This window comes from Pseudomonas putida S13.1.2, from assembly GCF_000498395.2.
In the GTDB taxonomy this organism is placed as follows: Bacteria; Pseudomonadota; Gammaproteobacteria; order Pseudomonadales; family Pseudomonadaceae; genus Aquipseudomonas; species Aquipseudomonas putida_Q.
Window position 1 is genome coordinate 57672 of sequence record NZ_CP010979.1, and the last position, 461373, is coordinate 519044.

Consider the following 461373-nt stretch of genomic DNA (forward strand, 5'->3'; position numbering starts at 1 on the left):
CTTTTAATTCACCGCCTGTTCCATTTTCCCTCCCCATCGGCGGTAATTGGCTTGCCAGTGGCGAAAGACAGGATTTAGCATCCGGTCATGTCATTTTCGTTTGCATAGCCCGAAAAACCGTCCAAACGATGGTTTCTATCGTATAAACACACTGCATCGAGATTGCAGGACCGATATAATGCGGCCCTTTGCCGTCGTTTCGTCGACGCGTTTGCCCAACAGGGCCGCCGTTTCCGTGGAAGAACCTATGAAAAGCGCAGAAATCCGTGAAGCCTTCCTTCGCTTCTTCGAAGAGCAGGGACACACCCGAGTCGCCTCCAGTTCGCTGATCCCGAACAACGACCCAACCCTGCTGTTCACCAATGCCGGCATGAACCAGTTCAAGGACTGCTTCCTCGGCGCGGAGAAGCGTGCCTACACCCGTGCTGTCAGCAGCCAGAAGTGCGTGCGCGCCGGTGGTAAGCATAACGACCTGGAAAACGTCGGTTACACCGCGCGTCACCATACGTTCTTCGAAATGCTGGGCAACTTCAGCTTCGGCGACTATTTCAAGCGCGACGCGATCACCTTCGCCTGGACCTTCCTGACGTCCGAACAATGGCTGAACCTGCCCAAGGAAAAGCTCTGGGTCACCGTCTACGCCACTGACGACGAAGCCTACGACATCTGGACCAAGGAAGTCGGCGTGCCGGCCGAGCGCATGGTACGCATCGGCGACAACAAAGGCGCCCCATACGCCTCCGACAACTTCTGGACCATGGGTGACACCGGCCCTTGCGGCCCGTGCACCGAGATCTTCTACGACCACGGCGCGGACATCTGGGGCGGCCCACCCGGCTCGCCAGAAGAAGACGGCGACCGCTACATCGAGATCTGGAACAACGTCTTCATGCAGTTCAACCGCACTGCCGACGGCGTGCTGCACCCGCTACCAGCGCCGTCGGTGGACACCGGCATGGGCCTGGAGCGCGTCAGCGCCGTGCTGCAGCACGTGCACTCGAACTACGAGATCGACCTGTTCCAGAACCTGCTGTCGGCTGCGGCCAAGGCCATCGGTTGCAGCAATGACGGCCAGGCGTCGCTGAAAGTGGTCGCCGACCATATTCGCTCGTGCGGCTTCCTGATCGCTGACGGTGTGCTGCCGTCTAACGAAGGCCGTGGCTATGTGCTGCGTCGCATCATTCGTCGTGCCTGCCGCCACGGCAACAAGCTGGGCGCCAAGGGCAGCTTCTTCTACCAGATCGTCGCCGCACTGGCCGCCGAAATGGGCGAAGCCTTCCCTGAGCTGAAGAGCCAGCAAGCGCACATCGAGCGCGTGCTGAAGGCTGAAGAAGAGCAGTTCGCCAAGACCCTGGAGCAAGGCCTGCGCATCCTCGAGCAGGACCTCGCGCAGCTGAAAGGCGACGTGGTACCGGGCGACGTGGTGTTCAAGCTGTATGACACCTACGGCTTCCCGATGGACCTGACTGCCGACATCGCCCGAGAGCGCGAGCTGACCATTGACGAAGCCGGTTTCGAGCGCGAGATGGACGCCCAGCGTGAGCGCGCGCGTTCCGCCAGCGCCTTCGGCATGGACTACAACAGTGTGGTCAAGGTCGACAGCGCTACCGAGTTCGTCGGCTACGACGCCACCGAAGGCCAGGGCAAGATCATCGCCCTGTACAAAGACGGTCAGGCCGTCGACCAACTGGGTGAAGGCGAGCAGGGCGTGGTGGTGCTCGACCGCACGCCGTTCTATGCCGAGTCTGGTGGCCAGGTGGGTGACACCGGCTTCCTGCAGGCCGGCGCTGCGCGCTTCGACGTGCGCGACACCACCAAGACTGGCGGTGCCTTCCTGCACCATGGCGTGGTCGCCAGCGGTGCGCTGGTAATCGGTTCGCCGGTCGAGGCCAAGGTCGATGCCGACGTGCAGCACGCTACCTCGCTGAATCACTCCGCCACCCACCTGCTGCACGAAGCGCTGCGCCAGGTGCTGGGCGAACACGTACAGCAGAAGGGCTCGCTGGTTGACAGCCAGCGCCTGCGTTTCGACTTCAGCCACTTCGAGGCGCTGAAGCCAGAGCAGATCAAGGCCCTGGAAGACATCGTCAACCGCGAAGTGCGCAAAAACACCCCGGTGACAACCGAACTGACCGACATCGAAACCGCCAAGGCCAAAGGTGCCATGGCGCTGTTCGGCGAGAAGTACGGCGACACCGTGCGTGTGCTGAGCATGGGTGGTGATTTCTCGGTGGAGCTGTGCGGCGGTATCCACGCCAAGCGCACCGGTGATATCAGCCTGTTCAAGATCATCAGCGAAGGCGGCGTGGCCTCTGGCGTACGCCGTATCGAAGCAGTTACCGGCGCCGCTGCGTTGGCCTACCTGAACGCTGCCGAAGAGCAGGTCAAGGAAGCCGCGCAACTGGTCAAAGGCAACCGCGACAACCTGATCGACAAGCTGTCGGCTGTGCTGGAGCGCAACCGTCAGTTGGAGAAGCAGCTGGAACAGCTGCAGGCCAAAGCCGCCAGCGCCGCCGGGGACGATCTCTCCAACGCGGCTGTTGAGGTCAAGGGTGCCAAGGTTCTCGCCGCCCGCCTGGATGGGCAGGACGGCAAGGCCTTGCTGGCCCTGGTCGATCAGTTGAAGAACAAGCTCGGCCACGCAGTGATCCTGCTGGGCAGCGAGCATGAGGGCAAGGTTGTGCTGGTGGCCGGCGTGACCAAAGACCTCTCCAGCCAACTCAAGGCTGGCGATCTGATGAAACAAGCCGCTGCGGCGGTGGGTGGCAAGGGCGGTGGCCGTCCGGACATGGCCCAGGGTGGTGGCGTCGACGTCGCTGCACTGGACCAGGCCCTGGCGCTGGCCGTGCCATTCGCAGAGCAGGGACTTTGAGATGAAGGGGCCGGCGGTCTAGTCGCCGGCCTCTTCATGTTGGATTGTTTTTTGGGGCCCTGTATGGGCTGAGGCACCATTGAAATGGCGTTGATCGTACAGAAATTTGGCGGCACCTCTGTCGGTTCCATCGAGCGGATCGAGCAGGTAGCCGAAAAGGTCAAGAAACACCGTGAAGCGGGCGACGACCTGGTGGTAGTGCTGTCGGCCATGAGCGGTGAAACCAATCGCCTGATCGACCTGGCCAAGCAGATCACCGATCAGCCGGTTCCGCGTGAACTGGACGTGATCGTGTCGACGGGTGAGCAGGTCACCATTGCCCTGCTGACCATGGCCTTGATCAAGCGTGGTGTGCCAGCGGTGTCCTACACCGGCAACCAGGTGCGCATCCTCACCGACAGCTCGCACAACAAGGCGCGCATCCTGCAGATCGACGACCAGAAGATTCGTGCCGACCTCAAGGAAGGCCGCGTGGTCGTGGTAGCAGGCTTCCAGGGCGTCGACGAGCACGGCAGCATCACCACCTTGGGCCGTGGCGGCTCCGACACCACTGGCGTGGCCCTGGCGGCGGCGCTGAAGGCTGACGAGTGCCAGATCTACACCGACGTCGATGGCGTCTACACCACCGACCCGCGCGTTGTGCCACAGGCCCGTCGCCTGGAGAAGATCACCTTCGAAGAGATGCTGGAAATGGCCAGCCTCGGTTCCAAGGTGCTGCAGATCCGTTCGGTGGAGTTCGCCGGCAAGTACAACGTTCCGCTGCGCGTGCTGCACAGCTTCAAGGAGGGTCCGGGTACCCTCATTACCATTGATGAAGAGGAATCCATGGAACAGCCGATCATTTCCGGTATCGCCTTCAACCGTGATGAAGCCAAGCTGACCATTCGCGGCGTGCCGGACACCCCGGGCGTGGCCTTCAAGATCCTCGGCCCGATCAGCGCCTCGAACATCGAAGTCGACATGATCGTGCAGAACGTTGCCCACGATAACACCACCGACTTCACCTTCACCGTACACCGCAACGAGTACGAGAGCGCGAAAAACGTGCTGGAAAACACTGCCCGCGAAATCGGTGCCCGTGAAGTCATCGGCGATACCAAGATCGCCAAGGTCTCGATCGTTGGCGTTGGCATGCGTTCGCACGCCGGTGTTGCCAGCCGCATGTTCGAAGCCCTGGCCAAGGAGAGCATCAACATCCAGATGATCTCCACCTCCGAGATCAAGGTTTCGGTCGTGATCGAAGAGAAGTACCTGGAGCTGGCCGTGCGCGCGCTGCACACCGCGTTCGAGCTCGACGCACCTGTCCGACAGGGCGAGTAAGGCGCTGTCAGGAAGGGCGCGGCTTGCCGCGCCCTTCGCGTTTCTGCTCGTCACGCAGGCCCTGTCCTGCCCTGTGCGGCGAGTAACCGGGGCCGGGTCGTCGTCCACGACCAGGCCCGATACCAAAGACTGTTACCCCTGAATGTTTTGCGTAAGGAGAAAGCTATGTTGATTCTGACTCGTCGGTGCGCCGAGAGCCTGATCATTGGAGACGGCGAGATCACCGTGACGGTGCTTGGCGTCAAAGGCAACCAGGTGCGTATTGGCGTCAGCGCCCCGAAAGAAGTGGCCGTTCACCGCGAGGAAATCTACCTGCGGATCAAGAAAGAGAAGGATGAAGAGCCAAGCCTTTAATTTTTTTGAAGTTTTTTTCAAAAAAAGGGTTGCAAAGGTGAAAGAGGTTCTTTAATATTCGCCTCGTGTTGCGGTGAGGTGGCCGAGTGGCCGAAGGCGCTCCCCTGCTAAGGGAGTATACCTCATAAGGGTATCGGGGGTTCGAATCCCCCCTTCACCGCCATTATTCGCTTAGGGCGCTGTAAACGGTAAGAACGCTAAGTAGTTGATTTTAAACGAAAAAGTTCTTGCAAAAATGTTTCAGCGACCTATAATGCGCGGCAAGACACGGACTCATAGCTCAGCTGGATAGAGTACTCGGCTACGAACCGAGCGGTCACAGGTTCGAATCCTGTTGAGTCCGCCACTTTTGAAGTGGCTTTGTTTGCAAGGCTGCTTCAAGAAACCAGTGGTAATCTGGTCTAAAACTACCAATTGCGGACTCATAGCTCAGCTGGATAGAGTACTCGGCTACGAACCGAGCGGTCGCAGGTTCGAATCCTGCTGAGTCCGCCACTTTTTGAAGTGGCTCTGCTTGCAAAGCGACTTCAGTCAACCAGTGGTAATCTGGTCTAAAACTACCACCACGGACTCATAGCTCAGCTGGATAGAGTACTCGGCTACGAACCGAGCGGTCGCAGGTTCGAATCCTGCTGAGTCCGCCATACCCCATCAAGAAGCCCGCTCAATTGAGCGGGCTTTTTGTTTTTCTGCGCTACTGAATTGTGGCGATGCCGATCTAAGCTCTTCTGTAATGATCATGGTGTAGCGTGTGGCTGCGAGGCAATCCCAAATTGTCAGGCGCAACGTACCTGAACCTCAATGTGCCTCCCCATCCACAACAACCGTCGCACTGATAGCTTCGAGCGTTGTCCCATCTTTATCACGCAAACGATTGTTCTGGCCAAAAATTTAAGCGATCTGACAGCTTGAGCAGTGTATGATTGCGCCCGTCAGCCCCGCCGGGGCTTGTGGAAAACCACCATGGACTTACCCAGTAGTTACTCGCTAACAGAATTCATACAGAAAGATCTGACCGATTGATTCTCCCGGCGTGCTCCGCTGCTGGGAGTGGAGTTCGCCTATGACTGAAGTAGAAGTAAAAAAAGCGCAAGAAAGCTTGCAGGATCGCCTGGCCCAGGTGGTCGAACTGCTGCAACGCCAGCGTGTGGTCGAAGACCTGACGCACCGCCAGGAAGGCGCGCACAACGACCTGGTCGAAAACCTGGTCCACCGCCAGAATCTCGTCGAGCTGCAGCGCAAGCTTGATGACCTGCACCCCGCCGACATCGCCTATATCCTCGAAGCCTTGCCCCTGGAAGACCGCCTGACGGTCTGGCAGCTGGTGCGCTCGGATCGCGATGGCGACATCCTGCTGGAAGTTTCCGATTCGGTTCGTCAATCGTTGATCGCCGACATGGACGATCACGAGCTGCTGGCCGCCGCCAAGGAAATGGACGCCGACGAGCTGGCCGACCTGGCCCCTGAGCTGCCGCGCGACGTTGTTCATGAGCTGATGGAAACCCTCGATGCCCAGCAACGCGAGCGTGTGCGCTCTGCGCTGAGCTACGACGAGGAGCAGGTCGGTGCGCTGATGGACTTCGAGATGGTCACCATCCGCGAAGACGTCAGCCTGGAAGTGGTACTGCGCTACCTGCGCCGCCTGAAAGAGCTGCCCAACCACACCGACAAACTGTTTGTGGTCGACTATGACGGCATCCTGAAAGGGGTATTGCCGATCAAGCGTTTGCTGGTCAACGACCCGGAGAAGAAGGTAGCGGAGGTCATGGCGACCGACCCGGTGTCCTTCCAGCCCGAGGAAGATGCCTATGATGCGGCGCAGGCTTTCGAGCGTTATGACCTGGTATCGGCACCTGTAGTAGACAAGGGCGGTCGCCTGATTGGCCGTTTGACCATTGACGAAATGGTCGACCTGATCCGTGAGGAGAGCGAGAGCGAAGTCCTCAACATGGCGGGTCTGCGTGAAGAGGAAGATATCTTTGCCTCGGTCTGGCGCTCGTTCCGCAACCGTTGGGCATGGCTGGCGATCAATCTGATTACCGCTTTTCTCGCTTCGCGCGTGATCGGGCTGTTCGAAGGGTCGATCGAAAAGCTGGTGGCGTTGGCTGCGTTGATGCCGATCGTTGCGGGTATTGGTGGCAACTCGGGTAACCAGACCATCACCATGATTGTCCGCGCCATGGCGCTGGACCAGGTGTCGCCGGGCAATACCAGCCGCCTGATGCGCAAGGAGTTGGCAGTGTCGCTGATCAATGGCCTGGTGTGGGGTGGAGTGATCGGTGCGGTGGCTTTCTGGCTGTATGGCAGCTGGTCACTGGGTGTGGTAATGACCGCCGCAATGACCCTGAACCTGTTACTGGCAGCGCTGATGGGCGTGCTCATCCCGATGACATTGGCCCGCCTGGGCCGCGACCCGGCGATGGGGGCGAGTGTGATGATCACTGCCGTGACCGACAGTGGCGGCTTCTTCATCTTCCTTGGCCTGGCTACGCTGTTCCTGTTGTAAACCGATCTTTCCCTGTGGGAGCGGGCATGCCCGCGAACACCGGCGCAGCCGGTGCCATCCACCGCGTCGCCTGATTCGCGGGCTTGCCCGCTCCCACAGTGGTCCTGCAAAGGTGTATGCCGTTGCGGTAGGCCAGCCACAAAAAAGCCAGCTTACGCTGGCTTTTTCATGTTCGCTGCAGGCCTCAGGAAGCGTCGGCCGCCATTTCCACATCGTGAGCGATGAGGGCCACCAAGGCGTTCTGCTGGCGGTGGGACAGTTGGCGGAAGCGTTGCAGCAACTCGCGCTCATGCAGGGACAGCTCAGGGCTGTCCAGGCGCATGCTCAGCTCGTCACCCAACGCACCTTCCTGGATAAGGCTCTGTTCCAGGCGCGCGATAATTTCAGAGTTCATGCTGCGGTGATGGTTGCGCGCTACCTCGGCAATGCGCTCACGCATCCCGTCTGGCAGGCGGACGACAAATTTGTCAGCGGTGCGGCTTGAATAAATAGCCTGTTTCATTGGGCGCATATAAATTGACCAGATTTTGGTTCAGGGGAAGCGGTTCTCAAATTGGCCGCACGGGGTGGAAATACGACCGTGGCGACGACAAAATGTTCAACCGTCAGTAAAAATGGATGCTCATCTTGCCTTAGGGTCGCCGTTTCCTTGGCGTCAATTCTGTGACAAATAGTGAGCCGGATAAAGGCTTTCTGCCAGTACCAATTATCAGAAATGAGCACTGGTTTGAAAAGTTTTACATGCTCCGGCTTGCCCAACCGTCAGACTTTTGCCGTCAAAAACTGGTAAAACGCAGCAAAAGATCAGGAAAACACCTAGAATGCGGCGGTTTCCCTTCATAGAGCATAGTGGCTATGCAACATGACGCAAGCGACCGTCGATCAGGGACGGGTCGGTTGATATTTCTGATAGGACCGTCGGGTTCCGGGAAAGATTCCCTGATCGACGCATCACGTGAGCGACTGGCGGCTGCCGGGGTAGAAATTGCCCGCCGCGTCATTACCCGTTCGGCCGAAGCCAAGGGCGAAGCCGCGCATGGGGTCACGCCCGAGCAGTTCGAGACCCTGCGTGCGCAGGGCGCGTTTGCCATGCACTGGCGCGCCAACGGCCTGGACTATGGCATTCCCCAGCAGGTGGACGAGTGGCTGGCGGTGGGCAGGGCAGTACTGGTGAATGGCTCGCGGGCCTACCTGGCCGAAGCGCGCCAGCGTTACCCGGACCTGTTGGCAGTGCGGGTCGAGGTCAAGCCCGAGGTGCTGCGCCAGCGCTTGGTGGCCCGTGGCCGCGAAACCGTCGAGGAAGTCGAACAGCGCCTGGCTCGCAGCGCCCGCTTGCAGGCACTGCCCGATCCTTCAGTGCACGTGCTGGACAACTCCACAACCCTGGAGGCTGCGGTCGCAGCCCTGTTCGGGCTACTGCGCGATGAAGGTGTGCTGCCGCAGGTGTAGCAGTGCCAGAAAAGGATTACGCGAAAAAGCCCGGTAGGTGCATGACAAATGCCAGCATGCTGGTTAACATGCTGGCCGTCCCGCTGTGCAGCGCTCGCTGCCGGTCGTAGCGTCTCAGTAGCTCAATTGGATAGAGCATCCCCCTCCTAAGGGGAAGGTTGCAGGTTCAATTCCTGCCTGGGACGCCATTTCTTGCCTCTCCCATTTTTGCCTCCGCCTCCTTTGCAGCGGCCGCCGTCCGCTGGCGCATCAGGAAGTACCCCGCCACAACCAGCAATACCGTCAGCACCGTGAACCAGAACTGGAAGCGCGACGCCGGGTCGAACGCCTGGGTGCCGATCACTGCCAGCAAGGCGAACAGCGCAACGATATTGGCGTACGGGAACAGCCAGGCGCGGAAGGCCTTGGGGTCGACCGCTTCGTGACGGGTTTTCCAACGCATGGCCACGTGGGCGATGATGATGAAGATCCATACGACCATCACCAGGCTGCCGGTACTCTTGGCCAGGGTCATGAACAGGTCGCCGGCGCTGATGAAGTGCACGGTCAGGATCATCGTGCAGATCGACAGGCTCAGCAGCAGTGCATTGATCGGCACGCCCTTGGCGCTGGTGCGCGAGAAAAGCTTGGGCGCGTGGCCGCGCTGGCTCAGCGAGAACAGCATGCGCGAGTTGGAGAACATGAACGAGTTCATCACCGACATGAACGAGACGAACAGCACCAGCTTCATGGCCACCGCAGCACCACCGAACCCGGCCAGGCTGAACAGCGAAACATAGGGCGAGGCGAGGTTGGCCTTGTCGGTCCATGGCAAGCACAGGATCAGGATCGACACCGAGCCTACGTAGAACAGCATCACCCGCAGGATCACGCTCTTGATCGCGCGGATCACGTTCTGCCGCGGGTTCTCCGATTCGCCTGCCGCTACGGCGGCGATTTCGCTGCCGCCCAGCGAGAAGATCACCACGATGACACCCGCCATCACGGGCGACAGGCCGTTGGGCATGAAACCGTCGTGGGCGGTGAGGTTGACCAGCCCAGGCGAAGGAATGTCGCTGTGCAGGCCAAGCAGGATCGAGATGCCCAGCAGCATGAAGATGAGGATGGTGGCGACCTTCATCGCCGCCAGCCAATACTCCACTTCGGCAAACGAACGCACCGAGTAGGCGTTGCTGGCCATCAGGGTCACCAGCATCAGGAAGGCGCCTGCCCAGATCGGCAGCCAGGGTAGAAAGTCATGCAGGATGGCGCCCAGCAGTACCGCTTCGAGGGTGATGGTCATCATCGACTTGAACCAGTACAGCCAGCCGACGGAAAACCCTGCCCAGTCGCCGAGCCAAGTATTGGCATAGGTCGAGAACGACCCCGCATCCGGGTTGCGGCAGGCCATTTCGCCCAGCATGAACATGACCAGGGTGACCACCAGGCCACCGATGAAATACGACAGGATGGCCGCAGGCCCTGCCGATGCGATCAGTGAGCCCGAGCCCATGAACAGCCCGGCACCGATCACCCCGCCCAGCGCGATCATGGTGATGTGCCGCTGCTTGAGGCTTTGCTTCAAACCGTTGGATTGCATTTCCTTGTCCTCTCTTATTGTTGGGGGGATCTGACATCGTCCCCCAACGCAGGCATCGTCATGCGCCTGCGTCCACGCGTGGCAAATAGCTACCAGCCTGCCACCATGGACAATAAGGCCAAGGACCTCAAACGAATTCTCTGCACAACATCCTGCCGATTTTTCCTGAGGCGTGTTGCCTCAGGCGCTCCTACAAGGGCCAAGCAGGGCATTGGTCAGGCGATGTTCTGCTCGGCCGACCAGCTGGCGTACCAGCTGCGGAACAGCGCGTACTGCTGCTCGGCGTAGTTGCGCTGGGCGTCAGTCAGCACGTCGGTTTCGTTGAAGTGCAGGCTGTACTCGCTGTCGCCGTTCAGCACCATCAGGTGCTTGTAGTACAGCACCAGGTCGCAGCCCTCATCGAACGACGACAGCACTGCCAGCGCCGCTTCCAGCTCGCGGGCCAGCCGGCGGGCCTTGGCATCGCCCTTGGCCGCTTGCTTGCTCAGGCTTACCAGGTGCAGCACCTCACGGGGCAGGGCGTTGCCGATGCCGGTGATGGCGCCGGTGGCGTTGCAGTTGACGAAGCCATGCACCACCTGGGTGTCCACGCCGACCATCAGGGTCACGTCGTCATCCTTGGAGGTGATGTGCTCGGCGGCGTAACGCAGGTCGGCACCGCCACCGAATTCCTTGAAGCCGATCAGGTTGGGGAATTCGCGGCGCAGCTCGAAGAACAGATCGGCGCGGGTGGCGAAGCCGTAATAGGGGCTGTTGTAGATCACCGCTGGCAGCTTGGGCGCGGCGGCGAGGATGGCCGAGAAGTGGTGCTTCTGGGCGATCAGCGAGGCACCGCGGCTGAGCACGCGAGGGATGACCATCAGGCCGGCGGCGCCGACCTTGGCCGCGTGGGCGGCATGCGCTACCGCTTCACGGGTGTTCACCGCGCCAGTGCCGACAATGGTCGGGATGCCGGCGGCTACCAGGCGCGCGACACCTTCCTGGCGCTCGGCCTCGGTCAGCAGTGGCCAGTCGCCCATCGAACCGCAGTACACCACGGCGCTCATGCCGGCCTCGATCAGCTGGTGGCCCTTGCGCACCAGGGCGTCAAAGTCCGGTTTGCGCTCGGCGGTGCACGGGGTCATCAGGGCGGGCATGGTTCCGTTGAAGATATTGCTCATGGTGGTTACCTATTTTTGTGTGATTTTTATGGGTTGCTTAACGGCCGGCGTTGCGGGCCACGGATTCTTCGTCAACGGCGCGCAGCGACTTGCCGCGGGTTTCCTTGGCTGCCGCCACGGCAACAATCGAGATCGCTGCCGCGCCCACCAGGTACCAGGCAATAGGCGTGGAGCTGTTGTATTCCTTCAGCAAGGTGACGGCGATCAGCGGCGCCAGCGAGCCAGCCAGGATTGGCGCCACCTGGTAGCACAACGACAGGGCGGTGTAGCGCACGTGGGTGGGGAACAGTTCGGCCATCAAGGCCGAGTACGGCGCATAGGTCATGGACTCGATGGCCAGGCCCAGGGTGATGGCCGCCATGATCAGCCAGTCATTGCCGGTGTCCATCATCGGGAAACCGACAAAGCCCCAGAACGCGGTGAGCACGGCGCCGATCAGGTACACCGGCTTGCGGCCGATGATGTCTGAGAGGTAGCCCATGGCCGGGATCATGAAGAAGTGCAGCAGGTGGGCGCCGAACATCAGCAGCAGGATTTGCGAAGTGTCCTTGTGCACCACCAGCTTCAGGTAGGTGATAGAGAACGTGACCACGGTGTAGTAGAGGATGTTTTCCGCAAAGCGCGCGCCAATGCCGATCAGCACTTCGCGCCAGTATTTGGTGACCACTTCCACCACGCCCAGTTGCTGGCTTTCCAGCTTCTGCTGCTTGGCCTGGGCTTCCTTGAAGATGGGCGCATCATCGACTCGGGTGCGGATCCAGTAACCGATCAGCACCACCACTGCCGAGAACCAGAAGGCCACCCGCCAGCCCCAGTCCAGGAACTGCGCCTCGCTAAGGTTGGACGACAACAACAGCAGGATGATGGTGGCGATCAGGTTGCCGGCCGGCACGCCCGCTTGCGGCCAGCTGGCCCAGAAGCCGCGGCGGTTGTCCGGGCTGTGCTCGGACACCAGGAGCACCGCGCCGCCCCATTCGCCGCCGAAGGCGAAGCCCTGGATCAGCCGCAACACCACCAGGAGGATGGGCGCGGCATAGCCGATGCGCTCGAAGGTGGGCAGGCAGCCCATCAGGAAGGTGGTTATCCCGACCACGATCAGGCTGATCTGCAGCAAATGCTTGCGGCCGACCTTGTCGCCGTAATGGCCAAACACCAGGCCACCGATGGGGCGGGCGAGAAAGCCCACTGCGTAGAGGGCAAAGGCGGCAATGATGCCGTCCATGGCGCTGCCGGTCTGGCGGAAGAACAGCTGGCCGAAGACCAGCGCCGAGGCGGTGCCGTAGAGGAAGAATTCGTACCACTCGGCGACTGCGCCGGCCATGGCCGCAGCTACCACACGCTTGATGCCCGCAGGGGCCTTGTCTGCTGTGTTTGCGACATTCGCTGATGCCGCCGAAGAGGGTGTGGCCATGGTTTTGCACTCCGATACGTAATTATTGGAAGAAGGAGTAGGCAGGGTGGCGCCGGGGAAACCGGAGCCACCGATTCCTTATATGGTATTTCGTATACGATATCTAGATAAGCAAAAACGAAGCCAGAAGGGAGATTTCAGATGGAGCGGTCTGTAGGAGCAGCCTTGTGCTGCGCAGAGGCCGGCAAGGCCTATGGAAAAGTGTCGGCTGCACAGGCCCCTTCGCAGCACAAGGCTGCTCCTACAAGGGGCGGTGACAGCCTGTCGGGTCAGTTATGGGGCAGGTGCTCGTACAGGCTCTGGCACACGCCATTGATGTGTTCTTCTATCAGCCGCGCCGCCCGTTCTACATCCCGCGCCCGGCAGGCGGCGACGATATCCCGGTGCTCGTGATCGGCGCGCAGCTTGCCCGCTGACAGGCTCATTTGCATGCGCAGGTAGCGTTCCACCTTGTCATGGATCGAGCGGATAAGGCCGACCAGGTAAGGCCGCCGCGCCGGTTCGTACAGGCAGGCGTGCAGCGCCCAGTTGAGGTCGGCCCAGCGGCCCACATCGTCCTCGCCGATGAACTCCGCGCAGATGGCTTCGGCCTGGGCAAAATGTGCTTCGGTCATGTTCGGAATCGCCAGGCGAATCGCTTGCACTTCCAGCAACACACGTACCTCGAACATCTGCGCCAGTTCAGGTTCCGAGATGCGGGTAACCAGCGCGCCACGGTTGCGCTGAAAATCCACCAGGCCTTCGGCTTCCAGGCGCTTCAGGGCTTCGCGCACCGGGATCTTGCTGACGTTGAACGCCTGCGCCACTTCGTCCTGACGCACCGGTTCGCCTTCGGCCAGCTGCCCCGAGATAATTGCCTCGCGCAGGTGTTTGGCGATGATTTCCGACATCGAGGGCGTTGCACCCAGGTCGGTAGCTTTGAAAGACGGCAACGGCACGGGAAATTCCAGAATCAGGCGGTGCGGATATCTTATACGAAACGCTTCGGCAGCCATACCGCCTGCAGCGGCGGGCGAAAATAGCGCGTTGCAACTATTCCCGGTGGCAGCACGGTGGGCATATGCTTGCCGGTTCAAGCATCATCTTGCCGCCTGCGGCAATTACACCACTGTCGGCAGCCCCTTGACCGGAGCGCAGTTGCTGGGCATCAGGGAGAGCGTCCATGAATCAGGAAACCAGGCCGGCACCCGCCGGCTTCAGTGAACAGCAATTGCACACCTTGTTCGAGTTGATCAGCGATGGCATCTGGGACTGGAATGCCAATACCGGCTACGTCTATCGAAACCCGGGCTGGTACGCCATGCTCGGTTACGCCAGCCATTCAATGGCCAATTCGGTGCTCACCTGGGAAAGCGTGATCCATCCAGAGGACTACCCGCGGGTAATGGCGCATTTCGAGGCGTATATCAATCAGCGCAATGAGCGCTACCTCATCGAATACCGCTGTCGTTGCCAGGATGGCAGCTATCTGTGGATCGAAGACAGCGGCTACATCATTGCGCATAACCAGGACGGTTCGGTGGCGCGCATGCTCGGTGCGCACCGTAACATCGACGCCGGCAAACGCCGGGTGGCCCAGCTGGAACAGAAGAATCAGTCGCTGGAGTGCCTAGTGGCCGAGCGCACCCGCGAGCTGTCCTGGGTGAACCAGCAGTTGCAGCGGCAACTGGACGAAAACCGCGAGTTGGCCGAGCGCGATGCATTGACCCGCATTGCCAACCGCTATCGGTTGGAAAAGACCTTGCAGCTGGAGTGCGAGCGGGCCCAGCGCTTCCGCCAGCCGTTGTCGCTGATCGCCATGGACATGGATGACTTCAAGCCGATCAACGACCGCTACGGCCATGCCCGTGGCGACGCGGCGCTGGTGCGGGTGGCCGAAAACCTGCGCACCTGCCAGCGTGAACTGGACCTGTTGGCCCGCTGGGGCGGGGATGAGTTTGTGCTTGTACTGCCGCAGACCACGCTGGGTGAGGCACTTGAAGTGGCGCTGCGCTTGCGCCAGGTGCTGGAGCAACTGGAGCCGGTGGGCGAGTGCCGGCTGACCATGAGCTATGGCGTGGTGCAATGGCAGGAAGGAGAGGATCAGCCTGCGTTGCTGGCGCGCGCCGACAAGGCGCTGTACCGGGCCAAGGCGGCCGGCAAGAATGCCATAGCCCCATAGCCTGACGCGGTCCTATAAGGGACCGCGCAGGTGATAGGGATCAGCGCCTGAATGAAAAAAGACCCGCAGCGCCTCTCGGCGCAGCGGGCCAAATCGGCCTAGGCCGCTTCAGTGTCAGATATGCAGGGCGTGGCCCAAGGCACGCAACGCCGCTTCCTGTACCGCCTCACCCAGCGTCGGGTGGGCATGGATGGTACCGGCTACATCCTCCAGGCACGCGCCCATCTCCAGCGACTGGGCAAACGCCGTAGACAGTTCGGAAACCGCCACGCCAACCGCTTGCCAGCCCAGGATCAGGTGATTGTCCCGGCGCGCTACCACGCGCACGAAACCGCTTTTCGATTCCAGGCTCATGGCACGGCCGTTGGCGGCAAACGGGAAGTGCGCGACGATGCAGTCCAGCCCTTGCTGGCTGGCCTGCTCCGGGGTTTTGCCGACCACCACCACTTCCGGGTCGGTGAAGCACACCGCAGCAATCGCGGCAGGCTCGAAGCGGCGTGCCTTGCCGGCGATGATCTCGGCCACCATCTCGCCCTGGGCCATGGCCCGGTGCGCCAGCATCGGTTCGCCGGCCACGTCGCCGATGGCCCAGACGTTGTGCATGCTGGTCTGGCAGCGCGCGTCGATGGCAATGGCGGCGCCGTTCATTTTCAGGTCCAGGCACTCCAGGTTGAAACCTTGGGTGCGCGGCCGGCGGCCCACGGCCACCAGCACCTGGTCGGCTTCCAGGCGCAGTTGCCCGCCCTTGCCGTCGTTGGCCAGCAGGCAACCGTTCTCGTAACCCTCGACGCTGTGGCCCAGGTGCAGGGCGATGCCCAGCTTTTTCAACGACTCGGCCACCGGGGCAGTCAATTCGCTGTCGTAGGTCGGCAGGATGCGCTCACGCGCTTCCACCACGCTGACCTGCGCGCCCAGTTTGCGGTAGGCAATGCCCAGTTCCAGGCCGATATAGCCACCGCCCACCACCACCAGGTGTTGCGGCAGGGCTTTCGGTGCCAGCGCTTCGGTCGAGGAAATCACCGGCCCACCCAGCGGCAGCATCGGCAGTTCGACACTGCTGGAACCGGTGGCCAGCAACAGGTGTTCGCACTGGATGCGCTGGCCATCAACCTCGACCTGCTTGCCATCGAGCACCTTCGCCCAGCCGTGAATCACCTTGACCCCGTGCTTTTTCAGCAGGGCGGCCACACCAGTGGTCAGGCGGTCGACGATGCCGTCCTTCCAGGCCACGCTCTGGCCGATATCCAGGCGCGGCGAGGCAACGCTGATGCCCAGTTCCGACGGCCCGGCAAAGCGTGAAGTCTGATGGAACTGCTCGGCCACATGGATCAGCGCCTTGGACGGAATGCAGCCGATGTTCAGGCAGGTACCGCCCAGTGCCTGGCCTTCCACCAGCACGGTAGGAATGCCCAGTTGCCCGGCGCGGATGGCGGCCACGTAGCCACCAGGGCCGCCGCCGATGATCAACAGGGTAGTCTGGATAGTCTGTTGCATGCTCACTCCACGAACAGGCAGGCGGGTTGTTCGAGCAGGCCACGCACGGCCTGGATGAACAACGCGGCGTCCATGCCGTCGACCACGCGGTGGTCGAACGAGCTGGACAGGTTCATCATCTTGCGCACGACGATCTGGCCGTCGATGACCACCGGCCGCTCAACCATGCGGTTGACGCCGACAATCGCCACTTCCGGCGTGTTGACCACCGGTGTGCTGACGATGCCGCCCAGGGCGCCCAGGCTGGTCAGGGTGATGGTCGAGCCCGACAGCTCTTCGCGGTTGGCCTTGTTGTTGCGCGCAGCGTTGGCCAGGCGCGAAATCTCGCCGGCATTGGCCCACAGGCTGCCCGCTTCGGCATGGCGCAGCACGGGCACCATCAGGCCGTTGTCACCCTGGGTGGCAATGCCGACATGCACCGCGCCATGGCGGGTGATGATCTGCGCTTCGTCGTCGTAGGTGGCGTTGATCTGCGGGAAGTCACGCAGCGCCACGACCAGGGCACGCACCAGGAACGGCAGCAACGTCAGCTTGCCGCGGCTGTCGCCGTACTTGCTGTTGAGCTGTTGACGCAGGGCTTCCAGGGCGGTGACGTCGATTTCTTCCACATAGCTGAAGTGCGCGACCCGGCGCTTGGCGTCCTGCATGCGCTGGGCGATCTTGCGGCGCAGGCCGATCACCGGCACCTGCTCGCTGTCGCTGCGCTTGGCATAGCCATTCGGCGCTTGCCCGGCTGCATGCTGCGGCTTGCTCATGAAGGCGTCGAGGTCTTCGTGCAGGATACGCCCGGCCGGGCCGCTGCCATGCACGTAACGCAGTTCGATACCGGTATCCAGCGCGCGTTTGCGCACGGCTGGCGAGGCCAGCGGCTTGTCGCCCGGCTGGCGCGCCACGATGGGCGCCGGCTCATGGTTGGCGGGTGCCTGGTACGGGGCCGGTTTTACGTCTTTGTGCGGCTCTGGCTTGGCTGCCACAGGGGCAGCAGGCACTTCGGCCGGCTTGGCTTGCGGCACATCCACATGGTTGCCGCTGCCTTCCACTTCAATGCGGATCAGCTCGCTGCCGACCGCCATCACTTCACCTGGCTGGCCACCCAGGGCCAGCACCTTGCCGCTGACCGGCGAAGGGATTTCCACAGTCGCCTTGTCGGTCATGACGTCGGCCACCACCTGGTCCTCGGCGATCATGTCGCCGACCTTGACGAACCATTCCACCAACTCGACCTGCGCGATGCCTTCGCCAATGTCCGGCATCTTGATGACGTGCGTGCCCATTCAGACCTCCATGACCTTTTTCAATGCCGCACCTACCCGCGATGGCCCTGGGAAATACGCCCATTCCTGTGCGTGAGGGTAGGGGGTGTCCCAGCCGGTGACGCGCTCGATCGGCGCCTCCAGGTGGTGGAAGCAATGCTCCTGCACCAGCGACACAAGCTCGGCACCGAAGCCGCAGGTACGGGTGGCCTCGTGCACCACCACGCAGCGGCCGGTCTTTTTCACCGACTCGACGATGGTGTCCAGGTCCAGCGGCCACAGGCTGCGCAGGTCGATCACTTCGGCATCCACGCCGCTTTCTTCTGCGGCCACCTGGGCCACGTACACCGTGGTGCCATAGGTGAGCACGGTCACGTCATTGCCCGGGCGGGTAATGGCAGCCTTGTCCAGCGGCACCGTGTAGTAGCCGTCTGGCACGGCACTGTGCGGGTGCTTCGACCACGGCGTTACCGGGCGGTCGTGGTGGCCGTCGAACGGGCCGTTGTACAGGCGCTTGGGCTCGAGGAAGATCACCGGGTCATCGCATTCGATCGAGGCAATCAACAGGCCTTTGGCGTCATACGGGTTGGACGGCATGACGGTGCGCAGGCCGCACACCTGGGTGAACATGGCTTCCGGGCTCTGGCTGTGGGTCTGGCCGCCATAGATGCCACCGCCGCACGGCATGCGCAGGGTCAGCGGGGCAATGAACTCGCCGGCCGAACGGTAACGCAGGCGCGCCATTTCCGAGACGATCTGGTCGGAGGCGGGGTAGAAGTAGTCGGCGAACTGGATTTCCACGACCGGGCGCAGGCCGTAGGCGCCCATGCCCACAGCGGTGCCGACGATACCGCTTTCGGAGATTGGCGCGTCGAACACGCGGGATTTGCCGTACTTGTTCTGCAGGCCTTCGGTGCAGCGGAACACGCCGCCGAAGTAACCGACGTCCTGGCCGTAGACAACCACATTGTCGTCGCGCTCAAGCATGACATCCATGGCCGAGCGCAGGGCCTGGATCATGGTCATGGTAGTGGTGGCCATGGCGGTTTCCGGGTTGATGCTGTTGTTGTGATCGTTCATCTCAAACCCCCAGTTCCTGGCGTTGACGGCGCAGGTGGTCGGGCATTTCCTTGTACACGTCCTCGAACATCGAGGCGGCGCTCGGGATGTGACCGTTGGCCAGGGTGCCGTACTGCTCGGCTTCTTTTTGCGCGGCAATGACCGCAGCCTCGAATTCGGCCGTGGTGGCCTGGTGCTCTTCCTCGGACCAGTGGCCGATCTTGATCAGGTGCTGCTTCAGGCGCACGATCGGGTCGCCCAGCGGGAAGTGGCTCCAGTCATCGGCAGGGCGGTACTTGGAAGGGTCGTCCGAGGTCGAGTGCGGGCCGGCACGGTAGGTGACCCACTCGATCAGGCTTGGGCCCAGGCCGCGGCGGGCGCGTTCGGCGGCCCAGCGCGAGGCGGCGTAGACGGCGACGAAGTCGTTGCCGTCAACCCGCAGCGAGGCAATGCCGCAACCCACGCCACGGCCGGCGAAGGTGGTCGACTCGCCACCGGCGATGGCCTGGAAGGTAGAAATGGCCCACTGGTTGTTGACCACGTTGAGGATCACCGGGGCGCGGTACACGTGGGCAAAGGTGAGGGCGGTGTGGAAGTCTGACTCGGCCGTGGCACCGTCGCCGATCCACGCCGAGGCGATCTTGGTATCGCCCTTGATCGCCGAAGCCATGGCCCAGCCGACCGCCTGCACGAACTGGGTCGCCAGGTTGCCGCTGATGGTGAAGAAGCCAGCCTCGCGTACCGAGTACATGATCGGCAACTGGCGGCCCTTGAGCGGGTCGCGCTCGTTGGACAGCAGCTGGCAGATCATCTCCACCAGCGACACGTCGCGGGCCATCAGGATGCTTTGCTGGCGGTAGGTCGGGAAGCACATGTCGGTGCGGTTCAGCGCCAGCGCCTGGCCGCTGCCGATGGCTTCTTCGCCCAGGCTCTGCATGTAGAAGGACATCTTCTTCTGGCGCTGGGCGACCACCATGCGGCTGTCGAAAATCCGCGTCTTGAGCATGGCGCGCATGCCTTGGCGCAGGATTTGCGGGTCGATGTCTTCGGCCCACGGGCCTTGAGCGTCGCCGTGCTCATCGAGCACGCGGACCAGGCTGTAGGACAGGTCGGCGGTGTCGGCAGCATCGACATCCACAGGGGGTTTACGGGCTTGACCTGCATCGTTGAGGCGCAGGTAGGAAAAATCGGTCTGGCAGCCTGGCCGGCCGGTGGGCTCGGGCACATGCAAACGCAGGGGGGCGTACTCGTTCATGCTTTTTACGCTCGCTCGGGTATTTGTTTTTGTGAGCTCTGAAGCGGCCGCCGCTGAACACCGGCTTGTGACTGGTAGGTCAGCGTCATCTACATCTTAGTGGCCCGGCAGGAGAATTTTTCTCTCAAGTTGATTGCCTTTGCCGAGCGGTGCAGATAAACATTCCGCATAAACACAAAAAACCGGTGATTTTGTCTCATGCGCAAACTCGATCGTACCGATATCGGCATTCTCAACAGCCTTCAGGAAAACGCCCGCATCACCAACGCTGAGCTGGCACGCTCGGTCAACCTGTCGCCCACGCCCTGTTTCAACCGGGTGCGGGCCATGGAAGAACTGGGGGTAATCCGCCAGCAGGTGACGTTGCTGTCACCCGAGGCGCTGGGGCTGGATGTAAACGTGTTCATCCATGTCAGCCTGGAAAAGCAGGTGGAGCAGTCGTTGCACCGCTTCGAGGAGGAGATTGCCGAACGGCCCGAGGTGATGGAGTGCTACCTGATGACGGGGGACCCGGATTACCTGTTGCGGGTACTGTTGCCGAGCATCCAGGCGCTGGAGCGGTTTCTCGATTACCTGACGCGGTTGCCGGGGGTGGCCAATATCCGCTCGAGTTTTGCCTTGAAGCAGGTGCGGTACAAGACCGCTCTGCCGTTGCCGGCCAATGGCATGACCTTGCGGGAATAGCTGGCTCATGTACCGGCCTCTTCGCGGGTGAACCCGCTCCCACAGGGACCCCACAAGTCTTGAAGACTATGCCGTACCTGTGGGAGCGGGTTTACCCGCGAAGAGGCCAGTACAGGTGTTTAAAGCGGGTGCTTGATATTTTAAACACCCCCAGCCTATGTTGTTGTCAGCGTACAACAACAAGGACAAGCGTCATGAGCACCGCTCAGCTTCAGGGCATCGATGAAATCGAATGCGTCACCCCCGACCTCAACGGCGTGCCGCGCGGCAAGGTGATGACCGCCGAGGGCTTCCTTGAAGGCCGCCGCCTGCAAATGGCCCGGGGGGTGTTGCTGCAATGCATCATGGGCGGCTACCCGCCGGCAAAATTCTACGGCAGCGACGACGGTGACCTGGCGCTGGTGGCCGCACCCAGCCAGGTCCATCGCCTGCCCTGGAGCAGCCACGGCCGCGCCCTGGCCATCTGCGATGCCAATGAACTGGATGGCCGGCCCTCGGCACTGTCCACCCGTGGCCAGCTCAAGGCGGTGATTGCCCGCTACGCGGCCCTGGGGTTGGCGCCAGTGGTGGCGACCGAACTCGAATTCTTTGTTTTTGCCCCCAACAGCGACCCGCAGCAGCCGTTTCAGCCTCCCGTAGGCAGCGATGGCCGCCGCGAGCTTGGCCATTCGGCGTTCAGTGTCAGCTCCAACAACGGCCTGCGCCCGTTCTTCCAAGAGGTGTACCAGTGCATGGCTGCGCTCGGCCTGCCCCGTGACACCTTCATGCACGAAATGGGCGTCAGCCAGTTCGAGATCAACCTGCTGCACGGCGACCCGCTGGTGCTGGCTGACCAGACGTTCCTGTTCAAGCACCTGCTCAAGGAAGTGGCGCTCAAGCATGGGCTGACCGTGGTGTGCATGGCCAAGCCGCTGGCGCGTACCCCCGGTAGCTCCATGCACATTCACCAGAGCCTGGTCGAAACAGGCAGCGGGCGTAACGTGTTCAGCGACGAGCAAGGCCTGCCGACCGACACCTTCCACCATTTCATCGGTGGCCTGCAGGCGTGCATGGCCGACTTCACGGCGCTGTTCGCGCCCAACGTCAATTCCTATCAGCGCCTGTGCCACCCCTATGCCTCGCCAAACAATGCCTGCTGGTCCGAGGACAACCGCGCTGCCGGCTTGCGCATTCCGGCCAGTGCGCCGGCAGCGCGGCGGGTCGAAAACCGCTTGCCCGGCGCCGACGCCAACCCCTACCTGGCCATCGCTGCCAGCCTGGCCGCAGGGCTGCACGGTATCGAGCAGCGCCTGCAACCTTCGCCGGCCATACAGGGCGAGTTCGAAGTGCCCGAGCACCTGAGCCTGCCGTGTACCCTGCATGCCGCGCTCGAACGGCTCAAGCGCAGCGCGCTGGCACGGGAACTGTTCGGCAGCGAGTTCATCGAAGGCTACATCGCCAGCAAAACCTTGGAGCTGACCGACTTCTACGACGAGATCACCCCGTGGGAGCGCCGGGTGCTGGCGGCACAGGCCTGATCGCGACACCACCTGCACCGGGCACGTCTGCGCCACGGCATTTTGCTGGCGGGGGCCTGCACTGACCGGCATTTGCCCTTATGCTGCTAGCACCTACCGCCACCTGACCAGGGAGCTTCTCGGTACGTATGCGAAATGTATGGAAGCCGTTTCAGTCGTTGTATTTCGCCGCGCTGATGATGTTGATCGGTTCGGGCCTGCTCAGTACCTACCTGGCCCTGCGCCTGGCGGCCGACCATGTCGACAGCCTGTGGGTGGGTGCGTTGATGGCGGCCAACTACTTTGGCCTGGCCGTCGGCGGCAAGGTCGGCCACCGGCTGATTGGCCGGGTAGGGCACATTCGCGCCTATGCCACCTGCGCCGGTATCGTCGGTGCGGCGGTACTTGGCCATGGCATGACCAGTTGGCTACCGGCCTGGGTCGGGCTGCGGATGATCGTCGGCCTGGGGATGATGTGCCAGTACATGGTCATCGAGAGCTGGCTCAACGAGCAGGCCGATGTGAAACACCGCGGTGCGGTGTTCAGCGGCTACATGATCGCCTCGTACCTGGGGCTGGTGCTCGGCCAGCTGATTCTGGTGGTGCACCCTGAGCTTGGCCCGGAGCTGCTGATGCTGGTGGCGATGTGTTTTGCCCTGTGCCTGGTGCCGGTGGCAATGACCCGGCGCATTCACCCGGCGCCCTTGCGCCCGGCACCGATGGAGCCGAAGTTCTTCATCAAGCGCGTGCCGCAGTCGCTCAGTACGGTACTGGGTTCGGGGTTGATCGTCGGCTCGTTCTACGGCCTGGCGCCTTTGTATGCCTCAAGCCAGGGGATGACCACCGAGCAGATCGGCCTGTTCATGGGTAGCTGCATTTTTGCCGGCCTGCTGGTGCAGTGGCCGCTGGGCTGGTTGTCTGACCGTTACGACCGGGCGGTGCTGATCCGCAGCGTGGCAATAGGCCTGGCGCTGGCTGCTGCGCCCTTGGCGATACTGCCCAGTGTGCCGCTGGAGTTGCTGTTCGGTTTCGGTTTCCTGATTTCGTTGCTGCAGTTCTGCCTGTACCCGCTGGCAGTGGCGTTTTCCAACGACCACGTGGAAAGCGAGCGACGGGTGTCGCTGACGGCCATGCTGCTGGTCACCTATGGCGTGGGCGCGTGCATCGGGCCCCTGGCGGCGGGCGTGCTGATGAAGGTGCTGGGCGCGCAGATGCTGTATGCGTTCTTTGTGTTCTTCGCCCTGGTGCTGGTGTGGCGCATTCGGCCGAAAGCGGTTACCGGGCTTCACCAGGTGCAGGATGCGCCGTTGGGTCACGTGGCGATGCCGGCGGCCGGTTCGCCCTTGTCGGCAGCGCTGGACCCACGTGTGGATGAGCAGACCGTACAGGACGTGATGCAGGCGCCGGTGGCGGCGGAAGATACCGAGGGTGAAGATAAAGGGGCTGAACAACAGGCAGCTGAACCGGAGGAGGTCAGCAAGTCGGTGTAAGCCTGTACCGGCCTCTTCGCGGGCTTGCCCGCTCCCACAGGTACCGCACAGTGCCTGAAATCGGTGCATTACCTGTGGGAGCGGGCAAGCCCGCGAAGGGGCCGGCACTGGAAGAACACAAATGAAAACGCCACCTCGATAGGTGGCGTTTTTGCATTCAGCCGATGATCAATAGTCGTCCTTGTCGAACCGCCGCGCCTCACGCTGCAGCTGGTACACAAAGCTCTCGACCTTGCGCTGTGCCTGCCCGCTCAGGTTATGGAAGCGCACGCCAGCGAAGGTGGTGTTGATGTGCTCTTCATAGTGCAGGTGACGCAGTTCGACCATGGTGTCCACCAGGCCCAGCGGGTTGCCCGCCTTGAAACGCTCGTACACCTGGCCCAGTTGCAGGCGGCTTTCCACGTCGCCTTCAAAACGCAGTTTGCAGCCGGTGGCCGAGATGTCCAGCAGCTTGCCACGCAGGGCGCCGTTACCCTTCAGGTGGGTGCCATCGAGGATGATGTCGACCAGTTGCGACAGCTTCAGCGCGGCGCGGAAGGCGTTGCGGCGCTGGTGGTAAGTCATTTCTTGCGGCATGGCACCGCTGTAGCAGCGGTGGCCGTCGACTTCGCTGATCTTCAGCGCGTGGTTGCATTCCCAGGCGATACGCACGCCATCGTGGAAGCCCTCAACCCGGAAGTGCTCGCCGTTTTCGATGAATTTCTCACCGTCGCGCGGGATCATCTCGTCCAGTGCCAGGGTGTTGCTTTCACGGTCCACGTGCACCACGTAGCTCTGGAAGCGCTGGCTGCGGTCATTGAAGGTGATGATCAGGGGGTCGTGGCTTTCCTGCAGTTGCCGCAAGTTGGCCGCAATCTCCAAGGGGGTGTTCAGCACCTTTGGCGGTTGCGGTGCTTCGGTTTCGTTGAACACGGCTTATCGTTCTCCAGGCAAAAGCGACACACGCAAGTAACGGCATTTTGCCAGTATGTTCCGTGCCTTGATAGAAAAATCACACTTGGCTGAGGGCCCGTGGCTTGGCCAGCAGCGAGGTGCTGCCGCGGCTGTCGTAGAGCGACGGCGAGTCGCCGCCCATGAGGATTCTGATCTGGTTGTTGGTGACATGTTGCTGCACCTGGATGATCCGGCCGTTGGTCTGGTTGACCTGCTGGCAGTCGTCCATCAGTTTCGACAGCATGTCCAGCCGCTGCAGCATCGCCTCGCCATGGGGCGATTGTGCGGCTACCGCTTGCACGCCAGTGCGATCGGCACTCAGGCCCAGGCTGCCGAGCAACTGGCTGCGGCGCTGGCCGTGCTGCTCGAGCAAGATGATCAGCGACTGCTTGCGCGCCAGGATTTGTTCCAGCAGCGGCATGTCGCGGCCATGCAGGGCGATCGCTTCTTTATTCAGAAGGTCGAGCAGTTCCTGCATTGGGGCAATGTCATCTTCGATCAGTTGCAGCAAGGTGGTGTCGTGCATGGCTAACTCTTGGCTTTTTTAGCGTCCGTGAAGTCAGCGCGCCGAACGGTCAGCGCTGGGCTTCGAAATCGAGCAGTTTGCTGGCGATCTTGCCGGCATCGACCTGATAGCTGCCGTCGGCGATCGCCTGCTTCAACTGGGCCACACGGGCGCTGTTGACCACGGGTTCGTCGCGCAGCTTGTCGCTGATCTTCTGCAACTGCTGTGCCTCTTGGCTGAGGTGTACCGCTTCTCCGCTGGCGTTGGTGCCGCTGGCTGCTTCCTGGCTGGCGGCCGGTTTTTCGGCGCTGCCGGGCGCGGTATTGCCGCGCACGCCGCCCGTGACGGACGGAGAGTTATTCAAACGACTGAAGTCGATGACCATGATCAGAAACCTCTGGGTATTTGGACGCTTGCCTTGTTTTCGGCCAACCCGAAAGAAACTTTAGGCACAAATGCTTGGCCGCCTGTCAGCAAGCTCGCCAACCCGTTCTCTGACACAGTTTAGGAAAAGCGGTTCCTGACTGCCAGCGCAATCTGTGGCGGGCTACATGCTCACCTCGACCTGGCCCGGGCCAGTCACCCTGGCCTTGACCACCCGTTTGGAATTCAGGTTGCGTACCCGTATCTGTTCGCTCAGGCCGCCCTTGCTCAAGGCCTCGCCCGGCATGCGCACGCTGAGGCTGCCGCTGCGGGCGATGATCACTACCTGGTCGCCCTTGCGCACCACCTCGGCCTGCTCCAGGTGCTGCGGGGTAAGCACCTGGTCGATGACCGTGGGGCGCAGCATCTTCATGCCCACCGCCTGGTCCAGTTCGGTCAGAAAACCCTGGCCAAGGGTGCCCACATCGCGCTCGCGCAGGGCCACGTCGCCTTCGCCCACCGTGTTGTCACGCTTGAGCGGGCGGGTGACCACCACCACGTCGCGGAACAACCGCACCGTGGCCGGGACAAACACCGTCCACGGCGCTGCGCTGTCGCAGCGTACCCGTACTGTCACCCGGCCAAGCGGCAGGGCGGGGCTTTCCAGCGAAGCGTCCAGCTGCTGGCTGCACAACGGCATGCGCAGGCGTGGGTCCAGCGGGTTGACCTGGATTTCATAACGGCCGGCGGTCTGGGTGGTGGCCAGGTAATCTTCGACGGTGAATTCAAGAAACCCTTGGGTGACACCGATAAGCTGTTCAGGCAAGGTGAGCGCGTCCGCTACCGTGCGAACGCCGGGCGCCAGCAGGCACAACGTGGCCAGCGAGCCAGTCAGCAGGCGCGTCAATCGTCGGAAAATTGTCGTTTTCGTATGCATGACGCTCAAAAAAGCAAAGCCCGTGCCGACTCGTAACCTGAGTTGCAACGAAAGGCTGAAAGATTAAGGAGTCTGGCATGGCGGGTGTTATGGATTCGGTCAACCAGCGCACGCAGCTGGTGGGGCAGAATCGCCTGGAATTGCTGCTGTTCCGCCTCAATGGCGAACAGCTATACGGCATCAACGTGTTCAAGGTCAGGGAAGTGCTGCAATGCCCTGCGCTGACCCTGCTGCCCAAGGCGCACCCGGTGGTGCGTGGCGTTGCCAACATTCGCGGGGCGACCATCCCGATCCTCGACTTGTCGATGGCCACCGGGATGCGCCCGCTGCAGGAAGAGACGCGCAACAGCTTCGTGATCATCACCGAGTACAACACCAAGACCCAAGGCTTCCTGGTGCACTCGGTGGAGCGCATCGTCAACATGAACTGGGAAGAGATCCACCCGCCACCCAAGGGCACCGGCCGTGACCACTACCTGACTGCGGTCACCCGGGTGGACAACCGCATGGTCGAGATCATCGATGTGGAGAAGGTGCTGGCCGAAGTGTCGCCGTCGTCCGAGTCGGTATCGGCTGGGGTGATCGATGCCGAGACGCAGGACAAGGCCGTGCTGATGCGGGTGCTGACCGTGGACGATTCGTCGGTGGCGCGCAAGCAGGTCAGCCGCTGCCTGCAGACCGTGGGGGTGGAGGTCGTGGCACTCAACGATGGCCGCCAGGCCCTGAACTACCTGCGCCAGCTGGTGGATGAGGGCAAAAAGCCTGAAGAAGAGTTCCTGATGATGATCTCGGACATTGAAATGCCGGAAATGGACGGCTATACGCTAACGGCGGAGATCCGCAGCGACCCGCGCATGCAAAAATTGCACATCTGCCTGCATACTTCGCTTTCCGGGGTGTTCAACCAGGCAATGGTCAAGAAGGTCGGCGCCGATGACTTTCTGGCCAAGTTCAAGCCGGACGACCTGGCCCAACGGGTGGTCGACCGGATCAAGGCAGCGCATTGAAGCAGCCGGGGGCAGGCCCCCGGCACCAGTGATTGAAAAGAGGCGGCAAGAGTGTCTACGGGTAATTTGGATTTCGAACAGTTCCGGGTATTCCTGGAGAAAGCCTGTGGCATCCTGCTGGGCGAAAATAAGCAGTACCTGGTTTCCAGCCGTCTCAACAAGCTGATGGAGCAACAGGGCATCAAGAGCCTGGGCGAACTGGTGCAGCGCATCCAGGCCCAGCCACGCGGTGGTTTGCGTGAGCAGGTGGTGGATGCGATGACCACCAACGAGACCCTGTGGTTTCGCGATACCTACCCGTTCGAAGTGCTGAAGAACAAGGTGATCCCCGAGTTCATCCGCAACAACCCTGGCCAGCGCCTGCGCATGTGGTCGGCGGCTTGTTCGTCGGGGCAGGAGCCGTATTCCATCTCGATGGCCATCGACGAATTCGAGCGCAGCAACCTTGGCCAGTTGAAGATGGGCGCGCAGATCGTTGCCACCGACCTGTCCGGCACCATGCTCACCAACTGCAAGACAGGTGAGTATGACAGCCTGGCCATTGCCCGCGGCCTGTCCCAGGAGCGTCTGCAGCGCTACTTCGACCCCAAGGGGGCGGGGCGCTGGGCGGTCAAGCCGGCGATTCGCAGCCGCGTCGAGTTCCGCTCGTTCAACCTGCTGGACAGCTATGCCAGCCTGGGCAAGTTCGACATCGTGTTCTGCCGCAACGTGCTGATCTACTTCTCGGCGCAGGTGAAGCGGGACATCCTGCTGCGCATTCACAGCACCCTGAAGCCGGGTGGCTACCTGTTCCTGGGGGCTTCGGAAGCGCTGAACGGGTTGCCGGACCATTACCAGATGGTGCAGTGCAGCCCGGGGATCATCTACCAGGCCAAGTAATCAAGAGGGCCGGCAGCGAAAACTGCCGGCCTTTTTGCTGTCTGTGCCGGCCTCTTCGCGGGTAAACCCGCTCCCACAGGTACCGCACCAGATTCGAAAACTGTGCAGACCCCTGTGGGAGCGGGTTCACCCGCGAAGGGGCCGGTACAGGGCAAACACTGACGTCAATTTTTTGGTTTGCCGCTTTTGCCGCCCGGCAATTGCCGCTTTCGCCGCCCAGGGCGGAAGGCCTTTGCCGCTTTTCTGGCATCACCCTGACAGCACTGTGCCTCGTAGCCCCGTATTTGTGGGCTTTGCATGGGTTGGCACAGCCCTTGCTATACCTTGCTCAACGAAATTCCGGTCAACCTCTGAAGGTTTCCCCGACATGAGCATCAGCTTCGACAAGGCGCTTGGTATCCACGAAAAGGCCATGGGCTTCCGCGCCCAGCGCGCCGAAGTGCTGGCCAACAACATCGCCAACGCCGACACGCCCAATTACAAGGCGCGTGACATGGACTTCGCCTCTGTGCTGGCCGCCGAAAGCGACAAGCAGCAAAGCGGCCGTTTCGCCATGGACCGCACCAATAGCCGCCACATCGAAGCCGAAGGCCTCGCCATTGCGGGCGACGATACCCTCAAGTACCGCACGCCGCTGCAGCCGTCGATCGACCAGAACACCGTGGACGCGCAGATCGAGCAATCGAACTACACCGAAAACGCCATTGGCTTCCAGGCCAGCTTCACCTTGCTCAACAGCAAATTCAAAGGGCTGGTATCGGCCCTGCGGGGAGAATGACCATGTCCCTTTCCAGTGTCTTCAACATTGCCGGTAGCGGCATGAGCGCGCAAAACACGCGCCTGAACACCGTTGCCTCCAACATCGCCAACGCCGAAACCGTCTCTTCGAGCATTGACCAGACCTACCGCGCCCGCCACCCGGTGTTTGCCACCACCTTCCAGGATGCGCAAGCCGGCGGCAGCCAGTCGCTGTTCGAAGACCAGGGCGAAGCAGGGCAGGGCGTACAGGTAAAAGGCATCGTCGAGGACCAGAGCACCCTGGAAGCACGCTACGAGCCAAACCACCCGGCGGCGAACAAGGACGGCTACGTCTACTACCCGAACGTCAACGTGGTCGAGGAGATGGCAGACATGATCTCTGCCAGCCGTGCGTTCCAGACCAACGCCGAGCTGATGAACACGGCCAAGAGCATGATGCAGAAAGTCCTGACTCTGGGGCAGTGATAGGAAGCCGACATGACCACTACCAATTCCACCACCGATGTCGGTAGCGCATACCTGACTTCGCTGCAAAAACAGCAGAGCAAGAACAGCGACAGCACCGGTGCCGCCGGCAGCGCGCTGGGCAAGGACGCGTTCCTGCAGTTGCTGGTTACCCAGATGCAGAACCAGAACCCCCTCGATCCGCAGGAAAACGGCGAATTCGTCGCCCAGCTGGCGCAGTTCAGCAGCCTTGAAAGCATGCAGTCGCTGAATGATGCGGTGACCTACATTGCAACAGGGTTGCAGTCCTCCCAGGCCCTGCAGGCCTCGTCGCTGGTAGGGCGCAATGTGATTGTGCAAACCGACAAAGCCGTGGTCGACACCAGCAAGGACATGAAAGGCTCAGTAAACCTGACGTCGTCCAGTACCTCTACTTCGGTGGGGATCTACAACAAGGACGACAAGCTGGTGCGCACCATCGAGCTGGGTACCCAGAAGGCTGGCAGCATCGACTTCACCTGGGATGGCCTGGACGATGACGGTGAAGTCGCGGCCGCCGGTACCTACACCTTCAAAGCCACAGCCTCGATCGATGGCACGGCCACCGCCATGACCACCAACCTGCCGGCCTCGGTTACCAGTGTGACCATGGGTTCCAACGGTTCGGAGATGACACTCAACCTGGCCGGGCTGGGCAGTGTTGCGCTTTCCAAAATCCAAAGCATCGGCATCTAGGGCCTGAGCAAAACGACAGGAGTTTCACATGTCTTTCAATATCGGCCTTAGCGGCCTCTATGCAGCAAACAAGGCCCTGAACGTCACCGGCAACAACATTGCCAACGTTGCCACCACCGGCTTCAAGTCGTCGCGTGCCGAGTTCGCCGACCAGTATTCCAACTCCGTTCGTGGCACCAGCGCCGGCAAGACAGTGATCGGCACCGGGGTAAAGACCGCCGCGGTTTCGCAACTGTTCACGCCAGGCAATATCAATTCAACCGGCCAGGCACTGGACATGGCCATCGATGGCAACGGTTTCTTTGCCTTGAACGATAACGGTTCGAAGATCTACACCCGTGCTGGCGCGTTCTACAGCGACAAGGCAGGTTATGTGGTGAACTCTTCGGGTGCCAACCTGCAAGGTTATGCAGTGGGCGAAGACGGCAAGCTCATTCAGGGCGTGCTGACCAACCTGCAGATCGACACCTCCAACCTGACGCCGAAGCCGACCAGCCTCATCACCGAGAAGATCAACCTCAACTCGGGCGCAACCGCCCCTTCGGTAACGCCGTTCGACCCCGCCAACGCCAGTTCCTACAACTTCACGTTCAACACCCCGGTGTACGACAGCCAGGGCAACGAACACCAGATGAATCAGTACTTCATCAAGGATGACACGACCAACACCTGGTCGATGCACACCACCATCGATGGCCGTAATCCGGAAAACCCGGCGTCGACCACACCGTTGGTCAACGCGGTGCCGTTCAAGTCCGATGGCACGCTGAACAAGGATGCGATGACGGCAGGCGCGGTCACGGGCGGCCTGGCCATTGGTGAAGACAAGATATTCCAGCTCAACAACTGGATCCCGGCGCAGAAAAATGCCGCTGGCGAGTGGTCGGCCAATGGCGCCATCGCCAATGCCGACGGTGTGAAGCTGGACATGCTGGGGGCTACCCAATACAACGCGTCGTCCGCAGAAATTGCCAAAACCCAGGATGGTTTCGCCACGGGTGAGCTTTCGGGGCTGAGCATCGACCAGAACGGCTACCTGTTTGCCAGCTTCACCAACGGCAAGGACAAGGTGATTGGCCAGGTGGCGATTGCCAACTTCGCCAACCTGCAGGGCCTGACGCCGATTGGCGGCACCAACTGGAAAGAGTCCTACGCCTCGGGCGTGCCGGTGATCGGCGCCCCGGACACCGGTACCCTGGGCCAGATCTCGGGTGGTGCGCTGGAGGACTCCAACGTCGACCTGACCGGCGAGCTGGTCAACCTGATCAAGGCTCAGAGCAACTACCAGGCCAACGCCAAGACCATATCTACCGAAAGCACCATCATGCAGACCATCATTCAGATGACCTGATGGTCGTCTGCTAGTGTGGTTTTGTCTGTAATTGGGGCTGCATTGCAGCCCATCGCCGGCAAGCCAGCTCCCACTGGAGGTTGCAATCCTCTGTAGGAGCTGGCTTGCCGGCGATGGGCCGCAGAGCGGCCCCAGGTTCATCAAGGTTCACGCCCATGAAACGGCTAATGCTTACCGCCCTCCTGGCCATGGCCTTACCGCTGTCGGCTGCTCCCGCCCCGTTCTATCTCTGGCAAAGCCTGGTGACCGGCCGCTACATGTGCTCGGCCAACAAGCTGGGCGAAGGCTGGGTGCGCCATTCGGGCCCCTACAACAACGCTGCCTGCCGCAGCCACTAGCCAACCTTTGCCGCAGGCGGCAAACATCCGCCGACAAACTGACGTTTGTTGCCCCTTGCCGGGCTGAAACCCCCGTAAACAGGCGGTTTAAGACTTGGTTCGATTATTGCTTCGGACCTGCCCAGTGACAGCGCGGCAGCGACGCGCAGAGGAGATACTGTGGACAAGTTGCTTTATGTGGCCATGACCGGCGCCAGCCAGAACGCGCTGGCGCAAAAGGCCCACGCCAACAACCTGGCGAACATTTCCACCAACGGTTTTCAGCGCGACCTGGAACAGGCGCGTTCGATGCCGGTGTTCGGTGACAGCTTTCCGGCGCGCGCCTTTGCCATGACCGAACGCCCGGCCACCGACTTCAGCGAAGGCCCGTTGGTCGAGACGGGTCGTGACCTGGATGTTGCCGTGACCGGCAAGGGCTTCATCGCCGTGCAGGCACCGGACGGCAGCGAAGCCTACGTGCGTACCGGCAGCCTGAACATCGACGCCCTCGGCGTGCTGCGTGCCGGCAACGGCATGCCGGTGATCGGCAACGGTGGCCCTATTGCCATCCCGCCGGAGCAGAAGGTTGAGGTCGGCGCCGACGGCACCCTCAGCATTCGCTCCATGGGTGAAGACCCGCGGGTGATGGCCGAGGTCGACCGCATCAAGCTGGTCAACCCGGACACCAAAGGCCTGACCAAAGGCCTGGACGGTCTGATCCACACCACCTCTGGCCAGCCGGCCGACGCCGACGTCAACGTGCGGGTGGTGGCGGGCTTCCTGGAAGGCAGCAACGTCAACGCTGTCGAGGAAATGACCTCGGTGCTGGCGCTGTCCCGCCAGTTCGAACTGCACGTCAAGATGATGAACACGGCCAAGGAAGGCGACGAAGCCATGGCTCGGGTTTTGCAAATCGGCTAATCACTTTTGAACGGGTGCCGTAAAACAGGCGCACGAGGAGAAACAACATGCTTCCGGCTCTTTGGGTCGCTAAAACCGGCCTGTCCGCCCAGGACACCAACCTGACGGTCATTTCCAACAACCTGGCCAACGTTTCCACCACCGGCTTCAAGCGTGACCGTGCCGAGTTCGCAGACCTGCTCTACCAGATCAAACGTCAGCCTGGTGCGCAGTCGACCCAGGACAGCGAGCTGCCTTCGGGCCTGCAGGTCGGTACCGGTGTGCGCATTGTCGGCACCCAGAAGAGCTTCGTCGCCGGCAGCCTGCAAACCACCGAGAACCCGCTGGACATGGCGGTCAACGGCCGTGGCTTCTTCCAGATCCTGCAGCCGGACGGCACCGTGTCGTACACCCGTGACGGCACCTTCCACCTGAACTCCGACGGCCAGATCGTCACCGCCAACGGCTACGCCCTCGAGCCTGCCGTTGTCGTGCCGAACGACGCGCAAACCTTCACCGTCGGCCAGGACGGCACCGTATCGATCACCACCGCCGGCAACCCGGCGGCGCAGGTGATCGGCAACATCCAGACCGCCGACTTCATCAACCCGGCCGGCCTGCAGGCCATCGGCGACAACCTGTTCCTGGAGACTGCCGCCAGTGGCGCGCCGCAAGTCGGCACCCCGGGCCTGAACGGTTTCGGCACCACCCAGCAGCAGACCCTGGAAAACTCCAACGTCAGCACCGTGGAAGAGCTGGTGAACATGATCACCACCCAGCGCGCCTACGAGATGAACTCCAAGGTCATCTCCACCGCCGACCAGATGCTGTCGTTCGTGACTCAACAGCTCTAAGCCCTGTCGCTTCGTTACACCCGTGAGGTATGCACCATGAATCGTCTGTTGTCCGTGTTCGCCCTGGGGGGGGCGGTGTTGCTGGCAGGTTGCGTCGGTCCGACGCCCAAGCCCAACGACCCGTACTACGCGCCGGTACTGCCGCGCACCCCGTTGCCGGCAGCGGCCAACAACGGTTCCATCTACCAGGCCGGCTTCGAGCAGAACCTGTACAGCGACCGCAAGGCGTTCCGGGTGGGTGACATCATCACCATCACCCTTAACGAGAAAACCTCGGCCAGCAAGAACGCAGGTTCGCAGATCCAGAAGAACAGCAAGGCCGACATCGGCCTGACCTCGCTGTTTGGCAGCACACCGAACACCAACAACCCGTTTGGCGGCGGTGACCTGTCGCTGGAGGCCGGCTACAACGGCGAGCGCGCCACCAAGGGCGACAGCAAGGCCACCCAGGGCAACACCCTGACCGGTTCGATTACCGTGACCGTGGCTGAGGTGCTGCCCAACGGCATCATCGCCGTGCGCGGCGAGAAGTGGCTGACACTGAACACCGGCGAAGAGCTGGTGCGCATTGCCGGCATGATCCGCGCCGATGACATCGCCACCGACAACACCGTGCCGTCCACCCGTGTGGCCGACGCGCGCATCACTTATTCCGGTACCGGCTCGTTCGCCGATGCCAGCCAGCCCGGATGGCTGGACCGCTTCTTCATCAGCCCGCTTTGGCCTTTCTGAGTACGGATGACCATGTTCAACGTGAGGCAGCTGATTGCCGCAACCCTGCTCCTGTCCTGTGCCTTCGGTGCGCAGGCAGAGCGCCTGAAGGACATCGCCAGCATTTCTGGCGTGCGTTCCAACCAGTTGATCGGTTACGGCCTGGTGGTGGGGCTGAACGGCACGGGTGACCAGACCACCCAGACACCGTTTACCCTGCAAACCTTCAACAACATGCTGTCCCAGTTCGGCATCAAGGTGCCGGCTGGCTCCGGCAACGTGCAGCTGAAGAACGTCGCGGCGGTGTCGGTGCATGCCGACCTGCCGGCGTTCGCCAAGCCCGGCCAGGTGGTGGACATTACCGTGTCGTCGATCGGTAACTCCAAGAGCCTGCGTGGCGGCAGCCTGCTGATGACCCCGCTCAAGGGTATCGACGGCAACGTCTACGCCATCGCCCAGGGCAACCTGGTGGTGGGTGGCTTTGACGCCGAAGGCCGTGACGGCTCGAAGATTACCGTCAACGTTCCGTCGGCCGGCCGCATCCCGGGTGGTGCCAGTGTCGAGCGGGCCGTGCCGAGCGGCTTCAACCAGGGCAATACCTTGACCCTGAACCTCAACCGACCCGACTTCACCACCGCCAAGCGCATCGTCGACAAGGTCAACGACCTGCTCGGCCCAGGTGTGGCTCAGGCGGTGGACGGTGGTTCGGTGCGGGTCAGTGCGCCGATGGACCCCAGCCAGCGCGTGGATTACCTGTCGATCCTCGAAAACCTCGAAATCGACCCGGGCCAGGCGGTGGCCAAGGTCATCATCAACTCGCGCACCGGCACCATTGTCATCGGCCAGAACGTCAAGGTGTCGCCTGCGGCGGTGACCCACGGCAGCCTGACCGTGACCATTACCGAAGACCCGATCGTCAGCCAGCCGGGGGCCTTCTCCAATGGCCAGACGGCCGTGGTACCCCGCTCGCGGGTGAACGCCGAGCAGGAAGCCAAGCCGATGTTCAAGTTTGGCCCGGGCACCACGCTGGATGAGATCGTCCGTGCGGTGAACCAGGTGGGCGCAGCGCCCGGCGACCTGATGGCCATCCTCGAAGCCCTGAAACAGGCCGGCGCCTTGCAGGCCGACCTGATCGTGATCTGAGGACGGCGCCGATGAATATCAAAAGCCAGGTCTCCGGCAGTGCCGACAGCGGCGCCTATACCGACCTCAACCGCCTGAGTGCCCTCAAGCACGGCGACCGCGACAGCGAAGCCAACGTGCGCAAGGTGGCCCAGGAGTTCGAGTCGCTGTTCATCAGCGAAATGCTCAAGGCCTCGCGCAAGGCCAGCGACGTGCTGGCCGATGACAACCCGATGAACACCGAAACGGTCAAGCAGTACCGCGACATGTACGACCAGCAGCTGGCCGTGAGCATGTCCCGCGAAGGTGGCGGTATCGGTCTGCAGGATGTGCTGGTGCGCCAGCTGACCAAGGGCCGCAGTGCGTCGATCAACACCAGCCCGTTCCCGCGTGCCGACGGCAGTGGCCCGGCGCTGTGGGGCAACAAGGTGGCAGAGCCGGTGCATGCCACGGACTCTTCCACCACCCGCAACGACGTCGCCGCGCTCAACTCGCGGCGCCTGGCCTTGCCGAGCAAGCTGACCGACCGCCTGCTGGCTGGCATCGTGCCGGCCGCCGCCACTGCCAATAGCGCCGCCGTGCCTGCCCGTGACGGCCAGCAAGTGGCCAAGGCCTTCGCTGTGCCGGACAACGGCCTGCGCATTGTCGGCCGCGCCGTGGCCCAGCCGCCGCTGGCGCCGAACAAGGCCTTTGCCGACAGTGACGAATTCGTCGCCACCATGCTGCCGATGGCCGAGCAAGCCGCCAAACGCATTGGTATCGACCCGCGCTACCTGGTGGCCCAGGCCGCACTGGAAACCGGCTGGGGCAAGTCGGTAATGCGCAATACCGATGGCAGCAGCAGCCACAATCTGTTTGGCATCAAAGCCAGCGGTAACTGGCAGGGTGAGCAGGCACGGGCGATCACCAGCGAGTTCCGCGATGGCCAGTTCGTCAAGGAAACCGCGGCGTTCCGCAGCTATGACTCGTATCAGGACAGCTTCCACGACCTGGTAAACCTGCTGCAGGGCAATTCTCGCTATCAAGATGCGCTGGCCTCGGCCGATAACCCAGAGCAGTTTGCCAGAGAGCTGCAAAAGGCAGGTTATGCGACCGACCCAGGCTATGCGAAAAAGATCATCAGCATCGCCCAGCAAATGCAGACAACCCCGCAGTACGCCATGGCTGGCAGAACCACGAATCTATAAAAGGACTAAATCATGTCGAGCCTGATTTCGATCGGCCTGAGTGGCCTGAATGCCAGCCAGGCGGCATTGTCGGTAACCAGTAACAACATCGCCAATGCCGCGACCAGTGGCTATTCGCGCCAGCAGACGCAGCAGGTAGCAGGCCCTTCGCATAACATCGGTGCTGGCTTCCTGGGCACCGGGACCACGCTGGCGGATGTGCGCCGCATCTACAGCTCCTACCTGGACAACCAGCTGCAGACCGCCACGTCGCTGCAGGCCGATTCGGTCACCTTCCAGGACCAGATCACCAGCGTCGACAAACTGCTGGCCGACCGCGACACCGGCATCAGCTCGGTGCTTACCGCGTTCTTCTCGGCCCTGCAGACCGCAGCGGCCAAGCCCGGCGACGTCGCCTCGCGGCAACTGCTGCTGACGCAGGCGCAAACCTTAAGCAACCGTTTCAATGCGGTGAGCACCCAGCTGACCCAGCAGAACGCCACGATCAACTCCCAGCTCGATACCATGGCAGGGCAGGTGAACAAGCTCACCGCCAACATTGCCGAGTACAACAAGCAGATCACGGCGGCCAGCGCCTCCGGCAATACCCCCAACAGCCTGCTGGATGCGCGCAGCGAAGCCGTGCGCCAGCTCAATGAGCTGGTCGGGGTGACGGTGCAGGAGCGTGACGGCAACTACGATGTGTACCTGGGCAGCGGCCAGTCGCTGGTCACCGGTACCAAGGCCAACACCCTGTCGGTGGAGCCAGGTGTGGCCGACAAGAGCCAGGTCAGCCTGCGCATCAACTATGACTCGTTCAGCTCGGACGTGACCTCGGTGGTTTCCGGTGGCGCGATTGGCGGCCTGCTGCGTTATCGCCAGGACGTGCTGACGCCGTCGATGAACGAACTCGGTCGTGTGGCCCTGGTGGTCGCCGACAGCATCAACAGTCAGCTGGGGCAGGGCCTGGATGCCAATGGCCAGTTCGGCAGCTCGCTGTTCTCCAGCATCAACAGCGCCACCGCCATTGCCCAGCGCAGCCTGGCCTCGTCGAACAACAGTGCCGGCTCCGGCAACCTGGATGTGACGATTGCCAACAGCGGTGCGCTGACCACCTACGACTACGAGGTGAAGTTCACCAGCGCCAACCAGTACAGCGTGCGCCGTTCCGACGGCACCGACATGGGCAGCTTCGACCTGAATGCCGACCCGGCCCCCGTGATCGATGGTTTCAGCCTGGCGTTGAAAGGCGGTGGCCTGGCAGCCGGCGACAGCTTCAAGGTCATCCCCACCCGCGCCGCCGCCGGTAGCATTGCCACCACCCTCACCGATGCCAACAAGCTGGCCTTTGCCGGGCCGGTCAGTGCGACTGCGGGGAGTGGCAACAGCGGGACTGGCACTATCACCCAGCCTACGCTGGGCGAATCGCTGGATATCTATGGCGGTGCAGACACCGCATTGATCCAGCAGTCGATTCGCGACTCGATGCCGGTGCGCGTTGTGTTCGACGCCGCCAGTGGCGGTGCCCAAGGCTACAAGCTGTTCGATGCCAAGGGCACCCAGATCGGCACCGGCAGCGTGGTGCCGGGTGCCGACAACAAGCTGACAGTGACCGTGCCGATGCTCGATGCGGCCGGCGACCCGATTCTCGATGGCAGCGGCAACCCGCGCACCTTCAGTGTCGAAACCACCATCGGCGGCAGCCCGGCAGCCAATGACAGCTTCACCCTGGCGTTCAACGCCGATGGCAAGGCCGACAACCGCAACGCCACGGCACTGCTCGATCTGCAGACCAAGTCGACGGTGAACACCGGGTCCGGCGGCGGTACCAGCTTCACTTCGGCCTACGCCTCACTGGTCGAGCGCGTAGGTGCCAAGGCCAACCAGGCGTCCATCGACAGTACCGCGACCGAGGCGGTGCTCAAGTCCGCCAGCGAAAGCCGCAGCGCGGTGTCCGGGGTCAACCTGGATGACGAAGCGGCCAGCCTGGTCAAGTTCCAGCACTACTACACGGCGTCGTCGCAGATCATCAAGGCGGCGCAAGAAACCTTCAGCACCCTGATCAATGCCTTGTAAGGAGTAGACTCTCGTGCGTATTTCCACTGCTCAGTTCTATGAGGCCAGCGCCAGTAGCTACTCCAAGAACTTCTCCAGCATGAACAAGACCAACGATCAGGTCACGTCGGGTATCCGTATCCAGACCGCCGCCGATGACCCGGTCGGTGCTGCGCGCCTGCTTTTGTTGCAGCAGCAGCAGTCGCTGCTGGACCAGTACAGCGGCAACATCAACACCGTGAGCAATGCGCTGTTGCAGGAGGAGAGCGTGCTCTCCACCATCAACGACGCCATGCAGCGCGCCAGCGAGCTGGCGATCCGTGCCGGTGGCGCCGGGGTCACCGACTCTGACCGCGTGGCCATCAGCACCGAGCTGAAAGAGATCGAGGCCAACATCTTCGGTTTGCTCAACTCGCGCGATGCCAACGGCGACTACATGTTCGGCGGCTCCAAGAGCACCACGCCACCCTATGTGCGCAATTCCGATGGCACCTACAGCTACCACGGTGACCAGACCCAGCTGAGCCTGCAGGTGTCTGACACCCTGAACCTGGCCACCAACGACACTGGCTTCAGCATCTTCGATTCGGCCAGCAACAAGAGCCGCACGCAGTCGACCCTGCTGGTGCCGGCGACGGACGATAGCGTGGTCGGGGTGTCGTCAGGCCTGCTGACCTCGAGCACCACCTACAACAACAGCTTCACAGCAGGCCAGCCCTACAAGCTGACCTTCACCAGCGCGACTCAGTACACCATCACTGACGCCAGCGGCAAGGACATCACCTCGGAAACTGCCACCAACGGTACCTTCGACAGCAAGACCGAAGGCGCCAACCGCATTGCCCTGCGTGGTGTGGAGTTCGAGATCACCGTTACCCTGGAGGAGGGCGCCGATGCCGACGCAGCCGTGGGCGGTCGCGAGTTTTCCCTGGGGGCACGCCCTGACTCGTTCAATGCCACCCGTAACGGCAGCAACACCTCCAGCGCACAGGTCACCAGCAGCAACGTGACCGACGAAGCGGCCTATCGCAGCACCTTCCCAAGCAATGGTGCGGTGATCAAGTTCACCGGCCCAGGCTCTTACGAGTTCTACGCCCAGCCGCTGACGGCCGACAGCAAGCCGGTCGCCAAGGGTGCCTTTACGGCGCCTTCGTTGACAGTGGCCGGGGTGACCTACCAGGTGTCCGGGTCGCCGGAGGCGGGTGACCAGTTTGCGGTCACGGCCAATACCCACCAGAACCAGAACGTGCTGGAAACCCTGAGCCAGCTGCGTGCGGCCCTGGACACGCCGGTGACCGGTGCCGGGGCGGCCAACGCGCTGAAGGACGCGGCGGCCTCGGCAATTGCCAACCTGGCCAGTGCCCGTGAGCAGGTCGATATCACCCGGGGTTCGATCGGTGCCCGTGGCAACTCGCTGGAGATCCAGCGCCAGGAGAACACCAGCCTGGGCCTGGCCAACAAGACTACCCAGAACGCCATCGGCAACACCGACATGTCGCAGGCGGCCATTACCCTGACCTTGCAGCAGGCCATGCTGGAGGCGTCGCAACTGGCCTTCTCGCGCATTTCGCAGCTGAGCCTGTTCAACAAACTCTGATCTGCCTTGCTGAGCACCGGGGCCGCTGTGCGCCCCTTCGCGGGCTTGCCCGCGAAGGGGCGCAGAGCGGCCCCGGCTTTTTCATGCCTGTGAAAATTCTGGTTTCCACACCCTCGCCACGGCTTTCGTAGCATTTCAATGTGACCAATGAGTCAAAACGATCATCTTCCCTGTATTCTATGCAGCAGCTGTTGCAGCATTTTGTTACCGGTGCGCAAGGTGAGCTCTGCCTTCAACCCCTGGCGGTGACGCCCCGGTATTTGGCGCCCTCAATTCATCGAGTGGTGGTCTTTGGCTGTTTTCATTGGGAAGCCAGAATGATTGGCATCAAAAGCATCGCGAGTTACGTGCCTACCGCTGGCCTGGACAACTACGTCCAGGGTGCGAAGTTTGGCAAGGACGAAGAGTTCATGTTCGGCAAGATCGGCGCGTCGTTCCTGCCGCGCAAGGCCGAAGAGCAAGAAACCTCCGACCTGTGCGTAGAAGCCGCCCAGGCCCTGTTCGCCAGCAACCCTGACCTGGATCCGCAGTCGATCGATGCGCTGATCGTGGTCACCCAAAACGGTGATGAAGAAGGCCTGCCGCACACCGCCGCCATCGTCCAGAGCAAGCTCGGCCTGTCCACCCGCGTGGCGGCGTTCGACGTGTCGCTGGGCTGCTCCGGTTACGTGTATGGCCTGTATGCGATCAAAGGTTTCATGGAAGCGGCAGGGCTGAAGAACGGCCTGCTGATCACTGCCGACCCGTATTCGAAGATCGTCGACCCGGAAGACCGCAACACCACCATGCTGTTCGGCGATGCCGCCACGGCTACCTGGATGGGAGAGGATGCGGTATGGAACCTGGGCCAGGCGCGTTTCGGCACTGATGGCTCCGGTGCCGAACACTTGAAAGTGACCGACGGCAAGTTCTTCATGAACGGCCGCCAGGTGTTCAACTTCGCCCTGGTGAAGGTGCCGGCGCACCTGCACGAGCTGCTGGATGCCAGCGGCCTGAAATCTTCCGATATCGATGCCTTCTGCATCCACCAGGGCAGTGCGGCGATTGTCGACGCCGTGGCGCGGCGCTTCGAAGAGCAACACCCGGAGAAGTTCGTCAAGGACATGCTGGAAACCGGCAATACCGTGTCCTCCAGCGTGCCGCTGCTGCTGCAGAAGCACATGCTCGACGGCAGTTGGAAGCGTGTGGCGATCAGCGGCTTTGGCGTGGGCCTGTCGTGGGGCTCGGCCATTCTGTACCGCGACTGATCCCCAGCAGTCCCTAAAAGCGCCCGGCGGCCACCGCCCGGCGCTTTTTTTTGCCTGCAAGATTCTGTGGCCTGGCGCAGCTTCTGTGGGAGCGGGCATGCCCGCGAATAAGGCGACTCGGTGTATGGCACCGGCTTTGCCGGTGTTCGCGGGCGCGCCCGCTCCCACAGGTGGAGGCTGGCAGGTGATGCTTGGTGTGCTTGAGAGCGGTTTTTGACGTCAATAAACTGCCCTTAACCCCTTGATTTCTCAGGGCTGGCCCCATGCCAGCATTTTTTTTTCGAAAAACCCCTCAAGCATCCCGCGCACCCGACGATAACTATTACGAAGGTTCTCTAGGCCAGTCCGGCGGTTGCCAAGGCCGGAAGCCGCAGTACCCATCCAACGAGGATTTCGTCATGGCTTTAACTGTAAACACCAACATTGCGTCGATCACTACTCAGGGCAACCTGACCAAGGCTAGCAACGCTCAGACCACTTCGATGCAGCGTCTGTCCTCGGGTCTGCGTATCAACAGCGCTAAAGACGACGCTGCCGGCCTGCAGATCGCCAACCGTCTGACCAGCCAGATCAACGGCCTGGGCCAGGCTGTGAAGAACGCCAACGACGGTATCTCGATCGCCCAGACCGCTGAAGGTGCAATGCAGGCTTCGACCGACATCCTGCAAAAAATGCGTACCCTGGCCCTGTCCTCGGCTACTGGCTCCCTGAGCGCCGACGACCGTAAGTCGAACAACGACGAATACCAGGCTCTGACCGCTGAGCTGAACCGTATCTCGGAAACCACCACCTTCGGTGGCCAGAAGCTGCTGGACGGTTCGTACGGCACCAAGGCCATCCAGGTCGGCGCCAACGCCAACGAAACCATCAACCTGGCGCTGGACAACGTTTCGGCTAAGAGCATCGGCTCGCAGCAGATCAAGTCGGGCACTATCGCGCCTAGCGCCAGCGGTGTGGCCGCAGCTGATCTGGTTGTAACCGGCAACGGTCAGAGCAAAACCGTAAGCTACGGTGCAGGTGCTTCGGCTAAAGACATCGCAGCCCAGCTCAATGGCTCGATCGGCGGTCTGACTGCAGCTGCCAGCACTGAAGTCAAACTGGCTGTTGCCAGCGGCGCAGCTGCCACCCCAGCCAACTTCGACCTGACTGTAGGCGGTAGCACTGTCAGCTTCATCGGTGTTAAAGACACTGCAAGCCTGGCTGATCAGCTGAAGTCCAACGCCGCCAAGCTGGGTATCAGCGTCAACTATGACGAATCGACCAAGAGCCTGTCGGTGAAGTCGGACACTGGCGAGAACCTGAAATTCACCTCCAAAGCAGGCGCTGCCGCCATCTCTGTCGGTGCTAAGGATGGCAATGGTGCTTTCCCTGGCTCGCTGACCACGCTGTCCGCTACTGCTAACGCCACATCGGTTGTCACTGGCCAGGTTTCCCTGGACTCCGCCAAAGGTTACTCGGTAGCCAACGGTGCCACCGGTACTGGTGCTACCGCCCTGTTCGGCGGTGCTTCGGTTTCTTCGACCAAGACAACCATCGCCGATACCGATGTTACTGATGCCGTCAACGCCCAGAACGCCCTGGCCGTTATCGACAAGGCCATCGGTTCGATCGACAGCGTCCGTTCGGGCCTGGGTGCTACCCAGAACCGTCTGCAAACCACCGTCGACAACCTGCAGAACATCCAGAAGAACTCCACCGCTGCCCGCTCCACCGTGCAGGACGTGGACTTCGCTTCGGAAACTGCCGAGCTGACCAAGCAGCAGACGCTGCAGCAGGCTTCGACTGCGATCCTGTCGCAGGCTAACCAGCTGCCATCTTCGGTCCTGAAACTGCTCCAGTAATTCAGGCGCCTGAGTAAAGGGTGAAAGGGCGCGTTTACGTGCCCTTTCACCCTTTTTGACATGAGGAGTTCGAAACATGGACATGAGTGTCAAGCTGAGCCAGGTGTATCCGTCTGTGTTACCCCAGGCGCCAGTTGTTGATCGGGATCGGGACCCGGCCGTGCCTGCCAAGGTGCAGGACGCTGCGGCCCCCGATAACAAGCCGCACTCGCGCGAAGACCTGGAAAAAGCGGTTGGCGAGATCCGTGATTTCGTCCAGTCGAGCCAGCGTCAGCTGGATTTTTCCATTGATGATTCCACTGGTCGGGTTGTGGTCAAGGTAATTGCCACCCAGTCCGGTGAGGTGATCCGGCAGCTTCCGTCGGAACTTGCGCTCAAACTCGCGCAAAGCCTCAGTGAGGCCAGCAGCCTGCTGTTCGATGATCAGGCATAGGCTGGCATGATTTTTGTTGCTGTCGGCCCCTTGATGGATTTATCCGCCAAGGATCCGGCGGCTACTGAACAAGGAGAGCAATGATGGCAGGTACAACAGTCAGCGGTATTGGCTCGGGCATCGATACCCAGGCAATCGTCGATTCCCTGGTGGCCGCGCAGAAGGCGCCGAAGCAGGCGCAGATCAATACCCAAACACTGAAGGCAACCACCACGTTGTCCTCTATCGGCAAGATTCAGTCGGCGCTGGATGCCTTCCGCGGCGCCTTGACCAACATGACCGACACCAACAGCTTCGGTGGCCTCAGCCTGAAGTCTTCGGATGAAAAGGTCGCGACCGTGACCATGGGCACCGGCGCTGCCAACGGTTCGTTCAAGTTGATTGTCGACAAGCTGGCGACTGCGTCGAAGGTGTCGACGAAGGTCTACACAGATGGCGCGGGCTCGGTAGTCAATGCCACTGGCAGTGCGACCACGTTGACCATGACGCAGAATGGCAAGCCCTACGATCTGAGCGTTCCTGCCGGCGCAACATTGCAGCAGGTTCGCGATAGCATCAATAGCCAGTTCAGTACGGCAGGCCTGAGTGCCAACGTACTGACCGACGCCACGGGTTCCCGTCTGATCATCACCTCGACCAAAATGGGTGACGGCTCCGACATTACGCTTTCGGGCAATTCGGGCATCGATACTGGCTATACCGTCGTCGATGAGCCGGCGGACGCGGAGTACACGCTGGACGGTATTGCCATGAAGTCCAAGACCAACGACATCACCGATGCCGTCAGTGGTCTCAACATCAAGTTGATCGGTACTTCGCCAAAAAACACTACAACAAACGAGTACACGGCGACCGTTCTGTCGCTGACCACCAGCTCAACTACGCTGAAGTCGGGCCTGAAGGGTTTCATCGACACCTACAACGCCTTGCTCACTGTCATGAACGCAGAGACCAAGGTCACCAAGAACGCCGATGGCTCCATGACTGCTGCGGCGTTGACCGGTGATGCCACGATGCGTACTTTGATGTCCTCCATCCGTGAAGAGCTCAATGCGGTGTCGGGCAACGGTACCTTGAAATCGCTCGCTGCCTTTGGTGTCACGTCTGCCCAAGATGGTGGTGCGCTGAGCCTGGACGACAAGAAGTGGGACAAGGTTGCCTCCACCAATGCGGCAGACCTGACCAGTATCTTCAATGGCAAGGACGGCCTGTTGGCGCGCCTGCAAAAGGTGACCGAGCCATTTGCCAAGGCCACCACCGGGACCCTCGCCTCGCGCTCCAAGGTCCTGAGCGAAAGTCTGACCAAGCTCAAGACCGAGCAGGAGACCCTGGACACCCGTATGGAAGCCCTGCAGAAGAGCCTGCAGGACAAGTACAACAACATGGATACCCTGGTCACCCAGCTGCGCCAACAGCAGAGTTCCGTGCTGAGTACGCTAAACGCGCTGAACAAGTCGAGCAGTGACGATTAAATCGTGAACATTGCATGAAGTCCGGGCATGATGCCCGGCTTCATGTCATCGGCCGGTAAAGTTTTTCACCGCCTGCCCGATACAAGGAATATCTCCCCCTTAAGCCTGCCCGTCACGAGGTCGCAAGATGAATCCCATGAGAGCCCTTCGTCAGTACCAGAAGGTCAATTCCCATGCCCAGATTTCCGAAGCCACGCCGCATCGCCTGGTGCAGATGCTGATGGAAGGTGGCCTCGATCGCATGGCCCAGGCCAAGGGTGCCATGGCGCGTGGCGACATCGCGGAAAAGGGCCTGATGCTCGGCAAGGCGATCGACATCATCATCGGCCTTCGCGACGGCCTGCAGCCCGAAAAAAGTGAAAACCCTGAGACTGTCGAGAAGCTCGACGCGCTCTATGTCTACATGACTAATCGGCTTATGCAGGCCAATGTCGACAACGATGCCAGTATTATCGACGAAGTTGCCCAGCTGCTGATTACCGTGAAAAGCGGTTGGGACGGCATTGCCGACGCCCAGCCTGCCAGCTGACGGCAAGGAGATTACCGTGACCGCACTGCAACGCCTCGATGACACCTGTGATGCCCTGGTCGGCGCCCTGAGTGAGCGTGACTGGGAAGCCATTGCCAAGCTGGACGTGGCGTGCCGCGCCTGCATCGACGAGGTGCTGGAAACCCACGCGGTGGACCAGGCGTTGCTGCGCGAGAAGCTGGAAGGGGTGCTGCTGGTCTACCGCAACCTGATCGACGTGACAACCGGTGAACGCCAGGCAATTGCCGAAGAGATGATGCAGATCAACCAAGCGAAAAATGCTTCGAAGGTTTACCATCTGTTCAGTTAAGATGCGCACAACTTGACAAAAGGCGCCATAAATTTGACTGTGTGGGCCTTTTTGACTTTACTAGTGTCTGTTCTCGAATTCCAGACGTCCGAACACTGACCATTCAGTCGGAATGATGTCGAGCATGCCCCTGCAGGGCGGCGATATGACTAGGGAAGTTGCTATTGCATGTGGCGTGAAACCAAGATTCTGCTGATCGATGACGACAGCGCGCGCCGCCGCGATCTGGCGGTGGTGCTGAATTTCCTCGGGGAAGAAAACCTCGCTTGCTCAAGCCATGACTGGCAGCAAGCGGTAGAGTCGTTGTCTTCGAGCCGTGAAATATTGTGCGTGCTCATCGGCAGCGTAGATGCTCCGGGCAATCTCATTGGGCTCGTTAAGACAGTGGCCGGGTGGGATGAGTTCCTTCCGGTGCTGCTATTAGGTGAAATTTCTTCTGCGGAGTTCCCGGAAGACCTTCGCCGCCGGGTGCTTTCCAACCTGGAAATGCCACCCAGCTACAGCCAGCTGCTGGATTCACTGCACCGCGCCCAGGTCTATCGCGAGATGTACGACCAGGCGCGCGAGCGCGGCCGCCAGCGCGAGCCCAACCTGTTCCGCAGTCTGGTCGGCACCAGTCGTGCCATCCAGCACGTGCGGCAGATGATGCAGCAGGTGGCCGATACCGACGCCAGCGTGTTGATCCTGGGTGAGTCGGGCACCGGCAAAGAAGTGGTGGCGCGCAACCTGCACTACCACTCCAAGCGTCGCGAGGCGCCTTTCGTGCCAGTCAACTGTGGCGCGATCCCGGCCGAGCTGCTGGAAAGCGAACTGTTCGGCCACGAGAAGGGCGCCTTTACCGGGGCGATCACCAGCCGCGCCGGGCGTTTCGAGCTGGCCAACGGCGGTACCCTGTTCCTCGACGAAATTGGCGACATGCCGTTGCCGATGCAGGTCAAGCTGCTGCGTGTGCTGCAGGAGCGTACCTTCGAGCGTGTGGGTAGCAACAAGACCCAGAGCATCGACGTGCGCATCATCGCCGCAACGCACAAGAACCTCGAGACCATGATCGAGGACGGCACCTTCCGCGAAGACCTGTACTACCGCCTTAACGTGTTCCCCATCGAGATGGCGCCGCTGCGTGAGCGGGTGGAAGACATCCCGCTGCTGATGAACGAGCTTATCTCGCGCATGGAGCACGAGAAGCGCGGCTCCATCCGCTTCAACTCGGCGTCGATCATGTCGTTGTGCCGCCACGGCTGGCCGGGCAACGTGCGCGAGCTGGCCAACCTGGTCGAGCGCATGGCGATCATGCACCCGTACGGGGTGATTGGTGTGTCCGAGCTGCCGAAGAAATTCCGCTACGTCGATGACGAAGACGAGCAGATGGTCGACAGCCTGCGCAGCGACCTGGAAGAGCGCGTGGCCATCAACGGCCACGCGCCAAACTTCAGCAACCCTGCGATGCTGCCACCTGAAGGCCTGGACCTGAAGGACTACCTCGGTAGCCTGGAGCAGGGCCTGATCCAGCAGGCGCTGGACGATGCCAACGGTATCGTTGCTCGCGCGGCTGAACGTTTGCGTATTCGCCGTACCACCCTGGTCGAGAAGATGCGCAAGTACGGCATGAGCCGCCAAGGTGGCGAGGACCAGGCGGAGGATTGACGCCTGGTAGTGCGCCTGAAATGGCCTCTTCGCGGGTAAACCCGCTCCCACAGGAATGGCGCAAGTTTTGAGTATTGCGCGACACCTGTGGGAGCGGGTTTACCCGCGAAGAGGCCGGCAAAATTTTCCCACCGTTCTTTCTTCTTCCCCGCTCGTTAGTCGGTCAGGGCCGGCCCCGGCATCGGTTGAGCCTTCTCGGAAAGCCCCCCAGTAACAAAACCGATTTCGCAGCGAGCGCGATCCTAAAGCAGGCATGCGTTTTGCTTTGCCTAGGGCATAGGGCCAGGGGTCAGTTTTCTGTCGCCCCTCCGACCAATGCGGACGAAGAGCACAATGAAAGCAGTCATTCTGGCCGGTGGGCTGGGCACACGCATCAGCGAAGAATCCCACCTGCGCCCCAAGCCGATGATCGAGATAGGCGGCAAACCGATCATCTGGCACATCATGAAGATCTACTCGCACTACGGTATCAACGACTTCGTCATTTGCCTGGGCTACAAGGGTTATGTGATCAAGGAGTACTTCGCCAACTACTTCCTGCACATGTCGGATGTGACCTTCGACATGGCGGAAAACCGCATGGATATCCATAACCGCCACGCCGAGCCGTGGCGGGTGACGCTGGTGGATACCGGGGAAAACACCGCCACCGGTGGCCGCCTGAAGCGTGTCCGCGACTACGTTGGCAATGAAACCTTTTGCCTGACCTACGGCGACGGTGTGTCCGACGTCGATATTCCGCGCCTGATCGAATTCCACCGCCAGCACGGCAAGATGGCCACGGTTACCGCGGTACAGCCGCCGGGTCGCTATGGCGCCCTGGACGTGCACGGCGAACAGGTGCGCGGCTTTCAGGAAAAGCCGGCGGGCGACGGCGCCTGGATCAATGGCGGCTTCTTCGTGCTTGAGCCGGCCGTGCTCGAATACATCCAGGGCGATGCCACCACCTGGGAAGACGAGCCCATGCGCCGCCTGGCCGAAGACGGCCAGCTGATGAGCCACTTGCACCGTGGCTTCTGGCAGCCGATGGATACCCTGCGTGATCGCACGCTGCTTGAAACACACTGGAAAAACGGCGACGCAGCATGGCAGCTATGGCGCTGAACCCGGCATTCTGGGCAGGGCGCCGCGTCCTGCTGACCGGGCATACCGGTTTCAAGGGCGGCTGGCTGTCCGTGTGGCTGCGCCAGCTTGGCGCCGAGCTGCGCGGTTTCGCCTTGCCTGCCGCGACCACGCCATCGCTGTGGCAGGTCGCGCAACTGCAACAGCAGGTTCCAGGTGATTTCGCCGATATCCGTGATGCCTCGGCCCTGGCCCATGCCCTGCGGGATTTCCAACCCGAACTGGTGCTACACCTGGCGGCTCAGCCGCTGGTGCGCGAGTCCTACCGTGCACCAGGCGACACTTACGCCACCAACGTCATGGGTACGCTCAACCTGCTGGAAGCGGTGCGTGCCACGCCCTCGGTACGTGCGGTGCTGGTGGTGACCACTGACAAGTGCTACGACAACCGCGAGTGGCCCTGGCCCTATCGGGAGCAGGATGCCTTGGGTGGCTTCGACCCCTACAGCAGCAGCAAGGCCTGTGTCGAACTGCTGTGCGCAAGCTACCGCGACTCTTTCCTGCGTTCCGCCGGCGTGGCCCTGGCCACGGCACGTGCTGGCAATGTTCTGGGTGGCGGAGACTGGTCTGCCGAGCGCTTGCTGCCGGATATCTTCCGCGCCTGGCAAGACGGTGAAGAAGTGGTCTTGCGCTATCCCCATGCGACCCGCCCCTGGCAGCACGTGCTCGACCCGCTGATGGGCTACCTGCAGCTGGCGCAGGGCTTGCTCACGGACGCCGAGCGATACGCAACAGCCTGGAACTTCGGCCCGGACAGCGCAGGCCTGGCCACCGTCGGCGAAATCGTCCGTCGTCTTGCCCTGCGCTGGCCAGGCGAGGCGCGCTGGTCGGTCGCCGGCGATGCCCAGCCGCATGAAGCCGGTTTGCTGGCACTGGACTCCAGCAAGGCGCGGCAGCTGCTTGGCTGGGCGCCACGCTGGTCGCTGGATGACACCCTTGAACATACCCTGGACTGGCATCTGGCCTGGCGAGCAGGGCGTGACATGAACATCGTTACCCGCGAGCAGATCGCGGTTCACCAAGGCGGAACCCATGAGTGACAGTACGGCGCAGCAGTTGCGCCAACAGATTGCCGAGCTGGTCGGGCGCTATGCCGAGCTGCAGATGGCGCCCAAACCCTTCGTGGCGGGGCAGAGCAGCGTTCCGCCTTCGGGCAAGGTGATCGGTGCCGGCGAGCTGCAGGCAATGACCGAGGCCGTGCTGGATGGCTGGCTGACGACCGGCCGCTTCAACGAGGCGTTCGAGAAGCGCCTGGCCAAGTACCTGGGGCGCCGCTGTGTACTCACCACCAACTCCGGCTCGTCAGCCAACCTGCTGGCGTTTTCCGCGCTGACTTCGCCACGCCTTGGCGATCGGGCGATCAAGCCGGGTGACGAGGTGATCGGCGTTGCTGCCGGCTTCCCGACCACCGTCAACCCGATCCTGCAGTTCGGCGCGGTACCGGTGTTCGTCGATGTCGAGATGGGCACCTACAACATCGACCCGGCGCTGATCGAAGCGGCCATCGGCCCGAAGACCAAGGCCATCATGTTGGCCCACACCCTGGGCAACCCCTTCGACCTGGGCGTTGTGCGCGCCCTGTGCGACAAGTACGGCCTGTGGCTGATCGAAGACTGCTGCGATGCCCTGGGTTCCACTTACCAGGGCCGTATGGTTGGCGGCTTTGGCGATATCGGCACCCTCAGCTTCTACCCGGCGCACCACATCACCATGGGCGAGGGCGGTGCGGTGTTTACCGACTCGCCGTTGCTCAAGCGCATCATCGAGTCGTACCGCGACTGGGGCCGCGATTGCTACTGCGCGCCGGGCGAGGACAACACCTGCAGCAAGCGCTTCTGCTGGCAAATGGGTGACCTGCCGCAAGGCTACGACCACAAGTACACCTACTCGCACCTGGGCTACAACCTGAAGATCACCGACATGCAGGCCGCCTGCGCCCTGGCGCAGATGGACCGGGTTGATGATTTCGTTGCCGCCCGTAAGCGCAACTTCGCCTGGCTGAGCGACCGGCTGGCCGCTTGTGCGGACCAACTGATCCTGCCGCAGGCCACCCGCGACAGCGACCCGTCCTGGTTCGGGTATCCGATCACCCTGCGCGATGGCTGTGGAATCAACCGCGTCGAGCTGGTGCGCTACCTGGATGAACAGGGCGTGGGCACACGCTTGCTGTTTGCCGGCAACCTGACCCGCCAGCCCTACATGCAAGGGCTCAACTATCAGGTTTCCGGCGAGTTGCCGGTAACCGACAAGATCATGAACGACACGTTCTGGATCGGCCTGTGGCCGGGCTTGAGCGATGACCACCTGGAACATGCAGCGCGCTGCCTGGAAACCTACCTGCAGAGGCTGCGCTGATGCGCGCCTACGTCCTGTGTGGCGGTTTCGGTACGCGGCTGCGCAGCGTCACTGACTCGCAGAAGGCCTTGGTACCCGTTCACGGTGAGCCATTCCTGGCGCGCGTACTGAGCCAGTTGGCCCGTGCCGGCATCAGCGAGGGCGTGCTGTGCGCGCATTACCGCGCCGAGCAGGTGGCCGAGCAGCTTGCCGAGCTGTCTCGCCAAGCCGGTCTGCCACTGTCGATGGTGGTGGAGCAGAGCCCGCTGGGAACCGGTGGGGCACTGCTCAACGCGTTGCGCGAGCAACCTGCGCAGGGCCGGTACCTGGTACTCAATGCGGACACCTTCGTGGATGTGCAGGGTTATCGGCAGATGCTTGCGGACGAAGGCAACGCCATGCTGGCGGCGCGAGTCGATAACCGCAGCCGTTATGGCAGCCTGGCGCTGACTGCTACCGGGCACCTGGCTGCGCTGCAGGAAAAGGGCTTGCAGGGCGCCGGCCTGATCAACGCGGGGGTGTATGCCTTCACCGCGTCGGCCTTCGCTGCTACCCCCGTCCGCGCATGCTCCATGGAGCACGATCTGTTGCCCGAATTGCTCCAGCGAGAGGCCGTTGCCGTTGTCGATTACAGCGGGCGTTTCATTGATATCGGCACGCCAGAGTCGCTTGCGCGCTACACCCACGAATTTCTTCCGGATACCTCGCTATGAGCCTGCTGGTGCAGACCCTCAGCATTGGCCAACGCCAAAGCATCCTCGATGCGGTCAAGTGCATCGAGGCAGGCGCCTTGCAAATCGCCTTTGTGGTTGCTGACGACCGCCGTCTGCTGGGTGTGGTGACCAACGGCGATGTGCGTCGCCACCTGCTGCAGGGTGGGCAGACCGACCTGCCAGTAACAACTTGCATGAACAGCCATTACCGGGCGGTTCAAGCCGGTGCGTCGCGGGAGGAGTTGCTCAAGGCTTTCGACCTCGGTTTCAACGCCATCCCGGCCGTGGATGAGCAGGGGCGCCTGGTCGAGGTCTATACCCGCCTGATGGCGGCCAGCCCGGAAGTGCCGGTACTGGCACGGGCCCGTGCGCCAGTACGCATGAGCTTCTGCGGCGGCGGTGCGGACCTGACCTATTTCTTCATCGACCACCCGGCAGCGGTGCTCAGCTGTACCGTCGGTCTTTATGCCCACGCCACCCTGGTTCCACGGGGCGACCTTGGCATCCGCATTTTCTCCGAGGATCTGGGGCGCGAGGAGGACTACGACTCCCTGGCTGACCTGCTGGCCGCCAGTGAAAAAAGCCTGTTGGCGACCATCGTTTCGGTGATCAAGCCGCAATACGGCTTCGATCTCTACCTGCGTTCGGATTTTCCGGTGGGCTCCGGGCTGGGCGGTTCTTCCGCTGCCACCACGGCCACCATCGCGGTATTCAACGAGCTGCGCCAGGACCGCTGGAGCACCTATGAGATTGCCGAACTGGCGTTCCAGGCCGAGCGCCTGTGCTTCGGTATCGCCGGTGGCTGGCAGGATCAGTACGCCTCGGCCTTCGGTGGCTTCAACCTGATCGAATTCGAGAACCAGCGCAACCTGGTACACCCGATTCGCCTGGAAGAATCGATCCGCAACGAGCTGGAATCTTGCCTGGTGCTGTGTGACACCGGCATTTCTCACGACTCCGGCCGCCTGCACGAGCTGCAGCGCGAGGAGATGCAGGCCGAGTCCTCGCAAACGGACCTCCTCCATGCAAGCGTCGCGCTTTGCCGGCGCATGCACCGTTACCTGATTCGCGGCGAACTGCGCGATTTCGGCCTTTGCCTGGACGAAGCCTGGCACCTGAAAAAGCGCTTTTCCTCGGCAATCAGCCATGGTCGTCTCGATGACATTTACGCCGCCGCGGTTGCGGCCGGCGCGCTCGGCGGCAAGCTGTTGGGCGCCGGTGGCGGTGGTTTCTTCCTGTTCTATGTACAACCCCAGCATCGCCAGCGTGTGGTGCATGCGGTGCGCGCACTGGGCTGCCAGGCTCAAGGCTTTCGCTTCGAGTCCTGCGGTGTAACTTCCTGGCGGACGAAAATCCAATGACCCCAATTATTCTCGACGGCATCGCCCTGGGTGGCGACCGTGTCTACGTCATCGCCGAAGCCGGCAACAACCACAACGGCTCGCTGGCATTGGCCAGGCAACTGGTTGACGCCGCCATTGCGGCAGGCGCCGACTGCGTCAAGTTCCAGCTGCGCAACCGCGAGGCGCTGTACCGGCGCAAGGCCGACGGCTCGCGTGCCGAAGACCTCGGTGTGGAGTACATTCAGGACCTGCTGGACAAGGTCGAACTGAGCCTCGACGAGCACCACCAGGTGCGCGCCTACTGTGCTGAGAAGGGCATCACTTATCTGTGCACCCCCTGGGATGAACCTAGCGTCGATGCCCTGGCCCAGTTCGACGTGGCGGCCCTGAAAATTGCCTCGGCGGACTTGTGCAACCCCTTCCTCATCGCCAAGGCCGCCAGCCTGGGCAAGCCGCTGATCCTGTCTACCGGCATGTCGTTCGAGCACGAAATCATCCGTGCCATCGAACAGCTCAACGCGCTGGGCACGCCCTTCGCGCTGCTGCACTGCAACAGCGCCTATCCGGCACCGGAAGCTGATATCCAGCTCGGCTACCTGCGTCGCCTGCAGGAGCTGCATGGCCTGGTCGGCTATTCCGGCCATGAGCGCGGTATTGCCATCAGCCTCGGCGCTGTGGCCTTGGGCGCCCGGTTGGTGGAGCGCCACATTACCCTGGATCGCAACATGGAAGGCCCGGATCACCTGGCCAGCCTGGAACCCACCGAATTCCGCCAGTTGGTGGACGGCATCCGCCAACTGGAACTGGCGCTGCCCTGGCAAGGGCCTGGGCGCCATGCCAGCCAGGGTGAGTTGCTGAACCGCGAGAACCTCGGTAAGAGCGTGATCGCTGCCCGCGATATCCCCCATGGCGCGGTGCTGGAGCAGGGCATGCTGCGCATCGCCAGCCCAGGCCAGGGCCTGCCGCCGTACCGGCTGCCAGAACTGCTGGGCAAGCCTGCCCACCGCGACATTGCCCAGGGCGACTTCCTTTTTGAAAGTGACCTGCAGGAACAGCAAACCGAGCAGAAGCTGGCATTCGACATGCCTATTCGCTGGGGTGTGCCGGTGCGCTACCACGACTTCCTCGACTACCGTCGGCGCATCGAGCCGGACCTGTTCGAATTCCACCTGTCGTACCGCGACCTCAGCCTGAAACCGCAGCCGTTCCTGGCCGAGGTGGATTGCTCGCGCCTGGTGGTCCACGCCCCGGAACTGTTCGAGAACAGCGAGCTGCTGGATCTGGTTGCGGACGATCCGGCCTACCGTCGGCGCTCCATCGACAACCTGCAGCGCGTGGTCGATGCGACCCTGCAGATCGGCGAGTTCTTCCCTGGGGCTGATGCCCGGCTGATCGTCGCCAACATCGGCGGTTTTTCCGCCGACGCGCCGCGCCCGCTGGCCATGCGTCCCGAACTCTACGAGCGCTTCCATGAGGCCTGCCGCCTGGTGGATTTCGCCGGTACCGAGCTGATCCCGCAGAACATGGCGCCGTTCCCTTGGCATTTCGGCGGCCAGCGCCACCAGAACATTTTCATGATGCCCGACGAACTGGCGGCGCAGGCCCGCGAGCACGGCCTGCGCTTGTGCCTGGACCTGTCGCACCTGCAGATGACCTGCTTCCACTTCGGCCTCGACTTCCAGGCCGCGCTGGCGCTGCTGCTGCCGCATTCGGCGCACCTGCACGTGGCCGATGCCAAGGGTACCAACGGCGAAGGCGTAGTGATGGGTACCGGCGACATCGACTGGCCGGCCACCTGGGCGCAGATTCGCAATCATCCCGAGGTCAGCTTCATTCCTGAAGTCTGGCAAGGGCACAAGGATCATGGTGCCGGCTTCTGGTCGGCGCTGCAGTTTTTGACGCGGCTTGCTTAAGTGCCGGTTTCAAGAGGGTATTCAAGGTGACACAGACTGTCCGTGTAGCAGATTACATCATGGAGCGCCTGGCGCGTCTGGGCGTGGGGCAGGTCTACTTTCTGCCGGGCGGCGGTGCGATGCACCTCAATGACGCCCTGGGGCGCCACCCCGATCTGGAGCCGGTGCTGTGCCTGCACGAGCAGGCGGCGGCTATTGCCGCCGAAGCAGCCGGCAAGCTCACGGGTGGCCCGGCAGCATGCATGACGACCTGTGGCCCAGGTGCGACCAATACGGTTACGGCAGTGTTGGGTGCCTGGCTGGACTCAACGCCGGTGTTCTTCGTTTCTGGCCAGGTCAAGAGTGCCGACCTTAAAGCCGGTACCGGCCTGCGCATGCTGGGCGTTCAGGAAGCCGACATCGTGTCGATTGTCGAGCCGATCACCAAGGCGGCTTTCACCCTGACCGATCCCGAGGCGGTCGCCGAAGTCTTCGACCAGCTCGAACATGCCGCGCTCAGCGGGCGCCGAGGCCCGGTATGGCTGGATGTACCGCTGGACGTTCAGGCTGCCCGGATTGACCCGGCGACCTTGCGCCGGGCGCAGCGCCCCGTGGCTGCGGAGCAACCCGACATCCGTGCGGCGGTCGAGCAAACCGTGAGTTTGCTGCGCCAGGCCAAGCGCCCAGGCATCATCGCCGGCAGTGGTATTCGCATGGCGGGTGCGGTTGATGCATTCAACCAGTTGATCGAAGCCGCAGGCGTACCGGTCATGCCCACCTGGCTAGCCATGGACATCATCGAGGACGAGCACCCGCTCTATGGCGGCCGTCCAGGCTCCATTGCACCGCGCTGGGCCAACTTTGCGCTGCAGAACTGCGACCTGCTGATCGTGCTTGGTTCGCGCCTGGATATGGCGCTGACTGCCTACAACCATGCTCACTTCGCACCTTATGCGAAGAAAGTTGTGGTGGATATCGATCCGGCGGAAATCGCCAAGTTGCAGATGCCCATCGAGGTCTCCGTCGTCTCGGATGTGAAACCGTTCATTGAAGCCTTGGCTGCGCATGTTTGCCGTGATCGCCTACCGTCCTACGCCGACTGGCTGGCGCGCATCGCACAATGGCGCAAGCAATACCCGCTGTTGCAGAGCGAGCACGCGGACGACAGCCAGGGCGTGAGCATGTACTACTTCACTGACCAGCTGTCCTCGCTGCTCAACGAAGGCGACGTGATCGCACCGGGCAGCTCGGGTTTCGCCTCCGAGTTGTTCCTGCTCAACCTGCGCCTGAAGAAGGGCCAGCGTTGCTTCCACAACCGTGGCACGGGGTCGATGGGCTTTGGCATTCCGTCGGCAATCGGCGCGTGTCTGGCCTCTGGCCGCCAGCCGACTGTGTGTGTTGAAGGCGATGGCGGTTTGCAGCTGAACATCCAGGAGCTGGCGACCCTGGCCGCGCAGAAGCTGCCGGTCAAATGCTTCGTCATCAACAACCAGGGTTATGCCTCGATTCGTGCCTCGCAGAGTGCACATTTCAAACTGCTGGTGGGTGCCGATGCCAGCAGCGGCTTGCAGCTGCCGGACCTGGCGCAACTGGCCAGTGCGTATGGTGTGGGTTATGCGCGCATCGAGTCGCACAAAGATTTGCAGGCTGATTTGCAGGCAGTGCTGGAGCGCGATGGCCCGGTGATCTGTGAGGTACTTGTGCAGATCGAGGAGCCGCGTGTTCCACGGGTGATGACCCGCATGGACGAGAACGGCAAGCCGGTAACCGGTGCGCTCGAAGACTTGTATCCGTTCCTCAGCCGCGAAGAGCTGGCACAGCAGATGGCTGTTTCGCTGGACCGTCAGGGATGAAGGTGTGGCTCAAGCGTCGCTTGACCGGGTTGTGCTACGGCTACCTGCGTAGCCAGCACGACTGGGCGCATGATAAATCGCCCACGGTGCGTCATGCCCGCGTGCTGCCCATGGCCAGCCACGCGCCGTGGGTCAATGACGCCGCGTTTTTGAAGGTGTACGAGACCGTGCGCCACGCCACGCTGGTCGACATCATGCGGCTGTACGAGTTGTGGACGCTGGCGCGCCAACTCGACAACGTTGAGGGCGACTTTCTCGAGGTTGGCGTATGGCGCGGTGGCTCGGGGTGTTTGCTGGCAATGGCCGGTCAGCGCGAGGGGCGTAGTGTTTTTTTGGCGGACACGTTCACTGGCGTAGTCAAGGCCGGGGCACATGACACCAGCTACAGCGGCGGCGAGCATGCTGATACCGGTGTTGACCTGGTCCTGGAAATGGCCAAGCGTTGCCGGGTGGCAGATAACGTACGCGTACTGGTCGGCATGTTCCCGGAGAACAACGCGGAACAGGTCAGTGACCGGCTGGCGTTGCTGCATATTGACGTTGACGTCTATGAGTCTGCTCGCGATGTACTGCTTTGGGCTGCGCCCAGGCTCGTGCGTGGAGCCGTGGTGGTTTTCGACGATTACGGGTTCTTTGGCTGTGAAGGGGTAACGCGCATGGTCAACGAGTTCGTGGCGCAGAACAGCGGATACCGCTTCCTTCATAACCTCAACGGGCATGCCGTCCTGATCAAGGTAGCCGATCATGGCGAATGAGTTCGGCTTCGACCAACTGTTGGTGTATGGGGCCAGGCTTGCAGGGCGGCGCGTACGGGATTATCTCGTTGCACGAGGGCAGCGCGTGGATGCTTTTCTCGACCGCGATGAGAACTTGCACGACGTGGACGGCTTACCAGTCTTTAGTGCGCAAGACTGGGCTGCTAACCATGACCCGGCTAAAGCCTGTGTGTTGATAGGTTTGTTCAACGCCCATGTGGATACCAAGACCATTTTCGATGATCTGGAGGCGCTGGGGTTTGGTCGCATAGTCAGCCTGGTCGAATTCGTAGGCCTTTATCCAGAAGACCAGCCGTTTCGTTACTGGCTGGTTGCCCCCAGCTTTTACGAACAGCATGCAGCACGTATTGCAGCGTTGCGGGTTGCGCTGGAGGATGAGGCGAGCAAACAGCTGTTGGACGCGATAGTGGAGTACCGCACCTTGGGTGATCCGCGTTGCCTTCCTTCGGTAGCAGGGCAGCAGTATTTCCCGGCAGACGTGCCGGGTTTGCCTGAACCGCTGCGGTTCATCGATTGCGGTGCATACATCGGCGACACTGTTCAGGCATTGCTGGCTGCCGGTTTTCGTTTCACCAGCCTGGCGACATTCGAGCCGGACCTGGATAACTATCGTCATCTGACGGCGCAACTTGGCCAGGTCCCGGGGGCAATCCATTTTCCCTGTGGCGTGTCAGACAGCAGCCGTTTGAGTGGGTATGACCCCACTCTGGGGGCGGGTGGACATCTTGTCGAGTCCGGCGGGAACCCTGTGTGTTGTGTGCGCCTGGATGACGCCTTGCCCGGATTCGCGCCGAACTTCATCAAGATGGATATCGAAGGCGAAGAGCCGGCAGCCTTGTGCGGGGCGGCGGGCCTGCTGCGTGCACATCGTCCGCACCTGGCCATTAGTATTTATCACCGTGCGGAACACCTCTGGGAAATAGCCGAGCAGTTGCAAGGCTTTGATTTGGGCTACCGCTTTTACCTGCGCTGTCACTCACCCAGTACCTTTGATGCAGTGCTCTACGCTGTGCCTGAGAGGCCGTGAGTGCCACATGTCACGGTAGCTCATATGCTTTTTCGTCAGCGAAATACGTAGCGGTCGCGGTGCAAGGAAATCGGATGTGCGATCAATGAATAAACTTTCCACGATAGACCGGCCTGTTGTCATTTATGGTGGCGGTCAGATAGGTGTTGGCTTTTGTCGGCGTTTGATGCAATGCGGTGTGAACGTTTGCGCCATCATTGATCGTCATCCGGAAGGTGTGTCGAATGCGCCTGTACCGGTGATGAATGTGGAGACGTGCATTCAAAGGCATGGTAATGCGCTGGTGTTCGTGGCAATAGGAAATGGCCTTGCCCACCCTCCGATTGCGCGTACCTTGCGAAGCGTCGGCTATACGAAAATACTGCACTTGCCCGCGTTTCTCCGTGGAGAAAAAGCGGCCGCCATGACGCGCGCATGGAACGCATTTTATTCGGGTGATTATGCGGTGCCCTTTGCCAGTTTTGACGAGCTGTATACGGTGCACGCGGGTGAATACCTGCTGAGCGCGTTGTCAGATTATGTGACTGCCATTGTGCACAAGGACTATGTCTATACCGTAAGGCGTTCTTACGATGGCATTGATCACGATTACGCTGACTACTTCAAGTGGCAAAATCAGGAACAAGACGTTATCGACAGGGCGACCAACGTCCGGCTGGATGATCCGGCAGTCAAGGCACTGCTTCCTTTTGATGAGTTGTTTACCCAGGCGCAGCTGGACTTTTATCGCGCGAAAACCTTTTTCGATATGGGGGATTATTATCGAGAGGCTGCGTCTGTCGCCGTGTTTGATAGCGCAGCGCACCGCTTCAATATTCTCGATGGCTCTCATCGCGCCTTCTATCTGGAGCGCCAGGGGTTCGACGGCATTCCGCTTAAAATGAAGCGGGCGGAGTGGGAGGCTTATTTCAGAGCGGACCAGGCACAGGCGCTGATGGATTATTGCAGGCAACTGCAGTCGCTTCCTGTTGTTGTTAAACATCCTGCTTTCATGTCGTTCCCCGTACGCGAGCGTGAGCCAGACGCTGAGTTCTTGCGCCTGCTCAAGGGAGTGTGCCCGGTATGATCTGGACTGCCGAGACGCCGATAGTGCTGTACGGTGCCGCCCATCGTGGGACGATGGTTTCGCGTTATCTGAGGGCTGGCTGCAATGTCACAGGCTTTATTGACAAGCGTGCTGCCGAGATAGAGCGCCACGAGGGGCTGCCGGTCACAAGTGTCGGGCATGCAGACAAATCTGCACTCGTGATCATTTGTGTAAACAATATTTTTGAGCACGAAAGCATTGCGCTTGGCTTGGCCGCGGAGGGGTTCGAACGGGTCATTTTTTGCCCGGTGAATGGGTCCAACATGTCGTGGCGATCTGCTGAAGACCGGGCGCAGATGGCAAAGCTTCATAACCATATCATTGACGAACAGCTGACCTTGCCCGTTGAGATCCCGGCATTGAGAGGGCTTTTTCATCCGGACTACAAGGATGATGCGCTCATCAGTGACGCGTCGGGGGACGTGCTGGCGTGGATACCGGCCTTGTTGGTCTGTGCACGCCGTAACGGGAATGGCCTGTTCCAGGACAGTCCGGTGTTTACCCTGTTCCCCTACCTGGAGCTGTTCAAGTGGTTTGACGGTGAGGCGGGCGCAACACCGGACCACTACATGGACCTTTACTGTCGCAACGCGGCTGATCAATTTGGTATCGCGCAAACGGCCGCGTGGGTGGATAACGTGCTGCGAAGCCGTAGGCAGGTGTATGAGCGCATGCGGCAAACGGAATCTATCGACCCCTTGTTCTTTTTGAACCATGCGGTGAAGGCGGACTGGAACAGTGAAGAAAACCACTTCAACATGGACAGCGGCAAACACCGTGCCGCCTTCCAGATTCATCGCAAGCGATCACTGGTTCCGCTCAAGCTGTCGAGTGCGGACTATGAGGCCTACCTTAATCGCCCCGCTTTGAAAGCGCTGATTGATTGCATGGTGCGATCAGGCATCACCGAATTGCCCTATCCAGTAATGCACTCGTATTTTCTGAGAGCGCCGTATCGGGCAGAAAGTGCCTACTATGAGACGTTGCTGAAGTTGTGCCGTGTGCTGGTACTGAGAAACTTCAGTGAAACCGGCAGGGTCAGCCTCCGCGGCGTTCATCTGCGGGTAGAAAGCGCTGACCTCGAGCCGCTGGCCCAGGCGTTTGCGCTGCTAGGTTGCTCGGTTCGCCATGCTTATCAAGAAAGCGAGTTTGACCGTGGCGTCAGGGATTTGTACCGCATATCCGATCGCTTCGCACGGTCGGCCGCTGCGCTCGAAGCGTATGACTTTTTACTGGATGAGTGGGTGGCTCGATAATGCGTGCGCAACTGATTGATGTGTGTGCGCAGCCTGACTTGCAGGCGCAGGTGGATGATGTTATCCAGCGAATGGAGCAGCACTGCCCGGTACGCGTTTTGTGCTATTCGCTGATGGGCTCTATTCCTCTTGGTATGGGGAATGCTTCGTCTGATTATGACCTGCTTGCGTTTTACGAGCCGCAGCGGGCAATAACCGCCAAGCAGTATGATGTTATCAATAACAAGACCCCGCTGCTGGGCGCGGAGCACATTGCAGGGCAGGTAAACTTGTTGCTTGCTGATATTGAACTGTGTGCTTTGAAATTTATGGATATGCCGGAGGCTGTATTTTCGCAGGCATACCCTCATCATCTTAACTCTCTGACCGTCCATGACGCCGCGTTCGATATCACTGTGGTGCCTGGTTGCAGCTCTCCCAAGGTTGCCTCGATTTTTTCCGATATGTTCTATTACGGCAACGGTGTGTTGACGGATCGCTTGGGTAGCGTGCGTGAAAATTTTGCAGAGATGAAAAACCTGCTTCGGGTCTATGACTTTTGCAAGCGCCGCTTCGTAACGACTTACGGCCGGCTTCAGCACTATCTTGTGGATGAGGGCAATGTCAGGCTACGTACCTACCTGCAAAGCATCAACGATATTTTGGCGATCGAGTATGCGCTTGACCGCCTCGACGTACCGCCGCCTGATGTTTCGGTCATGCTGAATTATCTCGATGATGCAAAGGTTTCGGGAATTGCGCGGCACTATGTCGATGTTAACGGCAGCACCACGTCTGCAAAAGAAAAGCTACTGATTGATCCGAACTTGACGTTGAATCAGTGGATCGCTGAGAGGCTGGAGCGTATCAGGCCGCGCTTGGCGGCACTGTACCCGCAGCGCGCGGATGCACTGTTCGATATCGTTATCGAGTGACAAACGATTTTTTCAGGTGCTTGGTTTTATTTTATGTTGCGGGATGGCAGTTCGTGGCCATTCCAATCGGTTAGGCAGGTAATATGATGAATGCTGGCTTGTCCTCGCTCGGCGCCAATTTTTCAGCGATGCAGAAAGGTTGCATCTATTCATTTGCACTTCCGTCTGGCGAGCGTTTGCCGGTTTGCTGGTCGGATGCGCCTCTGCGTGAAGCTCAAGATCACATCGTGATCAGGCACCCGTCTCGGCTGGAGGCATTATCACGTCTGGATAATTACCCCAATATCAGGCGCTTGCTGGACTCGAACGCTGGCCTGGCCGATTTGGCGGCGCTAAAGAAGCAGGCGCTCGGCTGGCTGAGTGAGGGGTTCTATATCTTTGGGGCCTTCAAGGTCGGTTTGCGATTGGCGCTTCACGCGCAAACGCTAGGCGTTGAGGTCAAAGGTTTTCTCGACAATGACCGGGCGAAGGAAGGCGGTTCAATGGAGGGGATCTCGATCGCTCACCCATCCAGCCTTTCTTTGGACAACGCGGTCGTCGTTGTCGCGAGTGGCAGGCATGGCAACGCCATTTCCAGGCAATTGGGTCAGGTGCCGGGGATTCGCCTGGTCAACATGCATGAATTTCTATACGCGTTGGATGGCGCGGGGCCTGGCCTGGGGTGCGAGAAGTTTTCCAGTTTTGCAGAGGCACCATTACGTGATCCCTGGCGGTTCATTTCTGCTTTTTTGTGCCTGGACGATGAGCCATCACGCAAGGTTTTTGATGCGTTGATCGGTATGCGCACACGCCTGTCAATTGCGTGTGCCGAGCAGGCCAAGTCGCCTTGGGATGAAGAGTATTTCGACAAGGCATTTGTACGGCCTGAACAGGCAGCGCGCTTTGTGGACGCTGGCGCGGCAGCGGGCGATACCCTGCATCGGCTGGAGAAACACTTTGGCCCGGTCGAGCAGGCCTGGCTGTTTGAACCCGAATTACCCGCTTACTACGAGGCGCTCAAGAGTGTCTCGGACCGGCCCAGTGTCTGGCTGTTCAACATGGGGCTGGACGAAGTGCCCAGCCGGGCCATCTATCAGCCAGAGCTTTCGTATGACATTGCTGGAGAATTAAGCAGTGATGTTCCCGCAAGCATCACCTCGTTCATTCAGGGTGTACCGCTGGATGCCGTGGTGCCGGGCAAGGTTGGCTTGTTCAAGCTCGACATCGAGGGCATGGAGGCATCTGCCTTGCGGGGCGCACGCATGATCATCGCGCGCGACAGGCCCGCGTTGGCAGTCTGTGCTTATCATCGTTCTGACGATTATTGGTGCTTGATCGATGAAGTGCAGTCCATTCGCAGCGATTACAAGGTGGGCATGCGCTTGTACGCGGACATTCTGGAAGACATTACCCTGTATTTCTATTAGGCCTGTGGCCAGGCGGCCATGCTTTGGGAACGCCTGAACTGCTGCGGCGTCTCCACTCCCGCGTTTAACCTACCCATGAGTCCCTGACGCCAATGCCTGGATTTTCCTCGCTTTCACCCGTAATCAGAAACGCGTTGCTTGCCGTCCCCTCCACGCTTGGTTTGCACAACGCCTTGGCGGGGCAGCATGTGCTATTGACCGGTGGTACAGGTTTTTTTGGATCATGGTTGTTGGCGTTGTTTCAGCAACTAAACCTGCAAGGCGCAGGGGTTAATGTCACCGTTCTGTCACGCAACCCATCCCGATTTCTGGATGCGCAGCCTTGTTACCGTGAGTGCGCTTGGCTGCATTGGGTCTGTGGTGATGTGCGTGATCTGCTGACCGTTCCGGGTCAGCCTGTCAATCTGATTATTCATGCGGCAACCGAAACTTCCGCGGCTGCCCATGGCAAGCCGTTGGAAATTTTCGACACCATCATGACCGGTGCGCGTCGGGTGCTCGACCTGGCAGTAAGGGATCAGGCGCGCGTGCTTTTTACTGGCTCCGGTGCGCAGTACGGGGTTCTGCGGGGAGGAGCCGATGAGGTCGCCGGGGTCGCGGAAGGCTTCGCTAGCGCTTGTGTCAGCAACAGCGCGGGAAGTGCTTATGCCGAAGGTAAGCGAGCACAGGAAACCTTGGGCGCGATTTATGCACAGACGCAAGGCATTGACGTAATCATGGCGCGCTGCTTCGCCTTTTCGGGGCCAGGTCTGCCGCTTGATGGCCACTTCGCCATTGGCAACTTTGTTCGTGACGCCCTGTTTGCGGATCAGGTGGTGATCCGCTCTTGTGGGACGGCGGTGCGTAGCTATTTGCACGGTGCAGATCTGGCTGCATGGCTGTTGGTGTTGCTGGCAAGAGGCAGATCCGGCGAGGCCTACAACGTTGGCTCCGATCAGGCGATCAGCATTGCCGATCTGGCGCGTCGGGTTGTTTCGCGAGTGGCTCAAGGAAAACAGGTGCGGATCATGGGGCGCCCCGAGGGTTCGGAGCGTTCCTTTTATGTACCGGATATTGGCCATGCCCGTGGGTTGGGGCTGGACGTCTGGACCAGCCTGGACCAATCGATCGACAGCATGGCTGCCTGGGCGAAATCCCTGGGTGAACGAAATTGAATTTCAACGAGGCTGCGTGTAAGCGAGGCCGTGACAGAGGGGATGCGTGATGGATTGGGCCTCAATTGCAGGCGGTAGTTGCCAGGGGAAGCCTTGGCGAGTGGGTATCGCCGGGGTTCAGCTAGGGCAGGAGCAGAAGGCTTTTCTTTTAAGCGATGAGCAATGGGAGAAGTTGCAGGCTCTATTTCCTCTTGGCCCATTGCAGACCTATGGTAATGCCAACGGTCTTGTCTTCGAGCGGGTGTTGGTAGCCGACGTCACTGGTCACTATGACAGTGTCCTCTTGATTGAGCAGGTTCATGCAAGCTCGCAAGTGCTGACATTCTCGGCCGATACTCGACGCTATCTGATGCAGTTGGAGAACTCCAGGGACGGCGCACAGCTACTCGAACAGTTTGATCGGGTGTTTCTACCTGCCAAAGAGGCGTTCACAGGCCAAGACCTGGTGCGGCTCAATCAGCCGCTGGAACTACCGCTTGCCGAATTGAGCCTGCGCTCTGCTTTCAGCGCCAAGGCATCTGTGCATGGCCGGGACGCTATCGAGTTGGCGGGAGCACACTTCGCTTTATGTGACCTTGAGCCCGAGTTGTCGGGTTGGCTGTCACCTGAGTGGCAGTCTTGCCTGTTGTCGGGTGCCGTTCCTGTGCATACCGCAACCGCTTCGGTGCCAGAATGGTTTCCGCGTGACTGCTATGTAGACGGTAGTGCGTTTAGTAACAGCGGAGACTTGTTCGCTTTTCTTGATGGTATGCAGTGGGCGGAGTACGAGGCGCTGGCGAGTCGCTTGCGGTCGTTTCTCATGCAAGGCAGCGCTCGCCCGGATGAGCGTATTTACCCCTATACCGTAGACTTCTGGATCAATGCGCTGACCTCCGCTATTGCACTGGATGCAACAGCGGTGCGTGGCGCAGCGCCGTTGTTGAGCGTCGTCATTCCAGCCTATAACTATGGTCGGTATCTGGGGCAAGCAGTGCGGTCCGTGTTGAGCCAGGGTGTCGAGGAGGTTGAAGTCCTCGTTGTGGACAATGACTCGACGGACAACACGCAGTTGGTCATGGCGGAATTTTCGTCTGATACGCGGGTGCGCTATATGCGTAACCGGCGGAATTTTGGGGCAGGCAACAGCTCTCAAAATGGCTTTTGGGCGGCCAAAGGCAAATACATGATTTTGTTCATGGCCGACGATTTCATGAATCCAGGCCATGTTCAGCGCCTTCTCCCTGCGATGGAAAGCAATGCGCAGGTTGCACTGGGTTACAGTCCGATATGTTGGGTCAGCGAGCAGGGAGAGCCCGTACCAGGGCCTCGCCACCCGGGGCATCGGGGTGCAGATTATTTTGGCGGGCGTAATGAGGTTGCGGATCTTCTTATTTACGACAGCTACATTACGCCCTCTGCAGCCATCATTCGTAGAGATGCCTTTTTCAAGGCCTGGCGGCGTGATGTCAGAATTCGAGGGTCTGGTGACTGGCAGCTTATGGTTCAGCTTGCAGAGCTTTACCCTGACTTCGCCTTCAGCGCTGTGCCTGGTGTGAGCTATCGCGTACATGCTGCACAACATTCCCATGAGTTTTATGTCTCCTGCGCACCGCTGGAAGGGCACACCTGTATTCTCGAAGGTGTATTTGAGCGTGGTAACGAAGGGCGGCTGAAAGGCTATGAGCGCGAAGTTGCTGCGCACCTCAAGCGGCGGCTGACACTTTATCCGCAAGAGCAGGATACCGGGCTGGGCAGACGGGTGCGGCAATTGTGTGGGCGTCTGGAAGCCCTGGCGCAAGACGCCGAGAGAACGCTGTTCTCCATCATATTGACCACGTTTAACCGTCCGCAATTGCTAAGGGATGCGCTGAACAGCGTTGCCCATCAGTCCTTCAAGGACTTTGACGTCATTCTGGTCAACGATAACGGCGACCCGGTCGAGTCGCTGCTGGCTGACTACGATTTCCCCATCACCTATATCCGCCAAGGCCGTAATCGCGGCCCGGCCGCTGCGCGTAATGCCGCTTTGCACCTGGCCCGTGGTCGTTATGTCGTCTATCTGGACGATGACGACCTGTACCTGCCTGACCATCTTGAAACATTGGCCAAAGCGCTGGATACCCACCCCGACAGTGTGGTGTATACGGATGCAGTCTTCATTCAGGAAACGCTTGCGGCAGGCAAGCGGACCGAAGTGGCGCGCGAGCAACGCTATCCCCACGAGGCGTACTCCAGGGAGCGTTTGCTGGTCAACAACTACATCCCGATCAACACCTTTGCCTGCCCACGCGCGCTTGCACTTGCCGTGGGGGACTTCGACGAGTCCCTGGCAGGGTTGGAAGATTGGGATTTCCTCATGCGCCTGAGCGCGCGAAGCGCCTTCCATCATGTTCGCTGTGAGACGGTGGAAGTCCGTATGCGCCGTGATGACAGTGCGCCGGCTCGACGTTCCGAGCAGGCACTGAAAGATTACCCAGCGCTTTATCGCGAGTTGTATGCGCGCCATAGCGACGTTGGCAACGAGGAAGTAGAGCGCGGGCGCCAGGAGATGCTGGAGCATCTGGGTGGCAAGCCCAAGGCGTTGACGCTGCAAACCTGGCTGGGCGAACGTGTTCCGGATGCCATGCAGAGCCGCCTGATCGAACAGCGTCTGCACGCCCATCAGGGCGGCCCTGTGATCGGCATTATCGTGGTGGACGCTGATGGGCACGCAGATGCATTGAAAGCTTCTCTGCAAAGCCTGAACAGCGATCACTGCCTTTATTCCACGTTGAAAATTGTCGCGTTGACGCCGGGCGAGGCGCCCGCGACTTCGGCGCAGGATACGCTGCATTTCATGCGTTTGACCGATGCCAGCCTGAGCGATCAGCTGAACCAGGCAGTTCAGGCGGGTGAATTCGACTGGTTCATGCTGGTAGAGGCGGGGAGTGAGTTCACTGCAAGTGGCTTGCTGATTGCCGCGCTTGACCTGTTGGCGGCGCCGGGCTGTCGGGCCGTTTATGGTGATGAAGGTTTGCGTTGCGCCGGGTCGGAAATGGGCGCTGCGCTGCGCCCTGATCTCAACCTTGACCTGCTGCTCAGTTTGCCGGCAAGCCTGTCACGCCACTGGCTGTTCAACCGTCAGGTGTGGCTGGAAATGGGCGGCTTCCGCCAGGAAGCGGGCCAGGCGTTCGAGCTGGATTACATTCTGCGCCTGATCGAATCTGCCGGTTTCGAGGGGCTGGGGCATATCAGCGAGCCGTTGTTGGTCTGCGATGCCCCGTCGCTGCGCGACTGCCCGGACGAGCGCGGGGTCATCCAGCGCCATCTGCATGCACGCGGTTTTGCCCAGGCGCGCATCGGGTCTCGTCTGCCCGGGCGTTATGATCTGGACTATGGCGCCCCCGGCGACGCGCCGGTCAGCATCCTGATCCTGCTCCAGGGCAACAGCACCGAGCGGGTGCAGCGTTGCATGGAAACCATTCTGGAGAAGACAACCTATCGAAACTACGAGGTGCTGCTGCTGGCGCGTGATAATGCCGGCCCGGCAGTAAACGGCTGGCTCGACAACGTTGCCCGGCTTGGCACCGATGCCATTCGTTGCATGCGTTTCCCGGCTGGCATGGCGCCTGTGCAAATGCGCAACCAGGCAGCCGGGCAGGCCCGTGGTGATTTCCTGCTGTGGCTGGACGAAGGCGCTGCGGTGCTCGATAACGATTGGTTGCAGCAGATGCTCAACCACGGCATGCGCCAGGAAGTCGGCGTGGTGGGGGCCAAACTGGTGGCGGGGGACGCTACCATCAGCCATGCCGGTTTCGTGCTCGGCCTGAATGGCCCTGTTGGCGAAGCTTTTGCCGGTCAGCCGATGGCCGCGTCCGGCTATCTGCAGCGCCTGCAAGTGGACCAGAACTATGTCGCCGTGAGCGGCAAGTGCCTGCTGGTGAACAAAAGCCTGTTCCTGGAGGCGGGCGGTTTCGACGAGTCCCCCGAGTTGCAGCGCTGGACGGATGTTGATCTGTGCCTGCGCCTGCACCGTGGCGGCTACCTGAACGTGTGGACGCCGCGTGTTCAGTTGCTGCTCAGTGAGGATGCTGTAACGCCGGCCACCGCTGCAGAAGAAGATGCCTTGTATGACCGCTGGCTGCCTGTACTGGCACGTGACCCGCTCCACAACCCGAACTTCTCGCTGTCTTCCAGCAATGGCCTCGGCCTGGCGCCCTCCGGTCTGAGCTGGCGACCGTTGTCGTCCTGGAAACCGCTGCCGACCATCCTCGCCCATGCGGCGGACAGAGGAGGGTGTGGCAACTACCGGGTCATCCAGCCGCTGGATACGCTCAACCGCGAGGGGCTGGCCGAGGGGGTGGTGGCGTGGAATTATCTGGCGCCTGCCGAACTTGAGCGTTATCAGCCCGACAGCATCATCCTGCAGCGCCAGGTTGGCGATGAGCAGATTGAGCATATACGCCGGATGCACGCGTTTTCGCGGGCTTTCAAGGTCTTCGAGCTGGACGACTACCTGCCCAACCTGCCACTCAAGAGCGTGCACAGGGCGCACATGCCCAAGGACATTTTGCGGTCCATACGTCGCGGTTTGTCCTATGTGGACCGCTTTGTCGTTTCCACGCAGCCGCTGGCCGAGGCCTTCGCCGGCCTGCATGGCGATATCCGCGTGGTACACAACACGCTGGATACCCGCTACTGGGGGAACCTCAAGGCCCTGCGCCGGCAGTCGCGCAAACCGCGTGTCGGCTGGGCGGGTGGGGCGAGCCATACGGGCGACCTGGAAGTGATCGCGGACGTGGTCAAGGAATTGGCCAACGAGGTGGAGTGGGTGTTCTTCGGGATGTGCCCGGACAAGCTGCGGCCCTATGTTCATGAGTTCCACGAGGGTGTTTCGATTGAGCAATACCCGCGGGTTCTGGCCAGCATGAACCTGGACCTGGCCCTGGCTCCCGTCGAGCAGAACCTGTTCAACGAGTGCAAGAGCAACCTGCGTTTGCTGGAGTACGGTGCCTGTGGTTACCCGGTGATCGCCAGCGACCTGCGTTGCTACCAGGGCTACAGCGATTTGCCGGTCACACTGGTGAAGAACCGTTTCCGTGGTTGGGTAGATGCCATCCGCATGCACATCTCTGATCTGGATGCCACGGCGAAGGCGGGCGATGCACTGCGCAATGCAGTGCTGGGCACCTGGATGCTCGAAGGTGACAACCTGAGCAACTGGCGCAAGGCCTGGCTGCCGGACTGATACATGGCCGTAGGCCTGTGCCGGCCTCTTCGCGGGTAAACCCGCTCCCACAGGATCAGCACAGGCCTCAAGCCCTGCGCTGATCCTGTGGGAGCGGGTTTACCCGCTAATGGGCCAGCACAGGCAACCCAAATCCCCATCTCCGGCACGGCTATTGCTACACCGCTGGCAACACACCGTTTTTATGACGGTCAGCCACGCGAGAGAGCACGATGCCCCAGGCCGCCCACGTAACCCGAGCCCCCAATCAGCAGGGGCAAACCCCGGTCGAGCAGGACAGCCACCAGGGTATCGAGCAAGCCTTCGCCCTGTTCAACCAGGTGTCCAGCCAACTCAGCCAGTCCTACAGCCTGCTCGAAGCCCGGGTCAGTGAACTCAAAGGCGAGCTGGCCGTGGTCAGTGCCCAGCGCATCGAAGAGCTGAGCGAAAAGGAACGCCTGGCCAACCGCCTGCAGAACCTGCTGGCCCTGCTACCCGGCGGGGTAATCGTGATCGATGGCCATGGCCTTGTACGTGAAGCCAACCCGGCTGCTTGCGAACTGCTCGGTGAACCGCTGATCGGCGAACTGTGGCGCCAGGTGATCGCCCGCAGCTTTGCGCCGCGCAAGGACGATGGCCACGAAGTCTCGCTACGCGATGGCCGTCGACTGTCCATCGCCACCCGCTCGCTGGATGCCGAACCCGGCCAACTGGTGCTGCTCAACGACCTGACTGAAACCCGTCGCCTGCAAGACCAACTGGCCCGCCACGAGCGGCTGTCGTCGCTGGGGCGCATGGTCGCCTCGCTGGCCCACCAGATCCGCACGCCGTTGTCGGCCGCCATGCTCTATGCCAGCCACCTGGCCGATAGCGAGCAAGCGTTGAGCGCGGAAACCCGCCAGCGCTTCGCCAGTACCCTGAAGGAGCGCCTGCACGAGCTGGAGCACCAGGTGCGTGACATGCTGGTGTTCGCCCGTGGCGAGTTGCCGCTGGGTGATCGGGTTACCCCGAAAGCGTTGTTCCAGGCCCTGCAGCAAGCGGCCCAGGTCCATGTTCAAGGGCATGCAGTGCGCTGGCAGTGCGACAGCCATCTGGGCGAGTTGCTGTGTAACCGCGACACCCTGGTCGGTGCCTTGCTCAACCTGATCGAGAATGCCTTGCAGGCCAGCGAAGGCCCGGGGCGGTTGAAGGTGCACCTGTTCCGCCGCGAGCACACCCTGCATATGTGCGTGAGTGATGCCGGTAGTGGTATCGACGCCGAGTTGTTGGCGCGTCTGGGTGAGCCGTTCCTGACTACCAAAGCCACCGGCACCGGCCTGGGCCTGGCGGTGGTTCAGGCTGTGGTGCGTGCGCACCAGGGTGCAATCAGCTTGCGTTCGAAAGTGGGCCGTGGCACCTGCGTGCGGGTAGAGCTGCCGCTGATCGACGGGCAATTGGCGGAGGGGGTGTAATGGCAATCAAGGTGCTGCTGGTCGAGGACGACCGCGTATTGCGCCAGGCGCTGGGCGATACCCTGGAAATCGGCGGTTTCGCCTACCAGGCCGTGGGCAGTGCCGAAGAAGCGCTGGAGGCGGTGCTGGATGACGCCTTCAGCCTGGTGGTCAGCGATGTGAACATGCCCGGCATGGACGGGCATCAGTTGTTGAGCCAGTTGCGCCGCCAGCAACCCCAGCTGCCGGTGCTGTTGATGACGGCGCACGCCGCCGTCGAGCGTGCCGTCGAGGCCATGCGCCAAGGTGCTGCCGACTATCTGGTCAAGCCGTTCGAGCCCAAGGCGCTGCTCAGCCTGGTCGAGCGGCATGCCGCCGGGCGGGTGTCCGCTGACGAGGGCCCGGTGGCCTGCGAGCCGGCCAGCCGCCAATTGCTGGAGCTGGCCGCGCGTGTGGCGCGCAGTGACTCGACCGTGCTGATTTCTGGTGAGTCCGGCACCGGCAAGGAAGTGCTGGCGCGCTACATCCACCAGCAATCGCCGCGAGCGGCGCAGCCCTTCGTGGCAATCAACTGCGCGGCCATCCCCGACAACATGCTCGAAGCCACCCTGTTCGGCCATGAAAAGGGCGCTTTCACCGGTGCCATCGCCGCCCAGGCCGGCAAGTTCGAGCAGGCCGAAGGGGGCACCCTGCTGCTCGACGAAATCTCGGAAATGCCAATGGCCTTGCAGGCCAAGCTGCTGCGCGTGCTGCAGGAGCGCGAAGTGGAGCGGGTAGGCGGGCGCAAGCCGATCAGCCTGGACATCCGTGTGCTGGCCACGACCAACCGTGACCTGGCCGGCGAAGTGGCCGCCGGGCGCTTCCGGGAAGACCTGTACTACCGCCTGTCGGTGTTCCCCCTGGCCTGGTGCCCGCTGCGTGAGCGCCCGGGCGACATCCTGCAACTGGCCGAGCGCCTGCTGGCGCGCCATGCGGCCAAGATGAAACACGCCCCGGTACGCCTGTCGCCGCAGGCCCGGGCCTGCCTGCAGGCCTATGCCTGGCCGGGCAACGTGCGCGAACTGGACAACGCGCTTCAGCGGGCGCTGATCCTGCAGCAGGGTGGCGTGATCGAGGCGGCGGATTTCTGTCTGGCAGGCGCCATTCCATTGTCAGCCAGCACAGAGCCATCACCTGAAGTCTCGGCCGAGGCGAGCGGGCTGGGCGATGACATGCGCCGCCATGAGTACCAGATGATCATCGACACCCTGCGCGCCGAGCGCGGTCGGCGCAAAGAGGCGGCCGAACGCCTGGGCATCAGCCCGCGCACCTTGCGTTACAAGCTGGCGCAGATGCGCGATGCCGGGTTTGACGTCGAGGCCAGCCTGTTCGGCTGACACTGCGCCCCGCTGTGAATGCAGTCACCCCTGTGGGAGCGGGCGTGCCCGCGAAGAACCCCACGCGGTGGCTGGCACCGGCTGCGCCGGTGTTCGCGGGCTCGCCCGCTCCCACAGGGGCCGTGTAAGCCCGTGAAAGGTGATTGCCAAGGCTGGCACCTTTGTTGCTTTACGTAGGCTATTCGCCGCATGAGTGTCAAAAAAATGCGGCCGCAGGAGAGAGAAGGGTCATGAGCCAAGGTGTTGAATTCAATCGTCTGATGCTGGACATGCGGGCCATGCAGGCCGATGCCATGTCGCTGCCAAAGGTCACCGCTGCCCCCGAGCTGGCACCGGGGCAGAGTACCTTTGCCGACATGCTTGGCCAGGCCATCGGCAAGGTGCATGAGACGCAGCAGGCATCGACCCAGCTGGCCAATGCCTTCGAGATCGGCAAGAGCGGCGTCGACCTGACCGACGTGATGATCGCTTCGCAAAAGGCCAGCGTGTCGATGCAGGCCATGACCCAGGTACGCAACAAGCTGGTCCAGGCGTATCAGGACATCATGCAGATGCCGGTTTGAGGACGGACGTAGACCATGGCTGAAGCAGTCGTCGACAACGCCCCCGCCAAGACTGGCTCGGCAGCGGCCAAGCGCCCGCTGCCAGGTATGTCGTTCCTGGAAAACATCGCGCAGATGCCCATGCTGCGCCAAGTCGGCCTCATGGTCGGCCTGGCGGCCAGCGTGGCAATCGGCTTCGCCGTGGTGCTGTGGTCGCAACAACCCGATTACCGTCCGCTGTACGGCAGCCTGTCGGGCATGGACACCAAGCAGGTCATGGACACCCTGGGTGCTGCTGACATTCCCTACAACGTTGAGCCCAACTCCGGTGCTCTGCTGGTCAAGGCCGACGACCTCTCCCGTGCGCGCCTGAAACTGGCGGCCGCTGGCGTGGCGCCCAGCGATGGCAATGTCGGCTTCGAACTGCTCGACAAGGAGCAGGGCCTGGGCACCAGCCAGTTCATGGAAGCCACGCGCTACCGCCGCAGCCTGGAAGGCGAACTGGCGCGTACCGTTTCCAGCCTTAACAACGTCAAGGCCGCGCGCGTGCACCTGGCCATCCCGAAAAGCTCGGTGTTCGTGCGTGACGACCGCAAGCCCAGCGCCTCGGTACTGGTCGAACTGTACCCGGGCCGCGCCCTGGAGGCCGGTCAGGTGTTGGCTATCGTCAACCTGGTGGCGACCAGTGTGCCGGAGCTGGACAAATCCCAGGTCACCGTGGTCGACCAGAAGGGTAATTTGCTGTCCGAGCAGTTGCAGGACTCTGCCCTGACCGAAGCCGGCAAGCAGTACGACTACAGCCGCCGCATGGAAAGCATGCTCACCCAGCGCGTGCGCAACATCCTGCAGCCCGTGCTGGGCAATGACCGCTACAAGGCCGAGGTGTCTGCCGACCTGGACTTCAGTGCCGTCGAGTCCACCGCCGAGCAGTTCAACCCCGACCAGCCGGCGCTGCGCAGCGAACAGTCGGTTGACGAACAACGCGCCAGCAGCCAGGGCCCGCAAGGCGTGCCTGGCGCGCTGAGCAACCAGCCGCCAGGCGCTGCCTCGGCACCGCAAACCACCGGTGGCGCCGCTACCCCGGCCGCAGCCATTCAGCCTGGCCAACCGCTGGTGGATGCCAACGGCCAGCAGATCATGGACCCGGCCACCGGCCAACCGATGCTCGCACCGTACCCGTCGGACAAACGCCAGCAAAGCACCAAGAACTTCGAGCTGGACCGCTCCATCAGCCACACCCGCCAGCAGCAGGGGCGCATGACCCGCCTGTCGGTGGCAGTGGTGGTAGACGACCAGGTCAAGATCGACCCGGCCACCGGCAACACCAGCCGTGCACCGTGGGCTGCCGAAGACCTGGCGCGCTTCACCCGCCTGGTGCAGGACGCGGTGGGCTTCGACGCCAGCCGTGGTGACAGCGTAACGGTAATCAACGTGCCATTTGCCGCCGATCGTAACGAAGAAATTGCCGATATCGCCTTCTACCAGCAGCCGTGGTTCTGGGACATCGTCAAGCAAGTGCTGGGCGTGGTGTTCATCCTGGTGCTGGTGTTCGGCGTGCTGCGGCCGGTGCTCAACAACATCACAGGGGGCGGCAAGCAGGCTGCTTCGGATAGCGACATGGAGCTGGGCGGCATGGTGGGGTTGGATGGCGAACTGGCCAACGACCGCGTCAGCCTGGGTGGCCCGACAAGCATTCTGCTGCCTAGCCCGAGCGAGGGTTACGAGGCACAGCTCAACGCAATCAAAGGCCTGGTGGCCGAAGACCCGGGCCGTGTAGCCCAGGTCGTCAAAGACTGGATCAACGCCGATGAGTGATAACCGAGCCGTTACCGCCAAGCTGAGCCGCGTCGACAAGGCGGCAATCCTGCTGCTCTCGCTGGGCGAGACCGATGCGGCCCAGGTGCTGCGCCATATGGGCCCCAAGGAAGTGCAGCGGGTGGGTGTGGCCATGGCGCAGATGGGTAATGTGCACCGTGACCAGGTCGAGCAGGTAATGAGCGAGTTCGTCGACATTGTCGGCGACCAGACCAGCCTGGGCGTGGGGTCTGATGCCTACATCCGCAAGATGCTCAACCAGGCGCTGGGCGAGGACAAGGCCAATGGCCTGGTCGACCGCATCCTGCTGGGTGGCAACACCAGCGGCCTGGACAGCCTGAAGTGGATGGAGCCGCGCGCCGTAGCCGACGTGATCCGCTACGAGCACCCGCAGATCCAGGCCATCGTGGTCGCTTACCTCGACCCTGACCAGGCCGGTGAGGTGCTGAGCAACTTCGACCACAAGGTGCGCCTGGACATCGTCTTGCGCGTGTCGTCGCTGAACACCGTGCAGCCGGCGGCGCTGAAAGAGTTGAACCAGATCCTCGAGAAGCAGTTCTCGGGCAACTCCAACGCCGCGCGTACCACCTTGGGCGGCATCAAGCGCGCTGCCGACATCATGAACTTCCTCGACAGCTCCGTGGAAGGTGCGCTGATGGACGCGATCCGCGAAGTCGACAGCGACCTGTCGGAGCAGATCGAAGACCTGATGTTCGTCTTCAACAACCTGGCCGACGTCGACGACCGTGGTATCCAGGCGCTGCTGCGCGAAGTGTCGTCCGACGTGCTGGTGGTGTCGCTCAAGGGTGCAGACGAGCGGGTCAAGGACAAGATTTTCAAGAACATGTCCAAACGTGCCTCGGAACTGCTGCGCGACGACCTGGAGGCCAAGGGGCCGGTGCGGGTCAGCGATGTGGAAACGGCGCAGAAGGAAATCCTCACCATCGCCCGCCGCATGGCCGAGGCCGGCGAGATCGTGCTCGGCGGCAAGGGTGCCGAGGAAATGATCTGATCCATCAGGTCAGGAAAAAATGGTGGGGCTGGTGCGGTCATTGTGGGAGCTGGCTTGCCGGCGATGAGGCCAGCCCAGGCAGAGTCGTTGCATGGCAAGGGCTGCGCCCTTGATCGCCGGCAAGCCAGCTCCCACAAGGCCCTTATGGGTCGAACATGCTTGTTGAGTACTTTAAAACATGTCCAGCAAAGAACATCACCCAAGCGACCTGATCCGTGCCCGCGACCTTGAAGGCGTGGATGTATGGACGCTGCCCAGCTTCGACCCGCAGCCAGAGCCCGTACCCGAGCCTGAGCCGGAACCCGAGCCGGTCGAGGAAGAAATCGAGGAAGTGCCGCTGGAAGAAGTCCAGCCGCTGACTTTGGAAGAGCTCGAGGCCATCCGCCAGGAAGCCTACAACGAAGGCTTCGCCACCGGCGAGCGCGAGGGTTTTCACAGTACCCAGCTCAAGGTCCGCCAGGAGGCCGAGGCGGCCCTGAAGGCCAAGCTCGACAGCCTTGAGCAACTGATGGCCAACCTGATGGAGCCCATCGCCGAGCAAGACACGCAGATCGAGAAAACCCTCGTGCACCTGGTGGCGCACATGACCCGCCAGGTGATCGGCCGCGAATTGCGCAACGACTCCAGCCAGATCACCCAGGTGCTGCGCGAAGCCCTGAAGCTGCTGCCCATGGGGGCGGACAATATCCGCATCCACCTCAACCCACAGGACTTCGAACTGGCCAAGGCCCTGCGCGAACGCCATGAGGAAAACTGGCGGCTGCTGGAAGACAGCGCACTGCTACCGGGGGGCTGCCGTATCGAGACTGCCCATAGCCGCATCGATGCAAGCATGGAAACGCGTATCGAGAAAGCCGTGGCGCAGCTGTTCGACCAGTTGCACGACCATTCCCTGCACCCGGCGGCGCCAGACATGTCGGTAGACCTGAACGCCCCCGTCGAGCGTTCGGTGGAAAGCCCTGATGCACCTTAAACGCACCAGCTTTGGCAAGCGCCTGGGCAGTTATGCCGAGGCCATCGAGCTGCCGGCCCAGCCCATCGTCGAAGGCCGCCTGCTGCGCATGGTCGGGCTCACCCTGGAGGCCGAAGGCCTGCGCGCCGCCGTGGGTAGCCGCTGCCTGGTGATCAACGACGACAGCTACCACCCAGTCCAGGTAGAAGCCGAAGTCATGGGTTTTGCCGGGCCCAAGGTGTTCCTCATGCCGGTCGGCAGCATTGTCGGTATCGCCCCCGGCGCCCGGGTGGTGCCGCTGGATGACGGCGGCCGGCTGCCCATGGGGATGAGCATGCTGGGCCGGGTGCTGGACGGCGCCGGGCGTGCGCTGGATGGCAAGGGCGGGATGAAGGCCGAGGACTGGGTGCCGATGGACGGCCCCGTGATCAACCCGCTCAACCGTGACCCCATCAGCAAGCCGCTGGACGTGGGCATCCGCAGTATCAATGGCCTGCTGACCGTCGGCCGCGGTCAACGCCTGGGCCTGTTCGCGGGTACCGGCGTGGGTAAGTCGGTGTTGCTGGGCATGATGACCCGCTTCACTGAAGCCGAAATCATCGTGGTTGGCCTGATCGGTGAGCGGGGCCGTGAGGTGAAGGAATTCATCGAACACATCCTGGGTGAAGAGGGCCTCAAGCGTTCGGTGGTGGTGGCTTCGCCTGCCGACGATGCGCCGCTGATGCGCCTGCGCGCTGCCATGTATTGCACGCGCATTGCCGAATACTTTCGCGACAAAGGCAAGAACGTGCTGTTGCTGATGGACTCGCTCACCCGTTTCGCCCAGGCGCAGCGGGAAATTGCCCTGGCCATCGGTGAACCGCCGGCCACCCGGGGTTACCCGCCGTCTGTATTCGCCAAGCTGCCCAAGCTGGTGGAGCGGGCGGGCAATGGCGAACCGGGCGGTGGTTCGATTACCGCGTTCTACACCGTGTTGTCCGAAGGTGATGACCAGCAGGACCCGATCGCCGACTCGGCGCGGGGTGTGCTTGACGGCCACTTCGTGCTGTCGCGCCGGTTGGCCGAGGAAGGGCACTACCCGGCGATCGACATCGAAGCCTCGATCAGCCGGGTGATGCCCCAGGTGGTCGATGCCGACCACTTGCGCCAGGCGCAGAAGTTCAAGCAACTGTGGTCGCGCCTGTCGCAAAGCCGCGACCTGATCAGCGTGGGCGCCTATGTGGCCGGCGGCGATCCGGAAACCGACCTGGCCATTGCCTTGCAGTCGAAGCTGGTGGAGTTTCTGCGCCAAGGCCTGCAGGAGAATGTGGGCATGGCGCAGAGCCGCGAACAGCTGGGGGCGATCTTCACGCCCCCGGCAGGCTGATAGGGCATGGCGTCGCCCGGACGCGCGGCGCGCCTGGCGCCGGTGGTGGGCATGGCCGAAGAGGCCGAGCGCAAGGCCGCCCAGCGCCTGGGGCATTTCCAGCAGCAAGTGGCCACGGCCCAGGCCAAGCTGGCCGAACTCGAACGGTTTCGGGAGGATTACCAGCAGCAGTGGATCAACCGCGGCGGGCAGGGGGTCAATGGCAGCTGGCTGGTCAACTACCAGCGTTTCCTGGGGCAGCTGGAAACGGCCATGACCCAGCAGCGCCAGAGCCTGGTCTGGCACCAGAACAACCTCAACAACGCCCGCGGCATCTGGCAGCAGGCCTATGCCCGGGTAGAGGGTTTGCGCAAGCTGGTGCAGCGCTACATGGACGAAGCCCGGCGCGCCGAAGACAAGCGTGAGCAGCGGTTGCTGGACGAACTGTCGCAGCGCCTGCCCCGCCAAAACCATTTTTAACCTGTGCCGGCCCTATCGCCGGCAAGCCAGCTCCCACAGGTGCTGCACAGGGTCCGAGTCTGGTGCAGTTCCTGTGGGAGCTGGCTTGCCGGCGATAGGGCCGGTGCAGGCCATAGGTATGACCTTGCTACACCTGCTCCAGCCTGCTAAACCTTAATGGAGTTGCATTCGCCATCATCGAAGGAATCGCTAGCATGGCAGTCGAGACTGATTTTTCGCAGGAAGGGAAAAAGCTGACGATCAAGATCAAGGGGCGCTTCGATTTCGGCAAGCATCAGGAATTTCGTGACGCCTACGAACGCCAGCCCTATCGGCCCGAATCGGTGATCGTCGACCTGAAAGACACCACCTACCTCGACAGTTCCGCGCTCGGCATGCTGTTGTTGCTGCGTGATCATGCGGGCGGCGATGAGTCGGATGTGCGGGTAGTGCACGCCAGCTCCGATGTGCGCAAGATCCTCGCCATCTCCAATTTCGAAAAGCTCTTCGACATCAGTTGAGCGCCGACATGCCGGCCCAACAGGCGTTGACCGTGCTGGTCGCCGAAGACGGGGCCGCCGACAGAATGCTGTTGGCGCAGATCGTGCGCCGCCAGGGCCATCAGGTATTCACCGCAGAAAACGGCGAGCAGGCGGTGGCGCTGTTCGTCGAGCGCCGCCCGCAGCTGGTGCTGCTGGATGCGCTGATGCCGGTGATGGACGGCTTCGAGGCGGCGCGACAGATCAAGGCCCTGGCCGGTGAGGCGCTGGTGCCGATCATTTTCCTGACGTCGCTGAATGAGGAGGAGGGCCTGGTGCGCTGCCTGGAGGCCGGGGGCGATGATTTCATGGCCAAGCCCTACAGTGCGGTGATCCTCGGCGCCAAGATCCGCGCCATGGACCGCCTGCGCCGGCTGCAGGCTACCGTGCTGGAGCAGCGTGACCAGATTACCCGGCACCACCACCACCTGCTCAACGAGCAGCGGGTGGCCAAGGCGGTATTTGACAAGGTGGCCCACTCCGGCTGCCTTTCTGCCCCCAACATCCGCTATCTGCAATCGCCCTATGCGCTGTTCAATGGCGACCTGATGCTGGCCGCATTCACGCCGGCCGGCGACATGCGCGTGCTGCTTGGTGATTTCACCGGCCACGGCCTGCCGGCGGCGGTGGGGGCAATGCCCCTGGCCGAGGTGTTCTACGGCATGACCGCCAAGGGCTACGGCATGGCGCAGATCCTGCGCGAGATGAACGCCAAGCTCAAACGCATCCTGCCGGTGGACATGTTCTGTTGTGCACTGCTACTTGACCTCAGCTTGCAGCGTGGCTCGGTAGAGGTGTGGAACGGCGGCATGCCCGATGGTTATCGCTTGTCGGTTGCTGGCCAGGTGCTATCATCTCTGAGCTCTCGGCACCTGCCCCTGGGTATCCTGGCGGCGGAGCGTTTCGATGACAGCACCGAAGTATTGCCGTTGGCGCCAGGTGAACGCCTGTTGTTGTTGTCGGACGGCGTGCTGGACACCGCCGACGACCAGGAGCGGCTATTCGGCGTGCAGCGCCTGCGTACGGTGTTGGCCAACAATCGCAACCCAGCGCGGCTGTTCGACGAAGTGATGCAGGCGCTGGAGCGTTTTGGCGGGCACCCGCGTGATGACATCAGCCTGTGCGACATTCGCATGTTCAGCGCTGAAGAACGGGTGCCGGCGCCGATGATCTACTCTGATAGCGGCCGCTCCAGCCCGCTGGACTGGTCGCTGCGGTTCGAGGTGCGTGGCGAGAGCCTCAAGCGCTTCAACCCGGTGCCTTACCTGGTGCAGTTGCTGCAAGAAATACACGGCCTGCGCGCGCGTACCGGCAGCCTGCACGCAGTACTAAGCGAACTGTATTCCAACGCGCTGGAACATGGGGTTCTGGGCCTGGACTCGCGGCTCAAACGCGATGTGCAGGGGTTTGCCGATTATTATCAGGAGCGCGCCCGACGGCTGGGTGTGGTGACCGACGGTTTCGTGCGCATCGACTTTACGGTTGAACCGCACGCCGATGGCGGGCGTCTGATGGTCGAGGTCCTCGACAGCGGCGCCGGGTTCGATGTGCAGCATGTGCTGTCGCGGCCTTCGCTGGCGCAGGGCCTGAGCGGGCGAGGGCTGAACCTGGTTCAGCGGCTGGCCAGCAACAGCCGCTGGAGCGAGGGCGGGCGTTGCGCACATGTAGAGTTCGAATGGTGAGCCACAGGTTGGCTCGGGCATAATCTGGCTTGATCAAGGAGTGAACAAGTGACTGACATGCATATTGACCACAAGGTACTCAGTGACCTGCGTGAAGTCATGGAGGATGGCTACCTGCAGTTGGTGCAAACCTTTCTCGACGACTCCGAACGCCGCCTGAGCCAGCTGCACGCGGCCAGAAGCGCCGAGGAGCTCGGTGCGGCCGCCCACAGTTTCAAGGGCAGCAGCAGCAACATGGGCGCCGTGGCCCTGGCTGGCCTGTGTCAGCAACTGGAAGACCGCGCGCGGCGGCCGCCGCTGTATGGTATCGAAGACCTGATCAACCGCATCGACCTTGAATATGTCGAGGTGCAGCACTTCTATCGGGGTGAGCAGCAGCGTATTTCTGCAGGCTGAAGTGGAAGTTGGCGCGAGTCTTGCCTGTCTCTGGCCGAATGATCTTTTTGTTTCTGGCGCGGAGACCGCTCAATGCCTGTCGCACCCAACCCTTTGTTGCAAGCCAACGCCATTGCAAGCACCTCGCGTTCGGCCACCGCGCAGGCGGATAAACCGCTGCAGGCGTTAGGTGACAAGGGCGACGCCTTTGGCCAGGTGATGGCCAGGCAGGGGCGTGACAAGGCCCCCGGGCAGGATGACAAGGTCGCCCGGGCCACACCAAAGGACAAACCTGAGGCGCCAGCGGGTGGCAAGAAAGATGCCGCCGACAAAACCGCGGTTGCCGATGACGGCAACAAGTTGCCAGCTGACGACGCCGCCCAAGCCGATACCGGGCTGCGTGATGCCAGCCTGGTGGCCGGCCAGGTCACTGACGCCCAGCCTGGCGCACAGCTGATCCAGGCCCAGGCCGAGGCCGTTGCGCCAGTGTTGCAGGCTGCCACGGCGCAGGTAGCGGCAGAGCCCGAAGAGCCCTCTGCCGAAGAGGCCTTCGACCCCGATGCCGACCCGTTGGCCAATTTGCCAACCTTGCGCCTGGCGCTGGAGCACAGCGCCCAGGCCAAAGGTGGAACCTCGGCACATGCTCTGGATCCGTCCAAGGCCCAGGGCGAGGATGGGCAGGCCGCCGTCAATACCTTGGCGAACCTGGTGGAAAATACCGAGGGTGAAGCAGGCGAGCCGGGTGACAAGGCCTTCGGTGCCTTGCTTGAGGATGGCCTGAAAGACACCAAGAGCGCCAGTAGCGACACCCGCATCGATGATTTCGCCAACCGCCTGGCCAGCCTGACCCAAGCTGCCACGGCCAAGACCGCCAACGCCGTGCCGGCCAATGCCGGCCCGCTGCACCAGCCATTGCCGATGAACCAGGGGGCCTGGGCCGAGGGCTTGGTCAACCGGGTCATGTACCTGTCCAGCCAGAACCTCAAGTCGGCGGATATCCAGCTGGAGCCGGCCGAGCTGGGTCGCTTGGACATTCGCGTCAATGTAGCGACGGACCAGTCGACCCAGGTCACCTTCATAAGCGGCCACGCCGGTGTGCGTGATGCCCTCGACAGCCAGGTGCACCGCCTGCGCGAACTGTTCGCCCAGCAGGGGCTGGCCCAGCCGGATGTCAACGTGGCCGACCAGTCGCGCGGGCAACAGCAGCAGGGGCAGGCGCAGGGCAGCAACCTGTCCGGGGTGGCGGCGCGGCAGGCGGAGCAGGGCGGGGCCGAGCCAGTCGAAGGCACCCGGCCTGTGGAGCAGCAGGTGGTTATCGGCGACAGTGCGGTTGACTACTACGCCTGACTCTTCATTTGCAGTGTTGGCCTCTTCGCGGGCATGCCCGCTCCCACAGGAGTTTCATCGCTTTCAAATCCTTTGCGGCACCTGTGGGAGCGGGCGTGCCCGCGAAGAAGGCAGCACCGTAAAACCTGCTGGAACCCATCCTCTGCAAAATCTGGCATAACACTTGCTCAAGCCAAGCCATCCACCTCTGAACCCCCGATGGACGACGGATTATTGGCATGGCGAATAGCGAAGCAGTCAAAGACCCCGCCACTAAAGGCAAACTCAAGCTGATCCTGCTGGCCGTCGTAGGCCTGTTGCTGGCGATCGGCCTTTCGGTGGGCGCTACCTGGTTCATCATGCACAAGAGCGAGTCGGCCCCGGCCGCCGAGCCTTCGGCAAGCAACGCCAAGGCTGCGGCGATCTACGAGGCGCTGACCCCGGCATTCGTGGTGAATTTCAACCAGAACGGCCGCCAGCGCTACATGCAACTGAGCATCACGATGCTGGCACGTAACCAGGCCGACCTGGATGCCCTCAAGGTGCACATGCCGGTGATCCGCAACAACCTGGTGATGATGTTCTCCGGGCAGGGCTTCGACTCCCTGGCCAGCAGCCCGGTCGGGCAGGAGATGTTGCGCCAGAAGGCTACAGCAGTGGTCCAGGAAGTGGCGCAGAAGGAAGTCGGCAAGCCGGTCATCGACCAGTTGCTGTTCACCAATTTCGTATTGCAGTAGGAGTCCGCAATGGCCGTACAGGACCTGCTGTCCCAGGATGAAATCGATGCCCTGTTGCACGGCGTCGACGACGGGCTGGTGCAGACCGAAAGCGCATCCGAGCCTGGCAGTATCAAAAGTTACGACCTGACCAGCCAGGACCGTATCGTGCGGGGTCGCATGCCGACCCTGGAAATGATCAACGAGCGCTTCGCCCGTTATACCCGTATCAGCATGTTCAACCTGCTGCGCCGTTCTGCCGACGTGGCCGTGGGTGGCGTGCAGGTGATGAAGTTCGGCGAATACGTGCACTCGCTGTACGTGCCGACCAGTCTCAACCTGGTCAAGATCAAGCCGCTGCGCGGCACCTCGCTGTTCATCCTCGATGCCAAGCTGGTGTTCAAGCTGGTGGACAACTTCTTCGGTGGCGATGGCCGCCATGCCAAGATCGAAGGCCGCGAATTCACCCCTACCGAACTGCGCGTGGTGCGCATGGTGCTGGACCAGTGTTTTGTCGACCTCAAGGAAGCCTGGCAGGCGATCATGCCGGTCACATTCGAGTACATGAACTCTGAGGTCAACCCGGCCATGGCCAACATTGTCGGCCCCAGCGAGGCGGTGGTGGTGTCCACCTTCCACATCGAGCTGGACGGCGGTGGCGGCGACCTGCACGTGACCATGCCGTACTCGATGATCGAGCCGGTGCGGGAAATGCTCGATGCCGGCTTCCAGTCCGACCTGGACGACCAGGACGAGCGCTGGGTCAAGGCCCTGCGCGAGGACGTGCTGGATGTAGCGGTGCCGCTGACCGCCACGGTCGCCCGCCGCCAGCTGAAGCTGCGCGACATCCTGCACATGCAGCCTGGCGACGTGATCCCGGTGGAGCTGCCCGAGCACCTGGTGCTGCGCGCCAACGGCGTGCCGTCGTTCAAGGCGCGCCTGGGTTCGCACAAGGGCAACCTGGCCCTGCAGATCATCGACCCGATCGAACGCCGCTGACGGCGTGCCGGTCGCTCATAACGAATTGAATGCCTGTCGAGGAAACCATGGCTAACGAAAACGAGATCACCTCTGCAGAGGACCAGGCGCTGGCCGATGAGTGGGCTGCGGCCCTGGAAGAAACCGGCTCGGCCGGGCAGGACGACATCGATGCGCTGCTGGGCGGTGATACCGGTAGCAGCGGCGGCCCCGGCCGCATGCCGATGGAAGAGTTCGCCAGCTCGCCGAAGCCGAACGAAAACGTCAGCCTCGAAGGCCCGAACCTGGACGTGATCCTGGACATTCCGGTGAACATTTCCATGGAAGTGGGCAGCACCGAAATCAACATCCGCAACCTGCTGCAGCTCAACCAGGGCTCGGTGATCGAGCTTGACCGCCTGGCTGGCGAGCCGCTCGACGTGCTGGTCAACGGCACGCTGATCGCCCATGGCGAAGTGGTGGTGGTCAACGAGAAGTTCGGCATTCGCCTGACCGACGTGATCAGCCCCAGCGAACGTATCAAGAAGCTGCGCTGAGTGAAGGGCACGATGCGCGCCATTGCGGCGTTCGCTGCGCTGCTGGCCAGCCAGGCCTGCCTGGCAGCGGCCACGCCGGCGGCGACCCCGGCAACGGCGCCTGGCAGCCTTGGCGGGCAGTTGGCGCAGATGGTCTTCGGTCTGCTGTTGGTGGTGGGCCTGATCTTCTTCCTGGCCTGGGTGCTGCGGCGCATGCAGAGTACGGCGGTAAAGGGTGGGCAGGTGATCGAGATCGTCGGCAGCCGGGCCATCGGCCCGCGTGACCGCCTGCTGCTGGTGCAGGTGGGCAAGGAGCAGATCCTGATTGGCCACACCCCCGGTAGCATCGAGGCGCTGCATGTGCTGGCCGAACCCGTGGAAGTGCCGGCTGGCGCACGTCAGGCAACGCCGGAATTTGCCCAGCGGTTGATGGAGCTGATGGGCAAGGACCCTAAGGACAAGAAGTGATGAGCGGCCCGCTGCGTATGTTGTTGACTTTGGCGCTGCTGCTGGCTGCGCCGCTGGCCCTGGCCGCCGACCCGTTGTCGATCCCGGCCATTACCCTGTCCAACGGGGCGGACGGGCAGCAGGAGTATTCGGTCAGCCTGCAGATTCTGCTGATCATGACGGCGCTCAGCTTCATCCCGGCGTTCGTCATCCTGATGACCAGCTTTACCCGCATCATCATCGTGTTCTCGATCCTGCGTCAGGCCCTGGGCCTGCAGCAGACGCCGTCGAACCAGATCCTGACCGGCATGGCGCTGTTCCTGACCATGTTCATCATGGCGCCGGTGTTCGACCGGGTGAACCAGGACGCCCTGCAGCCGTACCTCAAGGAGCAGATGACCGCCCAGCAGGCCATCGACAAGGCACAGGTGCCGCTCAAGGACTTCATGCTGGCGCAAACCCGGCAAAGCGACCTCGACCTGTTCATGCGCCTGTCCAAGCGCACCGACATCGCCGGCCCCGACCAGGTCCCGCTGACGATTCTGGTGCCGGCATTCGTTACCTCCGAGCTGAAAACCGCGTTCCAGATCGGCTTCATGATCTTCATCCCGTTCCTGATCATCGACATGGTGGTGGCCAGTGTGCTGATGGCCATGGGTATGATGATGCTGTCGCCGCTGATCATCTCGCTGCCGTTCAAGATCATGCTGTTCGTGCTGGTGGATGGCTGGGCGCTGATCATGGGCACCCTGGCCAGCAGTTTCGGCGGCGTCTGACGCCGTCAAGGAGAGCCGCCGATGACACCTGAAGTAGCTGTCGACCTGTTCCGTGACGCCCTCTGGCTGACCACCCTGATGGTCGCCGTGCTGGTGGTGCCGAGCCTGCTGGTAGGCCTGGTGGTGGCGATGTTCCAGGCCGCCACGCAGATCAACGAACAAACCCTGAGCTTTCTGCCGCGCCTGCTGGTCATGCTGATTACGCTGATCGTTGCCGGGCCCTGGCTGGTGCAGAAGTTCATGGAGTACATCACCACCCTTTACACCAACATCCCGCAGCTGATCGGTTGACGCGGATATGCTGGAGCTGACCGACACGCAGATCGGCACCTGGGTCGCCACCTTCATCCTGCCGTTGTTCAGGGTGACTGCGGTGCTGATGACCATGCCGATCCTTGGCACCCGCATGCTGCCGGCGCGGGTGCGCCTGTACGTGGCGGTGGCCATTACCGTGGTGATCGTGCCGGCGCTGCCACCGTTGCCCGAATTCGACCCGCTAAGCCTGCGTGGCCTGTTGCTGTGCGCCGAACAGATCATTGTGGGTGCGCTGTTCGGCCTGGCCTTGCAGTTGCTGTTCCAGGCTTTCGTGATTGCCGGGCAGATCGTCGCGGTGCAGATGGGTATGGCCTTCGCCTCGATGGTCGACCCTGCCAACGGCGTGAACGTCACGGTGATCAGCCAGTTCATGACCATGCTGGTGAGCGTGCTGTTCCTGTTGATGAACGGCCACCTGGTGGTGTTCGAAGTGCTGACCGAAAGCTTTACCACCTTGCCGGTGGGCAATGCGCTGGTGGTCAACCAGTTCTGGGAGCTGGCCGGGCGGCTGGGATGGGTCTTTGCGGCCGGCCTGTTGCTGATCCTGCCGGTGATTGCTGCCTTGCTGGTGGTGAACATTGCCTTCGGCGTGATGACCCGCGCCGCGCCGCAGTTGAACATCTTCTCCATTGGCTTTCCGCTGACCCTGGTCATGGGTATGTTCATTTTCTGGGTCGGCCTGGCCGATGTGCTGTCCCACTACCAGGCATTGGCCAGCGAAGCGCTGCAATGGCTGCGTGAACTGGCGAGGGCGCGCTGAGCATGGCAGAAAGCGAGAGCGGTCAGGACAAGACAGAAGACCCCACCGACAAGCGCAAGCGCGATGCCCGCGAGAAAGGCGAGATCGCCCGCTCCAAGGAGCTGAACACGGTGGCGGTGACCCTGGCTGGCGCCGGCGGCCTGCTGGCATTCGGCGGTCATATGGCCGAGACGTTGCTGAGCATCATGCGCATGAACTTCAGCCTGACCCGCGACATCATTGTCGACGAGCGGGCCATGGGCGCCTTCCTGCTGGCCTCGGGCAAGATGGCGATATGGGCGGTGCAGCCGGTGCTGATCCTGCTGTTCGTGATTTCCTTCGTGGCACCTATTGCCCTCAGCGGCTTCCTGTTCTCTGGCAGCTTGCTGCAGCCAAAATTCAGCCGCATGAACCCGTTATCGGGGATCAAGCGCATGTTCTCGATGAATAGCCTGACCGAGCTGCTCAAGGCGCTGGCGAAGTTCTTCGTGATCTTGATAGTGGCGGTGGTGGTGCTGTCCAACGACCGCCAGGCCTTGCTGGCGATTGCCAATGAGCCGATGGAGCAGGCGATCATCCACAGCCTGCAGGTGGTGGGTTGGAGTGCCTTGTGGATGTCGGCCGGGCTGTTGCTGATTGCTGCGGCGGACGTGCCGTTCCAGCTGTACCAGACGCACAAGAAAATGAAGATGACCAAGCAGGAAGTGCGCGACGAGTACAAGGACAGCGAGGGCAAGCCGGAGGTCAAGCAACGCATTCGCCAACTGCAGCGCGAGATGTCGCAGCGGCGCATGATGGCGGCGGTGCCGCAGGCTGATGTGATCATTACCAACCCGACGCACTATGCGGTGGCCCTGCAGTACGACCCGGAGAAGGGCGGGGCGGCGCCGTTGCTGCTGGCCAAGGGTACCGACTTCATGGCCTTGAAGATTCGTGAGATTGGTGTGGAGCACAAGATCCAGATTCTCGAATCGCCGGCGCTGGCGCGGGCGATCTACTACTCCACCGAGCCTGAGCAGGAAATCCCTGCCGGCTTGTACCTGGCTGTGGCGCAGGTGCTGGCCTATGTGTTCCAGATCCGCCAGTACCGCGCCGGCAGGGGCAAGCGGCCAGAGCCGTTGAAAGAAGATTTGCCGATTCCGCCGGACCTGCGCCGCGACAGCTGACCTTGTGTCAGGGCTTTTGGCCTCTTCGCGGGCACGCCCGCTCCCACAGGTAGTTTGGGGCTCTGGACTGCCCGCGAAAGGGTCAGTACAGACAACATAAATCTCCCGCCGAGCAAAGTTGGAAGGCTTCTTGCAAAGCCACGCCCAGGCGCCCCCTGGGCGTCAAAGTTTTGCATCAAGAGGACTCGCGGTGGATCGCACTCAGTTAATCAGCAACGCCCGCAACAACCTGGCCGGCCTCGGCCGGGGCAACCTGGGCGTGCCGCTGCTGCTGCTGGTGATGTTGGCAATGATGATGTTGCCGATACCGCCGTTCCTGCTCGACGTGTTCTTCACCTTCAACATCGCCCTGTCGATCGTGGTGCTGCTGGTCTGTGTGTACGCCCTGCGCCCGCTGGACTTTGCCGCCTTCCCCACCATCCTGCTGGTGGCCACGCTGCTGCGCCTGGCCCTGAACGTGGCGTCCACCCGCGTGGTCATGCTGCATGGCCAGGAGGGCCACGGCGCTGCCGGCAAGGTGATCCAGGCCTTCGGCGAGGTGGTGATCGGCGGCAACTACGTGGTCGGTGGCGTGGTGTTTGCCATCCTCATGATCATCAACTTCGTGGTGGTGACCAAGGGTGCCGGGCGTATTTCGGAGGTGAGCGCGCGTTTCACTCTCGATGCCATGCCCGGCAAGCAGATGGCCATCGACGCCGACCTCAACGCCGGCCTGATCGACCAGGCCCAGGCCAAGCACCGCCGTGCCGAGGTGGCGCAAGAGGCCGAGTTCTACGGCTCGATGGACGGTGCCAGCAAGTTCGTGCGCGGTGACGCCATCGCCGGCCTGCTGATCCTGTTCATCAACCTTATCGGTGGCATGCTGATCGGCATGCTGCAACACGGCATGACCTTCGGCGATGCCGGCAAGGTGTATGCCTTGCTGACCATCGGTGACGGTTTGGTGGCGCAATTGCCATCACTGCTGCTGTCCACCGCCGCCGCGATCATGGTTACCCGCGCCTCGGGCTCCGAGGACATGGGCAAGCTGATCAACCGGCAGATGTTCGATTCGCCCAAGGCCCTGGCGGTGTCCGGCGCGCTGATGATCGTGATGGGGCTGGTGCCGGGCATGCCCCACGTGGCCTTCCTCAGCCTTGGCCTGCTGGCCTGTGGCGGCGCCTACCTGGTGTGGAAGAAGCAGCACAAGGCCAAGCTGGACGCGCAGCAGGAGGCGCAGCGCCAGCAAGACCTGCTGCCCTCGCCGCAGCGCGCGCTTGATACCAAGGAGCTGGGCTGGGACGACGTGACGCCCATCGACATGATCGGCCTGGAAGTCGGCTACCGGCTGATCCCGCTGGTCGATCGCAACCAGGGCGGCCAGTTGCTGGCGCGGATCAAGGGGGTGCGCAAGAAGCTGTCCCAGGACCTGGGTTTCCTCATGCCCACCGTGCACATTCGCGATAACCTCGACCTGCAGCCCAGCGCCTATCGCCTGACCCTGATGGGGGTGATCCTGGCAGAAGCGGAGATTTACCCGGACCGGGAGCTGGCGATCAACCCCGGGCAAGTGTTCGGCACCCTGAACGGGATTGCCGCGCGTGACCCGGCGTTTGGCCTGGAGGCTGTGTGGATCGACGTCGGCCAGCGGTCCCAGGCGCAGTCGCTGGGCTACACCGTGGTCGACGCAAGCACCGTGGTGGCTACCCACCTCAACCAGATCCTGCAGAAGCACTGCCATGAGCTGATTGGCCACGAAGAGGTTCAGCAACTGTTGCAGGTACTGTCCAAGGCATCGCCTAAACTGGCAGAAGAGCTGGTGCCGGGTGTCATTTCCTTGTCGGGCCTGCTCAAGGTGCTGCAAGCGCTGTTGTCGGAACAGGTGCCGGTGCGTGATATTCGCAGTATTGCCGAAGCCATCGCGAACAACGCCGGCAAGAGTCAAGATACCGCCGCGCTGGTGGCGGCGGTGCGCGTCGGATTGTGTCGCGCCATCGTGCAAAGCATTGTCGGCGTTGAGTCGGAGCTGCCAGTGATTACCTTGGAGCCAAGGTTGGAACAGATTTTGCTCAATAGTCTGCAAAGGGCCGGGCAAGGTCAGGAAGATGGTGTTCTTCTGGAGCCGAGCATGGCCGAGAAGCTGCAACGTTCGCTGATCGAAGCGGCCCAGCGCCAGGAAATGCAGGGCCAGCCGGCCATCCTGCTGGTCGCCGGCCCGATCCGCGCCATGCTGTCGCGTTTCGGCCGCCTGGCTGTACCGAATTTGCATGTTCTGGCGTATCAGGAAATACCGGACAACAAGCAAGTCACCATCGTTGCCACCGTGGGCCCTAACGGCTGAGGTAGTGGATAATGCAAGTTAAGCGATTTTTCGCCGCCGATATGCGTCAGGCCATGAAACTGGTCCGTGACGAGCTGGGCGCCGATGCCGCGATCATTGGCAACCGCCGTATTGCCGGTGGTGTCGAACTGACGGCCGCGCTGGACTACAAGCTGTCCGCCCTGGCCCCGCGTGTGCCCAACGCCGAGCTGGAAGAAGAGCTGCGCAAGACCCATACGCGCATCGCCACTGCCCAGGCCGAGCTGGACCACCGCCAGGACAGCAGCGACAACAACCGCCAATTGTTTGCCGGGCAGTCGCTGACGGCCGCCGAGCCGTTGATCGAGCCGCACGTCGATGCCCCTGAGGCTGCCGCTGCCCCTGCTGCGGCGCCGGTCGACCCGCGCCTGTTCGATGCCATGCGCTCCGAGCTGTCGGGCCTGCGCGAGCTGCTGGAAGTGCAGCTCGGTTCGCTGGCCTGGACCCAGCTGCAGGGCAGCAAGCCACAGCAGGCCAACCTCTGGCGCCGCTTGCAGCGCATCGGCCTGTCCGGGCCGATCGCCCGTGAGTTGCTGGACCTGACCACCGAGATCGAAGAGCCTCGCCAGGCTTGGCGCATGCTGCTGGCGCACCTGGCGCGGATGATCGACATTCCTGAAATCGAGCCGATCGAAGAGGGTGGGGTGATTGCCATGGTTGGCCCGGCCGGCATGGGCAAGACCACCACCCTGGCCAAGCTGGCGGCCCGCTACGTGCTCAAGTACGGCGCGCAGAACCTGGCGCTGGTGAGCATGGACAGCTTCCGTATCGGCGCCCAGGAGCAGCTCAAGACCTTGGGCCGCATCCTCAACGTGCCAGTGACCTACGTCGACCCGGGGCAGTCGCTGGCTGCGGCGCTGGAACCGCTGTTGCGCAAGCGCGTCGTGCTGATCGATACCGCCGGCCTGCAGGCCAGCGATCCGGCCCTGCGCATGCAGCTGGAAACCCTGGCCGGGCGTGGCATTGCCGCGAAGAATTACCTGGTGCTGGCCACCACCAGCCAAAAGCAGGTACTGACCGCCGCCTACCACAGCTACAAGCGCTGTGGCCTGGCCGGTTGTATCCTGACCAAGCTGGATGAAACGGCAAGCCTTGGCGATGTGTTGAGCCTTGCCATCAGTCATGAACTGCCCGTGGCCTATCTGACCGATGGCCCGCGCATCCCGGACGACCTGCACCTGCCGCGCGGCCACCAGCTGGTTTCCCGTGCGGTCAATGTGCAGCAGCAGGACGAGCCCAGCGAAGAGGCCATGGCCGACATGTTCGCTGATCTCTATCACAACCCCCGGCGGGCGGGTTGACCATGAAGCGTGTGCAAAGTAGCTATGCCAAGGGGTACGCAGAATTGCCCCACGTGTGGCCTGAGTCCCAGCGAGACAAGGTAAAGAACAGACATGGGTAGCATGCATCCCGTACAGGTGATCGCCGTGACCGGTGGCAAAGGTGGCGTCGGCAAGACTAACGTTTCAGTGAACTTGTCCCTGGCGCTGGCCGAACTCGGCCGCAGGGTCATGCTGCTTGACGCGGACCTGGGCCTGGCCAACGTCGACGTTTTGCTGGGCCTTACCCCCAAACGTACCCTGGCTGATGTCATCGAAGGGCGCTGCGAGCTGCGTGACGTGATGTTGCAAGGCCCTGGCGGCGTGCGCATCGTCCCCGCGGCCTCGGGCACCCAGAGCATGGTGCACCTGGCCCCGGCCCAGCATGCCGGGCTGATCCAGGCGTTCAGTGAAGTGGGTGACAACCTCGACGTACTGGTGATCGACACTGCGGCGGGGATTGGTGAGTCGGTGGTCAGCTTCGTTCGCGCCGCCCAGGAAGTCCTGCTGGTGGTCTGCGACGAGCCCACCTCGATCACCGATGCCTACGCCCTGATCAAACTGCTCAACCGCGACTACGGGATGAATCGTTTCCGCGTGCTGGCCAACATGGCGCAAAGCCCGCAGGAAGGGCGCAACCTGTTCGCCAAGCTGACCAAGGTCACCGACCGCTTCCTCGACGTGGCCCTGCAGTACGTGGGCGCGGTGCCGTACGACGAGTGTGTGCGCAAGGCGGTGCAGAAGCAGCGCGCCGTCTACGAAGCCTTCCCGCGTTCCAAGTGCGCGCTGGCCTTCAAGGCGATTGCCCAGAAGGTTGACAGCTGGCCGCTGCCAGCCAATCCGCGCGGCCACCTGGAATTCTTTGTCGAGCGCCTGGTGCAACCCACCAGCGCGGGACCCGTGCTATGAATGCCAGCGGCTTCAAGATGTACAGCCGGGCAGCGAAAGACGCCCAGTACGAGCTGATCGAACGCTACGCCCCGCTGGTCAAGCGCATTGCCTACCACCTGTTGGCGCGGTTGCCGGCCAACGTGCAGGTCGAGGACCTGATCCAGGCCGGCATGATCGGCCTGCTTGAAGTGGCCAACAAGTATGACGCCAGCAAAGGCGCCAGCTTTGAAACCTATGCCGGCATCCGCATCCGCGGGGCCATGCTGGACGAGGTGCGCAAGGGCGACTGGGCACCGCGTTCGGTGCACCGCAACACCCGCATGGTCAGTGACGCGATGCGTGCCGTTGAAGCCAGAACCGGCCGAGACGCTAAAGATCATGAAGTTGCTGCCGAACTCCAATTGAGTCTCGATGATTACTACGGGATCTTGAACGATACCCTGGGCAGCCGCCTGTTCAGCTTTGACGACCTGTTGCAGGACGGCGAGCACGAAGGGCTGCACGAGGACGGCGCCAGTGGCCATGTCGAACCTGCGCGTGGCCTGGAGGACGAGCGCTTCCAGGCTGCCCTGACCGAGGCCATTGCCAACCTGCCGGAGCGTGAGCGCCTGGTGCTGGCGCTGTACTACGACGAAGAGCTGAACCTCAAGGAAATCGGCGAGGTGCTTGGGGTCAGCGAGTCGCGGGTCAGCCAGCTGCACAGCCAGTGTGCCGCTCGGTTGCGCAGCCGCCTGGGGGAATGGCGGGCACGTTGAGCCCGGTGTCGTTGCAGTCGTTTTCCACGTGCTTTTTCCACGTTGTACCGAATTGAATGAGTGCGTGCCCGGTCGGCCGGGCGCGTTTGAGACTGCTTGGAGGTCTAATTGGACAAGAACATGAAAATCCTCATCGTTGACGACTTTTCGACGATGCGGCGGATCATCAAGAACCTGTTGCGTGACCTGGGCTTCACCAACACCGAAGAAGCCGACGATGGCACCACGGCGCTGCCGATGCTGCAAAGGGGCGCCTACGACTTCCTGGTAACCGACTGGAACATGCCCGGCATGTCCGGCATCGACTTGCTGCGCAAAGTGCGTGCCGACGAGCAACTGAAGCACTTGCCTGTGCTTATGGTGACCGCTGAGGCCAAGCGCGACCAGATCATCGAAGCGGCCCAGGCCGGCGTCAATGGCTATGTCGTCAAGCCGTTCACCGCCCAGGTGCTCAAAGAAAAGATCGAGAAGATCTTCGAACGCGTCAACGGCTGAGTCACGTCAGGGGGCGCGCCATGGATTCATCACAAACGTCATTGGGCGAGTTCGAATCGACCCTGAAGAAACATGCCCAGGAGTTGGTCGAAAGCCTGGAGCGGGGTCGTTTCGGCGAGGCGGTACAGCTGATTCACGAGCTGAACCAGACCCGCGACCGTGGCCTGTATCAGGAAGTCGGCAAGCTCACCCGCGAGTTGCACAGCGCTATCGTCAGTTTCCAGATCGACCCGACCATGCCACAGGCTGAGGAGGTGTCGCAGATTACCGACGCTACCGAGCGCCTGTCTTACGTGGTCAAGCTGACCGAAGGGGCGGCCAACCGCACCATGGACCTGGTCGAAGAAAGCACCCCGGTGCTCAACGACCTGTCCAGCGAAGCCAAGGCCCTGAGTACCGACTGGCAGCGCTTCATGCGCCGCGAGGTGGCTGCGCCAGAGTTCCGCGAGCTGGTCAAACGCGTCGACAGTTTCCTGACGCACAGCGCTGAAGGTAACCGCAAGGTTGCCGGCCATCTCAACGATATTCTGCTGGCTCAGGACTATCAGGACCTGACCGGCCAGGTGATCAAGCGCGTCACCAGCCTGGTGACCGAGGTGGAAAGCAACCTGCTCAAACTGGTGCTGATGGCCAGCCAGGTCGACCGTTTTGCTGGTATCCAGCATGACCACGATCAACTGCGCGCAGAAAAAGATCTAGAAAAACATCCGACTCGGGGTGAAGGTCCGCAGATTCATGCCGATAAGCGTGAAGACGTTGTGTCCGGTCAGGACGATGTCGATGATTTGCTGTCCAGCCTGGGTTTTTAAGGAGCACGTTTGATGAGCTTCGGCGCCGATGAAGAAATCCTCCAGGATTTCCTGGTAGAAGCCGGCGAAATTCTTGAGCAACTGTCCGAGCAACTGGTCGAGCTGGAAAGCCGACCTGACGATGCCGACCTGCTCAATGCGATCTTTCGCGGTTTCCACACTGTAAAAGGGGGCGCCGGCTTCCTTCAGCTGAACGAGCTGGTGGAGTGCTGCCATATTGCCGAGAACGTGTTCGACATCCTGCGCAAAGGTGAGCGCCGGGTCGATGCGGAACTGATGGACGTGGTGCTTGAAGCACTGGATACGGTCAACAGTATGTTTGGCCAGGTACGCGAGCGCGCAGAGGTGACACCGGCCACCCCCGAGCTGCTGGCGGCCCTGTCGCGCCTGGCCGAACCCGGTGGCGCCGAGGTTGCGCAAGCGGCTGCGGCCCCGGCACCGTCAGCCGAGGCGCCTGTTGCGGCCACGGCCCCTGCCGATGACCAGGACATTACCGACAGCGAGTTTGAACAGCTGCTCGATTCGCTCGATGCGGTCAAGGCGCAAGCGGCGGTCGACGAGCAGATGCAGGGCGAGGCTGTCAGTGGCGAAGGTGACGAAATCACTGATGCCGAATTCGAGTCGCTGCTCGACCAGTTGCACGGCAAAGGCCAGTTCAGTGTCGACGTCGTGGTGCAACCGGTCGCCTTGCCTGCAGACGCGGCAAGCGACGAAATTACCGACGAAGAATTCGAATCGTTGCTCGACCAGTTGCATGGCAAGGACACTTTCCAGGCCGACGTCTTGCCTGCTGCCAAAGCGCCGGCGCCGGTCGCGGTTGACCACAGCGCTGCCAGCGACGAAATCAGCGAGCACGAGTTCGAGGCCCTGCTGGACCAGTTGCACGGCAAAGGCAAGTTTGGTGGTGACGTTGCTGCGGCCGAGGCCCCGGCTGTCGCCAAGGCGCAAGCGCCTGCCCAGGCCCAAACCGACAGCCTGCCAGTGGCCAAACCAGCCGCTGCTGCCCCGGCGCCTGCGGCCGCCAGCAAGCCTGCGCCGGCCCCCCGTGCGCCGGCGCCGGCTGTAGAGAAGCATGCTGTCAGCGAAGCGGAAACCACCGTTCGCGTCGACACCGCGCGCCTGGACGAAATCATGAATATGGTCGGCGAACTGGTGCTGGTGCGTAACCGCCTGGTGCGTCTGGGCCTGAACAGCGGCGACGAGGCCATGTCCAAGGCTGTGTCCAACCTCGACGTGGTCACGGCCGACTTGCAGACGGCGGTGATGAAAACCCGCATGCAGCCGATCAAGAAAGTGTTCGGCCGCTTCCCGCGCCTGGTGCGCGACCTTGCCCGCCAGCTGAAGAAAGAGATCAACCTGGAGCTGGTCGGCGAAGAGACTGACCTGGACAAGAACCTGGTCGAGGCCCTGGCCGACCCGTTGGTGCACCTGGTGCGCAACGCCGTCGACCATGGTGTCGAGATGCCCGATGAGCGTGAAGCCTCTGGCAAGGCCCGCACCGGCCGTGTGGTGCTGTCGGCCGAACAGGAAGGTGACCACATCCTGCTGTCGATCTCTGACGACGGCAAGGGCATGGACCCGAACATCCTGCGCGCCAAGGCCGTGGAAAAAGGCCTGATGGACAAAGATGCCGCTGAGCGCCTGAGCGAGTCGGACTGCTACAACCTGATCTTCGCCCCTGGCTTTTCGACCAAGACCGAGATTTCCGATGTGTCTGGCCGTGGCGTGGGCATGGACGTGGTGAAAACCAAGATTTCCCAGCTCAACGGTTCGATCAACATCTACTCGGCCAAGGGCCAGGGCTCGAAGATCGTCATCAAGGTACCGCTGACCTTGGCGATCATGCCCACCCTGATGGTGATGCTGGGCAACCAGGCGTTTGCCTTCCCGCTGGTCAACGTCAACGAGATCTTCCACCTCGACCTGTCGCGCACCAACGTGGTCGACGGCCAGGAAGTGGTGATCGTGCGCGACAAGGCGCTGCCGCTGTTCTACCTCAAGCGCTGGCTGGTACAGGGCCAGGTGCACGAAGAGCAGCACGAGGGCCACGTGGTGATCCTGTCGGTCGGCACGCAGCGCATCGGCTTTGTCGTCGATCAACTGGTTGGCCAGGAAGAAGTGGTAATCAAGCCGCTGGGCAAGATGTTGCAGGGCACCCCGGGCATGTCCGGGGCCACCATCACCGGTGACGGTCGCATCGCGTTGATTCTCGACGTCCCGAGCATGCTCAAGCGTTACGCCGCGCGGCGTATTTGATTTCGGTGGCGCACCCTGGCGGGTGGCGCCGCCTAATGGAGTGTTTATGGCAGTCAAGGTCCTGGTGGTGGATGATTCCGGTTTCTTCCGCCGCCGCGTCTCGGAAATCCTCTCGGCGGATCCGACGATCCAGGTAGTGGGTACCGCGACCAATGGCAAGGAAGCAATCGACCAGGCGCTGGCGCTCAAGCCTGATGTCATCACCATGGACTACGAAATGCCCATGATGGACGGCATCACCGCAGTGCGGCACATCATGCAGCGCTGCCCGACGCCGGTGTTGATGTTCTCCTCGCTGACCCACGAAGGGGCGCGCGTCACCCTCGACGCGCTGGATGCTGGCGCGGTGGATTACCTGCCGAAAAACTTCGAGGACATTTCGCGCAACCCCGAGAAGGTCAAGCAGATGCTGTGCGAGAAGGTGCATACCATTTCGCGCAGCAACCGTCGCCTTGGCAGCTATGCCAGGCCGGCACCGGTCGCCGCGCCTGCGCCGGCCAGCAGCCCTGCGCCCGCCAGCAGTTTCGCCAACCCGGCGCCGGCCCGCCCTGCGGCGCCTGCCCGTGCAGCGGCCCCGGCGGCGCACGCGCCAGCCCCCAAGCGCAAACCCTACAAGCTGGTGGCCATCGGCACCTCGACGGGCGGCCCGGTGGCCCTGCAGCGGGTATTGACCCAGCTGCCGGCCAACTTCCCGGCGCCGATCGTGTTGATCCAGCACATGCCGGCGGCGTTTACCAAGGCCTTTGCCGAACGCCTGGACAAGCTGTGCCGCATCAGCGTGAAGGAGGCCGAGGACGGCGACGTGCTGCGCCCAGGGCTGGCCCTGCTGGCCCCCGGCGGCAAACAGATGATGATCGACGGCCGTGGCACGGTGAAGATCCTGCCCGGTGACGAGCGCCTGAACTACAAGCCTTGCGTGGACATCACCTTCGGTTCGGCCGCGAAGTCGTACGGCGACAAGGTGCTGTCGGTGGTGCTCACCGGCATGGGCGCCGATGGCCGCGAAGGCGCGCGCCTGCTCAAGCAGGGCGGCAGTACCGTGTGGGCGCAGGATGAAGCCAGCTGCGTGATCTATGGCATGCCCATGGCCATCGTCAAAGCCAACCTGGCCGATGCGGTATACAGCCTGGACGAAATCGGCAAGCACCTGGTGGAGGCCTGCGTCTGATGGACGTGCTCAGCCTGATCGGCCTGATTCTCGCCTTTGTCGCCATCGTCGGTGGCAACTTCCTGGAGGGGGGGCATGCCGGTGCCCTGGTCAACGGCCCGGCAGCGCTGATCGTGTTGGGTGGCACCCTGGCGGCAGCCTTGTTGCAGTCGCCGCTGTCCTCCTTCAAGCGCGCCTTGCAGATTTTGCGCTGGATCCTGTTTCCGCCGCGGGTCGACCTGGCGGGTGGCATAGACCGCGTGGTGAACTGGAGCCTGACCGCACGCAAGGAAGGCCTGCTGGGCCTGGAAGGCGTGGCCGATGCCGAGCCCGACCCGTATGCGCGCAAGGGCCTGCAGCTGCTGGTGGACGGCGCCGAGCCAGAAGCCATCCGCAGTATCCTTGAAGTCGATTTTCTGACCCAGGAAAGCCGTGACATCCAGGCTGCCAAGGTGTTCGAGAGCATGGGCGGCTACGCGCCGACCATCGGCATCATCGGTGCGGTGATGGGCCTGATCCACGTGATGGGCAACCTGGCCGACCCGTCGCAGTTGGGCAATGGCATTGCTGTGGCCTTTGTCGCCACCATTTACGGCGTGGCCAGCGCCAACCTGATCCTGCTGCCGATCGCCAACAAGCTCAAGGCCAACGTCATGCGCCAGTCGCGCTACCGCGAGATGCTGCTCGAAGGCTTGTTGTCGATTGCCGAGGGTGAAAACCCGCGCTCGATCGAGTTGAAGCTGCAAGGCTTCATGGAGTAACCCATGCGTCGCCGTCGTCACACCGAGGAACACGAAAACCACGAACGCTGGCTGGTGTCGTACGCCGACTTCATCACCTTGCTGTTCGCCTTTTTTGTGGTGATGTACTCGATTTCCTCGATCAACGAGGGCAAGTACAAGGTCATTTCCCAGGCCTTGCTGGGGGTGTTCAACGACCCTGAGCGCAGCATGAAACCGATCCCCATCGGCGATGAGCAGCCGTTGAGCGTGCGCCCGGCAGAGCCGCTGGTCAAAGACAGCGAGCAGACCGAGGCGGGCCTGGCGGCGACCAATGTGGACCCGTTGAAAACCATCAGCGATGACGTGCGCGATGCCTTTGGCGACCTGATCAACAGCAACCAGATGACCGTGCGCGGCAACGAGTTGTGGATCGAGATCGAGCTGAATTCATCGCTGCTGTTCGGCAGTGGCGATGCCATGCCCAGCGACAAGGCGTTTGCCATCATCGAGAAGGTGGCCAATATCATCAAGCCGTTCGCCAACCCGGTGCATGTCGAAGGCTTCACCGACAACCTGCCAATCCGCACAGCGCAGTACCCGACCAACTGGGAGCTGTCGTCGGCGCGGGCGGCGAGCATCGTACGCCTGCTGGCCATGGAAGGGGTCAACCCGGCGCGCATGGCCTCGGTGGGTTATGGCGAGTACCAGCCGGTGGCCGGCAATGACACCGCCGACGGTCGCGCGCGTAATCGCCGGGTGGTGCTGGTCATTTCCCGTAACCTGGAAGTGCGCCGCAGCCTGACCGGCTCGGGCAGTGCCCATGCCACGCCCGATGCCGCATTGCGCCGGGCTGGCACACAAAGTGCACCGCCAACGCCAGCAACGGTGGCGGGGCAGTGATCCGTCAATTCCCCGTCGCTGCATTGTATTGAAAAGTGGCTCCGTCCCCTGTGGGAGCGGGCATGCCCGCGAAGTAGGCGACGCGGTGGATGGCACCGGCTGCGCCGGTGTTCGCGGCGGTTCGACGCTTCGATGAGCCCGCTCCCACAGGGATCGTGCCGGCTCTTGGATAGTAGTTTCTACAGTGTCCCTGCCAAATCAATAGATAGAGTTTGCTTGATGAGAGTCTGGGCAGTAGCCAATCAAAAAGGTGGCGTCGGCAAGACCACCACAACCATCGCCCTGGCGGGCCTGCTGGCTGAGGCAGGCAAGCGCGTGGTCGTCGTCGACCTCGATCCGCACGGTTCGATGACCAGCTATTTCGGGCACAACCCCGATGCCCTGGAGCACAGCTGCTACGACCTGTTCCTGCACAAGGGCGTAGTGCCCGACGGCCTGCCCGGGCAGTTGCTGCTACCGACCAGCGACGAACGCATTTCGCTGTTGCCGTCGAGCACCGCACTGGCCGTGCTGGAGCGCCAGTCGCCGGGGCAGAATGGCCTGGGCCTGGTGATCGCCAAGAGTCTGGCGCAGCTGTGGCAGGATTTCGACTATGCCGTGATCGACAGCCCACCCTTGCTGGGCGTGTTGATGGTCAATGCCCTGGCCGCCAGCCAGCAGCTGGTGATCCCGGTGCAGACCGAGTTTTTGGCGGTAAAGGGCCTGGAACGCATGGTGGGCACCCTTGCCATGATCAACCGCTCGCGCAAGCAGGCGCTGCCGTACCAGATCGTGCCAACGCTGTTCGACCGCCGTACCCAGGCCTCCCTGGGCACACTCAAGCTGCTGCGTGATACCTACGGCCAACAGGTGTGGCAGGGCTATATTCCGGTGGATACGCGCCTGCGCGATGCCAGCCGCAAGGGCGTCACGCCTTCGCAGTTCGACAGCAAGAGCCGCGGGTTGATTGCTTACCGGGCGCTGCTCAAGCACCTGCTGACCTACAAGACTGCAGGGCAGGTGGCCTGATGACCCAGACCCGACACACCAGCACCCGGCCACAGATGGCCCTGCAGTCGTACCTCGACGGCCTGCTGCAGGAGGCCACCGAAGCCGAAGACCTGTTGGAACCGCCAGCCGCGCCGGACGAGTTCGCCGAGGCGGTGCGCGAGGAACAGGCACGCGATGCCCGTCAGCCGGCCCGACCGGTGCCCGCCGAAGCCCCTGCCAGCCTTGCCCCACGGCCGTTCGCCGAACCTAGGCTGGCGGTGTTGCCCAGCGTGATGCCGGTAGAAGCGCCGGTGGTGACGGTGGTCGAGCAGGAGGTGATCGCCGAGGCCGCCATCCCGGTGCTGGTCGAAGAACAAACCGTGGAACCGGCAATGCCGCTGGTCGATGTGCACCTGCCGGCGCCCAACCTGCCGGTGCCGCCGGCCACCGTCGACGGCCGCCCGGTGTGGGCGGCCGAGCCGTTCGAATGCCTGTTGTTCGACGTCGCCGGCCTCACCCTGGCGGTGCCGTTGGTGTGCCTGGGGTCGATCTACAACCTGGCCGGTCAGGAGCTGACGCCGCTGTTCGGCCAGCCTGACTGGTTCCTCGGCATCCTGACCTGCCAGGCCGGCAACCTGAAGGTGCTGGACACCGCCCGTTGGGTAATGCCCGACCGTTACCGCGACGACTTTCGTCAAGGCCTGAATTACGTGATTTCCGTGCAGGGCTACGAATGGGGGTTGGCCGTGCACCAGGTCAGCCGCTCGCTGCGCCTGGACCCGTCCGAGATCAAGTGGCGTAGCCAGCGTGGCCAGCGGCCTTGGCTGGCCGGCACGGTGATTGAACATATGTGTGCACTGCTCGACGTCGCGGCACTGGCCGAGCTGATCGCCAGCGGCGCGGTCAAGCAGATGCACGCCAAACAGAAATGACACCGAATACACCGCCAATGGCGGATTTTGAGGGTAGGGGAATGAAAAAGTCGTCTGCACAAGGTTCCGAAGATCCGATCCTGCAGTGGGTTACCTTCCGTCTGGACAACGAGTCCTACGGCATCAACGTGATGCAGGTACAAGAAGTGCTGCGCTACACCGAGATCGCCCCGGTGCCGGGTGCGCCAAGCTACGTGCTGGGCATTATCAACCTGCGCGGCAACGTAGTGACGGTGATCGACACCCGTCAGCGTTTTGGCCTGATGCCGACCGAAGTCACCGACAACACCCGTATCGTCATCATCGAAGCCGACAAGCAAGTGGTCGGCATCCTGGTCGATAGCGTGGCCGAGGTGGTGTACCTGCGTCAGTCCGAAATCGAAACCGCGCCGAACGTGGGTAACGAAGAGTCGGCCAAGTTCATCCAGGGCGTGTGCAACAAGAATGGCGAACTGCTGATCCTGGTCGAGCTGGACAAGATGATGACCGAGGAAGAGTGGTCCGAGCTGGAGAATATCTGAGTTGATCCTACAGGTTGCTGTCATCTTCCTGGCGCTGGTCTGGGCGCTGAGCCTGTGGTTTTTCCTCAACTACAGCAAGCGCCAGCGCGAGCTGGCTGCGCAGCAGGCCGAGGGCGATGCGCTGCGTGACCAGCGCATCAAGGACCTGGCCAAGCGCCTGGACGACTACCAGAACGGTACCGTGCACATGGGTGAGGCGCTGCACGAGCTGAGCCTGGTGGTTGCCCCGTTGCCTGACAAGATCCAGCAGCTGGAGCAGCGCGACCCCAACAACGTCACCTTTTCACAGGCGGCCAAGCTGGTCGGCATGGGCGCCAGCGTGGCCGAGCTGACCGAAAGCTGTGGCCTGACCCAGGCCGAGGCGGAGCTGATGAGCAAGCTGCACCGCAGCGGGTAATCTGGCTACCGCCTCAGGGCCTGGCCCACGAGCCGTATGCGCCCACGCGGGCAACCCGGTTCAACGGCAGTAATTGCCGTTGCGCTGCCTGCACCGCCGGCAGGTCGACGACCGGATAGGCGTTGATCCGCCGGATGGCATACAGGTTGGTCACCTGGCGCATGACCCTTAGCACGGGCAGACGCTGATCGATTACATCGCTGAGCAGTTGCGGCCCGGTGAGGCGGCTGAGCGTGGTGGCGTAGCGGTAGAAGCCTGCCCGATCGGTTTCGGCCAAGGGCTTGCTGTCATAGAAGCTGGGTTCGTCAAGGTAGCGGGCGTGCATTTCTTCAAGGATGGCGCGCAGGGTGGGATTGCCTGGGTGACTGCCGATCATGCTGTTGTTGTACAGGCAGCGCATGCCCATGGTTTCGTTGGCCATGGGTGGGTACAGCAGCAGGCCGTCATGGCTGGTGCTCAGCTCAACGTCGACCAATGCCTCACCGGGCTCGGCCTGCGCTGTTCCTTCAGGAGTGGCGGGGCGCTCGCCAGCGGCCAGCAGGCTATCGTCGACGTCCAGGTACAGGCCACCTTCGGCTTCCAGCAACGCGTAGCGCAAAATGTCCGACGCCGATGCGTAGTTGCTGGCCACCCCGCCATTGCCATCGATCGCGGCTGCGTACTGCAGGTAGTTGTCGCTGGCCCTGAAACGGGCATAGAACGGCTGGTCCTCCAGCGGCAGCACGCGGACGTCGGGGACACGGTCGGCCAGCAGGCGCAGGTTTTCCTGGTAGGCGGTTGGCGTACGGGTGGAGAGGTATAGGCGCAGCGTGTAGCCGCTGCCGCGGATGAGTTCGGCGTTGCGCGCGAGGTTGGCCAGCAGGGTATCTTCGATCACCCGGTTGCCAACCCAGATGTTGAGGATCTGCCTGGGGATGGGGCGCAACGTGTCGGCCGCAGGCAAGGGCAACTGCACGGGCAACTGCAGGTCGATACCCAGCGCCCGCAGGGTGTTCGCGCGCATCTCGTTGCTGACCGTGCGACGGCCCACGGTGACCGGCACCAGATCGCGCGAGCCGGGGGCCGCCTGGAAATACGTAGGGTCGACCTCATTGAGGTCGCTTTCGAGTATGAACGCATCCGCTGCCACGTCGTACACCACATCCACGAAATAGTCGTCGATCGACGCGCTCAATGTGTCGGGCATGCCGTTGTACCGGGGCGTTCTGAGGACCGCACCGGCGACCAGCGGATCGGCGCCGGGCAAGGGTGCAACAGTTCCTGGCAGGTGAAAATAATCCTCCACCTCTGCGGCGGCTGCCAGTGGCAGCTTTGGCGGGTACAGTGGGCTCAAAGGGTAACCGAGTTGCTCGTTGATGCGGCTCGGCACGACGAAACCGTCGTACTTGAAGCCAAACAGCGCGGGCGCCCGGGTTACCCCGGCGTGAATCAGCGGTACGGCGTTGAGCAGCCCGAACACCGCGTTGCTGACGCCCTCGGCCTTGGCCTGGGCATGCTTTGCGTTGATGGCCTGATCCAGGCCCAGCCCGAACTGTGCGGCGCCAGCGGCGGCAAACAACGGCGCCAACTCGGGCACCACCAGCGCCAGCGGGGCCAGCAGGTTGATCGAGGCATCGAGGTAGCCACGCCACTTCGCCTTGGTCACGTCGCTGTTGCTGGTGACGATGAAGTCGGCATCGCGGTAGCTGCGCTGTTTGTGGCGCCTGGCCAGGGCCAGGAACAGGTCTTCGCTGAGCGGCGGGCTGTAGGTGGTGGGCTTGTAGTTGATGTAATCGCGGGGCGACCAGATGCCTTCAGTGGTGAAGCCGGCGCGGTTGCTGTCCAGATGGTAGGGCTGCGGATAGCAGCCCAGGCCGCTCAGGGCCGTGTGCAGGCCGCTGTAGCTCAACCCGTCCTCGCGGTCAGCGAGGGCGAAGTGCGCTTGCACGGCTTCGCGCTTGCGCGGGTCCTGGCACTGCCCGGCGAGCCAGTCCTGCATCTGCGCCTGGTCGCTGAACTCATGCAATGGCGACGCGTTACCGGGGACGTACAGCAGGGTCAGCGCGCTGACGGTGTCCTGCAGGCACAGCAGGTCGGTGCTGACGTAACCATAGACATTGAGCAGGCTGGCGCGAATCCGCGGCTTGCGGCTGGGCTTGCCGTTCGCAAGCAGCGCCGGGCCTGGCAGTTCCAGCCCGGCAGCTTGCCAGGCCAACCTGCGCCCGGCATCGCTGAGGCTGCCTTCGCTGACCTGCTTGTTGCAGGCGGTGATGAAGCTGATTTTCGCTGCCTTGCGGTAGGTATCCAGGCCCTCGGCCCAGTAGCGGTCCAGGTTCGCCTTGTAGTGGTGATGGAAGTCCAGCTGCCAGATGAACGCCTGGAACGCTTCGGCAGGCAGTTGCACGTGGGTGCGGGCACTGTAGTCGGCGTTGCCGGTCTGGCGGAACAGGCCGTTGTACACCGAGTACTCGGCGCCATAGTGAATCAGGCCCTGGCCACGCAGCGCATCGACGATGGTCAGCGGGCCCTCGGGAAGAGCGCCGCCCCAAGGCTTACCGAGCGCTGCACCGATCAGGTTGCTACTGGATTCGCCCTGCCAGTTGGCCAGCACGGCCTGGGTCAGGGTCATCTTTTCGGTGATAACGCCGACCCAGCCGCGGGCCGGGTCAAACTGGTAATGCAGGGTGACTGCCTCGGTGGTGTCCGGGTCGAGCGTCAGGCCGTGGGTGCCGGCCCAGTGTCGGATAGCGGCGGCGGCGGCCTGGTCAGGGCGGGGGAACGTCGCCAGGCTGTCACGCACGTACTGCACGCCTTTGTCATTGAGATAACGGGTGGTCATGCGGGTTGCACTTTTGTCGATTGAAGGCCGACAACGGTGACCCCAGGGCAGCCGGGCCAGGGGCTAACTATGTATCGGGCTGCGGATCGGGTAACGCCCAGCTATGCTGCCGGCCCATGTGGGCAATGCCGTCCAGGGGGACCTGTTCGCGCAGCACCTCGTTGAACTGGCGCAGGTTCAACGTCGCGTGCAGGTCGTAGATCGGCGATACCAGCAGTTGGCAGATTTCCCGCAGTTGCCGAAGCAAGGGTAGGCGCTGGTCGATCACGTCATTGAGCACGCCCGGGCCGGTGATCAGGTTCAGCCGTCGAGCGTAGGCCTGGAACGGCAACGGCTGCCGCAGTGGGTCCGGGCGGCTGTGATAAAAGTCCGGGGCCAGGCGGTAGCGGCGCAGGATTTCGTCGGATACCGCGTCAAGAGTCGGGTTGCCTGGGTGGCTGGCGATCATGCTGCTGTTGAATTTGATGTACATGCCCAACTGGTCGTTCGACACGGGCGGCGCCAACAGCAGGCCGTCCGGGGTAACCTGGAGCTTGCAACTGGCCAGTGGCGGGCGCGCTTCGGCAGCACTGGCAGACAACAGCCGGTCATCCGCGTCCAGATACAGCCCGCCATAATACCGGAGCAGGCGATAACGCAGGATGTCGCAGGCCGAAGCGAAGTTGCGGCCCAGGCCAGCCTTGCCGTGCAGGGCGTCCAGGTACTGCGGGTAGTAAACGGAGCGGCTGAATTCCCGGAAGAAGCCCTGGTCCTCCAGCGTCAGCAACTGTGCCCCCGGTGCCTGCGCGCTCAGGGTCTGAAGGTTGAACTGGTAGTTGGCGGGGTCCTTGCGCGACAGGAAGATCTGCAGGCGATAACCGCTGGCGCGTGCGACCTGGGCGTTATGCACCAGTGTTTCAAGGAACTGGCCCTGCAACGGTTGGTCGCCCAGCCACACACTGCTGATGAGCTTTGCAAGGGGGGCGGGCTGCTGCTGGCTGTACAGCGCGTAATCGACCGGCAGGTCCAAGTCGATACCCAGCGCGTGCAGGGTGGCCATGCGCTGCTGGTCGGAGGCTACGCGCCGTCGGGTCGACAATGTCAATGCCGTATCGCCTTCGCTGGCCACCCGCCAGCGGGGTGGCGACACCCAATGTACATCGCGCGAGCGGATGAAACTGTCACTGGCGAACTCATATTCGACCCATTCGCTGACCAGCCCATCGCGGGTCTGCAACCAGGCCATGAAGCGGTGCCTGAGGCTATCGTCGACGCGCGTCACCAGCGCTGCCGTGGTGGTCGAGACGATGGCCTGTTCGCGAAAGGCCATTTCCACCGAATCCAGGGCCGGCGCCTCTGGTGCGGCGCCGATCGGCGCGCCGAGCAATTCGCTCAGCGGTGCGGGGCTGTAAAAGCCCGGTCGGGTATAGCTAAACACCGCTTCGGGCCTGGCGATGGCGCTGGCCAACGTGGGCACAGCATTGAACAGGCCGAATGCCTGGTTGGCTACGCCGTCGGCCTTTTTGCCGAGGCTCTTGCCATTGATGGCCTGGTCCAGGCCCAGGCTGAACTGGGCAACGCCCTCGCCGATCAGCAGCGGCGTCAGTTCTGGCAGCACGATGACCAGCGGCGCCAGCAGCGCGGTGGCCAGCTGCAGGTAGCTGCTCCAGCGGCCCTTGTTGATGTCGTGGTTGCTGGTGATCTGGGCGTCGGCGTCGGCGTAGGTGCGGCTCTGGCGGCGCAAGGCCAGATACTCGAACAGATCGGTGGTGATCGGCGGGCTGTAGGTGTCGGGGCGGTAGTCGATGATCTGCTTCGGTTGCCAGAAGCCGCTGGTGGCAAAACCGGGGTGGCGCGCGTTGAAACGATGGGGCCTGGGGTACAGGCCCAGCCCGATCAAGGCGGTGCGCAGGCCGCTGAAATCCAGGCCGTCGGGCCAGTCGGCAAGGGCGAAATGGGCCAGCAGTGCCTCGCGTTTATGCGCCTGCTGGCACTGGGCCGCGAACCAGTGATGCATGGCCGACTCGTCTGCGAAACCGTGAAAGGGTGCAGCATTGCCGGGCATGTAAAGCAATACCTCGGGCCCGCTCCCAGGCCTTATCTGCAGGATATCGGTGGCGCTGTAACCGTAGACGTTGAGCATCGACAGCCGCAGGTCGCCGAGTGGCAACAGGCCGGCAGCCCGCCAGGCCAGCTGGCGGTGCGTTTCGCTCAGGCTGCCCTCCAGCATCTGCTGGTTGCAGGCGGCAATGAAGGCAATGTGCAGCGCCTTCTGATAATCAGCCAGGTGCTGGGCCCAGTAGGTGTCGAGCCGTTGTTTGAAACTGTTCAGAAAGTTCAGGCTCCAGAGGTAAGTCTGGAAGTCCTCTGCACGTACCGGCAGGCGCGTGTCGGGCGCATAGCGCGGGGGCTGCGCGCGTCGATACAAGCCGTTGAACACGAGGTAGGGCGACGCATTGCTGAAAACGCTCAGTGGCTCCAGGCGTTCGACCAGGGTCAACGGCCCGCGCGGTGGCGGGCCTGCCCAGTCGCCGTAGTGGAAGCCGCCGTAGCCCTCTGCAGTTTCGCCCTGCCAGTTGCCGACCAAGGCCTCGACCAGGTTCATCTGCTGTGAAATGACCGCGTTTTCCCGAAACCGGGTACGGCCTTCGCCCAGCGGTTCCAGCTGATAGTGGAAGGTGAGTACGTCGATCTCCAGTGGCGATAGCGCGATGCCTTGCGGCGCCAGCCACTTGCGCAGCGTCTGCTCGGCCAACTGGTCGGGGCGGGGGAAGTCCTGCAAGGCCTGGCGAACCAGGCCGAGGTTATCTGGCGGGATGTGGCGCATGGGGTGACCCTTGTGAAGATGGAGGGCCACAGGCTGCGGTAACGTCCCTGCCAAGGGTGTTAGATAGTGCTACCGCCTATTGGCCGTCCTGGCTCAAGGGCGATGGCCTGGCGTGGTGCCGTGTTGCAGGCCTGCAACCTCAGGGTTTACCCCAGGAGTGGTAGTTGCCGATTTTCACCACGCTACTCAGTGCCTGGTCGCTGTTGCGCGCCTGGGAAATGGGCAAGACCAGGTTTGCCGTGAGGGAGCGATAAGTGGTCTGCGGGATTGACTCCAGCTTGCTGAGTTGCCTCAGGAACTGCAGCCTGGGTAGATGCCGAGCAATTACATCGTTGAGCAAGCCCGGCCCGGTCATCCTGCTCAGTTCCCTGGCGTAGGCTTCGTAACCATGGGTGCCGGCCAGCGGCCTGGTGTCGTAGAACGACAGATTGCTGCGGTAGCGTGCGTTCATTTCGGCAGAAATCGCGCGCAGGGTCGGGTTGTTGGCATGGCTGCCGATCATGTTGCTGTTGTAGTCACAATGCATGCCCAGCAGCTCGTTGTTCACCGGGCTGCCGAGGACCAGGCCATCAGGCGTGGTTTTCAAGGCTACCGAGCTGATCATTGTGAAGCTGTCGGGGTTGTCTTCGAAGCTGCACAGCGTGTCGTCGACGTCCATGTAGATGCCGCCCTCCGAATGGAGTAACGGGTAGCGCAGGATGTCGGAGGCGGACGCGAAGTTTGCCCCGTTACTGTCCAGTGCCTGGCGGTACTGATGGTAGACGTCGGTTTGCTCGAAGGCCGCGTAGAAGGGCTGTTCTTCCAGGGTTTTGATCTGAACGTTCGAAGCAACGGTAAGCTGTGCGCGGTTCTTCATGAACGCTTTAGGGTTGGACTTCGACAGGTAGAAGTCATAAGTAAAGCCCGTACCTTCAAGGCGTTTGGCATTGCTCGCGATGTTCTGCGCCAGCTCATCGGGTATGCTTTTATTGCCGACCCAGATGCTGAGGAGTTTCTTCGGCAATGGCGTTACTTCCGAGCTGTTGACCACAGGCACACTCAGCGGCAGTTGCAGGTCTACGTCCAGCTTGCGCAGCGTGTACATGCGCATTGCGTTGCTGGCTCCCCGCGCGGCCGGGTTGACCTCATACAGGTCGCGGGTGCCTGCGGTTACCTGGTAGTAGTTTGGCAGCACTTCGTTGGCATCCTCGTTGAGGATGAAGGCATCGTTTTCAGTGTCATACAGTACTTCGACTTCGTTGCCGTCGTTGAGCGCCAGCAGCGGGTTGGTCCCCGTTGCGCGATTCAACGGGCCCCTGGCGATGCGCGTGGATTCCACAGGTGGCTCGGCTGGCACGAAAAAGTCCGCCACTATCTCTTCAGGAAGCCGGGGAGGGCTATTGGGGCTCAGTGGGTAGCCCCACCGGTCATTCAGTTGCGTGGGCATGACGAACCGCGCACTTTTGCCAGGGAAGAGCATGCGTGGGCGACCTGCTGGCAGCGAGGCCAAAGGCGCGGCATTGAGCAGGCCGAAAGCGATGTTGCTCACACCGTCGGCTTTGTCCTCAAGCGTCTTGCCGTTGATCGCCTGATCGAGCCCCAGGCCAAACTGCGCGACACCGCCGGCTGCCAGCAGCGGGATCAGCTCGGGAACCACCAGCGCCAGCGGTGCCAGCAGGTTGATCGACGCCACCAGGTAGCCGCGCCAGCGAGCCTTGGTCACCTGCGCATTGCTGGTGATGATGAAGTCGGCATCGGCATAGCTGCGCTCGCGCTGGCGTTGGGTGAGCGCTGCGAACAGATCCCCTTCGAGTAACGGGCTGTACTGGTCGGCCTTGTAATTGATGTACTCGCTGGGGTGCCAGGGGCCGTCCACGGTGAAGCCTGCGCGGTTGGGCGACCGATGGTGAATACCCGGGTAGGCGCCAAGGCCGTCCAGCGCAGTATCCAGCCCACTGAAATCCAGGCCATCGGGGGTGTCGACCAGTTTGAAGTACTGGCGCAGGCGCAGGCGTTTTTCGTCGTTGCGGCACTGTTCGGCGAACCAGTGTTGCATGGCAGCCATGCCGTCGAACTCATGCAGTGGGGAGGCGTTGCCGGGCAGGTACAGCAACACGGCTTGTTGTGCCTGGTCAGTGATGCAGATCAGGTCGGTGGCAGCGTAGCCGTAAACGTTCAATGGCCTCGCCTGCAAGCCGGGGGTTTTTGCCATCAGCCCCGCCACTTGCCAGGCCATCAGGCGGCCTGCATTGCTCAATGAGCCTTCCTGGACCTGCTTGTTGCAGGCGGCCAGGAAGCTGATTTGCAGTGACTGCCGATGTGTTTGTGCAGCCTGTTGCCAGTAGGCGTCGAGCATGCCGACGAAGCGGGTGTGAAAGTCCAGATTCCAGATGAACTGCTGCATGGCCTCGACGTTGACCGGCAGGTGTGTGCTGCGGTCGTAGCGGGCCGGGGTAGTGCGCCGGAACAGGCCGTTGAACACCGAAAAACGGGCGCTGTTGTCAAACACCCCAGGTTCGGGCAGGCGCTCGACGATAGCCAACGGGCCATCTGGCAAAGTGCCTGCCCAGTGGCCCGGGAGCAACTGGCCGATCAGGTTATTGGCTGTTTCACCCTGCCAGTCCGCAAGCATCGCTTGGGTAAGTGAAAGGCGCTGGACGATGACGGCCTGATTGCCACGGTAGTGCAGGGTGACTACGTCGGTCTGGTCGGGGTCAAGGTCATGGCCCTGCTGCACCAGCCATTGGTGCATCGCACGGCTGGCTTCGCGGTCAGGGCGGGGTATATGGCGCAGGTGGTCGCGAACGTATTGCACGCCGGCGGTGTTGATGCGGCTTGTGGACATGGTATTCACCTTGCTCATTGACGGGAATGGCAAGGCTGAACGGCTGACGCCGGCTGCGGTGGTAGATAACTACCGGTGGCTGGCAGGTGGCAGCAGTGCGGTTACCGGCGTGATGTCGCGCGGCGCCTCGGCTTCGTCGCTGAAACCGGCGGGCACCTTGCCCCGCAGTTGCCAGGCGAAGGCAATGATTTCGGCAATGGTCAGGTACAGCGCTTCGGGGATCTGTTCGCCCAGCTCCAGGCGTGCCAGCAGGCGCACCAGCTCGGCGTTTTCGTAGATCGGTACCTCATGCTCACGGGCCAGGGCCAGGATGGCCTCGGCCAGCGCATCGTCACCCTTGGCGCTGAGGGTAGGGGCCTGCTGGCCGTCGTAGGTCAGGGCAATGGCTTGGCGTGGTGGTGTGTGTGTCATGCGTTTTCGTCTACCCAGCGTTGCTCTACCCGTGTGCGCGGGCCTTGAGGGGGGATGCCCGGGTGGCATTCCAGGTCGCCAACGTCCAGGCCGCGTTCCAGCAGGCGCTGGCGCAAGGCGCCGAGCTGGCTGTCGATCAGCCTTGCGGTTTGTTCGCGCTCTGCCCACAGGTGCCCGCTCAGGCGGCCTTGGCTGAACTGCGCCTGTACTTGCAGCGGGCCGAGGGGCGAAAGGTCGAAGGCCAGTTCGATGCGCCACAGGGCCTGCAGTGGGTCCTGTGCTTCGTGTTGGCGGTCGGCCTGCTGTTGCGGGGTTTCTTCGCGCTGAATTTTGACCTGCAGCGGGATGAACTCTTGGCCATGGCGGATCGGCACTTCGGTTTGCCAGGTGGTCTGCAGGTTGCCGTTTTCCAGCGTGCCGGTTTGTTGCAGGCTGCTCATGGCATGGCTTTGCAGGCGCGAGATGGCCGCAGCGGCCAGGCGCAGCAGTTGTTGCAGGTCGCCTTCGTCTTCCAGGGCCTTGAGCAGGCGAGACGGCAGGGGGAACGCCCCTGGCTGCGGCTTGGGGCTGACCCGTTCGAGCATGCCCAGCGCGCTGCGCGCCAGCGCCGGCATGGTCACGGCCAGGCTGGCGGGTGCCAGGTTGGGCGTGCCGGGTGTGCTGGCCGGGGCCTGAGTAATCAGGCGCAGCAGGTGTGCCTTCAGGTCCGTGGCCACGCTGGCAGGAAAGCCGCCCAGCAGTTTCGCTTCAAGGAAGGCGCCGCTGTTGTTCAGGGCTTGGGCCACGCCCTTGGCGTCGCCCAGTTGGCGGGCGTCCGGCAGGCCGGCCAAGAGGCGTTCGGCACTGGCGCGCAGTTCGCCATCGACGCCCGGGTCGCGGGTGAGCTGTTGCAGAGCGTTGAGCAGGCCGGGCAGCGAAGCCTGGCGGTTTTGCTGGGTCAGCAGTTGCTGGGCAATGCTCAGTTGGTCCTGCCTGCCGCTAAGCGGCACGAAGCGCAGCGATTGGTCACCCTGCACCAATGCGCTGAGCAGGCTGCCAATGGCCAGTGGGCGCGGGCTGTCGATGCTCATGGTGGCACCGGCCTGAGCACTGTTCAGCAGGCTGACCAGCGCCCGGTAGCTTGCCGGTTGGCCGGGCGCCTGGGGCAATGCCTGGTTGGTCAGGACTTTGCCTTGCAGCAGCGTGCCGACGGGCACTTTGCTGGTGTCCAGGCGAGTGAGGGTGGTGATCTGGCTGGCGTTGGCCTGCTGCAGCATGATTGCCAGGCGGTTGCTTTCGGTCTGGCTGACAGTGACCTGGCTGCCTTGGGGCAGGGGCTGGCTGGCGCTGGCTTGCAGTTGGGTCTGCACGCCGTTGGCTTGCATCAACCGCAGTACCAGCTGAAATTCCTGGCCCGTCTGGCGCAGCGACACAACCTCGACCTGCGCGGTCTCGCCGGGTGCCAGCAGGCCGGGCTGCGCCTGGATCAGGCGCAGCAGTTCGCCGGTCATGCCCGCCTTCATGGCTTGGCTGTTGATCGCGGTTTGTGCGCCGAGACTATTGATTTCAGTCATGATTGTATACAACCTGTCGAACCCGGCCTCTTGGCAGCGCGGCGGCGCATGTAATAATGCCGAGCGCCCGTGGTTGCCAGTATAACGGCAGCGCGCGGGGCGACTTGAGACACAAGGGTTCTGGAGCGGCGTCGCCTGCTTCGCGGGCTTGCCCGCTCCCACAGGTTCAGCGCAGCTTTCAGATACTGCACCAGACCTTGTGGGAGCGGGCAAGCCCGCGAAACAGGCGACGCCGGCCCGAAGCCCTACAAAGATAAGGCGAAACCGTGACCCTTCACCTCCAAGCTGCGGGCCTGGCCTGCGAGCGCGACTGGCGCCTGCTGTTCGAGCAGCTCGATTTCGAGCTGGGCGCCGGCGACATGCTGCAGATCAGCGGCCCCAACGGCAGCGGCAAGACCAGCTTGCTGCGCCTGCTGGCCGGGTTGATGCAACCCACCGCCGGGCAGATCCTGCTGGGCGGCAAGCCGCTGGCCGAGCAGCGCCATGCCCTGGCCAGCATCCTGCTGTGGATCGGTCACGCCGCGGGCATCAAGGACCTGCTCACCGCCGAAGAGAACCTCACCTGGCTGTGCGCCTTGCACCAGCCAGCCAGCCGCGAGGCGATCTGGGCGGCGCTGGAGGCGGTCGGTTTGCGTGGTTTCGAGGACGTCCCCTGCCATACCCTGTCGGCCGGCCAGCAGCGCCGCGTGGCCCTGGCCCGGTTGTACCTGGCGTGCCCGCCGCTATGGATCCTCGATGAGCCCTTCACCGCCCTCGACAAACAAGGCGTGGCTCAGCTCGAAGCGCACCTGGCGGCCCACTGCGAGCAGGGCGGCACAGTGGTGCTGACCACCCACCACACGCTGGAACGCAAGCCCTCCGGTTACCGTGAACTGAACCTGGGGCAATGGGCGGCATGAGCGTATTCATCTTGTTGTTGCGTCGCGAAGCGCGGCTGCTGTTCCGTCGCCCTGCCGAGCTGGCCAACCCGTTGGTGTTCTTCGCCATCGTCGTTGCGCTGTTTCCCTTGGCGGTCGGCCCAGAAAGCCAATTGTTGCAAACCTTGTCGCCGGGCCTGGTCTGGGTTGCGGCACTGCTAGCGGTGCTGCTGTCGCTGGACGGCTTGTTCCGCAGCGATTTCGAGGATGGCTCGCTGGAACAATGGGTGCTGTCGCCGCACCCGCTGGCGCTGCTGGTGCTGGCCAAGGTGCTGGCGCACTGGATCTTTTCCGGGCTGGCACTGGTATTGTTGGCGCCGCTGCTGGCGCTGATGCTGGGGCTACCAAGCCATTGCCTGCCGGTACTGCTCGGTTCCCTGCTGCTGGGCACACCGGTATTGAGCCTGCTGGGCGCGGTGGGCGCAGCACTGACGGTCGGTCTGAAGCGCGGTGGTTTGTTACTGGCGTTGCTGATTCTGCCGTTGTATATCCCTGTATTGATCCTGGGCAGTGGTGCGTTGCAAGCGGCGTTGCAAAATATGCCCGCAACCGGCCACCTGCTCTGGCTCGCCAGCCTGACGGCCCTGGCCGTGACCCTGGCACCCTTTGCGATAGCTGCCGGCCTGAAGATCAGCGTCGGCGAATAACGAGTCCCGGGCTCTCAAGCCCGGCAAATACCCTGGATGTACCCTGATGAAAATAAGCTGGACGTGGTTCCACAAGCTGGGCTCCCCGAAATGGTTTTATGCCATCAGCGGCCGCATGCTGCCATGGCTGGCCGGCGCTGCCGTGCTCCTGCTGCTGGTCGGTATCACCTGGGGCCTGGCATTCGCCCCCCAGGACTACCAGCAAGGCAACAGCTTCCGCATCATCTACATTCACGTGCCGGCGGCGATGCTGGCGCAGTCCTGCTACGTGCTGCTGGCGGTCGCCGGGGTGGTGGGGCTGGTGTGGAAGATGAAACTGGCCGACGTCGCCCTGCAATGTGCCGCGCCCATCGGCGCCTGGATGACCGCCGTGGCGCTGGTTACCGGCGCCATCTGGGGCAAGCCGACCTGGGGCAGCTGGTGGGTGTGGGATGCCCGCCTTACGTCCATGCTCATCCTGCTGTTCCTGTACTTCGGCATTATTGCGCTGGGCCAGGCGATCAGTAATCGTGACAGTGCCTCCAAGGCCTGTGCGGTGCTGGCGATTGTCGGCGTGGTCAACATCCCGATCATCAAGTACTCGGTGGAGTGGTGGAACACCCTGCACCAGGGTGCCACCTTCACCCTCACCGAAAAGCCTGCGATGCCCGCCGAAATGTGGCTGCCGTTGCTGTGCACGGCGTTGGGTTTCTACTGTTTCTTCGGCGCCGTGCTGTTGCTACGCATGCGCCTTGAAGTGCTCAAGCGCGAGGCGCGCGCCAGTTGGGTCAAGGACGAAGTGTTGAACAGCCTGGGGCGGAGGAGCGCACAATGAGCTTTGCCACCTTCGGTGATTTTCTCGCCATGGGCCACCATGGCCTGTACGTGTGGTCGGCCTATGGCATCTGCCTGGCGGTGCTGGCGCTGAATGTCGCCGCGCCGCTGCTGGCCCGCCGTCGCTACCTGCAAGAAGAGGCGCGCCGTTTGCGCCGGGAGAACAACCAGTGAATCCGCAGCGCAAGAAACGCCTGTTGCTCATCGTCGGCCTGCTGGTCGGCGTCGGGGTTGCCGTCGGCTTTGCCTTGAGCGCATTGCAGCAGAACATCAACCTGTTCTACACGCCCACCCAGATCGCCAATGGCGAAGCGCCGCTGGACACCCGCATCCGTGCTGGCGGCATGGTCGAGAAGGGCTCGGTGCAGCGCTCGTCCGATTCGCTGGACGTGCGCTTTGTGGTCACCGACTTCAACAAGTCGGTGCCAATCACCTACCGCGGCATCCTGCCCGACCTGTTCCGCGAAGGGCAGGGCATCGTCGCCCTGGGCAAGGTCAACGCCGAAGGCGTGGTGGTGGCCGATGAAGTACTGGCCAAGCACGATGAGAAGTACATGCCGCCCGAGGTCACCAAGGCCCTGAAGGAAAGCGGCCAGGCCGCCACCAGCACGGAGGCCAAGCCATGAACGCGGCACTGGTGATACCCGAACTCGGCCAGCTGGCGATGATCCTGGCCATCTGCTTTGCCAGCGTGCAGGCCAGTGTGCCGCTGCTTGGCGCCTGGCGTGGCGACAGCCTGTGGATGAGCCTGGCGCGGCCGGCGGCGTGGGGGCAATTCGCTTTCCTGGCCTTTGCCTTCGCCTGTTTGACCCATGCCTTCATGACCGACAACTTCTCGGTCGCCTATGTGGCCAGCAACTCCAACAGCGCCTTGCCCTGGTACTACAAGTTCAGCGCCGTGTGGGGCGCCCACGAGGGTTCGCTGCTGCTGTGGGCGCTTATCCTGGGCGGCTGGACCTTTGCCGTGTCGGTGTTTTCGCGCCAGTTGCCGCAGGTAATGCTGGCCCGCGTGCTGGCGGTGATGGGCATGATCAGCGTCGGCTTCCTGAGCTTTCTGATCATCACGTCCAACCCGTTCCAGCGCCTGCTGCCGCAAGTGCCCACCGACGGTCGCGATCTCAACCCGCTGCTGCAGGACTTTGGCCTGATCGTTCACCCGCCGATGCTGTACATGGGCTACGTGGGCTTCTCGGTGGCCTTTGCGTTCGCCATTGCCGCCTTGCTCGGCGGCCGCCTGGACGCTGCCTGGGCGCGCTGGTCGCGGCCCTGGACCATCGTCGCCTGGGCCTTCCTGGGTGTCGGTATCACCTTGGGCTCGTGGTGGGCCTACTATGAGCTGGGTTGGGGTGGCTGGTGGTTCTGGGACCCGGTGGAAAACGCCTCGTTCATGCCTTGGCTGGTGGGCACGGCGTTGATTCACTCGCTGGCGGTGACGGAAAAGCGTGGGGTGTTCAAGAGCTGGACTGTGTTGTTGGCAATTGCCGCATTCTCGCTGAGCCTGCTGGGTACCTTCCTGGTGCGTTCCGGCGTGCTGACCTCGGTACACGCATTTGCCGCCGACCCGTCGCGGGGCATTTTCATCCTGTTCTTCCTGTTGTTCGTGGTCGGTGGTTCGCTCACCCTGTTCGCCCTGCGTGCACCGGTGGTCAAGAGCCAGGTCGGCTTCGCCCTGTGGTCGCGCGAGACGCTGCTGCTGGCCAACAACCTGGTGCTGGTGGTGGCCGCGTCGATGATTCTGCTCGGCACGCTGTACCCGCTGGTGCTTGATGCCCTGACCGGGGCCAAGCTGTCGGTAGGTCCGCCGTATTTCGATGCCTTGTTCCTGCCGCTGATGGCACTGCTGATGGTGGTAATGAGCGTGGGCGTGGTGGTGCGCTGGAAGGACACCCCGGGCAAATGGCTGGTCAGCATGTTGACCCCGGTGCTGATCGGCAGTGCCATTCTTGCCCCGGTTGCCGGTTTTATCGTAGACGACTTCGACTGGCCGACCCTGACTGCCTTCGCCCTGGCTGCCTGGGTGGTACTCGGCGGGCTGCGCGACATCCTCGACAAGACCCGTCACAAAGGCCTGCTGAGGGGCCTGCCTGGGCTGGGGCGCAGCTACTGGGGCATGCAACTGGCACACCTGGGCCTGGCGGTGTGTGCGCTGGGCGTGGTGCTGTCGAGCAATAACAGCGCCGAACGCGACCTGCGCATGGCCCCGGGCGAAAGCGTGGAACTGGGGGGGTACCACTTCCTGTTCCAGGGCGCCAAGCACTTCGAAGGGCCGAACTTCATCTCCGACAAGGGTACCGTGGTGGTCAGCCGTGATGGCCGTGAAGTGACTACCCTGCACCCGGAAAAGCGCCTGTACACCGTGCAGCAGTCGATGATGACCGAAGCCGGCATCGACGCCGGCTTTACCCGCGACCTGTACGTTGCCCTTGGCGAGCCGCTGGAAAACGGCGCCTGGGCCGTGCGCGTACACATCAAGCCTTATGTCCGCTGGATCTGGCTGGGCGGTCTGCTGACCGGCCTGGGCGGGTTGCTGGCGGCACTCGACCGGCGCTACCGCGTCAAGGTCAAGACCCGGGTGCGTGATGCCCTGGGCGTGTCTGGAGCAGCTGCATGAAGCGTTGGATCATGGTAGTCCCCCTGGCAGTGTTCCTGCTGGTGGCGGTGTTCCTCTACAAGGGGCTGTTTCTCAAGCCCGACGAGCTGCCGTCGGCAATGATCGGCAAACCGTTCCCGATGTTTACCCTGGCTTCTACCCAGGGCGACCGCACCCTGACCCAGGCCGACTTGCAGGGCCGCCCGGCACTGGTCAACGTGTGGGCCACCTGGTGCCCGTCGTGCAAGGTCGAGCACCCGTACCTGAACCAACTGGCGCAGCAGGGCGTGGTGATCCACGGGGTCAACTACAAGGACGACAACGCCGCCGCGCAGAAATGGCTGGCCGAGTTCCACAACCCATACCAGCTGGACATCCGTGACGAGCAGGGCAGCCTGGGCCTGGACCTTGGGGTGTACGGCGCGCCAGAAACCTTCCTGATCGACGCCAAGGGCATCATCCGCTACAAGCACGTGGGCGTTGTCGATGCCACCGTCTGGCGTGAGCAGCTGGCGCCGTTGTACCAGGGCCTGGTCGACGAGGCCAAGCCATGAGGCGCTGGGTGGCAGCTGCCGTGCTGGGCATGAGCCTGGCCGGTGTGGCCAAGGCGGCCATCGATACTTACCAGTTCCGCGATGATGCCGAGCGCGAGCGCTACCAGCAGTTGACCAAGGAACTGCGTTGCCCCAAGTGCCAGAACCAGGACATTGCCGACTCCAACGCGCCAATTGCTGCCGACCTGCGCCGCGAGATCTTCCGCATGCTTGGCGAAGGCAAGAGCAACCAGCAGATCGTCGACTTCATGGTGGACCGCTATGGTGACTTTGTGCGCTACAAACCGGCGCTCAGCGGGCGTACCTGGCTGTTGTGGTTCGGCCCGGGCATCCTTTTGGTCGGTGGTTTTGCGGTGCTGGCGGTGATCGTGCGCCGACGCCGTGGTACGGCTTTGCCGGGCAACAACGAGCTTTCCGCCGAAGAACGCGAGCGACTCGCCAAACTGCTGGAAAAAGAACAGACCCATGACTGAATTCTGGCTTAGCGCGGGCCTGCTGCTGCTCGCCGCCCTCAGCTTTTTGCTGATCCCGATCCTGCGTGGCCGTGGCCGCCAGCAGGAAGAAGACCGTACTGCCCTGAACGTGGCCCTGTACCAGGAACGCGTGGCCGAACTGGCTGCCCAGCAGGCTGCCGGGGTGCTCGATGAGGCACAGCTGGCCAAGGGCCGTGACGAGGCTGCCCGTGAGCTGCTGGCCGATACCGAAGGCGCCGAAGCCCCGCGCCAGGGTCATCTGGGCAAAGCCTTGCCGCTGCTGGCTGCAGTGCTGGTACCGCTGATGGCGCTGGGCCTTTACCTGCATTTTGGTTCGGCCGACAAGGTGGCGCTGACCCAGCAGTTCGCCGAGGCACCCAAGTCGATGGAAGAAATGACCACGCGCCTGGAGCGTGTGGTGCAGGCCCAGCCTGAGTCGGCCGAGGCCATGTACTTCCTGGGCCGTGCCTACATGGCCGAGCAGCGTCCGGCCGAGGCTGCGCGTACCTTCGAGCGGGCGGTGGCCTTGGCTGGCCGCCAGCCCGAGCTGCTGGGCCAGTGGGCGCAGGCCATGTACTTTGCCGCCGACAAGCAGTGGAGCCCGCAGTTGCAGGCACTGACGGATGAAGCGCTGAAGGCCGACCCCAACGAAGTGACCAGCCTGGGCCTGCGCGGTATTGCCGCCTTTGAAGGCGAGCGTTACCAGGAAGCCATCGACTACTGGAAGCGCCTGCTGGCGCAGTTGCCAGAAGGCGATGCCTCGCGTGCGGCCCTGCAAGGCGGCATCGACCGCGCTGCCGAGCGCCTGGGTGGGCCGGCAGGGCAGGCCGCAGAGCCAGCACCAGTGGCAGCCCGGCTGAAGGTACGGGTGGAACTGGCAGCGGCACTGAAGGACAAGGTCAAGCCCGACGATACGGTGTTCATCTTCGCTCGCGCCAGCAATGGCCCGCCCATGCCGTTGGCAGCCAAGCGGGTGACCGTAGCGCAGTTGCCGATGGAGGTGGAGTTGTCTGACGCTGACGCAATGATGCCCCAGATGAAACTGTCACAATTTGCCGAAGTCCAACTGGTTGCACGTGTTTCCCGCGCTGGCCAGCCTACCCGTGGTGAGTGGATTGGCCAGGGCGCGCCGTTGCCCAGCGCCACCCAGGCTACCCAGCACCTGACCATCGACAGCCCAGACCTGTAAGAGAGCAAAGCCATGCACAGCACCGTCCGCCTGACCCTGATCACCCTGGCCCTGGGTTTGTCTGCGTGTACGGTGCATCAGCCGTACGAGCAGCCCGCGCCACCGATCGAGCGCCTGCCGCCGCAGGGGCCGGTCGTCAAGCCGTTGCCGGGTGGGCAACCGTCCACCCAGCCGAGCAAGCCGGCGGCGATTCCCAAGCCGATGCCGCGTACCTCGGCCAGCTTTGCGCCACCGCCTGGCGGGGCTAGCCATTGGGACCCCAAGCTGGGTGTATATGTATTGGAGAAGCAGCCTAATACGTTCTACCGGCAGCGTACGTACTATCGGTTTGATAACGGCTGGAGCTGGTCGCTGAGCCCGAATGGGCCTTGGCAGGATACTGACAGCAGTGGCGTGCCGGGTGGGTTAGGGCGAGCGTTCGCCCAGTAACGCTGCATCGGCATCGGCATCGGCTTTTGCTTTTGCTTTTGCTTTTAAGCGTGCGGAAGCTCAGGCGACGCAGATTGCGACTTCAGGAGGCCGAGCGCAGGGCTTGCGGAGGGAGGTGACGGGCATGGATGCCCGTCAAGCGCTGGGCCCCAGGATGGGGCCTGCAGCGCGGTCCTCCCGGGAGCAAGCCCGGAGCGAGGGGACCCCGAAGCGCAGCGTAGGGGCCGGATGATGGGAGCGCAGCGTTTTTTGGTTACTTTTTGTCGCGTTTGACAAAAAGTGACCCGCCGTAAGGGCGGAAAGGTGACTTGATGCCACCTTCGAAAATGAATGTTGACCTCCTTGTTGATGCCCACGCCTCCAAGCGGAAAGCGTAAAGCGAAAGCGACAAGCGACAAGCGACAAGCGACAAGCGAAACGGTGCTGGTTTTTAGCTCGCGCATAGGCCATTCGCGATGGCGACGCACACTCACCTTTTCGCCCTTACGGCGAGTCACTTTTTGTCAAACGCGACAAAAAGTAACCAAAAAACGCTGCGCTCCCATCATCCGGCCCCTGCGCTGCGCTCCGGGGTTCCCGCACTCCGGCCTCGCTCCCGGGAGGACCGCGCTGCAGGCCCCATCCTGGGGCCCAGCGCTTGACGGGCATCCATGCCCGTCACCTCCCTCCGCAAGGCCTGCGTTCGGCCTCCTGAAGTCGCGACGATCAAGATCAAGATCAAGATCAAGATCAACGGCTAGAGCGGAGCAGCACAGTACAGTTATGCCTTGTAATTTCAATTGACTGTACTGGCTGGTGACTCCGCATAATGGCGCCTCGAATTGACCCGGAGGTGGCATGCGCAAGACAGTCCTGGTACTGGTAGAAACCGTCGACGATTACCTGCCCATGCTGGAGCAGGCCGGTTACCTCCTTATTCGTGCCCCCTCACCGCAACTGCGCGCCGACGCCATCCAGCGCCACGCCAACGAAATCGATGCCGTGCTCACGCGCGGCCCGCTGGGCCTGACGGCTACCGAAATCGACGCCTTGCCCAATCTGCAGATCATCTGTGTGATCGGTGCCGGCTACGAGCAAGTCGACCTGGTTGCCGCCGCCGCCCGCGGCATCACCGTTACCAACGGCGCGGGTGCCAATGCCAGCGCAGTCGCCGACCACACCCTGGCCCTGTTGCTGGCGCTACTGCGCGACATTCCCCGTGCTGATGCCAGCACCCGACGCGGTGAATGGAACCGGGTGATCAGCCCCTCGGTGAGCGGCAAACGCCTGGGGATTCTTGGCCTGGGGGCAGTGGGGCAGGCCATTGCCAGGCGCGCCAATCTGGGCTTCGACATGCCCGTCAGCTACCACAGCCGCACCCCGCGTGAAGGTGTGCCTTACACCTGGTACGACAGCCCGCTGCACCTGGCCGCTGCCGTCGACATCCTGGTCGTGGCCACCCCCGGTGGCGCCAATACCCAGCATCTGGTCGATGCTCAGGTACTAGAGGCGCTGGGCGGCAAGGGCTATCTGGTGAATATCGCCCGGGCCAGCGTGGTCGACACGCAGGCTCTTATCACCGCATTGCAGCAGGGCCAACTGGCTGGCGCCGCGCTGGACGTATTCGACGACGAACCGGCAGTACCCGAAGCCCTCAAGGCCTTGGCCAACACCGTGCTCACGCCCCACGTGGCCGGCCAGTCGCCGGAGGCCGCGCGCGATACCGTGACCCTGGTGCTGCGCAACCTGCAGGCCTTCTTTGCCGGCGAGCCAGTATTGACCCCGGTACGCCCGTAACCCCTATCCCGACATCTGCCTGGCAACGCCCGGGCAACAAGGAGCGTGTGCATGCAACTCGAAATCTTCCAGGTCGATGCCTTCTCCGCTGAACCGTTCGGTGGCAACCCGGCGGCGGTGATCCCGCTAGAAGCCTGGCTGCCGGACGATGTGCTGCAGCGCATTGCCGAAGAAAACAACTTGTCGGAAACGGCTTATTTCGTGCGCAACGGCGAAACCTTCGACCTGCGCTGGTTCACCCCAGCTGTGGAAGTTGACCTGTGCGGCCACGCCACCCTGGCGTCGGCCTACGTGCTGTTCGAGCAACTGGGTGAGCAGGCGAAGGTACTGCGCTTCAACACCCGCAGTGGCGAATTGCGCGTCAGCCGTGGCGCTGACGGGCTGCTGGCCATGGATTTCCCGGCCAAGCAACCGGCCGTCGTGGAAACCCCGGTGGGCTTGCTGCAAGCGCTGGGCCTGAGCCAGGCACAGGCGGTGTACCGCAGCGATGACTATGTCGTAGTGATTGATGACGCCCTGTTGCTCGACACGCTGAAGCCGGACTTTGTGGCGCTTTCGGCTTTCGACGTGCGCGGCATTGCCGTGACGGCGGCAGGGCGTGGCTTTGATTTCGTCACCCGCTGGTTTGGCCCGCGGGTTGGCGTGAACGAAGACCCGGTCACAGGCTCGGCACACACCTCGCTGGCGCCAGTGTGGGCTGAGCGCCTGGGCAAGCATGTGCTCAGCTGCGAGCAGGGCGGGGCACGTAAAGGGCAGCTGCTGTGCGAAGTACCGGGCAATGGCCGGGTGATCATTAGCGGGCGAGCGGCGTTGTACCTGCGCGGTACTGTGTATATCTGAAGCTTCACGCGATCCTTTGTAGGCGCGTTGCAGCTGGCATCTATAATTGCTGGCCCAACCCTCGCTAAAGGAACCAGCCATGGCCCTGGAAAAACAAGGCACCTGCCTGTGCGGTGCCACCACGCTCAAGGTCACCGTCGACAACACCCATATCAGCGCCTGCCACTGCAGCATGTGCCGCAAGTGGACCGGCGGCCCGTTGCTGGTGGTGCATTGCAGTCAGCCACCGGTGATCGAAGGGCGTACCCCCAGTGTCTACGATTCGTCCGACTGGGCGCAGCGAGGGTTCTGCGGCCAATGCGGCACGCACCTGTATTACCGGCTGAAGGCCAACGACTTCCATGCGGTACCGGTCGGCCTGCTGGATGGGGATCAGGAATGGGATTTCGATCTGCAGATTTTTGTCGAGCAGAAGCCCGCCTGGTACTGTTTTGCCAACCAGACCAAAGAGCTGACCGGCCAAGAGGTGTTTGAGCAGAACAGCTAATAGTGTGCCGTCGATCCTGCTTGCCAAACCGGTGCATTCCTGAGAAAAGGGCGGCTTTGTTTTCCAGCGTTGGAGTGTGCCCGTGAGCCAAGAATTGCAGATCATCGACCTGGTCGAGGGTGAAGGCAAAGCCGCCGTCAAAGGCGCCCTGATCACCACCCAGTACACCGGCTGGCTGGCCGACGGCAGCGAGTTCGACTCATCCTGGTCACGCGGCAAGCCGTTCCAGTGCGTGATCGGCACCGGTCGTGTGATCAAAGGTTGGGACCAAGGCCTGATGGGGATGCGCGTTGGCGGCAAGCGCAAACTGCAGGTTCCAGCACACCTGGGCTATGGCGAGCGCAGTGTGGGGGCGATACCGCCTGGCTCGGACCTGACCTTTGAGATCGAATTGCTGGAAGTGCTGACGCGGGATGATTGAGGAAAAGGACTACACGCGCTGTCGGCTCGTGTCTGATTGAGGGCAGATTCACAGCCAGCTAAGCTTGCCGACTCAACAAGCGAGAGGGGAGTAATTCCATGAAGTCGCATTTTTCTTCGAGGGTGGTACGCGAAGCTAACGCTTTGCTAGTGGCATCAGGTGCACGTATGGAAATTTCGCTACCGCGTGAATTGGCCAGTGTGATCACTAACCCGCGAAAGTCCCGTTCGGAACTGAAGGCAGCATTTACAGCCGCGTACTTCCGCCTGCGCAAGGGGTGAAAGCCTTATGGCCGACGGCTGCTACAACCACATCTACTCTGTGCTTGTAGAAAATGAGCAAGATACACTCGGTATCATTGCCTATTCGTTGTACAAGCGGCAGAAAATCGAATTCATCCAGGCATTCAAAACAAAGCATGATCGGGAGCCCAAAGATGAAGACTTGGCTCCTTTCCACGATGTCAGCAACAGCGCCACGCAGATCGAGAGCTATCGAAACCAGGCCAGCCAGCTTGCTCAGGGCTTTCTTGACGCCTCGATCGCAGCGCAGGCTGTGGAGCTTGAACAGTACTACTCAGATAAGGCGAGCAGTGAAATCAGGCAAGCCAAACCTGGGTTCTGGTTGGGCGTGGCACAAAGTCTTGTAGGTTCAGTTCTATTTGTATTCTTGCTAGGTTTTCTCGTTTTTTTCGCCTGGAGTTTGAATCAAGGTCCGAAACAGGTCATCGAACAGGTGTTTGATGTGACCATTATCGACTCTGTCCCTGCGAGCGGAGCTGCAGGCGCGCTGTGACGGCTACTCCCCAAAGTGAATTAGTTGAGACTGGACATAATTCAGCAACACCCATCCCCTAACCTAGGCCTTGCCCAGGGAACGGCATCCACCTCCAGGGAGGAACCAAACGGGTTCAGGGCACTCTGACCCTCACTCGTTGCCACGGATGGCATTCACTACAAGGGCGCCCTGCAGCTAACAGGGCGATGTGGCGGGTCAACCCGATTTCTCTGCCACACGAGCCTGAATTGATGAAGCTGCCCACATTCTTCCGCCGTCGTCGCCATCTGCTGCTGAGCCTGGCACTCACGGCCGCCGCCGTACCGCTGGCGCTGGAGGCTGTCGACAGCCGGGCTCAACCGGTGGATGGCACCCAGACCCTGGTGTTCCTGCGCCATGCCGAGAAGCCCGGTGAGGGGCTTGGCCAGTTGAACTGCCAGGGCCTCAATCGCGCACTGGACCTGGCAACCTTGCTGCCAGAGCGCTTCGGTAATGCCGACTACGTGTTTGCCGCCAACCCTTCGCGGCAGGTCGAGGAAGGCAGCAAGGACGAAAGCTACAGCTACATTCGCCCGCTGATGACCATCACCCCCAGCGCCATCCGCCTCGGTTTGCCGGTGAATATCGACTACGGCGCCAACGACACCGACGAACTGGCCGATGAGTTGCTGAGCGACAAATACCGCAATGCGACTGTCTATACCGCCTGGTCCCACGGCTACCTGCCTGAACTGATCAACACGGTGGCCGGCAAGGCCCTGGGTGAAGAGCGGGTGATCACCCAGGACTGGAGCGGCGATGACTTCGACACCCTCTATGTACTGACCTTGACCTGGCACGACGGCAAGGCCAGCCTGCTCAGCCGCAACGTGCGCCAAGGCCTGAATGACGGTGCGCATAGCTGCCCGACCTGATCCGCTGGTACTGTTTGCCCAGGAAGCCGGAACAGGGAAGCGCGATGAAGCAGCGGGTAACGGTAATCGGTGGCGGGGTGGTTGGCCTGGCAACGGCCTACGCGCTTGTGCGTGAAGGGCGGTCGGTGGAGTTGATCGAGGCCCGCGACAGCCTGGCGTCGGCCACCAGCTTCGCCAATGGCGGGCAATTGTCCTATCGCTATGTGGCACCGCTGGCTGATGCCGGGGTGCCGTGGCAGGCACTGGGTTGGCTGTTGCAGGGCGAGTCGCCGCTGCGCCTGCGCTTGCGTCTGGACCGGGCGCAGTGGCGCTGGCTGCTGGCATTCACCTTGGCATGCCGGCGCAGCGTCAACCGCCGAAATGCCGGGCAACTGCTGGAGCTGGCGCTGCAAAGCCAGGCTGTGCTGGCGCAATGGCGCGAGCATCATGACCTGGGTGATTTCAGCTGGCGGCGCAATGGCAAGCTCGTGGCTTTTCGCAGCGAGCGGGCCTTTGCCGATGGCCGGGCACAGTTGACCGACCCGGCCAGCCAGCGGGTGCTGGCGGCCGCCGAGTTGCGCGCGCTGGACCCTGCCCTGGAGGGCGCACCGTTTGTGGGTGGCGTGTTCACAGCGGATGAAGAGGTTGGCGATTGCCACTTGTTCTGCCTGCGCCTGGAGGCACTGTTGCGCGCTTCGGGGCAATGCCGTTTCCTGCTTGGCCGGCCAGTGACGCAGCTGGTACGGCGCCAGGACCAGGTCGTAGCGCTGCAACTGGGCAACGAGCAACTGGACGTGGAACAGTTGGTGCTGTGTGCCGGGCATCGTGGCCCAGGCTTGGCATTACCGGGGGTGCAGATACCGGTCTACCCGCTGAAGGGCTACAGCCTGAGCGCACCCATCAGCGCCGGGCATCGGCCGCCGGAGGTGAGCCTTACCGACTATGAACGCAAGATCGTCTATGCCCGCCTGGGGCAGCAGCTGCGGGTAGCGGCGATGGTGGACATTGTCGGGTTCGACGAGTCGGTGGAAAAACGCAGGTTGCAGAGCATGCGGCGGCTGGCGCTGGAGACGTTACCGATGGCAGCGGATTATGGCCAGGCGGTGGAGTGGGCGGGCATGCGACCGGCGACACCGACCGGGGTGCCGATCATTGGTGGGACGGTGTATCGCAACCTGTGGCTGAACCTGGGGCATGGGGCCTTGGGGTTTACACTGGCCTGTGGCAGTGCAGAGCGGCTGGCTAGAGAAATCGGTTGACCATACCGGCCTCTTCGCGGGTAAACCCGCTCCCACAGGTTCACCACAAGCCTGAATGCTGTGGGATACCTGTGGGAGCGGGTTTACCCGCGAAGAGGCCGGTACAGGCAAATGAAGGATCAGCGGCCCAGGCGCATCGGCCAACCCACCACTTTCTTCACCCGCGGCGTGGCATAGGTGCGCACCTTGGAGGTGCTCAAGCCCATGCGCACCAGCGATTCGGCGATGGTCACCGCTGCGCTTACGCCATCCACCACCGGCACGCCGGTGCGCTGGCGAATGTGCTCGTCCAGCCCGGCCATGCCACCGCAGCCCAGGCAAATCACTTCGGCCTTGTCTTCACGCACGGCGCGTTCGGCCTGCTCGACAATCGCCTGTACGGCGCGCTGCGGGTCGGCTTCCAGCTCCAGCACCGCCAGCCCGCTGGCCCGCACCGATGCGCAGCGGTCATAAAGGCCAGACAGCTTCAGACGGTCTTCGATCAGTGGCACGGTGCGGTCCAGCGTGGTTACCACGGAATAAGCATGGCCCAGGTACATCGCGGTGCTGGCGGCAGCATCGGTAATGTCCACCACCGGCACGTTCAGCAGCTCTTGCAGGCCTTCGCGGCCGTGTTCGCCGTAACCGGCCTGGATCACGGCGTCGTAGGGGGCCTCGTAGGCCAGCACCCTGTCCATCACGGCGATGGCCGCCAGGTAACTTTCGAAGTTGCCTTCCACCGACTCGGCGCCGAACCAAGGAGTAAGCCCGACGATTTCAGTACCGGGCGCCGCCACCGCACGGGCCTGCTGGGCAATGGATTCGGTGATGGCTTCGGTGGTATTGACGTTGGCAATCAGGATACGCATGAGCAGTTTTCCCCGGTCAGTGGCTGCTGTGGTCGACGGCGATGCATTCGCCGCTGACATCGTGGTAGTGGCGATTGCGTGGCGCGATCAGCAGGTACAGGACGGCAGCGATGCCGGCACCGATCAGCCAGGAGAACGGCGCCACGGTGTGGAAACTGGGTACCAGGGCCAGGACGATGGCCAGCAGCGCGGCCGGCACGAAGGCCGCCACGGCGCGCAGGTTGATACCTTTGCTGTAGTGGTAGGCGCCGGTCGGGTGCTCGGTGTACAGCTCTGGCACATTGATGCAGCCTTTGCGCAGCAGCCAGTAGTCGGACATGATCACCCCGTACAGCGGGCCGAGCAGGGCGCCCAGGCCGGACAGGAAGTACACGATCACCAGCGGGCTGTTGTACAGGTTCCACGGCAGGATCAGCACCGCCAGGGTGGCGCTGATCAGCCCCGCGCGGCGGAAGTTCAGGTGGCGTGGCGCCAGGTTGCTGAGCACAAAAGCCGGGGCGACGAAGTTGGCCATGATATTCACCGCCACGGTGACGATCAGGAACGCCATGCAGCCCAGCACCAGGAACAGCGTGCTGGGGATGGCGGCGACGATCTGGGTCGGGCTGTCGATGATCTGGCCGTTGATCTGGAACTGCGCGCCGCACAGCACCACGGTGATCACGGCAAACACCAGGATGTTTACCGGCAGGCCCCAGAAGTTGCCGACGCGGATGGTCTTGCGGCACGGCGAGGAACGGGCGAAATCACAGAAATTCAGCACCAGAGTGCCGTAAATGGCCAGCCACAAGGCGCCGCCGGCGAAGATATTGCGCCACATATCAACGCCGGTCAGTGGCTCGCTTACCGACCAGGCGAGACGCGCGTCGGCCTTGAAGTACATGAACACCGCCAGGGCGGCCACGGTCAGCAGGATTACCGGGCCGGCGAAGGCCTCATAGCGGCGTACCATCTCCATGCCGTAGGCCAGGATCACCAGCTGCACCAGCCAGATCGACACGAAGCACACCCAGCCCAGGCTCGACAGGCCAAGGATGCTGTCGTGGTCGTAGGCGGCCAATTGCGGCCACACGGCGGTGAGCAGCACGCGCAGCACCACTGAGGCCAGGTAGGTCTGGATGCCGAACCAGGCAATGGCGATGGCTGCTCGGATCAGTGCCGGTATCTGTGCGCCGTGGATGCCGAAGGCAATGCGGCTGATGACCGGGAACGGCACCCCGGTTTTCTGCCCCATGTAGCCGGACAGGTTCATGAAGAAGTACACCAGCGCCGCGCCGATGGCCAGCGACAGCAAAATCTGCCAGCCACCCAGGCCGAGGGCGAACAAGCCCATGGCGAACGAATAGTTGGCAATATTGTGCACATCGTTTGTCCACAACGCGAAGATGCTGTAGCCACCCCAGCGGCGCCCTTCGGTGCGTGTCGGGGCAAGGTCGCGGTTGTGCAGGCGCGGGCTCAGGGCCAGTTCTGGCGCATTGCCGACGAGGCTGGAAGCGGGGTGGGTGCTGGCGACGGATAGTTCAGGGGCAAGGTCGAGGCTGCTACTCATTCCGGCGGGCTCCTGATGCACATTGACTGCGATGAGCGGGCATGCGCACGGGCTCGCCATCTCGTCGGTGCAGCTTGGCATCACAGGGTTCTGGGCGCGGCGGCCGGCTTTGGACCGGCGTCGCGGGTTCTTGTGTATTTATGTTTTGCTCAAGTTGTATACAAAACACGAACACACAAAAGCGAGTTCCATGCCAAGGGAAAGCAAGTTTTAACAGATGGACATTTCGAACTTATCTTGTTGAAAGATAAGTTAATGAAATAAGTGAGGTATAAATTGACCGAATGAACAGGTTTAAATTTTCTGTCGACTATTTAGTTGATCGAATGGTCAAAATTAGTTGCGGGGAGTGTGTAACGCAATGGGGCGTTTCTGAAGAAAGTGCACACAAAAATGGCACTTATGGTGACATTTATGTGTACAAAAAATAGTCAGGTTTTTCTGCGCTGGCCTCTTCGCGGGTAAACCCGCTCCCACAGGGTTCATCACAAGCCCAAATCTGGTGCAGTACCTGTGGGAGCGGGTTTACCCGCGAAGAGGCCGGAACAGGCGAATTCATTCCATTGGCGGCAACCGCCGCTTCACCGGGCTTTTCTTGATGATGGCGGTGTTGGTCTCGGCCAGCACATTGATGCGGTCCAGCAGGGTGTCCAACTGTTCCATAGAGCGCACATGCAGCCGGGCAATGAAACAGTCCTCGCCGGTGACCTTGTCGCACTCGGTGAACTCGGGGATGGCAATGATCTGCCGCTCTACTTCCTGCAGCTGCCCCGGCAGCGGGCGAATGCGTACGATGGCCTGTAGCTGGTAACCAAAGGCGCGCGGGTCGACCTCCACCGTATACCCGCGCAGCACGCCACGCTCTTCCAGGCGGCGCAGGCGCTCGCTGACGCTGGGCGCGGACAGCCCGCTGACTTGCGCCAGGGCTTTGAGCGAGCGGCGCGAGTCTTCCATCAGTGCATTGATCAATAGCTGGTCGATGGCATCGGTCATGTTCACCTCATCAGGTCATTCGCGTTATTTGCCTTGATAGTAAAGGCAAGGCTGTAAATCTGCCTTGGTAATCCGCTGGAAAGCCTAGCTGCACCTTTTGCATACTGTCGCCATCGTCAACGTGAGGTGTGAGATGGACAGTTCATTGCGCCGTGGCTCGCTGGAAATGGTCTTCGCCATGCTGATTTCCGGGACCATCGGCTGGTTTGTGCTGGTGTCCGGGCAGCCGGTGCTCGAGGTGGTGTTCTGGCGCTGCGTGTTCGGCGCCGTGACCTTGCTGGTGATTTGCGCCGCTTTCGGCTTTTTGCGGCCCGGGGTAATCAGCCGTACGGCGTTCCTGCTGGCGATTGCCAGCGGCGTGGCCATCGTCGGCAACTGGCTGTTGTTGTTCGCCTCGTATTCGCGTGCGTCGATCGCCATCGGGACAGCGGTGTATAACGTGCAGCCGTTCATGCTGGTCGGGCTGGCAGCGCTTTTTCTGGGCGAAAAGATCACACTGGCCAAGCTTACATGGCTTAGCGTGGCGTTCCTCGGCATGTTGGCCATCGTCAGCGCCCATGGTGCGGGGCAGGGTGGTGGTGAGGAATACTTGCTGGGCATTGCCCTGGCACTGGGCGCGGCGTTTTTGTATGCCATTGCGGCGTTGATCATCAAGCGGCTGAGTGGCACGCCACCTCACCTGATTGCGTTGATACAGGTAACCACGGGGGTGCTGTTGCTGGCGCCCTGGGTCAAGCTCGGCGGTTTGCCGGGCGAAATGCCGGCATTGGCCAGCTTGCTGACACTGGGCGTGGTCCACACCGGCCTCATGTATGTGCTGCTGTACAGTGCCATTCAGCGTTTGCCCACGGCGTTGACCGGAGCGCTGTCGTTCATTTACCCGATTGCGGCGATTCTGGTGGACTGGGTGGCGTTCGGGCACCGCTTGGCACCGCTGCAGTGGCTAGGGGTTGGGTTGATTCTGCTGGCAGCGGCGGGGATGCAGCAGGGGTGGTGGTTCCGGCCAGTGCGGGATGCAGTCAAGAACTGAGGTGACCTTGCGGGCCTCTTCGCGGGTAAACCCGCTCCCACAGGATCACCGTAGCCCTGAATACTGTGGGGTCCCTGTGGGAGCGGGTTTACCCGCGAAGAGGCCCGCAAGGTAGAATGCCGCTTTTGCCAGCCTGCGACCCACCATGACTTCCCCGATTCACAGCTTGGAGCAGCACCTGCTCGTCGCCCTCGACCCTGCCCCGCAGGAAACCCGCCGCCTGTTCCACGGCCGTGGCCGTTGCTGGCCGGGCCTGGAGCAGGTCACTGTCGACTGGTTGCAAGGCGTGCTCTCGGTAGCCCTGTTCCGCGAGCTGCCCGAGGGCCAGTTGGCCGAACTGGAAGCCATGCTGCGCAACCTGGCGCAGAGCCCGCAATGGGCCGGCCAGGCCATTCTCATTCAGCACCGCTACCTGCCCGACAGCCCGGGCCAGTGGCTGCTGGGCGAGCCGTGCCAGCAACGTGAGGTGGTCGAGGACGGCCTGTCCTACCTGCTGGACTTGGGCGTGCGGCAGAACAACGGCCTGTTCCTCGACATGCGCTACGGCCGGCGCTGGGTGCGCGAGCAGGCGGCGGGCAAGCGCGTGCTGAACCTGTTCGCCTACACCTGCGGCTTCTCGGTGGCAGCGATTGCCGGGGGTGCCGAGCAGGTGGTGAACCTGGACATGGCCAAATCGGCCCTGTCTCGGGGGCGGGACAACCACCGCCTTAACGGCCACGATGCATCGCGTGTGGCCTACCTGGGGCATGAGCTGTTCAAGTCGTGGGGCAAGGTGCGCAAGTACGGGTCTTACGACCTGATCATCATCGACCCGCCGACCTTCCAGCGTGGCAGCTTCGTGCTGACCCAGGATTACGCGAAGATCCTGCGGCGTTTGCCAGAGTTGCTGAGCGCCGGTGGGACAGTGCTGGCGTGTGTCAACGACCCGGGGATCGGGCCGGAGTTTCTGATCGAGGGGATGGCCGAGCAGGCGCCTTCGTTGGCGTTTGTCGAGCGGCTGGAGAACCCGCCGGAGTTTCCGGATGTGGACCCGGCTGGCGGGCTGAAGGCCTTGGTATTCCGCCAGAATTGATGTTGCCCTCTCCGGCCTCTTCGCGGGTAAACCCGCTCCCACAGGGTTCACCACAGTCCTGAATGTTGTGGAGTTCCTGTGGGAGCGGGTTCACCCGCGAAGAGGCCAGTACAGGCGACATCAAGCCCCCAGAGCCTGCAGCGGCAGCGGGTACACCTGGGCAAAACTGACGTTGTCGGTCTGGTCCACCCGCTTCTTCAGCCGCTCGTTGAACGCCCGGCTCACCGCATACTGCCCGCCGGAAATAGTGCGGAACTGCGCCGTCAGCACAAACCCGTTCAAGTCCATGCGGTCCACCCCGAACACCTGCAGCGGCCCTTGCAGGTTGATGCGCAGCAGCGGGTCTTCGCTGATCGATTTGCCCACTTCATGGATCAGCGCCAGTGACGCATCCACGTCACTGTCGTAGGTGAACTGCACCGAGAAGAACGCATAGGCGAACTGCCGCGACTGGTTGGTAACCGCCTTGATCTGGCCGAACGGCACCGAGTGCACAAAGCCTTTGCCATCGCGCAGGCGCAAGGTACGGATAGTCAGGCTTTCGACAGTACCGGCGTGGCCGGAGTCGAGCACTACCCAGTCGCCGATGGAAATAGTGTCCTCGATCAGGATGAACAGCCCGGTAATCACATCCTGCACCAGTTGCTGCGAGCCAAAGCCGATGGCCAGGCCGATCACCCCGGCACCGGCCAGCAGTGGCGCGACGTTGATGCCCAGGTTGGCCATGGTGGTGATGGTGCAGATGACGATCAGGATGACCTTGATGGCGTTGCGCAACATCGGCAGGATGGTCCGAACCCGGGTACTCGGCTGGCGCGAAGCGCGGCGCCCGACCGCCGGCTTGAGCGCTTCCTGGATGGCAGTATCGAGCACCACCCACAGCAGCCAGGTGACCAGCAGGATCAAGCCGATGCTCGACAGCGAATTGCCGATGGCCTGGCCCAGGCTGTTGCTCAGCGCAAAGCCGATCACCGAGACGCCCCAGATGCGCCCCAGCAGTTCGATGAAGGCCACTGCCATGGCGATGCGCAGCAGCGCGTGGGCCAGGCTGCGCAGCAGTTCCTTGTAAGGCCGTATGCGTTGCCCGGCATCCGTTTCGCGCGGTGCCAGCAGGTGTTGCAACAGGGTGCTGAGAAACACCGTGGACACCAGCAGTACCGTTGTCAGCAAGGCCTTCTGCAGTGCCTTCTGGCTTTCTTCGCCGGCGCCGATCAGGTGAATGGCCGACACCAGGATCATCAGCAGGATCGGCAGATACCACAGCACCGAAAAGATCCGCAGGGTCTCCTGCACGGCGCGATGCTGCACGCGGTCCTTGAAGGCGCGGTTGCGGATCAGGTGCGCGACCGGGCGGCGCAGGCGGATCACCAGGCTGGCGAAGATGAAGGTGGCAATCAGGCCGGTGGCCACGGCGATGCTGGCGGTGAGGTTGCCGCCCAGCTGGCGGGCGATCTGTGGGCTGGTCAGGGCGTCGCTCCAGGCAGCGAGAAAGCCGATCATGAACAGCGGGCGTGGGGCCAGGCGTTTGATCACCGCCACAGCGGCGCGCTTGTGGCCGGCATCGAACAGGGTCACCAGGCAGAGGATGATCGAGGTCGAAAACAGGCCGCTGCTGGTGGCATAGGCCAGGCTCAGGCCCAGTGCGCGTGCCACTGACGGGTCGAGAAAGCGGCTGGCGTACAGTGTCAGCGGCAAGCTGGCCAGGGCCGGCAGGGTATAGGGCAGCAGGTAGCCGAGCAGGCTGCTGGCGCGCTTGCGCTCGCGCAGCCAGGGTGTGCCTGAAGTGCGGTTGGCGGCCCAGCGGCCGAGGCTGGTGAATGCGGCGAAGCTGGCGGCCCAGGTCAGGGTCAGCAGGAGGAAGTTGCCGACCAGCTGCAGCGAGTCGTCGGCCGAGTGCCGGTCAACCAGGCGCTCGACTTCCTTGGTGGCGCGGTCGGTGCGCAGGCGCCAGGCATCGACCAGATGGGCATCAAGGTCGAGCTCCTGGGCGGCGCTGTCCAGGCCGTCGGCCAGGGCGCCAAGAAGGCCGCCTTGCAAGACCGGTGCGGGCTCGGCGGGTTGTTCTTCGGCGGGGGCGGGGTCAGCGGCTAGCAGGTGGGTGCTCAGCAGGCAGCCGAGCAGCAGGGTAGAGAGAAAGCGCAGCACTGGAGTACTCCTTGGGCCGGGGTGAGCGGGGCAGGGTTACTCAAGGAACTGATTGCAGGTTGGTGGAGAAAGTTCGAAGAGGTGTGTCAAAACTACTGGCGCTATCGCCGGCAAGCCAGCTCCCACAGGTACTGCACAATGCCCAAGCCATGTGCCGTACCTGTGGGAGCTGGCTTGCCGGCGATAGGGCCGGAGCTGCCTACATCAGTTACTGACCGGTATAGATCTGGTCAAACACCCCACCATCGTTGAAGTGGGTCTTCTGCACGGTGCGCCAGTCACCAAAGGTTTTCTCCACCGACAGGAAGTCCACTTTCGGGAAGCGGTCGGTGTACTTGGCCAGTACTGCGGCATCACGCGGGCGCAGGTAGTTGTTGGCGGCGATCTCCTGGGCTTCAGGCGACCACAGGTACTTCAGGTATTCCTCGGCCACCGCCTGGGTACCTTTCTTCGCCACGACCTTGTCGACCACGCTGACAGGTGGCTCGGCTTCGGCCGATACGCTTGGGTAGACCACTTCGAACTGGTCGCGGCCGAACTCGCGGGCGATCATCTCGGCTTCGTTCTCGAAGGTAACCAGCACATCACCAATCTGGTTGGTCATGAAGGTGGTGGTGGCGGCACGGCCACCGGTGTCCAGCACCGGCGCCTGTTTGAACAGCTTGCCGACGAAGTCACGGGCCTTGGTTTCATCACCGCCTTGCTTGAGCACATAGCCCCAGGCCGACAGGTAGGTGTAGCGGCCGTTACCCGAAGTCTTCGGGTTGGGCACGATCACCTGCACGCCGTCCTTGAGCAGGTCGGGCCAGTCTTTCAGGGCTTTCGGGTTGCCCTTGCGCACGATGAACACAGTGGCCGAGGTGAACGGCGCGCTGTTGTTCGGCAGGCGGGTCACCCAGTTGTCCGGCACCAGCTTGCCATTGTCGACCAGGGCGTTGATGTCGGTGGCCATGTTCATGGTGATGACATCGGCCGGTAGGCCATCGATCACCGCACGCGCCTGCTTGCTCGAGCCGCCGAAGGACATCTGCACGTTGACCTTCTCTTTGTGCTCGGCTTCCCAGTGCTTCTGGAAGGCCGGGTTGTAGTCCTTGTAGAAGTCGCGCATCACGTCGTAGGAAACGTTCAGCAGGGTGGGGGCGGCCTGGGCGAGGTTGCCCAGTGCCAGGCCTGCGGCGAGCAGCGAGGCGGTGAAGAGTTTTTTCACGTTGCTTCCTTGTTATCGAGGTGTTGGCAATTTGCCTGCGACTATAGCGGGTGGGTTTGTGGCGGTTAAAGAACAAAAATGACTTTGGTTATGCCGTCGCCTGTACCGGCCTCTTCGCGGGTAAACCCGCTCCCACAGGGACCGCGCACTGCTAAGGCCTGTGGTGATCCTGTGGGAGCGGGTTCACCCGCGAAAGGGCCAGCACAGGCAGCATCATTGTTTGGGAAACAACCCATTTCCACAGCGGGAACAGAACGCCGCCCCATGCTCATGCGTCTTTTTGTGACACGTCGGGCAATCATGCTGCAACTGCTCCCCGCGCATGGCATTGGCCAGTTCGGCGGTAAAGATGCCGGTCGGCACGGCAATGATCGAATAACCGGTAATCATCACCAGCGATGACAGCACCTGGCCCAGCGGCGTTTTTGGCACGATGTCACCAAAGCCCACGGTGGTGAGGGTGACGATGGCCCAGTAGATGCCTTTGGGGATGCTGGTAAACCCATGTTCCGGGCCTTCGATCACATACATCAGCGTGCCGAACACCGTTACCAGGGTCGATACGCTGACCAGGAACACGATGATCTTCTGCTTGCTACCGCGCAGCGCCTCCATCAGATAGTTGGCCTGCTTGAGGTACGGGCTGAGCTTGAGCACGCGGAAGATCCGCAGCATGCGGATGACGCGGATGATCAGCAGGTACTGGGCGTCGCTGTAATAGAGGGCGATGATCCCCGGCACGATCGCCAGCAGGTCGACCAGGCCGTAGAAGCTGAAGGCATAGCGCAAGGGCTTGGGCGAGCAGTACAGGCGGGTGATGTATTCGGCCAGGAAGATCGCGGTAAAGCCCCACTCTATGCCAGCCAGCAGGCCGGCGTAGCCTTGGTGCACTTCGTCGATGCTGTCGAGGATGACGGTGACCAGGCTGGCCAGGATGATCAGCAGGAGGATTTTGTCGAAGCGTCTTCCAGCCACCGTGTCGGACTGGAAGACGATGACGAAGAGACGCTCGCGTAAAGATTGCGGGGTGGGCATGTGAAGGGGATTCCTGAGCCTTGATCTGCAAGCGTAGTGGGTCCTTACCAGCGCTTGCAACGCGAAAATTCGGAGTCGACCTGTTAAAAATGACAGTTCCTCATCTGTTAGATCCGATGCAGGATGAGACTCACAAGGCAGCGGCTATGGAGTTGAAATGGAAAACGTACTTGTATCGGCTCGAGGGGGGCAGGGAGATTAGCTTATTCGGTATATGGCTATCTGGGAGGCAGTGAGCGTGGCGCTCGACTGGCCTATAACGGCCAGTTTTTAGACAGTGTAGTGCGTGGGTACTTTCTGGGGAATGGGCATCGAGTTTATAGTCCCATCTTAATGCGCTTCCATAGCCCGGATTCGTTGAGTCCATTCGGGCGTGGTGGGATTAACACCTATGCGTATTGTCAAGGTGATCCTGTCAATTTCAGCGATCCCGACGGTCGGAATCGGTTTTCAAAGTACTGGTCAGTGTTTAAGCCAGTCTTTAAGTCGATAGATAATAAGCAGTATCGTGTTGAGGGTTTTTCTTACGATCCTGTCGCGCCTTTAGGTGAGCGGATCAAGCCTTTTAGGGCCAAGTCTATTGGTGACAAGGTGTGGGAGCGCCATCACGAAGGTGTAAGTTTGAGTGGTCAGTTCTATGTGAGCGAAGACCGAACTCTATTTGTCCGGGATTTGCTTGTCCCTGCTGAAGGCATAGGAATGATGCCGTTGGAGCCTTTCGCCGACCGCTTCCGCGAAGAGGGGTTCACTTTAATGAATGTTAACCCTACTCATGCGGAAGTCTTCGAGGGTGGTCGAATTGGGCATGACTCCAACACGATTGTAGTTAATGGTTCAAAGATGACTGATTATTCAAAGCGGGATTTGACCATGCCTGGGCTGAACGCGGCGATCCGCAAGGGGCGTCCGGAGCCCGAAAAAAATTAAATAAATCAGAGATGTTCCATCTAACTTCGCAGCCCTTTGGTGTTCGAGCGTTCGCCAACCTGCTCTAAGTGGCCGCCCAAGTGCATCAGCCAGCAGGCGGCGACGAAGGGCGCGGTCAGGCCAGGCACGGGCAGCAGCTTGAACAGCGGTTGCAGCAACAGGGCCAAGGCAATTGCGAGCAGCGTCACCCAGGGTTTTTCACGTTGCCGGCTAAAGGCTAATGCAGCCAGTGCGGCATTGAAGCCATACAGGCCCAGCCATGCTGCCTGCGCTTGGTCGGCAATCAACGCCACGCCCCCACCGATGGCCGAGCCGATCACCGCCCACATTGCCGCGTAGGGGTTGGCGATGAACATGCCGACGATGATCAGCAACCCGGCCAAGGGCTGGTCGAGCAGGAAGATCTGGCCTACGCCACGCGCCAGGGCATACAGCGGGTCGGCTTCGACGAAGCCGCTGGGCGAGGGGCTGGCGAATAGCAGCACGGCCCAGCCCAGCAGCACAAACGGCGCGGTGTAGGCAATCAGCAGCTTGCCGCCGCGCTTGCGCCACTGGTGGGTGATGATGCTGGACAGCCCGCCGGCAGCGATGATCAGTGGCGGCAGAATGGCCGACCACGGTAGCACGGCGCTGATCAGCAGGCCGATGAGTACGCCGTTGTAGCTGTAAAGCCCGGCCTGACGGTCGGCGCGGTCGTAACCGCGGGCCTGGGCGGTGAGCAGGCCGGCCAAGGCGCCGAGCAGGGCGCCGCCGACCAGGTTGGGCGCGGTCAGCAGAATGGCCAGCAGGCAGCACAGGCCGCACAGGGGGTTGCGCAGCAGCAGCACCTGGCTGAAACCGTTGAGTAACGCCGTGGCCCAGTCCGGGCACGGGTTGACGAAATTTTTGGTGTACATGGGGCAGTCAGTGAGGTTGATGGGGGAGCGGTGGGCCTCTTTGGGCCTCGGTTTTCCGCAGTTCAGGTAGATCGGTGTACGGGGAGGGCTGCGCCCTCCGATCGCGACGCAAGGCCGCTCCTACAAATGGAACGCGTGAGCTTGAAGGTTTCGCGGTTCCTGTAGGAGCGGCCTTGTGTCGCGATAGGGGCGCAAAGCGCCCCTGGCAATCTCAGATCAAAGTCTCGATCCGCAGCGTGTTAGTCGACCCTGGCTTGCCGAAAGGCACACCGGCGGTGATCAGCAGTGTGTCGCCACGGCTGGCCATGCCTTGCGCCTGGGCAATCTCCAAGGCGGTGGAAACCACCTCGTCCACCTGGCGCAGGCGGTCGTTGACCACCGAATGCACGCCCCAGGCCACGCTCAGGCGGCGCGCGGTGTTCAGGTTCGGTGTCAGGTTGAGGATCGGTGCCCGTGGCCGCTCGCGTGCAGCGCGCAGCGTCGAGGCGCCCGACTCGCTGTAGTTGACCAGCACCGCCACCGGCAGGATGCCGCTGATGCGGCGGATGGCGCAGCTGATGGCGTCCGACACGGTGGCCTCGGCCTTCGGCCGGCCAACGTCGAGCTGGGCCTGGTAGTCCGGGCCGTTTTCCACCTGGCGGATGATCTTGCTCATCATCTGCACGGCTTCCAGCGGGTAGTCACCCGAGGCAGTCTCGGCCGACAACATGACCGCATCGGCACCTTCGGCCACGGCGTTGGCAACGTCAGTGACTTCGGCACGGGTCGGCGCCGGCGAGAAGCGCATGGACTCGAGCATCTGCGTGGCCACCACCACCGGTTTGCCCAGCTGGCGGCAGGTGTTGATGATGCGCTTCTGGATTTGCGGCACGCTTTCGGCCGGCACTTCCACGCCCAGGTCACCGCGGGCAACCATGATCGCGTCTGCCAGTTCGGCGATGGCTTGCAGTTGTTCGACCGCCGAGGGTTTCTCGATCTTGGCCATCAGGTAGGCACGGTCGCCAATCAGCTGGCGCGCTTCGACGATGTCCTCAGGGCGCTGTACAAACGACAGGGCCACCCAGTCCACGCCCAGTTCCAGGCCAAAGGCCAGGTCGCGGCGGTCTTTTTCGGTGAGCGGGGAGAGGTCGAGTACTGCTTGCGGTACGTTGACACCCTTGCGGTCGGACAGCTCGCCACCGTTCAGCACTTCAGTGTCGATAGCGTCGTTGTGCTTGGCGGTGACGCGCAGGCGCAGCTTGCCATCGTCCAGCAGCAGGTCCATGCCGGGCTCGAGGGCTGCGATGATTTCAGGGTGTGGCAGGTTGACCCGGCGGCTGTCGCCCGGGGTCTTGTCCAGGTCCAGGCGCAGCGCCTGGCCGCGTTGCAGCTGCACCTTGCCTTCGGCAAAGCGGCCCACGCGCAGCTTTGGCCCTTGCAGGTCCATGAGGATGCCCAGCGGGTAGTTCAGTTGCTGCTCCACTTCGCGGATCCACTGGTAGCGCAAGGCGTGGTCAGCGTGTTCGCCGTGGCTGAAGTTGAGGCGGAAGATGTTCACGCCGGCTTCGACCAGTTGGCGGATGTCGTCGATGCCGTTGATCGCAGGGCCGAGGGTGGCGAGGATCTTTACTTTTTTATCAGGCGTCATGGTTGGGCAGTCTCGAGGATCAGGATGGCGCGGAAGTCGTTGACGTTGGTGCGGGTCGGCTCGGTGACGATCAGCGCATCCAGCGCGGCGAAATAGCCATAGCCGTTGTTGTTGTCCAGCTCGTCGCTGGCCGACAGGCCCAGGGCCTCGGCGCGGGCGTAACTGCCCGGGGTCATGAAGGCACCGGCGTTTTCTTCCGAACCGTCGATGCCGTCGGTGTCGCCGGCCAGCGCGTATACGCCCGGCAGGCCTTTCAGGCTTTCAGTGAGGCTGAGCAGGAACTCGGCATTGCGCCCGCCACGGCCATTGCCGCGTACGGTCACGGTGGTTTCGCCGCCGGACAGGATCACGCAGGGTGCCTTCAGTGGCTGGCCATGCTGGACAATCTGCCGGGTGATACCGGCGTGCACCTTGGCCACTTCGCGCGACTCGCCTTCCAGGTCGCCGAGAATCAGCGGGCTGAAACCCGCCTGTCGGGCTTTGACCGCAGCGGCTTCGAGCGACTGCTGGGGCTTGGCAATCAGCTGGAAATGGCTGCGGGCCAGGGCCGGGTCATCGGCCTTGACGGTTTCCGAAGCTGGGTTGTTCAGCCAGTCGATGACTGCTTTGGGGGCTTCGATGTTGTAGCGTTTCAGAATGGCCAGGGCGTCAGCCGACGTGCTCGGGTCGGCCACGGTGGGGCCGGAAGCGATCACGGTGGCGAGGTCGCCCGGCACATCGGAAATGGCATAGGTGTAGACCGTGGCTGGCCAGCAGGCCTTGGCCAGGCGGCCGCCCTTGATCGCCGAGAGGTGCTTGCGCACGCAGTTCATCTCGCCGATGGTGGCGCCGGATTTGAGCAATGCCTTGTTGATCTGCTGCTTGTCGGCCAGGGTCAGGCCTTCGGCCGGCAACGCCAGCAGGGCGGAGCCACCGCCAGACAGCAGGAAGATGACGCGGTCGTCTTCATTGAGGTTGCTCACCAGTTCCAGTACGCGCTTGGCCACGGCCAGGCCGGCGGCATCCGGTACCGGGTGGGCGGCTTCGACCACTTCGATCTTCTGGCAGTTGGCGCCGTGGCCGTAACGGGTCACGACCAGGCCGGAAACTTCGCCCTGCCAGCTTTTTTCGACCACTTCGGCCATGGCGGCTGCGGCCTTGCCGGCGCCGATGACGATGACCCGGCCGCTACGGTCGGCGGGCAGGTAGGGTTCGAGGACTTGGCGGGGGTGGGCGGCAGCGATGGCTGTGTCGAACAGCTCGCGGAGAATTTTTTGCGGATCGACCGACATGGCAGGCTCCCAATTATTGTTGTTCTGCAGAATCAAAAACGCCCCTGGAACTGCCTCCGTGCAGGCCGAACCAGGGGCGGGTGTTGCTCGGTGCTACCGCTGAACCTGTGGTCGCAGGTTCAGCGGTGTCTGATCTGGAATCCTGGGGGCGCTTTGCGCCCCTTTCGCGACACAAGGCCGCTCCTACAGGGGATCGCGTACCGCTTGTAGGAGCGGCCTTGTGTCGCGATCGGGCTGCGCAGCAGCCCCCGAATTCAGATTACTTGTCGCCGCGGATCGAGAAGTTGGCCATGTGCTCCAGGCCTTTGATCAGCGCCGAGTGGTCCCAGTTGCCGCCACCCAGGGCCTGGCAGGTGTTGAACACTTGCTGGGCATTGGAAGTGTTGGGCAGGTTGATGCCCAGTTCCTTGGCGCCTTGCAGGGCCAGGTTCAGGTCTTTCTGGTGCAGGTTGATGCGGAAACCTGGGTCGAAGGTGCCCTTGATCATGCGCTCGGCGTGCACTTCGAGGATTTTCGACGAAGCAAAGCCGCCCATCAGTGCTTCACGCACCTTGGCCGGGTCGGCGCCGTTCTTGGCGGCGAACAGCAGCGCTTCGCTGACGGCCTGGATGTTCAGGGCGACGATGATCTGGTTGGCGACCTTGGCGGTCTGGCCGTCACCGTTGCCACCCACGCGGGTGATGTTCTTGCCCATGGCTTCGAACAGCGGCAGGGTGCGCTCGAAGGCTTTCGGGCAGCCACCGACCATGATGCTGAGGGTCGCGGCCTTGGCACCGACCTCACCACCGGACACCGGGGCGTCCAGGTAGGCTGCGCCGGTTGCCTTGATTTTTTCGGCGAAGGCTTTAGTGGCGGTAGGCGAAATCGAACTCATGTCGATCACGACCTTGTTCGGGCCTACGCCTTCGGCCACGCCGTTTTCACCGAACAGTACGGCTTCTACCTGCGGGGTGTCCGGCACCATGACGATGATGAATTCGGCTTCCTGGGCAACCTCTTTCGGGTTGGCCAGGGCCACTGCACCGGCGGCGATCAGGTCGGCTGGCGCGGCGTCGTGGTGGGTGGAAACGAACAGGCTGTGACCTGCTTTTTGCAGGTTTTGGGCCATGGGCTTGCCCATGATGCCGGTGCCGATGAAACCGATTTTAGCCATGAGAGATTACCTCGTTGTATTTGTTGAATCTCGATGGAGCAGGCGACGCAGACCCTTGTAGGAGCGGCCTTGTGTCGCGAAAGGGGTGCGCAGCGCCCCCAGAATTTCAGCCACAGCAGAGATTGCCGGAGCTGCTGCGCAGCCCATCGCGACGCAAGGCCGCTCCTACAAAGTGCGTGTGCATCCTTAAATAGCGTTGTGGGTTTTCAACCAGCCCAGGCCCGCTTCGGTAGTGGTCTTGGGCTTGTACTCCGCGCCCACCCAGCCCTGGTAGCCAATGCGGTCCAGGTGCTCGAACAGGAAGCGGTAGTTGATCTCGCCAGTACCAGGCTCGTGACGGCCGGGGTTGTCGGCCAGCTGGATGTGGTTGATCAGCTGCAGGTTGGTTTCCATGGTGCGAGCCAGGTCACCTTCCATGATCTGCATGTGGTAGATGTCGTACTGCAGGAACAGGTTGTCACTGCCCACTTCGGCCTGGATTTCCAGGGCCTGCTGGGTGGTGTTCAGGTAAAAGCCCGGGATGTCGCGGGTGTTGATCATTTCCATGACCAGGCGAATACCGGCGGCCTTGAGCTTGTCAGCGGCGTAGCGCAGGTTTTCGACGAAGGTCTTGCGCACGGTGGCGCAGTCCGGGCCTTGTGGGCGAATGCCGGCCAGGGCGTTGACCTGGGTGTTGCCCAGCACCTTGGCGTATTCGATGGCCTTGTCGACACCGGCACGGAATTCTTCGATGCGGTCTGGGTGGCAGGTGATACCGCGCTCACCTTTGGCCCAGTCGCCGGCAGGCAGGTTGAACAGCACCTGGGTCAGGCCGTTGGCTTCCAGCTGCTGCTTGATGTCGGCAGCGCTGAAGTCGTACGGGAACAGGTATTCGACGCCGCTGAAACCAGCGTCGGCGGCAGCCTTGAAGCGGGCCAGGAAGTCCTGTTCGGTGAACAGCATGGACAGGTTGGCAGCGAAGCGAGGCATGAGTTGTCTCCTTGCGATGTAGGCCCCCAGGGCGTGCCTGGGGGCGTCAGGCGATCAGTCCAGCATCGAGATGGCGGTTGGCGCGTCGTTGCCGACCAGCGCCAGGTCTTCGAACTCGTTGACCGCGTTGATCTCGGTGCCCATGGAAATGTTGGTCACACGCTCGAGAATCACTTCGACCACGACCGGCACGCGGAACTCTTCGGCCATCTTCTGTGCCTTGAGCAGGGCAGGGGCGATCTCGGCCGGTTCGAACACGCGAATGGCTTTGCAGCCCAGGCCTTCGACCACTGCAACGTGGTCGACACCGTAGGTGGCGGCGTCGGTCGAGTTGATGTTCTCGAACGCCAGTTGTACACAGTAATCCATGTCGAAGCCACGCTGCGCCTGACGGATCAGGCCCAGGTAGGCGTTGTTCACCAGCACGTGCACGTACGGCAGGTTGAACTGTGCGCCTACTGCCAGTTCTTCGATCATGAACTGGAAGTCGTAGTCACCCGACAGCGCGACAACCTTGCGTTTCGGGTCTGCTTTGACAACACCCAGTGCGGCAGGGATGGTCCAGCCCAGCGGGCCGGCCTGGCCACAGTTGATCCAGTGGCGTGGCTTGTACACGTGCAGGAACTGCGCGCCGGCAATCTGCGACAGGCCGATGGTGCTGACGTAGGTGGTGTCCTTGCCGAATACCTGGTTCATCTCTTCGTACACGCGCTGCGGCTTGACCGGCACGTTGTCGAAGTGGGTCTTGCGCTGCAGGGTGGCCTTGCGCTCCTGGCAGTCTTGCAGCCAGGCGGCACGGTCTTTCAGCTTGCCAGCGGCTTTCCACTCGCGGGCCACTTCCAGGAACACGTCCAGCGCCTTGCCTGCGTCGGACACGATACCCAGGTCCGGGGTGAATACGCGGCCGATCTGGGTCGGTTCGATGTCGACGTGCACGAACTTGCGGCCTTCGGTGTAGACGTCGACAGAGCCGGTGTGGCGGTTGGCCCAGCGGTTACCGATACCGAACACCAGGTCGGATTTCAGCAGGGTGGCGTTGCCGTAGCGGTGCGAGGTCTGCAGGCCGACCATGCCGACCATTTGGGCGTGATCGTCCGGGATAGTGCCCCAGCCCATCAGGGTCGGGATTACCGGTACGCCGGTCAGTTCGGCGAACTCGACCAGCTTGTCGCTGGCATCGGCGTTGATGATGCCGCCACCGGCTACCAGCAGCGGGCGCTCGGCGTCGTTGAGCAAGGTCAGGGCTTTTTCAGCCTGTACGCGAGTGGCGGACGGCTTGTTGACGGCCAGCGGTTCGTAGGCGTCGATGTCGAATTCGATTTCGGCCATCTGCACGTCGAACGGCAGGTCGATCAGTACCGGGCCTGGGCGGCCGGTGCGCATTTCATAGAAGGCCTTCTGGAAGGCATAAGGCACCTGGCCTGGCTCCAGAACGGTGGTTGCCCACTTGGTCACCGGCTTGACGATGCTGGTGATGTCGACGGCCTGGAAGTCTTCTTTGTGCAGGCGTGCACGCGGGGCCTGGCCGGTGATGCAGAGGATCGGGATGGAGTCGGCCGAGGCGCTGTACAGGCCGGTGACCATGTCGGTGCCGGCTGGGCCGGAAGTACCGATGCACACGCCGATGTTACCCGGGTTGGCACGGGTGTAGCCCTCGGCCATGTGCGAGGCACCTTCGACGTGGCGAGCGAGGACGTGATCGATGCCACCGACTTTCTTCAGGGCCGAGTACAACGGGTTGATGGCAGCCCCTGGGATGCCGAACGCGGTATCTACACCTTCACGGCGCATGACCAGAACGGCCGCATCGATTGCTCTCATTTTGCTCATGGGTTGTGCCTCATCGATTTTGTAATTGTATACAACTTGCTTTGCGACAGAGTGTATTCACGGCTGGCGGCTCAGGTCAATGGGTTTTCATCGGGTAGGCCAGGTTTCGTCAAAGCGGCCGTGAAAACGGCTATTTGCGCCATCGCATACGATCGTTTCAAAATATTGTATACAAAAGTGCCTTTCGTTGTGTTCTATTTGCCCTATCGGTTTTCAACTGCCCTCAGGGCTTCTCACAACAAGAAGAGGACCTTTCCATGAACGTCTTGAACCTGAAAGTCGCTGTCAGCCTGGTAAATGCCGCACTGGCAGCGGGCCGCAAGATCAATGCCGCGCCACTGACCGTGGCGGTGCTGGATGCCGGTGGCCACCTGCTGGCGCTGCAGCGTGAGGACGGCGCAAGCCTGATCCGGCCTGAGGTGGCCACTGGCAAAGCCTGGGGTGCAATTGCCCTGGGCAAGGGGTCGCGCCTGCTGGCGCTGGATGCACAGCAGCGGCCGGCGTTTTTTGCCGCGTTGAACGGGATGGGGGAGCGGCCGGTGGTGCCGGCACCGGGTGGTGTGCTGATTCGTGATCAGGACGGCAAGGTGTTGGGTGCGGTAGGGATCAGCGGCGATACGTCGGATATCGACGAGCAGTGTGCGATCAGTGCGATCGAGGAGGTGGGGTTGAAGGCGGATGCGGGTGTAGCAGCTTAAACCGCTATGGCCTGATCTGGCCACATCGCCGGCAAGCCAGCTCCCACAGGTACACCACAGTGATCAGGAACTGTGGAAGCCCTGTGGGAGCTGGCTTGCCGGCGATTGGGCTGCGAAGCAGCCCCGCTGGCCCTGTCAGGCAGCTTCAGGCTCACAGCCTTTCAACACCATGCGAATGATGGTCTCGGCCGCCGCGTCATAATCGCTGTCGGCCAACTTGGCCTTGCCGGTCACCGCAGAAATCTGCCAGTCGAAGTCGGCATAGGTCTGGGTCGCCGCCCAGATACTGAACATCAGGTGATGCGCGTCCACATGGGCAATCTGCCCGCGGTCGATCCAGCGCTGGATGCACTCGATGTTGTGCCGGGCCTGCTCGTTCAGCTGCTCCACCTGGTTGGGCGACAGGTGCGGGGCGCCGTGCATGATCTCGCTGGCAAACACCTTGGAGGCATGTGGCAGGTCGCGCGAAATGCGGATCTTCGAACGAATGTACGCACTCAGCACTTCCTTCGGGTCGCCGTCGGCGTTGAACGGCGTCGACGCCTGCATGATTGGCGCGATGATGCTTTCCAGGACTTCGCGGTAGAGGTTGTCCTTGGACTTGAAGTAGTAATACACGTTCGGCTTGGGCAGGCCGGCCTTGGCCGCGATATCGCTGGTCTTGGTGGCGGCGAAGCCCTTGTCGGCGAATTCCTCGCTGGCCGCGCGCAGGATCAATTCCTTGTTGCGCTCGCGAATGGTGCTCATGGTCAGGGATCTTCCTCGTGTCTGGCCACCTCTAAGAGGGATCGGGCATGGTAGCACCGCGCTCGACGGGCGCTCAAGGCAGCGGCTTTGGGCTAGAATCCGTGGCACACACCTATCTGGATACAGGCAAACATGGCAGGAAGCAGTCTACTGGTACTGATCGACGACATCGCCACGGTGCTTGATGACGTCTCGCTAATGACCAAGGTGGCGGCAAAAAAAACAGCAGGTGTGCTGGGCGATGACCTGGCGCTGAACGCCCAGCAGGTTACCGGTGTGCGTGCCGAGCGCGAAATACCGGTGGTGTGGGCGGTGGCCAAGGGGTCGTTCGTCAACAAGGCAATCCTGGTGCCGGCAGCGCTGCTGATCAGTGCGTTCATTCCATGGGCGGTTACGCCGTTGTTGATGATCGGCGGCGCCTACCTGTGTTTCGAAGGCTTCGAGAAGCTGGCGCACAAGTTCCTGCACAGCAAGGAAGAGGACGACGCGCAGCACAATGCCCGTAAGGAAGCCGTGGCTGACGTCAATGTCGACCTGGTGGCGTTCGAGAAAACCAAGATCAAGGGCGCGGTGCGCACCGACTTCATCCTGTCGGCGGAAATCATCGCCATCACCTTGGGTACCGTGGCCGATGCGCCGCTGAGCCAGCAGATCATCGTGCTGTCGGGCATCGCCATCGTCATGACCATCGGCGTTTACGGGCTGGTGGCGGGCATCGTCAAGCTCGATGACCTGGGGTTGTGGATGACCCAAAAGGCATCGAGCCTGACCCGGGCTGTCGGCAACGGCATCCTGCGGGCTGCGCCCTACATGATGAAAAGCCTGTCGGTGATCGGCACGGCGGCCATGTTCCTGGTCGGCGGTGGAATTCTGGTGCATGGCATCGAGCCGCTGCATCATGCCATCGAGGCGTTCAGCGAGGGGCGAGGCGGGGCGTTGACCGGGGCACTGCTCAACGGCGTGGCCGGGGTGCTGGCCGGTGGCGTGGTGCTGGCGGTGGTGGCGGTTGCCGGCAAATTGTGGCGGGCGATCCGGCCTGCCACATAAGGTGGCATGGCCGGGGCTTTGCCCCGGTTCGCGTAGGCAACGGTGATCATTGTGGGAGCGGGCTTGTCCCGCGAAGGCGGCCTCGCGGTGCATGGCACCGGCTGCGCCGGTGTTCGCGGGACAAGCCCGCTCCCACAAAGCCCATGCTCAGGTCAGAAGTGAACCTTGACCAGGAAGCTCATGGTGTTCTGGTCGGTCGTGAAGGCATCGCTGTCCTTGATGCCGTACTTGTTCTTCCAGTAGTCGTATTCCACACCCACGTACAACTGCTTCTCGCCCAGGTGCAGTGCCTTGCCCAGGTCATACTTGATCTGCGGGTTGAAGTGCAGGTTGGCCTGGTAGGTGCCGCGGCGGTTCTCGTCGTTGTCCACCACCCAGTCCATGAAACCGTCGATCAGCACGTCGGAATCGCCCACCGGAATGGTGTACGACCACACCGGTGTAATCTGCCACACATTGTCGCCGGCGCGGCTGCCGTCGGTGGTGCGGTTGTAGAAGTTCAGCTGGAAGTAGTCGAAGCCCGGGATGGCCAGGTCGAAGCCAGGGCCGATCAGGTACGACTCGGTGTCACCCTCGCCAAACTCGTAGGTCATCGCCAGCAGCACGTCCTTGACCGGGCCGAACTCCAGCTTCTGGTCGAAGATCTTGTTGAACGACAGGCGTGGGCTGATCTCACCGTAATAGGTGTTCGGGCCGTTGCCGGCGTCTTTCTGGCCCTGGTAGAAGATCTTGTCGACGAAGATGAAGTTGTCGCCGTACTTCCAGCCATCGGCGTGCTCGAACGTGACGGTTTGCTGGATCGCCGGGTTGACCTTGAAGTTCTTGCCCCACAGGTAGGTCAGGCTGTTGTTTTGCCATTGCAGCAGGTCGCCGCCAAAGGTGGTGCCGCAGGCCAGCAGGCCGCCGGCGAGGATCAGGCTGTTGATGGTACGCATTGCGAGTGTCGCTCCCTTGATTGATCTGTTGTCAGCGCTCGGTGATGGCGCTTTTTTTGTCTTTTGAGTCAGCTTTTTTCGGTGGGCCACAGCTGTTTGGCAAGGGTCGGGCCAACTTTTCCGGGTTGGCAAAACCTTCCTGCTCGACTTCGTTCTGAACGGATGAAAAGGGTCTTTCAGGCTGGCAACACGTTGGCCAACCGCCCGTATTCATTGACTGAGCGGTCAGTAAACGCAGGCAGAATCCGTCCTGCCCTGATCGAGGGGGCGCGCAGATTACTGGCTTGCGCGCCGCACCTCAAGTGCTCCGTCCTGGAGCGGGGTGAATCAAACTTGTGCGTTCGGTCAGTTTCTTAGAAGTGCACTTTGATCAGTGCACTGGCGACGCTCTGGTTGCTGTCCAGGTTGCCGCGGCTGTCGATGCCGTATTTGTCCTTCCAGTAGCTGTATTCAAAGCCCACGTACAGCTGCTTGGCGCCAAGGTTCAGCGCTTTGCCCAGGTCGTATTTGACCTGCGGGTTGAAGTGCAGGTTGGCGTGATAGGTGCCACGACGGGTCTGGTCGTTGTCGGTGACCCAGTCCAGGTAACCGTCGATCAGGATGTCAGACCTGCCCACAGGGATGGTGTAAGACCAGCCGGGGGTGATCTGCCACACGTTGTCACCGGGGCGGCTGCCCTCGGTGTTGCGCACGTAGAAGTTGAGGGTGAAATAGTTGAAGCCGGGGATGTTCAGGTCGAAGCCGGGGCCGATCAGGTAGGCTGCGTTGTCGCCTTCGCCACGCTCATAGGTCATGGCCAGCAACACGTCCTTGATCGGGCCGAAGGCCAGCTTCTGGTCGAAGATCTTGCCGAATGACAGGCGCGGGCTGAACTCGCCGTAGTAGGTGGTCACACCTTTGCTGGCGTCGGCCTTGCCGTTGTAGAAGATCTTGTCGACGAACATGAAGGTGTCGCCGTACTTCCATTTGTTGGCGTGCTCGAACGTGATGGTCTGCTGGATATCAGGGTTGACCTTGAAGTCCTTGCCATACAGGTAGGTCAGGCTTTCGCCATGCCATTGCAGCCATTCGCCTGCATGCGAGGGTAGGGTGGCCAGCAGGCTGCTGCCCAACAACAGGGACGTGGTGATGCGCTTCATGTTGTGATTCCCGGACTTATTGTTTTTGTTGGCGGTTTTTTTGGCGCGCAGGCGCCCCGGGCGACCCATTCCGGCGGGTCGACGGCGTAGCGGTTACTGCAGATGTGAGTAAGGGGCGGCAATGCGCCGCCCCGTTTGGCTCAATGCTGGTGACAGGCGTCGTTGTGCACCGCGCGGTCGGCGCCACCGAGGATGTTGAACAGCACGTTCAAAACCAGGGCACTGACCGTGGCCATGGCGATACCACTGTGGGTGATGGGTTCCATCCACTGCGGCATCTGGGCAAAGAACTCCGGGCGCACCACGGGGATCAACCCGAAGCCGACGCTCACCGCCACCAGCAGCTGGTTGCGGCGGTCGCCGATGTCCGCCTCCTGAAGAATCTTGATCCCGGTGGCGGTGACCATGCCGAACATGGCAATGGACGCGCCGCCCAGCACAGCAGGCGGGATCGAAGCAATCAGGAAGGCCGCCTTGGGCAGCAGGCTGAGCAGGATCAGCAGTGCACCCGCCACGATGGTGACAAAGCGGCAGCGCACCCCGGTCATCTGCACCAGGCCGATGTTCTGGGCGAACGAGGAGTGGGTGAAGGTGTTGAAGAAGCCGGCAATGAACGATGCACCGGCATCGCACAGCAGGCCGCGACGCAGCATCCCTGGGGTAACTTCGCGATCGGTCACCTTGCCCAGGGCCAGGAACATGCCGGTGGACTCGACGAAGATGATCACCACCACCAGGCACATGGACAGGATCGGCGCCAGGCTGAAGGTCGGCATGCCGAAGTGCAGTGGGGTCACCACCTGCAACCACGGCGCGTCTTTCAGGCCCGACAGGTCGACCATGCCGATGGAGCCGGCCAGGATGTAGCCAAGGCCCATGCCCACCAGCACCGACACGTTGACCCAGAAACCGCGCATGAAGCGGTTGATCAACAGGATGACCGCCAGTACCAGACCGGCCACCAGCAGGTAGATCGGCGAGCCGAAGGTTTCCGCTTCATGGCCGCCACCGGCCCAGTTGACCGCCACCGGGAACAGCGACAGGCCAATCGAGGTAATCACCGTACCGGTGACCAGCGGCGGGAAGAAACGTACGACCTTGGACATGAACGGCGCGATCAGCATGCCGAAGAACCCGGCGGCGATGGTCGCCCCGAAGATCCCCTGCAGGCCTACGCCGGGCATGCCGGCCATGGCCACCATGCTGCCGACGGCAGCGAAACTGGCACCCATCATCACCGGCATGCGTATGCCCACCGGGCCGATACCGAACGATTGGATAATGGTGGCGACGCCCGCGACCAGCAGGTCGGCGTTGATCAGGAAAGCGACTTCTTCACGGGACAACCCAGCGGCCTGGCCGATGATCAACGGCACGGCAATGGCGCCACCGTACATCAGCAGAACGTGTTGCAGGCCAACCAGGATCAGTTGGAACAAGGGCAAGGGTTCGCGCGGCGGCGCAATGGGGATATACGCCTTGCGTGACTCGGACATGCAGCACCTCGAGTTTTGTTTTTATTCTCGGATCCAAGCGACAAGCTCCATGCGGCAGGCTTCAGGAAGAAGCTTGGATTTCCCGCTGTGAATGCTGACGCTCGATGCTTGCTTGTTGCGTAACACATGAAGCTTTGAGGCCGGGGCTACCGGCCTCTTCGCGGGCAAGCCCGCTCCCACAGGGGAGGTGATCCCCCTGGGAGCGGGTTGGCTAGCGAGGTGCTATCAGTTGACCTGGGCGCCTTTGGCGATCCAGTCGCCGACGAGCTTGCGCTCTTCGGTGGTCATCTGGGTGATGTTGCCCAGCGGCATGATCTGGCTGGCGACCGCTTGCGCCTGGATGCGCGCGGCCTGGGCCTGGATCTGCTGCGGGGTGTCGAACATCACGCCGGCAGGGGCGGCGCTGAACAGTGGGCTGGTCGGCTTGGACGAGTGGCACACGGTGCAGCGTTCCTGGATGACATTGTGGATCTTGTCGAAGTCGCCACCGCCGGCCTGGGCAGCGGCCTGGGCCGGTGCTTGCGCAGGTGCAGCCGGCGCTTCGGCAGCCTTGGCGGCGTCCTCGGCGCGCTGCTCGGCAGCGGTCTTGCCACCGACGGCAGTCGCAGGCAGCGGCTGGTACTCGACTTGCGCTGCGGCTTGCTCAGGGCTTACGGCCATCGGTTTCGGGCCGGTGACGTAGGCCAGGCAGATCATCGCCAGGGCGCCGACCGGCAGGGTCCAGGCGTACTTGTTGCTGTCGTGGCGGGTGTTGAAGTAGTGGCGGATCAAAACCGCGGCTACTGCGATACCGGCCAGGATCAGCCAGTTGTACTGGCTACCGTAGGTGCTCGGGAAATGGTTGCTGATCATGATGAACAGCACCGGCAGGGTGAAGTAGTTGTTGTGACGCGAGCGCAGCAGGCCCTTGGCCGGCAGTACCGGGTCGGGCGTCTGGTTGTTCTCGATCGCCGCCACCAGCTGGCGCTGGGCCGGCATGATGATGCGGAACACGTTACCGACCATGATGGTGCCGATGATCGCGCCGGTGTGCAGGTATGCACCACGGCCGCTGAACACCAGGCTGAAGCCCCAGCAGGCGGCGATGATCAGCACGAACAGTACACCGCCGAGCAGCGCTGGCTTCTTGCCCAGGGGCGAGTCGCACAGGAAGTCGTAGATGAACCAGCCAGCGATCAGCGAGCCGATACCGATGGCCACGCCTTCGGCACCGCTCAGGGTGCTGCCAGGGGCCAGCAGGTACAGCGCCGGGTTCCAGTAGAACACCACGCACAGCAGGGCGATACCGGACATCCAGGTGAAGTAGGCTTCCCATTTGAACCAGTGCAGGTTCTCGGGCATTTTCGGGGGTGCGAGCTTGTATTTCTCCAGGTGGTAGATACCACCGCCGTGAATTGCCCAGAGATCACCCGACAACCCATCGCGCGGGTTGCTTCGGTTCAGGTGGTTCTCCAGCCAGACGAAGTAGAACGATGCACCGATCCAGGCGACACCGGTGATCATGTGAACCCAGCGAATGCTCAGGTTCAGCCATTCGTGAAGGTGTGCTTCCACAGTATGTACCTCTGCCGATCACCTAGCGATGATCGACCTTTTCTTATTGGTGGGGATTGAGGATCAGCATCTGTTCCTCGGTGAAGTAATGCTCATCGCAGTTGTTGCCAGAACCACTGCGATCAACCACCAGGAAATCATCCCGCTTTTCGATCGTGAGCACCGGGTGGTGCCAAACGCCGCGATGGTAATTGATGCCCTGCCTGCCATTACTGCGGAAGGCGCGGACCAAGCCTGATACAGGTGCATCGCCAACGGGCGCGACCACGATCAGAAAGGGGTTGCCGAGCAGCGGGATGAAAGCCTGGCTGCCCAGCGGATGGCGTTCCAGCATGCGTACGGTCAGCGGCATGTCCAGCGCGTCGGCGCGGAAGATGCTGATGATCGCCTTGTCTTCGGGCTCGGCGGTCTCGACCGTGGCGAGCTTGTGGAAGCGCATGGTCGAGCCGTTGTTGATCATGAAGTGGTCGCTGCCGTCGGTTTCGATCACGTCTCCGAACTGGGCGAAGGCTTCTTTGGTCAGGGGCTCGATCATCAGGGTGCGCATGCGGGTCTCTCTTATATGTTCGTTGTACTGAAAAAGGTTCGGCTGTCGCTTACAACTGCAGCAGGCGGAACAGGGCGATCAGGTTGATCTGCGCCAGGGCTTCCTTGAATTCGGCGTCGGCATCGTTGTGGATGCGCTTTTCAAAGGCGGCGAGGATCTGGTGCCGGTTGCTGCCCTTCACCGCCATGATGAACGGGAACTGGAACTTGGCTTTGTAGGCATCGTTCAGCTCGGTGAAGCGGGCGAACTCTTCGGCGGTGCACTGGTGGATACCGGCGCCGGCCTGTTCGTTGGTGCTCGATTCGGTCAGCTCGCCCTGGATGGCGGCCTTGCCGGCCAGGTCCGGGTGAGCATTGATCAGCGCCAGCTGGTCGGCGTGGTTGGCGCTGAGCAGGATGTCGCTCATGCGCTGGTGCAGCGCCTCGATCTCGTCCAGCTCGCTCAGCTGGCCCAGGTCGTAGGCTTTTTCGGCAACCCACGGCGAGTGCTCGTAGATGTCGGCGAAGGCCTTGACGAAGGCGTCACGGCTCAGGGCGGAGGGCTTGAGGGTGTTGAAGGCGGTCATCAGGCGTTCTCTTTCTTGTACGGGTGGGTGGCGTGCCAGTGGCGGGCGATATCCGCGCGACGGGCGAACCAGACCTGGTCATGGCTTTTTGCGTAATCGACGAAGCGCTTGAGTGCAGCCAGGCGTGCCGGGCGGCCGACCAGGCGGCAGTGCAGGCCGATGGAGAGCATTTTCGGTGCTTCGGCGCCTTCGGCGTACAGCACATCAAAGGCGTCTTTCAGGTACTGGAAGAACTGCTCGCCGCAGTTGAAACCCTGTACCTGGGTGAAGCGCATATCGTTGGTGTCCAAGGTGTAGGGGATCACCAGGTGCGGCTTGCCGGTGGGGTTGTTCGGCTCCCAGTAGGGCAGGTCGTCGTCGTAGGTGTCGCTGTCATACAGGAAACCACCTTCTTCCATCACCAGGCGGCGGGTGTTCGGGCCGGTGCGGCCGGTGTACCAGCCTACCGGGCGCTCGCCGGTGAGTTCGGTGAGGATGCGGATGGCTTCGAGCATGTGCTCGCGCTCCTGGGCCTCGTCCATGTTCTGGTAGTCGATCCAGCGGTAGCCGTGGCTGCAGATCTCGTGGCCAGCTTCGGCCATGGCGCGGATCACGTCCGGGTGGCGCTGGGCGGCCATGGCCACGGCGAACACGGTCAATGGCACGCCGCTGTCCTTGAACAGCTTCAGCAGGCGCCACACGCCAGCACGGCTGCCGTATTCGTACAGCGACTCCATGCTCATGTTGCGCTGGCCCTGCAGCGGCTGGGCAGCGACCATCTCGGACAGGAAGGCTTCGGACTCTTTGTCACCGTGCAGAATGTTGCGTTCGCCGCCTTCCTCGTAATTGAGGACGAAAGACAGCGCGATGCGAGCGTTGCCCGGCCATTGCGGGTGAGGAGGGTTGTTGCCGTAACCGATCAGGTCGCGAGGGTAGTCAGCGCTCACTGCAGTCTTCCTTCTTGTGCGTTAGTGCGGGTGGTGGGCGGGCCGCGTCGGTATGTCGCACCACCGGATGAGCTGATTGTATACAACTTCTGAAATCTTTTGTAAGTCTGTTTTTCCGCATTTCTTCCCTTTTGTCGCCGCGCAGCGACCGGGAAATACAGTGCAAGAAACCTGCCTGATTGGTCAGCTTATGACATTAGGGTCTGCGCCGGCCCTGTATTTGCGACCGATGGGTCGTTTCTGGGCAAGAATCGCGGGGCGCGACAGAAGGGATCAAAAAATTGTGTACAATTTTGCGATGGAATGTCTTAATGGCGTCATTCCCGCACATCGCAGACCCTATAGGGTGGTGATGGCCGTGTATTTTTTGCCCACAGATTGAACAAGAGGCGACAAGCAATGGGACGTTTGACCACACACGTACTGGATGCCGCGCATGGCTGCCCGGGCAGCTCGATCAAGGTCGAGCTGTACCGTGTCGAAGGCCAGCAGCTGGAGCTGGTGAACACCGCCCTGACCAACAGCGATGGCCGCGTCGACGCGCCGCTGCTGCAGGGTGACGACTACCGCAGCGGCGTTTACCAGCTGCAGTTCAGCGCTGGCGACTACTACCGCGCCCGTGGCGTGCAGCTGCCGGCCCAGGCGTTTCTGGATGTTGTTGTGCTGCGCTTTGGCATCGACGAGTCGCAGGAGCACTACCACGTGCCACTGCTGATCTCGCCGTACAGCTATTCGACCTATCGTGGAAGCTAGTTGGTCGCTAGAAGAATCTTCGTAGGTCCTTTGGCCCGCTCTCACACTGGCGGGCTTTTTTTCGTCTGGTGTTTTTATACGTTCAGCTGAAATTAACCCTTTTACTGACATTTTTATCAGTAGCCTCTGATGAATTCATCCAGGGATAATCGGCTTCCCGATTTGCATTGACAGAATGCCAGAATGAACACAAAAAAAGTGTACTCGCCCTATGGCTACCATTCACCCAGCCCGGGCGTTCTTGGGTTCAATGGAGAACGACCGGCTCTGATCACTGGATATTACCATTTGGGTAATGGTCATAGATCGTACAGTACAGTTTTGATGCGTTTCCTGAGCGCGGACAGCTTGAGCCCGTTTGCTCAAGGCGGCTTGAACGCTTATGCATACTGCCTGGGAGACCCAGTCAACAACCAGGATCCAAGTGGGCGTAACATTTGGAATAAACTGCTGCGGATTGCAGAACCTGTTGTTAAGGAGGCCACGTTCAGTGGGGTAATTGGGTACCATGCGACGGAGCGTTGGAACACATCGTCGATATTAACTGGGCTGAAGCGTGGGCATTCACTCGAAGGCCAGCGATCTTTGGGCGAAGCGGTATATTTCGGAAAATCTCGTGCATACGTTGAACCCTATAGAGCAAAAGCTATAGAGGGTGTTGTCTTTGCGGGTATGTTGCAAGACGGTGTCAGTCTGGTTCCCGGAATAGGTTATAAGAAGGATGTGAATGGGGTAACGGCGATTCATCCACCGGCCTACGGGGTTATCAAAATGGTTGAAAAGGTTCCTCCAGGGGCAGTGCCAATTGACCTCCCCCCAACGGGCATTTTCGCGAAGACGAAAACAACATCAATTCGATCAGAGAGTCAGGGCGCCGAAGCGCCCTCTGTTGAAGCGGTTAAAATCAGAGGAAAACAAACTTGGCAATGAAGATTGCGCACAGCACCCACAGGCTGGCGGAGATTTCCTTGTATTTGCCAGTACCCGCCTTCAATGCCACATAGCTGATGAAGCCCAGGGCAATACCATCCGCCACCGAGAAGGTCAGCGGCATCATGATCACCGTGACGATCGCCGGAATGCTGTCGGTGGCCTCGTCCCAATGAATGTGCGCCATGCTGCCCATCATCAGCATTGCCACGTAGATCAGGGCGCCGGCCGTCGCGTACGCCGGAATCATCCCGGCCAGCGGCGCGAAGAACATCGCGGCGATGAACAGCAGGCCGACCACCACAGCCGTGAGGCCAGTACGGCCACCAGCAGCAACACCGGCAGCACTCTCCACATAGCTGGTCACCGGCGGTACGCCTACCACCGCACCGAACACACTCGAAGCACTGTCCGCCTTCAGCGCCTTCGACAGGTTCTCGATACGCCCGTCCGGCGCCACCAGGTTGGCCCGCTGCGCCACGCCCATCAGCGTGCCGGCGGTGTCGAACATGTGCACGAACAGAAACGCCAGCACCACGCTGATCATGCTGACGTTGAACACCCCGGCCACGTCCATGGCCATCCACGTTGGTGCCAGGCTCGGCGGCATCGACATCACCCCGCCAAACTTGACCAGGCCCAGGCCCCAGCCCGCCAGGGTGACACCGATGATGCTGATCAGGATCGCGCCGAACACCCGCTTGTAGCTGAGGATGGCGATCAGCAGGAAGCAGATTGCCGCCAGCAGCGGCCCCGGCTCATGCAGCGAGCCCAGCTTGATCAGGGTGGCGGGGCTGTCGACGATGATGCCTGCCGTCTTCAGGCCGATCAGCCCGAGAAACAATCCGACGCCGGCCCCCATGGCATGGCGCAGGCTCACCGGGATGCTGTTCAGCAACCATTCGCGCACTTTCGACAAGGTCAGGAACATGAACAGCACGCCCGAGACGAACACCGCACCCAGCGCCGTTTCCCAGTTGTAGCCCATGGTGCCTACCACGGTGTAGGTGAAGAAGGCGTTAAGCCCCATGCCCGGTGCCAGGCCCACCGGCCAGTTGGCGTACAGGCCCATCAGCAGGCAGCCCAGCGCGGCGGCGATGCAGGTGGCGACAAAGGCGGCACCATGGTCGATGCCGGCGTCGGCCATGATGTTGGGGTTGACGAAAATGATGTAGGCCATGGTGATGAAAGTGGTCACCCCGGCGATCATTTCGGTTTTGACGGTGCTGCCGTGTTGCTTGAGTTTGAAAATCCGCTCCAGCCAGCTTGTTTCGAGCGGTGGGGCGAGATCCAGCGTAGGGGCTTCGGATTTGCGGCTTTCCACAGCAGGTACTCCTCAAGTCTTTCTTGTTGTTATGGAGCCAGTTTCCTGCGCAATGCACTTGGCGGCTCCGCGAGGGAAGGCAGACGTCTGACCGTTTTATTGACTCGCGGGTCAAGAAGTTGCTCGGTGGATTATGCTTTTGTGTACAAAGAATGCAAATAATGTTTTATGTTTTGTGTGCGCAATGCGTCGTACAACGGCTATATAGGTAAAACGCCCCCTGCGGAATCGCCTCAGCCTGTGTACAATGGCGCCATACTTTCTCTTCGTGCCTCGAGAGCCCATGAACGAACAGCTGCAACCTCTGAAGAAACCTGCACGTGTCGGCAAGGCCGGCCGCAGTGGTACCCAGGACGACATCGTCTACGCGCACATTTTCGAGGCCATCCTCGAGCAGCGCCTGGCGCCGGGCACCAAGTTGAGCGAGGAAGCGCTGGGCGAAATCTTCGGCGTCAGCCGCACCATCATCCGCCGCGCCCTGTCGCGCCTGGCCCACGAAAGCGTGGTGCTGCTGCGGCCAAACCGCGGTGCAGTGGTGGCCAGCCCGACGGTAGAAGAGGCGCGCCAGGTGTTCTTCTCGCGGCGCATGGTGGAGCGGGCCATTACCGAACTGGCCGTGCAGCACGCCACCCTGGATCAGCTCAACGAACTGCGGCAGATGGTGCGCGAAGAGCGCGACAGCTTTTCGCGCGGTGATCGCGGTGCCGGCATCCGTCTTTCCGGCGAGTTCCACCTCAAGCTGGCGGAAGCCGCGGGCAATGCGCCGCTGGTGAGCTTCCAGCGCAGCCTGGTGTCGCAAACCTCGCTGATCATTGCCCAGTACGAAAGCGGCAACCGCTCGCACTGCTCGTATGACGAGCACATGCAGCTGATCGATGCCATCGAGGCGCGTGATGCCGAGCAGGCCGTGAACCTGATGATGCACCACATGGACCACATCGACAGCAAGCTGAACCTGGACGAGGAGAGCGCCTCGGACGATCTGCATGCAGTGTTCTCGCATTTGCTGAAAAAGCCTAAGGTTTCCGCGAAGGGTTGATCGTTTGCCCAGGTGATTGAAGGGGGCTGCTTCGCGCCCCATTCGCAGCACAAGGCTGCTCCTACAGGTGTTACGCGATCCCTGTAGGAGCAGCCTTGTGCTGCGAATGGGGCGCGAAGCGGCCCCCAGTCATTTCTGGCCATCAGCCAAAGGTCTGCTAAATTCTTGTGAGCAAACCTTCATCAAGCAGTTGGGCTTGCGCATTCGTTGCGTTCAACTTCTTGAGGAATGGATTCATGAGCATGTCACTCGGTAAACGCATGGGCGCCGAACTGATCGGCACCTTCTGGCTGGTCCTTGGTGGCTGTGGCAGTGCGGTCCTCGCAGCCAGTTCCCCTCTCGGCATCGGTGTGCTCGGTGTCGCTTTCGCCTTCGGCCTCACTGTACTGACCATGGCGTTTGCCATCGGCCATATCTCTGGTTGCCATCTGAACCCCGCCGTGTCGTTCGGGCTGGTGGTGGGCGGGCGTTTTCCGGCCAAAGAGCTGCTGCCCTACGTGATCGCGCAAGTGATTGGCGCCATTCTGGCTGCGGGTGTGATCTACCTCATCGCCAGCGGCAAGGCCGGTTTCGAGTTGTCTTCTGGGCTGGCTTCAAACGGCTACGCCGACCACTCGCCCGGTGGCTATACGCTGGGTGCGGGCTTCATCAGTGAAGTGGTGATGACGGCGATGTTCCTGGTAGTGATCATGGGTGCGACCGATTCGCGGGCCCCGGCAGGTTTTGCACCGATCGCCATCGGCCTGGCCCTGACCCTGATCCACCTGATCTCGATCCCGGTAACCAATACCTCGGTCAACCCCGCGCGTAGCACGGGGCCGGCCTTGTTCGTCGGGGGCTGGGCCCTGCAGCAACTGTGGCTGTTCTGGGTGGCGCCGCTGATCGGTGCTGCAATCGGCGGCGCGCTGTACCGGGGCCTTGCAAAAGAGCCTTAGCGCTGGTGCACGCAACGCCCGGCAGCGTAGGTTTCGCGCACAGTGCGGTCATCGCCCAGGGTGGTGAGCACGAACAGGGTCTCTTCGATGCTGTTGGACTGCTGAATACGGTAGTCCAGCAGCGGCGTGGCCTTGTAGTCCAGCACCACGAAGTCGGCATCGTTGCCCGGGCGCAGGCTGCCGATGCGGTCGTCCAGGCGTAGCGCGCGGGCGCCGCCGAGGGTAGCCAGGTACAGCGACTTGTACGGGTGCAGGCGCGCGCCTTGCAGCTGCATCACCTTGTACGCTTCGTTCAGGGTGTTGAGCAGCGAGAAGCTGGTGCCGGCGCCGACGTCGGTACCCAGGCCCACGTTGACCTTGAAGCGCTCGGCCTGGGGCAGGTTGAACAGGCCGCTGCCGAGGAACAGGTTGGAGGTGGGGCAGAAGGCCACGGCCGAGCCGGTTTCGGCCAGGCGTTGGCATTCGTCGTCGCACAGGTGTACGCCGTGGGCAAACACCGAGCGCTCGCCCAGCAACTCGAAGTGGTCGTACACGTCCAGGTAACCCTTCTGCTCGGGGAACAGCGACTTGACCCAGTCGATTTCCTTGAGGTTTTCCGACAGGTGCGTGTGCATGTACACGCCAGGGTGTTCCTTGAGCAACTGGCCGGCCAGGGTCAACTGTTCTGGCGTACTGGTCGGGGCGAAGCGTGGGGTAACCGCGTAGTGCAGGCGGCCCTTGCCATGCCAGCGCTCGATCAGCGCCTTGCTTTCGGCGTAGCCGGACTCGGCGGTGTCGGTCAGGTAGTCCGGGGCATTGCGGTCCATCATCACCTTGCCAGCGATCAGGCGCAGGTCCAGGCGCTCGGCCTCTTCGAACAGGGCGTTGACCGATTCCGGGTGCACGCTGCCGAACACCAATGCGGTGGTGGTGCCGTTGCGCAGCAGTTCCTTGAGGAAGATCTTCGCCACCTGGTCGGCGTGGGCTTTATCGGCGAACTGTTTTTCGCAGGGGAAGGTGTAGGTGTTCAGCCAGTCCAGTAGTTGCTCGCCGTAGGAGCCGATCATGCCGGTCTGCGGGAAATGGATATGGGTGTCGATAAAACCCGGGGTGATCAGCGCGTCCTGGTAGTGTTCCACCGGGATGCCGGCGTCCAGGGTCGGCAGCAGGTCGCTGGCGTGGCCAATGGCGCTGATGCGGCCATCGTCGACCACCAGCAGGCCGTCTTCGAAATACTCATGGGAAGCCTCCAGGTCCACCTCGGCCGGGTCGGCGATGCTGTGCAGGATGGCGGCACGGTAGGCTTTGCGGGTAACGGTCATAGCACACTCGTCAAATAGCTTGGCTGCGCCGGGAGGGCGGCAGCAACTGGGCAATGGGGCCGGCATTGGCCGCAGCGTCGTGCTGGCCGAAGCAGGCGTTGTAGGTGGCGATGATCTCGCCGGCGATGGACACGGCGATCTCGATGGGCAGCTTGCCCTTTACCTCTGGCAGGCCCATCGGGCAGCGCATGCGTGCCAGCACGGCATCGTCGTAGCCGCGCTCGCGCAGGCGGTGCTCGAACTTGACCCGTTTGGTCTTCGAGCCGATCAGGCCGAACCAGGTGAAATCGTTGCGCTTGAGAATGGCGGCGGTCAGCTCCAGGTCGAGCTGGTGGTTGTGGGTCATGACGATGCAGTAGCAGCCTGGCGGCAGGCCCGCGACTTCGTCGACCGGTTCTTCACTGACGACCTTGGTCACCCCGTTGGGGATGAGCTCGGGGAATTCCTGTTCACGCGAATCGATCCAGCGCACCCGGCAGGGCAGCGCGGCGAGCAAGGGTACCAGAGCCCGGCCGACATGGCCCGCGCCGAACACGGCGATCTGCGCCTGCACGGCGGCCATTGGCTCGAACAGCAGCACGGTCACGCCGCCGCAGCACTGGCCAAGGCTGGCGCCGAGGCTGAAGCGCTCCAGGTGCGGGGTGGTGCGCTGCTCTTCAAGCATTTGCCGGGCGATATGCAGGGCCTTGTATTCCAAGTGGCCGCCGCCGATGGTGTCGAACAGGCCACTGGCGCTGACCACCATCTTCGAGCCAGCGTTGCGCGGGGTCGAGCCGCGTTCCTCGATGATGGTCACCAGCACGCAGGCTTCGCCACGGGACTGGTGGTCGGCGAGGGCGTTGATCCATTGGTGCATGATGCAGATCCTCATTCCAGGTGGCCTGTTCGGGCCCTATCGCCGGCAAGCCGGGCTCCCACAAATACAGCACAGGGCTTGCCAGCGGTGCAGCACCTGTGGGAGCCCGGCTTGCCGGCGATAGGGCCCGAACAGGCGCCCACCCAACCTCAGTGAGTGACAGTTTCCAGTTGCGGTTCTACAGGCTGAGTGGCAGCCACCGCCTTGCGCATCTGTTCACAGCCCCACAGCACCCGTTCCGGTGTCGCCGGCGCGTCAATGTTCGGCTGCACGCGGTAGTCGGCAAGGCTGGCCACGGCATCCTTGATCGCACACCAGGCCGCAATGCCGAGCATGAACGGCGGCTCGCCCACGGCCTTGGAGTGGAACACAGTGTCTTCCGGGTTCTTGCGGTTTTCCACCAGCTTCACCCGCAGGTCCAGCGGCATGTCGGCGACGGCCGGGATCTTGTAGCTGGCCGGGCCGTTGGTCATCAGTTTGCCCTTGGCGTTCCACACCAGTTCTTCGGTGGTCAGCCAGCCCATGCCCTGGATGAAACCGCCTTCCACCTGGCCGATGTCGATGGCCGGGTTAAGCGAATCGCCCACGTCGTGCAGGATGTCGGCGCGCAGCATCTTGTATTCGCCGGTCAGGGTATCCACGATCACTTCCACGCAGGCGGCGCCAAAGGCGAAGTAGTAGAACGGCCGGCCGCGTGCCTGGCTGCGGTCGTAGAAGATTTTCGGCGTGCGGTAGAACCCGGTGCTGGACAGCGACACTTGGGCGAAGTAAGCCTGCTGCACCAGTTGCTCGAAGCTGACGATCTGGTCGCGCACGCGCACATGGCCGTTGCGGAACTCGACGTCCTCCTCGGTCACCTGATAGTGCCGTGCGGCAAACTCGGTCAGGCGCCGCTTGAGGATTTCGGCAGCGTTCTGCGCCGCCTTGCCATTCAGGTCGGCACCACTGGAGGCTGCGGTCGGCGAGGTGTTGGGCACCTTGTCAGTGTTGGTGGCGGTGATCTGGATACGGCTGAAATCCACCTGGAAGATCTGCGCCACCACCTGTGCCACCTTGGTGTTCAGGCCCTGGCCCATCTCGGTGCCGCCGTGGTTCAGGTGAATGCTGCCATCGGTGTAGATGTGGATCAGCGCACCGGCCTGGTTGAGGAAGGTGGCGGTAAACGAAATGCCGAACTTGACCGGCGTCAGCGCCAGGCCCTTCTTCAGCACCGGGCTGTTGGCGTTGAAGCGGCGGATCGACTCGCGGCGCTCGGCGTAGTCGCTGCTGGCTTCCAGGTCGGCGGTCATCTCTTCGAGCATGTTGTGCTCGACGGTCTGGTAGTAGTGGGTAACGTTGCGTTCGGTCTTGCCGTAGTAGTTGGCCTTTCGCACGGCCAGCGGGTCACGGCCCAGGTGGCGGGCGATATGGTCCATCACCTGCTCGATGGCGACCATGCCCTGCGGGCCGCCAAAGCCGCGGTAGGCGGTGTTGGAGGCGGTGTTGGTTTTGCAGCGGTGGCCATGCACGGTGGCATCGCCCAGGTAGTAAGCGTTGTCGGAGTGGAACATGGCGCGGTCAACGATGGAACCGGACAGGTCGGGCGAGTAGCCGCAGTTGCCGGCCAGGTCGAAATTGATGCCGTGCAAGCGGCCGTTGTCATCAAAGCCTACATCGTATTCAACGTAGAACGGGTGGCGCTTGCCGGTCATGGTCATGTCTTCGACCCGCGGCAGGCGCATCTTGGTGGGCTGGCCGGTCAGGCGCGCCACCACCGCACACAGGCAGGCCGGGCTGGCGGCCTGGGTTTCCTTGCCACCAAAGCCGCCACCCATGCGGCGCATGTCCAGCACCACCTTGTTCATCGGCACGTCGAGCACTTCGGCGACCAGTTTCTGCACTTCGGTGGGGTTTTGCGTGGAGCAGTAGACGATCATGCCGCCATCTTCGGTGGGCATCACCGAGGAAATCTGCGTTTCCAGGTAGAAGTGTTCCTGGCCGCCAATGTGCAGCGTGCCCTGAATACGGTGCGGGGCGCTGGCCAGGGCGGCAGCGGAGTCGCCGCGCTGGTGGGTATGGCTGTCGAGCACGAAGTGCTTCTTGCGCAGCGCATCGACCACATCCAGCACCGGTTCAAGGTCTTCGTATTCGACGATGGCGGCCATGGCCGCGCGGCGTGCGGTTTCTAGGTCACGGGCGGCCACGGCAAGCACCGGCTGGCCGAAGAACTCGACCTTGTCGATGGCCAGCAGCGGGTCGCCGGCCACCACCGGGCCGATGTCTTTCAGGCCGGGGATGTCTTCGTGGGTGATGGCAATGCGCACACCCTCGAAGGCATAGCACGGCGTGGTGTCGATGCGCAGGATGCGCGCATGGGCGCGGTCGGCGGTGCGCGCATACACGTGCAGCTGGTTGGGGAATTCCAGGCGGTCGTCAATGTACAGCGCCTCGCCGGATACATGCTTGTCGGCGCTGTCGTGCTTGACGCTGCGGCCCACCCCGGTAGTGAGGTCCTGGCTGAACAGCTCGGCCATCTCGGCCTGGCTCTTGGCTACGTGATGGTTAGACATAAGCGGTCACCCGGGTTTCGATGTGCGGCGTTTGCTGTTCGATGAAGTACTTGCGCAGCAGGTTCTGCGCGGTCAGCAGGCGGTATTCCTTGCTGGCGCGGAAGTCGCTGAGCGGGGTGAAGTCTTCGGCCAGGGCCTGGCAGGCACGCTCGATGGCGGCCTGGTTCCACGGTTTGCCGCGCAGTGCCGCTTCGCAGGCGCGGGCCCGTTTAGGGATGGCCGCCATGCCGCCGAAGGCGATGCGCACACCGCTGACCACGCCGTTTTCGATGCTCAGGTTGAAGGCCGCGCACACGGCAGAAATATCGTCGTCCAGGCGCTTGGACACTTTGTAGGCGCGGAACGCCCAGTCGCTGGTGGCGCGCGGCACGATGATCTTTTCGATGAACTCGCTGTCCTGGCGGGCGGTGATGCGGTAGTCGATGAAGTAGTCTTCCAGTGCCATGGTGCGCTGGCGCTCGCCTTGGCGCAGGACGATCTGCGCGTCCAGGGCAATCAGCAGGGGCGGCGAATCGCCGATGGGCGAGGCGTTGCCGATATTGCCGCCCAGGGTGCCCTGGTTGCGAATCTGCAGCGAGGCGAAGCGGTGCAGCAGGTCGCCGAAGTCCGGGTACTCCTCGTGGAGTGCGCCGTAGCAGTCGGTAAGCGGGGTGGCCGCGCCGATTTCCAGGTGGCTGGCGGTTTTTTCGATGCGCTTGAGCTCGGCCACGTGGCCGACATAAATCATCACCGGCAAGGTCTTGTGGAACTGGGTCACTTCCAGGGCCAGGTCGGTACCGCCGGCCAGCAGGCGGGCTTCGGGGTGTGAACTGTACAGGTCGGCCAGGTCGGCCACGGTCAGCGGCACCAGGCAACGCTTGTCGCCGCTGTTCAGCTCGCCCGTCTGGGTCGGCGTAATGGCCTTGAGGCGGCTGATGGTTTGCGCCTGCTGGGCATCGAACTGGTCGCGGCAAGGCTGGCGGCAGCTCTGTTCGGCGGCGTCGAGGATCGGGCGGTAGCCGGTGCAGCGGCACAGGTTGCCGGCCAGGGCTTCCTGGGCCTGGTGCAGATCGGGGCCGCTGCTGTTCTTTTGCAGGGCGAACAGCGACATGACAAAGCCTGGGGTGCAAAAGCCGCATTGCGAGCCATGGCAATCGGCCATGGCCTGTTGCACGCTGTGCAGTTGGCCCTGGTGCTTGAGGCCTTCGACGCTGATCAGTTGCTTGCCATGCAGCGACGAGACAAAGGTGAGGCACGAGTTGAGGCTGCGGTAGCGCAGGCTGTCGTTGCCTTGTTCGTCCTGGGTCAATTCGCCGACGACCACGGTGCAGGCGCCGCAGTCACCACTGGCGCAGCCCTCCTTGGTGCCGGGTTTGCCCAGGTGCTCGCGCAGGTACTGCAGCACCGTCATGTTCGGGTCCAGGGCGTGCTCACTACGCAGCTCCTGGTTGACGAGAAACTGGATCACGGGGATAGCCTCGCAATGGTTTTATTGTTGTTGGGCGGACTCTAAGCAACAGCTGTCCAGCAGGTCAATATTTTTCTGACTCAAAGGTCAAGAAATTGCTCATGCCACCGCCCGGCCGCACACATTGCCCATACAACAAGCATAGATCGCGCCGGGCGCGCGGCTGTCTGGCAGGTCAAATAAACCCCCTGGGCCCTCTGCGCGATTACCGCCCAAATACGCTACAATCCGCCCCTTGTGCCCAGTTCAATGATTTTGAAGGAAAACCATGACGTTCAAGGCCCCGGACAGCCTCTCCGAGCAGATTGCCGATTACCTGGCCGAACGCATCATCCGCGGCGAGCTGGCGCCAGGCGAGCGTATCCAGGAGCAGAAGGTGACCCTGGCCCTCAACGTCAGCCGTGGCTCGGTGCGCGAAGCGTTACTGATCCTCGAGCGCCGGCACCTGGTGGCGATCTTGCCGCGCCGGGGTGCCCACGTGACCGTGCTGGACGAGCGCAGCGTGCGCAGCCTGTGTGCCTTGATGGGCGAGTTCTACATCCTGCTGGGCAACGCAGTTGCGCAAAAATGGCGCACCGATGCCGACCTGCGCCCGTTTCTGGATATTCAGCAGCGCCTGCAGCGTGCCCATGACCAGCTCGACATCAAGACGTTTGTCGCCGACAGCTTTGCGGTGATGCGCGCGGCCTATCCGTTCGCCGACAACCCGTTCCTGCAGGAAACCGTGGAAAACCTGCAGCCGGCCATGAGCCGTGCCTACTACCTGTCGCTGGACCAGCGCCAGGCCAACATGATCGACTACCTGGACCTGTTCGCCCGCCTGCTCGACGCTGTGGTCGCCCGTGACCTGCCGCGCATTCGCGAGGTGCTTACCGCCTACGGCCAGCGCAGCTGCGAACTGGTGCTGGCGGCGCTGGCCCGAGGCTGACCGATGCGCCTGAAGTGCATTCGCCTGGCCGGGTTCAAGTCGTTCGTCGACCCGACCACGGTCAATTTCCCCAGTAACATGGCGGCCGTGGTCGGCCCCAATGGCTGCGGCAAGTCCAACATCATCGACGCGGTGCGCTGGGTGATGGGCGAGAGTTCGGCAAAGAACCTGCGCGGCGAGTCGATGACCGACGTCATCTTCAACGGCTCCAGCGGCCGCAAGCCGGTCAGCCAGGCCAGCATCGAGCTGGTGTTCGACAACAGCGAAACCACCCTGGTCGGCGAGTATGCCGCCTACGCCGAAATTTCGATCCGCCGCAAGGTCACCCGCGACGGGCAGAACAGCTATTACCTCAACGGCACCAAGTGCCGTCGGCGCGACATCACCGATATTTTCCTCGGTACCGGCCTGGGGCCGCGCAGCTATTCGATCATCGAGCAGGGGATGATCTCCAAGCTGATCGAGGCCAAGCCCGAGGAGCTGCGCAACTTTATCGAGGAAGCCGCTGGCATCTCCAAGTACAAGGAGCGCCGTCGCGAAACCGAGAACCGCATCCGCCGCACCCAGGAAAACCTGGCGCGCCTGACCGACCTGCGCGAAGAGCTGGAGCGTCAGCTGGAGCGCCTGCACCGCCAGGCCCAGGCGGCCGAGAAGTACCGCGAGTACAAAGCCCAGGAGCGCCAGTCGAAGGCACGCCTGTCGGCCTTGCGCTGGCGCGGCCTGGACGAGCAGGTGCGCCAGCGCGAGTCGGTGATTGGCGACCAGGATGTCTCTCATGAGGCGTTGGTGGCCGAGCAGCGCAACGCCGATGCCAGCATCGAGCGCCTGCGCGATGGCCACCATGAATTGTCCGAACGCTTCAACCAGGTGCAGGGCCGCTTCTACTCGGTAGCCGGTGACATCGCCCGGGTGGAACAGAGTATCCAGCACGGCCAGCAGCGCCTGCGCCAGTTGCAGGACGACTTCAAGGAAGCCGAGCGCACACGCCTGGAGACCGAATCGCACCTGGGCCACGACCGCACTTTGCTGGCCACTCTGGGCGAAGAGCTGGCCATGCTCGAACCCGAGCAGGAAATGACCCTGGCTGCCGCCGAAGAGGCCGCCGCGGCCCTTGAAGAAGCCGAGTCGGGCATGCACGGCTGGCAGGAGCAGTGGGACAGCTTCAACAGCCGCTCCGCCGAACCACGCCGCCAGGCCGAAGTGCAGCAGGCGCGCCTGCAACAGCTGGAAGCCAGCCTGGAGCGTTTGGCCGAGCGTCAGCGCAAGCTGGGCGAGGAGCGCGAGCAACTGGGTAGCGACCCGCAGGACGCGGCCATGCTCGAATTGGCCGAGCAACTGGCCAGCAGTGAAATGCTGCTGGAAGAACTGCAGCTGTCCGAAGAGCAGGTGGTCGAGCGCCTGGAAGGCGCGCGCGAGCAACTGCAACAGGCCACCCAGGCGCAGCAGCAGGCCCAGGGCGACTTGCAGCGCCTGGGGGGTCGTCTGGCCTCGCTCGAAGCCTTGCAGCAGGCTGCCCTGGAGCCGGGCGCTGGTGCTGCAGACTGGCTGCAAGGCCAAGGCCTGGAGCAGCAGCCACGCCTGGCTGAAGGCTTGCGGGTAGAGCCAGGTTGGGAACTGGCAGTAGAAACGGTGCTTGGCGCCGATCTGCAGGCCGTGCTGGTGGACGACTTCAACACGCTCGATTTCACAGGCCTTGAGCAAGGTGAGCTGCGTTTGCTGCAGGCCAGCGGCAAGGCGGCATCGTTGCCCGGCAGCCTGCTGGAAAAGGTCGCAGGCCGTATCGACCTGGCGCCCTGGCTGGGCCAGGTCAAGCCTGTAGAAGACCTGGCCCAGGCGCTGGCGCAGCGCGCGTCGCTTGGCGAAGGGCAGAGCCTGGTCAGCCGCGATGGCTACTGGGTAGGCCAGCACTTCCTGCGGGTACGCCGTGGCGGTGAAGCCGAAGGCGGCGTGCTGGCGCGTGGCCAGGAGATCGAGCGCCTGGGCCAGGAGCAACATGAGCAGGAGGCGGCACTGGAGCAGTTGGAGCAACAGCTGCAGGCCCTGCGCGAGCAGCAGCTGGACCAGGAAGAGCAGCGCGAACAGCTGCGCCGCCGCACCCAGGAGGAAAACCGTCTGCATGGCGAGCTGAACGCCAGCCTGTCAGCCAGCCGTGCCCGAGCCGAGCAGGTCGAATTGCGCCGTCGGCGCCTGCTTGAAGAACTGGCCGAGCTGGAAGAGCAGCGCGCCCTCGAGCACGAGCAGTTGGGCGAAGCCCGCTTGCTGCTGCAGGAGGCCCTGGAACTGATGGCCCAGGACACCGAGCAGCGTGAGCAGTTGATGGCCCGCCGCGACACCCTGCGCGAAGGCCTCGACCGGGTGCGCCAGGAGGCTCGCCAGCACAAGGACCACGCCCACCAGTTGGCCGTGCGCCTGGGTTCGCTGCGCGCCCAGCACGACTCCACCCGTCAGGCCCTGGAGCGCCTGGAGCAGCAGGCCGCGCGCCTGACCGAGCGCCAGGAGCAACTGAGCCTGAACCTGGAAGAGGGCGAGGCCCCTCAGGAAGAACTGCGCCTGAAGCTCGAAGAGCTGCTGGAGCGGCGCATGAGCGTCGACGAGGAAATGCGCAAGGCCCGCCTGCACATGGACGAAGCCGACCGCGAACTGCGTGATGCCGAAAAGCGCCGCACCCAGGCCGAGCAGCAAGCCCAGCTGCTGCGCGGCCAACTGGAACAACTGCGCCTGGAGTGCCAGGGCCTGGACGTGCGACGCAAGACCTTGCAAGAGCAGTTGCTGGCCGATGGCTACGACCTGCAAGGTGTACTCGCCACTTTGGAGGCAGAGGCCAGCGAGCAGGGTACCGAACAGGAACTGGAGCAGCTTGAAGCACGCATCCAGCGCCTGGGTGCGATCAACCTGGCCGCCATCGAGGAGTACGAGCAGCAGTCCGAGCGCAAGCGCTATCTGGACGCGCAGGACGCCGACCTGGTCGAAGCCCTGGAGACCCTGGAAAACGTCATCCGCAAGATCGACAAGGAAACGCGTAACCGCTTCAAGGATACCTTTGATCAGATAAATGCCGGATTACAGGCACTTTTCCCAAAAGTTTTCGGTGGTGGCAGCGCTTATCTGGAACTGACGGGCGAAGATCTACTCGATACAGGGGTGACGATCATGGCGCGACCACCGGGCAAGAAGAACAGCACCATCCATCTGCTGTCCGGCGGCGAGAAGGCACTGACCGCTTTGGCGCTGGTGTTTGCCATTTTCAAGTTGAACCCCGCACCGTTCTGCATGCTCGACGAGGTCGATGCGCCGCTGGACGATGCCAACGTCGGGCGCTATGCGCGCCTGGTCAAGGAAATGAGTGAAAGCGTGCAGTTCATCTACATCACGCATAACAAGATTGCCATGGAAATGGCGGACCAGTTGATGGGGGTGACCATGCATGAACCGGGTTGTTCACGTCTTGTTGCAGTTGATGTGGAGGCGGCCATGGCCATGGTCGACGCTTGATGTGCGACGATGGAGGCACATTCTGTTGCGAAATGCCCCCGTCATGTGCGACAGACGGTGTAAAGTTGTCTTTGGTCGTGCTAGCTTAATGTCACTCGTTTTTTGCGTGGGTAAAACGCCTGTCAGAACATAGAGTTGGCGCCACGTGTTAAAGGGCTTTGAACCCTTTGTTTTCAAGCATATTTTTATAGAGGCACGGGATTACATGGAAATCGGTCTGCGCGAGTGGCTGATCGTCATCGGCATCATTGTCATTGCCGGGATTCTTTTCGACGGCTGGCGCCGCATGCGCGGCGGGAAAGGCAAGTTGAAATTCCGTCTGGATCGCAGTTATTCCAACCTGCCGGAAGAAGAGGGTGGCGGTGCCGAAGTGCTCGGCCCGTCGCGTGTGCTGGACGCCCACAAGGAGCCTGAGCTGGACGAAAGCGACTTGCCGTCGCTCAGCGCTTCTTCGCGTGATCGCGAACGCGAGCCCAAGCCGGCCAAGGCCAGCAAACGCAACAAGCGCGCCACCGCAGCGGCGGATGTGCAGCAGGGCGACCTGAACCTGAGTGCCGACACGCGCGAGCCTGACCTGTTTGCCGACAGCGATGACGACTTTGCCGCCGACAACACCCGCAGCAGCAGCCCGGCGCCTGCCGCCAGCCTCAAGGAGCTGCCACCGGCCGAGGAAGTGCTGGTGATCAGCGTTATTTCCCGTGACGAGGGCGGCTTCAAAGGCCCGGCACTGCTGCAGAACATTCTGGAAAGCGGCCTGCGCTTCGGCGAAATGGACATTTTCCACCGCCACGAGAGCATGGCCGGCCACGGCGAAGTGCTGTTCTCCATGGCTAACGCGGTCAAGCCTGGCGTGTTCGACCTGGACGACATCGACCACTTCAGCACCCGTGCAGTGAGCTTCTTCCTTGGCCTGCCGGGCCCACGTCATCCGAAGCAGGCCTTCGACGTGATGGTGGCCGCAGCACGCAAGCTGGCCCACGAACTCAACGGTGAGCTCAAGGATGACCAGCGCAGCGTGCTGACGGCCCAGACCATCGAGCACTACCGCCAGCGCATCGTCGAGTTCGAGCGCCGCGCGCTGACCCAAAAGCGCTGATGTGCCCAAGTGGGCAGGCCTGGCCTGGTCCTGTCCACCCTGTTTCAAGTGCAAGAGCAGCCCAGTGCTGCTCTTTTGCTTTGCAAGAGATCCTGAAAAATGACCGCCGAAACCCGTATCCATGAACTGCGTGCCGAACTCGACCAGCACAACTACCGCTACTACGTGCTCGACGAGCCCAGTGTGCCCGATGCCGAATACGACCGCCTGTTCAACGAGCTCAAGGCGCTTGAGGCTGAACACCCTCACCTGGTAACCCCCGACTCGCCAACCCAGCGTGTCGGTGGCCAGGCGTTGTCCGCCTTCAGCCAGGTGCGCCACGAAGTGCCCATGCTCAGCCTGGGCAACGCCTTCGAAGAAACCGACCTGCGTGAGTTCGGCCGCCGCGTGGTAGAAGGCCTCGACCAGCCCGGGGCGGTCGACTACAGCTGCGAACCCAAGCTCGACGGCCTGGCGGTGAGCCTGCTGTACCGCGACGGCCAACTGGTGCAGGGCGCCACCCGTGGTGACGGCACCACCGGCGAGGATATCAGCGCCAACGTGCGCACCGTGCGCAACATCCCGCTCAAACTGCAGGGCCAGGGCTGGCCGGCGGTGCTGGAGGTGCGCGGTGAGGTGTACATGAGTAAAGCCGGTTTCGACCGGCTCAACGCCGCCCAGGCCGAAGCCGGCGGCAAGACCTTCGCCAACCCGCGCAACGCCGCCGCCGGCAGCCTGCGTCAGCTGGACTCGAAGATTACCGCCAGCCGCCCGCTGGAGTTCTGCTGCTATGGCGTTGGCCAGGTGTCCGAGAGCATCGGCGACAGCCACATCGGCACCCTCGAGCAGCTCAAGGCCTGGGGCCTGCCGATCAGCCGCGAGCTCAGGCACGCAGCAGGCATCGATGAGTGCCTGGCCTACTACCGCGACATCGGCGAGCGGCGCAACAGCCTGCCTTACGAAATCGACGGCGTGGTGTTCAAGGTCAACAGCCTGGCGGCCCAGCGCGAGCTGGGTTTCCGTGCCCGTGAGCCACGCTGGGCGATTGCCCACAAGTTCCCGGCCATGGAAGAGCTGACCGAGGTGCTGGACGTCGAGTTCCAGGTTGGCCGCACAGGTGCGGTAACGCCTGTGGCGCGCCTGAAGCCGGTCAAGGTTGCCGGTGTGACCGTGTCCAACGCCACCTTGCACAACATGGACGAAATCGCCCGCCTGGGCCTGCGCATTGGTGACACGGTCATCATCCGCCGTGCCGGTGACGTGATCCCGCAGGTGATGCAAGTCGTGCTGGAGCGCCGCCCGGAAGATGCCCGCCCGGTACAAGTGCCGAGCGAGTGCCCGGTGTGTGGCTCGCAGGTCGAACGTACCCAGTTGGTCAAGCGCAGCAAAGGCAAGGCAACCACCAGCGAAGGTGCGGTGTACCGCTGTGTCGGTCGCCTGGCCTGTGGCGCCCAGCTCAAACAGGCGATCATTCACTACGTGTCGCGCCGTGCCATGGACATCGACGGCCTGGGTGAGAAAAGCGTCGAGCAGTTGGTGGATGAAGGCCTGATCGGCTCGCCGGCAGACCTGTACAAACTGGAATTCGAGCAGGTTGTCGGGCTTGAAGGCTTTGCCGAGGTGTCCAGCAAGAAGTTGCTCGATGCCATCGAAGCCAGCAAGCGCCCGAGCCTGGCGCGCTTCATCTACGCCCTGGGCATTCCCGACGTAGGCGAAGAAACCGCCAAGGTACTCGCCCGCTCACTGGGCAGCCTGGCGCGCGTGCAGCAGGCGCTGCCGCAGGTGCTCACTTACCTGCCGGACATCGGCCTGGAAGTTGCCTATGAAATCCACAACTTCTTCGAAGACGAGCACAACCAGAAGGTCATCGAGCAGCTTCTGGCCAGCGGCATGCAGCTACAGGACGAAGGCGAACTGGCTGCCGAGTTTGCTGCCAGTACCACCTTGGCCGGGATGATCGCCAAGCTCGACATCGCCTCGGTCGGCCCGACCGGTGCCGAGAAGCTGGTGGCCAAGCTTGACAGCCTGGACAAGATCATCGCCGCCGACGGCATCGACCTGCGCCAGGCCCTGGCGGCCAAGCAGGCTGACGCAGTGCGTGAGTTCTTCAAGGATGAAGCGAATCAAAAGCTGGCGCGGGATATCGAAGCCCAGTTGCTGGCGTTCGGCATGCATTGGAGCAGCGAGAAGAAGGTAGCCGAGGGCTTGCCGCTGGCCGGCCAGACCTGGGTGTTGACCGGTACGCTGGAGCGCATGAGCCGCGACATCGCCAAAGACAAGCTGGAAAGCCTGGGGGCCAAGGTGGCCGGCTCGGTGTCTGGCAAGACCCACTGCGTGGTGGCAGGGCCGGGGGCAGGCTCCAAGCTTGCCAAGGCCGCTGAGCTGGGCGTGAAGGTGCTGGACGAAGATGCCTTTGTCACTTTCCTGGCCGAACAGGGCATTGCTATCTGAAGCCCTGCGCAGGAGCGGCCTTGTGTTGCAATCGGGTCGCACCGCGGCCCCAAATTCTGGCTTGATACCAAGATTCAGAAGCATGCACGTTCCCTGTGGGAGCTGGCTTGCCGGCGATCACCGGCAAAGCCGGTGCCATCCACCGCGGTGCCTTCTTCGCGGGCACGCCCGCTCCCACAGGTTTGCGCGCCGGTTCAGCGCCCATGCGCCTGACAAGTCATTGAGAAATGATGACTTTTTCTCCCTCAGAGGTTGTATCTGCCCGCAAGACCGGTACAATGGCGCCACTCGCTGCTCAGCGAGGCATGTAGTGGTGGCCCCGTCGGTCCCCCCGCATTGATTACCCGTTAACCTGGTCAGGCCCGGAAGGGAGCAGCCATAGCGGGAACATCGAGTGCCGGGGTGTGGCTGGTGGGGCCGCCTCCATTCTTTAAATCCTTGATTTTACAAGGATTTCTCGCTCAAAAAACCTAAAAGTGGACCAGTGCGGTAGTACACCTGAGTGGTGCACCGTAAAGTCATTCTATCGTCCATCCTTCTTGGTTCTCAATCCCGTAACCGCTCAATCGCTGAGCCGATGGCGTCGGCGTTGGTATCCAGAGCTTGCAAGGCCGTCATCACGTTGTCGTGAACGTTGGTCGAACCGCGTTGGCGAACCCATGTACTGAGCTCTTCTATTGCCGCACGAATAGCAATTTGATTCAGGTGAATCAGTTCAAGGGCGTCTGCGGTGAGGGAGGCTTTTTCCATGGATAATGCTCAGTGGGATGGTTTGTATACAGAGTACCCCATCTGCCGCAAGCTCGTTTTTCCCCTTAAATCAGGAATGGGGTTTCGGTTCGTATCCGGCGACGTTGTAGGTGGAAATCCTCTGAGGTACAGCGACTGGGCTTAACCCCCCAGCTTTCTAAAAGGGCCGGGGCGTATAGGATTATGGTAATCCCTAGCAGATACAGACGAGAACGCCGCGCCACAGCTCCAAAGAGGGCTACAGCGAGGCGCTTGAGTGCTTGTCTACCTATCCGATAGGTGAGGCTGTAAACAGCTGTATGAGGGTAGTTTTAAATAGCTGCTTTCATGTCCTTCTGTACCCGTTGTACGGTGCTTAATGCACAGTCCACAAGGGCTGCTGTCTTGCGTAGGCTCATACCGCTTTCCAGTGCTGTGCGGATACGCTCATGCAAGGCTTCGTCAGTCTTACGGCCTTTGTACACACCGTTAGCTTTAGCAGTGGTGATGCCCTCAGCCTGACGACGGCGACGGTCTTCGTAGTCTTTACGTGCAACTACAGCAAGCATGTCCAGAAGCATACCGTTGACGGCCTTAATCATGCCTTTGGTGAAGTCGTCAGTAGCACCGGCTTTGGTCAGTACAGTGTGGCTGGTCGGTAGGTCCAAACTTACGACTGTGATGCCCTTACCCTTGATGCGGGTTTTCATCGCTTCCCAGTCACCATCTTGCAATCTAGTCAGGCGGTCGACTTGCTCGATCAACAGCACGTCACCTTCGTGGCTATCATCGATCAGCCGGTTGAGTTGGTCACGTTCCAGTTTCGTGCCAGACACGTTCTCAACATAGAACGCGGCAACCTTGTGACCGTGTGCAGCGGCAAACTCGATCAGAGCAGCACGAGCTCGATTAGCGTCAGTGTCGGTTGTGGATGCACGAAGGTAGCCGCGAATGAACATGTTGATTCTCAACTGTATCGTTTTGGATGTACCGATTATATGTGTACCGCTTGAGATGGTCAAACACTATTTATCGGTACAGTCATCGGTACATTCTGGGAGTCTTTTCCTATGCTGTCTGGGGTATACCCTTTTCGGTACACACTGACAGCAGAAATATCCTGACACCGCCAACTGATCCATGCTGGCGAATGACAGCCGAAACGGAGTATCAGACAGATCGGCGAACTCGCGGACAGTCGTGCTTACCAGCACAAACGGAAACGCCCAAACCAGAAAATGGAATTTGGATTTTCCTGAGTGCCGTGTGACGACATTGGAAGAGATGGTGTGACGACATTGGTGGCGACCGGGCTTATTAAATGAGTTGATAGTGGCCATTAGGTATCAGTAGACTCACAATCTCCACGCTTATTTTGAGAACGCCATGGGAAAACCAGTTGAGAAACATTTTGATACAGCACGGGAACTGCTGGATTTTGTGTCCCCTCTCTCCCACACTTGGAATAAGGGGAAGTATATATTCAGAGGTCAACCGAGCGACCAATACAAATTGACACCATCAATATGTCGTGGTGGTATCGGCTCATTCGCCTATGGTTCACCGCACAGGATGTTCAGTAATTCCAGCAAAGGGCAGGTGAGCTTTGAACTGGATGTATTGAAGCAGTTTCTAGACGGGTGTGATCGATCGGGATTAGTAGTGCCGGGATACTCAGAACAAATCAAGACAAGGCTGCTGAACGAGCCAGAGTCATTCACCAATGCCTTTAGACAACCATGGCCCCAGCCGGCACTATATGAAATATTAGCTGCTGCGCAGCACTATGGAATACCTACTCGGCTTCTAGACTGGACGGAGAGAAGCTATGTTGCCTGCTATTTTGCAGCGTCGTCAGCAAATTTTGAACTTGATAGCATAAATGCAAAACTAGCAATATGGGCACTGAGTACCGAGCATTCAAGGCACTGGAAAACAGTTGAGATTATTAGGACGCCGGGTGGGACAAGTAGGAATCAAGCAGCTCAGTCAGGGCTCTTTACCACTCACAAGGTTGATACTTTTAGCCTGCCTGCCCAAGACATATATCAGCCAGAAGCCCTAGAGGACGTGGAAGAGATTTACAGCACGGCTCAAGCAGTCTTCCCCCTTATGAAGTTGACCCTGCCGGTCAGTGAAGCTCCTGAGTTGTTGAATCTATGCTCTAAGCTTGGGGTTGACGGGTCAACACTGTTTCCGGGCTATCATGGTGTCGCAATGATGGTAAGGGACTGGGCCAATGTAGCAGTTGGAGTAAGAATGTCTCCGTCAGCCCTTGATGATTATTATGAGGACTATAGCGAGTCGGACTAATTAGCCAAGAATAACCTCTAAGGAAAGAGATCGACTACCATGGCCTACACCCTGATTGACATTGGCAAACAGCCGGAAGAAACCTTAAACGTCTCATTGCTCCTTCCGCTTCCGGCGGATACGCCTTATGGGAATTTCCAGCTCAAGTGGATGGACATTATTTCTAGGCTTAATGAAGCCAATCGAAAAATTATCACAAGCTATGAGACTTGGTGTGCCGCAAGAACCGGGAGCATTGAAGACAGTATGAAAGATGTTTTCAATATACATCGGTTTTCGACAGAGTACGCAGTTACCGGCATGCGAAGGGTAGCGGATGAGCTTGTGGCGCTTGTCTGGTGTATGCACCAACTAAGGGATGGAGGCGAGATTCCTTCAAAGGTAAAAGTCGATACAATCGGGCTCGTGTTCAAGCACAAGTATCATGGCCCGGATGATTTATTCGAGCGACACCTTGAATTGATTAGGCTGCTCAATGATCTATCAAATACCTTTAAGCACTCTTTCATTCAGTCCGATTTGGCAAGAATAGGTCAGGATGAACCTTTGGTTCTAGCATTAAATCTTGAGCGAGCCGATTTGGTGAACGAATCACAATTTTATGCGATAAGAATGTCAGCATTTGTCAAAGACTACACCAGTTTCTTTCACGACTGCCGAGAATGGCTTCGCTCATTGCAGTCATGACATTGCTGACTTGGAATAACCCTATTCACAGGAACCTGTGAAGTTGCAATTCACTAAAGCGGGAAGAGGAATGCTTTCTCTGTCTTTTCCCGAATGATTATGAATGTCACCTTCTTCGTTTGACCACGAAGAGTTAGGATTAAAATCACTGAATACAAGAATCTTGTCTTGAGCGACAAGAAGAAAGAAACAAATACATTCATACAAGATACTCGGACTTGACAGCCGAGAAGAGAAAAGCAAATACATCTGCTGTTGATCTTGATTTTGCTTTAAGGCGACGAAGGAGACTTCCCCAAAGGGGTAGGAGAAGAAATCATTCGCTTTTGATCTTTGTTATAAAACTGACTGATGCTCTTTTGTTATCCGTCTACGGATGAAAGTTTTTATCAGTAATGTTTTATGATTGTATATTCCTGTGCTAGTTAACACAGAGTGATAATGCTCTTTAATTTAGGGGGCTGCTTGCTGCTGCCTGCCCCCTTCTATTTTCTTTGAAATCATGACTCAAGGTTCCACCTTGAATAGAAGCTATCCTGTGGATAATCTCCACAGAAGAAAGGCTGTTATATTTTTCGACTCCCCTAGATCGGGCTCCCCTTAAATATAATGCGACGCACTTAGGTGTGCACTTTTTCAAGCTGCTATTTTCCACTTGCTGACGGTGTTCCTGTGCACGCCAGTCTCCCGTGCTACATTGGCCACAGACAGACCGCTACGGATCATCTCAAGGGCTTTGGCTTGCATTGGATGCTCAACTCTCAACACCTTGACAGTAACCGGATTTCTTACCGGGTAACGCACGATAGCTTCTGATAAGATTTCCAGCCTGTCAGCCTCATAGAATTCCCGCGTGTTGTACTTGGTGAAAACCATTTCACAGTCATGATGCAGCTTTTCAAGCCACTCAGCCATGTGCCGCTTCCATTCAAAAACATTTGGCACATCGTCAGTCAGGTCTATGGTGGACGCGATTCCGACAACTTGTGCAGATGTATCAAACAAAGGGATGCAATCCTTGATCTTCAATTTCAAACTTTCAGGCACAACCTTTTCAAGTTGCGGAATAACGATGCGGGCTGCTTGAACATAGCGCTCAGCTTGCCGTGATTCAAAATCAAACATCTCGCCTACGGTGTATTTGTCGATTTGCTTGCAAGTTTGCAGCATCAAAAGAATCTTCTTAACCGATAATGGAAACTGGTCACCTTCTGGACGATACCAGTTCAACCTTGCAACTCCCTCGACAACATCAAGACACCACTTCGGATACAGTGTGTGATCTTTGGATGTATTATCAACTGGAACCAATGGGCAGACAATGTATCCTGCAAATGGATTAACAAGCTTCTCGTAGTCGCCACCAGTAGCTGATCGCTCAGGTTTAATACCGCCAGCACCACGCGCAGAAATCAAGGCATTTGCATTGCTCTCAAATCGAGAATTCAGTTCTGATAGTTGTTCATTAGTGAGCATTTCTTAAGTCTCCTTTTTTCAGTTCTATTCAATAGACAGTTCCTCTCAGGCGTTGCCATGTGTATGTGAGCTGCCATTATCTCAAGGATTCAAATGGCAGAAAACCCCTTGACAAGTTATCTAAATCAGTAGGAGGTAAATAGTTTAGAGAGCTCGGTTTTTGACTTCTCTAAATCTGATTCGACTTCTCTAAGCAAGAAATCATCTGTCTTTGCAGGCCGCTCTACAGCCTCAAACGAAGCTCACCCACACCCGCTAGCTTTGCTTGTCTTTTCCTTTAAACCGCCTCAAACCGCACTAGGGAGCGCTCTAGAGGCATCCAGCATTACTATCTGTACAGAGTTAAGAATAACTTGTTATTTCTGTGCGAATTGAATGATTTTTGATCGAGAAAGTGAAATCTACTTAACACCCGTACAACAACCCCCAATGATAATCGGGGGATGGCCGTAAACCACAGACACAAAAAAGCTCCCACACCTGCGTAAGCAAATGGGAAGCATCTGATATTTTCATCTGTTAATCCGGGATGACAAGTGGAGAGTAACATTCAGCAACTTGTTTTTCGATTGCAGCAAGTTGTCTTGCCTCTTTCTCTGCTGCTGCTTTTGCTTCCTTTTCTACCGCTGCTTGTTTCAGTTGCACCCGAAGCAAGTCTTGATAACGACTATGTTCACTTTGAAGCCACTCGACATACGATGCTTTCACCTTGGCCTTAATGGCCTCAACATCCAGTGCTTGAACTTCGTCAGGTTTTTTGAGGAAACATGAGTAATTGAGTGGTTCGGTGACAACTCGCCAGCTTCTGGCAACTGAATACCCTGCTTTCATTTTGTCTGCTACTTGCTCAAGGAAATCATGAGCTAGTGAAGCATTTAGAAATTCTAGGCTATCACTCGTATGATGATACTTATGTAGTTCCAGAGCAAGACGGCGGTCATATTCTACTTCGTCATATTTCGGTGGTGTGCCGCGGATGGTGATTTTATCTTTGTTTACTGCTGTCATTTACTTTACTCCTTTTCGCTTGTGAATAAGGGCAATCATCTTGCTAATTATTGTGGATTGATAGGTCAACTCGTTAAATTGAGTGAACGGCTTTACAGTTGGTTTGACAACTGGAGCAGATGTATTTGGCTTTACCGCTGCCTGTTGCTTGCTACGATCTTTACGTCGCCATGCTTTTCCATGCTCAAGTAAAAACTTATCTAGTTCTAGATCACGCATATCTTGATTCCCCTGTGATTGATAGCTGTTCTTCAAGCAGTTCAACAATGTCTGAACACCTTTGCCATTCGGCTTGATTGCTTGTGGCCTTAGCTGCACTACCCAAAGACCTGTAATATGAAATTTCTTTATTGAGCTTATAATTGGTCATTTGAGAATCATGCATATTTCTTCGTCACCATTTCAGTCAACAGCCCACTTACACCTTTCTTTGAGGTGAAGGCTTCGATAGCCATATCAGTGTAAATGGAAAGAGGTACCCGAAAGTTTACGAGGACTGATTGGAGTTTGTTTGAACGAAAGAGTTTGCTTCTACAGCTGTTAGAGCAAGTGATTGCATGTTTACGCAAGTGTGAAATGTCAGTATTACAGATGCGGCATGGCCGAGTATTTTCCATGTGGAATCCTCCATGAATGTAATTGGATTGTCTTTACGACGAATAAAAAAGAGTCCCAGCACCTTTTGAGGATGCTGGGAAACTTGGAGAAACGAAGGCCAGCCACTATGGCTAATAGCTGGCTGTAACCACTTGGCTATTGGTCACAAGGAATAAATGCCAATGACATTCGAGGGTATCATTGGCAGATGACAGCTTGAACGAGGAAAGGAGAAAACCTGTACAAGCTGTCTTGGGCGAGGATACGCCCGCTGAAATAGAATGATTGAAAATGGTGGAGATACACGCCTTTGGGACAAAGACAAAGGCGGACTCTATTTAACCAACCATCCATTCTCAATACATACTGGAATTGGAGTAATTGAAAGTATTAGCGGACCTCCGACCTTAACAGCATCAAACACCACCCAAATGCTGCACCTAATACTCTCAATTCATGTTGATATTATAATATTTTTTATAAAATAAGTCAATACCGTTACATAAGTTCTTCGCACTTTGTAGTAACTTTTATGAGAAATATTTCAATTATTCTATACATAGTAAAGCGTCTCTCATGGCTGCTATCGGAGTCCTACTACCATAAATGCCAAAAGTGACTGAACTGTCCTCGTGGCCAACCATGCGCTTGATTAACGAATCCTGTACTGCCGCTTCACGAAGATCATCAATGAATGTATGGCGGAAGCTGTGAAATGTCTTTCGAGTGTCAGTGATACCCAGCTTCGTTTTGTACCTGCCAAACCACTTCGATGGAGCGTGACCCAGCTTCCCACGTACTGCTTCCAGATCAGGGAACAAGCGATCCGCCCCGGTTGCCTTGAGTGATTCAACGTGCTGCAACAAACCCAGTTCTATTAGAGTAGGGTGGATGGGCAGCACACGCCGACTCCCGGTGTTCTTAAGATTTTGACCTTCACTGCTGTCGTCAATGCGGAAGCATTGGATACCTTGGTGCTCAATGAAGTCATCAGTACGTAGCTGACACAACTCTTCTAACCGGGCTCCAGTGTATCGACCGAGTAGTGGTATCCAGAATCGCCACTGATGTTTTCGGGCTTCCTTTCGCAATGCCTCATGGTCCAGCAGGGTGACTAGGTCATGCCGATCAAATGACAGACGTGCTTCCTTTGCTGAGCCAGTCATCACCTTCATGCCCGCCAAAGGGTTTTCAGTGACGTACCTGTTCACCTTGCACCAGTTGAGGAAGGCGGTGAGTTTGCGTAGGCGGTTGTTAACCGTGACAGCGGTTATGGTTTTGTAGGTGCTGCCCGACTCAACCACCTCCTTCAACGTCTTCCCCTTAAACTCTGGGCGTAAGCCGAAATACTGAGGGCAGCGGCTAAGCCGTTCTTTTAATAGGCGGGCTTGCTGAGCATCGAAGTCTACCGCAGGCATGTCACCCATTAGCTCAAACAGCTCAGCAAGGGCACGCTCAATGTCTTCGGTGCTGGTTTGTCGCCATGTGCCACCACGTTTGCCTTCTTCTATATACAGCTTCGAAAGGGCGGCAAGGGTAGGTCCGTCACTTTTCGACTTCGCTGTAGGTGCTGTAGCCTTTCGCGGTGCAGTTGGTGCAGGAAAGGTTGCTGGCTTTGGTGCTGATTCGCGCCACTGTGAGCACAGCGCACGCAACGTCTCAGGGGAGGTTAGGGGATGTTCGCTCAAGTGGTTGCTCACCTGCTGAGCTAAAGAGCTGGCAAGGAATAGTGCAGCCTGACGCTCTCGCAATTGCAGGCATACGCGGAGGGTGTGACGGTTCGGGAACAGGTGCTTCGGTAGTCGAAGGTTGAGGTAGTAAACGGACTGGCGGCGGACGATGTAGGCCATTGAGAAAACACCAGAGTGGACCAGTAAAGTGGACCAATTGAGTGGAACAATTCTGGTTGCACCCCGATCTCTGAGCGTCTGTGCGGGGTGTCCGCACGGATAGATATGATGGTATCCCGTCAGCCTGAAACCCTTACTCTATAAGGGCTGCATTGATTACCAGCATGCCTGCATGCGACCTAGGCATGATCCGGAAGGGAGCAGCCATAGCGGGAACATCGAGTGCCGGGGTGTGGCTGGTGGGGCCGCCTCCATTTCTGGGGTCGGAAAACATCAGTCTGCAACGAACGCCTTCGTTCTTTCCTGCTTTTCGCCCAATGCCCCTGCCGCCGACAGCTTCATCAGCCGCTGGAATTTCGGGCATGCCAGATGATCCTCCTCTGGGCACTGCGCCGCATGCCGCAATCCCTTGCTCATCGCTTGCAACCGCCTGATTCGCGCATCCAGCTCGTCCGCCTTGGCGACCAGCATCTGCCGGTCGACCTGCAGGTCCACCAGCATCGCCCCCACTTCATCCAGCGAAAATCCCGCAGCCTGCCCTAGGGCGATCAGAGCCAGCCGGTCTGCCACATCAGCCGCAAACTGCCGCCGCTGGCCGCGCCCGGCCAGCGACTTGAGCAAGCCTTTCTTCTCGTAGTAACGCAGTGTCGATGCGGGTACGCCTGTGCGTTTTGCGACGTCGGCAATGTCCATTTCGGGCCCTTGACTTGAAGTTGACTTCAACTTCTATGCTGCGCGGCATGGGTATTGACCGTCAACCTTCGAGGGCTTGTTCAATGACGTTTACTGCGATGTTTCTAGCTGCTTTGCCGATTGGCATCGGTGCCACGGTAGTGATGGACCTGTGGGGGTTGCTGCTGAGGCGGTTGGGTGTGGCAACGCTGAACTTTGCCATGGTTGGGCGTTGGGTGGGGCATTTGCTCAACGGGCGCGTACGGCATCAAGCGATTGCCAAGGCGGAACCGGTGCGAAATGAGTTGGCGTGGGGATGGGTGATTCATTACGCCACTGGCGTGCTTTTCGCGTTGCTGCTGGTTGTGATCGCAGGGGAGAGCTGGTTGCGGTCACCTGCTCTTTTGCCAGCAGTACTTGTGGGTGTGGGGACAGTCGTGGCACCGCTGTGCTTCATGCAGCCGGCGATGGGGGCGGGGTTCTTTGCGTCCAGAACGCCGACACCTGCGCGTAACTGCCTGAAGAGCCTGGTTACGCACTTTGTGTTTGGCGTGGGGTTATTTTTGAGTGCGGGGTTGCTGGCTTCGGTGTAAGGGCAGTGAGTTCGGTCAGAGCGAGCGCACAATCAGCATACCTGCTATCAGTAGTACCAAGGCAAACCCCGCACCTATGCTAAGCGGGATTAAAGCCTCCCACGGGGAGGATTCTCTGAGCTTGCGTATCTCCTCAGCAAGCATCTCCGCTTCGCTGTGTAACTGCTCAGAGGGGTTTTGGGCAGGGCGGGGCATTTGGGACTCCTTACACCTGGGTTGATGAAGACTCAAAGTTTGCTGGTCAAAGCCATGATGCCCGCGACGGCTGTCACCACCGTCGCTCCAACCAATAGCGGGTACCAAAACGTCTCTCGCTTGAGCTTACGCGTTTCTGCCACGAGTTTGTGAGTCTCGGCGACAAGCTTGCTGTTTCCAATTTGTAACTTTTCAAGTTCGAGGTGTTTACGATCATCCTGAAGCATCGGCCTGTCTATTCTGATGGGGCGAATGTGCCATGGGGCGTGCTTCATTGTGTGCGGTTTTGTTTGGGGGCGAAACCGCCGTCTTCCATTGGTGTTGTAGTCCAATTGCCCTCAAGATCGTCATGGTTGCGGGCCATTCAGATTGCCTGGGGGCAGGCGGATGCGGTGGCATTGGCGTTTGAGCGCCGAAGCCAATGATTTGGTCTTGAAGTAAGTCGGGATAGCAGGGATATCGAGTAACCCGCTCCCACAGGGGCGCGCAAGCTTCGTGAGGGTTTGCCTTCCATCAAGTGCACCGGGTTAGGGCCGGGCCACAGACATATTGTCCGGGTCGCCCGCTCCCCCATACCGTTGCACAATCCGCTCGATCTCCCCCGACTGCTTCATTCTTACCAGCGCCCGCAACAGCGCTTGTGTCGGTATCGCCGGATCGTTGCGCACCATGCACCCCAAATCCTGTTCTTCCAGCACCGCGAGTGCCTGCAATTGCTGCCCGGCTGGCAAGCCTTGGTTAAACCACTGCAACGACAGCTGGTTGCTCACCGCATGCCGATACCGCCCGGCCTGCAGCTTTTGCAGCACCAGCAACTGGCTGCGGCTGTCCTCGCGGTGCAGTTGGCCTTTGTCCAGCAGCGGTTGCAGGGTTGAATAGGTGTAGCCCAGCACCGTGCCGATAGCCTGGGGTGGCAGCTGCTCCGGCGGCATCGGGGTGCTATCGCTGACGCGGCCAACCAGCACGTCGCGCTGGTGAATCAGCGGGATACTCCACACAAAATCCCCTGGTCGGTCATTGAGCCACCGGGTGCTGACGTAGCAACGCACATCGATGTCACCGCTGCTCATGGCCTCCTCCAGGCGCAGGCGGGCCATGACGTGGTACTCGGGACGTGCGCCTACTTCCTTGGCAACGGCCTGTGTCAGGTCGTAAAGCAACCCCTCCACTGGCTGGTCGCCTTCGAGGCGCACCAGTGGCATACCCCAGCTCTCGGCCACAGAGAAGCGCAGTACCGGCTGTTCAGCCAGGCTGTGGGTGGTCCAGAGCAATAGCAGGGCCAGCAAGCTTCGCAAAGGCGTATCCTCCCTGAACAACGCGCCTGTCTCAAAGCGTAGACGACGCGCGCAGGGTGCAATTTTGCCCCCGCTCCGCTAGCATTAGCGATCTTCCGCTCTATCAGGCTACGATGGTTTTTCGATGAGTTATCAGGTTCTTGCACGTAAATGGCGTCCGCGCTCGTTCCGCGAAATGGTCGGCCAGGCCCATGTGCTGAAGGCCTTGATCAATGCCTTGGACAATCAGCGCCTGCACCACGCCTACCTGTTCACCGGTACCCGGGGCGTGGGCAAGACCACCATCGCCCGTATTATCGCCAAGTGCCTGAACTGCGAGACCGGCATCACATCGACGCCGTGCGGCACCTGTTCGGTGTGCCGTGAAATCGACGAAGGCCGCTTCGTCGACCTGATCGAGATCGACGCCGCCAGCCGCACCAAGGTCGAGGACACCCGCGAACTGCTGGACAACGTGCAGTACGCCCCGAGCCGTGGGCGCTTCAAGGTCTACCTGATCGACGAAGTGCACATGCTCTCGACCCACTCGTTCAACGCCTTGCTCAAGACGCTGGAAGAGCCGCCGCCCTACGTCAAGTTCATCCTCGCCACCACCGACCCGCAGAAGCTGCCGGCCACCATCCTGTCGCGCTGCCTGCAGTTCTCGCTGAAGAACATGAGCCCGGAGCGGGTGGTTGAACACCTCAGCCACGTACTGGCTGCCGAAAACGTGCCGTTCGAGCCGGATGCCCTGTGGCTGCTGGGTCGTGCAGCCGATGGCTCGATGCGTGATGCCATGAGCCTTACCGACCAGGCCATCGCCTTTGGCGAAGGCAAGGTGCTGGCCGCTGACGTGCGGGCCATGCTTGGCAGCCTGGATCACGGCCAGGTCTATGGCGTGTTGCAGGCGTTGCTCGAAGGCGATGCCCGTGCGTTGCTGGAGGCCGTGCGCAACCTAGCCGAGCAGGGCCCCGACTGGGCTGGCGTGCTGGCCGAGATGCTTAACGTGCTGCACCGTGTTGCCATTGCCCAGGCGCTGCCGGAAGCGGTGGACAACGGCCAGGGCGACCGCGAGCGGGTACTGGCGCTGGCTTCGGCATTGCCGGCCGAGGACGTGCAGTTCTATTACCAGATGGGCCTGATCGGCCGCCGAGACCTGCCATTGGCGCCGGACCCGCGTGGGGGTTTCGAGATGGTCCTGCTACGCATGCTGGCGTTCCGCCCGGCCGATACCGACGACGCGCCGAAACCGGTGCTAAAGCCAGTGGGGATCAGCCAAGCCACAGCTGATCCTGCAACGCCGGTGGCAGCCTCGGCGTCGGCCGAGCCCTCATCGCCTGTCGCGGCCGTACCGGCAGAGCCTGTGCCGGCCGCCCCACAGCTGGAAGTGCCTGCACCTGCGACAGCCGACCATGAGCCGGAGGCCGAGCCAGACGTTGAGCTGCAGGCCGAGATCGAGGCCATTTCCGTACCCGAGCCTGTTGCGCAGGTGGTCGACCTGCCGTGGGAAGAGCCGGCAGCTGCACCCGCGCCGGTAGCGGCTGAACCTGCGCCTGTGCCCGCACCAGCGCCCGAGCCTGTTGCCCCTGCGCCGGCACCACAGGCCACCGCGACCCACGACGAGCCGCCTTTCGACCCCTCCGCCTACGCAGCCGTAGGCATGGATCGTGACGATGAGCCGCCGCTGGACGAAGACTATTACGGTGGTGAAAGCGACCCGGTCGGTTTCAGCTACCTGGACGAGTTGGCCGAACATGTGCAAGAAGAGGTGTCCAAGCCGGCTGCCGAACCGCTGCCAGCAGCTAAACCGGCCACCGGGCTGGCCCTGCAATGGCTGGAATTATTCCCACAGTTGCCTGTGTCCGGGATGACAGGCAACATCGCGGCAAACTGTACGCTGATTGCCGCCGATGGCGATGATTGGCTGCTGCACCTGGACCCTGGCCAGGGCGCGCTGTTCAACTCGACCCAGCAAAGGCGCCTGAACGAAGCGCTCAACCAGCACCTGGGGCGCACGCTGAACCTGCGCATCGAGCTGATCCTGCCCGAGCAGGAAACCCCGGCCCAGGCGGCCTCGCGCAAGCGTGCAGAGCGCCAGCAGGACGCGGTCAGCTCTATCGAGCAGGATCCGTTGATCCAGCAGATGATCAAGTTGTTCGGTGCCAAGGTGCGGCAGGATACTATTGAGCCTGTAGAGGCCCTGGCCAAACAGGGCCAGTAACCGATAACCATGCGGCTGGCCCTGCGCCGGGCCGCATCACATGACCCAATCGAGGTATACCCCCATGATGAAAGGTGGCATGGCCGGCCTGATGAAGCAGGCCCAGCAGATGCAGGAAAAGATGCAGAAAATGCAGGAAGAGCTGGCCAACGCCGAAGTCACCGGCCAGTCCGGTGGCGGCCTGGTGAGCGTGGTGATGACCGGTCGTCACGACGTCAAGCGCGTCAGCATCGACCAAAGCCTGATGTCGACCGACGAGGACGACAAGGAAGTGCTGGAAGACCTGATCGCCGCCGCCCTGAACGATGCCGTGCGCAAGATCGAGCAGAGCAGCCAGGAAAAGATGGGCGGCATGACCGCCGGCATGCAACTGCCACCGGGCTTCAAGATGCCGTTCTAAGGGCATTGCGATACCGAAAACCGCCGCTGATGTCAGCGGCGGTTTTTTTTGCGGAGATTTCAACCCAGGCGCGGTCTGCTTTTTATGTGGGAGCAACTGTTTTGCTCAAACGTTGAAATTTTGCACGATCACTGTGGGAGCGGGCATGCCCGCGAACACGGGCGAAGCCCGTGCCATCCACCGTGCAGCCTGCTTCGCGGGCATGCCCGCTCCCACATTGACCGCGCTAGCTTTCCAGTTTTGTGCAAGGCAGTTGCTCTCACCTAACTGCAGGCCGCGCAGGCTTTGGGTGATGTGATTTGACGCCACTGCCCACGCTGGGTATAAACCGCCTCTTATTGATTTGTCAGGCCATTCCCATGAGCTTCAGCCCCCTCATCCGCCAACTGATCGACGGCCTGCGCATCCTGCCGGGTGTCGGTCAGAAAACCGCCCAGCGCATGGCCTTGCAACTGCTCGAGCGTGACCGCAGCGGCGGCCTGCGCCTGGCCCAGGCCCTGACCCAGGCCATGGAAGGGGTTGGCCATTGCCGCCAGTGCCGCACCCTGACCGAGCAGGAGCTGTGCCCGCAATGCGCCGACACGCGCCGTGACGATACCCAGCTGTGCGTGGTCGAGGGGCCGACCGATGTGTATGCGGTGGAGCAGACGGGCTACCGTGGCCGCTACTTTGTGCTCAAGGGGCACCTGTCGCCGCTGGACGGTCTGGGGCCGGAGGCAATTGGCATTCCGCAGCTGATGGCGCGCATCGAGGAGCAGGGCACTTTTACCGAGGTGATCCTGGCGACCAACCCGACAGTGGAAGGGGAGGCGACGGCGCATTACATCGCGCAGTTGCTGAGCGAGAAGGGGTTGATGGCGTCGCGGATTGCCCATGGTGTGCCGCTGGGCGGCGAGCTGGAGATGGTGGATGGCGGGACCTTGGCCCATGCCTTTGCAGGGCGCCGGCCAATTTCGCTCTGATTCAAAAATGCTGGGGCCGCTTTGCGGCCCCTTCGCGACACAAGGCCGCTCCTATGTATGGACTCGCCCACACTGTCTAGCTGCTTTTGAACATAGGAACCCGGTTGCATCTATGTATCAGGCCTATTCGAGGAAGCTTTTCGCTTCTGGCCAACATCGTGGTGAGCTCGCAGTGTGCCGTTTACATTGAGGCCATTACGTTAGGCCTGTAGGAGCGGAGGCATCTGTCTGCGACGGTCTTACCTAGGGTCAATGTTCACTAGCAGGGGTTGGAGCGCTCAGCGCTCCGGTGGCATTGCTCGGTTGGTCAGAGGCTCATAGCAGCCTCCGGGTTGTTGTTCGGTTTGCGTTGGTAGACCTGATTGCTCTGTAACAGAGCCCAGATAATGCGCAGATTTCGATTAGCCAGTCTGATCGCCGCCTCCTTGCGTCCAAGGCGGGATAGCCAGCGCAACAGGCGGCGATCGTCTGGCTGATCGGAATCAGGTCTTAGCTGACTCAAGACAGCATGCGCGCCCTGGATCAGGCTGCGTATGTAGCCGTCACCTCGCTTGCTCATTCTGCCCAGCCTGATTTTGTTTCCGCTACTGTGCTGGTCCGGCACGATACCGAAGAAGGCGGAATACATTCGGCCACTCGCGAAGCGGCTGGGTTCGGTCTGTTTTGCCACGATCGCCGTGGCGATGATTGGGCCAACGCCACGAATGGTGATCAGCCGCTGTGCCACCTTATCTTGCTGGGCTGTCACTTCGAGCCGTCCACTCAGCGCCGCAATGCGTTCACCTAAAGACAGCCAGTCAGTCAGCAGCTCATCAAGCAACTCGCGCAACAAGTCGGGCAGCGGCAAGGAGGCATCCTCAAGCGCCCGCGGTACCTGCTGACTGATCGCGGCATCGCCTTGAGGCATGGATACGCCATGCTCAAGCAGCAGGCCACGTATCTGATTGCCCAGCGCTGTATGCCGCTTGATGTTGCCGCGCCGGATGCGATGCAGTGCTTGAATAGCCAGCGCTGTGGTGCTCTTGATCGGTACGGAGGCAATGCTGGTATCGCGACCGGCACGCAGAATGGCATGGGCATCGTTACGGTCGTTCTTCGCGCCGCTACGGTGTTCGGCGACGCGTTGCGCAGGCAGGATGCGAACCGGATTACCTTTGGTTTGCAGCAGCCTGGCCCAGGCTTGTGCACCTGGACCGCACTCCATCAAGACGGCCACGGTCGTTGGCAGCCTGATCAGGAAGTCATGGAATGCTTGACGGGATTTGATGCGATCTTCGTAGATCACCCGACCAGTAGCGTCCTCGCCTGCCAACTGGAAGACCTGTTTGGCCAGGTCTACGCAGATGGTTGTGCAAAGTTCCACATCGGTGGAAGACAGGGAATCGTGCTTCGAACTATGCTTTTTCATGGTCTCGCCCTCGCTGCCGTTGGCTTCTTCGAACGCCACCGTGGCACTGTGATGCCTCGGCGGGGGCGAGTCCATCGATTACAAGGGAATGCAATTTCCTGTGGGAGCGGCCTTGTGCCGCGATGGGCTGCAAAGCAGCCCCAAAAGCCAACTTAGTATTCGCTGAGGGTAAACTCGGTCAGGCAGAAGGTTGGCACACCCGCGGCCTGAAGCCGGCGCGACCCCTCCAGTTCCGGCAGATCAATGATCGCCGCCGCCTCGAACACCTGCGCCCCGGTGCGACGCACCAGGTTGGCCGCCGCCAGCAGCGTACCGCCCGTGGCAATCAGGTCGTCGAAGATCAGCACCGAATCGCCTTCGCACAAGCTGTCGGCATGCACTTCAAGGAAGGCTTCGCCGTACTCGGTCTGGTAACCCTCGCTCAGCACGTCAGCCGGCAGCTTGCCTTGCTTGCGGAACAGGATCAGCGGCTTGTTCAACTGGTGGGCGATGATCGAACCAATCAAAAAGCCCCGCGCGTCCATGGCACCAATGTGGCTGAACTCAGCCTCGACATAGCGCTCGATGAACTGGTCGGCCACATAGCGCAGCCCGCGCGGCGATTGGAACAGCGGGGTGATGTCGCGGAAGATCACGCCCGGTTTGGGGAAGTCCACTACCGGGCGGATCAGGGCTTTGAGGTCGAAGGCGTCGCTGTGCATTGTTGCGGGTATCCTGGGAAAACGAATGCCCAAGTATACCCGCTAAACGCTGGCCTCAGGCCTCGATTGCACCACCGGCCAGCGCGCACAGCTGGATCGGGTCAAGGATGTGCACTTCCTTGCCTTCGGCGCGCAGCAGGCCGTTCTGCTGGAAGCGGGTGAACACTCGCGACACGGTTTCTACCGCCAGGCCCAGGTAGTTGCCGATTTCGTTGCGCGACATGCTCAGGCGGAACTGGTTGGCCGAATAGCCGCGGGCGCGGAAGCGCGCCGACAGGTTGACCAGGAAGGTGGCAATGCGCTCGTCGGCAGTCTTCTTCGACAGCAGCAGCATCATTTGCTGGTCGTCGCGGATTTCCCGGCTCATCACCCGCATCAGCTGGCGACGTAGCTGCGGCAGTTGTACCGACAGCTCGTCAAGCCGCTCGAAGGGGATTTCGCACACCGAGGTGGTTTCCTGGGCCTGGGCCGACACCGGGTAAGCTTCGGTATCCATGCCGGACAGGCCGACCAGCTCGCTGGGCAGGTGGAAGCCGGTGATCTGCTCTTCGCCGCTGTCGCTGAGGCTGAAGGTTTTCAGGGCACCGGAACGTACGGCGTAGACCGAGCCGAAATTGTCACCTTGGCGGAACAGGAACTCGCCTTTTTTCAGCGGCCGGCCACGCTTGACGATTTCATCCAGTGCATCCATGTCTTCCAGGTTCAGCGAAAGAGGCAGGCACAGGGGGGCCAGGCTGCAATCCTTGCAATGGGCCTGGTTGTGTGGGCGCAGTTTGACTGGCTCGGACATTTGAATCGATCCTTGTGGGAAAGCACACATAAGTCGTAAGGGTAACCCACGACACAGGGTGTAGGCCAGCGTGCGCGTTGATGGTGCGCCCTGGCGAAACCCCGGCAGACGTCCTGCCGGGAGTCCTTGTGTGCCCATAGTGTGCCTGGCAAGGAGGCTTGTCCATGCGGTTGAACGACTCGGTTTTCAGATAACCCGCGAGAAACGCTGGCGGTTGTGCATCGCCAGGTAGGCGTCGAACACCATGCATACCGAGCGCGCCAGCAGGCGGCCGGCCGGCAGGATGCGGATGCCCTTGTCGTCCAGGCTGATCAGGCCGTCGCGCTGCAAGGTCAGCAGCTCGGGCCAGAGGTCGTTGAAGTAACCGCGAAAATCGATGGTGAAGGCCTGTTCGATGGGTTCGAAGTCCAGCTCGAAGTGGCAGATCAGTTGCTGGATCACCGCGCGCCGGATGCGGTCGTCGTGGTTGCACAGCAAGCCGCGCTGGGTGGCCAGCTGGGCATTGGACAGGCTCTCCTGGTAGGTGTTGAGGTCGCTGCTGTTCTGGCAGTACAGGTCACCGATCTGGCTGATGGCCGACACCCCCAGGCCGATCAGGTCGCAGTGCCCGTGGGTGGTGTAGCCCTGGAAGTTGCGCTGCAAGGTGCCTTCTTCCTGGGCGACGGCCAGTTCGTCATCCGGCAGGGCAAAATGGTCCATGCCGATGTAGCGGTAGCCGGCGGCGGTCAGCTGGTCGATGGTGGCGTGCAGCATCTCGAGCTTGGCGGCCGGGCTGGGCAGGTCGTTGTTGTCGATGCGCCGCTGGGGCATGAAGCGCTCGGGCAGGTGGGCGTAGTTGAACACCGACAGGCGGTCGGGCTGCAGGCGGATCACTTCTTCGACGGTGCGCGCAAAGCCTTCCGGGGTTTGCTTGGGCAGGCCGTAGATCAGGTCAAGGTTGACCGAACGGAACTGCAGGGTGCGCGCAGCTTCGATCAGTGTGCGGGTCTGCTCAAGGCTCTGCAGGCGGTTGACCGCACGCTGCACGGCCGGGTCGAGGTCCTGTACGCCCAGGCTGACGCGGTTGAAACCCAGCTCGCGGAGCAGGCCCATGGTCGACCAGTCAGCCTCGCGGGGGTCGATCTCGATGCCGTAGTCGCCGGAATCGTCGTCCAGCAGGTGAAAGTGCTGACGCAGGGTGGCCATCAGCTGGCGCAGTTCCACATGGCTGAGGAACGTTGGCGTGCCGCCGCCAAAATGCAGCTGCTCAACACGCTGCTTGGGCCCCAGGTGGCAGGCGATCAGCTGGATTTCCTGCTCCAGGCGCTGCAGGTAGGGTGCGGCGCGCGCGCGGTCCTTGGTGATGACCTTGTTGCAGGCGCAGTAGTAGCAGATGTTGGCGCAGAACGGCACGTGCACGTACAGCGACAGTGGCCGCACGGCTCGACGGCTCTCGCGCAGGGCGTGGAGCAGGTCGAACGAGCCCACCTCGCTGTGCAGTTGCACGGCGGTCGGGTAGGAGGTGTAGCGTGGCCCGGCCAGATCGTAGCGGCGGATCAGGTCGGTATCCCAACGAAGGTCGTCGAGCATGAGGGCGGTCCCCGGAAAGAGCAGCAGTGTTCCGGAGTCTATGGTTGTCTGTAGAAATCAGTGTTGATTTGTATCAAGGGCATTGGGGCTGCAAAGCAGCCCCTTCAATGCCCCATCAGCCAGTGCTGGTGTGGACCCGGCAGGGTCCAGATACCGAATAGCATCACCAGCACACCGCCCGCCACCCGCACGCTGCGTCGCCGCAACAAGGCGTTTACCCGTTCGGCCGCCAGCCCGGTGGCCAGCAATACTGGCCAGGTCCCAAGCCCGAACGCGAGCATCAACGCCGCGCTGTACCCGGCGTTGCCCTGGCTGGCTGCCCACAGCAGGGTGCTGTACACCAACCCGCACGGCAGCCACCCCCACAGGGCGCCCAGCAGCAACGCCCGGGGCAGGCTGGACACCGGCAACAAGCGCGACGCCACCGGCTGGATATGCCGCCACAGCCCACGCCCCAGGGCTTCGATACGAGTCAGGCCGCTCCACCAGCCGGCCAGGTACAGCCCCATGGCGATCAACAGCAGCGCAGCCACCACCCGCAGCGCCAATGCTGCCGGGCTGCTGGCCACGGCCCAGCCGGCCAGGCCGAGCAACAGGCCGGCGCTGGCATAACTGAGAATGCGCCCAAGGTTGTACGCCAGCAGCAGGCGCAAGCGCCGGCCACGTTGTTCTGGCGGGATGGCCAGGGTCAGCGCGCCCATCAGGCCGCCGCACATGCCCAGACAGTGGCCGCCGCCAAGCAGGCCCAGGACCAGTGCCGAGCCCAGCAGGGGAAGCAGGTCAGGCACGGGGTGGTGGTTCCTTGTCGGCGTCCGGCGGGGTGTCGTCAGGCTTTACCGCGGCCTGGTGGCGCGGGTCCTGGTCGTCGAACAGGATGCTGTGGGCAGGGCCTTCGAGGTCGTCGTACTGGCCGCTGTCCACTGCCCAGAAGAAGATGTACACGGCCACCCCGACCAGCAGCAGGGCTGCGGGGATCATGACATAGAGGGCGGGCATGGGGACTTCCTCCCGGGCAGGGGTACTTCGGTTTTCGGCAGGCTCGATGGCAACGGCATGCGGGTAAGGCGCAGGGCATTGAGCACCACGATCAGCGAACTGACCGACATGCCGATGGCCGCCCACACCGGGGTGATCCAGCCGAGCGCGGCAAACGGCAACATCAGGCCATTATACAGGGTGGCCCACAGCAGGTTCTCGAGGATGTTGCGGCGGGTGCGGCGGGCCAGGTCAAAGGCCTGCACCAAGGCTTGCAGGCGGTTGGACAGCAGCACGGCGTCGGCGCTGGTCTTGGCAAGGTCGGTGGCGCTGCCCATGGCGATGCTGATGTCGGCAGCGGCCAGCACAGGCACGTCGTTGACCCCGTCGCCGAGCATCAGCACCTTGCGCCCGGCTGCCTGTAGCGCCTTCAACCGGTCCAGCTTGTCGTCCGGGCGCAGGCCGCCAATGGCCTGGTCGATGCCCAGTTGCGCGGCCACCTCGGCGACCATCGGCGAGCTGTCGCCCGACAGCAGCAGCGTGCGCCAGCCTCGGGCCTTGCAGGCAGCGAGCAGCGCCGGTGCGTCGTCGCGCAGTCGGTCGTCCAGGCCAAACCAGGCCAGCGGCCCCTGGCGGTCACCCAGTAGCAGCCACTGGCCGCGTGGTTCCGGCACGCCGGGTATTTGCGCACCGCTCAGGGCGCAGACGAAAGTGGCCTGGCCGATACGCAGGCGCTGGCCGTCTACCTGCCCTTCCAGGCCCAGGCCTGGCACGGTCTGCACGTCTTCGGCGGGTATGGCGGTGCGGCCGAAGGCGCGGGCGATCGGGTGTTCGGAGCGGTTTTCCAGGGCGGCGGCCAGGGCCAGGCAGCGGTCAGCGGGCAGGCTGCCGAGCGGGCGAATGCTGCGCAAAGTCAGGCGGCCTTCGGTCAGTGTGCCGGTCTTGTCGAAGATTACCGTGTCGATCTGGTTAAGGCCTTCGAGGACATGACCGCGGGTTATCAGCAGGCCCAGCTTGTGCAGGGTGCCGGTGGCGGCAGTCAGCGCCGTTGGCGTGGCCAGCGACAGTGCGCAAGGGCAGGTGGCCACCAGCATGGCCAGCACGATCCAGAACGCCCGTGCAGGGTCCAGGTACCACCACCACAGGCCGATGGCCACGGCAGCCACCAGCGAGAACAGCAAAAACCACTGCGAGGCCCGGTCGGCGATTTCGGCCAGGCGTGGTTTTTCGGTCTGGGCGCGCTCCAGCAGGCGGACGATGGCCGAGAGCCGCGAATCGTGGCCGAGGGCTTCGACTTCCACGTGCAAGGTGCTTTCGACATTCAGCGTACCGCCGGTGACGCGCTCGCCCACGCGGCGCGGTTGCGGCAGGTATTCGCCGGTCAGCAGCGACTCGTCGATGCTGGAGCGGCCTTCGACGATGCGCCCGTCGGCGGGGATCACCGCGCCGGGCAGCACCTGCACCGTGTCGCCGCAGTGCAGTTCGCTGAGCAGGATGCGCTCGCTGCAGCCAAAGGCGTCCAGGCGCAGGCATGAGGCCGGCAGCAGGTTGACCAGCTGCGCGGTGGCCGCAGCCGTGCGTTCGCGGGCACGGCGCTCCAGGTAGCGGCCGGTGAGCAGGAACAGGGCGAACATGCCCACGGTGTCGAAATACAGCTCACCGCTGCCGGTGATCGCGGTCCAGATGCCGGCGCCGAAGGCCAGGGCGATGGCCAGCGACACCGAAACGTCCATGGTCAGGTGGCGGGTGCGCAGGTCGCGTGCTGCGCCCTTGAAGAACGGCGCGCAGCTGTAGAACACGATGGGGATGGTCAGGAACAGGGCCACCCAGCGCAGGATGGTGTGCAGTTCAGGTGACAGGTCGATGTTGAATTCCGGCCAGGTGGCCATGGTCGCCATCATTGCCTGGAACCACAGCAGCCCGGCCACGCCCAGGCGGCGCAGGGCGCTACGGTTCTCTTGGGCCAGTTGCTCGGCGGCTTTGTCGGGCTGGTAGGGGTGGGCGGCGTAACCGATCTGGCGCAACTCGGCGAGCAGGCGTGACAGCGGCAGTTGCATGTCGTCCCAGCTCAGCAGCAGGCGGTGGTTGGACAGGTTAAGGCGCGCCTCGGCGACGCCGGGCAGGTTGCGCAGGTGCTTTTCGATCAGCCAGCCGCAGGCGGCGCAGCTGATGCCTTCGACCAGCAAGGTGGTTTCGGCCAGCTCGCCCTGGTGACGGACGAAGGTTTGCTGCACGTCGCTGCGGTCGTACAGGGCCAGTTCGTCTTGCAACTGCCTGGGCAGGGCCTCGGGGTTGGCGCTGTTGTCACTGCGGTGCTGGTAGTAGTGCTCCAGGCCACCGGCGACGATCGACTCGGCCACCGCCTGGCAGCCGGGGCAGCAGAACTGCCGGGGCTGGCCGAGCACCACGGCGGTGAAGCGGCTGCCGGCGGGGACGGGCAGGGCGCAGTGGTAGCAGGGGGTGGGCTGGGTCATCACATCATTGCCTTACACAAATCGCTGGCTGGGCGCTGTAGCTGTGGGAGCGGGTTCACCCGCGAATGCGTCAGATCAGGCATTGATGTTTTCAGGGCTGACGCATTCGCGGGTAAACCCGCTCCCACAAGGGGCGGTGGTGGTGCGTTTATTGGTGCTCGGCACCTTGCAGGGCTTCGTCACCCAGCTGCAAGGTCACACCATGCTCCACTTTTTCCTCTTCGAACAAGCGCCACACCTGGCCACCTTCACTGCCCAGCAGCTCGACAAAGCGGCGCCCGTCGACCTTGTCCTCCAGCTGCCCCACATAGCGCCCCGCGTCGACCCGGCTCAGCAGCACCTTGCGGTCCTTCTCTGGCTGGGTGGGCGAAATCAGGTTCAGCTCCAGGTTTTGCGGGCCGCTGCTGCCGGTAAGGCGCAGGTCCACTTCGCCAGTCAGCTCGTCCAGGTGCACGGTGGCCTTCAGGCTCAGTTGCTGCGCCAGCAGTTCGCGGTCCAGCGAGCGGTTGATGCCTTTGCCGGCCTCGTAGTAGTTGTCGTTCACCAGGTTGTCCGGGTTGCGCACGGCGATGCTGACCATGGTCAGGCTCAGGCACACCGAGGTGGTGAGGATGCCGATGATGATCCAGGGCCAGAGGTGCTTGTACCAAGGGCTGGCGGCGGTGGCGGCAGGCATTGTGGGTTATCTCTCTTAGCGGATCTGTGGGCCGATGAAGCGGCTCTTGGCTTCAACCTGGGCGTCGCTGTCGTCGGCGCTCTTGAGGGTGAAGGTGATTTCGTTGGTGGTCGATGGCAGTTTCTCGGGGGCGACCGACAGCTGCACCGGCAGGCTGACGATATCACCGGCAGCCACGCGGATCTCGCGCTGGCCTTCAAGCTTGAGGTCCGGCAGGCCGGCAGCGTCCAGTACGTAGACGTGGTCGCGCTGGTCCTTGTTCATCACTTTCAGGCTGTACACGTTTTCGATCCGGCCCTGGGCGTTCTCGCGGTACAGCACGCGGTCCTTGCTGACGTCGAAGCCAACCAGCGAACGGGTGGCGAAGGCAGTTGCCAGGCCGACCATCATCACCAGCAGCACCGCGGCGTAGCCGATCAGGCGCGGGCGCAGCATGTGGGTTTTCTGCCCGGACAGGTTGTGCTCGGTGGTGTAGCTGATCAGCCCTCTTGGGTAGTTCATCTTGTCCATGATGCTGTCGCAGGCGTCGATGCAGGCGGCGCAACCGATGCACTCGATCTGCAGGCCGTCACGGATGTCGATGCCGGTAGGGCAGACCTGCACGCACATGGTGCAATCGATGCAGTCACCCAGGCCCTGGGCCTTGTAGTCGGTGTCTTTTTTACGTGGCCCGCGGGTTTCGCCACGGCGCGGGTCGTAGGACACGATCAGTGTATCCTTGTCGAACATCACGCTCTGGAAGCGCGCATAGGGGCACATGTACACGCACACCTGTTCGCGCAGCCAGCCGGCGTTGCCGTAGGTGGCTAGGGTGAAGAAGCCGACCCAGAAGTAGGCCCAACCATCGGCCTGACCGGTGAAGAATTCGATGACCAGCTCGCGGATGGGCGAGAAATAGCCGACAAAGGTCATGCCGGTGACAAAGCCGATCAGCAGCCACAGGCTGTGCTTGGCAAACTTGCGCAGGAACTTGTTGCCGCTCATGGGGGCTTTGTCGAGCTTCATGCGCTGGTTGCGGTCGCCCTCGGTGACCTTTTCGCACCACATGAAAATCCACGTCCACACGCTTTGCGGGCAGGTGTAGCCGCACCATACGCGGCCAGCGTACACGGTGACGAAAAACAGGCCGAAGGCGGCGACGATCAGGATGCCCGACAGCAGGATGAAGTCCTGCGGCCAGATGGTGGCGCCGAAGATGTAGAACTTGCGCTCGGGCAGGTTCCACCACACGGCCTGGTGGCCGCCCCAGTTCAGCCACACGGTGCCGAAGTACAGCAGAAACAGCACTGCACCGCCGACCATGCGCAGGCGGCGGAACAAGCCGGTGAAGGCGCGGGTGTAGATTTTTTCCCGGGAGGCGTAGAGGTCGACGGAATCCTTCCCTTTGCTGGCAGGCGGGGTCACATCATGTACCGGAATTTGCTTGCTCATCATCAAGTCCCACGGCAGTGGAGAAACGCCGCGGCCAGTGCGTGCCGGCCGCAGTCTCGCGCAATCTGCTAGCGCTCTGCGGTCCATGATACGCCGCTGATGGCGGTATGGGGCCGCACTGCGACCTTTAGTCGCGTTGGGTTCGTGGTGTGAATCGTGTTATGGCGGGTGTCAATTGATCCAGGTCATCAGCCTGCCAGAAATGCACTGGCTGTACCGGCCTCTTCGCGGGCTTGCCCGCTCCCACAGGAACTACACCGAACTCAAGAATGGTGACGACCTGTGGGAGCGGGCAAGCCCGCGAAGAGGCCAGGCCTGCTTACTCAGCCTTGGCCTGCGCCTGGTCCCGTTGCGACAGGCTGTAAACATAAGCCGCCAGCAAGTGCACTTTGTCATTACCCTGCAACTGTTCCTGGGCGGGCATCTGGCCTTGGCGACCATAACGAATGGTCTGCTGCAGCTGGGCAAAGCTCGAACCGTAGATGAACGCCTGTGGGTGGGTCAGGTTCGGTGCACCCATGGCGGGCGTACCTTTGCCTTCCGGCCCGTGACAGGCCACACAGTTGGCGGCGAAGATCTTCTGGCCGTTCTCGGCGTCGGCCTTCGCGCCCTCAGGCAGGGTGCGGCCATCGAGCTTGCTGACCACGAATGCAGCCACGTCGGCCACGCCCTGATCACCGATCACTTCGGCCCAGGCCGGCATCACGCCGTGGCGGCCGCCCATGATGGTGGTCTTGATGGTTTCCGGCTCGCCGCCCCAGCGCCAGTCGTTGTCGGTCAGGTTGGGGAAGCCGAAAGCGCCCTTGGCGTCGGAACCGTGGCATACCGAGCAGTTGGAAGCGAACAGCCGTGCGCCCATTTTCAGGGCTTGCGGGTCGTTGGCCACCTCTTCGATGGGCATGGCGGCGAACTTGGCGAAGATCGGCCCGAAGCGGGCGTCGGCCTTGGCCATTTCCTTTTCCCACTCGTGCACGCCGGTCCAGCCCGGCTGGCCGTTGGAAAACTCGGTCTGCTTGTCGTTGTCCAGGTACGAGTAGCCCGGCAGGATGCCTTTCCAGTTGCCCAGGCCCGGGTACAGCACCAGGTAGCCGAGGGCGAAGATGATAGTGCCGACGAACAGCCAGAACCACCATTTGGGCAGCGGGTTGTCATATTCCTCGATGCCATCGAAGGCATGCCCGACGGTTTCGTCGGTGACCTCTTCGCGCTGGCCCTTGCGGGTCGACAGCAACAGCCAGGTCAACGAGAAGATGGTGCCCAGGGTCAGGACGGTAACGTACAGACTCCAGAAGGTTGTCATTGTTTTTTGCTCCCAGAAGCTTTTGCTTGCTCGACGTGCCGGGTGGCCTCGGGGTCATCCGCGAAGGGCAGTTGGGTCGCTTCGTCGAAGTCCTTTTTACGCCGTGGGTTGAACACCCACAGCGCCAGGCCCACGAAGGCCACCATCACCACGACGGTGCCCAGGCCGCGAATCATCCCGATATCCATCAGCGTCACCGTTTGCTCTTGATGATGGTGCCAAGACCCTGCAGGTACGCGACGATGGCGTCCATTTCGGTCTTGCCCTTGACCGCGTCAGCCGCGCCGGCGATGTCGGCATCGGTGTACGGGGTACCGAGTGTGCGCAGCACTTCCAGCTTCTTCGCGGTGTCCTTGCCATCGAGCTTGTTCTCGACCAGCCACGGGTAGGACGGCATCTTCGACTCCGGTACCACGTTGCGCGGGTTGTACAGGTGCGCACGGTGCCAGTCATCGGAGTAGCGGCCGCCAACGCGGGCCAGGTCCGGCCCGGTACGCTTGGAGCCCCACAGGAACGGGTGGTCCCACACGCTCTCGCCAGCTACCGAGTAGTGGCCGTAGCGCTCGGTTTCGGCGCGGAACGGGCGAATCATCTGCGAATGGCAGCCTACGCAGCCTTCGCGGATGTAGATATCGCGGCCTTCCACCTCCAAGGCGGTGCGCGGCTTCATGCCTTCGACAGGCTTGTTGGTGACGTCCTGGAAAAACAGCGGGACGATCTGGGTCAAACCACCGACGCTGACGGCGATGACCATGAAGAAGGCCAGCAGGCCTATGTTCTTCTCGACGGCTTCATGCTTCATCAGTGCGCTCCCACAACGACGATCTTGGCGGCTTCTTCAGCCTGTACCGGGTTGGCGGCACGTACGGTACGGAACACGTTATAGGCCATCAGCAGCATGCCGCTGGCGAAGAACGCACCGCCCAGGGCGCGGACGATATAGCCAGGGTGGCTGGCCTGCAGGGCTTCGACGAAGGAGTAGGTGAGGGTGCCGTCATCGTTGATGGCGCGCCACATCAGGCCTTGGGTGATGCCGTTGACCCACATCGAGGCGATGTACAGCACGGTGCCGATGGTGGCCAGCCAGAAGTGCGCGTTGATCAGGCCGATGCTGTGCATCTGCTCGCGTCCGTAGAGTTTCGGGATCATGTGGTACACGGCGCCGATCGAGATCATTGCCACCCAGCCGAGGGCGCCGGCGTGGACGTGGCCGATGGTCCAGTCGGTGTAGTGCGACAGGGAGTTCACGGTCTTGATGGCCATCATCGGGCCTTCGAAGGTGGACATGCCGTAGAACGCCAGCGAAACGACCAAAAAGCGCAGGATCGGGTCGGTGCGCAGTTTGTGCCAGGCACCGGACAGGGTCATCATGCCGTTGATCATGCCGCCCCAGCTTGGCGCCAGCAGGATGATCGACATCACCATGCCCAGCGACTGCGCCCAGTCGGGCAGGGCGGTGTAGTGCAGGTGGTGCGGGCCGGCCCAGATGTACAGGGTGATCAGCGCCCAGAAGTGCACGATGGACAGGCGATACGAGTAGATCGGTCGCTCGGCCTGCTTGGGCACGAAGTAGTACATCATCCCCAAAAAGCCGGTGGTGAGGAAGAAGCCCACGGCGTTGTGGCCGTACCACCACTGGATCATCGCGTCGGTGGCACCGGCATAGGCCGAGTACGACTTGAACAGGCTGACCGGCAGCGAGATGTGGTTGACGATGTGCAGCATCGCGGTGACCACGATGAAGGCGCCGTAGAACCAGTTGCCGACATAGATGTGCTTGGTCTTGCGCTTGACGATGGTGCCGAAGAACACCAGCCCGTAGGTCACCCAGACGATGGCCAGCAGGATCGCCAGCGGCCATTCGAGCTCGGCGTATTCCTTGGTGGTGGTGTAGCCCATCGGCAGGGTGATCAGCGCGCCGACGATCACCGCCTGCCAACCCCAGAAGGTGAAGGCGGCCATGCTGTCGGAGATCAGCCGGGTCTGGCAGGTGCGCTGCACCACGTAGTAGCTGGTGCCGAACAGCGCACAGCCCCCGAAGGCGAAGATCACCAGGTTGGTGTGCAGCGGGCGCAGGCGGCCGAAGCTGGTCCAGGGCAGGTCCAGGTTCAGTTGCGGCCATACCAGCTGCGAGGCGATGAAGACGCCGAGGCCCATGCCAAGGATCCCCCAGACCACCGTCATGATGGCGAACTGGCGGACGACCTTATAGTTATAAGCAGTCGGACTGATTGCTGTGCTCATTCTAAGGTTCCACGGTTTTAATGTTCTTGTTGGTCGAAAAATCGGCGCCAGTATTGATAACCAGCAAGGCTGCTGCAACGCAACTTTGGTACGCCGACCCGTGTCCGGGCCCGTTCACTGATGTCCCGCAGCGATCGGGTCTGGACGATTGTACACAAATAAATATTTGTAATGTGTACCGTTTTTCACCTTTTTCTGATCGATCGGTCAAGCTTTTTTTTGGGGCGGCGACAGGCTATGCGCCGCGTCTGCTTCAGTCCTTTCGGAGCGAAGCCCACTGAGGCAACAAGCTTAGTTGTGTTCGGAGGGGGTGCAAGGGAGGGAGTACGGCGGGAGAGAGCTGGGGCTGCTCTGCAGCCCTTTCGCGACACAAGGCCGCTCCTACAGAACGAATGCGGTCCCTGGTAGGAGCGGCCTTGTGTCGCGATGGGCCGCAAAGCGGCCCCGGGGTACTACTTGGAGGTCACCGTTTCAGCAGCACTATCCTGCGACAGGCTATACACATAAGCCGCCAGCAGGTGCACCTTGTCATTGCCCTGGATATCGGCCTGCGCCGGCATCTGCCCTTGGCGACCATAACGAATGGTCTGCTGCAGCTGGGCAAAGCTCGAGCCGTAGATGAACGCCTGCGGGTGGGTCAGGTCGGGTGCGCCCATGGCAGGGGTACCCTTGCCTTCAGGCCCGTGGCAAGCCACACAGTTGGCCGCGAAGATCTCTTTGCCCTTGACCACGTCGGCCTTGTTCCCTTCAGGCAGGCTGCGGCCGTCCAGGTTGGTCAGCACGAATGCGGCCACATCGGCCACGCCCTGATCACCGATCACCTCGGCCCAGGCCGGCATCACACCATGGCGGCCATTCATGATCGAAGCCTTGATGGTTTCTGCTTCGCCGCCCCAGCGCCAATCCTTGTCGGTGAGGTTGGGGAAGCCGAAGGCACCCTTGGCGTCCGAGCCGTGGCACACCGAGCAGTTGGAGGCAAACAGGCGGCTGCCCATCTTCAGCGCCTGCGGGTCCTTGGCGACTTCTTCCACGGGCATGGCGGCGTACTTGGCAAAGATCGGGCCGAACCTGGCGTCAGCTTTGTCCATCTCCTTTTGCCATTCGTTGACGCCGGTCCAGCCGTTCTCATAGCCCGGCAGAATGCCTTTCCAGTTGCCCAGGCCCGGGTAGAGGATGAGGTAGCCGACCGAGAACACCAGGGTGCCGACGAACAGCCAGAACCACCACTTGGGCAGCGGGTTGTCGTACTCCTCGATGCCGTCGAAGCTGTGGCCCATGGTCTGGTCGGTGGTGTTTTTGCTCTCGCCCTTGCGGGTGGCGAGCAGCAGCCAGGTCAGGCCGATCAGGCTACCGATGGTCAGTACGCTGATGTACGTACTCCAGAAGGTGGTCATTGCCCGTTACTCCTTGCAGCAGTCGTGGCAGCAGGTTCCTGCCCGGCAGGGGGCAGGCGGTCGTCGACGAAGGGCAGCAGGCGCGCTTCGGCGAAATCACGGTCGCGGCGGCGGTTGAAAACCCACAGGGAGAGGCCAATGAAGGCGATCATCACCACCAGGGTGCCCAGGCCGCGGATCATGCCGATGTCCATTTCCATCGCACTCACCTCTTGTTCTTGATCGCGGTGCCAAGCACCTGCAGGTAGGCGACCAGTGCATCCATCTCGGTCTTGCCCTTGACCGCGTCGCGGGCGCCGGCAATGTCGTCGTCGGAATACGGCACGCCCAGGGTGCGCAAGGTGCGCATCTTGACGTCGGTGTGGCTGTTGTCGACCTGCTGGGCGACCAGCCACGGGTACGACGGCATCTTCGACTCCGGCACCACGTTGCGTGGGTTGTACAAGTGCGCGCGGTGCCAGTCGTCCGAGTAGCGGCCACCCACGCGGGCCAGGTCCGGCCCGGTACGCTTGGAGCCCCACAGGAACGGGTGGTCCCACACGCTCTCGCCGGCCACCGAGTAGTGGCCGTAGCGCTCGGTTTCGGCGCGGAACGGGCGGATCATCTGCGAGTGGCAGCCCACGCAGCCTTCGCGGATGTAGATATCGCGGCCTTCCAGTTGCAGCGCGGTGTAGGGCTTCATGCCTTCCACCGGCTTGTTGGTGACGTCCTGGAAGAACAGCGGGACGATCTGGGTCAGGCCGCCGATACTGACGGCGAACACCATCAGCAGGGCCATCAGGCCGACGTTTTTCTCGATGACTTCATGTTTCATCAGGCGTTTCTCCTCAAGCCAACTGGGCGTTCGCAGGGGCGACGTCAAGCGCTGGCGAACGCACGGTGCGCCAGGTGTTCCAGGCCATCAGGAACATGCCGCTGAGGAAGATCGCGCCGCCGACGAAGCGCACGACAAAGCCTGGGTGGCTGGCCACCAGGGTTTCCACGAACGAATAGGTGAGCGTGCCGTCGCTGTTGACTGCGCGCCACATCAGGCCCTGGGCGATGCCGTTGACCCACATCGAGGCGATGTACAGCACGGTGCCGATGGTGGCCAGCCAGAAGTGCGCGTTGATCAGGCCAAGGCTGTACATGCGTTCCTTGCCGAACACTTTCGGGATGGTGTGGTACAGCGCGCCAATCGAGATCATTGCCACCCAGCCGAGGGCGCCGGCATGCACGTGGCCGATGGTCCAGTCGGTGTAGTGGGACAAGGCGTTGACCGTCTTGATGGCCATCATCGGGCCTTCGAAGGTGGACATGCCGTAGAACGCCAGCGATACCACCAAAAAGCGCAGGATCGGGTCGCTGCGCAGTTTGTGCCAGGCGCCCGACAGGGTCATCATGCCGTTGATCATGCCGCCCCAGCTCGGTGCCAGCAGGATCAGCGACATCACCATGCCCAGCGACTGCGCCCAGTCGGGCAGGGCGGTGTAGTGCAGGTGGTGGGGGCCGGCCCAGATGTACAGGGTGATCAGCGCCCAGAAGTGCACGATCGACAGGCGATAGGAATACACCGGGCGCTCGGCCTGCTTGGGCACGTAGTAGTACATCATCCCCAGGAAGCCCGCAGTCAGGAAGAAGCCTACCGCGTTGTGGCCGTACCACCACTGCACCATGGCATCGGTGGCGCCGGCGTACACCGAGTACGACTTGGTCAGGCTGACCGGCAGCTCCAGGTTGTTGACGATGTGCAGAAGCGCCACGGTGAGGATGAAGGCACCGAAGAACCAGTTACCCACGTAGATGTGCTTGGTGTTGCGCTTCATCAGCGTGCCAAAGAACACGATGGCATAGCCCACCCAGACGATGGTGATCAGGATGTCGATCGGCCATTCCAGTTCGGCGTATTCCTTGGAGCTGGTGTAGCCCAGTGGCAGGCTGATGGCCGCCAGCAGGATCACCAGTTGCCAGCCCCAAAACGTGAACGCGGCCAGGCGCGGTGCAAACAGGGTGGTCTGGCAGGTGCGTTGCACCGAATAATAGGAGGTGGCAAACAGCGCGCAGCCGCCGAAAGCGAAGATCACCGCATTGGTATGCAGGGGGCGCAGGCGGCCGAAGCTGGTCCAGGGGAGGTCGAAGTTGAGGGAAGGCCAGGCAAGCTGGGCGGCGATGAAGACGCCGAGCCCCATCCCGACGATTCCCCACACCACCGTCATGATGGCGAATTGGCGGACCACCTTGTAGTTATAGGCGGTACTGCTGGTTGTGTTCATGTATGGGTTCCCATCCACGGTTATTTGGCAGGCTTTACAGCGAGGCAAGCATGATTAATGGGCAAAGTGCCGGTATTGACGGGGATCAATGGGCGAAGGTCGGAAATGTCCCAGGCTTGCGCTGCGATCCTCCACAGGCTCAGGGCAAGGACGGCTACAAGGGCTGCCTGATCCTGGCCCACGGCGCAGGTGCGCCGATGGACAGCGGGTTCATGGACCAAATGGCGCAAAGGCTTGCGGCGCTTGGGGTAGCGGTGGTGCGCTTCGAGTTCCCGTACATGGCCGAGCGCAGGGTTACCGGCGGGAAACGGCCGCCGAACCCGCAGAAAGTGCTGCTGGAATGCTGGCGCGAGGTGTACCGGCAGGTGCGACCTTTGGTCGCGGGCAAGTTGGCCGTGGGGGGCAAGTCCATGGGCGGGCGCATGGCAAGCCTGCTGGCCGACGAATTGGGCGCGGATGCGCTGGTGTGCCTGGGGTATCCGTTCTACGCGGTGGGTAAACCCGAGAAGCCACGGGTGGAGCACCTGGCCGGGCTGAAAACACCGACATTGATCGTGCAGGGCGAACGGGATGCGCTGGGTAACCGCGAGGCGGTGGCGGGGTATGCGTTGTCGCCGGCGATCGAAGTGAGCTGGCTAGTGGCGGGGGACCATGACCTGAAGCCGTTGAAGGCCTCGGGGTTCAGCCATGAGCAGCATATGCACACGGCGGCGGAACGCGTTGCTGATTTCCTGAAGGATTAGTGCTGGATTCTTCGCGGCCTTGCCCGCTCCCACAAGGGCCGCATCCTTTTAAAGATCGGCGCAGAACCCTGTGGGAGCGGGCATGCCCGCGAAGAGGCCGGCACAGGCTGACGCTTAGTCGCGGTACTCGCACAGGTAAGCGGTGTCCACCTTCACTTGCAGCTGGAACTTGCTGTTGGCGGCAACGTTGAACTTGTCGCCGGCATTGAAGGTTTCCCAGTTGTCGCTACCTGGCAGTTTCACGGTCAGCGCGCCCGATACCACGTGCATGATCTCGCGCTTGGCAGTGCCGAACTCGTATTCGCCCGGGGCCATGACGCCGACAGTGGCCGGGCCTTCTTCGCCCGCGAATGCGATCGACTTGACGGTGCCGTTGAAGTACTCGTTGACCTGGAACATGGGCGACTCCTGAAGAGGGGGATGAAAAAGGGCTGGCCAGTATGCCCAAGGCCACAGGCCTCGTCATCTGCTTTCAGGGGTTGTTGGCGGGCAGGGTCAGCGGCAATAGCCGCGCCGTGTTGCGTGCATCTTCAAGGGCCCGGTGCTGCTGCCCGCAAAAGTGCATGCCGGCCAGGTGCAGGGCACCGTTCAGGCCGGTGGGGCGCTGCAGGTGGCGGGCTTTGGCAAAGCGTTGCTTGAGGTTGATGTGCGGCAACGTCCTTAGCAGGCTGTCCAGCCCCTGCAACTGCCATTCCTGGTGCAGTTGCTGGCGGTCGTAGTCGCCCCAGCTGACCCAGGCCTGAAGCTGCTCACGGTGGGGCCCGAGCCAGCGCTCGAAGCTTGCCCACACTTCGCGAAACGGCGCAGCGCTGTCCACATCGGCCTGGCTTATGTGGGTGAGTTCGCGGCAAAACGGGGTCAGCTGTGGCCGCCGCCGTGGCCGCACGAAACACTGAAAGTGGTCGACCTCGCGGCCTTCGCGGGTAACCAGGCTAGCGCCGATTTCAATGACTTCCATCTCTGTGACCGGCCACCCACCCTCGTCGGTGGTGGCTTCCAGGTCGATCACCAACCAATGGCCCATACCAGGCTCCCTTGCAGATCCTGCTAGAGCGTAGCCAAACTCCGCGCATCCGGCACCCCCTGGCATATTGCCGCCTGCTTTGTCACAAAGAGCGCGCGCCAGCAGTTGTGCCGCTTCCGGAAAACGCCTAGCTTAAGCGAACCCAGGCATGAACCGTGATGAGCGTCCGTCTTGACTCCAGCGCCCGGCCTCAAGGCCTTGTCCACCCTGATGTTGCTGGCCGTGCACTGGCTGGCGGTGCCGGCATGGGCTGCCGACGCCGTCGAGGTGAAGATTGGCGCGGCGCATTTCCCGCCCTACACGGTGCGCCCTGAACAGGGGGCCGACAGCGGCCTGCTGCCGCAACTGGTCGACGCGCTCAACCGCTTGCAGCAGGGTTACCACTTTGTCCTGGTGCCCACTTCCATCCAGCGGCGTTTTGGTGACTTCCAGCAAGGCCGTACCGACATGGCGATTTTCGAGAACCCGCAATGGGGCTGGGAGCAGATTGCCCACCAGACCGTGGACATGGGCCTGGAGGATGCCGAAGTGTTCGTTGCACGCCAGGCCAATGGCAGCGATCCGCATTACTTCGATGACCTGCGTGGCAAACGTTTGGCATTGTTCAACGGATATCACTACGCGTTCGCCCGCTTCAATTCCGACCCGGACTACCTGCGCACAACCTATAACGCGACCCTGACCTACTCCCACGACAGCAACCTGCTGATGGTGCAGGCTGGCCGCGCCGATATCGCCCTGGTCACGCGCTCCTACCTCAGCGATTTCCTGGCGCGCAACCCGGCCAGCAGGGCGCAGCTGGTGCCTTCGCAACGCATCGATCAGGTCTATCACCACTACGCCCTGCTGCGCCCGGGGGCGCCTATCGGCGAGCAGTCGTTCGCCGGCCTGCTGCGCAGCCTGCGTGACAGCGGTGAACTGGCACGGATCTTCGAGCCCTACCGCATCACGGTCGCGGCCCCCCAAGACTAAATTCATACGCTGCGCCAGCGTTCTCAGCAGTGAGCCTTTTCTTCATTTTCGTGAGTCCAGCCCATGCCGTTCGATGCCGCTTCGCAGCCCCTGTCACCGCCACGCTGGCGCAGCCTCAGTGCCGAGGAGGGTGACAGTTGGCTAAGCCTCACCCTCGAAGCTCGCCCACTGATCCAGGTGCGCCTGGAGGCGGGCGCTACCCTGCACGTTCACCTTGACCGTCTGTGTGCCGAGCGCCCTTATCAAGCCTTGTGGTCGGCCTGCTATTGGTTGTTGTCCCGTGACACGGCCTGTCAGCGCCTGGTCTGGCACTTGCCCGAGGTACAGCCGCAGGCGCTGGCCAGTGGCTTGCTGCTGGTGGCTGAGCAGCCTGGCCAGTATCTGTGCGAGCGGGCGCTGTTCTGGCAGCTGCCACAGCCATGGCTGGGCGATGCGCTGGCCGCGGTGTACCCACAGCAGATGCAGATCAGCAACGGCAAGCGCCACCCGCGCCGCGCGCCCAAGCCCCGTGGTGAGGTTTACCGGCGCTTCGATGCGCGCCTGGGTAGCTGGGTGTCGCTGCGCCCGCTGGAGATCGAACACGACCTGGAGCGCTTCAACCGCTGGCAGAACAACCCGCGGGTGGAGGCGTTCTGGCAGGAGGGCGGCACGCTGGCGCAACACCGCGAGTACCTGGCCAAGCTCGAGGCCGACCCGCATACCCTGACACTGATCGGCTGCTTTGACGATGAGCCGTTTGCCTACTTCGAGGCGTACTGGGCCAAGGAAGACCGCATTGCGCCGTTCTACCCGGCCGATGACTACGACCGCGGCATCCACATGCTGGTAGGGGAGGAGAGCCATCGCGGGCCGCACAAGGTGGCCAGCTGGCTATCGGCGCTGGTGCATTACCTGTTCCTGGATGATCCGCGCACCCAGCGGGTGGTGGCCGAGCCACGTGCCGACAACGGCAAGATGATCGGCTACATGCACGACCAGTGCTTCCATTGCGACAAGGAGTTCGACTTCCCGCACAAGCGTGCGGCGCTGATGATTCTGGGGCGGGAGCGGTTTTTCGATCGCTGCAAGCTGGCTTGAGTCCCAAGGGGCCGCTTTGCGGCCCATCGCCGGCAAGCCGGCTCCCACAAGGGATAGCGCCTGGCCTGAGGTTGATGCGGTCGAGGTGGGAGCTGGCTTGCCGGCGATGGGCTGCGCAGCAGCCCTATAGGCGCGAACCTGAAGCCTTAGGCCTGCCGGTTGGCCGTCTTGCGGCAATGCACCAGCGCATCGCGGATCATGAAGTTGACCAGTGTCGGCGACACGCCCAGCTCCTTGGCGATGTCTTTCTGTGGCACGCCATGCAGGCGGTACATTTCGAACGCATAGCGGGTACGCTGCGGCAGTTCGTTCAGCGCCTGGGCAATGTCATCCAGCGCGGCGAGGTTGATGTGAGTGGCTTCGGGCGAGGCGTTCTGGATGACCACGTTCAGGCCTTCCTCCTCGCTGCCGGAGTACTTCAGTTCCATCGCCTGCTTGCGGTAGTGGTCGATCGCCAGGTTGCGCACGATCTGGAACAGGTAGCTGAGCTGCGCCTTGAACGACGAGGTGATCTGCGGGGCGGCGCTGAGCCGGAAGAAGGCATCCTGCACCACATCTTCAGCGCGCGAGCGGCAACCGGTGATGCGGGCAGCGATCTTGACCAAGATGCTGCGGTTGTCGACGAATGCCTGCAGTAATGGTGAATCGCACTTACTTGTGGATAGTTGTTCCGCCATGGAAATCACCTTGTCACAGAGGGGAAAGGAGGCCCCCTGGACTGGGAAGCTTCCTACGACGTGCGACAAGCTATTCATAATGATAATGATTGTCAAATGCGAAACGTAATTAGTATATAGATATTTCGGTCTAAGGCCAGGCGTGTGAAACGCTTCACCTTCTGCCCCCTCTGCATCCGCGCAATGCGCTTTAATTTCTTCCTCTGCCCATCCGTTCCCCTGTGTACATCCGGCCCCCGTGCGCTGCCGCCCACGTTTGCGCAGCAGCCGGCCCGCCCCAACCAGACACTGGCAGGAACACCCCATGACGGACGCCTTCGAACTCCCGCTCTCGCTGGTCCAGGCACTGGCGCACCGCGCCGCGCAGACCCCGGACAAGATCGCCTTGCGCTTTCTTGCCGACGCCCCTGGCGAGCAGGCGGTGCTCAGCTACCGGGACCTCGACCAGCGTGCACGCACCATCGCCGCTGCATTGCAGGCCCGTGCAGGCTTCGGCGACCGTGCGATCTTGTTGTTCCCCAGTGGTCCGGACTACGTGGCGGCGTTCTTCGGTTGCCTGTATGCCGGGGTGATCGCGGTACCGGCTTACCCGCCGGAGTCTGCGCGCCAGCACCATCAGGAGCGCTTGCTGTCGATCATCGACGATGCCGAGCCGCGCCTGCTGCTGACGGTCGCGGCGTTGCACGGCAGCCTGCAAGGCCTGGAAGCGCTGGCGGCGGACAACGGCCCAGAACTGCTGGCGGTGGACAGCCTGGACCCGGCGCTGGCCGCGAACTGGCGCGAGCCCGTGCTCAAAGGTGATGACATCGCCTTCCTGCAGTACACCTCTGGCTCCACCGCGCTGCCCAAGGGCGTGCAGGTCAGCCACGGCAACCTGGTGGCCAACGAGCAGTTGATCCGCCAAGGCTTCGGTATCGACCTCAACCCCGACGATGTGATCGTCAGTTGGTTGCCCCTGTACCACGACATGGGCCTGATTGGCGGCCTGTTGCAGCCCATCTTCAGCGGCGTGCCGTGCGTGCTGATGTCGCCGGGTTACTTCCTGGCCCGGCCGCAGCGCTGGTTGCAGGCCATCAGCGAATATGGCGGCACCATCAGCGGTGGCCCCGACTTTGCTTACCGCCTGTGTAGCGAGCGGGTTAGCGAGGCCTCGTTGGCCGGGCTCGACCTGAGCCGCTGGCGCGTGGCTTATTCCGGCTCCGAGCCGATCCGCCAGGACAGCCTGGCGACGTTCGCCGACAAGTTCCAGGCCAGCGGCTTCGACCGGCAGAGCTTCTTCGCCAGCTACGGCCTGGCCGAAGCCACCCTGTTCGTCAGCGGCAGCCGCCGCGGCCAGGGCATCGCCGCGCTGGAACTGGACGCCGAAGCCTTCGCCGCCAACCGTGCCGAGCCGGGCAAAGGCAGCGTGCTGATGAGCTGCGGCTACCCGCAGCCCGGTCACGCGGTACGTGTCGTCGAGCCGCAGCACTTGCAGGTGCTGGGCGACAACCAGGTCGGCGAAATATGGGCCGGTGGCCCGAGCATCGCCTTGGGTTACTGGCGCAACCCCGAAGCCAGTGCCCGCACCTTCGTTGAAATGGACGGCCAGACCTGGCTGCGCACCGGCGACCTGGGCTTCATGCGCGAGGGTGAGGTGTTCGTCACCGGGCGCCTGAAAGACATGCTGATCGTACGGGGCCAGAACCTGTACCCGCAGGACCTGGAAAAAACCCTCGAACGCGAGGTCGAGGTGCTGCGCAAAGGCCGGGTGGCAGTGTTTGCCGTCGAGCAGCAGGGCGAGGAGGGCATCGGCGTGGCGGTGGAGATCAGCCGCAACGTGCAAAAGGCAATCAAACCCCAGGACCTGATCAAAACCCTGCGCCAGGTGATCGCCGACGCCTGCCGCCAGGCCCCGGCTGTGGTCCTGTTGCTGAACCCGGGCGCGCTGCCCAAGACCTCCAGTGGCAAGCTGCAGCGCTCGGCCTGCCGCCTGCGCATGGACGATGGCAGCCTGGACTGCTACGCCCGCTTCCCTGATGTGAGCGAAGCCGCTGCAAGCGCGGCTGCTGGCGATGAACTGCAAACACGCATCGCCGCCGTGTGGCGCGACATCCTCAAGCTAGAGGCGGTTGCAGCAGATGACCACTTCCTGCTGCTGGGCGGCAACTCCATCGCCGCCACCCAGGCCACCGCACGCCTGGCCGATGAACTGGGCATCAACCTGAGCCTGCGCACCCTGTTCGAAGTGCCAGTGCTGGCTGATTACAGTAACGCCGTGGCGTCGATCATCGCTGAAGGCGCAGCCGGCACCGCCATCATCGCAACGCTGGAACGCGCCCAGGCGTTGCCCCAGTCGCTGGCGCAAAACCGCTTGTGGCTGATGTGGCAGTTGCAGCCAGAATCGGCCGCCTACAACATCCCGGCCGGCCTGCAGCTGCGCGGCGAGCTGGACGAAAGCGCCCTGGAAGCCGCCTTCCAGGCGCTGGTGGCGCGCCACGAATCCCTGCGCACCGTATTCAGCGAAGAAAACGGCCAGGCCCTGCAACGCATCTTGGCGCAACAGCCGTTCAGCCTGCACCGCCTGAACCTCGAAGGCCAAACCCCCGAGCAGGTCAGGGCCGAGCGTGAAGCCGAGGCCCGTCAGCCGTTCGACCTGACCCAGGGCCCGTTGCTGCGGGTGACCCTGGCACGCCTGGACGACGAAGACCATCAGCTATGGGTGACCCTGCACCACATCGTCGCTGACGGCTGGTCGCTGAACATCCTGCTGGATGAATTCGCCAAGCTTTACGCGGCCCGCTGCCAGGGGCTGGAGGCCAGCCTGGCGCCGCTGACCCTGGGTTACGCCGACTACGGCACCTGGCAGCGACAATGGCTGGCCGCCGGTGAAGCCGAGCGCCAACTGCAGTACTGGAAAGCACAGTTGGGCGATGAACTGCCGGTGCTCGACCTGTGCACCGACCACCCCCGCGCCAGTCAGCGCGAGTACAGCGCTGAGCGGTTCAACCTCAAGGTGCCTGCCAAGCTTGCCGAAGCACTCAAGGGCCTGGCCCGCGAACAGCAGGCCAGCCTGTTCATGGTCCTGCTGGCCGGCTGGCAGGCGCTGCTGCACCGCTACAGCGGCCAGGCTGACATCCGTGTCGGTGTGCCCAACGCCAACCGCCCGCGCCTGGAAGCCCAAGGCATGGTCGGCTTCTTCATCAATACCCAGGTATTGCGCGCACAGCTTGATGGCCGCCTGCCATTCACGCAGCTGCTGGCCCAGGTGCGCCACGCCACCCTTGCGGCGCAGGCTAACCAGGACCTGCCGTACGAACAGCTGGTCGAAGCCCTGCCTGACGCCCGTGAGCAAGGCTTGTTCCAGGTCATGTTCAACCACCAGCAACGCGACTTGTCGGCGCTTCGCCGCCTGCCGGGGCTGTTGGCGGAGGAGCTGCCGTGGCACAGCCGCGAAGCCAAGTTCGACCTTCAGCTGCACAGTGAAGAAGACCATCAGGGTCGCCTGAGCCTGGCCTTCGACTACGCTGCGGAGCTGTTCGAAGCCAGCACCGTCAAACGTCTGGCCCATCACCTGCTGGCGCTGCTTGAACAGGTGTGCGCCGCGCCGCAGCGGCCGCTGGGCGAAGTGCAATTGCTGGACGAGCCCGGCCGCGCGCAACTGCTGGGCTGGGGCCGGGCACCGGCTGCCGCGCCGCCATGCCTGCTGGTCGAACAGCTCAACGAACAGGCCCGCCGGACCCCGCAACGCACCGCGCTGGCCTGGGACGGCGGTAGCCTCGACTACGCCGAACTGCACCAGCAGGCCAACCGCCTGGCCCATTACCTGCGCGACAAAGGCGTCGGCCCCGACACCCGCGTAGCCATTGCCATCGAGCGTTCGCCACAGTTGCTGGTGGGCCTGCTGGCTATCCTCAAGGCCGGCGGCGCCTACGTGCCGCTGGACGTCGACTACCCGGCCGAACGCCTGGCCTACATGCTGGCCGACTGCAACGCCGGCCTGCTGCTGAGCCACAGCAGCCTGCTGGGCAAGCTGCCGCAAGTCGACGGCGTCAGCGCCATTGCCCTCGACCAGTTGCACCTGGACAGCTGGCCTAGCCATGCCCCCGGCCTGCACCTGCACGGCGACAACCTGGCCTACGTGATCTACACCTCCGGCTCCACCGGCCAGCCCAAGGGCGTGGGCAATACCCATGCGGCGCTAGCCGAGCGCTTGCAATGGATGCAGGCGACCTATGGGCTGAATGACAGCGACGTGCTGATGCAGAAGGCGCCGATCAGCTTCGATGTGTCGGTGTGGGAGTGCTTCTGGCCACTGGTAACCGGCTGCAAGCTGGTACTCGCCGGCCCCGGTGAGCACCGTGACCCGCAACGCATTGCCGCGCTGGTGCAAGCCCATGGCGTGACCACGCTGCACTTCGTGCCGCCACTGTTGCAGGTGTTTGTCCAGGAGCCGCAGGCGGGCGCCTGCAGCAGCCTGCGCCGGTTGTTCTCCGGTGGCGAAGCATTGCCTGCGGCGCTGCGTGACCGCGTGCTGCAAGTGCTGCCGCAGGTGCAACTGCACAACCGCTATGGCCCGACCGAAACCGCCATCAACGTCACCCACTGGCACTGCCAGGCGGCGGACGGCGAGCGCTCGCCCATCGGCCGCCCGTTGGGCAATGTGCTGTGCCGTGTGCTGGACGATGAGCTTGAACTGGCCGCGCCAGGCGTCCCAGGCGAGCTGTACCTGGGTGGCACGGGCCTGGCCCGTGGCTACCTGGGCCGTCCGGGTCTTACCGCCGAGCGCTTCGTGCCCCAGGCCGACGGCCATGGCGAGCGCCTGTACCGCAGTGGCGACCGCGCCCGCTGGCAGGTGCAGCTTGAGGCCCTGGAATACCTCGGTCGCCTCGACCAGCAGGTAAAGGTGCGGGGTTTCCGCGTCGAGCCAGAAGAAGTACAGGCCTGCCTGTTGGCACAGCCGGGTGTTGAACAGGCGCTGGTGCTGATCCACAAGGACGCCGTTGGTGCGCAGCTGGTGGGTTACTACAGTGGCACTGCGCAGCCAGCCGAAGTCCTGGCCGTGCTGGCTGAGCAACTGCCCGCGTACATGGTGCCGGCCCAGCTCATCCCGTTGGCACAGCTGCCGCTGGGCCCCAGCGGCAAGGTCGACCGCAAGGCACTGCCGGCCCCGGTGTGGCAGCAACGCGAACATGTCGAGCCACACACCGAGTTGCAGCAACAGGTTGCCGCCATCTGGCGCGAGGTGCTGAACCTGCCGCGCGTCGGCCTGCAGGACGACTTCTTCGCCTTGGGCGGGCACTCGCTGCTGGCCACGCAGATCGTCTCGCGCAGCCGCCAGGCCTGCGATGTCGAGCTGCCGCTCAAGGTGCTGTTCGAAGCCAGCGAACTGGGCGCCTTCTGTGCCGAGATCGCACGCATACGCGCCGCCGGCCAGCGCAACCTGCAAGGCGCAATTGCCCGCGTTGACCGCCGTCAGGCGGTGCCGCTGTCGTATTCGCAGCAGCGTATGTGGTTCCTCTGGCAAATGGAGCCGGACAGCCCGGCGTACAACGTCGGCGGCATGGCACGCCTGCGCGGCACCCTGCATGTGGACGCTTTCGAGCGTGCGCTGCAGGCGCTGATCGTGCGCCATGAAACCCTGCGCACCACCTTCCCCAGCATCGACGGCGTGCCGTATCAGTGCGTGGCCGAAGACAGCGGCCTGCACCTTGATTGGCAAGACTTCAGCGCCTTGCCGATCGACGCCCGCCAGCAACGCCTGCAACAACTGGCCGACGACCAGGCGCACCAGCCATTCGACCTGGAGCGCGGCCCGCTGCTGCGCGCCTGCCTGGTCAAGGCTGACGAGCGCGAGCACTTCTTCGTGCTGACCCTGCACCACATCGTGACCGAAGGCTGGGCCATGGACATCTTCGCCCGCGAACTGGGCGAGCTGTACGAAGCCTTTGTCGATGACCGCGAGTCGCCGCTGGCGCCGCTGCCGGTGCAGTACCTGGACTACAGCGTGTGGCAACGGCAATGGCTGGAAAGCGGCGAGGGCGCGCGTCAACTGGCCTACTGGAAGGACCGCCTGGGCGACGAGCACCCGGTGCTGGCGTTGCCTGCCGACCGCCCGCGCCCGGCAGTACAGAGCCACCGCGGCGAGCTGTACCGCTTTGAACTCGACCCGGCGCTGGTGGCCCGCGTGCATGCTTTCAACAGCCAGCGCGGCCTGACCCTGTTCATGACCATGACCGCCACACTGGCCGCCTTGCTGCACCGCTACAGCGGCCAGCGCGACCTGCGCATCGGCGCGCCGGTGGCCAACCGCATCCGCCCGGAAAGCGAAGGCCTGATCGGCGCCTTCCTCAATACCCAGGTGCTGCGCTGCGAGCTGGATGGCCAGATGACCGCCAACGCGCTGCTGGAGCAGATGCGCCAGGCCGCCATCGAAGGCCAGTCGCACCAAGACCTGCCGTTCGACCAGTTGGTGGAGGCGTTGCAACCGCCGCGCAGCAGCGCTTACAACCCGCTGTTCCAGGTGATGTGCAACGTGCAGCGCTGGGCCTTCCAGCAAAGCCGCACACTGGCCGGCATGCAGGTGGATTACCTGGTCAACGACGCCAGTGCCACCAAGTTCGACCTGTACCTGGAGGTAACCGACCTCGACGGCCGCCTGGGTTGCTGCCTGACCTACAGCCGCGACCTGTTCGACGAACCGCGCATAGCGCGCATGGCCGAGCACTGGCAGCACCTGCTGGTCGGCTTGCTGGACAACCCGCAGCAGCGCCTGTGCGAGCTGCCGATGCTGAGCGGTGCGGAGCAGCAGGTGCTGGCGGGCCAGTTGCAGGGCGAGCACGACTTCGACCTCGACCAGACCCTGCACGGCCTGTTCGCCGCCCAGGCGGCGCGCACACCACAGGCTGGCGCGCTGACCTTCGCTGGCCAGCACATGACTTACGCCGAACTCGATCAGCGGGCCAACCGCCTGGCCCGCGCCCTGCGCGAGCGTGGCGTCGGCCCGCAGGTGCGCGTGGGCCTGGCGCTGGAGCGCTCGCTGGAAATGGTCGTCGGCCTGCTGGCCATCCTCAAGGCCGGCGGCGCCTACGTGCCGCTCGACCCCGAGTACCCGCTCGACCGCTTGCGCTACATGATCGAAGACAGCCGCATCGGCCTGCTGCTCAGCCAGCGTGAGCTGTTGCAAACCCTGGGCGAGCTGCCCGAGGGCGTGGCACGCTGGAGCCTGGAGGACGATGCCGCCAGCCTGTCGGCCTACAGCGATGCGCCGCTGGACAACCTCAACCTGCCGCAGCATCAGGCGTACCTGATCTACACCTCCGGCTCCACCGGCAAGCCCAAGGGCGTGGTGGTCAGCCATGGTGAGTTCGCCATGCACTGCCAAGCGGTCATCGCCGCGTTCGGCATGCGCAGCGATGATTGCGAGCTGCATTTCTATTCGATCAACTTCGACGCTGCCAGCGAGCGCCTGTGGGTGCCGTTGCTGTGCGGTGCCCGCGTGGTGGTGCGCGCCCAGGGGCAGTGGGGCGCCGAGGACATCTGCCAGCTGGTGCGCGAGCAGCAGGTGAGCATTTTGGGCTTTACCCCCAGCTACGGCAGCCAGCTGGCGCAGTACCTGGGCGGGCAGGGCGAGCAACTGCCAGTACGCCTGGTGATCACCGGTGGCGAAGCGCTGACCGGCGAGCACCTGCAGCGTATTCGCCAGGCTTTTGCGCCGCAGCAGTTCTTCAACGCCTACGGCCCGACCGAAACCGTGGTCATGCCGCTGGCCTGCCTGGCGCCAGAGGTGTTGCCTGCGGACCTTGGCAGTGTGCCGATTGGCCATGTCATCGGTAGCCGCTCGGCCTACATCCTCGACGAAGACCTTGCCCTGCTGCCGCAAGGTGGCATTGGTGAGCTGTATGTCGGCGGAGCCGGCCTGGCTCAGGGTTATCACGACCGGCCGGGCCTGAGCGCCGAGCGATTCGTCGCTGACCCGTTCAGCACCGAAGGGGGCCGCTTGTATCGCACGGGCGACCTGGTGCGCCTGGGCACTGACGGCCTGGTCGAGTACGTCGGCCGTGCCGACCAGCAGGTGAAAATTCGCGGTTTCCGCATCGAACTGGGCGAGATCGAGAGCCGCTTGCAGGCCCATGCCGATGTCGACGAGGCCGTGGTGCTGGCCTTGGATCTACCGGGCGGCAAGCAACTGGTGGGCTACCTGGTGTGCAAGCAGGCCATGGCTGGCAGCGAGGCGCAAAGCCAGCTGCGTGAAGCAGTGAAGGCCGATGCCCGCCAGCACCTGCCGGACTACATGGTGCCTGCGCACCTGGTGCTGCTCGACAGCCTACCGCTGATGGGTAACGGCAAGCTCGACCGCCGTGCGCTGCCGCTGCCGGACCTGGAACAAGCGCGTCAACAATACCAGGCCCCCGGCAACGAGGTGGAAACGCAACTGGCGCAGATCTGGCGCGACGTGCTCAACGTTGCCCGGGTTGGTGTACAGGACAACTTCTTCGAACTGGGCGGCGACTCGATCCTGTCGATCCAGGTAGTCAGCCGGGCTCGTCAGGCCGGCTTGCAATTCACCCCGCGCGACCTGTTCCAGCACCAGACCATCCAGACCCTGGCGGCTGTTGTTCAGCACAGCGAAGCCGCGAGTACGGTGGAGCAGGGGCTGCGCCAGGGCCAGACCGGGCTGACACCGATCCAGCACTGGTTCTTCGACAGTGAAGTGCCGCAGCCACAGCACTGGAACCAGGCGGTACTGCTTCAGGCGCGCCAACCGCTGGATGAAGCCGCGCTGGAGCAGGCATTGACTGCGCTGGTGCAGCATCACGACAGCCTGCGCCTGCGTTTCAGCGAGGCCCTGGGCCGCTGGCAGGCACAATACGCGCAGCCTGCCGCCGAGCAACTGCTGTGGACCGCCAGTGTTGCCGACTTCGCGGATTGCCAGGCGCTGTACACCGACCTGCAGCGCAGCCTCGACCTGCAGCAGGGCCCGCTGCTGCGCGCCTTGCTGGTGCGTGACGGGCAGGGCAGCCAGCGCCTGTTGCTGGCGATCCATCACCTGGTGGTCGATGGCGTGTCCTGGCGGGTGCTGCTCGAAGACCTTCAGGCGCTTTACCGTGGCCAGCCACTGCCGGCCAAGACCCATGCCATGGGTGACTGGGCTGCGCGTCTGGCCAGCTACGCCAGCAGCGATTCGCTGCGCGACGAACTGAACTGGTGGCAAGGCCAGCTGGGCGGCGTGCGCCGCGAGCTGCCGTGCGATCACCCGCAGGGCGGCAACCTGCACCGCCACGCCCATACCCTGGCCATCGGCCTGGACGTGGAGCAGACCCGGCAATTGCTGCAACAGGCTCCGGCGGCCTACCACACCCAGGTCAACGACCTGCTGCTGACTGCACTGGCGCGGGCGCTGTGCCGCTGGAGCGGCGATGAGGAAGTGCTGGTGCAGCTTGAAGGCCACGGCCGTGACGGGCTGTTCGAAGACATGGACCTGACCCGCAGCGTCGGCTGGTTCACCAACGCCTATCCACTGAGCCTGCGCCCGCTGGCAGGCGAACACGAGGCGGCGCGGGCCGGCTCGATCAAGCGCATCAAGGAACAACTGCGCCAGGTGCCGCACAAGGGCTTGGGTTACGGGGTGCTGCGCTACCTCGCCGACCCGGCCTGGCGCGAACAGATGGCAGCCTTGCCGCAGGCGCGTATCACCTTCAACTACCTGGGTCAGTTCGACCAGCAGTTCGACAGTGCGGCGCTGTTCCAGCCGCTGGAGGCACCGGCCGGTCTGGCGCATGACCTCGATGCACCGCTGCCAAACTGGCTGAGCGTCGATGGCCAAGTGTATGGCGGCGCCTTGCAACTGCGCTGGACCTTCAGCGCCGAGCGCTATGACCCGCAGACCATCGCTCGCCTGGCCGAGGCCTATCGCCAGGAGCTGCTGGCGCTGGTCGCGCATTGCCTGGCCGATGGCAACGGCAGCTTCACCCCGTCGGACTTCCCGCTGGCGCACCTGACCCAGGAGCAGATCGACGCATTGCCGGTACCGGCTGCGCAGATCGAGGACGTCTACCCGCTGACGCCAATGCAGGAAGGCATGCTGCTGCACACCCTGCTGGAGCCGGGCACCGGCCTCTACTACATGCAAGACCGCTACCGCATCAACAGCGCCCTGGACCCTGAACGTTTCGCCCAGGCCTGGCAGGCGGTGGTGGCGCGCCACGAAGCGTTGCGCGCCTCGTTCAGCTGGAACAGCGGCGAGGCGATGCTGCAGATCATCCACAAACCGGGCAACCTCGCGGTGGACTACCAGGACTGGCGCGGCCTTGCTGACGAGGCCCAGGAGCAGCGCCTGCAGGCCCTGCACAAGCAGGAGCGCGAGGCCGGGTTTGCCCTGCTCAGTGAAGCACCGTTCCACCTGCGCCTGGTGCGCGTGGCCGACGAGCGCTACTGGTTCATGATGAGCAACCACCACATCCTGATCGATGCCTGGTGCCGCTCGCTGCTGATGAACGACTTCTTCGAGGTCTACCAGGCACTCGGCGAAGGCCGTCAGGCCCAGTTGCCGGTGCCGCCGCGTTACCGCGATTACATCGGCTGGTTGCAGCGCCAGGGCCTGGACGACGCACGCGCCTGGTGGCAGGCCAGCCTGGCCGGCTTCGAGCGCGCCACGGCCATCCCCAGCGACCGCCCGCTGCGCCATGACCACGCCGGTAGCGGCATGGTTGTCGGCGATTGCTACACCCGCCTGGAGGTAAGTGACGGCGTGCGCCTGCGCGAACTGGCCCAGGCCCACCAGCTTACCGTCAACACCTTCGCCCAGGCGGCCTGGGCCTTGGTGCTGGCACGCTACAGCGGCGAGCGCGACGTAGCCTTTGGCGTGACAGTGGCCGGGCGCCCGGTAAGCATGCCGCAGATGCAGCGCACCGTTGGCCTGTTCATCAACAGTGTTGCCCTGCGTGTGCAGTTGCCCGTATCGGGTGAGCGTTGCAGTGTGCGCCAGTGGTTGCAGAGCCTGCTGCAAAGCAACATGGAACTGCGCGAGTACGAGTACCTGCCGCTGGTGGCGATCCAGGAGTGCAGCGAGTTGCCCAAGGGCCAGCCGCTGTTCGACAGCCTGTTCGTGTTCGAGAACGCGCCGGTGGAAACGGCCGTGCTCGACCATGCCCAGCACCTGAACGCCAGCTCCGACTCGGGCCGTACCCACACCAACTTCCCCTTGACGGCGGTGTGCTACCCGGGTGATGACCTGGGCCTGCACCTGTCGTTCGACCAGCGTTACTTTGATTACCCGACCGTCGAGCGCCTGCTGGCCGAGTTCAAGCGCCTGCTGCTGGCGCTGGTGCAGGGCTTCGATGGGGAGGTGAGCGCGCTGCCTCTGATGGGGGCAGACGAACAGCGTTTCCTGCTGGAAGACTGCAACCGCACCGAGCGGGCTTATCCGCTGGAGCAGAGCTACATCGCGCAGTTCGAAGCGCAGGTGGCTGCGCACCCTGAACGTACTGTGGCCCGCTGCCTGGAGGCCTCCTACGACTACGCCGGGCTGAACCTGGCGGCCAACCGCCTGGGCCACGCCTTGATCTCGGCCGGCGTAAAGGTGGACCAGCCGGTGGCGCTGCTGGCCGAGCGTGGGCTACCGCTGCTGGGCATGATCGTCGGCAGCTTCAAGGCGGGCGCCGGCTACCTGCCGCTGGACCCGGGGCTGCCGGCTGCGCGCCTGCAAAGCATCATCCAGCTCAGCCGTACCCCGGTGCTGGTGTGCAGCGCGGCCTGTGCCGAGCAAGGCCGGCAGTTGCTGGGTGAGCTGGACGTTGCGGTACGGCCACAGCTGCTGGTGTGGGAAGACACCCAGGCCAGCCAGGTTGCCAGCCACAACCCAGGCATCCACAGTGGCCCGGACAACCTTGCCTATGTGATCTACACCTCAGGCTCGACCGGCCTGCCAAAAGGGGTGATGGTCGAGCAGCGTGGCATGCTCAACAACCAGTTGAGCAAGGTGCCGTATCTGGCGTTGAGCAATCAGGACGTCATTGCCCAGACTGCTTCGCAGAGCTTCGACATTTCGGTGTGGCAGTTCCTTGCCGCGCCGCTGTTCGGCGCCAAGGTAGAGATCGTGCCGAATGCCATCGCCCATGACCCGCAGGGCCTGCTGACGCATGTGCAGGCCACCGGCATCACCGTGCTGGAAAGTGTGCCGTCGCTGATCCAGGGCATGTTGGCCAGCGACCACCAGGCCCTCGACGGCCTGCGCTGGATGCTGCCGACCGGCGAGGCCATGCCACCGGAGCTGGCCGCGCAGTGGTTGCAGCGTTACCCGCAGATCGGCCTGGTCAACGCTTACGGGCCGGCAGAGTGCTCGGATGACGTGGCGTTCTTCCGCGTCGATGCCGCGTCGACCCAAGGCAGCTACCTGCCGATCGGCACGCCGACCGACAACAACCGCCTGTACCTGTTCGGCGAAGAGCAGGCACTGGTGCCGCTGGGCGCGGTGGGTGAACTCTGTGTGGCTGGCACCGGCGTCGGCCGTGGCTATGTGGGCGACCCTGTGCGTACCGCACTGGCATTTATCCCTCACCCTTACGGCTCCCCGGGCGAGCGCCTGTACCGCACCGGTGACCTGGCGCGGCAGCGCCCGGACGGTGTGCTGGAGTACGTCGGGCGCATCGACCACCAGGTGAAGATTCGCGGCTACCGCATCGAGCTTGGCGAGATTGAAGCCCGTCTGCACGAGCAGGCCGAGATTCGCGACGCTGCCGTGGGCGTGCAGGAAGGCGCCAACGGCAAGCATCTGGTCGGTTACCTGGTGGTACATCAGGGTATCGCCGCCGATGGCGCATTGCTGGAGCAGATCAAGCAACGCCTGCGTGCCGAGTTGCCGGAGTACATGGTGCCGCTGCACTGGGGCTGGTTCGACAGCCTGCCGCACAACGCCAACGGCAAACTCGACCGCAAGGCGCTGCCGGCCATCGACATCGGTGGCCAGCACAGCCAGGCCTATCAGGCGCCGCGCAATGAGCTGGAGGCAGTGCTGGCGGGCATCTGGGGCGATGTGCTGAAAGCCGAGCGAGTGGGGGTGCACGACAACTTCTTCGAGCTGGGCGGGCATTCGCTGCTGGCCACGCAGATCGCTTCGCGGGTGCAGAAGCAGCTGCAACTGAACGTGCCGCTGCGGGCGATGTTCGAGTGCAGCACGGTGGAGGAGCTGGCCGAGTATGTGCAGGGGTTGCAGGGCAGTGCGCTGGATGACGACAAGGTCGACCGGCTCAGTGACCTGATGGCCGAGCTCGAGGGGTTGTGATCTGAATGGATGGGGCGCCTGTACGGGCCCCTTCGCGGGTAAACCCGCTCCCACAGGTATTGCTCCGGCCTTGAGAGCGGCGCAGTACCTGTGGGAGCGGGTTTACCCGCGAAGGGGCCAGTGCAGGCACCCTGTTATTCAGCGCTTGCCGAGAATCTTGCCCAGCATTTCCGGCCGCGGTGCCCCTTGCTGGCTTTGCAGGTTGCCCTGTTCATCCTGATAGAAAATCGCCGGGGTCGCCTGCAAGCCCATCTCTTCCATCAACGCCATGTTGGCCGCCAGCTTCTGCTGCACCGCCTCGGGCACTTGTTCCAGTGCCTTCAGCGTGCTGGCCTTACCGGCTTTCTCATGTTGTTGCAGGGCCTTGGCCGGGTCTTTCGCTGCCAGCAGGGCCGCCGATTTACCCGGGCTGTCCTCGCGGATGATGCCCACCATGATATGGCGCAACTGCACCTTGCCCGACTCCACCCACGGCCGCGCCTGTTCCCAGAACATGTTGCAGTACGGGCAGTTCGGGTCGCTGAACAGGTACACCTTGCGTGGCGCATCGGCCTTGCCGTCGGCGATCCAGGCGGTTTTCTCCAGCTTCGCCCAGATGGCCTTGCTCATCGGCCCATACACCAGCTTTTCCAGCGGCTCGGCGCTAAGGTCCTTGCCTTGTTCGTCGAACAGGCTGCCGACCAGCACGTGCTTGCCGTCAGGGGTCAGGTACAGGGCCAGGGCGTTGTTCTGGTACTCGGCGGCATAACCGCGCAGGCCGTTGGGCGCATCGAAGCTGCCCTTGATCACGGCGCCCTTGGCTTGCAGCTGCTGAACTGCCTTGGGCAGTTCTTCGGCCTGCAGGGCAGGGGAGGCCAGCAGGGCCAGGGACAGGGGCAGCAGTGCAGTCAATCGCATGTCAGTTTCCTTGTGCGGCAGGGGCGGGCGCAATGGCCCGGTCGAAAGGTTCCAGGGCGTGGCGCAGGCTGGCCCGGGACAGCTCGCCCAGGTGGCTGCCGACCAGCCGCCCGCTGGCGTCATAGAACAGGGTGGTAGGCAGGGCCATGGAACCGACGCGCTGGGCCAGCAGGCCGGTGCCGTCGAACAGCACGTGGGTCAGGCTCAGGCCGGTAGTGGCCAGGAAGGTGCTGACGTTTTCCGGGGTCTCGCCCTGGTTGACGAACAGGAAGGTCACGTGCGGGTAGTCGCTTTGCGCCTGTTGCAGCACGGGCATCTCGCGCCGGCAGGGCGGGCACCAGGTGGCCCAGATGTTGATTACCAATGGCTTGCCGCGGTAGCTGTGCAGCGCAACCGATTGGCCGCCAGCGTTGCGCAGGCTCAGTTCAGGCAGCTCGGTGCCTTTGCTGTACAAGTGTCCGCCGAAGCTGGCCAGGCCCCAGAACAGCGCGCCGCTGAACAATGCCCAGCCCAGCGGGCGGCGCAGGCCCGGTTGACGCCAGCCCTGCCACACCGCACCAAGGACGATGCCGGCAAGGCCTGACCAGAGCAGGAAGCCACCGTCGCGGATGTCGATGATCTGCAACGGCTCATCGCGGTACATCGGCCAGTAGGCCAGCACGAAGCCGGCACGGGCGCACAGCAGGCCGATCAGGAACAGGTTGAACAGTGCCGATTCCGGGCTTTCGCCGCCACGCCGGGCGACCCACCAGCCGACCACGCTGGCGATTACCAGCGCGGTGAGCATCAACAGGTGGTTGAGCGCCATCGTCAGTGGCCCGAGGGTTACGGTCAACATCAGCCTTGGCTCCTGGTCTGGGCCCAGTGTTGCTGGAACGCGGCGGCATCCACTTCACCGGTAATGCGCCGCGCGCGGCGTTCGTCGCCCTCCGGGCCGATCCAGATGATGCTGGGCGGGCCGGGTACCTGGTAGCGCTGCAGCAGGGCTTTGCTGGCCTGACTATCGGCGGTCACGTCCAGGCGTAACAGGTGCACCCCGGCCAGGTTGGCCTGCACGTCGCTGCGGGCGAACACCTGTTTTTCCATGACCTTGCACGACACGCACCAGTCGGCATAGTAGTCGAGCATCACCCACTGGCCACGGGCCTTGGCCGCATCCAGTTCACGTTGCAGGTCTTCGGGGCGGCTGACCGTGACGAAGCTGTCTTCGGCATGCTGGGCAGCAACGGGTGCGGCGCCACCACCGGTGAACGGGCGCAGCGGCTGCCAAAGGTCATCGCCACCTGCTGCGGCGCCTACCAGCAACAGGCCGCCCCACAGGGCGCCCAGCAGCGGTACGGCGCGCAATGCTGGCAGGCGCTGCAGGGCTGGCCAGGTGGCCCAGGCCAGGGCGATGAGCCAGCCGCCACTCAGTGCCAGCAGCAGCGTGGCGGGCAACAGGCTGCGCACGGTGTACAGCGCCATGGCCAGGAACACGAAGCCGAACACGCCCTTGACCCGGTCCATCCAGGCGCCCGGGCGCGGCAAGTAACGGTTGCCCAGGGTCACCAGCAACAGCAGCGGCACGCCCATACCCAGGCCCAGGCTGAACAGCACCAGTGCCCCTTGCAGCACGTCGCCGCTCTGGGCGATGTACAGCAGCGCGCCGGCCAATGGCGCGGTCATGCACGGGCCCAGCAGCAGGCCGGACAACGCCCCGAGCAGCGCCGCGCCATACAGGTTGCCGCCACGGGTGCCTTGCCCGGCGCGGTCAAGGCGGTCGCGCAGGGCGGCAGGCAGTTGCAGCTCGAAGGCGCCAAACATAGGCAGGGCCAACAGCACGAACAGCCCCGCCAGGCTGCCCAGCAGCCAGGGTTGCTGCAGCCAGGCCTGCAGGCTGGCACCCAGCAGTGCGGCGACCACGCCCAGGGCGGCGTACACCAGTGCCATGCTCAGCACATACACCCCGGCCAGCAGCCAGCCGCGTCGGGCGCTGGCGCCATTGCCCAGCACCAGCCCGGCAAGGATCGGCAGCATCGGGAGCGAGCAGGGGGTAAAGGCCAGCAGCAGCCCAAGGCCGAAGAACGCCAGCAGGCTCCAGGCCAGGTGGCCCTGTTGCAGGCCACTGGCCAAGGCCTGGTCGCTGGCTTGCTCGGCGGCGGGTGCCACACTGCCGCCCAGGTCAATTAGCGTGGTCTGCGGGGGGTAGCACAGGCCGGCGTCGGCGCAGCCTTGCCAGCCCAGGCGCAACTGGCCCTGGGCATTGGCCGGCAGCAGCAGTTCGAGCTGGTCGCGGTACACCGCGCTGTCACCGAAGAATTCGTCGTGGTGGTTGAGCGCCGGCGGCAATTGCGGGTGCTGCCCGGCAGGCAGACCGTCGAACTTAAGGCGCTTCTGGTACAGGTAGTAGCCCTGCTTGATCTGGAAGTACAGGCGCATCTGCCCGTCGGCCTGGCGGTCGTGGGTAAGCACAAACGCCTGGTCGACCGGCAGGAAGTCCGGTTTTACATCGAACGGGTTGGCCTGCAACGGGCCGGCCAGAAGCAGTGTCAGGAAGAGCAGGAGGACGCGCATGTCTTCGCCTTGGCAGATCTAGGAATGGGGCCATGCTGGCTGGGGCTGATTAAATGAAGGTTAACGCTGGTTTTGAGTCTGCGAGTCCACCCCAATCCCACCCATCACCCCAGACACACCGCGACATATTGTCGGCTTGACTTTGCCAATCCCCACACACTTCCTGTAAAGTTGACGCACAAGTCAGCTTTTACCCGCTAGCACTAGAATCAAAATAGGGCAGGCCCCCCAACTGCCCAGAGGATCAAGCATGTCCAACCGTGATATTTCCCGGCGCGCCTTCTTGCAAGGCGGGCTGATAGCTGGTGTCGGCGTGACCATGGCGCCACTCGGCAGCCAGGCATTCGCCGCCCTGATGGAGGACCGCGTCACCACCTCGCCGCAGAAGTGGATGAACCATGACGGCAAGGCGCGCTTCCGTAACGATGCCTTGTCCAAGGTATGCGGAGACAAGGTGTTCGCCCGCGATATCCGCGCCAAGGACATGCCCGGCTGGCCCACGCAGCAGGGCCATGCGCTGCTGCTCAAGGCGACCAAGGCCGACCGTATCTATGCCGGTCACGACCTCAGCCTGCTCGGTGCCGAGCTGCAGCCTGACCGTATCGTTACCGCCGCCGATCTCGAGAAAGACGGCATTGCCTGGCCGGAGGCGCATTCGCCCGACCCGCTGCTGCCGCCCGGCAAGGTGCCGATGTTCATCGGCCACCCGGTGGCGATCCTGATCTGGCACGACTTCGAGCGCTTCCGCCAGGCCAAGCGCAAGCTGCAGTTCAACGAACAGGCGATCCGTTACGGCGCCCAGGCGCCGCTGTACCAGCGCGACCCTTACGGCAGTTTTCGCTTCGTGCGGGTGGGCGGTGCCACGCCGTTCGACGACGATGAGTTCTCCAGCCTGAAGAATTCCATGCTGTTCCCAACCATTCTCAACCGCAAGCCGGTATGGTCGAAGCAGCCCAACCAGCACGGCGACCTGACCGAGCAGGGGCTGTTCTACGCCAATCGCATGGCCGGGCAGCTGGACAACCCGCCCGAGGACTGGCTGGTGTTCGACGAGCGCTACAAGACGCCGTCCATCGAACCCGCCGCGCTGGAGCCGGACAACGGCAACGGCTGGTACGACCCGGCCAGCGGCACGCTGCACTTCGTGGTTGCCACCCAGTGCCCGTTCGAAGTGGCGCAGGAATGCGTGCACATGATCAAGCCGTCGCGTTTCGCCCTGAACACGCTGAACATGCACCCGGGCTACACCGTGGGCTACGGCTCGAAAGACAACAACATCTTCGTCTTCTACGCCGCCGTGGCCGCGCTGTATGGCGGCGGCGTGCCGATCCGCCTGGCCAACGACCGTTACGAGCAGTTCCAGAGCGGCATCAAGCGCCATGCCTTCGATATCCGCTACCAGCTGGCCGTCGACAAGAAGGACAACAGCTTCAAGATCTTCCGCGCCGACATGAGCTGCGACGGCGGCGGGCGCATCAACTACAGCCCGTCGGTGGCAGCGGTAGGCGCCACTGCTGCGCAGTCGATCTATTACATGCCGCAGAACGACCTGTCGGTTACCGCCTACCATTCCCGCGGTGTCGAGGCCGGCTCCATGCGCGGCTACGGCACCTTGCAGAGCATGGCGGCCACCGAGATGATGGTGGACGAGATCGCAGGCCGCCTGGGCGTCGATGCCATCGACCTGCGTCGTGCCAACGCGCTGAAATCGGGCATGAAGAACACCCAGGGCGCGGTCCCGGCGGGCGCGCTGCGTCTGTACGAGATTCTCGACAAGGCCGCCGTGCACGACTGGTGGCGCAACCGCGACGCGCGCAAGCAGCAGATGGACGCGCAGGACCAGGACCACTGGTACGGCGTGGGCTTTGCGATTTGCCAAAAGGACTTCGGCACCGGCTCCGAGGCACCCATGGCCAGCATCGAGTTCAGCCGCGACGGCCGCATCAGCCTGCGCCACATCGGCACCGAGCTGGGCACCGGCATGTCTACCTCCCAGGCCCTGGTGGTCAGCGACTTCCTGGGGCGCTCGGCTGACGAGGTCAGGACTGCGGTTACCGAATGGCCAGAGCTGCAACTGAGCACCAGCGGCAACCCGTACCTGATCAGCCAGCCCGAGCAGGACGCCGCGCTGCGCAACCCGCGCTGGGTCGGCAAGTTGGCGTCGCCTTCGTCGGCGACCAACTCGGCCTTCTACTTCAGCCACGCCACCCGCGAAGCGGCGCGCGTGCTGTTCAACCACGGCCTGTGGCCGGCGGCCATGGCCATCTGGCGCCAGGGCCCGCATGGCGGCCAGGCCAACCCGCTGGTGGTGCGCCGCGAGAACGCGGTGTGGGTCAACGGCGAGCTGACCGGTAACGGCCTGCAGCCGATCCCGTTCGCCCAGCTGGCACAGAAGGCCCACGACATGGGCCTGGTCACCGGCGCCAGTGTCCACGGTTTCAACCGCTGGAGCTGGGCCGAGGCTGACTTCGTCATCGACGGCGTGCGCGAGCGCTTCCCGCTTGACGCCGTGGCGGTGAAATACGGCGATGGCGCGGTGAACGCCAAGAAGGCGCAGATGAGCAGCCACGGTTACCACCTGCTCGACCGGCAGAACGCTGCCTACCCCGACACCCAGCTGAACAACGCCATGGTCACCTACTACAGCCCCGTGGCGACCATCGTTGAAATCAAGGTCAACAAGGGCACCCATGAAGTGCAGGTGCTCAACCACCACAGCTGGGTCGAGTGCGGCCGGGTGTTGGTGCCGGAGCTGGTCAAGGGCCAGCTAGAAGGCGGTATTGCCATGGGCATCGGCCACGCGCTGACCGAAGAAATGCCGTTGTACGAGGGCGGGCCCGGGGAGGGCGACTGGAACTTCAACCGCTACCGCCTGCCGCATGCGCGCGACGTGGCGGTGTGGCAGCAGACCAGCGAAATCCTCCCGCCGCTGTCACCGACCGACCCGTCCAAGGGCATCGCCGAAGTGGTGATGATCCCGGTCGTGGGGGCCATCGGCAATGCCGTTGCCCATGCCATCGGCAAGCGCGTGCGCGACCTTCCCATCACCCCAGCCCGTATCAAGGAGGCCCTCAATGGCTAACCGTCCACTGCAACTGACCCTCAACGGTCAACCGGTCGGCCCGGTCGAGGTCCCCGCTGACCTGGCGATGATCGACTACCTGCACGAACACCAGAACCTCACCGGCTCGCGCCTGGGCTGTGGCCAGGGCATCTGCCATGCCTGTGTGGTGATCGTCGACAACCCCGACGGCACCAGCGAAGAAGTGCGCACCTGCATCACCGGCGCCCACTACTTTGAGGGCAAGAAGGTACGCACCATCGAGGGTCACGCCAAACCGGACGAGGCCGGTAACCTCACGCTGAACCCGATCCAGCAGAAGTTCGTCGACCTGTTCGCGTTCCAGTGCAGCTACTGCGCGCCGGGCTTTGTCAACGCCGCTACTGTGCTGGTGGAAACCGCCCAGCGCCAGCCATTGAAAAAGAGCGAAGTGGAAGACCGCATCGAGGCCAGCCTCGGGCACCACATCTGCCGCTGCACTGGCTACGTGCGTTATTACGACGCCACCCGCAAGGTGCTCAACGACCTCGGCCTGGTCAAGGAGGGTTGAGCATGGGCTTCGTTCGTAACGCACTGGCATTGGCCTTGGCCGTCAGCTCAATGGCCCTGGCCGTAAGCTCGGTGGCCCAAGCGGCCGACGAGGCACAGGTCAAGCGCGGTGAGTACCTGGCCCGCGCGGCCGACTGCATGGCCTGCCATACCGCCGAAGGCGGCGCGCCGTATGCCGGCGGCCTGCCGATTCATTCGCCGTTCGGCACCATTTATGGCAGCAACATTACCCCGGACAAACAGTACGGCATCGGCAACTACAGCGCCGACGAGTTCTTCGCCGCAGTCACCCAGGGCAAGCGCAAGGACGGCGCCAACCTTTATCCTGCGATGCCTTACACCTCGTACCACCTGATCAAGCGTGAAGATTCGGACGCGATCCTCGCCTATCTGATGACCATACCGCCGATCAACCGCCCGGCACCGCAGACCGCGTTGCGCTTCCCGTTCAACGTGCGCATGGGGCTGAGCGGCTGGAACATGTTGTATGGCAAGAGCGTGCAGCTGCAGCCAACCGAAGGCAAAAGCCCGGCCTGGCAGCGTGGCCAGTACATGGTCGAGGTCATGGGCCATTGCGGCGAATGCCATACCCCGCGCAACCCCATCGGCGCGCTGCAGCAGGACCAGCGCCTGACCGGTGGCCTGCTTGGCGGCTACCTGGCGCCGAGCCTGCTGGCCCAGGACCTGGCCGAACGCGGCTGGACACAGCCGGACCTGACCACCTTCCTCAAGCACGGCATCAGTGCCCAGGGCAGCATGTTCAACGAGATGTTCCCGGTGGTGCACCACAGCACCCAGCACCTGGAAGACGCAGACCTGGCGGCCATGGCCACCTACCTGCTGGGCGACCAGCCACCGCCGGCAAAGGCCATCCAGGCGGTTGCCCTGGAGCAGATGAGCGACAGCGCCAAGCGCGGCCACCAGCAGTACCTGAACGTCTGCGCCGGTTGCCATGGTGTCGACGGCGAGGGCAAGCCGCACATCGCCGTGGCCATGCAGGGCAACACCGTGCTGCGCCAGGATGACTCGCGCAACCTGGTCAAGGTTATCCTCGAAGGCATCCGTGAACAGCAGTTCACCGGCTTCGAGCGCATGCAGCCGATGCCGGGCTTTGCCGACAAGCTCGATGACCAACAGGTGACGGATATGGTCAACTACCTGCGCCAGGCCTGGGGTGGATTGCCCGGTGACCTGAACGTACAGCAGCTCGCCGAGCTGAAGGTGGAGTAAACGTGCAGCATCTCGATCTACAGGTGGTTCGCCGGGCCTTGCAGTGGTCGTGCAACGGTCAGCGGGTGTGGTTGTGCACGGTGCTCGCCACCTACGGCTCGGCGCCTCGCGCGCCGGGCTCGCTGCTGGCGGGGAATGCCAGTGGCCAGTGGCTGGGGTCGCTGTCCGGTGGCTGTGTCGAAGACGATTTCCTCGAACGCGTGGCCCTGGGTGAATTCCCTGAGCCGGTTGCCATCGTGCGTTACGGCGATGGCAGTGATTCGCGTTCGAGCATCCGCTTGCCGTGTGGCGGCGTGCTTGAAGTGCTGGTGGAGAACCTGCCGGCCGAGTGCGAGGTGCAGGCGCACTTGCGTGAGCTGGAAAGCGCGCTGCTGGGCCAGCGTCGGCTGCTGCGTGAAGTGAGCTTGCCCGACGGTACCCGCCAGCTGGCCGATGACCATTGTCAGGGGCCACGCGTCGAGCGGGATAACGCCCGTGTTCGCCTGCGTGTCGGCGCTGCCCAGCGTCTGCTGCTGGCCGGCTATTCCAGCGTGGCGCATTTTTGCGCCGAGTTCGGCAAAGCCATGGGGTTTGAGGTGATCCTTTGCGAGCCGCGGGACGAAGTGCTGGACGGCGTGCGGTTAGACGGTATCGAAGTGCGCCGCGAGTTGCCGTCGGAGTTTATCCACCAGGGTGGTTGCCATGCCGACACGGCGGTGGTGGCATTGACCCATGACCCGAAGATCGACGACCTGGCGATGCTTGAAGCGGTGCGTACCGAGGCCTTCTATATTGGCGTGATGGGCTCCCGGGTGACCTCCGACAAGCGCCGCGAGCGCTTGCAGCGCATCGGCGGCCTGGGTGCAGTCGAGTTGGGCCGTATCCATGCCCCGATCGGCCTCAACCTGGGCGCCAAGACCCCGGCCGAGATCGCTCTGGCAGTGTTGGCCGATATCCTGCGGGTGCGCAACGGCATTGCGCGGGTGGCGCTGTGAGCGTGGTCGCCCTGGTGCTGGCGGCAGGGCGCGGTACGCGTTTCGGTTCCGACAAGCGCCGGGCGACCCTGGCCGATGGCCGCAGCCTGCTGGCGCACAGCGTGGGGCGGGCCCGAGCGGTGTTCGATGACGTGCGTGTGGTGTTGCGCGAGGGTGAACGGGGGGAGGATTTTGGCTTGCCAGGTGATTGCCGGGTAATCATCAGCCCCGAAGCTGCGTCAGGCATGGGGCATAGCCTGGCAGCCGGCGCTCGGTCTTTGCTCGACAGCCCGGCCCAGGCAGTGGCGATTTTGCTGGGTGACATGCCGTGGATCGAGTCGGCGACCTTGCGTCAGCTGGCCGCGGCGGCCTCGGCTTCCACCATCGTGTTGCCACGCCATGCGGCGCAGCAGGGGCATCCGGTGATTTTCGGGCGTGATTTCTGGCCTGCGCTGGGGCAACTGTCCGGCGATGAAGGGGCGCGGGCGGTGGTACAGGCCAACCGGGGCAGTTGTGTGGTAATCGAACTGGAGGATGCGGCGGTGCTGCTGGATGTGGACACACCGCAAGTTCTGACCGGTTGACGCGGCCCTTTGTAGGAGCGGCCTTGCGTCGCGAAAGGGCCGCAAAGCGGCCCCGGCAATCTTGAAGGGTTGCGAAGATCCTGGGGGTGCTTCGCACCCCTTTCGCGACACAAGGCCGCTCCTACACAGGATCGCGCTGGCCTGGCGACCTTTACCAACTGGCCGTCCCCCAATTCCCGCCAAAGGTCCATAATGCCCCCTTAATCCGCCCAAGGTGCAATGCCAGCCATACCATTCCGGGAGCCCCACCATGCACGTTCTGCTCTGCGAGGACGACGACCTGATCGCCGCCGGCATCTGCGCCGGCCTTACCGCCCAGGGCCTGACCGTGGACCGGGTGGGCAACGCCGCCGATGCGCGGGCGATGCTGCAGGCCGCGCAGTTCGACGTGATGATCCTCGACCTCGGCCTGCCCGACGAAGACGGGCTCAAACTGCTGCGCCGCCTGCGCCAGCAGGGGGTAGACCTGCCAGTGCTGGTGCTCACCGCCCGCGATGCCGTCACCGACCGCGTCGATGGCCTGCAGGCGGGCGCCGACGACTACCTGCTCAAGCCGTTCGACCTGCGCGAGCTGGCCGCTCGCCTGCACACCCTGCTGCGGCGGGTGGCCGGGCGGGCGGTGAACGTGATCGAGCACGGGCCGTTGCGCTATGACCCGAGCAGCTGCGAGGCGACCCTGGCCGGCCAAGCGGTCGACCTGTCCCGCCGTGAGCAGGCCTTGCTCCAGGCGCTGCTGCAAAACCCCGGGCGGGTGCTGTCCAGCGAACAACTGAAAGACTGCGTGTACGGCTTCAGCGACGAAGTCGAAAGCAACGCCCTGAACGTGCATATCCACCACCTGCGGCGCAAGTTGGGCAACGGCATCGTCGAGACCGTGCGTGGCCTGGGTTACCGGCTGGGCCCCGCGCAGGCACCGGAGGAGGCCGCATCATGAGCCTGCGGGTACGCCTGAGCCTGATCCTGGGCAGTGCTTTCGTGATCATCTGGGTACTGGCTGCCGCGTGGATGCTGCGTGACCTGCGCCAGCAGATGATGTTTTCCCTCGACCAGCGCCTGGTGGCATCGGCGCGCATGGTCGCCGGGCTGATCGACCAGCTGCCGCAGCCGCTGACTGCCAAGGGCGGGGAGGCGCACTTTTCCGCCGACCAGTTCAGTGTGCCGGACGGCATGGCCTGCCAGGTCAGTTCGCTGCGTGGCGAGATCCTCGCCAGCAACCACAAGCACGATGGCGCCATGGACGACGAGCGCAGTGGCTTCCGTGACCAGACCATCGACGATGCACTGTGGCGCACCTTCACCTACAACCACGGCGATGTGCGCATCACCACGGCTGACCGGCACATGGAGCGCGAGGCGTTGAACCAGTCGATTCTGCTGGCGGCTTCGGCACCCGTGCTGATGGCCTTGCTCGGCAGCCTGGGCCTGTTGTGGATCGGCCTTGGCAAGGGCCTGGAACCCCTCAACCGCATGCGCGACGCCTTGCGCCGACGGCGCGCGGACAGTGTCGAGCCGTTGCAGGTGGCGGGTATGCCCAGCGAGTTGCAGCCCTTGCTGGAAACCCAGAACCAGCTGTTCCTGCGTATTGCCCAGACCATCGAGCGTGAGCGGCGCCTGACCGACGATGCGGCCCATGAATTACGCAGCCCGTTGACCGCGATCAAAACCCACCTGCAGGTGGCGCGTATGACCGATGGCGCCGTGCGCGAGCAGGCGCTGGAGCATGCCGAGCAAGGCACCGACCGCATGCACCGTACGCTGGAGCAATTGCTGATGCTGGCGCGGGTGGAAGGCAGCCTGTCGTTCGAGGATGGCGTGCAGTGCAGCGCCGAGCAGGTGGCCCGCCAAGCGGTGCAGGACGCCGGTGGGGGTGACAACCGCCGCATCGTGCTGCGTTTGCCTGAAGAAGCCACGCAGATCTACCTGGGCATGCCCGCGCCGTTGGCAGTGGCCGCGCTGCGCAACCTGCTGGACAACGCCCTGCGCCATGGCGGCGATGAGGCGGTGGAGCTGGAGGTGCAGATGGCCGACGGCCAGGTGGGCTTCATGGTCCGCGACCACGGGCCTGGGATTGCCGAAGGCGACCTGGAGCACCTGACCGAGCGCTTCTGGCGAAATGGGCAGAGTGGCGGTTGCGGTTTGGGGCTGGCGATTGTCCAGGCGATCGTGCAGCGGTGTGCGGGTAGCCTGCGCTTTGACAGCCGTAGCGATGGGTTGCGGGTGCTCTTGCAAGTACCGGCGCGATCCAGGCATTGATCTTTACTGTCTGCACCGGCCCTTTCGCGGGCATGCCCGCTCCCACAGGGATCGTACGCACCTCAGCGGGTTTACCCGCGAAAGGGCCGGTGCAGGCAAAGTAAAATCCAGTAACAACCGCTAAATCCTCCCGGCACTCAAGCGTTTTCCAAGCGATAACTGCCCATTCGCTTGCTTGCGAGGATTTACCCATGTCCACCGCTTCCAGCCTTGCCCAGGTTGCACCGGCCAGCGCGTCGCAACCTTTGTACGAATTTACCGAATCACCCTTGCTGCAACGCCAGCAACAGCAGGAGTCCAACGCCCGCAGCTACCCGCGGCGCATTCCGCTGGCGCTCAAGCGTGCCCGTGGTATCCATGTCGAAGACGTCGAAGGCCGTCAGTTCATCGACTGCCTGGCCGGCGCCGGCACCCTGGCCCTGGGCCATAACCACCCAGTAGTGATCGAGGCGATCCAGCGGGTACTGGCCGACGAGCTGCCGCTGCATACGCTCGACCTGACCACCCCGGTCAAGGATCGTTTCGTTCAGGACTTGTTCGGCGTGCTGCCGGAGGCGCTGCGCCGCGAGGCCAAGGTACAGTTCTGCGGCCCGACCGGCACCGACGCGGTGGAGGCGGCGCTCAAACTGGTGCGTGGCGCTACTGGGCGCAGTACTGTGCTGGCCTTCCATGGCGCCTACCATGGCATGAGCCAAGGCGCCTTGAGCCTGATGGGTAGCCTTGGCCCCAAGCAGCCGCTGGGTGCGCTGCTAAGCAGCGGCGTGCAGTTCATGCCGTACCCGTATGACTACCGCTGCCCGTTTGGCCTCGGTGGCGAAGCTGGGGTCAAGGCCAACCTGCATTACCTTGAAAACCTGCTGCTCGACCCGGAAAGCGGTGTGCCGCTGCCGGCAGCGGTGATCCTGGAAGTGGTGCAGGGCGAGGGTGGGGTAGTTCCGGCAGATATTGAATGGCTCAAGGGTGTACGTCGTATCACCGAGCAGGCCGGCGTGGCGCTGATTGTGGACGAGATCCAGAGCGGCTTCGCCCGCACGGGGCGCATGTTCGCCTTTGAGCATGCCGGCATCGTGCCCGATGTAGTGACCTTGTCCAAGGCCATCGGTGGCAGTCTGCCGCTGGCGGTGGTGGTGTACCGCGACTGGCTGGACACCTGGAAGCCGGGCGCGCATGCCGGCACCTTCCGTGGCAACCAGATGGCCATGGCTGCGGGTTCCGCTGTGCTGCGCTTCCTCACGGAGCATGACATCCCGGGCCACGCCACTGCCATGGGCGAGCGCCTGTCCGCGCATCTGAAGCACCTGGCCCGGGATTACCCGCAACTGGGCGATGTGCGCGGCCGTGGCCTGATGCAAGGCGTGGAGATCATCGACCCCGCTGCTGCCACCGACGCCCTCGGTCATCCGCTCGCCAACGGCGCCCTGGCCTCGCGAATCCAGCGTGAATGCCTCAAGCGTGGGCTGATTCTCGAAGTGGGTGGCCGTCACGGTGCCGTGGTGCGCTTCCTGCCACCGCTGATCATTACCGCAGCGCAGGTCGACGAAGTGATCGAGCGCTTCTCCCGTGCCCTGGCTGCGGCGGTTCAATGAGGGCTGGGCGATGAGCGAAATACTGACTTTCGACATCAAGCCGCTGTTGCCTGCGCGCGGCACTTTGCCTTTGTTGATCGAAGCGCCTGAGCCGGGCTTGAACCTGCTCGAAACGTTCGATGAACTGCGTCCGCTGGTCGATACCCATCTGCGCAGCAGCGGCGGCATTCTGTTCCGCGGCTTCGACGTGGGCGGTGCCGAGGCGTTCCAGCAGTTTGCCGCAGCGTTCGGTGATCCGCTGCTCAACTACGAGTTCGGCTCGACGCCACGCAGCAACGTGATCAAAGGCGTGTACACCTCCACGGAGTACCCGGCACACCAGTCGATCCCGTTGCACAACGAACAGGCCTACACCCTCGAATGGCCGATGAAGATCTGGTTCTACAGCGTGATCCCGGCCGAGACGGGCGGTGAGACGCCCATCGCCGACAGCCGCGAGATTTACCGCAGGATGCCCGCGCACATTCGCCAGCGTTTCATCGACAAAGGCCTGATGTATGTACGCAACTACGGCAACGGGCTGGACGTTGCCTGGGAGCAGGTGTTCAACACCGAGGACCGCGCAGTGGTCGAGGCCTACTGCAAGCCTCGGGCGATTCACTGTGAGTGGACCGACGACGGCGAACTGCGAACCCGCCAGACCTGTCAGGCGGTGGCCCGCCATCCGGTCACAGGCGACAACGTCTGGTTCAACCAGGCGCACTTGTTCCACGTGTCCAACCTGCCGCCGGAAGTGCGTGAGAGCCTGCTGGAAGTGGTCGAGTACGAGGATTTGCCGCGTAACGTCTACTACGGCGATGGCACGCTCATCGAGGACTCATTGCTTGAAGAGGTGCGCGGTGTGCTCGATGAATGCAGCATCAGCTTCCCTTGGTACAAGGATGATGTGCTGATGCTCGACAACATGCTCGCGGCCCATGCCCGTGCGCCCTTCACCGGTAAGCGCAAGGTGGTGGTGGCCATGGCCCAGGGCCACAGTGGCTACCCGGCGTAGCAGGCTTTGCGGCGCGCCGCTCGCACCACAGGTACGCGGCGCGCTTGCCATTTCCAACTTTCAGGCAAGGAGCAACACAATGACCTCGGTATTCGACCGCGAAGACATCACGTTCCAGGTGGTGGTCAACCACGAAGAGCAGTACTCCATCTGGCCGGACTACAAGGAAGTGCCCAATGGCTGGCGCACTGTTGGCAAAAGTGGCCTGAAACAGGAATGCCTGGCCTACATCGAGAAGGTCTGGACCGACATGCGTCCGCTGAGCCTGCGCAAGCACATGGAAGAGCAGGCCCACAAGGCCGCGGTCTGAGCGCACGGTCATGGCGAACCTGGATCTGCTTTGCCTGCCGGACTCCGGTGCCAGTGCCACGGTCTACCATCCTGCGCAGGCACCTGGAAGTTGACCTGCGCAGGTTGGCGCTCGCCGCTGCCTGACTGTGGGAGGCGACCCTGGGTCGCCCCCGCAGGCATTTGCACATGCCCGGCCAGGCGCTTCTCTATCCGCTAAATCACCCTCACTCCCGCTCGTTCTTAACTAACACACGACCTGGCCCGGCGCCAGGCAACCGGCCAGTTAAGGACGTAGCAATGACGCCACAAGATGCACAACGACTCGCCCGCCGCTTCATCGAGCTGCCCGCCGCCAAGCGCCCGCTGTTCCTGGAAGCGCTGGCGCGGGAAAACGTGGATTTTTCCCTGTTCCCCATTCCGGCCGAGGTAGTGGTCGATGCGCGCGATGGCTTGTCCTTCGCCCAGCAGCGCATGTGGTTTCTGTGGCGCCTGGACCCGACCAGCGCGGCGTACCACTTGCCCATGGCTGTTCGCCTGGAAGGTACGGTCGATGTGCAGGCCCTGCAAGCAGCGCTGGATGCCCTGGTTCAGCGCCATGAAAGCCTGCGTACCGGTTTCGTCGAAGACGGCGACAACGTACGCCAGGTAGTGCAGGCGGCGTGTCATGTTCCCCTCGCCCAGATCGAATTGTCAGCCGCAGGGCAATCACTCGAGACCCTGGCCGAAGCCCAGGTGCGCGAGCCCTTCGACCTGGCCCGGCCACCGCTGCTGCGCGCCAGCCTGGTCAAACTGGCGGCCGACAACCATGTGCTGCTGTTGACCCTGCACCACATCGTGGCCGACGGCTGGTCGATGAGCGTACTGGTCGAAGAAATGGTGCGCGGCTACGACGCCTCCTGCAGTGGTGCGCCCCAGGCCCTGGCACCACTGCCGATCCAGTACCGCGACTTCGCCCTGTGGCAGCGCAGTTGGCTCGAGGCTGGCGGCGCCGACACGCAACTGGCGTACTGGCGTGAGAGGTTGGGCGAGGAGCCGCTGCCGTTGAGCCTGCCGCTGGACCGACCCCGTCCGGCCACGCCCAGCTTCAGGGGTGCCCGCGTCGCGGTGATGGTGGAGGCGGACCTGGCCGGTCGCCTGCACGTTCTGGCCCGCGAGCATCAGTGCACACTGTTCATGGTCTTGCTGGCGGCCTACAAGTGCCTGCTGCAACGCGAGGGCGGACAGCGTCACGTACGCGTGGGCATTCCGGTAGCCAACCGGCAGCGCGCCGAGGTCGAGCCACTGATCGGGTGTTTCATCAACACTCAGGTATTGCAGACCGATATCGATCCGACAATCGACACCACCGCACTCCTGGCGCGGGTGCGTGAAACCGCACTAGGCGCCCAGGCCCATCAGGACCTGCCCTACGAGCGGCTGGTCGAAGCGCTGGCGCCGCGCCATACCGGCGGTACGCCGGCGGGGCTGTTCGAGGTGCTGTTCAACCATCAAAGCCAGGTAGCCGACATTACCGCCATCACTACCGCCAGCGGCTTGCGCCTGGTGCGTCAGGAGGCTGCGCGGGTCAGTGCGCGGTTCGACCTGTCACTGGACACCCATGAGCGTGGCGGTGAGCTGTTCGCCCATTTCACTTACGCCAAGGACGTGTTCGATGCCGCCACGGTCGAGCGCCTGGGGCAGGATTGGCTGTCGATCCTGCACCAGATGACGGCAGGGCAGGGCAGGGCTATCGGTGACTGGATGCTGCGCGAACACAGCGAACGTGCGCCCGGCCCGGTGGCCGACTGGCTGGCCGTGCATCGCCAGTTCGAGCGTGCGGCAGCAGCTGCTCCGCACACCTTCGCCGCTGTGGCCGGGGGCGAGCGGGTCGATTACCTTACGTTGAACCGCCGCGCCGATGCGTTGGCACTTGAGTTGCGACGTCAGGGCGCTGCGGCCGATGCGCCGGTGGCGTTGGTGGCGGAGCGCTCGGTGGACATGCTCGTGGGGCTGCTGGCGATTCTCAAGGCCGGCGCGGCCTACCTGCCGCTGGAACCTGACCAGCCGGCAGAGCGCCTGGCGCACATGCTTGAGGTTGCCCAGGTGCGCCTGCTGCTTGCGCCCCTGCACTGGCAAGCGCCATTGCCGGCTGGTATTGCCCGCATCGAGATCGGCCAGGCATTGGCCGAGCAGGCGTTCGAGGGGCCCGACGTCCACCCGGACCAACTGGCATACGTGATCTTCACGTCCGGCACTACGGGGCGGCCCAAGGGGGTTGGTGTCTCCCACCGAGCCCTGGCGCACTATCTGGACGCCGTATGCGCACGGCTGCCGCTCGAAGGTGTCGAGCGCCTGGCCATGGTGTCGACGCCCGCAGCGGACCTGGGCCACACCATGCTGTTCGGCGCCTTGGCCAAGGGGCGTACGCTGCACCTGCTGAGCAAGGACCAGGTGCTCGACGCCCAGGCCTTCGCCGCGTACATGAGTGCCGAGCGTATCGACGCGCTGAAGATCGTCCCTTCGCACCTGCTGACCTTGCTGTCGGCCAGCGAAGGCAACCAGGCATTGCCGGCCCGCTGCCTGGTGCTGGGCGGCGAAACCTGCCCGCAAGCGCTGCGGGTGCAGATTGCCGAGCGTGCACCGGACCTCGCGGTGATCAACCATTACGGCCCTACGGAAACCACGGTCGGCGTGCTGACCCATTCGCTGGCGGCGGGTGGTGTCGTCGCCCTGGGGCAGCCGCTGGGGCAGACTCGCGTGCGGGTGCTCGACGCCAGCCTGCAACCCACCGCTCGGGGCGAGCTCTACGTAGCAGGCCCGAGCGTGGCCCGGGGTTACCAGGGGGCGGCGGCGCAGACTGCTGAGCGCTTTGTGCCAGACCCGTTCGACCCACAGGGCGGCCGACTGTATCGCACCGGTGACTGGGTGCAGCGTGATGCCGTCGGTAACCTGCACTACCAGGGGCGCCAGGACGGTCAGGTGAAAATCCGCGGCCACCGGGTGGAGCTGGCCGAAGTCCAGGCCCGGCTGTGCGGCCTGCCAGGGGTCTCGACGGCGCTGGTGCGCGTACACCGTGATGGGTTGCTGGTGGCCTATGTAGTTGCGCCACAGGTTGACGAAGCCAACCTGCGCAGCCGCCTGGCAGGCGACCTGCCCGAGCCCATGCTACCGAGCCATTGGGTGCTGCTGGAACGTTTGCCGGTCACAGCCAATGGCAAGGTTGACGTCCAGGCGCTGCCCGATCCGCAACCGCTGGTGTCCGGCGCACCCTGGCAAGCCCCGTGCAGCCCGCTGGAAGTCGCCATGGCCGCACTCTGGGCCGAGGTGTTGCAGGTGGAGCGCGTGGGCCTGGCTGACAACTTCTTCGCACTGGGTGGCCATTCGTTGCTGGCGACACAGTTGATCTCCCGGGTGCGCCGCCAGTTGAACCTGGACGTCGCCCTGCGTGCCCTGTTCGACGCACCGGAGCTGGGCGCGTTCTGCGCCATCGCGGCGGCCCGGTCTGAACAGGCCGAGGCACCGATCACTCCGCGTGACCGCGCCCAGGCGCTGCCGCTGTCCCATGCCCAGCAACGCCAATGGTTGTTCTGGAAGATCCACCCGACCAGCGCGGCCTATCACACCCCGCTGGCGGTTCGCCTGAACGGCGCACTGCACCTGCCCGCACTGCAAGCGGCGCTGGATGCACTGCTCCAGCGCCACGAAACCCTGCGCAGCGTGTTCGAAGAGCACGACGGCAGCGCCTTGCAACGGGTGCTGCCCGTCAGCGCCTTGCCTATCGTCGATGAGGATTGGCGGGCACGTGATCAGGCCGGGCTCGAAGCCTACCTGCGTGAGTGCGTGGAAGCGCCGTTCGACCTTCGGCATGGTCCGCTGATCCGTGCACGGCTGATCCGGCTGGGCGAGGCCGAATACGTGCTGCTGCTCACCCTGCACCACATTGTCTCGGACGGTTGGTCGATGGGAGTCATGGTCCGCGAGTGCCTGGCCCAATACAACGCCCATCGCAGTGGCACCCCGATTGCCATCCAGCCCTTGGCTGTACAGTACGCCGACTACGCCAGCTGGCAGCGCGAGCGCCTGGCCGCCGGGCGTCAGCAGGTCCAGGTCGAGTACTGGAAAGCCCGCCTGGAGGATGACTTCAGTGTGCTGGAGCTGCCTGCCGACCGCCTGCGCCCGGATGTACCCAGCCATCGCGGGGCGCGCCTTGATATCCGCTTGCCCGAGCACCTGACCGAGCGCCTGCGCGCCTTGGCCGTCAGCGCCAATGCCACACTGTTCCATGTGTTCCTGGCCACCTTCGCACTGCTGTTGGCACGCACCAGTGGTCGCGAAAAGATTAACCTCGGCGTGCCTATGACCAATCGCGACCGGGTCGAGCTCGAAGGCCTGATCGGATTTTTCGTCAACACCGTGGTGGTAAGGACGGCGGTCGATCCGAGCTGCTCGTTCCTCGATCTGCTGGCCCAGGTGCGCGACAACGCGCTGGGTGCACAGGCCCACAACGACCTGCCATTCGATGCCTTGGTCGAAGCCCTGCAGCCGCAGCGCTCGACCAGCTACAACCCGCTGTTCCAGGTGATGTACAACCACCTGCGCGATGTCGGCCACAAGGTCGACGGCAGCAGTGCGGCGGGGCTGTCGGTGACCGAGCTGGAGCTGTCCGAGCACACGGCGCAGTTCGATCTGTCGCTCAATACTCTGGAGCGCAGCGATGGGGTGCTGGCGAGCTTCAACTACGCGACGGATCTTTTCGATGCCTTGCGGATAGAGCGCTTCACGGCGCAGTGGCAGCAACTGTTGCATGCACTCGCCGAGCATCCATCCTGCGCTGTCGGCGACCTGTCGTTATTACCCCCGGTGCAACAGCAAGCCTGGGTTCGGCAGTGGACCGTGCAGCAGTGGCTTGACGATGGTGCCGAGCGGATTCACCAGCACATTGCCCGTCAGGCTCGCCTGGCGCCTGAGGCCATTGCGGTCAGCGCAGCCGGTCAGCAACTGACTTACCTGGAATTGAACGAGCGCGCCAATCGGCTGGCGCATCGCCTGATTGCCTCGGGCACCGGACCGGAGCACCTGGTCGGCGTTGCCCTGGATCGAGGCCCACTGGTGCCCGTAGCGTTGCTGGCCGTGCTCAAGGCAGGTGCTGCATACGTGCCACTGGATCCTGCATTCCCCGCTCAGCGGCTGGAGCATATGCTCAAGGACAGCGGTCTGCGCCTGTTGCTGGCCGAGCCCGGCAGCCGTGATGCGTTGCAGGTGCCAGCCGGAGTCGAAGTGCTGATGCTCGATGAACATCAGCCCTGGTTCGAGTCGTTTTCGTCGACCGATCCCGATGTGCAGGTGCACGCCAGGAACCTGGCGTACGTAATGTACACGTCAGGATCCACTGGCCTGCCCAAGGGCGTTGCGATCGCCCACGATGCCCTGCTCAACTTCGTTCAGAGCATGGCCGAGCGGCCTGGCATAGATGCACGGTCGCGGGTGCTGTCGCTGACTTCGCTGTCGTTCGACATTGCCGGGCTCGAGATCTATGGGCCATTGCTCAAGGGCGGGCGCGTTGTGTGCTTGCGGCCTGGTGAACAGCGCGACGCCCAAGCTTTGCTCGCGGTCATCGACGAAGAGCGGGTGAACGTCATCCAGGCTACGCCATCAAGCTGGAAGATGCTGGCAGTACACACCCGCCCCGGCGAGTTGGCCGGCAAGGCCCTCTTGTGCGGTGGCGAAGCGCTGGAACCCGAACTTGCCCAATGGCTCGTGGCGCAAGGTGGCACTGTCTGGAACCTTTACGGCCCGACCGAAACCACCATCTGGTCGGCTCGTCAGCAGGTCCTCGCCGGTGCGCCAGTGTCTCTTGGACAGCCGATCGCGAACACTGCATTGCGCGTCCAGGAGGCCAGTGGCGAGTTGCTGCCGCCAGGCATCGCCGGTGAGCTGAGCATTGGTGGCCAGGGTCTGGCCCGTGGGTATTTTCAGCGCCCCGGGCTCACTGCGGAGCGTTTTGTGCCCGATCCGCTGGGTAATGGCGATCGCCTCTATCGCACGGGGGATCTGGCGCGGTATGAGGACGACACGACCCTGATCTACCTCGGTCGGGTCGATCACCAGGTCAAGATCCGTGGGTTGCGTATCGAGCTGGGGGAGATCGAGGTGCGGTTGCGCCAGGTGCCGGGCGTGCTCGAGTCGGTGGTCGCGGCGGTCGAAGGCGCTGCTGGCAAGCAGCTGGTCGCTTACCTGCAGTGGGAGGTAGACGCTGCAGCGTGGCAGACGCCGGCGCTAAAGGCGCATCTGCGCAACGAACTGCCGGCCCACATGATTCCCCAACAGTTCATCGTCATGACCCAATGGCCGCTCACGCCCAACGGCAAACTGGACCGCAAGGCGCTGCCGGTGCCCGATCTCATCGACGAAAGTGTGACGTACCAGCCTGCGCAAACGCACGTGGAGTTGCGTCTGGCCGCGTTGTGGGCACAGGCGCTGGGCGTGCCCCGTGTGGGCCTTTCCGACAACTTCTTCGATTTGGGGGGCCACTCATTGCTGGCTACACAGGTCAATGCCCAGGCCCAGGCCGAGTACGCCATCGACCTGCCGCTGATCGAGCTGTTCCAGGCGCCCACCCTGGCCGCCTATGCCCAGAGCGTTACTGCCCGCATTCCTGGCGACACCCAGGACCTTGATGAACTACGTGACTTCCTGACGGACCTGGAGACGGTTTGACATGCAACACAACACCCAACTGGAGATGGTCCAGCGTTTCGTCCAACTGCCCCTGGCCCAGCGCCGTCTGTTCCTTGAGAAGCTGGCTGCCAAGGGCATGAGCCTGGCACAATTTCCCCTCGGCCCGCTGCGCAGCGGCGAGGGGCCTTGGCCTGTGTCATACGCCCAGGAACGTCAGTGGTTCCTCTGGCAACTTGAGCCGCAGAGCACGGCCTATCACATGCCCACCGTGCTGCGCCTGAGCGGTGCCCTGGACGTGGACGCCCTGCAACGGGCACTGGACGCGCTGATCGTCCGTCACGAAGCGCTGCGCACGGTGTTCATCGAGACCGACGACGGCCTGCGCCAGCAGGTTTTGCCAGCCGCGTCGCTTCCTGTTCGGACCGAGGTGCTGTGCGGCGAACTCGATGCGGCCATCGAGGCTGAAGTGGCCCAGCCATTCGATCTGCGCCACGGCCCGCTTCTGCGCCTGGCGCTGCTGCAGGAAGGGCCCGAGCGCCATGTGCTGGTGCTGACCCTGCATCACATCGTCAGCGATGCCTGGTCGATGCAGCGGCTGGTGGCGGAGCTTGTGCAGTTGTATGCAGGGCAGGGTGAGCTGCCCGCGCTGCCGATCCAGTACGCCGATTACGCCCTGTGGCAGCGCAGCTGGATGGAAGCGGGCGAGCGTGATCGCCAGCTGGGCTACTGGCGTGAAGCCTTGAGTGGCGAGCAGCCGCTGCTGGAGCTGCCGTTCGACCGGGCGCGTCCGGCCCGGCAAAGCCACTGCGGCGAACGGGTCGAGCTGCACTTGCCTGCCGCCGCCGCGCAGGCCCTGCATACCTTGGCCAAAACGACCGCCAGCACGCCGTTCGTCATCCTGCTGGCCGCGTTCCAGGCCACGTTGCACCGGTACAGCGGTCAGGCCGATATCCGTGTCGGCGTGCCCATTGCCAACCGCACCCGCCTGGAAACTCAGGGTTTGATTGGTTTCTTCGTCAACACCCAGGTGTTGCGTGCCGAACTCGACGGTCAGCTGACCTTCAATGAAGTGCTCGACCAGGTCCGTGCGCGTACCCAGGCGGCCCAGGCCCATCAGGAGCTGCCATTCGAGCAACTGGTGGATGCCTTGCAGCCCGAGCGTAGCTTGAGCCACAGCCCGCTATTCCAAGTGATGTTCAACCACCAGTCGGGCGGTCGCAGCGGTCAAGGGCTGGCGGGCCTGCCGGGCTTGAGCGTGCAGAGCCTGGAGCGCACCACGCGCACTTCTCACTTCGACCTGGTGCTGGACACCTGGGACGGCGCCGAGGGCATTCATGCCGCCTTCACCTTCGCCACTGACCTGTTCGAGAGGGCTACCATCGAGCGCTTCAGCCAGCATTGGGCGCACCTGCTCGAGGCCGCCCTGGCCGATCCGGCGCAGCGCCTGTCCGAGCTGCCGCTGATGACCCCCAGTGACACAACCGCCCAGATCGCCCAATGGAACCGGGGCGCCGTGGCGCGGCCGTCGTCCCTGCTGGTGCATCAGCTGTTCGAAGCCCAGGCGCAGCAAGCGCCTGACGCTCCGGCGATCCTGTTCGGCGAGCAGGTGCTGAGTTATGCCGAGGTCAACCGCCGTGCCAACCGTTTGGCCCACGCGCTGATCTCCCGTGGGATCGGCGCTGAGTCGCGGGTAGCGATCCTGCTGCCGCGCAGTGCCGAGGTACTGGTGAGCTTCCTGGCGGTACACAAGGCCGGCGCCGCCTACGTGCCGCTGGACGTGGCCTACCCGCAGGACCGCTTGCAGTACATGGTCCAGGACAGCCGCGCCGCGCTGATCGTCACCGACCGCATCCGCATCGCTGAGCTGGCCCTGGACGAAACCCGCGCCCTGGCGCTGGACGATGTGGGGCGTGCTTCGTACGCCGAGACCAATCCGCAGTTGGCCATCTGTGAAGAGAGCCTGGCCTACGTGATCTATACCTCCGGCTCCACCGGCCTGCCCAAGGGCGTGGCGGTGCCGTTCGGGGCACTCTCGATGCATATCCAGGCGGCGGGTGCGCGTTACCAGACCAGCCCGGCCGATTGCATGCTGCACTTCATGTCCTTCGCGTTCGACGGCTCCCATGAAGGCTGGATGCACCCGCTGATCAACGGCGGCCGCGTGCTGGTGCGCGATGACGAAATCTGGTCACCGGAACACACCTACGAACAGATGAAGCGCCATGGTGTGACCATCGGCATCTTCCCGCCGGTTTACATCCAGCAACTGGCCGAGCATGCCGAGCATGACGGCCAGCCGCCCGCAGTGCGCATTTACTGCGCCGGTGGCGATGCGGTGTCCCAGGCCAGCTATGACCTGGTGCGCCGCGCCCTGCGCCCGGACTGGTTCATCAACGGTTATGGCCCGACCGAAACCGTGGTTACCCCCTTGCTGTGGAAAGCCGGCCACGACGAACCGTGCCCCGGTGCCTACGCCCCAATTGGCGATCTGGTCGGCAGCCGCAGCGCCTATGTGCTCGACGATCACCTGGCACTGCAACCGGTGGGCCTCTCGGGCGAGTTGTACCTGGGCGGGCAGGGTGTGGCGCGTGGCTACCTGGACCGGGCGGCATTGACCGCTGAGCGCTTCGTGCCCGACCCGTTCGGCGGCGGGGGCGGCCGTCTTTATCGCAGCGGCGATCTGACCCGTTACACCGCAGGTGGCGTGGTGGAGTATCAGGGCCGGGTTGACCATCAGGTGAAGGTGCGCGGCTTCCGCATCGAGCTGGGGGAAATCGAAGCGCGACTGCTGGAGCTCGACGCCGTCAGCGAGGCGGTGGTGGTGGCCCAGGACACAGGCAATGGCAAACGCCTTGTGGCGTATATGGTGGCGGTCGGCGAGGGGCAGGCACTGGTCGAAAGTGTGCGGGCACAACTGCGCCAGCAACTGCCCGAATACATGATCCCCGCGCACTTCGTGGTGCTCACGGCCATGCCACTGACGCCAAACGGCAAGCTCGACCGCAAGGCTTTGCCAGCGCCGGACCTGAGCGTGACCCCGCGCAGCTTCGTGGCGCCGGTCACAACCCTGGAGCAGCGCCTGGCTCAGATCTGGCAACAGGTGCTCAAGCTGGACCGGGTGGGGCTGTACGACAACTTCTTCGAGTTAGGTGGCGATTCGATCATTTCGCTGCAGATGGTCAGCCGTGCCCGTCGCGAAGGTATCGCCTTGGCGGCCAAGGACGTGTTCGAGCATCAGACCGTCCAGGGTCTGGCCAGTGTCGCCCGCGAAGTGGCCAGCACCGTTGCAGAGCAGGCGCCGGTCACTGGCGCAGCGCCCTTGACACCTATCCAGCAGGCCTTCTTCGAGCGGGCCGTGGCGCAACCTCATCACTGGAACCAGAGCCTGGTGCTCACCCCGCGCGAGGCGCTGCAACCTGAGCCCTTGGCCCGTGCACTGGCCACGCTCGTGGCCCATCACGATGCGCTGCGCCTGCGCTTTACCGAGCAGCAGGGCCAATGGCAGGCCGAATACGCCGGCATTGCCGATGCGCCGCTGCTCAGGACCTTCCAGGCGGCGGACGCTGACGCCTTCACGGCCTGCGCCGATGGTGTACAGCGCAGCCTCGACCTGGCTCACGGGCCGCTGTTGCAAGCAATGCTCGCCGACTGGGCTGACGGCTCCCAGCGCCTGCTATTGGTGATCCATCATCTGGCGGTCGATGGCGTGTCCTGGCGTGTGCTGCTCGAAGACCTTGAGCAAGCCTATGCCGCCGCGCTGCGCGGCGAGACTGCGGTGCTTGCGGCCAAGACCCATGCCTTCAAGGGCTGGGCCGAGCGCCTGCAAGCCCTGGCAGTGGCCAAGACGCCGGAGCTTGGGTTCTGGCAGCAGCAACTCAGCGGTGGGGAAGACCGCTTGCCTGGCCAGCGCGAGGGCACCGGCCTGCTGGGCAACAGCCGTAGCGTGCGTAGCCGCTTGAGCGAGGCCATGACCCGCAAGCTGCTGCAGCAGGCGCCTGCTGCCTATCGCACCCAGATCAACGACCTGCTGCTCAGCGCCCTGGCGCGGGTGCTGTGCGACTGGACCGGTCGCGACGAGGTACTGGTACGCCTGGAAGGCCATGGCCGTGAGGCGCTGTTCGAGGACGTCGACCTTTCCCGTACCGTGGGCTGGTTCACCGCATTGTACCCGGTGCGCCTCACTCCAGCCGCCGAGTACGGCGCCAGCATCAAGGCGATCAAGGAACAACTGCGGGCGGTACCCGACAAGGGCGTGGGTTACGGCCTGCTGCGCTACCTGGGCCAGCCCGATGCACGCAGCACCCTGGCTGCCTTGCCCGAGGGTGCGGTGCTGTTCAACTACCTGGGCCAGTTTGACCAGAGCTTCGATGCCGAACAGGGCTGGCTGCGCCCGGCCCGCGAGAGCGCCGGTGCCAGCCAGAGCCCGGAGGCGGCGCTTGATACGCCCCTGAGCATCAACGGCCAGGTGTATGGCGGGGTGCTGGAGCTGGGCTTCAGTTTCGACGACCAGGTGCTGGATACAGCCGCGGTCGAGGCCTTGGCCGAACGCTACACACAAGTGCTTGAAGCCATGATCGAGCATTGCTGCCAGGCCTCGGCCGGTGCGCTGACGCCGTCGGATGTACCGCTGGCGCACCTGGACCAGGCGAGGCTGGACGCGTTGCCTCTGGCGCCTTCGCTGGTCGAGGACATCTACCCGCTGGCGCCCCTGCAGCAAGGCATGCTGTTCCACGCCTTGTACGGCGCGGGCAATGGCGACTACGTCAACCAGATGCGTGTGGATGTGCAGGGCCTGGACGTCGCAGCCTTCCGCGCGGCCTGGCAAGCCGTGGTGCAGCAGCATGAAACCCTGCGAGCCAACTTCCTGGCGGATGCCGAGCCGCCGTTGCAGGTTATTCGCCGCACGGTCGAAGTACCGTGCCTCGAGCTGGACTGGCGCAACGTGCAGTGCACTGCCGAAACGCTCGCAGCCTGGGCCGCTGAAGACCGGCTGGCAGGCTTCGACCTGCTGCACGACCCGCTGCTGCGCCTGGCGCTGCTGCGCACGGGTGAAGACAGCCATCACCTGGTAATGACCAGCCATCACATCATGCTCGATGGCTGGAGCCTGTCGCAGATGCTTGCCGAAGTCCTGCAACGCTATGCCGGCCAGCCGGTGCACCGTGGGCCAGGACGGTATCGCGACTACATCGCCTGGCTGCAACGCCAGGACGTCAGCCGCAGCGAACAGTTCTGGCGCGGTCAGCTGGCGCCGGTGAACGAGCCGACTCGCCTGGCCCGTTGCGTGGGCACCGTTGCGGCCGTCGGTGGCTACGGTCAGCACGGCGTGGTGCTGGATGCTGCGCGCACGCGAGTGCTGGCCGACTTCGCCCGCCGTCAGCGCGTCACCCTCAACACCCTGGTGCAAGCGGCCTGGGCGCTGCTGCTGCAACGCTATACCGGCCAGGCCAGCGTTGCCTTTGGTGCCACCGTCGCCGGTCGCCCGGCCGAGCTGCCAGGCATCGAGCAGCAACTGGGGCTGTTCATCAATACCCTGCCGGTGATTGCCACCCCCGACGCGACTGCTTCGGTCGGCCAGTGGTTGAGCCAGTTGCAGGGCACCAACCTGGCCCTGCGCGAGCATGAGCACACGCCGCTGTACGATGTACAGCGCTGGGCCGGCTTTGCCGGTGAAGCGCTGTTTGACAGTGTGCTGGTGTTCGAAAACTACCCGGTGGCCGAGGCGTTACAGCAAGGGCCAATCACCGGCTTGCGCTTTGGCGAAGTGGCGAGCCAGGAGCAAACCCACTACCCGCTGACGCTGGTGGTGGGTGTGCATGATCAATTGTCCTTCCAGTTCAGCCATGCGTTGGGGCATTTCGATGCGCCGGCGATCGCACGCATTGCCGCGCATTTCGTGCGGTTGCTCGAAGCCTTGGCGCAAGATGCGGCCAACGCCGTCGGCAACCTGCCGATGTTCGCTGCGCACGAGCACACCGCGTTGCTGGCTGACTGGAACCCAGTGCTGGCCGACTACCCCAGCCAGGCCTGCCTGCACCAGTTGATCGAAGCCCAGGCCGCACGCCACCCGCACGCCACCGCCCTGGTGTTCGAAGGCCAGCACCTGAGCTACGGCGAACTCAACCGCCGCGCCAACCGTATCGCCCACCACCTGCGTCAGCTGGGCGTCGGGCCGGACGTGCTGGTGGGGCTGGCGGTAGAGCGCAGCCTGGAAATGGTCGTGGGCCTGGTGGCCATCCTCAAGGCCGGTGGCGCCTACCTGCCACTGGACCCGGACTCTCCCGGCGACCGCCTGGCCTACATCATCGACGACGCCGGCCTCACGTTGCTGCTGGCCCAGCAGCATTTGCGCGGGGTGTTGTCGGTTCCGCCGAATGTGCAGTGCCTGGCGCTGGAAACGGCAGGCGAGGGCTGCCCGGAGCACAACCCGGTCAACCTGACCACTGCGGCCAACCTGGCCTACGTGATCTACACCTCCGGCTCCACCGGCAAGCCCAAGGGAACGTTGCTGCCCCATCACAATGTGCTGCGCCTGTTCGAGGCTACGGCGCGGGACTTCGCCTTCGACGAAAGCGATGTGTGGACCCTGTTCCACTCCTATGCCTTCGATTTCTCGGTGTGGGAGATCTTCGGCGCGCTGCTGTACGGGGGCCGTCTGGTGATCGTGCCGCGTGCGGTGACCCGTTCGCCGGAGGACTTCCACAAGTTGCTCGCCGCCGAGCAGGTCACGGTGCTCAACCAGACCCCGTCGGCCTTCAAGCAGTTGATGCCGGTGGCCTGTGCATCGGACAAAGGCCTGGCCCTGCGCCATGTGGTGTTCGGGGGTGAAGCCCTGGAAATTGCCAGCCTGGCGCCGTGGTTCGAGCGCTTCGGCGACCAGGCGCCACGGCTGATCAACATGTACGGCATCACCGAAACCACGGTGCACGTGACCTTCCGCCCGGTGACCCTGGCGGACCTGGGCAGCCAGGCGGTCAGCCCGATCGGCCGGGCCATCGACGACTTGTCCTGGTACGTGCTCGATGGCGCGCTGAACCCGGTGGCACCGGGCTGCACCGGCGAGCTGCATGTGGGCCGCGCGGGCCTGGCCCGTGGTTACCTGGGCCGCCCGGCACTCACCGCCGAGCGCTTCATTCCCGACCCGTTCGCCGGTGACGGTGGCCGCCTGTACCGCACCGGCGACCTGGCCAATGCCGGCCTCGACGGGGCGGTGGAGTACATCGGGCGCATCGACCATCAGGTGAAAATTCGCGGCTTCCGCATCGAGTTGGGCGAGATCGCCGCGCAACTGCACCAGCACCCTTTGGTGCGCGAAGCCGCAGTGGTGGACGTCGACGGCCCGTTGGGCAAACAACTGGTCGGGTATCTGGTACCCAAGGACACCAGCGCGGATCCGCGCGAGGTGCTCAAGGCGCACCTGAAGACCGTACTGCCGGATTACATGGTGCCGGCGCACCTGGTGTTAGTGGTGCGCCTGCCGCTGACCACCAACGGCAAGCTCGACCGCAAGGCGTTGCCCGCGCCGGAAGTTGAACAGCAGGCGTACGTGGCGCCAGTCGGCGAGATCGAGCAGCAGGTCGCGGCGATCTGGGCCGATGTGTTGAAAGTCGAACAGGTCGGTCGCGACGACGATTTCTTCGAACTGGGCGGCCATTCGCTGCTCTCGCTCACGGTCATTTCCCGGCTGCAACTGCAGCTTGGCCTGACCGTAAAACCGGAATTGATCTTCCAGTTCCCCAAACTGGCTGAATTTGCCGAGGCCTTGAACGTTAGAGAGGAGGACAGTTTTGAAGAGAAGCTTCGTCGCTTGAGCTTCCTTGCCGAAGACCTGGAGTCGGTCGAATGAACAATGAGTTGGCAGTTGGCATCATCCGGCGCTTCATCAAGCTCCCGCTTGAGAAGCGCAGACAGTACTTGCAGCAGATGCTCGCCGAAGGCATTTCCCCGGCTAACCTGCCTATTCCCGAGCTGCGCTCGGGGGTGGAGCGGTTGCCGTTGTCCTTTGCCCAGCAGCGCCAGTGGTTCCTGTGGCAGATGGAGCCGCACAGCGCGGCGTACCACATCCCGACGGTGCTGCGCCTGCGCGGCGAGCTGGACCTGGCCGCGCTGGAAGCGGCCTTCGCGGCGCTGATCGCGCGCCACGAAACCCTGCGCACGACCTTTGTCCTGGACGGCGAAGCGCCGGTCCAGCGGGTGCATGAGCCACTGCCACTGCCCCTTGAGGTGTCGCCTCGGGTGGACGAAAGCGCCCTGCAGGCGACCATTGCCCAAGAGATTGCCCGGCCGTTCGACCTGGAACAGGGGCCGTTGTTGCGGGTGCGCCTGTTACAGCAGGCGGCGGATGAGCATGTGCTGGTGCTGACTTTGCATCACATCGTCACCGACGGTTGGTCGATGCCAGTGATGGTCGAGGAACTGGTGGGCCTGTATCAGGGCTATCGCCAAGGCCAGGCGCCGGCCTTGCCGCCTCTGAGCATCCAGTATGCCGACTACGCCATCTGGCAGCGGCGCTGGATGGAGGCGGGTGAGCAAGCGCGTCAACTGGGCTACTGGACCGGTAAGCTCGGCGGCGAGCAGCCTGTTCTCGAGTTGCCGCTTGATCGCCCGCGTCCAACCGTGCAGGACCTGGCGGGTGCACGTCTGGCGGTCGAACTGGACGACGGCCTGGTTGCTGGGCTGCGTGAACTGGCCCAGCGGGAAGGCGTGACCCTCTTCATGTTGTTGCTGGCGTCGTTCCAGGCTCTGCTGCAGCGCTATAGCGCGCAGGCTGATATTCGTGTCGGCGTGCCGGCTGCCAACCGCACTCGGGTCGAGACGGAGCGGTTGATCGGCTTCTTCGTCAACACCCAGGTGCTCAAGGCCGAGTTCGATGGCGAGCTGACCGTCAGTGGTCTGCTGGCCCAGGTCAAGGGCACTGCGCTCGAGGCTCAGGCCCATCAGGACTTGCCATTCGAGCAATTGGTCGAGGCGCTGTCCCCTGAGCGCAACCTGAGCATCACACCGCTGTTCCAGGCGATGTTCAACCACCAGGCTCAGGGGCGTGGCCAATCCGGCGCCGTTTCGGGGCTGGCGGTGGAACACTTCGGTTGGCAGGCGCCCACGGCCCAGTTCGACCTGACGCTGGAAACCTTCGAATCGCCCCAAGGATTGGCTGCTGCCTTCCAGTATGCTACGGCGCTGTTCGATGAGGCGACCATCGCCCGCATGGCTTGTCACTGGCGCAACCTGCTGGCATCGATGGTGGCCGATACCGGGCAGCGCGTGGTCGAACTGCCGATGCTGGAGCCTGACGAGCAGAAGCTGTTGCTCGATCAGTGGAACCACACGGCTGCCCAGTTCCCGGCCGAGCAGTGCATCCAGTCCTTGATCGAAACTCAGGTTGTGCGCACGCCGGACGGCGCGGCCCTGGCCTTTGGCGACCAGTCGCTGACCTACGCCGCCCTCAATGCCCGCGCCAACCAGCTGGCGCATCAACTGCGTGCCCTGGGCGTCGGCCCGGACGTGGTGGTCGGCATCGCCGCCGAGCGTAGCGTGGAAATGGTCGTCGGCTTGCTGGGCATCCTGAAAGCCGGTGGTGCCTACGTGCCGCTGGACCCGGAATACCCCCGCGACCGCCTGGCCTACATGATCGAGGACTCGGGCATTTCGCTGCTGCTCACCCAGGGCCATCTGCGTGAGCAGTTGCCGGTACCGGGCAGCGTCGAATGCCTGCTGCTCGAATCGGCCGGCCAAGGCTACCCGCAAGACAACCCGGTCAACCTGACCGAGCCTTCGAACCTGGCGTACGTGATCTACACCTCCGGCTCTACCGGGCGGCCGAAAGGTGCCGGCAACAGCCACCGCGCCCTGGTCAACCGCCTGCACTGGATGCAGAAGGCCTACGGCCTGGACGCCAGCGATACCGTGCTGCAGAAGACCCCGTTCAGCTTCGACGTGTCGGTGTGGGAGTTCTTCTGGCCGCTGCTGACTGGCGCACGCCTGGCGGTTGCGCAACCGGGTGCTCACCGTGATCCGCAGCTGCTGGTGCAGACGATCCAGCAGTACAAGGTCAGCACGCTGCACTTCGTGCCGTCGATGCTGCAGGCCTTCATGGCCAGCGCCGAGGCGGACACCTGTACTGGCCTGCGCCGGATCGTGTGCAGTGGCGAGGCGTTGCCCCACGAGCTGGCGCAGAGCGTGCTGGCGCGCCTGCCGCAGGCGGGCCTGTACAACCTGTACGGCCCGACCGAGGCGGCCATCGACGTCACCCACTGGACCTGCACGGTCAGCGACCGCAGCGTGCCGATCGGCCTGCCGATCGACAACCTCAAGACGCATATCCTCGGCCAGGGCCTGAACCCGGTGCCGGTGGGGGTGAACAGCGAGCTGTACCTGGGTGGCGTGGGCCTGGCCCGGGGTTACCAGGGGCGCCCGGCGCTGACCGCCGAACGCTTCGTGCCGGACCCGTTCGGCCAGGGCGAGCGCCTGTACCGCACTGGCGACCTGGCCCGCTACCGCGCCGATGGCGCGATCGAATATGCCGGTCGCCTGGACCACCAGGTGAAAATCCGCGGCTTGCGGATCGAGCTGGGCGAGATCGACGCGCGCACCCAGGAATACCCGGGTGTACGCGAGTCGGTGGTAATCGATGTGGACGGCCCGCTGGGCAAGCAACTGATCGGCTATGTGGTGCCGGTCACGCCAGGCGATGACCTGCGTGAAGGCCTGAAGGCACACCTGAAGGCCGGCCTGCCGGACTACATGGTGCCGGCGCAATGGGTGTTACTGGAGGCCATGCCGCTGAGCCCGAACGGCAAGCTGGAGCGCAAGGCGCTGCCCAAGCCGGATGTGCAGAACCGGGTTTACACTGCCCCGCAAACGGAGGTCGAGTGTCAACTGGCCGCGATCTGGGCCGATGTACTGAAAATCGATCAGGTGGGTCTGGACGATAACTTTTTCGAACTGGGAGGCGATTCGATCATCTCCATCCAGTTGGTCGCTCGAGCGCGTAACGCAGGCCTGGCGCTGAGCCCCAAGCAGATGTTCACCCATCAGACCGTACGTGCGTTAGCCGGTGTGGTTGGCCATGTGTCAGCCATTGCTGCCAGCGAGCAAGGCCTTGTGACCGCAGAGCAGGCCCTGACCCCGGTGCAGCGCTGGTTCTTCGAGCAGGACATCATCCAGCGCAGTCACTGGAACCAGGCGGTGCTGCTGCGTCCTCGCTCGGCCCTGCAAGGTGAAACAGTGAAGCGCGTAGCGGTAGCATTGCTTGATCAGCACGATGCCCTGCGGCTGCGGTTCTCTCGCGTCGGCAACGACTGGAAGGCAAGCTATACCGACCCTGCTGCCAGTGATCTGGTCTGGCAGCGTTCGGTGGAAAACGTGCAGGAGCTGGCGGCGTTGGCCGACCAGGCTCACGCGAGCCTGGACATCGAGTCCGGACCACTCATGCGTGTTGTACTGGCGGCACTGCCAACGGGTGAACAGCGTCTGCTGGTCGTCGTGCACCATTTGGTGATGGATGGCGTCTCCTGGCGCATCCTTCTGGAAGATCTCCAACAGGCTTACGAGCAGGCATCTTCGGGGCAACCGATTCGCTTGCCGGCCAAGACCACTTCGCTCCAGCGATGGGCCGAGCGTCTGGGCGAGCATGCCCGCAACGGTGCGCTCGCCCGCGAAATCGACTACTGGGGTGATGGGTTGGCCAACGCTTCGGCCAGTCTGCCTTGCGACAACCCAGACGGTAGGCGCACGTATGCAGAGGCGATCATCCGTAGCGCCAGCATCGGAAAAGCCGCTACCCAGGCACTGCTGCGCAAGGCTCCAAGCGCTTATCGTACCCAGATCAACGACCTGTTGCTCACGGCGTTGAGCCGGGTGCTGTGCCGTTGGACAGGCCAGGCCTCGGCACTGATCAAGCTCGAAGGACATGGTCGTGAGGACCTGTTCGAGGATGTCGACATCAGTCGCACGCTTGGCTGGTTCACCAGCATGTACCCAGTCATCCTGACGCCACAGGCCACACTGGCCGGCTCGATCAAGGCGGTCAAGGAGCAACTGCGCGCCGTGCCGGGCAAAGGCATCGGATACGCGATGCTGCGTTACATGGGCGATGAGACAGTCCGCGCCGCACTTGCGGCGCTGCCTGAGCCCTCGGTGGTGTTCAACTACCTCGGGCAGTTCGACCAGAGCTTCGATACTGAAAAGGGGCTGCTGGTACCGGCCAGCGAAGGCAGTGGCGTCAGCCAGGCCGCCGACACCCCCTTGGATGGCCTGCTCAGCATTTCCGGACGGGTGTATGGCGACGAGCTGGTTACCAGTTGGAGTTTCAGCCAGCAGGTGTTCGAGCCGCAGACCATCGACGCGCTGATCGAGGCGTTCAACGAAGAGCTGACGTTGATCGTCACGCATTGCTTGGAAGGCCAGAACGCGGCGTTGACGCCCAGTGATGTGCCGAGCGTAAAGCTCGACCAGGCCCGTCTTGACGCACTGCCGGTGGTTGCACGGGATATTGAAAGCGTGCTGGCCCTGTCGCCCTTGCAGCAAGGCATGCTGTTCCGCGACCTGTATCAGCAGGACCATGCCGACTACGTGCATCAGATGTCGGTTCAGGTCAACGGTCTGGATGTTGTGCGTTTCCAGCACGCCTGGCAGGCGGCGCTGGACCGCCATGACGCCCTCAGGGCTGTGTTCCTGGCTACGGACGATGTGCCTTTGCAGGTCATTCGCTCACGCTGCGAACTGCCTTTCGTCGTGCTGGACTGGCGTAACCGTGAAGCGCCCAAGCAAGCCATCGCTGCCTTCCTGGAAGCCGATCGGCACAGACCCTTTGACCTCGCCCGCGACGTTCTGCTGCGCCTGACGGTGATTCGTACCCGTGACGATGAATACACCATCGTCTACAGCAACCATCACATCATCCTGGACGGGTGGAGCAATGCCCGGCTGCTCGAGGAAGTATTGCAGCACTATCACGGCCTGACCGTCACTCAACCGGGCAGCCGATATGCAGACTATATCGGATGGCTGGTCGCCCAGGATGCGCAAGCGTGCCAGGCGTTCTGGCAGCAAGGCCAGGTGGCGCTCGATGAACCTGTCTTGTTGGCTGCCGTGGGCCAGGCTGAGCCAGGGCAGAGCGGCCATCGCGTTCGGGAGCAAGTGCTGGACCGTGAGTGGACCCAACGCCTGCACGCGTTTGCCCGGGAACAGCGCATCACGGGCAATACGCTGGTGCAAGCGTGCTGGGCTTTGCTGCTGCAGCGTTATACCCAGCAGGACACCGTCGTGTTCGGAGCGACGGTTGCGGGCCGCCCGGCACAATTGCCGGGTATCGAGCAGCAGTTAGGGCTGTTCATCAATACCTTGCCCGTGATCTGTGCCCCGACACCTGAGCAGTCGGTGGGGCAGTGGTTGCAGTCCGTCCAGGACCTGAACGTGCGCCTGCGCGATTTCGAACATGCGCCCCTGCATGATGTACAGCGCTGGCTCGGGTTCCAGGGCACAGCACTGTTCGACACCTTGCTGGTATTTGAAAACTATCCGATTTCCGAAGCGCTGGACCGCTCGGCCCAAGGTGGTCTGGCCTTTGGTGAACTGAATGCCTACGAGCAGACCCACTACCCGCTGAGCCTGTTCGTGGGGCTTGGAGATGAACTGTCGATCCGCTATGACTTCGATGCCGAGCACCTGGCCCCGGCATTCGTCGAGCAGGTAATGGTCGATATGCGCGGGTTGATCGAGCAATGCATCACATCATCGTCGATGCCTGTTGGCGCGTTGCAACTGACCAGTGTACGTACCGAGGCCTCGATGCCAGTCCCGGCCGAATGGGTACAGGCGTCAGCCAGTCCGCTATTGCCTCGGCTGTTCGAGGCTCAAGCGAGGAGCCAGCCGCAGGCCCAGGCGTTGGCTTACGCTGATGGGCATATGTCCTATGCCGAACTTGACCGCCAGGCCGATCAAATGGCGCATCGGCTCAGGCTTGCCGGCGCCGGCCCCGAGACGCTGGTGGGCGTCGCGCTCGAACGCGGCCCTGCGATGGTCGTCAGTTTGCTGGCGATCATGAAAGCTGGCGCGGCTTATGTGCCGCTGGACCCGGAATTCCCGGCCGAGCGGCTGAACTACATGATCGAAGACAGCGGGCTCGCGCTGCTGGTGATCGAGCCAGGCCATTGCGAAGGTTTGACGGTGCCCGCTGCCGTACGGTGTGTGTCCCCTGTCCTGGGCGCTGATGACGCCGAGGTCGTTCCACCGGTCGAAATCCTGCCTGATCACCTGGCCTATGTGATCTACACCTCTGGTTCCACCGGGCGCCCCAAAGGTGTCGAGGTGACCCACGGGGCGTTGGTCAATTTCCTGCAGAGCATGGGCCGCGAACCTGGGCTGGATGCGCCGGACCGGGTACTGGGGCTGACATCCCTGTCGTTTGATATTGCAGGCCTGGAGCTGTATCTGCCCTGGCTCGTCGGGGCGTGCACGGTGCTGCTCGCAACTGGCCAGAACAAGGATCCTCATGCCATCGCCCAGGTGATTGGCCAGCAGCAGGTATCAGTGGTCCAGGCTACGCCTTCCACCTGGCGCATGCTGCTGGAGGCGGGCGAGTCGGCCTGTCTGCAGGGCTTGAAACTGCTGTGCGGCGGCGAGGCGCTACCCCAGGACCTGGCTGCCACCCTTCGGCAGGTGGGTGGATCGCTCTGGAACCTCTATGGACCGACCGAAACGACGATCTGGTCGGCCGTGCAAGCTGTCACCGATGATGCGCCCGTGCAGTTGGGTGGGCCAGTCGCCAATACGTCCCTTCATGTGCTCGACGGCACTGCACAGCAAGTAGCCTGTGGCTGTGCCGGTGAGTTGTTCATCGGCGGGTTGGGGCTGGCTCGTGGCTATCATCAGCGTCCAGGGCTGACGGCCGAACGCTTTATCCCCGACCCGTATTCTACTCACGGCGGACGTCTGTACCGTACTGGCGATCTGGTTCGCCAAGTCAACCCTCGAACGCTGCAATACCAGAGCCGTCTGGATCACCAGGTGAAGATCCGCGGCCTGCGTATCGAGTTGGGCGAGATCGAAAGCTGCCTGCGCCAGCATGACCACGTCCAGGAAGCCGTGGTAATCGACCGCGACGGTCCGGCGGGCAAGTACCTGGTGGGTTATGTGGTGCCGGTTGCGGGCGCTGCTGATCTGCAGGATACCCTCAAGGCATACCTGCGGGCATCGTTGCCGGACTATATGGTGCCATCGTTCTTCGTACTGCTCGAAAGCATGCCGTTGACGCCTAACCGCAAGCTTGATCGCAAAGCCCTGCCAGAACCCGATACCTCTGCGAACCGCGAGGCGCGGCTCGAACCACGCACTACCTTACAGCGGCAACTGGCGGGCATCTGGGCTCAAGTACTCGACCTGCCTGCCGTGGGATTGAATGATGACTTCTTCAACCTTGGAGGCCACTCGCTGCTGGCAACCCGGGTAATCGGGCGTATCCGCCGTGAGCTTGGAATCGAAGTGGCGCTCAAGGCGTTGTTCGAGTCTCCCGATCTGGCAGGTTTTACACATCAGGTAGAGCAATGCCGCTCGGAGGCTGCCGCTTCGATCACACCTGTCGACCGCCAGGGGCAACTGCCTTTGTCGTATGCGCAGCAACGCCAGTGGTTCCTCTGGCAGCTCGATACTACCAGCGGGGCATACAACATACCTGTGACGCTACGCATCCACGGTCTAATTGACCTTGATGCCCTGCAGGCCGCATTTAATGCTCTGATCGCGCGACACGAACCGTTGCGTACGACATTCGTCCAGCTGGGCGGTGAACCTCATCAGGTCTTGCATGCCGATATGCCAGTGCAGTGGGCTGTCGAACACGGACCAGTCGACGATCTGCATGCCTGGACCGGACATGAAGCCTCGCGTCCATTCGATCTCGTCCAGGGCCCGCTGATGAGAGTGCGTCTGCTGCAACTGGCCGAGGACGATCATGTACTGGTGCTGACATTGCACCACATCGTTGCCGATGGTCAGTCGATGCCGGTGCTGGTGGATGAACTGGTGCAGTTCTACCAAGGTGCGGAGCTGCCACCGCTTGCCATCCAATACGCCGACTTTGCCGCCTGGCAGCGTCAGTGGATGGAAGCGGGCGAGCAGGAGCGCCAACTGGGTTATTGGAAGCGGCAATTGGGCGGCGAGCAGCCGGTGCTGGAGTTACCACTGGACCGCCCACGGCCAAGCATGCAAGACACTCGCGGTGCGGCCTGGCCAGTTGCGCTGGATGCTGGACTGAGCGGTTCGCTCAAAGCTCTGGCCCGAGCGCAGGGCGTAACCCTGGCGCAACTGCTGCTGGCCTCGTTCCAGTTGCTGCTGGCGCGTTATTCCGGCCAGTCCGACATCCGTGTCGGTATGCCGATCGCCAACCGCACCCGGCAGGAAACCGAGCGCCTGATCGGCTTCTTCGTTAACACCCAGGTGCTCAAAACCGAGTTCGATGGCGAACTGACCGTCAGCGGTTTGCTGGCCCAGGTCAAGCGTACGGCTGTCGAAGCCCAAGCTCATCAGGATTTGCCGTTCGAGCAACTGGTCGAGGCGCTTTCTCCGGCGCGTAACCTCGGGATCTCACCGCTGTTCCAGGCACTATTCAACCATCAGACCGAAGTGCGGGGTGAAGTTCGCGAATTGCCGGGCCTGCGTGTGGAAGGCATGGAGTGGGGGGGCGAATCGGCCAAATTCGACCTGAGTCTGAACACTTTCGATGGTGAGCAGGGTATTCATGCCGGCTTCACTTACGCCACGGCGCTGTTCGATGAGGCGACCATCGTCCGGATGGCCAGCCATTGGCGCAACCTTTTGGTGGCGATGGCCGCTGATGTCGGGCAGCGGGTTGCACAACTGCCGATGCTCAACGACGAAGAAGGATCAGGCTTGATTGCGCAATGGAACCCAGTGCTGGCCGACTACCCCAGCCAGGCCTGCCTGCACCAGTTGATCGAAGCCCAGGCCGCACGCCACCCGCACGCCACCGCCCTGGTGTTCGAAGGCCAGCACCTGAGCTACGGCGAACTCAACCGCCGCGCCAACCGTATCGCCCACCACCTGCGTCAGCTGGGCGTCGGGCCGGACGTGCTGGTGGGGCTGGCGGTAGAGCGCAGCCTGGAAATGGTCGTGGGCCTGGTGGCCATCCTCAAGGCCGGTGGCGCCTACCTGCCACTGGACCCGGACTCTCCCGGCGACCGCCTGGCCTACATCATCGACGACGCCGGCCTCACGTTGCTGCTGGCCCAGCAGCATTTGCGCGGGGTGTTGTCGGTTCCGCCGAATGTGCAGTGCCTGGCGCTGGAAACGGCAGGCGAGGGCTGCCCGGAGCACAACCCGGTCAACCTGACCACTGCGGCCAACCTGGCCTACGTGATCTACACCTCCGGCTCCACCGGCAAGCCCAAGGGAACGTTGCTGCCCCATCACAATGTGCTGCGCCTGTTCGAGGCTACGGCGCGGGACTTCGCCTTCGACGAAAGCGATGTGTGGACCCTGTTCCACTCCTATGCCTTCGATTTCTCGGTGTGGGAGATCTTCGGCGCGCTGCTGTACGGGGGCCGTCTGGTGATCGTGCCGCGTGCGGTGACCCGTTCGCCGGAGGACTTCCACAAGTTGCTCGCCGCCGAGCAGGTCACGGTGCTCAACCAGACCCCGTCGGCCTTCAAGCAGTTGATGCCGGTGGCCTGTGCATCGGACAAAGGCCTGGCCCTGCGCCATGTGGTGTTCGGGGGTGAAGCCCTGGAAATTGCCAGCCTGGCGCCGTGGTTCGAGCGCTTCGGCGACCAGGCGCCACGGCTGATCAACATGTACGGCATCACCGAAACCACGGTGCACGTGACCTTCCGCCCGGTGACCCTGGCGGACCTGGGCAGCCAGGCGGTCAGCCCGATCGGCCGGGCCATCGACGACTTGTCCTGGTACGTGCTCGATGGCGCGCTGAACCCGGTGGCACCGGGCTGCACCGGCGAGCTGCATGTGGGCCGCGCGGGCCTGGCCCGTGGTTACCTGGGCCGCCCGGCACTCACCGCCGAGCGCTTCATTCCCGACCCGTTCGCCGGTGACGGTGGCCGCCTGTACCGCACCGGCGACCTGGCCAATGCCGGCCTCGACGGCGCGGTGGAGTACATCGGGCGCATCGACCATCAGGTGAAAATTCGCGGCTTCCGCATCGAGTTGGGCGAGATCGCTGCGCAACTGCACCAGCACCCTTTGGTGCGCGAAGCCGCAGTGGTGGACGTCGACGGCCCGTTGGGCAAACAACTGGTCGGGTATCTGGTACCCAAGGACACCAGCGCGGATCCACGCGAGGTGCTCAAGGCGCACCTGAAGACCGTACTGCCGGACTATATGGTGCCGGCGCACCTGGTGTTAGTGGAGCGCCTGCCGCTGACCACCAACGGCAAGCTCGACCGCAAGGCGTTGCCCGCGCCGGAAGTTGAACAGCAGGCGTACGTGGCGCCAGTCGGCGAGATCGAGCAGCAGGTCGCGGCGATCTGGGCCGATGTGCTGAAAGTCGAACAGGTCGGTCGCGACGACAACTTCTTCAGCCTGGGCGGCCACTCGTTGCTGGCAACTCAGGTCATGGCTCGTGTCAGGAGCGAACTGCAGATCGATGCACCACTCCGAGCGCTGTTCGAAGCGGGTGGGTTGGCTGAATTTGCTGCAGTGGTCGAGCAAGGACATGCCGATACGGCGCCTGTGCTGACCCCGGTGGACCGAGCCACTTCGCTGGGATTGTCCTACGCTCAACAGCGGCAGTGGTTCCTCTGGCAACTGGAACCGGACGGTACGGCGTATAACATCCCTTCAGTACTGCATCTTAGAGGCGCTTTGGATCTGACCAGGCTGCGCGGAGCTTTTACCCGCCTGATCGACCGTCATGAGCCGTTGCGCACCACCTTCCGCCAGGAGGGTGACCGGGCTGTGCAGGTGATCCATGCTTCGTTGCCGTTTGAGGTGAAGGTCGATACTGCAACTGATGCGCGCCTGTGGGTCGAGGCCGAAGCCAAGCGGCCGTTCGATCTGTTGCAGGGACCGCTGCTGCGCGTGCGCCTGCTGCAACTGACCGAAGACGACCATGTGCTGGTGCTGACTTTGCACCATATCGTCGCCGATGGTCAGTCGATGCCGGTGCTGGTGGATGAACTGGTGCAGTTCTACCAAGGTGTTGAACTCCCACCGCTTGCCATCCAGTACGCTGACTTTGCCGCCTGGCAACGGCAGTGGATGGAAGCGGGTGAGAAGGCGCGCCAGTTGAGCTATTGGACGCAGCAACTGGGCGGTGAACAGCCGGTCCTGGAGCTGCCGCTGGACCGTCCAAGGCAGAGCATGCAGGACAATCGCGGTGCAGCCTTGCCGGTTGCACTGGAGGCTGACCTGAGCCGATCGCTCAAAGCATTGGCCCGAGCGCAGGGCGTGACCCTGGCGCAACTGCTGCTGGCCTCGTTCCAACTGCTGCTGGCACGTTATTCTGGCCAATCGGATATCCGCGTCGGCATGCCCATCGCCAATCGCACTCGCTTGGAAACCGAGCGACTGATTGGCTTTTTCGTCAACACCCAGGTGCTCAAAGCCGAGTTCGATGGCGAGCTGACCGTCAGCGGCCTGCTGGCCCAGGTCAAGCGTACAGCCATCGAAGCCCAGGCCCATCAGGACCTGCCGTTCGAACAACTGGTCGAGGCGCTGGCGCCTGCACGTAACCTTGGGATCTCGCCGCTGTTCCAAGCGATGTTCAACCATCAGACAGAGTTGCCCTCGCAGACCCCGCAACCCAAAGAACTCTCCGTGACGCCCTTTGATTGGACCGTTGGCTCCACGCATTTCGACCTGAGTCTGGATACTTTCGAAGGTGGGACAGGCCTGTCGGCCAGCTTCACCTACGCCACTGCGTTGTTCGATCCAGGCACGATCACCCGTTTCGCGCAGCACTGGTGTGCGCTCCTGCAGGCCATGGTCGCTGCACCTGAAGCGCGGGTGTTGGAGTTGCCCCTGCTTAGCGCGCATGAAATCGAGCAGGTGCTGCCCACACTGGACGCACGGGACACTATCGCCCTTGAGGTCAAGCCTGTACATCTGCGTATCGAAGAGCAGGCAGCGGCCCGTCCCGATGAGGTTGCGCTGATTTGTGAAGGGCACCATCTGACCTACTCCCAGCTCAACCGCCGGGCCAACCGTCTGGCGCACCAGTTGCGCCATGCCGGTGTCGGTCCCGAGGTTCTGGTGGGGCTTAGCGTCGAGCGCGGTCTGGACATGGTGGTCGGGTTGCTGGCCATTCTCAAAGCCGGTGGCGCGTATGTGCCGCTGGACCCGCAATACCCACGCGACCGCCTGGGGTACATGGTCGAAGACTCGGGGGTCGAACTGTTGCTGACCCAGCGCGCATTGCGTGAGCAACTGCAAATGCCTGCTCAGGTTCGTTGTCTTTACGTGGATGATGGTAGCGACGCCGGTTTTGCCGAGTCCAACCCGGCATCCCTGGCCAGCCCTGACAACCTCGCGTATGTGATGTACACCTCGGGCTCCACTGGGCGACCCAAGGGTGTGGCCATCAATCATCGTTCGCTGGCGACCCACACTCAGGTGACGGTCCGGTTCGCACGGCTGACGCCTGCCGATCGGTTCCTGCAGTTCGCCACCTTGAACTTCGATGGGTTTGTGGAACAGTTGTATCCGGCTCTGTCGATTGGCGCTTCGGTGGTGATTCGTGGGCCGGAAATCTGGGACAGCGAAACCTTCTACCGGCAGTTGATCGAACAGCGCATCACCCATTGCGACCTGACCACGGCCTACTGGTTCATGCTGGTCCAGGACTTCGCTGCGGTGGGAGCGCGGCCCTATGGTGAACTGCGTCAGGTGCACATCGGGGGTGAAGCGATGCCACCCGAAGGCATCGAGGCGTGGCGCCAGGCAGGCCTGGGGGATGTTGCGTTGATCAACACCTATGGCCCGACCGAGGCAACCGTGGTCGTCACGACGTTCGACTGTGGGCCTCTGGTGCACGCCAACGCCGCTCTGCCGGCCGCCGTACCCATTGGACAGACCTTGCCTGGCCGGGTGATTCGCGTGCTCGATGACCAAGGGCAGACAGCCCTGCCGCGGGCTCGTGGCGAACTGCTGATTGGAGGTCAACTGCTGGCCCGTGGCTACTTCCAGCGACCGGCTATGACCGCAGAGCGGTTCATCCCTGACCCGTTCTCCGTCGACGGTGCTCGGTTGTATCGCAGCGGAGACTTGGCCACCTACACGGTCGAGGGCCGACTCGATTACGCCGGCCGTCTTGATCATCAAGTGAAAATCCGTGGTCTGCGCATCGAGCTGGGTGAAATCGAGGCTCACATCCTGGCGGATGTCTCGGTCCGCGAGGCAGTGGTGCTGGCCGTCGAGGGCGCACTGGGCAAGCAACTGGTTGCCTACGTAGTACCGTCGGCCCTGGGGGATGATCCGCGTTTGGCGCTAAGAAGCACATTGCGCGCCAACCTGCCGGATTACATGGTGCCAGGGGCATGGATATTGATGGCTGCCTTGCCACTCAGCCCTAACGGGAAGCTCGACCGCCGCGCATTGCCGGCACCGGATTTCGCTCAGTCGCATATCGCCTATGTCGAACCGCGTACGGCGCTGGAGGTTGATCTGGCGCGGATCTGGAGTCAGGTATTGGAGGCCGAGCGCGTCGGCCTCGAAGATAACTTCTTCGAACTGGGCGGCCACTCGCTGCTCGCCACCCGCGTGGTTTCTACCTTGCGCACCGAACAAGGTCTGGATGTCCCCCTGCGCCTGCTCTTCGAGCACCCGACCCTGGGCGAGTTTGCCCAGGCCATCGAAACACAAGCCACGAGCCTGTCCGACGATGGCCTCGCAGAAATTGAACAGTTGATGAACGAATGGGCCGAGATATGACCATGGATATGACCACCGCGCAACGAATCGCCAAGCGCTTCGTCACCTTGCCCGTCGACCAGCGCCGGCAGATCCTCGACAAGCTCGCCGCTAGCGGCCAGAGCTTCCGCTTGCTGCCGATAGTGCCGGCTTCGGAAGGCATGGAGCGCATCCCACTGTCGTACGCCCAGCAGCGCCTGCTGTTCCTGTGGCAACTGGCGCCGCAGAGCGCGGCATACAACGTCCCTTGTGCGGTACGTTTGCGCGGTGCACTCGATGAGCCTGCCTTGCGGGCTTCGTTCAAGGCGATGCTGGCGCGTCATGAAGTGCTGCGCACCCACTTCGCCTCTGATGACGGTGTCTTCCACCAGGTCATCGAGGCCGCGCCGGAGTTGCCGCTAGTCACTGTGCAGGTGACCGAAGCGGAGTTGGACGAGCAGGTGCGCGCCCAGTTCGAAGAGCCCTTTGACCTTCTCACCGGCCCTCTGCTGCGCATTCGCCTGTGGCGCCTGGCCGAGGACGACCACGTTCTGACCTTGTGCATGCACCACATCATCTCCGACGGCTGGTCGGCTGAGGTCATGGTGCGCGAATTTGCCGAGGGCTATGCCGCTGCGCTCGAAGCGCGTGCGAGCAACCTGCCGGCGCTACCGATTCAGTACGCCGACTACGCGCTCTGGCAACGCGCCTGGCTGGAAGCGGGCGAGGGTGAACGGCAACTGGCCTACTGGAAAGACCAGCTCGGCGATGAACAGCCTTTGCTGGCCTTGCCGGCCGATCATCCGCGTCCGGCCCAGCCCAGCCATCGCGGCGGCCAGGTGTATCTGACAGTCGATCCGCAACTGGCTGCAGGCCTCAAGCAACTGGCTCGTCAAGGCGGTTTTACCCTGTTCATGCTGGTACTTGCAGCGGCGGGGGTCACTCTGTCGCGCTTCAGCGGCCAGGGCGACATCCGCATCGGTACGCCCAATGCCGGGCGCAACCGCAAGGAAGTCGAAGGGCTGGTGGGTTTTTTCATCAACACCCAGGTGATTCGCTTGGGGATCGACGAGCGCCAGTCGTTCAGGCAGCTGCTTGAGCAGGTCAAGCAGACGGTGGCCGGTGCCCAGTCCCATCAGGACTTGCCATTCGAGCAACTGGTCGAAGCGTTGGCACCAGAGCGGTCGCTGGCAGTCAACCCGCTGTTCCAGTTCAAGCTCAACCAGAACGTTGGCGCCGATGCCACGGCCGAAGGGCCGGCCCAGCGCCTGCATGGCCTGGAGGTGTCCGGCTATGGTGCAGGCGCGGATGAAGCGCGCTTCGACCTGGCGTTGGATTTCACCGAAACCGAAAGCGGGATCGAGGGTTATTTCACCTATGCCCGTGACCTGTTCGAAGCCCCGACCATCGAGCGGCTGAACCAGGCCTTTGGCGAAGTGCTGAGGGCCATGGTGCGCGCGCCTGAGCAGGCATTGCTGGCGCAGCCAGTCACACCTGCATCGGCGGCACCTGAATCGCCGATGGCCTTCCCCTGTGCCGACATGCTTGCGCTGTGGCGCCAGGGCCTGGCGGCCGGCGGTGTGGGCCCGGCGTTGCAGCAAGGCGAGCAGGTGCTTGGCTACGCGCAACTGGACACTGAATCCAACCGCCTGGCGCACTACCTGGGCGAGCTGGGCGTATTGCCGGGCAACGTGGTCGGCCTGTGCCTGGAGCGCTCCATTGAGTGGGCGGTGAGCTGGCTGGCGATCCTCAAGTGCGGTGCGGCCTGCCTGCCGCTGGACCCGGCCCAGCCGGCCCAGCGCCTGCGCCAGCTTGCCCGGGACAGCGGTGCGGTGCGGGTGATTGGCCAGGTGTCGCTGGACAATGGCCTGGACTATGACAGCGCCACCTGGGCCCATTGCTCAGCCGATGCACCGAGTGTGCAGCTGCACCCCACGCAGCCTGCCTACGTGATCTACACCTCCGGTTCCACTGGCCAGCCCAAGGGCGTGGTGATCAGCCATGGCGCACTGGCCGACTATGTCCAGGGCGTGCAGGTTCACCTGCAAGGTGCGCCGGGCGTGAGCATGGCGCTGGTGTCCACACCGGCGGCGGACCTGGGCCACACCCAGTTGTTCGGCGCGCTGGCCAGCGGCTCGTTGCTGCATCTGGTGCCCCAGGCCTGTGCCTTCGACCCGGACCGCTTCGCCGCCTACATGAGCGAGCACCGCATCGATGTACTCAAGCTGGTGCCGAGCCATCTGCAAGGCCTGCTTCAGGCCGCGAACCCTGCCGACGTATTGCCGGCGCGCCTGCTGGTGCTGGGCGGTGAGCGTTGCGACTGGGCGTTGGCCGAGCGCATTCGCAGCCTCAAGCCGGCCTGCCGACTGCTCAACCACTACGGCCCTACCGAAACCACCGTTGGCGTGCTGGCTCATCCGCTGGCTGAAGTGCTGCCCGGCTACGACAGTGTGCCGCTGGGCGCGCCCTTGCCCAACGCGCAGGTGCAGATCCTGGACGCCTGGCTGCAACCGGTTGCTGAAGGGGTAGCCGGTGAGCTGTACCTCGGTGGCCCGGGCGTTGCGCAGGGTTACCTGGGCCATGCGGCGCTGACCGCCGAACGCTTCGTGCCGGCGGCCGATGGTGCACGTTGCTACCGCAGTGGCGACCGTGCCCGCCTGGATCGTGGACGCGTGGTGTTCCTGGGGCGCAACGACGATCAGGTGAAGATCCGCGGCTATCGTGTCGAGCTGGGGGAGTTGGCCCAGGCCCTGCGCGCGCTGGAGGGCGTGGAGGATGCCGTGGTCCAGGCGTTGCCGATGGACAATGACCCGAGCCGCCTGCAACTGCTGGCTTGGTGCGTGGCGCCGGACCGCACCGCCCAGTCGCTCAAGGATGACCTGCAGAAACGTCTGCCCGAGGCCTTGGTGCCGGCGCAGATCGTGCTGCTCGAGCGCCTGCCGGTCACCGGCAACGGCAAGCTGGACAAACGCGCCTTGCCGATGCCAGGTGCCCAGCAGGCTGGTTTCGTGGCGCCGTCTGGCGAGGCCGAGGAAACCCTGGCGCGCATCTGGGGCGAGGTGCTCAAGGTTGAACGGGTCGGTGCCGAAGACAACTTCTTCGAGCTTGGCGGCGACTCCATCCTGAGCCTGCAGATCATCGCCCGGGCCAAGCGCCAGGGTTGGAAGATCACCCCCAAGCAACTGTTCGAAGCCCAGACCGTGGCACGCCTGGCCCAGCTGGCCAAACCCATCGCGGCCAAGCCTGCGGCGCCAGCCCCGGTGGTGAATGTGCGTGAGGGCCGGGTGCCGCTGGTACCGGCCCAGGCGCGCTTCTTCGACAGCGAGGTGGTGGCCCGCCATCACTGGAACCAGTCGATCCTGCTCACGCCGAACCAGGTGCTGGACGACGCGGCCCTGGCCCGCGCCCTGGACGCAGTGGTCGAGCAGCACGATGCCTTGAACCTGGCGTTCAGCGAACAGGAAGGACAATGGCACGCCGAGTTCACCGTCGCTGCGCCCGGCAATCGCCTGTGGCGCCGCAAGGTCGGCAGTTTCGACGAACTGCCTGCCCTGGCCGACGAGGCGCAGCGCAGCCTGGACCTGAGCCGTGGCGAACTGCTGCGGGCGGTGTTGTTTGAAGACCTGGCCGGCGCCCAACGGCTGCTGCTGATCGTGCACCATCTGGTGGTCGACGGCGTGTCCTGGCGGGTGCTGCTGGAAGATTTGCAGGCCGCCTACCAGCAACAGCCGTTGGCACCGCGGACCACCGCGATCAAGGAATGGGCCGAGCGCCTGCAAAGCTATGCGGCCGCTCCGACATTGCTGGCCCAGCGTGAGCATTGGGAGCAGGCGCTTGACGATGGCCTGTCGGCGCTGCTGGCCAAGGGCGATGTCGTCACGGTCGGCGAACCTCTGGTCACGCGCCTGAGCAACCAACAGACCCAACGCCTGCTCAAGGCAGCGCCTGCGGCTTATCGCACCCAGGTCAACGACCTGCTGCTGGCCGCGCTGGCCGAAGCCGTGCGCCGCTTCAGCGGAGAGAGTGCAGTGTCGGTGATGCTCGAAGGCCATGGTCGCGAGGACCTGTTCGACGGGCTGGACCTGACCCGTACCCTGGGCTGGTTCACCAGTCTGTTCCCCGTGCGCCTGAGCGCCGGCGAAACCCTGGACGCCACCTTGAAGACTGTCAAGGAACAGCTGCGGGCGACGCCTGAGCGGGGCGTGGGCTACGGCGTGTTGCGTTACCTGGCCGATCCGGCCACCCGGGCGGCACTGTGTGCCAGGCCGCAGCCGCGGCTGGTGTTCAACTACCTGGGCCAGTTCGACGGCAGCTTCGACCGCCAGCAGGGCAGCCTGTTCACCCCGGCCGCAGAAGCCAGCGGTACTGCGCGTTGCCCCGCCAGCCCGGCCGCGCCGGTGGTCAGCATCGATGGCCAGGTCTACAACGGCGAGTTGAACCTGAGCTGGAGCTTCAGCCCGGCCCTGTTCGATGCTCGCGCGGTGCAGGCCCTGGCGGCGCATTACCAGCAGGCGCTGGAGGCGATCATCGAGCATTGCGCCAACGGTGTTGGCAGCGCGATCACGCCGTCAGACGTCCCGTTGGCAGGCCTGTCCCAGGCTCAACTGGATCGGCTGACCGTGCCGGCGGCGGCCATCGAGGATGTCTACCCGCTGTCGCCGATGCAGCACGGCATGCTGTTCCATACGCTGCTGGGCCAGGACGGCGAGGCCTACTTGAACCAGATGCGCGTGGACGTGTCGGGCCTGGACGTGGAGCGCTTGCGCGCGGCCTGGCAGGCCACCGTCGATGCCCACGATGTGCTGCGCTCAAGTTTCGTGTCAACCGAGCCGCACCCGGTGCAGGTGATTCGCCGTGAGCTGAAAGTCCCGCTGTTCGAGCTCGACTGGCGTGCCCAGCCGGACCAGGCTGGTACACTTGACCAATGGGCCCGTGAAGATCGCCGCGCCGGCTTCGACATGGCCTGCGGGCCGCTGATGCGTTTGACCCTGATCCGCATCACCGATGACACCTGGCACATGGTCTACACCAGCCACCACCTGCTGATGGACGGCTGGAGCAGCACCCGCTTGCAGGCCGAAGTGCTGCAGCGCTACGCCGGTCTGGCCGTGGGCGCGCCGACAGCCCGTTACCGCGACTACATCCAGTGGCTCGGTCAGCAGGATGTTGCTGCCGACGAGGCGTTCTGGAAAACGCAGACGGCGCCATTGGCCGAGCCGACCCGGCTTGGCGCAGCGAGCGCTGGCAAGCAGGCGAGCACCCATGGCGAGCACCATCAGGTGTTCGACGCCGAGGTCCTGGCGCGCCTCGAGGGCTTCGCACGGCAAGAGCGCGTAACCCTCAACACCCTGGTGCAGTCCGCCTGGTTACTGGTGCTCCAGGCCTTCACCGGAGAAGACTGTGTGGCCTTCGGTGCCACCGTCGCCGGCCGGCCAATGGGCTTGCCGGGCATCGAGGAGCAACTGGGCCTGTTCATCAACACGTTGCCAGTGGTCGCCTCGCCGGCGCCGCAGACCCGTGTAGGGGAATGGTTGCGTGCCGTGCAGGACCAGAACCTGGCCCTGCGCGAGCACGAGCACAGCCCGCTGGCCGATATCCAGCGCTGGGCCGGCCATGCCGGCGAGCCGCTGTTCGATTCGCTGCTGGTGTTCGAGAACTATCCACTGGCTGAAGCGCTTGCCCAAGGTGCACCGGGTGGCCTGCACTTCGGTGAGCTGGAGAATCAGGAACAGACCAACTACCCGCTGACGCTGGTGGTAGGCGTCGTGCAGGTCATGGGTATTCGCTACGCGTTTGATGAGCGGTATTTCGACATTGCCCGTGTGGAGCGCCTTGCACAATGCTTGCATGAAGTGCTCCATGGCTTGATGGCCGATGCCAATCGCAGCATCGGGACTATCGCGTTGCTGGACGAGGCTCGCCAGGCAGAGCGCCTGGCGGACTGGAACAGGGCCGATGCCTGGCAGGCTGGACACGGGTGCATCCACCAATGTTTCGAGCAGCAGGTCCTACGCACGCCACATGCCACTGCGCTGGTATGCGGCGATCAGCGCATGACCTATCAGACGCTTGAGCGTCGCGCTAATCAGGTGGCCCACCACCTCATTGCGCTTGGTGTTGGCCCCCAAGTGCTGGTGGGCATTGCGGTAGAGCGCAGCCTGGATATGCTCGTTGGCCTGCTGGCTATCCTGAAGGCGGGCGGTGCCTATGTACCGCTTGATCCAGATTACCCTGCCGAGCGTCTGGAGCACATGATCCAGGATTCCGGCGTGAGCCTCGTGTTGACCCACATGGGCCTTGATGCATGGTTGCCCCTTGGCCTTGGAGTACGCGGCCTCCTACTGGAGGAGGCCGGCCGCGAGTGCTCGGAACTGCCGCCGCCACAGCGTACAGTACCTGGCAACCTGGCCTACGTGATCTACACGTCAGGCTCTACTGGGCGGCCCAAGGGCGCCGGCGTGCGTCATGACAGCTTCGTCAACTTGATGGCCTGGTTCGCCGGTACTTGCCAGCTTTCGGCGCAGGACAAGGTCCTGCTGGTGAGTTCCTACAGCTTTGATCTGACCCAGAAGAACCTGTTTGCCATCCTTTGTGCTGGAGGCGAATTGCATTTGCCTGCGCCGGGCTATGATCCACAGGCATTCCGCAAGGCGGTGGCATCTGAGGGCATCACCGTGCTGAACTGCGCGCCGAGTGCGTTCGTACCGATGCTTGAGCCGCTGGACAGAAGCCTGGACTCACTGCGACATGTGCTGCTGGGCGGTGAGCCTGTCAAGACCCATGAACTCGAAGGCTGGCTGCGGCATCCAGGTAACCGGGCCAAGTTGCACAATAGCTACGGGCCGACCGAGTGCACGGATGTCGTGATCGAGGAGGTATTGGAGGCCCCGCAAATCCTGGCCCGGGCTACCATGCTCACCGGGCGTCCTGTTCCCGGCGCAGCGATCCAGCTGCTTGGAGCCAATGGCCAATGGGCCGAGGCGGGCATGATCGGCGAGATTCACATTGCCGGGGCTTGCGTCGGTGAAGGCTATTGGCGTCAGCCGGCCCTGACCGCTGAACGCTTTGTGCCGGATGAGTGGGCCGATGGCGGGCGCTGCTACCGTACAGGTGACTTGGCACGCTACGACGAGCAAGGCGTCATCGACTATGTCGGGCGTCGTGACCATCAAGTCAAACTGCGCGGCCTGCGCATCGAATTGGGGGAGATCGAAGCACGACTGCGTGGATGCGCCGAAGTCCGGGAGGCGGTGGTGCTGGCGCTGGACAGCACCATTGGAGCCCAACTGGTGGCGTACATGGTGCCACACGCTGCGGCTGGCGATATCTCGGCCAGGGTGCGGCATGAGTTGGCGCAGGCTTTGCCTGGGTTCATGGTTCCGAACCATTGGGTACTGCTCGAAGCGCTACCCCTCAACCCTAACGGCAAGCTGGATCGCAAAGCACTGCCGGCACCGGATCTCACGATTGGGCGTCCCGCTTACGAAGCCCCTGTCACAGAGCTCGGACACAGTCTTGCACAGATGTGGAGCGACGTACTCAAGGTGGATCAGGTGGGGCTGGCCGATGATTTCTTCGAGCTGGGTGGGCATTCCCTGCTGGTGATGCAGATCATCGTGCGGGTCCGCAGCCAGCTCGGTCGGGAAATCGCCATGGCCGAGCTGTTCGAATGCTCACGTTTCGGCGATTTCGTCGACCGCCTGGCGGCGATGGCAGGGCAGGGCGATGACCTGCAGGATGAGCTGACTAAATCTCTGGAGGCCTTGAAACGTCTATCGAAGGAGGAAATCGACGAACTGACTTCATAGGGGATATTCAGTGCAAGCGCTGCTCGACTCGGTCCGGACTCTCTCTCCAAAAGAACGCCAGGCCTTGGCGGCCTTGCTCAAGCGCAAGGGCATCAACCTGTATGGGGTGACGCCTGTGCTGCCCCGCTCGCCTGACGAAACCATGACGCTGTCGTATGCGCAGCAGCGTTTGTGGTTTCTCTGGCAACTGGAGCCGCAGAGTACGGCCTATAACCTCTCGACCGTGTTGCGGTTGAGGGGAAATCTGGACCTGACTGCACTGGAACAAGCCTTCCGGAACGTGATCGGGCGGCATGAAATGCTGCGGACCCGCTTCGTGGAGACAGCGACGGGTGTCGAGCAACAGGTTTCAGCCCAGGTCGATTTCAGGTTGCCCATGGAGTCGATCCAAGCGTCTTCACTGCAGGCCGTCATCGACAGCAAGCTGAGCCATCATTTCGATCTGGCCAAGGGCGAGTTGCTCCAGGCCCATGTGCTTCGTTTGGCAGAGGATGATCATGTGCTGGTGCTGGTGCAGCACCATATCGTGTCCGATGGTTGGTCTATGGCGATCATGGTCGAGGAGCTGGTCCAGGCCTACGAGGCATCCCGTCGAGGGCTTGTAGCGGCGTTGCCAGACATGGCGATTCAGTACGCCGATTATGCGATCTGGCAGCGTAACTGGATGGAGGCCGGAGAGCAGGAACGGCAACTGGCCTACTGGCAGCAGACCTTGGGGGGGGAACAGCCCGTGCTGGAACTGCCACTGGATAGACCTCGACCGGCAGTCCAGAACTTTGCCGGGGCACGCAAGGTACTCGAACTTGGAAGTGAGCTAACCCGCCAGTTGCGAATGCTGGCCCGAGGTAGCGGTGTGACGATGTTCATGCTGTTGCTCGCCTCATATCAGGCGTTGTTGCATCGCTACAGTGGCCAGTCCGATATTCGCGTTGGGGTGCCCACCGCGAACCGTACTCGTGTTGAAACCGAGCGTTTGATTGGTTTCTTCGTCAACACCCAAGTGCTTAAAATCGAATTTTCAGGGGAGCTGAGCGTTGTCAGCTTGCTCGCTGAAGTCAAAAAGGCTGTGCTCGCAGCGCAAGCTCACCAGGACCTGCCATTCGAGCAATTGGTCGAAGCGCTTCAGCCGGAGCGCAGCATGAGTCACACACCACTATTCCAGGTAATGTTCAACCATCAGGCCGCTATTTCAGGGCAAGGCCGGGATCTGCCGGGGCTTCGTGTGGAAAACGTCGAGTCCGAGGGGCAGGCGGCACAATTCGACCTCAGTCTGGATACCTTTGAGCAGGGCGATCATCTGACCGCTTGCCTGAGTTATGCCACGGCCTTGTTCGATGCCGCCACGGCGGAGCGGTTTCTGGGGCATTGGCGGAACCTGCTAACCGCGATGGCTGAGGCGCCCGGCGCGAGAGTCGCGGAGTTAGTGATCATGGGCGAGGAGGAGCAGGACCAGATTCTCCGCCGTCTGGATCAACGTGATCGCATCGCGCTAGAGCATGAGCCTGTACACGTTCGCATCGAACGTCAGGCTGCACGACAGCCCGATGCAGTTGCGCTGATCTGCGAGGGTGCGCAACTCACATATGCTGAACTCAACTGCCAGGCCAATCGCCTGGCGCATCGGCTTCGTGCCGTGGGTGTTGGCCCCGATGTGCTGGTGGGGCTGGCGGCGGAGCGCAGCCTGGCGATGGTGGTAGGGCTGCTCGGCGTGCTCAAGGCTGGGGGGGCCTACGTACCACTCGATCCGGACTACCCGGCTGACCGGCTGGGCTACATGATCGAGGATTCGGGTATTCGGCTGTTACTGACTCAGGAGCACCTTGAACACCGCCTTTTACTACCTGAGGGTCTGAAATGCCTGTATCTGGAGGACGCCGGAGTCGGGCAGCCGGAGGGTGATCTGGAGGATCTCGGCTGTGGTACCAGTCTGGCTTACGTAATGTACACCTCGGGCTCCACTGGTCGGCCCAAAGGGGTCGCGATCGATCGACAATCCCTGGCGACCCATGCCCAGGTTTTTGCAGGGTTCGCCGGTCTGATCGAAAGTGATCGGGTACTGCAGTTTTCCACGCTGAACTTCGACGGTTTTGTCGAACAACTCTATCCCGCGCTAACGGTCGGGGCTTCGGTGGTCATTCGCGGTCCGAGTATCTGGGACAGTGAAACCTTCTACCGCCAGCTCATCGAGCTGGACATCAGCTTTGTCGACCTGACCACGGCCTACTGGTTCATGCTGGTCAACGATTTTGCCAGGGTGGGCCCCCGACCATACGGCAGGCTACGGCAGCTGCACATCGGTGGCGAGGCCATGCCTCCCGAAGGGGCCGATGCTTGGCGTCGTGCGGGCCTTGGCCATGTGAGGTTGCTCAATACCTATGGGCCTACCGAAGCAACGGTCACCGTGACTCAATTCGATTGCCAACCTCTGGTTGAAGGCGCTGTGGTACCTGCAACCATGGTGCCTATCGGCGAAACCCTTGCTGGCAGGACTATTTACATCCTCGACGACGAAGGCCAGATGACCGTGCCCGGCGCTCGTGGTGAATTGATGATCGGCGGCGATCTGCTTGCGCGGGGCTATTTCCAGCGACCGGCCCTGACTGCGGAACGGTTCGTCCCTGATCCATTTGCCGCCGACGGTGGCAGGTTATACCGCACAGGCGATCTGGCGCGGTATGGGTGCGCAGGGGAGTTGACCTATGCCGGGCGCATCGACCATCAGGTAAAGGTCCGGGGCTTCCGTATCGAACTGGGAGAGATCGAAGCCCAGATCCAGGCCTTGAAAGGGGTTCGTGAAGTTTTGGTGCTGGCAGTGGATGGGCCATTGGGCAAGCAACTGGTGGCTTACGTCGTGCCGGCCTTCCCCGGCGAGGACCCTCGTGCTGCCTTGCGCAGCTCCCTCAAGGAGAGCTTGCCGGATTACATGGTGCCCAGTTACTGGATGCTGATGTACGCGATGCCGATGAGTCCCAATGGCAAGCTCGATCGAAAGGCCCTACCTGCGCCGGATACTGGCAGCACGCAACGGATGCACGTAGCACCGGTCAGCGAGTTGGAGTGTCAGTTGGCGGCTATCTGGGCACAGGTGCTCAGGGTCGAGGCAGTAGGACTGAACGATGACTTTTTCGAACTGGGAGGCCATTCGTTGCTGGCAGTCCAGGTGATCTCCCGGGTACGTCGGGAGCTCGATATGGAAGTGCCGCTCAGGGCCATGTTCGAGGCCAATGACCTGGTTGGGTTTGCTGCCCGGGTCAGCAACGCTGGCACTGATGTTCTGCCACCACTGGCCAAGGTCGAACGGACCGGACCATTGGCGCTTTCCTATGCTCAGCAGCGCCAGTGGTTCCTGTGGCAGCTGGACCCCTCAAGCCCAGCCTATAATGTCCCGTCCGCTTTGCGACTGAAGGGTGCACTCGATCTGGATGCCTTGGGCATGGCGTTTACGAAGTTGCTCGAGCGGCATGAGCCGCTGCGCACCACCTTCCGCCAGGACGGTGAGCAGTCGGTACAGGTGATCCATGCGTCTGTGCCGTTGGATCTGGCAATGGATACCGGAACTGAAGCGGATGTGCGCCAGTGGGCCGAAGCCGAAGCGACCCGGTCGTTCGATCTGGAGCAGGGGCCGCTGCTGCGCGTTCGCTTGCTGCACCTGGCAGAGGACGATCATGTACTGGTACTGACACTGCACCATATCGTCGCCGACGGTGGGTCGATGCCAGTGCTGGTCGATGAACTCGTGAAGCTCTACCAAGGCGCCGAGTTGCCTGCACTTGAGATCCAGTACGCGGACTTTGCCGTTTGGCAGCGGCAATGGATGGAGGCCGGCGAGCAGCAGCGGCAACTGGGTTACTGGACCCAGAAATTGGGTGGTGAACAACCGGTGCTCGAACTCCCATTGGACCGTCCGCGGCCGAATGTGCAGGATACGCGCGGTGCGGCCTTGCCAATCGCGCTGGGTGTTGACCTGAGCCTATCGCTCAAAGCGCTGGCCCGTGAACAGGGGGTGACTGTGGCGCAACTGCTGCTGGCCTCTTTCCAACTGTTGCTGGCGCGTTATTCCGGCCAGTCGGACATCCGCGTTGGCATGCCGATCGCCAACCGTACCCGCCTGGAAACCGAGCGCTTGATCGGCTTCTTCGTCAACACCTTGGTGTTCAAAGCCGTGTTCGATGGCCAGTTGACCGTCACCGGCCTGCTGGCCCAGGTCAAACGCACGGCTATCGAAGTCCAGGCTCATCAAGATCTGCCGTTCGAACAACTGGTCGAGGCACTGGCGCCGGCGCGTAACCTTGGGATTTCGCCGCTGTTCCAGGCACTGTTCAACCACCAGACCGAAGTGCGTGGCGATGTCCGCGAATTGCCGGGCCTGCACGTGGAAGACGTGGAGTGGGGGGGCGAGTCGGCCAAGTTCGACCTGAGCCTGAGCACCTTCGATGGCGAGCAGGGTATTCATGCTGGGTTCACCTACGCCACGGCGCTGTTCGATGAAACGACCATCGCCCGCATGGCCCGTCACTGGCGTAACTTGCTGCTAGCGATGGTGGCTGATGCCGGTCAGCGTGTGGTTGAATTGCCGATGCTGGAGTCAGATGAGCAGAAGCTGTTGCTCGATCAGTGGAACGACACGGCTGCCCAGTTCCCGGCCGAGCAGTGCATCCAGTCCTTGATCGAAACTCAGGTTGTGCGCACGCCGGACGGCGTGGCCCTGGCCTTTGGCGACCAGTCGCTGACCTACGCTGCTCTCAATACCCGCGCCAACCAGCTGGCGCATCAACTGCGTGCCCTGGGCGTCGGCCCGGACGTGGTGGTCGGCATCGCCGCCGAGCGTAGCGTGGAAATGGTCGTCGGCTTGCTGGGCATCCTGAAAGCCGGTGGCGCCTACGTGCCGCTGGACCCGGAATACCCCGCGACCGCCTGGCCTACATGATCGAGGACTCGGGCATTTCGCTGCTGCTGACCCAGGGCCATCTGCGTGAGCAGTTGCCGGTACCGGGCAGCGTCGAATGCCTGCTGCTCGAATCGGCCGGCCAAGGCTACCCGCAAGACAACCCGGTCAACCTGACCGAGCCTTCGAACCTGGCGTACGTGATCTATACCTCCGGCTCTACCGGGCGGCCGAAAGGTGCCGGCAACAGCCACCGCGCCCTGGTCAACCGCCTGCACTGGATGCAGAAGGCCTACGGCCTGGACGCCAGCGATACCGTGCTGCAGAAGACCCCGTTCAGCTTCGACGTGTCGGTGTGGGAGTTCTTCTGGCCGCTGCTGACTGGCGCACGCCTGGCGGTTGCGCAACCGGGTGCCCACCGTGATCCGCAGCTGCTGGTGCAGACGATCCAGCAGTACAAGGTCAGCACGCTGCACTTCGTGCCGTCGATGCTGCAGGCCTTCATGGCCAGCGCCGAGGCGGACACCTGCACTGGCCTGCGCCGGATCGTGTGCAGTGGCGAGGCGTTGCCCCACGAGCTGGCGCAGAGCGTGCTGGCGCGCCTGCCGCAGGCGGGCCTGTACAACCTGTACGGCCCGACCGAGGCGGCCATCGACGTCACCCACTGGACCTGCACGGCCAGCGACCGCAGCGTGCCGATCGGCCTGCCGATCGACAACCTCAAGACGCATATCCTCGGCCAGGGCCTGAACCCGGTGCCGGTGGGGGTGAACAGCGAGCTGTACCTGGGTGGCGTGGGCCTGGCCCGGGGTTACCAGGGGCGCCCGGCACTGACCGCCGAACGCTTCGTGCCGGACCCGTTCGGCCAGGGCGAGCGCCTGTACCGCACTGGCGACCTGGCCCGCTACCGCGCCGATGGCGCGATCGAATATGCCGGTCGCCTGGACCACCAGGTGAAAATCCGCGGCTTGCGGATCGAGCTGGGCGAGATCGACGCGCGCACCCAGGAATACCCGGGTGTACGCGAGTCGGTGGTAATCGATGTGGACGGCCCGCTGGGCAAGCAACTGATCGGCTATGTGGTGCCGGTCACGCCGGGCGATGACCTGCGTGAAGGCCTGAAGGCGCACCTGAAGGCCGGCCTGCCGGACTACATGGTGCCGGCGCAATGGGTGTTGCTGGAGGCGATGCCGCTGAGCCCGAACGGCAAGCTGGAGCGCAAGGCGCTGCCCAAGCCAGAGGCTGCCAGCGCTGGCGGTTTCGAACCACCACGTACAGTGATGGAGCAGCAATTGAGCCAGCTTTGGGCCGATGCGCTGCAGCTACCGCGTGTTGGCATCGACGATGACTTCTTCGCACTGGGAGGGCACTCGATCCTGATGCTCGGCCTGCTGGAGCGTATCCACGCCGTGCTTGGGCAGCGTTTGTCACTGGCCGAGTTCATGGCCCACCCCACTGTCCGGGGGCAATGCGATATCTTGCGCCGGCGTGGATCGGCGCTTCCCACGACCCGGGTGGTGATGAGCAAGGGGGTAGAGGGTGCTCCCAAACTGTTTTGCCTTCCACCGGCGGGTGGCGTGGTGTTTGCCTACTATCCCTTGGCCCATCGTCTGGCAGGTGATTTCGAGGTCGTCGGTGTATTGCATCGCTCCATTGTCGAGGCCGATTACCGCTATGAGGATTGGGACGCAATGGTCGATGGCTTCCTGGCCGATATCGAGGCGGAGCAGCCTCAGGGCCCCTATCACCTGCTCGGCTGGTCCTCAGGTGGCCTGCTGGCGATGGCAATCGCCAACCGACTGGAGTCCAAAGGGCAGGTTGTGCGCTGGCTGGGGTTGGTGGATTCGACCTTGCCGCCACAACTGCATGGTTTCTACAGCAAGTCCGAGCCTCAAGTCTACACCGACCCGCAAGCTGCAGAGCAGGCGGAGCTGGCGAATTTGGTCAAAGGATTTTTCCCCGAGAAGGACATGCAGTATGTCGAGCGCAAGTGGCAGGAAGCCCTGAGCCTGGGGCGTACGCCCATCGAGCATGTGTTGGCTGATCTGGCGGCTGAGAAAGGCCTGGAGCTCGAGTCTTTCCAGCACCTGTACGAAGTGCAGAAGAAGGCTGCGGAGATGGCGATTGGCTTCGCGGTGTTCGACCAGGTCACTGATCTGCAGAAAACGGCGCAGGTTCACCCGTTGAAAGTACGCCCTGCGTGTTGGTGGTCAGCTGAAAGCTACAGTGATTCGGTTGGCCTGCAACACGCATTCGGGCAGGTGTGTCTGGCCAATGGATACCGTGGCTCCTACCTGATGGATGTCTCTCATGACTGGATTGCCCGATCGCCGGCATTTATCGATGCATTGACCCTAGACCTGAAGGTGTTGGAAGCCTAATCTGACGGAGCAGCCCCGGACCCGCACAAAAAAACACCCCGGCCTTGAAAGGGCCGGGGTGTTTTTTTTGTGCGGGTCCGGGGGCGGCACTTCGGTAGCACAAATGAAAACGCCCCTGTCGGGAAAGGGGCGTTGCTTAGGGCCTGGTGGTCAGGATCAGAAACTGTATTTGACCGAAAGCCTCACGTTGCGTGGGTCGCCGTAGACGTTTTCAGCAAGGAATGGGTTGTCGGTTATGCTCACGTAATACTTCTTGTTGAACACGTTGTTCAGGTTCAGGCGAGCGTCGATATGGTCGGTTGGCTTGAAACCGACCATTAGGTCCAGGAGGGCGTAGGCGCCCTGCTCGATTTTGTAATCAGTCCCCTTGTTGTACACGGAGTTCTGACCATAGACGGTACCACCGATGCGCCAGCGCTCAAGTTCGCCCGGCAATTGGTAGTTGGTCGTGAGCTTGACCAGATGGCGGGGCAGGTCGGTATCGAAGCTGCGGCCGATGTTGGCGCTGTCAGAATCACTGCGGTACTTGACCTCGGTGTAGGTATAGCCAGCGCCAACCTGCCAGCGCGGGGTGATTGCGCCTTGCAGTTCCATGTCGATACCTTGCGCGCGCACTTTACCGGCTGCTTCGTAGCATGTCCTGGCAGTCGGGCAGTTGTCGGCCTCTCGAGCACGGTTTTCCTGATCCATGCGGAACAACGCGATGGAGCCGTTGAGTGCGCCGTTGAAGTATTCGCCCTTGATACCGACTTCATAGTTTTTGCCCACGACCGGTTCCAGCAGGCCGCCGCCGGCATTCAGATAATTCTGCGGTTTGAAGATGTCGGTGTAGCTCACATACACCGAGTGATTATCGTTCAGATCGTAGACCAGGCCTGCGTACTTGGTGACATGGCGGGTGACTTTATAATCCACAGGCCCGTAGTTGGATTTCGCGTCATATTCGTACCAGTCCAGGCGGCTGCCAAGGATCAGGTGCAATGGGTCTGCCAGGCTGAAGCGGCCGGTGACGTAGGCGCTCTTCTGCTCGATGTTGATGTGCTGCCAGTAGGTGGAGATCAGCGTCGTCGGTTTGGGACGCAGGCCCGGATCCCATTCGTGGACGTTGATGTCCTCGTAGACGGAGTTGTCGGTGTGTTCGACCAGCTTGATATTCTCTTCCCGGGCGCTGGCACCTACTACCAGTTGATGTTCCCGGTCGAACAACCGGAACGGACCGCTGGCGAACGCGTCGACGCCGGTCTGGGCGTCATCGTATTTATAGCCACCGAGAATCTGGCTGTAGACGTCGGCGTCGTTGTTGACCTTGCTGGCGAGGTGGTCCAGTTTCGACCAGATCTTGTTGCCCGACAGGGTGAGCTTCCAGTCGTTGGCCAAGCTTTGTTCGAGCTTGGCGAAGGCGGTGGTCGTGTCTTTGTCCCAGTAATCCCAGTCGTTGCCCAGGTAGGTTGAGCGGGGCAAGTGCAGGTCACTGCCGTTCGCCGCCACTGGAATGCCGCCCCAGGGTAGGTGGTTGTTGTCGTCCTGATAGGACGCGCCGATGGTCAACAAGGTGTCGTCGCTAAGGTCTGCTTCGAGCACGCCATAGTAGACGCCGCGCTCGGTCTGGACGTTGTCCTGAAAGCTATGGTTGTTCTGGTAGGCACCCACAAAGCGGCCACGGACGGTGCCTTGGTCGTTGAGGGGGCCACTGACGTCTGCCTCCGTGCGATAACGGTCCCAACTGCCGGCGCTGGCGGTAATGCTTGCCTGGGCCTCTGCAGTGGGCTTCTTGCGTACCAGGTTGATCGAGGCTGCCGGGTTACCCGCCCCCTGCATCAGGCCGGTCGCACCACGGACAATTTCAACGTGGTCGTACATCGCCATGTCGCCCGACGCGATGATGTCGGCAGTGTTGCCGCCCACATTGGTCGGAATCCCGTCGTACATGAGATTGTCGACCTGGTACCCGCGGGAGTAGTAGCGCTGCCGGTCTGGGCCGAACCGCTGTGAGTTCATGCCGGGGGCATTGCGCACCACATCATCCAGGGTATTCATGGCCTGGTCATCCATGCGCTGGCGCGTGATCACCGTGACAGATTGAGGCGTCTCGCGCATTGTCAGCGGCAGCTTGGTTGCGGTCTGCATGGTGCCGGTGGTGTAGGAGCCGGTGCCTTCGGTGGAGGCGCCCAATCCCGTACCGTGCACACTGGTCGCGCCGAGTTCCACGGCATCACCGTCGGCGGTGGGAGAGAGTGTCAACAAGTTGTCCTGCAGGCTGAAGCGGACCTTTGTGCCGCGCAATAATTGAGAGATACCCTGCTCGATGCTGAAGCTGCCATTGACCGCCGCGCTATTCTGGCCTGCGACGATATCCGGGCTGTAGAGCACCTGGACATCGGCCTGGCGACCGAATTCGGTCAGAGCAGCTGCCAGGGGCTGGGCGGGTATGTTCAGCTTCACCTCTTGCGCCTGGGCAGCCATCACCGGCAGCGCAAGCGCAAGGCCGGTGGTGGCCAGCAAGCGAGTTTTGCGAACCGAATGACGTATCAGCAAGGCCCGGGCGAGCGGGGTCAATCCGTGAAGGGATGGCATGGGTGCTCTCTTTGATCGCGTTGTGTCGACGTTAATTGATTATTGCGCGGGACACCCCCAATGATGCGCCGCTGTATTTGAACGAAACGAGAAAGGTTTTCTTTAAGGTTTTGTGAAGGATGTCACGAAAGGACGGGGGAGAGGGCTGCTGTGCAGCCCGTTTGGGGCCATGGGCCGCTCCTGCATGTCAAGAAGCGACCCGGGGGGGTCAGGCGGGTTGTTCAGCCCCGACGCGCTCAGTGGCGACGCGGCCGCGATCCATGCGGATCAATTGATCGGCGACGTGGAAGTAACGGTCGTCGTGAGAGATGACGATGATGGTGCGGCCCTGGCGTTTCATTTCCGGCAGCAGCTCGGTGTAGAACACCCGGCGGAAGGACGGGTCCTGGTCGGCGGCCCATTCGTCGAACACCAGCACCGGGCGTTCATCGAGCCAGGCGTTGACCAGTGCCAGGCGCTTGCGCTGGCCGGTGGACAAGGCGGTGGTGCTGTAGCTGCCGTCGACCAGGCTGACCTTGTGGGCGATGTCCAGGCGCTCCAGGTAACGGGCCACCAGTTCGGGTTTGTCGGCGGCCACAGGGCTCAGGTCATCGAACAGGTGGTGGTCGGCGAAGATGGTGGTGAACAGCTGGCGGTAGTCGTCACGGCCTTCATCAGTGACGGGCTGGCCGTTGAGCTGGATCTGGCCTGTATGAGGCGGATACAGCCCCAATAGCACCTTGATCAGCGAGGTCTTGCCGCAGCCGTTTTCGCCGACGATGAACAGGATCTCGCCCTGGTTCACCGTGAGGTCCACCGGCCCCAGGCGGAACGGGTCACTGCCGGGAATCACCGGGTAGTCGTAGCGCACCTGGCGCAACTCCAGTCGCTCGAATGGCGCGGCCTGGGTGGCCATCTGGCCGGGCTGGCCTTGCACCTCGGGTGTTGAGAAGCGCTGGGACAGTTCGGCCACCCGGCCCAGGGCGATGCGGGCGCGGCCGATCATCGGCAGGTTGAGCACAAGCTGTTCCAGCGGGCCTTTCATGTACAGCATCACCAGCACGAAACCGCCCAGCACTGTGCGCTCGGCCGAAGGCCACATCACCTGGAAGGCAATGGCCAGGCCGATGACCGCGAAGAACAGCATCGAGCCGAAGGTTTCTGCGCTGATGAAGATGGCGCCGGCGCGGATGTTGGCCCGGGCGATGCGCTGGGTGACGCCGTCGATCTGCTCATCGCGCAGGCGCCAGCGGCGTTGGCGCTGGATACGCAGCTCCTTGGCACCGTCGGTGATCGCCTGGTAATAGCCTTGCAGCTCGTCCTCGCCTTCACGGCCTTCGGCCATGCGCCGGTTGCCAAAGCGCTGGGCGACGTATTGGGCCGCCACGCCGATGGCCACGGTAAGCAGGGTTAGCGCCAGGATCTGCCACGACAACAGCGCCAGGTAGGCGAGGCACGCCAGCGTCACGGTGAAGGAGATCACCATCGGCGCCACCGAAAGGGCGAAGCTGCTGATGGTGGTGACGTCGTTGAGCAGGATCGGGATCAGCCGGTGGCTGCGAAAGCGCTCCAGTTGCTCGATGGGCGCGCCGAGTACCTTGCCCGCCAGCTCGCGGCGCAGGTTGCGCACCACGTACTGGCCCACGTGGTTGGTCAGCAGGCGAGAGCCAGTGGAGCAGCCCAGGGTCAGCAGGCACAGCCCGGCGAACTGCAGGGCCACCCAGGCGGTGGGGCCGTCTGCCTGGTTCATGGCGCGGTTGACGGTAGCCAGCAGCGCGGTCACCCCCAGGCCGCTGATGATCCCCATGGCGACGGAGGCCACGACAGCCAGCCGGAACGGTTCGAGGATGCGCCAGGTCTCGCGGGCCAGGCTGTTTGCGGAAACGGTCATGTGCAGGTCTCGGTGAGCCGGAGTCAGGCGTTGGCCATGACCCTGAGGAAGGTTTCGGTAAAGGTGTTCATCTGGTCTTCGGTACCCACGGTGACGCGCATCCACTCGGGCCAGGCCGCAAACAGCCGACCCACGCGCACGCCTTGCGCGGCCATGGCTTCGATAACCGGCGTTGCGGGGCGCTTGAGGTGCACCATGAAGCAGTTGGCCTGGGCTTGGGTGCAGCGGTAACCGGCCTTTTGCAGGCGCTCGGTGGTGGCGTTCAGGACCCGTTGGTTGGTGCGTTTTCGGGTCGCTACAAGATCGCGTTGTTCGAGGCTGGCGATGCCGCCCAGCGATGCGCTCAGGGCAATGAAGTTGCGCCCGTTATAGGCCTGCAAACGGGTGAGCACCGCAGGCCTGGCTATGGCCAGACCCAGCCGGGCCCCCGCCATGCCATACAGCTTGGAGAACGTGCGCAGCACCAGCACGTCGTCGTGGGCCACGGCCAGGTCCAGGCAGGGCCTGGCATCGGAGAAGTGGATATACGCTTCGTCGATGATGGCCAGGCAGTCCTTGGGTTTGTTCGTCACCAGCTGCTCGATGTCGGCGCGGGGCGTCAGGGTGCCAGTGGGATTGTTGGGGTTGCAGAGGTAGATCACGCCGGCATTCGGGTCGGCTTCCAGCATGGCGCTCACGTCATGGGCATGGTGGGCGTCCAGCGGTACTTCGTGCAAAGCTGCACCTATCGATCGGGCACCGCTGGCGAGGGAGTCGTAGGTGGGGGCCGCGACGACGACGCTGCGTGGACCGGCATAGTGTGCCAGTCCCTCCTGCAGCGGCAGGCGCGAGCCGCCGAATACGGCAACATGATCGGTGGGTACACCGTTTTGTCGGGCGAACAACTCGATCAACCGCACTTGCTGTTCGTAGTAATAGCGGCCGCTTTGGCGGGCGCCCAGTTGCATGGTTTTGACGGCCGATTCACTGGGACCGTACGGGCTTTCGTTGTAATCCAGGCGGATGATGTCATCCCCGAAGACCGGGTCGACCGGGCGGTGCGTTGGCGGTTGCCGGGCCCAGGCAGGCAAGGCCGGAGCCAGGCTGGCCAAGGTGGCGGCGGTTACGAAGGCGCGTCGCTTGAGGTCGGTCATCGGGTAAATCTCCGTTAGGGTGATGGGGGTTTAGTCCTTGGCTGTGTCATTGAGGTTGCGGGCCACTCGGAAGCCGAGCCAGTCGCCGAATACATCGTGGCCGCGTTCGTTGCGGTTGCCGGAGCGGGAGAAAATGGGCGGCTCGGTCCAGTCGTTACCTCGGATCTGCCTGAAGTCGCAATTGCCGCCTGTGAGCCAGGCGCTACCGTCGGAGGGGGCGCCGTTGTAGCTGTCGTGCACGCAGTCCTGCAGCCATTCGTAGACATTGCCGTGCATGTCGTACATGCCGAAGGCGTTGGGCGGGAAGCTGCCCACGGGCGCGGTATAGGTGTAGCCGTCGCGTGGGCCGTAGGTGTTGGCGTGCTTGGTGATCTGGTATTGCCCCGGCTCATCGAAGTCGAACGGGAATGGGCCGGTGGAACCAGCGCGGCCGGTGTATTCGCGTTCGGCCTCGGTGAGCATGCGGTAGGGTTTGCCGGTCTTCTTGGCGATCCAGGCCACATAGCCCTGGACATCGTCCCAGCTCATGCATACGGCTGGCTGACGCGGGCCTTGCGGGTAGCTGGGCTTGCCGTTGGTGCACAGGCGGCCTGGGCGGTCGTCGCCGGTGGGTAGCACGGTGCCGGTTTCCTTGGCATACACCTGCCACTCTTGTGCGGTGATGTGGAAGCGCGTGACCGCGAACGGGTGCGCGAAGGTAACCGTGCGCAGCGGGCCCTCGTCGGGCTGCCTGCCCACCTCATCGTCGGGCGTGCCCATGGTGAAGCTTCCCGGCGGGATCACCACCAGCTCGGGGCAATCCTTGCAGTCCTTGAAGACCTTGCCAGGCGTGGTCGGGTCGGCTGCAAAGGCGTTGAGCGACAGCAGCGTGCAAGTGAAAGCGAACAGGTAGATCAGCCGTTTCATGGGTGTCCTTGCAAGTGTTGGGTGACAGGAGGAGCGGCCGGCTTGGCGGTCTTCTGGGCGGCGTCCCACACACGCAGGAAGTTGCCGCCCCAGAGCTTGGCGATGTCTTCGTCGGAGTAACCGTGCTTGATCAGCTCGGCGGTGACGTTGCGGGCCTGGCTTGCATCCTGCCAGCCGATCACGCCGCCGCCGTCGTTGAAGTCCGAACTGATGCCGACGTGGTCGATGCCGATCTTTTTCACGGCGTAGTCGATGGAGTCGACGTAATCGCTCAGGTTGGCTGCAGGCTCGTGACGCAGCACGTCGTAGAACTTGGGCAGGTATTCGCCGAACTTCTTTTCCGACCAGATGGAAAACACCGGGTCTGTGGTAGTGCCTATCTGGGTCTGGTTTTGCAGGTCGGGCAGGCCGTACTCGGCGCGCAGCTTGTTCATGGCCGTGATGGTGTCGCGGCTGAAAGGCTTGAGGTAATGCGAATAGGCAACGATGTTGACCAGCCCGCCGGTGGCCTTGATGGCGGCCAGGTCTGCATCGGAGAGGTTGCGGCGGATATCCATCATGCCCTGCACGCCGGTGTGGGAGGCGAGGATCGGCGCCCGGCTCTGTTTCGCGACTTGCTGCAAGGCCTGGCTGGACATCTGCGAGACGTCGATGACTACGCCCAGGTCGTTGAGCTTGGCCACGGCGCGGCGGCCCAGTGCCGAAAGGCCGCCCAGCGGGTCGACCGAATCGCCCAGAAAGGGCAATGGGCGCGCCGAGTCCACCCAGCTGTTGTTGCCTACGTAGCCGGGGCCGAATACCCGTACACCGCGCGCAGCCCACAGGTCGAGTTTGTCAACGTCGTCGCCCAGCGGGGCGGCGTTGAGCATGCTGATGACGATGGCAAACTTGCCTTCACCGGCCAGCCGGCGGAAGTCCGCCGGGGAGTAGGCGATGCCCGCCTGGTTGGGGAAGTCCTTGGCGATGTTGGTGATGATCCGGTAGCGCACTTCCAGTTCGTTGGCCATGGCCTGCTGGAACCCGTCGGTGGGGCGATGTGGCCAGTTTGGTCCGGTCCAGAACTCCGGCCACGACCAGATCGCGATGGAGGCACCGCGCAAGCGCGCTTTGGCGGCCTTGGGCAGGTCGAACTGGGTCGGGCCGTCGCGGTTCGGCTCCTGGCCATCGCTGCCGTAGGTCAGCGGCACGTCCAGGTGCGCATCCAGGGCCAGGATGCGCTCCTGCAGGGCCTCGGCGCGCCGTTCGGTTTCGCGGTCGTAAAGATGGTTGGGGAGGTAGACAAAGTACCACCAGGCGCCGACGGCGGTGCCGGCGACCAGGCTGAGCAAAACGGCGAGCGCCACGGCCCATGGCCATTTGCGCGGTGAAGTTCGGTGTTTCGTCATTGCGTTCTCGACCCGCCTGTTGGACGGCCCTATGCCGTCGGAACCTGATGAGTGGAACGAGTCGTGGGGGTGGGAATTTACACAGCCGGTAAATCCCCTCTGCGAGTGTTCGTTCTGGTAGCAGTAGTCATGTCACGAGTACGGTGGATGAATTTTTCGCGTCGAGGGATGCTGGCAGGCCTTTTGGCCGCTGGGGTCGTGCTGCCCGCCGGGTATTACGCACGGCAGAAGTGGGAACAGGACCAGGAGGCGGAACTGGCCTCCGACGAGCCGGCGGTGCCGGTTGACAACCTGCCCGATGCCTTGCTCGGCGAACGCCTGGTGGGCATCTGGGACTGGCAACTGCTGGACAACCAGCAAGCCCTGCCGGCCCTGGCAAAGCCTCTTGAGTTGCTGCTCGACGTGGGCCAGGGGGCGCGCGCCGTGCGCGGCTACCTGGGGCGAGCGCCGTACCTGGAGGATGGTTTGCAGGTGTATGGCCGGTTGTCAGCCGACAAGCTCCCCCAGGTGCATTGGCGCATGGTGGCTGTCGACGGCCAGGTGTACGACTGCAGCGCTGTGCTCGATGAGATCTGGGGTGTCTGGGGTGAGGGTGGGGGTGGTGCCACCCTGAGTGGCCAGGTAAGTCTGGCCGGCACCCAGGCCGGGTACTCCGGGCCCATCGCCCGATTTGTGGTCAGCCGCCGACGGTTCGTCGAGGCCCGTGAACGGCTGCCGTACGTGGCTGAGCTGCACGAAGACCTGATTTCGCCCAGGCGTCGCTACTTTCATCAGATCTGGCATGCCGGGCGTGACAAGTGGCACCGCATCGACGAATCACGCCGGCAGGCCGTACGCGCCCTCGGTTGGCAGCCCGGGCCACTGGGCAAGGAGCGTGGCGCCCGCGGTCATGACCGGCACCGAAACGGCTCGGGCGAAGACTTTTTGTTCATGCACCGGCACATGCTCCACGGTGTGCGCGAGGTCCAGGACCTGCGCTCATGGCCGAGCATGCCTGCGCCACGGCCGTTCATTGGCCAGGGTGTACCCGCATTTGCCGACTACCTTGACAACCGGACCGGCTACAGCGTGCCGCCTACCTGGCAGAGTGAGGGCGACGAGGCGTTCAGCCAGTGGTTGTACTACCTCAAGAGTAACCATGGCCTGTACGCCAACTTCCAGCTCTGGGAGGCGCAGCTGCACGATCCCGAATACCTGAGCACGCTGTGCCTGGGCGAGCTCGGCTCGCGTATCGAGCTGGGGATCCACGACTGGTTGCACATGCGCTGGGCAGCATTGGGGCGCGACCCGAACTCTGGCTTGCCGATGGTGTACGCCCGGCGCAACTACGACTTTTCCGAACGCTGGTTCGGCGCAGCCAACGACTTCCTCGGCGATCCGTTCTCGTCCCATGTGAACCCGGTGTTCTGGGCGTTCCATGGCTGGATCGACGACCGCTTGAGCGACTGGTTCCTGGCCCATCAGCAAGCCCACCCGGGCGAGGTGCAGCACAAGACGGTCAATGGCATTCCGTGGTTCGCCCCTGGCCGTTGGGTGCGCGTGGCCGAGCCATGGCTCGGGCCCTCGCGTGAGGGCTGTGGGGCCTGGGGTGTGGGTAACGGTGGCGGCGGCGGTCAACTGGATATCGAGACGATGAAGCTGGCGTTGCAGATTATCTTCAGCCCGGAGGAGGAGGCCGACCGGTTGTCTGGCCTGGTGCCACGGCGGCCTTGGTATGGGCGGCACCTGGCGGCGGGGCCAAGCCGCGACGGGATCTGAGGGGGCTGAGCAAAGGGCTGCTGTGCAGCCCTCTCTCCATCAAGCTTGCTGCCACAACCGCTTAAAGCGTACGCCAGCCTCCACCCAATGCCTTGTAAAGCGCCACGCTGGCCTGCAGCCGGTCGCGGCGCAGTTGCACACGTTCGTTCTGGGCATCGAACAGGGTGCGCTGGGCTTCGAGGACGCTGAGCAGGTCTTCGGCGCCGGCACGGTAGCGGTTTTCCGCCAGGTCGAAGGCCCGTTGTGCCTGCTCCAGCTCATCGCGTTGCCAGGCGGCCTGGCGGTCAAGGCCGTCGATACTGTTCAGGGCTTTTTCCACTTCGCCGAAGCTGGTCACGATTACGCCTCGGTAGTTTTCCAGCAGCTCCTGCTGACGTGCCACGGCCTTGTCCCGTTCGGCCTGGAGCCGGCCATGGTTGAAGATCGGTGCGGTGAGCCCGGCGCTCAGGTTGAGCACCGGGTTGCGTAGCAGGTTGGCTGCCTGGGCATCGCCGGTGGCGAGGCTGGCGGTGAGGTTCAGTTGCGGGAACAGCGCCGCACGGGCTACCTGGATATCGGCTTGGGCAGCGGCCAGACGCGCTTCGGCGCTGGCGATGTCCGGGCGCCGGGTGAGCAGTTGGCTTGGCACGCCGGCGGCGATGCTGGGGCCGCTCAGCCGATCGAAGGGCTGCTCCTCCAGATGCAGCGCCTGCACGGGTTGGCCGAGCAGGGTCGCCAGGGTTACCAGGGCTTCGTTGGCTTGTTGACGGTAGAGCGGCAGCTGGCGCTGCTGGCTGGCCACCACACGTTGTTGCTGTGCCAGTTCCAGGGCGGTTGCTGAGCCTGCCTTGAACCGGGTGCGCGCCACTGCCAGGACTTGCTCGGCGTTGTCCAGGTTCAGGCCTGCGATGCGTACCTGCTCGCGTGCCGCAATGGCTTGCAGGTAGCTGTCGGCAACGCTGCCCAGCAGGCTGAGCTCCAAGGTGTCGCGGTCGTGCTGGCTGGCCTCGAAGGCGAACCGGGCACTGTTGCGGGCTGCAGCCTTGCCACCCCAGAAGTCGGTTTCGTAGCTGACGGTCAGTGCAGTATTGAAGTAGTGATAGGTGCGCTCGCTATTGGAGGTGTCCTGCTCGCTGTAGCCCTGGCCACGCAGCAGTCGCTGGCGGTATGCGTCGATGCTGCCATCGACGCTTGGCCACAGCCCGGCGCCAGCGATGCGCAGGTCTTCGCGGGCCTGTTGCACCCGGGCGATTGCGGCCTTGAGGTCATGGCTGTCGTGGCGTGCCTGGTCGACCAGGCGGCTCAACTGCGGGCTGCCGAAACTCTGCCACCAGCGATCGAACGAGACGTCCTGGGCGGCAGCCGTCGGCATCTGCCAGGCGGCGGGCGGTGCGATCCCGCTGGGTGGGGGAGCGGAGCTCTGGCTGCTGCAAGCGCCAAGCAGTACCAGCATGGGCAGTGATGCGTAGAAGGTTCGAGTCATGTTCATTCACTGGTCAGGGCAACGACCGGGTCTAGCCCGGCGGCTTTGCGGGCGGGCATGAAACCGAATATCACGCCGGTGGCCACGGCACAGGCGAAGGCGCCGAAGATGGCCATCGCGGAAAAGGCCACGGCCACCTGGGCTAACGCCAGGCCGGCACCGACCAGTAGCGCCAGGACGACGCCGATGCTGCCGCCCACCAGCGACAGCACCACGGCCTCGGTCAGGAACTGGCGCAGGATGTCGCGCTGGCGGGCCCCGACGGCGATGCGGATGCCGATTTCCCGGGTGCGCTCCCGTACGGTCATGAGCATCACGTTCATTACGCCGATACCGCCTACCAGCAAGGAGATGGCGGCAATCGCCCCCAGCATCAGCGACAGGCCATTGCGGGTTTGTGCTTCGGCCTGGATCATTGCTGCGCTGTTGTCGACTTCGAAATCCTCGATACCGTCGTGCAGGGCAAGCATAAGGTGACGTATCGCCTGTTCGGCCTCTTGCACCAGAGTACTGTCGGCGGCGCCTATCACCACGTACTCCGGGTGCTGGATCCCGGAGAGACGGATCCTCAAGGCCGAATACGGAATGGCGATGCGCAGGTCATTGCGCTGGTTGGCTCCGCTTGAGCCCTTGGTCGCCAGCACGCCGATGACCTGGAAGGGTACGTTTTCGATCAGGATGTATTGGCCTAACGGGTCCTGGCTGTCGAACAGTTTTTTCCGAACCTCCGAACCGATCACTGCAACAGCGTTGCCCAGGCGCTCATCTGCCTCGGTGAAGAAGCTGCCTTGGGTAACTGGCCAGTTGAAGATTTCGGTGAAAACGGGGGTGTATCCGCCGATGGTGGACATCAGGTCCTGATTGCCGTAGCGGACCTGCGCCTGCTGGGTAAGTGCTGGCATGATTCGCTTGATCTGGGGCAGTTCTGCCAATGCCTGGACATCGCTCAGGCGTATCTCCCCAGGTGGGCTGCGTGGTGTAGGCGAGGCGCCGTTGAGGAACATCAGGTTGGCCCCAAACGCCCCCATCTGCGCCATCACCTGGCGCTTGCTGCCTTCGCCCACCGCCAGCATCACCACCACAGACGCTACGCCGATGATGATGCCGAGCAGGGTCAGAGCGGTGCGTACGCGGTTGGTCCACATCACGCGCCAGGCTGCATGCAGGGCATCCAGGGTTTCGCCAAGCCAGCTGCCATGCTCGTGGCTGGCCTGCAGCAGGCCTTTGCGCAGGTCCTGGGCGTCGAGCGAGCCGGTCCGGTGTTGGGCGGTTGCGCCCTGGGCGCTGTCGCTGATCACTTCGCCATCCAGCACTTCGATCACCCGCTGGGCCCGGGCGGCCACGTTTCGGTCATGGGTGATGAGGATTACCACATGACCCTGTTCGGCGAGTTCTTCGAGCAGCGTCATGACTTCTGCGCCGCTGTGGCTGTCGAGCGCGCCGGTGGGTTCATCGGCGAGGATGATGTGACCGCCGTTCATCAGTGCGCGGGCAATCGACACGCGCTGTTGCTGGCCGCCGGACATCTGCCGCGGACGGTTGGCCGCTCGTGTGTGAAGGCCCAGGCGTTCGAGCAGCGCCTGGGCGCGTTCGGCCCTCGGTGCGGATGCGGCGCCTGTATAGAGTGCGGGCATCTCGACGTTTTCCTGGGCGCTGGCCGAGGGGATCAGGTGGTAACCCTGGAACACGAAGCCGAACGCCTTGCGCCGTAGCCAGGCCAGTTCGTCGTCATTGAGGGTGGCCACGTCCAGGCCTGCGAAGTGGTATTGGCCCGAGGTGGGGCGGTCCAGGCAGCCGAGGATGTTCATCAGCGTCGACTTGCCTGAGCCGGACGCACCGACGATGGCGATGAACTCACCGGCATGGATGCACAGGTCGACGCCGCGCAGGACCTCGACCCGGGGGCTGTCACCGCCGCCATAGGCCTTGCGGATGCCGCGCAACTCGATCAGTGGCGTGCTCATTCAGCCCCCTACGCCCGTCGGGCCGATCAGCAGCTTGTCGCCTTCGGCCAGGCCGTCGACGATCTGAATGCGCATGCGGTCCGACAGGCCGGTGCGCACCTTGCGGGACTGGACCTGGCCATCGGCGGCCAGCACCTGGGCCGTCTGGCGGCCTTCGGCGTCCGGCTTGCCCTGCAAGGCCGCGACGGGCGCCGTGAGTACATCGTGGGCGCTGCCGGCGATAAAGAACACCTGGGCAGTCATGTCGGCCATCAGGGCGTTATCGGTGTTGTCGACATCCAGCAGCACAGTGTAGAGCACCACTCGGCCGCTGCCGGAGCTGCTGGCACTGCTGCCCGAGCCGCCGGCTGCAGCGGGGCTGCCGCCGCCTTGGCTCATCTGCTCCAGCGGTTTGGGCTGTATGGGCAGGATCTGCCTCACGGTGCTGCTCCAGCGCCGGCCGTTGCCGCTCAGGGTCGTGAAGTAGGCTTTCATGCCGGCCTCGACCTTGCCGATGTCGGCCTCCGATACCTCGGCCCATACTGTCATGGGTGACAGGCGGGCAATGCGCAGGATCAACGGTGTGCGTTGCTGGGCATTGAGGGTCTGGCCTTCGCGGGCATCCACCGCGACGACCGTGCCAGCCATGGGGGCGTAGATCCGGGTATAGCCCAATTCTGCTTCGGCGCTGCGCAGGGTGGCCTGGGCCTTGCCGATCTGGGCGCGGTACATGTCGATCCGGGCCTGGGTGGTCAGCACCTTGGCCTGGGCAGTCTGCACGTCTTCGTCGCGCGTGGCGCCGTCGGCGGCCATGCGTTGCTGGCGGTGCAGCTGTTGTTTGGCCAATAGATGTTCGGCCTGCTGTTCCTTGACCTGCGCCTTGAGGGTTTCGATGGCGTAACGTTCGGCGTCCAGCTGAGCCTGTTGGGTGGACGGGTCGATCTCTACCAACAATTGACCCTGTTTGACGGTGTCGCCCACTTCTACGTGCAGTGTGCGAATCTGCCCGGAAGCCTGGGCGCCGACGTCTACGTACTGGCGCGGTTGCAGGGTCCCCAGGGCAGTGACACTGGACTCGATATTGCCGCGTGCCACCTGCACGAATGGGCGCTGTTCGGCATCATTGGGCAGCAGCTGCCAGGCCGCCGCGGCAGCCAGGGGAATGAGGCAGAGCATGACGATTGCAGCACGGCGGGTGAGGCGAGAATGAATCATGCAGGAGACCGGCCAGAGAGGGAAGACTGCCCGTTAAACGTGGGTGGGGAGGCGAAATTTAGAGCGCTCGACACAAATGGATGAAGGGCTCAGGCGAAGCTGGACTAACGAACGCCACGGCCCCCGGATGCGACGCAAGGGCCATGGTCCGGCCGGGTATCTTGCACGCAGCACCAGCGCCTGATCACCCTCATCAGGCGCCACTGTGCGGTTTGTCGCGGGTGGTCAGTCAACGACGGTCAACGTGCCTTTCATCACCGTGGCGTGGAAGGGATAGGAGCAGAAGAACACGTAGTCATCGCCTTTGTTCAAGACCTTGGTCTCCAACGTTACAGACGCTTGCTCATTGCCACCAATCAGCTTGGTGTGTGCCAATACCCGGGCATCCCCTGGCTGAACGTAGTCATTGTTCTCGCCTGCCTTGGCGCCGTCATCGGCCACAGCCTTCAAGTCGTCCTTTCTGGTCAATACCCAGTTATGCCCCATCACGTTTTTGGGCATGGTGCCAGGGTGTTTCAAGGTGACCTTGAACTGCTTGCAACTGGCAGGCACGGTAATCGTCTGTAGGTCGAAGGTCATCTGGTCGGTGCCATGGAGGGTCACCGAACATTGCTCGTCAGCGTAAACGAAACCAGAAAGCGTCAGTGCAGCCAGGGCTGCGGCAGTGCGAAGCATGGTCTATCTCCATAATTGAACGGACGTCGCCACACGTGGCGTCAGCTAGGAATGACGAAGCTCGGTGCTGGTGGTTTAGGGGCACGCAACGCCAATGCTGTTGCCCACGGAGGATGCAGCCCGAGTTGCTGGGAATAGTCATGCTTTGTAAGATTGCCCGCCGACATCATTCGGCCCGCTCGTTGCATTTCACTGCAGGCAGGAGGCCTCAGATACTCTCGTGGAACAGTACTATCGCGAACTGGTGAGCTTTCTTTCGGCACGCATGGGTAGCCGCCAGGCTGCCGAAGACGTGGCGCATGATGCCTTTCTGCGGGTGCTGCAACGGACTGGCAGTGCGCCGATCGAACACCCGCGGGCGTTTCTTTACCGCATTGCGCTGAACCTGGTCGTTGACCGCCACCGGCGCCAACGGGTGCGTCAGACCGAGCCATTGGATGTGCTCGAGGTGGAGGATTGTTCTGTCAGCATGCAGTTGCAGCATGACCTGCAATCCGCGCAGCGTCTTTCATTGATGCAGAAGGCTCTGGCCGAACTGAGCCAACCTTGCCGCGAGAGCTTCCTGCTGCGCAAGCTCGATGGCCTTTCCCATCAACAGATTGCCGAGCGCCTGGGTATCTCGCGCAGCGTAGTGGAAAAGCACATTGTCATCGCCATGAAGCACTGCCGGCTGCGCATGCGTCAGTGGGAGTGCTGATGACCGCGTTAAAGGCAAATGCAAATTCCGTCAGTCAATCACTTGATTTATGCGCCTTTCCCGACTTCTATCAAAGTAGACCGCTGCCAGGCATGGCCTTGGCAGTAGCCTTTACCGGCGCAGTATGGTCATGGAGCGTACCCATAACCCAACTGCCCAGGTCCCACCATGGCAAACAAGACCCTGCGCATCCTCATCGCCGACGCCCACCCGTGCCAGCGGCTGCAGCTGGAACGGTTGCTCAATGGCCTGGGCTATTACCGGATAGCCCCCGTGGAGAGCTTCGAGGAGCTGCAGCGCTTGGTGCATTGCGCCCTGCAGCCTTTTCATCTGCTGCTGGGCAATATCGAGCTGGCAAACCATGCAGGGGTTGACCTTGAGCGCTTCTGCCGCGTCAGCACCCAGATCCAGCACGCCCTGCTTTACCACTCCAGTCAGCTGAAAGTGCCTTCAGTGCCGCAGACCGAACGCCAGGCCGTCAGCCTGAGCCTGCCACACGTGCCTGATAACGAGGCGCTGGAGTCGTTCATGGCGATCATCGACGCGCCACTGCTGGTCGGCAAATTGCCGCTGCCGGGCCGCATGCCGGCGACTACGGTGAGGCCACGGCCGCGGGCCAACTTCGCCCACACGGTGTTCAACCGCTAGCGGCGCAGCGGGCAGGGCAACGGGGCAGCTATTTGTTATCCTCTTGCCCTTTGCCGATTTGCGGACCCTGCCATGACTGCCATCGATACCGCTCGCCCGCCCCGGTTCAGCCGCGGCGATCACCGGACCTTGGGCCTGGCTGCATTGGGCGGCGCGCTGGAAATCTACGACTTCATCATTTTCGTGTTCTTTGCGCTGACCCTCAGCCAGCTGTTCTTCCCGCCCGAAATGCCCGAGTGGCTGCGCCTGCTGCAAAGCTTCGGCATCTTCGTCACCGGCTACCTGGCGCGGCCGCTGGGCGGCATCCTGATGGCGCACTTCGCGGACCATCTGGGGCGTAAACGGGTGTTCAGCCTGAGCATCCTGATGATGGCCCTGCCGTGCCTGTTGATCGGCGTGATGCCGACCTATGCCGACATCGGTTATGCCGCGCCACTGATTCTGCTGGCCTTGCGTATCCTGCAGGGCGCGGCCGTTGGGGGCGAAGTGCCGAGCGCCTGGACCTTCGTTGCCGAGCACGCGCCGGCCGGCCGACGCGGTTATGCCTTGGGCTTCCTGCAGGCCGGGCTGACCTTCGGCTACCTGCTGGGGGCGCTGACCGCGACCTTGCTGGCGCAAGTATTCACACCGCAGGAAATCCTCGACTACGCCTGGCGTTACCCGTTCCTGTTGGGTGGGGTGTTTGGCGTGATTGGCGTGTGGCTACGCCGCTGGCTGAGCGAAACACCGGTGTTTCTTGCCTTGCGCGCACGTCAGGAACAGCCGGTGAAGTTCCCGCTGCGGCGGGTACTGGGCGAGCACCGCCGTGCGCTGATCCCGGCGGCGCTGCTGACTTGCGTGTTGACTTCTGCCGTGGTGGTGTTGGTGGTGATAACCCCGACGGTGATGCAGCAGCGCTTCGGCATGAGCGCCGGGCACACCTTTGCCCTGAGCAGTGTGGGTATTGTCTTCCTCAATATCGGCTGCGTGCTCGCCGGCTTGCTGGTTGACCGCGTGGGCGCCTGGCGTGCGCTGATGCTTTACAGCGTGCTGCTGCCGCTGGGCATCGGCGCGTTGTACGCCAGCCTGAATGGGCAGTGGGGCATGACTTGGCTGGCCTACGCGCTGGCAGGGCTGTCCTGCGGCGTGGTGGGGGTGGTGCCGTCGGTGATGGTCGGGTTGTTCCCCGCCGAGATCCGGGTTTCGGGCATTTCCTTTACCTACAACGTGGCCTATGCGCTGTGGGCCAGCACCACGCCGCTGGCGCTGATCGCGCTGATGCCGTGGAGCCCGTGGGTGTGTGTCGGGTTTTGTCTGATCATGGGCACGGTGGGGCTGCTGACGGCCTTGTATTTCGGGCGCCGCGAGCCATTGACGTTTACTGCAGAGCCGATGCCGATCATGTGTGGTGACAAATGAGAGGGTAACGCTATTGGGGCGCTGGGGCAGACTTCCAGGCGGGGGTTATTGGAATAACCTATTGGCCAAATTTAACCTGGAAGGTTAATTTCTCATGGAAAAGAGAACGCCTCACTGTCCGCTGGAACGGGTAAAAGTCTTGGCTGCTGCAAGGCGCATCAGCCCTACAGGCGCTGCACTGAGAGGCGCCAGAGCGCTGGGAATGGATTATCCGGGCATGCTTGAAGTGATCTCCAGTTTGGAGCGCACTGATTTTTACAAGAGCATGACCAGTCATATGGATCACCGGGTTTGGCAGGACGTCTATCGTCCGCTTACAGCAATTGGGTACGTTTATCTGAAAGTGTCCGTGGTAGACGACGTGCTCATCGTGTCTTTCAAGGGGTTGTAACCATGAGATGTCCAATATGCGGCGGAGCGGAGCTTGCACCTGATGTTCAGGGCATGCCCTATAGCTATAAAGGCGAGGCGACCGTCATCCCTGACGTAAGTGGCGATTACTGTTCCGGATGTGGTGAATGTGTACTTAGCCACGATGAAGCCATGCGTGTCAGTAACCTCATGACGGCATTCGAGCGCCAAGTCAACGCAACGGTTGTGGATCCTTCCTTCATTGCTTCAATGCGCCGGAAGTTCGACCTCGACCAGCGTGAAGCGGGGGAAATCTTCGGTGGTGGGGTCAACGCGTTCTCCCGATATGAAAACGGCAAGACCACACCACCCGTGGCGTTGGTGAAACTGCTCAAGCTGCTGGATCGCCATCCAGAGCTCTTCGAGGAAGTGCGTACTGCCTGATTTTGGCAGCTAACAAAAAGCCCCCGGCTCATGAGAACCGGGGGCTTTTTGTTACCACAAGGGCAGGGCCATTACATGTTCGGGTAGTTAGGCCCGCCAGCGCCTTCAGGGGTGACCCAGGTGATGTTCTGGGCCGGGTCCTTGATATCACAGGTCTTGCAGTGCACGCAGTTCTGCGCGTTGATCTGGAAGCGCTTGTTGCCGTCTTCCTGCGTGACCACTTCGTACACGCCCGCCGGGCAGTAGCGCTGGGCCGGCTCGTCGTACAGCGGCAGGTTGCTGGCGATCGGGATACTCGGGTCGGTCAGCTTCAGGTGGCAGGGCTGTTCCTCTTCGTGGTTGGTGCTGGAGAGGAATACCGAGCTGAGCTTGTCGAAGCTGAGCTTGCCGTCCGGTTTCGGGTAGTCGATCTTTTTCGAATCCGCGGCCAGCTTGAGGCAGGCGTAGTCCGGCTTGGTATCGTGCAGGGTGAACGGCAGCTTGCCGCCGAACCAGTTCTGGTCGACGTAGTTGAACGCACCGCCCAGCAGTGGCCCGAACTTGTGCAGGGCAGGGCCGAAGTTACGGCTGGCAAACAACTCCTCATACAGCCAGCTGGCCTTGAAGGCGCTGACATAACCGTCGAGCTGGTCACCGCCTTCGCGGCCAGCGGCCAAGGCATCGGCCACCGCTTCAGCGGCAAGCATGCCGGACTTCATCGCGGTGTGGCTGCCCTTGATCTTGGAGAAGTTCAGGGTGCCCAGGTCGCAACCGATCAACGCGCCACCGTTGAACACCATCTTCGGCAACGAGTTCAGGCCGCCCTTGCAGATGGCCCGGGCGCCGTAGCTGATGCGCTTGCCACCTTCGAGGTACTGGCTCATCACCGGGTGGTGCTTGAGGCGCTGGAATTCATCGAACGGCGACAGGTACGGGTTTGCGTAGGACAGGTCGACGATCAGCCCGACCACCACCTGGTTGTTTTCCAGGTGATAGAGGAACGAGCCACCGGTGTTGTCCTTGGCCACCACGTCCAGCGGCCAGCCGGCGGTGTGCACCACCAGGCCCTGCTCGTGCTTGGCCGGGTCGATTTCCCAGATTTCCTTCAGGCCGATGCCGTAGTGCTGGACGTCGGACTCGCTGTCGAGGTTGAAGCGCTTGATCAGCTGCTTGCCGATGTGGCCGCGGCAGCCTTCGGCAAACAGGGTGTACTTGGCGCGCAGTTCCATGCCCGGGGTGTACAGGCCGTCCTTCGGGTTGCCTTCGCGGTCGACACCCAGGTCACCGGTGACGATGCCGCGGACCACGCCGTTGTCGTCGAACAGCGCTTCCTGGGCGGCGAAGCCCGGGTAGATCTCAACGCCCAGGTTCTCGGCCTGCTGGGCCAGCCAGCGGCACAGGTTGCCCAGCGAGATGATGTAGTTGCCATGGTTGTGCATGGTCTTGGGCACGAACAGGTCAGGCACCTTGGTCGCGCTGCCGGCATCCTTGAGCACATAGATGTCGTCGCGTTTCACTTCGGTGTTCAGCGGGGCGCCGAGCGCTTTCCAGTCGGGGAACAGTTCGTTCAGGGCGCGGGGTTCGAACACCGCGCCAGAGAGGATGTGGGCGCCGACTTCAGAGCCTTTTTCCACCACGCAGACGCTGATTTCGCTACCGGCTTCGGCGGCCTTCTGCTTCAGGCGGCAGGCGGCGGACAGGCCTGCCGGGCCGGCGCCGACGATGACCACGTCGAATTCCATGTATTCGCGTTCCACTGGTTCTCTCCTACTCATCAAGGCTCGTGCTGTTGCTTTGTCTTATGGGTGCTTGCGCGCAGTGGCTCATCACGGGAGCGAAACTGTAGCTGCGCAAATGACGGACTACACCGTTTTGTCTTGGCCGCGCATTATATCTACACCACTTGGCGGGTCCAATACAAACGTTTGTTTGAATTTGCCGCAGGCCAGTAAAATCACAGGAACGCGGCTGGAGGGTGACCGATTTGCCGTATTGACCGGATGGGGTGTTACGGTCAAGATACGAGCGGTTTTACGTTCGCCGTAGGCTTGCAGCCGGGCGCAGGTACACCTCTAAAGACCAGGTGTGGAGCAGGGTTTTGCGGCCTTGGGCCGGTTTGTAGTGGAGTTTACACGCCACGACAGAAAATCACCCGTGAGTATTTGTCGCAAGAGTCCGGACAAGACTGTTCGGTCACTGTGAAGATGCTGGCTCCCGGTACGTTTTTAGAGGTGCCCTTGTACCCACGCGCATCGCCGGGCTCAGCCCCAGGCGACTATCTATTCACCGGAGAGTAACGAGGAATCCATGAAGGTTCTTGTAGCTGTCAAACGAGTGGTCGACTACAACGTCAAGGTTCGCGTCAAAGCGGACAACTCCGGCGTCGACCTTGCTAACGTCAAGATGTCCATGAACCCCTTCTGCGAAATCGCCGTGGAAGAGGCCGTACGCTTGAAGGAAAAAGGCGTTGCGACCGAGATCGTCGTCGTTTCCGTCGGCCCGACCACTGCCCAGGAGCAACTGCGTACCGCCCTGGCCCTGGGTGCCGACCGTGCCATCCTGGTAGAAGCCGCTGACGAGCTGAACTCCCTGGCTGTAGCCAAGGCCCTGAAAGCCGTTGTCGACAAGGAGCAGCCGCAGCTGGTCATCCTTGGCAAGCAGGCCATCGACAGCGACAACAACCAGACCGGCCAGATGCTGGCTGCGCTGACCGGCTACGCCCAGGGCACCTTCGCCTCCAAAGTCGAAGTGGCTGGCGACAAGCTGAACGTCACCCGTGAAATCGATGGCGGCCTGCAGACCGTGTCGCTGAACCTGCCAGCCATCGTCACCACCGACCTGCGCCTGAACGAGCCACGCTATGCGTCGCTGCCGAACATCATGAAGGCCAAGAAGAAACCGCTGGAGACCGTCAAGCCTGACGATCTGGGCGTTTCCCTCGCCTCCACCAACAAGACCCTGAAAGTCGAAGCGCCGGCTGCCCGCAGCGCGGGTATCAAGGTCAAATCGGTGGCCGAACTGGTCGAGAAGCTGAAGAACGAAGCGAAGGTAATCTAAATGACTATCCTGGTTGTCGCTGAATACGAAGCCGGCGCCGTTGCCCCGGCCACCCTGAACACTGTCGCTGCAGCCGCCAAGATTGGTGGTGATGTACACGTGCTGGTCGCTGGCCAGAACGTCGGCGGCGTTGCCGAATCCGCTGCCAAGATCGCGGGTGTGGCCAAGGTGCTGGTTGCCGATAACGCCGCCTACGCCCACGCCTTGCCGGAAAACGTCGCGCCGCTGATCGTCGAGCTGGCAAAGGGCTACAGCCACGTGCTGGCCCCGGCCACCACCAACGGCAAGAACATCCTGCCGCGCGTTGCCGCGCTGCTGGACGTGGACCAGATCTCCGAAATCATCTCGGTCGAGTCTGCCGACACCTTCAAGCGCCCGATCTATGCCGGTAACGCCATTGCCACCGTGCAATCGAGCGCTTCGATCAAGGTCATCACCGTGCGTACCACCGGCTTCGACCCAGTCGCTGCCGAAGGTGGCTCGGCTGCTGTCGAAGCGGTGAGTGCCGCGCACAACGCCGGTATCTCGGCCTTTGTCGGTGAAGAGCTGGCCAAGTCCGACCGCCCAGAGCTGACCGCTGCCAAGATCGTCGTTTCCGGCGGCCGTGGCATGGGCAACGGTGACAACTTCAAGCACCTGTACAGCCTGGCCGACAAGCTCGGCGCTGCCGTCGGCGCTTCGCGCGCTGCGGTCGACGCAGGCTTTGTGCCGAACGACATGCAGGTCGGCCAGACCGGCAAGATCGTTGCGCCACAGCTGTATATCGCCGTCGGTATCTCCGGCGCGATCCAGCACCTGGCCGGCATGAAAGACTCCAAAGTGATCGTTGCGATCAACAAGGACGAAGAAGCGCCGATCTTCCAGGTAGCCGACTACGGCCTGGTCGCTGACCTGTTCGAAGCGGTTCCGGAGCTGGAAAAGCTGGTCTGATCCGCCTGCTTCACTTATAAAGAACCCGGCCCTCGCATTGAGGGTCGGGTTTTTTTATGGGTTGAGGAGTGAGGGATGACGTTGCGCGGAACGGGCAGGGTGCTGGCATGCATGGCGGCGTTGGTGTCGCCACTGGCCATGGCAGCAGGCAAGTGCGAGCGCCTGGTGGCAACCGGCAGCCCTGATGCACCGCCCTATTCGTGGCAGGACCCGAAAGACCCGAAACACCTGATCGGTGCCAACGTGGACCTGTTGCGCCAGGTGGCAGGCGAGCTGGGTGTGAAGGTGGAGGTGCTGAATGCCGGCCGTCGCGATCAGGCCCTGGAGGAAGTGCGCAGCGGGCGAATGGACCTGCTGCTCGATACGCCCCTGCAGGTCGAGCAACTGACCGCGCTGGACTACATCCACCCACCCCTTCAGCTCAACGAGTACCTGGTGTGGACACGCCACGACGCCGAGCTGACCTTCGAGGGCCCGGCAGACCTGGCCAGATACCAGGGCAGCTTGTCCGAGCGCGCGCGCCTGACCCCGGCCTTTACCGCGTTTGCCAAGGCCCAGTTGAAGCTGGTGCCGGCGCAGAACCTGACCCAGGCGTTCCAGAAACTGGTGCTTGGCCAGGTGGACTATGTACTCGCCGGCCGTTATTCGGGCATGGCCATGGCCCAGAGCCTGGGTGTGAGCAATGACCTGATCGCCCGCGGCCTGCCGGTGGATCGGCCAGGCCTGTACCTGGCGCTTTCGCACAACTCGGCATGCAATGACAGCTGGTTGCGTGGGCAACTCGCAAAAAAACTGACAGAATTGCCGATCTCCGGTGCGTCCGAGGCCGTCCTGCAACGTAATGTCGAGCGCTGGAAAGCGCAACTGCAGGTGCCGGCGGACGCCCCCAAACACTAGGAAGATTGCGTGAGAACCCAACCACTAATCCTTGCCTTGGCCGTGCTCGGCCTGGCTGGCTGCGCCAATGATCCGGCCCCTGACGAGCAGATGCGCATTTCCGAGCAGGCACTGGAACAGGCCAGGGCCGTAGGTGCCACCGAGCAGGTCGAAACGCTGAAGCTGGCTGAAGACAAGCTGGACCGTGCCAAGGCCAACATGCTGACCCAAGACTACCGTGATGCGCGCATGCGCGCCGAGCAGGCCGAACTGGATGCTCGCCTGGCCGAGGCCCAGGTACTGAACCTGAAGAGCGAAGAGCAGCTGCAACTGCTGCAGTCGCGGGTCAAACGCTTGCGCAAGCAACTGGAGGTGCAGCCATGATCCGTCGCACGCCATTGGCCGCGCTGGCGCTGCTGGCGCTGGCAGCAGGCTTGCAAGGTTGCGCTAGCCAACGCAGCGCTGCAGCACTGGATGAAGCCAGTGCCACCTTCGCAAAGGTCAAGGATGATTCCGCTGTGCTGCGCAGTGCGCCGCGGGACGTGATTCGCGCGGGCGAGTCGCTGGCCCGTGCCGAGCGCCTGTCCAGCTACATCGGCACCGGTTCCGATGTGCGTCATTACGCTTACCTGAGCCAGCGCTACAGCGAGATTGCCAGTGAGCATGCCAAGCTGGCGCTGAACCAGGAGCGCCAGGCCAAGCTTGACCTCGAGCGTCAGCGCCTGCAGCTGGCTTTGCGTGAGGCCAAGCTGGCCAGCGTGCAGCAGCAGGGCAAGTGGGTCGAGTCGCAGATCGCTGCACTGGCTTCGGAGCAGACCGACCGTGGCCTGGTGATGACCCTGGGGGATGTGCTGTTCGATACTGGCCGTGCCGACCTGAAGAATTCGGCCAGCCGTACCGTGCTCAAGCTGGTGCAGTTTCTTCAGCTCAACCCGCGACGGGTGGTGCGTATCGAGGGTTATACCGACAGCACTGGCGCAGCCGAAGACAACCTGAAACTGTCTCGCGACCGGGCGCAGGCCGTGGCCGACATGTTGGTGGACCTTGGTATCGACGAAAAGCGCCTGCAGGTCGAGGGCTATGGCGACCAGTACCCGATCGAGGCCAATGCCTCTGAGCGGGGCAGGGCGCAGAACCGCCGGGTGGAGATCGTCTTCTCCGACGACAAGGGCAGGCTCGCGCCTGCGCGCTGATCGCTGGCGTGCGGAGGATGGCACCGGCTTTGCCGGTGTTCGCGGCTAAAGCCGCTCCCACAGGGGTAGTGTCAAGCCCAAGACATGTCCACAACCTGTAGGAGCGGCCTTGTGCCGCGAAAGGGCCGCAATGCGGCCCCGCTTTGTCGGCTTAGTCGTTTCGATAGCTGTCACGCTGTTGTATTGTCGACTATGTTGCATTCTGTCCCAGTACACTTTGCAACTGTTACGGTATCCTCTACCGTCACTGAGCCGCACAAGAACAACGAGCCTGCCGCCATGACCAACCTGCTGCTGTACCAGCGTATCGCCCAGCAACTGGCCGATGACATCCGTCGCGGTGTCTACCAGCCAGGCGAGCGGGTACCCTCCGTGCGCAAGATGAGTGCCCAGCTCAATGTCAGCCATGCAACGGTGCTGCAGGCCTATGCCAACCTCGAGGACCAGGGGCTGATCCGCGCGCGGCCGCAATCGGGCTACTACGTGCACCAGACGCCGGCCCTGACCGCGCAAACCCCGGACATTGCCCGGGTGGAGCGCCCCGGCCTGGTCACCCGCGCCAGCATCATCCAGCAAGTGCTGACCGAGGCGCGCCGTGACGGCGTGTTCCCGTTCGGCGCTGCGGTGCCGCATGTAGACTACCTGCCGGTCCGTGCCCTGCATCAGCAAATTGCCAAGGTCACCCGCTTTCACAGCCCGCGCGCGTTCAGCTACATGTTCAGCCCCGGCTTTGAGCCGTTGCGCCGGCAGATCGCCATTCGCATGCGCGATGCCGGGGTGCTGGTCGACCCCCGTGAAGTGATCGTGACCCATGGCTGCGTCGATGCCCTGCAAATGTCACTGCGCGTGCTGACCCGCCCAGGCGACCTGATCGCTGCCGAGTCGCCGACGTATTACGGCTTGCTGCAACTGGCCGACCTGCTGGGCCTGAAAGTGATTGAAATCCCCAGCGACCCGTCCACCGGGATCAGCCTTGAAGCCTTGCAACTGGCGGCCAACCAGTGGTCGATCAAGGCCCTGGTACTGACTGCCCGCCTGAGCAACCCGTTGGGCGGCACTGTTCCGGAAGAACGGCAAAAGCAGCTGCTGCGCCTGGCATCGGACTTTGACATCCAGATCGTCGAGGACGACATCTACGGCGAGTTGATGTTCGAGCAAGGCAAGACCAAGGCGCTGAAGGCATTCGACCGGCTGGACCGGGTGATCTACTGTTCAAGCTTCTCCAAGACCCTGTCCCCCGGTGTGCGCGTAGGCTGGATGATCGCTGGGCGCTATCAGGACGAAATTCAGCGCCTGCAGACCTTTACCACTCATTCGGCCTGCAGCGTGACGCAGATGGGGGTGGCGGCCTACCTGGAAAATGGCGGTTACGACCGGCACCTGCGTTACATCCGTCAGGAGTATCGCAAGAACCTCAGCGCCTATCAGTTGGCGGTGCAGCAGCACTTCCCCGAGGGCACCCAGATGACTCGGCCGACGGGCGGTTTCATCCTTTGGATAAGCCTGCCGGGGCGGGTCAATACCCAGGAGCTGCATGTGCGGGCGCTGGAGCAGGGCATCAGCATTGCGCCGGGGCTGATATTCAGTAACACAGAACAGTTCAACCACTGCATCCGTCTTAATTGCGGCATCCCGTGGAACAAGGAGGCCGAGCGGGCAGTGATTACGCTTGGTTTGCTGGCTCAGCAGTTGTGCAGGGAGCCTTCGCTCACACTTTTGTAAGGCTTGCCAGCCGCCTGTGGAACATGGAGCATACGCACCTTTAATGCCGGTCTGTCCATTTGCCATGATTGCTTTGCGCCGTTTTGCCCTGATCTTGTGCCTTGCACCGCTCTGCTACCCGGGCAGTCCAGCTTCGGCTGCGCAGCCGGCAAGCCAGGCGCAGGCAACTCAGGGCAAGCACGTGCAAAAAAAAGTGGCAGCCAAGCCCGCGCCGAAGCCGGTGGTGAAAAAGGCCGGCAGTAGCAAGGCCAAGGCGCATAAACCGGTAAGCAAGGCGATTGCCAAGCCATTGCCCAAGGCAAAGCTGGACCTCAGCCTGCCAGTCGATATGGTCGATACCCTCGAGCCGAATGTGGGCACCCCGTCGCCCATCCAGCGGCGCAAGCCTTTGCTGCCGCCCATGTTCACCGAAAAGCCGGAAACCGACAGCCCGTTCCAGCTTAATGGCCGGTTGATCAATAACGAAATGCAGCTGCAGTTGCGCAATGACAGCCGTCATGACGTGGAAGGGGCGGCGATCGATTTCGAGTATCGGCAGTAGCCGGGAACTGACTGCCGGGTCACGGCAGATTTCATCGTGCCAGCAATTTCAAACGCCTGTTTGAGCGGTTACTATCCAGGGACGTTCGTCCCGTTTTGTTCCAGGGAGTCCTGATTTTGGTGAATAGCCATGAACTGCCGTGAGGGTTGTGGTGCCTGCTGCATCGCCCCGTCCATCACTTCTGCGATGCCGCGCATGCCCAATGGCAAGCCGGCTGGCGAGCGCTGCCTGTACCTGACGGCTGCCAACCTTTGCGACCTGTTTGGCAAGCCCGAGCGGCCGGCGGTATGTGGCGGCTTCAAGGCGGATGTCGAGGTGTGCGGCAGTGACCGTGACGAGGCAATCAGGATTCTTGGCTGGTGGGAGCAGATGACGGCGGCGTGACAGGCTGGATCTTCGACAACAAGGATAAACATGATGAGATCGTTCAAGCGTATTGCACTGCTGTGTGGCGTGGGTGTTCTGCTGTCGCCTGCGGCCTGGGCCGAAAACTGGCAGGTGGCCAAGGACGAGGAGGGGATCAAGGTATCCCTCAGCGAAGTGGCGGGCTCCAAGTACAAGGCTTATCAGGGTGTCACCGTGATCAAGGCGCCGCTGGCCAAGGTGCAGGCCTTGCAGGAAGACGTGGTCGGGGCCTGCGCATGGATTCACGAGTGCAAGTCGCAGAAGCTGCTCAAGCATGACGGCGACCAGAGCTGGACCTACACCCAGTTCAATACACCATGGCCGGTAACGCCGCGAGATTCGATTCTGCACGTGACTACTGTCAAGGGAGCGGACGGCAGCCTGGTGCGTAACCTGAAGGAAGACCCGACCTATCTACCGGAAGAGAAGGGCTTTGTGCGGGTAGCCAAGGTTGAGGGCTTCTGGAAGCTGGTGCCCAAGGGCGACAGTACAGAGGTGACCTACCAGGTGCACACAGAGCCGGGTGGTAGCGTGCCGGCGATGGTGGCCAACAAGTTCGTGGTGGACGCGCCGTTCAATACCCTGAAAGGCTTGCGGGAGCGGGCTGAGAAAAACTGAGGTTTAACGCGGTGCTCCCGCAAGGGTCGAACTGCGGCCATCAGGACTTGGAATAAAAAAGGCTGCCCGAAGGCAGCCTTTTTGCGTTCGGCTAAAAAGCTTACTTGCGGTCTTTCAGTGCAGCGATGTCGCGTTTTTGCTCGCCGGTGTACAGCTGGCGCGGACGGCCGATCTTGTACGGGCTGGAGAGCATTTCTTTCCAGTGCGAGATCCAGCCCACGGTACGTGCCAGGGCAAAGATCACGGTGAACATGCTGGTCGGAATGCCGATCGCCTTGAGGATGATCCCCGAGTAGAAGTCGACGTTCGGGTACAGCGAGCGCTCGATGAAGTACGGATCGGTCAGGGCTATCTCTTCGAGGCGCATGGCCAGTTCCAGCTGCGGGTCGTTCTTGATGCCCAGCTCGCGCAGGACTTCGTCGCAGGTCTGCTTCATCACGGTGGCGCGCGGGTCGCGGTTCTTGTACACGCGGTGACCGAAGCCCATGAGCTTGAACGGGTCGTTCTTGTCCTTGGCCTTGGCGATGAACGTGTCGATGTTCGAGACATCGCCGATTTCATCGAGCATGGTCAGGACGGCTTCGTTCGCACCGCCGTGGGCCGGGCCCCACAGTGCGGCGATACCGGCGGCGATACAGGCGAACGGGTTGGCACCCGACGAGCCGGCCAGACGAACGGTGGAGGTGGAGGCGTTCTGCTCGTGGTCGGCGTGGAGGATGAAGATCCGGTCCATTGCCTTGGCCAGCACCGGGCTGATCGGTTTGATCTCGCACGGGGTGTTGAACATCATGTGCAGGAAGTTTTCCGCGTACGACAGGTCGTTGCGCGGGTACATCATCGGCTGGCCCATGGAGTACTTGTAAACCATCGCGGCCAGGGTCGGCATCTTGGCGACCAGGCGCACCGCGGAAATTTCGCGGTGTTGCGGGTTATTGATATCCAGGGAGTCGTGATAGAACGCCGACAGGGCGCCGACCACGCCGCACATCACCGCCATCGGGTGAGCGTCGCGGCGGAAGCCGTTGAAGAAGGACTTCAGCTGCTCGTGAACCATGGTGTGGTTCTTTACGGTGCTGACGAACTGGGCCTTCTGCTCGGCATTCGGCAGTTCGCCGTTGAGCAGCAGGTAGCAGGTTTCGAGGTAGTCGGATTGTTCGGCGAGTTGCTCGATCGGGTAGCCGCGGTGCAGCAGGATACCTTTGTCGCCGTCAATGTAGGTGATCTTCGACTCGCACGAGGCAGTCGCCATGAAACCAGGGTCGAAGGTGAAGTGACCTGTGGCCCCCAACCCGCGGACGTCGATTACATCAGGACCAACGGTGCCGGTTAAAATGGGCAGCTCGACGGGGGCAGCGCCCTCGATGACCAACTGCGCTTTTTTGTCAGCCATGTGGCCTCCTATTAATGCTAGAAATCATCAGACAGACCCCCCACGCAGGGCCCGCACCACTATAGAGGGATAAATTCAGATGTCAATTTGCCTAAAGGCTTGTTGAATCAGGCTTTCAAGCCTGATTTTTCCCGAAATTCTCGCCCATTTACGCCTTTTGTTCGTTAAAGGCAATGCGCTATTTGGGCTACCCCGTCACGTTGTCATAAGCAGCCTAACTGTCTATACTCGGCACCCGACCGCCAGGGGCTTGCAAGCCCGAACTGCTGGGGGTCGCCGTTCCCTGGGTGGTGGGTACCTGACCAGTACACTTACCAACAACTTTGCCCTGATTCGCTAGGGGCTCTTCAGTGTGAAAAAAGCCGTGAAAAGCCAACGACCTGTAAACCTAGACCTAAGGACCATCAAGCTCCCTGTCACTGCGTACACGTCCATCCTGCATCGTATCTCCGGCGTCATCCTGTTCATCGGCCTTGCCATCATGCTTTATGCACTGGGCAAGTCGCTGGGTTCCGAGGAAGGCTTCGGTGAGGTGAAGGCGTGTCTGACCAGCCCGCTGGCCAAATTCGTGACCTGGGGCCTGCTGTCCGCCCTGCTTTATCACCTCGTGGCAGGTGTACGCCACCTGATCATGGACATGGGCATCGGTGAGACGCTGGAAGGCGGCAAGCTGGGCTCGAAAATCGTGATTGTCATCTCCGTGGTGCTGATCGTTCTGGTGGGAGTTTGGGTATGGTAACCAATGTCACGAACCTGTCGCGTTCGGGCCTCTATGACTGGATGGCGCAGCGCGTTTCTGCGGTCGTTCTCGCGGCTTACTTCCTCTTCCTGATCGGCTACGTGGTCGCCCACCCAGGCATCGACTACACCCAGTGGCATGGTCTGTTCTCCAACAACGCGATGCGGATCTTCAGTCTGCTGGCCCTCGTTGCCCTGGGCGCTCACGCCTGGGTCGGCATGTGGACCATTGCAACCGACTACCTGACGCCTATGTCGTTCGGCAAGTCGGCAACTGCGATTCGTTTCCTGTTCCAGGCGGTATGCGGCGTTGCGATGTTCGCTTACTTCGTCTGGGGTGTGCAGATTCTCTGGGGTATCTGATCCATGGCTAGCATTCCAACCATTTCCTTCGACGCCATCATCATCGGTGGCGGCGGCGCCGGCATGCGTGCTGCGCTGCAACTGGCTCAAGGCGGCCACAAGACTGCCGTAGTCACCAAGGTCTTCCCGACCCGCTCGCACACTGTATCCGCCCAGGGCGGCATCACCTGCGCCATCGCTTCGGCTGACCCGAACGACGACTGGCGCTGGCACATGTACGATACCGTCAAGGGCTCCGACTACATCGGTGACCAGGACGCTATCGAATATATGTGTCAGGAAGGCCCTGCTGCGGTCTTCGAGCTGGACCACATGGGCCTGCCGTTCTCGCGTACCGAAACCGGCCGTATCTACCAGCGTCCGTTCGGTGGCCAGTCCAAGGACTTCGGTAAAGGTGGCCAGGCCGCCCGTACCTGTGCCGCTTCCGACCGTACCGGTCACGCGCTGCTGCACACCCTGTACCAGGGCAACCTGAAAGCCGGTACCACGTTCCTCAACGAGTACTATGCCGTTGACCTGGTAAAAAACCAGGAAGGCGCCTTCGTCGGTGTGATCGCGATCTGCATCGAAACCGGCGAAACCATGTACATCAAGTCCAAGGCCACCGTTCTGGCCACTGGCGGTGCGGGCCGTATCTACGCCTCCACCACCAACGCCCTGATCAATACCGGCGACGGTATCGGCATGGCCCTGCGTGCCGGTGTACCGGTGCAGGACATCGAGATGTGGCAGTTCCACCCAACCGGCATCGCCGGCGCCGGTGTACTGGTCACCGAGGGCTGCCGCGGTGAGGGTGGCTACCTGATCAACGCCCATGGCGAGCGTTTCATGGAGCGTTACGCGCCGAACGCGAAAGACCTGGCCGGCCGCGACGTGGTTGCCCGTTCCATGGTCAAGGAAATCATCGCCGGCAACGGCGTGGGCCCGAACAAGGACCACGTACTGCTGAAGCTGGACCACCTGGGCGAGGAAGTGCTGCACAGCCGCCTGCCAGGTATCTGCGAACTGTCCAAGACCTTCGCCCATGTCGACCCGGTCGTCGCGCCAGTTCCTGTTGTCCCGACCTGCCACTACATGATGGGCGGCGTTGCCACCAACATTCATGGCCAGGCCATCACCATGGACGAAGAAGGCAAGGATCACATCATTCCTGGCCTGTTCGCCGTAGGTGAAGTGGCGTGTGTATCGGTTCACGGTGCCAACCGCCTGGGCGGCAACTCGCTGCTCGACCTGGTGGTGTTCGGCCGTGCTGCCGGCCTGCACCTGGAGAAGGCGCTGAGCGACGGCATCGAGCATCTCGACGCCAGCGACACCGACATCGAAGTTGCCCTGAACCGTCTGAACAAGCTCAACGAGCGCTCCACTGGCGAAGACGTTGCCAGCCTCAAGCGCGAGCTGCAGAGCTGCATGCAGAACTACTTCGGTGTATTCCGTACTGGCGAATACATGCTGAAGGGTATCGAGCAACTGGCCGGCCTGCGTGACCGCATCGCCAACGTCAAGATCAACGACAAGTCCCAGGCCTTCAACACCGCGCGTATCGAAGCGCTGGAGCTGCAGAACCTGCTGGAAGTCGCCGAAGCTACCGCCATCGCGGCCGAAGCCCGTAAAGAGTCCCGCGGTGCTCACGCCCGTGAAGACTTCGAAGACCGTGACGACGAAAACTGGCTGTGCCACACCCTGTACTACCCGGGTGAGAAGCGCGTTGCCAAGCGCGGCGTCAACTTTGCGCCGAAGACCGTACCGGCCTTCGAGCCAAAAATCCGGACTTACTAAGGGTGGCTGCTATGTTGAAAGTCGAAGTTTATCGTTACAACCCCGACACCGACTCGGCGCCCAAGATGGAGTCGTTCGACGTGGATACCGGCGGCAAGGACCTGATGGTTCTCGATGTATTGGCGCTGATCAAGGAAAAGGACGAGGGTTTCTCGTATCGTCGCTCGTGCCGTGAAGGCGTGTGCGGTTCCGATGGCATGAACATGAACGGCAAGAACGGCCTGGCCTGCATCACCCCGCTGTCGGGTGTGGTCAAAGGCAACAAGCTGATCCTGCGCCCGCTGCCAGGCCTGCCGGTCATTCGTGACCTGGTGGTCGACATGAGCATCTTCTATAAGCAGTACGAGAAGGTGAAGCCATTCCTGCAGAACGATACGCCAGCACCGGCCATCGAGCGTCTGCAGTCGCCTGAAGAGCGTGACAAGCTGGACGGTCTGTACGAGTGCATCCTGTGCGCTTGCTGCTCGACTTCCTGCCCGTCGTTCTGGTGGAACCCGGACAAGTTCCTGGGCCCCGCCGCACTGCTGCAGGCCTACCGCTTCCTGGCCGATAGCCGTGACACCAAGACTCAGGAGCGCCTGGCGTCCCTGGATGACCCGTTCAGCGTATTCCGCTGCCGCGGGATCATGAACTGCGTAAACGTTTGCCCGAAAGGTCTGAACCCGACCAAGGCAATCGGTCACGTACGTAACATGCTGCTGCAAAGCGGCACCTGATACAACGTGTTGTACCTGCAGTATGCCGAGGTGCGGGTGTGAGCCCGCACTGAGGTAAAACCCGAACAAGGGCCCACAAAGCCCGCGTTCATACCTATGAAGATATGAGACCAGCAGGGGCTTTCCGGGCTGGTACCCGGAAAATCAGCAGGATCCAAGTGGCGTGGTTCAGTCGCTTTATTCGGACTTTTCCAGGTTTGCTGTGGCTCTTGTCGATCAGTCCCCTAATCGAGGGTGACCAAGCATGCAAGAAAGCGTGATGCAGCGCATGTGGGATAGCGCCCACCTTTCAGGTGGTAACGCTGCATATGTGGAAGAGCTCTACGAACTCTACCTGCACGACCCTAACGCTGTGCCAGAAGAGTGGCGCACTTACTTCCAGAAGTTGCCAGCCGACGGCAGCACCGCTACTGATGTATCGCACTCGACAATCCGCGACCATTTCGTACTGCTGGCAAAGAACCAGCGCCGCGCCCAACCGGTATCCGCCGGGAGCGTGAGCAGTGAACACGAGAAGAAGCAGGTTGAAGTTCTGCGACTGATCCAGGCCTATCGTATGCGCGGCCATCAGGCTGCCAAGCTCGACCCGTTGGGGTTGTGGCAGCGCCCTGCGCCCGTAGACCTGTCGATCAATCACTACGGCTTGACCAATGCCGATCTTGATACGACCTTCCGTGCCGGCGACCTGTTCATCGGCAAAGAGGAGGCGAGCCTACGCGACATCTTCGATGCACTCCAGAAGACATATTGTCGCACCATTGGCGCCGAATTCACCCACATCGTCGATTCCGAGCAGCGCAGCTGGTTCCAGCAGCGCCTGGAAAGCGTGCGCGGCCGTCCGGAGTTTTCCGCTGACGTGCAGGCCCACCTGCTCGAGCGCGTGACCGCCGGTGAGGGCCTGGAAAAGTACCTGGGCACCAAGTACCCGGGCACCAAGCGCTTCGGCCTTGAGGGCGGCGAGAGCCTGATCCCGATGCTGGACGAAATGATCCAGCGTTCCGGCTCCTACGGCACCAAGGAAGTTGTGATCGGCATGGCCCACCGTGGCCGTCTGAACGTGCTGGTGAACACCTTCGGCAAGAACCCGCGCGAGCTGTTCGACGAGTTCGAAGGCAAGAAGATGAACGAGCTGGGCTCCGGTGACGTGAAGTATCACCAGGGCTTCTCCTCGAACGTGATGACCTCCGGTGGCGAAGTTCACCTGGCCATGGCGTTCAACCCGTCCCACCTGGAAATCGTTTCGCCGGTGGTCGAGGGTTCGGTGCGCGCCCGTCAGGATCGCCGCAACGACACCGTTGGCGACAAGGTGCTGCCGATCTCGATCCACGGCGACGCAGCTTTCGCCGGCCAGGGCGTGGTCATGGAAACCTTCCAGATGTCGCAGACCCGCGGTTTCAAGACCGGCGGTACCGTGCACATCGTGATCAACAACCAGGTTGGTTTCACCATCAGCAACCCGCTGGATGCGCGCTCCACCGAGTACGCCACCGACGTTGCCAAGATGATCCAGGCGCCGATCCTGCACGTGAACGGCGATGACCCGGAAGCAGTGCTGTTCGTTACGCAGCTGGCCATCGACTACCGCATGCAGTTCAAGCGTGACGTGGTCATCGACCTGGTCTGCTACCGTCGTCGCGGCCACAACGAGGCTGACGAGCCGAACGGCACCCAGCCGCTGATGTACCAGCAGATCAGCAAACAGCGCACTACCCGTGAGCTGTATGCCGAGGCACTGATCCAGGCGGGTCGCATCGACGCCGATCGCGCTCAGGCCAAGATCGACGAGTACCGCAACGCGCTGGACAATGGCCTGCACGTGGTGAAAAGCCTGGTCAAGGAGCCGAACCGCGAGCTGTTCGTCGACTGGCGTCCGTACCTGGGCCATGCCTGGACCGCGCGTCACGACACCCGTTTCGACCTCAAGACCCTGCAGGACCTGTCGGCCAAGCTGCTCGAGCTGCCGGAAGGTTTCGTGGTCCAGCGTCAGGTGTCGAAGATCTACGAAGACCGTCAGAAGATGCAGGCCGGTGGCTTGCCGATCAACTGGGGTTATGCAGAGACCATGGCTTACGCCACCCTGCAGTTCGAAGGTCACCCGATCCGCATGACCGGCCAGGACATCGGCCGTGGCACCTTCTCGCACCGTCACGCGGTGTTGCACAACCAGAAGGACGCCAGCACCTACATTCCGCTGCAGAACCTGTTCCCGGGCCAGCCACGTTTCGACCTGTACGATTCGTTCCTTTCCGAGGAAGCGGTACTGGCCTTCGAATACGGCTATTCCACCACCATGCCGAACGCGCTGGTGATCTGGGAAGCCCAGTTCGGCGACTTCGCCAACGGTGCGCAAGTGGTGATCGACCAGTTCATCACCAGCGGTGAGCACAAGTGGGGCCGCCTGTGCGGTCTGACCATGCTGCTGCCACACGGTTACGAAGGGCAGGGCCCGGAGCACTCCTCCGCGCGTCTGGAGCGTTACCTGCAGCTGTGCGCCGAGCACAACATCCAGGTCTGCGTACCGACTACCCCGGCACAGATCTACCACTTGCTGCGTCGCCAGGTCATCCGCCCGCTGCGCAAGCCGCTGGTGGTCCTGACGCCGAAGTCGCTGCTGCGCCACAAGCTGGCCATCTCGACGCTGGAAGACCTGGCAGAAGGCTCGTTCCAGACCGTGATCCCGGAAATCGACGCAATCGATCCGGCCAAGGTCGAGCGCCTGGTGCTGTGCAGCGGCAAGGTCTACTACGACCTGCTGGAAAAACGCCGTGCCGAAGGCCGCGAAGACATCGCCATCCTGCGTCTCGAGCAGCTGTACCCGTTCCCGGAGGACGACCTGGTCGAAATCCTGGCGCAATACAGCAACCTCAAGCATGCCGTATGGTGCCAGGAAGAGCCGATGAACCAGGGCGCCTGGTACAGCAGCCAGCACCACATGCGCCGTATCCTGGGCCGCCACAACAAGGCACTGGTCCTGGAATACGCCGGTCGCGACGCTTCTGCCGCGCCAGCCTGTGGTTACGCTTCGAAGCACGCCGAACAGCAGGAAAAACTGCTGCAAGACGCCTTCACTGTCTAACGCCTTCGCACCTGAAACCGAATTTAAGGAAACACAGATAATGGCTATCGAGATCAAAGCCCCAACCTTCCCGGAATCGGTTGCCGATGGCACCGTTGCCACCTGGCACAAGAAGCCGGGCGAAGCCGTCAAGCGTGACGAGCTGATCGTCGACATCGAGACCGACAAGGTGGTCCTGGAAGTACTGGCTACTGCCGATGGCGTGCTGGGCGACATCGTCAAGGGCGAGGGCGACACCGTCCTGTCCGACGAGTTGCTGGGTTCGATCGTTGAAGGCGGTGCTGCCGCTGCTCCTGCTGCGGCAGCCGCGCCTGCTGCAGCTCCGGCTGCCGCCGCGGCCGACGCTGGCGAAGATGACCCGGTTGCTGCTCCGGCCGCGCGCAAGCTGGCTGAAGAAAACGCCATCGACCTGGCTACCGTTGCGGGTACTGGTAAAGGTGGCCGCATCACCAAGGAAGACGTGGTTGCTGCTGTAGCCAACAAGAAGTCGGCACCTGCCGCTGCACCGGCTGCCAAGCCTGCAGCTGCCGCTGCTGCGCCGGTTGTCGTCGCTGCTGGCGACCGCACCGAGAAACGCGTGCCGATGACCCGCCTGCGTGCCAAGATCGCCGAGCGTCTGGTCGAAGCCCAGTCCAACATGGCGATGCTGACCACCTTCAACGAAGTGGACATGACCGAAGTCATGGCCCTGCGTTCGAAGTACAAGGACCTGTTCGAGAAGACCCACAATGGCGTGCGCCTGGGCTTCATGTCGTTCTTCGTCAAGGCGGCTACCGAAGCGCTGAAGCGCTTCCCGGCTGTCAATGCCTCGATCGATGGCAACGACATCGTCTACCACGGTTTCGCCGACGTCGGTGTTGCCGTGTCCAGCGACCGTGGCCTGGTGGTACCGGTGCTGCGTAACGCCGAGTCGATGAGCCTGGCTGAAATCGAGAACGGCATCGCTACCTTCGGCAAGAAGGCCCGTGACGGCAAACTGTCCATCGAAGAGATGACCGGTGGCACCTTCACCATCACCAACGGTGGTACCTTCGGTTCGATGATGTCGACCCCGATCGTCAACCCGCCGCAGGCCGCCATTCTCGGCATGCACAACATCATCCAGCGCCCGATGGCCATCAATGGCCAAGTCGTGATTCGCCCGATGATGTACCTGGCGCTGTCGTACGATCACCGCCTGATCGACGGCAAGGAAGCGGTAACCTTCCTGGTCACTATCAAGAACCTGCTGGAAGATCCGTCCCGCCTGCTGCTGGACATCTAATCAAACAGCCACAAGTTGCAAGCTGCAAGCTTCAAGTAGAAGCGTGTAGGCTTGCAGCTTTTGGCTTGTAGCTAGTTGCTGATAAGGAATCTTTTATGACCCAGAAATTCGACGTAGTGGTGATTGGTGCAGGTCCTGGCGGCTATGTTGCTGCCATCAAGGCTGCCCAACTTGGTCTGAAGACTGCCTGTATCGAGAAGTACACTGACGCCGAGGGCAAACTGGCCCTGGGCGGCACCTGCCTGAACGTAGGTTGCATTCCTTCCAAGGCGCTGCTGGACAGCTCCTGGAAATACAAGGAAGCCAAAGAGAGCTTCAACGTCCACGGTATCTCCACTGGCGAAGTGAAGATGGACGTCGCCGCGATGGTTGGCCGCAAGGCTGGCATCGTCAAGAACCTGACCGGTGGCGTTGCCACCCTGTTCAAGGCCAACGGCGTCACTTCGATCCAGGGCCACGGCAAGCTGCTGGCTGGCAAGAAAGTCGAAGTCACCAAGGCTGACGGCACCACCGAAGTCATCGAAGCCGACAACGTGATCCTGGCTTCCGGCTCGCGCCCGATCGACATTCCACCGGCTCCGGTCGACCAGAACGTCATCGTCGACTCCACCGGCGCCCTGGAATTCCAGACCGTACCGAAGCGCCTGGGCGTTATCGGTGCCGGCGTGATCGGCCTGGAACTGGGCTCGGTATGGGCTCGCCTGGGTGCTGAAGTCACCGTTCTGGAAGCGCTGGACACCTTCCTGATGGCTGCCGACACTGCCGTGTCGAAAGAAGCCCAGAAGACCCTGACCAAGCAAGGCCTGGACATCAAGCTGGGCGCTCGCGTCACCGGCTCGAAAGTCAACGGCAACGAAGTCGAAGTGACCTACACCAACGCCGAAGGCGAGCAGAAGATCACCTTCGACAAGCTGATCGTTGCGGTCGGCCGTCGCCCTGTAACCACCGACCTGCTGGCTTCCGACAGCGGCGTGACCATCGACGAGCGTGGCTACATCTTCGTTGACGATCACTGCGCGACCAGCGTTCCAGGCGTGTTCGCCATCGGTGACGTGGTACGCGGCATGATGCTGGCCCACAAGGCCTCGGAAGAGGGCATCATGGTCGTCGAGCGCATCAAGGGCCACAAGGCCCAGATGAACTATGACCTGATCCCGTCGGTTATCTACACCCACCCGGAAATTGCATGGGTCGGCAAGACCGAACAGTCCTTGAAGGCCGAGGGTGTTGAGGTTAACGTAGGCACCTTCCCGTTCGCGGCCAGCGGCCGTGCGATGGCAGCCAACGACACCGGTGGTTTCGTCAAGGTCATCGCCGATGCCAAGACCGACCGCGTTCTGGGCGTACACGTGATTGGCCCATCGGCTGCCGAACTGGTGCAGCAGGGTGCAATCGCAATGGAATTCGGCACCAGTGCCGAGGATCTGGGCATGATGGTCTTCAGCCATCCAACCCTGTCCGAAGCGTTGCATGAAGCAGCGCTGGCGGTGAATGGCGGCGCCATTCACGTGGCCAACCGTAAGAAGCGTTAATTATAAGAAACCACGGCGGGCAGCCCGTCGTGAGTCTTGCGTGCATGACTCACCGCGGAACGTCCGCCGGACCGGATCACACGGGAAAACCCGGGGTCAACGGTCACAGGTGGTGCGGCGCCAGTAATGGCGCAGCGCCGAAGCGCAGTACCTAACGAAGACGGTAAAAAGCATGAATCTTCACGAGTATCAGGGTAAGCAGCTGTTCGCTGAATACGGCTTGCCAGTTTCCAAGGGTTTCGCAGTCGACACCCCTGAAGCTGCAGCAGAAGCTTGCGACAAGATCGGCGGTTCCGAGTGGGTTGTAAAAGCCCAGGTTCACGCAGGTGGTCGCGGTAAAGCGGGCGGCGTCAAGCTGGTTCGCAGCAAGGAAGACGCCAAGGCGTTCGCTGCGCAATGGTTGGGCAAGCGCCTGGTAACCTACCAGACCGACGCCAACGGTCAGCCAGTGACCAAGATCCTGGTCGAATCCTGCACTGACATCGCCAAAGAGCTGTACCTGGGCGCTGTAGTCGATCGCTCGAGCCGCCGTATCGTGTTCATGGCCTCCACCGAAGGTGGCGTGGACATCGAGAAAGTTGCTCACGAAACTCCTGAGAAGATCATCAAGGCTACTATCGATCCACTGGTCGGTGCTCAGCCGTTCCAAGGTCGTGAACTGGCATTCCAGCTGGGTCTGGAAGGCAAGCAAGTTGCACAGTTCGCCAAGATTTTCGTAGGCCTGGCCAAGCTGTTCAAAGAACACGACCTGGCCCTGCTGGAAGTCAACCCGCTGGTCATCAAGGCCGACGGCGACCTGCACTGCCTGGATGCGAAGATCAACATCGACGCAAACGCCATGTACCGTCAGCCTAAGCTGAAAACCTTCCACGACCCGTCGCAGGACGATCCTCGTGAAGCCCACGCTGCCAGCTTCGAGCTGAACTACGTGGCCCTGGAAGGCAACATCGGCTGCATGGTCAACGGTGCCGGCCTGGCCATGGGTACCATGGACATCGTCAACCTGCATGGCGGCAAGCCAGCCAACTTCCTCGACGTTGGCGGCGGTGCTACCAAAGAGCGCGTTACCGAAGCGTTCAAGATCATTCTGTCCGACAGCAATGTCGCGGCCGTTCTGGTCAACATCTTCGGCGGCATCGTTCGTTGCGACATGATTGCCGAAGGCATCATCGGTGCAGTGAAAGAAGTCGGCGTCAAAGTTCCGGTTGTGGTTCGCCTCGAAGGCAACAACGCCGAACTGGGCGCTAAAGTACTGGCAGAAAGCGGTTTGAACATCATTGCGGCAACCAGCCTGACCGACGCTGCTCAACAAGTTGTCAAAGCTGCGGAGGGCAAGTAATGAGCGTCCTGATCAATAAAGACACCAAAGTCATCTGCCAGGGCTTCACCGGCTCGCAGGGTACTTTCCACTCCGAACAAGCCATCGCCTACGGCACCAAGATGGTCGGCGGCGTAACCCCAGGCAAGGGTGGCACCACCCACCTGGGCCTGCCGGTGTTCAACACCGTCAAGGAAGCCGTGGAAGCTACCGGCGCTGACGCTTCGGTCATCTACGTACCGGCTCCGTTCTGCAAAGACTCGATCCTGGAAGCTGCCTTCGGCGGCATCAAGCTGATCGTCTGCATCACCGAAGGCATTCCTACCCTGGACATGCTGGATGCCAAGGTCAAGTGCGACGAGCTGGGCGTGACCCTGATCGGCCCTAACTGCCCAGGTGTGATCACCCCAGGCGAGTGCAAGATCGGCATCATGCCAGGTCACATCCACCTGCCAGGCAAGGTCGGCATCGTTTCGCGTTCCGGCACCCTGACCTACGAAGCTGTGAAGCAGACCACCGACGCCGGCTTCGGCCAGTCGACCTGCGTCGGCATCGGCGGTGACCCAATCCCGGGCTCCAACTTCATCGACATCCTGAAGCTGTTCCAGGAAGACCCGAAGACCGAAGCGATCGTGATGATCGGTGAGATCGGCGGTTCGGCAGAAGAAGAAGCCGCGGCCTACATCAAGGCCCACGTGACCAAGCCTGTCGTTTCCTACATCGCGGGTGTTACCGCACCTGCGGGCAAGCGCATGGGCCACGCTGGCGCCATCATTTCCGGCGGCAAGGGTACTGCGGACGAGAAGTTCGCCGCCCTGCAGGACGCTGGTGTGAAGACCGTGCGTTCCCTGGCTGATATCGGCAAGGCCCTGGCCGAGCTGACTGGCTGGGAAGCCAAGAAGTAATACTGCTACACCCCCCACGCGCACAGAGGCCACCTTCGGGTGGCCTTTGTCGTTTCGGGGGTTGTGTATTTCTATGCCGACCTCTTCGCGGCGGGAAGGGTGACATGGATTTTTCGATGGGTTTGATAGGAATTTTCACACAGACTAATGTTTCAATCCGAGGATAATTCCCACTGTCCTCGGTCGCACAGACGACAAACATGTACGCACATCGGACAAGCAGCACTGTGCCAGTGCGTTTGACTGACAAAACAGTTACATTACGCGTTCACTCTGTGCCCGTACCCCAAAAGGGAACGACACGCTAAACGGGTCTGGCCTATCAAGCCGGGCAGCATTTCCCCTCATCCAAAGGGAAATCCCCTCTCGAATCCCGATTTCAGCAGTGTGGTACTACCTTAAATGAAAGTTCTCAAAGGCCAGGATATCCTGGCGCTTGGCTTTATGACGTTTGCGCTTTTCGTTGGCGCGGGCAATATCATCTTCCCGCCTATCGTCGGTCTGCAGTCTGGCCCGCACGTATGGATGGCAGCACTGGGCTTCCTGGTGACCGCCGTGGGCCTGCCGGTCATTACCGTGGTCGCCTTGGCCAAGGTCGGTGGCGGCATGGATGCACTGAGCAGCCCGATCGGCAAGTTCTTCGGCGGCCTGCTGGCGGCTGTATGTTACCTGTCGGTCGGCCCGCTGTTCGCCACCCCGCGTACGGCAACCGTGTCGTTCGAAGTGGGCGTTGCACCGCTGACCGGTGAAAGCCCACTGGCACTGTTCATCTACAGCCTGGTGTACTTCGCCGTGGTGCTGGCCGTGTCCATGTACCCGGGCAAGCTGCTCGACACCGTCGGCCGCTTCCTGGCACCGTTGAAGATCATTGCCTTGGCCGTGCTGGGCATCGCTGCCTTCGCGCTGCCCGCCGGCACCATTGGTGAGGCACAGCCGGCCTATGCCGCCGCTGCCTTCTCCAAGGGCTTCTCCGATGGCTACCTGACCATGGATACCCTGGGCGCCCTGGTGTTCGGTATTGTCATCGTCAACGCCATCCGCTCGCGCGGTGTCGAGTCGCCTAAGCTGATCACCCGCTATGCCATCATCGCCGGCCTGATCGCGGGTGTTGGCCTGGCGCTGGTGTACATCAGCCTGTTCCGTCTGGGTGCCGGCAGCCACGACATCGCGGCTGACGCCACCAACGGTGCGGCGGTACTGCATGCCTACGTGCAGCACACCTTCGGCTCGCTGGGTAGCGGCTTCCTCGCCGTCCTCATCGCGCTGGCTTGCCTGGTGACCGCGGTTGGCCTGACCTGCGCCTGCGCCGAGTACTTCAGTCAGGTGCTGCCGCTGTCGTACCGTGCGCTGGTGGTGATCCTTGCAGGCTTCTCGCTGCTGATCTCCAACCTGGGCCTGACCAAGCTGATCATGTTCTCCATTCCGGTGCTCACCGCCATCTACCCACCCTGCATCGTGGTAGTCGGCCTGAGCTTCGTGAAAGACCTGTGGAACTCGCCAGCCCGCATCCTGGCGCCAGTGATGCTGGTGTCGCTGCTGTTCGGCATGGTCGACGCAATCAAGGGCAGCAGCATCGCCCACGTGCTGCCAGACTTCATGGCGCACTTGCCGCTGAGCGACCAGGGCCTTGCCTGGCTGGTGCCTTCGGTGGTGACCCTGGTTGGTGCCGTGGCCTGCGACCGCATGCTTGGCAAGCCGCGCGAGGCGCTGGCCTGACCTGGCAAGTTGAAGCCTGAGGGCGGCACCGGCCACAAGCCGAAGGGTGCTCGCCAAAGGTCTAGACTGGAAAGCCCCGTATCCGCAAGGATGCGGGGCTTTTTTGTGCCACCCTCTTTGCCTTGCGCACCCTGTGTAGGAGCGGCCTTGCGTCGCGAAAGGGCCGCAAAGCGGCCCCGGCAATCTATCCTGCGAAGCTGAATTCCTGGGGCGCTGTGCACCCCTATCGCGACGCAAGGCCGCTCCTACACAGACCGCGTCAGCCCAAAAGCTGTGTAAGCATATTTCACAGTGCAGCTGTGTCTTTTGCCGCTTGCCAGCGTCGAAACCTGGTCCCTATCCTCTAGGCACCTGGCCCTTTCGGGAACCCTGCATGAACTTCATCCAAAGCAACCTCAACAACCTGCTGGCCATCGTCTGGTTCGCCCTGTGCTGGGGTGGCTATACCCGCTATGCCATCTGGAAGGGCCGCGACACTGCGTGCCTTGCCAGTGTGTTGCACCTGTACCGCGAGGACTGGATGCGACGCATGCTGCTGCGCGACAACCGCATTGCCGATGCCAGCGTGATCGGCAACCTTGAGCGCAACGCGTCGTTCTTTGCTTCCAGCACGCTGATCATCCTCGCCGGCATCCTTACCGTGCTCGGTGCCTCCGACCGGGCGCTGTCGCTGCTGGCCGACCTGCCGCTGGTGCAGCAGACCTCCCAGGGCATGTCTGAGATCAAGCTGCTGTGCCTGGCCACGGTCTTCGTCTACGCCTTTTTCACGTTCAGCTGGTGCATGCGCCAATACAACTTTGCCGCAGTGCTGGTGGGGTCGGCGCCCATGATCGGGGAGCGGCTGGTCAACGAGCTGGAGCGCAAGGCATTCGCCTCGCGGGCGGCACGGGTACTGTCACTTGCCGCCAACCAGTTCAACCTGGGCCTGCGTTCGTATTACTTTGGCATGGCCATGTTGAGCTGGTTCATCAGCCCGTGGTTGTTCATGGCGATGAGTGTGGGAGTAGTGCTGATTCTGTACCGTCGAGAGTTCCATTCGGATGTACTGGATGTGATGGTGTTCACGCCGACCGAAAGTGTATCGGCGGAGCCTGCCAAGGACAGTGTCGCCGTCGGAAACTGAAACGTTTAATCGAAAAGTTGCAGGCACAAAAAAACCCGACATCGTCGGGTTTTTTTGTTTTAGCCAATTACTGCTTGGCTGGTTCGGCCGGAGTAGCGGGCGCGGCTTCTGGCGCCGGAGTAGCCGGTGCGGCTTCTTCGGCAGCCTTCTGCTCAGCTTCGGCCTGATCTTTGGCGGCTTCGGCGTTTTCCTTGGCAGCATCGTTCATTTTATCCTGAGCTTCGCCCATCTTTTCCTGGGCTTGCTCGGCGTGTTCCTGTGCGTCTTGGGCTTTGTCTTCGCTCGCTTTATCGCAAGCGGCCAGGCCCATCGCAGCAGCCAGCATCAGAGCAAAAGCAAAAGGTTTACGCATGGGTGTGTTTCTCCTTGGTGGAATAAGTGACTTGTTCCTTCGAGTCTAACTACACGGAATAAGTTCCACGAAGATTACAGATATATAACGCTGTGTTCTATATGGATTTTTTAACGAATTTATGCAGCCGCGTGGCGGCCGGTGGAACAGCCCATGAGCGATTCAACCTTGATGGCGAGGGCCGAGCGTTTTCTCTCGGCGTTAAAACATTGTCAGCTTTTGCAGGTGCGTGTGGCGCAGGCCGACGCTGATGGCATGACCTTGGTCCTGCCCTGGTCACCCGCCATTGTCGGCAACCCACAAACCGGCGCGGTGCACGGCGGTGCGCTGACCACGCTGATGGACACCACCTGCGGCATGGCCACGCTGTGCGTGTTGCCGCGCTTCGAAGTGTGCCCCACGCTGGACCTGCGCATCGACTATATGCACCCGGCCGAAGCCGGTAAGGACATCTACGGTCACGCCCAGTGCTACCGCGTTACCCGTGACGTGATCTTCACCCGCGGCACCGCCTATCAGGACGACCCTGACCAGCCTATCTGCCAAGTGGTGGGGACGTTCATGCGTCTGGGCCAGGAAATCAAGGGCGGTATCCGTTTCGGCAACAGCCTGAAGGAGGGCGGCGCATGATTCCGCACGCGGTTCGCCAGCAACTGAACGCCGCCCACGCGGTCGGTGATTACCGGCCATTGCTGGCGCTGATCCCCTACGCAGGGCTGATCGGCATCGAATGCGAGCGCCAGGGCGATGACCTTCTGTTCCGCCTCCCAGCCAACCCCGACAACATCGGCAACCCGTTGCTGCCCGCCATCCATGGTGGTGTGATTGCGGGTTTCATGGAGCTGTCCGCCGCGCTGTACCTGCTGATCTACAGCGAAAGCGCGAGCATTCCAAAGATTATCGACTTTTCCATCGACTACCTGCGTGCTGGGCATTTTCGCGATACCTACGCCCAGTGCCAGCTGTGGCGCCAGGGCCGCCGGGTGACCAACGTGGCCATTACGGCCTGGCAGGGCGACAGGCAGGCGCCAATCGCCACCGCCCGTGCGCATTTCAAGATCGAGCCGGAAAAGCCCTTGAAATCATCCGGGCAGCCCCCATCTGAATGACATCCGCCATTTAACGCAGGCCAAACCGGCCGCCAGGCGCCACTGCAATCAGATCGGAGTTTCGAAGACCATGACTGTGGAAACACAAAAGGAAACGTTGGGCTTCCAGACCGAGGTAAAGCAACTGCTGCACCTCATGATTCATTCGCTGTACTCGAACAAGGAAATCTTCCTGCGGGAACTGATTTCCAACGCCTCCGACGCGGTGGATAAACTGCGGTTCGAAGCCCTGGCCAAACCAGAGTTGCTTGAAGGTGGCGATGAACTGAAAATTCGCCTGAGCTTCGACAAGGACGCCGGTACCGTTACCCTTGAGGACAACGGCATCGGCATGAGCCGCGAAGACGTTATCGCCCACCTGGGCACTATCGCCAAGTCCGGCACCGCTGACTTCATGAAGAACCTCACCGGTGACCAGAAAAAGGACTCGCACCTGATCGGTCAGTTCGGTGTGGGCTTCTACTCCGCGTTCATCGTGGCCGACAAGGTCGACGTGTACAGCCGTCGCGCCGGTCAGCCTGCTGCCGAAGGCGTGCACTGGTCGTCGAAAGGCGAGGGCGAATTTGAAGTCGCCACCATCGACAAGCCACAGCGCGGTACCCGCATCGTCCTGCACCTGAAGCAGGAAGAGAAAGAGTTCGCCGATGGCTGGCGCCTGCGCAACGTGGTCAAGAAGTACTCCGACCACATCGCCCTGCCTATCCAGTTGCCGAAGGAGCAGGCTGCCGAAGGCGAAGAGCAGCCAGCCGAAGAGTGGGAAACCGTCAACCGTGCCAGCGCCCTGTGGACCCGTCCGCGTACCGAGATCAAGGACGAGGAATACCAGGAGTTCTACAAGCACATCGGCCATGACTTCGAAAACCCGCTGGCCTGGAGCCACAACAAGGTCGAAGGCAAGCTCGAATACAACTCGCTGCTGTACGTGCCGGCCCGCGCACCGTTCGACCTGTATCAGCGCGAAGCGTCGCGCGGCCTGAAACTGTACGTGCAGCGCGTGTTCATCATGGAGCAGGCCGAATCGTTCCTGCCGCTGTACCTGCGCTTTATCAAAGGTGTGGTCGACTCCAACGACCTGTCGCTGAACGTGTCCCGCGAAATCCTGCAGAAAGACCCGATCATCGAGTCGATGAAGACTGCGCTGACCAAGCGCGTGCTGGACATGCTGGAGAAGCTCGCGAAAAACGAACCCGAGCAGTACAAAGGCTTCTGGAAGAACTTCGGCCAGGTGCTGAAGGAAGGCCCGGCCGAAGATTTCGCCAACAAGGAGAAAATCGCCGGCCTGCTGCGCTTCGCCTCCACCCAGGACGACAGCGGCGAGCAGAGCGTGGCCCTGGCCGACTACCTGGCCCGCGCCAAAGAAGGCCAGGACAAGATCTACTACCTCACCGGCGAGTCGTACGCGCAGGTCAAGAACAGCCCACACCTGGAAGTCTTCCGCAAGAAAGGCATCGAAGTGCTGCTGCTCACCGACCGTATCGATGAGTGGCTGATGAGCTACCTCAACGAGTTCGACGGCAAGGCTTTTGTCGACGTCGCCCGTGGCGACCTGGACCTGGGCAACCTGGATTCGGAAGAAGACAAGAAAGCCCAGGAAGAAGTCGCCAAGAACAAGGAAGGCCTGGTAGAGCGCCTGAAAGGCGCGCTGGGTGACAGCGTGGCCGACGTGCGCGTGTCGCACCGCCTGACCGACTCGCCGGCGATCCTGGCCATTGGCGAGCAGGACCTGGGCTTGCAGATGCGCCAGATTCTGGAGGCCAGTGGGCAGAAGGTGCCGGAGTCCAAGCCGATCTTCGAGTTCAACCCGAGCCACCCGCTGATCGAGAAGCTGGATAACGAACAGAGCGAAGACCGTTTCGCCGAGCTCTCGCACATCCTGTTCGATCAGGCGGCCCTGGCGGCCGGTGACAGCTTGAAGGACCCGGCGGCCTACGTTCGTCGCCTGAACAAGCTGCTGGTCGAGCTGTCTGCTTGAGTTGATGTCAAGGAAAGCCCGCTTCGGCGGGCTTTTTTCATGGCGGGCTTTTTATACAAAGTGCCTAAGGAGTGCTTGATGAGCAAGGTAATCGTCGAATCGCTGGTTTATCACCTGTCCGGCAAGGCTTACGAAAGCCGCCTGGTCTATGAGCCAGGGGCGCTGGGCCGCCCAGGCCTGGTGATGGCGCCGAACTGGATGGGGATTGGCGAAGGTGCCGAGCGCATCGCCAAGGAAGTGGCCGAGAAGGGCTATGTGGTGCTGATTGCCGACCTGTATGGCCAATCGGTGCGCCCGTCCAATGCCGACGAGGCCGGTGCGGCGATGATGCCGTTGAAGAACGACCGTGGCGAGCTGCGCAAGCGTATGCAGGAAGCCCTGGCGCAACTGCTGGGCCAGTCCAAGGCGCTGCTGGAACCTGGCAAGGTTGCCACGTTCGGCTTCTGCTTTGGTGGCTGCTGTGCCCTGGAGCTGGCCCGTAGCGGCGCCGACCTGCGTGCGGCGGTGTCGTTCCATGGCACGCTGGACACGCCGAACCCTGAAGACGCCAAGCACATCAAGGGCTCGGTGCTGGTGTTGCATGGTGCCAGCGACCCGTTGGTGCCGAAAGAGCAGTTGCCTGCGTTCGAGGACGAGATGAACGCGGCCAAGGTCGACTGGCAGTTGCTGAGCTATGGCGGGGCGGTGCACTCGTTTACCGACCCGAATGCCAATGTACCGGGCAAGATGCAGTATGACCGTCGCACTTCCGAGCGGGCCTTCCGTTCCATGCACAACCTGTTGGCTGAAGTGTTCCAGCGCTGACAATGCAGGGGGCCGCTTTGCGGCCCTTCGCGACACAAGGCCGCTCCTACAAGGGTTGCGCGTTCCCCTGTAGGAGCGGCCTTGTGTCGCGATGGGCTGCAGAGCAGCCCCAGATTTACCGGGGCAACTCGATCCTTGAGGTTTCCCCCGGTACCACCGGCCAATCCCCCGCAGCCCACCGGGCCCTGGCTTGCTCGATCAGTTCCGGGTCACTGGCCACGAAATTCCAGTTCATCCGCCGCGGCCCATCCAGTGGCTCCCCGCCAATCAGCACCAACTGGCACTCTCCCTCTGCATACAGCATCACGTCCTCACCTTGCGGCAGCACCGCCAGGCTGCAAGGCTCCACGTCCTCATCGCCCAGCAACAACTCGCCATCCAGCAGGTAAACCGCCCGCTGCACGTGGTCACTCGGTATCAGCAGTGTCGTCGCCGGCTGCATCTGTACAAGCGCATAAAGGGTAGGGGAGAGCACCGGCACCGGTGATTTCAGGCAGAACCCGGTGCCGGCAATCATGCAGATACGCACCCCCAGGTTGTCCCTGACCGGCAGGCTCGCCGCCGGGTGATGGCTGTAGCTCGCCGGGCCTTGTTCGTGCGCGCGCGGCGAAGCCAGCCACACTTGCAAGCCATGCAGGCGCGAACCATGGGCCAGGGCATCTGCCGGCGTACGCTCGACATGGGCCACGCCGCTGCCAGCCGTCATCCAGCTGACATCGCCAGGGAGTACCCGCTGCTCTGTGCCGAGGCTGTCCTTGTGCAGGATCGCCCCCTCGAACAGATAGGTCAGCGTCGAAAGACCGATGTGCGGGTGCTGGCGGATGTCCATGCCATGCCCTGGGGCATAGTCGGTTTCGAGCATATGGTCGAAAAACACGAATGGGCCGACGCTACGGCACTGTGCTGCCGGCAGCGGGCGCAGGATCGGCTGGCCCTCGACCGATTCGGCACGTGGGCGGATGATCAGGGGGCGGCTCATGCGGCGGGCTCCAGGCGCGGTGGAAATGCCTCAAGCATAGCGGTTTGCCCGCTGCGGCTGAACCGTCTCGTTTGCCGGCCGGTCTACTGTTTCCATACTCGTAGAAGGAAGCTGCCCATGATTGCCCGAGCGCTGGCCTGCGTGTTGTTGTCTGGCTGGCTGTGCCAGGTGGCACTGGCGCGCGACTACCGCTACAGCGATGCCCACCTGCACTACGTCGACTTCTTCCAGGAAAGCGAAGGCATGCCGGCATTGCTCAAAGCCATGGATGCCGCGGGCATCGAGCAGTCGATGATTTCTGGCATACCGGTGGCCAAGAAATGGCATGAAGATGAGCCAAAGCGCCCGCGCTACTACGCCGGTGACGATGCCGATGCCTACTGGTACAGCGCCACCGACACTTACGTGGCCGCAGCCCTGCAGCAGTTGCCGATCGAGCAGCGCAAACGCTTTCATCCGTTCCTGACCGGTTTCAACCCGGTGGACAAGAATGCCGTCAGTCATATCGAGCGCATGCTCGACATGTATCCAGGGCTATGGCAGGGCATCGGCGAGGTATTTACCCGCCACGATGACCTGACGGCGCTGACCAGTGGTGACACGCCACGCGCCAACAACGAAGCCATGACGCGTATCTACCACCTGGCGGCCGAGCGCGACCTGCCGGTACTCCTGCATTCCAACATCACCTCCAAGCGCGAGCGCAATCCGCTTTACCTGGCGGAGATCGAAGAGCCGCTGCGCAATCACCCGCACACGCGGTTTATCTGGGCGCACGCCGGCAGCAGCATGGAGATCCACCGGCACCAGACGCAAATGGACTTTTTGCTACCCGTGCTGACGCGGTTGCTGGAGGATTACCCGAACCTGTATGTCGACCTGTCGTGGAGCGTGCTGCAGCCTTATCTGCTGGATGACAAGGGTGTGCCGCGCAAGGAATGGCTGGCATTGGTCGAGCGGTACCCGGAGCGGTTCATGCTGGGGTCGGATGTGGTGGGGCGCTTTGGCAGCCTGGGGGAACAGATGCACGGGTTCAGGCCGTTTCTGGATGCTTTGCCTGAGAATGTAGCGAACAAAGTAGCCCGCGATAACTTTCTGGCTGTACTGCCCAGGCAAAAATAAGGGTTGCCTGTACTGGCCCTATCGCCGGCAAGCCAGCTCCCACAGGACCCCGCATCCCCAGAAGCCTGTGTAATACCTGTGGGAGCTGGCTTGCCGGCGACAGGGCCGGCACAGGCTACAAATGAAAACGCCCCGAACCAGTCGGGGCGTTTTCGTTTACCGCATCAGCGTCTTACTTGCCTTCCCAGCGCTTGAGCACCAGGGTGGCGTTGGTGCCGCCGAAGCCGAAGCTGTTGCTCATGACCGTGTCGATCTTGGCGTTTTCTTCGGTTTTGCGCAGGATCGGCAGGTCAGCGACCTCCGGGTCCAGCTCGTCGATGTTGGCAGAACCGGCGATGAAGTTGTTTTCCATCATCAGGAGGCAGTAGATCGCCTCGTGCACGCCAGCGGCGCCCAGCGAGTGGCCCGACAAGCTCTTGGTCGAGCTGATTTTCGGTGCCTTGTCGCCGAATACTGCGCGAACGCCCTTGATCTCGGCAACGTCACCCACCGGGGTCGAGGTGCCGTGGGTGTTCAGGTAGTCGATCGGGGTGTCGACGGTGGACAATGCCTGCTGCATGCAGCGGATGGCACCTTCGCCGCTCGGGGCAACCATGTCGTAGCCGTCGGAAGTAGCGCCGTAACCAACGATTTCGGCGTAGATCTTGGCGCCACGGGCCAGGGCGTGTTCCAGCTCCTCGACCACCACCATGCCGCCACCGCCAGCGATGACGAAGCCATCACGGTCGGCGTCGTAGGCGCGGGAGGCCAGCTCCGGGGTTTCGTTGCGCTTGGTCGACAGGGCGCCCATGGCATCGAACAGGAACGACTGGCTCCAGTGTTCTTCTTCACCGCCACCGGCGAAGACGATGTCCTGCTTGCCCCACTGGATCTGCTCCAGGGCGGTACCGATGCAGTGTGCCGAGGTGGCGCAAGCCGACGAGATCGAGTAGTTGATGCCCTTGATCTTGAACGGAGTCGCCAGGCACGCCGAAACGGTGCTGCCCATGGTGCGGGTAACGCGGTATGGGCCGACGCGCTTGACGCCTTTCTCGCGCAGGGTGTCCAGCGCTTCCATCTGGTTCAGGGTCGAGGCGCCGCCGGAGCCCGCCACCAGGCCGGTACGCGGGCTGGAAACCTGCTCTTCGGTCAGGCCAGCGTCCTTGATCGCGTCCTGCATTGCCAGGTAGGCATAGGCAGCGGCATGGCCGACGAAGCGGTAGACCTTGCGGTCGATCAGTTCTTCGAGGTTGAGGTCGATGGACCCGGAAACCTGGCTACGCAGCCCCATTTCCTTGTAATCCGGGTTGAAACGGATACCCGGACGGCTGTTGCGCAGGTTTTCGGTGACGGTAGCTTTGTCATTGCCCAGGCACGATACGATGCCCAGACCAGTGATAACGACGCGGCGCATGCGAATAACCCTTAGAAATTGTCAGTGGAAGTGAACACGCCGACCCGCAGGCCTTCGGCAGTGTAGATCTCACGGCCGTCGACGCTGACCGAGCCATCGGCGATGGCCATGTTCAGCTTGCCCTTCAGGACACGCTTGATCTGAATGTTGTAGGTGACTTTCTTGGCTTCGGGCAGTACCTGACCGAAGAATTTCACCTCGCCCGAGCCCAGGGCGCGGCCGCGGCCCGGCAGGCCTTGCCAGCCGAGGAAGAAGCCGACCAGCTGCCACATGGCGTCGAGGCCCAGGCAGCCCGGCATGACCGGATCGCCTTCGAAGTGACAGGCGAAGAACCACAGGTCCGGGGTGATATCCAGCTCGGCGACCAATTCACCTTTGCCGTACTTGCCGCCTTCTTCGCTGATATGGGTGATGCGATCGACCATCAGCATGTTCGGCGCGGGCAGTTGCGCATTACCTGGGCCGAACAGCTCACCGCGACTGCAGCGCAGCAGGTCTTCCCGAGTAAAGGCGTGTTGTTTGGTCATGCGAGCTCCTCAATAACCCCCTGTGGCAGGGGATGAATCTTCCCGGCCGGCCCGAAAACCAACGGCTTCGAGACGGCAGCCTACAGGTAGACTATTGCGTTGTGGTGAAAGTCACAGCGCACCTGCCGAAAGAAGTACAGGTGTGCACTGAAACGTCTATTTTCAGGTCCGATGAAGGTCCTGTCCAGTGTTTAAGACTGCCGCACTTTAGCATTTATCGCCAGTCGCGGTTGTCTGACCGGGTAACCAGCGTTGCAGCACCCGCTGCAGTTCGGTGCGGCGCAAGGGTTTGCTCAGGTAGTCGTCCATGCCGGCAGCCATGCAACGCTCGCGATCGCCCTGCAAGGCGTTGGCCGTCAGGGCGATGATCGGTAGCCCGGCGCCATTGGGCAGCTGGCGTATGCGCCGGGTAGCTTCGTAGCCATCCAGGTGCGGCAGGCGGCAGTCCATCAGCACGGCGGCAAAGCGCTGCCGGCCGACCAGATCCACCGCCTCGAGGCCATCCTCGGCCGTGCATACCGCCAGGCCCAGGCTGCGCAGCATGGCTTCGATGACACTCTGGTTGACCGGATTGTCCTCTACCAGCAGTACCTGGTCATTGTCGGATGCCGTGGGCAGCGCAGCCGTTGGCGGCGCCAGCGGCATGGGGGCAGGGCTGGCGAGGGCCAGCGGCATCTCCAGGGTAAAGGTCGAACCCATGCCTTCACGGCTTTCACCGCGCAGCTTGCCGCCCATGCGCTCGGCCAAGGTGCGGGCGATGGACAGCCCCAGCCCGGTACCGCCATAACGGCGGGAGATGGAGCTGTCGGCCTGCTGGAAGGCTACGAACATCATCTCCAGGCGGGCGCTGTCAATGCCGATGCCGGTGTCGCGTACGCTGCAGGTCAACCAGATCAGTTGCCGGTCGAGTACCTGCCATCGCGCTTCGACCTGCACCTGCCCGCGTTCGGTGAACTTCAGGGCGTTGCCTACCAGGTTCAGCAGGATCTGGCGGATGCGCGTGGGGTCGCCGTTCACCTGCAGCTGCGCGATATCAGCCGGCAGTTGCAGGTGCAGCCCAAGGCCGCGCTGCTGGGCGCTGTGCTGGAACGACTGGACACTGCTGGTGATCAGCTCGCCGAGGTTGAAGTCGATGTGTTCAAGTTGCAGTGCGGCGCGCTCGATACGCGAGAAATCGAGGATGTCATTGATGACTTTCAGCAAATGCCCGGTGGACTCGCTGGCCACTGCGGTGTAGTCGGCCTGTTCGTTGCTCAGCGTGGTGGTTTCCAGCAGTTGCAGCATGCCCAGCACGCCATTCATCGGGGTACGTAGCTCATGGCTCATCATCGCCAGGAAGTCCGATTTGGCACGGTTGGCCTGTTCGGCCTCCTCGCGGGCCTGGATCAGTTCGGCAATGGCCTGCTTCTGTTCATCACTGGCTTGTTCCAGGGCGCTGGCCAGGTTGTTGATGTGGCGCGCCAGGTGGCCCAGTTCGCTGTCGTCGACCACCGGCAAGGGGGTGTTGTACTCGCCTTGCTGGATGGCCTTGACCGCATGCCCCATGTCACTGATCGGCTTGGCCAGGCTCAGGGCCAGGCGGCGCGCCAGCAAAAAGGTGAACAGCAAGGCGAACAGCGCCAGGATGCCTGCCTTGATCACGATTTCCTGTTGGCGTTGGCTGAAGGCGTCATCGGACATGCCGACGATCACCCGGCCCAGGTAGTCATCGCCGATGGCGGGTGTGGCGGCCTTGCCCTGCTGCAGGAAGTCGCTGTCCAGGCGGATTTGCTGCAGGCGTATGGGCGCCTGGAACACCTCGACGCGTTGCGCGCGGTTGGCGCTTTCGTCGGACTGCTCGACGTACACGAGGATGTGGTTGCGGCTGTCCTGCACCTCGAGGAAGCGCACGTGCGGGATGCTAAGGGTGGCGCGCATCAGGCCTTCGAGCACTTCGTTGTTGCCCGAGATCACCCCGTACTCCGAAGCCGGGGCCAACTGGTTGGCGATCAGCTGCCCGGTGTGGTTGAGCTCCTGGCGCAGGTCCTGGATGCGCACGAAGGTGAAGAAGCTGATCAGCAGCAAGGTCAGCAGCAGGGCAGGGCCCAGGCTGATGATCTGCGTGCGGGTATGGATGTCCCAACTCAGGCCTTTGCTCATGGCGTGGGCTCTCCTTCTGCCAGGGCCTTGGCGGCGGCGTTCGGATCGATCGGTTCCAGGCCAAGGGCACGTGCCACCTGCTGGTTGCCACTGACCCCGAAACGTGCCGGGTACAGGCTGCGCGGCCAGCGCCCCGGCGGCTGGTCGAGCAACTGGTCCAGTACCGCCAGCCAGTCGTCCTGGTCGCTGTAGGTGCTGGCCAGGGCGCCGGCGCGAACAAAGCCGGCGTTTGGGCCGATCAGCGCCATCTGCCGGCCATAACTGCTCAACAGCAGGTTCTTTACTGTCTTGGAGTTGTACAGGTCCGGGTCATCCAGGCCCAGCAGCACATCGCTGTTACCCAGCAGGTGCTGCAGGGGCCGGCTGTCACGCAGGTCGGGCCAGTCCTGGGCGATGATCTGAAGGCCCAACGGGCGGGCCGCATGGCGCAGCTCTTCAAGCAGGAAGCCACTGTGCTCGCCGTACAGCACACCAATGCGCTGTGCCTGTGGCAGCAGGTAACGCGCCAGGCGCAGTTGTCGGCCCAGCGGTGGGTCGCTCCACAGCAGGGTGAGGAACGCTGGGCGCGACTTTCCCAGGCGCTGTTCAGCCTGCACACGGCTTACCCGCATGGCCAGGGCGGGCGGGCCGGCGGTTTCACCCAGGCGCCATTCCAGGGCGGCATTGTCCAGCAGAATCAGGCGCTGGTCAGACTTGAGCTGGCCAGGGGTTGGCAGGTCGGCCGTGGTCTGGAAACGCACATGATCGTGCGGCCGACGGTTTTCGAGTGCGGCGACGAAGCTGCGGATGCCGGGTTGGTCTTGCGCGCCCACCAGCAGAATTTCACTGGCGGACAACGGCCCCAATGGCCACAGGCACAGCAGCAACAGGCGCAGCACCAGAGCCATCAGAACGCCAGCTCCGCGCTGAAGCTGAGGCGGTGGCGGCTGTCGTAGCGGTTCTGCACGGTCGTGGTCGGCTCGTCGTCCAGGCGCTGCTGCCACAACGCCGCCAGTTCCAGGTTGCTGCCCTGTACCCGAAGGCGCTTGGCCAGGCGCAGGTCCAGGCGTTCGTAGCGGTACTGGTTGAGCGCATCGTCACCGTAGTAGAACAGCGCACTCGACCAGCCATCGCCCCATTCGCGCATCCACCCGACCGAGCCGCTGTTGCGGGCGCTGAGGCGGCGGTCGTCGGGGTTGCTGGCCCAGGCATCGACATAGGCGTAGGTCAGGCGCAGGCGGTCACGCAGTGTGGGGCGCCAGTCCAGTTGCGTCTCGCTGCCGCTGAACCGCGCTTTGTTGGCGTTGCTGGCGACGTACTGGTTGTTCTTCAGGGGCTCGCTGATCATGCCGGTGATCTCGTCGTAGAACAGCTTCACATCCATGCTCAGGTCAATGTCGCTGAAGTAGCCGTTGTAGCCCAGTTCGCGCGAGCGCATGCGCTCTTGATCGAGGTCGCCCGGGCCGCGGGTCTTGACGAAATACTCGCCGTGCTGCTGGCCGAACGCGTTGGGGCTGAGGTTTTTGACCGTGTAGCTCCAGTTGATGTTGTTCTCGAACATGTCGGGCGAGCGCACCGCCTCGGAATACACTGCGCGCAGGCCGTGGCGCGGGGTGATCAGGTAGTTGACCGCGACGCGCGGGGTCAGCGAACTGCCAGACAGCCGCGAATCCTCGAACATGGCGCCACCCTGCAGGATCCAGTGTTCGTCGGCGCGCCATTCCAGTTGGCCGAACAGGCGCCAGGTCTGGTCGTCGAGGCTGCCGTTGAAGTAAGTCTGCGAGTCGGCACGATCATAGCGGTAGTTCACGCCGCTGAGCAGGCGCAGGCTGTCGGTCAGGCTGAGGGTGTCCTGGATTTCCAGGTCATAGCGGGTTTCGCGGGTGCTCTGGTCGACATCGCCGCACACCACACTGCTGCCGCCCTGGTTGTTCCACTGATCCTTGATGGCATCGACCAGCGCTTGTTCTGCCGGGTTGTTGCTGGGCGGTGGATTGTTGGCACCGCGTGCCACCAGCTCGGCGTAATTGGGGTTCATCTGCCACAGCCGGGTCAGTTCGGGGCTGAACGACAGTGCGGCATCACAGGCCCGCCAGACCTGTTGGCGGTCGAAGTGTTGTGCCGAACCCTGCACATACAGGCTGTGATCGGGGTTGAAATCGATGTTCCAGCGAACCGACCCTGCGTAGTCCTTGGCATTGACGTCGGCATTGTCGCCGCGCTGGGTGACGTAGGGGAATACCGGCTGGTAAGTATAGGGCCGCTGGTTGCTGCCTTCTTTTGCCGCCAGTTGCCATTCCAGGGTCTGGTTCAGCGACAGGTTGTGGCTGGCACTGAGGTTGAAACGGGTCAGCCGGCGGCTGTCCCGGTAATCCTGGCCGAACTGGTCGCGGTCGAAACCGTCGTCCTGCTGGCCTGACAGCGACAGGCGCATGTCGCCGCCGTCCCAGCCGAAGCCGTGGCTGGCATAGAAGTCGTTGATGCCGTCCTCGCCGCGGGTCACCTTCAGCCGTGTGCCATGGCTGTCGGCGGGGTTGCGGGTGAGGATGTTGACCACCGCCATCAGCGCGTTGGCGCCGTAGCTGACCGTGTTGGGGCCGCGGAACACCTCGATGCGCTCGATGTCTTCCATGGCCAGGGGGATGTCGCTCCAGTCCACCGTGGCCAGGCCAGCGCGGTACACCGAACGGCCATCGATCAGCACCTGCATGCGCCGCGCTTCGCTGGCGTTGCTGCCGTGGTAGTTGACCGTCGGCTGGTTGCCGGCGCCGTAGCCGATCATCATGCCCGGTACCAGGCGCAGCAGTTCGGGGATGTCGCGCGCGCCGCTGGCGCGGATCAGTTCGCTGTCGAGCACGGTCATGCTGCCCGGGACTGCCGCCGGGGATTGTTTCAGGCGCGTGGCGGTCAGAACCTGCGGCAGGTCGCTGTTGTCGATGAACAGGTCGTCGGCCATGGCTGGGCCTGCGAGCAGGGCAGTCACTATCAGCAGGCGCGGGAACGGGGGCGAGCCAGGGAACACGGGGCGGCCTTGTATCAGGATTGAAACAGGCATGGTAACTGACCTTGGCGTATTTTCCAGTGATCTGCGGCGGTTTTGCAGCGTGTGTGCCTTGACGCTTCATGGGGGCGGAAATCGAGCGCCGCCCGGGCGGCGCATCGCGAGCAAGCTCGCTCCTACAGTTGTTGCAACTGGCCATGACAGTGTCATCTGCGTTGCTGGCCTTGGCGCAAGGCAGGCGAGCCGTATAATGGCGGGGTCGCCACTTAACTTTTGGCTTTAACGGATTGAATATGACTGAACAGCAACCTGTTGCAGTTCTGGGAGGCGGCAGCTTCGGCACCGCCGTGGCGAACCTGCTGGCGCAAAATGGTGTGCCGGTGCGCCAATGGATGCGCGACCCGGCGCAGGCCGAGGCCATGCGCGTCAACCGCGAGAACCCGCGCTACCTCAAGGGCATCCGCCTGCATGATGGCGTGGAACCGGTCAACGACCTGCTGGGCACCTTGCAGGCCAGCCAGCTGGTTTTCGTCGCCCTGCCATCAAGCGCCTTGCGCAGTGTGCTGGCGCCCCACGCCGAGCTGTTGCGGGGTAAGGGCCTGGTCAGCCTGACCAAAGGTATCGAGGCGCAAAGCTTCAAGCTGATGAGCCAGATCCTTGAAGAAATCGCCCCCGATGCCCGCATCGGCGTGCTGTCGGGCCCCAACCTGGCCCGCGAGATCGCCGAACATGCGCTGACCGCCACGGTGGTCGCCAGCGAGGACGAACAACTCTGCCAGCAAGTGCAGGCTGTACTGCACGGGCGCACCTTCCGTGTCTACGCCAGCGCCGACCGCTTCGGCGTCGAGTTGGGCGGGGCGCTGAAAAACGTCTACGCCATCATCGCAGGCATGGCTGTGGCCTTGGGGATGGGCGAGAACACCAAGAGCATGCTGATTACCCGGGCCTTGGCCGAGATGACCCGCTTTGCCGTCAGCCAGGGCGCCAACCCCATGACCTTCCTTGGCTTGGCCGGTGTCGGTGACCTGATCGTCACCTGCTCCTCGCCCAAGAGCCGCAACTACCAGGTGGGCCATGCGCTGGGCCAGGGCCTGAGCCTGGACGAGGCGGTCAACCGCCTGGGCGAAGTGGCCGAAGGTGTCAACACCCTCAAGGTGCTCAAGGCCAAGGCGCAGGAAGTGCAGGTGTACATGCCGCTGGTAGCGGGCCTGCATGCCATTCTGTTCGAAGGTCGCACGTTGAACCAGGTGATCGAGCACTTGATGCGCGCCGAGCCCAAGACCGATGTCGATTTCATTTCCATCAGCGGTTTCAACTGAGCCCTTGGCGGCTCTGACACGAGCAAGGAGCAACACATGAACGATACGCCCGAACGCGCCCAGCGTGAGTCGATCATCCTGCGGGTCCTGTGGATGCTGGTGTTCCTGGTGGTCTGGCAACTGGCCGAGTTGCTGCTCGGCGGCCTGGTGCTGGTGCAACTGATCTACCGCCTGGTGTATGGCGCGCCCAGCGCCAGCCTGATGAACTTCGGCGACAGCCTGAGCCAGTACCTGGCGCAGATCGGCCGCTACGGCAGCTTTCACACTGAGCAGAAGCCCTGGCCGTTTGCCGACTGGCCAGCACCGCGTGCCCCGGAAGGCGAGGCGCCGCATGCCGTGGCCCCGGCCCCGCACTCGGTGCGGGACGAGGAACCCAAGCTGTGAAGCTGTGGGTGCTGCGCCACGGTGAGGCAGAGCCGCGGGCCAATACCGATGCCGAGCGCCGCCTTACCGGGCATGGCCGCGAGCAGGTGCTGCGCAGCGCTGCTCGCCTGCTGGGCCAGCCACTGCAGGCGATTATCGCCAGCCCGTACGTGCGCGCCCAGCAAACGGCGGCGTTGGTGCACGACACCCTGGGTTTCAGGGAACCCGTGCGCACCGTACCGTGGTTGACGCCAGAGAGTGATGTGCAGCAGGTGATCGGCGAAATCGAACGGCTGGGCCTGGAGCATGTACTGCTGGTCAGCCATCAGCCGCTGGTGGGGACCTTGGTCGGCGCGCTGGAGCAGGGGCATCAGCAGCAGCCAGCGGCCATGAGTACTGCCAGCCTGGCGGAGCTGGAAGGGGAGTGGCCACTGGCTGGGCTGATGACCCTTCGGGCGATCCACCCACCGGTGTGATCTCCCGGTAAATCGATAAGGCAACTGGCATTTTTGTCAGTTGTCGCACTTGATGGCCTCTTGCTAGCGTTGCTCAAAGCAATCAGTCAGGGAGCAGCGGATGAGCGGTGAAATGCGGGAACTGTTGAGTTCCCTGGACTTGCAACCCACCGTAGACAAGGTGGGGCAAGGGATTGCCCTGGACTTTGCTCAGTACAGCCTGCTGCGCGACTCGGCCGACGCCAAGCTCTACCAACTGCTGCACAAGGTCAACAGCAACAGCAGCCTGGAGTCTGTTACCCGGCAGCAAAGCGAGCAAGACCTGCGCACGCTACACGACGCCTGCCTGCGGGTCTCCCACCTGCTGCAAACCAGTTGCCTGGCCTTGCGCCGCCTGCAGCTCGACTTTCAGGACCAGCGCCTGGCCCGTGAGGCGCTGGAAAGCCAGTTGGCCTACATGCAAGCCTGCTTGCGCCGGTCTCTGGCCAGCTTCGACCGCTCGGCATGACCTGATAGCCCTCGCCGATGACCTTTCCGGATGTTGCTGAATGGCGCCCCGATGCCGACAATGAGCCTTCATCTTCCGTCCGGACCAGGCGCCATGTCGCAGCAGATCTTCTTCGCTCATGCCAACGGTTTCCCTTCGGCCACCTACGGCAAGCTGTTCGCTGCCCTGGCGCCGGACTACCAGGTGCAGCACCTGGCCCAGCACGGGCACGATCCGCGCTTTCCGGTGGACGACAACTGGCAGAGCCTGGTGGATGAGCTGCTGCATCACCTGGCGCAGCAGGACCAGCCCATCTGGGGTGTAGGGCATTCGCTGGGGGGTGTGTTGCACCTGCACGCTGCCTTGCGTCGCCCCGAGTACTACCGCGGGGTGGTGATGCTCGACTCGCCGGTGCTCACCCGTGCCGACCAGTGGCTGCTGCGCACCGCCAAGCGTTTCGGTTTCATTGACCGCATCACCCCGGCCGGCCGCACGTTGGGGCGCCGCGAAGTGTTCAATGACCGCGACAGTGCCCGGCGCTATTTTGCCGGCAAATCGCTGTTTCGCCATTTTGACCCCGACTGCCTCGAAGCCTATGTAGAACACGGCCTGCAGGCGATGGCGCAGGGGCTGCAATTGCGCTTCGATCCTGCCACCGAAATCAGTATCTACCGCAGCATCCCGCACACCAGCCCCGCACCCGCACGGCAGTTGCAGGTGCCGCTGGCCATGGTGCGCGGCGAGCGCAGCAACGTCATTCGCCGTCACCACACCTTCGCGGTGCGCGGCATGCCCAAAGGCGAATATCACAGTGTGCCCGGCGGCCACATGTTCCCGTTGGAGCGCCCGACCGACACCGCCAGTTTGATCAAGGGCCTGTTCGACCGCTGGAGCCAGGCATGAGCGCGCAGGTGCAGGAGGTGCGCCTGAGCCTGGGCCATATCGAACTGGCGGCGCACCTGTTCGGCCCCGAGGACGGGCTGCCGGTGATTGCCCTGCATGGCTGGCTGGATAACGCCAACAGTTTCGCCCGCCTGGCGCCGCAACTGAAGGGCCTGCGCATCGTCGCCCTGGACCTGGCCGGGCACGGTTACTCGGAACACCGCCCGCCTGGCGCCGGCTATGCCCTGGCCGACTATGCCCACGACGTGCTGCGGGTTGCCGAGCAGCTGGGCTGGCAGCGTTTCGCCCTGTTAGGCCATTCGCTGGGCGCAATCATTTCGGTACAACTGGCCGGTGCCTTGCCCGACCGGGTCAGCCACCTGGCGTTGATCGACGGTGTCATCCCGCCGACCGGTGCCGAGCAGGACGCCGGCGAGCGTTTAGGGATGGCACTGCAAGCCCAGCTGCGGCTGGATGGCAAACGCAAGTCGGTGTACGCAACGCTGGAGGAAGGCGTGCAGGCCCGGATGAAAGGCATGGTCGCGGTCAGCCGCGAGGCTGCCGAATTGCTGGCGCAACGTGGCCTGATGCCGGTGCCTGGAGGTTACAGCTGGCGCAGTGACAGCCGCCTCACCCTGCCATCGCCGGTACGCCTGAGTGAAGCCCAGGCCATGGCCCATGTACGCCGGGTGAGTTGCCCGGCGCTGTTGGTAGTGGCCGCCGACGGCATGCTGGCGCGCCACGCCGCGTTGCTGGAGCAGCTACCCTTTGAACAAGCGACGCTGCCCGGTGGCCATCACCTGCACCTGAATGACGAGCACGGCGCGGTGCTTGTCGCAGACTGTATCAATCGCTTCTTTGGCTTTGCTTGACTTGCACCGGACAAGTGTCGAGGCTTGGCGGGTTGAACAGGGAGACAACCATGCAACTGCCAGACATCCTGGAGCTTCATTTCGGCGCAGTGCGCCGCCTGGTTCGCCAATGAGCGCGCCTGTTGCCATCCGTAATGCTGTCGCCGCCTGCCTGGCGCTGGCCAGCCCTGTGTTGTGGGCCGGCAGCCTGCCGGTGCCGGTGGACGGCAAGGTCGTTGAGCAGCGTCCGGCCGTGGAGCAGGAGCGCGTCTACCCCATGGGCCCGCTGCGCAAGATCAGCGGCCGCCTGCGGGTCGAAAACAAGGTCGAGAGCCGGGGCCAGGTCAGCTCGGTAACCTACGAACTGCCGGTCGAACGTACGGCCCGTGAAGCCTTTACCAGTGCCCGCGAAGCACTGCAGCGCGAGGGTGGTTACCCGTTGTTCTGGTGCCAGGGCCGCGATTGCGGCGAGGCCAGCCTGTGGGGCAACGATGTGTTCGCCAATGCTCGCCTCAACGGTGGTGACGAGCAGCAGGCGTTCATCCTGCTACGCCGCTCGGCAGAGGAGGCCGACACGCTGGTCGCGCTGTACAGCGTTACCCGTGGCAACCGCCGCGCCTACCTGCATGTGGAGGAGTTCGTCGCCGCCAGCCCGCTGGGCGAGCTGCTGCCAACCGCCGCCACGGTGCTGCGCGAAATGCGCGACACCGGCAAGCTCGACTACCCTGACCTTGCTGCGCCGCAAGACACCTGGGTAAACCTGCTGGCCCGCAGCCTGAACCTCGACAGCACCCTGCGCGCCAGCCTCAGTGGCGCCCAGGCCGAAGCCTGGCGCGAGGCGTTGGTCAAGGCCGGGGTACGCAATGGCCGCCTTGAAGTCGGCAGCGCACCCACCAAGGGCCTGCACCTTGAGTTGATCCGTTGAACGAGCGCCACCATGGTTAACAATGACCGCCTGCTGATCCAGATTCTGCTGCTCGCCTTGCTGGGTGCGGGCCTTTGGGTGATGGCACCGTTCATTTCGGCATTGCTGTGGGGGGCCATTCTTGCCTTTGCCAGCTGGCCGTTGATGCGCTTGCTTACGCGCTTGCTGGGTGGGCGTGAAACCCTGGCGGCCAGCCTGCTGACCACGGCCTGGATCCTGATTGTGGCACTGCCGCTGGTGTGGCTGGGGTTCAACCTGGCCGATCACATTCGCGATGCTACGGCGTTTGTGCGTGACGTGCAGGTCGACGGCCTGCCCGATGCGCCCGCCTGGCTGGGTGGCATTCCATTCGTGGGCGAGCGCCTGGTCAACGGGTGGCAATCGCTGGACCAGCAGGGCGCGGCCTTGCTGGCCTCGGCCAAGCCCTACTTCGGGCAGGTGGGTAACTGGTTGCTGGCGCGCAGTGCGCAGATTGGTAGCGGCGTGCTGGAACTGACCCTGAGCCTGGTATTCGTATTCTTCTTCTACCGGGACGGGCCGCGCCTGGCAGCCTTCGTGTTGCGCTTGCTGCACCGCCTGGTGGGCGAGCGCGCCGAGTATTACCTGGAGCTGGTAGCCGGTACCGTGCAGCGGGTGGTCAACGGGGTGATCGGCACGGCGGCCGCGCAGGCCCTGTTGGCGCTGATCGGCTTCCTGATCGCGGGGGTGCCCGGGGCGATCGTGCTGGGCCTGGTGACTTTCATGCTCAGCCTGATCCCCATGGGCCCGCCACTGGCCTGGATCCCGGCCACTGCCTGGCTGGTGTGGAAGGGCGAATACGGCATGGCGGTGTTCCTGGGTATCTGGGGCACCTTCGTCATCAGCGGCGTGGACAACGTGCTCAAACCGTACCTGATCAGCCGTGGCGGCAACCTGCCGCTGGTGATCGTGCTGTTGGGTGTATTCGGTGGCTTGCTCGCCTTTGGCTTCATTGGCCTGTTCATCGGGCCGACCTTGCTGGCGGTAGGCTACAGCCTGCTGCTGGACTGGAGCCGTAACGCGGCGCAACAGCCGCCTCAGTGTTAATCCTGTAAGGGTCTCTTCGCGGGCACGCCCGCGAAGCAGGCAGCGGCGCCACATTCAGTACTTCCAGGTTACCGACGCCGTGAGGTTGCGCGGCGCGCCATAGTTGGTAGACCCAGCCGACTGATACAGCGACAACAGGTATTTGCGGTCGAACACGTTGTTCAGGTTCAGTGACGCACTCCAGTGCTCGTCGAAGTCGAAACTGCCCATCAGGTCCATCAGGGCATAAGCCTCCTGGCGTACCTGGTGGTTGCCGTCAGCCCTGGTCGCGCTCTGCCACTGCACTCGCGTCCCGACCTTGGCCTGTGGCAACGCGGGCAGGCGATAGGTGACACTGCCGCGCAGGCTATGGCTGGGTACGTAGCGGCGGGTCTTTTCGCCGTCGCCATCCTCGATGTGCACGTAGGTGTAGCCTGCTGCCAGGTCCAGGCCGGGCATGGCTTCACCGGACGCTTCCAGCTCCACGCCGTGACTCTTGTTGTCCTCGCCACGGTAGGCATACTGCCCGCCGATGATCTCGCCGGTAGTGACGGCCACGTTCTGTTGCTCGGTTTTGAACAACGCAGCGCTCACGGTCAGACGCTCTTCGAGCAGGTTGCCTTTCACACCCACCTCGGTGCTCTTGCCTTCCAGAGGTTCGATCACGCCCCCTGCAGTACTGCGCAGGTACTGGGGCTTGAAGATCTCTGTCCAGCTGGCATACACACTCCATTGCGCGTTCAGGTCATACACCAGGCCGGTGTAAGGCGTGACTTTGCCATGTACCCGGGTGTCGTGGGCCGAGCCGTATCCCATCCCTTCACCATCGGCGCTGAGCATGCGGGCCCCGGCAATCCAGTGCAGGTCGTCGGTCAGGCTGAAGCGGGCGCCGGCATACAGGCTTTTCTGGCGGTCGGTGAAGTGCTGGGTGTTGAGTTCGTCGGTGTAGGTCAGCGGCGGCTTCTGCACAGCCCCGGCCAGGGCATCGCCGAGGCTGACCACTTCGCTGCCCGAACTGTTGCGGTAGTAGCCACGTTCATCATGACGGCTACGCCCGTAGTTGGCGCCCAGGGTCAGCTCATGCTGGCGGCCGAACAGTGCGAACGGGCCCGAAAGCTGTGCTTCACCGATTACCTGATGCTCGGTACTGGTGGTACGGTTGATGTAGGCAAGCACGTCGTCGGCCGTGAAAGGGATGGCATAGAGCATCTGGGTATCCTGATGCTGGTTGACCCCGGTTACGGTGACCGTGCCTCGCCAACCCTCGCCAAAGTCATGTGCCAGCTCCGCAAAGGCCCGCTGCGTGTGGATGTTCCAGTAGGTCCAGGGCTGGCCGATGCTGGAACTGCGGCTGCTGTAGTGGATCGGGTTGCCGAGGTAGTCGGCCATCGGCAGCGCGCCCCAGGTACTGCCGTTGGCGTCGCTCTTCTGTTCCGAGAAACCCACGGTGAGGGTATCGGCAGAGGACAGGTCAAAAGCCAGCAGGCCAGCGGTGACATTCAGCTCATGGCTGTAACGGTCGAGGTATGAATTGCCTTTGTCATGTGCGTAGATCAAGCGCCCACCCACGTTGCCGTCGTCGGTCAGCGGGCCGCTGACATCAAAGTCTGCCCGGCGGTTGTCCCAGGCGCCGATGCTGGTGCCGAGCTTGGCCTGCAAGGTATCAGTCGGCCGTTTACGCACGAAATTGACGGTGGCCGACGGGTTGCCCGCGCCGCTCATCAGGCCATTGGCGCCGTGCAGCACATCGATCTGCTCGAACTCTGCCAGGTCCTGGTCGCCCAGCAACACGCCGGACGAGAAGGGCATGCCCATGCCATCGTACTCGAAGTTGTCGATGGTGAAGCCGCGCGAAGTGAAGGCCGTACGGTCGGTTTCGAACTGTTCGACCGTAACGGTGGGTGCATTGCGCAACGCGTCTTTCACACTGTTGAGCTTGAAGTCGTCGAGCTGCTCGCGGGTGACAGTCGACACGGCCTGTGGCGTTTCCCGGTTGCTCAGGCCCAGGCGCGTGGTGCTGGACGCCGGCCGGGCCTGATAACCACGGCTCTGGCCATCGGCCTGGGCCAGTTGGTACTGCACCTGCGTGGGGGCCAGGGTCACTTCATTGCTGACGCCTTGTGCAGCGCCTGGCAGCAAGTACAGTGTGCTGGCGTCGGTGCGGGCAAAGTTGTAACCGCTGCCTTGCAGCAACCTGGCCAGGCCTTCTTCCAGCGAGTAGCTACCGACCACTGCCGTGCTGCGCAGGCTTGCATCGACATTACCGTCCAACAGCACGTTCTGCCCGGACTGCTGGCTGAATACCAACAGCGCCTGACGCAGGGGCTGGGCAGGAATGTTCAGCGCCAGCTTTTGCGCTGTGCGGGTGGCAAGCTGGCCAGGCGCTGCATGCGCCTGGGTTGCTCCGGCCAGCAAGCAGCACGCCATGGCTGCGCTCAGGGCGCCCTGTTGCCAGCGTAGGGTAAGGGTGGAGTGTTGGTCGTGTCGCTTGGCCATTCAGGCGTGCCCCATGCAAGTGCAGATATGCGAATAACTCTCAGTGCCGTTAAGACGCATGAGGCTTTTGAATATCTGATGGAGCCTGCAAGTTTTTTCAGGCAGCGGGGTAGAGCAGGGTAACCAGGTCGGTGTATTGCGCCGTGCGCACGGCCAGTGCCCTGGACATCACGTCGAGCATCTGCTCGGGCTGCTCAAGGTTCAGGATCAGGCTGACTCGCCGAGCGGCCAGTTGCTTGTCCATGATGAAAATGCGCCCTTCGCGCCAGCGCTGCAATTCCTCGACTACCGCCTGCAAGGGTTCGTTGAAAAACACCAGGCGGCCACTGCGCCAGGCCAGCAACTGCTCCAGCTCGGCACGCTGGATCTCGCCGGTCGAGCGCGGGCTGAACCGCAGCGAAAGGCCTTCTTCCAGGTCAGTCTGCTGGCTGGTACTCAGCACCTGTACACGGCGCCGATGAACCGCTACCTGTGCTGTATCGTGGTTGCACGACAGGCAAAACTCGGCCTCGTCCGCGCGCAGTCGGCCGGCTTGGGTAATGACCGTGAAGTCGCCAGCAGTGCTTGGGCGTACCGTGAAAAACGCTTGGCCCTGCAACAGTTCTACCGTACGGCGGGTGGTTGAGAAGTCCAGGTTCATCGCCGTGTGCCCGGCCATTTCCACCGTCGAACCATCCGGCAGGCGGGCGATACGCCGTTCACCTACTGCCGTGCGCAAATCGGCGAATGGGGCGTCCATGCCCTTGAGCCAGAACAGGCCGGCGCCTGCGCTTGCCGCCGCAGCACTGGCGGCAAGCCCCATGCCCATGAACCTGCGACGAGACAGGCGCGCGGGCGCGCGTGGCGCAACCGGGGCGGGCTGGCACAGCAGGGCTGAGGCGGCCCACAGGTTCTCCAGTTCGGCATAGGCCTGGGCGTGGCGCGCATCGGCTGCCATCCACGTTTCCCACGCTTTGCGTTGTGCGGGGGAGGGCGCGCCGCCATGAAACAGCGCGAACCAGGCACTGGCCTGATGACCAATGTCATCGGCAGTCGGGGCGGCGTGGTCGTTTGACGGCGGTTCGCGATTCATGGCTTCAACGCTTCACAGGGGCAGCACAGTCGGTGCATTGTGGCAGGCAGGGGGTCACTGTGACATGCCCTGTTTCAACAGTTCCAGTGCCTTGACCATGCGGCTGTAGGCCGTCTTGGGGGAAATGCTCAAGCGCTCGCCGATTTCGACGTAGGTCATGCCTTCGACCCGCACCATCAGGAACACCTCGCGGCAGGGCTCAGGCATGTTCTGGATCACCGTGTTCAAGGCTGCAAGCTGCTGGTTGGCGATGGCGGCCTGTTCCAGGGTGGCAGTTGGCTGGGCCACTGCGCTGGCTTCGGGCGAGTCCAGTGGCTCGCTCTTGCGGTGCTGCTGGCGACGGGTGTGGTCGATGAACAGGTTGCGCGCGCTGGAAAACAGGTAGGCACGAAAGTTCTCGATGCGGCTGCGGCCCATTTGCTCGGAAAGGCGAATGAACGTGTCCTGGGTCAGGTCGGCGGCGGTTTCCTTGCAACGCAGGCGACGGTCCAGGTACTCCTGAATCTCTTCGCGGTGGGCGAGGTAGAGTGCCTTGAGATCTGAGCCGGACATGAAGCCACCTTGGCAGGGATTTGAGCGAGGGCGGCAAAATACCATAAATGAGAATTGTTTTGATTGGTCTTTTTGCCAGGGCATCAGTCCAATAAACCTGATCTTTACGCATTCTTTATACCCACGCCCATCCCCCGATCTCGTCCCTTTACGCCCCTCCCTCGGACAATTTCCCCAAAGCGGCCCAAGCCGTACCACGGGGAGAACCACTCATGAACATGCTCGACGGGCTGTCACTGCTGCTGGCAGTGGCCTTGGCGTTTTATCTGCTGGTGGCGCTGCTGCGCGCCGATCGCAGCTAGGGAGCGACCATGCACAGTTACGATTTCGCCTTGCTCCTGGCGTTCTTTGCCATCGTGCTGCTACCGGCACCCTGGCTTGGGCGGTTCTACTTCAAGGTCATGGAAGGCCAGCGCACCTGGCTGTCGCCACTGCTGGGTCCGGTCGAGCGTGGCTGCTACCGGCTGGCGGGCGTGAACGCCAGCCAGGAGCAGAACTGGCGGCAGTACACCCTGGCCCTGCTGGCCTTCAACCTGGCCGGGTTCCTGCTGCTGTTCGCCGTGCTGCTGTTGCAGGGCCACCTGCCGCTCAACCCGCAGCACCTGCCAGGCCAGGAATGGTCGCTGGCCTTCAACACCGCCGTCAGTTTCGTGACCAACACCAACTGGCAGGCCTACAGCGGGGAGGCCTCGGTCAGCTACTTGAGCCAGATGCTCGGCCTGACCGTGCAGAACTTTGTCAGTGCTGCCACCGGCCTGGCCGTGCTGGTGGCGTTGTGCCGGGGCATTGCCCGGCGCAGCACGTCGACGCTGGGCAACTTCTGGGTCGACATGACCCGGGCCACCCTCTATGGCTTGCTGCCGCTGTGCGTGCTGCTGGCGCTGTTGCTGGTGTGGCAGGGTGTGCCGCAGACCTTTGCCGACTATGCCCACGCGCTGACTTTGCAAGGTGCTGACCAGACGATTCCACTGGGCCCGGCCGCCAGCCAGATCGCCATCAAGCAACTGGGTACCAATGGCGGCGGCTTCTTCGGCGTCAACTCGGCGCACCCGTTCGAGAACCCCACGGCCTGGAGCAACCTGTTCGAGGTGGCTTCGATCATCCTCATTCCGGTGGCCTTGGTGTTCACCTTCGGCCACTACGTGAAGGACCTGCGCCAGAGCCGCGCCATCCTCGCCTGCATGCTTGCCTTGTTCCTGATCGGTGGCAGCACGGCGTTGTGGTCCGAGCATCAACCCAACCCGGCCCTGCAGAGCCCGCAGGTGCAGCAGACCGCGCCCCTGGAGGGCAAGGAAAGCCGCTTCGGCACCACCGGTTCGGTGCTGTGGACGGTCACCACCACCGCCGCCTCCAACGGTTCGGTCAATGCCATGCACGACAGCCTGAACCCACTGACCGGCATGGTGGCGATGGTCAACATGATGGTCGGCGAGGTGATATTCGGCGGCGTGGGCGCGGGCCTCTACGGCATGCTGCTGTTTGTCCTGATTGCGGTGTTCCTGGCCGGGCTGATGATTGGCCGCACCCCGGAATACCTGGGCAAGAAACTGCAGGCCCGTGAGGTGCAGTTGCTGGTGGCGACCCTGCTGGTGATGCCGGTCGGCGTGCTGGTACTTGGCGCCATCGCCGCGAGCCTGCCTGGCCCGGCAGGGGCGGTCAGCAACCCGGGGGCGCATGGTTTCAGCCAACTGCTGTACGCCTACACCTCGGGCACGGCCAACAATGGCTCGGCGTTCGCCGGTTTTGGCGCCAACACGGTGTACCACAACCTGATGATCGGCCTGGCCATGCTCATTGGCCGCTTTGGCTACATCCTGCCGATCCTGGCCTTGGCCGGCAGCCTGGCGGCGAAGAAAAGCGCGCCACTGGGGCAGAACAGCTTCCCTACCCATGGCCCGCTGTTCACCGGCCTGCTGCTGGTGACCATCCTGCTGGTCGGTGGCCTGACCTTCCTGCCGACCCTGGCCCTTGGGCCAATTGCCGAACACCTGAGCCTGGGTTTTTGAGGACCGATCATGAACATGCCCATTCCTGAAGTGAATACCCGGCACACTGCCAAGGACCAGACCCGCTTCGCCGCGCTGTGGCGCCCGGCACTGGTGCAGGCGTTCGTCAAACTCGACCCGCGCCAGCTCAAACGCTCGCCAGTGATGCTGGTGGTGGCCCTGACCGCAGTGCTCACCACCGTGCTGTGCTTCGCCCCCGGCAATGGCGTGAGCACGGGTGTCGCCGTGCAGATCGCCCTGTGGCTGTGGTTCACCGTGCTGTTCGCCAACTTCGCCGAAGCCCTCGCCGAAGGCCGTGGCAAGGCCCGCGCCGACAGCCTGAAGGCCGGTAGCCAAGGCCTGACTGCCCAGCGTCGCCAGCGTGATGGCAGTTACGAGACGGTTGCTGCCAGCGCGCTGCGCAAGGACGACGTGGTACGCGTGGTAGCCGGCGAGATGATCCCCGGTGACGGCGAGGTGCTTGAAGGTATCGCCGCCGTCAACGAGGCCGCCATTACCGGCGAGTCTGCACCGGTGATCCGTGAGTCCGGCGGCGACCGCTCAGCGGTCACCGGCAATACGCGGCTGGTCTCCGACTGGCTGCTGATCCGCATTACCAGCAACCCGGGCGAGTCGACCCTGGACCGCATGATTGCCCTGGTCGAAGGTGCCAAGCGACAGAAGACTCCAAACGAGATCGCCCTCGACATCCTGCTGATCGGCCTGACCCTGATCTTCCTGATCGTGGTGGTGACCTTGCAGCCGTTCGCCCACTTTGTGGGTGGCAGCCTGCCGCTGATCTTCCTGGCTGCGCTGCTGGTGACGCTGATTCCCACCACCATCGGCGGGCTGCTGTCGGCCATCGGCATCGCCGGCATGGACCGGCTGGTGCGGCTGAATGTCATTGCCCGTTCGGGCCGTGCGGTGGAGGCCGCCGGTGACGTGCATACGCTGATGCTCGACAAGACCGGTACGATCACCTTCGGCAACCGCCGCTGCAGCGCGCTGCATGCGGCGCCGGGCATCACCGCTCGCGAACTGGGGGAGGGCGCCTTGCTGGCCTCGCTGGCCGACGACACTGCCGAAGGCAAGTCGATTGTCGAATACCTGCGCCAGCTCCATGACTTTGTCGAACCGCCTGCCGGGCAGTTCGAGGCTGTGGCCTTCAGTGCCGAGACACGTCTGTCAGGCATCGACTACCAGCAGCACCGCTACCGCAAAGGTGCCGTGGATGCCGTGCTGGCATTCGTCGGCATGCAACGCCTGGAAATGCCCCCGGCGTTGGCCCGCGAAGTGGAACGTATTGCCCAGAGCGGTGGTACGCCGCTGCTGGTGTGTGTCGACAAGCGCCTGCTTGGCGTGATCCACCTCAAGGATGTGGTAAAGCCCGGCATCCGCGAGCGCTTCGCCGAGCTGCGCAAACTGGGCATCCGCACCGTGATGGTGACCGGCGACAACCCGTTGACTGCCGCCGCCATCGCCGCAGAGGCGGGCGTGGATGACGTACTGGCCGAGGCCACCCCCGAGAAGAAGCTGGCGCGTATCCGCCAGGAGCAGAACGACGGCCGCCTGGTGGCCATGTGCGGCGACGGTGCCAACGACGCCCCGGCGCTGGCCCAGGCCGATGTCGGCATGGCCATGAACGACGGCACCCAGGCCGCGCGCGAAGCGGCCAACATGGTCGACCTGGACAGCGACCCGACCAAGCTGCTGGATGTAGTACAGGTCGGCAAGGAGTTGCTGGTGACCCGTGGTGCGTTGACCACGTTCTCCATTGCCAACGACGTGGCCAAGTACTTCGCCATCCTGCCGGCGCTGTTCGCCGCCATCTACCCGCAACTGGGCGTGCTCAACCTGATGCAGTTAGCCAGCCCGCAGAGCGCGATCCTGTCGGCCATCGTGTTCAACGCGCTGATCATTATCGTGCTGATCCCGCTGGCGCTGCGTGGCGTGCGCGTGCAGGCGGCCAGTGCGGCGCACCTGCTGCGGCGCAACCTGCTGATCTACGGGCTGGGCGGCATCGTGGTGCCGTTTGCCGGGATCAAGCTGATCGACCTGCTGCTCAATGCCCTGAACCTGGTCTGAGGAGGCCACCATGAATGCTTATGTACGCCCGGCGTTGAGCCTGGCCCTGTTGATGACGCTGGTGACCGGCGCTCTGTATCCGCTGGCGGTGACCGGCATCGCCCAGGTTGTTTTTCCGGCACAGGCCAATGGCAGCCTGGTGCGGGATGACCAGGGCCAGGTGCGCGGTTCGGCATTGATCGCCCAGGATTTCAAGGGTGATGGCTGGTTCCATCCGCGGCCTTCGGCAGGTGCCTATGCCACGGTGGCCAGCGGTGCCAGCAACCTTTCGCCAAGCAACCCGGCGCTGGCCGAGCGGGTCAAGGGTGAGGCGGCTGCGCTGTATCAGGCGCAGCAAGGGCCTGTGCCGCAGGCGTTGCTGACCACCTCGGGCAGTGGCCTGGACCCGCACCTGCCACCGGAGGCCGTGGCCTATCAGATTGCGCGGGTGGCAGCGGCGCGGCAGCTGCCGGTGGAGCGCTTGCAAGCCTTGCAGGAAGAGGCCACCCTCCACCCATTGATCGGCCCTCCGGTGGTCAATGTGCTGGCGTTGAACAAGGCGCTTGAGCAATTGAGCCACTGATATTGGGGCCGCTTTGCGGCCCTTCGCGGGCTTGCCCGCTCCCACAGGTACAGCGAAGCTACTGAGTTTCGCATTCAACCTGTGGGAGCGGGCAAGCCCGCGAAGGCCTGCCAAGCAGGCCCGGTGTTGGTCGACTGTCGCAAATCCTGAAGGATGAAACATGAGTGATTCCGCCCGCGCAGATGCGCTGTTGGCTAACCTCCCGCGCACCGGCCGGGGCCGGCTGAAGGTGTTCCTTGGCGCCGCCCCTGGCGTCGGCAAGACCTTCGCCATGCTCCAGGCCGCCCACGCCCAGCAACGTCAGGGTGTGCAAGTGCAGGCTGGGGTGGTGGAAACCCACGGCCGCGCTGAAACCGAAGCGCTGCTCGCCGGCCTTCAGCAGCAGCCTTTGCTGCGCAGCCAGTACCGTGGCGTCACCCTGGAGGAAATGGACCTCGACGGCCTGCTCCAGGCCGCGCCGGCCTTGGCCCTGGTCGACGAACTGGCCCACACCAACGCCCCCGGCAGCCGCCACGCCAAGCGCTGGCAGGACGTGCAGGAGCTGCTGGCGGCCGGCATCGACGTGTACACCACGGTCAACGTCCAGCACCTGGAAAGCCTGAACGACAAGGTGCGCGACATTACGGGCGTACACGTGCGTGAAACCCTGCCGGACTGGGTGCTGCAGGAAGCCTTCGAACTGGTGCTGATCGACCTGCCACCACGCGAACTGCTCGAGCGCCTGCGCGAGGGCAAGGTGTATGTGCCGGAGCAGGCACGCGCAGCCATTGATGCATTTTTCTCGCAAACCAACCTCACCGCCTTGCGCGAACTGGCCATGCAAACTGCCGCTGCGCAGGTGGATGCCGACCTTGCCCATGGTTATCGTCAGCGTGGCCAAGAGGCCCCGGCCTTGCGCGGGCGCCTTCTGGTGGGCGTGGACGGCGACGACCAGGCCGAGCGCCTGGTACGCCATGCCAGCCGCGTGGCGCAGCGCCGCCACCTGCCCTGGAGCCTGGTGCATGTGGACAACGGCCGCCTGCGCGACGAAACCGCGCGTCACCGCTTGCAGGCCGCGCAGCAGCTGGCCGAGCGCCTGGGCGGCGAGGTGGTGCTGCTAAGGGCTGGCGAAGTGGCGCGCACGTTGATCCAGCATGCCGCCGAGCGGCGGGCCAGCCTGGTGCTGGTGGGGCAGTCCCGTGACCGCCTGCGTCGTCGTCTGTTCGGTGCCGGTGTGGCTGCGCGGCTGCTGCGCGAAAGCCATGGCCTGGAAATCAACGTGCTGGACCGCGATGTGCAGCCGCAAGCACCGCGGTCGGCGGTGCGGCGGGTGTGGGTGTGGCGCCACTACCTGCTGGCGCTGCTGGCCACGGTCATGGCGGCGGGGCTGGCCTGGGCGGTGTCGAGTGTGCTGGCGCTGCCCAACATCTCGCTGGTGTTTCTGGCTGCGGTGTTGCTGGTGGCGGTGCGCAGCAGCCTGGGGCCTGCGCTGGCCTGCGCCGCGCTATCGTTCCTGACTTACGATTTTCTGTTCATTCCACCCAATTTCTCGTTCAGCATCCAGCGCGAAGAAGACGTGCTGACCCTGGTGTTCTTCCTGCTGATGGCCGCGCTTACCGGCAACCTGGCCGCACGCCAGCGCCGCCAGTTGCAGGCGCTGCGCGAAACCCAGGCGCAGACCAGCCAGCTGCTCGACCTGTCGCGCCGGCTGACCGTGGCCACCGACCGCCAGGCCGTATTCAATGCCGCCGGCCAGCATCTGGACGGCTGGCAAGACATGCAGGTGTGCCTGCTGGAGCGCAACGCCGAAGGCCAGCTGCAGGTGGCCAGCGGCGAAGCCCACGCCTTCAGCGACACCGAACGGGCTGCCGCCGATTGGGCCTGGCAGCACGGCCAGGCTGCCGGCCACGGTAGCGACACCCTGCCCAACGGCCGTTGGTGGTGGTGGCCGCTGGCGGTGGACGAGCAGCCGCTGGCGCTGCTGGGTGTGCGCCCGCGCAACGGGCAGCCGCTCAACGACCCACGCCGGCGCCTGCTCACGGCCCTTGGCCAGCCACTGGCTCAGGCCCTGGCCCGCGCACGTTTGGCCGAACAACTGGAAGCCGCGCGCCTGCACGGCGAAACCGAGCAGCTGCGCAGCGCTTTGCTGGCCTCCGTGTCCCACGACCTGCGCACGCCGTTGACTGCCATGCGCGGCAGCATCGACAGCCTGCTGGCGCTGGGCGAAGCGATACCGGCCGAGGACCGCCGCGAGTTGCTGGAGGGCACCCGCAACGAGGCCGAACGCCTGGACCGCTATATCCAGAACCTGCTGGACATGACCCGCCTGGGCCATGGTGGCCTCAAGCTGGCCCGCGACTGGGTAGCCCCGGCCGACATCGTCGGCAGTGCGCTCAACCGCCTGCGCGTTGTGCTGGCGCCGCTGCGGGTGCACACCGATGTGCCGGCCGAGCTGCCGTTGCTGTTCGTGCATGCGGCGCTGATCGAACAGGCGCTGGTCAACGTGCTGGAAAACGCCGCACGCTTTTCCCCGGCCAATGGCCGGCTTGAGCTGCAGGTGGCCGTGCATGATGACCAGTTGCGCCTTACCGTCAGCGACCAGGGCCCCGGCATTCCTGTCGCCGACCGCGAGAAGATCTTCGACATGTTCTATACCGCTGCCCGTGGTGACCGCGGCGGGCAGGGCACAGGCCTGGGCCTGGCGATCTGCCAGGGCATGATCGGTGCCCATGGCGGGCAGATTCTGGTGGGCGAAGGCATCGATGGCCAGGGCACCGGCATCACTCTATGCTTGCCGCTACCCCCTCAACCTGAAGCCGAAAGCGAAACGCCATGAGCCAGTCCGCCACCCTGTTGGTCATCGACGATGAACCGCAGATCCGCAAGTTTTTACGCATCAGCCTGGCCTCGCAAGGCTACAAGGTGCTTGAGGCGGCCACTGGCACTGAAGGGCTGGCCCAGGCTGCGCTGGGCCAGCCGGACCTGGTGGTGCTCGACCTGGGGCTGCCGGACATGGACGGCCAGCAGGTGCTGCGTGAGCTGCGCGAATGGAGCGCGGTGCCGGTGATGGTGCTGTCGGTGCGCGCCAGTGAGGTGCAGAAGGTGGATGCGCTGGACGGCGGGGCCAACGATTACGTGACCAAGCCGTTTGGCATCCAGGAATTTCTGGCACGGGTGCGGGCCTTGCTACGCCAGGTGCCACAGGCCGGGGGCTCGGAAGTGGCAGCCAGCTTTGGGCCGCTGACCGTGGATTTTGCCTTTCGCCGGGTAACCCTGGACGGTGTGGAGGTGGCGTTGACGCGCAAGGAGTATGCCTTGCTGGCGCTATTGGCCGGGCACCCCGGGCGGGTGATTACCCAGCAGCAACTGCTCAAGGATGTCTGGGGGCCTACCCATGTGGAGAATACCCACTACCTTCGGATCGTGGTGGGTCATCTGCGGCAGAAGCTGGGCGATGACCCCACGGCGCCACGGTTCATCATTACCGAGGCGGGGGTGGGGTACAGGTTGGTGGCGCCGACCACATAATCCCTGTGGGAGCGGGCGTGCCCGCGAAGAATCCAGCGCGATGCATGGCACCGGCTGCGCCGGTGTTCGCGGGCATGCCCGCTCCCACATTGACCGCATCGCCCTCAAGTTATGCGCAGTACCTGCGGGTGCCGGCTTGCCTAGGGGCCAGAGTAGGTTCAGGGCGCTGTTCTCGACTCCAGATCCATTTCCGTGGGCCACACTACTCGGGGTGCCAGGCGCAGGGCGAACTCACACCAGAGTACATCGTTGTGGTCCTTGGGCTCACCGGGTGGGGGCAGTGCCGAAGGGCCTTCCTGCATATACGTGCAGATATAGGCCCAGGCGTGCTGGTCGGCGCCCATGGTACTCAAGTGAAAACGGTCGATGACGTTGTTCGTACCGGGCGCGACGATGGAGAGCATGACACCCCATTTGAAAATGACCCCACCGTTTGGCAGGGCGCCGGTTTGTGACCAGCGCTCGGCGCGGACTTGGGACCAGTCGTAACTGACGGGCACGACTTTGCCTTTGTCGAAGGGGTTCCACCAGTGGCGTTTGAAGTTGTAAGCGTAGATTTTCTGGCGGGCACGGTTGAACCTGATGGGTTCGTCGCGGGGAGGAGAAATATCCATGCGAAGACCTATAGTAACCATCCATGATACCAGTAGAATTTCAAATGCTGAGAGCAGCAGGGATTCAGTGTCTCTCGGGTTGAATGTCAGTGCCATCATGTAAAGGCTAAAAATCAAGAACATGATTAGAAAAAAGGCGAATACTGAAATCAGTCCTCGTGATGATACGCTTTGTCGGGGAATCTCCAAATAGGTCAGGCACTGATGATTGGGTATCTGATCCCCCAAGGTTTTTGCTACAGAAGGAATTGTGTAGGGGTTGGGTAAATCTTCCTTCCAGCCTGGGCAGGCGGGGTTCAATAAGGGTCTGGCCATTTTGTAAGGGGTTCCGGACTGTTAATATTGTTCTCTTTCACGATGACACGTGCATGGCCATGTATATCCTGCTTGTCCGGCCAGTAGTGGAGGGTTAGTTCGATGGCGTTGATACGGTGACTTTCCAGTAAAGGCAGTGTTCCCTGTATGGTCAGCGCACTGGTATTGGTATTGGTACCCACCAGCGGTTGTGGATTACTGATATGAGAAAAGACCCCTTTGCCTTTTGGTAGGTTGATCTGCAACTGGGTACCGGGAGAGCTTTCACCTGATAGAATCATGGTTTCCTCGTCGGCTCCGGTGCGGTGAATATTCAGTTGCCACTCGTATCGAGACTTGCCTTCAGCATAATGAGGCAGGAGGATGTAATAGTTCAGCATGTATGCCGCGGCTACCGCTAATTCGTTGCCAATAATCATTCCTTTCGGTGCGTCTGTCTGAAAGTTTGAGTGGTTAGTAAGTTGGGTTTTGATGGAGACGTCGGCTTGGACTCCTATCACTGCCGCATTTAAAGCGCCAATTGCAAGATCAAGGTGCTTGGCTCCGGTCCAGAGACGATTGTTTTCAGAAAGTCCCCACCTGCTTTGGCGAGCCCAAAGCTCTGTTGGAGTGGATTCACTTCGTTTTGCATGTGAGGCTATTGCATAGGCGGCTAGCCCTAGGACGATGGCTAAACCGATTGGGCCAAATAGCGTGGCGGACCCAAAGGTCCCAAGTAGACCTGCAAGCGCGGAGGCGCCGGCCGCTGTGCCTGCAATCCTGTACCAATCTACTGACGTTAAATCTCCATTCTTATGAGCGCGCAAGCTGGCGAAAAAATACTGTGCACCATCCATGAAACCAGCAATCGCTGCAATGCCGCCGCCGTACCTAGCAATACCGGCTCCCAAGGAAGTAGTTGTCACTGCCCCGGGCCAGGGTATGTTAGGGCGTACATGTGCAACAACAAGCCCTGCCGCTTCGACACTTGCACCTATCAAGCCAAGCGAGGAAGACCAGACCGTTGCAAGCGCCTCCGGATCGTTGTGATGTGTTTCCTGTAATGCCCGATAGTTCTTGCCCAGGCTGTCCTGCTGAAACCACATACTGCCCAAGGCAAGGAGCAAGCGTACGCTTCCCGAGCTAGCTGCCGCCTCCCGCAAGCTGCGCATGGCATCGCTAGCCACGCTTTGCGCGGCCATCGAACTGATCTTCAAGCCACCTGTAACCTGCGCGCGCAGTGTATCCGTACCAATCGCAATATTGCGCACCAGCGCCCCGACGCCACCGGCCGCACCCTCCCTTAACTGCATCAACCGCGCCTGCAAACTCTCGGCACTTTCAAACGTCCAGAGCACCACCTCGATCATCTGGTTACGGTTGCCCGCTGCCGCAATGTTGATCGCGCCACTCAGCACCATGGCGCGTACCTTGCGGCCCAAGGGATCACGGAATTGCTTGTCTACCTGCTGCAGAAACGCATCGGTCCGTGCCTGCACCGCTTCATTGAGCAAGCTCATGTATTCGCCCACTGTCAGCGACACGCGCAGCGGCGTCACGTGCTGCCCGGCGAACAGCGCAAATGCCGAACGATGTACGTGGCCGATCAGCGTCCTGGAACGTTCACTGATGTGCTGGCTGAGTGCATTCCCAGCGCTGTTGGTCGCGGCCAGCAACTGGCCAACGGCATCCTGTATCGGCTTGATCATCAGCAGCTGGCCATCGGCGGTGCCGGCGATACTTTTGATGATGTCGTACACCTTGCCGAAGTCATCCCCGGACAGCCCGCTGGCCACCTGCTGCATCAGCTTCTGGTTCTTGGCCAGCAACGCCTGGTAAAGCAGGCTACGGTCGTCTTCCAGAAGCTGCTGCCAGATATGCTGGGTCATCCCGAGCGGCTGGCCTTGCGCGGGTAGCGCTTCAGTGGGCCCGCCGGCCAGGCAGGCCGCCATCATCTGTATGAAGTGCTCCACCGAAACAGGGTCTTTCGCGTCATAGTCGAAGTAGCCGATCTGCTGAAACGCACGTTTGGCGTAGTGGTGCGCGTACAGCTTGCCTACCTGGTCGACCATCGACTGCCAGTTTTTCAGCTCGCGGTCGTAATCCGCCTGGAAGCCGGCACGGGCGCGCTCGTCGTAACGCTCTTCCAGCCGCTTGCGGGCCCCCTCTTGCCTGCGCGCGATGTCGCGTTCGCTCTGTGCTTGCAGGTCCACCGGAGGGAAGTGTGTTTTGACCCCTAACGGGCTTTTGTTCCATTGCTCGACCCGCCGGGCCTCGCGCTGTGCGTCCTCGGCCCCCTGAGCAGCAGCGGTGGCGGCATGCAGTTCGCGGATGCCCAGTAACGCTTGCGAGGTGAAATACTCGAAGTGGCGCTGGGGTTGGGCACGCCACTCCTGCATGGCCTGCACCCAGCCCGTGCGCTGCGCGTTGAGCTCCATCACCATCCCGACCGGGTCGGGCAGGGTCAGCGCCAGCACGCCGTTGGGTAGCTGTTCCTGCTGGATGACCTTGCGCACATGGTTGCGGGTTTGATCCCCGCGGCCCAGGCGGCTGTAAAAGCCATGAACGCTGGTAAACCTGGCAGAAGAAAACGTAGAGAACTCCAGCACATTTTCCATGCCGAAGCGGAAACTGTCGGTCATGGCAATGCCGATGCTGGCAGGGTTGTTGCGCGCGGTCTCCAGGTCTACCTCGACGAAGCGGGCGAGGGTGCCCGGATCACCGTCGGCAATACCTTTGCGATAACGGTCGAGTACGGCAAGGGGCCAGGGATCGTTGGCGAAGGCGACCCAGGCTTTGCGGTAGAGCGAGGTGTTGATGTTGATGAATGAGGCGATCACATCGTGGCCTTCGGTGGCGCATACCTTGGGCAATGACTTGGGCGGCCCCAAGGGCATCTGCGACACAGGGAAACGCTGCAAGGTACCTTCTGCCGCCACCTCGTAGGCCTGCCAGATTTGCTGGTCGAGCAGCACGTAGACATAACCTTGGCGCAGCAGGCGCAATTGGTCGGTGTGCATTGGGTGGAAGGTGATTTCGCTGGCGTCCGCCAGGCGATAGGGGCGCCCTGTATCAGGGCGAGGGGCGTAGGCCTCGCGCAGCAGCATGATCGGTAGGCCGGAGCGTTCGCAGGCATTGCAGCTGCCGTATGTGTTGGGTATCTCTTCCTGCATGGCAATGTGGACGGCTTTGCTGATGCTCATGAATAACTCCTTGCCTGCGGCAGGGCGGCCACGATGTGCGACCAGGCGCGGTCGTCGTAGCAGGCGAAACGCGATGCCAGGCGTTGTATGCCGGCCGCTGCCTGTGCCACGTCGTGCTGGATGGTGGGATGTTGAAGGAGCAATGGGTGGACCATGACCATGTGCAGGCACATGCACTGGATATCGGCACGGTCGCGAAGGCCCTGCCTGAAGGCCTTGAGGAGCAGATTCATGGCATGAACGGGCGCGTTTTCCGGCAAGCCTGATGGGCCTGTGAATTGCCAGGGGGCGCCGGTTTGCTGCACGGCATTCAGGCGACGCCAGGCGCCGAGCAGTTGAATGATCTGCGGCGCGACGTGCTGGGTAGCCCTTGCCGCATCAGGGACGACCAGCTCGCCAGCCGGCGGTTGCCGTTCGAACACCGCGCAACTGCCACAGCCATCGGGGTGCAGCCAGCTACGAATGGGCCCAAGGACTTGGGCCGCGTTGCGCATGGTTGCGCGCAGCAACACCAGGCGTACAGGCTCGAACCAGGCGGTGATGCCGTGCGGCGGCGGTTGGTGCAGCACATGGCATTGCTGGCTGATGTGTCGTGCGATGAGGTCGGCGGGTTGCTCGCTGACTAGCCAGCCACACACATAGTGCCAGGTGGCCGTTGCCTCACGTGCGGCGCAGGTGGCGCTGAGTGCAGCAAGGGCGGTGGGCGCTGCACCGGGTTTGGCAAGCTGCACCAGCGCTGGCCAGTATTGAGGGTCCTGGACTAGCCCGCGGCTATCGACGCGCACTACCGCATCGTCACCCAGCGTCTCGGTGAGCGATGCAATGCTTAACGGGTGCTCGGGCGTGCACCCGGCAAACGGGTCCAGTAGAAGATACAGGGCCTCTTCTGGTTGGCGCAGCTGGGTCGCGAAGCGATCGACCCATTGCAGGTAGCCCTGTGCGGACTGGCTCGACATGAGAAGTTCCTTTGTCTTCTTGATGGCGAGCAAAAATCTAACGAGGAATCAATTCTGTAGGGAGTTATCGGCTTCCTAACGTGCTGTAGGACTTTTCGTTTTCGGATGGGGCGGCTCAGGACCTTGGGGATTCTGTTTCAAAGCATTGGCGCATGACATCCAGGTAACGTCTGGCGCCCAGGCCCAACGGGCGCGACTTGATCCAGATGATGTCCACCCACAGGCGCAGGCGGCTGGCCATGTTGTCAAAGCGCACCTCGGCCAGTGCGCCGGATGCAATCAGCGGTTCAACCAGCGGCTGCGGCAGGTAGGCCCAGCCCAGGCCGGATTGCACCAGGTCCAGCGTGGCCAGGTAGCTGTCGGTCAGCCAGATACGCCGCGACAGCACCATGCGCGGGTCGGACCCGGTGGCCTTGCCGGAGGCCACGATGATCTGCCGTTGTTCGGCAAAGGCCTCTTCAGGCAGTGGTGTGCCGCTGTTCTGCCCGGCCGGATGGCGCGGCGAGGCGACGGCCACCAGCAATTGGCTGCCGGCTTCGAGGAATGACTCGCGCTCGTCGATGCCGGGCCGCTCGAACACCAGTGCCAATTGCACACTGCCGTCATGCAGCAGGCGAATGGCTTCGGTCTGGGTGGCGGAGCGCACCTCGATTTCCAGGCTGGGAAATTCCTGGGCGAGGGTTTCCAGTGGCTGGCTCCAGCGGCCGGTCTGCAGCTCGGGCGCCATGGCGATGGTCAGGCGCTTTTCCAGGCCTTTGTGCAATTGCAGGGCCTGGGCATCCAGCAGGTTGAGCTGGCAGATCACCTGCCTGGCCTGGGGCTCCAGCGCCAGGGCGGCGCTGGTGGGCAAGGCTTTGCGTGTGGCCCGGTCGAACAGCGGCAGGTCCAGCTCCGCTTCCAGTTGGGCGATTGCCATGCTTACGGCCGAAGGCACACGGCCCAGCTTGCGCGCGGCAGCGGAGAACGAGCCGGCATCCAGCACTGCGAGGAAAATTGCCAGGGAGTCGCTGGAGAAGGCCATGTTCGGTGAACCTGATGTTGGGGCGTTGTGAGCGAATAGTAATGGATGGAATTGCCAAGGGTAGGGCTTGAAGTAATCGGTGTTTGTAAGATCGAGCGCCGCCCGCGGGGCGCTGGATCTCACAGGCGACGAACTTCCAAGGGCCAACGCTCCAGCCTCACCCAAATCCCTACAGCCCTTCGTCCAGCACCCGGTCAATGCTGTCGACAAAGTAGTCCACGCTCGCCCGGGTGGTGCACATCGGTGGCTTGATCTTGAGGATGTTCAGGTAGTCGCCGGTCGGCTGCATGAAGATGCCCAGGTCACGCAGGCGATTGCACAGCGTCATGGTTTCTTCGGTGGCCGGCTCCAGGGTTGTGCGGTCGCGCACCAGCTCCAGCCCCAGGTAGAAGCCCGAGCCATGTGCTGCCCCGGCCAGCGGGTGCTTGTCGACCAGCGCCTGCAGGCGGGCCTTGAAGTAGCGCCCGGTGTCGCGGGCGTTGTCCCACAGGCCTTCTTCCTGCATCACGTCCAGCACCGCCATGCCGATGCGGCAGCTGACCGGGCTGCCACCGGCCGAGGAGAAGAAGTAACCCTCAGCCTCCAGCGCCTCGGCGATTTCGCGGCGGGTGATGACCACGCCCAGCGGCTGGCCGTTGCCCATGCCTTTGGCCATGGTGATGATGTCGGGCACCACGCCCTGTTCTTCGAAGCCCCAGAAGTATTCGCCCAGGCGGCCATAACCCACCTGCACTTCGTCGGCGATGCACACCCCGCCACGAGCGCGCACCTTGGCATAGGCGTCGCGCAGGTAGCCGGCCGGCAACGAGATACCGCCGGCATTGCCGTACACCGGCTCGCAGATGATGCCCGCCAGCTGGCGGCCACGCGCATCCAGGTCCGCCAGTTTGGCGTCGACGTCCTGCAGGTAGTCGGCGGCGCTGTCAGCACCGCGGAAACGACCGCGGAAGGTGTTCGGTGCTTCGACCGGGTGTACCCAGTCCGGGCGGGTTTCCAGGGCTTGCGGGTTGTCGGCGATGGACGTGGAGATGGCGTCGGTGGCCACCGACCAGCCGTGATAGGCCTCCAGCACGCTGAGCAGGTCACGCCCGCCGCTGTAGGCCCAGGCCAGGCGAATCGCCAGGTCGTTGGCTTCGGTGCCGCTGTTGACCATGAACACCCGGTCGAAACCTTCGGGTGCCAGCGCCAGCAGGCGCTCGGAGAACTCGCTGATGGCGGCGTAGTGGAAGCGCGAGTTGGTGTTCAGCAATGACCACTGCCGCGCCGACTCGGCGACCATGCGCGGGTGGCCATGGCCCAGCACCGCGACGTTGTTGAGCATGTCCAGGTACGAACGGCCCTGCATGTCGATCAGGTAGTTGCGCCAGCCGCGTTCGATGTGTGGCGGCTGCGCGTAGTAGTGTTTCTGCGAGCGGGCGAAGCTGGCGTCGCGGCGGGCCAGCAGGGCTTGCGGATCGGGTAGCGGCTCGGCATCGCAATCAAAGCCCAGCAGTGCGGCTGGCGACGGGCACAGGGCCAGCCAGGCGGCAGCGTGTGCCGGGGTGGCGAAGAACGGCGGTTGGATGCCGATGTCCAGGCACAACTGCACGCTGAGGAAACCACCGCTGCTGCCCAGGGACTGGCCTTTTTCCATGGCCTGGCCGTCTGCCGGTGCGTTTTCCAGGCCCTGCAGCCACACAGCCCAGTGCGCGGTGCGCAGGCAGCCACGGCCGTCGCCGTGGCGCTGCCAGGTGCCGGGTGCTGGCGCTTGCACCAGGCTACCGTTGGGCACGTGCAGCTCAACGCCGAGGGCGCAGGTGGCGGGCTCTTCGGGGCGGTCGATGTGGGTTTGCGACAGGCGATATTGCCCGTGCAGGCTGCAGGCCGGAGCGGCTTGCGAAGTCAGCAGACGCTGGTCGAAGCCGGGTTGCTCCCAGTTGCCGGCCTCGCAGTGTGTGCTGAGTACCCCCAAGTCCACCCGTGTTACAGGCTGCCCGGCCAGCTCGGGGAGCAGCGGGGCGCAACCGTTGAAGTCCGGCGCCTTGGGTTGCAGGCCCGCAGCCTGCAGGATGGCCGCCTCCATCAGGGCAATGGGCACGGCGGTGGCAGTGTCGAAAATTTCCCATTCGTGGGCAATGTTATCGCGGGTGTACTGGTTGCCCGGGTCGACGGCGAGCTGTTGTTCGCTGCTCAGCACCAGTACGGCGGCGCGGTTCAGCACCAACGGCCACAGGGCACGTAGTTCGGCCTCGGTCAGCGGGTTGAGCGCCTGGTAGGCCTGCACGGCTGGCAGAATGCGCACTGGGTCGCCCTCGGCGTGGTGCAACAGCGCAGCGCAGGTCACCGACAGGTCGGCGATGCGCCAGGTGCGCAGCAGGTCGCCGAAATCGATCACGCCTTGCAGTTGCCACTGGCGCTGGGCATCACGGGCCCACACGGTGTTGTCGTCGGTAATGTCCAGGTGCACGGCCTGACTCGGCAAGTGATCAACCAGCGGCATCAGGCGCTCGCGGGCCTGGCGGGTGGCGTGTTCGATGCGGGCGCGCTGCCCGCTGTCCTGCAGCACCGGCAGCAGATGATCGATCAGTGCCTGGGCGTGTTGCGGGTCCCATTGCAGGGTGCGCACAAGGCCTGGGTGGTCGAAATCGGCCAGGGCCTTGTCCAGCTTCGCACAGAGCCCGCCCAACTCTGCTATCAGGTGCGGCTCCATGTGCTTGAGGCGGGTCAGTGGCTGGCCTTCGATGTAATCGAGCAGGCGCAGGCGCAGTGGTTGCGCGTCGATGTCCAGTTCCAATAATCCCATGCCGTTTTGGGCCAAGCGCACGGCGGGTACCGGTAAACCCTGATCGCGCAGAAAGGCCAGGGCGGCGTGCTGCGCTTCAAGTTCCAGCTGGGCATAGCTGCCGTGGCAGGCCTTCAGCACATAGCCACCCTGGGGCGTGGTCACGCAAAAGTTCAGGTCTTGCTGGCTGCCTAGTACCGAAAGGTTGCCGGCAAGGCCGTAGTGGGCCTGCAGGACGGCGTGTGCCTGGGCTTCGCTCAGCGTTGGGCTGGGCAGGCCGGAGCGCTGGATCAGTGTAGCCACGGCAGGGGAAGCGGGCTGGTGTTGTGGGCTGGACATGGGCTCTACCGTTGCTACTGGGAGTGGACGGTGGAGAATTTATGCCCGATTCGATTGATGATGGAAGACGATTATTGTCAGAAAAATTGATCACTGCCCCTTGATTCTGTTTGCGTGGCGAAGAGCGGGGTACCTTGGAATAATTTTCGGGGTGTTCGGGGCTGCATGGTTATTGCTTGCCGGCTAGTCGCCTTCCTCCCCAAGAACGCGATTGCTGAGAGAACTCACAGGAGGAACTTGAATTCTGAAAGCAATTTCACTGTCTCGGGAAGCTTCTGCTGAAGCAGCCTGTCGAGATACTGCTGCACGCTGTGAGGTGGGTTCTTCAACGATATTCGCTGGCGCTGGGCAGCTTCGAGGACTGCTGCCTTGTCCAGGTCCCACAGGTCAGCGATGAAGTCGTCCGGATGCAAGGGTTCAATATCGAAGACCCCGAGAACCGCCTTGGGAAAATCCTTCAAATTGAAGGTGACGATGACCGAAGCGTTGCACTTAATTGCCGCTGCCAGGACATGTCGATCATCCTCATCTGGCAAGTCCAGTCCTTCGACCAGTGAATCGTAGTCAGTGACGAGTGCATCTGGTACCGCAGCATCCATTAGCGATGACGTGCGATCCACATGTTCAGGCGTAAGGTCAGGTCGGTTGAGTAGCAGATTGCGCTTCCACTCGTCATGAATGCCCGCTGACCAGCGTGCCCGGTAAATACCCGTCAGCGCCAGGTTCATCAGGAAATCACGCAGGGGAGCAGGGTAAAGTACGTTCGCGTCGTATATGGCCGTGAAGGGCGAGTGCTTCATTCGTACCCCATCTTCAATTCCTGAGCTTGGGCTGCCAGCGCATCCATTGCAGCGCGGCTCACCCCGTCACGTTTGTCTTTGTAGGCAACCAGGTCGGAGAATCTGACACGCCGATGGCGGCCCGTCTTGGTGTGCGGAATCACCGCTTCGTCGAGCAGCTTTACCAAGTGCGGCCGGGAGACGTTAAGCAGGTCTGCTGCTTCCTGGGTCGTCAGTTCGGCGTGGATTGGGACGACTTTGACCGAGTTCCCCAACGCCAGCTCGCTGAGAATCTCGCCGAACAGGCGTAGGGCGAAGGTAGGCACTTCAACAACCTGGCGCTGATTTTCCTCGTTGAGCAGTTCGATCCGTTGGGTATCTGATTTTGTCGAGAGGAACGCCGCTAGCGTGCGGCTTGACTCGACAGCCACGGCAATTTCTTTTTCATCAGGAAGAACATTGCGAGAGAGGTTGGCGGTGGTCATGAGCATCTCCAGAGCGGTATCGATTGAGTGGCTGTGGCGACGATGTAACAGCCTGGGTTCGAGTTATATTCGAAATATTCGAAAATCGCAATAATCGAAACGACCGGTTGATGGGAGGGTTGCTCGGGGGAGTGGATGGCGTTCGATGGGTGACAGCCAACGGGTCCCCGGCAACCTCATCCTCAGCGCATCATGCCCAGCTCGGCGTCATCCATTAGTGCCTTGGCCATGGCGCTCAGATAATGCGCAGCCCAGATCATCATCGGCTTTTCATCCATCAGACCGGTAATGGTCAGCTCGCGAACATAGCCCATCAGTTCCGATGACTGCTCGCGGGCGTCCCTGCAGGGGATGCCGGGCTCGATGCGGAACAGTGGGTGGGTGCCGTTTTCGCCTTGGTAGAAGGTGGTCTTGCCGACGGTGAACTGGGTGTCTTCTGTTGTCATTGTTCAATCCCCTGAAAAATCTCTAGTGCCTGCGCCGGCCCTTTCGCGGGCATGCCAGATCCCACAGGTACTGTGCAAGGCTTGAAGCCTGTGGTGATCCTGTGGGAGCGGGCGCGGCCGCGAAGGGGCCGGCCTTTGCAGCACATTAATCAGCCTTAGTGCGAAGTTCTGGGCTCAGCGGGCATCTGTACCTGAATCAATGCCGACTCAAGCAAAACCCGCAGCGCCTCCAGCTCATGCATCGAGGTCATCATCAGGATCGAAGCCGGGGATTTTCGAAGCCGGGGATTTGGGCTGAAGCAGCAACGCCTGATGCACCACGGTGGCTGCGCATAACGCGTAGTCGGTGGCCTGGATCAGGGTGTCTTCGAGGGAATGGGGGTTGTGGGGTGGATCGGGGACAATCTTCAACATCGCATAGTACCTTGTTGGGGCTACCGCCTGGCTGCTGTCAAACAGTTGGGTGGTAGCTGTACATGGGTTGACAGACCGGCGGACTATGCAAGTTCCGGCGCACGCGAACGTGCCCCACGTACAGCCACCATAACAGGCGATCCGTAAGCATAATACCGTTACGGCCTGTCAAAGCCGTATCGTTGATGAGCAACGACACGCCGAGACTAGAGCGCTGCCAAGGCAGCCGCAACGGAAAATGTGCGTCGGAAGTATGTTTGGGAAACGGCCTACAGGGAAGGTGTTAAATCTGACATTCCGGGTGTTCTGCGCCCGATTGCCGAAACAAATGTAGGAGCGAGCTTGGCTCGCGATGCGCCGCGCGGGCGGCGCTCGATCTCAAACGCGGCGCAAGGATCAAGGCGAACACACACCATTTCCCTACGAAGCCTCAACCTCCAAAAACGCCGCCTCCAGCAACTGCCGTGTATACGGATGCTGCGGCGCATGGAAGATCGCCTGCGCATCCCCTTGCTCCACCACTTGCCCATGCTTGATCACCATCAGCTGGTGACTCAGCGCCTTGACCACCGCCAGGTCATGGCTGATGAACAGGTACGTCAGGTTGTACTTCTGCTGCAGGTTACGCAGCAATTCCACCACCTGCCGCTGCACGGTGCGGTCCAGCGCGGAGGTGGGTTCGTCCAGCAGAATCAGTGCGGGCTTCAGCACCAGCGCCCGGGCAATGGCGATGCGCTGGCGTTGCCCGCCGGAAAACTCATGGGGGTAGCGATGGCGCGTGCGCGGGTCCAGGCCCACTTCCTCCAGGGCCGCGATAATTGCCGCTTCCTGTTCCTGCGCGGTGCCAATGCCGTGAATGCGCAGCCCTTCACCCACAATGTCCGCCACGCACATGCGCGGGCTCAGGCTGCCAAACGGGTCCTGGAACACCACCTGCATTTCCCGACGCAGCGGCCGTACAGCCTTCTGGTTCAGCCCTTGCAGGTCTTGACCGTGGAAGCGGATGCCGCCCTGGCTGGAAATCAGCCGCAGGATCGCCAGGCCGAGCGTGGACTTGCCCGACCCGGACTCCCCGACAATCCCCAGTGTCTGCCCTTGCGGCAAGCTGAAGTTGACCCCGTCCACAGCCTTCACATGGTCAACCGTGCGCCGCAGCAGCCCCTTCTTGATGGGGAACCACACCTTGAGGTCATCCACCTCCAGTAGTGGCGCGCCCACCGGGTTGTGCGCCGGCAGCCCGCTGGGCTCGGCATTTATAAGCATTTGGGTGTAGTGGTGCTGTGGCGAGCTGAACAGCGTGGCGCATTCGGCTTGCTCTACAATTTGCCCGCGCTGCATCACGCACACGCGGTGGGCGATGCGCCGCACCAGGTTCAGGTCATGGCTGATCAGCAGCAGCGCCATGCCCAAGCGCGCCTGCAGTTCCTTGAGCAGGTCAAGAATCTTCAACTGCACGGTCACGTCTAGCGCCGTGGTCGGCTCATCTGCAATCAGCAGTTCCGGCTCGTTGGCCAGCGCCATGGCGATCATCACCCGCTGGCGCTGCCCGCCCGACAGCTCGTGGGGCAGGGCCTTCAAGCGCTTGTGCGGTTCGGGAATGCCGACCAGGTCCAGCAGTTCCAGGGTACGTGCGGTCGCTTCCTTGCCCGTCAGGCCCTTGTGCAGCAGAAGGATTTCGTTGATTTGCTTCTCGATGCAGTGCAGCGGGTTGAGCGAGGTCATCGGCTCCTGGAAGATCATCGCAATGCGGTTGCCGCGGATGCGTTGCAGGCTCTTCTCGTTCTGCTGCAGCAGGTCTTTGCCTTCGTAGCGGATGCTGCCGCTGGGGTGGCGGGCCAGGGGATAGGGCAGCAGGCGCAGGATCGAGTGCGCGGTGACCGATTTGCCCGAGCCACTCTCGCCCACCAGCGCCAGCGTCTCGCCTTTGCGGATGTCAAAGCTGATGCCGTCCACCACCCGGTTGACCTGGTCCCCGGTCACAAACTCCACGGCCAGGTCCCGCACTTCGATCAGGTTCTGTTCACTCATGTCACTTCCTCGGGTCGAAGGCATCGCGGGCGGACTCGCCGATGAACACCAGCAGGCTCAGCATCAGCGCCAGCACGGCAAAGGCGCTGATGCCCAGCCACGGCGCTTGCAGGTTGGACTTGCCCTGCGCCACCAGTTCGCCCAGCGATGGCGAACCGGCGGGCAGGCCGAAGCCGAGAAAGTCCAGGGCGGTGAGGGTACCGATGGCGCCGGTGAGAATGAACGGCATGAAGGTCATGGTCGAGATCATGGCGTTGGGCAAAATGTGCCGGTACATGATTGCGCCGTTGCGCATGCCCAAGGCACGGGCGGCGCGCACGTACTCCAGGTTGCGCCCACGCAGGAACTCGGCGCGCACCACATCCACCAGGCTCATCCACGAGAACAGCAGCATGATGCCCAGCAGCCACCAGAAGTTGGGCTGCACGAAGCTGGCCAGGATGATCAGCAGGTACAGCACCGGCAGGCCCGACCAGATTTCCAGAAAGCGCTGCCCCGCCAGGTCGACCCAGCCGCCATAGAAGCCTTGCAAGGCGCCGGCGATGACGCCGACGATGGAGCTGGCCACGGTCAGGGTGAGGGCGAACAGTACCGATATGCGGAAGCCGTAGATCACCCGCGCCAGCACGTCGCGGCCCTGGTCGTCGGTGCCCAGCCAGTTGTCCGTGGAGGGTGGCGCCGGGGCGGGCACGCGCAGGTCGTAGTTGATGCTCTGGTAGCTGAACGGGATTGGCGCCCACAGCACAAAGCTGTCTTTCTTCGCCAGCAGTTCGCGGATGTACGGGCTCTTGTAGTTGGCCTCCAGCGGGAATTCGCCGCCGAAGGTGGTTTCTGGGTAGCGCTTGAACGCCGGGAAGTACCATTCGCCGTCGTAACGCACGGCCACGGGCTTGTCATTGGCGATCAGCTCCGCGCCCAGGCTCAGGCCGAACAGGATCAGGAACAGCCACAGCGACCACCAGCCACGGCGGTTGGCCTTGAAACGCTCGAAGCGCCGGCGGTTGAGGGGGGACAAGGCCATGTCAGTGCTCCCGGCTGGCGAAGTCGATGCGTGGATCGACCAGGGTGTAGGTCAGGTCGCCGATCAGTTTCACCACCAGCCCCAGCAGGGTGAAGATGAACAGGGTGCCGAAGACCACCGGGTAGTCGCGGTTGATGGCCGCTTCGAAACTCATCAGGCCCAGGCCGTCGAGGCTGAAGATGACCTCGATCAGCAAGGACCCGGTGAAGAAGATGCCGATGAACGCCGACGGGAAGCCGGCTATCACCAGCAGCATGGCGTTGCGGAACACGTGGCCGTACAGCACCCGAGGCCGGCTAAGGCCCTTGGCCTTGGCGGTGACCACATATTGCTTGTTGATCTCGTCGAGGAAGCTGTTCTTGGTCAGCAGGGTCATGGTGGCGAAGTTGCCGATGACCAGCGCGGTGACCGGCAGCACCAGGTGCCAGAAGTAGTCCAGCACCTTGCCGGTGGTGCTCAGTTCGTCGAAGTTGTTGGAGGTAAGGCCGCGCAGCGGGAACCAGTCGAAGTAGCTGCCCCCGGCGAACAGCACGATCAGCAGGATGGCGAACAGGAACGCCGGTATCGCATAGCCGACAATGATCGCCGAGCTGGTCCACACGTCAAAGTGGCTGCCGTGGCGCACCGCCTTGGCGATCCCCAGCGGGATCGACACCAGGTACATGATCAGCGTGCTCCACAGCCCCAGCGAGATCGAAACCGGCATCTTCTCGACAATCAGGTCGATCACCTTGGCATCGCGAAAGAAGCTGTCGCCGAAGTCCAGCTGGGCGTAGTTCTTGATCATGATCCACAGGCGTTCGGGCGGCGACTTGTCGAAGCCGTACATGCGCTCGATTTCGGCGATCAGTGCCGGGTCCAGGCCCTGGGCGCCGCGGTAGTTGGAGCCGGCCACGGAAACCTCGGCGCCGCCACCGGCAATGCGGCTGGTGGCGCCCTCGAAGCCTTCGAGCTTGGCGATCATTTGCTCGACCGGGCCACCGGGGGCGGCCTGGACGATGATGAAGTTGATGACAAGGATACCGAACAGGGTCGGGATGATCAGCAGCAGGCGGCGCAGGATGTAGGCCAGCATGTTAGTTGGCCTCGTCCGCAGGGGCTTCGCTGACCGCCGGGGTTACCCCGGGCTTGATCCACCAGGTGTCGATGCCGATGTCGTACTTGGGCGACACTTTCGGGTGGCCGATGTGGTTCCAGTAGGCCACGCGCCAGGTCTTGATGTGCCAGTTGGGGATCACGTAGTAGCCCCACAGCAACACGCGGTCCAGGGCACGGCAGTGGTCGATCAGGCTCTGGCGAGAATCGGCGTTGATCAGTTGTTCCACCAACTGGTCGATGGCCGGATCGCGCAGGCCGATGAAGTTGCGGCTGCCGGGGTTGTCAGCGGCGGCACTGGACCAGAACTCTCGCTGTTCGTTACCCGGCGAGTTGGACTGCGGGTAACCGCCCACGATCATGTCGTAGTCACGTGAACGCAGGCGGGTGATGTACTGGGAAACGTCGACCCGGCGGATGCTCAGGTCGATGCCGAGGTCGGCGAGGTTGCGCTTGAACGGCAGCAGGATGCGTTCGAACTCGGTCTGCGCCAGCAGGAACTCGATGGTCACCGGTTTGCCTTGGGCGTCGACCATCTTGTCGTCGACGATTTTCCAGCCGGCTTCCTGCAGCAGCTTGTAGGCCTGGCGCTGCTGCTCGCGGATCATGCCGCTGCCGTCGCTGACCGGGTTCTTGAAGGGCTCGGAGAACACCTGCTCGGGGACCTTGCCACGCAGTGGCTCGAGGATCTTCAACTCGTCTGGGCTGGGCAGGCCATGAGCGGCCATTTCCGAGTTGTCGAAGTAGCTGCCGGTGCGGGTGTAGGCACCGTTGAACAGCTGCTTGTTGGTCCACTCATAGTCCAGCAGCAGGCTCAGCGCCTGGCGCACGCGCACGTCCTGGAACACCGGGCGGCGAATGTTGAAGATGAAACCCTGCATGCCGGTGGGGTTGCCGTTGGGCAGCTCTTCCTTGATCAGGCGGCCTTCGCGCACGGCGGGCACATTGTAGGCGGTGGCCCAGTTCTTCGCGCTGACCTCCAGCGCATAGTCGAACGCCCCGGCCTTGAGTGCTTCCAGGGCAACGGTGGTGTCGCGGTAGGAATCGAAGGTCATGACGTCGAAGTTGTAGAAGCCACGGTTGATCGGCAAGTCCTTGGCCCAGTAGTCCTTGACCCGCTCGTAGCGCACCGAGCGGCCGGCCTTGACCTCGGCGACCTTGTACGGGCCGCTGCCCAGGGGGATTTCCAGGTTGCCGCGGTTGAAGTCGCGGTTTTCGTACCAGTGCTTGGGCAGGACTGGCAGCTGGCCGAGAATCAGTGGCAGCTCGCGGTTGCCCTTGTGCTTGAACCTGAACAGCACCTTCAGCGGGTCTTCGGCGACCACTTCGGCGACGTCGGCGTAGTATTGGCGGTACAGCGGCGCTCCGTCCTTGATCAGGGCGTTGAAGGTGAACACCACGTCCTCGGCACGCATCGGGTGGCCGTCGTGAAAGCGGGCTTCGGGGCGCAGGTAGAAGCGCACCCAGCTGTTGTCCGGGGCTTTTTCGATCTTGCCGGCAACCAGGCCGTACTCGGTGAACGGCTCATCCTGGCTCTGGCGCATCAGGGTGTCGTAGATGCTGCCGATGTTCTCGGCCGACACGCCTTTGTTGATGAACGGGTTGAGGCTGTCGAAGCCGCCGAAGCTGGACTGGCGGAAGGTGCCGCCCTTGGGCGCGTCGGGGTTGACGTAGTCGAAGTGCTTGAAGTCGGCAGGGTACTTGGGTGGCTCGTCGTACAGGGTGAGCGCGTGCTGCGGTGCGGCCAGGGTGGGAAGGCTCAGGCAGGCGAGCAACAGGCTGCATGCCAGCCGGCGCAGACGGTGCGTTGGCGTCATTGGGCTTTCTCCGAAGTCTTGATCCACCAGCTGTTCAGCCCAAGGGTATAGGGCGGTGTGGTGACGAAGGCGAACCGGTTGCGGTAGGCCAGGCGATGGTTGTCGAGGTACCAGTTGGGGATCATGTAGTACTGCCATGAGAGCACGCGGTCCAGGGCGCGGGCGGCGGCCACCTGGTCGTCGCGGGTGCGTGCGGCCAGCAGGGTGTCGAGCAGGTGGTCGACCACCGGGTCCTTGACCCCAGCATAGTTCTTGCTGCCCTTGGTCGCGGCCTGGCTGGAATGGAAGTACAGCCACTGTTCCAGGCCGGGGCTCAGGGTCTGGTTCAAGGTCATCAGAATCATGTCGAAATCGAACTGGTCCAGACGTTGTTTGTACTGGGCACGGTCCACGGTGCGCAAGCGTGCATCGATGCCGATGCTGGACAGATTTTCGACATAAGGTTGCAGGAGGCGTTCAAGGTTGGGGTTTACCAGCAGCAGTTCCATACGCAGTTGTTGGCCCTTGCTGTCGACCAGGCGCTGGCCGTTCAGCTTCCAGCCAGCCTCGGCAAGCAGGCCCAAGGCCTGGCGCAAGGTCTGGCGGCTGATGCCGCGGCCATCGGTGTGGCTGACCTTGTAGGGTTCGCTGAACAGCTTGGCCGGCAACTGGTCGCGGAACGGCGCCAGCAACAGCCACTCCTTGCCGGTGGGCAGGCCGCTGGCGGCGAACTCGCTGTTGGGGTAGTAACTGGTCGAGCGGCGGTAAGCGCTGCTGAACAGGGCGCGGTTGGTCCACTCGAAGTCGAGCATCAGCCCCAGCGCCTGGCGTACCCGTGGGTCGCTGAAGGTGGCCCGGCGGCTGTTCATGAACAGGCCCTGGGTTTGCGTGGGGATGCGGTGCGGGATCTGGGCCTTGATCACCTCGCCACGGCGCACCGCCGGGAAGTTGTAGCCGTTGGCCCAGTTCTTCGCCTGGTGCTCGATATAGATGTCGAATTCGCCAGCCTTGAACGCTTCGAAGGCCACTGTGGCGTCGCGGTAGAACTCGTATTCCACGCGCTTGAAGTTGTACTTGCCACGGTTGACCGCCAGGTCCTTGCCCCAGTAGTTCTTCACCCGTTCAAACACCAGCCGGCGCCCAGGTTGTACCTGGGTGATGCGGTAGGGGCCGCTGCCCAGGGGGGGCTCGAAGGTCGTGGCCTTGAAGTCGCGCGTTTGCCAATAGTGCTTGGGCAGCACCGGCATCTCGCCCAGGCGCAGGATCAGCAGCGGGTTGCCGGCGCGCTTGAACACGAAACGGATGCGCAGCGGGCCGAGGATGTCTACCCGCTGCACTTCCTGCAGGTTGGTGCGGTAGATCGGGTGGCCGTCCTTGAGCAGCGTGCGGTAGGAAAAGGCCACGTCTGCCGAAGTGATCGGTTGGCCGTCATGCCAGCGGGCTTCTGGGCGCAGGTTGAACACCACCCAGCTGCGGTCCTCGCTGTACTCGACCGAACGGGCGATCAGGCCGTAGCTGGAGGTCGGCTCGTCACCCGACGGGTCGTACTGGCCGGTGCCGACCATAAGCGGCTCGTTCAGCTCGTTGATGCCGTACTGCTGGAAATTGGGCGTGGTGATCGGGCTCGACCCCTTGAAGGTGTAGGGGTTGAGGGTATCGAAGGTGCCAAAAGCCATGGCGCGCAAGGTGCCGCCCTTGGGCGCTTGCGGGTTGACCCAGTCGAAATGGGTGAATGTGGCTGGGTACTTGAGCGTGCCGAACTGCGCGTATCCGTGGCTTTCGCTCACCATCGCGGCTGCGGGAAAGCTCAAGGCCAGGCTGAGTGACAGCAGGAGGGGACGTATCAAGTCGGCATCCGATCCAGAGGCGTTGGGCTTTGATCGGGTACAGTAACAGCTTGGTGGGGTTGGAAAAAGAGTGCGGCCAGAGGATTGCAAAGGGCCGCTGCGCGCCCCATCGCCGGCAAGCCAGCTCCCACCCCGACTGCATCGGCTTCAAGCCATGTGCAGTACCTGTGGGAGCCGGCTTGCCGGCGATGGGGCGCGCAGCGGCCCCGGTTTTTACATCAATGCGAAAGGTAGACGGTCAGGGTCTGGCCTGGCTTGAGGGCGTGGCCGCTGCGTGGGTTCCAGCGCTTGAGGTGCTGCATTTCCACGTTGAAGCGCTTGGCCACCAGGTACAGCGAGTCGCCCTTGCGTACCTTGTACTGGGTGGAGCGCTTGCCGGATGCCGCTACCCGGTTGCCAGCAGCGCTCGGCCCATTGCCACCGCGCAGGGCCAGCACCTGGCCAGCGCGCAGGCTGTTGCCGGACAGGCGGTTCCAGCGCTTGATGTCCTTGACCGACACGCGGTTGGCTTTGGCGATGGCGCCCAGGTTGTCGCCGCGCTTGACCCGGTAGCTGCGCGCTGCCACCGGTGCCTTGGCTTCGGCCACGGCGCGGGCGAACACGGCTTTGTTCGGTTGCAGGCTGACCAGTTGCTCGGGCTTGAGGTTGGACAGACTGTCGCTGAGCAGCTGCGCCTTGGCGGTTGGCACCAGCAGTTGCTGGGGGCCGTCCACGGTCATGCGCTTCTTGAAGGCCGGGTTGAGCTGGATCAGCTCGTCTTCGTCGATGTTGGCAAAGGCCGCCACCCGCGACAGGTCCAGGCGATCATTGATGGCTACCGCTTCGAAGTAGGGTTCGTTGGCAATCGGGTTCAGGTTGACGCCATAGGCTGCAGGCGTGAGCACCACCTGCGACAGGGCCAGCAGCTTGGGCACATAGTCACGGGTTTCCTGGGGCAGCGGCAGGTTCCAGTAGTCGGTTGGCAAGCCGAGCCTTTCGTTGCGCTCCATGGCGCGGCTGACCGTGCCTTCGCCGGCGTTGTACGCGGCCAGGGCCAGCAGCCAGTCGCCGTTGAACATGTCGTGCAGGCGGGTCAGGTAGTCCAGTGCTGCGTTGGTCGATGCGGTGATATCGCGGCGGCCATCGTAGAAGTTGGTCTGGCGCAGGTTGAAGTGGCGACCTGTCGCTGGCATGAACTGCCACATGCCGGCAGCGCTGGCGCGTGAATAGGCCATCGGGTTGTAGGCGCTTTCGATGGCTGGCAGCAGGGCCAGCTCCAGCGGCATGTCCCGCTCTTCAAGACGCTCGACAATGTAGTGCAGGTAGAGGCTGCCGCGCTCACCGGCGCTTTCGATGAAGGTGGGGTTGCTGGCGAACCACAGGCGCTGCTGCTCGATACGCGGGTTGACGTCGATGCTGTCCTGCAGGGCAAAGCCCTGGCGCATGCGCTCCCAGACGTCCTGCGGCGCCTGCTCGGCCGGCTTGACCAGCAGCGGTGCAGGCTTGTGCTTGATCCGCGCCTGGTAGTTGTGCGCGCGAACGCTTTCGGATTCGTCAAGCTGACGGGTGCTCTGGCAGCCCACCAGGGTGGCGGCCAGAGCCAGCGCACTGATTTGGGCCAGGCGCGTCAGGGCGACGGAATGAGAGGTTCTGCGGCTACGGGAAGACATCGGCTGAGACAGGTATCCGGGCGAAAAATTTCGGCGATTCTAGAAACCGCTCCGGGCCTGGTCAACCTTTGACCATCGATTGCGATATATCTTGAGGTTATCAGAAGGTGTCCTTCCAAGACCTCAAGGCAGCAAAAACAGTGACCTGCGAGTCGTTTGGATGTCCCTTCCATTCGTCTGCTTTTTGTTTAACTAATGTTTCAGAGGTACGCAGAAAGGGGTTGGTCAGGCGTTCCAGGCCGATCGTTGATGGCAAGGTGATGCGATTGTCGGCGCGCAACCGGGTAACGTCCTCGAACCGCTCAAGAACGTGCAGGTTGGTGGGTTCCACCGCCTTGGCAAAGCGCAGGTTGCTGAGGGTGTACTCGTGGGCGCAGTACACTTCGGTTTGCGGCGGCAGCGCCGCCAGGCGGGCGAGGGCCGGTTGCATCTGTTCGGGTGTACCCTCGAACATGCGCCCGCAACCGGCGGCGAACAGGGTGTCGCCACTGAACAGCACTGGCGTTGCCGGTTGGTCGCTGAAGAACGCGATATGCCCCAAGGTGTGGCCAGGCACCGCCAGTACCTGGAACGTCACGCCCAGCACCGTCACCTGGTCGCCTTCGTCCAGGGCCAGGTCGCGGCAGGGAATACGCTCGTGGGCCGGGCCGCAGACCCGTGCGTTGGTCAGTTGCTTGAGCCGTTCGACGCCGCCGACATGGTCGTTGTGGTGGTGGGTAATCAGGATGTCGCTGAGCACCCAGTCGGGGTTTGCCGACAGCCAGCCTTCCACTGGGCCGGCGTCACCCGGGTCGACCACCGCGCAGCGGCGTTTGGCAGTATCCTGTAACAACCAGATGTAGTTGTCGGAGAAAGCGGGGAGAGCATCGATCTGTATCATGGTGCGGATCCGATTCGCCAAGCGTGGCACATGAAGGCATCTTAGCCGCGATGGCGCGGTGGGAGAACCTTCGAGGGAGAGCGCAATGACCGACCAAGCCTTTGCCCAGGCCGACCCGGACTGGGTCGAGCTGATCAGCCTGGCCCGTGAGTGGTTCAATGGCCCGATCGGCCAACTGATGCTCAAGGAAGAGGAAAAACTGCTGGAAGAAGAGCTCGGGCGCTTCTTCGGGGGTTACCTCGTGCACTACGGCCCCTGCGCGGAGCCGCCGCCCAGCGCCCCCCAGGTGCAGCGCAACGTGCGCCTTGGCGCGCCGCTGCCGGGGGTAGAGATTGCCTGTGAAGAGCAGGCCTGGCCGCTAAGCGAGCACGCCGCCGATGTGGTGGTGCTGCAACATGGCCTGGATTTCAGCCTGTCGCCCCATGGGTTGCTGCGCGAGGCTGCCAGCGCCGTGCGCCCGGGCGGGCACCTGCTGATCGTCGGGATCAACCCGTGGAGCAGTTGGGGCATGCGCCATTTCTTCAGCCACGGTGCCCTGCGCAAGGCGCGCTGCATCTCGCCGTCGCGGGTAGGCGACTGGCTCAACCTGCTGGGCTTCGCGCTGGAGAAACGCCGCTTCGGGTGCTATCGTCCGCCGCTTGCCTCACCGGCCTGGCAGCAGCGTCTGGCGGGCTGGGAACGGGTAGCCGGCGGCTGGCAGACCTCCGGTGGCGGGGTGTACCTGCTGGTGGCCCGCAAGATGGTGGTGGGCCTGCGGCCGTTGCGCCCGGAGCGCCGCGAGCCGATGGGCAAGTTGCTGCCGCTGCCGCTGGCCAAGGTGAACCGCACGGCGGCCAACCCTGAAACTGACAAGCACTGAATTCAAGAGTGGTACATGAGCGATAGCGTCGAAATGTTTACCGATGGTGCCTGCAAAGGCAATCCTGGCCCGGGTGGCTGGGGGGTCCTGATGATCTACAAGGGCGTCGAGAAGGAACTGTGGGGCGGCGAGCGTGAAACCACCAACAACCGCATGGAGCTGATGGCGGCCATCCAGGGCCTGATGTCGCTGAAGCGCGAATGCGAAGTGGTGCTGACCACCGACTCGCAGTACGTGATGAAGGGCATCAACGAGTGGATGGTCAACTGGAAGAAGCGCGGCTGGAAGACCGCTGCCAAAGAGCCGGTGAAGAATGCCGACCTGTGGCAGCAGCTCGATGAGCAGGTCAACCGCCACAAGGTGAGCTGGAAGTGGGTGCGCGGCCATATCGGCCACCCCGGCAACGAACGCGCCGACCAGCTGGCCAACCGCGGGGTCGATGAGGTGCGCGCCCAGCGTTGAGCTGGGGTACAATCGCGGCCTTTGTCACTGATGCAAGTTGGAGCGCCCCGCGTGGAGCAGCAGCAAGATAAACGGTTCGTCATTCTCGATACCGAAACCACGGGTATGCCGGTCAGCGAAGGCCACCGGATCATCGAGATCGGCTGTGTCGAGGTGATCGGCCGGCGCCTGACCGGGCGGCACTTTCACGTCTACCTGCAGCCGGACCGCGAGAGTGACGAGGGCGCTATCAACGTCCACGGCATCACCGACACCTTCCTGGTCGGCAAGCCACGCTTTGGCGATGTAGCCGAGGAATTCTTCGAATTCATCCAGGGCGCCACGCTGGTCATCCACAACGCGGCGTTCGACGTTGGCTTCATCAACAACGAATTCGCCTTGTTGGGCCAGCAGCATCGCGCTGACATTTCGCAGCATTGCACCATTCTCGACACCCTGTTGCTGGCGCGTTCGCGCCACCCGGGGCAGCGCAACAGCCTGGATGCCCTGTGCAAACGCTACGACATCGACAACTCTGGCCGTGAGCTGCACGGCGCATTGCTCGACTCGGAACTGCTGGCTGACGTCTACCTGGCGATGACCGGTGGCCAGACCAGCCTGTCGCTGGCTGGCCATGGCGCAGATGCCGAGGGTGATGGGCAGGGAGGTGGTGGTAGCGAGATCCGCCGGATTGTCGGGCGTACGCCGGGGCGGGTGATCATGGCCAATGCCGAGGAACTGGAGGCGCATGCCGAGCGGCTGGCTGCCGTTGCCAAGTCGGCGGGTGGGCCATCGATGTGGCAGGCCCTTACCGAGACAGCTGCTGGCTGATTTTTAGCCTGTACCGGCCTCTTCCCCGGGCGCGCCCGCTCCCACAGGGATTTCGCATGCCCAAAGCCTTGTGAGTCCCCTGTGGGAGCGGGTTCACCGCGAAAGGGCCAGTACAGGCAATACAAGGCTCAACTACCCTGAAATGGACGCCATGTCCTTCGGAGGTAGCCACCTGATGTACAAGGACCTCAAGTTCCCGATCCTCATCGTCCACCGCGCCATCAAGGCCGACAGTGTCGCTGGCGAGCGCGTGCGGGGCATCGCCGAGGAACTGCGCCAGGATGGCTTCGCCATTCTCGCCGCCGCCGACCATGCCGAGGCTCGGCTGGTTGCCGCCACCCACCACGGGCTGGCCTGCATGCTGATCGCTGCCGAAGGCGTTGGCGAGAACACCCACCTGCTGCAGAACATGGCCGAGCTGATCCGCCTGGCCCGCCTGCGCGCACCTAACCTGCCGATTTTCGCCCTGGGTGAACAGGTAACCCTGGAAAACGCCCCGGCCGAGGCCATGAGCGAGCTTAACCAGCTGCGCGGCATTCTTTACCTGTTCGAGGATACCGTGCCGTTTCTCGCCCGCCAGGTGGCGCGCGCCGCACACACCTACCTCGACGGCCTGCTGCCGCCGTTCTTCAAGGCCCTGGTGCAGCACACTGCGCAGTCCAACTATTCCTGGCACACCCCGGGCCACGGTGGCGGCGTGGCCTACCATAAAAGCCCGGTGGGCCAGGCCTTTCACCAGTTTTTCGGGGAAAACACCCTGCGCTCGGACCTGTCCGTTTCCGTGCCGGAACTGGGCTCGCTGCTCGACCACACAGGCCCCTTGGCCGAAGCCGAAGCCAGGGCGGCGCGCAACTTTGGCGCAGACCACACCTTCTTCGTCATCAACGGCACTTCCACCGCCAACAAAATCGTCTGGCACGCCATGGTCGGGCGCGATGACCTGGTGCTGGTGGACCGCAACTGCCACAAGTCGGTAGTGCACGCGATCATCATGACCGGCGCCATTCCGCTGTACCTGTGCCCGGAGCGCAACGAGCTGGGTATCATCGGCCCGATCCCGCTCAGCGAATTCAGCCCCGACGCAATCGCGGCGAAGATCCAGGCCAACCCCCTTGCCCGCGATCGTGGGCAGCGCATCAAGCTGGCGGTAGTGACCAACTCCACCTATGACGGCTTGTGCTACCACGCCGGGATGATCAAGCAGAGCCTGGGTGCCAGTGTCGAGGTGCTGCACTTCGACGAAGCCTGGTTTGCCTATGCGGCGTTTCATGACTTCTTCACCGGGCGCTATGCCATGGGCACTGCCTGCACGGCAGACAGCCCACTGGTGTTCAGTACCCATTCCACCCACAAACTGCTGGCCGCGTTCAGCCAGGCCTCGATGATCCATGTGCAGGACGGGGCCAGGCGTCAGCTGGACCGGGACCGCTTCAACGAAGCGTTCATGATGCATATCTCGACCTCGCCGCAGTACAGCATCCTCGCCTCACTGGATGTAGCCTCCACCATGATGGAAGGCCCGGCGGGGCATTCACTGCTGCAAGAGATGTTCGACGAAGCGTTGAGTTTTCGCCGTGCCCTGGCCAACTTGCGCGAGCACATTGCTGCCGATGACTGGTGGTTCAGCATCTGGCAGCCGCCGAGTACCGAAGGCATCCAGCGCCTGGCTGCGCAGGACTGGCTGCTGCAACCGGGTGCGCAGTGGCATGGCTTTGGCGAAGTGGTGGCCGACTATGTGCTGCTCGACCCGCTCAAGGTGACCTTGGTAATGCCGGGCCTGAGTGCCGGTGGTGTGCTGGGCGAGCATGGCATTCCGGCAGCGGTGGTCAGCAAGTTTCTTTGGGAGCGGGGGCTGGTGGTTGAAAAAACCGGCCTGTACAGCTTCCTGGTGCTGTTCTCCATGGGCATTACCAAAGGCAAGTGGAGCACGTTGCTTACGGAGTTGCTGGAATTCAAACGCCACTACGATGGCAACACAGACCTGAGCAGTTGCCTGCCGAGTGTGGTGGCAGCCGATGCTTCACGCTACCAGAGGATGGGGTTGCGTGACCTGTGCCAGCAGTTGCATGACTGCTACCGCGCCAATGCCACGGCCAAGCAACTGAAGCGGCTGTTCACGCGCTTGCCGGAGGTAGCCGTGAGCCCGGCCCGTGCCTATGACCAGATGGTGCGTGGTGAGGTAGAGGCGGTGCCGATAGAGGCGCTGCTGGGGCGTGTGGCGGCAGTGATGCTGGTGCCGTACCCGCCCGGTATTCCGTTGATCATGCCGGGCGAGCGGTTCACCGAGGCGACCCGCTCGATACTCGACTACCTGGCTTTCGCCCGGGCATTCAACCAGGGCTTCCCCGGTTTTGTCGCCGACGTGCACGGCTTGCAGAACGAGAGTGGCCGTTACACCGTGGACTGCATCACGGAATGCGAATGATCTCGACGCCGCTACGCGCCAGTTCGAAGCGGTTTTCACCGAGGTGGTTGACCTTGTCACCGATGGCCAGGCGGTAAGTGGTGATGGGGGCGCCCAGCGTGCTGCCGTCGAGTTGCAGGGTAGATTCCTGGAACTCGTGCACGGGGTAGATACGGCCTTCGGCGTCACGGGCGTGGAATTGGCCGACCATTACTGCTGCCATTTGGGTGGAAACCTCTGAATTACGTAGAAAATGTCTGAAGGCATAGACCGTGCAACTGTCTCGGAAGTTTTCACCCTGCGGAAAAAAAACCAAAGCGCCGAGGAACGGTCATCTATAACTACAACGTCCCTTTACCCAGCAAAGGTTGGAAATGCCATGAGCCAGGTGTATTCGGTAGCGGTTGTCGTGGGTAGCTTGCGCAAGGAGTCGTACAACCGCAAGGTCGCCCGCGCACTTTCGGAGCTGGCGCCGTCCAGCCTTACCCTCAAGATCGTCGAAATTGGCGATTTGCCGTTGTACAACGAGGACGTCGAGGCCGAAGCGCCGCCGCAGGCGTGGAAGCGGTTTCGCGAGGAGATCCGCCGCAGTGATGCAGTGCTGTTTGTTACGCCAGAATACAACCGATCGGTGCCGGGCTGCCTGAAAAATGCCATCGATGTGGGTTCGCGGCCGTACGGGCAAAGTGCCTGGAGTGGCAAACCGACGGCGGTGGTGAGTGTATCGCCCGGTGCCATTGGTGGCTTTGGCGCCAACCATGCCGTGCGCCAGTCGCTGGTGTTTCTGGACATGCCGTGCATGCAGATGCCTGAGGCCTACATTGGCGGGGCGGCAAGCCTGTTCGAGGACTCGGGCAAGCTCAACGACAAGACCCGGCCATTCTTGCAGGCGTTTGTCGACAAGTTTGCCTCGTGGGTGAAGTTGAACCGGGCGGTTTGATTGCCTGAAGTAGACATCCCTGTAGGAGCGGCCTTGTGTCGCGAAGGGCCGCAACGCGGTCCCGGCAATTTCTGCATAACCGCTGAAATCATGGGGTCGCTCTGCGACCCTTCGCGACACAAGGCCGCTCCTACAGGCTGGCGTGTCGCAGGCTCTAGCGGAAGCTGTAGGAAACGCCGGCGTAAACGCCAAACCCTTCGCCCGGCGTCGAACGTGCGTTGTCCTGGCCGGCATCGTTGTAGGTTGGCGTCACCGTGGCCGCATACCGCTTGTTGGTCAGGTTGCGCAGGTCCAGCCATGTCTGCCAGTCCTGTTTGGGTGAGTTCCAGCCCAGGCGCGCACCGAGCAAGGCATATTCATCGGCGTGGTAGGTGTTGGCATAGTCCACCTGCACCTTCGACGCCATCTGCGTGTTGACCCCGGCGTAGAAGCCGCTCGGCCAGTCATAGCGCAGTTCGGCCTGGTAGTAGTGCATGGGGATGCCGGGCAGGCGGTTGTCGCCAAACGTGTCGTCATCACGGTAGTGGAAGTCGCTGAAGGTGTAGGCCTGGCGCAAGCTCAGCTTGCCGGTACCGGCGCGTTCCCACAGCGTGCTGTCGAGGCCGGCCTCCACGCCCTGGTGCACGGTAGCGCTGGCGTTGAACTCCGAGGTGAAGTTAGGCACCACTTCCACGGCCAGCAGTTCGTGGCGCACTTGCGAGTAGTACCAGGCAAGGTCCCAGCGGCCAAACGCCGAGTCCCCACGCGCGCCCAGCTCCAGGGTAGTGGCGGTCTGGTTCTGCATCTCGATCGGCTGGATCTGCTTGCCGCCCGTGCTGGGTGCGCTCCAGATCAGCGACCACGGGTGTGGCGGCTCTACCGAGCGGCTGAGGTTGCCGTACACCTGCAGGTCCGGGCGGATGTCGTAGCGCAGCCCCAGGCGTGGTGCATAGTCCCAGTCATGCATGCTCACCTTGCCGCCCTCGGCCGGGTAGGTCACGTCACTTTCGCGGCGGGTGTAGATCATTGCCAGGCCGGTGGTCAGCCACAGGTTGGGGGCCAGCTCCAGGTCGTTGCCGGCATGCAGCACGGTGTCCGAGCCCTGGTAGGTGAAGTCACGGGTGCGCGCGCCGAATACATCGCCATTGCGGGTAAATTGTGAAGCGCCACTGTTGGGCAGGTGCTTGGTGGTGCGCCAGCCGATGGTGGTCTTGCTTTCGTGACCAAGCAGCGTGTCGCGGCGCAAATAGTTCAGCGTGCCGCTGACATCGGTATAGGCCACCTTCAGGCGCATGGGGCCTTCGCGCAGGTCCATCGGGTAGTCGTGGTAGACCAGGCCGGCTTCCAGGCGCGCATCGTCGTCGAGGTAGAAGGTGGTCTTGTTGCCCACCCAGGTGCTGCCTGGCTGGGGGCGGCTGTCGTCGCGGGCCAGGTAGGCCGGGTTGGCCGCGCGAGGGTGGTGCTTGATCTGGTCTTTGGTCAGGCGCCCGGCCAGTTCGTTTTCGGTCTCCCGGTAGCGCAGGTAGAAGCGGGTTTCCAGGTTCAGGTTGAAGCGGTAGCCGACATTGGCAGCAATGCCTTTGGCACTGCCGCTGCTGTGCGCCTGGTAGCCGTCATATTCCGAGTCGGTCAGGGCCACGTAGTAGTCGAGATTGCCCAGCACCTGACCGGAGCTGATATGCCGGTGCTGGTAACCGCGGCTGCCGACCTCGTAGCGCACCTGCAGCGGCGCGGCGTCGTAGCCGGTGTGGGTGACGTAGTTGATCGCGCCGCCCAGCGCCAGGGCACCCTGGTCGAAACCATTGGCACCGCGCAGCACTTCGGCGCGGCTCAACCACAGCGGCTCGAACAGCTCGTAGGGCGTACCGCCCGGGCCCGTCAGTGGCAGGCCGTCGAACATCGTGTAAACCCCGGAGCCGTGGGCACCCGGCGCGCGGTTGATGCCCGAGCCGCGGATCGACAGTTTGATGCCATCGTTGCCCGCCGATTGGGCGAATACGCCGGGCTGGTAGGCCAGCACGTCCTGGTTGCTGGCCACCCGGCCTTGCCCCACGCGTTGCATGTCCACCAGGTTGCTGGCACCAGGTATCTCGCGTAGGCGCTCGCTGGCGGCTGTCAGGTCGTTCTGCTCCTCATCGGTGATCAGCACCTGGCCCAATTCGACCGGGGATGCCGCCAGGGCGGGCTGGGTGGCAGCAAAGGCAGCCAGCAGGCCAAGGCACGACGATGGGGGAAAAACCGAACGCATTGTACGACTCCAGGCGAAAGACGAATGGACAACGGCGTTGAGACGAGCGAAATGCCGCTTGGAGCACGAAGAAAGTCAGCAAATCTTGCATGGCTTTCGTCAGACGGTTTTGTACGAAAGTTCTTTACAAGCCGCACCGGTGGAGCGAGGCGGCATGCGCTTCGTAAGGTGGCTGCAGACCGGCAGAGATGCCTCGCTCAATCACCCGTGGAGTACAAGCATGACTGACAACGCACGACACCCGCAGCAACCCCCGGCGGACGCCCCGGTTCGCCTGACGCCCCGTGAACGGCAAGTGCTGTTGTGGTGTGCCTACGGCAAGAGCTCGTGGGAGATCGGCCGGATCCTTGAATGCAAGGAGTCGACGGTGAACTTCCACGTGTCCAACATTCTGCGCAAGTTCGATGTGCCTACCCGGGTGGCGGCGGTAATCAAGGCCATTCGCTACGGCATGCTGGCCGAGCAGTGAGGGGGCGGCATGATCAACAATCCACTGTTACCGCGTTATGCCGATAGCCATGACCCGTTCTGGCCACGGGTGGACCTTGGCAGGCTGCGCGAGCGCCTGAACCTGCCGTGGCCGGTCAGTGAGGCCGCCCTGGAAGTAGCCGCACGCTGTGCCGCCATTGATGCAGCACGTGAATTCGCGTGCTGGCGCGCGGCGCTGCGAGAGCGTGGCTACAAGCGCCTGGAGGATGTGGCCGGGCATGATCAAGGGCGCGCTTTGCGGGTGTGCTACATCCGCTTTGTCGAAGCCGCAGTCATGTACAGCCTTGGTGCAAGCTCATATCTGCGCACTGGGCGTCGGGGGGCGGCTCATGCATGAGGAATTTGTTGTCGACCGCTGGGCCCCGGGGCTGATTGAGCTGCTGAGCGTGGATGGCAGTGTGTTGTTTGCCGCGCTGTTGGGGGCTTTGCTGGTGGGCGCGGCGCGCGACCGCTTGATCACCAGTGCGACCAGGCGCCTGACGCTGGGCAAGAAGCTGTTGCTGGTGTTCGTGACCGTGGGTGTGGGGCACCTGTTCGAGCCGCTGGTTTCGTCATTGGCGCCCTTGTTGACCCGTGGCATGGCGGCATTCGTCGCAGCCGTGGTGGTGATCCCCATCAGCCTCAAGGTCATGGTCTGGCTGGATACGCTCGACCCGCGTGAACTCATCCAGCGCTGGCGCCGCAGAGGTTAGCCGCTGGCGGCTTTGGGCAGCCGGCTGGTCAGCTCGCTCAGTTGCTGTTCCAGCTGCTGGATGCGTTGCTTGTCCTGGATGAGCAGCAGGATGGCCTGGCGATCAGCTGGCGACAACGTGCGCAGCCTTTCAAGCATGTCGCACTCCCAGCCTGCTTCACCTTTGGCGGCGGCGGTGTGCCCGGTCTGGCCCAGCAATAGCCAGTCCAGTGAGCATGCATGCTGCCTGGCGATATCTATGCAAAGTGAGTATGGAACGCTGTCGCGAACCTTCCAGCTGCTCAGCGTCTGCGGGCTGACCGACAACGCACGAGACAGCTCGGCATCAGTCTGGGCACCAGTGAGAAGCTTAAGGCGCGTGAGCACCGCAGCAAGTACGTGAGTACTCATAACAAATATCCATGACTGGTTTAATGATATTCCATGGGCTTAAACTACTCGTTATGAATACAGCCCTGCGTTTTAAGGAGCACTTCTGCAATGAGAACCATCAAATTGAAGAATACACCCACAGTTGCAGCCAATACTGACACACAGGCTGGCCTGGGCAATGCTAGCAGGTACTTGCCGTGAGTACTTACAAGCTGGTTTGCCCGCATTGCCACAGCCGGATGCGCATACGCACGAGCGAAGGGCGCCATATTTTCCTGCGTATCGCTTATTTGCAATGCACCACTGAGGCGTGCGGTTGGTCAGTACGCGCCGAATTCGAAATGACCCACGAGCTGTCCCCCAGCGGGATGCCCAATCCGGAAGTGTACCTGCCTTCGGCCAATGGCGATTTGCGCAAGGCCGCCTTGCCTGGGGCAGGCCAGGCCAGCCCGGTTGAGTGAGGCTTCATAGGGGGCAGGCAAATAAATGTGCAGATAAAAAAACACCCCGCATAAGCGGGGTGTTTTGTGTTGCCGAGGCGATCAGCCGATCAGTTGCAGGCCGGCTTGCTGAACCAGTTCCAGCAGCGGCTGCGGGTAGACGCCGAGCACGAAGGCAAGAATGGCGATGGCCAGCAGCATGACGCCACCGGTGCGCTGTTCCCACTTCAGCGGGGCGTCGTGGCGACGCAGGTTCGGCTCGACCAGGTACAGGGTGACCATGACGCGCAGGTAGTAGTAAACGCCGATGGCGCTACCGATCACCAGCGCACCGACCAGCCACCACAGGTGCGACTCGACGCCAGTGGCGATGATGTAGAACTTGCCGATGAAGCCAGCGGTCAGCGGGATACCCGCCAGCGACAGCATCATCACGGTCAGTACCGCGGTCAGGTACGGGCGGCGCCAGAACAGGCCGCGGTACTCGTACAGCGCATCGGCGTCACGGCCGCCGTAAGGCGAGGACATCAGGGTGATGACACCGAAGGCGCCCAGGCTGGTGATCACATAGGTGACCAGGTACACGCCCATGGCTTCCAGGGCCAGGCCTTTGCTGGCAACCAGGGCAATGACCAGGTAGCCGAAGTGGGCGATGGACGAGTAACCCAGCAGGCGCTTGAGGTTGCTCTGGGTCAGCGCCAGCAGGTTGCCAATCAGGATCGAGGCCACGGCAATCACCGCCAGCACGGTGCTCAGCGCGCCGCTGCTGGCAGCAGGGGAGAGCATGAACAGGCGCACGACCACGGCGAATACTGCCACTTTGCTGGCGGTGGCGAGGAACGCGGCCACCGGCGCCGGGGCGCCTTCGTACACGTCCGGGGTCCACAGGTGGAACGGTACCAGCGACAGCTTGAAGGCCAGGCCGACCAGCATCATGCCCAGGCCCAGCTGGGCCACCAGGCTTGGCATGCTGGTGGTTGCCAGGGCTTTGCCGATCTGGTCGAAGCTCAGGCTACCGGCATCTGCGTACAGCAGGGCCATGCCGAACAGCAGGAAGGCCGAGCCTGCGGCCGACAGCACCATGTACTTGATGCCGGCTTCCAGTGATCGCTTGTTGAAGAAGGCGTAAGCCACCAGGCCGTAGACCGGTACCGACAGCAGCTCCAGGCCGATGAACAGGCCGGCCAGGTGGTTGGCGCTGACCAGCACCAGGCCACCGAGGGCCGACATCAGCAGCAGCAGGTACAGTTCTTCACGGTTGCCCGGGAAGCCCTTGGAGCCCTCGCCGAGGTAGGCGTGGGCCAATGTGACGCACGCCAGCGTCGCCACCAGGATGATCGCCATGTACAGGCAGGCGAACTTGTCGATGGTGATCAGCGGGGTCACCGCCAGCGGCGCTACCTTCAGCGCCGGCAGGATCGACAGCAGGGCCAGGTTCAGGCCCACGGTGGACAGCAGGAAGGTCTGCGAGTGGTTGCGCTTCCAGGCGATCGCCAGCATCACCACCACCGTGGTGATGGTGGTGATCAGCATCGGCGCCAATGCGATGAAGTGTTGAGTGGTGAATTCCATAGCGCTCTTACCGGGCCGAAGCGAGTTGAGTGAAAGCGGAACCGAGCCACTGCTGCACACCACTCATGGTGGCGGCAGAGGTGTCGAGGAACGGCTGCGGATACACGCCCAGCAGGATCAGCAGTACCGCCAGGCCCAGCACCATGATCAGTTCGCGACCGTCCATGCCGGCCAGTACGGTGTCGGCCTTGGCCGGGCCGAAGTAGGCGCGGTGGATCATGATCAGCGAGTAGACCGAACCGAATACCAGGCCGGTGGTGGCGATCACGGTGATCCATGGTACGTGCGCGAAGCTGCCGATCAGGATCAGGAACTCGCCGACGAAGTTACCGGTACCCGGCAGGCCCAGCGATGCTGCGGCGAAGAACAGGCTGATCGCCGGGAGGTAGGCGATGCGGTGCCACAGGCCGCCCATCTGACGCATATCACGGGTGTGCAGGCGCTCGTACAGCTGGCCGGACAGGATGAACAGCGCCGCAGCCGACAGGCCGTGGGCCAGCATCTGGATCACCGCGCCTTGCAGGGCTTGCTGGCTGCCGGAGTAGATACCGATCAGCACGAAGCCCATGTGCGAGACGCTGGAGAAGGCGATCAGGCGTTTGATGTCGGTTTGCGCAAAGGCCAGGAAGGCACCGTAGAAGATACCGATCAGGCCCAGGGTCATGGCGATGGGCGCGAACTCGGCCGAGGCGTTCGGGAACAGCGGCAGGGCGAAGCGCAGCAGGCCGTAGGCCGCGGTCTTCAGCAAGATACCCGCCAGGTCCACGGAGCCTGCAGTCGGTGCCTGGGCGTGAGCATCAGGCAGCCAGGAGTGGAACGGCACTACCGGCAGCTTCACCGCGAAGGCGATGAAGAAGCCCAGCATCAGCACGTACTCGACACCGGCTGGCAGTTCGGCCTTGAGCAGGTCGCTGTAGTTGAAGGTGAGCACGCCGGTGGTGTTGTAGTTGACCAGCACCAGGCCCAGGATCGCCACCAGCATGATCAGGCCGCTGGCCTGGGTGAAGATGAAGAACTTGGTCGCCGCGTAGATCCGGGTCTTCTTGCCGTCTGCCGAGCTGTGACCCCAGAGCGCGATGAGGAAGTACATCGGCACCAGCATCATTTCCCAGAAGAAGAAGAACAGGAACAGGTCCAGGGCCAGGAACACACCGACCACGCCGCCCAGGATCCACATCAGGTTGAGGTGGAAGAAGCCGACGTGGCGCTGGATCTCTTTCCAGGAGCACAGTACCGACAGCACACCGAGCAGGCCGGTGAGCAGGATCATCAGCAGCGACAGGCCGTCGAGGGCCAGGTGGATGCTGATGCCGAAGCGCTGGATCCACTGGAGTTTGTATTCCAGGGCCCAGGCCGGCTCGGCGCCTGGAGCGGGGGCGAGGGTGTAGTCGCCGGTAGCCCACAGCCACAGGCCGATGCCGAGCAGCAGGGACATGGTCAGCAGCGCGATCCAGCGCGGCAAGGTGGCGCCGAAGCGCTCACCCAGCCAGCACAGGAAGCCGCCGATGAAGGGGATCAGGATCAGCCAAGGCAAAATCATGACGGGTTGGTTTCCTTTGGCAAAGTCGCAAGATTCATTGTCATACCGCAGCCACTAACACGGCACCGAGCACCAGCACGGCACCGACGGCGATAGAGGCGGTGTACCAGCGCAGTTGGCCAGTCTCGGTTTTGCTCATGGCGACATGGCCGCCACGCGCCATCCGAGGAATCAGGCCGATGCTGCGGTCTACCGGGTCCTTGCGCAGGATGTGGCAGATCAGCAGGTACGGTTTGACGAAAAGCTTGTCGTAGATCCAGTCGAAGCCCCAGGCGGCAAACCACCAGGCCGACAGGACGCGGCCGATGCCGCTGTTGGCGACTGCGCTGACGAAGCTGCGCTTGCCCAGGAACAGCAGGGCCGACAGCAGGATACCGGCGATGGCGATGGCACCCGAGGTGATCTCCAGCGCATGCTTGGCTTCGCCACCGGCATGGCCGGCGCTTTCAGGCAGCACGCCTGCCAGCGGTGGGGTGATCCAGGCACCGACGAAGGTCGACAGCACGATCAGCACGCCCAGCGGCAGCCAGTGGCTGATGCCGTGGCCCGCGTGAGCTTCGGTCTTGGCTTCGCCGTGGAAGGCGATGAAGATCAGGCGGAAGGTGTACAGCGAGGTCATGAACGCACCGACCAGGCCGGCGTACAGCAGGCCGGTGTTGCCGCTGGCGAAGGCTTCCCAGAGGATCTCGTCCTTGGAGTAGAAGCCCACGGTCACGATCGGCAGGGCGGCCAGGGCAGCACCACCGACCACGAAGCTGGCGTAGGCCAGTGGCAGTTTCTTCCACAGGCCGCCCATCTTGAAGATGTTCTGCTCGTGGTGGCAGGCAACGATCACCGCACCGGAGGCAAGGAACAGCAGGGCCTTGAAGAAGGCGTGGGTCATCAGGTGGAAGATCGCCGCATCCCAGGCGCCAACGCCCAGGGCCAGGAACATGTAGCCGATCTGGCTCATGGTCGAGTAGGCGAGGATACGCTTGATGTCGGTCTGTACCAGCGCGGCGAAGCCGGCCAGTACCAAGGTCACGCCACCGACAACACCTACAAGGTGCAGGATGTCCGGCGCCAGCAGGAACAGGCCATTGGTACGGGCGATCAGGTACACGCCCGCGGTTACCATGGTTGCAGCGTGGATCAGTGCCGAAACCGGGGTTGGGCCTGCCATTGCGTCGGCCAGCCAGGTCTGCAGTGGCAGCTGGGCCGATTTACCGACCGCACCGCCCAGCAGCATCAGCGTTGCCAGCACCATCCAGGTATCGCCAGCCTGGAACTTCTGCGGTGCCAGCACCAGCAGTTCCTGCACGTTCAGGGTACCCAGCTGGGCGAACAGGATGAACAGGCCGATGGCCAGGAACACGTCGCCGATGCGGGTGACGATGAACGCCTTGAGTGCCGCGTTACCGTTGTTGCGGTTGCTGTAGTAGAAACCGATCAGCAGGTACGAGCACAGGCCTACGCCTTCCCAGCCGAAGTAGATGAACAGCAGGTTATCGCCGAGGATCAGGAACAGCATGCTGGCGATGAACAGGTTGGTGTACGAGAAGAAGCGCGAGTAGCCGGCTTCGCCACGCATGTACCAGGACGCAAACAGGTGGATCAGGAAGCCGACACCGGTAACCACGCCGAGCATGGTGACCGACAGGCCGTCCAGGTACAGGGTGAAGTTCGGCGCAAAGCCGTCCACCGACATCCACTGCCACAGCAGTTGGCTGTACGCGCCGCCTTCAGGTGGCGCGACATTGAACTGCCAGATGACGTAGGCGGCGGTAGCCGCCGACAGGCCCACCGAGCCGACGCCGATCAGGGCGGACAGGTTCTCCGAGAACCGCCCGCGCGAGAACGACAGCAGCAGGAAGCCGACGAGGGGGAAGACGAAAGTCAGGAAGAGAAGGTTCATCCGCGCATCTCACTGGCAGCATCGATGTCGAGAGTGTGGAAGCGGCGATACAGCTGCAGCAGGATGGCCAGGCCAATACTGGCCTCGGCGGCTGCCAGGCTGATCACCAGAATGAACATCACCTGGCCGTCGGGCTGGACCCAACGGGCCCCGGCGACGACGAACGCCAGGGCAGAGGCGTTCATCATGACTTCCAGGCTCATGAGCACGAAGAGGATGTTGCGGCGGACCATCAGGCCAACCAGACCTAAGCAGAACAGGATACCGGCGACCGCCAGGCCATGCTCGAGAGGGATAGCACCCATGATTTACTCCTTCGCCTCGTTGCGGCCCAGGTGGAAGGCGGTGACGGCTGCAGCCAGCAGCAGCATCGAGGCCAGTTCGACCACCAGCAGGTACGGCCCGAACAGGCTGATGCCCACTTCTTTCGGGCCCACGGTGGTACCGCTGATGCCCGCGCCGCTTGGGGCGACAAACAGCACGTACAGCAGTTCCAGCAGCAGCAGGGTGCCGAGGATTACCGGCCCTGCCCAGATGCCAGGCTTGAGCCAGCCGCGCTCCTGGGCGACCGAAGCCGGCCCCAGGTTGAGCATCATCACCACGAACACGAACAGCACCATGATGGCGCCGGCGTAGGCGATCACTTCCAGGGCACCGGCGAACGGCGCACCCAGGGCGAAGAAGATCATGGCCACGGAAATCAGCGAAATGATCAGGTAAAGCAAGGCGTGCACGGGGTTTGTGCCGGTCACCACCCGAAGGGTGGAGACCACGGCAATCCCGGATGCGAAGTAGAAAGCGAATTCCATCTTTCTGTCCTTATGGGAGCAAGCTCTTCACGTTGATCGGTTCGGCTTCGTTCTGCGCAGCGCCTTTCGGCTTGCCAGCGATTGCCATACCCGCAACACGGTAGAAGTTGTAGTCAGGGTTTTTGCCGGGGCCGGAGATCAGCAGATCTTCTTTCTCGTACACCAGGTCCTGACGCTTGAACTCGGCCATTTCGAAATCCGGAGTCAGCTGGATTGCGGTGGTCGGGCACGCTTCTTCACACAGGCCGCAGAAAATGCAACGCGAGAAGTTGATGCGGAAGAATTCCGGGTACCAGCGACCATCCTCGGTCTCGGCCTTCTGCAGCGAGATGCAGCCAACCGGGCAGGCCACCGCGCAGAGGTTGCACGCTACGCAGCGCTCCTCGCCATCGGGGTCGCGGGTGAGGACGATGCGGCCGCGGTAGCGCGGCGGCAGGTACACGGGTTCTTCGGGGTACTGCAGGGTGTCGCGCTTGCGGAACCCGTGGGAGAACACCATTGCCAGGCTGCGCAGCTGTGTGCCGGTGCCCTTAACGATGTCGCCGATATACTTGAACATGGGTCAAATCCTCACTGGGCCGCGACGGCTGGCGTGTTGTAGAGCACGATCGCAGCGGTCACCAGCAAATTGATCAGGGTCAGCGGCAGGCAGAACTTCCAGCTGAAGTCCATCACCTGGTCATAGCGCGGGCGCGGGATAGAGGCGCGCAGCAGGATGAACAGCATGATGAAGAACGCGGTCTTCAGGGCGAACCACAGGAACGGCACTTGCGGCAGGATGCCGAACGGGCCGTGCCAGCCACCGAAGAACAGGGTTACCAGCAGCGCCGAGATGAGGATGATGCCGATGTACTCACCGACGAAGAACATGCCCCATTTCATGCCGGCATACTCGATGTGGTAGCCGTCGGCCAGTTCCTGTTCCGCTTCTGGCTGGTCGAACGGGTGACGGTGAGTCACGGCAACGCCAGCGATGAAGAAGGTGCAGAAGCCGAAGAACTGCGGAATGATGAACCACAGGTTCTGCGCCTGGTACTCGACGATGTCGCGCATGTTGAACGAGCCTACCTGCACCACCACGCCCATCAGCGCCAGGCCCAGGAACACTTCGTACGACACGGTCTGTGCCGAAGCACGCAAGCTGCCCAGCAGGGCGTACTTGTTGTTCGACGACCAGCCGGCGAACAGCACCGCGTAGACCGACAGGCCGGCCATGGCGAAGAAGAACAGCAGGCCGATGTTCAGGTCGGCAACGCCCCAGCCCGGTGTGATCGGGATGATCGAGAAGCCGATCAGCAGGGCGCTCATGGCCACGACCGGTGCCAGGGTGAAGATCATCTTGTCGACGAAGGGTGGGTTCCAGTCTTCCTTGAAGAACATCTTCAGCATGTCGGCGGCGATCTGGAACATGCCGAACGGGCCGACACGGTTAGGACCGTAGCGGTCCTGCCACCAGCCCAGCAGGCGGCGCTCGACGAAGCTGAGCAGGGCGCCGCAGACCACTACGGCCAGCAGCACCACGATAGCCTTGACGACCTGAATGATCACATCGATCACTTCGGGGGTGAACCAGCTCATTGTGCTGCCTCCTGCAGGCCTTCGACGGATGCACCGAAGATGGCAGGCGGAATGCCGGCCAGGCCTTTCGGCAGCGCGACCAGGCCAGCGCCCAGCTCTTCATTGATACGCAGCGGCAGGCGCAGGGCCACACCCGCAACGTTCAGGCTCAGCAGGGCACCGTCGTTGACACCCAAGCGGTCGGCTTCGGACTTGGCCAGGGCCACGTAGGCTGCCGGGATGCGCTCTTGCACCGGGGCGGCGCGCGACGAGCTTTCTTCGCTGCCGAACAGGTGGAAGAACGGCACGGCAGTCCAGGTGCCACGGGTGGGGTTGAAGGCACCCGGAATGGCGTTGAACCAGCTCAGGCGGTCGCCTTGCGATTCTATCAGGCGTACGCCCGGGTCACCGGCACGCAGGTGGCCACCGACCTCGTCCTGGAACTTGTTCCAGGCTTGCGGCGAGTTCCAGCCCGGCGACCAGGCGAACGGCACCTGCTGGCGCGGTTCGGCGGAGCCCGAGTAACCTTCCATGGAGAAGGCGAACGCGGTGTCCTTGTCTTGCGGGGTGCGCGGTTCGTGCACGCTGATGTTGGCGCGCATGGCGGTACGGCCGGAATAGCGCAGCGGCTCGCGCGCCAGCTTCATGCCCTTGATGCGGAACGCGGCGCTTGGCGCAGCGTTGACGATGCCGGCCAGTTGCGGGGCGGCTTCGGCACAGGCGCTGGTAACGTGGTCCAGCTGGGTCCAGTCGACCGGCTTGTTCAGCAGGGTGGCACGCAGGGCGTGCATCCAGCGCCAGCCTTCGTGAATCAGGATGCTGCTGTCCAGGTACTGCGGGTCGAACACCTGGAAGAAGCGCTGGGCACGGCCTTCCTGGCTGACCAGGGTACCGTCGCCTTCGGCGAACGAGGCCGCTGGCAGTACCAGGTGGGCACGGTCGACAGTGGCGGTTTTGGAGTGGTCGGCAACGATCACCACCTTGGCTGCAGCCAGGGCCGCATCGACCTTGGCGGCCGGTACGCGGGCGTACAGGTCGTTTTCCAGTACGACGATGGCGTCGGCCTTGCCGCTGATGACCGCGTCCAGCGCGGCGTCGACGGATTCGCCACCGAGCATGGCCAGGCCGATGCTGTTGGCCTCAGGCACCACCAGGCTCAGCGAGCCGTTCTTCTCGCGCAGCTTCAGGGCTTTGGCGATGTTGGCGGCGGCTTCGATCAGCGCCGGGTCAGCCAGGGAAGTACCGGCAATGACCAGTGGGCGCTTGGCAGCGACCAGGGCGTCGGCGATGCGCTGGGCCAGGGCCTTGGCTTCGTCGTCCAGGCCGGCAACGGCAGGTGCGCTCGGGTCGATGGCATGGGCCACGGCGAAACCGATGCGGGCCAGGTCGGCCGGGGCGGCGTGCACGCATTCTTCGGCGACGTCGTCCAGCTTGGTTTCAGCCAGGGAGGCGATGAACAGCGGGTACAGCGCGTGCTGGCCGATGTTCTTCACCGCAGCGTCGAGCCACGGCTGCACTTTCATCGCTTCGGCCATGGCTTCGGCCTTGCCTTTGGTGGCCTGGCGCACGGCCAGGGCGACGCGGGCAGCGGTCTGGGTCAGGTCTTCACCGAGCACGAACACGGCGTCGTGGTCTTCGATGTCGCGCAGGGTTGGTACCGGCAGCGGGCTGTTGTTCAGCACGTTCAGGGCCAGGCGCACGCGGGCCAGTTCGCCTGCTTCCATGCCGGAGTAGAAGTACTCGGCGCCGACCAGCTCACGCAGGCCGTAGTTGCTTTCGAGGCTGGCGCGTGGCGAGCCGATACCGACGATGGTACGGCCGCGCAGCAGGTCGGCGGCCTTGTCCAGGGCGGCGTCCAGGCCCAGCTTGGTGCCGTCGGCCAGGTGTGGCTGGCGTGGGCGATCCTTGCGGTTGACGTAGCCGTAACCGAAGCGGCCACGGTCGCACAGGAAGTACTGGTTGACCGAGCCGTTGAAGCGGTTTTCGATCCGGCGCAGTTCGCCGTAACGCTCGCCCGGGCTGATGTTGCAGCCGCTGGAGCAGCCATGGCAGATGCTTGGGGCAAACTGCATGTCCCACTTACGGTTGTAGCGCTCGGAGTGGGTCTTGTCGGTGAATACACCGGTCGGGCATACCTCGGTCAGGTTGCCGGAAAATTCGCTTTCCAGCACACCGTCTTCGACGCGGCCGAAGTACACGTTGTCGTGGGCGCCGTACACGCCCAGGTCGGTACCGCCGGCGTAGTCCTTGTAGTAGCGCACGCAGCGGTAGCAGGCGATGCAGCGGTTCATCTCATGGGCGATGAACGGGCCGAGGTCCTGGTTCTGGTGGGTACGCTTGGTGAAACGGTAGCGGCGCTCGTTGTGGCCGGTCATTACCGTCATGTCTTGCAGGTGGCAGTGACCGCCTTCCTCGCACACCGGGCAGTCGTGCGGGTGGTTGGTCATCAGCCATTCGACGACGCTGGCGCGAAACGCCTTGGACTCGTCATCTTCGATGGAAATCCAGGTGCCGTCGGAGGCAGGGGTCATGCAGGACATGACGATACGACCACGGGTGTCGTTCTCGTCGGTGTACTGCTTGACCGCGCACTGCCGGCAGGCGCCAACGCTACCAAGCGCCGGGTGCCAGCAGAAATAAGGGATGTCGAGGCCTAGCGACAGACATGCCTGTAACAGGTTGTCTGCACCGTTGACTTCGAGCGCTTTGCCGTCTACGTGGATAGTGGCCATTGTTCAAAGTTCTTCGTTGGCCCGCGTGAGCGGGCGTGGCTAATGGAAATCGGTGGGCTTGCGACACGCCGCGAATGAATCGGGCCTGCCGGCAAGCTGGCGAGTGGCACGGACCACCCGCCTAATCATCTTGTTATGCGCCGACCACGATCGGCCCGGCCTGGATTGGCTTGGCCAGGTTTGGGCGCAGGGTGTCACCAGCGGATGTTGGGGCGACACCGGCCTCGAACTCGGACCGGAAGTATTTGATGGCACTGCCCAGCGGCTCGACGGCACCCGGTGCGTGAGCACAGAAGGTGCGGCCTGGGCCGAGGAAGTTGACCAGACCCAGCAGGGTCTCGATGTCTTCGGCGCGGCCCTGGCCGTTTTCCAGTGCGCGCAGCATTTTCACGCTCCACGGCAGGCCGTCACGGCATGGGGTGCACCAGCCGCACGACTCGCGGGCGAAGAACTCTTCCATGTTGCGCAGCAGCGACACCATGTTGACGCTGTCGTCTACCGCCATGGCCAGGCCAGTACCCATACGGGTGCCGACCTTGGCGATGCCGCCGGCGTACATTTGCGCGTCGAGGTGCTCGGGCAGCAGGAAGCCGGTACCGGCTCCGCCTGGCTGCCAGCACTTGAGCTTGAAGCCGTCGCGCATGCCACCGGCGTAGTCTTCGAACAGCTCGCGGGCGGTGACGCCGAACGGCAGTTCCCACAGGCCCGGGTTCTTCACCTTGCCAGAGAAGCCCATCAGCTTGGTGCCGTGGTCTTCGCTGCCTTCGCGGGCCAGCGACTTGTACCAGTCGTTGCCGTTGGCGACGATGGCCGGCACGTTGCACAGGGTTTCGACGTTGTTCACGCAAGTCGGCTTGCCCCATACGCCCACGGCGGCAGGGAAGGGCGGCTTGGAGCGCGGGTTGGCGCGGCGGCCTTCCAGCGAGTTGATCAGTGCGGTTTCTTCACCGCAGATGTAGCGGCCGGCACCGGTGTGCACGAACAGCTCGAAATCGAAACCTGAGCCCAGGATGTTCTTGCCCAGCAGGCCGGCGGCCTTGGCTTCATAGATGGCGCGGTTGAGGTTTTTCGCGGCCGTGGTGTATTCGCCACGCAGGAAGATGTAGCCACGGTAGGCCTTCAGGGCGCGGGCGCTGATCAGCATGCCCTCGACCAGCAGATGGGGCTGTTGCTCCATCAGCATGCGGTCCTTCCAGGTGTTCGGCTCCATTTCGTCCGCGTTGCACAGCAGGTAGCGGATGTTCATGGATTCGTCTTTGGGCATCAGGCCCCACTTCACGCCAGTGGGGAAGCCTGCACCACCGCGGCCCTTGAGGCCGGAGTCCTTCACGGTCTGCACGATGTCGTCTTGCGACATCTCGCCCAGCGCCTTGCGGGCAGCAGCGTAGCCGTTCTTGGCCTGGTACTCGGCCAGCCATACAGGCTCGCCGTCGTCACGCAGGCGCCAGGTCAAAGGGTGGGTTTCGGCCGAGCGCGCAATGCGGTTGGCCGGGCCGAAGGAAGTAATGGTCATACGTAACCCTCCAGCAGTTTGGTGACGCCAGCGGGCTGCACGTCGCCAAAGGTGTCGTCGTCGATCATCAGCGCCGGGGCCTTGTCGCAGTTGCCCAGGCAGCACACCGGCAGCAGGGTGAAGCGGCCGTCGGCGGTGGTCTGGCCCAGGCCGATGCCCAGCTCGCTCTGGATCTGGCTGACGACCGATTCATGGCCGCCGATGTAGCAGACCATGCTGTCGCACACGCGAATGATGTGGCGGCCAACCGGCTGGCGGAAGATCTGGCTGTAGAAGGTGGCTACACCCTCGACGTCGCTGGCCGGGATGCCCAGCACGTCGCCGATGGCGTGGATGGCGCCGTCCGGCACCCAGCCACGTTCCTTCTGGACGATCTTCAGGGCTTCGATGGACGCCGCGCGCGGGTCCTCGTAGTGATGCATTTCGTGCTCGATGGCCGAGCGCTCTGTTTCGCTCAGGGCGAAACGGTCTGTCTGGATAAGCGTGCTGTTCATGCTTAGCGGTCCACGTCAGCCATAACGAAGTCGATACTGCCCAGGTACGCAATGAGGTCGGCGACCATGCTGCCTTTGATCACCGAAGGGATCTGCTGCAGGTGCGGGTAGCTCGGGGTACGGATCCGGGTGCGGTAGCTCATGGTGCCGCCATCGCTCGTCAGGTAGTAACTGTTGATGCCCTTGGTCGCCTCGATCATCTGGAACGACTCGTTGGCCGGCATGACCGGGCCCCACGAGACTTGCAGGAAGTGCGTGATGAGGGTTTCGATGTGCTGCAGGGTGCGCTCTTTCGGTGGCGGCGTGGTCAGCGGGTGATCCGCCTTGTACGGGCCTTCCGGCATGTTGCGCAGGCACTGGTCGATGATGCGGATACTCTGGCGCATCTCCTCGACACGGACCATGCAGCGATCATAGGCATCGCCGTTGTGGGCCAGCGGTACTTCAAACTCGAAGTTCTCGTAGCCGGAGTAGGGGCGGGCTTTGCGCAGGTCGAAATCGCAACCGGTGGAGCGCAGGCCGGCACCGGTGGTGCCCCATTCCAGGGCTTCCTTGGTGTTGTACGCGGCAACACCAATGGTACGGCCCTTGAGGATGCTGTTTTGCAGGGCAGCCTTGGTGTACTCGTCGAGGCGCTTTGGCAGCCAGTCGACGAAGTCCTTGACCAGTTTCTCCCAGCCGCGCGGCAGGTCGTGGGCGACGCCGCCGATGCGGTACCAGGCCGGGTGCAGGCGGAAACCGGTGATCGCTTCGATCACGGTGTAGGCGCGCTGGCGGTCGGTGAAGGTGAAGAACACCGGGGTCATGGCGCCCACGTCCTGGATGTAAGTACCCAGGAACAGCAGGTGGCTGGTGATGCGGAAGAACTCGGCCAGCATGACGCGAATCACGTCGACCTTCTGCGGCACCTTGATGCCCGCCAGCTTTTCCACCGCCAGCACGTACGGCAGGTTGTTCATCACCCCGCCGAGGTAGTCGATACGGTCGGTGTAGGGGATGAAGCTGTGCCAGGACTGGCGCTCGGCCATTTTCTCGGCGCCACGGTGGTGGTAACCGATGTCCGGTACGCAGTCGACGATCTCTTCACCGTCCAGCTGCAGGACGATACGGAACGCACCGTGCGCCGAAGGGTGGTTGGGGCCGAGGTTGAGGAACATGTAGTCCTCGTTGGCGCCCTGACGCTTCATGCCCCAGGCTTCCGGGTTGAAGCGCGCCGACTCTTCTTCAAGCTGTTGCTTGGCCAGGGTCAGGCTGTAGGGGTCGAACTCGGTGGCACGGGCCGGGTAGTCCTTGCGCAGCGGGTGGCCTTCCCAGGTGGGCGGCATCATGATGCGGCTGAGGTGCGGGTGGCCGGCAAAGTCGATGCCGAACATGTCCCACACTTCGCGTTCGTACCAGTTGGCGTTTGGCCAGATACCGGTCACGGTCGGCAGGTTCAGGTCGCCTTCGCTCAGCGACACCTTGATCATCACGTCGCTGTTACGCTCGATCGACAGCAGGTGGTAGAACACACTGAAGTCGGCGGCCGGCAGGCCACGGCGCTGGGTACGCAGGCGTTCGTCGACGCCGTGCAGGTCGTACAGCATGCTGTAAGGCTTGGCGACACCGCGCAGGAAGCTGAGCACCTCTTTGAGCTGGGCGCGCTTTACCCACAGCACGGGCATGCCGGTGCGGGTTTCCTGGGCGACGAATGCTTCGGCGCCAAAACGGTTGTTCAGTTCGACGACCACATCCTGGTCGTCAGCCTTGTAGGGCGGAATATAAATAGCGTTGTCCGCTGTCATGGTCTCGGTCGCTTTGGGTCAACGTTAAGAATGAAGCCAGGCCGCCGGCTCCAGGGGGAGCGGGCGGCAGGTCGCTGGATCAGACTTCGTCGGGGCTGCGCAGGTTGGTTACTGCAATGCGCTGCTCACGACGCAGGTCTTTCTGGGCTGGCATCTCGGCACGGTAAATACCTTGATCACCAACAACCCAGGAAAGCGGGCGTCGTTCTTGGCCGATCGACTCCTGCAACAGCATCAAGCCTTGCAGGAAAGCCTCAGGGCGTGGCGGGCAGCCAGGCACATAGACGTCCACGGGGAGGAACTTGTCGACCCCCTGAACGACCGAGTAGATGTCGTACATGCCACCGGAGTTGGCGCACGAACCCATGGAGATGACCCATTTCGGCTCGAGCATCTGCTCATACAGGCGCTGGATGATCGGCGCCATCTTGATGAAGCAGGTACCGGCGATGACCATGAAGTCGGCCTGACGCGGCGAGGCCCGGATGACTTCGGCGCCGAAGCGGGCGATGTCGTGGGGTGCCGTGAAGGCCGTGGTCATTTCCACGTAGCAGCAGGACAGGCCGAAGTTGTACGGCCAGAGGGAGTTCTTGCGACCCCAGTTGACCGCGCCACGCAGCACATCTTCGAGTTTCCCCATGTAGATGTTCTTGTGGACCTGGTCCTCTAGCAGCTGATCGGTGACGGTTTCCCGTTCACCTACCGGGTACTGCTCGTTGGGCGCATCCGGATCGATTCTGGTGAGATTGTATTGCATTGCCAAAGCCTCATTGTTTCAGCTTCGCTTGCCGCTTGCGGCGACCTTCGGGAGCCCAATCAAGAGCACCGACGCGCCATAGGTAGACAAGACCTGCCAACAGAATTGCTATGAAAACGAGAGCTTCGACGAACCCGGTCCAGCCGCTTTCGCGGACGGACACAGACCATGCAAAGAGAAAGAGGGCTTCGATATCGAAGATCACGAACAGCATCGCGACCAGATAGAATTTGGCGGACAGGCGCAGGCGGGCGCTGCCGACGGGCAGCATGCCGGATTCGAAGGGTTCGTTCTTGGCGCGACCCCAGGCCTTGCTACCGAGCAGGCTGGACAGGCCGAGCATGAAGGCACACAGGCCGACGACACCCAGGAGGAAGATGGCAAAGCCCCAGTTGTGGGCGATGAGTCCTGCCGAATCGGACATGCTAGAGATCCTTATACAGAGACCCAGCTCTGCAGTCTGAAATAAGTAAAGCGGCGACGTGGTGTCGCAGGTGCAGTGACCAAATGTCGCAGCTGAATCAATCGCGCTGATTTTATGGGTAAACCCGGTGCAAGTAAAATTTCTGTCGCAAATTTATTCGTAGGATTAAGAACAAAAGGCACTCGTAAATGGCTGAAAGCCTTGAAATTCGGGCATTGCGTGCGGTTTTGTTAATTATGTTTCTTGCGACTGGTAACGAATTACAAGTTTCGGAATGATAATTAATATCATTTGACCTGATGCCATGTAATTTGGCTGTTCTGTGCCTTGTAAAGTTCATCCGGCGATTCCCCCTACTTGCAAATGCGAAAGACTCCTGTTCTAACAGCTTTCGACACGGCGCGCACCGCTCTGGGTCAATACTTTGTCGGTCGAGCGTTGATTGGCTGATGAAGCAATCGCCCACTGGCCGAGCCAGTAGGTGAGGATGATCAGGTACGGCGCGGCGGCGAACGGGCTGACGAAGCGGTCGATGCCGATCATGCTGTCGGAGAGCACGAACAGGCCGGCGCCGATTGCGGCCAGCCCGCCACACGCCAGGGCGCGCCAGAGCATGGCGCTGATAGCCAGGGCGTACAACGCGACAGGGATCAGCAACGGGCCGAGGCCGTGGCTGGCCAGTACGCCGAACAGCGCGATGCCGGTGATGGCGCTGAAGATCAGTGCGGGCAGGGCGGGGCGCAGGGTAATGCCGCAATAGCCGCGCAGGTAAGCCAGGTGGGCACAGAGGAAGGCGGCCAGGCCGAATACGAACAAGTCGGCAGGGACGGCCAGCAGTATGTCGCCGAGTACCGAGAAACCCAGGCCGATCGAGATCCACTTCCGGTAAGGTGTGACCGGCGCGCTGCGCAGCCAGGCGACAAGCGCCAGGACGGGAACGGGTTTGGCCAGCAGGCCGAGCAGGGTATTGTCGCTGGCCAGTGCATATATATAGAGGGCGGCGGCGGCCAGGGCCAGAATCATCAGGTGGCTTGGACGAGGCATGGGCGGTCCTTGCTGCTGTGCTGCCTCAAGCATAGACCTGATCCTGGGTTTTGCTGGTGATGCCTTTGGATTGGGTTAGGGCTGGCATGGGTATGGCGAAAGGAATGCAGCGCCTATGAGATCGAGCGCCGCCCGCGCGGCGCATCGCGAGCGAAGCTCGCTCCTACATTCGTTTCGGGACAGTATCGCCTGTGTCAGCGCGCGCGACCGCCTTGTTTGTTCGACGCGATTCCGAGGCGGGCGCCAAGGGCCGCGCGCCTCCGCCTCAGGAATAACTGGCCCGAAACAAATGTAGGAGCGAGCTTCGCTCGCGATGCGCCGCGCGGGCGGCGCTCGATATACGCATCACCACAAAATTCAAACCGGTCACATCGCCGCCCTGACGCAATCGCGCGCAGAACACCTGACATGTCGGATTTAACCCCTTCCCTGTAGGCCATTTCCCAAACATACTCCCGCCGCGCATTTTCCGTTGCCGCTGCCCTGGCAGCGCTCTAGTCTCGGCATGTCGTTGCTCATCAACGATTCAGCTTTGACAGGCTGTGACGGTAAGTCGGATGCGGTTCGCCTTTATGGCGGCTGTACGTGCGGGCACGCTTGCGTGCGCCGGAACTTTACGATTTCCGCCGGTCTGTCAACCCACGTACAGCTGCCACCCAACTGTTTGACAGCAGGCCGGAGGCGGCTCCGATAACGGTAAATCGTAATGCTGAAAGCCATCCCCGATCCACCCCAAAATCCCCATTCCCCCGAAGCACCGCTGATCCGGCTGACCCGGATCCCCACAAGTCTCAAAACTTGCACATTACCTGTGGGAGCGGGCGCGCCCGCGAAGAGGCCCGCCCAGGCAATCGAAATATTCCAGGGGATTCAACAATGACAACAGAAGACTCCCAGCTCACCGTCGGCAAGACCACTTTCTATCAAGGCGAAAACGGCACCCATCCACTGTTCCGCATCGAACCCGGCATCCCCTGTCGGGACGCCCGCGAGCAATCTTCGGAATTGATGGGCTATGTCCGTGAACTGACCATCACTGGCCTGATGGAGGAGAAACCCATGATGATCTGGGCTGCTCACTACCTGAGTGCAATGGCCAAGGCGCTGATGGATGACGCAGAGCTGGGCATGAAGCACTGACATACCGCAGCCCTTTCGCGACACAAGGCCGCTCGTGCATTTCTGGTCGGTCTGGTATCGACAAAAAGAAAGGCCCAGGGCTTTCGCAGCCCTGGGCCTTTCTTCAGCGGCTAGCCACTATCAGTGGAACTGCTCTTCCTCGGTCGAACCGGTCAGGGCAGTCACCGACGATGCGCCACCCTGGATCACGGTGGTCATGTCATCGAAGTAACCGGTACCCACTTCCTGCTGGTGCGCCACGAAGGTATAGCCTTTGCTGGCGTCAGCGAATTCCTGCTCTTGCAGCTTCACGTAGGCGGTCATGTCGTTGCGGGCGTAGTCGTGCGCCAGGTTGAACATGCCGTGCCACATGTTGTGGATGCCCGCCAGGGTGATGAACTGGTGCTTGTAGCCCATGGCCGACAGCTCGCGCTGGAACTTGGCGATGGTGGCGTCGTCCAGGTTCTTCTTCCAGTTGAAGGAAGGCGAGCAGTTGTACGACAGGATCTGGTCCGGGTACTCCTTCTTGATCGCTTCGGCGAAGCGACGGGCTTCGTCCAGGTCTGGCTTGGCGGTTTCGCACCAGATCATGTGGGGGAAAAGTTGGGTGAAAATAATCAACTAATTTCAAGGTTGGGGAGAAACTTTGGGTGGGTAGCCAACGCTAAGTGCAACAAATAGTTTCTGAGTGATTGTGGTTGGAGTTTGCCATTTTCTTGGTGATTTCGAGGGTAGAGGGTGTTTGATGTTTTCATTGGAAATCACCTGAGGCATGAGTTTTTGCGCGTCTAAATGATATGGTTTTGTTTTGGGGTTGACCTTCGTGGTTGAATGATGCTGGTATTGTACTCGAAGTAAGGCTTGTTGAGGAGTAGCAAGTAATAGTTTGTATTGGTTGTTGTAGGAAGTTTCCTTTTTCTTTGTCATAAAAGTATGCGTGCATGCTTATGGGGGTGCTAATGTCCGAGCAAAGAAACCTGTTCATCAATACCGCCCGCACTATTGAGTTGGGTAACGCGCCTTGGGAGCTCGCCCAAGAATCTGGCCTGACAGATCGCAGTGTGGTTAACTGTCCATCCAGCCGGCTGCGCGACCAAGAAGGGCATATTTTCATTAATATGTACTCATGCTCCTATCAGGGGCTTGAGACTGATAAACGAGTTGGTAGCGAGCGTCGCTGGATTTCAAGGTTCAAGGACGGCACGACGTTGTGCCTCGGTCCTCATGGGTAGCGCCGTAAGCCACGGCATTAAGCGAATGAGCCCGCTAATGCATAAGGTGGCATTGCTCAAGTTGCTGTTTGTCCTGGCCAACGGGGTCGGGTCGTTTGCGGCGTTATTTATGAATCGGCACTTTGCTTTGGCAGATGCTGAACTGGCGACTACGGTGTCGCTGATGATCATCAGCTATTTGGCCGGAAACCTGCTGGGTGGACAACTGCCAGGTCGTGTGGGCAGTCGACTTCTTCTGTTGGGCTGTTCGTCGACGGCGCTGCTCGCGCTGTTGGGCAGTCTGCTGCCGATCTTACCCATCGCAATCGGCATGATTTTGCTTTTTATGTTCAGTGCGGGCGCCATCACACCGCTTTTCAGCGTGATGACCGCCCGGGCTGCACCGTCAGACGATCAGGTGGGGGCCTTTGCCTATCTTCATCTAGCCAGTAATGCAGGTGGTGTCCTGCTGTTCGTCGTAGGGGGTGTTCTGCTTAGTTGGCAAAGCCAGTATCTCTTGTGGTTTACCGCAGCGATTAGTCTGGTTTGCCTGGTGACGAGCGCTGCCTTGGCTCTGCCGCTAACCGGAAGTCATCTCGATGCTAAGGATACGCCGCTTAAGGCAAAGGATGTGCCGATACCCGCGGTGGTGATCTTGGCGGGTGTGATGTTTTTCGTATTGTCCCTGCTTGATGGTCAGCGCGAATACCAGTTCCCTCTCTGGTTAGAAGCATTGGGGGTGAGTGATGCGGCTCATCTGTTTGGAGTGGCAGGAATTGTTAATGGGTTACTGGTTATTGTCCTAACTCGACCGCTGATTGCCTTGAGCCGGCGTTGTTCTGCCATGGCTAACATGGCGCTGGCGGCGATCTGCTACGGCATTGGTTTCGGCGCCTATGCCTTGGTCGATACTTGGCCCGCAATACTATTGTTAGTGGTGATCTGGACCTTGGGAGAGATCATCGGTATCACCTACATGGCGACCTTGATTGCCCAGCGAGCGCCGGTGTCGCGACAAGGGTTTTTGTTTTCCTTGATACCTGTAATTCAGGCTGCGGCACGAGTGCTATGCGTAATCTTGGCTGTGCCGATGCTGGCTGGCCTTGGCTTCAGTGTTACCTGGACGGTTTTTGGTTGCGCGGGTGTGATTTTTGGCCTGACCTGTCTCTTCCTACGACGTGGAAGGCTTGATTACTGACAGAAGGGACTTGAAGGCATGAGCAAGGTTGTTGTTATTACTGGTGGCAATTCCGGTATCGGAGAGGCGTGTGCATGGAAATTTGCCAGAGAGCAATACACAGTCATTGTGTGCGGACGTGATCATGTTCGGAACCTTCGTGTGTGTGAGGGTATCAACAGGGAGATGGCGTGTGCGCATTCGTACTCGGTCGATTTGCGTAGCCCTACCGAGTTGACCGACCTTTTTAAGCAACTGGCTCTCGATCACCCACCCATAAATTGTCTCGTCAACAGCATCGGTATTGACGGTCGATCATTCACGATGACCGAGGACTATCCCGAGGCTGATTTCGATGATGTCATGTCCACGAATGTACGTGCGCCATGGCAATGCATGAAGGCGGTGTTGCCTGCAATGCGTGAGGCGGGACATGGCACCATTGTCAACGTCGCCTCGCTAGCGGGTCTGAATGCCAGTGTCACGGGTGGCTCTGTATACACTGCCAGCAAGCACGCGCTAGTTGGAATTACCAGAGCCGTTGCAAAGGAATATGCCCCTTATGGCGTCCGGGTCAATGCCGTGTGTCCGGGGTTTGTATCAACGCCATTGGCGAAGCATGTACTGGGGAGCAAATTTGATTCGGTGTGTGCCTCGCAGCCTATGCGGCGAGTCTGTGATGCCCATGAGGTTGCTGAGCTTGTGTACTGGCTTAGCTCGGAGGCGGCTTCTTATGTAACTGGTGTGGCGGTACCAATCGATGGTGGATTCCGCGCTTAGAGTTCGCCCGGAGTTTTGGCAGCGCGTAGTCGAATCATGCATGAAAGAAGCCCAGGGCTTTCGCAGCCCTGGGCCTTTCTTCAGCGGCAAGCCGCTATCAGTGGAACTGCTCTTCCTCGGTCGAGCCGGTCAGGGCAGTTACCGACGATGCGCCACCCTGGATCACGGTGGTCATGTCATCGAAGTAACCGGTACCCACTTCCTGCTGGTGCGCCACGAAGGTGTAGCCTTTGCTGGCGTCAGCGAATTCCTGCTCTTGGAGCTTCACGTAGGCGGTCATGTCGTTGCGGGCGTAATCGTGCGCCAGGTTGAACATGCCGTGCCACATGTTGTGGATGCCCGCCAGGGTGATGAACTGGTGCTTGTAGCCCATGGCCGACAGCTCGCGCTGGAACTTGGCGATGGTGGCGTCGTCCAGGTTCTTCTTCCAGTTGAAGGAAGGCGAGCAGTTGTACGACAGGATCTGGTCCGGGTACTCCTTCTTGATCGCTTCGGCGAAGCGACGGGCTTCGTCCAGGTCCGGCTTGGCGGTTTCGCACCAGATCAGGTCGGCGTATGGCGCGTAGGCCAGGCCGCGGGAGATGGCCTGGTCGAGGCCGGCGCGGACCTTATAGAAGCCTTCACGGGTACGCTCGCCAATCACGAACGGCTGGTCGTACGGGTCGCAGTCGCTGGTCAGCAGGTCGGCGGCGTTGGCGTCGGTACGGGCCAGGATGATGGTCGGTACGCCCGACACGTCAGCTGCCAGGCGCGCGGCCACCAGCTTCTGTACGGCTTCCTGGGTCGGGACCAGGACCTTGCCGCCCATGTGGCCGCATTTTTTAACCGAGGCCAGCTGGTCTTCGAAGTGCACGCCGGCGGCGCCTGCTTCGATCATGTTTTTCATCAGCTCGTAGGCGTTCAGTACGCCACCGAAACCGGCTTCGGCGTCTGCCACGATCGGCGCGAAATAGTCGATGTAGCCTTCGTCGCCCGGGTTCTTGCCGGCTTTCCACTGGATCTGGTCGGCGCGGCGGAACGAGTTGTTGATGCGCTTGACCACGGTCGGTACCGAGTCAACCGGGTACAGCGATTGGTCAGGGTACATCGACTCGGCCGAGTTGTTGTCGGCGGCAACCTGCCAGCCGGACAGGTAGATGGCCTGGATGCCAGCCTTGACCTGTTGTACTGCCTGGCCGCCGGTCAGGGCGCCCATGCAGTTGACGAAATCTTTTTCTGGGCGGAAGGACGGGTGGGCACCTTGGGTGACCAGCTTCCACAGTTTTTCTGCACCTTGGCGGGCCAGGGTGTGCTCTGGCTGCAGGGAGCCACGCAGGCGAACGACATCAGCGGCGGTGTAGGTACGGGTCACGCCTTTCCAGCGCGGGTTCTCGGCCCAGTCTTTCTCGAGGGCTGCAATTTGCTGTTCGCGTGTCAGTGCCATGGAAATAAACCTCGTCGCATCGATCTTGGGTTAATTGTGCTGATGCTCGGGTGCAGATCAGGGCGCTTGGCGGCTGTCCTGTTCTAAGGAGTGCGGCGGCGAACGCGAAGGCTCGAAGGGGGAAGGGTGGGCAGGCCAGGCGAAGGTGTGCTCCGGCAGGTCGGCTCGTGGTTGCCTTGCTGCGGTGCTACGCGATTGCCAGTACTGCGGTGATGCGCTTCCGTCCCTCGGGACAACTTCTTCGTTGCAGTCGCAATCCCGTCGAACTGCCTTGTGGGCCGTATAGACACGAGGCGCCTCCAGGGGTGGGAGGAGCACGCCTCGAAGGCCCTTGCCAGGGCCCCTGATTAGCGGGAGCGAGGCCATCATGCCCTTGGGAAAAAGACCCTGTCAAATGTTTTGTAGTGGTTTTTTTCGCTTACTACATCTTTGGTCTAATGCGACTTGTCAGTCAGTTTCAAGGCCTTTGGTCGAGGCCTTGAATTGCCTGGGATCAGTCGAGAAGGTCGACTTTTACCCGCAAAGTCATGTTTTCACCGCGCTGGGTGCTGTAACTGCGGCTTGACGCGCTCCGCTCGGCTTGGCTCTGCTGGTTGTAGCCTGCCAGGGTGATCCATTCGCCGAGCTTGCCGGTGACTGTCGTGTCGGTACTTTGCACTTTCACTACATCTGCACGTTCCTGGCTGATGCGGTCATTATTGGTGCTGATTTGCAGACGAACCGTGTCACCGCTCAAGCTTGGTGTCACGTAGAAGCCCTGTGTCACGTTGCGGTATTCGGTGTTGCTCTGTATGCGCCCATAGCCGTCGGTGCTGGTACTGGTAATCGGGATGCTCTGGCCAACCTGAATCAACGCAGGCTGGCCTTCGCTGGCCTGAACCTGCTGCATGCCGCCGTCGCGGTTGCTTGTGCCGTAGTGGATGACGCGTGCGTTGCCGCGGTTGTCCTGAAAGTTGCTGTCGTTGTTGTCCACGCTGATCAGCAGGCGCTTGGGAGCGGTGTCCAGTTGTTGCAGCAAGGCGCGCAGGTCGCCGATACGCTCGGGGCTGGCGTTGACGATCAGCTTGTTCTCGAAAGCGCTGACCGTGCCGTCTTTGCCGATGAATGCCTGCGCGGCAGGCAGTAGTTCGGCGCTGGCGCGGTGCTGCAGCGGCACCACCTCGGTAGCGGCCTGGGCGGCGAGGCTGGCAAGCAGCAGCAGGGAAGTGAAAAGGGGGCGTAGCGGCATGTCCATGATCTCCGCAGGTGGAATCAACATGATGGCAAATTTGCCGGCTTCCTGCCGGATCTGGATCACGCCGGCGCTGTTCAGAAGGTCGCGGTGCTTGAGGTAATGGCCGAGCGCACGCTAGGCCGACATTCGTTCTCGCCGTTCACAGAGCAGACCTTGATCGACATCAGACGCAAGCTGGAGCAGGCCCAGGCAGAAGTCAACGCTAATACGCCTAACATACAGAAGGCCCTCGATGCCCTGCGCGACAAGGCAGTTGCTGGCCGTAGATGAACCTTTGAGTTGTCCCGCCAGTCGCACTCAGAGGGAGTGCATGGGGTGATCGCATGAGGGGTGGCCTGTTCTTGCTGTTGTGGCTTTGTAGCCTTGGTGCAGAGGCAGCAGCCGATGGGCTGCGCATCAAGCAACTGCAGCGCTGCGGCGACCTGCTCGGCGAAGGCGGGCAGCAATGGTGCCTGCGTGCCGAGGGGCTCGGTGCAGATGTGCCAAAGGTATGGCTGGGCGGTGTGCGACTGCCAACAGCCGATATCGAGCGCAAAGGTGACCGGCTTACCCTGAACCTGGCGAAAAAAGCCCAGCGCAGCGCGCCCCTTTGGCTGGAATATGATGGCCGCACCAGCAACCCGATATGGCTAACCCGCCAGCGCAGTCATGTTGTTGCCGCAGGGCCTGACGAAGTGGCGAAGAACATGGATGGCCTGACTACCTATGTCGACCTGGTCAGCCTGTTGATCGAAGAACAACACGACGGCCTTGGCGAGGCCCGGCGCATTGCCGGTAAATACGGCGCCCAGGTTGTCGGTGCCATACCGCCGCTGAATGTCTACCAGCTGCGCTTGCCGGTGGACGACCTGGTGCAGCGTGACGCGATGATCCTGCGCATGGGCAGTGAGGTCAGCGTGGATGCCGTGATTGTCGAGGAGTCCGCCCCGGAGCGTGGGGAAGAGGGCAGTGGGCGCGACACCAGGGCCATCGACCAGGCGGACGAATGGGCCGCCAACCGCTTCATGGACGCGCTGTATTTCTACCAGCGACGGATTGGCGCCTCGCGCTTGCCGGTGCAGCCCGTGCGGGTCGGGGTAATCGAGCGTGAAGTGGACTTTGACGCCCCGGGGTTCAGCCAATACCGAGGCAGCTGCGAACAGGGCCAGACGTGCCTGTACGCTCGCGACGGTGATCGCCCGACAAGCCACGGTAGCCATGTCGCAGGCATTCTCGCCGCGCAGGGTGAGGGTTTTTTGCCGGGGCTGGGCAAGCATAGCCCTGGCTTCGAGGTGATTGTAGAGCGCAACTCTGATGCAGGTATCACCGCCAACATCGCTGCATCGGTCAACCTGGTCGAGGATGGCGTGCGGGTGCTGAACTGGAGCTGGGGCATCCACCGGGTCGGCGCACGTGACGTCAACGGTGATGAGGTCGATTCGCTGGTGCGTTCCGGGCTGGCGATGAGTGGCTACGAGGAGTTGCTTGAGGAGTTCTTCCTCTGGCTGCGCAAAGAGCACCCGGATGTGGTGGTGGTGAATTCGGCGGGCAACGGTGCGTCGTGGTCAGGTACCGATGAATACCGCCTGCCGTCGTCGTTCATCACCGAACAACTGCTGGTGGTGGGCGGGCACCAGCGCAGCGACAAGGCGACGGCGGTCGAAGCCCCCGACCATGTGCGCAAGCGCCACAGTTCCAACATCGACATGCGCGTGGATGTCAGTGCTGCTGCCTGTATCCGCCCGGCGGCTGCCGCGGCTGCGCATTGCGGCACATCGTACGCCACACCCCTGGTGACTGCCACGGTGGCAGCGATGCTGTCGATCAACCCGGCCCTGACCCCGGAACAGGTGCGCATGCTGTTGCGGCGCAGTGCCCTGACCCTGGGCACCGAGCAGGATTTCGAGGCGATGGATGCCGAAGACCTGACGGCGCCGATCCTGCCTTCGGAGCGTGGAGGGCGCCTGAACCACCCCGACCTGGGGCGTTCGGCGCGCCTGGACATGCAGCGTGCGCTGGACCTGGCAGTGCAGAGCCGGGAGCGGGTGCGCTGAACGGTGGCCGCTGTCAGACAAATTCCGTAACATCGCGGCCCTCGTTTTTGTAACGTCCGCCCGCACTGCCCCACAGGAAGCCCATGAAGCCCGCCCGACTACGCGCCGACCTGCTCGCCGGCCTGACCACCTCGTTCGCCCTGGTGCCCGAGTGCATCGCCTTTGCCCTGGTGGCTCACCTCAACCCGCTGATGGGCCTGTATGGCGCTTTCATCATCTGTACCCTCACGGCGCTGTTTGGCGGACGACCGGGGATGATTTCCGGCGCTGCCGGCTCAATGGCGGTGGTGATCGTTGCACTCGTTGTGCAGCACGGTGCGCAATACCTGCTGGCCACGGTTTTGCTGGGTGGCGTGGTGATGATCCTGTTCGGCCTGCTACGGCTGGGCAAGCTGGTACGCCTGGTGCCGTACCCGGTCATGCTCGGGTTCGTCAACGGCCTGGCCATCGTCATTGCCATGGCTCAGCTGGAGCATTTCAAGGACGGTGAGCACTGGCTCAGTGGCGCGCCGCTGTACCTGATGATCGGCCTGGTGGCACTGACCATGGGCGTAGTCTACGTGCTGCCGAAACTGACCCGTGCGGTGCCGCCAGCGCTGGTGGCGATCCTGGGCGTCGGCATGCTGGTGTACCTGCTCGACCTGCCCACCCGCACCCTGGGCGACATGGCGCACATCGCCGGTGGCCTGCCGGGGCTGGCGCTGCCGGATGTGCCCTGGAACCTGGAAACCCTGAAGATCATCGCCCCCTACGCCGTACTGATGGCCATGGTCGGCCTGCTGGAAACCTTGCTCACCCTCAACCTGACCGATGAAGTCACCGAAAGCCGTGGCTTCCCGGACCGTGAGTGCGTGGCACTGGGTGCGGCGAACATGGTTTCGGGCCTGTGCGGTGGCATGGGCGGTTGCGCGATGATCGGGCAGACGGTGATCAACCTCAGCTCCAATGGCCGTGGCCGGTTGTCGGGGGTGGTGGCCGGGGTGATGATCTTGCTGTTCGTGCTGTTCCTGTCGCCGCTGATCGAGCGTATTCCGCTGGCGGCGCTGGTCGGGGTGATGTTCGTGGTGGCCCAGCAGACCTTCGCCTGGGCGTCGCTGCGGGTGCTGCACAAGGTGCCGGTGAACGATGTGCTGGCGATCATTGCGGTGACCGTTGTGACGGTGTTTACCGACCTGGCCATGGCAGTGCTGTTCGGCATTATCATCGCGGCGCTCAACTTTGCCTGGCAGCATGCGCGGGAGCTGTACGCCGACAGCCACGAGGACGGGGAAGGCGGCAAGCGTTATCAGGTGCATGGCACGCTGTTTTTTGCCTCGACCGCGTCGTTCCTCAACCAGTTCGACACGGCCCAGGACCCGGCCCAGGTCACGCTGGATTGCCAGCATTTGAGCTTTGTCGACTATTCGGCGGTTGCGGCGCTCAAGACCTTGCGAGAGCGGTATGCGAAGGCGGGCAAGCATTTGCGCGTGGTGCATTTGTCAGAGCGGTGCAAGAAGCTGTTGAAGCGGGCTGGCGAGCAGCACTGAGCCTGATTGTGGCCTGTGCCGGCCTCTTCGCGGCTAAAGCCGCTCCCACAGGGGTATGCGATCCCTTGTGGGAGCGGCTTTAGCCGCGAAGGGGCCGGTACAGGGGAACCGCTTACTCCCCGCGGTTCTTCTTGACGATGCCATCGGCGATGCTCGCCGGTGCCTCGGCATAGCGGGTGAACTCCATCGAGAAGCTGGCCCGGCCCTGGGTCATCGAACGCATCGAGGTGGCGTAGCCGAACATTTCGCCCAACGGCACCTCGGCACGGATCACCTTGCCGGCCGGTGTTTCGTCACCGTCCTGGATCATCCCGCGGCGCCGGCTGAGGTCGCCCAGAATGTCACCCTGGTATTCCTCCGGCGTCACCACCTCCACTTTCATCACCGGTTCCAGCAACACCGCGCCGCCTTTCTGCGACAGCTGCTTGGTGGCCATTGAAGCCGCGATCTTGTAGGCCATTTCGTTGGAGTCGACATCGTGGTACGAACCGTCGAACACGGCGGCCTTGAGGCTGATCAGCGGATAACCGGCAAGCACGCCGTTCTTCATCTGCTCCTCGATACCCTTCTGGATCGCCGGGATGTACTCGCGCGGTACCACGCCGCCAACGATTTCGTTGATGAACTCCAGGCCTTCCTTGCCTTCGTCGCCGGGGGCGAAACGGATCCAGCAATGGCCATACTGGCCACGGCCGCCGGACTGGCGCACAAAACGCCCCTCAATCTCGCAGGTGTTGCGGATTTTTTCCCGGTAGGCCACCTGAGGCTTGCCGATGTTGGCTTCAACGTTGAACTCGCGGCGCATGCGGTCGACGATGATGTCCAGGTGCAACTCGCCCATGCCCGAGATGATGGTCTGGCCGGTCTCTTCGTCGGTACGCACGCGGAATGACGGGTCTTCCTGGGCCAGCTTGCCCAGGGCGATGCCCATTTTTTCCTGATCGGCCTTGGTCTTGGGCTCCACGGCCACGGAAATCACCGGGTCAGGGAAGTCCATGCGTTCGAGGATGATCGGTTTGTCCATGTCGCACAGGGTGTCGCCGGTGGTCACGTCCTTCATGCCGATCAGCGCAGCGATGTCGCCGGCGCACACGTCCTTGATTTCGGCACGTTGGTTGGCATGCATCTGCACCATGCGGCCGATGCGTTCCTTCTTGCCTTTGACCGAGTTGAGTACCGCGTTGCCCGAGCTGAGCACGCCGGAATAAACGCGGGCAAAGGTGAGTGTGCCGACGAACGGGTCGGTGGCAATCTTGAAAGCCAGGGCCGAGAACGGCTCTTTGTCGTCGGCGTGCCGTTCCAGGTGCTTTTCTTCATCGTCCGGGTCGGTGCCGCGGATGGCAGGGATTTCCGACGGGGCGGGCAGGTAGTCGATTACCGCATCGAGCATCAGCGGTACGCCTTTGTTCTTGAAAGACGAGCCAAGGATGGTCGGCACGATTTCGTTGGCGATGGTGCGTTTGCGCAATCCGGTCTTGATCTCTTCGATGCTGAGTTCTTCGCCTTCAAGAAACTTGTTGAGCAGTTCGTCATTGGCCTCGGCGGCTGCTTCTATCATGTGCGCGCGCCATTCGTCGGCAAGCATCTGCAGTTCGGCGGGTATGTCTTCTTCGCGGTAGCTGGTGCCGTGGTCAGCGTCGTTCCAGTAGATGGCTTTCATCTTCACCAGGTCGATCTGGCCGATGAAGTTCTCCTCGCTGCCGATGGCCAGCTGGATCGGTACCGGGTGGTGCCCCAGGCGCTGGTCGATCTGCTTGACTACACGCAGGAAGTCGGCACCCTGGCGGTCCATCTTGTTGATGTAGGCCAGGCGTGGCACATGGTATTTGTTGGCTTGGCGCCAGACCGTCTCGGACTGTGGCTCTACACCGTCAGCACCGCTGAATACCACCACTGCGCCATCGAGCACGCGCAACGAACGCTCCACCTCGATGGTGAAGTCGACGTGGCCGGGGGTGTCGATGATGTTGAAGCGGTACTTGTGCTCAAACTGCTTGGTCGAGCCTTGCCAGAACGCCGTGGTCGCCGCCGAGGTGATGGTGATGCCGCGTTCCTGCTCCTGGGCCATCCAGTCCATGGTCGCCGCGCCATCGTGCACCTCGCCCATCTTGTGGTTGACCCCGGTGTAGAACAGGATCCGCTCGGTAGTGGTGGTCTTGCCGGCGTCCACGTGGGCGACGATGCCGATATTGCGGTACAGCTCGATGGGCGTTGTGCGGGCCATGGCGGACTACCTGCGAATGGGCGGATTCCACCACGTTAGCAGACCGGTGGAATCCTGCCCTGCCGCCGGGCCGTCAGTCGGCCTGGGCTTGCAGCATCCACTGGCCATCCACTTCACGGGCCAGGCCGCTGGCCGCCAGCAGGGCCAGCAGGCGCGGGTGCAGGTCGGCTTCGGTGAAGGTCTTGAGGGTGGCCAGGTCCAGTGTGCCGACCAGGTTGAGGTCGGCCTTGGTGTACGACAGCCAGGCTTTTTTCAATACCTGGGCAACATCGCTGCCCGAGGTGCTGGCGAAGCGGCGGTGCCACTGGCGGCTGTCGAAGGTGAAGGTGTGGGCGTGGCTGTAGGTGCTTTCGTCGCCACCTTCAGTGCAGCGGTGGCAGCGGCACGGGCCTTCGCCGAAGGCGTTGCGCAGGTAGCTGTTGAAGTCCACGACGGGCTTGAGGGACAGGCGTTTGTCGACATCGAACAGGTCGGCGATCAGGGGTTCTTCGGCGCTCACTCGGGATCCTCGTGTGGTGTGGCGTGCATCGGCGGGCACCCTAACAGATCGGGGCATTCAGATCACCTGTAGAGACAACAGAGACCGCCTGCCGTACTCTACGCGCCCTTACGCCTACACACCCACTGAGGTATCCCCGTTTGAGCACCAAGTACCCGTACACCGCCACCGTGACCATCAGCGCTGAAGACCGTGGCGGAGATATCGAGGCTTCGGAAAACCCCAGCATGCGCGTGGGCCTGGAAGCGGTGACCGAAACCCTGAAGAAGGTGCATTTCGTCGGTACGCTCGCGGCACCTGAAAAACAGGCCACGCACATCTGCGTGACCCTGGAGAACGGCCTGACCTACTACGGCCCGATCGTCAACGGCCACGCCGAACTCGAAGGCGGCTGGATCGCCTTCGAATCCGACATGCTGACCCCGGAAGAACTGGGCCTGTAAACCTCAGTTCAGCTCCACCAGGCACTGCTCGAGGATATCCAGCCCTTCCTCGAGCACCTCGGCTTCGATGGTCAAGGGGGCCAGCAGACGGATGATGTGCCGCGCCTTGCCGCTGGGCATCAGCAGCAAGCCCTTGGCCCGTGCCGACTCCATTACCTTGGCCAGTTGCGCCGGCGCCGGGCTGCCGTCGGCATTGACGAATTCGATGCCGCGCATGGCGCCCACGCCCGTCAGGCGGCCGATGTACGGGCTCAGGCCCGAAGCCTTCCAGCGCTGGTGGCGGCTGACGATGGCCTGCTCCTGGCGCTCACCCCAGGTGGCGATGTTCTCGTCGGTCATCTGCGCCAGGCTGGCCAACGCCGCCGCACAGGCAATCGGGTTGCCCGAATAGGTGCCACCGAGGCCGCCCTTGGGCAGTGCTGCCATCAATTCCTTGCGCCCGACCACCGCCCCCAGCGGCATGCCGCCAGCGATGCTCTTGGCCAGCAGCAGCAGGTCGGGCTCGATGCCAAGGCGCGGGAAAGCGAAGCGCTGGCCGGTGCGGCCGAAGCCGGACTGGATCTCGTCGATGATGATCAGGATCCCGTGTTCGTCGCAGAAGCGGCGCAGGGCCTGGGCGAAGGTCGGGTCGAGGGCGAGGAAACCGCCTTCGCCCTGTACCGGTTCGAGGATGAACGCTGCCACGTCTTCCACGGCCAGTTCCACGCTGAACAGGCGCTCCATGGCCTTGAGCGCCTGCTCGCAGGTAACCCCGGTATCCACGCCAGGGTAGGGCAGGTGGTACACCGGCCCAGGCAGCTCGCCGACCCGTTGCTTGTACGGTGCCACCTTGCCGTTGAGGTTAAGGGTGGCCAGGGTGCGGCCGTGGAAGCCGCCGTCGAAGGCGATGATGGCGCGCTTGCCTGTAGCACCGCGGGCTACTTTCAGGGCGTTTTCTGCAGCTTCCGCACCGCTGTTGGTGAGCATGCCGGCCAACGGGTAGCTGACCGGTACGAACTGGCTCAGCTGTTCCATCAGCGCCAGGTACGGGCCGTGGGGCGCGGCGTTGAAGGCATAGTGGGTCAGGCGGGTGGCTTGGGCCTGGATCGCTTCGACCACGGCGGGGTTGCAGTGGCCCAGGTTGAGCACGCCGATACCGCCGACAAAGTCGATGTAACGTTTGCCGTCGGTGTCCCAGACTTCGGCATTACGGCCATGGGAAAGTGTGATCGGGTGAACGATGGCGATGGATTGGCTGATACTTTCCTGGTTCATGGGCACGCGGGACCTTTGTTCAAGTTTCTTATTATCCAAGCGTGTCGGGGGTTATGCCGCAAACGAATTATTCGATTGCGGTCATTCCCTGAATTCGTGAACTGGCCGGAGTGTGTGTTGCCTGTGCCGGCCTCTTCGCGGGTAAACCCGCTCCCACAGGTTCACCATGGACCCGAGCATTGTGCGATCCCTGTGGGAGCTGGCTTGCCGGCGATAGGGCCAGTGCAAGAACAATCAGTCCCCCTCAGCCACCCGCTCCCGAATCCACTGCACAAAGGCTCTGATCTTGGGCACTTCGGCCGCATGCTCGGCATGCGCGATAAAGTGCTTCCCGTTGCTCGCCACCGGGTGGTCCCAGGCCACCACCAGCTTACCCTCGCTCAACTCCTCGGCCACCAGGTAGCGCGGAATCAGGGCGATACCGCAGCCGGCAATCGCCGCACGAATGCACAGGTAGAACGTGTCGAAACGCGGCCCGTGGTAGCTGTTCTGGCTGTGTAGCCCCAACCCCAGGAACCATTCATGCCAGGCCTCCGGCCGCGACACGCACTGCAACAAGCGGTGTTCGGTCAGTGCCTGGGCGCTTTCAAAGGGGTGGTTGGCCAGCAACTGCGGGCTGCACACCGGTACCACTTCTTCGCTGAACAGCTCGATGCAGGTTGCCCCAGGCCAGGTGCCCTGGCCGAAGAAAAAGGCCACGTCGGCCTTGGCCTGCACCAGGTCGAATGGCTCCAGTTCGTTGCGCACATCCAGGTGAATACGTGGGTAGCGATCGCCGAAACCCTTGAGTTTGGGCACTAGCCAGCGTGCACCGAACGTAGGCTGGGTGGCGATGCGCAGCACTTCGGTTTCGTCGCCGTAGCTGAGGATGTAGCGGCTGGAAATATCGATCTGGGTGAGGATTTTGTTCACTTCGGTGAGGTACAGCGCGCCGGCCGGGGTCAGGTGCAGGCGCCGGCGAATGCGCTGGAACAGCGAGTGCGAAAGCATGTCTTCGAGCTGCGCCACCTGCTTGCTGACGGCGCTCTGGGTCAGGTGCAGTTCCTGGGCCGCGCGGGTGAAGCTGAGGTGGCGGGCGGCCGCTTCGAAGCACTGAAGGGCGGTGGTCGAAGGCATCAGGCGTTTGGACATGACAGGCAAATACCGAGCAAAAAAGGAAGGAGTTCATTCCAAAGCGGAATCATGTGGTTCGAAAAGGTCGTTTGTTGACCCCGGCCTATAGATTAATACTGACCTGGATCAACGATTACAACCGGTCATGTGAAGAGGAGGTCAGTACCCGCTTCCGGCATCTGCAAAACAACAACAACGACTATCAGAAATTTATAAGAATTCTGCTCCGACCTTCAGCCGCTTCATCGCGGCCGACCCATTCGAGGGTTCTTCATGGCTTCGCAAGACAACAAGAAACAGCGTTCCCTGCAGCACGGCCTGACTTCCCGTCAGGTTTCCATGATCTCCATTGCCGGTATCATCGGCGCTGGCTTGTTCATCGGTTCCTCAAACGCCATCGCCACCGCCGGCCCGGCCATTCTCATTTCCTACGCCATGACCGGCCTGCTGGTGTTGCTGGTGATGCGCATGCTGGGCGAAATGGCCATCGCCAACCCTAACAGCGGCTCGTTCTCCACCTACGCCTCTGAGGCCATCGGCCCTTGGGCGGGCTTTACCATCGGCTGGTTGTACTGGTGGTTCTGGGTGCTGATCATTCCGGTGGAGGCCATCGCAGGCGCCGACATCCTGCATGCTTACTTCCCAGGCGTACCGTCCTGGTTGTTCGCCTTCCTGATCATGCTGGTGCTGTCGGGTACCAACCTGATCAGCGTGAAGAACTTTGGCGCCTTCGAGTACTGGTTCGCGCTGGTCAAGGTGGTGGCGATCATTGCCTTCATCGTGGTCTGCAGCCTGGCGGTATTCGGCTTCTGGCCGCTGGCCGAGGTGTCCGGGGTCAGCCGGCTGTGGGAAAACGGCGGCTTCATGCCCAACGGGTTCGGCACTGTGCTCGGTGGCGTGCTGATCACCATCTTCTCGTTCTTCGGCGCCGAAATCGTCACCATTGCCGCTGACGAAACCGCCAACCCGAAAGACAAGATCCGCCGTGCCACCAACCTGGTGGTGTACCGCATTGCCATCTTCTACCTGGCGTCGATCTTCCTGGTGGTGTCGCTGGTAGCCTGGAACGACCCCGCGCTGAAAGCGGTCGGTTCCTTCCAGCGCGTGCTGGAAGTACTGAACGTGCCAGGCGCCAAGCTGCTGGTCGACCTGGTGGTACTGGTGGCGGTGACCAGTTGCATGAACTCGGGCTTGTACACCGCGTCACGCATGCTCTATTCGCTGGGCGCCCGTGGCCAGGCACTGAGCATGACCAAGCGTATCTCCGGTTCGGGCGTGCCGACCGTGGCGGTCATCTTCTCGACGCTGGCTGGTTTTGCCGGGTGCCTGGTCAACTATGTGTTCCCAGGTAAGGTCTTCGGCTTCTTGCTGTCCACCACCGGCGCCATCGCCTTGCTGGTGTATCTGGTGATTGCCGTGTCGCAGCTGCGCATGCGTGCCCGCGCCGACCGTGAAGGGCGCCCGCTGGAGCTGAAGATGTGGCTGTTCCCATGGCTCACCTGGCTGGTGATCGGCACCATCGTCATGGTGCTGGGCTACATGCTGTTCAGCGATGCCTACCGCTATGAAACCCTGATGACCGCAGGGGTGACTGCCTTCATCCTGCTGGTTTCGCTGACCCAGCGGCGTGCCAAGGTTGTTGCCCAGACGGCTTGATGTATCTGCTTTAATGGGGGCGTTGCACGCCCCCATTCCAACAAGCACAGGTAGCGTATGACTGATCACCCACTTTCTCTTCAGGCCCTCGCCGCGCCTGAAGGCACCTGCTACGGCTGCGGCTGCGCCCACCCCAGTGGCCTGCACCTGCAAAGTTACTGGGACACCGACGGCATCCACCTGCTGTGCCGGCATGCACCCGACAGCACCTTCATCGGCTGGCCCGGCCTGGTCTACGGCGGCCTGCTGGCGATGCTGGTCGATTGCCATTCCAACTGGACGGCCATGGCTTACCACTACCGCAACGAAGGCCGCGAGCCGGGCAGCCTGCCGCGTATCGACTGCGTAACCGGCACACTCAACCTGACTTATCACAAACCTACGCCGATGGGCGTCGAGCTTTTGCTCAAGGCCCGAGTGGAAGGGGAAGTGGGGCGCAAGAGCCGGGTGATTTGCGAAGTCTGGGCCGAGGATGTGCTGACCGTGACCGCCGACTCGGTATTCGTCCGTGTCGATACCGAAAAGCTCAAGCTCAAGGCCCACGGCCAGGCCTGAGTAGCCAGCGCTGATGTGTGGTCGGTGATGGTCAGCGGCCGGGGATGTGTCTAGAGTGACAGGTTCATTCCCCTGGCAAGGTTGATCATGACCGATCTCAGTGCTTTCCCTATTACCCGCAAGTGGCCCGCCAAACACCCCGAACGCCTGCAGCTGTACTCGCTGCCCACGCCCAATGGCGTCAAGGTGTCGATCATGCTCGAAGAAATCGGCCTGCCCTATGAGGCGCACAAGGTCAGCTTCGACAACGATGACCAGTTGAGCCCCGAGTTCATCTCGCTCAGCGCCAACAACAAGATCCCGGCCATCCTGGACCCGGACGGCCCGGGTGGCCAGCCGCTGCCGCTGTTCGAATCAGGGGCGATCTTGCAGTACCTGGCGGAGAAAAGTGGGCAACTGCTCAGCCAGGACCCTGCTCAGCGATACCAGACCCTGCAGTGGCTGATGTTCCAGATGGGCGGTATCGGGCCGATGTTCGGCCAGGTCGGGTTCTTCCATTTCTTTGCTGGCAAGGACTATGAAGACAAGCGCCCGCGTGACCGTTATGTCAACGAGTCCAAGCGGCTGCTGGGTGTGCTGGACCGGCACTTGCAAGGCCGGGAGTGGATGGTGGACGAGTACAGCATTGCCGACATCGCCATCTTCCCTTGGGTGCGCAACCTGGTGGAGCGCTACAACGCCCGGGACTTGGTGGGTTTTGACCAGTTCAAGGAAGTGCAGCGGGTGCTGGCCACGTTCCTAGAACGGCCAGCAGTACAGCGCGGTCTGAAAATCCCGGGCTGATAACGCAGAACCCGTAGTGTACACCGGTCCCTGTAGGGCGGATTACGGGTTCAGAAGATGTGGCTCAGCAACCAGTACAGGCTGCCAGCCAACAGCATCGCTGCCGGCAAGGTCAGCACCCAGGCCATCAGCAAGTTGAATAACGTGCGCTTCTGAATCCCTGAGCCATTGGCCACCATAGTCCCGGCCACCCCCGAACTCAGCACGTGGGTGGTCGAGACCGGCAACCCGAACATGTCCGCTGCGCCAATGGTGCACATGGCAACCACCTCCGCCGAGGCGCCTTGGGTATAGCTCAGGTGGGTCTTGCCGATCTTCTCGCCCACGGTCACCACGATGCGCCGCCAGCCAACCATGGTCCCCAGCCCCAGCGCGATGGCCACGGCCACTTTGACCCACAGCGGAATGTAGCGGGTGGCGTCGTCCAGTTGGGTCTTGAATAACTGCACGTGGCTATCGGTGTCGGCATCGAATGCCACCAGGCGGTTTTTTTCGATCAGGCGAATGGCTTCGCTGGTCAGGTACATGTCATTGCGCACGTTGGCCATGGCCTCGGCGGGTATGCGTTTGAGCGAGCCGTAGCCTTTGACCTCTTCACCGATCATGCCGGTCAGGGCCGCCAGCGCCGGGACCAGTTGCGGGCTTGCCTTGGGTTCGCCAATGAACGCGGTCAGGGTCTGGCGCGGGTCGGCCGGGGCCGCTTGCGGGTCGTGGCGCACCAGCGCCTGGCGGGTCACCTCGGCGACGGCGGAAAACTGCAGGGCCTGCTCATTGGGCATGGTCTTGTTCAGCGCATACGCCATTGGCAGGGTGCCGACCAGTATCAACATGATCAGGCCCATGCCTTTCTGGCCGTCGTTGGAACCATGGGCGAAGGACACCCCGGTGCACGTCAGGATCAGTACGCCACGAATCCACCATGGCGGCGGTGTCTGGCCTTGCGGCGCCTGGTATAGCGCTTGACGCTTCACCAGTGCTCGAAGGGCAAGTAACAACAAGGCGGCGCAGGCAAAGCCGATCAGGGGGGAGAACAGCAGGGCGTAGCCCACCTTGCTGGCCTGGGCCCAGTCCACGCCGCTGGTGCCGTCACGCCCATGCATCAGCGCATTGGCCACACCCACGCCGATGATCGAGCCGATCAGGGTGTGCGAGGATGATGCCGGCAGCCCCAGCCACCAGGTGCCCAGGTTCCAGATGATCGCCGCCAACAGCAGGGCAAAAACCATCGCGAAGCCGGCCGAGGAGCCTACCTGTAGAATCAGCTCTACCGGCAGCAGGGCAATGATGCCGAATGCGACCGCGCCACTGGAAAGCAGCACGCCCAGGAAGTTGCACAGGCCGGACCACACCACCGCGACCGGTGCCGGCAGCGCATTGGTGTAGATCACGGTGGCCACCGCATTGGCGGTGTCGTGGAAGCCGTTGACGAATTCGAAGCCCAGGGCAATCAACAGTGCCAGGCCCAGCAGCAGAAACGGCGTGACCGTGGTGATCACCGTGCCGCTGGCGCTCACATCCTGTTTCAGGCTCCAGGCGGTGTAGGCGATACCGGCCAGCAGCAGGCCGAAGAACAACACGAGGGTGGCGCGCCCAGGCTTGTGGGCAAGCTGCGGGCGGGGGTCGCGTTGGGCCAGGTGCGGCTGGCTGGCCAGTAACGGGGTTGCCATGATGGCTCCGGTTGGCATTGGGCAAGTTGCCGAAGGCCTTGAGCATAGAAACAATTCGAAACCCGACCGTGACCTCGATCAATGAATTATCTAGGCTCAAGACGGACGGTAAATGCAGGAGAACGCCATGATCCGCTGCAAGCGTGTCTACGACGCGGTCACCGCCGACGATGGCCAGCGTGTGCTGGTAGACCGCCTGTGGCCGCGCAACCTGCGCAAGGAAGACCTGCACGGGCAGTGGTTGCGCGAAGTGGCACCCTCGCATGATTTGCGCAGGGCATTTCACCAGGGCGCGGTCGACTTTGCCGGTTTTACCCAGCGCTACCAGCAAGAGCTGGCTGCCCACCCCGAGCATTGGTACCCCTTGCTGGACCTGGCCGGAAAGGGCCCACTAACCCTGCTGTATGCAGGCAAGGACACCGAGCACAACAATGCGCGGGTGCTGGCCGAATGGCTGGAAAGCGAACTGGACCGTCATGGGCCGGGCAGTTCACCGGTATGCTATGCCCAATGAGTGATATTTGCTGCACCGGCCTCATCGCCGGCAAGCCAGCTCCTACAGGTACAACACTGGCTTCAAGGTTATCGCTGTGCCTGTGGGAGCTGGCTTGCCGGCGATGAGGCCGGCCCTGCCAAACTCCAGAGCCCATTGTGCGATGCCGCTACATTTGATTCCCGCCAACGACAATCACCGTTCGTTTGCCCGCGACCTCACGCGGCGCGCCATGCTGCCGTACTACCGTGAATTTGACCTGCTTTGGATCGAGGAAGCCTTCGACCAGGCGTGGGGTTGGCGCGAGCAGTGGCTGATCAGCGAAGGCGACAGCCCGTTGGGTTTCTGCAGCCTCAGCCAGGACCGCCAGGCGCTGTTTATCCGCGAGTTGCACCTGTTGCCCGAACACCGCGGCCGCGGTATCGGCAGCTGGGTACTGGAAGAGCTGGCGCTGTGGGCCGGTCAGCGGCGCCTGCCGTTGCTGAGGCTGATGGTGTTTCGCAGCAACCCGGCGCGGCTGTTGTACCAGCGCCACGGCTTTGTCGAAATGGGCGAGGACGCATGCTTTGTACGCATGCAACGCGCGATAGGTTAGTGGCGCAATGATGGCTTGTCTCCGCCGAAGCGCAGCGGCATAGTGAACCCAGGCGCTCACGGTCGCCCGTAGACGGGGCGGCTGGGGATGAGCGTGATCAGGGATAAGGAGAAGCCCACAATGAACGGGATTGGTCCGCGGCTGCGGGAAGAGCGTGAGCGCCTGGGCATGACCCAGCGCGTGTTTGGCGATATCGGTGGGGTCGAGCCCAACGCCCAGGGCAAGTATGAAAGCGGCGAGCGTACGCCGCGGGTCGATTACCTTGCAGCGCTGGCGGCCAGGGGGGTGGATGCACTGTACGTGCTTAGCGGCATGCGCACGCCGGCCCCGCTAGAGGGCTTGAGTACGGATGAGTCGGGGTTGCTGGGCGCCTTTAGGCAGTTGCCGATCGACGACCAGGCGGCCATCTGGCACCTGCTGGGCCGCTTGAGCAGCGATAGAAAGCCCCGGCAAACCGTGAGGCCTGTCACTGTTGAGCGTCAGGCGTTTCTTACAGAAGCAATGCGTTAGACCCGCTTGGAAAAATTTTGTTAAGGTGGCGGGATCCAATCGCCCTGCTGACGAGGTGTGTGCTTGATTAGGGTCTTAGTGGTCGACGATCACGATCTGGTACGAACCGGTATTACCCGCATGCTGGCCGACATCGATGGCCTGCAGGTGGTGGGTGAGGGTGACTCGGGCGAATCCGCGCTCAAGCTGGCCCGCGAGCTGAAGCCTGACGTGGTGCTGATGGACGTGAAAATGCCCGGCATCGGCGGCCTTGAGGCCACCCGCAAACTGCTGCGCAGCCACCCGGACATCAAGGTAGTGGCCGTGACCGTGTGCGAGGAAGACCCGTTCCCCACCCGCCTGTTGCAAGCCGGTGCCGCCGGCTACCTGACGAAGGGCGCAGGCCTTGACGAAATGGTCCAGGCCATCCGCCTGGCATTTGCCGGCCAGCGCTACATCAGCCCGCAAATCGCCCAGCAGCTGGCGCTGAAACCGTTCCAGCCGCAGGGCTCACCGTTCGACACGCTGTCGGAGCGGGAAATCCAGATTGCCCTGATGATCGTCGGCTGCCAGAAAGTGCAGATCATCTCTGACAAGTTGTGCCTCTCGCCCAAGACCGTCAATACTTACCGTTATCGGATCTTTGAAAAACTCTCGGTCACCAGCGACGTCGAACTGACCTTGCTGGCCGTTCGCCACGGTATGGTCGACGCAAGCCTGTAAAACCTCATGTCCCAAGTGTTTGATGCCAGCGCATTCCTGGCCACCTGCAGTGGTCGCCCGGGCGTTTACCGAATGTTCGACGCCGAAGCCCGGCTGCTTTACGTGGGCAAGGCCAAGAACCTCAAGAAACGCCTGGCCAGCTATTTCCGCAAGACCGGCCTGGCGCCCAAGACCGCCGCGCTGGTAGGGCGTATCGCGCAGGTCGAAACCACCATCACCGCCAACGAAACCGAGGCGTTGCTGCTGGAGCAGAACCTGATCAAGGAGTGGCGGCCGCCGTACAACATCCTGCTGCGCGACGACAAATCCTACCCTTACGTGTTCCTGTCCGACGGCGAGTTCCCGCGGTTGGGCATTCACCGTGGGGCGAAGAAGGCCAAGGGCCGCTACTTTGGCCCATACCCCAGCGCCGGGGCTATCCGCGAAAGCCTTAGCCTGCTGCAAAAGGCCTTTTCGGTGCGCCAGTGCGAAGACAGCTACTACGCCAACCGCACCCGGCCGTGCCTGCAGTACCAGATCAAACGCTGCAAAGGGCCCTGCACCGATCTGGTCACCCCCGAAGAATACGCCGAGGACGTGCGCCACTCGGTGATGTTCCTTGAAGGCCGTAGCCAGCAACTGGGCAACGAGCTGAATGCCGAGATGGAGAAGGCCGCCATGGCCCTCGACTTCGAAAAGGCCGCTGAGCTGCGCGACCAGATCGCCTTGTTGCGCCGCGTGCAGGACCAGCAGTACATCGAGGGCGGCAGTGGTGACGTCGATGTCATCGCCGCCTTCGTCAACCCGGGTGGCGCCTGCGTGCACCTGATCAGCGTGCGCGGTGGCCGGGTGCTGGGCAGCAAGAACTTCTTCCCGCAGGTGGGCATCGAGGAGGAAGTGGCCGAAGTCATGGCCGCATTCCTTTCCCAGTACTATCTGGGCAACGCCGAACGCGAACTGCCCGGCGAGTTGATCGTCAACGTTGTTCACGAAGATTTCGATGCCATCACCGAAGCGCTGCACACCCTGCGTGGCCGCGAGCTGACCATCAGCCACCGGGTACGCGGCACGCGCGCCCGCTGGCAGCAGCTGGCAGTGACCAATGCCGAGCAGGCGCTTAATGCTCGCCTGGCCAACCGCCAGCACATGGCTGCACGTTTCGAGGCCTTGGCCGAAGTGCTGGGCCTGGACGAAGTGCCGCAGCGCCTGGAATGCTACGACATCAGCCATTCCAGTGGCGAAGCTACCGTGGCCAGTTGCGTGGTATTCGGCCCAGAAGGCGCGCTGAAGTCCGACTATCGCCGCTTCAACATCGAAGGCGTCACGGCCGGCGATGACTACGCCGCCATGCACCAGGCCCTGACCCGCCGTTACGGGCGCATCAAGGACGGTGAGGGCAAGCTGCCCGACGTGTTGCTGGTGGACGGCGGCAAGGGCCAGCTGAACATGGCCCGCGATGTGATGCAGGAACTGGGCTTCACCGACCTGACCCTGCTCGGGGTGGCCAAGGGCGTAACCCGCAAGGCCGGTTTTGAAACCCTGTACCTGAACGACGTGCACCACGAGTTCACGCTGAAAGGTGATTCACCGGCCCTGCACCTGATTCAGCAGATCCGCGACGAAGCCCACCGTTTCGCCATTACTGGCCACCGCGCTCGCCGCGGCAAGGCCCGCCGGGTGTCCAGCCTGGAGGATGTGGCCGGGGTAGGGCCCAAACGCCGGCGCGATCTGCTGAAACATTTCGGCGGCCTGCAGGAGCTCAACCGCGCCAGTGTCGATGAAATCGCCAAAGCCCCCGGCATCAGTAAAAAGCTTGCCGAGTCGATTTATGCCAGCCTGCATAGCGAGTAGAATGCCGGGCTCAACTTGCAGCCAGTCGTACCGATGAATATTCCAAACCTGCTCACCGTTCTACGCGTCCTGCTCATTCCGTGCTTCATTCTGCTGTTCTACATGCCCTATGACTGGAGCTACATGGCAGCCAGCAGCGTGTTTGCCGTTGCCGCCGCCACCGACTGGCTGGACGGCTACCTGGCGCGTCGCCTGCAGCAGAGCACGCCGTTCGGTGCCTTCCTCGACCCGGTGGCTGACAAGCTGATGGTGGCCGTGGCCCTGGTGCTGCTGGTACAGACCCACGCCAACTTCTGGCTGACCCTGCCGGCGGCGGTCATCATTGGCCGCGAGATCGTGGTGTCGGCCCTGCGCGAGTGGATGGCCGAGCTAGGGGCGCGGGCGCATGTGGCGGTGTCCAACCTTGGCAAGTGGAAGACCGCGGCGCAGATGCTGGCGCTGGTGATCCTGCTGGCCAACCCGCCAGCGGTAACGTTCTGGGTGATTCTGGGCTACGGGCTGCTGCTGGTGGCGGCGGGGCTGACGCTGTGGTCGATGGTGCACTACCTGCTGGCTGCCTGGCCGCACCTGCGCGAAGGCTCCGAGCAGAAATAAACTTTTTTTGAATCAAGGGGTTGACGCTGTTTTAGAAATCGCTAGAATGGCACCCATCACGACGCGGGAATAGCTCAGTTGGTAGAGCACGACCTTGCCAAGGTCGGGGTCGCGAGTTCGAGTCTCGTTTCCCGCTCCAAATAAAGATCTACAGGTTTCCCTCGAAGTCTGTAAGTCGTCGAAAAAAGGCCCTTCGGGGCCTTTTTTCGTTTCTGCTGGAATCACCAATTAGCAGCCTTATCCCGGCATTTCAGGCCAGAGCCTGGTCGTGCGCCGGGCGTTATGGGTGCCTAGGATTTGGAGCTCGGTCGGCCCGGGATATGGCTAAGTATCGACTTGGAAAAGCCGCCATCGACACAAATATCCTGCCCGGTGACAAAGCCGGCTAGCGGGCTAACGAGAAACTCGATCACGTTCGCGATATCCATTGGCTCACCAATTCTCCCCAGCGGAATAATCCCTTCCCGTGCTTTCTTGATCTGCGGATCAGCATACATTTTTTCAGACATGGGTGTATGCGTCATACCTGGCGACACGACATTCACTCGAATGCCCTCAGGTGCCCACTCCAGAGCCAGCGTTTGCGCCAACATGGTTAATGCTGCCTTGGTGGGGCTGTAGGCGCCAGAGCCGGCATGCGGAAGCTGGCCAGACATCGAAGAGGTGAAGCACGCTGAGCCTCGGCTCTCGCGAAGATGCGGGTAGCTTGCCTTGGCAAGCAACCAAGCGCCGCGAAGATTGACGGCGAACATGTCGTCCCAGTCCTCAAGGGACAAATTACAGATCGCGCCGGGGCTGGCGATGCCGGCATTCGCAACCAGCGTGTCAAGCCCGCCAAATTCTGCAACTGCAGCTGCTACCAGCTGCTCAGGCACTGCAGGATCGCCAAGATCACCGGACAACGAAATCGCGACGCCACCCATGGCCTTGATTGTTCGAACGACCTCATCCTGGGTTGCGTTTGGAGCCTGGCCACAAACGGCAATTTTCGGCTGCGAGCCCCGGGCAAGCGCCGCCTCCGCGATTCTCAGGCATGCAGAAGCACCGATGCCGCTACTACCGCCACTAACCAACGCTCTCATTTGACAACCCTCACTCATGGATTTTGTTGTAGGTGGAGCCTTAACCTACAAAACTGAATGCAACTTTGCAATCAAATTGACAATGGAAGTCAGTTTCGTTATGGTTTTTTCGTCATCAGGATGTCCTTGACGGCGCAGTGGCTGGCGCCATCCAGTTACATCCATCGCGTCTCTCCGTAAGCGATAGCGGTCAACTTACAAAATCACAATATGAATGGCCCGTTTCACTCAGGTGAATACTCAACTGAAAGGATGTTTGGATATGATCATCAGCACGTTTTCTTATCTGTGGTCGTCCACGGCAATCGATGCAATTGCGCAGTTGTCTGAGCATGGGCACCGTGTGTTCGAGGTGCCCGTAAGCTCGCCACATTGCTGGCCGGTGGAAATGTCGACCGCAGAGCGTTCTGCTGCAAGCGTGCGACTGCGTCAGTACGATGCGAAGATCAGGTCGCTCAATGCCGGCGGCTATGACATAAACCTGGCCAGCCCCGCCGCCAACATGCGTCAGAAGAGCATCGATCACATCAAGGCGGTGATTGACCTGGCAGTCGCCTGGGATACCCGGGAGGTGGTGATCTCCCCTGGCACCCGGCGCCCGATGATTTCTCCACCGCTTGAAAAGACTTATGACTGGATGTACGAGAGCCTGGCGGTTTTGACGCCATTGGCGAAGCAGGCGGGTGTTCGCTTGCTGCTAGAAAATACCCCGTATTGCTTCACGCCTACGATGCGGGAGTTGGCAGAGGTTGTTGGGGTTCTCAATGATGATGTCGTCAGGGTCGTTTATGACATCGCCAATGCTGCTTATATAGGTGAGGATCCGGTAGCGAGTTTGTTGGCCTATCAAAGCGCTATCGACTTTGTGCATGTCTCCGACACCGGCACGGATGTTTGGGGTCATGATCCAGTTGGCACCGGAATCGTGGACTTCGTCGGATTGGGTGAGGCCGTTCACGCGACCTGCGGTATTGAAAACTGCGTGCTCGAAATCATCCGCGAAGAAAACGCTTTGTACGAGCTGAACAAAGGTGTGCAGGATCTGCGTGACAAGGGTTGGAACATTCCGTAATTGCTTTCCTGACGCGCGTCGTCACAATAGCCCTGAGGCCCGCACTGGGCCCAGGTGCACGTGAGAGGGTTAGCGTGAGGGCAGCGAATCTTCACCGCTCACCGAAGTCCACAGCGACCAGCACTCGCCAACCCTGATGGCCGACCTTTTCAAGCGTTCGATATGAGCATCCAGGGTTTCCTCGTGCATGCGTGCGATGGGGCCGGCGATGCTGAGGGTTGCCACTGGGCCCGAGTTGTTTGGCCGTGATACGTCGAATACAGGCACTGCCACAACGCACACGCCCACTTCACCTTCTTCTCTGACTATCGCGTGCCCCTCTTTGCGGATCAGCGCGATGTCATCGAAAATGTCGCGTATCGAAACGCGTGCGTTAGGCCCTGCGTACTCCCGGCTGTTCTCGATATCCCAGGCGGCGAGAATGCGCATCGCGCGTTCATCACGCATGGTGGAGAGCCATGCTTTGCCTGCCGCAGTGGTATGGGGAATGATTTTTTCATCCAGGGCGCGGCGGTATTGAAGCCCCCTGGTATTTTTCGTGGCTTGCAGTACCCACGTCAGATGATCCTCTGCAACTTCCGCCAAGCGAACATGTTCGCCGGTTTCCCTGGCGAGTTCGTTAAGCAAAGGTTGCATGATCCTGGCAAAGCCGGTTTCAGTGATGTAGTTCACGCCCATGCTGGGGATTTTCAGCGTCAGGCAGTAATGGTCCTGCTCGTCCTGGTAAACGTAGCCTCTTTCCCGCAGGGCGCTCAATATACGGTGAGCCGTGGCCATGGGCACTTGAGTCTGTTCACTGATTTCAGACAGGGCGAGGCCGCCTGGATGTGAAAGGAGCAGTTCCAAAGTATTGAAGTAGCGGCCTATATGTGACAATTTTCTAATCCTTTGTTTTGCGTCAGGGTGTTAGACCTTGATGGGGACGCCGCCCAGGCGATCTGACTCATAGGCCGCCTCGATGATACGCATGACGCGGTGCATGGTTGCTAGCCCGGCGCCTGCATAAGCACTATCACGGTCAGCCGCCAGGATGTCGGTTACGAAGTTGTCGTAATACACGTCAGAGTTCAAGCTCATGTGCAGGTCACTTGCCTGCCCGGCCGCGTCGACCAGCCGCATGCCATCTGCGGTGGAGCGTGCGTAAAACTGATCAGTTGACATTGAAAATGAATACTCCCGCTGCTCGGGGGTATTGGCGGGATAATTGTACCCCGTTTCGATAGTGCAGATGCAGCCACTCTCGGTCACCAGGGTCATCAACGAGCCGATCTCAACGGCTGTCAGTAGCGGGTCGCGATACATCACTGCCGACACGCTTCGAATCGCCTCGCCAGAAATTTCCTGAACCAGATCGACGAAATGTGGCGCGAGATTGATTGTGCATCCGCCACCCGAGCGTTTCGGCTCAAGCATCCAGGAGCAACTGTTAGCCAGGTAGCGGCCAGGCGGGCCAGCGTTGAATCGAAACGCCAGGGTCCTCCACTTGGCTTCACGCTGCCTGGCTTCTTGTTTCAGGCGGTTCAGTAATTCGCTGTGCCGCCATATCAGCGGCACCGCCACGAACAGGCCGTCGGCTTCGGTGCGTTGGTAAAGGTCCAGCACTTCGTGCTGGGTTAGTCCACAGGGCTTTTCCATCGCGAAGGGGACTTTTTGCTCGATCAATGCCGTACCCATGGCATACAGCTCATCGTGTGGGCCAAAGGCAAAGGCGAAATCAGCCTCCTCGTTTTCCAGCAGGGTTTCCCAGTGATCGTAAAGTTGTGCACCGAAACGCTGGGCGAGAGCAGGCCCCCGCGATCCTGTTGCGTCGGACACCGCCGTGACCGTTACATCAGGCAAACGCTCCAGAGCATCGAGATAGAGGGGGGTGTGCCAGTGACTGACTTCCAGGAGAACGACGTTCAAACATCCACCCTTTATAAATAAGTAAGTTTGAATACTTGCTGACGCTATCGAGGTTTCGGATGTGACCGCTAACCAGTAGCGCGCAAGCGACATTGGCGAAGTTGCAAGCAGCCTAACACGACCCTATTACGAACGGAAGTGAGTTACGTTGTTGTTGGGCGTTGAGCGCTGTGGAGGCAAGGCAGCCAGCACCAAGGATGTGAGCATGCCGAAAGCATGCGCATCGTTGAGGCTCCGATTGGCGTGATGAAGCACGCTCGGGCTGGCAGCCAGGGGGAGGAGGGGGTGTTACAGTCCGGTCGAGTAGCGACGCTCGATGTCTTTGAAGCCCAGGAAACCCAGTGCCAGCAAGGCTTGGCCTAAATGCATGGGCTGGCCATCAAGGGTTTTGCATCCGCGTGCTTGTGCCGCCAGTAACAACGCGGTTGGCTCGGATCGAGTGATGTTGTCGACCACCACCATGGCGGGGGTCAAGTGCTCTGCTTCTATTGGCATCGGATCATCAGGGTTCATGCCGAGCGGGGTAGCATTGATAACGATGTCATGACCTGCAGGGTCTGCGGGCCCTGCCTGCACATCGCACAAACCTTCTTTGCCAGCGTTTTGCGCCAGGTCGGCGGCACGGTGCGGATCCAGATCTGAAATGATCAGTGAGCGGGCGCCAGCAGCGGCAACGGCAAAAGCGATGTCCCTTCCCGAGCCACCGGCTCCGACCAGGAGAACCGATTTCCCAAGTACAGAAACTCCCTGACGCTGCATGCCCAGTATGCAGCCGAGCCCATCGAACACAGCGCCCTCCCAGCGACCGTCCTTGTCGCAGCGAACCACATTTATTGCCCCTACCTGGCGCGCGGTGGGGTGAAGAATGTCCACGACTTCAAGCATGGTTTGCTTGTGCGGCATGGTGACCAGAAGCCCAGCGAGGTTGCGCACAGCGCGCGCGCCTTTGACAAACTCGGCCAGGCCCTGCGTGCCGACCTCCAATGGGATGCAGACGGCGTCAGTCTGTGCTTCGGCGAATAGCCTGTTCAGCAGCATCGGGGATTTGGCGCTCTTGAGCGGGTCACCTATCAATCCATAGATGCGCGTGTTGCCGGTGATGAGTGGGTGCATGTGGACCTACTGTAGTTGGCGAGTGCGCGCCAATTGCCAGCTCGCGGATTGGATTCTTGCTGGCGGCGCACACGTTCATCGCCTTGGGGCTCAACGTGCTGCGCAGGGCAATTGCGCAACACGTTGAGCGTGATGGGTCTGGTTGTCAGGTGTGCGTCACTGCAGTTGATTTTTCAGCGCTTGATTGGGGGCGCTACTGCTCGATCTGGGATTGGACTTTTCCTGCAGCAGTTCGTACTCCTCCTTCGACATCGGCACAGCGTTGGGGTCGCCAAGTTCGCTCAGGCGAATACGGAACGTTTCGCGGGTAGTGAACGCTGCAATTGCGCAGATTGCACAGATACCAAACGTCAGGGCGCCAATTTTCAGGGGGATATTTTCGGTGCCAGGAGGCGCAACCGATACGAACAGCGCTGGCAGAAACGCAGTGCATGCCACGCCGATGTTTTGACCGATAGCCATACCGGTGACGCGTACCCGAGTGCGGAACAACTCTGGGAACATGCTTGGGAAAACACCATTGAAACCTTGGTAGGCCACGCCCCACATGAGAAGCGACAGGATCAGTGACAGCCAGAGATTGTGGATGCTGATCGCATAGAGGTACCCAAACGACAACAGGCCGCCGCAGAGCACGCCCACGATCACTGGGGGGCGACGCCCAATTCTGTCAGAGAGTTTACCGACGAATGGGATAAGTATCACCGCGCACAAATTGCCCAGGACTGGAATCCACATGAACAAGCCTGAGGGGAAGCCAATACCGTAAGCAGGCTGGACTGCATAGGTGGCGCCGAACACGGAGGCGAGGATTGCCAGGACTGCAGAGAGTGCCATGCAGACGACGCGCAACACATCCTTCCAGCTTTCGGTGAGCACTTCGACCACTGGCAATTTACGAGGCTTGTCCCCTGCTTGCGCCTCAGCGAAGACCGGGGCTTCATGTACTTCACGGCGGATGATCCAGCCGACCACAAGCACCACAGCGCTAAGCAGGAACGGAATTCGCCAGCCCCAGGACGCAAAATCATCTGCGGGCATGAATTGGGCCAGCGGCAGGAAAACCCCCGCCGCCAACAGTTGCCCAGCTTGCACGCCTTGAAGCGTAAAGCTTGCGAAGTAACCACGGCGCCCATCAGGGGCATGCTCCATGGTCATGGAGCTTGCGCAAGACACCTCGCCGGCAACCGCAAACCCTTGGATAAGACGCAAGGTGATCAGTATTGCGGGCGCCCACACGCCGATCTGCTCGTAGGTGGGGAGCAGGCCAATGCACATGGTCGAGAAACCCATCAAGAACATGCAGTAGACCAGGACGGTCTTGCGGCCATGGCGGTCACCCAGGTGCCCCAGCACCACCGCGCCTATAGGGCGTGCGATGTATCCCACGCCGAAGCTGGCGAGTGAAACGATGATGCCCACGGTGGGATTGTCCGTTGGAAAGAACAGCTGCGGGAAAAGCAGGGCTGCGGCAGTCGCATAAATGAAAAAGTCATAGTACTCCAACGCCGATCCGATCCAGCCGCTAGCAGCGGCCTTCCTCGACTGACGCTTGGAGTGTGGATCGCTCGGGATGCCATGGCTCATGAAGTGTCTCCGATACCGTGATTTTATTATTGTAACTTCGTTCCATTTGTAATGTTGTTCCCGAGTATTGCCTTTGTCAAGGGTGCAGGCACAGCTCACGACCCGGACGTGGACGTGCGACAGGCTGGCTGCTCAAGCCGCGTTCAGTGTTGATGGCAAGGGTGCATTTGCGTTGACGTGACGATCAGACGATGCTTACTATTGTAACTGTGTTCCAAATAGAACGGCGTGACATTTTGGTTGGCGCTGCTCATAACCAGCTGAGAAGAATCCCATGAGAGTCGTTAAAGGTGCTGTTGATCGCTGCCTTGAGGCTATCGAGCTGCTGGCTCGTGAAGCCCGCTGGATGCGAATGTCTGATATTGCAGGTGAACTGGGGATGGAGAAGGGGCCGGCCCACCGTGTGCTTGCGCAGTTGGTCGAACAAGGATGGGCCGAGCAGGATGAGGCAACATCCCAATACCGGCTGACACTCAAGCTGGCGCTTTTGGGGCAGCGTTACCTGAACGGCATCGGGTTGCCGGAGCTTGTGCAGCCGATCATTGAAAACGTAGCGTCTTTATCCCATGAGCTGGTACGCCTGACTGTCGTCTGCGAGGGCGGTTTGTCTTGGCTCGCCTCGGCCCAAGGCGCCGCACCTGGTTTGATGTACTCGCCAGCCATGGATCAGCCAATCAATCTGTACACCACTGCTAACGGCAAAGCCTGGCTTGCATCCATGCCTGACGAGCAAGCTGTCGAAATTGCGATCCGCGACGGTTTGGGCAAAGACCTGGGTATAGGTAAAGGCCCCAAGGCTATCAATACCGTTGAACGCTTGCTTTCCGACTTGGCGGCGACCAGATCACGGGGTTATGGGCTCGTTGTGGAAGAGGCTGAGGCTGGTGTGTGGGCAATCGCGGTGCCGGTGAAGATGATCCCGTCTGGAGTTGTGGTCGGGACCATGAGTATTGCCGGCCCGGTGTTGCGGATGCATCCAGACCGCTACGACGATTTGCATGCACTGCTTGAGGATGCTGCGAACAAGCTTGGTACGGTATGGCCTCGGCAACCCAGCGTGCAGGGGTGAAGCTCATGGATCAGTGCAGTCAATCAGCTGATGCGCGTGAACCCACCCTTTTGCAAGCCGCCGCGTACCTCGCGAACGCACGCCAAACGGGTAATCGACTAGATGCTCTGCCCTGCAATGAGGCGTCACTGAGCCTGGAGCAAGGCTTCGAGATACAACAGCATGTCGGTGTGCTGGCCGGGAAAAAAGTGGGCGGATGGAAATGCGCATTGCCCAAACCTGGCAAGTGGATAGTCGCGCCCATTTACACCGATAGCATCGTGAGTTGCGACCGATACCCCCTGGGCTTCGCAACTTCCACGGTACGAATCGAACCCGAGCTTGCTTGCGTGTTGGGCGCCAGTCTTCCTGCCCGCGCGGCGCCCTACACGGCCGATGACATTGCGCGGGCCATCAGTCAGGTACACCTTGCACTCGAGGTAATCGACTGTCGGTACACCGATCCGCAAAAGGTCCCGTTCGAGCACTTGCTGGCTGACGGGTTGTTCAACCATGGGCTAGTGCTGGGGCCTCGTGCCATTTCGCTGAGCTCGAACAATTTGCCCACTCACCTTGATGTAACCCTGAGTCATCCGGGTGTAGAGCCTGTGAGCATTGCCGGCACTCACCCGGATCAAGACCCCGTCTCGCCGATCGTCTGGCTCGCCAATTTTCTCTCTGCACGTGGCATCGATCTGGAGGCGGGTCAGGTCGTGATCACCGGCTCCTATGCGGGGCTACTCGAAGTTCCCACCCACCAGCCGCTGGATATCCAGTTCGGCGAGGCAGGATCCCTGTCTGTCTTTTTTTCAACGCTTGAGGAGTAACGTATGCGCTTGGTTCGTTTCGGTTTGCCAGGACAAGAACTGCCTGGGATTTTGGATGCTCAAGGACAGATAAGGGATCTTTCGGGCATTGTCGATGATATCGATGCCGCAGCGCTGGCGCCGTCCAGTATTGAAAAACTGCGTGGCATCGACACCGGGCGCCTGCCGCTGGTACCGGCGGGTGCCCGTCTGGGGCCGTGCGTGGGCAGCGTGCCGAACCTGATCTGTATCGGCCTCAATTATTCTGACCACGCCGCCGAAACCAACACGCCTATTCCGAGCCAACCTGTTGTGTTCAACAAGCACACCGGGTCCATCAGTGGTGCAAATGACCCTGTGATCCTGCCGGGTGATGCGAAGAAGCTCGACTGGGAAGTCGAACTGGCTATCGTGATTGGCTCACCCGCCTGGCACGTAGAGGAAAGCAAAGCGCTGGATCATATCGCCGGTTACTGCCTGGCGAACGATGTCTCCGAACGCGCGTATCAGCTTGAGTACGAAGGGCAATGGACCAAGGGCAAGAGCAGCTTTTCGTTCGCGCCACTGGGTCCCTGGTTGGTGACGCGCGATGAAATCGCCGATCCGCAGAACCTCGACCTCTGGCTGGAAGTGAACGGCAAGCGTTATCAGAACGGTAACACCCGGACGATGATCTTCAGCGTGGCCCACATCGTGTCCTACCTTAGCCGTTTCATGCCGCTGATGCCGGGTGACGTCATCATTACCGGCACGCCGCCCGGCGTAGGCCTGGGTCAGAAGCCGCATGTGTTTCTCAAGGCCGGGGATGTCATGCGCGTAGGTGGAGCGGGTTTGGGTGAGCAGACCCAGACGGTAGTTCCCTATGTTTCGGAGATGGGCGCAGCCTGGGTTGACGGTCGCTACCCTAACGTTGATTGATCCCGGAGAAAAAGATATGAGTTTTGCAGGAACAGGCGTAGTTGCAATTTGGCATGATCTTTTGCCCGAGGCGCGGGATGAGTTCTACGAGTGGCATAACCGTGAGCACATGCCCGAGCGGGCGGCGATCCCCGGGTTTCAGCGGGGGCGGCGATACATCGCGCTCGATGCGGGGCCTTTGTATTTCAATCTGTATGAGGCCGATACCGTCGGGGTGTTAGGGGGGGCAGATTATCTGGCTCGCCTTAATGCGCCGACTCCCTGGACACAGAAAGTCGTGCAGTCTTACCGCAATGTCGCTCGATCAATCTGTGACGTGCACTACACCGCCGGCGTAGGAAATGGCGCCTACCTGGTCACCCTGCGCTTCAATGTGACCGCCGAACGCCACGCAGACGTTCTCCAAGCGTTGCGTGATCAGGTGTTGCCTCCGCTGGCCGATGCTCAAGGGATCACCGGGATCCACCTTTGCACCGCCGATGAAGCCGTCAGCAAGGTTGAGACGGCAGAGAAAAAGGCCCGATTGGAGGGCACTGAAATCCCATCCTGGATCATCATCATCGAAGGCTGTGCCGCGGACTATGTCGGGCATGCCAGAGAGCAGCTGGTCGCGGCCGTTGGTAACTTGCTGGACGAACCTGAACCGCAACTCGCCACGACGCTTTATCAACTGGAATATACCCGCTGCAAGACGCCTTCCAGCGCGGGCTGATAATGGCGGAGCTGCAGTAAGCAAACAGTGCTCCGCGTTTTGCTCTTTTGGGTGCGCCTGGCGTGCATGATAAGCACCGCTGTGGGCGCGCTCTTTTTTTGGCCAGCAAACTCGTCGAATGAATGTTCGGCGTGACGGGCTGCGTTTGAATTAAATATCTGTGATGGAAATAATAAAAATGAAAATCCGCGCACCCGAGTATATTTTCAATAACGCAAACGTGTTGATCGCCGTGCCACTGCTGAGTACTGCAATCAGCGTGCAGGCAGTCGAAACCGGATTTATAGAAGACTCAACGGCTGGGTTAAACCTGCGTAATTACTCTATGAGTCGCAACTATGTCAGCGACTCGGCGACTCAAAGTAAGGCCGAGGCGTGGAGCCAAGCGTTCATTTTGAATTACACCTCCGGCTTCACCCACGGCCTGGTAAGTTTTGGGGTAGACGCGATGGGCCTCTACGCTGTGAAACTGGACGGTGGCCGTGGCACTGCCGGCACCCAATTGATGCCAGTTCATGACGATGGCCACGCGGCGGATGATTACGGGCGGCTGGCGATTGCGGGAAAAGTACGGATCTCGGCTACGGAGCTCAAGGTTGGCGAATGGATGCCTACACTACCGATCCTGCGTTCAGATGACGGGCGATCGTTGCCGCAGACGTTCAGAGGTGCGCAGATCACTTCTCGAGAGATTGAAAATCTCACCCTGTATGGTGGCCAGTTCCGTGCCAACAGCCCACGAAACGATGCCAGCATGGAAGATATGTTCCTTGCCCAGAAACCGGGCGTCACCTCGGATCGGTTCAACTTTGTGGGGGGTGAGTACACGTTCAATGACAAGCGGACGTTGCTCGGTGGGTGGGGGGCGGCGTTAAAGGATATCTACCGTCAGCAGATGATCCAGGTCACTCACAGCCAGCCCATTGGCAAATGGACGCTGGGTGCTAACGTCCAATGGTACAAGGGTCAGGATGAGGGGCGGTCATTGGCGGGGGATCTCGACAACCGTACCTGGTCCGGATTGTTTTCAGCGAGGTACGGCGCGAACACCTTCTCTATCGGTCTGCAGAAGGTCTCCGGCCAAGACGGCTGGATGAAAGTCAACGGTACTTCAGGTGGCTCATTGGCTAACGACAGCTTCAGCTCCAGCTACGAAAATGCCAATGAGCGCTCCTGGCAGGTGCGCCACGATTATAATTTTGTGGCATTGGGCGTTCCGGGTCTGGTCGTCATGAACCGCTATATCAAAGGGCGTGGTATTCATGTTGGGGGTGAGACCGGTGTCAAAGAGTGGGGGCGGGAGACCGAACTGGCTTATGTGTTCCAGTCTGGCGCGCTGAAAGACTTGAATATCAAATGGCGGAACTCGACGTTGCGTCGGGGTTGGGGTACCAACACGAGCTTCAATGAAAACCGTCTGATCCTCAACTATCCACTTTCGCTGTTTTGATTGATAGGGATGGGCGGCGTCTTTGAATTCCCGGCATCCGACAACGCAGCGCCCAGATCGTAGGCAGACAGCCGCGGCATTCAGGCACAAATCCCGCACCGCGGTGCCGTAGCCGTGACTAACGTGGGCTACCTCGGCATGGCGCCCGTCACACAAACCACGCCCATGACCACCCACGGTGTCCACCAGGGCCATTGGTGATGCATGCGGTAGTGCGGGGCGCGACATTGTTCAATGGGGCGGTCAGGCGCTGTGGCGCCGGTTCAGGTCTGCGTTGCACAACGATCCGGTGCAGCTCGCTCTGGGATTCTGGATGGAGCATCGCCAAAGGGGAGGGCGACAACCAGTTTGGTCTGCAACAGCGGTTCGCTGGGCAGGCCATGGGGTCTTCAGGGATACAGTCGAAGCCGACATCGAACAGGTTGTGCTGCAAGCCTTTAAGTTGTGCAGCGAGCGGCACTCCGAACAGTTGGAGATTGATGTCGGGTTCTTCCTCGCCTATAGCGCTGCCAGGCGCTTGGGGAGCATGCCATCCGGCAATGCCATACATCCCCGGGCGATCAGGCCTTGCTCGTAGGTTAGCAGCGGCGGCAACAGACATACTGCTGGGATGTCTGTTGTTCACCTACTCCATCTGGCCTAGTTCACTCAGCGATGGACGCTGCCGTGTGATGCGCTGGCGATCAAGCTGGCGCCGCACGCGGTCTTCATGCCTTCGAGCGCGACGGGTACTCCGTTGACGCGGTAGGTGTCACTGCCCTCGATGATTGGGAACTCGCCTTTGCATAAAGGGCAGTAGACCATGTTTCCTTTGCCGGCCATTGGTTTGCCGTTGAGGTTTGTATGGGGTATGGATTCAATTACTTCACCTCCGTGATCGGTTGAGTCGTTAAGTCTTACAATTTGTGGCATCATCAAGTCCTCTTAAAGTTTCTGCTGAACTGCGCAGTCTCCATCACCCCTTACCGGTATTAGGTGACCTCACCGGCAACATTGATCCTTTACGGCAGTTGACCCAGGGTATCGTATGCTCATTGACTTCGATGGAGGTTGTATAGCATGTGAGCTTCGTGTCGCTTCAACGTTTGCATCGTTCTTTGGCTTCCTAGCAGTGCATGCATTTCTAAATCCCGATGTGTGTTTGTCAATTCAATCAAGCTAGCTTTTGTTGCATTTAAAGATAATCTCATCTTCCGTTATGTGGAGTTCGCTGGTTATGAATGTCATTGCTTCGGACAGGCTGGTATATGACTTGCGTATATGTACCCTGTAAAGGTCGGTGGCGTCTTCATAGTCCTCAAGATATTCGTCAAGACCAATATGGAAGGTGTTATTGTGGAGTTTTATGAAAAATTCCTTCTTGTAGATTTTTCCGTTTTCATTATATTCGTGTTCTAGCCATAGTTTTTTATTCTGCTTTAAATGGCTTTTTATTTTTTGAAGCTGGTTATAAATTTTCATCGTCTTTTTGGTCTCGTGCCCGGGCAATTAGGATTTCTCTCGATGAAGATGTCTGCTCTAGATCCTTCTGGTGTGACTATATTAATATGAGGCAAAGTTTTATGCGCATGGCCGTCGGGAAGTGATTCATGGCCGTAAAGAACTCCAGTTACTGGATTGATTTTGAAATCCATATGATAGCTGGCTCTTCCCGTGCCATTTTGGCGGAGGGACTTGAAAGCAGCTTTATCCCTAGCAATCTTGTCTGGAGTTTTATCACCCGCGCCTGCCGATTTCTGCGCGTCAGGAAAGGCTCCGAACAATACGGCGGAAGCCTCTTTGTAAGAGCAAACGGTAACGCTTTTACCACTTCGCAACTCTGCGACTGCTTTGATTATGCTGAGTGGAGATAAGCCTCTAGGGTCATCCCATTGTAAGGGGTTTGGAGCATATTGATATACATTCAGCCCCCCGCTGAATCCGATCGGATCTTTTCCGATAAAACGCCCCAGGCGCGGATCGTAGTGACGATATCTATTGTAGTGTAGCCCAATTTCTGTATCTAAATACTGACCAGGTAGTCGAACAGGGTTGCAAATGTCCGCCCGCTTAGCTTTTCCATTTGTTTCGCAGGTTCCCCCCCAAGCCTGAAAGATTCCACTCCAGGCGATTTTCCCGCTCTCATCAGTAAACTCATGGGGTGTTCCGAGACAATTGCAGTGCCACCAGCCAATCTTATCAAAACGTCTCATTACCGGTTTGTGTTGCCACACTGGATCCCGGTCAATGTCATATGGGAAATCATAGCTCGGCTGATGCATCATTTCATCAATATGGTTTATCACGCCTTGCGCGACCGGAATGAAGGTCCCCGGCTCGAACACGTAATGCGTGGTCTGTCCCTTGCCATCACGCCCTCTCTGTTCGAATGCTAGCGTATCGCCGTCCCAGATGAACAACGTCAAATCGCAACCCAGCTTTTCATCCAGCGCGCGCCTGGCGTTCTCGTTCCAGACCGGTCCAGCTTGTACCCGGTTTCGGTACTTCGAGCGTGAGTCCTTGTAGACCCGGCGGCCTAATGCGTCATAGCCAAACTCGACAACCAGACGCTCATCTTCGTAGCGCCGCAGCCGGTCGAACAAGTCCCAGGTAAACTTGCCAGTCTTGCCGTTCTCAATCCGCTCCAGCAGATTGCCGCGCTCGTCATACCGATACTGCGTACCGCAATAGCTGCGCAGCACGTTGTCCATCAGTTTGCGCGGCGAGTGAGGATTGGCCCCCGGCGGTGCTTCGGGGTCCAGCAGGTTGCTCGCCGGGTCGAAGGCGAATGTCTCCTTCTCATAGTTGTGGCTGGCTTCGAGCAAGCGGCCGACCGGGTCATAGCGATAGCGCAGATCGCCACGGTTCAGGTCATTGATGTGGTGTAACTGGCCAGCTTCGTCGTAGCGGTAAGTGCGCGCCGCTATTCGTTTGGACTCGCCCTGTCGGGCCAGCGTCTGCTCCAGCAACTGGCCATTCGGGCTCCAGGTTTGTCGCTGGACCAGGCCGTTGCCTTGCACGCGCCCGATCTCTCGGTGCAAGTCATCACGCTCGTAACTGATCAACTCCTTGTCATCGAGTTTTAGGGCCAGTAGATGTCCGCTGCCATAGGTCAGCCAGCTGACCCTGTGCCCATCGGGGCGAGTGGTGGCGATACGTTGGTTGAGGGCATCGTATTCATGGGTGAACACGGCAACCTGTGGCTTTGTAAGGTAATCCAGCCACTGGTGCTCGCGCGTATTGTTGCCCGCCGCATCGTAAAACCACTGCAGTCTGCAGGTCTCGTTGTTGGCCGACAGCAGGTTGCCATTACCGTTATAGGCAAAGGTCTCAACTTCCCACTTCTCGCCGCCGCGCCGTCCGGCCTTGCGCTGAATGAGCCGGCCCATCGGGTCGTATTCGAAGTGGGTGGTCCTGTCGCCATCTACACGGCGAGTAGGCAGGTTACTGCCGTTGTCGTAGAGGTAGTGGGTGGTTTCCTTGTCGAAACCGGTTTCCTTGAGCAGCCGACCCACAGGGTCGTACTTGAAACTGGCTTCGCTGTTGTTCTCGTTGCGCAGGCGCACGAGCTGACCGAGCTTGTCCCAGTGATAGGTGAGGGTGGTGTCGTTGGCGTTGAGACGCTGATGGATCAGGCCGGCTTCGTTGTAGATCCAGGATGTACTTCGATGAAGGGCGTCGGTGTGTTTGAGTAAACGGCCCTCGGCATCGCGTTCGAACTTTTCTTTGGTCTTGTCTGGGTGGACCAGCAATGTCAGCTGGCCGGCCTCATAGTGGTACTCGGTTACCTCGCCGGCGGCGTTGATCAGTTTGGCCAGTTGGCCCAGGGCATCGTACTTCCATTGCGTGGTCTTGCCCGAGCAATCGGTGTAGCTGGTCAGCTGCCCATCACGGTTGTAAGCCAGTTTCTTCTCACCGCCGTTGGCATCGGTGATGGCAACGGGGAGGTTGTCACTGTTGTAGGTGTAGAGGGTCTTGTTTTCCAGTGGATCCTGGGTTTCGATGATGTTGCCGCGCTGGTCGTAGTCGTATTTCCACAGTCCGCCCTCGGCGTCGCGGCTCTTGAAACGCTGGTCCAGGTCGTCATAGGCGTGGTGGATCGATGAGCCGTCCGGGCGAGTGTGCTGCAGCAGATTGCCGCGCTCGTCATAGGCATAGACATCGCTACTGCCATCGGTGTGAATATGCTGGGTGACGTTCTTGGCAGCATCCCGGTAGAGCCATTCCTCGTTCTTGTCGGGATGGATGATGCGGTACGGGTAGCCGAGGATGTCGCAGAAGTGTTGGGTTTCATTGCCGTTGGCATCTACGATACGGGTCAGGCGGATGTTCGGGTCCCAGCTCAGACGGGTATCCAGGCTGCCATCGTCGCCCCACTCGCGAACAGCTTTGGCATCAGCGCCTTCGCCAAGCCATTCGAGGTTCATGCCCCGACCGGTCCGGTCTGTGTAACGGGTCACCAGGTGGTGCTGGTACTGGTACGTCCATTCGGCCCCATGTTCGTCCTTTGCGCTGCACAGGTCGCCTTGTGCGTCGTAGATGTATGACGCCAATTGGCGCTGTGGCTGCCCTTCATACATCAACCAAAGCGCGACGACGCGCCCCTGATCGTTGATATCCGTATGGATGTGCTGATGCGGGGTGTCGTGCTGGTAAGTCACCAGGTCCGAAAGGACAGTGGCATTTTCGACACGATGCTCATAGTGCAGAGCAATGCTTGCGCCACCTTTTTTCTTGATGGAGGTCAGTCGGAACTGATTACCGTCTCGTTGATAGATTTCCTGGCTTTCGTGCCCGCGAAGGATGGCGAGCGTATCGTTGGAAATCCGAGCGATGACTACGTTCTCGATGGGGTCGTAGTGGCTGCCCTCGAGCTTTGGTAGGGCGTACTTTTGACTTCGGCCATCTGTACCATGGTAGATGAGCTGGTCTTCATTCAGATCAAAACGGGCGGCGAACGGTGTAATCCAGCGTGCGCCATAGGGGCTGTCGTCAAAAGCAAACAATGTAGAGCGGTAGGTGCGGTACCATTCGATGGGAAACACCCCTGGCAACTGGAAGTCAGTGTGGACAATCGTCTCGCTGCCAGTGGCGAAGCTGATGCTGCAGTTGGTTCCCGCTTTTACTCCGCGCTTTTTGCAGTTGGGATCCGCTCTCGTGGGGCGTTGACCGGGAGCGGCTTCGGTGGAGTTGCGCCCTTGTACTTGGCGGCTTTGGGCAGTGGAGCCGGGAGCAATATTGGCTCGCCGTGTTGGCCGTTTGCCTTTGCTTAGTGCCGTGCGTAGCACTTCAAGAATGGCGGCGATGCTACCTGGGTTCGTCTTCTCGCCAATCTCGACGATCTTCCCGCCAGCCATTTCGCCAATGCTTTCGAGGCTTTGAGCGACAGGCTCAAGTAGCTGTTTCAGCTTCGTGCTCTCACCGAGGCCGAGTTCATTTCTACTGAAGCCGTAGCCTGTCTTTCGTTTGAGGAAATCAGAGGCTTCTGCTACTAGGCGTATTCCGGGGAACAGAACCGTTAGGGCTACATCCTTGATTGTTCCGTCAGCCACCGACCTAATCAAGTCGGCGAGGAACTTGCAAACTTCGACAATTTTTGCGGCGAAGCTGGCAAGAATACTCTGCAGCTTAATCTCGACCTCGGCGACGAACGCTTCTAGGTCACCGGGGCAGACGTAGGCGAGAGCGCCTTCAATGGCGCTGAGCAGTGCTTGAACTATGCCGTCCTTGCTAGCAGTCCTTATCGACTTCAATGTCGGGCGCATCACCATTCGGGCAGGGCCAATACCCGGCAGTGGCGCGATAGCAAATAAATTGATGCCTAGGCCCACCCAGTTGAACACATCAGCACGGTAGGTATTGTCGCCCTTGGCGAGCTCTATGATGTCGCCCACTGCATCGGTTGCGGCAAAGATGGATCCGGCTACTGGCAGCATCTCGCCGACGGTTATTACGGTTCTCCAGTTGACGATGTCGCCGGTGAGATCGGTCAGCCACTGGGCCAGCATCTCTGTGCCGACCTTCACATCTTCTTCGTCAAACGTTTCTTTAGGGGCTACCACCCCGCTGCACCTATCCATGCTGAATGTTCCTTGCGTTGGCGGCGGTCATTGGAATGGAAAGGGCTTTCAGCTTGGCTTCACTGACACCCGACGGCCTGAGGGCAGTCTCCAAGAGGGTGTTGGCGTCTGGGGCTTGCATCTCGCCAGCTTTGATAAGTTGGCTCACAGCCTCCTGCATTGCTGCAGCCGGGCTGAGTTGCGAGCTTTCATCGGCAGCCGGGGAGGGGGGCTGCTCCTCGAATGGGGCTGCAGACGCAGCTCTGGTTTGGTCTCGACCGAAATGCACTTTCACGGGGCCAGATGCCAGACCTGATACGACAGCGAAGCCATTCTCATCCAGCGCACCTTTAACCACTTGGCCAAGTGCATCCTCGACCTCGTACTTGGCACCTTTGAATGCATGGTTGTTGGCGTAGTGCTGGAACAGCTCCAGATTGCCTTTGCCCGATTTGATGTCTTCGGGAAACGCCGCCGCCTGGCTTTTCGAGCCCTTGTAGATGAAGTCAGTGGCGTGCGCGGTGTACTGGCCGGCCGTTGCATGCACGATGCCGCCAGCGTTATAGGTGGTACTGCTGCCACCGGCCTGGATGACTAATTCCTCCTTGGCACTGAGGGTGATCCGCTCGGCAGTGACGGTGACCTTGAGCTTGGCCAGCAGGTTGATGTTGTCCTTGAGCGCTTTGATATCGATGTCGCCGGAGGCCGCTACCAGTCGCCACCCCATGCTTTGCACGAACTGCCGCACCCCACGACTGGCACTGATCAGCAGGCGTTTGCCGATCGCCATGCTGGTGTGACCACCCGTGCTCAGGCCCAGGTGTTCACCGCTGGCGATGTGGGTCGATTGTGGGGTGCTGGTGGCGATGCCGGTTGGGCTGGCGAGTACCAGTTGCGGATCGGCCAGTTCGGGGAAGCGGTTGGCCTCGGGGTTGCCGCCGCTGCCACGGATGGCGTCGTGCTGTGCCTTGAGTGCATTTCCCACTTCATCCTGATCACCGCCGTCCTGCGCCAAGTGATCGCGGGCTTCACTGGCAAAGGTGGAGTGGTATTCCTGTGCGGTCTTCAGGCGCTCGACGGTTTCTGCGAGGTCCGTATGGTGTTCGCTTGCGCGGGCTCGCAGTTCGGTGGTCAGCAGCAAGCCGCCGCCGGCACGCACGACACCGTGGCTATCTGTGCGCAACTCGAAACCTTGCCCCCGGGGCTTTCCGCCGAAGTGGCGCGGATGGGTGAGGTACCCCAGGTGCAACGCCGAGTGATCGTGGTCACTCATCAGCGCCGCGCTGATCTGCCCGGTGGTGTCGTCCAGGCGCAGTTCGTTGTGTCGCTTGCCGTGGTGCTCCTTGCTGCGGATCGGGCTCACGGCCTTGAAGTCGGGCAGGCGGTAGGGCGGGCGGTTGACCACGTGGTAGCTGCGCCCGGTGATCATTGGCTGGTCGGGGTCGCCGTTGAGAAAACTGACCACCACTTCCTGGCCAATGCGGGGAATAGCCATATGGCCCCAGGTCGCGCCGGCCCAGGCTTGGGTGACTCGCACCCAGCACGAGCTTTTGTCATCGTCCTGGCCCTGGCGATCCCAGGGGAACTGCACGCGTACGCGGCCGTGCTCGTCGCAGTAGATTTCTTCACCGGGCGGGCCGACCACCTTGGCCATCTGCGGGCCTTCGATCACCGGTTTGGGGCGGGCAGGGGCGTGCCATTCGACCTGCGCCGGGATCAGGGTAGCGGTGAACGCGTAGGAGGTGCTGACCTTGGCGTCAGCCGCTTCCTCTTCCAGTGCCGTGAACTGGCGACCTTTGTGCTTGATGTGCAGCGGGCGCCAGAGGATGTTCATGTCGTCGCGGGCATGGCCGGTCAGCTGAAAGGCAATCCCAGGCTGCAGGCGCGCATCGTCCCCTTCGACCTCGGCCACGCGGGCATCACCAAACAGGGCATTAACCTTGGTCTGGGTAAACGGTTTGCCGGCGTTGTCGTGCTTGTAGCGGCCGGGGTAGTCGTAACGCTCGTAGTCGTGGCGTTGACTGCCCATGTCCTGAGGGAACATGGCGTGCTCATGGTTGTAGCGCGGGTGGGCAAAGCTGTAGTCGCGCTGGACCTGGGTGCTGGTGCGCACCTGCTCGCGGTAGGCGAAGCGACGCAAGCAGGGCTGCTGCTGCGCGCCGCCGGGGTTGGCGACGTACAGCACCGGGTCGCCTTGCAGGCTACCGAACTGGCTGATCTGGTCGACCTGGACCACGCCATGGCTGCCTTCGCTGTGCTCGAAGATCGAAATCAAACCCTCTTCAGCCGAGAGGCGCCAGAAGAAGTCCAGGTCCAGGTCACCGGGCTGGACGCAGAACTCTCGGTTCTGGTGTGGGTTGGCCACGTGCTGGGTCAGCGTGCCCCACTGGCGCTCCTTGAACAGTTCCTCCAGTAGCTGCGGGACGGGACGGTGCTGGAAGATTCGCCAGTCCGATTGCAGGCCGGCGCGGGCCAGCTGTGGCTCGACGACGGCGCGGTAGCGGGTGCGGCGGTGGCCCGTTGTGCCCTGTTCAAAACTGCTGATCAGGCCATTCACATGGCGCACCGCCTCACCCTGCTGCCAGATGGTCAGCACGGCGGGTTGGTCGAGCAAGGTGGCAAAGTCGGCGTTGTCGGCGAAGCTGACCAGCTCGACTTCCAATCGGTAGAGTTCACTGACCCCTTCGGTCAGTTCGAAGGACACGACATCAAACGCAATTGCTTCATCGGCGGGTGTGCTGAAGGTAAAACGCACATCGTTCAAGTTGCTCATGCAGACTCCTGCTGTTCATCCTTTCGGGCAGGTTCATGGAGCCGGACGCGTTATGGAACGCGCGGCGTAAGTGCACTCAAGACCGTAGCGAGGAATCCGTTCCAAGTCGCCGCAGAGGCTTCCTAAATAGCTGTAGGAAGTTTCTTTAAATACGTTGCTTATCGTTTTATGGGCAAAGCCGTACTTGCTGCGCTAGTGGGCGCAGTGACTATTGAGTCAAGTCAGTTCGGTGCGATCGAACTTAGGGCTGCAGCATGGTTTGCAGCGAATCCAGAACTTGCTGAGTGATGCTGTTGAGCCGGGCGGTGAGGTACACATATACACCCGTACAAACCACGCCCATGATCACCCACGGTGTCCACCAGGGCCATTGGCGATGCATGCGGTAGTGGCGGGGCGCGACATTGTTCAATGGGTCGGTCAGGCGATGTGACCCTGGCTCAGGTCCGCGCAGCTCGACGATCCGGTCATGGACACGGTTGAGCCACACTTCCAGTTCGTCGTCGCCATGGGTCTGGTTGGCGTACTTGCCTCGGTAACCGAGGGCCAGGCACCAGAACAGGAACACAAACAGGTCATAGCGTCCTTCGGGGGCCTCAAGCAGGCGTTCGAGCACACTGAAGAATTTCTCGCCGCCCCGAGTCTCATCATGGATAACACTGAGCAACGACTGGGCTTTCCACGGGGAGTCGCGTCCCCAGGGGGTAGCCATGACGGCCTCGTCGACCACGCAGCACAGGCAGTAGGAGAACACCACGCGGTCGCCCTCATCGCAGTGCTCGAGCTGTCGCACCTCTTCGACCATGACGTGGATTTGGTTTTTCACGTAGGCGAACAGCTGTTCGACGTGCTCATAGCGTTCGGTGCCCTCCAGGCGAACGACGAGGCCAAGCAGGGGGGAGGCGATGTCGAGGATTGGGTTGTTGGTGTTGGAGCGGGTTTCGAAGCCCAGCCTGTCGACCTGAGGGAAAAGCTCGCTGATCGGCGGTGACTCCCGCGTATCTTGCTGATCTTTGTCATACGTTTTGTTGGATGCAATGCTCATAAGGGGGACCTCCTGGTCACATCACTGGCTGCCGCCCCGTCCGGGCGGGCCATAGCTGGCGGTTTGCGTTGGCGGTATTGATGATCTGCAGTTGATGAAACGAACAGGTGCTGGCGTACAGCGCCATGAAGTGGGACAGCACGTTACCGAACAGCTGCATCTCGCCCTCGCACTCGAAGCCGGCAGGGTCGATGTGCAGGGTGGTGCGCATGCCGCGCACGGGCACGCCTTTGATCAGCCAGTCATAGGGCTCGCTGTTCACCTGTTTGATGGCGTTCAGCCGCTGTGTGGTCCTGCGCGCTTGTTGCAAGTCGTGTGCCCCGACAAAGTCGTAAACGCGCAGCACCGAGGCCAGGGCGGCAGGGGAAGACAATGAAAGGTTGTTCAGAGCCAGGTTGGAGATCAGCGCCCAATGGCGATCACCGTGGCCACCGCTCTGTAGCATGGGGGGATAGCTGCGGGTGGGACGGGTCAGGTTTCGATAGGTAACGAACGAGGGCGTGTTTTGTGACGTCACATCGACATCACCCATGTTCAACTGCTGCGCCAAGGCGCCGTTACTGCAGGTCAGGGCGATGTTCAGGACCTCTTGCTGCCCGTGATAGGGCGCAAGGTTGTGCTGCACCAGGCTCAGCCGGTGCTGCACCTTGTCGTTGATCGGTTCGTGCTCGATATCCAGTTTGTAAAAGCGCGATGGCGGCTGTTCGGCCAGCGGGAAGCCGCGGTCCAGTGTTTCGAATGGCTTGAAATCCTGTACATGATCCTTTGATCTCTGGTGCTGGCTGCTGACGCGATCGATGCTGAAGATTTCATCCTCTAAGCGGTCCCGCCGACCTGCGCGCACGGTTTCGGCGATTGTCTGCTCAGTCAAATGAATGGGGTCGGCCGAGCGGCTGAACAAATTGATGGCAGGTGCGCAGTTGAGCAGGATTGTCGACGAGTCGATCTGAATATCCGGTGGTAGGGGGGCGTTGAAACGGAATTCCAGCTGGATGTGCTCAGCCGCCTCATCCGGCCAATAGCGCTCAAGCCCGTCGATGCGGAAGCCGTAAAACCGCTCGGGGAAGCAGAAGAACTCCTGCAGGATGCGGTAGCCATCCAGATGCTCTCCGGGGCTGGGTAGCAATGCTTCATCTACCCCGAATCCGACGAACCGTACCGAGGCCGGCAGCGCGAAGCGGTGCTGGCCAACGTGAAGATAGAGCGTGGCCAAGTGCAGCGACAGCCATTGATAGAGGGTCAGTGCGTTGTGGCTGCCCCCCGCCAAATGAAAGCACAGGTGATCGCACTTCATGCGCCGCAGTGGCTGCTCGGACAATGCACCCAGGTCAATGCGAACCACGGGCGCTTCGGCGCTGGGTTGTGTGGTGATCTTGCGGATTTCCAGCGGCGCGATGGCGAGATCCGTGCAGGTGCGAAACTCGCAGCTCACGTCGTCAACGGGGCGCGAGAACACCGGGGTGCCTTTGGGCAGTAGCTGGGTTTCGCTGAGTGCGTGATCGACAGGCTGGAACTGCATCAGTGTTGCGCTTGGCAGGGGGCGCAGAAAGTTGGGATAGAGCAGCTGCAGGAGCGGGTGGGTAAGCTCGGGCAGGTGGTCTTCAATCTTCATGGACAGGCGAGCGGTGAGGAAGGCAAAGCTTTCCATCAGGCGTTCGGCGTCCGGGTCTGAGGCCGTTCGACCCAGGACGCCCGCCAGGCGCGGATCGTCCTCGACCACATCGTCGCCTAGCGTTTGGAGGTGTTGCTTTTCCTGTGCGAACCAGTCTTTGAACTTCATGTTTATTGTTCGCCTGCTCTAGCTGGCGCAATACGCGCTAATAAATAAGTTGTTTAATGTCGTGGGTGTAGGAAAGTTCCTACGAGCCTGCGATTTGATGTGCTTCAGTTGGGGCTTCTATTATTTTTCTATGGTAGATGGGACGGCTCTGTCTGCAAAGAAAGTGTTAAATAGTATTTCTTGAATGTTGCCGTTGAATAGTGTTTTACAGTGCTGCTACTGTCTTTTGTGGCACGCACCGGGAGGGTGCATCACATCATCGGATATGCAGTCGGTAAGGTTTGCCACTATGAAAGTGAAACAGGACAACCTGCTGCGGGCTTTATCGCTGTTGCAGCGCCAGGCAATGCCCGTAGTTGTCGTCGCCGTAGTACTCGGTATTGCCGCCGGAATAGTTTGGCTATGGGGATGGGGGCCTGAGTGGCGGTGGCGGTACCAGCAGCCTCTGGCTGATCTGCCCGTGCGCATCGCGGCCACGGTGCTGCTCGCGGTGGTGCCGCTGCTGGCCTGGAGTGTGCAGGTACACCGGCGCAACCGCTCAATCTTGCGTGAGCAGCAACGCCAACAGCGCGAAGTGCAAGATCCCTGCCTGGTGTACGAGCAAGCCCAGCAGCGCTCGCTCGACAGCAGCCTGGCTCGCTTGCTAGATAACCAGGGCGGGAGTCGGCATCGTTACGAGGTGCCGTGGTACCTCATTCTTGGCGAGGAGAATGCAGGTAAGTCGAGCTTCGTCAGCCGTTCGGATCAGCGCTTTGCACTGACCCGCACCGAGCGCAGTGCAACCCAACGCGTCAGCATCGACCCTGACTTGGCGTTTGGCATCGACTGGTGGATTGGTGATGACGCGGTGCTGATCGACCCCCCGGGCGAGTTCATCAGCCAGCCGGAACGACCGGTGCCGGTTGCCGAGCCCGTAAGGCCGCCGTCAGCCAGTGATGCTGACAGTGAGGGGGAGACGACAGAGGGGGCTCAAGAACCAGCGGCGAGGGCCGAACCTGCCGAGTCTATTGGCTTGCCCCCTCGCATTGAACGGCGTCTGTGGCAGCACATGATTGGGTGGCTTGCGCAAAACCGCAGTCGGCGCCCCCTCAATGGCGTGGTCCTGCTGGTGGATATGGTCAAGCTGTTCGGGCAATCAGCCAAGCAGCGACGTGATCTGGCATTCGTATTGCGGGCTCGGCTGACGGAGCTGGGCGCTGAGTTGGGGACACGCTTGCCGCTGTACGTGGTGATGAGCAAGTTCGATTTGCTGGAGGGCTTCGAAGAACTGTTCGCCCAGCTTCCGGCTCGTGACCGGGAAGAAGTGCAAGGCTTCACCTTCACCCTGGAATCTGTGAAAGACTTCGACGCCTGGCTGGAAGAGCTGGCTGCAGCCTATCTGAGCTTTATCGAGCGGCTGGGCAACCAGCTGATGAGTGCCACGGCCAACGTGCCTCATATTTCACGCAAGAACACCTACTCGCTGCTCAAAGAGCTGAGCGGTGCGCAGAGCATGTTGCTGAGTTTTCTAGGCGATGTACTGGGCAGTGATCGCTACTCCACCCCAGCCTTGGTGCGTGGCCTGTATTTTTCTTCGGTCTACCAGCGCGGGGAGGTACGCAACCTGCTCGCAGATGCGTCTGCCCGCGCTTTTGCCTTTACCCCTCCCGCGCTGTCGACCAAACCGCAGGGCACTTCGGTGGTGTACTTCGCGCAGCAGCTGTTGCAACGCGTGGTGTACCCCGAGGCCGGGTTGGCCGGTGATAACCAGAAAGTCGTCCAGCACAAGGCGCGGCTGTTGAAAGGCGGGGCAGTGGCGGCTGGTGTGTGTGGGCTGGTCATGGTCAGTGGCTGGCTGTACTTCTACAGCGTCAATCGCGACAAGGCGCAGCACGTGCTGGAGAAAAGCCACGCATTCACCAACACCAGCACAGACGCCAAGGGCGATTCGACAGGCCGCAGCCTGTTGGTGCCGCTGAATGAAATTCGCGATGCAGTCAGCCTCTATGGCGACTATCGCTCGGGCTGGACCGTGTTCACGGACATGGGGTTGTACCAGGGCAAAGCCATCGGCCCGCAGGTGGATCAGGCTTACCTGAACGCCTTGGCCCGGCGCTTTCTGCCAGCGATTGCGAGTGGGCTGGCCGCGACCATCAAACAAGCCGTTCCTGGTAGCGACGCGCAGCTGTCGGCTTTGCGCATCTACCGCATGATCGAGGATCGTGGCAACCGACGACCCGAGCTGGTCGAGCAGTGGATGGCCCGTGAATGGCAGAAAGCGTATCCGGGTCAAGGCCAGCTGCAGGCCGCGTTGATGCGTCACCTGACGTACGCGCTGACCTACGCGGATGTCGAGCTGCCCGAGTATCGGCAGGTCGTCGCCGAGGCGCAGCAGCAGTTGCGCAAGTTGCCGCTGGCCCAGCGTGTCTACATCAGCCTGAGGCAGCAGGCTCAGGAGCAACTGCATGGCGAACTGGACTTACGTAACGAGATTGGCCCAGCCTTTGATATTGTCTATGTGCCGCTGGCCGAGCGCGATCACCAGGCGGCGGTCGATGCCAACCTGGCCTTGGCCCCGTTGCTAACCGCGAGCGGATTCCGCGACTATTTTGACCAGCAAAGCCGGAACGTGGCCGACCTGGCGCTGATCGATCAATGGGTACTGGGGGAGCGTCGGACCCTCGACTATTCCGACGTGGATCGTCAGGCCCTGACCGAGCGCCTGCGCGCCTTGTACAGTGCTGACTACATCGACAGCTGGCGGCGGGTACTGAACCAGTTCTCGGTCACCGAGTTCGCCGACCTTACCCATGCGTTGAGTGTGCTGGAGCAAGTAACGGGGCCGGCCGCTCCAATGCGCCGATTGCTGGAAACGGTGCGCAGCAACACCCTGATCTATCCGCAGGTCGCGGACAGCGAGAAGCAGTCAGCGGCCGACCAGCAAGGTCGCGTCCAGGCCATGGGCATCTACCGGTCTTTCGCTGGCCTGTCCGGGATGCTCGATGTCCAGGGTGACAAGCCGTCGTTCTATGACGAGACGTTGCAAGCGATCAGTGCCGTCTATGACTACGCGAAGGCGGTGCAGGACAATCCAAATCGCGGCAAGGCGGCGTTGGCGGTGGCCTTGAGCCGCTTCTCAGAAAAAGAGCCTGACCCCATCCGCAACCTGCAGCGCATTTCCACCGGGTTGCCGGAGCCTTTAAACCGGCATGTTCGCCAATTGGCGGAGCAGACCTCTCAGGTGTTGATGGTCATGGCACTGCGGGAGCTGGAACAGCGCTGGGACGCAGAGGTGTACAGCGTCTACCAGGAGCGCCTGGCGTCACGCTATCCCATCGATCCGGCCGGGCCGGATGTCTCGCTCAAGGACTTTGAAGCCTTCTTCGGCCCACAAGGGCAGCTCAAGCGCTTCCAGGACCAGTACCTCACGGTGTTCCTCAAAGACAACCTCGATGCGCTGTACTCCAGCGCCAACGATGGGTATCTGGTTCGTCCGCAGGTCATGAGCCAGCTCAAACAGGCAGAAGCCATCCGTAACGCGTTCTTCGACAACCGCGGCGAGTTGAATGTGAGCTTCGGGCTGGAGCCGGTGGCCATCAGCAACGGGCTGCGCGGCAGCGTCTTTGGCCTGGATGGTCAACTGCATGCGTTCGCAGATCGGGGCAAGGAGCCAATCGGCATGACGTGGCCAGGCCCTGCTGGGGAAAGCGGGCATAGCCGGGTCACCTTGGTGCAAGCAGCGGGCACTACTGTCAGCCAGGGCTATCACGGTCCCTGGTCGTTCTACCGCTTGCTCAGCCAGGGCGGATTGAACGCCCGAACGCTTACCAGCGTCGATCTCAGCTTCAAGATTGCCGGCGACACCGCGCGCTATAAATTCCACGCCACGGGTGCGAACAACCCCTTCACGCGCCCGCTTTTCTCAGGCTTCGCCCTCCCGCAACGGCTACTGCGTGAAGGCATTGCCCATGAAGTCGCTGAGCGGTAGGTGGTCGGCAGGACAAAGAAATCCCGATGCCAGTGCCCTGGATCGGGATTTTTACTGGGCTATGACACAATTTCAGTCCGGCCTGATCGCCCAGAACTGCATCTCCAGATTTGGGAATTGCCCGGCGATATGAAAACCGAAGCCACTGGCCTTCTTGAACTGCTGCCAGCTTTCATGCTGCCGGTCGAGCTCGAAGTAGACGAAGCCGGAGTGATGGGGCAGGTAGCGGGGTGTGACCAGTTGCGGGATAAGCGGTACGCCGGGCATCTGTAGTTGGATGAAATGTGGTAGTTGCTCGATGGACGTGACCTTGCCTTGCTGCTGAAACTTCTTGCGCAGTTCCTCGGCCGGCAGGTCGGCCCGCACCGCCAGGATAAAGGTCGCATACTCCAGCAGTTTGCGCTCGTGCAGGGTTGCGGTCAGGACGCCGTACTGTTGCTCCTGAATCGGCAGCGACACGGCACGTGGTTGCAGGATGGTGCTAAGCGATCGGCGCAGGGTTTGCTCCAGCATGAGGAATGAGCCAGCCAGGTCATCGTGTTGGTAGGCGGGGTATTCCAGCGGCAGCCGGCCATCGTCGGTGAAGGTCGCCAGCTCACCACAGGCTTGCTCCAGGGCGATGTGTAACTGCTCAGGGTGCACGTTGCGGCGGCGTGCCAGGTGATGGAAATACGGATGCAGCCGATTCAGCGCCTGTAACAACGCGAAGTCAGTGACATCTGCAATACCGGACTGCCCCGGTGAGCAAATGCGCTCTGCGAGGTTGCGCGCACGTTCACGCATCAGCTGTGACGCTTCTTCCAGGAAGCCCAACAGGGCGGGCGCGGCCTTGAGTGAGAGGCTGGTGGGGTAGCAGCGCTGATCGAGTAGCACGCTGCCGTCGGGGCGTTTGTCCAGCACCTTGGTCATGGCCAGGCAGCTGTAGGCGCTGTTGTCATCGTCCTGAAGCTTGATCTGCAGGTTCGGAACGGCGACATCGAGTATCGTCGAGTCGCCACTGCCACCATGGTTGTCCATGACTGGCACACCCTTGGCAATGAACCGGCCGTCCACGTCATTATCGGGCCAGCGTACCTGCGCTGCGCCGGTTGCATGCAAGGGCAGGGCAAGGAACACGACCTTGTTCGCGACCCCGGGCGGGATTTCCAGCGGCGCAGGCGCAGGCATGTCACCAGGAATGTCGAAGACCGTGCCGTCGGGCATCACGCCACGGGCACGGGTGATCGCAATCTTTCCAAAGCTCAGGTATTCGGCGTTCAGTTCCAGTTCGCTGAACCCATAGAACGCATCGTTCAAACTGGAGACACGTTGTTGCAGTGCCGATTCGGCGGCGTAGGCCATTTGTTGAAAATGCTGGGGTTTGACGAACAGGCCTTCCTTCCACAGGACGGCGTTGCGGGAGCTCATAAGTTTCTACCTTTAATGGATGGCGTTATGGGTCACGGCGTAATTCGCTGTCGTGCCGAAGCTCGACGCCGTTGTTTTCGAAGTGAACATGTACCGTATGGTTGTAACCGCGCGGCTGGATGCGAACGGTGTCCTTCCAATTGCCTTGGGGGTCATCGGCCAATCGAGCGATGACCGCGATGTAGCGAGTGCGTTCGTTGAGTTCTTCATGTTCGATGAACTTGAAATGGCCTGGCATCAAGCGGTAGTCGTCGACGCTGATCAACGTGGTACCCAGGGCTTTGTCCAGGTCTTCTTCAACTTGCTCATAGGTGGCATCCAGCAACAGTGAGTCATCTCTGAGCTGCAGGATTTTGAAGGCGATGGAGGATGGGGGTTGCCGCTGTGGCTTTTGGCTGGTCTCCAGGGGCAGGTCGGGCACAATGGCCGTGTAGCTAGCCAGTGCTGCAGGCCCATTCGCCTCGTTGATGGCTCGCTCTCCCTCGATAGACGCGGGGTAGTTTTCCTGCAACTGTTCGGCCAGTGAACTCAGCTTTTCAGTCAGCCCTTCTGCATCTGTGGCATCCAAGCTTGCCGTGAGCTGCCCTAAAGGGGCTGGCGATGCAGTTTGTGCTTTTGCGACAACCTGTGTTGCCGGCAGGGGCGCTGGCAGGTCTACGGCATATAGGCTCAGGCCCAGATGGCTGATGTCTTGATTGGGGCCGCCGATAGGCAGCGTCGGGTCCGCCAGTACTTGGTAAATCTTGCTGATCGATGTGCATCCATTGAGTGCCAGGCAGACGAGCAGCAAACCGATGGGCCTGTTCATCGCACCTCCTCGCCGAAGATTCCAGCGATCGCCGGGTCAATCCGGCCGTGTGCGGCCTTGTCGAGATAGGCCAGCGGATCGCGCTCATCCTCTGCCTCAGGCGCCGAGGTGCGATGAACGCACACTGTTTCGGTAACCGGAGCACCGAGCACCTGAAGCGGGCACATCACTTGTGTATTTTGTAATGGCGAGAGCGGGTTATGGGCGCCTGAGTGCTCTGGCGTCTGCTCATCCACGCTGAGCAGGCGGATGGCAATGTGGTAGTCACCGATCTGCAGCCTGTCATTGTGTCTGAGGCGAATGCGCGTGCCTGGGAGCAGCACGGTGTCATTGTCATTCATGAAGCTGTCGCCACTGTGGTCGATGACGCAGAAGTGCCCTTCATGCCAAATGATTTCGCAGTGCACTGGCAGGATGCGGGTCGCG

General features: G+C 62.1%; 358 protein-coding genes, 6 tRNA genes, 1 other RNA gene and 5 pseudogenes (1 of these 370 cut by a window edge). 219 read left to right on the forward strand and 151 right to left on the reverse strand.

Annotation, left to right across the window (positions count from 1 at the left end):
• The first annotated feature begins 247 nt into the window (after nucleotides 1–247).
• From alaS to mgtE, 8 genes are all read left to right on the forward strand, one after another.
• Complete coding sequence (gene alaS, locus N805_RS00265; protein ID WP_026034641.1) at nucleotides 248–2872, forward strand: alanine--tRNA ligase; 2625 nt, start codon at nucleotides 248–250, stop codon at nucleotides 2870–2872.
• Nucleotides 2873–2956: 84 nt separating this feature from the next.
• On the forward strand, nucleotides 2957–4192 hold the full coding sequence (locus N805_RS00270) for an aspartate kinase (protein WP_016498499.1): 1236 nt from the start codon (nucleotides 2957–2959) through the stop codon (nucleotides 4190–4192).
• A 165-nt stretch (nucleotides 4193–4357) separates the two neighbouring features.
• On the forward strand, nucleotides 4358–4546 hold the full coding sequence (gene csrA, locus N805_RS00275; RefSeq protein WP_003254503.1) for a carbon storage regulator CsrA: 189 nt from the start codon (nucleotides 4358–4360) through the stop codon (nucleotides 4544–4546).
• 72 nt (nucleotides 4547–4618) lie between these two features.
• A tRNA-Ser gene (locus tag N805_RS00280) sits at nucleotides 4619–4709 on the forward strand.
• Nucleotides 4710–4815: 106 nt separating this feature from the next.
• Nucleotides 4816–4892: transfer RNA gene (locus N805_RS00285), tRNA-Arg, on the forward strand.
• Nucleotides 4893–4964: 72 nt separating this feature from the next.
• Nucleotides 4965–5041, forward strand: a tRNA-Arg gene (locus tag N805_RS00290).
• A 72-nt stretch (nucleotides 5042–5113) separates the two neighbouring features.
• Nucleotides 5114–5190, forward strand: a tRNA-Arg gene (locus N805_RS00295).
• Nucleotides 5191–5609: 419 nt separating this feature from the next.
• A complete protein-coding gene (gene mgtE / locus N805_RS00300; RefSeq protein ID WP_019473793.1) occupies nucleotides 5610–7052 on the forward strand; it encodes a magnesium transporter in 1443 nt (480 codons plus the stop codon).
• 184 nt (nucleotides 7053–7236) lie between these two features.
• On the opposite strand, the gene N805_RS00305 is transcribed toward mgtE, so the two are convergent.
• A complete protein-coding gene (locus tag N805_RS00305; protein WP_003254499.1) occupies nucleotides 7237–7563 on the reverse strand; it encodes an Arc family DNA-binding protein in 327 nt (108 codons plus the stop codon).
• Between the two features lie 344 nt (nucleotides 7564–7907).
• Here N805_RS00305 and phnN point away from each other — a divergent pair, with 344 nt between their 5' ends.
• The gene (phnN, locus tag N805_RS00310; RefSeq protein WP_019473974.1) at nucleotides 7908–8501 is read left to right on the forward strand and encodes a phosphonate metabolism protein/1,5-bisphosphokinase (PRPP-forming) PhnN; all 594 of its coding nucleotides are present in this window, start codon (nucleotides 7908–7910) and stop codon (nucleotides 8499–8501) included.
• A 111-nt stretch (nucleotides 8502–8612) separates the two neighbouring features.
• Nucleotides 8613–8689: transfer RNA gene (locus N805_RS00315), tRNA-Arg, on the forward strand.
• On the opposite strand, the gene N805_RS29465 is transcribed toward N805_RS00315, so the two are convergent.
• From N805_RS29465 to N805_RS00355, 4 genes are all read right to left on the reverse strand, one after another.
• Nucleotides 8668–10080, reverse strand: coding sequence for an amino acid permease (locus tag N805_RS29465; RefSeq protein WP_028613398.1), 1413 nt, complete (start codon nucleotides 10078–10080; stop codon nucleotides 8668–8670). The genes N805_RS00315 and N805_RS29465 overlap by 22 nt on opposite strands.
• A 215-nt stretch (nucleotides 10081–10295) precedes the next feature.
• Nucleotides 10296–11240, reverse strand: a complete 945-nt coding sequence (locus tag N805_RS00345; protein ID WP_028613397.1) for a dihydrodipicolinate synthase family protein — start codon at nucleotides 11238–11240, stop codon at nucleotides 10296–10298.
• A 37-nt stretch (nucleotides 11241–11277) separates the two neighbouring features.
• Complete coding sequence (gene abaF / locus N805_RS00350) at nucleotides 11278–12651, reverse strand: fosfomycin efflux MFS transporter AbaF (RefSeq protein WP_026034445.1); 1374 nt, start codon at nucleotides 12649–12651, stop codon at nucleotides 11278–11280.
• A gap of 269 nt (nucleotides 12652–12920) precedes the next feature.
• Nucleotides 12921–13541, reverse strand: a complete 621-nt coding sequence (locus N805_RS00355; protein ID WP_085988649.1) for a GntR family transcriptional regulator — start codon at nucleotides 13539–13541, stop codon at nucleotides 12921–12923.
• A 272-nt stretch (nucleotides 13542–13813) separates the two neighbouring features.
• Between N805_RS00355 and N805_RS00360 the strand changes: the two genes are divergently transcribed.
• The gene (locus tag N805_RS00360) at nucleotides 13814–14812 is read left to right on the forward strand and encodes a diguanylate cyclase (protein ID WP_019471380.1); all 999 of its coding nucleotides are present in this window, start codon (nucleotides 13814–13816) and stop codon (nucleotides 14810–14812) included.
• Nucleotides 14813–14926: 114 nt separating this feature from the next.
• Here N805_RS00360 and lpdA (N805_RS00365) read toward each other — a convergent pair whose 3' ends face one another.
• Genes lpdA (N805_RS00365) through N805_RS00380 form a run of 4 tightly spaced genes read right to left on the reverse strand, consistent with a single transcriptional unit; the run spans nucleotide 14927 to nucleotide 19873 of the window.
• Complete coding sequence (gene lpdA / locus N805_RS00365) at nucleotides 14927–16306, reverse strand: dihydrolipoyl dehydrogenase (protein WP_019471381.1); 1380 nt, start codon at nucleotides 16304–16306, stop codon at nucleotides 14927–14929.
• Nucleotides 16307–16308: 2 nt separating this feature from the next.
• Entirely contained in the window at nucleotides 16309–17580 is a 1272-nt protein-coding gene (locus N805_RS00370; RefSeq protein WP_019471382.1) for a dihydrolipoamide acetyltransferase family protein, read from the reverse strand.
• Nucleotides 17581–18639 carry an alpha-ketoacid dehydrogenase subunit beta gene (locus tag N805_RS00375; protein ID WP_016488476.1) on the reverse strand — a complete coding sequence of 353 codons (1059 nt, stop codon included), beginning with the start codon at nucleotides 18637–18639 and terminating at the stop codon, nucleotides 17581–17583.
• A gap of 1 nt (nucleotide 18640) precedes the next feature.
• Nucleotides 18641–19873 carry a 3-methyl-2-oxobutanoate dehydrogenase (2-methylpropanoyl-transferring) subunit alpha gene (locus tag N805_RS00380; RefSeq protein ID WP_019471383.1) on the reverse strand — a complete coding sequence of 411 codons (1233 nt, stop codon included), beginning with the start codon at nucleotides 19871–19873 and terminating at the stop codon, nucleotides 18641–18643.
• Nucleotides 19874–20071: 198 nt separating this feature from the next.
• Here N805_RS00380 and bkdR point away from each other — a divergent pair, with 198 nt between their 5' ends.
• The 3 genes from bkdR (at nucleotide 20072) to N805_RS00395 (ending at nucleotide 23543) form a co-directional block, all read left to right on the forward strand.
• Entirely contained in the window at nucleotides 20072–20557 is a 486-nt protein-coding gene (gene bkdR, locus N805_RS00385; RefSeq protein ID WP_012273540.1) for a Bkd operon transcriptional regulator BkdR, read from the forward strand.
• 275 nt (nucleotides 20558–20832) lie between these two features.
• A complete protein-coding gene (locus N805_RS00390; RefSeq protein ID WP_177313755.1) occupies nucleotides 20833–22074 on the forward strand; it encodes a glutamine synthetase family protein in 1242 nt (413 codons plus the stop codon).
• A gap of 128 nt (nucleotides 22075–22202) precedes the next feature.
• Nucleotides 22203–23543: an MFS transporter gene (locus N805_RS00395; RefSeq protein ID WP_019471385.1), complete on the forward strand. Its 1341-nt coding sequence runs from the start codon at nucleotides 22203–22205 to the stop codon at nucleotides 23541–23543.
• 168 nt (nucleotides 23544–23711) lie between these two features.
• Here the strand turns inward: N805_RS00395 and N805_RS00400 are convergent, their stop codons facing one another.
• The 4 genes from N805_RS00400 to flgA all read right to left on the reverse strand — a co-directional run bounded on the left by N805_RS00400 (nucleotide 23712) and on the right by flgA (nucleotide 26281).
• Nucleotides 23712–24455 carry a flagellar brake protein gene (locus N805_RS00400; protein WP_019471386.1) on the reverse strand — a complete coding sequence of 248 codons (744 nt, stop codon included), beginning with the start codon at nucleotides 24453–24455 and terminating at the stop codon, nucleotides 23712–23714.
• A gap of 79 nt (nucleotides 24456–24534) precedes the next feature.
• Nucleotides 24535–25002 carry a flagella synthesis protein FlgN gene (locus N805_RS00405; RefSeq protein WP_019471387.1) on the reverse strand — a complete coding sequence of 156 codons (468 nt, stop codon included), beginning with the start codon at nucleotides 25000–25002 and terminating at the stop codon, nucleotides 24535–24537.
• Between the two features lie 49 nt (nucleotides 25003–25051).
• The gene (gene flgM / locus N805_RS00410) at nucleotides 25052–25366 is read right to left on the reverse strand and encodes a flagellar biosynthesis anti-sigma factor FlgM (RefSeq protein ID WP_019471388.1); all 315 of its coding nucleotides are present in this window, start codon (nucleotides 25364–25366) and stop codon (nucleotides 25052–25054) included.
• Between the two features lie 162 nt (nucleotides 25367–25528).
• Complete coding sequence (flgA, locus tag N805_RS00415; protein ID WP_019471389.1) at nucleotides 25529–26281, reverse strand: flagellar basal body P-ring formation chaperone FlgA; 753 nt, start codon at nucleotides 26279–26281, stop codon at nucleotides 25529–25531.
• A gap of 77 nt (nucleotides 26282–26358) precedes the next feature.
• Between flgA and N805_RS00420 the strand changes: the two genes are divergently transcribed.
• The 70 genes from N805_RS00420 to N805_RS00765 all read left to right on the forward strand — a co-directional run bounded on the left by N805_RS00420 (nucleotide 26359) and on the right by N805_RS00765 (nucleotide 102672).
• Nucleotides 26359–27288 (forward strand): chemotaxis protein CheV, encoded by a 930-nt coding sequence (locus tag N805_RS00420; RefSeq protein ID WP_019471390.1) that lies wholly within the window; start codon nucleotides 26359–26361, stop codon nucleotides 27286–27288.
• Nucleotides 27289–27339: 51 nt separating this feature from the next.
• On the forward strand, nucleotides 27340–28167 hold the full coding sequence (cheR, locus tag N805_RS00425) for a protein-glutamate O-methyltransferase CheR (protein ID WP_019471391.1): 828 nt from the start codon (nucleotides 27340–27342) through the stop codon (nucleotides 28165–28167).
• A gap of 367 nt (nucleotides 28168–28534) precedes the next feature.
• A complete protein-coding gene (gene flgB, locus N805_RS00430; protein ID WP_019471392.1) occupies nucleotides 28535–28945 on the forward strand; it encodes a flagellar basal body rod protein FlgB in 411 nt (136 codons plus the stop codon).
• A gap of 2 nt (nucleotides 28946–28947) precedes the next feature.
• Nucleotides 28948–29391 (forward strand): flagellar basal body rod protein FlgC, encoded by a 444-nt coding sequence (gene flgC / locus N805_RS00435; protein WP_026034446.1) that lies wholly within the window; start codon nucleotides 28948–28950, stop codon nucleotides 29389–29391.
• Nucleotides 29392–29403: 12 nt separating this feature from the next.
• Nucleotides 29404–30105: a flagellar hook assembly protein FlgD gene (gene flgD / locus N805_RS00440; RefSeq protein WP_019471394.1), complete on the forward strand. Its 702-nt coding sequence runs from the start codon at nucleotides 29404–29406 to the stop codon at nucleotides 30103–30105.
• A gap of 28 nt (nucleotides 30106–30133) precedes the next feature.
• Nucleotides 30134–31456, forward strand: a complete 1323-nt coding sequence (gene flgE, locus N805_RS00445) for a flagellar hook protein FlgE (protein ID WP_019471395.1) — start codon at nucleotides 30134–30136, stop codon at nucleotides 31454–31456.
• Between the two features lie 167 nt (nucleotides 31457–31623).
• Entirely contained in the window at nucleotides 31624–31794 is a 171-nt protein-coding gene (locus tag N805_RS00450) for a hypothetical protein (protein ID WP_019471396.1), read from the forward strand.
• A gap of 159 nt (nucleotides 31795–31953) precedes the next feature.
• On the forward strand, nucleotides 31954–32694 hold the full coding sequence (locus N805_RS00455) for a flagellar basal body rod protein FlgF (protein ID WP_019471397.1): 741 nt from the start codon (nucleotides 31954–31956) through the stop codon (nucleotides 32692–32694).
• A gap of 47 nt (nucleotides 32695–32741) precedes the next feature.
• Complete coding sequence (gene flgG, locus N805_RS00460; protein WP_012273525.1) at nucleotides 32742–33527, forward strand: flagellar basal-body rod protein FlgG; 786 nt, start codon at nucleotides 32742–32744, stop codon at nucleotides 33525–33527.
• Nucleotides 33528–33563: 36 nt separating this feature from the next.
• Complete coding sequence (gene flgH, locus N805_RS00465; protein WP_016488460.1) at nucleotides 33564–34259, forward strand: flagellar basal body L-ring protein FlgH; 696 nt, start codon at nucleotides 33564–33566, stop codon at nucleotides 34257–34259.
• A 12-nt stretch (nucleotides 34260–34271) separates the two neighbouring features.
• Nucleotides 34272–35381 carry a flagellar basal body P-ring protein FlgI gene (locus N805_RS00470; RefSeq protein ID WP_025753854.1) on the forward strand — a complete coding sequence of 370 codons (1110 nt, stop codon included), beginning with the start codon at nucleotides 34272–34274 and terminating at the stop codon, nucleotides 35379–35381.
• A gap of 11 nt (nucleotides 35382–35392) precedes the next feature.
• Nucleotides 35393–36547 carry a flagellar assembly peptidoglycan hydrolase FlgJ gene (gene flgJ / locus N805_RS00475; protein WP_019471399.1) on the forward strand — a complete coding sequence of 385 codons (1155 nt, stop codon included), beginning with the start codon at nucleotides 35393–35395 and terminating at the stop codon, nucleotides 36545–36547.
• A gap of 12 nt (nucleotides 36548–36559) precedes the next feature.
• The gene (flgK, locus tag N805_RS00480; protein ID WP_019471400.1) at nucleotides 36560–38602 is read left to right on the forward strand and encodes a flagellar hook-associated protein FlgK; all 2043 of its coding nucleotides are present in this window, start codon (nucleotides 36560–36562) and stop codon (nucleotides 38600–38602) included.
• Between the two features lie 13 nt (nucleotides 38603–38615).
• Nucleotides 38616–40178, forward strand: coding sequence for a flagellar hook-associated protein 3 (locus N805_RS00485; protein WP_019471401.1), 1563 nt, complete (start codon nucleotides 38616–38618; stop codon nucleotides 40176–40178).
• Nucleotides 40179–40495: 317 nt separating this feature from the next.
• Nucleotides 40496–41425 (forward strand): ketoacyl-ACP synthase III, encoded by a 930-nt coding sequence (locus N805_RS00490; RefSeq protein WP_019471402.1) that lies wholly within the window; start codon nucleotides 40496–40498, stop codon nucleotides 41423–41425.
• 398 nt (nucleotides 41426–41823) lie between these two features.
• Nucleotides 41824–43266: a flagellin gene (locus N805_RS00495; protein WP_019471403.1), complete on the forward strand. Its 1443-nt coding sequence runs from the start codon at nucleotides 41824–41826 to the stop codon at nucleotides 43264–43266.
• A gap of 76 nt (nucleotides 43267–43342) precedes the next feature.
• The gene (locus N805_RS00500) at nucleotides 43343–43699 is read left to right on the forward strand and encodes a flagellar protein FlaG (RefSeq protein ID WP_019471404.1); all 357 of its coding nucleotides are present in this window, start codon (nucleotides 43343–43345) and stop codon (nucleotides 43697–43699) included.
• Nucleotides 43700–43782: 83 nt separating this feature from the next.
• The gene (fliD, locus tag N805_RS00505; protein WP_026034448.1) at nucleotides 43783–45171 is read left to right on the forward strand and encodes a flagellar filament capping protein FliD; all 1389 of its coding nucleotides are present in this window, start codon (nucleotides 43783–43785) and stop codon (nucleotides 45169–45171) included.
• 127 nt (nucleotides 45172–45298) lie between these two features.
• Nucleotides 45299–45700 carry a flagellar export chaperone FliS gene (gene fliS, locus N805_RS00510; protein WP_019471406.1) on the forward strand — a complete coding sequence of 134 codons (402 nt, stop codon included), beginning with the start codon at nucleotides 45299–45301 and terminating at the stop codon, nucleotides 45698–45700.
• Nucleotides 45701–45716: 16 nt separating this feature from the next.
• The gene (locus N805_RS00515; protein ID WP_026034449.1) at nucleotides 45717–46010 is read left to right on the forward strand and encodes a hypothetical protein; all 294 of its coding nucleotides are present in this window, start codon (nucleotides 45717–45719) and stop codon (nucleotides 46008–46010) included.
• 168 nt (nucleotides 46011–46178) lie between these two features.
• On the forward strand, nucleotides 46179–47654 hold the full coding sequence (gene fleQ / locus N805_RS00520; protein WP_019471408.1) for a transcriptional regulator FleQ: 1476 nt from the start codon (nucleotides 46179–46181) through the stop codon (nucleotides 47652–47654).
• 333 nt (nucleotides 47655–47987) lie between these two features.
• Complete coding sequence (gene rfbF / locus N805_RS00525) at nucleotides 47988–48758, forward strand: glucose-1-phosphate cytidylyltransferase (RefSeq protein ID WP_014590132.1); 771 nt, start codon at nucleotides 47988–47990, stop codon at nucleotides 48756–48758.
• Nucleotides 48749–49816: a CDP-glucose 4,6-dehydratase gene (rfbG, locus tag N805_RS00530; RefSeq protein WP_019471409.1), complete on the forward strand. Its 1068-nt coding sequence runs from the start codon at nucleotides 48749–48751 to the stop codon at nucleotides 49814–49816. Before rfbF ends, rfbG begins: the two co-directional genes overlap by 10 nt.
• Nucleotides 49809–51131, forward strand: coding sequence for a lipopolysaccharide biosynthesis protein RfbH (gene rfbH, locus N805_RS00535; protein ID WP_019471410.1), 1323 nt, complete (start codon nucleotides 49809–49811; stop codon nucleotides 51129–51131). Before rfbG ends, rfbH begins: the two co-directional genes overlap by 8 nt.
• Nucleotides 51131–51823 carry a sugar phosphate nucleotidyltransferase gene (locus tag N805_RS00540; RefSeq protein WP_019471411.1) on the forward strand — a complete coding sequence of 231 codons (693 nt, stop codon included), beginning with the start codon at nucleotides 51131–51133 and terminating at the stop codon, nucleotides 51821–51823. The genes rfbH and N805_RS00540 overlap by 1 nt, the downstream gene beginning before the upstream one ends.
• Nucleotides 51820–53184 (forward strand): CBS domain-containing protein, encoded by a 1365-nt coding sequence (locus N805_RS00545; RefSeq protein ID WP_019471412.1) that lies wholly within the window; start codon nucleotides 51820–51822, stop codon nucleotides 53182–53184. The genes N805_RS00540 and N805_RS00545 overlap by 4 nt, the downstream gene beginning before the upstream one ends.
• Complete coding sequence (locus N805_RS00550; RefSeq protein ID WP_019471413.1) at nucleotides 53181–55079, forward strand: N-acetylneuraminate synthase family protein; 1899 nt, start codon at nucleotides 53181–53183, stop codon at nucleotides 55077–55079. Before N805_RS00545 ends, N805_RS00550 begins: the two co-directional genes overlap by 4 nt.
• A 26-nt stretch (nucleotides 55080–55105) precedes the next feature.
• Entirely contained in the window at nucleotides 55106–56911 is a 1806-nt protein-coding gene (locus tag N805_RS00555; RefSeq protein ID WP_230685694.1) for a thiamine pyrophosphate-binding protein, read from the forward strand.
• Nucleotides 56908–57666, forward strand: coding sequence for a TylF/MycF/NovP-related O-methyltransferase (locus N805_RS00560; RefSeq protein ID WP_019471415.1), 759 nt, complete (start codon nucleotides 56908–56910; stop codon nucleotides 57664–57666). The genes N805_RS00555 and N805_RS00560 overlap by 4 nt, the downstream gene beginning before the upstream one ends.
• Nucleotides 57656–58714, forward strand: coding sequence for an FkbM family methyltransferase (locus N805_RS00565; protein ID WP_019471416.1), 1059 nt, complete (start codon nucleotides 57656–57658; stop codon nucleotides 58712–58714). The genes N805_RS00560 and N805_RS00565 overlap by 11 nt, the downstream gene beginning before the upstream one ends.
• Before the next feature lie 85 nt (nucleotides 58715–58799).
• Nucleotides 58800–59780, forward strand: a complete 981-nt coding sequence (locus N805_RS00570) for a hypothetical protein (protein ID WP_177313754.1) — start codon at nucleotides 58800–58802, stop codon at nucleotides 59778–59780.
• On the forward strand, nucleotides 59777–61057 hold the full coding sequence (locus tag N805_RS00575; protein WP_019471418.1) for a hypothetical protein: 1281 nt from the start codon (nucleotides 59777–59779) through the stop codon (nucleotides 61055–61057). The genes N805_RS00570 and N805_RS00575 overlap by 4 nt, the downstream gene beginning before the upstream one ends.
• Entirely contained in the window at nucleotides 61057–61971 is a 915-nt protein-coding gene (locus N805_RS00580) for a hypothetical protein (RefSeq protein ID WP_019471419.1), read from the forward strand. The genes N805_RS00575 and N805_RS00580 overlap by 1 nt, the downstream gene beginning before the upstream one ends.
• An 86-nt stretch (nucleotides 61972–62057) precedes the next feature.
• A complete protein-coding gene (locus tag N805_RS00585) occupies nucleotides 62058–63377 on the forward strand; it encodes an FkbM family methyltransferase (RefSeq protein ID WP_026034450.1) in 1320 nt (439 codons plus the stop codon).
• 92 nt (nucleotides 63378–63469) lie between these two features.
• Nucleotides 63470–64531 carry an NAD-dependent epimerase/dehydratase family protein gene (locus N805_RS00590; RefSeq protein WP_230685695.1) on the forward strand — a complete coding sequence of 354 codons (1062 nt, stop codon included), beginning with the start codon at nucleotides 63470–63472 and terminating at the stop codon, nucleotides 64529–64531.
• 100 nt (nucleotides 64532–64631) lie between these two features.
• Nucleotides 64632–69737 (forward strand): glycosyltransferase, encoded by a 5106-nt coding sequence (locus tag N805_RS00595; protein WP_080956758.1) that lies wholly within the window; start codon nucleotides 64632–64634, stop codon nucleotides 69735–69737.
• A gap of 212 nt (nucleotides 69738–69949) precedes the next feature.
• Nucleotides 69950–71167 carry a sensor histidine kinase gene (locus N805_RS00600; protein WP_028613395.1) on the forward strand — a complete coding sequence of 406 codons (1218 nt, stop codon included), beginning with the start codon at nucleotides 69950–69952 and terminating at the stop codon, nucleotides 71165–71167.
• On the forward strand, nucleotides 71167–72522 hold the full coding sequence (locus N805_RS00605; RefSeq protein ID WP_028613394.1) for a sigma-54-dependent transcriptional regulator: 1356 nt from the start codon (nucleotides 71167–71169) through the stop codon (nucleotides 72520–72522). Before N805_RS00600 ends, N805_RS00605 begins: the two co-directional genes overlap by 1 nt.
• 230 nt (nucleotides 72523–72752) lie before the next feature.
• The gene (gene fliE, locus N805_RS00610; RefSeq protein WP_003254438.1) at nucleotides 72753–73085 is read left to right on the forward strand and encodes a flagellar hook-basal body complex protein FliE; all 333 of its coding nucleotides are present in this window, start codon (nucleotides 72753–72755) and stop codon (nucleotides 73083–73085) included.
• A gap of 15 nt (nucleotides 73086–73100) precedes the next feature.
• Nucleotides 73101–74879 (forward strand): flagellar basal-body MS-ring/collar protein FliF, encoded by a 1779-nt coding sequence (fliF, locus tag N805_RS00615; protein ID WP_028613393.1) that lies wholly within the window; start codon nucleotides 73101–73103, stop codon nucleotides 74877–74879.
• Nucleotides 74872–75891: a flagellar motor switch protein FliG gene (gene fliG, locus N805_RS00620; RefSeq protein WP_016488432.1), complete on the forward strand. Its 1020-nt coding sequence runs from the start codon at nucleotides 74872–74874 to the stop codon at nucleotides 75889–75891. The genes fliF and fliG overlap by 8 nt, the downstream gene beginning before the upstream one ends.
• Nucleotides 75892–76069: 178 nt before the next feature.
• A complete protein-coding gene (fliH, locus tag N805_RS00625; protein WP_019473832.1) occupies nucleotides 76070–76864 on the forward strand; it encodes a flagellar assembly protein FliH in 795 nt (264 codons plus the stop codon).
• Complete coding sequence (fliI, locus tag N805_RS00630; RefSeq protein WP_019473831.1) at nucleotides 76854–78209, forward strand: flagellar protein export ATPase FliI; 1356 nt, start codon at nucleotides 76854–76856, stop codon at nucleotides 78207–78209. The genes fliH and fliI overlap by 11 nt, the downstream gene beginning before the upstream one ends.
• 6 nt (nucleotides 78210–78215) lie before the next feature.
• On the forward strand, nucleotides 78216–78668 hold the full coding sequence (gene fliJ, locus N805_RS00635; protein ID WP_019473830.1) for a flagellar export protein FliJ: 453 nt from the start codon (nucleotides 78216–78218) through the stop codon (nucleotides 78666–78668).
• 194 nt (nucleotides 78669–78862) lie between these two features.
• Nucleotides 78863–79168, forward strand: coding sequence for an STAS domain-containing protein (locus N805_RS00640; RefSeq protein ID WP_019473829.1), 306 nt, complete (start codon nucleotides 78863–78865; stop codon nucleotides 79166–79168).
• An 8-nt stretch (nucleotides 79169–79176) separates the two neighbouring features.
• Nucleotides 79177–80868 (forward strand): fused response regulator/phosphatase, encoded by a 1692-nt coding sequence (locus N805_RS00645; protein WP_019473828.1) that lies wholly within the window; start codon nucleotides 79177–79179, stop codon nucleotides 80866–80868.
• 48 nt (nucleotides 80869–80916) lie between these two features.
• Complete coding sequence (locus N805_RS00650; protein ID WP_019473827.1) at nucleotides 80917–81264, forward strand: Hpt domain-containing protein; 348 nt, start codon at nucleotides 80917–80919, stop codon at nucleotides 81262–81264.
• Nucleotides 81265–81336: 72 nt separating this feature from the next.
• Nucleotides 81337–82590 (forward strand): flagellar hook-length control protein FliK, encoded by a 1254-nt coding sequence (locus tag N805_RS00655; protein ID WP_019473826.1) that lies wholly within the window; start codon nucleotides 81337–81339, stop codon nucleotides 82588–82590.
• A 218-nt stretch (nucleotides 82591–82808) separates the two neighbouring features.
• Nucleotides 82809–83306, forward strand: coding sequence for a flagellar basal body-associated protein FliL (gene fliL, locus N805_RS00660; protein ID WP_019472901.1), 498 nt, complete (start codon nucleotides 82809–82811; stop codon nucleotides 83304–83306).
• Between the two features lie 9 nt (nucleotides 83307–83315).
• Nucleotides 83316–84284, forward strand: a complete 969-nt coding sequence (fliM, locus tag N805_RS00665; RefSeq protein WP_013973595.1) for a flagellar motor switch protein FliM — start codon at nucleotides 83316–83318, stop codon at nucleotides 84282–84284.
• Nucleotides 84285–84331: 47 nt separating this feature from the next.
• Nucleotides 84332–84799, forward strand: a complete 468-nt coding sequence (fliN, locus tag N805_RS00670; protein WP_026034620.1) for a flagellar motor switch protein FliN — start codon at nucleotides 84332–84334, stop codon at nucleotides 84797–84799.
• A 12-nt stretch (nucleotides 84800–84811) separates the two neighbouring features.
• Nucleotides 84812–85246 carry a flagellar biosynthetic protein FliO gene (gene fliO / locus N805_RS00675; RefSeq protein ID WP_033692652.1) on the forward strand — a complete coding sequence of 145 codons (435 nt, stop codon included), beginning with the start codon at nucleotides 84812–84814 and terminating at the stop codon, nucleotides 85244–85246.
• Nucleotides 85246–86001 (forward strand): flagellar type III secretion system pore protein FliP, encoded by a 756-nt coding sequence (fliP, locus tag N805_RS00680; RefSeq protein ID WP_016488421.1) that lies wholly within the window; start codon nucleotides 85246–85248, stop codon nucleotides 85999–86001. Before fliO ends, fliP begins: the two co-directional genes overlap by 1 nt.
• Nucleotides 86002–86022: 21 nt before the next feature.
• Nucleotides 86023–86292, forward strand: a complete 270-nt coding sequence (gene fliQ, locus N805_RS00685) for a flagellar biosynthesis protein FliQ (RefSeq protein WP_012273497.1) — start codon at nucleotides 86023–86025, stop codon at nucleotides 86290–86292.
• 7 nt (nucleotides 86293–86299) lie between these two features.
• Nucleotides 86300–87076: a flagellar biosynthetic protein FliR gene (gene fliR, locus N805_RS00690; protein WP_019472904.1), complete on the forward strand. Its 777-nt coding sequence runs from the start codon at nucleotides 86300–86302 to the stop codon at nucleotides 87074–87076.
• A 2-nt stretch (nucleotides 87077–87078) separates the two neighbouring features.
• Nucleotides 87079–88221, forward strand: a complete 1143-nt coding sequence (gene flhB / locus N805_RS00695; RefSeq protein WP_019472905.1) for a flagellar biosynthesis protein FlhB — start codon at nucleotides 87079–87081, stop codon at nucleotides 88219–88221.
• Nucleotides 88222–88411: 190 nt separating this feature from the next.
• On the forward strand, nucleotides 88412–90541 hold the full coding sequence (gene flhA, locus N805_RS00700; RefSeq protein ID WP_019472906.1) for a flagellar biosynthesis protein FlhA: 2130 nt from the start codon (nucleotides 88412–88414) through the stop codon (nucleotides 90539–90541).
• Between the two features lie 11 nt (nucleotides 90542–90552).
• Nucleotides 90553–91860, forward strand: coding sequence for a flagellar biosynthesis protein FlhF (gene flhF / locus N805_RS00705; protein ID WP_019472907.1), 1308 nt, complete (start codon nucleotides 90553–90555; stop codon nucleotides 91858–91860).
• Between the two features lie 93 nt (nucleotides 91861–91953).
• On the forward strand, nucleotides 91954–92787 hold the full coding sequence (fleN, locus tag N805_RS00710; protein WP_016488415.1) for a flagellar synthesis regulator FleN: 834 nt from the start codon (nucleotides 91954–91956) through the stop codon (nucleotides 92785–92787).
• Nucleotides 92784–93524: an RNA polymerase sigma factor FliA gene (fliA, locus tag N805_RS00715; RefSeq protein WP_019472908.1), complete on the forward strand. Its 741-nt coding sequence runs from the start codon at nucleotides 92784–92786 to the stop codon at nucleotides 93522–93524. The genes fleN and fliA overlap by 4 nt, the downstream gene beginning before the upstream one ends.
• Nucleotides 93525–93644: 120 nt before the next feature.
• On the forward strand, nucleotides 93645–94019 hold the full coding sequence (locus tag N805_RS00720) for a chemotaxis response regulator CheY (RefSeq protein ID WP_165931641.1): 375 nt from the start codon (nucleotides 93645–93647) through the stop codon (nucleotides 94017–94019).
• Nucleotides 94020–94039: 20 nt separating this feature from the next.
• Complete coding sequence (locus N805_RS00725; protein WP_019472910.1) at nucleotides 94040–94828, forward strand: protein phosphatase CheZ; 789 nt, start codon at nucleotides 94040–94042, stop codon at nucleotides 94826–94828.
• A gap of 12 nt (nucleotides 94829–94840) precedes the next feature.
• On the forward strand, nucleotides 94841–97084 hold the full coding sequence (locus tag N805_RS00730) for a chemotaxis protein CheA (protein ID WP_028613392.1): 2244 nt from the start codon (nucleotides 94841–94843) through the stop codon (nucleotides 97082–97084).
• A gap of 46 nt (nucleotides 97085–97130) precedes the next feature.
• On the forward strand, nucleotides 97131–98252 hold the full coding sequence (locus N805_RS00735; protein ID WP_028613391.1) for a protein-glutamate methylesterase/protein-glutamine glutaminase: 1122 nt from the start codon (nucleotides 97131–97133) through the stop codon (nucleotides 98250–98252).
• The gene (locus N805_RS00740; RefSeq protein ID WP_016488409.1) at nucleotides 98252–98992 is read left to right on the forward strand and encodes a flagellar motor protein; all 741 of its coding nucleotides are present in this window, start codon (nucleotides 98252–98254) and stop codon (nucleotides 98990–98992) included. Before N805_RS00735 ends, N805_RS00740 begins: the two co-directional genes overlap by 1 nt.
• 3 nt (nucleotides 98993–98995) lie before the next feature.
• Nucleotides 98996–99853 (forward strand): flagellar motor protein MotD, encoded by an 858-nt coding sequence (motD, locus tag N805_RS00745; protein ID WP_019473462.1) that lies wholly within the window; start codon nucleotides 98996–98998, stop codon nucleotides 99851–99853.
• 219 nt (nucleotides 99854–100072) lie between these two features.
• Complete coding sequence (locus tag N805_RS00750) at nucleotides 100073–100861, forward strand: ParA family protein (RefSeq protein WP_019473463.1); 789 nt, start codon at nucleotides 100073–100075, stop codon at nucleotides 100859–100861.
• A complete protein-coding gene (locus N805_RS00755; protein ID WP_019473464.1) occupies nucleotides 100861–101754 on the forward strand; it encodes a CheW domain-containing protein in 894 nt (297 codons plus the stop codon). The genes N805_RS00750 and N805_RS00755 overlap by 1 nt, the downstream gene beginning before the upstream one ends.
• Nucleotides 101755–101795: 41 nt before the next feature.
• Nucleotides 101796–102275, forward strand: coding sequence for a chemotaxis protein CheW (locus tag N805_RS00760; protein WP_003254393.1), 480 nt, complete (start codon nucleotides 101796–101798; stop codon nucleotides 102273–102275).
• A gap of 1 nt (nucleotide 102276) precedes the next feature.
• Entirely contained in the window at nucleotides 102277–102672 is a 396-nt protein-coding gene (locus tag N805_RS00765) for a DUF2802 domain-containing protein (protein WP_019473465.1), read from the forward strand.
• Nucleotides 102673–102685: 13 nt separating this feature from the next.
• Here N805_RS00765 and N805_RS00770 read toward each other — a convergent pair whose 3' ends face one another.
• The 5 genes from N805_RS00770 to N805_RS00790 all read right to left on the reverse strand — a co-directional run bounded on the left by N805_RS00770 (nucleotide 102686) and on the right by N805_RS00790 (nucleotide 113084).
• Nucleotides 102686–105490, reverse strand: a complete 2805-nt coding sequence (locus N805_RS00770; RefSeq protein ID WP_019473466.1) for a dermonecrotic toxin domain-containing protein — start codon at nucleotides 105488–105490, stop codon at nucleotides 102686–102688.
• Nucleotides 105491–105557: 67 nt separating this feature from the next.
• Nucleotides 105558–108296 (reverse strand): dermonecrotic toxin domain-containing protein, encoded by a 2739-nt coding sequence (locus N805_RS00775; RefSeq protein WP_019473467.1) that lies wholly within the window; start codon nucleotides 108294–108296, stop codon nucleotides 105558–105560.
• 139 nt (nucleotides 108297–108435) lie between these two features.
• Nucleotides 108436–111120 (reverse strand): dermonecrotic toxin domain-containing protein, encoded by a 2685-nt coding sequence (locus tag N805_RS00780; RefSeq protein ID WP_019473468.1) that lies wholly within the window; start codon nucleotides 111118–111120, stop codon nucleotides 108436–108438.
• A 69-nt stretch (nucleotides 111121–111189) separates the two neighbouring features.
• Nucleotides 111190–111531: an EscU/YscU/HrcU family type III secretion system export apparatus switch protein gene (locus tag N805_RS00785; protein WP_019473469.1), complete on the reverse strand. Its 342-nt coding sequence runs from the start codon at nucleotides 111529–111531 to the stop codon at nucleotides 111190–111192.
• Nucleotides 111528–113084: a flagellar hook-length control protein FliK gene (locus N805_RS00790; RefSeq protein ID WP_019473470.1), complete on the reverse strand. Its 1557-nt coding sequence runs from the start codon at nucleotides 113082–113084 to the stop codon at nucleotides 111528–111530. The genes N805_RS00785 and N805_RS00790 overlap by 4 nt, the downstream gene beginning before the upstream one ends.
• A gap of 266 nt (nucleotides 113085–113350) precedes the next feature.
• Between N805_RS00790 and ccmA the strand changes: the two genes are divergently transcribed.
• From ccmA to N805_RS00875, 17 genes are all read left to right on the forward strand, one after another.
• A complete protein-coding gene (gene ccmA, locus N805_RS00795) occupies nucleotides 113351–113983 on the forward strand; it encodes a cytochrome c biogenesis heme-transporting ATPase CcmA (RefSeq protein WP_019473471.1) in 633 nt (210 codons plus the stop codon).
• Entirely contained in the window at nucleotides 113971–114648 is a 678-nt protein-coding gene (gene ccmB / locus N805_RS00800; RefSeq protein WP_013973563.1) for a heme exporter protein CcmB, read from the forward strand. Before ccmA ends, ccmB begins: the two co-directional genes overlap by 13 nt.
• 46 nt (nucleotides 114649–114694) lie before the next feature.
• Nucleotides 114695–115462 carry a heme ABC transporter permease gene (locus tag N805_RS00805; RefSeq protein ID WP_019473472.1) on the forward strand — a complete coding sequence of 256 codons (768 nt, stop codon included), beginning with the start codon at nucleotides 114695–114697 and terminating at the stop codon, nucleotides 115460–115462.
• Complete coding sequence (gene ccmD, locus N805_RS00810) at nucleotides 115459–115635, forward strand: heme exporter protein CcmD (protein ID WP_012273475.1); 177 nt, start codon at nucleotides 115459–115461, stop codon at nucleotides 115633–115635. Before N805_RS00805 ends, ccmD begins: the two co-directional genes overlap by 4 nt.
• Complete coding sequence (gene ccmE, locus N805_RS00815; protein ID WP_019473473.1) at nucleotides 115632–116087, forward strand: cytochrome c maturation protein CcmE; 456 nt, start codon at nucleotides 115632–115634, stop codon at nucleotides 116085–116087. The genes ccmD and ccmE overlap by 4 nt, the downstream gene beginning before the upstream one ends.
• Nucleotides 116088–116098: 11 nt before the next feature.
• Nucleotides 116099–118072: a heme lyase CcmF/NrfE family subunit gene (locus N805_RS00820; RefSeq protein WP_177313771.1), complete on the forward strand. Its 1974-nt coding sequence runs from the start codon at nucleotides 116099–116101 to the stop codon at nucleotides 118070–118072.
• The gene (locus tag N805_RS00825) at nucleotides 118069–118605 is read left to right on the forward strand and encodes a DsbE family thiol:disulfide interchange protein (protein ID WP_019473475.1); all 537 of its coding nucleotides are present in this window, start codon (nucleotides 118069–118071) and stop codon (nucleotides 118603–118605) included. Before N805_RS00820 ends, N805_RS00825 begins: the two co-directional genes overlap by 4 nt.
• Nucleotides 118602–119078, forward strand: coding sequence for a cytochrome c-type biogenesis protein (locus N805_RS00830; protein ID WP_019473476.1), 477 nt, complete (start codon nucleotides 118602–118604; stop codon nucleotides 119076–119078). Before N805_RS00825 ends, N805_RS00830 begins: the two co-directional genes overlap by 4 nt.
• The gene (gene ccmI, locus N805_RS00835; RefSeq protein ID WP_019473477.1) at nucleotides 119071–120267 is read left to right on the forward strand and encodes a c-type cytochrome biogenesis protein CcmI; all 1197 of its coding nucleotides are present in this window, start codon (nucleotides 119071–119073) and stop codon (nucleotides 120265–120267) included. The genes N805_RS00830 and ccmI overlap by 8 nt, the downstream gene beginning before the upstream one ends.
• A 12-nt stretch (nucleotides 120268–120279) precedes the next feature.
• Nucleotides 120280–120696, forward strand: a complete 417-nt coding sequence (locus tag N805_RS00840; RefSeq protein ID WP_019473478.1) for a hypothetical protein — start codon at nucleotides 120280–120282, stop codon at nucleotides 120694–120696.
• Between the two features lie 837 nt (nucleotides 120697–121533).
• Entirely contained in the window at nucleotides 121534–122472 is a 939-nt protein-coding gene (locus tag N805_RS00845; protein ID WP_019473371.1) for a 2-hydroxyacid dehydrogenase, read from the forward strand.
• 51 nt (nucleotides 122473–122523) lie between these two features.
• Nucleotides 122524–123312 carry a PhzF family phenazine biosynthesis protein gene (locus tag N805_RS00850; protein WP_019473370.1) on the forward strand — a complete coding sequence of 263 codons (789 nt, stop codon included), beginning with the start codon at nucleotides 122524–122526 and terminating at the stop codon, nucleotides 123310–123312.
• Nucleotides 123313–123391: 79 nt separating this feature from the next.
• Nucleotides 123392–123799 carry a GFA family protein gene (locus N805_RS00855; RefSeq protein WP_019473369.1) on the forward strand — a complete coding sequence of 136 codons (408 nt, stop codon included), beginning with the start codon at nucleotides 123392–123394 and terminating at the stop codon, nucleotides 123797–123799.
• Nucleotides 123800–123881: 82 nt separating this feature from the next.
• Nucleotides 123882–124220 (forward strand): FKBP-type peptidyl-prolyl cis-trans isomerase, encoded by a 339-nt coding sequence (locus N805_RS00860; RefSeq protein WP_016488389.1) that lies wholly within the window; start codon nucleotides 123882–123884, stop codon nucleotides 124218–124220.
• A 288-nt stretch (nucleotides 124221–124508) separates the two neighbouring features.
• A complete protein-coding gene (locus N805_RS00865) occupies nucleotides 124509–125015 on the forward strand; it encodes a hypothetical protein (protein ID WP_019473368.1) in 507 nt (168 codons plus the stop codon).
• Between the two features lie 233 nt (nucleotides 125016–125248).
• The gene (locus N805_RS00870; protein WP_019473367.1) at nucleotides 125249–125911 is read left to right on the forward strand and encodes a hypothetical protein; all 663 of its coding nucleotides are present in this window, start codon (nucleotides 125249–125251) and stop codon (nucleotides 125909–125911) included.
• 44 nt (nucleotides 125912–125955) lie between these two features.
• On the forward strand, nucleotides 125956–127149 hold the full coding sequence (locus N805_RS00875; protein WP_019473366.1) for a D-amino acid dehydrogenase: 1194 nt from the start codon (nucleotides 125956–125958) through the stop codon (nucleotides 127147–127149).
• Nucleotides 127150–127268: 119 nt separating this feature from the next.
• On the opposite strand, the gene N805_RS00880 is transcribed toward N805_RS00875, so the two are convergent.
• From N805_RS00880 to N805_RS00890, 3 genes are all read right to left on the reverse strand, one after another.
• Entirely contained in the window at nucleotides 127269–127997 is a 729-nt protein-coding gene (locus N805_RS00880) for an aspartate/glutamate racemase family protein (RefSeq protein ID WP_019473365.1), read from the reverse strand.
• 16 nt (nucleotides 127998–128013) lie between these two features.
• Nucleotides 128014–129546: an NCS1 family nucleobase:cation symporter-1 gene (locus N805_RS00885; RefSeq protein WP_019473364.1), complete on the reverse strand. Its 1533-nt coding sequence runs from the start codon at nucleotides 129544–129546 to the stop codon at nucleotides 128014–128016.
• A gap of 555 nt (nucleotides 129547–130101) precedes the next feature.
• Nucleotides 130102–130539: an Lrp/AsnC family transcriptional regulator gene (locus N805_RS00890; RefSeq protein ID WP_019473363.1), complete on the reverse strand. Its 438-nt coding sequence runs from the start codon at nucleotides 130537–130539 to the stop codon at nucleotides 130102–130104.
• Between the two features lie 133 nt (nucleotides 130540–130672).
• Between N805_RS00890 and N805_RS00895 the strand changes: the two genes are divergently transcribed.
• Together N805_RS00895 and N805_RS00900 are read left to right on the forward strand one after the other, a co-directional pair.
• The gene (locus tag N805_RS00895; RefSeq protein ID WP_019473362.1) at nucleotides 130673–131569 is read left to right on the forward strand and encodes a DMT family transporter; all 897 of its coding nucleotides are present in this window, start codon (nucleotides 130673–130675) and stop codon (nucleotides 131567–131569) included.
• Between the two features lie 145 nt (nucleotides 131570–131714).
• A complete protein-coding gene (locus N805_RS00900) occupies nucleotides 131715–132641 on the forward strand; it encodes a class I SAM-dependent methyltransferase (RefSeq protein WP_019471466.1) in 927 nt (308 codons plus the stop codon).
• A gap of 120 nt (nucleotides 132642–132761) precedes the next feature.
• Here the strand turns inward: N805_RS00900 and N805_RS00905 are convergent, their stop codons facing one another.
• The 3 genes from N805_RS00905 to N805_RS00915 form a co-directional block, all read right to left on the reverse strand.
• Nucleotides 132762–134786, reverse strand: coding sequence for a mechanosensitive ion channel family protein (locus tag N805_RS00905; RefSeq protein WP_019471467.1), 2025 nt, complete (start codon nucleotides 134784–134786; stop codon nucleotides 132762–132764).
• A gap of 208 nt (nucleotides 134787–134994) precedes the next feature.
• Nucleotides 134995–135993, reverse strand: coding sequence for a sulfate ABC transporter substrate-binding protein (locus tag N805_RS00910; RefSeq protein WP_019471468.1), 999 nt, complete (start codon nucleotides 135991–135993; stop codon nucleotides 134995–134997).
• Nucleotides 135994–136206: 213 nt separating this feature from the next.
• The gene (locus N805_RS00915; protein WP_019471469.1) at nucleotides 136207–137028 is read right to left on the reverse strand and encodes an ion transporter; all 822 of its coding nucleotides are present in this window, start codon (nucleotides 137026–137028) and stop codon (nucleotides 136207–136209) included.
• A gap of 174 nt (nucleotides 137029–137202) precedes the next feature.
• On the opposite strand from N805_RS00915, the pseudogene N805_RS31195 reads away from it, so the two are divergent.
• Nucleotides 137203–137466 (forward strand): annotated as a pseudogene (locus N805_RS31195) (RHS repeat-associated core domain-containing protein); the annotation flags it as partial.
• A gap of 509 nt (nucleotides 137467–137975) precedes the next feature.
• On the opposite strand, the gene N805_RS00925 reads toward N805_RS31195, so the two are convergent.
• The 6 genes from N805_RS00925 to gcl all read right to left on the reverse strand — a co-directional run bounded on the left by N805_RS00925 (nucleotide 137976) and on the right by gcl (nucleotide 145701).
• The gene (locus N805_RS00925) at nucleotides 137976–138851 is read right to left on the reverse strand and encodes an urea transporter (RefSeq protein ID WP_019471472.1); all 876 of its coding nucleotides are present in this window, start codon (nucleotides 138849–138851) and stop codon (nucleotides 137976–137978) included.
• A gap of 211 nt (nucleotides 138852–139062) precedes the next feature.
• Nucleotides 139063–140478, reverse strand: a complete 1416-nt coding sequence (gene pyk / locus N805_RS00930; protein WP_016498601.1) for a pyruvate kinase — start codon at nucleotides 140476–140478, stop codon at nucleotides 139063–139065.
• Nucleotides 140475–141749 (reverse strand): glycerate kinase type-2 family protein, encoded by a 1275-nt coding sequence (locus N805_RS00935; protein ID WP_026034456.1) that lies wholly within the window; start codon nucleotides 141747–141749, stop codon nucleotides 140475–140477. The genes pyk and N805_RS00935 overlap by 4 nt, the downstream gene beginning before the upstream one ends.
• 259 nt (nucleotides 141750–142008) lie before the next feature.
• Nucleotides 142009–142902: a 2-hydroxy-3-oxopropionate reductase gene (locus N805_RS00940; RefSeq protein WP_019471474.1), complete on the reverse strand. Its 894-nt coding sequence runs from the start codon at nucleotides 142900–142902 to the stop codon at nucleotides 142009–142011.
• Between the two features lie 186 nt (nucleotides 142903–143088).
• On the reverse strand, nucleotides 143089–143871 hold the full coding sequence (gene hyi / locus N805_RS00945; RefSeq protein WP_019471475.1) for a hydroxypyruvate isomerase: 783 nt from the start codon (nucleotides 143869–143871) through the stop codon (nucleotides 143089–143091).
• 54 nt (nucleotides 143872–143925) lie between these two features.
• A complete protein-coding gene (gene gcl / locus N805_RS00950; protein WP_019471476.1) occupies nucleotides 143926–145701 on the reverse strand; it encodes a glyoxylate carboligase in 1776 nt (591 codons plus the stop codon).
• A gap of 257 nt (nucleotides 145702–145958) precedes the next feature.
• Between gcl and N805_RS00955 the strand changes: the two genes are divergently transcribed.
• A complete protein-coding gene (locus N805_RS00955; RefSeq protein ID WP_016498606.1) occupies nucleotides 145959–146399 on the forward strand; it encodes a GlcG/HbpS family heme-binding protein in 441 nt (146 codons plus the stop codon).
• 135 nt (nucleotides 146400–146534) lie between these two features.
• On the opposite strand, the gene N805_RS00960 is transcribed toward N805_RS00955, so the two are convergent.
• Nucleotides 146535–147146: a TetR/AcrR family transcriptional regulator gene (locus N805_RS00960; RefSeq protein ID WP_010955036.1), complete on the reverse strand. Its 612-nt coding sequence runs from the start codon at nucleotides 147144–147146 to the stop codon at nucleotides 146535–146537.
• A gap of 132 nt (nucleotides 147147–147278) precedes the next feature.
• Here N805_RS00960 and N805_RS00965 point away from each other — a divergent pair, with 132 nt between their 5' ends.
• A complete protein-coding gene (locus N805_RS00965) occupies nucleotides 147279–148193 on the forward strand; it encodes a DUF808 domain-containing protein (RefSeq protein WP_019471477.1) in 915 nt (304 codons plus the stop codon).
• Nucleotides 148194–148345: 152 nt separating this feature from the next.
• Here the strand turns inward: N805_RS00965 and N805_RS00970 are convergent, their stop codons facing one another.
• The 7 genes from N805_RS00970 to puuE all read right to left on the reverse strand — a co-directional run bounded on the left by N805_RS00970 (nucleotide 148346) and on the right by puuE (nucleotide 155355).
• On the reverse strand, nucleotides 148346–149128 hold the full coding sequence (locus tag N805_RS00970; protein WP_016711733.1) for an outer membrane protein OmpK: 783 nt from the start codon (nucleotides 149126–149128) through the stop codon (nucleotides 148346–148348).
• Nucleotides 149129–149481: 353 nt separating this feature from the next.
• On the reverse strand, nucleotides 149482–150267 hold the full coding sequence (locus N805_RS00975) for an outer membrane protein OmpK (protein ID WP_026034457.1): 786 nt from the start codon (nucleotides 150265–150267) through the stop codon (nucleotides 149482–149484).
• Between the two features lie 140 nt (nucleotides 150268–150407).
• Nucleotides 150408–151763 (reverse strand): nucleobase:cation symporter-2 family protein, encoded by a 1356-nt coding sequence (locus N805_RS00980; protein WP_012273436.1) that lies wholly within the window; start codon nucleotides 151761–151763, stop codon nucleotides 150408–150410.
• 225 nt (nucleotides 151764–151988) lie between these two features.
• Nucleotides 151989–153317, reverse strand: coding sequence for a urate hydroxylase PuuD (locus tag N805_RS00985; RefSeq protein ID WP_019471479.1), 1329 nt, complete (start codon nucleotides 153315–153317; stop codon nucleotides 151989–151991).
• Between the two features lie 43 nt (nucleotides 153318–153360).
• Complete coding sequence (locus tag N805_RS00990; protein ID WP_016488365.1) at nucleotides 153361–153864, reverse strand: ureidoglycolate lyase; 504 nt, start codon at nucleotides 153862–153864, stop codon at nucleotides 153361–153363.
• Between the two features lie 49 nt (nucleotides 153865–153913).
• A complete protein-coding gene (gene uraD / locus N805_RS00995) occupies nucleotides 153914–154429 on the reverse strand; it encodes a 2-oxo-4-hydroxy-4-carboxy-5-ureidoimidazoline decarboxylase (RefSeq protein ID WP_019471480.1) in 516 nt (171 codons plus the stop codon).
• Nucleotides 154429–155355 (reverse strand): allantoinase PuuE, encoded by a 927-nt coding sequence (puuE, locus tag N805_RS01000; protein WP_019471481.1) that lies wholly within the window; start codon nucleotides 155353–155355, stop codon nucleotides 154429–154431. Before puuE ends, uraD begins: the two co-directional genes overlap by 1 nt.
• Before the next feature lie 399 nt (nucleotides 155356–155754).
• Here puuE and uraH point away from each other — a divergent pair, with 399 nt between their 5' ends.
• On the forward strand, nucleotides 155755–156108 hold the full coding sequence (gene uraH / locus N805_RS01005) for a hydroxyisourate hydrolase (RefSeq protein WP_019471482.1): 354 nt from the start codon (nucleotides 155755–155757) through the stop codon (nucleotides 156106–156108).
• 183 nt (nucleotides 156109–156291) lie between these two features.
• The gene (locus N805_RS31200) at nucleotides 156292–157038 is read left to right on the forward strand and encodes an RHS repeat-associated core domain-containing protein (RefSeq protein ID WP_080956760.1); all 747 of its coding nucleotides are present in this window, start codon (nucleotides 156292–156294) and stop codon (nucleotides 157036–157038) included.
• Here N805_RS31200 and N805_RS01010 read toward each other — a convergent pair.
• Nucleotides 157013–158362, reverse strand: coding sequence for an NCS2 family permease (locus N805_RS01010; RefSeq protein ID WP_019471483.1), 1350 nt, complete (start codon nucleotides 158360–158362; stop codon nucleotides 157013–157015). The two genes, N805_RS31200 and N805_RS01010, sit on opposite strands and share 26 nt — an antisense overlap.
• Nucleotides 158363–158645: 283 nt before the next feature.
• Between N805_RS01010 and N805_RS01015 the strand changes: the two genes are divergently transcribed.
• Both N805_RS01015 and aqpZ read left to right on the forward strand, forming a co-directional pair.
• On the forward strand, nucleotides 158646–159401 hold the full coding sequence (locus N805_RS01015; protein ID WP_019471484.1) for a GntR family transcriptional regulator: 756 nt from the start codon (nucleotides 158646–158648) through the stop codon (nucleotides 159399–159401).
• A 236-nt stretch (nucleotides 159402–159637) separates the two neighbouring features.
• Complete coding sequence (gene aqpZ / locus N805_RS01020) at nucleotides 159638–160336, forward strand: aquaporin Z (RefSeq protein WP_019472843.1); 699 nt, start codon at nucleotides 159638–159640, stop codon at nucleotides 160334–160336.
• Here aqpZ and guaD read toward each other — a convergent pair.
• From guaD to xdhA, 4 genes are all read right to left on the reverse strand, one after another.
• The gene (gene guaD, locus N805_RS01025; protein WP_019472844.1) at nucleotides 160333–161637 is read right to left on the reverse strand and encodes a guanine deaminase; all 1305 of its coding nucleotides are present in this window, start codon (nucleotides 161635–161637) and stop codon (nucleotides 160333–160335) included. The two genes, aqpZ and guaD, sit on opposite strands and share 4 nt — an antisense overlap.
• 10 nt (nucleotides 161638–161647) lie before the next feature.
• Nucleotides 161648–162493: a xanthine dehydrogenase accessory protein XdhC gene (xdhC, locus tag N805_RS01030; protein WP_019472845.1), complete on the reverse strand. Its 846-nt coding sequence runs from the start codon at nucleotides 162491–162493 to the stop codon at nucleotides 161648–161650.
• 149 nt (nucleotides 162494–162642) lie between these two features.
• Nucleotides 162643–165042 (reverse strand): xanthine dehydrogenase molybdopterin binding subunit, encoded by a 2400-nt coding sequence (gene xdhB / locus N805_RS01035; protein ID WP_019472846.1) that lies wholly within the window; start codon nucleotides 165040–165042, stop codon nucleotides 162643–162645.
• Nucleotides 165035–166489: a xanthine dehydrogenase small subunit gene (xdhA, locus tag N805_RS01040; RefSeq protein ID WP_019472847.1), complete on the reverse strand. Its 1455-nt coding sequence runs from the start codon at nucleotides 166487–166489 to the stop codon at nucleotides 165035–165037. The genes xdhB and xdhA overlap by 8 nt, the downstream gene beginning before the upstream one ends.
• A 268-nt stretch (nucleotides 166490–166757) precedes the next feature.
• Between xdhA and N805_RS01045 the strand changes: the two genes are divergently transcribed.
• From N805_RS01045 to ffs, 5 genes are all read left to right on the forward strand, one after another.
• Nucleotides 166758–167417, forward strand: a complete 660-nt coding sequence (locus tag N805_RS01045) for a GntR family transcriptional regulator (protein WP_019472848.1) — start codon at nucleotides 166758–166760, stop codon at nucleotides 167415–167417.
• A gap of 3 nt (nucleotides 167418–167420) precedes the next feature.
• Nucleotides 167421–170909 (forward strand): chromosome segregation protein SMC, encoded by a 3489-nt coding sequence (smc, locus tag N805_RS01050; RefSeq protein WP_019472849.1) that lies wholly within the window; start codon nucleotides 167421–167423, stop codon nucleotides 170907–170909.
• A 205-nt stretch (nucleotides 170910–171114) separates the two neighbouring features.
• Nucleotides 171115–172005, forward strand: coding sequence for a cell division protein ZipA (zipA, locus tag N805_RS01055; RefSeq protein WP_019472850.1), 891 nt, complete (start codon nucleotides 171115–171117; stop codon nucleotides 172003–172005).
• 99 nt (nucleotides 172006–172104) lie between these two features.
• Nucleotides 172105–174435, forward strand: coding sequence for an NAD-dependent DNA ligase LigA (gene ligA, locus N805_RS01060; RefSeq protein WP_019472851.1), 2331 nt, complete (start codon nucleotides 172105–172107; stop codon nucleotides 174433–174435).
• 320 nt (nucleotides 174436–174755) lie between these two features.
• An RNA gene (gene ffs, locus N805_RS29485) (signal recognition particle sRNA small type) lies at nucleotides 174756–174852 on the forward strand.
• Nucleotides 174853–174981: 129 nt separating this feature from the next.
• Here the strand turns inward: ffs and N805_RS01065 are convergent.
• On the reverse strand, nucleotides 174982–175185 hold the full coding sequence (locus N805_RS01065) for a hypothetical protein (RefSeq protein ID WP_019472852.1): 204 nt from the start codon (nucleotides 175183–175185) through the stop codon (nucleotides 174982–174984).
• A gap of 311 nt (nucleotides 175186–175496) precedes the next feature.
• Nucleotides 175497–176123, reverse strand: coding sequence for a recombinase family protein (locus N805_RS01070; protein ID WP_019472853.1), 627 nt, complete (start codon nucleotides 176121–176123; stop codon nucleotides 175497–175499).
• Between the two features lie 427 nt (nucleotides 176124–176550).
• On the opposite strand from N805_RS01070, the gene N805_RS29490 reads away from it, so the two are divergent.
• Nucleotides 176551–177477 (forward strand): FRG domain-containing protein, encoded by a 927-nt coding sequence (locus N805_RS29490; RefSeq protein ID WP_080956761.1) that lies wholly within the window; start codon nucleotides 176551–176553, stop codon nucleotides 177475–177477.
• A 39-nt stretch (nucleotides 177478–177516) separates the two neighbouring features.
• Nucleotides 177517–178164, forward strand: coding sequence for a hypothetical protein (locus N805_RS01075; RefSeq protein WP_019472854.1), 648 nt, complete (start codon nucleotides 177517–177519; stop codon nucleotides 178162–178164).
• A gap of 636 nt (nucleotides 178165–178800) precedes the next feature.
• Here the strand turns inward: N805_RS01075 and N805_RS30380 are convergent.
• The 5 genes from N805_RS30380 to N805_RS01090 form a co-directional block, all read right to left on the reverse strand.
• Nucleotides 178801–179640, reverse strand: coding sequence for a helix-turn-helix domain-containing protein (locus N805_RS30380; RefSeq protein ID WP_155412653.1), 840 nt, complete (start codon nucleotides 179638–179640; stop codon nucleotides 178801–178803).
• A 519-nt stretch (nucleotides 179641–180159) separates the two neighbouring features.
• Nucleotides 180160–180648, reverse strand: a complete 489-nt coding sequence (locus N805_RS30385; protein WP_155412654.1) for a hypothetical protein — start codon at nucleotides 180646–180648, stop codon at nucleotides 180160–180162.
• Nucleotides 180649–180867: a hypothetical protein gene (locus tag N805_RS30390; RefSeq protein WP_155412655.1), complete on the reverse strand. Its 219-nt coding sequence runs from the start codon at nucleotides 180865–180867 to the stop codon at nucleotides 180649–180651. It abuts the gene before it with no gap.
• Nucleotides 180868–181793: 926 nt separating this feature from the next.
• Nucleotides 181794–183095: a site-specific integrase gene (locus N805_RS01085; RefSeq protein WP_033692639.1), complete on the reverse strand. Its 1302-nt coding sequence runs from the start codon at nucleotides 183093–183095 to the stop codon at nucleotides 181794–181796.
• Between the two features lie 273 nt (nucleotides 183096–183368).
• Nucleotides 183369–183788, reverse strand: coding sequence for a helix-turn-helix domain-containing protein (locus N805_RS01090; RefSeq protein WP_019472858.1), 420 nt, complete (start codon nucleotides 183786–183788; stop codon nucleotides 183369–183371).
• Between the two features lie 83 nt (nucleotides 183789–183871).
• Here N805_RS01090 and N805_RS01095 point away from each other — a divergent pair, with 83 nt between their 5' ends.
• The gene (locus N805_RS01095) at nucleotides 183872–184360 is read left to right on the forward strand and encodes a DUF2938 domain-containing protein (RefSeq protein ID WP_019472859.1); all 489 of its coding nucleotides are present in this window, start codon (nucleotides 183872–183874) and stop codon (nucleotides 184358–184360) included.
• 227 nt (nucleotides 184361–184587) lie between these two features.
• Here N805_RS01095 and N805_RS01105 read toward each other — a convergent pair whose 3' ends face one another.
• On the reverse strand, nucleotides 184588–184782 hold the full coding sequence (locus N805_RS01105; RefSeq protein ID WP_019472861.1) for a hypothetical protein: 195 nt from the start codon (nucleotides 184780–184782) through the stop codon (nucleotides 184588–184590).
• Between the two features lie 300 nt (nucleotides 184783–185082).
• On the reverse strand, nucleotides 185083–185850 hold the full coding sequence (locus N805_RS01110; protein ID WP_019472862.1) for a substrate-binding periplasmic protein: 768 nt from the start codon (nucleotides 185848–185850) through the stop codon (nucleotides 185083–185085).
• A 124-nt stretch (nucleotides 185851–185974) separates the two neighbouring features.
• Between N805_RS01110 and dnaX the strand changes: the two genes are divergently transcribed.
• From dnaX to recR, 3 genes are all read left to right on the forward strand, one after another.
• A complete protein-coding gene (gene dnaX, locus N805_RS01115; protein WP_028613390.1) occupies nucleotides 185975–188050 on the forward strand; it encodes a DNA polymerase III subunit gamma/tau in 2076 nt (691 codons plus the stop codon).
• Between the two features lie 64 nt (nucleotides 188051–188114).
• Nucleotides 188115–188450, forward strand: a complete 336-nt coding sequence (locus N805_RS01120; RefSeq protein ID WP_016488349.1) for a YbaB/EbfC family nucleoid-associated protein — start codon at nucleotides 188115–188117, stop codon at nucleotides 188448–188450.
• A 359-nt stretch (nucleotides 188451–188809) separates the two neighbouring features.
• The gene (gene recR, locus N805_RS01125; protein WP_016498636.1) at nucleotides 188810–189412 is read left to right on the forward strand and encodes a recombination mediator RecR; all 603 of its coding nucleotides are present in this window, start codon (nucleotides 188810–188812) and stop codon (nucleotides 189410–189412) included.
• A gap of 307 nt (nucleotides 189413–189719) precedes the next feature.
• On the opposite strand, the gene N805_RS01130 is transcribed toward recR, so the two are convergent.
• The 17 genes from N805_RS01130 to ccoN (N805_RS01210) all read right to left on the reverse strand — a co-directional run bounded on the left by N805_RS01130 (nucleotide 189720) and on the right by ccoN (N805_RS01210) (nucleotide 206626).
• Nucleotides 189720–190775 carry an IS110 family transposase gene (locus N805_RS01130; protein ID WP_080956849.1) on the reverse strand — a complete coding sequence of 352 codons (1056 nt, stop codon included), beginning with the start codon at nucleotides 190773–190775 and terminating at the stop codon, nucleotides 189720–189722.
• 197 nt (nucleotides 190776–190972) lie between these two features.
• Nucleotides 190973–191521 carry an adenine phosphoribosyltransferase gene (locus N805_RS01135; RefSeq protein WP_019473383.1) on the reverse strand — a complete coding sequence of 183 codons (549 nt, stop codon included), beginning with the start codon at nucleotides 191519–191521 and terminating at the stop codon, nucleotides 190973–190975.
• Nucleotides 191522–191576: 55 nt separating this feature from the next.
• Nucleotides 191577–192311, reverse strand: coding sequence for a Crp/Fnr family transcriptional regulator FnrA (gene fnrA, locus N805_RS01140; protein WP_012273416.1), 735 nt, complete (start codon nucleotides 192309–192311; stop codon nucleotides 191577–191579).
• Between the two features lie 186 nt (nucleotides 192312–192497).
• Nucleotides 192498–193880, reverse strand: a complete 1383-nt coding sequence (gene hemN / locus N805_RS01145) for an oxygen-independent coproporphyrinogen III oxidase (RefSeq protein ID WP_019473382.1) — start codon at nucleotides 193878–193880, stop codon at nucleotides 192498–192500.
• 104 nt (nucleotides 193881–193984) lie between these two features.
• Nucleotides 193985–194668 (reverse strand): sulfite exporter TauE/SafE family protein, encoded by a 684-nt coding sequence (locus N805_RS01150; RefSeq protein ID WP_019473381.1) that lies wholly within the window; start codon nucleotides 194666–194668, stop codon nucleotides 193985–193987.
• Nucleotides 194661–194876 carry a cbb3-type cytochrome oxidase assembly protein CcoS gene (ccoS, locus tag N805_RS01155; protein ID WP_019473380.1) on the reverse strand — a complete coding sequence of 72 codons (216 nt, stop codon included), beginning with the start codon at nucleotides 194874–194876 and terminating at the stop codon, nucleotides 194661–194663. The genes N805_RS01150 and ccoS overlap by 8 nt, the downstream gene beginning before the upstream one ends.
• On the reverse strand, nucleotides 194855–197329 hold the full coding sequence (locus N805_RS01160; RefSeq protein WP_019473379.1) for a heavy metal translocating P-type ATPase: 2475 nt from the start codon (nucleotides 197327–197329) through the stop codon (nucleotides 194855–194857). The genes ccoS and N805_RS01160 overlap by 22 nt, the downstream gene beginning before the upstream one ends.
• Nucleotides 197330–197477: 148 nt before the next feature.
• The gene (locus N805_RS01165; RefSeq protein ID WP_019473378.1) at nucleotides 197478–198005 is read right to left on the reverse strand and encodes a FixH family protein; all 528 of its coding nucleotides are present in this window, start codon (nucleotides 198003–198005) and stop codon (nucleotides 197478–197480) included.
• A gap of 15 nt (nucleotides 198006–198020) precedes the next feature.
• Nucleotides 198021–199436 carry a cytochrome c oxidase accessory protein CcoG gene (gene ccoG, locus N805_RS01170; RefSeq protein WP_026034659.1) on the reverse strand — a complete coding sequence of 472 codons (1416 nt, stop codon included), beginning with the start codon at nucleotides 199434–199436 and terminating at the stop codon, nucleotides 198021–198023.
• 319 nt (nucleotides 199437–199755) lie between these two features.
• Nucleotides 199756–200736, reverse strand: a complete 981-nt coding sequence (gene ccoP, locus N805_RS01175; protein ID WP_019473376.1) for a cytochrome-c oxidase, cbb3-type subunit III — start codon at nucleotides 200734–200736, stop codon at nucleotides 199756–199758.
• Nucleotides 200733–200924, reverse strand: coding sequence for a CcoQ/FixQ family Cbb3-type cytochrome c oxidase assembly chaperone (locus tag N805_RS01180; RefSeq protein ID WP_024718181.1), 192 nt, complete (start codon nucleotides 200922–200924; stop codon nucleotides 200733–200735). Before N805_RS01180 ends, ccoP (N805_RS01175) begins: the two co-directional genes overlap by 4 nt.
• Nucleotides 200925–200929: 5 nt before the next feature.
• Nucleotides 200930–201538: a cytochrome-c oxidase, cbb3-type subunit II gene (gene ccoO / locus N805_RS01185; RefSeq protein ID WP_019473375.1), complete on the reverse strand. Its 609-nt coding sequence runs from the start codon at nucleotides 201536–201538 to the stop codon at nucleotides 200930–200932.
• Entirely contained in the window at nucleotides 201538–202980 is a 1443-nt protein-coding gene (gene ccoN, locus N805_RS01190) for a cytochrome-c oxidase, cbb3-type subunit I (RefSeq protein ID WP_019473374.1), read from the reverse strand. The genes ccoO (N805_RS01185) and ccoN (N805_RS01190) overlap by 1 nt, the downstream gene beginning before the upstream one ends.
• Nucleotides 202981–203432: 452 nt before the next feature.
• The gene (gene ccoP / locus N805_RS01195; RefSeq protein ID WP_028613388.1) at nucleotides 203433–204374 is read right to left on the reverse strand and encodes a cytochrome-c oxidase, cbb3-type subunit III; all 942 of its coding nucleotides are present in this window, start codon (nucleotides 204372–204374) and stop codon (nucleotides 203433–203435) included.
• Nucleotides 204371–204574: a cbb3-type cytochrome oxidase subunit 3 gene (locus N805_RS01200; protein WP_028613387.1), complete on the reverse strand. Its 204-nt coding sequence runs from the start codon at nucleotides 204572–204574 to the stop codon at nucleotides 204371–204373. The genes ccoP (N805_RS01195) and N805_RS01200 overlap by 4 nt, the downstream gene beginning before the upstream one ends.
• Nucleotides 204575–204579: 5 nt before the next feature.
• Nucleotides 204580–205188, reverse strand: coding sequence for a cytochrome-c oxidase, cbb3-type subunit II (ccoO, locus tag N805_RS01205; protein ID WP_016498648.1), 609 nt, complete (start codon nucleotides 205186–205188; stop codon nucleotides 204580–204582).
• 13 nt (nucleotides 205189–205201) lie between these two features.
• Nucleotides 205202–206626, reverse strand: a complete 1425-nt coding sequence (gene ccoN / locus N805_RS01210) for a cytochrome-c oxidase, cbb3-type subunit I (protein ID WP_016498649.1) — start codon at nucleotides 206624–206626, stop codon at nucleotides 205202–205204.
• Nucleotides 206627–206676: 50 nt separating this feature from the next.
• Between ccoN (N805_RS01210) and N805_RS01215 the strand changes: the two genes are divergently transcribed.
• Nucleotides 206677–207369: an alpha/beta family hydrolase gene (locus tag N805_RS01215; protein ID WP_019473982.1), complete on the forward strand. Its 693-nt coding sequence runs from the start codon at nucleotides 206677–206679 to the stop codon at nucleotides 207367–207369.
• A 114-nt stretch (nucleotides 207370–207483) separates the two neighbouring features.
• Here the strand turns inward: N805_RS01215 and N805_RS01220 are convergent, their stop codons facing one another.
• Both N805_RS01220 and N805_RS01225 read right to left on the reverse strand, forming a co-directional pair.
• Entirely contained in the window at nucleotides 207484–207768 is a 285-nt protein-coding gene (locus tag N805_RS01220) for a pyrimidine/purine nucleoside phosphorylase (RefSeq protein ID WP_016498651.1), read from the reverse strand.
• Between the two features lie 73 nt (nucleotides 207769–207841).
• Entirely contained in the window at nucleotides 207842–208393 is a 552-nt protein-coding gene (locus N805_RS01225; protein WP_028613386.1) for an exonuclease domain-containing protein, read from the reverse strand.
• Nucleotides 208394–208564: 171 nt separating this feature from the next.
• Here N805_RS01225 and N805_RS01230 point away from each other — a divergent pair, with 171 nt between their 5' ends.
• Together N805_RS01230 and N805_RS01235 are read left to right on the forward strand one after the other, a co-directional pair.
• The gene (locus N805_RS01230) at nucleotides 208565–209365 is read left to right on the forward strand and encodes a substrate-binding periplasmic protein (RefSeq protein WP_028613385.1); all 801 of its coding nucleotides are present in this window, start codon (nucleotides 208565–208567) and stop codon (nucleotides 209363–209365) included.
• Between the two features lie 63 nt (nucleotides 209366–209428).
• A complete protein-coding gene (locus tag N805_RS01235; RefSeq protein ID WP_028613384.1) occupies nucleotides 209429–210442 on the forward strand; it encodes a GNAT family N-acetyltransferase in 1014 nt (337 codons plus the stop codon).
• 146 nt (nucleotides 210443–210588) lie between these two features.
• Here N805_RS01235 and N805_RS01240 read toward each other — a convergent pair whose 3' ends face one another.
• The gene (locus tag N805_RS01240) at nucleotides 210589–211119 is read right to left on the reverse strand and encodes an RNA polymerase factor sigma-70 (RefSeq protein WP_028613383.1); all 531 of its coding nucleotides are present in this window, start codon (nucleotides 211117–211119) and stop codon (nucleotides 210589–210591) included.
• A gap of 304 nt (nucleotides 211120–211423) precedes the next feature.
• Here N805_RS01240 and N805_RS01245 point away from each other — a divergent pair, with 304 nt between their 5' ends.
• Nucleotides 211424–224377, forward strand: coding sequence for a non-ribosomal peptide synthetase (locus N805_RS01245; RefSeq protein WP_028613382.1), 12954 nt, complete (start codon nucleotides 211424–211426; stop codon nucleotides 224375–224377).
• Between the two features lie 138 nt (nucleotides 224378–224515).
• On the opposite strand, the gene dsbG is transcribed toward N805_RS01245, so the two are convergent.
• Genes dsbG through dsbD form a run of 3 tightly spaced genes read right to left on the reverse strand, consistent with a single transcriptional unit; the run spans nucleotide 224516 to nucleotide 227827 of the window.
• Nucleotides 224516–225274, reverse strand: a complete 759-nt coding sequence (gene dsbG / locus N805_RS01250; RefSeq protein ID WP_028613381.1) for a thiol:disulfide interchange protein DsbG — start codon at nucleotides 225272–225274, stop codon at nucleotides 224516–224518.
• A gap of 1 nt (nucleotide 225275) precedes the next feature.
• Nucleotides 225276–226112, reverse strand: coding sequence for a TlpA disulfide reductase family protein (locus N805_RS01255; protein ID WP_028613380.1), 837 nt, complete (start codon nucleotides 226110–226112; stop codon nucleotides 225276–225278).
• The gene (gene dsbD / locus N805_RS01260; RefSeq protein WP_028613379.1) at nucleotides 226112–227827 is read right to left on the reverse strand and encodes a protein-disulfide reductase DsbD; all 1716 of its coding nucleotides are present in this window, start codon (nucleotides 227825–227827) and stop codon (nucleotides 226112–226114) included. The genes N805_RS01255 and dsbD overlap by 1 nt, the downstream gene beginning before the upstream one ends.
• A 250-nt stretch (nucleotides 227828–228077) precedes the next feature.
• Here dsbD and N805_RS01265 point away from each other — a divergent pair, with 250 nt between their 5' ends.
• The 16 genes and pseudogenes from N805_RS01265 to N805_RS31210 all read left to right on the forward strand — a co-directional run.
• Entirely contained in the window at nucleotides 228078–230909 is a 2832-nt protein-coding gene (locus N805_RS01265; RefSeq protein WP_028613378.1) for a xanthine dehydrogenase family protein molybdopterin-binding subunit, read from the forward strand.
• Nucleotides 230902–231438 (forward strand): (2Fe-2S)-binding protein, encoded by a 537-nt coding sequence (locus N805_RS01270; RefSeq protein ID WP_016488319.1) that lies wholly within the window; start codon nucleotides 230902–230904, stop codon nucleotides 231436–231438. Before N805_RS01265 ends, N805_RS01270 begins: the two co-directional genes overlap by 8 nt.
• Nucleotides 231439–231440: 2 nt before the next feature.
• Nucleotides 231441–232667, forward strand: coding sequence for a c-type cytochrome (locus tag N805_RS01275; protein ID WP_028613377.1), 1227 nt, complete (start codon nucleotides 231441–231443; stop codon nucleotides 232665–232667).
• 2 nt (nucleotides 232668–232669) lie between these two features.
• Nucleotides 232670–233641 (forward strand): XdhC family protein, encoded by a 972-nt coding sequence (locus tag N805_RS01280; protein WP_028613376.1) that lies wholly within the window; start codon nucleotides 232670–232672, stop codon nucleotides 233639–233641.
• Nucleotides 233638–234204 carry a nucleotidyltransferase family protein gene (locus N805_RS01285; RefSeq protein ID WP_028613375.1) on the forward strand — a complete coding sequence of 189 codons (567 nt, stop codon included), beginning with the start codon at nucleotides 233638–233640 and terminating at the stop codon, nucleotides 234202–234204. Before N805_RS01280 ends, N805_RS01285 begins: the two co-directional genes overlap by 4 nt.
• Nucleotides 234205–234454: 250 nt before the next feature.
• The gene (locus tag N805_RS01290) at nucleotides 234455–235138 is read left to right on the forward strand and encodes a response regulator transcription factor (RefSeq protein ID WP_028613374.1); all 684 of its coding nucleotides are present in this window, start codon (nucleotides 234455–234457) and stop codon (nucleotides 235136–235138) included.
• Nucleotides 235135–236457 (forward strand): ATP-binding protein, encoded by a 1323-nt coding sequence (locus N805_RS01295; RefSeq protein ID WP_028613373.1) that lies wholly within the window; start codon nucleotides 235135–235137, stop codon nucleotides 236455–236457. Before N805_RS01290 ends, N805_RS01295 begins: the two co-directional genes overlap by 4 nt.
• Nucleotides 236458–236648: 191 nt before the next feature.
• Nucleotides 236649–238043, forward strand: a complete 1395-nt coding sequence (locus tag N805_RS01300) for an aspartate aminotransferase family protein (protein ID WP_028613372.1) — start codon at nucleotides 236649–236651, stop codon at nucleotides 238041–238043.
• A 10-nt stretch (nucleotides 238044–238053) separates the two neighbouring features.
• Nucleotides 238054–239037, forward strand: a complete 984-nt coding sequence (locus N805_RS01305; protein WP_028613371.1) for a TauD/TfdA family dioxygenase — start codon at nucleotides 238054–238056, stop codon at nucleotides 239035–239037.
• Between the two features lie 79 nt (nucleotides 239038–239116).
• Entirely contained in the window at nucleotides 239117–239347 is a 231-nt protein-coding gene (locus N805_RS01310) for an MbtH family protein (RefSeq protein WP_028613370.1), read from the forward strand.
• Nucleotides 239348–239625: 278 nt separating this feature from the next.
• Nucleotides 239626–246024, forward strand: coding sequence for a non-ribosomal peptide synthetase (locus N805_RS01315; RefSeq protein ID WP_028613369.1), 6399 nt, complete (start codon nucleotides 239626–239628; stop codon nucleotides 246022–246024).
• A 1-nt stretch (nucleotide 246025) separates the two neighbouring features.
• Nucleotides 246026–253831 (forward strand): non-ribosomal peptide synthetase, encoded by a 7806-nt coding sequence (locus N805_RS01320; RefSeq protein WP_052751900.1) that lies wholly within the window; start codon nucleotides 246026–246028, stop codon nucleotides 253829–253831.
• Entirely contained in the window at nucleotides 253828–267882 is a 14055-nt protein-coding gene (locus tag N805_RS01325) for a non-ribosomal peptide synthase/polyketide synthase (RefSeq protein ID WP_046811289.1), read from the forward strand. Before N805_RS01320 ends, N805_RS01325 begins: the two co-directional genes overlap by 4 nt.
• Nucleotides 267883–267884: 2 nt before the next feature.
• Nucleotides 267885–275648, forward strand: coding sequence for a non-ribosomal peptide synthetase (locus N805_RS01330; RefSeq protein WP_033692720.1), 7764 nt, complete (start codon nucleotides 267885–267887; stop codon nucleotides 275646–275648).
• Nucleotides 275649–275790: 142 nt separating this feature from the next.
• Nucleotides 275791–278568: pseudogene (locus N805_RS31205) on the forward strand (amino acid adenylation domain-containing protein); the annotation flags it as partial.
• A 150-nt stretch (nucleotides 278569–278718) separates the two neighbouring features.
• Nucleotides 278719–282386: pseudogene (locus N805_RS31210) on the forward strand (amino acid adenylation domain-containing protein); the annotation flags it as partial.
• 684 nt (nucleotides 282387–283070) lie between these two features.
• Here N805_RS31210 and N805_RS01340 read toward each other — a convergent pair.
• The 5 genes from N805_RS01340 to N805_RS01360 all read right to left on the reverse strand — a co-directional run bounded on the left by N805_RS01340 (nucleotide 283071) and on the right by N805_RS01360 (nucleotide 290782).
• Nucleotides 283071–285488: a TonB-dependent siderophore receptor gene (locus N805_RS01340; protein ID WP_028613368.1), complete on the reverse strand. Its 2418-nt coding sequence runs from the start codon at nucleotides 285486–285488 to the stop codon at nucleotides 283071–283073.
• Between the two features lie 208 nt (nucleotides 285489–285696).
• The gene (locus tag N805_RS01345; RefSeq protein ID WP_028613367.1) at nucleotides 285697–287358 is read right to left on the reverse strand and encodes a cyclic peptide export ABC transporter; all 1662 of its coding nucleotides are present in this window, start codon (nucleotides 287356–287358) and stop codon (nucleotides 285697–285699) included.
• A 23-nt stretch (nucleotides 287359–287381) separates the two neighbouring features.
• Complete coding sequence (locus tag N805_RS01350; RefSeq protein WP_028613366.1) at nucleotides 287382–288491, reverse strand: aminotransferase class I/II-fold pyridoxal phosphate-dependent enzyme; 1110 nt, start codon at nucleotides 288489–288491, stop codon at nucleotides 287382–287384.
• Between the two features lie 30 nt (nucleotides 288492–288521).
• The gene (locus tag N805_RS01355) at nucleotides 288522–289397 is read right to left on the reverse strand and encodes a formylglycine-generating enzyme family protein (RefSeq protein WP_028613365.1); all 876 of its coding nucleotides are present in this window, start codon (nucleotides 289395–289397) and stop codon (nucleotides 288522–288524) included.
• The gene (locus N805_RS01360) at nucleotides 289394–290782 is read right to left on the reverse strand and encodes a dipeptidase (RefSeq protein ID WP_080956763.1); all 1389 of its coding nucleotides are present in this window, start codon (nucleotides 290780–290782) and stop codon (nucleotides 289394–289396) included. Before N805_RS01360 ends, N805_RS01355 begins: the two co-directional genes overlap by 4 nt.
• A 147-nt stretch (nucleotides 290783–290929) precedes the next feature.
• Between N805_RS01360 and N805_RS01365 the strand changes: the two genes are divergently transcribed.
• Nucleotides 290930–292540, forward strand: coding sequence for a hypothetical protein (locus N805_RS01365; RefSeq protein ID WP_019472596.1), 1611 nt, complete (start codon nucleotides 290930–290932; stop codon nucleotides 292538–292540).
• Between the two features lie 61 nt (nucleotides 292541–292601).
• Here the strand turns inward: N805_RS01365 and N805_RS01370 are convergent, their stop codons facing one another.
• The 4 genes from N805_RS01370 to azu form a co-directional block, all read right to left on the reverse strand.
• A complete protein-coding gene (locus tag N805_RS01370; RefSeq protein ID WP_026034589.1) occupies nucleotides 292602–294008 on the reverse strand; it encodes an efflux transporter outer membrane subunit in 1407 nt (468 codons plus the stop codon).
• Nucleotides 294005–295966 carry a MacB family efflux pump subunit gene (locus N805_RS01375; RefSeq protein WP_019472598.1) on the reverse strand — a complete coding sequence of 654 codons (1962 nt, stop codon included), beginning with the start codon at nucleotides 295964–295966 and terminating at the stop codon, nucleotides 294005–294007. Before N805_RS01375 ends, N805_RS01370 begins: the two co-directional genes overlap by 4 nt.
• Entirely contained in the window at nucleotides 295967–297160 is a 1194-nt protein-coding gene (locus N805_RS01380; protein ID WP_026034590.1) for an efflux RND transporter periplasmic adaptor subunit, read from the reverse strand.
• A 225-nt stretch (nucleotides 297161–297385) separates the two neighbouring features.
• Complete coding sequence (gene azu / locus N805_RS01385) at nucleotides 297386–297835, reverse strand: azurin (RefSeq protein WP_019472600.1); 450 nt, start codon at nucleotides 297833–297835, stop codon at nucleotides 297386–297388.
• 220 nt (nucleotides 297836–298055) lie between these two features.
• Between azu and N805_RS01390 the strand changes: the two genes are divergently transcribed.
• The 5 genes from N805_RS01390 to N805_RS01410 all read left to right on the forward strand — a co-directional run bounded on the left by N805_RS01390 (nucleotide 298056) and on the right by N805_RS01410 (nucleotide 301373).
• Nucleotides 298056–298532 carry a sigma-70 family RNA polymerase sigma factor gene (locus tag N805_RS01390; protein ID WP_019472601.1) on the forward strand — a complete coding sequence of 159 codons (477 nt, stop codon included), beginning with the start codon at nucleotides 298056–298058 and terminating at the stop codon, nucleotides 298530–298532.
• Between the two features lie 168 nt (nucleotides 298533–298700).
• Entirely contained in the window at nucleotides 298701–299180 is a 480-nt protein-coding gene (locus N805_RS01395; protein ID WP_019472602.1) for a hypothetical protein, read from the forward strand.
• 72 nt (nucleotides 299181–299252) lie between these two features.
• Nucleotides 299253–300578 carry an MFS transporter gene (locus tag N805_RS01400; RefSeq protein WP_019472603.1) on the forward strand — a complete coding sequence of 442 codons (1326 nt, stop codon included), beginning with the start codon at nucleotides 299253–299255 and terminating at the stop codon, nucleotides 300576–300578.
• 94 nt (nucleotides 300579–300672) lie between these two features.
• Nucleotides 300673–300969 carry a type II toxin-antitoxin system MqsR family toxin gene (locus N805_RS01405; RefSeq protein ID WP_026034591.1) on the forward strand — a complete coding sequence of 99 codons (297 nt, stop codon included), beginning with the start codon at nucleotides 300673–300675 and terminating at the stop codon, nucleotides 300967–300969.
• 2 nt (nucleotides 300970–300971) lie between these two features.
• Nucleotides 300972–301373 (forward strand): type II TA system antitoxin MqsA family protein, encoded by a 402-nt coding sequence (locus N805_RS01410; protein WP_026034592.1) that lies wholly within the window; start codon nucleotides 300972–300974, stop codon nucleotides 301371–301373.
• 71 nt (nucleotides 301374–301444) lie between these two features.
• On the opposite strand, the gene N805_RS01415 is transcribed toward N805_RS01410, so the two are convergent.
• Complete coding sequence (locus N805_RS01415; protein ID WP_019472606.1) at nucleotides 301445–303109, reverse strand: electron transfer flavoprotein-ubiquinone oxidoreductase; 1665 nt, start codon at nucleotides 303107–303109, stop codon at nucleotides 301445–301447.
• 550 nt (nucleotides 303110–303659) lie between these two features.
• On the opposite strand from N805_RS01415, the gene N805_RS01420 reads away from it, so the two are divergent.
• The 9 genes from N805_RS01420 (at nucleotide 303660) to N805_RS01460 (ending at nucleotide 310694) form a co-directional block, all read left to right on the forward strand.
• Nucleotides 303660–304409 carry an electron transfer flavoprotein subunit beta/FixA family protein gene (locus N805_RS01420; protein WP_028613363.1) on the forward strand — a complete coding sequence of 250 codons (750 nt, stop codon included), beginning with the start codon at nucleotides 303660–303662 and terminating at the stop codon, nucleotides 304407–304409.
• Nucleotides 304410–305339 (forward strand): electron transfer flavoprotein subunit alpha/FixB family protein, encoded by a 930-nt coding sequence (locus N805_RS01425; RefSeq protein WP_028613362.1) that lies wholly within the window; start codon nucleotides 304410–304412, stop codon nucleotides 305337–305339.
• A 75-nt stretch (nucleotides 305340–305414) separates the two neighbouring features.
• Complete coding sequence (locus N805_RS01430) at nucleotides 305415–306236, forward strand: substrate-binding periplasmic protein (RefSeq protein WP_019472048.1); 822 nt, start codon at nucleotides 305415–305417, stop codon at nucleotides 306234–306236.
• A 9-nt stretch (nucleotides 306237–306245) separates the two neighbouring features.
• Nucleotides 306246–306599 carry a DUF4398 domain-containing protein gene (locus N805_RS01435; RefSeq protein WP_019472047.1) on the forward strand — a complete coding sequence of 118 codons (354 nt, stop codon included), beginning with the start codon at nucleotides 306246–306248 and terminating at the stop codon, nucleotides 306597–306599.
• The gene (locus N805_RS01440) at nucleotides 306596–307408 is read left to right on the forward strand and encodes an OmpA family protein (protein ID WP_019472046.1); all 813 of its coding nucleotides are present in this window, start codon (nucleotides 306596–306598) and stop codon (nucleotides 307406–307408) included. Before N805_RS01435 ends, N805_RS01440 begins: the two co-directional genes overlap by 4 nt.
• Nucleotides 307409–307687: 279 nt before the next feature.
• The gene (locus N805_RS01445; RefSeq protein ID WP_019472045.1) at nucleotides 307688–309130 is read left to right on the forward strand and encodes a PLP-dependent aminotransferase family protein; all 1443 of its coding nucleotides are present in this window, start codon (nucleotides 307688–307690) and stop codon (nucleotides 309128–309130) included.
• Nucleotides 309131–309194: 64 nt separating this feature from the next.
• Nucleotides 309195–309671, forward strand: coding sequence for a hypothetical protein (locus tag N805_RS01450; protein WP_026034524.1), 477 nt, complete (start codon nucleotides 309195–309197; stop codon nucleotides 309669–309671).
• Nucleotides 309672–309800: 129 nt separating this feature from the next.
• Nucleotides 309801–310055, forward strand: coding sequence for a YkgJ family cysteine cluster protein (locus tag N805_RS01455; RefSeq protein ID WP_019472043.1), 255 nt, complete (start codon nucleotides 309801–309803; stop codon nucleotides 310053–310055).
• A 33-nt stretch (nucleotides 310056–310088) separates the two neighbouring features.
• Nucleotides 310089–310694: an START domain-containing protein gene (locus N805_RS01460; RefSeq protein WP_026034523.1), complete on the forward strand. Its 606-nt coding sequence runs from the start codon at nucleotides 310089–310091 to the stop codon at nucleotides 310692–310694.
• Between the two features lie 100 nt (nucleotides 310695–310794).
• Here N805_RS01460 and gltA read toward each other — a convergent pair whose 3' ends face one another.
• Entirely contained in the window at nucleotides 310795–312084 is a 1290-nt protein-coding gene (gene gltA, locus N805_RS01465; RefSeq protein ID WP_019472041.1) for a citrate synthase, read from the reverse strand.
• A gap of 352 nt (nucleotides 312085–312436) precedes the next feature.
• On the opposite strand from gltA, the gene sdhC reads away from it, so the two are divergent.
• The 11 genes from sdhC (at nucleotide 312437) to N805_RS01520 (ending at nucleotide 326611) form a co-directional block, all read left to right on the forward strand.
• Nucleotides 312437–312823 carry a succinate dehydrogenase, cytochrome b556 subunit gene (sdhC, locus tag N805_RS01470; protein WP_008091902.1) on the forward strand — a complete coding sequence of 129 codons (387 nt, stop codon included), beginning with the start codon at nucleotides 312437–312439 and terminating at the stop codon, nucleotides 312821–312823.
• Nucleotides 312817–313185, forward strand: a complete 369-nt coding sequence (sdhD, locus tag N805_RS01475; RefSeq protein WP_003254214.1) for a succinate dehydrogenase, hydrophobic membrane anchor protein — start codon at nucleotides 312817–312819, stop codon at nucleotides 313183–313185. Before sdhC ends, sdhD begins: the two co-directional genes overlap by 7 nt.
• A 3-nt stretch (nucleotides 313186–313188) precedes the next feature.
• Nucleotides 313189–314961, forward strand: coding sequence for a succinate dehydrogenase flavoprotein subunit (gene sdhA, locus N805_RS01480; protein WP_016488281.1), 1773 nt, complete (start codon nucleotides 313189–313191; stop codon nucleotides 314959–314961).
• An 11-nt stretch (nucleotides 314962–314972) separates the two neighbouring features.
• Nucleotides 314973–315677, forward strand: a complete 705-nt coding sequence (locus N805_RS01485) for a succinate dehydrogenase iron-sulfur subunit (protein WP_019472040.1) — start codon at nucleotides 314973–314975, stop codon at nucleotides 315675–315677.
• Nucleotides 315678–315921: 244 nt separating this feature from the next.
• Nucleotides 315922–318753 carry a 2-oxoglutarate dehydrogenase E1 component gene (locus N805_RS01490; RefSeq protein WP_019472039.1) on the forward strand — a complete coding sequence of 944 codons (2832 nt, stop codon included), beginning with the start codon at nucleotides 315922–315924 and terminating at the stop codon, nucleotides 318751–318753.
• A 40-nt stretch (nucleotides 318754–318793) separates the two neighbouring features.
• Nucleotides 318794–320017 carry a 2-oxoglutarate dehydrogenase complex dihydrolipoyllysine-residue succinyltransferase gene (odhB, locus tag N805_RS01495; RefSeq protein WP_019472038.1) on the forward strand — a complete coding sequence of 408 codons (1224 nt, stop codon included), beginning with the start codon at nucleotides 318794–318796 and terminating at the stop codon, nucleotides 320015–320017.
• A 95-nt stretch (nucleotides 320018–320112) separates the two neighbouring features.
• Nucleotides 320113–321549, forward strand: coding sequence for a dihydrolipoyl dehydrogenase (gene lpdA, locus N805_RS01500; protein ID WP_019472037.1), 1437 nt, complete (start codon nucleotides 320113–320115; stop codon nucleotides 321547–321549).
• Between the two features lie 172 nt (nucleotides 321550–321721).
• Entirely contained in the window at nucleotides 321722–322888 is a 1167-nt protein-coding gene (sucC, locus tag N805_RS01505; protein ID WP_008091914.1) for an ADP-forming succinate--CoA ligase subunit beta, read from the forward strand.
• On the forward strand, nucleotides 322888–323772 hold the full coding sequence (sucD, locus tag N805_RS01510) for a succinate--CoA ligase subunit alpha (protein ID WP_003254203.1): 885 nt from the start codon (nucleotides 322888–322890) through the stop codon (nucleotides 323770–323772). Before sucC ends, sucD begins: the two co-directional genes overlap by 1 nt.
• 402 nt (nucleotides 323773–324174) lie before the next feature.
• Entirely contained in the window at nucleotides 324175–325488 is a 1314-nt protein-coding gene (gene brnQ / locus N805_RS01515) for a branched-chain amino acid transport system II carrier protein (RefSeq protein ID WP_019472036.1), read from the forward strand.
• A 373-nt stretch (nucleotides 325489–325861) separates the two neighbouring features.
• On the forward strand, nucleotides 325862–326611 hold the full coding sequence (locus N805_RS01520; RefSeq protein ID WP_019472035.1) for a DUF599 domain-containing protein: 750 nt from the start codon (nucleotides 325862–325864) through the stop codon (nucleotides 326609–326611).
• 67 nt (nucleotides 326612–326678) lie between these two features.
• Here N805_RS01520 and N805_RS01525 read toward each other — a convergent pair whose 3' ends face one another.
• Entirely contained in the window at nucleotides 326679–326963 is a 285-nt protein-coding gene (locus N805_RS01525; RefSeq protein WP_019472034.1) for a hypothetical protein, read from the reverse strand.
• Between the two features lie 153 nt (nucleotides 326964–327116).
• Between N805_RS01525 and N805_RS01530 the strand changes: the two genes are divergently transcribed.
• The 4 genes from N805_RS01530 (at nucleotide 327117) to N805_RS01545 (ending at nucleotide 330848) form a co-directional block, all read left to right on the forward strand.
• Entirely contained in the window at nucleotides 327117–327593 is a 477-nt protein-coding gene (locus N805_RS01530; RefSeq protein WP_019472033.1) for a PaaI family thioesterase, read from the forward strand.
• Entirely contained in the window at nucleotides 327590–328072 is a 483-nt protein-coding gene (locus N805_RS01535; RefSeq protein ID WP_019472032.1) for a PaaI family thioesterase, read from the forward strand. The genes N805_RS01530 and N805_RS01535 overlap by 4 nt, the downstream gene beginning before the upstream one ends.
• Nucleotides 328073–328142: 70 nt before the next feature.
• On the forward strand, nucleotides 328143–330044 hold the full coding sequence (htpG, locus tag N805_RS01540) for a molecular chaperone HtpG (protein ID WP_019472031.1): 1902 nt from the start codon (nucleotides 328143–328145) through the stop codon (nucleotides 330042–330044).
• A 78-nt stretch (nucleotides 330045–330122) separates the two neighbouring features.
• Nucleotides 330123–330848 (forward strand): dienelactone hydrolase family protein, encoded by a 726-nt coding sequence (locus tag N805_RS01545; RefSeq protein WP_019472030.1) that lies wholly within the window; start codon nucleotides 330123–330125, stop codon nucleotides 330846–330848.
• A gap of 115 nt (nucleotides 330849–330963) precedes the next feature.
• Here the strand turns inward: N805_RS01545 and N805_RS01550 are convergent, their stop codons facing one another.
• The gene (locus N805_RS01550; RefSeq protein WP_019470559.1) at nucleotides 330964–331827 is read right to left on the reverse strand and encodes a pirin family protein; all 864 of its coding nucleotides are present in this window, start codon (nucleotides 331825–331827) and stop codon (nucleotides 330964–330966) included.
• A 117-nt stretch (nucleotides 331828–331944) separates the two neighbouring features.
• Here N805_RS01550 and N805_RS01555 point away from each other — a divergent pair, with 117 nt between their 5' ends.
• Nucleotides 331945–332949 (forward strand): amidohydrolase family protein, encoded by a 1005-nt coding sequence (locus N805_RS01555; RefSeq protein ID WP_019470558.1) that lies wholly within the window; start codon nucleotides 331945–331947, stop codon nucleotides 332947–332949.
• 172 nt (nucleotides 332950–333121) lie between these two features.
• Here the strand turns inward: N805_RS01555 and fabB are convergent, their stop codons facing one another.
• The 5 genes from fabB to N805_RS01580 form a co-directional block, all read right to left on the reverse strand.
• A complete protein-coding gene (fabB, locus tag N805_RS01560; protein WP_016488268.1) occupies nucleotides 333122–334342 on the reverse strand; it encodes a beta-ketoacyl-ACP synthase I in 1221 nt (406 codons plus the stop codon).
• Between the two features lie 11 nt (nucleotides 334343–334353).
• Nucleotides 334354–334869, reverse strand: a complete 516-nt coding sequence (gene fabA, locus N805_RS01565) for a 3-hydroxyacyl-[acyl-carrier-protein] dehydratase FabA (RefSeq protein ID WP_016488267.1) — start codon at nucleotides 334867–334869, stop codon at nucleotides 334354–334356.
• 207 nt (nucleotides 334870–335076) lie between these two features.
• Nucleotides 335077–337008 (reverse strand): ATP-binding protein, encoded by a 1932-nt coding sequence (locus tag N805_RS01570; RefSeq protein ID WP_019470557.1) that lies wholly within the window; start codon nucleotides 337006–337008, stop codon nucleotides 335077–335079.
• Nucleotides 337005–337895 (reverse strand): ABC transporter substrate-binding protein, encoded by an 891-nt coding sequence (locus tag N805_RS01575; RefSeq protein ID WP_019470556.1) that lies wholly within the window; start codon nucleotides 337893–337895, stop codon nucleotides 337005–337007. Before N805_RS01575 ends, N805_RS01570 begins: the two co-directional genes overlap by 4 nt.
• On the reverse strand, nucleotides 337895–340042 hold the full coding sequence (locus tag N805_RS01580; protein WP_196305294.1) for a TonB-dependent receptor plug domain-containing protein: 2148 nt from the start codon (nucleotides 340040–340042) through the stop codon (nucleotides 337895–337897). Before N805_RS01580 ends, N805_RS01575 begins: the two co-directional genes overlap by 1 nt.
• 239 nt (nucleotides 340043–340281) lie before the next feature.
• Here N805_RS01580 and N805_RS01585 point away from each other — a divergent pair, with 239 nt between their 5' ends.
• The 8 genes from N805_RS01585 (at nucleotide 340282) to N805_RS01620 (ending at nucleotide 346335) form a co-directional block, all read left to right on the forward strand.
• Nucleotides 340282–341307 (forward strand): NAD(P)H-dependent glycerol-3-phosphate dehydrogenase, encoded by a 1026-nt coding sequence (locus N805_RS01585; protein ID WP_019470145.1) that lies wholly within the window; start codon nucleotides 340282–340284, stop codon nucleotides 341305–341307.
• A gap of 36 nt (nucleotides 341308–341343) precedes the next feature.
• A complete protein-coding gene (locus N805_RS01590) occupies nucleotides 341344–341691 on the forward strand; it encodes a DUF4389 domain-containing protein (RefSeq protein ID WP_019470146.1) in 348 nt (115 codons plus the stop codon).
• Entirely contained in the window at nucleotides 341688–342146 is a 459-nt protein-coding gene (sixA, locus tag N805_RS01595) for a phosphohistidine phosphatase SixA (RefSeq protein ID WP_019470147.1), read from the forward strand. The genes N805_RS01590 and sixA overlap by 4 nt, the downstream gene beginning before the upstream one ends.
• 100 nt (nucleotides 342147–342246) lie before the next feature.
• Nucleotides 342247–342633 (forward strand): hypothetical protein, encoded by a 387-nt coding sequence (locus N805_RS01600; protein WP_019470148.1) that lies wholly within the window; start codon nucleotides 342247–342249, stop codon nucleotides 342631–342633.
• Nucleotides 342634–342726: 93 nt separating this feature from the next.
• A complete protein-coding gene (locus tag N805_RS01605; RefSeq protein WP_019470149.1) occupies nucleotides 342727–343515 on the forward strand; it encodes an alpha/beta fold hydrolase in 789 nt (262 codons plus the stop codon).
• Nucleotides 343512–344366, forward strand: coding sequence for an alpha/beta hydrolase (locus tag N805_RS01610; protein ID WP_019470150.1), 855 nt, complete (start codon nucleotides 343512–343514; stop codon nucleotides 344364–344366). Before N805_RS01605 ends, N805_RS01610 begins: the two co-directional genes overlap by 4 nt.
• Nucleotides 344367–344475: 109 nt before the next feature.
• Nucleotides 344476–345270 carry a DUF4892 domain-containing protein gene (locus N805_RS01615; protein WP_019470151.1) on the forward strand — a complete coding sequence of 265 codons (795 nt, stop codon included), beginning with the start codon at nucleotides 344476–344478 and terminating at the stop codon, nucleotides 345268–345270.
• A gap of 12 nt (nucleotides 345271–345282) precedes the next feature.
• The gene (locus N805_RS01620) at nucleotides 345283–346335 is read left to right on the forward strand and encodes an AI-2E family transporter (protein ID WP_019470152.1); all 1053 of its coding nucleotides are present in this window, start codon (nucleotides 345283–345285) and stop codon (nucleotides 346333–346335) included.
• A gap of 54 nt (nucleotides 346336–346389) precedes the next feature.
• Here the strand turns inward: N805_RS01620 and N805_RS01625 are convergent, their stop codons facing one another.
• From N805_RS01625 to N805_RS01635, 3 genes are all read right to left on the reverse strand, one after another.
• Nucleotides 346390–348810 carry a TonB-dependent siderophore receptor gene (locus N805_RS01625; RefSeq protein WP_019470153.1) on the reverse strand — a complete coding sequence of 807 codons (2421 nt, stop codon included), beginning with the start codon at nucleotides 348808–348810 and terminating at the stop codon, nucleotides 346390–346392.
• A gap of 97 nt (nucleotides 348811–348907) precedes the next feature.
• Nucleotides 348908–349882: a FecR family protein gene (locus tag N805_RS01630; protein ID WP_019470154.1), complete on the reverse strand. Its 975-nt coding sequence runs from the start codon at nucleotides 349880–349882 to the stop codon at nucleotides 348908–348910.
• 54 nt (nucleotides 349883–349936) lie between these two features.
• A complete protein-coding gene (locus tag N805_RS01635) occupies nucleotides 349937–350434 on the reverse strand; it encodes an RNA polymerase sigma factor (RefSeq protein ID WP_019470155.1) in 498 nt (165 codons plus the stop codon).
• Between the two features lie 212 nt (nucleotides 350435–350646).
• On the opposite strand from N805_RS01635, the gene kdpF reads away from it, so the two are divergent.
• From kdpF to N805_RS01665, 6 genes are all read left to right on the forward strand, one after another.
• Nucleotides 350647–350736: a K(+)-transporting ATPase subunit F gene (gene kdpF / locus N805_RS01640; RefSeq protein ID WP_003251485.1), complete on the forward strand. Its 90-nt coding sequence runs from the start codon at nucleotides 350647–350649 to the stop codon at nucleotides 350734–350736.
• 9 nt (nucleotides 350737–350745) lie between these two features.
• Nucleotides 350746–352440 carry a potassium-transporting ATPase subunit KdpA gene (gene kdpA, locus N805_RS01645; RefSeq protein ID WP_019470156.1) on the forward strand — a complete coding sequence of 565 codons (1695 nt, stop codon included), beginning with the start codon at nucleotides 350746–350748 and terminating at the stop codon, nucleotides 352438–352440.
• A 9-nt stretch (nucleotides 352441–352449) separates the two neighbouring features.
• Nucleotides 352450–354504 (forward strand): potassium-transporting ATPase subunit KdpB, encoded by a 2055-nt coding sequence (gene kdpB / locus N805_RS01650; RefSeq protein ID WP_019470157.1) that lies wholly within the window; start codon nucleotides 352450–352452, stop codon nucleotides 354502–354504.
• A gap of 10 nt (nucleotides 354505–354514) precedes the next feature.
• The gene (gene kdpC, locus N805_RS01655; protein WP_019470158.1) at nucleotides 354515–355066 is read left to right on the forward strand and encodes a potassium-transporting ATPase subunit KdpC; all 552 of its coding nucleotides are present in this window, start codon (nucleotides 354515–354517) and stop codon (nucleotides 355064–355066) included.
• A 160-nt stretch (nucleotides 355067–355226) separates the two neighbouring features.
• Nucleotides 355227–357881, forward strand: a complete 2655-nt coding sequence (locus N805_RS01660) for a sensor histidine kinase (protein WP_019470159.1) — start codon at nucleotides 355227–355229, stop codon at nucleotides 357879–357881.
• Nucleotides 357878–358573: a response regulator gene (locus N805_RS01665; protein WP_019470160.1), complete on the forward strand. Its 696-nt coding sequence runs from the start codon at nucleotides 357878–357880 to the stop codon at nucleotides 358571–358573. Before N805_RS01660 ends, N805_RS01665 begins: the two co-directional genes overlap by 4 nt.
• Nucleotides 358574–358731: 158 nt before the next feature.
• Here the strand turns inward: N805_RS01665 and N805_RS30860 are convergent, their stop codons facing one another.
• The 16 genes and pseudogenes from N805_RS30860 to gloB all read right to left on the reverse strand — a co-directional run bounded on the left by N805_RS30860 (nucleotide 358732) and on the right by gloB (nucleotide 380201).
• Nucleotides 358732–359502 carry a DUF6708 domain-containing protein gene (locus N805_RS30860; protein WP_230685696.1) on the reverse strand — a complete coding sequence of 257 codons (771 nt, stop codon included), beginning with the start codon at nucleotides 359500–359502 and terminating at the stop codon, nucleotides 358732–358734.
• A complete protein-coding gene (locus tag N805_RS01675; protein WP_019470162.1) occupies nucleotides 359484–362684 on the reverse strand; it encodes a T6SS effector BTH_I2691 family protein in 3201 nt (1066 codons plus the stop codon). The genes N805_RS30860 and N805_RS01675 overlap by 19 nt, the downstream gene beginning before the upstream one ends.
• Complete coding sequence (locus N805_RS01680) at nucleotides 362681–363640, reverse strand: hypothetical protein (RefSeq protein WP_019470163.1); 960 nt, start codon at nucleotides 363638–363640, stop codon at nucleotides 362681–362683. The genes N805_RS01675 and N805_RS01680 overlap by 4 nt, the downstream gene beginning before the upstream one ends.
• A 115-nt stretch (nucleotides 363641–363755) precedes the next feature.
• A complete protein-coding gene (locus N805_RS01685) occupies nucleotides 363756–364661 on the reverse strand; it encodes a LysR family transcriptional regulator (RefSeq protein ID WP_019470164.1) in 906 nt (301 codons plus the stop codon).
• Between the two features lie 169 nt (nucleotides 364662–364830).
• The gene (locus tag N805_RS01690) at nucleotides 364831–367761 is read right to left on the reverse strand and encodes an aminotransferase (RefSeq protein ID WP_019470165.1); all 2931 of its coding nucleotides are present in this window, start codon (nucleotides 367759–367761) and stop codon (nucleotides 364831–364833) included.
• A 224-nt stretch (nucleotides 367762–367985) separates the two neighbouring features.
• Entirely contained in the window at nucleotides 367986–368561 is a 576-nt protein-coding gene (locus tag N805_RS01695; RefSeq protein ID WP_019470166.1) for a PIN domain-containing protein, read from the reverse strand.
• A complete protein-coding gene (locus tag N805_RS01700) occupies nucleotides 368558–369025 on the reverse strand; it encodes a helix-turn-helix domain-containing protein (RefSeq protein ID WP_019470167.1) in 468 nt (155 codons plus the stop codon). Before N805_RS01700 ends, N805_RS01695 begins: the two co-directional genes overlap by 4 nt.
• Nucleotides 369026–369207: 182 nt before the next feature.
• Nucleotides 369208–369471 carry a DUF3077 domain-containing protein gene (locus N805_RS01705; protein ID WP_019470168.1) on the reverse strand — a complete coding sequence of 88 codons (264 nt, stop codon included), beginning with the start codon at nucleotides 369469–369471 and terminating at the stop codon, nucleotides 369208–369210.
• A 155-nt stretch (nucleotides 369472–369626) separates the two neighbouring features.
• Nucleotides 369627–369885: pseudogene (locus tag N805_RS01710) on the reverse strand (hypothetical protein).
• 420 nt (nucleotides 369886–370305) lie between these two features.
• Nucleotides 370306–371913 carry an ABC transporter ATP-binding protein gene (locus tag N805_RS01715; protein WP_019470169.1) on the reverse strand — a complete coding sequence of 536 codons (1608 nt, stop codon included), beginning with the start codon at nucleotides 371911–371913 and terminating at the stop codon, nucleotides 370306–370308.
• A gap of 1 nt (nucleotide 371914) precedes the next feature.
• Nucleotides 371915–372934 (reverse strand): ABC transporter permease, encoded by a 1020-nt coding sequence (locus tag N805_RS01720; RefSeq protein ID WP_016488246.1) that lies wholly within the window; start codon nucleotides 372932–372934, stop codon nucleotides 371915–371917.
• A gap of 1 nt (nucleotide 372935) precedes the next feature.
• The gene (locus tag N805_RS01725; RefSeq protein ID WP_019470170.1) at nucleotides 372936–374009 is read right to left on the reverse strand and encodes a microcin C ABC transporter permease YejB; all 1074 of its coding nucleotides are present in this window, start codon (nucleotides 374007–374009) and stop codon (nucleotides 372936–372938) included.
• Between the two features lies 1 nt (nucleotide 374010).
• Nucleotides 374011–375846, reverse strand: a complete 1836-nt coding sequence (locus tag N805_RS01730) for an extracellular solute-binding protein (protein ID WP_019470171.1) — start codon at nucleotides 375844–375846, stop codon at nucleotides 374011–374013.
• Nucleotides 375843–377672: an extracellular solute-binding protein gene (locus N805_RS01735; RefSeq protein WP_218186717.1), complete on the reverse strand. Its 1830-nt coding sequence runs from the start codon at nucleotides 377670–377672 to the stop codon at nucleotides 375843–375845. The genes N805_RS01730 and N805_RS01735 overlap by 4 nt, the downstream gene beginning before the upstream one ends.
• A 218-nt stretch (nucleotides 377673–377890) precedes the next feature.
• Nucleotides 377891–379321: a lytic transglycosylase domain-containing protein gene (locus N805_RS01740; RefSeq protein ID WP_019470470.1), complete on the reverse strand. Its 1431-nt coding sequence runs from the start codon at nucleotides 379319–379321 to the stop codon at nucleotides 377891–377893.
• Nucleotides 379322–379421: 100 nt separating this feature from the next.
• Nucleotides 379422–380201: a hydroxyacylglutathione hydrolase gene (gene gloB / locus N805_RS01745; protein ID WP_019470471.1), complete on the reverse strand. Its 780-nt coding sequence runs from the start codon at nucleotides 380199–380201 to the stop codon at nucleotides 379422–379424.
• 85 nt (nucleotides 380202–380286) lie between these two features.
• Here gloB and N805_RS01750 point away from each other — a divergent pair, with 85 nt between their 5' ends.
• From N805_RS01750 to N805_RS01765, 4 genes are all read left to right on the forward strand, one after another.
• Nucleotides 380287–381060 (forward strand): class I SAM-dependent methyltransferase, encoded by a 774-nt coding sequence (locus N805_RS01750; RefSeq protein ID WP_019470472.1) that lies wholly within the window; start codon nucleotides 380287–380289, stop codon nucleotides 381058–381060.
• 15 nt (nucleotides 381061–381075) lie between these two features.
• Nucleotides 381076–381522 carry a ribonuclease HI gene (rnhA, locus tag N805_RS01755; RefSeq protein WP_016498736.1) on the forward strand — a complete coding sequence of 149 codons (447 nt, stop codon included), beginning with the start codon at nucleotides 381076–381078 and terminating at the stop codon, nucleotides 381520–381522.
• Nucleotides 381523–381573: 51 nt separating this feature from the next.
• A complete protein-coding gene (gene dnaQ, locus N805_RS01760; RefSeq protein WP_019470473.1) occupies nucleotides 381574–382332 on the forward strand; it encodes a DNA polymerase III subunit epsilon in 759 nt (252 codons plus the stop codon).
• 175 nt (nucleotides 382333–382507) lie between these two features.
• Nucleotides 382508–384757 carry an Orn/Lys/Arg decarboxylase N-terminal domain-containing protein gene (locus N805_RS01765; RefSeq protein WP_026034353.1) on the forward strand — a complete coding sequence of 750 codons (2250 nt, stop codon included), beginning with the start codon at nucleotides 382508–382510 and terminating at the stop codon, nucleotides 384755–384757.
• On the opposite strand, the gene N805_RS01770 is transcribed toward N805_RS01765, so the two are convergent.
• Nucleotides 384741–384959, reverse strand: a complete 219-nt coding sequence (locus N805_RS01770; protein WP_016488235.1) for a hypothetical protein — start codon at nucleotides 384957–384959, stop codon at nucleotides 384741–384743. The two genes, N805_RS01765 and N805_RS01770, sit on opposite strands and share 17 nt — an antisense overlap.
• 156 nt (nucleotides 384960–385115) lie before the next feature.
• Between N805_RS01770 and chrR the strand changes: the two genes are divergently transcribed.
• On the forward strand, nucleotides 385116–385676 hold the full coding sequence (gene chrR / locus N805_RS01775) for a class I chromate reductase ChrR (protein ID WP_019470475.1): 561 nt from the start codon (nucleotides 385116–385118) through the stop codon (nucleotides 385674–385676).
• A gap of 154 nt (nucleotides 385677–385830) precedes the next feature.
• Here the strand turns inward: chrR and N805_RS01780 are convergent, their stop codons facing one another.
• Complete coding sequence (locus N805_RS01780; protein WP_019470476.1) at nucleotides 385831–387903, reverse strand: TonB-dependent receptor family protein; 2073 nt, start codon at nucleotides 387901–387903, stop codon at nucleotides 385831–385833.
• A 220-nt stretch (nucleotides 387904–388123) separates the two neighbouring features.
• Here N805_RS01780 and N805_RS01785 point away from each other — a divergent pair, with 220 nt between their 5' ends.
• The 3 genes from N805_RS01785 to N805_RS01795 are packed head-to-tail and all read left to right on the forward strand — an operon-like array spanning nucleotide 388124 to nucleotide 389084.
• Nucleotides 388124–388372 (forward strand): helix-turn-helix domain-containing protein, encoded by a 249-nt coding sequence (locus N805_RS01785; protein ID WP_019470477.1) that lies wholly within the window; start codon nucleotides 388124–388126, stop codon nucleotides 388370–388372.
• A gap of 9 nt (nucleotides 388373–388381) precedes the next feature.
• On the forward strand, nucleotides 388382–388729 hold the full coding sequence (locus N805_RS01790) for a head completion/stabilization protein (protein ID WP_019470478.1): 348 nt from the start codon (nucleotides 388382–388384) through the stop codon (nucleotides 388727–388729).
• Nucleotides 388722–389084 (forward strand): hypothetical protein, encoded by a 363-nt coding sequence (locus tag N805_RS01795; RefSeq protein ID WP_019470479.1) that lies wholly within the window; start codon nucleotides 388722–388724, stop codon nucleotides 389082–389084. Before N805_RS01790 ends, N805_RS01795 begins: the two co-directional genes overlap by 8 nt.
• Here N805_RS01795 and N805_RS01800 read toward each other — a convergent pair.
• Nucleotides 389081–389473 (reverse strand): helix-turn-helix domain-containing protein, encoded by a 393-nt coding sequence (locus N805_RS01800; RefSeq protein WP_019470480.1) that lies wholly within the window; start codon nucleotides 389471–389473, stop codon nucleotides 389081–389083. The two genes, N805_RS01795 and N805_RS01800, sit on opposite strands and share 4 nt — an antisense overlap.
• 179 nt (nucleotides 389474–389652) lie before the next feature.
• Between N805_RS01800 and N805_RS01805 the strand changes: the two genes are divergently transcribed.
• Nucleotides 389653–389916 (forward strand): ogr/Delta-like zinc finger family protein, encoded by a 264-nt coding sequence (locus N805_RS01805; RefSeq protein WP_019470481.1) that lies wholly within the window; start codon nucleotides 389653–389655, stop codon nucleotides 389914–389916.
• Nucleotides 389917–389997: 81 nt separating this feature from the next.
• Here N805_RS01805 and nuoN read toward each other — a convergent pair whose 3' ends face one another.
• From nuoN to N805_RS01875, 14 genes are all read right to left on the reverse strand, one after another.
• Nucleotides 389998–391467 carry an NADH-quinone oxidoreductase subunit NuoN gene (nuoN, locus tag N805_RS01810; protein WP_019470482.1) on the reverse strand — a complete coding sequence of 490 codons (1470 nt, stop codon included), beginning with the start codon at nucleotides 391465–391467 and terminating at the stop codon, nucleotides 389998–390000.
• A 7-nt stretch (nucleotides 391468–391474) separates the two neighbouring features.
• A complete protein-coding gene (gene nuoM, locus N805_RS01815; protein WP_016498748.1) occupies nucleotides 391475–393007 on the reverse strand; it encodes an NADH-quinone oxidoreductase subunit M in 1533 nt (510 codons plus the stop codon).
• Nucleotides 393008–393047: 40 nt separating this feature from the next.
• Nucleotides 393048–394901, reverse strand: coding sequence for an NADH-quinone oxidoreductase subunit L (gene nuoL / locus N805_RS01820; RefSeq protein ID WP_016488225.1), 1854 nt, complete (start codon nucleotides 394899–394901; stop codon nucleotides 393048–393050).
• A complete protein-coding gene (nuoK, locus tag N805_RS01825) occupies nucleotides 394898–395206 on the reverse strand; it encodes an NADH-quinone oxidoreductase subunit NuoK (RefSeq protein WP_003251446.1) in 309 nt (102 codons plus the stop codon). The genes nuoL and nuoK overlap by 4 nt, the downstream gene beginning before the upstream one ends.
• Before the next feature lie 3 nt (nucleotides 395207–395209).
• Nucleotides 395210–395710: an NADH-quinone oxidoreductase subunit J gene (gene nuoJ / locus N805_RS01830; RefSeq protein ID WP_019470483.1), complete on the reverse strand. Its 501-nt coding sequence runs from the start codon at nucleotides 395708–395710 to the stop codon at nucleotides 395210–395212.
• A gap of 10 nt (nucleotides 395711–395720) precedes the next feature.
• Nucleotides 395721–396269 carry an NADH-quinone oxidoreductase subunit NuoI gene (gene nuoI / locus N805_RS01835; RefSeq protein WP_016488223.1) on the reverse strand — a complete coding sequence of 183 codons (549 nt, stop codon included), beginning with the start codon at nucleotides 396267–396269 and terminating at the stop codon, nucleotides 395721–395723.
• An 11-nt stretch (nucleotides 396270–396280) separates the two neighbouring features.
• The gene (nuoH, locus tag N805_RS01840) at nucleotides 396281–397288 is read right to left on the reverse strand and encodes an NADH-quinone oxidoreductase subunit NuoH (protein ID WP_012273297.1); all 1008 of its coding nucleotides are present in this window, start codon (nucleotides 397286–397288) and stop codon (nucleotides 396281–396283) included.
• Nucleotides 397285–399999: an NADH-quinone oxidoreductase subunit NuoG gene (gene nuoG / locus N805_RS01845; protein WP_019470484.1), complete on the reverse strand. Its 2715-nt coding sequence runs from the start codon at nucleotides 399997–399999 to the stop codon at nucleotides 397285–397287. The genes nuoH and nuoG overlap by 4 nt, the downstream gene beginning before the upstream one ends.
• A 133-nt stretch (nucleotides 400000–400132) precedes the next feature.
• Nucleotides 400133–401512 carry an NADH-quinone oxidoreductase subunit NuoF gene (gene nuoF / locus N805_RS01850; protein WP_019470485.1) on the reverse strand — a complete coding sequence of 460 codons (1380 nt, stop codon included), beginning with the start codon at nucleotides 401510–401512 and terminating at the stop codon, nucleotides 400133–400135.
• On the reverse strand, nucleotides 401509–402006 hold the full coding sequence (nuoE, locus tag N805_RS01855) for an NADH-quinone oxidoreductase subunit NuoE (protein ID WP_019470486.1): 498 nt from the start codon (nucleotides 402004–402006) through the stop codon (nucleotides 401509–401511). Before nuoE ends, nuoF begins: the two co-directional genes overlap by 4 nt.
• Nucleotides 402007–402008: 2 nt before the next feature.
• Entirely contained in the window at nucleotides 402009–403790 is a 1782-nt protein-coding gene (gene nuoC / locus N805_RS01860) for an NADH-quinone oxidoreductase subunit C/D (protein ID WP_019470487.1), read from the reverse strand.
• Between the two features lie 79 nt (nucleotides 403791–403869).
• Nucleotides 403870–404547: a NuoB/complex I 20 kDa subunit family protein gene (locus N805_RS01865; protein ID WP_012313769.1), complete on the reverse strand. Its 678-nt coding sequence runs from the start codon at nucleotides 404545–404547 to the stop codon at nucleotides 403870–403872.
• Nucleotides 404548–404557: 10 nt separating this feature from the next.
• Nucleotides 404558–404971: an NADH-quinone oxidoreductase subunit A gene (locus N805_RS01870; RefSeq protein ID WP_003251427.1), complete on the reverse strand. Its 414-nt coding sequence runs from the start codon at nucleotides 404969–404971 to the stop codon at nucleotides 404558–404560.
• Between the two features lie 381 nt (nucleotides 404972–405352).
• Entirely contained in the window at nucleotides 405353–406015 is a 663-nt protein-coding gene (locus N805_RS01875) for a lysoplasmalogenase (RefSeq protein ID WP_026034354.1), read from the reverse strand.
• 876 nt (nucleotides 406016–406891) lie between these two features.
• Between N805_RS01875 and N805_RS01880 the strand changes: the two genes are divergently transcribed.
• Nucleotides 406892–407155 carry a DUF3077 domain-containing protein gene (locus N805_RS01880; protein WP_019470489.1) on the forward strand — a complete coding sequence of 88 codons (264 nt, stop codon included), beginning with the start codon at nucleotides 406892–406894 and terminating at the stop codon, nucleotides 407153–407155.
• A gap of 120 nt (nucleotides 407156–407275) precedes the next feature.
• Here the strand turns inward: N805_RS01880 and N805_RS01885 are convergent.
• Both N805_RS01885 and N805_RS30395 read right to left on the reverse strand, forming a co-directional pair.
• Nucleotides 407276–407734 (reverse strand): annotated as a pseudogene (locus N805_RS01885) (isocitrate lyase); the annotation flags it as partial.
• A 27-nt stretch (nucleotides 407735–407761) separates the two neighbouring features.
• Nucleotides 407762–408061 (reverse strand): hypothetical protein, encoded by a 300-nt coding sequence (locus N805_RS30395; RefSeq protein WP_155412657.1) that lies wholly within the window; start codon nucleotides 408059–408061, stop codon nucleotides 407762–407764.
• 342 nt (nucleotides 408062–408403) lie between these two features.
• On the opposite strand from N805_RS30395, the gene N805_RS01895 reads away from it, so the two are divergent.
• Nucleotides 408404–409543, forward strand: a complete 1140-nt coding sequence (locus N805_RS01895) for an MFS transporter (protein WP_019470491.1) — start codon at nucleotides 408404–408406, stop codon at nucleotides 409541–409543.
• 18 nt (nucleotides 409544–409561) lie between these two features.
• The gene (locus tag N805_RS01900; RefSeq protein WP_046811291.1) at nucleotides 409562–410302 is read left to right on the forward strand and encodes an SDR family NAD(P)-dependent oxidoreductase; all 741 of its coding nucleotides are present in this window, start codon (nucleotides 409562–409564) and stop codon (nucleotides 410300–410302) included.
• A gap of 97 nt (nucleotides 410303–410399) precedes the next feature.
• Here N805_RS01900 and aceA read toward each other — a convergent pair whose 3' ends face one another.
• Complete coding sequence (aceA, locus tag N805_RS01905; RefSeq protein ID WP_012273289.1) at nucleotides 410400–411725, reverse strand: isocitrate lyase; 1326 nt, start codon at nucleotides 411723–411725, stop codon at nucleotides 410400–410402.
• A gap of 493 nt (nucleotides 411726–412218) precedes the next feature.
• The gene (locus N805_RS01910) at nucleotides 412219–412983 is read right to left on the reverse strand and encodes a secretin N-terminal domain-containing protein (protein ID WP_177313743.1); all 765 of its coding nucleotides are present in this window, start codon (nucleotides 412981–412983) and stop codon (nucleotides 412219–412221) included.
• A 63-nt stretch (nucleotides 412984–413046) separates the two neighbouring features.
• On the opposite strand from N805_RS01910, the gene N805_RS01915 reads away from it, so the two are divergent.
• The 3 genes from N805_RS01915 (at nucleotide 413047) to N805_RS01925 (ending at nucleotide 416518) form a co-directional block, all read left to right on the forward strand.
• Entirely contained in the window at nucleotides 413047–413229 is a 183-nt protein-coding gene (locus N805_RS01915) for a hypothetical protein (RefSeq protein WP_019470493.1), read from the forward strand.
• A gap of 53 nt (nucleotides 413230–413282) precedes the next feature.
• Complete coding sequence (locus tag N805_RS01920; RefSeq protein ID WP_019470494.1) at nucleotides 413283–414992, forward strand: S8/S53 family peptidase; 1710 nt, start codon at nucleotides 413283–413285, stop codon at nucleotides 414990–414992.
• A gap of 83 nt (nucleotides 414993–415075) precedes the next feature.
• On the forward strand, nucleotides 415076–416518 hold the full coding sequence (locus tag N805_RS01925; RefSeq protein ID WP_019470495.1) for a SulP family inorganic anion transporter: 1443 nt from the start codon (nucleotides 415076–415078) through the stop codon (nucleotides 416516–416518).
• A 112-nt stretch (nucleotides 416519–416630) separates the two neighbouring features.
• Here the strand turns inward: N805_RS01925 and fusA are convergent, their stop codons facing one another.
• Nucleotides 416631–418742, reverse strand: coding sequence for an elongation factor G (gene fusA / locus N805_RS01930; protein ID WP_028613360.1), 2112 nt, complete (start codon nucleotides 418740–418742; stop codon nucleotides 416631–416633).
• 73 nt (nucleotides 418743–418815) lie between these two features.
• Nucleotides 418816–419241 carry a hypothetical protein gene (locus N805_RS01935; protein ID WP_028613359.1) on the reverse strand — a complete coding sequence of 142 codons (426 nt, stop codon included), beginning with the start codon at nucleotides 419239–419241 and terminating at the stop codon, nucleotides 418816–418818.
• A gap of 140 nt (nucleotides 419242–419381) precedes the next feature.
• On the opposite strand from N805_RS01935, the gene N805_RS01940 reads away from it, so the two are divergent.
• A complete protein-coding gene (locus tag N805_RS01940) occupies nucleotides 419382–419684 on the forward strand; it encodes a hypothetical protein (RefSeq protein ID WP_028613358.1) in 303 nt (100 codons plus the stop codon).
• Between the two features lie 3 nt (nucleotides 419685–419687).
• Here N805_RS01940 and N805_RS01945 read toward each other — a convergent pair whose 3' ends face one another.
• Together N805_RS01945 and gcvA are read right to left on the reverse strand one after the other, a co-directional pair.
• Nucleotides 419688–420938 carry an aspartate aminotransferase family protein gene (locus tag N805_RS01945; protein WP_028613357.1) on the reverse strand — a complete coding sequence of 417 codons (1251 nt, stop codon included), beginning with the start codon at nucleotides 420936–420938 and terminating at the stop codon, nucleotides 419688–419690.
• 234 nt (nucleotides 420939–421172) lie between these two features.
• A complete protein-coding gene (gene gcvA / locus N805_RS01950; RefSeq protein WP_016488207.1) occupies nucleotides 421173–422069 on the reverse strand; it encodes a transcriptional regulator GcvA in 897 nt (298 codons plus the stop codon).
• 255 nt (nucleotides 422070–422324) lie between these two features.
• Between gcvA and N805_RS01955 the strand changes: the two genes are divergently transcribed.
• The 3 genes from N805_RS01955 (at nucleotide 422325) to N805_RS01965 (ending at nucleotide 425045) form a co-directional block, all read left to right on the forward strand.
• Entirely contained in the window at nucleotides 422325–423707 is a 1383-nt protein-coding gene (locus N805_RS01955; protein ID WP_028613356.1) for an amino acid permease, read from the forward strand.
• Between the two features lie 57 nt (nucleotides 423708–423764).
• Nucleotides 423765–424262 (forward strand): PaaI family thioesterase, encoded by a 498-nt coding sequence (locus N805_RS01960; RefSeq protein ID WP_028613355.1) that lies wholly within the window; start codon nucleotides 423765–423767, stop codon nucleotides 424260–424262.
• Between the two features lie 87 nt (nucleotides 424263–424349).
• Nucleotides 424350–425045, forward strand: coding sequence for a glutathione S-transferase N-terminal domain-containing protein (locus N805_RS01965; RefSeq protein ID WP_028613354.1), 696 nt, complete (start codon nucleotides 424350–424352; stop codon nucleotides 425043–425045).
• A 50-nt stretch (nucleotides 425046–425095) separates the two neighbouring features.
• Here N805_RS01965 and N805_RS01970 read toward each other — a convergent pair whose 3' ends face one another.
• The gene (locus N805_RS01970; protein WP_028613353.1) at nucleotides 425096–426712 is read right to left on the reverse strand and encodes an inorganic phosphate transporter; all 1617 of its coding nucleotides are present in this window, start codon (nucleotides 426710–426712) and stop codon (nucleotides 425096–425098) included.
• Between the two features lie 127 nt (nucleotides 426713–426839).
• On the opposite strand from N805_RS01970, the gene N805_RS01975 reads away from it, so the two are divergent.
• From N805_RS01975 to N805_RS02005, 7 genes are all read left to right on the forward strand, one after another.
• Entirely contained in the window at nucleotides 426840–427226 is a 387-nt protein-coding gene (locus tag N805_RS01975) for a DUF488 domain-containing protein (protein WP_019473865.1), read from the forward strand.
• A 142-nt stretch (nucleotides 427227–427368) separates the two neighbouring features.
• Nucleotides 427369–427800 carry a GNAT family N-acetyltransferase gene (locus N805_RS01980; RefSeq protein WP_019470560.1) on the forward strand — a complete coding sequence of 144 codons (432 nt, stop codon included), beginning with the start codon at nucleotides 427369–427371 and terminating at the stop codon, nucleotides 427798–427800.
• Between the two features lie 120 nt (nucleotides 427801–427920).
• Nucleotides 427921–428310, forward strand: coding sequence for a helix-turn-helix domain-containing protein (locus tag N805_RS01985; protein ID WP_026034360.1), 390 nt, complete (start codon nucleotides 427921–427923; stop codon nucleotides 428308–428310).
• Between the two features lie 63 nt (nucleotides 428311–428373).
• Nucleotides 428374–429012, forward strand: coding sequence for a UvrY/SirA/GacA family response regulator transcription factor (uvrY, locus tag N805_RS01990; protein ID WP_023047491.1), 639 nt, complete (start codon nucleotides 428374–428376; stop codon nucleotides 429010–429012).
• Nucleotides 429013–429018: 6 nt separating this feature from the next.
• Entirely contained in the window at nucleotides 429019–430842 is a 1824-nt protein-coding gene (gene uvrC, locus N805_RS01995; RefSeq protein ID WP_019470562.1) for an excinuclease ABC subunit UvrC, read from the forward strand.
• A 33-nt stretch (nucleotides 430843–430875) separates the two neighbouring features.
• Nucleotides 430876–431436 carry a CDP-diacylglycerol--glycerol-3-phosphate 3-phosphatidyltransferase gene (gene pgsA, locus N805_RS02000; RefSeq protein WP_019470563.1) on the forward strand — a complete coding sequence of 187 codons (561 nt, stop codon included), beginning with the start codon at nucleotides 430876–430878 and terminating at the stop codon, nucleotides 431434–431436.
• Nucleotides 431437–431499: 63 nt separating this feature from the next.
• Nucleotides 431500–431575 (forward strand) — tRNA-Gly (locus tag N805_RS02005).
• Between the two features lie 151 nt (nucleotides 431576–431726).
• Here the strand turns inward: N805_RS02005 and N805_RS02010 are convergent.
• Nucleotides 431727–432518, reverse strand: coding sequence for an SDR family NAD(P)-dependent oxidoreductase (locus N805_RS02010; protein WP_019470564.1), 792 nt, complete (start codon nucleotides 432516–432518; stop codon nucleotides 431727–431729).
• A gap of 262 nt (nucleotides 432519–432780) precedes the next feature.
• Here N805_RS02010 and N805_RS02015 point away from each other — a divergent pair, with 262 nt between their 5' ends.
• The gene (locus N805_RS02015) at nucleotides 432781–433590 is read left to right on the forward strand and encodes a sugar phosphate isomerase/epimerase family protein (RefSeq protein ID WP_019470565.1); all 810 of its coding nucleotides are present in this window, start codon (nucleotides 432781–432783) and stop codon (nucleotides 433588–433590) included.
• A gap of 69 nt (nucleotides 433591–433659) precedes the next feature.
• On the opposite strand, the gene N805_RS02020 is transcribed toward N805_RS02015, so the two are convergent.
• The 4 genes from N805_RS02020 to N805_RS02035 all read right to left on the reverse strand — a co-directional run bounded on the left by N805_RS02020 (nucleotide 433660) and on the right by N805_RS02035 (nucleotide 438195).
• A complete protein-coding gene (locus tag N805_RS02020) occupies nucleotides 433660–434466 on the reverse strand; it encodes an IclR family transcriptional regulator (protein WP_019470566.1) in 807 nt (268 codons plus the stop codon).
• Nucleotides 434467–434496: 30 nt separating this feature from the next.
• Nucleotides 434497–435495 (reverse strand): Gfo/Idh/MocA family protein, encoded by a 999-nt coding sequence (locus N805_RS02025; RefSeq protein ID WP_019470567.1) that lies wholly within the window; start codon nucleotides 435493–435495, stop codon nucleotides 434497–434499.
• Between the two features lie 288 nt (nucleotides 435496–435783).
• Nucleotides 435784–436608 carry a shikimate dehydrogenase family protein gene (locus N805_RS02030; RefSeq protein ID WP_019470568.1) on the reverse strand — a complete coding sequence of 275 codons (825 nt, stop codon included), beginning with the start codon at nucleotides 436606–436608 and terminating at the stop codon, nucleotides 435784–435786.
• A gap of 156 nt (nucleotides 436609–436764) precedes the next feature.
• Entirely contained in the window at nucleotides 436765–438195 is a 1431-nt protein-coding gene (locus N805_RS02035) for an MFS transporter (RefSeq protein ID WP_019470569.1), read from the reverse strand.
• A 274-nt stretch (nucleotides 438196–438469) separates the two neighbouring features.
• Here N805_RS02035 and N805_RS02040 point away from each other — a divergent pair, with 274 nt between their 5' ends.
• The 5 genes from N805_RS02040 to N805_RS02060 all read left to right on the forward strand — a co-directional run bounded on the left by N805_RS02040 (nucleotide 438470) and on the right by N805_RS02060 (nucleotide 443129).
• A complete protein-coding gene (locus N805_RS02040; RefSeq protein WP_019470570.1) occupies nucleotides 438470–439264 on the forward strand; it encodes an IclR family transcriptional regulator in 795 nt (264 codons plus the stop codon).
• A 5-nt stretch (nucleotides 439265–439269) separates the two neighbouring features.
• On the forward strand, nucleotides 439270–440070 hold the full coding sequence (locus N805_RS02045) for a 2-keto-4-pentenoate hydratase (protein ID WP_046811342.1): 801 nt from the start codon (nucleotides 439270–439272) through the stop codon (nucleotides 440068–440070).
• Between the two features lie 3 nt (nucleotides 440071–440073).
• A complete protein-coding gene (locus N805_RS02050; RefSeq protein WP_019470572.1) occupies nucleotides 440074–440967 on the forward strand; it encodes a fumarylacetoacetate hydrolase family protein in 894 nt (297 codons plus the stop codon).
• A 16-nt stretch (nucleotides 440968–440983) separates the two neighbouring features.
• Entirely contained in the window at nucleotides 440984–441679 is a 696-nt protein-coding gene (locus tag N805_RS02055) for a hypothetical protein (RefSeq protein WP_019470573.1), read from the forward strand.
• Between the two features lie 178 nt (nucleotides 441680–441857).
• Entirely contained in the window at nucleotides 441858–443129 is a 1272-nt protein-coding gene (locus tag N805_RS02060; RefSeq protein ID WP_019470574.1) for an OprD family porin, read from the forward strand.
• Between the two features lie 648 nt (nucleotides 443130–443777).
• On the opposite strand, the gene N805_RS02070 is transcribed toward N805_RS02060, so the two are convergent.
• From N805_RS02070 to tssF, 5 genes are all read right to left on the reverse strand, one after another.
• The gene (locus tag N805_RS02070; protein WP_026034361.1) at nucleotides 443778–444041 is read right to left on the reverse strand and encodes a PAAR domain-containing protein; all 264 of its coding nucleotides are present in this window, start codon (nucleotides 444039–444041) and stop codon (nucleotides 443778–443780) included.
• Between the two features lie 545 nt (nucleotides 444042–444586).
• A complete protein-coding gene (locus N805_RS02080; protein ID WP_019470578.1) occupies nucleotides 444587–449188 on the reverse strand; it encodes an RHS repeat-associated core domain-containing protein in 4602 nt (1533 codons plus the stop codon).
• Nucleotides 449181–451940 (reverse strand): type VI secretion system Vgr family protein, encoded by a 2760-nt coding sequence (locus N805_RS02085; protein ID WP_019470579.1) that lies wholly within the window; start codon nucleotides 451938–451940, stop codon nucleotides 449181–449183. Before N805_RS02085 ends, N805_RS02080 begins: the two co-directional genes overlap by 8 nt.
• A gap of 241 nt (nucleotides 451941–452181) precedes the next feature.
• Nucleotides 452182–452985 carry a type IVB secretion system protein IcmH/DotU gene (gene icmH, locus N805_RS02090; RefSeq protein WP_019470580.1) on the reverse strand — a complete coding sequence of 268 codons (804 nt, stop codon included), beginning with the start codon at nucleotides 452983–452985 and terminating at the stop codon, nucleotides 452182–452184.
• A gap of 16 nt (nucleotides 452986–453001) precedes the next feature.
• Nucleotides 453002–454765 (reverse strand): type VI secretion system baseplate subunit TssF, encoded by a 1764-nt coding sequence (gene tssF, locus N805_RS02095; RefSeq protein WP_019470581.1) that lies wholly within the window; start codon nucleotides 454763–454765, stop codon nucleotides 453002–453004.
• 289 nt (nucleotides 454766–455054) lie between these two features.
• Here tssF and tssM point away from each other — a divergent pair, with 289 nt between their 5' ends.
• Nucleotides 455055–458732, forward strand: coding sequence for a type VI secretion system membrane subunit TssM (tssM, locus tag N805_RS02100; protein WP_026034362.1), 3678 nt, complete (start codon nucleotides 455055–455057; stop codon nucleotides 458730–458732).
• A gap of 72 nt (nucleotides 458733–458804) precedes the next feature.
• Here the strand turns inward: tssM and tssK are convergent, their stop codons facing one another.
• The 3 genes in view from tssK to N805_RS02115 are tightly spaced (at most 25 nt apart) and all read right to left on the reverse strand, a layout consistent with a single transcriptional unit that may run on beyond the window.
• Nucleotides 458805–460139, reverse strand: a complete 1335-nt coding sequence (gene tssK / locus N805_RS02105) for a type VI secretion system baseplate subunit TssK (protein ID WP_019470583.1) — start codon at nucleotides 460137–460139, stop codon at nucleotides 458805–458807.
• Between the two features lie 25 nt (nucleotides 460140–460164).
• A complete protein-coding gene (tssJ, locus tag N805_RS02110) occupies nucleotides 460165–460947 on the reverse strand; it encodes a type VI secretion system lipoprotein TssJ (RefSeq protein WP_019470584.1) in 783 nt (260 codons plus the stop codon).
• A protein-coding gene (locus N805_RS02115) for an FHA domain-containing protein (protein ID WP_019470585.1) crosses the window boundary here: on the reverse strand, nucleotides 460944–461373 show its 3' portion. It continues 143 nt past the right edge of the window; 430 of the gene's 573 nt are visible here — the last part of the coding sequence; the start codon falls outside the window, past its right edge — the gene reads right to left on this strand; its stop codon occupies nucleotides 460944–460946. The genes tssJ and N805_RS02115 overlap by 4 nt, the downstream gene beginning before the upstream one ends.

Excerpts from the sequence above, each read along its gene's own strand:
- flgJ (WP_019471399.1), top strand. The coding sequence starts at position 35,393 with ATGAATATCAAAAGCCAGGTCTCCGGCAGTGCCGACAGCGGCGCCTAT.
- ccoN (WP_019473374.1), bottom strand. The coding sequence starts at position 202,980 with ATGAGCACAGCAATCAGTCCGACTGCTTATAACTATAAGGTCGTCCGC.
- N805_RS00735 (WP_028613391.1), top strand. The coding sequence starts at position 97,131 with ATGGCAGTCAAGGTCCTGGTGGTGGATGATTCCGGTTTCTTCCGCCGC.
- N805_RS01245 (WP_028613382.1), top strand. The coding sequence starts at position 211,424 with ATGACGGACGCCTTCGAACTCCCGCTCTCGCTGGTCCAGGCACTGGCG.
- N805_RS02070 (WP_026034361.1), bottom strand. The coding sequence starts at position 444,041 with ATGCCACAAATTGTAAGACTTAACGACTCAACCGATCACGGAGGTGAA.
- N805_RS30385 (WP_155412654.1), bottom strand. The coding sequence starts at position 180,648 with ATGACAGCAGTAAACAAAGATAAAATCACCATCCGCGGCACACCACCG.
- brnQ (WP_019472036.1), top strand. The coding sequence starts at position 324,175 with ATGAAAGTTCTCAAAGGCCAGGATATCCTGGCGCTTGGCTTTATGACG.
- N805_RS00825 (WP_019473475.1), top strand. The coding sequence starts at position 118,069 with ATGAAGCGTTGGATCATGGTAGTCCCCCTGGCAGTGTTCCTGCTGGTG.
- N805_RS01725 (WP_019470170.1), bottom strand. The coding sequence starts at position 374,009 with ATGCTGGCCTACATCCTGCGCCGCCTGCTGCTGATCATCCCGACCCTG.
- N805_RS00850 (WP_019473370.1), top strand. The coding sequence starts at position 122,524 with ATGCAACTCGAAATCTTCCAGGTCGATGCCTTCTCCGCTGAACCGTTC.
- N805_RS00570 (WP_177313754.1), top strand. The coding sequence starts at position 58,800 with ATGAATAAACTTTCCACGATAGACCGGCCTGTTGTCATTTATGGTGGC.
- N805_RS00885 (WP_019473364.1), bottom strand. The coding sequence starts at position 129,546 with ATGAGTAGCAGCCTCGACCTTGCCCCTGAACTATCCGTCGCCAGCACC.
- lpdA (WP_019472037.1), top strand. The coding sequence starts at position 320,113 with ATGACCCAGAAATTCGACGTAGTGGTGATTGGTGCAGGTCCTGGCGGC.
- N805_RS01870 (WP_003251427.1), bottom strand. The coding sequence starts at position 404,971 with ATGTCCGATTCGGCAGGACTCATCGCCCACAACTGGGGCTTTGCCATC.
- flgA (WP_019471389.1), bottom strand. The coding sequence starts at position 26,281 with ATGCATACGAAAACGACAATTTTCCGACGATTGACGCGCCTGCTGACT.
- N805_RS00840 (WP_019473478.1), top strand. The coding sequence starts at position 120,280 with ATGCACAGCACCGTCCGCCTGACCCTGATCACCCTGGCCCTGGGTTTG.
- N805_RS01765 (WP_026034353.1), top strand. The coding sequence starts at position 382,508 with ATGTACAAGGACCTCAAGTTCCCGATCCTCATCGTCCACCGCGCCATC.
- guaD (WP_019472844.1), bottom strand. The coding sequence starts at position 161,637 with ATGACCGTTACCCGCAAAGCCTACCGTGCCGCCATCCTGCACAGCATC.
- N805_RS00720 (WP_165931641.1), top strand. The coding sequence starts at position 93,645 with ATGAAAATCCTCATCGTTGACGACTTTTCGACGATGCGGCGGATCATC.
- N805_RS00935 (WP_026034456.1), bottom strand. The coding sequence starts at position 141,749 with ATGTCGGTCGATCCGCAAAAAATTCTCCGCGAGCTGTTCGACACAGCC.
- N805_RS01680 (WP_019470163.1), bottom strand. The coding sequence starts at position 363,640 with ATGTCGAGCCAGTCCGCACAGGGCTACCTGCAATGGGTCGATCGCTTC.
- flgK (WP_019471400.1), top strand. The coding sequence starts at position 36,560 with ATGTCGAGCCTGATTTCGATCGGCCTGAGTGGCCTGAATGCCAGCCAG.
- mgtE (WP_019473793.1), top strand. The coding sequence starts at position 5,610 with ATGACTGAAGTAGAAGTAAAAAAAGCGCAAGAAAGCTTGCAGGATCGC.
- N805_RS01095 (WP_019472859.1), top strand. The coding sequence starts at position 183,872 with ATGACGTTTACTGCGATGTTTCTAGCTGCTTTGCCGATTGGCATCGGT.
- fliQ (WP_012273497.1), top strand. The coding sequence starts at position 86,023 with ATGACACCTGAAGTAGCTGTCGACCTGTTCCGTGACGCCCTCTGGCTG.
- N805_RS00600 (WP_028613395.1), top strand. The coding sequence starts at position 69,950 with ATGCCCCAGGCCGCCCACGTAACCCGAGCCCCCAATCAGCAGGGGCAA.
- N805_RS01715 (WP_019470169.1), bottom strand. The coding sequence starts at position 371,913 with ATGAGTGAACAGAACCTGATCGAAGTGCGGGACCTGGCCGTGGAGTTT.
- N805_RS01880 (WP_019470489.1), top strand. The coding sequence starts at position 406,892 with ATGACAACAGAAGACTCCCAGCTCACCGTCGGCAAGACCACTTTCTAT.
- N805_RS01355 (WP_028613365.1), bottom strand. The coding sequence starts at position 289,397 with ATGAAACGGCTGATCTACCTGTTCGCTTTCACTTGCACGCTGCTGTCG.
- N805_RS00975 (WP_026034457.1), bottom strand. The coding sequence starts at position 150,267 with ATGAAGCGCATCACCACGTCCCTGTTGTTGGGCAGCAGCCTGCTGGCC.
- N805_RS01900 (WP_046811291.1), top strand. The coding sequence starts at position 409,562 with ATGAGCAAGGTTGTTGTTATTACTGGTGGCAATTCCGGTATCGGAGAG.
- N805_RS01525 (WP_019472034.1), bottom strand. The coding sequence starts at position 326,963 with ATGCGTAAACCTTTTGCTTTTGCTCTGATGCTGGCTGCTGCGATGGGC.
- kdpC (WP_019470158.1), top strand. The coding sequence starts at position 354,515 with ATGAATGCTTATGTACGCCCGGCGTTGAGCCTGGCCCTGTTGATGACG.
- hemN (WP_019473382.1), bottom strand. The coding sequence starts at position 193,880 with ATGCTCGACGACCTTCGTTGGGATACCGACCTGATCCGCCGCTACGAT.
- fliM (WP_013973595.1), top strand. The coding sequence starts at position 83,316 with ATGGCCGTACAGGACCTGCTGTCCCAGGATGAAATCGATGCCCTGTTG.
- N805_RS01255 (WP_028613380.1), bottom strand. The coding sequence starts at position 226,112 with ATGTTGACCGTAACCCTCGGGCCACTGACGATGGCGCTCAACCACCTG.
- N805_RS00545 (WP_019471412.1), top strand. The coding sequence starts at position 51,820 with ATGAGCCTGCTGGTGCAGACCCTCAGCATTGGCCAACGCCAAAGCATC.
- N805_RS02015 (WP_019470565.1), top strand. The coding sequence starts at position 432,781 with ATGATCATCAGCACGTTTTCTTATCTGTGGTCGTCCACGGCAATCGAT.
- N805_RS00805 (WP_019473472.1), top strand. The coding sequence starts at position 114,695 with ATGAAAATAAGCTGGACGTGGTTCCACAAGCTGGGCTCCCCGAAATGG.
- dsbD (WP_028613379.1), bottom strand. The coding sequence starts at position 227,827 with ATGCGCGTCCTCCTGCTCTTCCTGACACTGCTTCTGGCCGGCCCGTTG.
- azu (WP_019472600.1), bottom strand. The coding sequence starts at position 297,835 with ATGCTTCGCACTGCCGCAGCCCTGGCTGCACTGACGCTTTCTGGTTTC.
- ligA (WP_019472851.1), top strand. The coding sequence starts at position 172,105 with ATGACCGCCGAAACCCGTATCCATGAACTGCGTGCCGAACTCGACCAG.
- N805_RS01730 (WP_019470171.1), bottom strand. The coding sequence starts at position 375,846 with ATGACGCCAACGCACCGTCTGCGCCGGCTGGCATGCAGCCTGTTGCTC.
- N805_RS01120 (WP_016488349.1), top strand. The coding sequence starts at position 188,115 with ATGATGAAAGGTGGCATGGCCGGCCTGATGAAGCAGGCCCAGCAGATG.
- N805_RS01220 (WP_016498651.1), bottom strand. The coding sequence starts at position 207,768 with ATGTTCCAGGTCAACGAGTACTTCAACGGCACCGTCAAGTCGATCGCA.
- N805_RS01430 (WP_019472048.1), top strand. The coding sequence starts at position 305,415 with ATGACGTTGCGCGGAACGGGCAGGGTGCTGGCATGCATGGCGGCGTTG.
- N805_RS00875 (WP_019473366.1), top strand. The coding sequence starts at position 125,956 with ATGAAGCAGCGGGTAACGGTAATCGGTGGCGGGGTGGTTGGCCTGGCA.
- ccoN (WP_016498649.1), bottom strand. The coding sequence starts at position 206,626 with ATGAACACAACCAGCAGTACCGCCTATAACTACAAGGTGGTCCGCCAA.
- N805_RS00895 (WP_019473362.1), top strand. The coding sequence starts at position 130,673 with ATGGACAGTTCATTGCGCCGTGGCTCGCTGGAAATGGTCTTCGCCATG.
- N805_RS00380 (WP_019471383.1), bottom strand. The coding sequence starts at position 19,873 with ATGAACGAGTACGCCCCCCTGCGTTTGCATGTGCCCGAGCCCACCGGC.
- N805_RS01375 (WP_019472598.1), bottom strand. The coding sequence starts at position 295,966 with ATGAGCACGCCACTGATCGAGTTGCGCGGCATCCGCAAGGCCTATGGC.
- N805_RS00305 (WP_003254499.1), bottom strand. The coding sequence starts at position 7,563 with ATGCGCCCAATGAAACAGGCTATTTATTCAAGCCGCACCGCTGACAAA.
- N805_RS01275 (WP_028613377.1), top strand. The coding sequence starts at position 231,441 with ATGGGCTTCGTTCGTAACGCACTGGCATTGGCCTTGGCCGTCAGCTCA.
- kdpF (WP_003251485.1), top strand. The coding sequence starts at position 350,647 with ATGAACATGCTCGACGGGCTGTCACTGCTGCTGGCAGTGGCCTTGGCG.
- N805_RS00490 (WP_019471402.1), top strand. The coding sequence starts at position 40,496 with ATGATTGGCATCAAAAGCATCGCGAGTTACGTGCCTACCGCTGGCCTG.
- N805_RS00925 (WP_019471472.1), bottom strand. The coding sequence starts at position 138,851 with ATGTACACCAAAAATTTCGTCAACCCGTGCCCGGACTGGGCCACGGCG.
- rfbG (WP_019471409.1), top strand. The coding sequence starts at position 48,749 with ATGGCGCTGAACCCGGCATTCTGGGCAGGGCGCCGCGTCCTGCTGACC.
- N805_RS01530 (WP_019472033.1), top strand. The coding sequence starts at position 327,117 with ATGAGCGATTCAACCTTGATGGCGAGGGCCGAGCGTTTTCTCTCGGCG.
- aceA (WP_012273289.1), bottom strand. The coding sequence starts at position 411,725 with ATGGCACTGACACGCGAACAGCAAATTGCAGCCCTCGAGAAAGACTGG.
- fliA (WP_019472908.1), top strand. The coding sequence starts at position 92,784 with ATGAATGCCAGCGGCTTCAAGATGTACAGCCGGGCAGCGAAAGACGCC.
- N805_RS00575 (WP_019471418.1), top strand. The coding sequence starts at position 59,777 with ATGATCTGGACTGCCGAGACGCCGATAGTGCTGTACGGTGCCGCCCAT.
- fliH (WP_019473832.1), top strand. The coding sequence starts at position 76,070 with ATGTCCAGCAAAGAACATCACCCAAGCGACCTGATCCGTGCCCGCGAC.
- nuoJ (WP_019470483.1), bottom strand. The coding sequence starts at position 395,710 with ATGGAATTCGCTTTCTACTTCGCATCCGGGATTGCCGTGGTCTCCACC.
- N805_RS01590 (WP_019470146.1), top strand. The coding sequence starts at position 341,344 with ATGAACGATACGCCCGAACGCGCCCAGCGTGAGTCGATCATCCTGCGG.
- fliE (WP_003254438.1), top strand. The coding sequence starts at position 72,753 with ATGAGCCAAGGTGTTGAATTCAATCGTCTGATGCTGGACATGCGGGCC.
- kdpB (WP_019470157.1), top strand. The coding sequence starts at position 352,450 with ATGAACATGCCCATTCCTGAAGTGAATACCCGGCACACTGCCAAGGAC.
- fliD (WP_026034448.1), top strand. The coding sequence starts at position 43,783 with ATGGCAGGTACAACAGTCAGCGGTATTGGCTCGGGCATCGATACCCAG.
- N805_RS02030 (WP_019470568.1), bottom strand. The coding sequence starts at position 436,608 with ATGCACCCACTCATCACCGGCAACACGCGCATCTATGGATTGATAGGT.
- N805_RS01270 (WP_016488319.1), top strand. The coding sequence starts at position 230,902 with ATGGCTAACCGTCCACTGCAACTGACCCTCAACGGTCAACCGGTCGGC.
- N805_RS01575 (WP_019470556.1), bottom strand. The coding sequence starts at position 337,895 with ATGGCTCTGGTGCTGCGCCTGTTGCTGCTGTGCCTGTGGCCATTGGGG.
- N805_RS01865 (WP_012313769.1), bottom strand. The coding sequence starts at position 404,547 with ATGCAATACAATCTCACCAGAATCGATCCGGATGCGCCCAACGAGCAG.
- N805_RS01570 (WP_019470557.1), bottom strand. The coding sequence starts at position 337,008 with ATGAGCAAAGGCCTGAGTTGGGACATCCATACCCGCACGCAGATCATC.
- N805_RS01420 (WP_028613363.1), top strand. The coding sequence starts at position 303,660 with ATGAAGGTTCTTGTAGCTGTCAAACGAGTGGTCGACTACAACGTCAAG.
- N805_RS00955 (WP_016498606.1), top strand. The coding sequence starts at position 145,959 with ATGAACGTCTTGAACCTGAAAGTCGCTGTCAGCCTGGTAAATGCCGCA.
- N805_RS00395 (WP_019471385.1), top strand. The coding sequence starts at position 22,203 with ATGCGAAATGTATGGAAGCCGTTTCAGTCGTTGTATTTCGCCGCGCTG.
- recR (WP_016498636.1), top strand. The coding sequence starts at position 188,810 with ATGAGCTTCAGCCCCCTCATCCGCCAACTGATCGACGGCCTGCGCATC.
- nuoL (WP_016488225.1), bottom strand. The coding sequence starts at position 394,901 with ATGAACCTTCTCTTCCTGACTTTCGTCTTCCCCCTCGTCGGCTTCCTG.
- N805_RS02040 (WP_019470570.1), top strand. The coding sequence starts at position 438,470 with ATGAGAGTCGTTAAAGGTGCTGTTGATCGCTGCCTTGAGGCTATCGAG.
- phnN (WP_019473974.1), top strand. The coding sequence starts at position 7,908 with ATGCAACATGACGCAAGCGACCGTCGATCAGGGACGGGTCGGTTGATA.
- N805_RS00870 (WP_019473367.1), top strand. The coding sequence starts at position 125,249 with ATGAAGCTGCCCACATTCTTCCGCCGTCGTCGCCATCTGCTGCTGAGC.
- N805_RS01550 (WP_019470559.1), bottom strand. The coding sequence starts at position 331,827 with ATGAGCCGCCCCCTGATCATCCGCCCACGTGCCGAATCGGTCGAGGGC.
- N805_RS00420 (WP_019471390.1), top strand. The coding sequence starts at position 26,359 with ATGGCGGGTGTTATGGATTCGGTCAACCAGCGCACGCAGCTGGTGGGG.
- N805_RS01360 (WP_080956763.1), bottom strand. The coding sequence starts at position 290,782 with ATGACGAAACACCGAACTTCACCGCGCAAATGGCCATGGGCCGTGGCG.
- N805_RS01920 (WP_019470494.1), top strand. The coding sequence starts at position 413,283 with ATGAGGGGTGGCCTGTTCTTGCTGTTGTGGCTTTGTAGCCTTGGTGCA.
- N805_RS01605 (WP_019470149.1), top strand. The coding sequence starts at position 342,727 with ATGTCGCAGCAGATCTTCTTCGCTCATGCCAACGGTTTCCCTTCGGCC.
- fliL (WP_019472901.1), top strand. The coding sequence starts at position 82,809 with ATGGCGAATAGCGAAGCAGTCAAAGACCCCGCCACTAAAGGCAAACTC.
- N805_RS01425 (WP_028613362.1), top strand. The coding sequence starts at position 304,410 with ATGACTATCCTGGTTGTCGCTGAATACGAAGCCGGCGCCGTTGCCCCG.
- N805_RS30390 (WP_155412655.1), bottom strand. The coding sequence starts at position 180,867 with ATGCGTGATCTAGAACTAGATAAGTTTTTACTTGAGCATGGAAAAGCA.
- N805_RS01535 (WP_019472032.1), top strand. The coding sequence starts at position 327,590 with ATGATTCCGCACGCGGTTCGCCAGCAACTGAACGCCGCCCACGCGGTC.
- rnhA (WP_016498736.1), top strand. The coding sequence starts at position 381,076 with ATGAGCGATAGCGTCGAAATGTTTACCGATGGTGCCTGCAAAGGCAAT.
- xdhC (WP_019472845.1), bottom strand. The coding sequence starts at position 162,493 with ATGCACCAATGGATCAACGCCCTCGCCGACCACCAGTCCCGTGGCGAA.
- flhB (WP_019472905.1), top strand. The coding sequence starts at position 87,079 with ATGGCAGAAAGCGAGAGCGGTCAGGACAAGACAGAAGACCCCACCGAC.
- N805_RS01300 (WP_028613372.1), top strand. The coding sequence starts at position 236,649 with ATGTCCACCGCTTCCAGCCTTGCCCAGGTTGCACCGGCCAGCGCGTCG.
- N805_RS00605 (WP_028613394.1), top strand. The coding sequence starts at position 71,167 with ATGGCAATCAAGGTGCTGCTGGTCGAGGACGACCGCGTATTGCGCCAG.
- N805_RS30860 (WP_230685696.1), bottom strand. The coding sequence starts at position 359,502 with ATGGCCAGACCCTTATTGAACCCCGCCTGCCCAGGCTGGAAGGAAGAT.
- N805_RS00450 (WP_019471396.1), top strand. The coding sequence starts at position 31,624 with ATGCTTACCGCCCTCCTGGCCATGGCCTTACCGCTGTCGGCTGCTCCC.
- N805_RS01520 (WP_019472035.1), top strand. The coding sequence starts at position 325,862 with ATGAACTTCATCCAAAGCAACCTCAACAACCTGCTGGCCATCGTCTGG.
- N805_RS01615 (WP_019470151.1), top strand. The coding sequence starts at position 344,476 with ATGAGCGCGCCTGTTGCCATCCGTAATGCTGTCGCCGCCTGCCTGGCG.
- N805_RS00785 (WP_019473469.1), bottom strand. The coding sequence starts at position 111,531 with ATGACACACACACCACCACGCCAAGCCATTGCCCTGACCTACGACGGC.
- flgC (WP_026034446.1), top strand. The coding sequence starts at position 28,948 with ATGTCCCTTTCCAGTGTCTTCAACATTGCCGGTAGCGGCATGAGCGCG.
- N805_RS01580 (WP_196305294.1), bottom strand. The coding sequence starts at position 340,042 with ATGCCTGTTTCAATCCTGATACAAGGCCGCCCCGTGTTCCCTGGCTCG.
- N805_RS00775 (WP_019473467.1), bottom strand. The coding sequence starts at position 108,296 with ATGCGCCACATCCCGCCAGATAACCTCGGCCTGGTTCGCCAGGCCTTG.
- N805_RS01045 (WP_019472848.1), top strand. The coding sequence starts at position 166,758 with ATGACGTTCAAGGCCCCGGACAGCCTCTCCGAGCAGATTGCCGATTAC.
- N805_RS01305 (WP_028613371.1), top strand. The coding sequence starts at position 238,054 with ATGAGCGAAATACTGACTTTCGACATCAAGCCGCTGTTGCCTGCGCGC.
- flgD (WP_019471394.1), top strand. The coding sequence starts at position 29,404 with ATGACCACTACCAATTCCACCACCGATGTCGGTAGCGCATACCTGACT.
- N805_RS01445 (WP_019472045.1), top strand. The coding sequence starts at position 307,688 with ATGACCAACCTGCTGCTGTACCAGCGTATCGCCCAGCAACTGGCCGAT.
- N805_RS00760 (WP_003254393.1), top strand. The coding sequence starts at position 101,796 with ATGAAAAAGTCGTCTGCACAAGGTTCCGAAGATCCGATCCTGCAGTGG.
- N805_RS01320 (WP_052751900.1), top strand. The coding sequence starts at position 246,026 with ATGCAACACAACACCCAACTGGAGATGGTCCAGCGTTTCGTCCAACTG.
- nuoI (WP_016488223.1), bottom strand. The coding sequence starts at position 396,269 with ATGTTCAAGTATATCGGCGACATCGTTAAGGGCACCGGCACACAGCTG.
- N805_RS00915 (WP_019471469.1), bottom strand. The coding sequence starts at position 137,028 with ATGCCCACCCCGCAATCTTTACGCGAGCGTCTCTTCGTCATCGTCTTC.
- N805_RS00730 (WP_028613392.1), top strand. The coding sequence starts at position 94,841 with ATGAGCTTCGGCGCCGATGAAGAAATCCTCCAGGATTTCCTGGTAGAA.
- N805_RS01380 (WP_026034590.1), bottom strand. The coding sequence starts at position 297,160 with ATGATTCATTCTCGCCTCACCCGCCGTGCTGCAATCGTCATGCTCTGC.
- fliI (WP_019473831.1), top strand. The coding sequence starts at position 76,854 with ATGCACCTTAAACGCACCAGCTTTGGCAAGCGCCTGGGCAGTTATGCC.
- N805_RS01345 (WP_028613367.1), bottom strand. The coding sequence starts at position 287,358 with ATGACCGTTTCCGCAAACAGCCTGGCCCGCGAGACCTGGCGCATCCTC.
- N805_RS01340 (WP_028613368.1), bottom strand. The coding sequence starts at position 285,488 with ATGCCATCCCTTCACGGATTGACCCCGCTCGCCCGGGCCTTGCTGATA.
- N805_RS00770 (WP_019473466.1), bottom strand. The coding sequence starts at position 105,490 with ATGACCACCCGTTATCTCAATGACAAAGGCGTGCAGTACGTGCGTGAC.
- N805_RS01455 (WP_019472043.1), top strand. The coding sequence starts at position 309,801 with ATGAACTGCCGTGAGGGTTGTGGTGCCTGCTGCATCGCCCCGTCCATC.
- N805_RS00750 (WP_019473463.1), top strand. The coding sequence starts at position 100,073 with ATGAGAGTCTGGGCAGTAGCCAATCAAAAAGGTGGCGTCGGCAAGACC.
- bkdR (WP_012273540.1), top strand. The coding sequence starts at position 20,072 with ATGCGCAAACTCGATCGTACCGATATCGGCATTCTCAACAGCCTTCAG.
- N805_RS01695 (WP_019470166.1), bottom strand. The coding sequence starts at position 368,561 with ATGAAGCACTCGCCCTTCACGGCCATATACGACGCGAACGTACTTTAC.
- N805_RS00960 (WP_010955036.1), bottom strand. The coding sequence starts at position 147,146 with ATGAGCACCATTCGCGAGCGCAACAAGGAATTGATCCTGCGCGCGGCC.
- N805_RS00740 (WP_016488409.1), top strand. The coding sequence starts at position 98,252 with ATGGACGTGCTCAGCCTGATCGGCCTGATTCTCGCCTTTGTCGCCATC.
- N805_RS00780 (WP_019473468.1), bottom strand. The coding sequence starts at position 111,120 with ATGTCCACAAGCCGCATCAACACCGCCGGCGTGCAATACGTTCGCGAC.
- N805_RS00540 (WP_019471411.1), top strand. The coding sequence starts at position 51,131 with ATGCGCGCCTACGTCCTGTGTGGCGGTTTCGGTACGCGGCTGCGCAGC.
- N805_RS01105 (WP_019472861.1), bottom strand. The coding sequence starts at position 184,782 with ATGCTTCAGGATGATCGTAAACACCTCGAACTTGAAAAGTTACAAATT.
- abaF (WP_026034445.1), bottom strand. The coding sequence starts at position 12,651 with ATGGCCACACCCTCTTCGGCGGCATCAGCGAATGTCGCAAACACAGCA.
- nuoM (WP_016498748.1), bottom strand. The coding sequence starts at position 393,007 with ATGATTTTGCCTTGGCTGATCCTGATCCCCTTCATCGGCGGCTTCCTG.
- N805_RS01795 (WP_019470479.1), top strand. The coding sequence starts at position 388,722 with ATGCATGAGGAATTTGTTGTCGACCGCTGGGCCCCGGGGCTGATTGAG.
- ccoS (WP_019473380.1), bottom strand. The coding sequence starts at position 194,876 with ATGCCCGCCCTCTATGTCATGATCCCCGCAGCCCTGCTGCTGGTCGGG.
- N805_RS01090 (WP_019472858.1), bottom strand. The coding sequence starts at position 183,788 with ATGGACATTGCCGACGTCGCAAAACGCACAGGCGTACCCGCATCGACA.
- N805_RS00565 (WP_019471416.1), top strand. The coding sequence starts at position 57,656 with ATGGCGAATGAGTTCGGCTTCGACCAACTGTTGGTGTATGGGGCCAGG.
- fliR (WP_019472904.1), top strand. The coding sequence starts at position 86,300 with ATGCTGGAGCTGACCGACACGCAGATCGGCACCTGGGTCGCCACCTTC.
- N805_RS01720 (WP_016488246.1), bottom strand. The coding sequence starts at position 372,934 with ATGGCCTTGTCCCCCCTCAACCGCCGGCGCTTCGAGCGTTTCAAGGCC.
- N805_RS01585 (WP_019470145.1), top strand. The coding sequence starts at position 340,282 with ATGACTGAACAGCAACCTGTTGCAGTTCTGGGAGGCGGCAGCTTCGGC.
- aqpZ (WP_019472843.1), top strand. The coding sequence starts at position 159,638 with ATGAGCATGTCACTCGGTAAACGCATGGGCGCCGAACTGATCGGCACC.
- N805_RS01065 (WP_019472852.1), bottom strand. The coding sequence starts at position 175,185 with ATGGAAAAAGCCTCCCTCACCGCAGACGCCCTTGAACTGATTCACCTG.
- zipA (WP_019472850.1), top strand. The coding sequence starts at position 171,115 with ATGGAAATCGGTCTGCGCGAGTGGCTGATCGTCATCGGCATCATTGTC.
- N805_RS01555 (WP_019470558.1), top strand. The coding sequence starts at position 331,945 with ATGATTGCCCGAGCGCTGGCCTGCGTGTTGTTGTCTGGCTGGCTGTGC.
- fnrA (WP_012273416.1), bottom strand. The coding sequence starts at position 192,311 with ATGTCCGAGCCAGTCAAACTGCGCCCACACAACCAGGCCCATTGCAAG.
- N805_RS01365 (WP_019472596.1), top strand. The coding sequence starts at position 290,930 with ATGAATTTTTCGCGTCGAGGGATGCTGGCAGGCCTTTTGGCCGCTGGG.
- N805_RS02045 (WP_046811342.1), top strand. The coding sequence starts at position 439,270 with ATGGATCAGTGCAGTCAATCAGCTGATGCGCGTGAACCCACCCTTTTG.
- gcl (WP_019471476.1), bottom strand. The coding sequence starts at position 145,701 with ATGAGCAAAATGAGAGCAATCGATGCGGCCGTTCTGGTCATGCGCCGT.
- ccoP (WP_019473376.1), bottom strand. The coding sequence starts at position 200,736 with ATGACAACCTTCTGGAGTCTGTACGTTACCGTCCTGACCCTGGGCACC.
- gcvA (WP_016488207.1), bottom strand. The coding sequence starts at position 422,069 with ATGTCCAAACGCCTGATGCCTTCGACCACCGCCCTTCAGTGCTTCGAA.
- sucD (WP_003254203.1), top strand. The coding sequence starts at position 322,888 with ATGAGCGTCCTGATCAATAAAGACACCAAAGTCATCTGCCAGGGCTTC.
- motD (WP_019473462.1), top strand. The coding sequence starts at position 98,996 with ATGCGTCGCCGTCGTCACACCGAGGAACACGAAAACCACGAACGCTGG.
- N805_RS00585 (WP_026034450.1), top strand. The coding sequence starts at position 62,058 with ATGAATGCTGGCTTGTCCTCGCTCGGCGCCAATTTTTCAGCGATGCAG.
- sdhD (WP_003254214.1), top strand. The coding sequence starts at position 312,817 with ATGGTAACCAATGTCACGAACCTGTCGCGTTCGGGCCTCTATGACTGG.
- N805_RS00645 (WP_019473828.1), top strand. The coding sequence starts at position 79,177 with ATGCCGGCCCAACAGGCGTTGACCGTGCTGGTCGCCGAAGACGGGGCC.
- fliP (WP_016488421.1), top strand. The coding sequence starts at position 85,246 with ATGAGCGGCCCGCTGCGTATGTTGTTGACTTTGGCGCTGCTGCTGGCT.
- N805_RS01780 (WP_019470476.1), bottom strand. The coding sequence starts at position 387,903 with ATGCGTTCGGTTTTTCCCCCATCGTCGTGCCTTGGCCTGCTGGCTGCC.
- smc (WP_019472849.1), top strand. The coding sequence starts at position 167,421 with ATGCGCCTGAAGTGCATTCGCCTGGCCGGGTTCAAGTCGTTCGTCGAC.
- N805_RS01910 (WP_177313743.1), bottom strand. The coding sequence starts at position 412,983 with ATGTTGATTCCACCTGCGGAGATCATGGACATGCCGCTACGCCCCCTT.
- N805_RS01740 (WP_019470470.1), bottom strand. The coding sequence starts at position 379,321 with ATGTCTTCCCGTAGCCGCAGAACCTCTCATTCCGTCGCCCTGACGCGC.
- lpdA (WP_019471381.1), bottom strand. The coding sequence starts at position 16,306 with ATGCAACAGACTATCCAGACTACCCTGTTGATCATCGGCGGCGGCCCT.
- tssJ (WP_019470584.1), bottom strand. The coding sequence starts at position 460,947 with ATGAACAGGCCCATCGGTTTGCTGCTCGTCTGCCTGGCACTCAATGGA.
- dnaX (WP_028613390.1), top strand. The coding sequence starts at position 185,975 with ATGAGTTATCAGGTTCTTGCACGTAAATGGCGTCCGCGCTCGTTCCGC.
- nuoH (WP_012273297.1), bottom strand. The coding sequence starts at position 397,288 with ATGAGCTGGTTCACCCCCGAAGTGATCGATGTGATCATTCAGGTCGTC.
- fliG (WP_016488432.1), top strand. The coding sequence starts at position 74,872 with ATGAGTGATAACCGAGCCGTTACCGCCAAGCTGAGCCGCGTCGACAAG.
- alaS (WP_026034641.1), top strand. The coding sequence starts at position 248 with ATGAAAAGCGCAGAAATCCGTGAAGCCTTCCTTCGCTTCTTCGAAGAG.
- N805_RS01265 (WP_028613378.1), top strand. The coding sequence starts at position 228,078 with ATGTCCAACCGTGATATTTCCCGGCGCGCCTTCTTGCAAGGCGGGCTG.
- chrR (WP_019470475.1), top strand. The coding sequence starts at position 385,116 with ATGAGCCAGGTGTATTCGGTAGCGGTTGTCGTGGGTAGCTTGCGCAAG.
- N805_RS01785 (WP_019470477.1), top strand. The coding sequence starts at position 388,124 with ATGACTGACAACGCACGACACCCGCAGCAACCCCCGGCGGACGCCCCG.
- ccmB (WP_013973563.1), top strand. The coding sequence starts at position 113,971 with ATGGGCGGCATGAGCGTATTCATCTTGTTGTTGCGTCGCGAAGCGCGG.
- N805_RS01675 (WP_019470162.1), bottom strand. The coding sequence starts at position 362,684 with ATGAGCATCAGCAAAGCCGTCCACATTGCCATGCAGGAAGAGATACCC.
- sucC (WP_008091914.1), top strand. The coding sequence starts at position 321,722 with ATGAATCTTCACGAGTATCAGGGTAAGCAGCTGTTCGCTGAATACGGC.
- N805_RS00355 (WP_085988649.1), bottom strand. The coding sequence starts at position 13,541 with ATGTCGGAAATCATCGCCAAACACCTGCGCGAGGCAATTATCTCGGGG.
- ccoO (WP_019473375.1), bottom strand. The coding sequence starts at position 201,538 with ATGAAGCATGAAGCCGTCGAGAAGAACATAGGCCTGCTGGCCTTCTTC.
- N805_RS00580 (WP_019471419.1), top strand. The coding sequence starts at position 61,057 with ATGCGTGCGCAACTGATTGATGTGTGTGCGCAGCCTGACTTGCAGGCG.
- tssF (WP_019470581.1), bottom strand. The coding sequence starts at position 454,765 with ATGAAGTTCAAAGACTGGTTCGCACAGGAAAAGCAACACCTCCAAACG.
- N805_RS01070 (WP_019472853.1), bottom strand. The coding sequence starts at position 176,123 with ATGTTCATTCGCGGCTACCTTCGTGCATCCACAACCGACACTGACGCT.
- N805_RS00755 (WP_019473464.1), top strand. The coding sequence starts at position 100,861 with ATGACCCAGACCCGACACACCAGCACCCGGCCACAGATGGCCCTGCAG.
- nuoN (WP_019470482.1), bottom strand. The coding sequence starts at position 391,467 with ATGGAATTCACCACTCAACACTTCATCGCATTGGCGCCGATGCTGATC.
- rfbF (WP_014590132.1), top strand. The coding sequence starts at position 47,988 with ATGAAAGCAGTCATTCTGGCCGGTGGGCTGGGCACACGCATCAGCGAA.
- N805_RS31200 (WP_080956760.1), top strand. The coding sequence starts at position 156,292 with ATGAACACAAAAAAAGTGTACTCGCCCTATGGCTACCATTCACCCAGC.
- N805_RS00970 (WP_016711733.1), bottom strand. The coding sequence starts at position 149,128 with ATGCGTACCATCAACAGCCTGATCCTCGCCGGCGGCCTGCTGGCCTGC.
- N805_RS01965 (WP_028613354.1), top strand. The coding sequence starts at position 424,350 with ATGACCGATCTCAGTGCTTTCCCTATTACCCGCAAGTGGCCCGCCAAA.
- N805_RS01685 (WP_019470164.1), bottom strand. The coding sequence starts at position 364,661 with ATGGCCTTCTCCAGCGACTCCCTGGCAATTTTCCTCGCAGTGCTGGAT.
- N805_RS01600 (WP_019470148.1), top strand. The coding sequence starts at position 342,247 with ATGAGCGGTGAAATGCGGGAACTGTTGAGTTCCCTGGACTTGCAACCC.
- N805_RS00655 (WP_019473826.1), top strand. The coding sequence starts at position 81,337 with ATGCCTGTCGCACCCAACCCTTTGTTGCAAGCCAACGCCATTGCAAGC.
- N805_RS01290 (WP_028613374.1), top strand. The coding sequence starts at position 234,455 with ATGCACGTTCTGCTCTGCGAGGACGACGACCTGATCGCCGCCGGCATC.
- N805_RS00560 (WP_019471415.1), top strand. The coding sequence starts at position 56,908 with ATGAAGGTGTGGCTCAAGCGTCGCTTGACCGGGTTGTGCTACGGCTAC.
- N805_RS01690 (WP_019470165.1), bottom strand. The coding sequence starts at position 367,761 with ATGTCCAGCCCACAACACCAGCCCGCTTCCCCTGCCGTGGCTACACTG.
- nuoG (WP_019470484.1), bottom strand. The coding sequence starts at position 399,999 with ATGGCCACTATCCACGTAGACGGCAAAGCGCTCGAAGTCAACGGTGCA.
- N805_RS29490 (WP_080956761.1), top strand. The coding sequence starts at position 176,551 with ATGGGAAAACCAGTTGAGAAACATTTTGATACAGCACGGGAACTGCTG.
- N805_RS01750 (WP_019470472.1), top strand. The coding sequence starts at position 380,287 with ATGACCGACCAAGCCTTTGCCCAGGCCGACCCGGACTGGGTCGAGCTG.
- N805_RS01955 (WP_028613356.1), top strand. The coding sequence starts at position 422,325 with ATGGCTTCGCAAGACAACAAGAAACAGCGTTCCCTGCAGCACGGCCTG.
- flhF (WP_019472907.1), top strand. The coding sequence starts at position 90,553 with ATGCAAGTTAAGCGATTTTTCGCCGCCGATATGCGTCAGGCCATGAAA.
- N805_RS01625 (WP_019470153.1), bottom strand. The coding sequence starts at position 348,810 with ATGGCCAAGCGACACGACCAACACTCCACCCTTACCCTACGCTGGCAA.
- N805_RS01015 (WP_019471484.1), top strand. The coding sequence starts at position 158,646 with ATGAACGAACAGCTGCAACCTCTGAAGAAACCTGCACGTGTCGGCAAG.
- pgsA (WP_019470563.1), top strand. The coding sequence starts at position 430,876 with ATGAATATTCCAAACCTGCTCACCGTTCTACGCGTCCTGCTCATTCCG.
- N805_RS00900 (WP_019471466.1), top strand. The coding sequence starts at position 131,715 with ATGACTTCCCCGATTCACAGCTTGGAGCAGCACCTGCTCGTCGCCCTC.
- N805_RS01405 (WP_026034591.1), top strand. The coding sequence starts at position 300,673 with ATGGAAAAGAGAACGCCTCACTGTCCGCTGGAACGGGTAAAAGTCTTG.
- uvrC (WP_019470562.1), top strand. The coding sequence starts at position 429,019 with ATGTCCCAAGTGTTTGATGCCAGCGCATTCCTGGCCACCTGCAGTGGT.
- icmH (WP_019470580.1), bottom strand. The coding sequence starts at position 452,985 with ATGAGCATTGCATCCAACAAAACGTATGACAAAGATCAGCAAGATACG.
- N805_RS30380 (WP_155412653.1), bottom strand. The coding sequence starts at position 179,640 with ATGCTCACTAATGAACAACTATCAGAACTGAATTCTCGATTTGAGAGC.
- N805_RS01200 (WP_028613387.1), bottom strand. The coding sequence starts at position 204,574 with ATGGAAATGGACATCGGCATGATCCGCGGCCTGGGCACCCTGGTGGTG.
- uraD (WP_019471480.1), bottom strand. The coding sequence starts at position 154,429 with ATGACCGCCTTCAACACCCTCAAGCCCTCCGCCCTGAGCCGTGACGCC.
- nuoC (WP_019470487.1), bottom strand. The coding sequence starts at position 403,790 with ATGACAGCGGACAACGCTATTTATATTCCGCCCTACAAGGCTGACGAC.
- flgH (WP_016488460.1), top strand. The coding sequence starts at position 33,564 with ATGAATCGTCTGTTGTCCGTGTTCGCCCTGGGGGGGGCGGTGTTGCTG.
- N805_RS01985 (WP_026034360.1), top strand. The coding sequence starts at position 427,921 with ATGAACGGGATTGGTCCGCGGCTGCGGGAAGAGCGTGAGCGCCTGGGC.
- N805_RS01440 (WP_019472046.1), top strand. The coding sequence starts at position 306,596 with ATGATCCGTCGCACGCCATTGGCCGCGCTGGCGCTGCTGGCGCTGGCA.
- htpG (WP_019472031.1), top strand. The coding sequence starts at position 328,143 with ATGACTGTGGAAACACAAAAGGAAACGTTGGGCTTCCAGACCGAGGTA.
- N805_RS01225 (WP_028613386.1), bottom strand. The coding sequence starts at position 208,393 with ATGGGCCATTGGTTGGTGATCGACCTGGAAGCCACCACCGACGAGGGT.
- N805_RS01085 (WP_033692639.1), bottom strand. The coding sequence starts at position 183,095 with ATGGCCTACATCGTCCGCCGCCAGTCCGTTTACTACCTCAACCTTCGA.
- N805_RS00940 (WP_019471474.1), bottom strand. The coding sequence starts at position 142,902 with ATGGCTAAAATCGGTTTCATCGGCACCGGCATCATGGGCAAGCCCATG.
- gltA (WP_019472041.1), bottom strand. The coding sequence starts at position 312,084 with ATGGCTGACAAAAAAGCGCAGTTGGTCATCGAGGGCGCTGCCCCCGTC.
- N805_RS02010 (WP_019470564.1), bottom strand. The coding sequence starts at position 432,518 with ATGAGAGCGTTGGTTAGTGGCGGTAGTAGCGGCATCGGTGCTTCTGCA.
- N805_RS01705 (WP_019470168.1), bottom strand. The coding sequence starts at position 369,471 with ATGACAACAGAAGACACCCAGTTCACCGTCGGCAAGACCACCTTCTAC.
- N805_RS00880 (WP_019473365.1), bottom strand. The coding sequence starts at position 127,997 with ATGCGTATCCTGATTGCCAACGTCAATACCACCGAAGCCATCACCGAA.
- fliS (WP_019471406.1), top strand. The coding sequence starts at position 45,299 with ATGAATCCCATGAGAGCCCTTCGTCAGTACCAGAAGGTCAATTCCCAT.
- N805_RS01700 (WP_019470167.1), bottom strand. The coding sequence starts at position 369,025 with ATGACCACCGCCAACCTCTCTCGCAATGTTCTTCCTGATGAAAAAGAA.
- dsbG (WP_028613381.1), bottom strand. The coding sequence starts at position 225,274 with ATGCGATTGACTGCACTGCTGCCCCTGTCCCTGGCCCTGCTGGCCTCC.
- N805_RS00500 (WP_019471404.1), top strand. The coding sequence starts at position 43,343 with ATGGACATGAGTGTCAAGCTGAGCCAGGTGTATCCGTCTGTGTTACCC.
- N805_RS01635 (WP_019470155.1), bottom strand. The coding sequence starts at position 350,434 with ATGTCCGGCTCAGATCTCAAGGCACTCTACCTCGCCCACCGCGAAGAG.
- rfbH (WP_019471410.1), top strand. The coding sequence starts at position 49,809 with ATGAGTGACAGTACGGCGCAGCAGTTGCGCCAACAGATTGCCGAGCTG.
- fliN (WP_026034620.1), top strand. The coding sequence starts at position 84,332 with ATGGCTAACGAAAACGAGATCACCTCTGCAGAGGACCAGGCGCTGGCC.
- N805_RS01325 (WP_046811289.1), top strand. The coding sequence starts at position 253,828 with ATGAACAATGAGTTGGCAGTTGGCATCATCCGGCGCTTCATCAAGCTC.
- N805_RS01800 (WP_019470480.1), bottom strand. The coding sequence starts at position 389,473 with ATGAGTACTCACGTACTTGCTGCGGTGCTCACGCGCCTTAAGCTTCTC.
- tssK (WP_019470583.1), bottom strand. The coding sequence starts at position 460,139 with ATGAGCTCCCGCAACGCCGTCCTGTGGAAGGAAGGCCTGTTCGTCAAA.
- N805_RS01545 (WP_019472030.1), top strand. The coding sequence starts at position 330,123 with ATGAGCAAGGTAATCGTCGAATCGCTGGTTTATCACCTGTCCGGCAAG.
- N805_RS01235 (WP_028613384.1), top strand. The coding sequence starts at position 209,429 with ATGCCGTTCGATGCCGCTTCGCAGCCCCTGTCACCGCCACGCTGGCGC.
- N805_RS00360 (WP_019471380.1), top strand. The coding sequence starts at position 13,814 with ATGAATCAGGAAACCAGGCCGGCACCCGCCGGCTTCAGTGAACAGCAA.
- N805_RS01410 (WP_026034592.1), top strand. The coding sequence starts at position 300,972 with ATGAGATGTCCAATATGCGGCGGAGCGGAGCTTGCACCTGATGTTCAG.
- flgE (WP_019471395.1), top strand. The coding sequence starts at position 30,134 with ATGTCTTTCAATATCGGCCTTAGCGGCCTCTATGCAGCAAACAAGGCC.
- N805_RS00390 (WP_177313755.1), top strand. The coding sequence starts at position 20,833 with ATGACCGCCGAGGGCTTCCTTGAAGGCCGCCGCCTGCAAATGGCCCGG.
- N805_RS02035 (WP_019470569.1), bottom strand. The coding sequence starts at position 438,195 with ATGAGCCATGGCATCCCGAGCGATCCACACTCCAAGCGTCAGTCGAGG.
- N805_RS00375 (WP_016488476.1), bottom strand. The coding sequence starts at position 18,639 with ATGAACGATCACAACAACAGCATCAACCCGGAAACCGCCATGGCCACC.
- N805_RS01970 (WP_028613353.1), bottom strand. The coding sequence starts at position 426,712 with ATGGCAACCCCGTTACTGGCCAGCCAGCCGCACCTGGCCCAACGCGAC.
- N805_RS01610 (WP_019470150.1), top strand. The coding sequence starts at position 343,512 with ATGAGCGCGCAGGTGCAGGAGGTGCGCCTGAGCCTGGGCCATATCGAA.
- hyi (WP_019471475.1), bottom strand. The coding sequence starts at position 143,871 with ATGCCTCGCTTCGCTGCCAACCTGTCCATGCTGTTCACCGAACAGGAC.
- N805_RS00590 (WP_230685695.1), top strand. The coding sequence starts at position 63,470 with ATGCCTGGATTTTCCTCGCTTTCACCCGTAATCAGAAACGCGTTGCTT.
- N805_RS01975 (WP_019473865.1), top strand. The coding sequence starts at position 426,840 with ATGATCCGCTGCAAGCGTGTCTACGACGCGGTCACCGCCGACGATGGC.
- N805_RS01330 (WP_033692720.1), top strand. The coding sequence starts at position 267,885 with ATGGATATGACCACCGCGCAACGAATCGCCAAGCGCTTCGTCACCTTG.
- N805_RS00990 (WP_016488365.1), bottom strand. The coding sequence starts at position 153,864 with ATGCGCACCCTGATGATCGAGCCCCTGACCAAAGAAGCCTTCGCCCAG.
- N805_RS01960 (WP_028613355.1), top strand. The coding sequence starts at position 423,765 with ATGACTGATCACCCACTTTCTCTTCAGGCCCTCGCCGCGCCTGAAGGC.
- ccoO (WP_016498648.1), bottom strand. The coding sequence starts at position 205,188 with ATGAAACATGAAGTCATCGAGAAAAACGTCGGCCTGATGGCCCTGCTG.
- kdpA (WP_019470156.1), top strand. The coding sequence starts at position 350,746 with ATGCACAGTTACGATTTCGCCTTGCTCCTGGCGTTCTTTGCCATCGTG.
- N805_RS00830 (WP_019473476.1), top strand. The coding sequence starts at position 118,602 with ATGAGGCGCTGGGTGGCAGCTGCCGTGCTGGGCATGAGCCTGGCCGGT.
- N805_RS01075 (WP_019472854.1), top strand. The coding sequence starts at position 177,517 with ATGGCCTACACCCTGATTGACATTGGCAAACAGCCGGAAGAAACCTTA.
- N805_RS01620 (WP_019470152.1), top strand. The coding sequence starts at position 345,283 with ATGGTTAACAATGACCGCCTGCTGATCCAGATTCTGCTGCTCGCCTTG.
- N805_RS00640 (WP_019473829.1), top strand. The coding sequence starts at position 78,863 with ATGGCAGTCGAGACTGATTTTTCGCAGGAAGGGAAAAAGCTGACGATC.
- N805_RS01660 (WP_019470159.1), top strand. The coding sequence starts at position 355,227 with ATGAGTGATTCCGCCCGCGCAGATGCGCTGTTGGCTAACCTCCCGCGC.
- N805_RS00980 (WP_012273436.1), bottom strand. The coding sequence starts at position 151,763 with ATGTCCGAGTCACGCAAGGCGTATATCCCCATTGCGCCGCCGCGCGAA.
- nuoK (WP_003251446.1), bottom strand. The coding sequence starts at position 395,206 with ATGGGTGCTATCCCTCTCGAGCATGGCCTGGCGGTCGCCGGTATCCTG.
- N805_RS01315 (WP_028613369.1), top strand. The coding sequence starts at position 239,626 with ATGACGCCACAAGATGCACAACGACTCGCCCGCCGCTTCATCGAGCTG.
- fleQ (WP_019471408.1), top strand. The coding sequence starts at position 46,179 with ATGTGGCGTGAAACCAAGATTCTGCTGATCGATGACGACAGCGCGCGC.
- N805_RS01980 (WP_019470560.1), top strand. The coding sequence starts at position 427,369 with ATGCCGCTACATTTGATTCCCGCCAACGACAATCACCGTTCGTTTGCC.
- xdhB (WP_019472846.1), bottom strand. The coding sequence starts at position 165,042 with ATGTCTAACCATCACGTAGCCAAGAGCCAGGCCGAGATGGCCGAGCTG.
- ccmI (WP_019473477.1), top strand. The coding sequence starts at position 119,071 with ATGACTGAATTCTGGCTTAGCGCGGGCCTGCTGCTGCTCGCCGCCCTC.
- N805_RS01460 (WP_026034523.1), top strand. The coding sequence starts at position 310,089 with ATGAGATCGTTCAAGCGTATTGCACTGCTGTGTGGCGTGGGTGTTCTG.
- N805_RS01450 (WP_026034524.1), top strand. The coding sequence starts at position 309,195 with ATGATTGCTTTGCGCCGTTTTGCCCTGATCTTGTGCCTTGCACCGCTC.
- N805_RS01165 (WP_019473378.1), bottom strand. The coding sequence starts at position 198,005 with ATGCCTGCCGCCACCGCCGCCAGCCCTTGGTACAAGCACCTCTGGCCC.
- N805_RS01400 (WP_019472603.1), top strand. The coding sequence starts at position 299,253 with ATGACTGCCATCGATACCGCTCGCCCGCCCCGGTTCAGCCGCGGCGAT.
- N805_RS01160 (WP_019473379.1), bottom strand. The coding sequence starts at position 197,329 with ATGACCCAGCCCACCCCCTGCTACCACTGCGCCCTGCCCGTCCCCGCC.
- fliF (WP_028613393.1), top strand. The coding sequence starts at position 73,101 with ATGGCTGAAGCAGTCGTCGACAACGCCCCCGCCAAGACTGGCTCGGCA.
- N805_RS30395 (WP_155412657.1), bottom strand. The coding sequence starts at position 408,061 with ATGACAAAGAAAAAGGAAACTTCCTACAACAACCAATACAAACTATTA.
- N805_RS02060 (WP_019470574.1), top strand. The coding sequence starts at position 441,858 with ATGAAAATCCGCGCACCCGAGTATATTTTCAATAACGCAAACGTGTTG.
- N805_RS02050 (WP_019470572.1), top strand. The coding sequence starts at position 440,074 with ATGCGCTTGGTTCGTTTCGGTTTGCCAGGACAAGAACTGCCTGGGATT.
- tssM (WP_026034362.1), top strand. The coding sequence starts at position 455,055 with ATGAAAGTGAAACAGGACAACCTGCTGCGGGCTTTATCGCTGTTGCAG.
- ccoG (WP_026034659.1), bottom strand. The coding sequence starts at position 199,436 with ATGAGCAAGCAAATTCCGGTACATGATGTGACCCCGCCTGCCAGCAAA.
- ccoP (WP_028613388.1), bottom strand. The coding sequence starts at position 204,374 with ATGACCACCTTCTGGAGTACGTACATCAGCGTACTGACCATCGGTAGC.
- flgB (WP_019471392.1), top strand. The coding sequence starts at position 28,535 with ATGAGCATCAGCTTCGACAAGGCGCTTGGTATCCACGAAAAGGCCATG.
- nuoE (WP_019470486.1), bottom strand. The coding sequence starts at position 402,006 with ATGAACAGCACGCTTATCCAGACAGACCGTTTCGCCCTGAGCGAAACA.
- N805_RS01925 (WP_019470495.1), top strand. The coding sequence starts at position 415,076 with ATGAAGCCCGCCCGACTACGCGCCGACCTGCTCGCCGGCCTGACCACC.
- N805_RS00495 (WP_019471403.1), top strand. The coding sequence starts at position 41,824 with ATGGCTTTAACTGTAAACACCAACATTGCGTCGATCACTACTCAGGGC.
- N805_RS00550 (WP_019471413.1), top strand. The coding sequence starts at position 53,181 with ATGACCCCAATTATTCTCGACGGCATCGCCCTGGGTGGCGACCGTGTC.
- N805_RS00470 (WP_025753854.1), top strand. The coding sequence starts at position 34,272 with ATGTTCAACGTGAGGCAGCTGATTGCCGCAACCCTGCTCCTGTCCTGT.
- fliJ (WP_019473830.1), top strand. The coding sequence starts at position 78,216 with ATGGCGTCGCCCGGACGCGCGGCGCGCCTGGCGCCGGTGGTGGGCATG.
- odhB (WP_019472038.1), top strand. The coding sequence starts at position 318,794 with ATGGCTATCGAGATCAAAGCCCCAACCTTCCCGGAATCGGTTGCCGAT.
- N805_RS01310 (WP_028613370.1), top strand. The coding sequence starts at position 239,117 with ATGACCTCGGTATTCGACCGCGAAGACATCACGTTCCAGGTGGTGGTC.
- N805_RS01630 (WP_019470154.1), bottom strand. The coding sequence starts at position 349,882 with ATGAATCGCGAACCGCCGTCAAACGACCACGCCGCCCCGACTGCCGAT.
- N805_RS01180 (WP_024718181.1), bottom strand. The coding sequence starts at position 200,924 with ATGGATATCGGGATGATTCGCGGCCTGGGCACCGTCGTGGTGATGGTG.
- N805_RS01240 (WP_028613383.1), bottom strand. The coding sequence starts at position 211,119 with ATGGCGGAACAACTATCCACAAGTAAGTGCGATTCACCATTACTGCAG.
- N805_RS01490 (WP_019472039.1), top strand. The coding sequence starts at position 315,922 with ATGCAAGAAAGCGTGATGCAGCGCATGTGGGATAGCGCCCACCTTTCA.
- fleN (WP_016488415.1), top strand. The coding sequence starts at position 91,954 with ATGGGTAGCATGCATCCCGTACAGGTGATCGCCGTGACCGGTGGCAAA.
- N805_RS00890 (WP_019473363.1), bottom strand. The coding sequence starts at position 130,539 with ATGACCGATGCCATCGACCAGCTATTGATCAATGCACTGATGGAAGAC.
- N805_RS01770 (WP_016488235.1), bottom strand. The coding sequence starts at position 384,959 with ATGGCAGCAGTAATGGTCGGCCAATTCCACGCCCGTGACGCCGAAGGC.
- N805_RS01485 (WP_019472040.1), top strand. The coding sequence starts at position 314,973 with ATGTTGAAAGTCGAAGTTTATCGTTACAACCCCGACACCGACTCGGCG.
- N805_RS01665 (WP_019470160.1), top strand. The coding sequence starts at position 357,878 with ATGAGCCAGTCCGCCACCCTGTTGGTCATCGACGATGAACCGCAGATC.
- N805_RS00865 (WP_019473368.1), top strand. The coding sequence starts at position 124,509 with ATGGCCGACGGCTGCTACAACCACATCTACTCTGTGCTTGTAGAAAAT.
- N805_RS01370 (WP_026034589.1), bottom strand. The coding sequence starts at position 294,008 with ATGAACATGACTCGAACCTTCTACGCATCACTGCCCATGCTGGTACTG.
- flgG (WP_012273525.1), top strand. The coding sequence starts at position 32,742 with ATGCTTCCGGCTCTTTGGGTCGCTAAAACCGGCCTGTCCGCCCAGGAC.
- ccmD (WP_012273475.1), top strand. The coding sequence starts at position 115,459 with ATGAGCTTTGCCACCTTCGGTGATTTTCTCGCCATGGGCCACCATGGC.
- flgM (WP_019471388.1), bottom strand. The coding sequence starts at position 25,366 with ATGGTCATCGACTTCAGTCGTTTGAATAACTCTCCGTCCGTCACGGGC.
- gloB (WP_019470471.1), bottom strand. The coding sequence starts at position 380,201 with ATGATACAGATCGATGCTCTCCCCGCTTTCTCCGACAACTACATCTGG.
- N805_RS00845 (WP_019473371.1), top strand. The coding sequence starts at position 121,534 with ATGCGCAAGACAGTCCTGGTACTGGTAGAAACCGTCGACGATTACCTG.
- nuoF (WP_019470485.1), bottom strand. The coding sequence starts at position 401,512 with ATGACCATTACTTCCTTCGGCCCGGCCAACCGCATTGCGCGCTCGGCC.
- N805_RS01135 (WP_019473383.1), bottom strand. The coding sequence starts at position 191,521 with ATGCACAGCGACGCCTTCGACCTCAAAGCCCTGATCCGCCCGGTAGTG.
- csrA (WP_003254503.1), top strand. The coding sequence starts at position 4,358 with ATGTTGATTCTGACTCGTCGGTGCGCCGAGAGCCTGATCATTGGAGAC.
- fliO (WP_033692652.1), top strand. The coding sequence starts at position 84,812 with ATGCGCGCCATTGCGGCGTTCGCTGCGCTGCTGGCCAGCCAGGCCTGC.
- N805_RS00270 (WP_016498499.1), top strand. The coding sequence starts at position 2,957 with ATGGCGTTGATCGTACAGAAATTTGGCGGCACCTCTGTCGGTTCCATC.
- N805_RS01215 (WP_019473982.1), top strand. The coding sequence starts at position 206,677 with ATGATTAATGGGCAAAGTGCCGGTATTGACGGGGATCAATGGGCGAAG.
- N805_RS01295 (WP_028613373.1), top strand. The coding sequence starts at position 235,135 with ATGAGCCTGCGGGTACGCCTGAGCCTGATCCTGGGCAGTGCTTTCGTG.
- fabA (WP_016488267.1), bottom strand. The coding sequence starts at position 334,869 with ATGACCAAACAACACGCCTTTACTCGGGAAGACCTGCTGCGCTGCAGT.
- N805_RS02085 (WP_019470579.1), bottom strand. The coding sequence starts at position 451,940 with ATGAGCAACTTGAACGATGTGCGTTTTACCTTCAGCACACCCGCCGAT.
- pyk (WP_016498601.1), bottom strand. The coding sequence starts at position 140,478 with ATGACGCCTGATAAAAAAGTAAAGATCCTCGCCACCCTCGGCCCTGCG.
- N805_RS00405 (WP_019471387.1), bottom strand. The coding sequence starts at position 25,002 with ATGCACGACACCACCTTGCTGCAACTGATCGAAGATGACATTGCCCCA.
- uraH (WP_019471482.1), top strand. The coding sequence starts at position 155,755 with ATGGGACGTTTGACCACACACGTACTGGATGCCGCGCATGGCTGCCCG.
- N805_RS01875 (WP_026034354.1), bottom strand. The coding sequence starts at position 406,015 with ATGCCTCGTCCAAGCCACCTGATGATTCTGGCCCTGGCCGCCGCCGCC.
- N805_RS01395 (WP_019472602.1), top strand. The coding sequence starts at position 298,701 with ATGGCAAACAAGACCCTGCGCATCCTCATCGCCGACGCCCACCCGTGC.
- sdhA (WP_016488281.1), top strand. The coding sequence starts at position 313,189 with ATGGCTAGCATTCCAACCATTTCCTTCGACGCCATCATCATCGGTGGC.
- N805_RS00725 (WP_019472910.1), top strand. The coding sequence starts at position 94,040 with ATGGATTCATCACAAACGTCATTGGGCGAGTTCGAATCGACCCTGAAG.
- N805_RS01895 (WP_019470491.1), top strand. The coding sequence starts at position 408,404 with ATGCATAAGGTGGCATTGCTCAAGTTGCTGTTTGTCCTGGCCAACGGG.
- N805_RS00790 (WP_019473470.1), bottom strand. The coding sequence starts at position 113,084 with ATGACTGAAATCAATAGTCTCGGCGCACAAACCGCGATCAACAGCCAA.
- fusA (WP_028613360.1), bottom strand. The coding sequence starts at position 418,742 with ATGGCCCGCACAACGCCCATCGAGCTGTACCGCAATATCGGCATCGTC.
- N805_RS29465 (WP_028613398.1), bottom strand. The coding sequence starts at position 10,080 with ATGCAATCCAACGGTTTGAAGCAAAGCCTCAAGCAGCGGCACATCACC.
- N805_RS00345 (WP_028613397.1), bottom strand. The coding sequence starts at position 11,240 with ATGAGCAATATCTTCAACGGAACCATGCCCGCCCTGATGACCCCGTGC.
- N805_RS00965 (WP_019471477.1), top strand. The coding sequence starts at position 147,279 with ATGGCAGGAAGCAGTCTACTGGTACTGATCGACGACATCGCCACGGTG.
- N805_RS01350 (WP_028613366.1), bottom strand. The coding sequence starts at position 288,491 with ATGACCGACCTCAAGCGACGCGCCTTCGTAACCGCCGCCACCTTGGCC.
- N805_RS01790 (WP_019470478.1), top strand. The coding sequence starts at position 388,382 with ATGATCAACAATCCACTGTTACCGCGTTATGCCGATAGCCATGACCCG.
- N805_RS01945 (WP_028613357.1), bottom strand. The coding sequence starts at position 420,938 with ATGAACCAGGAAAGTATCAGCCAATCCATCGCCATCGTTCACCCGATC.
- N805_RS00370 (WP_019471382.1), bottom strand. The coding sequence starts at position 17,580 with ATGGGCACGCACGTCATCAAGATGCCGGACATTGGCGAAGGCATCGCG.
- fabB (WP_016488268.1), bottom strand. The coding sequence starts at position 334,342 with ATGCGCCGCGTCGTTATCACTGGTCTGGGCATCGTATCGTGCCTGGGC.
- N805_RS00855 (WP_019473369.1), top strand. The coding sequence starts at position 123,392 with ATGGCCCTGGAAAAACAAGGCACCTGCCTGTGCGGTGCCACCACGCTC.
- N805_RS02080 (WP_019470578.1), bottom strand. The coding sequence starts at position 449,188 with ATGGATAGGTGCAGCGGGGTGGTAGCCCCTAAAGAAACGTTTGACGAA.
- N805_RS02055 (WP_019470573.1), top strand. The coding sequence starts at position 440,984 with ATGAGTTTTGCAGGAACAGGCGTAGTTGCAATTTGGCATGATCTTTTG.